A 461,373-nucleotide genomic window follows, 5' to 3' on the forward strand; every position below is an offset into this window, starting at 1 on the left:
CGACGGCGACAAGGCAGCTCCAGGCCGAGAACGACGATCTGCAGAAGCAGAAGACCCGGCTGGCGACGCTGGACGAGCGGACGGACCTCAAGAACAGCATCGCGTTCCGGAAGGATGCGAGTGTGTTCGCGGGGATCTCGACCCGGTATAACATTCCGCTGACGCTGCTCGTCATCAAGGTGAAATACTGGAACGAAATCCGCCCACTCATCGGCGATGAACAGCTTGCGGAGGCCATTATCGACGTATCCAAAATCAGCCAGGCCAGCATCCGGACCAACGATGCCTTGTACTTGCTGGACAAGGAAGACGCCACATGGGGGCTGCTGCTGTTCACGGACCGTGACGGGGTCAAAGTCGTAATGGAACGGATCAAGCAGAGCCTGGAAGAGTTCAACACCCGGGATTTTGCCCAGAAATACAAGGTCGACCTCAGTCTGAAAATGGGCGCTGTCCAGTATCAGGCGGACACGATCGACTCGCCGATCGACTTTATCGTCCAGGCGAAGAAACAGCTGGAGTATGACGTTTAGGAGCATGATAATAAAAACACGGCACGCTGAGCAACTCAGCGTGCCGTGTTTTTTGTATAGAGGCCGGGCTTCGGGGAGAGATTGACTCTTACCGCCTGTGCCTAAAGCGGGGGGAAGTAGTTAACTCGAAGCTGTTTCCCGAAGAGCCGTTTTGCCTTCAAGCAGCAAGCTCCAGCCGGTCAGAACAACGGCGGCCACGACCATGATACCGCCCACCCAGGTGGTATGGATCAAGCCCATCCGTTCGGTAACGATCCCGCCCAGGTAAGCGCCGATGGCGATCCCGGCATTGAACGCCGCGATATTGATCGCGGATGCGACATCAACCGCTGCAGGAACATAGCGCTTGGCGAGCGACAGCACGAAGACCTGAAGCCCGGCCACGCTCATAAAGGCGAACAGCCCCATCAGAATGACGGTGATCAGTCCGGCTGCCTTGTACGGGGCCGTAAAAGCAAGCGCGAATAGGACAACCGCCTGCAGGAGGAACATGACAAGCAGGGCAGGCAGAGGCTTGCGGTTCGCGGCTTTGCCGCCGATCACGTTGCCTACGGCAATGGCGACTCCGTAAACGAGGAGCAGCAGGGTGACGGTATTCTCCGCAAAGCCGGTGACGGTATGCAGCAGCGGAGACAGGAACGTGAATACGACGAAGGTGCCGCCGTAACCCAGCGCCGTAATGACGAACATCAGGAGCAGCCGGCCGTTCGTCACGAGCTTCAGCTGATCGCGGAACGTGGTGCGGGCTCCCTTCGGCAGCGTGGAAGGGATGAGCAGGCTGTTCGCGATGAAGGCGACGACGCCCACAACGACGATGGCCGCAAAAGCGAGCCGCCATCCCCACTGCTGGCCGATGAAGGTGCCGATCGGCACGCCGGTAATGGTCGCCACGGTCAGTCCCGTGAACATGATGGAAATCGCGCTGGCACGGCGGTGTTCCGGCACGAGATCGGCCGCGATGGTCGAGCCGATGGACATGAAGACCCCGTGGGCCAGCGAAGAGACGATGCGGGCGGCAAGCAGGACGCCCATGGTCGTCGCGCCGGCCGCCAGGCTGTTGCCGATGATGAAGACGACCATAATCCACAGGAGCAGCTTTTTCCGCGTCATCGTGGAGGTCAGGGACGTCAGGATCGGGGCGCCGAGCGTAATTCCGAGCGCATACATGGATACCGTAAGTCCCGCTGTCGTCAAGGAGGTCCGCAAGTCCTCCGCAATCAGAGGCAGCAAACCTACGCTGATAAACTCGGTGGTGCCTATGGCAAATGCGCTAATGGCCAGGGCCAATAGAGCGAGCGTGCTTTTTTGTGAATCGGCAATCATGGTTCCCTCTCCTATCGGTTCAGAATTCCGGGTATAATTGGAAGTCTGTTATTTGAACGAGCGGTATGGTGCATACCGGCCGGTGAATGCTATTATGGGGGATAGAGTCTCGCAAGAAAAGAACGTACTTTTAAGTACTATAGGCACCTTAAAGTACTATAGTATCTTTGGGAGACTATAAGGGGAGGTCCGCAACATGACGACAAAGAAGAAATACAATATACCGGTCGAAGCGACTTTGGAGATTATCGGGGGAAAATGGAAGTGTGTGATTCTTTGCCATTTGACGCACGGGAAAAAGCGCACCAGCGAGCTGAAGCGCCTTATGCCGGCGATTACGCAAAAAATGCTCACCCAGCAGCTGCGAGAACTGGAGGACGACGGAGTTATCAAAAGAACGATCCACCAGGAAATTCCGCCTCGCGTGGATTACGAGCTTAGCGAATACGGGTGGGGGCTGCAAAAAATTCTTGATTCTCTATGCGCCTGGGGCGAGAAACACATCATTAAAGTATACGGCGACAAGTCGACCGTCCTGGAAGACAGCTTTCTAAACGAGAAAAGCTTTGATAAGGAAGAAGAGCCGCCGGCAAGTTGACATAACATAGGAGGACGTCTACAATAGTTCTATGACTATCGAACAATTAACTGTGGAAGACGAGCGGCGGGTCAAGATTTTTAAGGCATTGGCCGAAGTGAAGCGAATCGAAATGATCCGGTATCTTCACCGTCATGATCGCAGCAATACGTGCGGGGAAATTGGCGAGTCCGTAGGCATGGACAAATCGAACGTATCGTATCATCTGAAGATTTTGTATGAAGCCGGCCTCATAAAAGTGATCCGCAGCGGCCAGAATAAAACGAGCGAACTGCGGAGAGACGTGTTTCATCAGTTTTTGCCGGGTTTCTTGGACAGTTTGTAAAATGGCCGGGAAGCCTGTATTTTTTGGTCCAATAGTTTTAAAGTTTTAAAACTATCAAAATCGGGTAAAAAGCAGGTCACGCCCTCTTTGGTGCAGCTAGTTTGTGCGATAGCTTTATTTTTTATTAACCGATGTTCAATAAAACTAACGAGAAATGAGTGAATTCATGTGCCGATGAATAAACAAATCGTACTCCGTTCGCGTCCCGAGGGGATGCCGACCGTTGATCATTTCGAATTCAGGGAAGTTCCCGTATCCGATCCTGCCGAGGGCCAGGTCGTCGTGCGTTCTCTGTACTTGTCCGTTGACCCGTATATGAGAGGCAGAATGAACGACTCCAAATCTTACGTGCCGCCTTACAAGCTGGGCGAGCCGATCAGCGGCGGGATTGTCGGAGAGGTCGTATCGTCCCGTTCGGAACAATTCGAGAAAGGGGACAAAGTGCTGGGCATGCTCGGCTGGCAGCTTTACAACACGGTAGACGCTTCCTCCGTCCGCAAAGTGGACGAAAATCTCGCCCCGCTGTCCGCCTATTTGAGCGTACTCGGATTAACGGGCATGACGGCCTACTTCGGTCTGCTCGATATCGGTAAGCCGAAAGAAGGCGAGACCGTCGTCGTATCCGGCGCGGCCGGAGCCGTGGGAATGATGGTCGGGCAGATCGCGAAACTGAAAGGAGCGCGCGTCGTCGGTGTCGCGGGCTCGGACGAGAAAACCGCGTACCTGGAGAAGGAGCTCGGCTTCGATGCCGCGGTTAATTATAAAACGGCGGATAACCTGGACGAAGCGATCGCAAAAGCTTGTCCCGACGGAGTCGACGTTTACTTCGACAACGTGGGCGGACAAATTTCGGACGCCGTGATGAAACAGCTGAACGACCATGCGCGCATCCCGCTTTGCGGAGCCATCTCCTCCTACAACAGCACGGACGGCGACCTCGGTCCCCGGATTCAGCCTCAGCTGATCAAGACCCGCTCTCTGATCCAAGGCTTTGTTCTGAGCGATTACGCCGCCCGTTTTCCTGAAGCCGGAGCCGATCTGGGCAAGTGGCTGTCCGAAGGGAAGCTGAAGTACGAGGAAACGATTGTGGAAGGCTTCGACAACGTTCCTAACGCGTTCCTGGAACTTTTTAAAGGAACCAATCTGGGAAAAATGCTTGTAAAAGTAAGCGAGGCGGACGGAGAGTAACCGAGAATCGGCCGCGCAGCGAGATGAAAGCGGAGCTAACGAACAAGCGGTAGGAAATAAAGTTTAAGTGACGGATAGAGGGGGACTTGGTGTCCTCCTCTTTTCGTTAGAGGAAAACATAGAAAAGGGTCAAGATGGCAGCATACGAGGAATTGGTCACACGACAGCGGACATTTTTCCATGCGGGACAATCCTGGGAGCCCACGACCTAGCATGAGCTACAGATAGTATTTATGGTTCTCTAAATCCTAAAAGAGCCATACTTAAAAAAACTACTATTAATCCAACAACCATAAGAAAAACAATTAAGATTCCAGTGAATTTTAAGAATCCTCTCTCACCTGTTAAAATTCCTATAAAACCTAAAATAATGCTAATTACTAAAGAACCTAGTGCTGAAAAAAATGATGATTTAATTATCATTAATTCACCGGAAGTAGGATTAGTTGATATGGTGTAACTGATAATAAGCAGCAATGTTCCTGCCATACTAAAAATGGTTGATAACACTCCGAAGATTCTCTTTTTAGAAGTCAATATTTACCTCCACATTAGGGGATTCGAAATTTTAAAATTATCAAAACGAACCTTTTTATTCCATTTTATATTAACACAAATTGAATAGGACTCTTTTTAATTTTTTTGATTAATTCCCCGTCAAACCTAGACATTATGCAGCTAAAGCGCAAGGCCTAAACCGATAAAGGAAAAACCTCCGGTTCCGCAAGCTGCGGTTCCGGAGGTTTTTGAGTTTGTGTGGGCTTACAGCCGCTCGTTAGGAAACGGATTGCTCGTTTTGGACGTGATGATTTCACGCTGCGAGCCGTCTTTCTTAACACGGCCGAGAGAAAAAACGATGTCTGCGTAACGGTGCGTTGTAGAACTTTTTGTTTCATAAGTTATGAAATAGATCCAATCGCCGATCACGTTTAACTGCACGAGCGTATTGTCTATCCGCGGCTTTTCCGCACCGCCCTGCAGATCGGTCAGATAGACTTTCCGGTCAAGGAAGCTCAGCGCCTTTTCCAAAACGAGATAATCGGGTCCTACATAATAACGGCTCAAGGGCACGTTGTCCACAGCTACAGATTCCTCGCCGGTCTGTATGGACATTTTCAGAAGCTGGTTAGCGTCCTTATGATAGTAGATAAAGCCGTTGGCCGCGCGCAGTTCATGGACGAATTCCTTTGTGTAGGTTTTGTGGTTTCGGCCGTCAAGGTCCAGTGAATAGAGACCTCCGGTGCTCCGCTTGTAATAGATGCGTCCTTGATAAGGGACGAAATCCATGACGTCCTCGTTTTTTTGCGAAAGCTCTTGTTTGCCGCTTCCGTCAAGCTTCATCTTGAAAAGAGGGCCTGAGCCGAAACCTGCGGTAACGTTATAGTAAATCCAGTCCCCGGTTACATAGACTTGTCCGGCTTTTTCTTTGCTGAGCTTCGTGCGTTCAGTGCCGTCGGGCCGAATCCGGTACACTTCTCCCGCGTCGGTACGTTCTCCGCGAGTAAGAAGCCGGTAGTACACCCAGCCCCCGGTCACTTGGATCTGAGCGGCGGTGTCGTCCGTGATTTTTACAGACTGGGAGCCGTCTTCTTTCATGCGGTACAGCTTGCTTTCATCGCCCACATTCTGATAATACACCCACCCGTTCGATTGGGTGACGAAAGCTTGATTCAGAATGTTCTGGATGTCGTTTCCTTCCCCCGGAGCAAACACGGAGGCAGGTGCCGGTGTATCACCGAGAGTTACCGTCCGGGTATCGGCATTCCAGGCGATCGCAATGCCGAGTGCCTCGGCAATGAAGCGGACAGGCACCATGACCCGGCCGTTTTCTTGCTCCGCGGGAGACTCCAGCACGGCCTCGCGCCCGTCAATGTGCGCCAGAGTGCTCCCGACCGTCAGGTCGATAAGGGTGGCGCCTTTGCGCACGGTGGCGGTCTTCGCCGATTGGGACCATTCGACTTCCGTGCCGAATGCCTCCGACAGCGACCTCAGCGGGACGTAAGTCAAGCCGGATTCCGCTTGAATATAGGCGCGGGAATCGGGAAACAGTTCGGCGCCGTCGACGACGACCGCCACATCCTGTCCCGGGGATGCGGATGCGGATGCGGAGGAGATCCCTGCGGAAAAGTCGAACAGCGAGAGTCCGATCAGCGCGGGAACAAGGCGCAAAAGCCGGCCTGCTTTACTTTTGAAGAGTGAAGAATTACTGTTCTTGTTGTTCCTGGCATGTAAGCCTGAAGAGAAGAATAGGTTCATTCCGGATGCAACCGACCTTTCCAAAGAAGATAGATAATAGTTCCTATATCGGATGATAAGGACAATCCTTGCAGACCTAGGCCCGGATATACAGGGTAAATTCCTGGCCGTCTCTAACAGGCTCCCGGGCCATCGTATAGCCGTGCTTCACCACTTCTTCCGGTACGTTGCGGAAGGCGGCCGGGCAGTCTGCAATCACCTGCAGGAGCTGCCCTTTTTGCATATCGCGCAGGGTTTCCAGCGTATAAATGACGGGATACGGGCAGGATTCGCCCCTGATATCGAGTGTGTAATCAACGGACATGAGTGGAGTCCCCTTTCTTGAATCCGGTTCCGAACCGGTAGTTTTTCTGCCAGTAAGCGGCCACGGCGAATCCGGCGGCCAGCAGCGCCAGCGTAGCGAACAGGGCGCCGTAAGGGCCCATCAGCGGGATCAGGTTAATCTTCGAGCCGCTCTTGGCGAGCAGGTTGAAGACACCGAGATGATCCCAGGCGTAAGCGAGTGCGGTCGCTCCGATAATGTTGCCGATAAAGACCGGCAGAAAGACGATCTGGCCTTCCATCAGCCGGTACATCATGCCGGTTTCGCAGCCCCCCGCAAGCACGATGCCGAGGCCGAACAAGATTCCGCCTACAAGCGTGCTGGGTGCGGCGATTTTGGTGATGGGCTCCAGCCCGTACACGAGGATGATGATCAGCGTGGCCACGGAGCTAATCGCCATGCCCGCGGTAATGGCCTTGGTCATGGTGGCGCGTCCGCTGATCCAGAGATCCCGGAACGCCGAGGTGAAGCAGATCTGTCCGCGCTCGATCAGAGTACCGAAGGCTGCGCCAAAAATCGCGGCGGTGCCCAGCATGGTTTTGCCCGCGGCGAAGAAATAAACGATCAGCGCCGCGTAAGCGAGGGCAATCCCTGCCCCCACGTAGGGCTGTACGATCCGCTTCTTCACGGCTGACGGGGATGCGGCCGTATTGCCCTTGCTCAGCGCGGGCTTGCCTTTCCACCAGGCCGTGTTTACGACCTTCACGCCGAGATAAGTGCCGATCGCGGTAGCCGCGATGAAGATCCAGGAGTGCAGCGAGAATTGCGGCACGCCCGTGAAGAAGGCGGCCAGGTTGCATCCCAGAGCCAGCCTTGCGCCGAATCCGGCGATAATCCCTCCGGCGAACCCCTGCACAAACCGGCGTTTTTGCTTCGGAATGCGGATTTTAAAATTGTTGCTGAGCAGAATCATAACGAGGGCGCCGATAAACATCCCCCAGACGATCCACCCGTCGGTGCGTGTCAGCGTAGTCCCGTTCATGCCGACCAGCTTGAAATAAGCCCAGTCCGACACATCCACGCCGAAGAGCTGGAGAATGTGCCCGCCCAGACGGGTGAATTCTCCCGTTACCGCCCAGACGGTTTTCGTGATGCCGAAGTACAGAGCGCTTAAGACGCCGGCCAAACCCATGGCGATATAAGGACTCCAGTAGTGAGTGAAAATTTTCTTGATGGTCCCCTGCATACTTCTTCTAGCCCCTTATTCAAAGTAGTCAATCTTATCCATGGTTCGTTCCACTCCACCCATTCTACTACAACCTCCGGAACAATGGGGGAACCCGCTTTATAAAAAATTCCAGACAAAACAAAAAATCAGGGCAAAAGTTTCTTTTGCACCTGATCCGAATTGAGACTTTATCCGTTCCGTGAGGGGAACCCATTATAGGTTTTCGTTTTTAACGAAGTCAAGCAGCTTCACAAGCCATTCCGACTCCAGCTTCATCCGGTTATGGACATAGTCCTGAATGAGATGGACGCTCGGCGGCGTTTTGTCCTTGAAGGACTCCCAATCCCGGTTCTGCTGCTCGCTCCGGTTTCTCATCTTGTCTATAACTTCCTCGATCAGAAAAATAAGCTTGTTCTTGTCGGCATGCTGCAGAAAAAGGGTAGACGAATAGAGCGATTCGACCCCGGTGAAATTCCGGAAGCTCGCGTAGATTTCCTGCTCCAGAAACTCGCGGCCTTTCGGTGTAATTCCGTAGGTCGTTTTTTCGGGGCGGTTGTCCTCGCGGATGACTTCGCGTTTTTCGATATAGCCCTTTTTTAACAGGACGTCAAAATTGTAATAAAGGGTTCCGTCGTTGATCTTGTGAACGTCCTCTATGTTGTTCTTCTTGAACATTTTCTTTATATCGTAAGGGTGGTGGTTGCCTTCGCATAAGATTCCCAGAATAAAAATCTGCAGTGACATCGGAAAGTCTCCCCTTTTGAACCATCATGTTGAAAAACCGGGGATCCGTCGGACCCCCAAGCCTTCTTATTGTACACGAAGAGGGCTCAAGAAGCATCCGTCAGCGCTTTTTTCTTGAATCCGGGAGAAACGAACAGATAGGCCAACTGTCCGACCACAAGCGACGCAATGGCCATACCGGCGAGACCGAGAAGATTTTCCCCGATCTTGCCTCCGCCGAAGAGCAGGCTGAAATCGGTTTGTACGGTGTAGTACATGATGGAGATGTGGCTTATCCATCTGAATAGAGCCGGCATCATATCCTGGGTCATGACGGCGCCGCTGCTGATAGTCTGGAACAGCATAAGCGTCAGGTTCGCGAAAATCGCGGCGTCTTTGAGCAGGTAGCAGAAAATAGACATAAATTCAATCGCGGCGAACAGCTCCAGCGCATGAACGAGCCATACTTGAAGGAAGACGCCGGCTTCGTAACCGCCTTGAACCAGGAAGTAGATCGTAATTCCGATCAACGGGGAGAAGAAGGCGACAAGCGCGTTTACTCCCTGTGCGTACCAGAAAGCCTTGGCGCGGCCGAGGATAGGAGTATAAGCCCGGGTTGCGCCCGTAACCATCATGGAGAAAACCATGGCTCCCACATAGCTGACCATCGCCAGGAAGAAAGGCGCCATCTGGTTATGCATCCCCGCCGGCACTTTATTGATATTGATCATGTTGGGCGCAAGCTTAGCCGGGATCTCGGCCGCGAGCTGCTTGGCCTGCTCTTCGGGCATGTTCAGCTTTTGCAGAATGCCCTGGGTATTTTGTACGGCGAACTGCCGGTTCAGACTGCCGGTAATTTGCGTAACGACCGACTGCATCGTGCTGGTAACCGTCGCCGGGTTAGACTGATTGATCATAAAATCCATCGGAGCTTTCTCGTTCTGCCGGGAAAGCTTCTCCGTAAAGTCCGCGGGAATATGGATGACCATATGAACGTCACGGTCGTTCAGCTCTTCCCGGGCCTGCTCCAGCGAAGCGCCCGTAGTGACGCGGAAGGGCAGCTCTTTCTGCAAGCTGGCGGCGATTTCCTTGCCTGCCTGCGCGTCTTCGTTAACTATCGCGACTTTAAGCTCGTCGATGTTCTTGGGAATAGCGCCGTATCCGGACATAAAAATGGCGATAAACGCGACCTGGTAAAACAGGATCATCGTTAACCCGCCGATCACGGCTTTGCTTTTCATAAAATTTAAAAATCCGTTCACGTGCCCTCACTCCTAGAAAAAATATATTCTAATTAAAGTACTCTAATTAGAGTAATTTATTTTTGTAATTCTACGCTTGGCAGTCTGGCTTGTCAAATGTATAAATTATGAACGGGCCCTTAACGCGAAACTAAGTCAAAAGACTTAAATTTAACGAAAACTTTATCGAAATAAGTCGAAAATAACATGTTTTAAAACCGTAATTTCAGGTTTAATAGGAGTTAAGACCTAAAAACTATATAAGAATGAGGAATCTTATGAAGTTCAAACAAAAGCTTGCGCTCAGCTTTGCAGCGGTATTGCTGCTGACCTTCGTGGTTGGGGCCATTGGGTTATACCAACTTACTTCGGTGAACAAGGTTTATCAGAGTCTCATTAACGACCGGGTAGAGAAAATTCTGCTTATCAAGGACTTGGGAACAACCGCGGCCGAAGAAGCCAAAAACGTGCGGGGTTACCTCCTGACGGGCAATGAAGAGCATTTTAAAAGCTATGAGCAGGACCGACAGACGTTCAAAGCGGAAATGAGTAAGCTGCAGGCTAACATAAATCAGGACAAGTCCAAAGAACTGGCCGCCCGTTTAAGCAGCCTTGAAGAACGGTATGCGGGCATCGTGGCCGAAATAGCGGCATACAAAAAAGTGGAAGATATTAAGAATTACACCCGGCTGGTGGAAGAAAAGTGCGTGCCCATGGCCCGCCAGCTGGCGGATACGGCTGCGGAACTGGAAGAGTTCCAGCAGTCGCTGCTGAACCAGTCCGTGCAGGAGACTTCACAGAAAGTCAGCGGCATCAAGACGCTTCTCTGGGTCACGCTTCTTGCGGCGCTTGCCGCGGGCGTCGTGCTCGCTTATCTGATCACCCGGATGATCGCACGTCCCGTAACGCTTGTGGCCCAGGCGGCCAAGCGGATTGCGGAGGGCGATTTGACGGGCGACGATGTGCGGCTCAAGCAGAAAGACGAAATCGGCCAAATGGCGGGGGCTTTTAATGAGATGAAAGCGAACCTGAGGACGCTGCTCGCCAAAATCAACCGGAACGCCGTTGAAGTGGCCGCCGCTTCCAGGGAGCTGTCGGACGGCTCCGAACAGGCAGTCACGGGCGCGCAGCAGGTAGCCGAATCGATGCAGGATATTTCGGGAACGGCCGACCGGCAGGCGGGTCAGCTGCGCGAAAACAAGCAAGCCATCGAAGAAAGCGCGCAGAGTATCCAGCGCATTGCCGAGTCGGCTTCGATCACGGTGGAGTCGTCGGAACAGGCGGCGCTTCAGGCGGAAGAGGGGAGAAAGCTGCTCGGGGAAACCATCGTCCAAATGCGGCAGATCCGGACCACGATAGAAGAATCCGCCGCGGTTATTCACGACTTGGGCGAGCAGTCCAGAAACATTGAGAAGATCACGGCCTTCATCAAGGATATCGCCCAGCAGACGAATCTCCTGTCGCTTAACGCGAGCATCGAGGCCGCGAGGGCGGGAGAACACGGCAAAGGCTTCGCTGTCGTGGCGGGAGAAGTGAAGAAGCTGGCGGAGCAGACGGGGGAAGCTTCGGAGCAAATCGCGAAGGGGATTCAGCGGATGGTGCAGACGGTTGCCCAATCGGTAACCGCCATGAACAGGGGATCTGCCGAGGTGGAGGCCGGAACGCGTGTCATGGACCGCACCGGGGAAGCGTTCAACGGCATTTACCGGGCGATCGGGACCGTAACCGGCCAGGTGCAGGAAGTCTCCGCCGCAACCGAAGAACTGTCGGCCGCTACGGAGCAGTTGCTTAAGGCGGAGGAACAGCTCGCCGGCTTGTCTGCGGATATTTCCGGCCATTCCCAGAGCGTGGCCGCCGTCTGCGAGGAGCAGCTTGCCTCCATGGAGGAAATTTCCGCATCTTCCGACGCGCTGAGTCACATGGCGAAAGAGCTGCAGGACGAAATTCAGAAATTCAAATTCGAGGGCGATGAACCGGGGGCGGCAATTCAGCCGAACGTTCGTTACCGAGGACTCGGGGAGCAGGCCGCAGCGGCTTCCTAAAGCGTTCCGGCCGGCCCTCAATAAGAACAGCCGTCAGCCTCGGAGGAAATCTCCGCGGCCGGCGGCTTTTTGGCTCTGCTCCCTTCAAAAAAGATATTTCCCGATTCCGGAAGAAAAAGCATTGACGCCATATACTTATCGTTATAATATTTATCGTAATAAATAAATGCAGGAAAGGAATGCCATGAAACTTACCGATTATTGCGTCAAGGTGGGAGAGCTGCTGCGGGTGATCGATACGAAACACGCCAAAATCGTCAACCAGCACTATTCTCCGCATAATCTTACGGCTCCGTCGATCAACATTTTGCTTCTTCTCGATAAGGAAGGGGCCATGCGGGTCAGCGATATCGGATCGGCGCTCAATATGGTCGACAGCAACGTTTCGGCCATTTGTTCGCGGTTGGAGAATATGAACCTGATCGAGCGATTCAGGACGAAGGAAGACCAGCGTGTGGTGAAGATTCAGCTGTCCCCCGAAGCGGAGGACAAGATGAAGGATATTATCGCCAACGTGCAGGATTTTCAGGAGCTTTTCGTTAAAAACTCGTCGCAGGAGGAGCTTAGGGATATCGTCCGGGGACTTTCACTGCTGGAACGGCTGCTGGATAACGTTTTGAAAGAAAAGATGAAATAAGCTGCCGGAATACACGCGTTTGAAAGCTTGAAAGATGCCGACCGGCTAGGCAGCCGGAGCTGTTTATGCAGCAACGGGCAGCCGGATGGCAGGCAATCATCACCAGCTTCCGAAGATGCCCTGGTGAACATCAAAGATGCGGCGTCGGTTGCGATCGGCGCAATGGCTCGGCAAGCGTCATGAAGGCCACGGAAAACCAAGGAAGACATCAAAGGCGATGGTGCCCTGCTCGAGTAACCTAGGCCGGGTGTTCCGCTATCGTTTATCCGACTAAACAGATAGGTATAGATGTAAACAAAAAGTTCGCCGGAATTCCGGAGTTTCATTCTTTATTCAGGAGGGATTTTTATAATGGTCCAAAAGTTTAGCCGCTGTCCTCATGTCCGTCATTCTTCTATCGGCAAGCGCGTGCAGCGGCACGGGGAGCCCGGAAGGGGCGGAGAGCCCGTCCGCTCCGAAAACCGGCGGCAGCCTTATCGTGGCGATCAAGGACGATCCGAAAACATTCAATCCGCTGTACGCCGGGGACCGCATGTCCCTTACGATCGGCAAGTCGCTGTTTGCGCCGCTTTTCAGCATCAATGACGGCAAGAAAACGTTCGTGCTTGCGGAGAGCCTGACGCCGTCCGCGGACCTCAAGTCATACGTGCTGAAGCTGCGCAGCGGTCTGACGTGGCATGACGGGCAGAAGCTGACGGCCGACGACGTCGTGTTCTCCTTCGAGCAGGTGCTGGACGAAAAGCAGCACAGCTATTTCCGCAGTCTGTTCGTGCTGGACGGCAAGCCTATCCAGGCGAAGAAAATCGACGACCTGACAGTGGAGTTCACGCTTCCGCAGACAACGGCCGCATTCGAGGGCGCGCTGGTCCAGCTGATTCCCGTTCCGAAGCATATTTTCGCCGGAGAAAGCGATCTGGAGAAAAGCTCCAAGAACAACCAGCCGGTCGGCTCCGGACCTTTCAAATTCAAGGAGTACCGTCCGGGAGAATATGTGACGCTGGAACGGTCCGACTCTTATTTTGCCGGGAAAGCGAAGCTGGACAGCATCACTTACCGCGTGGCCAAGGACAGCAGCGCGGCAGTACTTGCCCTCCAAAACGGGGAAATCAATATGATGCTGATCGAGCCCCAGGATTACAACAAAGTGAAGGGCACCGGGCAGGCAAACGTCATTACGTTCCCTTCGGGCGGAGTCACGACGATGGTGTTCAATACGAACATCGAGATGATGAATAAGAAGGAAGTCCGTCAGGCTATCGTGCACGGCCTCGATAAGAAGGAACTGATTACGACGGGCTTTTCGTCCCAAGAGTTTGCGGAGCCGGCTTCTTCCATTTTTTCGCCGGATACTTTGTACCAGCAGAAAGATCTGAAGGGGTACGAATATAATCCTGACAAAGCGAAGGAACTGCTTAAAGCGGCCGGGGCCGAAGGGCTGAAAATCCGCTTCGCGTACTTTAACGGCAGCAAGGCGGAGGAGAACATGTCGCTTTACTTGCAGCAGAAGCTGAAAGCCATCGGCGTCACCGTAGAGCTGATTCCCCTGGACGGAGCGGCGCTCGGCAAGAAAGCCCTGAACAAAGACAACAAGGAATACGACATGTCCTTCGGCGGCTACAGCATGGGCTTCGAACCCGATGCCTACAAAGCGCTCTATCTTGGCAGCGGATCGTACAATTATTCGCATTACAAAAACAGCGACTTCGACGCGCTGTGGACGAAAGCCGCCGTGGAGACGGATCCCGCCAAACGCGCGAAGCTTTACCAGTCGATCCAAGAAATTTCCGCCGAGGAGGTCACGACGTATCCGATCGCTTACGGCAAGTCGATCGTGGCGGTAGACGCGAGATTCGGGGGTCTCGAAGAGGCTGTGCCGAAACAGGTTGTGCTGTTTGACGATTACTCGAAAATCTACATGAAATGAGGCCGGTAGTCCGGACGGAATCGACGACAACCAGGCGTCATTGACGGAGGAATTTCTTTTGGGAAAATACGTGCTGCACCGCATCCTGCAGTTGATACCTATCCTGCTCTTTATTTCGATTGTCTCGTTTGCGCTGATCCGGCTGGCGCCCGGAGATCCCGTGCTTTCTTTTGTAACGCCGAATATGAGCCCGGAGGATGTGGAGCGGATCCGGCAGAACATGGGGCTGGATCAGCCCCTGTACATCCAGTACGGGTTATGGCTGATGTTCGGTGAAAATAAAGTATTAGACTGGAGTCATTGATTTAACGGGGGTTTTGAATTGAAGATTAGTCAGCTTTTGAAAAATAAGTTTTAGACTGATTTATTAAAAGAAGCAGCGGCAGAACAAGACTTGATAAATAAAGTCTTAGACTGCCGCTGTTGTTATTAAACTAACGTACCCGTTAGTTTAATAAGCAAAGTCAATTCAAAGTATTTTTAAGTTTTCCTATACACTTAATTACATGGTTGATATTTTCTTCGTCATTCATAGCATTTCTTGAATGTAAAAGTGCTGGTATTAAGGATTCAACGGAGTTCCCAAACTGTTTCATTCACTCATATCGTGGAACCATCCAAAGATGAAATTGATGTGTGGTGTCCTCATTGTAAAAATAGTAAACATAATCGATTCCAAGTTCTTTTCTTTGGGCATCTCGAATTTCCCTATTAGAAGCAAGGTTAACTAATCAAGGGAGAATCCTCTCTCATGGAAGGAGAATGGGAGGAAAGTAGGATGTGCATGATTGCCTCTTAAATCTCAATCGGGTTTCAAACCGATCAAACACTGATTTAATAAAGTGCGGTCATTATTATGAAGGTCAAAGACCAATCCATATTCATTTATATCTTCCAATTCGTTCTTAAAAACAATGTTCCCTTTGAACCGGAACGTTCGATCAAGGAGTTTGGCCCTGATTTGTATCATAAAGTCTCGACTTACAGGCAAACTCAACGTCGATACGAAATGCAGATCGTTGATGTCTATTTCTTTAATCGCGACTTCCGTTACGCCTAATTTAATATCTTCGCCCTTTATTTTGACTATGGTCATATCTGCATGTAAGGGAGGTGTGAAATAACTTCGCTTCCCGGCTTTTCTGTCTTTTCCGTGAAGTCCGCTCTCAGACTTGGCCTCTTTGGGAGGCAGTGTACCCCGGCTCAGCAACATGATAAACTCATGCTCGGGAACCGCACGGCTAAATATGTAGCCTTGTACTTGATCGCAAAGATGCTCTTTCAAGAACTGAAGCTGGTCCAAGGTCTCTACGCCTTCAGCAACAATTGTCATGTTCAGGCTTTTGGCCATCTGGATGATCGCTTGTGTGATGGACTTCTCCTTACTGTTTGCTGCGGTTACCTCTTTCATGAAGGACCGGTCGATTTTTAAAATATCAATAGGAAAACGAGTCAGGTAGGACAGAGAGGAGTAACCCGTGCCGAAATCGTCCAAGGCCATTCTGATGCCCAGGTTTTTCAACTCGGCCATGGTATCCTGAATCGATTCTTCATGCTGCAAAAAGACGCTTTCCGTTATTTCGAGCTCGATCCATTTCCCATGTACGCCAAAGGTTTGGAGTGTATCATGCAAATTCGACACATAGTCTCTCTCCAAAAAGCTTTTGGGAGAGATATTGATCGATACGGGCACTTTTTTCAGACCTAGTCGATCCCACTTGGACAGGTGCTCACATACGGTTCTTGATATCCAGTCTCCAATTGGTAATATGAGTCCGGTCTCTTCGGCCAGAGGGATGAATTCCGCCGGCGAGACAATGCCCCACTCCGGATGGTTCCACCGAATGAGCGCTTCGGCGCCCAGGATCGTTCCGGATCGGGGGCACACTTTGGGCTGGTAGTAGATCTCGAATTCTTCATTCGATATGGCCTTTCGCAGGCCTTTTTCAAGCGAAAAGATCCGAAAGGTATTCACGTTCATCGATGAAGTGTAAAATTGGTAATTGTTTTTGCCGTTTTCCTTGGCGCGAGCCAGCGCAATATCGGCATTTTTAAGCAATGTCCCGCCGTCGTTACCGTCAGAAGGGAAGATGCTTATGCCTATGCTGGTTGTAAGGAACAGCTCATATTGATCGATATAGAAAGGCTTTTGAATCTCTTTTAAAATATTTGCAGATAAGACTTTCACTTGCTTTTCGTTTTTCAGATCACGAACGATTACCGTAAAATTGTCTTCTCCTATCCTAGACAATATCGTATTACCGGCGCCGATACACGAGCTTATTCGATTGGCCGCCATTTTTAGAAGCTCATCGCCGTATGAATATCCCAATGTTTCATTTACATATTTAAAACGGTCCAAGCCCAATTGCATAACGGCGATCTTGCTTTGCTTTTTGTTCGTGGATTTGATCGTATCGGTTAATTCGTTTTCCAGGTATCTCCGGTTAGGCAATCCCGTTAAATAATCATAGAAGGCCAGTTGATGGAGTTCGGCTGACGCGCGCACCTCATCCGTGATATCAACCAATGTTCCTACCAAGGAGGGGATCCCGCCCAAAATCAATAATTTCACATAGACTTCGACATCCATTAATTGCCCGTCTTTTTGGATAAGCTTTATACGTTCCGAACTATTTTGCGGATACCCGTTCACGATGTCACTTATTCTATCTCTCATGGCATCCCTGTACTCGGGCGACAACAGCTGAAGAACATCCATTTGGAGCAGGTCCGACTCGCTGTAACCGGTTTTATGGATAATATACGGGTTGGCATAAGTCAGTTTCCCATTTTGCAAGATGATGACGCCAACCAGGGCCTCCGTAACCAGGCTGCGATAAATCAGTTCGGATTCCCGCAGTTTATCCTGGATCGCTTTTTTCTCGGTGATATCTTGAACAATACCGAGAAGTTCTTCAGCCTTGCCGGATTCATCCGTTATGACTTCAGCCCTCCCCAATAAAGTGCGTACTTCCCCGGCACCACGAATGATCCGGTACTCGATCTCCGATGATGCTTGGTCTCCGTTGATCATGTCTCCAAAAAAGCGAAATACTTCAACAGCATCCTCCGGGTGAAGTGATTGTTTTAGGTCATCCAATGAAAAACTCGAGGATTTCTCTATACCATGAATGTGGAATAATTCGTCGGACCAGTGTATTTTGCGGTTTACGAGATCCCAATCCCAGTTGCCTGTCTGGACCATCTTTTGAGCGTAGGCAAGCCGGTTTTCACTTTTTCTCAATTTGTTTTCCATTTCTTTTTGAGCCGTGATGTCAAACAGAAAGGTAAGGATTTCACGACGGGAATGGTCCGGATTAAAAATGGGAATTTTTACGACATCAAAGGTCGCCGAGTTTCCGCCCAGCATAAGAGAGGTTTGCAGTTGAAATTTTTGTTTGGATTCCCACGTGATTCGATCCGATTCTTCGGTAAACTTTAGCAATTGTTCATGGTTGTCCGCGATTCGGATTATCTGATCAACCGTTTTTCCGGTATAATCCTTTATTTTTAGTTTGGAAGATATTCCTTCACTGGCTCTGTTGATGCGTCCCTCCCCGTCTCTGCTGATCAAATAGCCGAAGGTATCAATAACAGCAAATAATAGATCATTTTTATAGACATATTCATCCTCGACGAGAGGCTTGGTATTTAACTTGAATATGCTTTCATATGTGGTTTCCAAAAAGCTTTTGATGATACTTTTCCGCATCGACCGTCAGTCCTTTGTGTTTTCTTAGATGGTTGCATTTGTATCCGCATTGCTATGAGCAGGTATGAGGGAAAACCTATTTGCGGCGCGCAGTTTTTAGATTCGAGGTGATTCATACGAGCGATTTAAGTTATTTTTCCGTAAAAGGCAGTTCCGTGTGAACTTAACTTATCAATAAAAATATATGAAGGAAGTTATTACGAAAGGAACGAAAGGAAGATCTCTAAAAACCGTATATTTAGACTGAACTTTTGAATTACATGCGGACACAAAGCCTATCGATGGCCTCCATCGGCCTGGCATTGACGCGTTTCATGAAGGTGGCGACGTTGATGCGGATGTGGTAAAACTTCTTGCAGAATAGGTTGTGGACGACATCGCTTTTCAGCCACTTCCATAGCCCTTCAACCAGATTGAGATCCGGTGAATACTTCGGCAGAGACGAACTTCATCACCTACCGGAAAGGGTCAATTGATGTAAACTGCCCGTTAGCTTAATGCTGTTCCCAGTCTAATACTTTATTTTCCTAGTCTAATCCTTTATTTTTCAGTCTAATGGTTTATTTTCTTTTTACAGCTGAAAAATGTGCTGGCGGGCAATTTCGGATACTCGCTCAACAATCACAGGCCCGTGCTGACCTATTTGTTCATCGCCCATGATTTATCGATGGTCCGGCACATTTCCACCCGCATCGGAGTGATGTACCTGGGCAAGCTGGTGGAGGTCGCCCCGAGCGAGGAACTGTATACGAGCCCGGCGCACCCTTATACGGAGGCGCTGCTTTCCGCGATACCGGTTCCCGATCCGAAGGCCGCGTCGGCAGGCGCCCGTATTCTTCAGGGGGATCTGCCGAGTCCGCTGGAGTCGATAACGGGGTGCAAATTCCGTTCCCGCTGTCCGTTTGCGATAGGCCGCTGCGCGGTGCAGGAGCCGCAGCTGCGGGAGATCGCCCCCGGGCATTATGCGGCCTGCCACTTGCATGAGTAGCGGAATTTTCTATAAACTGGGATAAGAATAGACCAAGATGCGGCAGGCAGAAACAGGGGCCGCTTACGAATAGAGGTGTTTCTTATGGAGAAACAGGCAAGATTTTCGCAAAAAACGGCTATATTACTGGAGCGTGTGCGCCGGTTAGGCCTTTCCGACGAGGTGCTGCTGGCCAGTGCGGCGTCCGGAGATGTAAAGCCTTTGCAGGAAGTGTCCGGCAGCGATTCCGGTTACGAAGATTTTTTCGTTTACGGGGAGGCGCACGGCGAACAGATTGCCGAAGGCATCCGAAACGGCTACCGGATGAAATTCAATACCATCGGCGGGCTCCAGTCGTGGCTCAAAGAACGGCTCGGCCGGGAAGCCGGAACGGATTTCGCCGTGTCCGAAGGACGGATCGACGGACTCTCGCTGGCGGCGGACGAAGCGGAGCTGCTGCGCAGCTCACTGGCTTCAAACTGGCTCCTGCTGGAGGCGCCGTCATCTGCGGGAGAGCAGGCGGAACAGGCATCGGCGAATGAGGATGCCCCTACACTCCCGGTTCCGGGACAAACCGGCACTTACTCGCTTTTTCTTAAATTTTTGTCCGAGAGGGACTGACACACAAGCAGAGGCTGGAATCCGTGCTTTATGCGGTTCCGGCCTTTTATTGATACGAGCGGGCAAGAGAGCGGACGTCCGGAGCAGGCAGAAGCGTTACATTGTTATCCGAAACAAGCGTCCGGAACCTATCCCTCTTAGAACCCCAATAGAAAGGAGGTCAGCCTGACATGCTGCCGACAAGCGAATTCCATACGTACAAGCCCGCTATTCTTTCACTGCCGGCGGATCGTCCGCTCACCAAGGAAGACCTTCTCACAGGTGATTTTCTGATGAAGAGAAGCGGCCGGCTGGCCATGTATTACGCGCCTCACAACGAATTTGTCCGTCCGGGCGCCCAAGTCGTGATCGTGGGGATTACGCCGGGCTGGACCCAAATGAAAACGGCCTTCGAAACGGCCAGGGCCGGTCTGCTCCAAGGACTGCCGGACGACGAAATCGTCCGAAAGGCGAAAGAAGCGGCAAGGTTCTCGGGAAGCATGCGGCGCAACCTGATTTCGATGCTGGACGGTCTTGAGCTGCACCGCTATCTGGGACTGGCTTCGAGCGAGGAGCTGTTCACGCAAGGCATCGGCTCCGTGCTGCATACGACTTCTCTGCTGCGGTACCCCGTTTTCGTACAGGGAAAAAACTACACGGGCGCGCAGCCGCCTCTTCTGTCCGATGAATTTCTGCGGGAAACCGCCTTCGCTTTCACGAAGGAAGAATTGGAGCGGCAGCCCGGGGCGCTGATTATTCCGCTTGGAAAGACGGTAGAAGGTCTGCTGCAGCGGATGGAAGAGGAAGGACTGCTCGGGAAGTGCGGCATTCTGCACGGGTTTCCGCATCCTTCCGGGGCGAACGGTCACCGCCACAAGCAGTTCGCCGATAACCGGGAAGCCATGATGCGGCAGCTGGAGGAGAAGTTCGGACGCGCGCAGATTACCAGTTCCGGTAAGCGTCGATAAACGCCCGGGAAGCCCGTGAAAGCCACCCGTCCTTCAGGCCGATCAAGGCCGATTGCGCCGGAAGGATGTCGCCTTCGAGGGGAATATACCGGAGAAGCGGGCCCGGATGCAGCTTCGGCACGGTTTCCGGCACGATTCCGGCTCCGAGTCCCGAAGAAACGAGCTGAAGCAGGGTGGACATGTCGGAACACTCGCACACGATGTCGGGTTCGAGCCGCCTTTTCGCGAATTCTTCGTGGATCATATGATGAAGTCCCAGCCCCTCCGTACTCGGAATAATCAGCGGATACTCGCGGATCTGCTCGAACGTGACGGGGCTCTGCGCCTGCATGTCGCCGGCCGCCGTTACGAAGCAGTAACGCTCCGAACGCACATAATGCACCGTGAAATCCTGCAGCGGCAGGGGAAGCGGCATGCGAACAATGGCCAAATCGATGGCCTGTTCTTTGAGCAGCCGGCAGAGAAGCGACGATTCGTTCTGATGGATTTTGAACGTAAATCGGGGATAGTTCTGCCTGAATTCGCCCAGTATACGGGGAAGCAGATCGTCGGACAGTGTATTGACCCCGATGCAGAGCTTGCCCGACCAGCCGCTCCGGACGGCATGAATCTCTTCCTGCGCTTCTTCCATGGAAGCGATGATTTTAACCGCGTGTTTGTACAGGGTCCGGCCTTCCTCGGTGAGCAGCATTCTTCGGCCTTCTCTGCGGAATAAAGCGGCGCCGAGCGTTTCTTCCATCGCTTTCAGCTGCTGGCTGAGCGGAGGCTGGGCGATATGAAGTTTTTTGGCGGCGGCCGTAATCTGTCCTTCTTCCGCGATGGCTTTGAAATAATGAAGTTGTTTCAGATCCAACCCGATCGTCTCCTTTTTCCATACGAAAATCATATAGGAAACAAATTTTATTGATATTATTTATATACTTCCCATCATGATACCATGGAAATGCCGTATAAATCCGAGTCATGGAAAGAGGGAACTATCCGATGGATTCTACTGATGTTTTTATAAAGCGGGCCGTAGAGCTTGCATGCACGAATACCCGTGAAAAAAAGGGCAAGCCGTTCGGGGCCGTTATTGTAAAAGACGGCCGGATTATCGCCGAAGGCGTGAACGATGTGCTGGAAACGCACGATCCTACCGCACATGCCGAAATCCAGGCCATACGGGAAGCGAGCCGTGTGCTCCGGCAGCCCGATTTATCCGGCTGTGAGCTGTATGCCAGCGGCGAGCCCTGCCCGATGTGCCTGTCCGCCGTCTACTGGGCTAAATTCAAGGCCGTCTATTATGCGTATACGGAAGAGGAAGCCTCACGAATCGGAATGAGTACGAAATTCGTTTACGATCAGTTGGCGCTTGCTCCCGAGAAAAGAGTCGTCCAGCTTGTCCGCGTGGAGCCGGATTGTCCGGATCATCCCTACGCGGTCTGGAAAGAAAGCCAGGCCTGAACATGCGCGCGGCATTAACGCCCAAGATCGGTCTGGCGGGTCTTCAATGGATGTTTTTCATCCTGACGAACACGATTGTGGTGCCGCTCACACTGGGACACGTCTTCCAGCTGCCGCCAGGTCAGATCACCTTCTCCCTGCAGGTGTCCTTTGTGCTGACCGGTGCCGCCTGCATGCTCCAGGCATACTGGGGCCACCGGCTCGCCCTGATGGACGGTCCGGCCGGTGTCTGGTGGGGCTTCACGCTCAGCATCGCCGCATCGGCCGCCGCAAGCGGCGCGGATATGAAGGCGGTCGGCGGGGGACTTGCCGCCGGGTACCTCCTATCCGGCTTGATGATGGCCGTCCTCGGGCTGCTCGGTTTCGCGCGTATTCTGCGCAGGCTGTTTAACCCGGTCGTCATCAGCGTCTCTCTGTTCCTTCTGTCCGCCCAGCTTATGGCCAACTTCTTCAAAGGCATGCTCGGCGTCGGGGAGGACGGGCGGATGAATCCGCCGGTAGCCCTTCTGTCGGTGCTGATCGCGCTATTTGTCGCGGTGGTTTATATGAAGGGGCACGGATGGGTGAGCAACTTTGCCATGCTCTTCGGCATTCTGCTGGGCTGGGCCGCTTACGGGCTCACCTTCCCGGCTCCCGGCAGTATGCCGGACCGCGCTGCTGCCGTACAGGGGCTTTTTCCATGGGGAATTCCCCGGGTGGATGCCGGCATCATGGCGGCTTCTTTCATCGTCGGTTTCATCAACATGTCCAACACGGTGACGTCTTTAAAAGCCGCCGAAAAGCTGTACGGCGAAGCCGCCACGGAGAGCCAGTACCGCCGCTCGTTCCTGATCACCGGCCTGATGACCCTGCTGACGCCGGTATTCGGCCTGATCCCGTTCGGCACCTTCACCTCTTCGATAGGGCTGCTGGAGAGCATGAAGATCCTGCACCGCCAGGCTCTCGCAATCGGCGGAGGGCTTTTTCTCGTGCTGGGGCTTATCCCGCCTCTCGGAGGATGGTTTTCCGGTCTGCCGGTCAGTGTCGGGAGCGCCGTTCTTTTCGTCGCTTATCTGCAAATGTTCGGTACGGCCGTCCGTTCGGTGGAGGGAACAAGATTCGATTCCAAGACCATTTACCGGCTGGCCTTGCCTATTCTGCTCGGTGTCAGCATCATGAACACGCCCTCCGCTGTATTCTCGGCGCTGCCCGTTTATATCTGTCCGCTTGCGGGCAACGGTCTGGTGGTGGGGATCCTGATGTCTCTGATCCTGGAAACTTGCGTAAACTGGACAAAGCCGGATATCGCGAAGGAAAAGGGCTACGATTGAAAAAAGCTGCATAAGCTGGAAATCAGACAGCCAAAACGGGGTAATAAACAGGAAACCGCCAGGACGGCGTTATTCTGACGGTTCAGCGGTTTAATCGCTTGATGGCCGATCGGCTTAACGGCTCCGGCCGTCTTATAGTGGAAAGACGCGGCAGGGAGTGAGAATATGGTTCAATTCGATTACTTGTTGAGGGTGCTTGTCGCCGGGATATGCGGAGCGCTTATCGGCTACGAGCGGAAAAGCCGCTCCAAGGAAGCGGGGATCCGGACTCATTTTGTTGTGGCCGTGGGTGCGGCGCTTATGATGACGATATCCAAATACGGCTTCCAGGACCAGCTGGACTGGCCCAATCTCGGGTTAGACCCTTCCCGTGTGGCTTCGCAGGTGGTCAGCGGAGTCGGCTTCCTGGGCGCCGGCATGATCTTCATGCAGAAGCGGACGGTGAAGGGGCTTACGACCGCTGCCGGCATCTGGGCTACCGCCGGTGTGGGGATGGCCGTCGGTTCCGGCATGTACGGGCTCGGAATCGGCGTAACGCTGCTGATCCTGGCTGCGCAGAAGGTGCTGCACGGCCGGTTCAACTGGCTTGCGTCTCCGAGAAGCGAGCACTTGTTCATGCGTCTGGCCAACGAGCCGGATGCTTTGGAGAACATGCTGGCGGCCATCCGAGGCAGGGGCATCGAAGTGCTCAGCTTCACGATGGACAATGCAGCCAAGGAAACGGACGAAATAGTTCTGGAGATCACCGTAAGGCTGCCCGAAACGTACCGGGTGGAAGAACTGCTGAGCCTGACCCGCGAGGTTCCGGCCCTTCTTACCATCGAGGTTCAGTAAGAACGCTGCAACAAATACCGTCCCCCGTCATGGAGGGCGGTATTTGGTTTGAACGCGGAAAGCCCGCGCTGCATATACTGTACAACCGGAACAGAAGCGCCGGAAAGTTTTGTAACCGTTCGCAGAGTGGATATCCAAACTTTTTCGCCGAGGTGAGGCTGGTGGGAACCCGATTATTAGCCGAGCAGTTGATACAGCAGCGCTATCCTCATTTGAGATATGTCCGTGTTCATACAGACGGTAAAAATACGGCGGTCATTTACGCGTGGAACGAAGAACTGCTTCTTACCGCCGAAGATATGGCCAAATTGAAAGAATTCGCTTCGAGTTATTTGCTTCCTCATGTTTGTTTTAAAGTAAAACCTTACGACCAGCTCAAGACGGACAGTATTCCCCAGGCCCGCATCCAGGAGCTGCCGGAGACGATCTGGAAAGCGGCGGTGGCCCGGGAATCCAACCAGTACCGCATTGCGGCGGCGCTGAACGATTTGTTCACGATGAGTATCCGCTTTACGTTCAGCCGGTACGACTCCGTCACGGGCACCGTCCATTTCGTGGCCCGGGCTTCGATTCCCGTTACCGATGCGGTCAAAGAGAGGGTTCAGCGTTACCTCTATGAAATGATTCCGCTCGGGACCCGGAGCGAGGTTACTTACTATTGAATGGTCTTCGGTAAAAAAACAAATCACCCCTGTACGGAGCGGTTGCGCTTCGGCACAGGGGTGACCTATTTCCGGCTCGGCCGCCCTATTCCGGGCGCAAACGGGCTTGCTGGCCGGATAAACGGGCTTTATCCGGCCGCGTAAAGCGGGGTTCCGGTCAGTTGTCCGGCTCCAGCTTGAATCTTTGGGTCTCGCCGATCAGATGCTGTGCCGTCGCTTTAAGCTGGTCGGACATGTCGGTCAGGGCGACGACGGCCGTCCGCTGCTCTTCCATCGTTGCGGCGACTTCCTCGGTTCCGGCCGCCGTCTGCTGGCTGATTGCGGACAAGTTCGAGATGGAATTCAGCATGCCGTCTTTTATCGCGGTAATTTTCTCGATGCTCTCGGACATCACTTGAATGCGGGAAGTGGTTCTTTCGACCGCGTCGGAGATGCCGGCAAAAGCGACCTTTGTATTTTCCAGGGACTGATTCTGCTGGCTCATCAGCTCGTTATACTCGGAGAAAGACGACAGCGTACTGCCGATTTCCTGCTGAATGTCCATGACGATGGAGTTGATAATGTCGGCGGACTGCTCCGACTGTTGGGCCAGCTTCTTCACCTCATGAGCGACGACGGCAAAGCCCGATCCGTGTTCACCGGCTCTGGCGGCCTCGATGGAGGCATTCAGCGCAAGCAGGTTGGTTTGCGAAGCGATCTCCCGGATAATCCGGATGATATGGCTGATTTCCTCGGACTTCGTTTTAAGCGCGTGAACGATGGCATGGGTATGCTCGTTCTTCCGGGTTCCTTCCGCCGCAAGATCCTGCAGGGAATTCAGCTGCCGGAGTCCGGCCGCGCTCAGTTCTTCCGTATCCTGCGCGATGGCTACCGTCTCTCCGGTATCTTCCCGGAGCCGGAGCATCAGCGAGTCGATGTCGTTCACCATCTGGCTGTTCTGCTCGGCTACGGCCGCCTGCTCGCCCGCCCCGGTGGCGATTTCCTCGACGGACCGGGTGACCTCCAGCGAAGAGCCGGAGAACGACTTCGTCTGCTGAAACACTTCGCCGGCTACCTCTGTCACGGTATGCGCCGAAACCGATACCTGGCGGATCAGCCCGGCCAGGGAGAGGGCCATGTCGTTAAAGCTTCTGGCGAGATCGGCGATCTCGTCTTGTCCCTTCAGCTTCACCTTATGTGTGAAATCGCCCGCCTCCAGTTTGTGCATCCCGCTGCGCAGCGCCTTAATCCGGGCGGCAAACTGGCGCACAAACAGGTAAAGACCGGTCATGCCGATGACAAAGGTAATCCCGAGAATCCAGATGGTCTGGATCTTGATATTGTCGCGCATCACACCGGACATGGCGTTCAAGCCGAAATCAAGCCCGATGACGCCGATAATAGTTCCGCTGGCGTCCTTGACGGCTTTGGACAGCGTCATGGTCGAGATGCTGGTGTTCACGGCGTCCATGTACGGATCGGTCCAATTTACCTGATCCGGGTTGGCGATGGCCGCTTTGTACCAGCCGCGTTCCCGCGAATCGAAATTCGTGAGATCGACTTCAAGGGGAACCTTGGGGTAAATATAGGACTGGCCTTTGACCGTCGTATAGAACATGCTCAAATAATAACTCTTATCGAGCAGGGTAGGGAAAAAATTCACGTAAAAATCGTTTTGCCGGACATCGTTTACTTTTTGCATATTCTGATAATCGGTCCGCTTGGGTTCAGGGAAGGCATATTTATCGAGCTGCATTTCGGGTTTGGCGGCTGCTTCCAGAACAAGCTTCTCCGCTTCGGAGAACATTTTGGCGAAGCGGGGAGACAGTTTTTCCAACTCTTCTTTTTTACCGGTTACTGCCGTGTAATTGACGAATTCGGTCTGCTTGTAGGTGAGATAACCGAGCAGAGATGCGGGCAGCAGCAGTGCTGCGGCTATAATCATAAACAATTTTCCCTGCACGCTGCGCAGCCGGTTTAAACGCTTCATAGATAACCCTCCCTTAACGATATCCATTTAAATTTCCCTGTATAGTGTGAAATAGAGTTGCACGCAGGCGCTGCCTGAAGAGAAAGCGGAACTTTCAGCATTCCGTTGCTGCTCATAACTTGAATTTCAGCTGGATTTCCTGGAAATTAATGCGGCAAAACTGTAAGTGCATACGCTATCGCTTCGACTTTTTTCATCGCGGCCAGTTGTTCCTCGGCTTCGGCCTCATTCTGTGTCTTGGAGAAGGCGCCGATCTCCTTCGAACGTTCGGCAAGCTGGCGGCTGATTCCGGCCGACGCCTTTGCGGGTTAATGGCTGGTCCGGCGGTAATAGGTCAGGTCTTTTTTTGCATCGCTCCTTTGTACAGACTCATGTATGGCCATTACATGAAATGTAATCTTTTAAAATGCAGTTTACATTTTGTTTTCGTATTTCGACAAAAAATTACACCATCCTCTCAATTTCGATATGAACAGAAGGATTTGAAAAAAATTTCCGACGTTCGGCGGCTATGAAGAGCTGGACACCACGATTGAAGAGCTGGACAGAATGCGCAGCGAATTAAAGCTGTGCCGGTCCACTCTGGAGCAGACCGAGTAGGTATGTCGTACCCGCAAGTCCTTTAAGTTGTAGGGTGAAGTTGTAGTGGGATGAGATTTCCTCTGGAACGCGGGATTTCTCGGGGCAACAGCCTCAACCGGATTCCGGAATTAGGGGTGAAAAGGTAGAGAGCGAACCGGAATAAAGCGGAGCGCTCTCCCGGAGGCCGCAGGAACCCGTCAATGCCGCCGAAATGGGCGAAACGTCCGGGAAGATGCAACAGCGGAGTGCCGGGCCGTCAAAGGCCCTTGCAGCCCGTCTGACGGCCGATTCCGGCGCGCTTGTCGCCGGCAGCAGTGAAGCGCTGCCGGACGGCGGTGGCGCTGTGCCGCCGGGGCGTTGATACGATGGGCGGCCAGATTGTTTTGTTATGAAAAAAAAGCCCCACCGGCCTTAAAGGCGGTGAGGCTTTTCGTGTATATGTCCGGGCGTATGGAAGATTAAATGACGCCTTGGGCGATCATGGCGTCGGCCACTTTCTTGAAGCCCGCGATATTCGCGCCCACGACAAGGTTGTCCGCGTGGTCGTACTCGGCGGCCGCCTGAATCGAAGCCTGGTAAATGTTCTTCATAATCTGGTGGAGCTTCGCATCCACCTCTTCGAACGTCCAGGATTGGCGCATGCTGTTCTGCGACATTTCCAGCGCGGAAACCGCCACGCCTCCGGCGTTGGCCGCTTTAGCCGGGCCGAAGAGAACGCCTGCCTGCAGGAAGGCGTCGATTGCGTCAAGCGTCGTCGGCATATTCGCGCCTTCACCGACAGCTTTTACCCCGTTGCCGATAAGAGTCTTGGCGGACGTGATGTCGATTTCGTTCTGCGTCGCGCACGGGAGGGCGATATCGCAGGGAATCGTCCAGATCTTGTCGCAGCCTTCATGATAGAAGGAGCCGGGATGGAGAAGGGTATACTCGCTGATCCGTTTTCTCTCGACTTCCTTCAACTGGCGGACCGTCTCCACATTGATTCCGTTCGGATCATAGATATAGCCGCCGGAATCGCTGCAGGCCACCACTTTCGCGCCGAACTGCTGGGCTTTCTGCATGGCGTAGATCGCCACGTTGCCGGAGCCGGATACGACGACGGTGCTTCCCTCAAAGCTCAGGCCCTTGGCCTGGAGCATCTCGTGCACGAAGTAAACGGTGCCGTAGCCGGTCGCCTCCGGGCGGGCCAGGCTGCCGCCGTAACCGACGCCTTTGCCGGTCAGGACGCCCGCTTCGAAGCCGCCGCGGATCCGTTTGTACTGTCCGAACATAAATCCGATTTCGCGGGCTCCGACGCCGATATCTCCGGCAGGAACGTCCGTATCCTGGCCGATATATTTACAAAGCTCCGTCATGAAGCTTTGGGTGAAGCGCATGACTTCCCCGTCGGATTTGCCCTTGGGATCGAAATCCGAGCCGCCTTTACCGCCGCCGATCGGCAGACCGGTCAGGGAATTTTTGAAAATTTGCTCGAAGCCGAGAAATTTGATGATGCTCTCGTTTACGGAAGGATGGAAACGGAGTCCGCCTTTGTAAGGTCCGATGGCACTGTTAAACTGTACGCGGAATCCGCGGTTTACCCGAACATTGCCCTGATCGTCCACCCAGGGAACGCGGAACGAAATGAGTCTCTCCGGCTCGACCAGTCTTTCGAGAATGCCGGCTTTCATATAATGCGGGTTTTTGGCGAAAACGGGAACAAGCGATTCCACGATTTCCTTAACGGCTTGCTGGAATTCATATTGATTCGCATTACGCTGTAAAACAGTCTGATAAACTTCTTCAATATACGTTCTTGCCGCCACTTCGTTTACGGCCTTGCCTCCAAGAGAAACTCCCATTCACTTCACCAGCCCTGTAAGGTTTAATTTTCTAATACTATTACATGTTTTTAATGGGAGAGCAACCATATTTCCATAAAAAATGCTTTATAGGGCGATAAAAAAGGTCGATAGCAAAATCCGAATTTTAATTGACCGCCGGATGGTTAATGTACGATTTTAGCGTCCGATAGGCTCCGCGGAGGGCTGCAGAAGGGCCAGAACAGGGACCGAATCCTGTGCGGGCGGAGCTTTCGGGGCTTGTTCTTTTTGGACTAGCGAGCGTCCTTTTCCGGTCAGGGCCTTGCCGAAGGAGGCCAGCAGCATAATGATGCCGAGCACGAGTAAAATTGTGAACAAATTTTGATAAGCTCCGAGGAGCGCCGATTTTTTCACCTCTGCGAGAAGAGTGGAGGCGGCGGCTTTTTTCGCTTCCGCGGCGGAGAGCCCGCCGGCCATGAGACGGTCTGCCAGCTCCGTCATTTTGGCGTTCAGGGCCGGATTCGTCACGCTCATTTGGCTGCGGAGCATTTCGTAGCGGATGGCGCTGTGACGGTACAGGAACCAGCCCACGAACGGAGCGGCTGCGGCCCCCGCCAGATTGCGCATAAAGTGCAGGGATACCGAGCGCAGAGCCGCGTGGTGAAGGTTGCCCGCCATGGCCGTACCGAGCGCGCCCGAAATCAGCGTCATGGAAATGCCGCCGCCCAGAAAGGCGATCTGCCCGTACATCGTGGACAAGGGAGCTTCCATATCTAAATGCAGCCACTGAAGGCTGACCGCAATGACCGCGAGCGAGCCGATGAATCCGAGAATTCCCGGACCCAGGAGGTCGTACAATACCGTGCAGAGCAGAGCGGACGCCATGATGCCCATGAAAAACCAGAGATAGAAGTACGTGAGGTTCATAAAAGGAATTTCCCGCACGCTTCGCAGTACTCCGTTGGTGCCGGCCAGGGCGATAATCAAAGAGATTTGGCTGGCTATGCTCATCAGAGTGCCGAATACGGGCTTCGAGAACAGGAGCGCTTTCCACGGGAGCAGCGGGTTTTCCTTCCCGTAATCAAGCGTCAGGAACAGGATGAGCAGCAGCAGGCAGATGAGGAAGAACGGCCAGACATAGAGCGAGCCCGGCCCTTTTTCCTGCAAATAATAGAGCGGAACCGCCAGCACCGACATGAAGAGCGCCAGGGACACGATGCCGCTCTTGTCCAGCGCCGGTCTTGGGGTCTGCGGTGACGGTTCGGCCGGAAGCGCGGAAGGACCGATGAGCAGGCACAGCGCGGACGTTACGGCGCTTACGGCAAACAGCCAGCGCCATGTATCCGACGTAAGGGACAGGGAGCCGAGCAGGGCCCCGATGGCGGATGAACCGAACAAGCCTCCGACGGCGAGCAGCAGGAACCGGTTGCGTACCCGGTTAGGGAACGACCGGAGGCTCACGGGCAGAATCGTAAGGAACAGCGCGCCCGAAGCGAAGCCCTGCAAAACTCTTCCCAGCAGAAGGAGTTCCATACCGGGAGCAAACATATTAAGCAGGGAGCCCAGCAGAAATACGAGCATAAATGCGGGATAGCTCCTGCGGATGCCGTAGCGCCGGGTAACGGCCGGTCCGATAGGAACGCATAGGGCGAAAGCCAGATTGGACACGATGGACAGCAGCAGCAGGCCCTTGGAGCTTGCGGTCAGCGTGTTCTGGATCAAAGTCTGATTGAGAATGAACGAAACGTTCAGAAAATACTGGGGACCGATCGTCAAAATCGTCAGGACGGAAATAATCAGATAGGACGGAATTTTTCCGATTCCCGTTCCTGCAGCGGAGCCGGTCCCGGGTGCAGACGTAGTTTGGAGTTGAGTCATTAAGAAAGCCTCCCGAAGCATGATTCTTATATATTTCATCATACAAGTTGTATAATACAAATTGCAGTATACACCAAAATGCGGATAAATCAACCGGGAATAACCGGTCTTCCTCCTTCAAATGGTCTATGAGGAGTCTCCCGACTGATGTATACTCAACCCGAGATTGCATAATACAAGCGGCCGAATGTATCCTAAAAGTAATCAATTCAGAGCCTGCGGAAGCGCAGGGAGGAGCCGATATGAAAGATATTTTGGAGAAGATCGAATACGAAATCGCCCTGCTCGTGCGTCTGACGACGGCCATAAGCCCCAAGCTCGGCGAACTGGACCGTTCCGGCTATATCCTGCTGAGCAAGCTCGAGGAGAGCGAGCCCGTGGCCATCAACGCCATTGCCGACGAACTCCGGCTCAACGTATCGACGGCGAGCAGACAGATCGCGGCGCTCGAAGCGAAGCAGTTTATCAGACGGTCTCCCGACCAGAGAAACGGCCGGACAAGCCTGATTGAAATTACTCCCCGCGGCAGGGAGGTTTTCAGAAATGTCCGTAAAGCGCGTATCGGGGCGTATTCGGAAATTTTGGGAAGCTGGCCCGAAGCGGAGCTTTCCCGGCTGGAAGAAACATTGGAGAAACTGAATCATTCTCTCGCGGACTGGGAAAAGAAGTGATTCAATAGGCTTCCTATCCGCTAAACCTGCTATAATAGAGCCGGAAGAAACTGCCGGCCCGCGAACAAACGGCCGGATCGATCAACGAATAGATCCGATGAGTCCCTTCTTAAAGACATGGTGCTGACCGGAAGGTTGCATACGTGCCGTCAGGAGGGATTTTTTTGTGCCGTATTCATCGGATTTGAACCCGGAGCCGTTCGCTTACGACTATAGTGTAGCGCGCTTAATACGGGGTATGAGAGGTTAGCATAGGAATGAAAAACATAGTTTTGGCAGCCTGGGGCATTTTTTTCGGGATTGTTCTGATTTTTACGCTTGGATGGACCGGGAATGGACGGGAGAATGCGGCTGGGCCGGTTTACTACGAAAATAAAGCCATCGTTCTGCTGTACCATGATATCCGCAAAATGTCCGGTAACCGTAAGGATTTGCCTTCAACCGTGACTCCCGGGCAATTTGAGGAGCATATGGAGATGCTGAGAGACCGGGGATTTCATATCGTTCCGATGGAACAGTTTGTACAGTTTATGCGGGAAGGCGGGAGATTGCCGCCCAATGCCGTTGTTCTGACCTTCGACGACGGGTACGAGTCCTTTTATACCGAGGCCCTCCCGATTTTGAAAAAACACGGCATGTCCGCCTCCAATTTTATCGTTGGAATTTCCTCGGACCTGTTCAATCCGGACGCCGACCCGCATTTGAACTGGAATCAGATCCGCGAGCTGAAAGAAGCGGGCATGGGCATCTATAATCACACCTACGACCTTCACCGGAAAATTCCGGAAGATGAAACCGACATAATGACCCCGGCGCTAACCGCCCGGATGTTCTTGGAACAGAAGAAGCGTAACGAAATTGACGGAGAATATCGGAAAAGGATTCGAAGCGACATCGCTTTTCTGGAGAAAAGACTGGATGATGAAACGGGCAAGCACCGCCGTCTGCTGGCTTTCCCTTACGGGGCTTATACGGACGCTGTCGCGGTAGAGGGCCGGCGGGCGGGGATCGAGCTTTTTTTCTCGATTGAGGACGGGATTAATCAGCCGGGCAGCGAGATTGTCCGCCGAATAAACGCCGGAGAGCCTTATATAACGGCAGACGCCTTGTGGAGCATGCTGAAAAAAGTTTTTTGAGGTTTTTTTTGAACCGCAGCCGGACTTCTTACGCCAGTAGATAGAGAGAGTGTGGAAGGAGTGTCAGCATGGAACTGGAAACCGAGCAGCAGCAGCTGGAAGCTATCCGGCAGGGAGACAAGGACGCATTCCGTGCCCTGGTCAATCCCCTGATCGCGAAGTCATACCGGTCCGCTTTAGCCATTCTGGGCTCTAAACAGCTGGCGGAAGAGGCCGTACAAAATACACTGATAGAAGCATATTCGACGATTATGAGCGGCAGGGAGATCCGGCGTTTTCAAGGATGGTTCAGCCGGGTGGTAGCCAACCGCTCGATCGATGTCGCCCGGAAAGAACAAAATTACAGGCAAAGCCTGGACATCGACGACCTGATTATCCCCGACCAGGGTTCATCCCCTCTGGAAAACTTGCTCCGCAAGGAAAATTCGCAGCGGGTGATCGAAGCGGTTCTGGCTCTAAAGCTCCAGCAGCGGATGGTCATCGTGCTGTATTACTTTCAGGAGCTGAGTATCGAAGAAATCGCAGGAATGCTGGGACTGAAGGCGGGAACGGTGAAATCCAGGCTTTATCATGCCCGTCTGAAGCTCAGCCGGGATCTCCATCTTACGAGACCGCAAACAAAGGAGATAATGATATGAAGAGCGATCATGGTTTAAAGCAGGCTTTGGACAAGTCGTTTGACGATATCGCCGTGCCGGAATCGCTCTATCAGTTTGCGGGCGAGCTGCCGGACAAATTCGACGCCGGAGAGCTGGAGCACACGCCCGCCGCCGGGCAGGCTCCTTCCGCGAGACCCCGCCGATACCGGCGTGCAGCTGCGGGAAGCGCGGCGGCCGCGGTGCTGGTGCTTGTTTTCTCCTTCGGCGTGAAAATGTCCCCCGCATTCGCTTCCTTCGTCAAAGGAGTACCCGGATTCCAGATCGCGGTGGACTGGCTGACGGATGTGCGGAAGAAGGACGGCGTCCAGAACGCGATCGACAACGGTTATTCGCCTATCGAACCCGTAACGAAGCAGTTCGGGGGTACGGCGATTACGATCGGCGATATATACCTGACGGAAGAAGAACTGATCTACAAGGTGTTCGTCCGCACCGATGAGTTTGACGTAACCGACGAAGACCAGCACATGGACATTTGGGTAACTCCCCGAGATTTGCCTGCCGGAGGTTCGAGGACATCCACCTCCGTTACGACGGAAGGAAACAAGCCGGTTCGGCAGGAGACGTACAAGTTCCAGCTTTCTCCGGGAGAGGATTCGGCAGGAGGGCTTCTCGATTACGGCAGCGAGATTCAATTCACTGTGCAAAAACATACGTCCGACCCGGCGCTCCGTAGAACGGATATAGACGAAATCGGGAAAATCGGCGTTCCCTTCGATTCCAGTAAAATTTTGCACAACAAAGTATTCCGGCCGGAAATAGCCGCAGCCGTACAAGATAAGGATTGGAAAGAGCTGAAAGTGGATAAACTCACCATTCAGCCGACCACCATGAATGTTATTGTTAAAGGCCGCGAAGGCTGGGGATACGATTTCCCTAGGGAGGACGAAGAGGGGGCGCCTTACCTCAAAGACGATAAGGGCCGAGTGTACCCGTACGATCCTTCCGGCCCGGGACTTGTGCTGAAGGACGGCTACCTGCAGCTTCCTTTCTTATCCTCGGTTTTCTTTGACAAGGACGTGCGGAGATTGGTTCTGCATATCGGTAAAGTCACCGTGACGGAGCAGAAGCCCGAAGTGACATTTAAACTCTCCATGAGCGAGAAATTTCCGAAAACAGTCACTTTCAAAAATCAGGATATCGTCATAGAGGGTGCGGAATACCATAAAGAGGGCTACCTTCAGCTGAAAGTCAGAAAAGGCAAACTGGACAAAAAGCTGGAAAAGGAGACCCGTTTTGTCGGGGAAAAACTGCCGGAGAAGTCGGTTGATGAGTACTACGAGTTTATGCGGCAGGAGGAGGCTATCCGTGAAAGCTTGGGCATCTCCGGCTATGGAAAATTGGAGGACAACGGACAAGGGCCTTATTTGAACGTATACCTGCTGGCGGAGAAAAAAGACAGCTACGAGCTCTCGCTTGTCCGCTCCAACGTGGAAGTGACCGTGAATCAGGATCTGCCGATCGACATGAAGCCGTAAGAGCGGGTTTCCCGACAGACGCGCGAAGCACCTGCGGCGGCGCGAAGCCTTCATGGGAGAGGAGAAACCGGACGAAGAGCTTATGGGGAAACGTAAGTCTTCTCCGCGGTTGTCTACGACACTTATGAGCCGGAGCCGGGGTGCCGCCGGGAGGAACGACTTCCGGCGATTAGGCGACCGGAATGCAAAAGAAAGCCTTCGGAACCGCTTGAAGAAGCGGCCCGAAGGCTTTTTTGGCGTTAAATGCTACAAAGCGGCATACCTGGCGATGCCGCCGATAATGGCCGGCCATTCGGCTCGCGGCAGCTCGTGTCCGGTACCCTCAAGCGTTAACAGTTCCGCGCCCGGAATAGAGTCGCGCAGTGCTTTCCCGTGTCCGTAAGGGATGATGGGGTCTTCCGTCCCGTGAATCACAAGGGCGGGCGCCTGGATCTCGGCAGTCCGGCCCAGATAGGCTTCTCCGCCTGTCGCATAGCTGTGATTGAAAGAGCTTGCGTAGTTAAGGGCCCTCGCAATGTCTCTCTCGGCCAGGACGGTTACCCTTTCCTCGTCGAACGGATGCTTGGACCCGGCAAGGATGCGCCATTTGTCAACGGCGTTCCGAAGGAGCGCTTGCGGATCGGACCAGTCGATCTCTCCCATGGAATTAAAGAAAGCTTCCACTTTCGCTTCCATCGGGGGCAGCTCTTCCCATCCCGGGCCGAAATACATCGTGCTCAGAAGCGAGATGCCCTGCACGCGGTCGGGATGCCTGAGCGCGATGATCTGGATGAGCATGCCTCCCATGGACATGCCCGCGAAATGGGCTTTTTGCACCCCGTAGGCGTCCAGAACGGCGATGGCATCGTCCGCCATATCCTCGAACGTATACCCGGGACGGCCGGGTTCATAGCTTGCGGAGCGCCCGGTGTCACGGTTATCGTAGCGGATCACGAAGAAGCCTTTCTCGGCCAGCAGCCTGCAGAAATCCTCTTCCCACCATAGCATGGAAGCCGTTGCCCCCATAATGAGCAGGACTGCCGGATGTGCGGGATTGCCGAAACTTTCCGTGCACAATTCTATATCTTTGACGCGTATCATTCGTTCACTCATGTTATACACCCTCCGATTCATGTTAAAAATAAAAACACAGGCGCTGCCTGTGTTCGGGTGACCGGAAAGGAAAGCGAGTGCCCACATGTCCATACACATGTATGCGTAAATTCCCCCTCGCTATAGAACAGCTTGTCACGCCGCAGGAGCCTCCCGCTCTACCCGGTCAAAAACCGCGGGGGCAGAAGCGGGTCTTGCAGGGAAAGCGTTCAGCGAACAATGCGAGGGCACGAAATATGCGGCAGATAAGCCGTTCCGTCACCGGAGCATCGAAGGGTGCCTAATGCGAGCCATAACGGGCTTGCATTAGGCGGAGGGCATAGAAAAAGAGGGCGGAGAAGTCCCGCCCTCTTTAGCCTATGAGCTAATTGAGGTTATGAAGCAGGCAGACCAATCCCGATCACCCTGCACGGGGCAGGGCCTTTAAGCGCTATTTAGTTAGCTGCGTAAAGTCGATCGAAATTAACTGTTCCCACACATAACCCTCCGTTCTCTATAAGATAAGCATATTTTACCAGAAGCTGAGAGCGAGAGCAATAAGCGAACACCGGGCGGGCAAGAAGGGCGGGCGGAAGACAAGTAGCTGAACAGCCGTAAGGTGCCTGTCACCCGAATCAATTTACGCAGGCCGGACAAGCCGCTGTCCCTCCGGCTGCTTACTCTTCGACAACGACGGGCAGCGAATTCAGATTATGGCTGTTCGGAGGCAAATGATCCTGCGGCCGGAAGTCGTCCGGTATCGAGTAATCCGAGAACCGTTCCACGAATGTCTCCAGGGCCTTTACCGCTTCCATCCTTGCGAGGGGAGCCCCCAGGCAGAAATGCTGGCCGCTGCCGAACGTAAGGTGCTTGATGTCCTTACGCCGCACATCGAACGATTCGCCGTCCGGAAACCGGTTCTCGTCCCGGTTGGCGGACGAAACCCAGGCGATGATCAGCTGGTCCTTCTTCATCTCCGGACCGAACACGTCCGTGTCCTCTCCGATTCTCCGGTCCAGCGAAGCCGCGAACCGGTAGCGCAGGGTCTCTTCAACCGCCTGCGGCACCAGACTGCGGTCTTTGCGAAGCTGCCCGTAAGCGCCGGGCTGGTCTTTGACCAGGCTGTAGAACATGTTCGTCAGCAGCGTAGTCGTGGTCTCGTTCCCGGCACCGAGAAGGCCCATCGCGGTTTGAGCGATCTCGGCGTCCGTGAAAGAGGCCCCTTCGTATTCCGCAAGAATCAGATCCGAGATGATGTCGTCTCGGAGCTGCGTTCTCTTTTGCCCGACAATAGGGAGCAGATATTCGACGAACTCTTTGCTGGCGCGGGCTTTGGCGGCCTGCATCTCCTCGATATGCTGAAAATCATGGGGCATGAACAATATGTCCGACCAGTTTTTAATCTGCTGCCAATCTTTCGAGGGAACTCCGAGCAGGTCGGCGATAACCGTGACGGGCAGAGGAACGGCCAGCTCTTTAACAAGATCGACCGATTTCTTCTCCGCTATGTTGGCCACAAGTTCGTTCACGATGTTCTGAATCCGCGGTTTCCAGTCTTCCAGACTGTGCGGAGTAAAGGCTTTGGCGAGAAGCCCCCTGCGTTTGCGGTGATCCGGCGGATCGGAAAAAATCAGATTTACCTTATTGTCGCTAAGGGGAACCGGAATCAGGCTCCGGTCTCTTTTGCTGGGAAAAAGTTTGTAGTCGCTCAAAACCTGCTTGGCATGGTCATAAAGAAATACATTCCACGTATCCTGCCGCTCGTCGTAAAATACCGGCGATTCTTCACGCATTTTCTTGTACCAGGGGTAGGGATTCCAGAACTCGTCCTTCGTTCGAAACCCGGTAATTTCATGAATGAACAGCTGTTCTTTAACCGCCATAAAAAAGCCTCCCTCATCAGAATGAATGGTATGGTGTACAGGCCATCCGAATTTTTACCCTTTTTTGGTTAAAAGGAAACAAATGTTAATTATTATGAGAGAGACAAGCGAATTATCCTTGTTCCACGTGAAAAAAACCGCCGGCCCCGGAAGGGCACGGCGGTTTGGGTGAGGGCAGAGGCGTGACGCCGCAAGCGGCGGGTTTTGTTGGACGGGCTGGCCGAAAAAGAGCCGACCGGGTGCGTTAATCGGCGCTTATGCGGCGCACAAAGCGGGGGAGGGCCGGTTTATTGTACCCCGGCCGCCTCCGCCAGAAGCTCATAGGAGCGCAGACGCGCCCCGTGATCGTAGATCTGCGAGGTGACGATGAGCTCGTCCGCCTGCGTCTCCGACAGCAGGTAGTCGAGTCTCTCCCGCACGGTTTCTTTCGTTCCGGCGGCCGTGATGCTGAGCTGCTTCCGGACGATGGCTTTTTCGTGCGGGCTCCACAGCTCATCCATGTTGTCCACCGGCGGATTGAGCAGGCCGGTCTGCCCGCGGATGAGCTTGAGGAACTGCTGCTCGTGGGAGGTCGCCAGCCTGCGCGCCTCCTCCTCGGTATCGGCGGCGAAGACGTTGACGCCGATCATGACATAAGGCTCCTTCAGCGCCTCGGACGGGCGGAAGGAGCTGCGGTACAGCTCCAGCGCCGCGATCAGGTAATCCGGCGCGAAGTGGCTGGCGAAGGCGAACGGCAGGCCGAGCTCGCCGGCCAGCTGCGCGCTGAAGCCGCTGGAACCGAGCAGCCAGATCGGGATGTTCAGCCCTTCGCCGGGCACGGCTCTTACACGGCCCGGGGAAGCGCCGGGTCCGGGGTTCAAATAGCCCCGCAGCTCCTCGAGCTGCTGCGGGAAGTGTTGGCCGTCGCTCTCGGGACCGCGGCGCAAAGCCCGGGCCGTCAGCTGGTCGGAGCCGGGCGCCCGTCCGAGGCCCATGTCGATGCGGCCCGGATAGAGCGACTCCAGCGTGCCGAACTGCTCGGCGATGATCAGCGGCGCGTGGTTCGGCAGCATGATGCCGCCCGAGCCGACGCGGATTTTCTTCGTGCCGCCGGCCACGTGGCCGATCACGATCGAGGTCGCCGAGCTTGCGATGCCCGGCATATTGTGGTGCTCGGCCAGCCAGTAGCGGTGATACCCCCACTGTTCGGCGTGTTGGGCAAGGTCGAGTGTATTTTTTAACGAATCCGCCGGTGTTGCCCCGAGGACGACCGGAGCCAGATCCAGTATGGAGAGCGGGATACGGGTGACGCTTTTTGCCGGTTGATTGGTGTCAGCCATCGGAATCAGCTCCTGTTTAAATGGTGTCGGAACGAGTGATCTTATCGGGCCGGATAAGGAAACCCCCGCCTTTGGTCCAAGGTAGGGGGGACCGTCGATATCCGGTTTTTGCGAAAGTCATCTATTTCTGCTGCCCGGTTTCCGGATCTGAGCCTTGGGAAAGGGATGGGGACCGGGATGGAGAAAATGAAATGGTTAAACAATAAACCGACTGTACCTGTTATTATGAAAGAGCATATAACCCGATGCAAGTACCTACTTTTAAGTGATATAGGTACTTTAAGGATACTAAAGGAGCCAGGCCAATGGGAGATCAGCTTTTTAAACAGTCTGTGGAATTAACGCTGAAAGTAGTCGGGGGCAAATGGAAGCCGGTCATTCTCTGCCATTTAACGGAAGGCACACACCGTTTCGGAGAGTTGAAGCGGGAAATGCCGGACATTACCCAGAAAATGCTTACCCAGCAGCTGCGTGAGCTTGAACAGGACGAGATTATTCACCGCAAGGTGTACAAACAGGTTCCGCCCAAAGTGGAGTATTCACTCACACCCTACGGGCTGACCATCAAGGAAGTACTGAACGTGATGTCGGAGTGGGGAGCGAATCATCAGAAGAAGATGCGCTCGGCTCCGGCCGGACCGCCGCATACGGAAGCGACCGAGCCCTGATTCTTAATTCGGCTTAGGCAGCCGATGCCGGGCTGGGACTAGCGCCTGAACTCCGGTTTTCGACGTCCCGAGCGATTTATACGGCGGGTCGGCCTATTGACGGCTGATGCCCCTCTTCGGAGGGGCTTTTTTGCGTTCCGCGGAAACGAATCATTACGGGTTTTGCCGCGCTTTAGTATCCTTTTGGTGACTACGTTCCCTAATAGTGCGTACTTTCTTTTCTGCTGCCAGGGATCTAGAATAAACGCAGGGCAATCAACAAATTATAACTGACATCTTAGGAGGTAATCATACATGGAATTGCAATTGGCGCTGGATCTCGTAAACATCCCGGAAGGAATTGAGCTGGTTAAAGAGTTGGAGCCTTACATCGATATCGTTGAGATCGGAACACCGGTCATCATCAATGAAGGCTTAAGAGCCGTCAAGGAAATGAAGCAGGCTTTCCCTAATCTGAAAGTTCTTGCCGATCTCAAAATCATGGACGCGGCGGGCTATGAGGTCATGAAAGCATCCGAAGCGGGCGCCGACATCATTACGATTCTGGGCGCGGCGGAAGATATGAGCATCAAAGGGGCCGTCGAGGAAGCGAGAAAGCAGAATAAAAAAGTTCTGGTCGATATGATCAGCGTGAAAAACCTGGAAGAACGCGCGAAAGAAGTCGATGCGTTCGGTGTCGATTACATCTGCGTTCATACCGGATATGATCTGCAAGCTGTCGGTAAAAATTCGTTCGAAGATCTTCAAACGATCAAACGGGCCGTTAAGCGGGCAAAAACGGCAATCGCCGGCGGCATCAAGCTCAGCACACTGCCGGAAGTGATTAAGGCGCAGCCGGATCTCGTTATCGTGGGCGGGGGCATTACCGGACAGGACGACCGCAAAGCTGCCGCGGCCGAAATGCAGAAGCTGATCAAGCAGGGGTAACCTCTTATGCAGACGACTCAATATCTGGCGGAGATCCGGGAGGAGCTGCACCGCACAGCCGAAGCGGTCGCGAGCCGCGAAGCGGAGGAACTGGCGGATGCCATTCTGAATGGCGGCAAAATTTTCGCAGCCGGAGCGGGCCGCTCCGGATTGATGATGAAAGCTTTTGCGATGCGCATGATGCACCTCGGTTTCGACGCATACGTCGTCGGCGAAACCGTCACGCCGAATCTGACCAAGGACGATGTGTTCATCGTCGGCTCGGGTTCAGGTGAGACGAAGAGCCTCGTCTCGATGGCGGAGAAAGCGAAAAATCTGGGCGCTGCCGTCGCCGCCATCACGATCTTTCCGGAATCGGCTCTCGGCCGGTTGTCGGATATCGCGGTTAAGCTCCCGGGCTCGCCGAAAGACAAGTCGGACAACCCGTATCCGACGATTCAGCCGATGGGTTCCCTTTTCGAGCAGACACTGCTGTTGTTCTGCGATGCGATTATTCTCCGGCTGATGGAGAAGAAAGGGTATACGTCCGAGACGATGTTCGGGCGTCATGCCAATTTGGAATAGGCTGAAGCGAAGCGGGCCTGTTCCTGAAGGGGCTATACTTTAAAACGGAAAGCCGTTACGTTTCCTCCGGGAAGCGCAGCGGCTTTTTTTGCTTGTCTGCGAGAGAGACTGGCTGGCGGCCCTAGGCAGATCTTGCAAGGCTATTCTCCGGCTGACGAGAACGCCGCCTTACATGCAATCGCAGCGTCTTTTCCTACTCGGGCATGTAGAATACAATGACTGTATAACCTTTACAAGCACAACAAATAAAACGGGGGCAGAGTACGGCGCAATTCCGGAAAGGATGACCTTAGTGAAGATAGATCGACTGCTTGCGATGACGGTGCTGATGCTCAACCGGGGGCGGATAAGCGCCAAGGAGCTGGCCGAACGGTTCGAAGTGACGACGAAAACGATCTACCGCGACATGGAGACGCTCAGCCGGGCGGGAATCCCGGTTGTCGCCCACCAGGGCGTATCCGGCGGATTTGAAATTATGGAGCCGTACACGCTGGCCAGGCAGCTCGTCTCCCTCAAAGAGATTTCGTCCCTGCTTGCGGCCGTCAAAGGCGTAAGCAGGGCTCTCGACGACCAGACTTACGCTAATCTGGCGGAGAAGGTGCAGGGACTTCTTTTACGGACGGATACCGCGGACTGGGAGCGGCGCAAGGACGAGATCGTGTTCGATTTTCATCCTTGGGGGCAGGGGGCGGCGGCGAAAAACAAAGTCTCTCTCTTGAAGCGGGCAATTGAGGAAAGCCGGCGGGCGTCTATCGCGTATGTGAACACGAACGGGACCGAGACCGAAAGAATCGTTGAACCCGCCGCCCTGATCCTGAAGGGTTCCGTCTGGTACCTGCACGCTTACTGCACGTTGAGAAAAGAGTTCCGCGTCTTCCGGCTCTCCCGGATCGCGGATTTGACCGTCCTTTCCCAGGCTGCGGAGCCTCGAGAAGTTCCTCCTCTGGAGGGGTACAGCTGGAATACGCAGTGGCTCGCTCACAAGGAAGTGGAGATGACGCTGCACTTTCGTCCGGAGGTCCGGCACCGCGTGGGGGACGCTTTTCCGCCCGGTCTGGTGAGTCTGCTGCCGGACGGAAGCCTGTGCGTCCAAGGGGTTTTTGCGCTGGACGAGTGGTTTTACGGGATGCTGCTGAGCTTCGGAGACAGTCTGAAGATCGAGCATCCGCCCAGTCTGGCCGGCGAAATCCGGGAGCGGGCCCGCAAAATTTTGCTCCGCTACGAGAACTAGGACATACAGCTGTCCACTTTTCCCGGCTACACTACTCTTAAACCAGGGAAAAGAGGAGAATGAACCTATGAATATGCAATCCGTTTTTGCAAACAAACCATCCTTCCGACTGGCGGGAGTGAGTGTCCGAACCACGAACGCCGTGGAGGCGGGACCGGAAGGAAAGCTGCCGCAGCTCTGGCAGCAGTTTTTCGGCAGCGACATTACGTCCAGGCCGGGCATTGAGAACCCTCATCTGATTTACGGATTGTACACGGATTACGAAAGCGACGCGTCAGGAGAATATACGGCACTGCTTGGACATGAAATCAGTGAAGAAACGACAGGCATCGAATCTTCCGGTCTTCAGTTTGCGGATGTTCCCGCAGCCCGATACATGATTTTCGAGACGCGCAAGGGCCCGGTGAAAGACGTGGTGCCGCAGCTGTGGCACGAAATCTGGGCGTATTTCCAAAACGCTGCGGAACAGCGGACTTACACGGGAGACTTCGAGGTGTACGACGGACGCGGGTTTGACCCTGAGAACTGTGTCGTCCAGGTTTATATCGCCATCCGATAAAACGGAGACGCCGGCGCACCAGCCGGTGTTTTTCTTTACCTTGACATGCAACCATAAGGTTTCCTATAATCAAATAGGTAACCAAAACGTTTCCTAAATTAACGGAGGGAATCCATCCATGTCAGAAGAACTACTTAAAAAGCTTCGTTATAAAGAAGGACCGGCCTTCGTCCTTAATGCGCCTGAAGGGTATCGTCTCGGCATCGAAACGGTGACTGCCGGCCAGGAGGATAAGGCTGCATTTCTCCAGCTTTTTGTGAATCACGGGCAGGAGGTGGACGAATGGGTACCCAAGGCGATCCCCATGCTCCGGGAGGACGCCGTTTTCTGGATCACGTACCCCAAGCAGAGCTCCAAGGTCAAGACGGACATTAACCGGGATACTTTAGCCGCGAAGGTACAAAATAACACGGAGTACCGGCCCGTCAGCAATGTGGCCGTCGACGACATGTGGTCGGCTTTGCGTTTTCGCCGTTCGGATCTGGTAAAATCCAAAAAATAATCACCTGCATACAGGAGGAACTATAGATGACTAACACGCCGAATACTCTGCCGGATGTCCGCCAGACCCAGCTTTTCAACGCCCCGATCCAGAAGGTATGGAACGCCGTGGCGACGTCCGAAGGAATTGCCGCATGGTTTATGCCCAATGATTTTCAGCCCGAACTCGGATACGAATTCCATCTTGAAGCGGGGCCCTTCGGGAAGTCTCCCTGCAAGGTGACCGAGCTGGACCCGCCGAACCGGCTTTCCTTCCGGTGGGGCAAAGACTGGACGCTCACGTTCGAGCTGGCCGATCTGGACGGCAAAACCGAATTCACCCTGATTCACGCGGGATGGGACCCGGAGAAGGTGACCGAATTCGGACAATCTCATGCGGAAGTCCGCGAGCGGATGTCCGGCGGCTGGGTAGGTCTGGTCGAGGCGCTCCGCAAGCAAGTCGAGGCCTGATATGGGCGCGGCCGAACCGAATCAGGACGTGTTTCAGGCCATTGCGGACCCGACCCGCCGCAAGGTCCTGAATCTGCTTGCCGGGCAGGAGATGCCCGTCAACGCGATCAGCGGCCACTTTCCGATGAGCCGGACAGCCGTTTCGAAGCATCTGCGCATTCTGGCCGATGCGGGCCTTGTCCAGGAGCGGAAAGTCGGCCGCGAGAAGCGGTACCGGCTTCAGCCGGAGCCTTTGCTGGAGCTGAAGCGGTGGCTGGCGTACTACGAGAGGTTCTGGGAGAACCGGCTCTCCGTGCTTAAGCACCTTGTGGAAGCGGAAGAACCCGGCGAAAGCGGCGAAGAGCCTTCCGGGCTCAAGGCGGTGGAGCCGGGAAGCCGGCCTTAGCCGTGTCCATGCTTGCCCGCCCCGCGGCGGACGGTGAATCCCGTGTCCCTCTTTGTACCGAGGGGCACGGGATTTTTTTGGCCCGGCAGCCGGATGGACCGAAGCGACGGCATCGCCAGGGCCGATCAGTGCCATGACCTTGACCGGTAAAAGGCAGCTCTGAGGGAATGACGGTAAAATGTTTCACGGGAAACATGTCGAATTAGCGGGAGAGGGAGCAAAGCGGATCGGACAGATCGTCGGCCGGGAACGTTCCCATAAAGTTTTCAGGAGGAGCAGCAGCTTGGAACAGACCATTTATTTAATCAGACACGGGGAAACGGTCTTAAATTCACAAGGGAGATATCAGGGAGAGCTTGACTCGCCCTTAACTTCAGAAGGAATAAAGCAAGTAAAACAAGTATCCAAATTACTGAAAATCGTAGTTGGTAATCCTAAAGAGCGGGAACTCATTTCGAGTCCGTAATTACGACGAATTTTGAGCCGGTCGCGTGAATGGAATGACAAAGGACATCCCGCATGTAGATGACTAAGACGGGATGTCCTTTAATTTTGGTGTTGCCTTAATTATGCGGCACGTATGGTACGAAGCCCGCGCTCAGCCCTCGTCTGGCTGCGCCCAGACCGATACGCTTCCCCCGTTCACCGGGAAGACGGCAAAACCGTCGTCGCCGATGACGATTTCCTCCGGCCGCGTACCGGTCATGTCGAGCCACGTCTGGCCCGCCCGCTCTTCGCCGACGAACATGCGCTTCTCCCCGTCTTCGCCGTTGGAGATGACGACCGCACAGCCGGAGCGCTCGATCTCGGCGTCGCCGCGGCGGACCCAGCCGATCGTGTTCGGATGATCGAAGTAGTCCTCCTGCTCGCCGTAGGCTTTGCGCTGGCGGGCATAGAGCAGCGGATCGATGGCCGCCGCCTTGCCCTCCGCCGGAGCCTCTCCGCCTATGCCGAAGTAATCCCCGTAGAAGACACACGGGTAACCGTCCTTGCGGAGCAGGACAAGGGCGTACGCGCTCTGCTTGAACCAGTCTTCGATCCACGATTCCAGCGACTCGTTCGGCTGGGAGTCGTGATTGTCCACGAAGGTGACGGCGTGCAGCGGGTGAGTTTGAACGAGCGTGTCCTCGAACAGGGTCGTAAGGTCAAAATCTTTGCCGGCCTGCGAGGCGGCATGGAGCTTGTAATGGAGGGCGACGTCGAACAGGTCGATTTTGTAATCGACTTTATCGAGAAATTCGCGGCAGGCCGCCACCTCGGGGTTCCAGAACTCGCCCACGATGTAGAAGTTTTCCCCGCGTTCCTTGATCATTTCGCTTGCGAATTCCCGGATGAAATCGTGATTGATATGCTTGATGGCATCCAGCCGGTATCCGTCGCACTGCAAAGTGTCGACAAGCCATTTGCCCCAGGTGATCATCTCTTTTCTCACGCCGGGATGGCTGTAGTCGATGTTGGCGAACATGAGATAGTCGTAATTGCCGAATTCGTCGTCGACGTTGTCGTTCCAGCTCTTATTCTCCCCCAGGATGCGGAAAATGCCGGTTTTCTCTTCCTTGGCATCGTAATCGGTGCCGTTAAAATGTCCGAAATCCCATTTGAATGCAGAGTATTTGTCGCCCCGTCCGGGAAAAGTGAATTTCGTCCAGCCTTCGATATCGAACGGCTCGGAAATCACCTCGTTGCGGTTCTGGTCGTTCACTTGGACGACCTTGAACAGCTCTTTCTCGTCCGCACCCGCTTTATGATTCATCACGAGATCCACGTATACGCAAATCTCGTTGTCCTGACACGCTTTGATGGCTTCCAGCAGTTCTTCCTTCGTTCCGTACTTGGTCCGGACCGTCCCTTTCTGGTCGAATTCGCCCAGATCGTACAAGTCGTATACGCCATAGCCCGTATCCTGGTCGGACTGTCCCTTGGTAACCGGGGGAATCCAGACGGAGTCGAACCCTTTCTTTTTCAGCTCGGGAGCCAGCTCCTTAAGCCGTTTCCAGTGGGAGCCGTCCGCGGGGACGTGCCACTCGAAAAACTGCATCATCGTATGATTCCTTGTCATTCCTTTTCCTCCTAATCGACTATGGGCCTTTTGTAGCAATGGGTCGTTCATCTCTTTTGGTCTAAGGAATGGTTACCCAAGTGGACGTCCTGTCTAAACCCGCGTGTTTTAAATAGGCTGTTTCCGGGATTGACCGATGGTTAAATACAGGTCTTAAGAACCGTTTTAAGCGTTTTCAATAAAATTATTAAATATTTTACACACGGTTAATTCCGAACCTGCTAAAATCGGTAAGTAACTATTTACAGGAAGGTGGAATTCTCGTAATGGGATCCAGGAAGTTCAAAAGAATGAAGCAGCTCGCGACCGCTTCTCTAGCATTCGGCATCATTTCATCCCAGTCTTTAGGAGGCATTGTGCAAGCGCAAACATCCGCTTCCCCAACCGTTAATCTTCGTATCATGGAAACGACGGATTTGCATACGAATCTTGTAGACTACGATTATTACAAAGACGCCGCGGCGGCAAGTGTAGGTTTGGCCAAAACCGCCACGCTGATCAAGGAAGCGCGTAAAGAAAACCCCAACACTTTCCTGGTCGACAACGGGGACTTGATTCAAGGGACTCCGCTTGGAACATACATAGCCCAGATTAACCAGCTCAAAGACCCCGGTGCCATCCATCCTGTCTACAAAGCTATGAATCTTCTGGATTACGACGCAGCTACCTTCGGCAATCATGAATTCAACTATGGCCTTGATTTTCTCGACAAATCGATCAAAGGGGCCAAATTCCCATACATTAACGCGAACGTCTACATAGACGACAAAGATAACAATCCAGACAACGACGTCAACAAATTCACGCCTTATCTGATTATGGACAAGACGTTCAAAGACGAGAACGGCAACGACCAAAAAATCAAAATCGGCGTAATCGGACTTGTAACTCCGCAAATCATGGAATGGGACAAAGTGAACCTTGCGGGCAAAGTCGTGGCCAAAGACATCGTCGCGACCGCCAAGAAATTCGTGCCTGAAATGAGAGCCAAAGGCGCGGACATCGTGATCGCGATGGCGCACTCCGGTTTTGACGGCACGTCCGCAGCGAATGACCAGCTCGCCGAGAACGCGGTTCTGCCTCTGAGCAAGGTGCCCGGCATCGACGCGATTACGTTCTCGCACTCTCATAAGGTGTTCCCTACACCTGACGTGAAGAAGCTGGACGCGCTGTTTAAAGACGCGAACGGAAACCCGGTTGCCGGCGTAGATAACGCGAAAGGCACGATCAACGGCGTTGCGGCCGTGCAATCCGGCTACGGCGGTTCGAACCTGGGTCTGATCGACCTGAAGCTCGTGCAGGAGGGCGGCAAGTGGAAAGTTTCCAACTCCCAGTCCTCGACTCGTTATATCTATGACAGCACGACGAAAAAAGCGCTTGTGGATACCGATCCGGCTATCGTACAAGCGGTTGCGGCCGAGCACGAAAGCACGAAAAAATACGCGAACCAGCCGATCGGCGAAACGACCGCTCCGATTCACAGTTATTTCGCGCTGGTGCAGGACGACCCTTCGGTTCAGATCGTAACGAACGCTCAGAAGGAATATGTGAGCAAGTATATTTCGACGACCCTGCCGCAGTATAAAGATCTTCCGATTCTCTCCGTAGGCGCTCCGTTCAAAGCGGGACGCAACGGCCCGTCGGAGTACACGGATATCGCCAAAGGTCCTATCGCGATCAAGAGCGCGAGCGACCTCTATCTGTACGACAACACGCTGAAAGCCGTCAAAATCAAAGGCTCCGGCGTGAAAGAATGGCTGGAAATGTCCGCGGGCATGTTCAACCAGATCGACCCGGCCAAAACGGACGAGCAGCAGCTGCTGAATTCCTCCTTCCAGGTGTTCAACTTCGACGTAATCGACGGAGTGACGTACCAGGTGGACGTAACCAAGCCGGCGAAATACAAAGTGGACGGAGCCGTTAACGACGCTTCCTCCAGCCGGATCGTGAATCTCCAGTTCAACGGCAAGCCCATCGACCCGAACCAGGAGTTCATCGTGGTCACGAACAACTACCGCGCAAGCGGCGGGGGCAACTTCCCCGGTCTCAAGAACGCGGAGCTGATCGTAGATTCCGCCGACGAGAACCGTCAGGCTCTGATGGATTACATTTCCGAACAGAAAACGATCAACCCGACTGCGGACAAAAACTGGTCCATCGCACCGGTTGCCGGCAATGTGAAAGTTACGTTCACCAGCTCCCCGAGCGCGGTTACGTACCTGCCGGAGAACCCGCATATCAAGAGCACGGGCGCAACGACGGACAAAGGCTTCAGCGTCTACTCCATCGACCTGAGCGGACAAGGCCAGCCGCAGCCGGACAACAAGAACGTAAAAGTCCAGCTGCTGGGCATCAACGATTTCCACGGTCAGCTCGATACGACCACGGAAACCGCGACCGGCAAAGTGGGCAGCGCTCCTTACCTGGCGACTTACTTGAAAGAAAGAAAGAAAACGAACCCGAACACGCTGCTTGTTCATGCAGGTGATTCCGTAGGCGCGACCGCACCGGTTTCCTCCATGGAGCGCGACAAACCGACCCTGGAATTCATGAACATGCTGAAATTCGACGTAGGCACGCTGGGGAACCACGAGTTTGACCAGGGCGTAGGCGCTATGCTCGCTCAAATCAACGGCGGCACCGATACGAAGAACAAAGACGTGACCTTCGATAAATTGAACTTCCCGTACGTGAACGCCAACGTGGTGGACGAGAAAACGGGCGAGAACATCCTGCCTTCTTATGTGATCAAAGAAGTGGGCGGCCAGAAAATCGGATTTATCGGCGTGGCGACCAACTCCACTCCGTCCAAAGTATCTCCGGACGGCCTGAAAGGCGTTAAATTCGTTGAGCAGGCTCCAGTCGTCAACAAAGCCGTACAAGAGCTGAAAGCCAAAGGCGTAAAAGCTATCGTCGTTCTGGCGCACGATCCGGCAAGCGTGAAAGACAACGTGGCTTCCGGCGAGGCGGTTGATCTGGCCAACGCGATCGACGATGAAGTCGACGTTATTTTCGCGGGTGACAACCATGCCAAAGTCAATACGGTCGTAAACAACAAGCTGATCGTTCAAGCGTATTCCTACGGTACGGCATTTGCCGATGTTGACCTCGAAATCGATCCGGCTACCGGCGATATCGTGAAGAAAACGGCGGAAATCGTGGACGTGAAACAGGAAGGCGTAACACCTGACGCGGATACGGTCGCTCTGATCAACAAATATCTGGACAAATATCCGGTTTTGAAGCAGCCTGTCGGAACGACAGACTCTGTGATTTCCCGAAACAACGCCTACAACGAAGAGGCTCCGCTGGGCAACCTGATTGCGGACGCTATGCGTGACGGCATGAACACGGATTTCGCTTTCATGAACCCGGGCGGTATCCGTGCCGATCTGCCTAAAGGAGATATCAAATTCTCCGATCTCGCTAAAATTCAGCCGTTCGGCAACACGCTGGTTAAAATGACGCTGACAGGCTCACAGATCAAAACGCTCCTGCAGCAGCAGTGGGGTAAGAAAACCGACGGATCCGCGGATACCAAAACGCTGCAAATTTCCGGTCTGAAGTATACGGCCGACTTTAGCAAACCGGCAGCCGAGCGTATCGTGAAGCTGACGAAAGCGGACGGCACTCCGATTGAGGATGCCGCGGAATACACCGTAACCGTGAATAACTTCATGGCTGCGGGCGGAGACAACTATAAAGTGCTGGTTGAAGGCAAAAACTCTCAAGCCGGTCTGATCGATCTCGATGTGTTCTACAACTACATCACGAAAACGTTCAAAGGCGGCAAAATCACGGCGTCTCTCGACGGCCGTATCGTGAATCTGAAGTCGTTCGCGGACGTTCCGCAGGCGCACTGGGCTTATAAAGTCATCCAGGAGCTTTCCGGCAAGCAAATCATTGACGGCATTGCCGACAACCGTTTCGAACCGGAGCAGGATGTAACCCGCGCCCAGTTCGTAAACATGATCGTGAAACAGATGAAGCTCGTTTCTTCCAAGCCGTCCGCGTTCAAGGACGTTTCGGCCGGAAGCTGGTATGCGGAAGCCGTAGCGGCCGCATCCGAGAAAGGCATCGTGGAAGGCAACTCCGCAGATACCTTCGCGCCGGATCAGAAGATTACGCGTGAAGAGATGGCGGTTATGATTACCCGCATGTACGCGCAGCTTCAAGGCACTACAGGTACGCCTAAAGCTATCTTTACGGATGGCGGGGAAATCAGCGCTTGGGCCAAAACAGCTGTGGAAGCAGCGGCCGAGAAGGGCCTGATGACCGGCCGTGCCGATGGCGTATTCGCACCTCGTGCGAAAGCCACACGCGCGGAAGCGGCGCAAGTGATCTACAACGGAATTACGAAGTAATCGGACGGCGTTCGCATCCTTGCGTTAAGCTATCCGGAAGAGCCGCCGGGGGATTTTTTCCCTCGGCGATTTTTTTTAAATAATAGGTGTGTTTATTATCGTTAATATGTATAAAAAATCAGTGAATTTAATAGCTAGATAGAGAATTATCCCCTTCCAGTGGATAAAAACATCCCTGTTAACCTTTTGTAAAACCATTATAATTATTAGTAACTTACATAATAACTTCGACAATTTTACCCTCAGTTTTCCCCCACTTTCGGCTTATCGTCATTCATAATTCGCGATTCATGAAGCACTCATTTCACGTCGTTAGGTCCATTCCTGTCTCCGTGCGGAAGCACGCATTTATCTTTCATCGGCTTTATGTAACCGTTTACCAAGTTTTCTGATGAGCTTTATGAGGGTTCACGTGTTTGTTTTAAGTTCATGCCAAGCGGCTGAATTTAGAAGCAATGCCTGCGAAGAGAACGCACTGGAGGTGAGAAGGATTCCTCTTTGGAATGGCATTGTATAAATTTGATGAAATCGGGGTGTAGTATGAAAGCGCTTAAGCAATCCTTTGTTTGGAGATGGCTTGTTTTACTTCTATGTACAAGCATGGTCTTTTCAACTTATCTGACTGTTGTTTCGGGACAAGCAAGCGCTCAACCGGCCGATATCAAGGGGCATTGGGCAGAGAAAGAGCTCGGCGAATGGCATGATAAAGGCCTGATCGAAGGCTATTCGGACGGTTCTCTTCAGCCGGATAAGGCCATTACGCGCGCAGAGCTTATGGCGCTTATTAACCGGTACTATAAATTAACGGCCTCCGCTTCGATCCAATTCACGGACGTTACGGCGGACCAGTGGCAGTATGAACAAATCAGCAAAGCGGTTGCGGCCGGGTATGTAGACGGCTACAGCGACGGAAGCATCCGTCCGGATCAGCCGGTCAGCAGACAGGAATCGGCGGTCATGCTCGCCAAGCTGCTCAAACTGGACACTTCTTCCGAAGACGCGCTTTACAAAATTAAAGACGCGGCGTCGATTGCCGATTGGAGCAGAGGCGCGGTAAGCGCTATGGTGGCCAAGGGAGTGATTGAAGGCTACGAAGATGACTCCTTCCGCCCCGCAGGCAAGCTGACCCGCGCAGAGACCGTAGTCCTGCTGGGCCGCGCGCCATCGCTGCAAACCGTTTCCTTCGACAAGGCCGGTACGTTCGGGCCGGCTGCGGGAACCGAAACGGTTAACGGGAACGTTGCCGTTAATGTATCGGGCGTTACCCTGCAAAACACCGTCATTCGAGGGAACCTCCTTCTGGGTAAAGGCATCGGAAACGGGGATGTCACCTTGAAGAACGTGAAAGTAACGGGAACCGTTACGGTCAACGGCGGCGGAGAAAATTCCATCCGTCTCGTAGATACGGTTCTGATCAAGGTTGTTGTCGATAAGGAAACCGGCGTGGTCCGTCTCGTGGCCCAAGGAAATTCCTCCGTTCAGCAAACGGTTGTCCAATCTTCCGTTAAATTAGAGGAAAGCTCTTTGACGGGAGCCGGTTTCATCGACGTGATTGTTCCGAAAGAACTGGCTGCCGGTTCTACGGTCCAACTGATCGGAGCATTTAACTCCCTGAACGTGCTCGCTTCCGGCATCAAAATCGAGCTTTCCAAAGGCTCCATCGGCAAAGTAACCGTGGACGGAAGCGACACGACACTGGCCGTTAGCAACGATGCCGGTATTGTGTCTCTCGTGCTGAATGCCTTGGCCAAAATTACCGGCTACGGCTCGATCGAAAGCGCGACGGTAAACGAGGGCGGCAAAGGCTCTTCCTTCGAGAAAACACCCGTCAAGGTAGACGGCCCGCAGAAAGGCTCCATCACAACCGGATTGCCGATCGGCGGCGGCTGGGGCGGTTCCGGAGGCAGCTCCGGCGGCGGTTCCACGGAAACGGCCAAGAAAGTCATCGCGTATGTACCCGGCTGGAAAAACTGGTCGGCCTCCAACCCGATCGACGCGGCCAAGCTGACGCACATCAACTACGCGTTCACTCATGTGAAAGACAATAAAATCGTCTCCCTGCCGGGACAGAACGACGATGCGAACTATGCTTATCTGCAAAGCTTGAAGAAAGATAATCCGAAGCTGAAAATTCTTCCTTCCGTCGGCGGATGGGGAGCGGACGGTTTCTCGGATGCGGCATTGACGGAAAGCGCGCGCAACACGTTTGCGGACAGCATCATCGAGTATATCAAGAAGTACAAGCTGGACGGGGTCGACCTGGATTGGGAGTATCCGACGCAAAGCGCCGACGGTGTTATGAAGGCGCGGCCGGAGGATAAGCAGAATTTTACGCTTATGCTTCAAACGATTCGTCAGAAATTAAACGCTTTGGGCAGTCAGGACGGCAAATATTATGAGCTGACGATTGCCGTCGGCGCTACGCAAAAATACCTCGACGGGGTTGAAATCGAGAAGATTATTCCGCTGCTCGACAATATTAATTTGATGACCTACGATTTCCACGGCGGATGGGACACCAAAACCGCTCACCATACGAATTTGTATGCCGGTGATCTCAGCGTAGATTCATCCGTTAAGCTGTACCTTGCCAATAAAGTTCCTGCAAGCAAAATCGTGATCGGTGGAGCTTTCTACAGTCACCTGTGGACGGATGTAGAAGCGGCAGGCGGCAAGATCGTGGGTCAAAAGGCGGTCGGTAACGGCGCAACACCGACCTATAATGAAATCATCTCGAATTACAATGAAGCTAGCGGCTATAAGCGCTATTGGGATAGCGAGGCTAAAGCTCCATACTTGTTCAACGAGCAAACGAAAGTATTCCTTTCTTACGACGATCCGGAGTCTCTCCATGCCAAAGGAAACTACGTACTGAGCCAAAAACTCGGCGGGGCAATGTTCTGGGAATACAGCCAGGATCAGACGGGAGCTTTGCTGGACGCGCTGGTTAAAGGAGTCGGGGGCCATGCTCTGAATCCCGACACGACAACCGTTCCGGCCCCTCCCGCAGTTACAGGCGTAAGCGAGGGGCAGACCTACAAGACGGGCGTACTGCCCAACTGGAAGGATGCGGCGGGTACCGCAAGCGGCGCTACGCTGAACGGAGCCCCTTACTCCAAGGGAACCGGTATTATAGAAGCGGGCGAATACACGCTCGTCGTGACGGCGGCACACGGCAAAAGCGGCAAAACGGCTTCCACGACCGTGAAGTTTAAAGTCGAGCCGCAAACGAAGGTAATCGGCTACGTGGCCGGCTGGAAGAACTGGTCCAAAGCGAAGCCTGTCGACGCGGCCAAACTGACGCACATCAACTATGCGTTTACGCACATCAAAGACAACAAGATCGTGCCGATCGAAGGACAGAATGACGATGCGAATTACGCTTACTTGCACGGCATTAAAGCACAGAATCCGGATCTTAAAACACTTATTTCGGTAGGAGGCTGGGCGGCGGACGGCTTCTCGGACGCGGCGCTGACCGAGGCTTCCCGCAACACCTTTACGGACAGCATCATCGAGTACGTGAAGAAATACAACCTGGACGGCGTAGATCTGGACTGGGAGTATCCGACCCAAAAGGCCGGTGATACGAAAGGCCGCCCGGAAGACAAGCAGAACTTTACTTCCTTGCTGCAATTAATGCGCGACAAGCTTAACGCATTGGGTCTTGAAACCAACCGCTATTACGAGCTGACAATCGCAGCCGGAGCGGGATTCGGTTATCTGGAAGGCGTAGAGATCAGCAAGATTACTCCGCTGCTGGATAACATCAACCTGATGACATATGATTTCTCGGGCGGTTGGGTTCAGAAGACGGAGCACCACACCAATCTTTACGGATCCGGCAACAACAGTGTCGATCAATCCGTGCAGCTTTATAAGAAGAACGGTGTGCCTTCCAGTAAAATCGTCATCGGTGCCGCATTCTACAGCCACTTGTGGACGAATGTGGAATCCTCCGCCAATAACGGGCTCGGTCAAAAAGCCGTAGGCACTCCGGCAACGCCGACCTACAGCGTGACGCTCGCGACTTACGGCGAAGCCAACGGATATACCCGCTATTGGGATCAGGATGCTAAAGCTCCATACCTGTATAACGCTCAGACAGGAATCTTCATCTCCTTCGACGATCCTGAGTCCATGGCCGAGAAAGCGGCTTATACGCTGAAAGAGAAGCTCGGCGGAGCTATGTTCTGGGAATACAGCCAAGACGAAACCGGTGCTCTGCTGGATGCGCTGGTTGACGGGCTGAAAGGCAGCCCTTACACGCCGGACACGACTTCCGTGCCTGCGAAACCCCAAATTGCCAATGTTGCTGAGGCAGAAACCTACACGACAGGTGTGCTGCCCAACTGGACGGATGCACCGGGTACAGTCGGAGTGGCTACGCTGAATGGAGCGGAATACATTAAAGGAACAGGGATTACGGAAGCAGGCGACTATACCCTGGTGGTCACGGCCGTTCACGGTAAAAGCGGCAAAACGGCTTCTACAACCGTTAAGTTTAAAGTAAATCCGAGAAAGAAAGTGATCGCCTACATCGCCGGCTGGGAAAACTGGTCTGTCACGAATGCGGTTTACGCGAACAAACTGACGCACCTGAACTATTCCTTTACGCTGGTGAAAGACAACAAAATCATTACGCGTCCGGAGCAAAAGGACGACCAGAACTACCAATACATTCACAGCCTAAAGGCACAGAATCCGAACCTTAAAGTGCTGTTTGCCGTTGGAGGCTGGGGAGCGGACGGCTTCTCGGATGCGGTTTTGACCAACGAAGCCCGCGACACCTTCTCGAACAGCATTATCGACTACATCAAGAAATACAATCTGGACGGCGTGGATATCGACTGGGAATATCCGACGATCAGTGCGGACGGAGTAATGAAAGCGAGACCGGAAGACAAGCATAACTACACCCTGTTCCTGCAAATGCTCCGGGAGAAACTGAATCAGCAGGGGCTTACCGACAACAAGTATTATGAATTGTCTATGGCGGCAGGCGCCGGGCCAAGTCACTTGAAGGCTCTCGAAGCCGAGGAAATATCCAAGTATCTGGATAATTTCAATATTATGACCTATGATTTCTCAGGCGGATGGGTTCAGAAGACGGAGCATCACACGAACGTTTACGGACCGGGACTCAGCATGGAAACCGTGGTTAAACGGTTCATAGACGCTAAAGTTCCCGCCAATAAAATCGTCGTCGGCATCGCCTTCTACAGCCACATCTGGTTGGATGTGGAGTCGACAGACAACAACGGTTTGGGGCAAAAGGGTAAAGGCCAACAGTATACTCCGACCTACAACGAAATTTTGGAGAAATACAACGCGGCCAACGGCTATACCCGTTACTGGGACGATGCTGCCAAGGCACCGTACCTCTTTAACGGCAACACGTGGCTTTCCTATGACGACCCTGAATCCATAAAGGCGAAAGCCCAGTTTGTACAGGATCAGGGATTGGGCGGAGCGATGTTCTGGGAATACAGCATGGATAAATCGGGCGCACTTCTCGACGCGCTGATCAACGTGATTCCCGTTAAGTAAACGCGGCTCGCAAGCATGCAGGATTAACGGATAGGCTTCTATCAAAATAAGAAACCGGCGGAGGCTCAGCCCTCCGCCGGTTTTTCTTGTTTCCGAACCGTTATTTAAAGTCCCTTGCCTGACCCAGACTCGCGCAAGGGGGGATATCTTTGGACTTTTTTGCCTTGGCGGCAAGGAAAGACCGGGGCGGCACGTTCACGAGTACGATACTGACCACGATGAGGATCAGTCCAGCCAGCAAGTTGATCGTAATCGCTTCGTTCATGAAAATAGCGCTGGCGGTAATGGAGATCAGCGGAATCAGGAAGGTGAACGAGGCGACTTTACTCGCTTCGCCCGAACCGACCAGCGTGAAGAAAGCCAGCCACCCCATCGCAATGACGAATACCGAAATGAAGAGCAGGCTGAAGACGAAAGGGCCGGTCCATGCGATGTCCGAGACGCTTTCTGTGGAGAGGCCCGTGCCCGTCAGGACGACTCCGCCCATCAGCAGCTGCAGCGTGACCATCCAGATGGAGTCGACGCGGTCGCCTGTTTTTTTCATAAAAACGGTGCCGAAAGCCCAGCTCACCGCAGATCCGAGCGCCAGCAGAATGCCGGTAAAGGAGATATGCCCGCTCAGCCCCGCTGAAGTAATGGTCGCCACCCCGGCGAAACCGAGGAGCAGGCCGAACATTTTCAGTCCGTACATGGATTCGCCCAGCCACAGCCAGGAGAGGATTCCAAGCAGCACCGGCTGGAAGAACACGATAGCGGAGAACAACCCCGAAGGCAGGTAACCGAGCCCGACGGTCTGCAATCCGTAGAACAAAATGATGTTCAGCACGGCGGAAATCAAATAAATGTGCCACGTTTGCTTGAAGTTGAGCTTCTTGTATCTCGGAATGGCGACGAACAGCAGCAGGAAGCCGCCGATCAATGTACGAATACCCGCGAACAGCAGGGGCGGTGTATAAATGAGCGCGTGTTTGGTCAGGGGCCAGTTGATCCCCCACATCAAGACCAGAAACGCGAGCAGGAAAGCCGTTCGTTTACGGGAAGAACGTTCCATATGAATCACTCCTTGGTTAGAACTGCTTTCTTATGATACGATGGGCTATAAGATAAATAAAATGAATAATTTTTATGAGGAGCATAAGCGAAAGGTTATGACCATAACTCAATTTCAGGTTTTTGTGAAGATAGCGGAGACGGGAAGCTTCACCAAAGCGGGCCTGGAGCTCAACATGACGCAGCCTGCCGTGAGCCACGCCATTTCCAGTCTCGAGGCCGATCTCGGCATCCATCTGATGATCCGGGACCGGAAGAACGGCATTACCCTGACGCATATCGGGAAAAGAGTGCTCATCCAAATGCGCGAAATTTTGCAGCGCGTCGAGAACATCGAGCAGGAAATTGCGGCGGAGAAAGGGCTGGAGGTCGGAACCGTCCGCATCGGCGCGTTTCCTACCGCCGCGGCTCATTTTTTGCCGAGGATCATGAGCACGTTTAAGCAGAAATATCCGAATCTCCAGCTGGTGCTTCATGAAGGCACGATTGCCGAAGTGAAGGAGTGGCTGTCGACGCGCTTTATCGACGTGGGCCTCGTTATTTTTCCCGATGCGGATATGGAGATCGTTCCTCTTTTTAGAGACAAGATGGTGGCTGTTCTTCCGGAGAACCACGCGCTGGGGGGAAGAAGTTCTCTCACAATCTCCGATTTGAGCGGAGAACCGATGATTTTGTGCAGAGGAGGATACGAGGCCCCGATTATCGATTTGTTTCAGAAGTCGGGCGCGGATCTCCGGTTGGCTTTTGCGGCGTCCAACGTCGCGACGGTACTGAATATGATCCGGGAAGGGCTGGGCCTCGCTATCTTGTCCCGCTTGTCCTTATCCGCCCTGCCTCCGGGGCTCGTTACGCTCGACCTGGAGCCTCGCGTCTGCCGGGATATATCCGTAGCCGTGCCTTCTTTGAAAGAAGCATCGCTGGCGGTGCATTTATTTATTCAAACGGCCAGAGAGCTTTTTCCCCGGGAATGAAGGGAAGGTGGGAAAAGAATGGCAACCGGTATTTTCGGGTAAAGAGCATGTAAAAAGGTCAATGGAGCGAAAGGGGAACAAGATGAAGAGAATCCGTGTGATAGGGCTTGCCTTACTCCTGATATTTCTTACCTGTTCGGCTGTGTTTGCCGCGGCGGTGCCCCGGAATAACGGAATCGTTACCGATCCCGTCGGTTTGCTCACGCAAACCCAGGCCCGGCAGGTGGAAAGCGGACTGAAGAACAAAGATTACGAAGTGTTTGTGCTTACCGCCAAAGGCTTAACCGAAAGGGAGGGAGAGCGCCTCGCGAATGAAGCTTACGATCAATGGGGGCTGAACCGGAATCAGCTGATGCTGGTCATCACGACTCAGCCTAATTTTGTCCATCTGGTTTATGAGAACGAGCAGTTGGCTGCGGCCGTTTCGCGAAGCAAGGCGAAGGATGCGAAGGGGATCGTCGATCTTAAGTTTGTGCCTGCCGCCGGAGAAGGCAAGATTGGAGAAGGTATTCTGGCGGTCAGCGGCTACGTGAACTCGCTTGCCGGAGCGGGAGCTTCGGGAGCCGGTGGCTCTTCGGGCAGCATGGCCTCGATTCTTCCGGTTGTGCTGGGGCTCGCCGTGATTGGAGCGGGAATTTGGGCTTTCTGGCAGTACAAAAGAAGGGCCGCGGCCCGGAAACGGCTGGCGGAAGCGAAACAACTGCTCGACGGGACGCAGCCGGTGCTGAACGGAATGCTGTTTTCGGAAGTTTTTCAGGACCTGGAGAAACAATTTTTGCAAGGGGAAACAAAAGAAAAAGCCGCCGAGCTGGAGAATGCGGTAGTGCGGCTGCAGGGAGAAGCCGAAGAGCTGGGCGGACGCCTGGCGGCTCAGAAAATTCCTTTTCTCCTTAACGCCAAGGGAGAGGCCGAGACGAGAAACCTTCTCCAATCCGTGCAGGAATTTGTCAAAAAGCTGGAGCCGTACAGGACACAGCTCGCGGAGATCGAAAAGCAATCCACGGAAGTCAGAAAATCCGTGAACCGGGCAAAGACCGGCATCGCCGAAGCGGAGGAAGTTGTCGAAGCGCTCGCCCGCCGGACAGGTTACCCGCTGACTGCCCTGAGGAAGCATGCGGAGCAGGCGAAGACGGCTTATGCCAAGGCCGACGAGCTGGACGAATTCGATTTTATGCAGGCCGAAACGTCGGTCGAAGCCGCCCTGAAGGAGCTGGATTTCATCAAGGAGTCGGTTAAGGACTTCGAAGTGCTTGAAGCGCGGCAGCCCGGATTTTTACCGGGGATTGGAGCAATGGAACAAGAACTCAGGGAAAAAGCGCGGCGGGAGAGCCTGCTGCTTACCGATGGCGACCCCTATGCTCTGCTTGAGCAGGCAAGGGAAGAGACTGTCCGTCTCGGTACTCTGCTGGAAGCGGGCGATACCGAAGCGGGCGGCCGGAGCGTGGCCGCCATAGAGGAGAGCATGGGGGCCGCCCGCAGCCTGGTGGAGGCGATGATCGCCGACAGGGAGTCTGCGCGGAAAACGGCCCATGAGATCGAGGAGCTGACGGGGGACCTCGGCTCATTCGACCGCGCCTACCCGGAGGAGTCTCTTAAAGTCGCCCGCGATTACGCGGAAGCGCACCGGCGGGAGCAGCAGGCCGACTACACCCGCATGACGCGGGCGCGCGAAGAGCTTGGCCGGCGGCTGACGGAGATCCGGTCCGCACTCGCCCCGGACGTCCAGGAGTACCGCTCGGCCCGGGAGGCCGGTACGGAGGCTCAAGCGCTGATGACCGAAATCCGCGAGCTCCGCACGCGGATTCTCGGTTATCACGAAAGCTTGGACGCGCGGGTCCGGACCGTCCGGCATGCGCTGGACGAAGAACGAAGCCGGCTGCGGCAGGCGGCGTCCGCTTTCGGGGAGCTGCAGGTGGAATCACCGGAGCTGTCCGCGATGATCGGCGACGGCGAAAGCAGGCTGGCCCAGCTGGAGCAGCTGGCGCAGGCACCCGTGCTCGACGTGGACCTGCTGGAAGAGCGCCGGCGGGGGCTGGCCGTCCAGGCCGGGCAGGCCGCGGAGCGTGTGCAGCAGCTGCTGCGGGAGAAAGAAGAGACGCTGCGCACGATCAGGCAGCTCGAAGAAGAGTACCGGAGCCGGCATTCCCGGTATGGCGGCAGCATAAGCCTGTCGCCCTATTCCTCCGGTTACGAGACGCTGATGGAGGAAAGCCGGGGGCTTATCGCCCGGGGACTTTTCGCGGAAGCGATGCAGCGCATCTCGTCCGGTCGGCAGCTGCTGGAGCAGATGGACCGGGACTATCAGCGCCGGATGTACGAGGAGCAGCTTCGCCGCAGAGGCCCCGGCGGGCCCGGGGGCGGCGGCGGCTCCTCCGGAAGCTCCGGCTGGGGCGGAAGCGGAGGGCGTTCCTCCGGCAGCTCGAGCTGGGGCGGCGGCTCTTCCGGAGGGAGATCCTCGGGATCGTCCAAATGGTAGGGTGCCGCGTGGCATGAAAAGCGCAGACAACAAGTTGCGGGAATGAACGAAAAGAAGAAGGGACGGGATTCCTCCTTCTTTTTTTCATTTAACGAAGATGAGAATTTGCGGCTGCCCCTTAATCTCTCGGGGCTCGATCGACAACCGGGCAGCGTCGCAACGGCAATAGCTGTCCGAGGGGGAATTTTCTCCCCGATCTGAAACGGTTTCCTTGCCTTCCCGTATAGTACACCCAAAAGGAGGTATGGCCATGCTAAAAAAATTGCTGACTAAACTTCTTGGTGCCGACAAGCACAAAGGCTCCCACTACCGTCCCCACAGCAGCAGCGACAATTTCCGCAGAGATTCCCACAAGAATTACAACGGCCACAATAACTACGGTCACAATCACTACAAGAAAAAACGTTCTTCCAGTTCCTACAGCAGCTAATCCTCATCCTTCAAGTTCCGCCAGAATTCCATCGATTTCGCTTTGTATCTCGTCCGCACGTTCATAAGGCTGTTCCGTCAAAAGCAACCGGCGGAGCAGTTTTTTCGTTCCGGGATGCAGAAGCAGCTCCTTTTCCCAGCTCAGTCCGGCGCCTTTGGCCGCACTTTCGTCATCCGTTGAATAGGTGCTGTACAGCAAAAATAAGAGCAGATGACCGGCCGCGTAAAAATCGCTGGTCACATGGACCGCCCTCCGGAATTTTTTCTCGGACGGATCGTCGTCGTCCACATCCATATCCCACCGGGACAAATGCTTTCCGTGAGGGCTGTCCGAAGCGGAACCGCCGGAATCAACCGCACGGGCAAGCCCGAAGTCGATCAGCTTCACCCGGTCTCCGTCCAACAGCACGTTGGCGATCGAAAAGTCCCGGTGGACGATTCCCTGAGCGTGCAGCATCCCGGCAAGCCCCAGCAGCCGCCGGACAAGCAGCAAAGCTTCCTTCTCGGAGAAAGCCTTATCCTCACGGAAAAGCAGCGCATCCAGCGAGCTTCCCCGTACATACTCCATCGCAAAGCAGAACTCGCCCCGCCATCGGAAAGCCTCGTAGAATGCCGGAATATCCGGATGACGCAGCTGCCGGAGCATAGCGGTTTCCTGCCCGAAGATGTATTCCGCCCGCTCTTTGCCGCCTCTCACGGGCGATACCCTTTTCAGCACCACCTGCTGTCCGCTATCCGTTTTCCGCGCCAGATAGGCGACGCCGAAGCTGCCGGCTCCGAGTTTTTCCACGATTTTGTAGGTACCCGCTATCACCGCACCCTTTCGAAAAGGCAAGCCGCGTATAGAACGGAGGCTTTTGCCGAAGCATTTATGCAGATAGGTGTACAGGTGTTTGAAACGCTTAGGCATCCTCATGGCAGAGGCCTCCTTTTCCGGCTGGTATACGGCTTCAGATCATAATCAAGACAGCGGAACAACGATCGCCAAGCGGAGTGTGGCATTTTTTTTATCCACCGGCAATCCCCCGCAGATTCATAAGCATGTTATACGTAAAAAAGCGCCTTGAAGTAGCAGCCCCTTTTGACAATCCGGCGAATGTCTTTGTAAAGTAACGGTAGCGAGACTGGAAGGAGTTAGAAGCATGGCCGTGAAACAAATTTTGTACATTGAGGACGATCCCGAAATCGGCAAATGGGTCAACAGCCACTTGATCGAGCGGGGCTACGAAGTGAACTGGCTGAAATCCGGAGAAAAGGCGGCGGAATACTGGGAGAAAAGCGACTTGGTCATTCTGGACGTGATGCTCCCTGGTCTGGACGGCTTTTCGATCGGGCAGCGGATGAAGAAGAATTACCCGGATACGCCCGTTCTGATGCTCTCCGCGCGGACGTCCATCGACGATAAATTGCAGGGTCTGCAGTTCGCGGACGATTACGTGACGAAGCCGTTTCATCCGGATGAACTGGCGGCCCGTGTGGAAGTGTTGCTGCGGCGTACGGGTAAACCGGCCCAGGCGGAGCTCAATCTGCATCATTTGCAGATAAATATGGAGGAGAACCGGATCGTGGACACGCGGACCGGAGACGAAATTATTTTGACGGGGAAACAATTTCAGATTTTCATGTATTTCCTGCGTCATCCGAATCAGATTCTTACAAAAGAGCAGCTGTACGAAGGGGTCTGGGGAGATCCTTACATCGACGGGGACAAAACGCTGATGGTTCATATCCGCTATCTCCGCGAAAAGATCGAGCGGGACCCCAGCCAACCGGAAATCGTGGAAACGATCCGCGGCATCGGTTACCGGGTGCGAGCATGAAGTGGCGCCACTCGCTGCTGGTTAAATATTTGAGCATCGTCGTGTTCGCGATGCTGATTTGGCCGATTATTTTTCCGATGGCCGCTGTTCTGTATTATTTGCCGCATTCGTTCAAATCCCAGGAAGAGAACCGGCAAACCAATCCCTATGCGAGAGGCAATGACATCGAGAAGTTCTGGCACGGCGAGGCCAAGAAGCTGCAAGGAGCCGGTGGCGAGGGGATCGACAAGCGGATTCGGGAGCTGAAGGAGAAGTATCCGAAGGCGGATCTGTTCTGGGTCGACGGCAGCGGAAAAACGCGCTTAACCCTGCCTGAACGGGCGGATCTCCCCGCCGTGTGGGAAGCGGCCGATACGATCGCTTTTATGAAAAAAAGCTACAACGGCGATCCTTTCACAACGGTCGCTTTCGTGGGAGAAGATGCGGCGCAGGGGTTTATGGTGATGCAGATTCCGCGTGCGCTGATGAAGGAGGAACGCCCGATATACAGCGACCGGTATGTCATCGGGATCGTTTTGCTGGCGTTCGCGTTGTTTCTGTTCGCTTCCTGGCTGTTTTTCTACCGTATTCGCAGGCGTCTCGTTCATCTGGAAGAGGCGATGGCGCTGCCGGAAGGCCGGGACATTCCTCATCCGGTACCCGTCAGCAAGAAGGACGAAATCGGACAACTGGAGCTGGCCTTCAACCGGATGATCGAGGAGCTGACGACGAGCCGCCAGCGGGAACGCAAAGAGGAAGGGCTCCGAAAGCAGTTGATCGCGAACTTGTCCCACGATCTGCGTACTCCGCTGACGATTATCCGCAGTCACGCCTACTCGCTGCAAAAGGAGCCGATCTCCGCGTCAGGCAAATCTTCGCTGGCTCTGATCGAGACGAAGTCCGACGATCTCAACCGGCTTATCGACAACCTGCTGTCGTATACGCTGCTTTCCGCCGGAAAGTACCCGCTCCAGCGGACCGAGATCGACGTGGCCCGGCTCGCCCGGACGTCCGCCGCCGCCTGGTATCCCGTGTTCGAGGAAGAGGGCATGGCGATGGACGTCGGAGTGCCGGAGCACCCCGTCTACTGGAAGGCAGATCCCCAGTGGATGAGCCGGATCCTGGACAATCTGTTCCAGAATGTACTCCGTCACGCCAAGTCCGGCGGATATATCGGGCTTCGCACCGAGGAAAGGAACGGCCGGACCGCTCTGGTCATCGAGGACAAGGGCCCTGGCATGAAGGCGCCGTCAGAGGAGAAGGGAGCCGGAATCGGTCTCACGATTGTCGCGCTGATGGTGAAAGAGATGCATCTGGGCTGGGACGTCGTCAGCTCGCCGGAGGGGACGGCTATCTATTTGTTCCCGCGCGACCGGTGATTTTAAACGAATCTTAAACAAGCCGCACCCTGGGATTAACCTTCGCTCTTTAACATAAGGGGCGAGGTGATTTTCCATGAACGAAATGATTATTCAAACCTTCGGGCTGTCCAAACAATACAAGCGGAGATCCGCCGTGGACAACGTGAATCTCCAAATCCGCAAAGGAGATATTTACGGCTTTCTCGGGCCCAACGGCGCCGGGAAAACGACGACGATCCGGATGCTGCTCGGCTTGATCCGCCCGACGAAAGGGACGGTGCAGCTGTTCGGCAAAGATCTGCGCAAGGAGAAGCTGGCGATCCTGCGTAAAGTGGGCTCGCTGGTGGAATACCCTTCCTACTACGGTCACTTGACCGCTTACGAAAATCTGGAGGCTATCCGCCGCATTCTCGACGTGCCGAAACAGCGGATCGACGAAGTGCTGGCGATTGTCCGCCTGACGAAGGAAGCGAAGCGCCCGGTGAAGGGCTACTCGCTCGGCATGAAGCAGCGTCTGGGCATTGCCGCCGCGCTGCTCGGCAGCCCGGAGCTGCTCGTGCTCGACGAGCCCACGAATGGGCTCGACCCGTCCGGCATCCTGGAGATCCGGGAGCTGATCAAAAGCATGCCGCAGCAGTACGGCGTGACGGTTCTGGTATCTAGCCACCTGCTGAGCGAGGTGGATCAGATGGCCAGCCGCGTCGGCATCATCCGCGGGGGCTCGATGATCTTCGAAGACACGATCGAGAGCCTGCGCAGAAAGGCGGGCGGCCAGATCCGTATCGCGGTGGACGCACCGCAGCAGGCGCTGCGTACCGCCGCCTCGGCCGGCTGCTTCGCGGTGGCCGACGACTCTTCGCTTCTTCTTGAGGAAGCTCCCGATGAGAAGATCGCTCAGGTTGTAACCGGCCTGGTCCAGGCGGGGCACTCCGTCTACCGGGTGGAAGAGAAGAAGAAATCGCTGGAAGATTTCTTCCTGGACCTGGTAGGGGAGGGAGACAGCTTATGATCGGCAGAGTACTGGCCGCGGATTTCCTGAAAATCCGCCGGACGCTCGTATGGTTCCTCGTAATGCTGGGTCCCGTGGGCGTGGTCGGCCTCCAGGCCGTCAACTTCGGCCTGCGCTACGACTATCTGACCAAGCAGTACGCGAACGATCTCTGGTACGCGCTGCTATCGAACATCCAGTTCCTCGCCGCCCCGGCCCTGCTGCTCGGCATGACGCTGCTGACGTCTATGATCGCGGGCTACGAGCATCAGATGAATTCCTGGAAGCAGCTGCTGGCCCTGCCGGTTTCCCGCTTCAGCGTGTTCACGTCGAAGCTGCTGCTCGTGCTCATTCTGCTGCTCGTGTCGTGCCTCTTGCTGGCGGCGGGGTCCGTGCTGCTCGGCCTCCTGCTCGGCTTCGGGATGAACGTTCCCGTTATGCACGTCATCCGCATCAGCCTGTTCCCGCTTCTCGCCGGCACCCCCATCCTGGCCGTTCAGCTGTGGCTGTCCGTAGCGGTCCGAAATCAGGCCATCCCGCTGACGGCCGGAATTCTGGGAACCGTCCTGAGCCTCTTTTCGATCCGGCTGCCGGACTGGTTCCTGTGGAAATGGCCGCTGCTCGTGAACGAGGCCGGACGGCCCGAGCTTAACGTATGGCTCGGAATCGGCACGGGTATCGTCGTGTTCCTGATCGGGCTGACTCACTTTACAAGACAGGATGTGAACTGAGATGGCCGCTTTCTTTAACATACTGGGTGCCGAATGGCTGAAGCTGCGTAAAACGAACATTTGGCTGCTGATTTTCATCTCTCCGCTGCTCGCATTCGCGGCCGGGCTGGCCCTGACAGTGCCGCCGGCCGAACCGCTTATCGCTTGGGCGCTTCTACTGAGCACGATGGGCGTCATTCATGCGATGCTGTTCCTCCCGCTGCTGACCGGCGTCTTTGCGGCTTTCGTGTGCCGCTACGAGCATACGGGCGGGGGCTGGAAACAGGTGCTGGCCCTGCCGGTATCGCGCTCCCACCTGTTTCTCGCCAAGTTCCTGCTCGTCGCCGGGCTGCTCGCCGTCACTCAGCTGCTGTTCCTCGGGGGCTTGATCGGAGCGGGCTTCATCAAAGGACTCGGAGCAAGCATCCCATGGAGCCAGCTGCTGTGGCCCGTCTTCGGAGGCTGGCTCGCTACCCTGCCGCTGGCGGCTCTGCAGCTTTGGGTATCCGTCGCCTGGGTGAGCTTTGCGGCTCCGCTCGCGCTCAACGTCATCTTCACGCTGCCGAACATTCTGGTAGCCAATTCCGAGACGTACGGCCCGTTCTATCCGTGGGCGCAGCCGTTTTTGGCGATGCTTCCGGCGAGCGAAACCAGCCTGGGAGGGCTTCATGTTTCTTTCGAAACGCTGATCTATGTCATTCTGGGAGGCTTCGTCGTTTTCTTCCTCTCGGGTCTGGGTTATTTTCAAAGAAAAGAAATTTGATGAGTTTTACGGATTTCTCCCAATTTTCTGGATAAATGATAGAATGAGAGAAGGTGCCTGAAAGGTGCATCTTCTCTTTTTTGCGTTAAGAAAAGGCGGAAGCGCACAGGGCAGAAATTTTCGGAAAAGCTCTACAGGGTGTGATTGGTCTCGGAGGAAGCTTCTGTGCCATGCTGCTGGCTTTGTCGTCTGGGCTTGCCTGGGCCATCTCCAACGTAATCTTCAAACGCAAGCTGGCCCACTGCGAAAATCTCCAGTTTACGATCTGGCAGATGGTAACGGGAGCGGCGGGATAGGAGCAAAACGGGATCTCGAACCCGGATTCCTTTTTTTAGAAAAGGCGGTCCGAATTTCTGGATCGGGGTAAGTACAGGCTAGAGATGGAAATTGGCGTAAGCGGAGGAGGCAGGGAGAATGTTCGGAAAAGCGATTCTGATTCATAACGGCAGCGCCGGTCAGGCGGAAACGGGCACCAGGCTTGGAGCGGTGATCGGCCCGCTTGCGGCGGGAATTGGAGAGCTCACGCTGGTGCAGACGAAAGAGCCCGGAGATGCGGAGCGGATCTGCCGGGAACGGGGGGAAGAGACGGATCTCGTCCTCGTGCTGGGCGGGGACGGGACCGTCCATGAATGCGTGAACGGGCTGGCGGCGCTTGCCGCCCCGCCCGTCGTCGGTATTCTTCCCGGGGGGACATGCAACGATTTCTCCCGGGCGCTCTATATTCCTCAGGAGCTGGATCGCGCCGCGGAGACTCTTATGCGGGGGAAGACACAGACGGTAGATATCGGACGGGCGAACGACCGTTACTTCTCGAACTTCTTCGGTATCGGCCTCATTACCGACGCCTCGGTCAATATCAATCCGCAGCTGAAAGGGATGATCGGCAAGCTGAGTTATTTTATCAGCACGCTCCAGACGGTAACGTCCGCAGATCCGTTCCGCTTTACCCTGGAGCACGACAGCGGGCAGACGGGCGGGGAAGCGGTGATGCTATTCGTCGCCAACGGCCGGTTTCTCGGCACGAGGCCGCTGCCCCTGGCGCCCGATGCTCTGTATGACGGCGTCCTGGATGTGGCGATTATCCGTGAAGCGGGGCTGCCGCTGCTGAAGGAATTGTTCAAGATCAAAAATTTTGAGGAATGGGATTCCGAGAAAAGCAGCTTCGAGTTCATCCGCACGACTTCCTTGAAGCTGACTACGGATCAGCCTATGCAGGCGGACATGGACGGGGAAATTTATGCGCGGACTCCGGCGGAGATCTCGGTTCTAGGAAAAAAGCTGACTTTCCTCGTCGGGGAAGAACAGCCGTGAAAACAAACCGCGGCAGGAAAGCAAAAACGCCCGTCTCTCCTTAAAAGAGACGGGCGTTTCCCTTTTTTTCAACGGGCATCCGGAAACTTCTTCGTTCCGTTTCGTATGAATGGTGTATAAGGAAGAAATCTCATGATTACGGAGGCTGCCATGGAATCGAAAAAGAAGTACGGAACCGGCTCTACGCTGTTAAGCATTCTGGGCGTTCTGACGCTTGTCGGGAGCTACCTGATCTCGGAGAATCCTGCCGGAGGCGAGTCGGCGGGCATTCGGCTGCTTTTTTATACCGCCATCGGTTCGCTTGCCGCAAGTCTTGTACTGGGCTATGCGGGCATGCTGAAAGAAGAGCGGGGCTTTCTGAAATTTGCCGCAGCGGGGAGCATCTTCCTGGTCGCCGGCGCTTTGATTGCGGCCCTGCTGCTGATGCTTCTTGCCGGGTTCCGGGAAACGTGAAGATTGCCTTCCGCCGGAAGAACGGCCAAGAGCCCGTTTCTTTTTATTCCGGTTGTATATGACTCAGATGCCGGAGTTTATCCGGATTGATCACGATATAGATAGCCGCAATACGGTTCTCTTCAAAATGAAAAGAGACGACGGACGACAGCTTCCCGTCCGAATAGCTTGCCATTCCCGTCAGTCCGTGGCCCGGCCCCCGAGCCGGTGCGATTTTTCCAGGACAACGACCGATTTTCCCGCCTGAGTGAGCTTTACTGCGGCAATAAGCCCTGCCAGACCGGCGCCGATAACGGCTGCATCATAGGTTTTTTCCATCCTTCTCATCCTCCGTTTGGGTGTGATGCCATCAAGACGGGGAAGGCACTGTTTTTGTGACAGAGCGGCGGCGCGAATTGCATCCGATTATGGTACAATACAGGCATATAAATCGGTGGGAACTCACAACCTAACAGGCAAAAGAAGGGGATAGCAGCTTCATGCGGATCAATAAATTCATTAGCGAAACGGGTATTTGCTCCCGACGAAAAGCGGATGAGCTCGTCCAAGCCGGACGTGTGACCATTAACGGGGCTCCGGCTGAGCTGGGCAGTACGGCCGAGCCGGGGGACGATGTGAGGATCGACGGCAAGCCGCTGGGGACCAAGAAGAAGTCCGTCTATATAGCATTGAATAAACCGGTCGGCATCACGTGCACGACGGAGCGCCACATTCAAGGCAATATCGTCGATTTCGTGCGGCATCCGGAGAGAATTTTCCCGATCGGGCGTCTGGATAAAGACTCGGAAGGCCTTATTCTCATGACCAATGACGGGGATATCGTCAATAAAATTTTGCGCGCGGAAAATAACCACGAGAAAGAATATATCGTCACCGTGAATCAGCCGATTACGAACTCCTTTGTGCAGGGCATGTCCACGGGCGTCCGCATTCTGGGAACGAAGACGAAACCGTGCAAGGTGACCCGGATCAACGACCATACCTTCCGGATTATCCTGACGCAGGGATTGAACCGGCAAATCCGGCGCATGTGCCAGGCGTTCGGGTATCAGGTGCACCGGCTGCAGCGGGTGCGCATCATGAATATCAAGCTGGACGGACTCCCCAAAGGAAAATGGAGAGACTTGAGCGAAACCGAGTTTAGCCGGCTGATGGAGCTGCTGGATTGAAAACGGCGGCAGTGAAGGGCAGCATCTTATCTACATCCACAGGAAGAGGTGCGCGATGGAACAGGCGTCCAGTCTCGGTCAGACTTATAAAATCGTAGATGTATGCCTGCTGGCGGGGAAAATCATGCTCCAGAACGGAGCGGAAACGTATCGGGTGGAAGATACGATGACCCGCATAGCGGCCTCTTACGGCCTTCATCATACCCACAGCTTCGTGACTCCGACGGGCATTATCTTCTCCGTGGACGGCAGCGATCCGACCAAGCTGGTCCGGATCTCCACGCGGTCCACCGATTTGCACAAAGTGACGCTGGTCAACGGGCTTTCCCGCAAAATAAGCGACGGACAGCTCGACCTTCAGGAAGCGCATCGGCTGCTTCTCAAGGTGGATAAGGCCAACTTGGCCTATCCCGTGGCTATCCAGATAGCGGCGGCGGCCGTGTCCAGCGGCTGTTTTACGATCATGTTCAACGGCGGGTGGCCCGATTTTCTTCCGGCCGTCGTTACGGGCGGGCTTGGCTTTATCGGGTTCCTTATTTTTCACCGGTATGTGCTGATCAAGTTCGTGGCCGAGTTTCTGGCTTCCTTCATTATCGGCATGCTGGCCTCTATGTTTATATGGACGGGGCTCGGACAGGAGCTGGACAAAATCATCATCGGCTCCGTCATGCCGCTTGTTCCGGGCCTGCTGATCACGAACGCCGTGAGGGATTTGATGGCGGGCCATCTCGTGTCCGGCTTGTCCAAGGGCGCGGAGGCTTTCTTGACGGCGTTTGCCATCGGAGCCGGCATCGCGGTCGTCTTTTCATTTTATTAACGGAGGAATCCCCCAATGATTGCACAGCTCGTGACGAGTTATATCGCCTCCGCCGCCTTCGGCATTATTTTTAACGTTCCCCGGAATACCTTGATCCAGTGCGGTTTCGTGGGGATGATGGGCTGGCTCGTGTATGTCGCTCTCGTGCGGGGCGATACCAACGCCATCGTAGCCACCTTGGCCGCGGCTTTCTTCGTGACGGTCATATCCCGGGTATTCGCGCGTCTTTACAAGACTCCCATTATCGTTTTCAGCGTGGCGGGGATCATCCCCCTCGTTCCGGGAGGCATGGCCTATGACGCGATGCGTTCTTTCGTGGAAAACGATTATAATCTTGCCGTTCAGCTCGCCGCCAAAGCGTTTATGATTTCCGGTTCGATTGCCGCCGGTCTTATTTTTTCCGAGGTGATGAACCAGCTTTTTAAAAGGCCGAAGGCCTAGCTCGGGCAAATACGGAGGTGCAGCGCTTTTGCCGCCGTACCCACGACCATCCGGTGAGTTCACGCGGGTGGTTTTTTTGATTGCCGGATGAGATGTCCGGAAAAAGGGCCGTTTTCGGACGAATGACCGTTTTTTTTACGGCAACCGTTAACTCGGAGAATGAAATGTAGTAAAGCAAGAAGGGCAGGGCCATACTAGTTCCAAAACCGAATGAAAGGGCGGTGCGGTGCCCATGGCGATTTTTACCCCCTCCATCCTGCCGGAAGAAAAGGCCCCGCCTCACGCCGCCGGATGCAGGTTGTGCGAGCTGGCGGATCAGCGGCAGCGGGTCGTCTGGGGAGAAGGGGACCCGGGAGCGAAAATCGTGCTAATTCTGGACAATCCGGGCGCCCGGGAGAACCGGGAAGGCGATCCGTTCCTCTGCGGAACGAGGGAAACGCTGCAGATCGGCCTGCATGAAGCGGGGCTGGACATCAGCTCCGTGTATGTCACGTATCTGCTTAAATGCCGTCCGGTCAGAACGTACGACAAGCCTGCGGCAAGGGCCGCGTGTTTTCCTCATTTGAAGGCCCAGCTTGGAGCCAAAAATCCGCAAATTTTGTTTGGGTTCGGCAACACGGTCGTCCAAACCTTGTTTGCGGACGAAGAGAAAGACGTCAAAGGGCTGAGGGGCGGATGGCATACCGTAATGGGGCTGCCGATAGCTTTTTCCTATCATCCTTTAGCGGTCCGGCGGAGGCCTGTTTTGATGAAATATTTTATCGAGGACTTATCCCTTCTGGCGGTAAAATCGGAAGAATTATTGGAATAAACAAGCATGTATACCTGCTTAAGGAGCGGGAGCGCAAAAAGAAGTGATTTTTGTCACAAATTATTCACATGTGTAAAAAATAGTTTTTCTCTTGTCAGCAAGACGGAGGTATAATAAGAGTACATAGGGTTCCGTTTCGACCTGTTCGACATTTTTCCCGATCATGCAAGTGATGGACTCGCAGCCAAGAAAAACCTTCTTCCTTTTATGTGAAAAATGTTACAATCTTATCAGGCCGCGTGAGTTCATTTATCACCAATAGGGAAACTTATGCGAAGACAGAAGACGTCTCGATGGCTAGGCAGGGATCGAAAAATAAACGGGCTTCTATTTCAAAGCAAAGGAGGACGTTAGCTTATGTCAGAAACATCCAATCAAACCCCAAGCACTACCGAAAAAAGGGAAACGCAGGATGTCCTTGATCAGTTGATGAAGCCAGAGGTTCAGGAGTCTTTAACCGTTCTCGTGGAGAATCTGCCGAAATTGGCGGAAATGGTGACGATTCTTACCAAAGCTTACGATTTGGCCCAAAGCGTTGCGAGCGACCAAGTTCTGATCGACGACCTCAAAGGCGGTATGAACGAGTTTGTTAAGCCGATCACCGAGAAAGCCAAAGGCGTAGCTGCCGCTGCAATCGAAGCAAGCGACCGCGCTCAAGCGGAACATTCCTCGATCGGCCTGTTCGGACTTCTCAAAATGCTGAAAGACCCGCAAGTACAAAAGACATTCCGTTTCGTACAGGCATTCTTGGATGTTCAAGCCGAACGGCAGCAACAGCGTTAAATCATAGTAAGCTGAAACAAGAATGGAGGATGAGTATGTCCAAGCATATTTTGATCTTAGGTGGCGGTTACGGCGGCTTGCTCAGCGCACTGACAGCCCGTCAACACTTGACTGCGGAAGAAGCTACGATTACGGTTGTTAACCGTTTTCCTACGCATCAAATCATTACCGAGCTGCACCGCCTGGCTGTAGGTAATCTGCACGAGAAAGCAGTTGCCCTGCCTCTGGAAAAGCTCCTGCGCGGCAAAGACATCAACCTGGAAATCGGCACGGTCGAAACGATTTCCGCGGACAGCAAGCGCGTCATCCTGTCGAACGGCAAATCGTTCGAATACGATAAGCTCGTCGTTGCCCTGGGCAGCGAAACGGCGTTCTTCGGCATTCCTGGCCTCCAGGAACACAGCTTCACGCTGAAATCCGTTAATGACGCCAACCGCATCCGCGAGCACGTGGAAGCACGCATCGAAGCTTACAGCCAGACCAAGAACAAAGCGGACGCGACATTCGTAGTCGGCGGCGGCGGTCTGACCGGTATCGAGCTTGTGGGCGAACTCGCCGACATGCTGCCTGGCCTGTGCCGCAGCAAAGGCGTCGATTTCAACGACGTCTCCCTGTACTGCGTCGAGGCGGCTCCTTCCATCCTGATGGGCTTCCATCCGGAACTGATCGAGCGCGCTACGACAAGCCTGCAGAAGCGCGGCGTAACGTTCCTGACGGGCGTTGCGATCACCGAAATGCAGGAATCCGTCGTTTCCCTGAAGGACGGAAGCACAATCGAAACCAGCACGCTCGTCTGGACAGGCGGCGTACAAGGCACTCCGGTTGTCGCTAACTGCGGCATCGAAGTGAACCGCGGCCGCGCGACGGTCAACGAGTTCATGCAGTCCACGTCCCATCCGGACGTATTCCTTGCAGGCGACTGCGCCGTGGTCTTCCCGGCCGGTGCCGAGCGTCCTTATCCGCCGACCGCACAGCTGGCTTGGCAGATGGGCGAAGTGGTCGGTTACAACCTCTTCGCGGCACTGAAAGGTGCTCCGATGGACGTCTTCACTCCGGTATTCTCCGGTACGCTCGGAAGTCTGGGCCGCAAAGATGGAATCGGTTCGATCGGCGGCAACCAAACCCGCCTGAAAGGCCTGCCTGCAACGCTCATGAAAGAAGCAAGCAACATCCGTTACCTGTCTCACATTCATGGCCTGTTTGCACTGGCTTACTAAGAGCGGTCCGGAATCTTTCCGGAATCAACCGGTCTGAACATAAGTCCCGGCATTCTCCTTCGGGGGAGTGGCGGGGCTTTTTTATGCTTTTATGCGGGAAGAAGACTTGTCCGGCTCCGCAAAAAAAGCCCGTTTAAAGAGCGGAGACGCTTCTTTAAACGGGCTGCATAAGGGGGGAGGGTCCAGCCGCTGAGAAGGCCCGTTTTTATTTAATCACGAGCTGATCGCCGGTTACGGCGACGTCGGCCTTCAGCACCTTGGAGAAGAAGGCGGCGGGCACATACATATTGCCGTCTTCTTTAATGACGGCCGCTTCGCCAAGGGAAAACGGAGCCATCTTGTTGATGGTGTACGCATCTTTTCCCTTGTAAACGCTTGTCCATACCGCGCCTTTGGACAGCTCGGCGGCCCATTGCTCCTGGTTCCACTTAAGCTGGAAGCCCAGCTTCTCGGCCGTAACGCGCAGGGGAACCATGGTGGTGCCTGCCGCTGTGGTGTAGAGAGAGCCCTGCTTCGCCGATAGTACTTCGCCGCCCACTACGAGACGTGAGGGTACGGAGGCATTTCCTCCCTGAGCGATGGGAACGGAGAACTCCTGGATGCCTGCCGCATAAGGGGCAATCTCGTAAGGCGAGAACACGATCACCGCTTTACCGTCCTTGATCTGGAAGGACTGCGTGTCGGTAATGCCGGAGAACGCGTCCTCGAAGAAATCATCCGGATGCTTGGCGATTTCCTGACGGATCTGCTTGTCGATAATCGCTTTATAATTCTCCCCGAATAAATCTTTCAGCTCAATCTTCTGAGCTTCCTCCGCATTCAGGACGTTATAGGTGTCCACACGGGGCATTCCGTGAGCGCCCCCCGTATAAACGGAAGTTACCACTCGCAGCGACAGACGGTTCGCGTCTTCCTGACCGCCCGATGCGCTTACTTCAACTACCGAATCGACCGAATAAGGCATTGCCAGCTCGCTTGCGGAACCGTTGGCGGCGGCCAAATCGCCTTGAGCCTGTTTGCGCACGGCCTCCACATCTTTCATGGCATGCCGGTAAATAATATCGTTAAGCTCGTCCTGATAGTGCGTGTCTTTCATTCCCTGTATAACAGGAATTTTAAGATTGACGCTCAGTTCGGGGGATTCTTCCTTTATTTCTTTGGTTGTCACCTGTACATTTCCGGTTTTAACGGAAGCCGGTGCAGATACGGGTTCCGCCGCGGCGGACACAGAAGCGGCCGCAGGCGCCTGTACCGCGCTATTCGCGTAAGAAGTTCCGGCTGAGGCCGCCAGCAGACAGGAGCCTGCCAGGCCAAGTGTCAGAAGTTTAAATGATTTTTTCATAATAAGTATCCCTCCTAGGTTGTCCGGTTTCATTATAGGCACCCTTTGCATCAAGGTGGGTTACAGAGAGGTAACATTACCCATCGGAAGACCAACTGTAACCGGATTTTAACTTTTTAAGGCTAGGGACGAGGTGCTTTGTGAGGATTGAACGTAGGACTGCTTCCGGTGTCTTTCTCCTGTAAGTTGCAGCATTCGGAAATAAAAGTTCAATGGAGCAATCTGGAAGGGACATGCTATAATCGGTCCCATGGACTATGAATAGTGGTGGATTTTCAGACCACGGCGCAGCTTCCCGAAAGGGGGTGAGGCCGATGGTCGCACTTGTGGTGTTTTATGACGTACTGCGCTGGACCGTAACGTTACTGAGCCTTGTGTTCGGTATCCGTAAGCTCTATCGCTGGGCGCGCCGTAAATTTCGGAACAAGCGAAAAAACCACCGCTAGTAGGTTAGGCGCCTAAACGGTGGTTTTCGCTTGCATTACATTTAGTTGTGCTTGCGCGCCGTGGTGTTCCACAGCCTTTCGGGTCCTAAAGAGTTTTCACCGCGCCAACGGTGAAGGCTCTTTTTAGTATAGTTAGCAAGAAGAAACTTCATACGCTAAATCTAAATAAGAATACTACATGTACGTGTTCTTAATACGTATTATAGCATAATTTCTGGAACGAGAGAAGCTGGTTGGGTGTATCGTTCGTATAAAATATTGTCCTATGGCGGGCAAGAATTGACTTGAAGAGATGGATAATACCCCAGCATTGCGGATTTTAAAAAAATAGCGGTTCAAGCCCCAGTTGACAAAACCGACATCCTGTAACTATAATGGTTACATGTAAGTGGCAATGTACTGCCAAATCATTATCCGGGAGGAATCCGTTATGAAAATAGCTATTATCGGGGCAAGCGGCAAAGCCGGCAGCCGAATTTTGAAAGAAGCGCAGGACAGAGGACATGAAGTTACCGCAATCGTGAGAAACGCGTCTAAAGTAAGCGCGGAAGGCGCAGCCCTTTTGGAAAAGGACGTTTTCGCTCTTACCGCGTCCGATTTGAAAGCTTTCGATATCGTCGTCAACGCTTTCGGAGCGGCACCGGGCCAGGAGCATCTCCATGTTGACGCGGGCAACGTGTTGATCGAAGCGCTGAAAGGCGCGCCGGAGACGAAATTGATCGTCGTCGGGGGAGCGGGCAGCTTGTTCGTGGATGAAGCGAAAACGACGCGCGTGCTGGAAACGCCAGACTTCCCGGCCGCCTATTTTGCAACGGCATCGAATCAGGGCAAAAACCTGGAAATCCTGCAAAACACCGAGGGCATCAAATGGACGTTCGTCAGCCCGTCCGCGATTTTCGCGCTCGGCGAGAGAACAGGGCAGTACCGCACGGGCAAAGATAACCTGCTCGTTAACTCCAAAGGTAAAAGCTACGTGAGCTATGAAGATTTTGCAGCCGCCGTTTTGGACGAGATTGAACAGCCGAAGCATGAAAATGAGCGTTTTACCGTCGTTTCCGAATCTTAATGTTACGGAAGAGCCGCCAGTGCCCTGCGCACCGGCGGTTCTTTTTGCTTTTGCCGGAATATCACGTATAAAAGAGAAGCTCGTGACTTTTGAAAAGGAGGGGAGTATGGTGGATAATAGAACTATTCCATAGCGATTTACTTACAGTTTACGAGGACGGATAGGTGAGACAGGATGCCCATTTCACGAAAATATATAAGCAAGTACTGGAAGCCCTTTATCGCCGCGGTCGCTTTTCTGACACTGGAAGCCTTGTGCGATCTCACGCTGCCGACGCTGATGTCCAAAATCATTGATGTGGGCGTAGCCGGCAAACAGATGGATTACGTGTGGCGGATGGGCGGCGTAATGCTGCTGGTAACGGCGCTGGGGGCCATTTCGGCGTCGATCCGCAATGTCATTTCGAGTCATGTCTCGCAGAAGTTCGGGGCCGAGCTAAGGTCGGATTTATTCCGCAAAATCCAGTCCCTGTCTTTTGAAAATATCGACCGGTTCGACCGCGCCTCCCTGGTCACCCGGTTAACCAACGACGTTACGCAGGTTCAGATGTTCGTGAACGGCCTGATGCGCGTATTCGTCAAAGCGCCGCTGCTCTGCATCGGGAGCTTGATTATGGCGGCCCGTCTGAACCCGCCGCTCTCCGTCATTCTGGCTGTTGTCGTTCCCGTCGTCGGCATCCTGATCGCGATCAATATGAAGGTCGGTTTTCCTTACTTTATCAAGGTGCAGCAGGCGCTCGACCGGGTTAACGGGATTATGCGGGAATATTTGTCCGGTGTCCGGGTCGTCAAAGCCTTCAACCGGTTCGATTACGAAGTCGGCAAATTCGGCGGAGCGAACGAAGAGTACCGCTCCCGGTCGGTTACAGCCATGAGGGTCATGTCGGCCTTTAACCCGGGGATTACGCTGACCGTTAATTTCGGGATTGTGGCTGTCTTGTGGCTGGGCGGTCTTCGTGTAGATCAGGGCCAGATGCAGGCCGGTCACATTATCGCTTTCGTCAATTACATGACGCAGATTTTGTTCTCGCTCATGCTGATTTCCATGGTGTTCAACATGTTTGTGCGCGCGCGGGCTTCCGCGGGCCGGATCGGCGAAATTTTCGCGGAAGTAAATACGATGGCTGCGCAAATTCCGGCCACAGCAGCAGCCGTCGGAGGCGCGGCAAGCTCCGAGGATAAGCCCGCAGCAGGCACGCGGCCGGGAATGCGGACCGGTGCGCATCCGGGGGCGCGGCCCGGCCCGCAAACCGGCGGGATAACGGCCGGCGCACAGCCGGGAGCCGTGACAGACCCGGCTGCCTATCCGGGAGGCTTCACGGCCCCCGGCCGAAAACCGGATGCTGGGGCTCCATCCGCCACGCAGACCGGGGGAAGCGTCGAGTTCGAGAACGTCACGTTCTCGTACGAAGGAACATCCGGCGAGCCGGTGCTGAGACGGATTACCTTCTCCTGCGAGCCGGGACAGACGGTCGGCATCATCGGCTCCACGGGCTCCGGCAAAAGCACGCTCGTCAGCCTCATTCCCCGGTTCTATGACGCGGTGTCCGGGACAGTCAAAGTGAACGGTACCGATGTCAGAGAACTGGAGCCGAGCCGTCTGCGCGAGAAGATTGCCGTCGTGCCCCAGAAAACCGTGCTGTTCACCGGCACGGTGGCCGACAATCTCCGCTGGGGCAAAGAAGACGCCTCGCCGGAGGAGATGGAGCATGCGGCCCGGATGGCCGAGGCCCACGAGTTCATTGCCGCTTCGCCCGAGGGCTACGAGACGAGGCTCGGGCAGGGAGGCGTGAACTTCTCCGGCGGCCAGAAACAGCGGCTTTCGATTGCGCGCGCCATCGTGAGAAAGCCGGAAATTCTAATTCTCGACGACTGCACCAGCGCCGTCGATGCCGCCACGGAAGCGCGGATCAAGGACGCGCTGAAGAAATACGCCGAGGGGCTCACCTGCCTGCTGATTGCCCAGCGGATCACGTCCGTCATGGACGCGGACAAAATCGTCGTGCTGGACCGCGGTGAGATTGTAGGCTCCGGCACGCATGACGAACTGCTCGGAAGTTGCCGGGTCTACCAAGAAATCTTCCAGTCGCAAATGGGAAAGGAGGTCGGTTGACATGGCAGTTTCCCAAGAAAGACCGGGCGGCCAGAACCCTCCCGGCCCCGTGACAGTCCCGCCCAGAGGAGGGCCGGGGCACGGGGGAATGCGCGGCCGCGGACCGGTCGTGAAGCCGAAGAACTTCAAGGGGACTTTGCGCAGGCTGTGGGCTTACTTCGGCAGCGAGCGAAAGCTGCTGACGGTCATTTTCGCCCTGATTCTGATCGGAGCGGCTCTCACTCTGGTGGGACCTTATCTGATCGGGGTCTCCGTGGATGCGATGTCTCATCCGGAACAAGGCGTCGATTTCGGCATCCTGAAGACGATGGTGCTGGTCCTCTTGCTGGCGTACCTCATCGACGGGGTGTTCACCTTCCTCCAGAGCTGGCTCATGGCAGGCGTATCGCAGCGGATTGTGATGCGGCTGCGGGGAGCTCTTTTCGCCAAGCTTCAGAAGCTTCCGGTCGCTTACTTCGATACCCGGCCTCACGGGGAATTGATGAGCCGCCTGTCCAACGATATCGACAATGTGAGCAGCACGATTTCGCAGTCCACCACGCAGCTTATGAGCGGCGTTATCGCGATTGTCGGCTCTCTGGCGATGATGCTCGTGCTCAGTCCGACGCTGACGCTGGCCAGCCTGGTGACTGTGCCGATCCTGTTCGTGCTGACCCGGACCATTACGAAGAAAACGAGCGTCCTGTTCAAAAATCAGCAGATCCAGCTCGGCAAATTGAACGGACATATCGAAGAGACCATATCCGGTCTCCAGGTCGTCAAAGCGTTTAATCACGAAGAAAAGGCGATTGCGGAGTTCGAAAAAGTTAATGCGGAGCTGTGCGAGGTGGGGCTCAAGGCGCAAATCCGTTCCGGATTCCTGATGCCTCTGCTTAACGTCATTAATAATATCGGCTTTGCCGCCGTAGCCCTGGTGGGGGGGATTCTCGCCGTGCGCGGGGATATTACCGTCGGGGTTATCGCGAGTTTTTTAAGTTATTCCCGGCAGTTTGTACGGCCGTTGAACGATCTCGCCAATATTTTCAATATTCTTCAGTCCGGTGTGGCGGGAGCGGAGCGGGTGTTCGAGGTCATCGACGAGAAGGAGGAGCCCTCCGATTCCAAGGAGGCCGTCGAGCTTGTTAACCCGAAAGGCCACGTCGTTTTTGAAAATGTAAGCTTCGGCTACCGCCCGGACGTGCCCATTCTGAAAAACGTAAGCTTCGATTCCGCCCAAGGCAGCTCCACGGCGCTTGTCGGCCCGACGGGGGCGGGCAAGACGACTATCGTCAACCTTTTGACAAGGTTTTACGATGTTACCGGGGGCCGCATCCTGATCGACGGGCGGGATATCCGCGAGTATACGCGGGACAGCCTGCGGAGGACGTTCGGTATCGTGCTCCAGGATACGTACCTTTTCTCGGGGACGATCAAGGAAAATATCAAGTACGGCAGGCCGGATGCCACGGATGCCGAGGTCGAAGCCGCAGCCGCCATGGCTAACGCGGACGCGTTCATTAACCGGCTGCCGGCGAAATACGAGACCCTCCTGTCGGAGAACGGCGGGAATCTAAGCCAAGGCCAGCGGCAGCTTCTGGCGATTGCCAGGGTTATTCTGGCGAAGCCTTCTATCCTCATCCTGGACGAAGCGACCAGCAGCATCGACACGCGTACGGAGCTTCATATCCAGGATGCGCTGCTCAAGGTTATGCGGGACCGGACCAGCTTTATTATCGCGCACAGGCTGAATACAATCCGGGATGCGGATACCATTATGGTCATCGACCACGGAGAAATTGTGGAAAAAGGCGCGCACGACGCGCTGATCGGACAGCAGGGCGTGTATTCCCGGATGTTTTACAATCAGTTCAAAAATATAGAAGGCGCCGTCTAAAAAACGATGCCCGGGACATGGTCTGAAAACGACCCGGGAGATAGCGAAAATGTTCCTTGTGGAACAATTTATGCCGTTAAGGATCGGAAGCTTGCCAATCGGAAGGAGAGAGCTGTTATGCTGTTTTATTTCACTGCCGCCTTGGTTGCAGCTGTCGACCAGTTTGCGAAAGCTTTGATCCGCGCCACGATGGCGGTCGGAGAATCCGTTCCGTTCTGGGGGAGCATGGCGCTTACGCATTATGAGAACAGCGGGATGGCCGGAAGCAGGTTTCAGGGATACGCGCGCGTATTCGCCGTGCTGGCGGTTGTGTTCATCGCCATTGTGCTTTACTATCGCCGCAAAGGGGAAATTCAGGGCCCCCTGATGGATGCGAGTATGGGATTTCTGACGGGAGGCGCAGCGGGAAATGCCATCGACCGTTTCTGGTTCGGCAAAGTGACGGACTTTCTTGAATTCCGTCCCGGCGGGGGCATTCTGAATCTGGCCGATATCGCGATTAACATCGGCGTTGTTCTTTTTCTGATCGGAGGCGTCTTGGACTATTACCGGAAAAAGCAGAACCCACTCGCCGCCGGGGAAGAACAGGGGTGACCCGGTCTGCTCCTCGTTTGATTTCTCACGGCAGAGTTCCGTAAAACAGAGGTTTTGTAACACACCGGGATATGCAGGTGCGGCCGCTCTTTCCAAGGCAATTGTCGTCGTCAAACGATTAGGGGATATTCTGCTCCTGACCAGATAATGAAGGTGTTTAAAGACTTTTCCGGTCTGCGGAGGAGTCTTTTTTTGCGGATAGAGTTGGCGCTTGTCTACAGGCCTTGAATCCGATCCTGTTCATCTCTCGGTAGTTCCTCTTGGTTTCCTATGGTTGGGAAATAGTCCGGAGGATGATATAATCGGCAGATAGAACGAACGTTCGCGGAACGGGTATTTATAGAAAAGGGCGGTGAAGCAATGAGCGGTGAAGTTAGAATTTCAGTCCGTACTCTGGTGGAATATGCTTACCGGAGCGGAAGCATCGAATCCGGCTTCCGGACCGCCACGGCATTAACCGAAGGAACCAAGGCCCATCAGAAGGTGCAGCAAACTTACGGGGACAGCGACCGGAAAGAAGTTTTCCTGCAAACGGAAATCCTCTTGGACGGGATGGTATTCGTGCTGGAGGGCCGCTGCGACGGGCTGCTTTTCGATGATGACGGCGGTGAGGTTACGATTGACGAGATCAAATCTTCTACGGGCGATCCCCGGCTTGTGGAGGAAAACCGCCATCCCGTTCATTGGGCCCAGGCGGTCTGTTACGCCTATATGTATGCGCGGCAGAACGGAAGGGAGCACATGAGAGTCCAGCTGACGTATGTCCAGGTCGGGACGGAGGAACAGCAGCGGTACGTGAGGGAATATTCCTATGACGAAATGGAGGCCGCCGTGCTGGAAGCCGTGCGTCTTTATGCTCCTTACGCGGCCATGCAGCTGCAGAACCGCCGGGAGCGGGACGCCAGCATCAGGGAGCTGCCGTTTCCCTATCCGGCCTACCGGGAAGGACAGCGGCAGTTCGCCGGATCGGTCTACAAAACGATCAAAGACGGCCACAAGCTGTTCGCGAATGCGCCTACCGGCACGGGCAAAACCATCTCGACTCTTTTTCCGTCCGTTAAAGCGGTGGGTGAAGGACTGCTCCAGCGGATTTTTTATCTGACGGCGAAGACGCTGACGCGTACGGCCGCGGAGGAAGCTTTTTCCCTCATGATCGAGCGGGGCCTTCATATGCGTACCGTTACGCTGACGGCGAAAGACAAGATTTGTTTCCGTGAAGAGGTGGATTGCAGGAAGGAAATGTGCGAGTTTGCCGACGGGTACTATGACCGGGTGAACGGGGCTGTCCTGGACATGCTGTCCCATGAAAAGCTGATGAACCGGAGTGTCATCGAGAAATATGCGCGCAAGCACAAAGTGTGTCCGTTCGAGTTTTCGCTTGATGCGGCTTATGCGGCCGACGCGGTTATCTGCGACTACAATTATATTTTCGACCCTAAAGTATATCTCAAGCGGCTTCCGGAGGAAGTGAAAAAGCAGACGGCGCTTCTGATCGACGAAGCGCACAATCTGGTGGACCGCGGCAGAGAGATGTTTTCCGCCGAGCTGACGAAAGCCCCTTTTCTGCAGCTGAAAAGGGATTTCAAGGGGCGGAACTCCGCCGTGGAAGCCGCGGCCAAGGCCGTGAACGACTATTTCATCGCCTTCCGCAAGGAACAGGGCAGCGGCGGCAGCTTCGTGCTCCGGGAGGTGCCGGAAGAGCTGCCGGGCCTGCTGGAAGCGTTCGCGCAGCAGGCGGAGCGGGAGCTCTCCGCTCCCGGGCAGGGCGGCGAGGCGCAGGAGCTTCTGCTCGACACCTACTTCGCGGTGCAGAGCTTTCTGCGCACGGCGAAGTACTACGACGAGCGGTATGTGACTCTCGCCGAGGTGCAGCGCAGCGATGTGCGGCTCAAGCTGCTCTGCCTGGACCCTTCCGCGCTGCTGGCGCAGATGGGGAAAGGGTACCGGGCGCATGTGTTCTTCTCCGCCACGCTGTCGCCTTTTTCCTACTACATGGATATGCTGGGCGGCGGAGAGGACGATTACACGGTGGCGATTCCGTGGCCGTTCCGGCAGGAGCAGCTCGATGTATGGATCGAGCCGCTTTCCACCCGCTACAAGGACCGGGACAAGACCAAGCTGCCGATCTCGCGGCTTTTGGGAAAGCTCGTCCGCGAGAAACCGGGCAATTATCTCGTCTTCTTCCCTTCTTACGAATACATGCGGGAGGTGGCCGCTCTTTTCCTGGAACAGGAGAGAGGGCCGCAATCCGGCACCGCGGTTAACGGAGAAGCGGGCGTTACAGAAGCGTCTTCAGGAACTGCTTCAGGAGCTGCTTCCGGAGACGGCATAGAGGCCGGCGTGACGGGTACGGAAAAAGCCGGCTTAAATAACGGCCCCGGAAGCGGGCTGTCCATCGGCACTTTAGCCGGCATGGTAACCGATGCCTCAACCGATCCGGGAACCCGGACGGAGCTCACCGCGGGTGATGCCGGGAGAATTGCCGGCGGCGCACCCGAAAAAAGCCATTTCGAAGCGGTGGAAGTCTTGCTTCAAGATCGGCTGCCGGCTTTGGATGAGAGCGGCGGCGGGTCTATCCCGGCGGAGGAAGCGAGTTCCGGCGATGAAACCGGAAGCGGGGACCGCGGCAGCCGCATGCTGCGCATCCTGGTCCAGCAGCCGTCGATGCCGGAGGAGGAGCGGGAATCCTTTCTCGCATCCTTCCGGGCGGACTCTTCCCGAACTCTGATCGGCTTCGCCGTCATGGGCGGGATTTTCTCCGAAGGCATCGACCTGAGGGGCGACCGGCTTACGGGCGTGGTCGTGGTGGGTGTAGGGCTGCCTCAGGTAGGGCCGGAGCGGAATATCATCAAAGAGCATTTTGACCGGGACGGCCGCAGCGGCTTCGATTACGCCTATGTATTCCCGGGCATGAATAAAGTCATGCAGGCCGGCGGCCGTCTGATCCGGACGGAGAACGACTATGGGACGCTGGTCCTGATCGACGACCGCTTCCTGCAAAGGCGCTATCAATCTCTGCTCCCGCCGGAGTGGCGGCATTTTACGATCCCCGGTCAGAATAATGAAAGGACTCATTAGCTTTTAGACGATTTGTCAGTATTCTTCTCATATTTATCCCGGTGTTCTTTCTTCATGCGGATATAGTCTCCGTCCGTCTTCGCGATTTCCCATTGAGCTTTAAATATAGCGGCGGACTCCGCTTTTACGGGATCGTTCTGGTAGGGCAGGATCGAACCGTCTTCTTTGGAATATTTCCGGCCTCCCTTGTGGTTCGTGTAGCGCCTGGCGCGCGTATAGCCCATCTGGAGAAACTTTCTGGCCATGTCCATTCCGATAAAATCACCTGATTTTTTATAATTGAGAAACAGATCGTAAATTTTCCCGGAAGATTCCTTCGCGATTTCCGGCGTTTTAAACCGCCAGTGCGGCAAAATCTCGCTTTTATAGGGCTCGACGAGCAGGACGCCTTGTTCTCCGCGGCCTACGGTGTACAGTTCCGGCTGCTTACGGAGGTCCAGATGCTCGTAATCCAGCGAATAGTCGAATTTTTTAGCCATGAGGGACAGCTCCTTCCGATATCTTTGGAGAGATTGGCTCTATCCTATCCTTACCCGGACTACCGCACAATGCCGCGAAAAAAATCCCCTCCAAGTAAAATTACGGCGCCGCTTTTACCCGGCACTGTTTACTTAAAGGGGACTGAATTCAATTATTGGCTGGCTTACGGATTGATTCGACACATAGGCGTGTCCGTCCACATTTAATGTTTTATAGTCGTCGGGTAACGTTTTTGACTCGCCGTTTACCTGATATTCTGCGGGAAAAAGTACGGCTTGTATCGTGTTGCCCGCGTAAGCCGCCGTAGAGGCGGACACAATCGCTCCGACGGCAAAACCGATGACATATTTTTTCATGCAGTCCGCTATCCTTATGTATCTAATTGGAAGATTTCTCTATATTTGAACGGATGAAAATTTTTGAATGTTGCACCGGGGCCGCAAAAAGTCGTTAAAATTAAGCTGCCTCATGCGGCGGAGGGCTGTAAACCTGCCGTTTATGTGCCGCATAGTGCGATAAACGCAAAAAAAGACCACGCGAGTTTCGCGTGGTCTTTTTTATCCTGGAAGACAGGTTAGCTTACGGTTATGCCCGTTTGCTTCCCATAGAACGCAGGATGAGGCTGACGATGAATACCAGTACGATACCACCGATCAAAGCAGGGAAGAAGTAGAAACCTCCGACTTCAGGACCCCAGTTGCCAAGCAGCAGACCGCCGAGCCATGCGCCCAAGAAACCTGCGATAATGTTGCCGATAATGCCGCCGGGAATATCTTTACCGATAATCATGCCGGCTAACCAACCGATGATACCACCGATAATTAATGACCATAAGAAACTCATCTAGACTACCTCCTAAATGTTTATGTTTTAGTTTGTGTTACCTGGTTGCTTAGTATTAACCTCATTGCTTTTTCTTTAATCAGGTTTGCAAAAGTTACCACGAAAATTGTTTTCCTAAAAGAATTGGAAAATAACTTGCACTTGGAAATGGCCTATGGTAAGATGAAGTCAATCGAGTATTTGAAACCTGGAATTCACTTATTATAAAGGGTTATCATTTGTGAGATGGAGCCTTTTATAATATGTGAATTTTTATTTGCTTCAAGAGTAAAAAGAACATGTTAAATTTAATTTCTAGGAGGTACCACACATGCAAACTGGTACAGTTAAATGGTTCAACGCTGAAAAAGGCTTTGGTTTTATCGAAGTTGAAGGCGGCAACGATGTATTCGTACACTTCTCCGCAATCCAAGGCGAAGGCTTCAAGTCCCTGGACGAAGGCCAACGCGTTGAGTTCAACGTAGTTCAAGGCAACCGCGGACCGCAAGCTGAGAACGTTGTTAAGCTGTAATTTCAGCTAAACGAGAGAAGCTGTTCACAACTTTATGTTGTGGACAGCTTCTTTGCTTTATCCCGGGAAATGATGGGGACCTTATTTGATTTTGCCGATGGATAAACTGACTTTATAATTGCCGTACATGAGTAAATCGTCGAGGAAGGCATTGAGATCCTCGTTGCTTCCGACCTGCACGCGCAGCCAGTAACAGCCTTCTCCGCTGACACGGTGGGCTTCCAGAATGCGGGGGTCGCGGGAGGCGAACGTTTGCAGATCCCCGTGGGCGTTTTGGGATTTCAGAAATACCGTGACCATAGCGTGTACTGCAAGACCGAGCTTTTCCGGATTCCACTTGAGGGTCCGTCCCTCGATGACGCCCCAATCCTCCAGCTTCCGGATTCTTGCGCCTACCGCCTGGCCGGTCAAATGAACCTTGAGGCCGATCTCTTTATTCGAGCGGGTCGCATCCTCCAGAAGGCACTGCAAAATCTTGTGATCTGTCTCATCAATGCTGAACATGTCCATCCGCCTTCCGAATACTTTCATGGTGAAAAAAGGACAACCGCAGGTCTTTCACGGGGTCCTTTCCGGAGCCGCTCCTCTTTTTATAGAATTGTATCAAATCCTTTTTTAAAAAGATATTGGCACTTATGGAGGCGATTCTATGAAAATCCGTTTGATACGCAACGCAACGCTGTGGCTGGAATACGGAGGCCGGCGCATTCTCGTGGATCCGATGTTGAGCGGAGCCGGGGCCAGCCCGCCGATTCCGAACACGGCCAACGACCGGCGCAATCCGCTCGTACCGCTTCCGGTACCCCCGGAAGAGCTGCTGGAGCCGGACCTGGTGCTGATCACGCATCTGCACCCTGATCACTGGGACGCGGAGGCCGCCGGAAGGCTGCCCAAGGGAACGCCCGTCCTGTGCCAGCCGGGGGACGCGGAGACGCTTGCGGAGCAGGGCTTCACGGACGTATCGGCCGTAGAGGAGGAGACGGCTTGGCGCTGTCTGCGCATCGCGCGTACATCCGGGCAGCACGGAACCGGCGACATTGGCGCAGCCATGGGTCCGGTGTCGGGCTTCGTGCTCCGCGCGGAAGGAGAGCCGGCGGTCTATATCGCCGGCGATACGATCTACTGCGCCGAAGTGGCGGAGGCGCTGGAGAGGCATCAGCCTGCGGTAACGGTCGTGAACGCAGGCGGGGCCGTTTTCAAGGCCGGCGATCCGATCACGATGACGGCCGACGATGTGGTCGCCGTTTGCCGCAAAGCGCCGCAAACGCGGGTGATCGCCGTGCACATGGAGGCGATCAATCACTGCCTCCTGACGCGCGAGGCTCTTCTCGCGCGCCTGGAGGAGGAGGGGCTGTCGGAACGGACCGACGTTCCGGCGGACGGGCAGTGGCTCGAGGCCGCGGGAGCCGCGTCCAACTAAACAAAGCATGCCCGGGTCTTGAAACCGGGGCATGCTTTGTTTTTTTTTGCCGCAGCATCGAGTGGATTACAGAATCACGAGAGCTTCAGGCAATAAAGCGGCATGCAGGCAGCAAGCCCCCATGCAAAAACAGTAAGCGGCCGTGCGGACGGTTAGGGCCGCTACCGGGCGGTAAAAGTGTACCGGTATGTAACGAATGTGTCCGACGTGTAATAGCTGTCGAGCTTTTTTTTCTCGCCGGGTGCGATTATGACGTTGTTATACGATTTTTCATGAACGATTTGTCCTTGGGCATCATAGGTAGTGAAGGTCAGGCTGCCCTGGAATGTATACGAGGAGCTGTAATTTCCGGCGTATACCCGGATATCGTAAGAGTCGTCGTCGGAGAAAGCGTCCGCGGCAACGGCCAGACGGTCGATCTCTTCCCGGACCTCGGATTTGTTCACCCGCTCCCGGTAGTGGCTATCGAGCTCCGAACGCATCGACTCGTCGATTTTGTGCGCTCCGTGGGTGATGGTGGCGATCGGAATAGTGGAAACGATGTACAAAAGAAGCATGGCTCCGCCGCCGCTGCGAAGGATCGTCCGCTTGTCGTAACCGCCCGCAATAAGGGCGATCCAGGCGATGAGAATAAGACCGAGCGTAATCAGATGCCACTTCGAAATAAACATATCGGCATACAGGCTCATAGCGTGACCTCCTCTTCTTCGTTCAGACCGAATTGTCTGCGGATCCAACAGACCATCCCGAAGGGAAGCCATATCGTCAGAGGCAGCAGAATCGTCGCGCCGATGGCCGTGCTGTAAAATTCCCCTCCGGCTCCGGTATCCGTCAGAGGCATGATAGCACCGGCCAGCACCCACCCGATAAAGGCGGCGAGCGTAAACCGGACGGCGTGCCAGAAGGTCAAACGGTCCGCCATGACGAAATAAGCGGCTGCCGCGGCAAGGAAACAGCCTATGCAGAGCCACATGTTATCGGGGGACACCCGGCCGTCGACGACGAAACCGGTCAGTACATACAGGGAAGCGAAAAGCAGCGCGAAAATCACCACGGTGGACATGCGCGGCTTTCTCGAGCTTTCCTGACGCGCCCCTTGACCGGTTGAGCTTTCCCTGACGGCTGCCCCGCCCGCGCCCACGCTCCCGTTCCCGCGATAAAGCGGCCGCTGAGGTTGAGGCGTACCGCTTCGGGCCCGTATGGTTTTGGCGCCGCCGAAGCTTTCCGAGGGCTCCTGACTCGCGCGTTCCCGCTCGCTGCGCTTGCGGCCAAGCTCGTACAGCAGATTGTCGAGCCGTTTCTTGAAGCCCTTTTTTTCGATGTCGAAAGGAGAGGTATCGAGGGGCTTCCGCAAAACGGAGAGCTGCTCGGCTTCCGTCTTCTGCTCCAGAAGAAGATCCGTCGCCCAAATTTCGATGGAGCCCCGCTGTTTAAAGTGTTTCAGCCATTTTTTCAAATCCGGCAATTCGTAGAAAGGGATTTTCAGGATCCGCTCCTGTGCATCCCTCCGGTAACGGACGTACAGCATGGGAAGCAAGTGGAAGACGGACTGGCTTTCGAACCATTTCGTCTTTTTGTAAGCGTAATGGTATTGGGCGACGTAGTACGCGATGTACACCCGGTCCACTTCATCCAAGCGGACGGCGTCTTCTTCTTTTACCGCCTGTTCATAATGCAGGTAGCGGATATCGTCCCTATAGAGGCTGTAGCGGTCCAAGTGACGATTTTTCCAGATATAAGCCTTTAGCGTGAGAATGGAAAACCGGATGAGCCAAAGACCCGGGATAATAAGAAGGAGCGACATGTAGGACCAGAAATGACGGAAAGTGACGACCAGGTAAACCGGACCTGCAGCGAGCGCGAGGGCCGACAGCAAAAGCAGAGCAAGAGCCTCGAAAGTAAGAATCCAGTAAAAAGGCTCCATTCTTCTGCCGCAGCGTTCATGAATCAAAGATGGATCTGAAAGATTTTCGTCCGTTGGCACAAGTGCAAACCTCCTGGATGCAGGGATGGAATGAAATCATGTAAAAGTTCTATTACGAGGAAGGGTTTTAAGCAGTTTCGATGGAAAAATGTTCCTTCATATAGACTCTTGAATTGCCATACCCTTTCCGGTAAAAGTTTAAACAGTAAAATTTCCGAGTGTCAGGCTTGAATAAACCGCGAAGGAGAAATTCCGATGGCTGTTTTACGACCGTATTTGTACAGCGAAAATGCGAGGGAGCAGGGGGCGTTTTATGCCCGGGCCCTGCGGGGAGAAATCGTGAGCATTCAAACATTCGGGGATGCGCCCGCCCAATACGGGCAGGATCGCGACCGGGTGATGCATCTGGTGCTGAAGGCGCGCGGGCTAACGTTCTACATGGCGGACAGCGATCGGGTAGAAAGGGGCAGCGGACTGGACCTTACGCTTGAATTCGGCACCGATGCCGAAGCGGAGCAGGTCTTCGGCGCGCTTTCGGAGGGCGGCAGAGTCCTGATGCCTCTGCAGAGGATGTTCTGGGGCACAATGTTCGGCAGGATCGAGGATGCCTATGGCGTCCGTTGGCAGATTGCGACGGAGTCCGCCTCTTCCCCCAATAGCTAGGTCTGAAATAAACCGTAACGGAGTTGTCTGACTAAAGGATCATTCCGTTATTTTCTTAGTAAAAAAATGGTCTGTAAGCGTTGACATAACAGCATTTACCGCTTATGATATGAAATAAGTTAATAATTTGTGACGGAGAACCGGAGATTCACGTAAGTTGCAAGGTCTAAGAGGCCTCGCAATTTATGTGGATTTTTTTTCTGCCAAATTATAACGGCTATCCGTCGTTTTTACCTGATGCGCTCCTTCAAAGAGAACTTCCATCGGTGAAGCCGGGAACCGGTTCAAGCTGCAGATGAACCTCCGGACGGGTAGGGTACAGAGCACGAATGAGAGAGGGGTATGCCGCTTGCCAAGTCATGAAAGCGTTTTATCAAAAAAGAAAAGATGGCGGGAAAACGCGCTTGCGTATTTCTTTCTGGCGCCGTCCCTGATTATTTTCGCCACCTTTTTGTTCTACCCCATGCTGAGATCGGTTTACCTGAGTATGACGCTCACCGATCCGAGGGGGCGTGTGGCCGAATTTGTATGGTTCGATAACTTCGTCGATTTGTTCCAGTCGGGCCAGTTTTATTCGGATCTGAAAGTGACGCTGCTCTTTATTTTATATACCGTGCCGACTAGTATCATCTGGGCTCTGCTCCTGGCGGCCATTACACACAACAAGCTGAAAGGGATGAAGATTTTCCAGTTCGTGTTTTCCCTGCCTCTCGTCATTTCGGTAGGTACGGGCTCGATTATCTGGCTGCTGCTGTTTCACCCTACGGCCGGCATGCTCAACTACTTCCTGAGCCTGGTTCATATTCAGGCCATCCCGTGGCTGACCGATCCCGCGTGGGCGCTGATCTCCGTTTCCCTCATGACCATCTGGATGAATATGGGCTTCCTCTTTATCGTCCTGTCCAGCGGCATGCAGGGGGTGCCGGAGGAAATTTACGAGAGCGCCAAAATCGACGGCTCGGGTCCGGTGCGAACCTTCCTCCAGATCGTTCTGCCGCTGCTGTCCCCGACGCTGTTCTTCGCTCTAATCGTGTCGGTGATCGGAGCGTTCCAAGCGTTCGGACAAATCAACATTCTGACTAAAGGCGGACCGATGGACTCGACGAATGTGGTCGTTTACTCCATCTACCAGGAAGCCTTCGTCAACTTCCGTTTCGGAACGGGAAGCGCCGAGGCGCTCATTCTCTTCTTTATCATTCTGATATTGACCGTTCTGCAGTTTACGGTTCTTGAAAAGAAGGTGCATTATCAATGATCGCACGGAGACTGAACAACACGCTGCTCTACCTGCTTCTTATCGTGCTGGCCCTGGTGGTCCTGTACCCCCTTCTGTTCACGGTCTTCTCTTCGTTCATGACGGAGCAGGAGGTTTCCAAATTCCCGCCGGCGCTTGTGCCGAGCCAGCTTTACTGGGGGAATTTTAAAGCCGCAATCGACAACGTCCCGGTCTTTCAGTTCATTCTGAACAGCTTTATCGTGTCGTCGGCGATTATGGTCAGCCAGGTTATTACGTCCGCGATGGCGGCTTACGCGTTCTCTTTTCTGAATTTCACGGGAAAAAATGCCCTGTTCATGGTTTTCCTGGCGACTATGATGATCCCGTGGGAAGTCACCATCATTCCAAACTACCTGACGATCAAGTCGTGGGGATGGATGGACAGCTACCCGGGCCTGATTGTGCCTTTCATGGCGGCGGCCTTCGGCGTGTTCCTGCTCCGCCAGTTTTTCCTCCAGCTGCCGCACGAATTGTTCGATGCGGCGAAGATCGACGGATGCGGACACTGGCGGAACTTCTTCTCCATCGTGCTGCCGCTCTCCAAGCCGGCCTTGTCCACGCTTGCCGTCTATGAGTTCCTGACGCACTGGAACAGCTACCTCTGGCCTTTGCTCATCACGAACAAGGTGTCCATGCGGACCGTTCAAATCGGCGTCGCCATGCTCCAGCATGCGGAAGTCATGTCGTGGAACATGATTCTCGCGGGAATCACCATCGTCCTCCTGCCGTCCTTCCTGCTGCTCGCGCTGGGCGTCAAGCAGCTCGTAAGAGGCATTACGGCCGGTGCGGTCAAAGGCTGACAGAGCTTCACTCTGATGTCTGATCTGCCGCCGGTCTTCCGGAGGCGGATAATTCATAAATAAACCAAACCAATCTTGTTTAACTAGGGGGAAGAAATAGCTATGAATAAAAAAGGGATGGCTGCTTCTTTATTGACGGCTGTTATGCTCGTCTCCGCCGGCTGCGGCGGATCGGACACTGCCGGTACGGGCGACAAAGGAAGCGCGGACAGCGGATCCGGCAGCGGACCGAAGAAAGTCGTTTTCTGGCACGCCATGGGCGGAGCCAACACGAAAGTCGTCGACCAGCTCGTTGCCGATTACAACGCTTCCCAAAACAAAATTAAAGTGGAAGCGGTATTCCAGGGCTCCTATGACGACCTGCTCAGCAAGCTGAAAGCTTCGATGGGTACGAAAGAAGGCCCTTCCGTCGTCCAAATGTACGAAATCGGAAGCCGCTTCATGATCGACTCCAAGATGGTTACCCCTATGCAAAATTTCATAGATGCGGACAAGTACGATTTGACGCAGCTGGAGCCGAACATTACCGGCTACTACACGTTTAACAACAAGCTGTTCTCCATGCCGTTCAATACGTCCAATCCGGTTCTCTACTATAATAAGGACTTGTTTAAAGCGGCCGGACTCGACCCGGAAAAGCCGCCGGCTACCTACGAAGAGTTCCAGAAAGCGGCCGAAGCCATTACCAAAACGGGCAAAGCGACCGGCGGCAACTTCGCGATTTACGGCTGGTTTATGGAGCAGTTTTTCGCCAATCAGGGAGCGGAATATATCAACAACGGCAACGGCCGCAAAGAGCTGGCGACCCAGTCGCTCGTCAATTCCGAAGCGGGCGTCCAGACGCTGACCTGGTGGAAGAACATGGTGGACAGCAAAGCGATGAACAACCTGGGCCGTAAAACGGATGACTCCAAGAAAGCTTTCTCTGCCGGCCAAGTCGGCATGATTCTCGATTCCACGGCAGCTCTGAAGGGCCTTGTGGACAGCTCCAAAGGCAAGTTCGAAGTCGGAACCGGCTTCCTGCCGAAACCGGCCAATGCCAAAGACGGAGGCGTCGTTGTAGGCGGAGCGAGCCTGTGGATCATGAACGACCGTGCGGACGACGAGCAGAAAGCGACCTGGGACTTCATCAAGTTCCTGACTTCGCCTAAAGAGCAGGCGTACTGGCACATCAACACCGGCTACTTCCCGATCACGAAGAAGGCGTACGACGAGCAGAGCGTCAAAGACAACATGAAAAACTTCCCGCAGTTCCAGACCGCTGTCGACCAGCTCCACCAGACGAAGCTGAACACGGCTACCCAGGGCGCCGTTATGGGCGTATTCCCGGAAGCCAGACAGATTGTCGAAGGAGCCATCGAGGAAGTGCTGAACAACAAGAAGTCTCCGAAGGACGCCTTGGATGCGGCCGCGAAGGACATCACGTCGAAGATCGAGAAGTACAACAAAACCGTCAAATAAAGATGGGGTAACGTCCCGTAGATTTCCATTTCTTTGTTAAAAATAGGCCGGAAATCCGTTGACAGATGAAGCGGACCGAACTATGATAGGGTACAAGTTAATACTATGTGACGGAGACTAGGAGACTCACATAAGTTGCTTGTCTAGCGACAGGTGGCTTATGTGTTTTTTCTATTCGCCGAAGGCGGCTTAACGATTTTGTAAAGCCGTATGGAATTGCCCGCGAAAGGATATTTTATCCGGGAAAGAGAAGTACACTTAGGAAGACGGCGGAATACGTCCACAGATTCCATCACAACGACGCTTCGGAGGGAGTAGGGAATTATCATGACAGCAATCAAACCGATGATTATCGCGCATCGCGGGGCCAAAGGCATGTCGCCCGAAAATACGCTCGGCGCTTTCAAGCTGGGACTTGAGCAGGGTTGCGAGGGCATTGAGCTTGACGTCCATCTGTCTGCCGATGGGGAACTGATCGTTATCCACGACCATACGTTGGACCGGACCACGGACAGAAAGGGAGCCATCGCGGAGAAAACGCTGGCCGAGATTAAAGAAGCCGACGCCGGCTCCTGGTACTCGGAAGCTTACAAAGGGGAGAAAGTGCCTACGCTGGCGGAAGTCTTCGATCTGGTGCCCGCCTCGGTCATGATCAATATCGAGATTAAGGCGCCCGGCAACGGCATGGAACAGAAGCTGGCGGACTTTCTGAACGAACGCGGACGGATCGACAACGTGGTGACTTCTTCCTTCGATCACAAAAGCGTCAGACGGCTCAAGCTGATCGAACCCAAAGCGAAAATCGGCCTGCTGTACGCCAACAATCTGCTGGACCCGACCGCATACGCGCGAAGCTTCGATGTGGAGGTTTATTCCCTGCATCCGCACTTCCGTGCGATTGACGCGGAGGACGTCGCGAAAGCGGTGGAGAACGGGCTGAACGTCTATCCGTACACAGCGAACGAGATTCATGATTGTAAGGAATTGAACGAGAAAGGGGTATCGGGGATCATCACCGATTTTCCCGGACGATTGAAAGAATGGCTCCAAGGCGGAGCGGCGGAGTGAGTACACCATGAGCTACCTTTTTCTTCAAAAGCTTTTTATGGCGCTCATCCTCGGTGCTTTTATCGGGATCGACCGCCAGCTTAAGCATAAACCGCTTGGCCTCAAAACGAGCATGGTTATTTCGGTGGCCAGCTGTCTTATTACCATCGTGTCCATCGAATCCGTCCATAAGTATGCGATTCCCGGGATGACGACTATGGACCCGATGCGTCTGGCCGCTCAGATCATCAGCGGCGTCGGTTTTATCGGCGCCGGGGTTATTCTGCGGCGCAGCAACGAGATTATCTCCGGCCTGACAACCGCGGCGATGGTATGGGCGGCTTCGGCGCTCGGCATCGCCGCGGGAGCGGGCTTTTACAAGGAAGCGGCTACGGCGGTCGTGCTGATCATTATGGCGATCAACCTCATTCCGCTCTTCTTCAAATGGTTCGGGCCCCGCAAGCTGAGCGAGCGGAACTTGGCCATTCTCATCATTGTAAGCCCAGGCGCCGACCTGTCCTATGTCATCGACGAGCTTCACCAGGAGTTCTTGAAAGTGAAGCACATCAAGATCAAGGACTTGAAGGACGAACTGAGGCAAATCCAACTGGTCGTCTCCGCGCCGGAGAAGCACCGGACCACGGTCATTTATTCCAAGATCAAACACATCACGGACGTGGTGGCCGTAGAGGTCGAAACGATCAGCTCGTAAGTCCGCAGCAAAGGAGTTAAGCCCATGTCGTTTAACAACCAGAGGGTTCTGCCCGCTGTTCGCAAAATCAAGGATCTGGAGAAGCTGCTGACGTCTCCGTTCCAGTACATCGTGCTGCTCGACTGCCATATCGGTATGCTGAAAAGCCTTGTGGACCTGGCAAAATCCCACGGCAAAAGGCCTCTTCTGCACGTGGATCTTGTGGAGGGGCTAAAAAACGACGAGTACGCGACAGAGTACCTCTGCCAATACATCAAGCCCACCGGGCTGATTTCGACGCGCGCGAGCGTCATCATGAAGACGAAGGAGAACGGACTGCTGGCGATCCAGCGGCTCTTTCTCCTCGACTCCAGCGCCCTTCGCAAAAGCTACACGCTTCTGGAGAGGACGAAGCCGGATTACATCGAAGTCCTCCCGGGAGTCATGCCCCACATCATCAAGGAAGTCGGCGAGGCTACCGGCATCCCTATCGTTGCCGGAGGCTTGATCCGGACCGTAAGCGATGTCGAGAACGCGCTGGAGGCGGGCGCCACGGCCGTGACGACCTCGGACAGCTCGCTCTGGAAACACTATCAGGCGTGAGCCCGTTTTGGCCGTATTGCTTTCAAGTTCGGATGGAATATGGTAAAATGATCACATAAGTTCATACATTTGGTTGGAGATCAGGAGAAACCACGACAGCCGTTACGTCCAGGACGTAGCCGGCATGTTTGTGGTTTTTTTTGTTTATCTCAGAGGGGAGAGCAACATGGAAGCAGCTTTTTCGGGAGATACAAGAAAAGAAAGCCTATGGAGAATGGAAGACCGGATATTTGACGTGCTCGTGATCGGCGGAGGCATTACGGGCGCGGGGATTGCGCTCGATGCCCAATCCCGGGGACTGAAAACGGCGCTGGTCGATATGCAGGACTTCGCGCAGGGCACGTCGAGCCGCTCGACCAAGCTTGTCCACGGAGGGCTGCGTTACCTGAAGCAGCTGGAAGTCAAGGTTGTGGCGGAAGTCGGCAAGGAGCGGGCCATCGTATACGAGAACGGCCCGCATGTAACGACGCCCGAATGGATGCTGCTGCCCTTCTATCAGGGCGGAACGTTCGGGGCTTTCTCGACGTCCATCGGTCTGCGGGTGTACGATTTCCTGGCCGGCGTGAAGAAGAGCGAGCGCCGCAGCATGCTGAGCCCGCAGGAAACGCTGGATAAAGAGCCGCTGCTCAAGGAGAAGCATCTGAAAGGCGGCGGCTACTACGTCGAATACCGCACGGACGACGCGCGGCTGACGATCGAAGTGATGAAGAAAGCCGTCGAGTTCGGCGTGCAGGCCGTGTCTTATGCGAAAGTGGAAGCTTTCGAGTACGAGAACGGACGGGTGACCGGCGTGCGCGTGGCCGATCAGCTCTCCGGCGAAACGCATCTGATCCGGGCGAAGCGGATCGTCAATGCGGCCGGACCGTGGGTGGACACTCTCCGCGAGTGCGACGGCTCGAAGAAAGGGAAGACGCTCCGTCTGACGAAAGGCGTCCACCTTGTCTTCGACGGGCAGCGGTTCCCGCTGCGGCAGGCGATTTACTTCGATACGCCGGACGGCCGGATGCTGTTCGCCATTCCGAGAGACGGCAAAACCTACATCGGCACGACCGATACGAACTATAAGGAGGATATCGCTCATCCGGTCATGACCACGGAAGACCGGACGTATATCATCCGTGCGGCCAACGAGATGTTCCCGAGCCTCCGGCTGACCGAGCGGGACGTCGAATCCAGCTGGGCCGGGCTCCGTCCGCTCATTCACCAGGAGGGCAAGGACCCGTCGGAGATCTCGCGCAAGGACGAAATTTTCGTTTCGGACTCCGGCTTGATCTCCATTGCGGGCGGTAAATTGACCGGGTACCGGAAAATGGCCGAAACCGTCGTGGACCTGGTCGTCCGCCAGCTTCAGGAAGAGGGCGGCATTCAGGTGTCCGAATGCCAGACGAGAACGCTGCCCATCTCGGGAGGCGACGTAGGCGGGTCCGCCCGCTACCCGCAGTTCGTGGAGCAGAAAGTCGGGGACGGGCAGAAGATCGGCCTGACGGTGATGGAAGCCCGTCTGCTTGCCCAGCGCTACGGCTCCAACATCGACAAGGTGTATCGTCTGATCGATACGAAGCGGGGAGAAGCGGAGACGTTCCGGATGCCGGCTTCGCTGTTCGGTTCGCTCGTGTATTCCATTGAGCAGGAGATGACCGTCAAGCCTTCGGACTTCTTCGTCCGCCGGACGGGCGCGGTGTTTTTCAACATCAAGTGGGTGAGAGCCTGGAAAGAACCGGTGATCCATTACATGGCAGCCCGGTTCAACTGGACGGAAGAGCAGCGCGCCGCTTATACGGCGGAGCTGGAGCGGGATCTGCATGACGCGACTGTGCCGATTGACGAGAAGACTCCCGAGCTTGTCCGCTGATAGAAAGCATTGAAATCATTGAAAGCATAGATAAGCAGCATGGGTGGAACATATCGGTAGAAATGATTGACCGTATGAAATAAAGACCAGGAGAAAAGACTCCTTGCCGGAAGGCCTGTCGGACGGACAGCTGCCTTTTTCGGGTGAGGGGTCTTTTTTTTGCCGGTAAAATAAGGAAGGGCCCGCCAAGATCCCTCACCGGGCTTTTGTTGACGACGCAGGCAAGATTTGCTATAGTTCTGTCATTGAATAATTCTACCGTAGAACTATATGATAATAGAACTATGCAGAAGACACAGCAGGAACATAGAAAGGGATTATTATGGACGAAACATTGCTGGCACAAATTATCGACAGATACGAGCGCACGTCCTTTACGGTGAACCGGCGGCTCAACGCCATGATCAAGGACCGGATGCCGGAAGAATTGACTCAGGAGCAGTATTCTACCCTTCGCTATATGCAGAGCCGGGATAGATGCACGTCTTCCGAGCTGGCGGACATTTTTTGCGTGGGCAAAAGCTCCATTACGGCGATTATCACCCGTCTTGTCGACAAGGAGCTTATTACCCGGCTGCCGGACGGGAAGGACCGGAGAGTAACTTATCTGACGCTCACCGACAAAGGAACGGCGGCCGTCAACGAAATGCGGCTCCGCATTCAGGAGCTTTTGGCCGGCGTTATCAAACATTTTGACGGGCAGGAAGCAATAGCTTTTATAGAGACCTTTGAAAAACTTGCGAACGTCTTGATGCAGACGGATGAGGGGAGCAGACACAAGGGATGAGAACCGTATTGAAGCTCAGATGGCTCGTATTGGTGCTGTGGATCGCCGTAGCGGCGGGGCTGATGCTCACTGCGCCGAACATGGAAGCGCTGGTCCGGGAGAAAGGTCAAATTACCGTACCGGAAGGGTATTCTTCCACGAAGGCGTCCAAACTGATCGAGGAAATGAAGAAAGGCTCTCCGGAAGCCGAGGGCGAGCAATCATCGGTGCTGGTCTTTCACGGCACGGAGAAACTGACGCAAGCTCATCTTGACGAAGTCAAGCGGGGAGTCGACAAGCTCAAGAACGCCAAGGATTCCGCCGGCGTTACAAGCGTGATGACGCATTTTGACAACAAGGAACTGGAAAAGCAGATGGTATCCGCGGACGGCAAAACCGTGCTCGTGCTGGTGAACACGGCCAAAGACGGCCGGGAAGCCAAAGAAGTCCGCGACGCGCTGTACGGCACGGTTTCCGACGTTAAGGTGGAGCATTACTACACCGGAAACTGGCTGATCCAAGAGGATGTTATGGCAAGCTCGCAGGATGGGCTTAAGAAAACGGAGTACATCACCGTTATTTTCATTCTGGCCATCCTCTTTGTCGTATTCCGCTCGGCGGTAGCCCCTTTTATTCCGCTTTTGACGGTGGGGTTCAGTTACCTGGTCTCGCAATCCGTCGTGGCTTTTCTCGTGAAATATGCGGATTTCCCGCTGTCGAACTTTACGCAGATTTTCCTCGTCGCCGTCCTGTTCGGGATCGGGACCGATTACTGCATCCTGCTGATTTCCCGCTTCAAAGAAGAGCTTGCCCATTCGGGCGATAAAACGGAGGCGATTCTCGCCACGTACCGCACGGCGGGACGGACCGTATTTTTCTCGGGCCTGGCGGTCCTGGTCGGGTTCGCTTCCATCGGTCTCTCGACCTTCGTCCTTTACCGGTCGGCGGTAGCCGTTGCGGTCGGCGTGGCCGTAATGCTGCTTGCGCTGGTCACGCTCGTGCCGTTCTTTATGGCCGTTCTGGGCAAAGTGATTTTCTGGCCGGCCAAAGGCTCCCTGGAGCATAAACCGAGCCGCTTGTGGGGCGCCGTAGGTTCTTTTTCGTTAAAAAAACCGCTCTGGTCCCTAGTGATTCTCGCGGTCATCATCGTTCCTTTCCTGGTCGCGTATAAGGGATCGACCTCGTTTAACTCCCTGGATGAAATCGGGGAGAAATACGACTCGGTCAAAGCGTTTAACCTGATCTCCTCCAGCTTCGGCCCCGGAGATACGCTTCCTTCGACCGTTGTCGTGAAAACCGACAAGCCGCTCGACAACTCGGAAGGGCTGGCGGCCGTCGAGCAGATCACGCGCGAGCTGGCCAAGGTCGACGGCGTCAAGAACGTCCGCAGCGTAACCCGCCCGACGGGAGAAGCCCTTGACGATCTGCAGGTATCCACCCAGGTCGACAAGCTTGAAGGCGGCATCGGCCAGAGCGGCGACGGCCTCGGAGAGATCGGCAAAGGCCTCTCCGAAGCGAGCGGCGCGCTAAGCGCCAATGCGCCTAAGCTGAACGAGGCCGCTAACGGCGCGAAGCAGCTCGTGGACGGCACGAACGCCCTAAAGACGGGCGTCGTGCAGCTCGGCGACGGGCTGGAGCGCCTCGAGGCGGGCCTGCGCAGCGGTTCCGCCGGTGCGGGAGAGCTCCGCGCGGGGCTCGCGCAGGCCAAGGCAAGCGCGGATCAGCTCGCGGCGGCGAGCAGTGACCTGATTGCCGGTTACAAGCAGGTCGGCGGCGGCCTCGGCCAGCTGACCCAAGCATACGCCGACGTCGCTTCGCAGGCTTCCGGCCTGGCTCAAGGGCTCGGCGATGTCGGCCAGGGGCTGGGCGGCCTCGCGCAGAAGTACCCCGAGCTGAAGTCGGACCCGGACTTCCTCAAGACGCAGGGCGCGGTGACCCGGCTTCAGGCGGGCGCGTCGCAGCTCGGTGAAGGGCTGCAGCAGCTGAACCGGCAGCTTGCCGGAGCCAACCAGGGCCTTCAGCAGGCCAACACGGGCTTCGAGAAGGCCGCCGGAGGGCAGGCCGCACTCGCGCAGGGGCTGGCTCAGCTCTCCGACGGCATCGCCAAGCTGCAGGCCGGCATCGATCAGGCGGCCAACGGCCAGGGCCGGATCGTGGCGAAGCTGCCCGAGCTGACCAAGGGCTTCGACAAGCTGAGCAGCGGGCAGAAAGAGCTTCAGCAGGGCTTCGCCCAACTGAACGGCCAGCTCGGCGAGCTGACGGGCGGCCTCGACAAGAGCGTAGACGGCTTGTCGCAGGTGTCCGGCGGCCTGAAATCCGCTCAGGACTACCTGAAGGAGCTGTCGGCCGCGCCGAACAAGCAGATCAGCGGCTGGTTTATGCCGCAGGACGTCATCTCCGGAGCGGACTTCCAGCCCTCGCTGGACGCGTACATGTCCAAGGACCGCAAGATCGCGAAGTTCGAAGTCATCTTCGAAGGCAACCCGTACGAAGTCGAGACACTGGAGCAGTCCGGCGAGCTTACGGCAGCCGTGGAACGCGCCGTCAAAGGCACTCCGCTCCAGAATGCGGCTTACGCCGTTGACGGCGTCACGAGCATGAACAACGACTTGAAAAACATCTCCGCAGCGGATTACTCGCGTACCGCGATGCTCATGCTGATCGGAATTGCACTTATATTGATCGTCTTGTTCCGTTCGATCGTCATTCCGATCTATCTGATTCTTTCGCTCCTGCTGACGTATTACACGTCCATGGCGATTACGGAAGTGATTTTCGTACGGATGCTCGGATACTCCGGGATTTCCTGGGCCGTTCCGTTCTTCGGTTTCGTGATGCTGATGGCGCTCGGAATCGACTACAGCATTTTCCTCATGGACCGGTTCAAAGAATACCGCCATCTGTCTCCGCAGCAGGCGATTCTGGAAGCGATGAAAAACATGGGGACGGTCATTATGTCCGCCGCCCTCATTCTGGGCGGAACCTTTGCGGCCATGCTGCCTTCGGGCGTCATGTCCCTGCTGCAGATCGCCACGATTGTGCTTTGCGGACTGTTCCTGTACGCACTCATCATGCTGCCGCTGTTTATCCCGGTCATGGTGCGGATGTTCGGACCGGCCAACTGGTGGCCGTTTATGGGCCGCAAAGAGCGCGGAGAGGATGCGTCTTACGGCACCGATTCGGCTTCACACAGCCTGCATTAAACATATAGGAAACGCAAAAAACCTCCGGATCGCTTTATTCAAGCGGTCCGGAGGTTTTTTTTACAGATTTAAAGGATGTCCGCCGGCGCGTGGTCAATCCAAAAATAAACCGGCCGAGAACGACGATTCCACCGCCAAAATCGTATCGCCGATGAACCGTAACCAGTGAAAAAACCGGACCGGTCTTTGCTGTGAAACTCATCGGATCTCGCAATCTTCACAATCGGAAGGATCGGGGTTTGGCTTAGCGATTACGGCAAAATATCGGTTCGGAGAGCCGAGGGTAAGTGGTGTTCGAAGCGAGGGAGCCGCTTATAGCTGCTAACGAAATAGATGATATAGAAGAAAAAGGCCTTTACTGACGGGCTTTTTTTTGCGCTTTTTTAGGGGGTGGATGGATGGCGGAAAGCTCTTAAATTTTATTAAGAATAGTTTAAGCGGTTCGAAAGTGGCTCCTTATCGGTTGTTAATTTCGCTCTTGTATACTGCAAGAATGAAGCGGAGGGTGATGAAGAAATGCGGCGAAAAATAGTGGCCGGAGTGGCGCTGCTTGTTATTTTGATCGTGGGGGGGTGGCTGCGGGTCGATTTTCTGCGATCCGTCGAGCATGGAATGTCCCCCGATGCGGTCAATTACGATACGATGACGAGACAATTGCTGGAGGACGGGATTTATGCGTATGGCGATACCAAGCCGAATGCGAAAATAGCGCCGGGCTACCCGCTTTTTTTGGCGGCGGTTTACAAGCTTGTCGACTACCAAGTTCATGACCCGCTGCCTTGGGTCCGTTACGTACAGGTGCTATTCAGTTTGGCTTCGCTTTGGCTTATTTTCCGAATGACGAAAGAGCTGTCGAATGACATCGCGGGACTACTGGCCGCATTCATCGCTGCGGTATATCCTCCTTTCGTCTGGGCGAACGGAGCGGTGTTGACGGAAGTGCTCGGCATCTTCTTTATGCTTGGCTGCGTATATGCGCAAATACGGACGTTCCGGGCGCCGTCCGGGCTGCTCGCCTTCGTTACCGGGCTGCTGCTGGGACTGACCGTTCTCGTCCGGCCGGAATTTATGCCATTGCTTCTTGCGAACTATTTGTTCTACTGGTTGTGGAAGAGGGATACGAAGCGCGTGTTAAAGCTATTTGCCTGCTCGGCGGCAGGGCTTGCGCTTGTCCTTATGCCGTGGTGGGTCCGTAATGTCGTCACGCTGAATGAGCTGGTCGTTACCGCGACTCAAGCCAACCCGTTCAAGGCGGGCACATATCCGGACAAAAATTATGACGACAACCTAGTCGATCCGAACGGCAAAACGGAGATGGAGGTAGCCGTCGAACGATTGAAGAAGGGCTTCTCGACGCAGCCCGAAGTCTATATCAAGTGGTATACGATCGGTAAGCTCGAGCACATATATGGCAGTGCGTATTTGGGCGGTGGCCATCATCCCTACGATAATATACTGCCGAACGCGGTTAATCCCAATGACTTTCACCGCTGGCTGGTCTTCTTCGGATTGGCAGCTGCGCTGGCACTAGCCTGCCGCTGGAAGCAGACGGCGACTCTGCTCGTCGTCATCGTTGTCACGATGACGCTGATCCGGTTGGCTTTCGTGCCGGAATATCGCTACAACGTAATGTCAATGCCGCTCATCATAATCGTCGATTGTATTGTCCTCATTAACGTTTTGTATTGGAGCTATGACAAATGGGGCAGACGCTTTACTGGAAAAACAAGGGGGGATAACGATGCAGCATTCCCAGTCTGACAACAGTATGCTGATTATCGTGCCGGCCTACAACGAAGCCGGACAAATCGTGCAAGTCATTAATAATATCCGGACGCACGTCCCGCATGCGGACATCGTCGTAGTCAACGACGGCTCCAAGGACGATACGCTGGAACGGGCTCGGCAAACCGGCGTCGCCGTGTTGAATTTGCCGTACAACCTTGGTATCGGAGGGGCTGTACAAACGGGATACCGTTATGCGCTAAGCGGAGGCTATGATATGGCCGTGCAAATTGACGGGGACGGCCAGCACGACCCGGCAGAGTTGTACAAGCTGATGCAAGCTTTATCGCAAAGCGGAGCGGATATGGCCGTAGGCTCCCGCTTTCTCGACAAACAGGGCTATCAGTCCACGCGGACGAGACTGATCGGTATTCGTTTCCTCTCCATACTCGTTTCACGGCTTACCGGCCGTAAGGCAACCGATACAACGTCAGGTTTCCGCCTTTGCGGCCGCCGGGCGATCGCATTGTTCGCAGACCATTACCCGACAGATTATCCCGAGGTGGAGGCAATCATTTTGCTGCACAAGCACGGACTCCGCTTCGTCGAATGCCCGGTCAGCATGCGTCCCCGGTTGTGCGGGCAATCGAGCATAACGGCGCTGAAATCGGTGTACTACATGATCAAGGTCACGTTAGCCATTTTGCTGCTGCAATCCCGCGGGTCGAGAGCGGAGGGACCGGCATGAGCGCATCGGTATTTTATATTTGTTTTGCGCTGAGCCTGGCTTTTTCTCTTGTCATTCTCGGTCTGATTCGCAAAAAGAGGCTGAGAGAGCAATATTCGCTTCTGTGGCTCGGATTAAGCGGATTGATGATGCTCGTCTCGCTGTTTCCGAAGGGCTTGGACCGAATTGCCGGGATATTGCAGGTGTCTTACGCGCCTTCTCTTCTTTATGTGCTGGCTATTTTGGCCATCATGTCTATTTTACTGCATGTAACGCTGGTCGTTTCCGCATTAACGGATCGGACAATTACGCTTGCGCAAACCTTGTCGCTGTACGAAGAACAACTGCGTCAATTGAAGGAGCAGAGCGACGGTCGACACGATCGGCAATAAAGAAAAGCAGACGGGGAAGTGTTTACGATGCTGAAAAGGATGCCGTCGAAAAGAAGACCGGAATTCGTTTCTGAGAGCGGTGAAACAACTATGAAGGTTAAAAAAACGATCGTTATTCTAATAGTTCTTTTCGTTATGTTGATCGGTGTCCTGATTTTCCGGTTTGTTACCGTTCCCGAGCATATGGCTGTTTATACCCATTCGCCTTACGGATTTGAAATGAAATACCCGAAGCAGATGAAAATCGATCGTGCTTTGGCTGCAGTCAGGACACGCTTTTTCGATGAGAACACGCAGATCGATGTGTATTACGATAATTTCAACGATACCGTTTCTAATGCGGAAACGTATATAGGGTATGGCAACCGGTTTATCGAGAATACCAAGGATCATCGTGTTACAAAAAATGAGACAAAGACGATTTCCGGTTTATCCGTCCATTTGCTGAAATGGGATCGCGATAAGCTGAAGCATGTGGAAAATGATAAGCCTTACTACGCCAGTGCGGAAATTGTCAAAAACGACAAGGAAGTCTACACTATTCTCATCAAATCTTCACAACCAATCGATAACGACATGGATATCGTAGAATCATTCCGCCTCATTCAACCTAAGGGAATGCTGGAAATCGGTAAAGTGACAAGAAAAGAGGCATTAAAGACGAATAAGGAGACTACGGAAGCTTATCGTCAATTGTTTATGGGTGACAAGTTAAAATGGGGAATTTTTGAGCCGACTGCTCCGGCAGCAATGGACAAGCTGCATTCGTTGGAGCAGAAGCTGGACTATAAGTTCAGTTTGTTGACCCTATACAAATCGCTGTCCACCGGTTTTCCGGCAGACGCTATGCAGAATGCTCAAGATGACAAGCGCATAGTAGAGCTGACGCTTCAAACTTTGCAATACGGCGAAGATAATCGCAGCGTGATGTACGACATTTTGAACGGCAAGTATGACGATTACTTCACGAAATACGCTCAGGATATCAAAGCATTCGGCCACCCACTTCTGTTCCGGTTGAATAATGAAATGAACGGGGACTGGGTTCCTTATTCCGCTTACCATAATTCCAAGGACCCTGAAATTTATACTGCAGTTTGGAGATACCTGCACGACATCTTCGAGAAAAACAGCGTTGACAATGTGCTGTGGATATGGAATCCGAACAACCTGTCCAAGCCAGGCTTCCAGTGGAATCATCCGCTGCTTTATTATCCGGGAGATGCCTACGTGGATGTTGTCGGTCTTACCGCTTACAATACGGGCACGTTTTACGAGGGGGAGGAGTGGAGCACGTTCAACGAGTTATATGCGCCTTTATACGCCCAGTACAGCGAGTGGTTCGACCAGCCGCTGATGATTACCGAATTTGCTTCCAGCTCGGTCGGCGGAGATAAAGCGGACTGGGTGAAACGGATGTTCGAGGAAATGGGGAAGTACCCCGATATAAAAGCGGCGATTTGGTGGAGCCATACGGACTTCGATCAAAATAACGAGCCGGCCCGCAAATATAAACTGGATGAAACGCCGGAGCTGATTGACATCTTCAAAAAGTATTTGCAGGGGTATAAATGATACGGAACTTGGCGCGGCGGCCATAGCGGACGAGAGAAAACGGCGAATTCGCAGAATGAATGATACGACCGCAAAAAAAGAAGGATCTGCCTAAGTTGACGAAGAACCTCCGGATTCGCTTTATTCAAGCGTCCGGAGGTTCTTTTATGTTTATTCGGCTCGAACAGATGACTAGACTCTCGTCTTTAAGGTTTTAGCGCATAGGCCGCTACGGCATACTCGATATCCGAACCGTCGTTATTCATTAGGGACACTCTATATGCTCCGTATTTCAAAGGCAGCTCAGAGTTATTCTTTCTAAACATGTAAGAATGCGATTCTCCCGGTCGGAGTTCAGTCTTCTGCACAATATTCTGGTTATCGCTAAACTTCATTCTATAATACAGGCTCTGGTCACCTTTGTTCTCCAGATAAAATTGAAAACCGTCTCCGGTTTCGAAGTCGAAATAAATGCTGCCCTCCCCGGCTGCGGTTCCGCTTTGATCGGCTAGTCTGACGGAAGCTGTTTTTTCCTCTTGAGTCGGAGGCTTCGCCGGGATGGAAGACACCGGGGTGACGGATGGAAGCTCCGCGGGCTTTGGAGTGGGTGCAGTAGTGCCTGCAATGCCGGTTGAAGGCGTAACGGGTGCAGACGTTTCACCCGTCCCGGACAAGGGGGTTGCGGCCGAGGAAACGGGAGTCCCCGCGGTTTCCATTTTCTCTGCCGTGCTTTCACAGCCAACAAGCAGAAGGAGCGTTGAAGTCAGAACAAAAACTTGTCTTTTCATACAATAATCAATCCTTTATCCAAAATAAACGCGCATGCTCTAGAAGTCATTCCTATTCATCCTATAACTTTCCAGAAGGTCTTGTCCAGCTTCCCCCTCTTCAATATATTGGCGAAAAAAATCCTGTTTTTTTAGACCCGATAAATGAAACCATAAGGCTAGAGTCCACGTAAGGAATGGTTATCTTTATATTAAGGGAGTAGATTGCCGAAATGGAAAGTGACAGTTATTTGTTAAACCTTTTTATGATTGCCTTATTGATTGGACTCTCCGCGTTTTTCGTGGCAGTGGAATTCGCCGTCGTACGGCTCCGGGGCAGCCGGGTGGATCAGTTGATCGCCGAGGGCAAAAGCAACGCGAGGGCCGTGAAGCAGGTGCTTACCAATCTGGACGGATATTTGTCCGCGTGTCAGCTCGGTATTACCATTACGTCTCTGGGTTTAGGCTGGTTGGGTGAACCGACGGTGGAGAAAATTTTGCATCCCGTTTTCGAATCCTTGCATCTGCACGAATCGTTAACCGGACTGCTTTCGTTTCTTATCGCCTTCATTATTATCACCTTCCTTCACGTCGTAATCGGCGAATTGGCTCCGAAAACGATCGCTATCCGCAAAACAGAGGCTGTGGCGCTGCTTACCGCACGTCCGATCATCTGGTTTAACAAAGTCATGTATCCTTTTATCTGGGTGCTGAACGGTTCCGCCAACCAGCTTGTCAAGCTATTCGGCATTAAGCCGGCAACGGAGCATGAAGAAGCGCACTCGGAAGAAGAGCTTCAGATTATTATTAACGAAAGTTTTGAAAGCGGTAAAATTAACCAGGCCGAGTACGGCTACGTCAGCCGGATCTTTGCTTTTGACAATATGCTCGCCAAAGATATTATGGTGCCCCGCACCGATATGATCTGTCTGTACGCGAGTAAGAGCCGGGAAGAGAATCTGGCGATTATCAAAGAACAGCAGTATACCCGTTTTCCCGTTGTCGAAGAGAGCAAGGATAACGTGATCGGGATTGTGAATACGAAGAAATTCTTCCTGGCTTACGAGGATGACGAGGAGCTTGATGTCACCACGCTGATTCAGCCGGTTATGGCGGTTTCCGAGGTGATTCCCGTGAATGCGCTCTTGAAAAGGATGCAGAAGGAAGGCACGCATATCGCGATTCTTATCGATGAATACGGCGGTACCTCGGGTATGGTTACCATCGAGGACATTCTGGAGGAAATCGTCGGCGAAATCCGTGACGAATTCGATATGAAGGAAGAGCCGGAGATTCTGGTAAAAGGCGAGGGGCACCTCGTATTGGACGGTAAAGTGTCCATTCCTATCGTGAACGACCGACTGCTTGTGGAGCTTGAAACCGAGAGATGGGACACCATCGGCGGATGGCTGTACGGTCACCGCGACGACCTTTCCGAAGGAGAATCCCTGACCTACGAGAACGTGAAGTTCACGGTGCTGGAGCGGGAGAAGAACCGGTACCTGAAGCTCGAAGTGGTGCGTATAGACGATTAACGGCAAGTCGGACCGTAACCGGTAAATGACCGAAAGCGTTTAGGTGCCGATTAAGGGATTGCGTAAAGAGTTGGATTGCTGCATGGAAGTATAGACCGGCCTCCACGGCCGCCGTCATTCCAGTAACCCCATGAGGGGAGAGGGTGACCGCGGCTGAGGGGGCTTTTTGTTCGTTTACTTGGCTCTGCGAAAAAACCTCCGGTCTCACTTCCCTAAGTGAGCCGGAGGTTTTTTTGTCGTGCTTTGCGGGTTACACCACGTCGCGGAATTGGCTGCTGTACAACTCGTAATAGAACCCTCTGGCGGCCAAAAGCTCTTCGTGCGTCCCGCGTTCGAGAATCTTTCCTCCGTTCAGGACGAGGATAAGATCGGCGTCGCGTATCGTACTGAGACGGTGCGCAATGACGAAGCTGGTCCGCCCTTTCATCAGCAGGTTCATCGCCTCCTGGATATGCATCTCCGTCCGGGTATCGACGCTGCTGGTAGCTTCGTCCAGAACGAGGACGGCCGGATCGGCGAGAATGGCGCGGGCAATCGTGATCAGCTGCCGCTGGCCGTGGCTGAGATTGCCGCCTTCGGAGGACATCAGCGTGCAGTAGCCTTGAGGAAGCTTGCGGATGAAGCTGTCGGCGTTCGCCAGTCTGGCCGCAGCCTCGACTTCCTCGTCGGTGGCGTCCAGCCGCCCGTACCGGATGTTCTCGCGGAGTGTATCCGAGAACAGGTAGGCGTCCTGGAGAACGATACCGAGCTGGCCGCGGAGGCTGTCCTTGTCGAGCTCCCGGATATCGGTTCCGTCGATCCGGATCTCCCCTCCGTCAATCTCATAGAACCGGGTGAGCAGGTTGACGATGGTCGTTTTGCCGGCTCCGGTCGGTCCCACAAGAGCAATCGTATCCCCCGGCTTCGCGATAAAGGAGATATCCGTAAGAATAGGGGAACCCGGTTTGTAAGAGAAGGAGACATCCTCGAAAACAACTTCGCCCGCCACATTCAAAGGGCGGCCGTCAGCGGAGCTGCCCTTTTTCTGCTGCGGGGTGTCCGGATACTCCGTTGTCGCATCGAGCACTTCGAATACCCGCTCGGCGCCGGCAATCCCGGACTGGATCAGATTGTACTGATTCGCCAGATCGTTGATCGGGCGCGTGAACTGCTTGGAATAATTCAGGAAGCTGACGATGACCCCGAGAGTCGTCCAGCCGCTGATCACGAGCCATCCGCCGATTGCGGCGATAAGAGCGAAGCTGAAGTTGTTGACCACGTTGTTGAAGGGGCCTACCATGCCCGAATAGATCTGAGCCTTCGTCCCGGCTTCCCGCAGCTCGGCGTTGATCTCTTTGAAACGGGCAGCTGTCTGGCGTTCCCGGCGCAGCACTTGAACGACTTTCTGGCCCGATATCGTTTCCTGGATAAATCCGTTCAGCTCTCCCAGGCTTTTCTGCTGGCCCTTGAAATGAGTGCGGGTCCGCCGGGAGATCTGTCCGGTTAAATAAATGGTCACCGGCACGGAAAGAAGCGTGACCAGCGTGAGCCAGATATTCATGGTCAGCATGAGCACAAGCGAGCCTGCAATCGTAATCACACTGGTCATGAGCTGAATGACACTTTGATTTAACGTGTTCGAGACGTTCTCGATATCGTTGGTCGTGCGGCTCATCAGCTCTCCGTGCGTCCGGCTGTCGAAGAAATTCAGCGGCAGCTTCTGGAGATGGGCGAATATGTCATGGCGCAGATTCTGCACCGTGCGTTGAGAGACGGCGGCCATTACGTACGTCTGAAACCAGGTCATTACGGAACTGAACAGATAAATGCCGAGCAGAAGAAGGCACAGTTTCAGAAGGCCGCCGTAATCCCGCGGCAGAATGTAGTCATCGACGGCCCGTCCGAGCAGGTAAGGGGCGATCAGCCCGGCGCCGGCACTGAGCACGGTCAGCAGGACGACCGCGGCCAGTCCCTTGCGCTGGCGTCCGAGATACCGGCTCAGCCTGCCGAGTGTAGCGCCCGTGTTCTTGGCGCGTACTTTCTGCGTCATGCGCGGGCCCCCGGGACCCGGACCCCGGCCGGCAGGACCGCCTAAGCCCATCGGGGGTTCCGGTGCGGAGGAACCGTTATCGTGGGGTTTATGCGCCATGGATGACTTCCTCCCTTCCCTGTTGGGATTTGTAAATGTCCCGGTAAACGGGGCTTCCCGCCAGCAGCTCGGCGTGGGTGCCCTTGGCGGCGATACGGCCGTCTTCCAGCACAAGAATCTGATCGGCGTCGACGACCGACGAGATGCGCTGTGCGATAAGCAGGCACGTACTGTGCGCCATCCGCTCTTTCAGCGCCTGCTGGATGCGGGCCTCGGTCGCCAGGTCCACCGCGCTCGTGGAATCGTCGAGGATGAGGACCGCAGGCCGGACCAGCAAGGCTCGGGCGATGGAGATGCGCTGCTTCTGGCCCCCGGAGAGATTGACGCCTCTCTGGCCGAGGAGGGTGTCGTAGCCTTCCGGCAGACCGGCGATAAACGCATGAATCTCGGCCGCGCGGGCTGCCGCTTCGATTTCCTCCTGCGTGGCGTCCGGCTTGCCGTAGGATATATTTTCGCGGATGGTGCCGCTGAACAGGATGGCCTGCTGGAGCACCATCCCTACACGGCTGCGCAGGTGCGCCAGAGCGATGTCCTTCACGTCCGTTCCGTCAATAAGGACGCGCCCGGCCGCCGGGTCGTACAAGCGCGGAATGAGATGGACGAGGGAGGTCTTGCCGGAGCCCGTCGCGCCCAGAATGGCCAGCGTTTGGCCCGGTTCGACCGTGAAGCTGATGTCTCTCAAGGCCAGCTCTTTGCCGTCTTCGTCGTAAGCGAAAGAAACGCGGTCGAAGACGATGCGGCCCTCACCTATGGCATTGGCGGAAGCGCCCGGTTTGTCCGCGATTTCCGGCTCTGCTTCGAGCACTTCATTGATACGCCCGGCGGAAGCTCTCGCTCTCGTAACAAACATCATCATCATGCCTACGGTAAGCAGGGAAGTGAGGACCTGGGTTACATAGTTGAGAAAGGCGATAAGGTCGCCTACGGGAAAAGAAAGATTCCAAGTCTGGGCGCCGCCGTACCAGAGTACGGCTACCAGACTGACGTTCATGATGAACGTCATAATGGGGGCGTTCAAAGCGATCGTCCGCGCCGCCTTCAGGGCGATATCCGTGAAATCCCGGTTTGCTTCGCCGAAGCGTTTGCGTTCGAAGTCGGAACGTACGAAAGCCTTCACCACACGGATTCCGCTCAGATTTTCCTGAAGGACCGTATTCACCCGGTCGAGTTTTTCCTGAACCTTCAAGAAGAGGGGCTGGGACACGCGGATGAGCAAATACAGCACGAGAAAAAGAACGGGAATGGCCGCGGCCAGAATCAAAGCAAGCCGCGGATTCAGCATAAACGACATAATAACGCCGCCTATGGCGAGAAAAGGCGCCCTGACGAGGACCCGCAGGGTCATCTGAACCAGGGTCTGAACCTGCACGATGTCTCCGGTCAACCGCGTAATGAGCGACCCCGATTTGAACTTGTCCAGATTCCGGAAAGAGAATGTCTGGGTTTTCCGGAATAGATCGTCCCGCAGATCGGCGCCGAAATTTTGCGAAGCGATGCTGGAGTATACGGTGCATCCGGCCCCGCCGATCAGACCGACCAAGGCCACGCCGAGCATAAGCAGGCCGGTGTTTCGTATCGTGGCGAGATCCCCGGCCGCTACGCCTTGATTTACGATGTCGGCCATCAGCTTGGGCTGGAGCAGGTCCATGTAGACTTCGAGAAGCATCAGAAGCGGAGCGAGAACGGCCGCTTTCCAGTAAGGTTTTAAATATCGGCTCAAAGCTAACAGAGCGGTCACCTCCTATTAATTTGCCGGCTAATCGAATTGTTCCTCGATATCTTTCAAATTTTCATACATTTGGAGCAGAAGGCGGCGGAAAAGAAGCTTCTCTTCCGTCAGAAAGCCCTTCAGGCACGTTTCCTCGATTTCGCGGAGGGCTTTTTTCACGGCGGTCGTTGCCTGATGCCCTTTATCGGTCAGATAGACGCGCGATACCCGCTGGTCCTTGCTGTCGGCTCCGCGCCGGAGAAGTCCGATTTTCTCCATCCGGGTAATCATGACGGTAAGCGTGGCGGGCTTTACGCGCATTTGGGCGGCCAGTTCATGCTGGCTCTGGCCGTCTCTCTCGGACAAGCGGATCAGCAGAGGCGGCTGCCCCGGGTAGACCTCGTAATTCTGCAGCAGCTCGTGCAGGTGGCGGCGGTGAAGCTTGAATACCCGAGACAAGATCTGCATGACGGAATCCGATTGGTAAATATCCATGATGGCTTCTGTTCCTTCCTCTAATAGTTAGTCGGCTAATGATTAGTGTACGGGCATTTCCGAAACGGGTCAATGGACAGAATCCTTGAAAATAACTGTCTCGGGTATACATGTGAAAAAAAGACCTGCCCGAAGGCAGGTCCCGCTTTCTAATGAATAAGCTTGCTTTCTTTGGCGCGGCTTACGAATTTGGCGCTGGATTTGTTGATCACTTTTTTAAGCGCCAGTCCGATCAGCAGGGTGATGCCGATATAAACGGCCATCATGATCAAGTCTTCCATAATAATGTCCCAAAGGATGCCTCCGACGGCTTCCCGCATCATGCTGATCCCGTACGTGAAGGGCAGATAAGGGTGAATCGCCTGGAAGAACGGAGGAGTCACCTGGATCGGGAACGTACCCCCGGAACCTGCCAGCTGCAGTACGAGAAGCACGATGGCCATCGCTTTGCCGACATTGCCGAATACGGAGACGAGCGTGTACACAATGAGCATAAAGACCGCGCTGAGCACCATTCCGAACAGGACAAACCACAGTTTGTCGACGACATAGGTTTTCAGGATGAACATATCACCCAGCGTGACCATTAGAGACTGCATAACGGCCAGTGTACCGAACGTCAAATAGCGGCCGAAAAATACCTGGTAGCTCTTGTAGCCCGGCTCGTGCACTTCTACCGTCAGCAGCGACACGAGAAGCAGAGCGCCTACCCACAGGGAAAGCGTCGTAAAGAACGGCGACATGGCCGAACCATAATTCGGAATCGGGAACAGCTTGTTTTCTTTGAGCTGTACCGGCTCCGCGAAGAACTCGCTTTCCTTCTCGAAGTTGTTTTTCAGAAGGTCGATCAGCTCCGTCAGGTTGCCTTCCTTCTCGAAGGCGCGGATTTTATCGGCCAGATCCTTGATTCTCGTCTCTACCTCCGGTAGGCGGGCCTGGATCTCTTTGAGCTCCTTGTCCCCGACGGCCAGTCCTTTCGCCGCATCCCCGAGAATTTTCTGCAGATCGGGGATGCTTTTAACCGCTTCGCTCAGCACGGTATGGGCGTTCTGGGCGGTTTTCTTCGCCTTGGCGATTCCTTGGAGAATCTGCGGCTGGATTTCGCTGTCGTACCGGCCCAGAATGTCGCCGATGAAGCCGGCCGCTTCCTTCGAGAGACGGTTCAGGTTGTCGACCAGCTCCTGCGCCGGTTTCTCGCCTTTGTCGATCGCGTCTCTGATTTTGCCGACCGTGGTCAACTGCTGCTGGAAGCGGTCCTTGACCGACTTCAGCCGGTCGATCACAAACGGCATCACTTTGCCGCCGGTGTACTTGTTCAGCTGTTCGAACAAGCCGATCATCCGGTCCGTCACATCAACCGCGACCGTGAGACGCTGAGAGGCCCGGTCGAGAGCGGCCTTGGCGACGGCTGGGTCGAAGTTGGCGTCCTTCAGAATGCCGGTCAGCTCCTGCGTGGCCGTCGCCGTCTGCTGGAGCAGCAGGAGGTCCTGCTTGATGTTCGGACCGAGCGCTTCGACGGCTTCCGAGCCTTTGCCGAGGAAGTCGCCCAGCTTGTTGGTGAATTCCTCCCCGTCTTTGGCAAGCTGGGTAACGATCGGCAGGTTATCCTGCGCTTTTTTCACAATGTCATTCGACTTATGTACATCGTCCAGTGCGACGCCGACAGCTTGATTGAGCTCGGGGAACACCGTTTCGAGTTTGAAAACGAGCGTTTTCACTTTCTCGATCGTCGGCAGTTCATTTTCAAGCTCGACGCCGATCTCATTGAAGATCTGAAAGATCGTTCCGTTGGCCACTTTGATAAAGTTGCGGCTGACTTCGTCGATGACGCCCGTGGCCCCTTTGGACGTGATTTTCGGCGAGACGGCGTTGATTTTCTCGTTCACGTAGTAGAGAATGTCCGCTTTTTGCGGATCATCGGTCAGCACGGTAGCGATTTTGGCTGAAAAATCGGCGGGAATGATAATGCTGGCGTAATACTCCCCGTGGTTGACGCCTTTCATCGCTTCTTTCTCGTCGACGAAGGTCCAGCCGATCTTTTCGTTTTTTTTGAGCGAGGCTACGATTTCGTTCCCCAGATTCAGCTGTTTGCCGCGCAGCGTGGCCCCCTCGTCGTTATTGGCGACCGCGATGGCAATGCCCCCGGTCTGACCGTAGGGATCCCAGGAAGCTTCGATATTAAACCACGCGTAAAGCGAGGGCAGAAATACAAGTCCCAAAATAATGACAGCGGCCACCCAATTGGTCGCGATGTTTCGGATGTCACGGGCGTAGATGGACCCAATTTTTCTCATAAGCGTTTCTGTGTCTCCTGTCTCCATACAGAGTTGATGTTAGTATTGCTTAGCTGCCTCCCAGACATACCCATTATCGGTCGAAGGCTCCCTCTTTTGTATATTTAAACAGGGAATCACGATGTTAACAACTCCGGGCGGGTTTTGCAAGCAGGGAAGAGGAACACAGGGGGCAAAAAAGAACAAGGTGGAGGCTGTCCTCTCTCGATTTCATGCGATATGGACAAATAAAAAAAAGAGCAGACCGGAGTCTGCCCTACATTAACGTCCCGCTTAAGCCGGGTTCAATTCCAATTCGTCTTCTTCGTCGCGGTCGAAGGACGCGCGGTCGAATTCGCCTTCGGAGTTGGCCACGATCAGCGTGGACACCGTAGTACCCGTCGCGTTCACAGCCGTACGGCCCATGTCGACGATGGCGTCGATAGCGAGGGTCAGGCCCAGACCCTCGAGCGGCAGACCGAGAGCGGTCAGAACGACCGTCGTCGAGATGGCAGCCGGTCCGGGAACGCCGGCAACGCCGACGGAGGAGATCATGCTGACGAGCACGATCAGAATGTAATCGGACACGGTCAGCGGAATGTGGTAGACGCCTGCCACGAAGATCGCAACGACAGCGGGCCATACGCCGCCGCAGCCGTTCATGTTGATCGTCGCGCCGAGTGGAGCCACGAAGCTGGCGATACGCGGAGATACGCGCAGTCTTTTCGTCAGGACTTCCAGGTTAACCGGAAGTGTCGCGTAGCTGCTGCGGGTCGTGAAAGCAACGGCAATCGTCGGGTAAGCCTTGCGGAAGAACTTGAACGGGTTGACCTTGGCTACGAACGTAACCAGACCGCCGAACGTAATGATGAAGTGAAGCAGAAGCGCGGTGTACGTGGCCAGAATAAGCATGATCAGCGGCTTAAGGGTATCCACGCCGTATTTGGCGGCCATAGCCGCGATCAGCGCGTATACGCCGTATGGAGTCAGGCGGATGACGTACTTGATCACCTGGTGAAGCACTTGAGCCAGCGAAGCGATCAGGTCCTTCACGGGTTTGACGGCGTCGGGCTTCTTAGAACCGATATGGACGATGGCAACGGCGACGAAGATCGCGAAGACCAGAACCGGAACGACTTTGCCGGTCGCCATTTCATTGAAAGGATTCGACGGGACGAGATCCAGGATAACCTGGGAGAACGTCGGGATTTCTTTCGGTTTGAAATCTTTAAGCGTGCCTTGCGGAATACCGGAACCCGGATCGAACACGAGTGCGACGAGCAGCCCGATCAAGGCCGCGACACCGGTTGTCGCCAGGAACAGCCCGATCGTTTTCAGCCCGATTTTGCGGAGCTGTCCGAGGTTGGAAAGACCGGCGATGCTGTTGATGACGAGCACGACTACGAGCGGAATCACCATCATTTTGATGAGATTGACGTAGATCGTACCGATCGTGCTGACGCTTTTGGCATCGATTTTGAAGGTGTTGAAAATGAACCCTACGATAAGACCGACGCCCAGACCGATCAGGACGCGGTAGCCGAAACTGACGCGTTTTTTGGCTAAGAAATAAAGAAAGCCGATAATGACCAGAGAAACAACCAGGGAAATCCAGTTGGTCTCGAAGGCTTTGATCAAGTTGTTATTCATGGAGCCTGTTCCCCCTTAATGCTCATAAGTTTAGTCGGGATTGATGATATGTATCGTACTACCGGATCTCCTAAACGTCAAGCGTCAATTTCTAAGTTGTTTTTCAAATCTATGTGAAGCTTCATCGGAATAGAAGAGGGGGGCAGGGCTGCGTGCGGTGGAAAATATTTTGCGGCGGCTTCGGGAAGAGGTGACTGTGAAGCGGAGTGAATTTGGAGGGACGATGCGTGGACAGGCGGCATACCGTGTTGAACTTCTAGATTTCCTTGCATCTTTTGTAAAAAAATTCTAGCTTCCATTATAATGAAGAAAAGAGTTCAAAGGAGACGGTCGGCATGTCCTTTATAGGGACCGGTAAGCGCGCTGCTCGGTCTGCTTGTCCAGTCGCCGGGAGCGTCCGCGTGTGAATCGGGAGCCGGTTCCCCGGAGAAGGCGCCCAAGAAGACCGCCGATGAGGCCGGCAAGGAACACACGGCAGCCGCAATGAACGCCGCCATTGTACTGCCCGAAGGCGCTGCTTTACAGGAGCGGTTCAAAGTGCCGCAAGGATGAGAGCGCACGGAGTCCGAGCCGGGAAGCTTTGCGGCGTTTTATTTTAAAACCATCCGGCATGATTGACGCTTTCCGTAAGACTGTACCGAAACGCCCGGCCCCGGCCGCCTGCCGCCCCGGAGGGCCGGATCGGGCGCTTGTCCTAAAGCTCTCCCTGGCATGCTTATTTCAGCAGTTGAAGACCGGTATTCCTCATCTTGGAATTGATGTGAAATTCGATTGCTGCGTCCCGGTACATCTCCGGCCATTTTTCATATTCCTCGGAACTCAGAAGACTCCGATATCGGTTGCCGAATCCGAATATATCGGATTTCTTAAGCTGTGTGTCCTGAAACACCTTCTTGGCCCTCCGTTCCAGCACCGCGTTAACCGAATTTTCGATTTCTGCGGAGCTTATTTGAGCAGCCTTGGAAGAATCTATTAGCGTTAACGATAAAGAAGTATGGATGCGGATATGCGGCTTTCCCGCTATTAGCTTGGTCGTAATCCGTGTCTTGTTGTTTCGGATCGACACATTCGCTCCCTCGACGGTTTCGATTTCGAAATCGCTCATTTTCCGGAAAATAATTTCGTAGATTAACGTTTCCTCCGGAGTAAGGATGCCAACCTGTTTATCGTCTTCAAAATACGCGTTTCCTTTCAATTTGAACATATTCACCTGACTCTGAGTGAGCAGGGGCACGATATTCTCCTGCAAAGGATTGTAGATCCGGCTGAATAAGCTCCAGAGCGGAACTCTGTTTTTCTCGGGAGTCCCCCCTGCATAAGGTTCAAAAAAAAGCTTCGCGTAGGTCCCTGATACTTCTCCGCCGGGGTTGGATTTCGTGAAAATCGGTTCCATACTGCCCGAAACGAGAGCAACGAGTGTATTTAGCGGAACAAGGCGGTCCCGGACTGCAAATTCCAAGTAGGCAAGCAGTCCTTTTTTGGCCAGATCCTCATCCACGAATATAGCCCGGGTTTCCGATAAATCGAGCGCTTTGGGCAGCTTTGAACGAAGTTCGTCCAGTGCTTCCACGACCGTATCTCCTTTCTGCCGGGACGAAAAAAAGTCCTTGCTTATTCCGCCGCTTCCCGACTGTGACGTAACGGGTACCGGAAACCTCACCCATAGCTCCACCTTATGATCTTCCGTTTGTTCGATCCCGATTACCGCGGCGATCATTCGGTTGTCCACGTCTTTTACGTCCCAGCAGCCTTGCAGGATGGAGCACACCAAGACAATCCCCGCAAGTTTGGACCATTGGGCCAGTTTCATGATTCCCTGCTCTTCCCTTCCCGGATTCGAGATTTTAAAAGAACGGCCAGCGGAAATATAAACATGACATACAATCGGAGCGGAGTATCCCACACGACGGCTCTTTCAATCCAGTGCCATGAAGGAATCACAAGAGCTGTGCCGTATGTGAGTATGCCGATGCACACATACACCCATTTTCTTCGCCATTTGGGAAACAATGCTTGAACTCCAACCCCGAGGCAATTTATCATCATCGCGACCGTTAAAATAACATACAGAATGGAGACCGAAATAAAGATGGCCGTCAAATTTTCAAAAACAAGCCCGTACTTGCTGATGGAATCCATCTTGGATATATAGGGGAATGTCAGGCTTTTGCTCAGTTCCGGACCGAAAGTCAGAATGGGCAAATAGACCGCACCGAATATTAAAGGGAGAAAAATCGCAGCCGCTGCGGCATAAGCTTTCCAGAGTTGTCCGGGCTTTTTCGTGTATTTGCCGCAAACGGCGAAATAAACAAAGCCTGCCCATATATATGAGGCGGCATAAAAAGTCGGGCTATGTAAAAAATCCCCGTTACAGCGGAGCCACGGTCTTCCAAGCTCCGGCTGGATATCGCTCAGGCCAACAATCGTCAGCCCAATCGATAAAGGTACGGACACGATCGTAAAAACACCGGCCGTACGAACGATGGATTTAAACCCGCCGGACGCCAAAACAGGGAAACAAACAGAAATGCGTTCAAAAACCATTGAGGAGTGGCATGCAGCATGGTCATGGAAATGATTTCGGCATGCGCGCGAATCATCAGCACAATCGTGTTCCAGGCAAATGCCATGAGAGGCAGATGAAACAGAAGGATACCGATCCTGCCGAATTCTTGTTTACTGACGGCATAAGCATCGCTGCCCGGTTTCTTCGCCAGCATACGAGTGAAAATCCATGCGCCGGCTAACCCGAGAAGGAACCAGGCAACGACGGGGATCCAGTAGCTCCGGCTTGTGGATTGAATAATATAATAAGGATACAAGAAAAAGGATGTACCCCCGAATACCATCAATTGCAGGATCACATATTGTCTGAAGGAAATCGTCAGGGACGCTGTTGTCAAGTTTTCGGCCTCCTCTCTTTCCAAGAGTAAACCAGGGATCGCAACGAATATCGGTGAGGAGATCCGCCGGCATTGATTGCTTTGGACCTGTTTCGGGCTCCCGGTCCTAGGGGCGTCAGGAAAGATACGCCGAAGGATTCGATACGCGAAAGGACGATAACGAGGCAGGCAAAACAAATCACGATGCCGAGTACGCCTGCTATTCCCGCTCCCGTAAGCATGAAGTACTTTAATATCCGCTGAATTAGGCCCATCTGGTAATCGACCACGATAAAATTCGTAATAGCCGTCGTTGCGGCGACGATCACAAGCAAATTGCTGACGATATTCGCCTGAATAACGGCTTGTCCCAGTACGACCCCGCCTACCATCGTAACGGTCGAGCTGATCGATTTGGGAAGACGCACCCCGGCCTCCACGATAAAATCGAGGATAAACAGCATCAGCATCGTTTCGATAAAAACGGGGTAAGGCACCCCTTCCCTGCTGGCTGCCGCAGCCAGGCTGATTTCCAATCGATTGATGTCGACGTTCACAGAGGTGAGCGCCACATAATACGCCGGCAGGAACAAGTTAACCACCAGAGCCGTAAAGCGCAGGCCTCGCAAAAAAAAGGCAACGAACGGCGATAAATAGTGATCCTCGTCGGAATGCCAAAAGTCTACAAAAGCCGCCGGCGCGATTAGCGAGAAAGGTGTGCCGTCCAGGATCACCACGACTTTGCCGTTCAATAAGGCGGCTGCGGCGCGATCGGGCCGCTCCGATGAAAGTGCAACCGGGTATAAATACAAACCCGCATTGCTGTTCAGCAGTTTGAGAAGCTCTCCGGTATCCTGGATACCGTCAATCCGGATAGCGGCAATTTTCTCGCAGAATTGCCGTACCAGACCGGCATCCGTTATTCCTTCCATATAGAATACGCCTACTTTGGTGCGGGAAATGTCACCGACCGTGCTTTCCCATATTTTCAGGCGGGATGTTTTTAACCGTTGACGGAGCAGTGCGGCATTGGTTTGGTAGTTTTCGTTAAAAGCATACATCGGTCCCCGGATAACGTTCTCCGTTTGAGGCGAGTGTACCCCGCTGCTCTGCGTGTGGCCCGTCTCAAGAATGATACCGGCGGCGGAGTCGGAAAGACACAACACCGTTTTGCCGCTGCAGACCGATCTTTCGCAGGCCGCAAAGGTACCGCTCGTAAATTTGGAGCCGCTGAAGCTTTCCAGTACCGTATCGAGTTCGGGTCGCTCCATCCACTCAATCTGAAACCGGAAATGATCCGAACCGATTAAAGTCGATAAATAACAGAGATAAACTTCTCTGCCGTTCAATTCTCCGATACATACCGCTTCAAAGTCGGCCGCTTCCCCGAAAGCTTCCCGGAGTTTGGAAAGCAGACTGACTGAAAACGGACGCTTCAAGCATTTGAAAAATTTTGGAGCCGATGAGATTTCCTTAACACCTCAAGCTAATTATCCCTTGACAGTGAAAAGTATGCGGGGCTGACGTGATGGAATAGTCCGTTGGGTCAATTTTAATTGTTCCCGGCAGCACGGCGGACGGCAAAGAAGCGGTAGGCCGACTGCCGCTTCTGTGAAATTTTTTTATTACGGGCCTGGCCGCTACGTGAAATTCTCTCTTTCTTTTACATGCTATGTAAGCAATGAAGAATGGAACTTATGAACAAAAGTATAAACAAATCTCCCTGTAAAAGGCTGAAAGTCATAAGCCGCTTGACTGGAAGTAAACCTATAGTCTTAAAAGAGAGGCTCTTTATCGCAAATTACATATTATGGATAATTATAATTCTTATTAGTTTCTAGCCCTATTACTCCATGAAAGAAAATACTTTTATTTTTATGGGCTTATCCTGCCGTCCTGGAAATCCCTTTGCCACTGAGACTTGCGAACTACGCTATAGCCAGCCTAAAACAGCCGGAAACCCATCTATTACGGGAATTTTTTGTCTTACCCCTTACATCCATTTCTCCTTTTTTGAATGTTCCACGAAATTGAATTGTATCATTTTTCGTTGATTTTTATTATTTACGTAATCAAAACGTCAAATTAACATTAGCATGTAAAATAACTTTTATTGGAAAAAGGACTTAATTATTTTCCGACAAACTATTGAAAGGAGGTTATTTTACATGTCAAACATAAACGAAATCTTGGCTCACAACCGGACTTTCGTAAAGGAAAAGCACTATGTCCCTTTTCAGACGACGAAGTATCCGGACCGGAAAATCGTGATCCTGACCTGCATGGACACACGCCTGCTGGAACTGCTGCCCAAAGCACTCGGAATCCGCAACGGGGATGCCAAAGTCATTAAAAATGCGGGCGCTGTCGTGTCTCATCCGTTCGGAAGCATCATGAGAAGCATCTTGCTTGCCATTTACGAACTTAGGGCGAAGGAAGTATACGTCATCGGTCACCACGAATGCGGGATGGCGAATTTAAAGAGCGCCAATGTTCTGGAAAGCGCCCGGCGGTTCGGCATCCCGGAACAGTATATAAAAACGCTGTCGGATGCGGGCATTGATCTGAACGGGTGGCTGACCGGATTTTCGAGTATTGAGGAAAGCATCGCCAACAGTGTCTCCATGATACGCACGCATCCCCTATTCCCCGAATCCGTTCCCGTGCACGGGCTGGTCATTCATCCGGCAACCGGACAGCTCGATGTCGTCGTTGAGGGAGAGCCCATTCTACCGAAAGAAGGTGCGACCGCACATTTAAATTCCGAAGCTTCACATTTACAAACCACAATCGAAAGGGGAAATGAATAGTGTATGGGGATTCCCGCTTCCGGGGATACTCGCCCGGTCTCTTCAGGAAAGATCTCGCTGCCGGACTGATCGTCGGAATTGTCGCAATCCCGCTCGGAATGGCCTTTGCCATTGCCTCGGGCGTACGTCCGGAATACGGAATTTACACGGTTATCATTGCGGGGCTGCTCGTTTCGCTTCTGGGAGGGTCCAAGTTCCAGATTGCGGGTCCGACGGGAGCCTTCGTTCCGGTTTTGTTCGCCATTGTCATGGAGCACGGATACGAAAACCTGCTGATCGCGGGACTGATGGCCGGGGTTCTGCTTGTGGTGCTGGGAGCTTTGCGTCTGGGCAGCATCATCCGGTATATTCCGCGGCCCGTTACCATCGGCTTTACCGCCGGCATCGCCGTCATTATTTTCAGCGGACAGATCGCCCATTTTCTCGGGCTGCGCCATGTAAAAAAGAAAGAGAGCTTTCATGAAAACATGTATGAAATCGCTCTCCATATCGGAACCGTCAACTTGTACAGCGTAGCTACGGCGCTCATCTGTCTCGCGGTGCTGCTGCTCACCCAGCGTTTGACCGCCAAAATTCCGGGCGCCCTCGCCGGGCTTGTAGCGGCCAGTCTCGCAGCCGTATGCTTCTTCTCCGGCAAAGTCGATACCATCGGCTCCGCCTACGGTGCTATCCCGAGCAAGCTGCCGGAGTTTAACTTCCCGGTTCTTACCTTGGAAGGTATGATCGCACTCCTCCCCGCGGCTCTGGTCATTGCGATGCTCGGCGGCATCGAATCTCTCTTGTCGGCCATGGTTGCGGACCGGATGGGGGGCGACAAACATAAGAGCAACAAAGAACTGATCGGTCAAGGCATCGCCAACATCGCGGCGCCTTTGTTCGGAGGTATCCCGGCCACGGGCGCAATTGCCCGTACCGCCACAAATATCAAGAACGGGGCGGCTTCGCCCCTTTCGGGAATCGTTCACGCGCTCGTCGTTCTCTGCGTGCTGCTTATTTTCGCCCCGTATGCTTCTCATATTCCTCTGGCGGCGATGGCCCCTATACTGATGGTCGTCGCATGGAACATGAGCGAACGGCGTGAATTTGTACATGTGCTCAAAACGCGTACAGGAGATTCCATCGTTCTGGCGCTTACGTTCCTTCTTACCGTCTTTGCGGACCTGACTACGGCCGTAGCCGCGGGTCTCGTGCTTGCCGCAGTCCTATTTATCAAGCGCATCAGCGGCACACTCAGTGTAGGCGGCTCCATTCCCGACAGGGAGGACAAGGAGGTCCGGGCGGCCGCGCCGGCCGGCTGTGCCTGTCCGCAGATCAGTCTGTTCGCCGTGGAGGGACCGTTGTTTTTCGGCACCTCGCCCGTCTTCCTGGACTCGATAAACGATCATCTGAGCCGATGCGCCTCCTCGCCGATCCTCGTGCTGCGCATGGATGAAGTGACCGATATGGATACGACGGGAGAGGCTGCCTTGGCCGAAGTATGCGGGACTATCCGGGCACGCGGCGGAACTTTGCTGCTCAGCGGAACGAATGCTTCTGTCAGACGAGTTCTGGACGTGAGCGGACTCAGCGACAGCATAGGCAGCAAGCATCTTTTTGCCCGTATGGGCGAAGCCGTGCCGTTTGCCCTCAGCTTGTTAAAAGGGTCCCGCTGTCCCTCTTGCAGGCGGCTGGACTTTGACGAAACGGCAGAGCTGTCCCGATTCGGCTTGAAGACCGGACTGACGGGTCTAAGGCCCAAACCGACCGGAGCCAACTGGGCGCAAAGCTGATCGAATCAAACGAAGGGGTGTCCGCATATCGTGCGGGCACCCCTTCTGCCGCTTTCCGTTTCTTGCCGCATTATCGTCTGAAGTTGCGTAGAATTCACCTTTCTGTACACGAGTTGCGATGGACCGCTTGAATTAAACGAATTACGTATTTGTGAACGGGTTTAAGGCCGGATATTCAAAATGGATGAACGGATATCGAATTAAGCTGAATGGAAATCAGGCATCGTGGGTAAAAAATGCTGGAGCCGATAACACCCGGGAGATGTGTCCATTATCGGAGGATCGCCGGGACATACGGGCATTGCCGTGGATATAGCGGTGAATAAGCCGACGGGGGAGACCTTGTTTATGCCGGCGCAAAGCTGTACGCCCGCCCGGGAGACGCAATTTGGCGAATCCGGCAATCCCGCTCAAAGCCCGTGGTACACGTTCAAAGAAGGAGGCGGTCTGAAAACGCCGGAGTGGGAATTCGGTGAAAATAACTTAAGGGGATTTCAGGGGAATTAGGAAGTAAAAACCGTTTTCAAGTTTGAATTCCTCAATAAAATGAAATTTTATCCTTAAAGGTTGTAAATTAGAACCTTTATTAAGTAAGATAGACGTAAATCCATCCATTATGTGACATAGGGAGCGCTTTTCATGCAAAATTTTTGTTCGAAATGCTTCGTTGGGGAGCGCGGCTACACGGTCTATTTTGGCGGAAGCGTAACTTCCTCGTTTCTGGATGCCTATTTGCCGGAATACCCGGCGAATCAGTGGGATAAAATCGATTCACGGCTGTACTGGATGCACGAATCTCTGTTCAACGCCATGCTCGATTATGTGACCGCGCATCTGGAATATGCCAATATCCGGGCCGTGCGGGCGGACAAGCATGATCCCTTGCAGGGGCTGGACAAGCTCAAGCCCGTCCAATTTTTCAAGGAAGAACGAGACGCCCATTGGATTGACGATGTGATTACGAATCGCTCAATCCGGACTTTTTACCAGCCGATCGTTTCCTTTGACGGCGTGGAAAGCTCCATTATCGGTTACGAGCTGCTGTCGCGGGGAGCCGGGCGGGACGGCGGGCTGATTCCGCCGGTTCAGCTGTTTCAGGCCGCTAAAGCGAGAGACCGCCTGTTCGCGCTGGACCGCACATGCCGTCTGGAAGCGGTCCGGAACGCCGGCGGTCTGGATGACGGGCTGATTTTCATCAACTTCCTCCCGACGTCCATCTATAATCCCGTTCATTGTCTTCAATCGACGGTTGAGATGGTGGAGAGAACGGGCGTAAACCCCGAATCGATCGTTTTCGAAGTGGTGGAGAGCGAAGAAATCAACAATATGGACCACCTGAGAAGCATCTTGGCTTTTTACAAAAAACATGGCTTCCGCTATGCACTGGATGATGTCGGAACGGGTTTCAACAGCTTGCAGGTTCTTTCCGAGCTGGAGCCCGACGTCGTGAAGCTTGCCCTTGAATTTAGCCGGGGCGTCAGCAAGGACAAAGGAAAACAGCGCGTGGCACGCGCTGTCGCAAGAATGACCCAGGAGCTCAATTCCCGTGCGCTCGCGGAAGGAATCGAAGACCGCGACGATCTGGAATGTCTCCGGGATCTCGGTTATGAATGGTTTCAGGGCTACTACTTCGGCAAGCCGGAGCCGCAGCCGCTGAGGGTTCTGCCGTCCTGGCCTGCATAAATATACAGGCTTTCTTCTAAAAAACAGTCCTCCGCCTTAGTCCATCTCGTAAATCGAGCCGGACTTGCTCGCGTAAAGCTCTGCGGCGACTTTCTCCGCATACGCATCGGTCATGCCGGAGATATAGTCGGCGACCAGCCGGGGCCAAGACCATACGGAGCGATGCCGCTCGTAGTTCTCGATCCAGTCCGGCGGAATAATGAGCTGTCCGTGATCCGGCACTTTAAAGCTGTCCCACAACCGGCGGATGATGATTTCGCTGCGCTTTTGAAGCCGCTGGACGCGGAAGTCCTTGACGAGCGTGACCCAGGCCAGCTTCTTGATAATCTCCATCGTACGGAGAAGATCCAGGTCCTGGCGGCCTTCGCGCACGAACGTGACGCGCTTCCAGCCTTTGTCCGGGTCGTCGATGATGCCGACTTTGCCGGCGAAGGAGCTGACCCAGCGGGCTTTCATCTCTCTGCGCGTGCGCGAGGCTTCCCGGTCGCACTGGGCGTAGATGAGCTCCCACTGCTCGAGGTAAGAGGCAAGCACCTGCTTCACCATCGCGGCGATGTCCACCTGCTCCCAGCCGACCTCGAGGTTGCCTTGATCGTTCACGATTTCCTGAACGAGGTGCCCGATCAGCCGGTCGTCTTCGAAGAAGGAGCGGTTCATCTGGATTTTGCCGGCGCGGATGCCGTCCTCGATATCGTGCGTGGAGTAGGCGATGTCGTCGCACAAATCCATCAGCTGGGCTTCCAGCGTCGGACAGCCTTCCGGCATGTTCCACATGTCCCGGAGCTGCCGGATGCCCTCCCATTCCATCCCGTACACGCCTTTGAGCCGTCCCGGCTCTTCGAGGCTGTACGGGTATTTGTTGATGGCCAGAAGCACGGCGGCCGTCAAATCCAGGCCGCTGTCGCTGCCGGCGCGCTTCTCCAGAAACGTCAGAATCCTGAAATTCTGCGCGTTTCCTTCGTAGGAGAGGCCGTGTTCTTCCCCGAGAAGATGATTGAGCACTTCCTCGCCTTTGTGGCCGAACGGAGGATGTCCCAAATCGTGCGCGAGCGATGCGCACTCCACGACGGCAGGGTCGATCATCAAGCCGGGATGCTCCCCGCCGATGCAAAACGCGTACTGTTTTCTCATACGCCGGGCAACCTCGCGGGCAATCTGCGAAACCTCTATGGAATGGGTAAGCCGCGTCCGGTAATAATCCCCGGTCCCCGCACCGAATACCTGCGATTTGCCCTGCAGCCGGCGGAACACCGGAGACTGGATAAGACGGGCGTAATCGCGCTCGTATTCGTCCCGTTCCTCGCTGAATGTACCCAGTGCGGGTTCATCCAAACGGTACTTGCGCATATCCATCCGTTTCCCCCCTTCTACCTTCTCTATATGTGAGTAATCCTAACACGTGAAGACGTTTTGCAAATTGTAGCACATCCGGCCCCCGCGGGAAAAGAGTAAAAGATTCAAGAGAACATCCGTCCAAGCCGGCGGGCGGGGCAAAGGCCGCTGTTGACGGGATTCCCGGGGGATATGCCCGTATCCGTTTTATTTATAAAGGATATCGCCCCTCAGGGATTCCACCTTCTCCGTGATTTCACGGATATCGTCTCCCGTGACTCCGAATTGCGCCAAAGAGTCTTTCAAGTGGTTGACGATGCTGTTGAAATGCTCGGGCTGCAGATTCAGTCCCGTATGGGCCGCAGCCATCGACCTGCCCGTGTACGGGGCGCCGCCGAGCGCATAGCTGATGAATGCCGTCTGATGACGCAGCTGTTTCGCCATATCCGTATCCCGGAAGAAATGATTGACCGATTCGTCCTCCATGATCCGCTTGTAAAACTCCTCCACTACTTTTCCGATTGTGTCTTTTCCGCCCAGTTTTTCATATAAGCTGGTTTCCATGGTTGATCGGCCTCCTAAGTATGGGGTCCTGCTCTTTTATATTACCCTCCGGAACGCTAAAATCTCAAAAAACCCCTGACCGTCAATCAGGTAATCAGGTAATCAGGGAATCAGGGCAGGGATTAAAATCGTGCAGACCCGGCTTCCTTCCCGATTGTAACGGAGACAGAGAAAAAGCAGCCTCCGTTTGAGAGGCTGCCGTTTCGGCCGAAAACCGGCCGTGGAGTCTTGCTAGCTGACGTCTACCGCAAGGATGTCCAGGGGACCTCCTTCCGCCGCGATGGGAAGCAGATCGTACACCGAGATCGGAAACATGGGAAATCCGACGTAATAGGGAGTGATTTCAAGAAGATCGAAATACACCACCAGCGATTTGTCCGCCAGATAGAAGTTCTGATCGGGCCAGACGGATTTGAACGGAGGGTTCAGCAAGGGCAGTTTCCGCCGGTGAAGCTGTGCCCTTACGTGCTGCGAAAGCAGTTCCACGTAGCCGCTTCCGGGCTTGAAAAGCTGTGAAAGAGTGAAAAAATTGCCGGAATTCACATCGCATGTAAGAGATTCCGCAACGGTATACCCGTGGGCCATGGGAGCCGAATAAGCGTAGTTGGTGGCGATCAGACTGAGGAGCCCTCTCTGGTTCGTTTTCACCTCATAATGACCCGTCATCTCGCGGAGAGTGCCGGTCTGGTATTTCTTCTGTTCGTTAACGAGCGAAGCCGTAAGGCCGGAGAATGCCGCGTTTAGCTTTTTCTGAACCGTAGGGCTCCGAAGGTCCGAAAGTCTCGGCGTATAGATCGTCACACCCGGAGATGTGACGGTTTCGGTTTCCACCTGCACGGGAAGCTGAAATAAGGAGGTCATGCTCTTCTTCCTTTCCGGATGTCGTCTCATGCTTAACCTATTGCGGGAAAAAGGTTTTTAGACGTCCGGTCCGGCAAACCGGCTCCAAAGTCCGGCATCCCGGCATTTTGTCAGCGGGCAAGCCGGCGGATAAGAGCGGAGAGCTTCTGCAGCCCCTTTTCCAGATCCTCGAGAGAAGCGTAGGAATACGATAGCCTGAGATAAGGGCCGGGGAGAGGGTCGTACAGGCTTCCCGGATTCAGAAGGATGCCTGCCTGGCGCCCTTTCTCAAACAATTCTCTCATAGAGAGAGAACGGGTCAGTTTCAGCCAGATGTAAAAGCCCCCGGACGGGACTTTCCAGGAGGCGATATCCTTGAACCCGCTGTCCAGCAGCTCCAGGGCCCGGTCGCGGCGCCTCCGCATCCCCGTACGGACTGTCTCCAGATGCCGCAGGTACAACCCGCCGGAGAGAAGTTCGGCGGCCGCCCACTGCGACAGCGAGCTGGAGCCGTAATCCGTCTGCATCTTGAGGTCGGCCAGCCGGTCGATGACGGCTTCGGGTCCGACCACCCAGCCGATGCGCAGGCCGGGGCTCCATGTCTTGGACAAGCTTCCGAGGTGGAGGACAAGCCCGTTCTTGTCCATCGCTTTCAGCGGCGGAGGCGGGGGCTCGTCGAGCCACAGCTCGCGGTATACGTCATCCTCGATGACGGGAAGCTGCGCTGTTTCGCACACCTCCAGCGGCTCTTTTCTCCGGTCCTCCGGCATTAGGGTGCCGGTCGGGTTATGAAAAGAGGGGATCGTGTAGAGCATGGCTCCCTTGGCGCGCTTGGCCAGCTCCGGAATGCGTCCGGTCATCACTCCGCGCTCATCCATCGGAAGACCGCACAGGCGGACTCCGGCGGATTGGAACATATGTAGCGAGAACAAGTAAGACGGCTTCTCCAGCAGCAGGGTGGAGCCGGGCTGCGCCAGGCCGAGGGAAATGAGCTGGAGCGCCTGCAGCGCTCCCGAGACGATCATAATGGACGAAGGTGAGGCCTGAATGCCGCTTGTGCTCAGATAAGCGCTAATCCTCTCCCAGAGAGGGAGAAGCCCCTTCGGCTCCTCGTAGCCGAGCGAAGTCATGCGGCCCGGCAGTCTCTCGAGCACTTTTCTCGTCATTTCATGGGGGTGAAGAGCGGGAGACAGCTCGCCGGTTCCCAGCCTGATCATGCCCGGGGTGAACTCCGCCCGGTTGATCTCCTGGATCATCGCCCGGTTGGGCCGGTGGACGCCCGACTGCACGTAAGAGGCCCAGTCCGGAGCAGCCGGAGGCGCGAGCAGCGTCCAAGAATTGTTGACGACCCGTGTGCCGCTTCCGCTGCGGCCCTCCAGGATACCGTCGGCGATCAGCTCGTCAACGGCGGCTACGACGGTGCTGCGGTTGACTTCGAATACGGTGGCCATAGCGCGCTGGGGAGGGATTTTCGTGCCTACGGGCCACTCGCCGTTTGCGATTTTGCTTTTGATATACTGTTTGATTTGAACGGATAAGGGGATGGGGGAAGCCTTGTCTGGTTTCCAGCTGCTGTCCTGCATGAAGGGTTCCTGCTTTCTCGGAGTATGTCCGGCTTTCTGAACGGTCCTCTGCATGTAGCCGGTCCCGGGTCGCTTGTTCCAGTATAACGTTTGGTTGGCCCGCGATCCATCCAAATGGATGGAGACAAACGGTTATCTTTCTATATCATGAGGAAGTAAGACAAGAGACTAACGGCAGAGAGATGGAGGGACCGGCATGATGTTAACGGCTGCGGCCGCCCTGCACGGCCTGATTCTGGCTATGGGGCTTATTTTGCCTCTCGGGGTGCAGAACGTATTTATTTTCAATCAGGGAGCTTTGCACAAAAAATACACCCGGGCGCTTCCGGCCGTTCTGACGGCGTCGTTTTGCGACACGCTTCTAATCGGTTTGGCGGTTTTCGGCGTTTCCGTTCTCGTACTGAAAATCTGGTGGATCAAAACCGCGCTCATGACGGCAGGCGTGATTTTTCTCGCTTATATGGGCTGGACAACGTGGAAGAGCGCTTCACGCAAGGACGCGGACGAACCCGCAACGGGTGATGAAGCACGTTATCCTGCACGCAAACAGATCGCATTCGCCGCTTCGGTTTCCCTGCTCAATCCTCATGCCATCCTGGATACGGTCGGCGTCATCGGCACGAGCTCCCTGCAGTACACCGGAACGAATAAATGGGTGTTCGCCCTGGCGTGCATCCTTGTTTCCTGGTTTTGGTTCTTCGGTTTGGCCGCGCTGGGCTGGCTGACAGGCCGGATAAGCGGGTCCGCCCGGTTTACGGCGGTTCTGGGCAAGGTGTCGGCGATTGTGATGTGGCTGTCGGCAGGTTATATCGTGCTTTCTTTTTAATGTTCGTGTTTTGGTGGATAAATCGCTTGATTTTTATATAAATTCTTTATTTACAAAAAATAAACCGAATATTTAATGCGATTTAGGTTGACTTCGAACATAAATTTCGTTAACCTATCTAAGGGACGAACGTCTCCTTAACAACTAAATTTGTGTTTTACCTATTCGTATATCTTTGGCAATACGGGCCAGAGGTCTCTACAAGGAACCGGAAATTCCTGGCTACGAATGGACGGTTTTACCGTACCATTCGAAGGCCGGGGATTTTTTTGCGTGCCCGGCTCAAGCCTGATACCTTTCATAACTGACTGGGGGATACGATCATGAGCAACCGTTACGATGTTATTATTGTGGGGGCCGGACCGGCCGGGATATTCGCTGCCTATGAATTTTCGTTAAAATCACCGCACCTTAAAGTGCTGCTTGTAGATAAAGGGCATGACATCGACAGCCGCCGCTGTCCGATTCTGGAAGAGAAAATCAAGCTGTGTCCGCCTGCCGCGGGACGCAAGGAATTTGCGGGCTGCCTGCCCGCCTGCTCGATTACCGCCGGTTTCGGCGGAGCGGGAGCTTACAGTGACGGCAAGTTCAACATCACGACGGAATTCGGAGGCTGGCTAACGGACTATCTGCCGCCTTCGCGTGTGCTGGATCTCATCCGGTATGTGGATGACATCAACTTGAAGCACGGTGCCCAGCAGACGCTGACGGACCCGCTGACGGACGTCGTGTCCTCTATTGAAAACCGCGCTTACGCGGCGGGACTCAAGCTCTTAAGGGCGCAGGTCCGCCATCTGGGGACGGAGCAGAATCTTGAAATTCTCCGCTCGATCAACATTTATCTGAAAACAAAAGTGGACATGCGTTTCAAAACGGAAGCAGCCGACCTGCTGACAAGCAAAACGGCCGAAGGCCATAAAATCCGGGGCATTGTGCTGAACAGCGGGGAAGAGATCGAAGCCGATTCCGTAATCGTGGCGCCCGGCCGCGACGGCTCCGCATGGCTGACGAGCGTTCTGCGCAAACGCCGTCTGAAAATGTACAACAACCAGGTCGACGTCGGCGTCCGCGTGGAGACATCCGATGTCGTGATGCAGGAAATCAACAAGCATCTGTACGAAGGCAAGTTTATTTTCAACACGTCGGTCGGCACCCGCGTCCGCACCTTTTGCAGCAATCCTTCGGGACATGTTGTCGTGGAAAATCACAGCGGCGTCATGGCGGCCAACGGCCACGCGTACAAAGACCCGGCGCTCGGTTCGCGGAACACGAACTTCGCTCTGCTCGTTTCGCACCAGTTTACGGAGCCGTTCGATAAACCGAATGAATATGCCCGGGAGATTTGCAAACGTGCCAACGATCTCTCAAACGGCGGCGTCATCGTTCAGAAATACGGCGACATCATCCGCGGCCGCCGCTCTACGGAAGGCCGGATCAAGGAAGGATTCCTGGAGCCTACATTGAAAGAAGCCGTTCCCGGCGATCTGGGGCTCGTTCTTCCTTACAACACGATGAAGAGCCTGGTGGAGATGGTGGAGGCGCTGGAAAAAGTAACGCCGGGCATCGCTTCCGAGCACACGCTGTTTTACGGCGTGGAAGCGAAGTTCTACTCCGCCCGTCCGAAGCTGACCGAGCAGCTCGAAACCGAAATCGCGGGCCTGTACTGCGGCGGGGACGGCGCCGGCGTAACGCGTGGACTGGCCCAGGCCGGGGCGGCGGGCGTATGGATCGCCCGCGCTGTGGCGGAACGGGCTCAGGGCTAGCCCAGCTTTAGGCCGTCCGAAGCTGCCGAGCCGGTGTAATCGAGCGCTTCAAGCGGGAAGCGGCGAGCTCCGCTAAACGGCTGCGGCGCACGACGCGCGAATCGCACGATCCGAGGCTGGACTCGGCGCATGCATTCTCTAGATTGTTCGGCTCTCTGTGTTTAACGAAGTAAGCCCTGCAGACGGAATATCGTCTGCAGGGCTTTTTGGTGTGCCATCCGCCGGGCTGTTGCTCAAGGGATGGCTGCCGCCGGCAGCGCCGCACACACTGGATGCACCGCCGAAAACCGCGGGTTCCCGGGGGAATAAGCGGAGGGAGACAGCTTCAAGCGCGGAACGCGACGGTTACGTTCCCGTTATGCTCCCGCCGGCATATGCAGCCACCAGACACCGGCGCACTCCGGCAGGGTGACCCAGTTGTTCCGCGTTGTTTTCGCCGCCAGATCTTCTCCGAAGAAGAAGCGCGCCATTTCTTCGGCTTCCTTTAGCGACGCGAAGGTATAATCCAGGCGGAACGTCTCGTGGGCAAAGCCGTATTTTTGCGTCAGCAGCGCGTAGTAAGGCTTCAGGAACGCGGGAGGGTCCGGAACCTCCGTGCCGGTGCCCATCGTTTCCAGCAGGATGAGAGTTCCGCCGGGGCGCAGAACCCGTCTCATCTCGGCAAGAGCTTGCGCCACATTGGCTTCCCAGCCCGGGACGTCCGAGCCGGCGAGGTAGCAGAGGCTCCAGCCGCAGACGAGAAGATCGGCGGAGTCGTCCGCCAGAGGGAGGCTGCGGTGGTCGGCGGCTGTGCAGCGCCAGTTCGTCAGCCCCGCCTGCCGGAGCTTGGAGGCGGTGACCTCCAGCATACCGGACGAGGCGTCCAGGGCGGTGACCGATGCGGCCTTTGGCGCCAAAACGGCCGTCAGGCGGCCCGTCCCCGCTCCAAGGTCCACGATGTCCAGCCCTTCATGCGGGCGGATGCGGTCAATCCTTTCCGCCAGACCGGGTTGTCTGGAGATCATCCGGTCGTACAGATGAGTCTGATTGCGGTAAATATCGGTATGGTCGGGCATGCGGATCTTACCTCCATTTTGCGGAATTAAAATGTGGAATCGGTTCTCCCTCCATACCCTAAGCGTTAACGCAGCGGCAAGGTCAAGCGGATTTTAAGTATCCTGACCGGGGCGGTAACCGCATCGGATTTTTTGGCGCGGCTAGCCTTATCCGGTTCACAGTCCAAGCCTTTTCCTCTTCGTCCTCCTGCAAACCATTCCATAACAAAGTCTTCTCCGATTCAGTAAGATCAAGGCTGCCATGCACTCCCAGTATGCTGATGCAGGATACCAGTATCCCGGTACAGGCCGCGAAGATGCCGGATCGCACAGCGTTTCCGGCGTAAGCCCCGGTTTTACGGCAGCCCGCGCCGGGCGGCGGCCAGATAAAGCTCGGGCGAAAGCCTAATGCACTTGCTTTCAAATCCGTTTGGACCAAACCAGTCCAAAAAATCCAACACACCGGCCGGTGAATCCGAGCGATGCTTGTCGGCCGGGGCTCTTTCGTCGGCATTCCGGTTTATAAAACCCGCAATCGCGATGCGGCCCTGCGGTTTTAGCACCCGTGCCATTTCGTTCAGCGCCAATTTTTGCTGCCTGACGGATAAATGATGAAACGCAAAGCTGGTCACCACGAAATCGAACTGTCCGTCCGTATAAGGAACGGCAAGGAAGTTGCCGATTTTGGCCGTCATGTCCGGGAATTTGGACCGGCAGATACGGAGCATCTCCTTGGACTGGTCAACTCCGTTCATAACCGCTCCGCGTTCCATAAACAAACCGGCTAGATTGCCGGTCCCGGTGCCCAGATCAAGTCCCGTTTCTCCGGGTGACGGATTTATTTCCTCCACGGTCCGTTCAAGCGCTTCGCGGTAACCGGGATAGGCCGAATCCCCGCTCCATACCCGCTCGTCATGAGAAGAAGCCAGCTCGTCGAAGTTCCAGCGGTCCTCCCAGTTGCGGAGCTCCCGGACCTCTCTGGAATCCTGCGCAAGCCGGTAAAAGTCCTCCAAGGGAAGCCCTCGGCTCCCCTGCAAAAGCCCGATCATATGGTCGGTCGTTTGCAGCGTCTGCCTGGTCTCCAGCATACGGGCGTACAGGACGGAGCGCTGCAGCTCCAGATAATGGAGCAGTTCATCGTGCTCGCCACGTTCCACCTGCTCCAGAGCGGCCTGAATACCGCTGATGGACATGCCGGATTCGCGCAGGGCGACGATCGTCCGCAGCCTCCAAATTTCTTGTTCGGTAAAAGAGCGGTACCCGCTGGAGAGTTCCTTACCCGGTGCGATCAGCCCTTTTTCTTCGTAAAAACGGATAGCCCGGGCCGATATTCCCAGCCGTTTGGCTGCTTCTTTAATGTGCATAGCGGCCTTCCTCCCCCGTATTTCAACCGGCTGCGCGCCGGAATTTGGTTTTTTCTCTTTTTAGCTTAAACCTTTCCGTAACGGGAAGGTAAACCCTTCTTTTTGGCCGGCAGTCCGTTGCTCGGGTCCAAAAGTTTAATTCTGCCGTTCAGCCTTTTATACTGGTTAGTAGAGGGTTAAATAGAATAAGAGAGTAAGACCGGATTTTCTTCCGAACAGAATCCACCGATTAAGGAGGTCCAAACGATGCGAATCGTATCAGGCGAAGATATGTACGAAATCGACCGTCAAACCGTGAACCTCATCGGAATAAGCGCCGACACGCTGATGGAAAGCGCGGGGCGTGCGGCCGCATCCCTTCTGCTGGAGCGGATTCCGCCGGAGGCGGAAGTTGTCGTGCTTTCCGGTGCGGGAAGCAACGGCGGGGACGGAATCGTGATCGCCCGAGTCCTGAAAGCGCACGGCCGGCGGGTTTCTCTGTGGCTGATTCCGCCGCGGGACAAAATCAGGGGCGCCGCCGCGGCCGCTTTGTCCGTCTATGAAAAGTCGGGCTATGCCGCCGCCGATTACATAGGTTCGGAGGCTGAGCTGGAACGCCGGCTTGAGCGGGCGGACGCGATTGTCGATGCGCTTCTCGGCATCGGAGTGAACGGCCCTCTCCGCGAGCCGTACCGGAGCCTGATCGGGAAGATCAACGGGCAGCGTGCGGCCGTTTACGCGATCGATCTTCCGAGCGGAGTTCCCGCGGACGGGGGCCCCGTCGAAGCGGCCGTCCGGGCGGATGTCACCGTGACGATTCAGTATCCGAAGCTCGGTACGTTCACGCACCCGGCCGCTTCTTACTGCGGCGAGCTGCTCGTCGCCGACATCGGCATCCCGCCTGCCGCAGCCGCGGGCCTGCCCCGCCGCTCCCTGTGGACGCTGCCCGATGTGCGGAGGACGCTGCCGCGCCGGAAGGCGTCCTCGCACAAGGGAACGCACGGCAGGCTGCTGGTGGCCGGCGGGTCCTTGCGGATGCCCGGAGCCGTCGTCCTCGCGTCCCGTGCGGCGCTCCGAAGCGGAGCCGGGCTCGTGACGGCGGCCGTGCCGGACTGCATCCACGCGATTGCGGCAGGCCATTACCCGGAGGCGATGTACCTGCCTTCGCCGTCGGAGGCGGGTCACTTCCGGGGCGAGCTGCCTCTGGAAGGCGCCTCCTTCGGCGCGATCGCCGCAGGTCCGGGCCTGGGCCGCACGCCGGGAGGCCGGGCCGTCGTGGAACAGGCGCTGCGCCAGGATGCGCCCGTCCTGCTGGACGCGGACGCTTTGTTCCACGCCGCAGAGCTTCTGCCGCTGCTGCGGAAGCGCCGCAAGCCGACGGTGCTGACGCCGCATCCGGGCGAGATGGCCCGGCTTACGGGCAGCACCGCCGCGGCGGTAGAGGACGACAGGTTCGGCGTGTCCGCCCGCTTTGCGGCCGAGACCGGCGCCTATGTCGTCCTGAAGGGGCCGCATACGATCGTTGCGGCCCCGGACGGCACGCAGCACGTCAACACGACGGGCAGCGCCGCATTGGCCAAGGGCGGCTCCGGCGACGTGCTGACAGGCATTGCGGCGGCGTTTCTCCTGCAGCACGAGGACGTTCTGCAGGCGGTCAGCAATGCCGTGTACATCCATGGCCTGGCTGCAAGTCTGCTGACGGAGGAACGCCACTCCCTTGCGGATGTTCTGGCCAGCGACGTAATCGAAAGCATCCCGGCGGCATTCCGGCATATTTATGGAGATGAGGGAGGCGCGGAAGGGAAGCCGCCGAAGCCCGAGGGCCGCTTCTTTTAACCGTTATGCGCAGCTTTCGAGACTTTGTTGCGGAATCGCGCCCCGGGTCCGGATGAGACGGCTGAGACACGCGGCATACCGTTATCCGCACTTCGCGAGCTATCCGCGCGCGGTGCGGCGCTGTATGGCGATAGCGGGCACATGCCGGCCGTTTACCGAAGGTTGAAAAAACGGAAGAACTTTTTATGCAAGATAAGACGTAACTTCTGGAGAATATCCCCATAATGACGTCTCTGTAGAGAGATTGCATGGCTTTCAGCAAGATTAAGAGAGGATACTTTTTTAAATATTCCGTTTATTTACAAAAGTGGGTATGCGGCAGGAATTCGGGAACCGGAAGCGAATGCCTAATTAAGGATCGCGATGTGAGGTTTGGAGGTTTTTTTGTATGCGAAAAATAAGTCTGCTGGTGCTGGCCGCGCTATTGGCCTTGAGTCTGTCTGTCCCGGCGTTCGGAGCGGAGCCTTCGCTTTCTTTGAAGAAAAACGGCTCGACTCCCCGATATGAAAGACCGCAGGCTTTGAAAGACGCGCTGCCCGGACAGGTTATCGTCAAATACAAAGAAAAAGCGGATACGATGAGAATGCAGGGACTGATGGGTCCCGAGAAAAAAGCGGATCTTCCCGATCCGCCGAGCTCGAAATACAAACAGCGTGTAGGATCGAAGGGTCTGGTCACGATGGAATTTCCCAAGTCCGAGCCGGTTTCGGACGTGCTTGAGGAACTGGAGAACGACCCCGACGTGGATTTCGTCGAACCCGTTTATCCCGTATGGGCCGCCGAGACGAAGGCCGTAGGGAACGGTCGCACCGGGCAGGCAGCGGCGGCGCGGTCAACGACCGGCGCCGCAGGCGCGGCGGATTCGCCCGCTAAAGCGGCTTCTCTGCCGAACGACCCGTATGTAGAGCAGCAGTGGTGGTACCGGGCGATCCAGTCGGATCTCGCGGATACGGGGACGGCGGACGCCAAACTGTCCGGTATTGTGATCGCCGTTGTCGATACGGGCGTGGATTCTTCCCATGACGATCTGAAAGGGAGCCTGGTGGACGGGTACAATTTCGTCAGCAACACGCCGGACACCCGGGATGATAACGGCCACGGCACGAATGTGGCGGGCATTGCGGCGGCACGGAAAGACAACGGAGTCGGTATCGCCGGAGTGGCCAGCGGAGCCAAAATTATGCCCGTTAAGGTACTCGACAGCGAAGGTTACGGAAGAACGGACGTGATAACCGAAGGCATCTATTGGGCCGTAGATCACGGAGCGGATGTGGTAAATCTCAGCCTGACGTCGGCAAGCTCCTCCCGGGTCATGGAGGAAGCGGTCCAATACGCCCTGCAAAGAGGCGTGATCGTCGTTTCCGCCGCAGGCAACGAAAGCAACCACTGGACGGGCAGCGATACGGGAGAACTGGACCAGGTAAAAGGCAGCGAAGATCCGCTGGCCCACCGGTTCGTGAAGGATGTGGCCTTTCCGGCCAAACTGCCGGGAGTCCTTGCGGTAGGCGCCGTCGACTGGTATCCCCAAACGGAATTTATCGTGGCGGATTTCTCCAATTCCGGCAGCAGCCTGAGCGTAGTCGCACCGGGCGTGGACATATACAGCACGGACAAGGGCAACGGATACACGGGACGCAACGGCACTTCGATGGCGGCCCCGATGGTGTCCGGCCTTGCCGCTCTGATTCTTGCGGGGGATGCCGGCCTGGATGAGCTTTCCACTTCCGAAAGAGTGGAGCGCGTAGGCCGTATCATCTCCGAAACCGCCAAGGACCTCGGTCCTTCCGGCTTTGACGATGAATACGGGTCCGGGCTGATCGATGTGAAGAAAGCCATGGAAACACCGCGTGTAAGTATCCAAGCGGCTAACGGCAGTACGATTTTGACCGGAACGGGCGAGCTTCAGGCTGATATCCGGCTCCTGGACAAAGACGGTTCTCTCGCAGCGGGCGCCAGCGGGGCCGGTAAGGCGGATTTGTTCGCTTACACGTCGAACGGCACGGAGCCCCAGTTCGTTAAGACGTTAACTTTTCAAGCCAGTCAAGGAAAAGCTTCTCTTACATACAAGCCGGATAAAGCCGGCAAATATTTATTGGTTGCCTACAACGATGAGAAAAGTCCGCTTTGGGTGAGCGGCGAGCTTACGTTCCAGAAGAAGCCTCAAGCTCCTCAGGCCAGCCTCCGGAGCGGAAGCTACACGGGTACACAGAAAGTTACGCTGACCGTATCCGACCCTGGCGCCAAAATGTACTACACCTTGACCGGAGCGGCGCCTACCGTACAGTCTGCCGTTTATACCGGCCCTATCGAGATCTCCCGGACACAAACCCTGAGAGTCATCTCGGCCGCAGGCGGAGCCGTCAGCGACGTCCAGACCTATCGCTATGAAATCGCGGCAAGCGGCGGGAATACCGGAGGCGGGGACGGTGCCGGAAAGCCCTCGGAAGAAACTGTTACCGACGTTAAGGCGGACTCAACCGTAATCCAGGAAAAAGGCTATGCCATGCTGGATGTGAAGGTTGCCGACGAGAATTTGCAGCCGCTGCTTAAAAATCCGGATGTGACTCTGATCGGAGTACAGGCCGTTTCTTCCGGTAAAGACAACACCGCCGGGGCGAAAGTTCACCTTCCGGCATCCTTCTTCGGCGGCGGCCAGTCCAAAGGGCTGCTCATTACGACGAGTGAAGGAACTTTAAGGCTGGATGCGGGCTCTCTTCAAGTGGACGGCAGCGAGGAAGCGGTTATTTCTCTCCGCCGGACGCATGCCACCGAGAGCCTGACGTCGGCTTATCCCGAAGGCGCGTCGCCTATGTCTTCCATCCTGGAGATTAAAATAATGGCCGGAAGCCGGATGATCGGCAATCTCCAAAAACCCGCGACCGTGACTCTCACTCACGCTGCGGCGTCCGATTTGGGAGTCGACCCGGAGAAAATGGGTGCCTTCGTTTATTCGGAGGACGATACTGAGTGGAAGTATGTGAAGGGGGCCCAGAACGAGGGCAGCATGACGTTTGCCGTCGGCGGCTCCTCGTACGCGGCTGTCTTCGCGGTCGACCGCACGTTCGCCGATATGAGCACCCACTGGGCGAAACGGCCCGTGGAAGTTCTCGCCGCCCGGCAGATCGTGGACGGCATGGACGCCAGCCGCTTCGCTCCTCAGGCGGGCGTGACACGGGCCCAGTTCGCGGCGATGCTGGCCCGCCTGCTGCAGCTTCCGGCGGCTGCGGACGGCAAGCAGCAATTCCGTGACGTCGCGAAGGGCGCTTGGTACGCCGATGTCATCGCCCGCTCTTACAGCGCGGGGCTCGTCTCCGGCGTCACGGACGACCGCTTCATGCCGGAGGAGCCCATCACGCGCGAGCAGATGGCCGCCATGCTGGTTCGCGCCTTCGCTTACGGCAGCGGCATAGCGCCGGACGAGCTTCCCGTGCCGAAGACGGCTTCTTTCGCCGACGAAGGCACGGCGGGGACCTGGGCGGTGCCGTTTATGCGGAAGGCCGCCGGGCTCGGTCTGATCGACGGCTATGAAGACGGCACCTTCAAGCCGTTGAACGGCGCCACGAGAGCGGAATCCGCAAGCGTGATTTACAAGCTGAGCGCGCGCGAGTACTGATTTTTCACATGCCGAACGCTGAATGCGCTCTTCATAACCCCCTGTAACTTCCTTTTAAAAAATCGTCTCGGGCTTCGGCCCGTGGCGGTTTTTTTGGTTCTTGGACACTGTGGGAAGCCGGGGCGGCACCGGCGGCATTTTTAAGGGGAGGCGATATTTAAGGTGCCGTCAGGCTATACTGGTTGCCAAAGGAAGGGGCGGGGAATTTACGCGGGAATGGTCATAATAGGGAATAAAGAGTGAGGAAGACGCGAAAGGCTGGAAAAGGTTGGGGGCTTTTCGGGGCGAGGGTCGTCTTTTGCAGGTTGAACTCTCCGTTTGTTATGGGTATGATGGAATACAAATACCGAATTGGACTGCGGCAGCGATTTCCGATAAGAAAGAAAGGTTGATCCGGATGGAGAACAAAAGCGCCACAACAAATACAACCAACACCAATTTCATTAAAAACATCGTGATCGAAGATCTTAACGAAGGCCGTGTAGATACGGTCGTCACGCGTTTTCCGCCCGAACCGAACGGGTATCTGCATATCGGGCACGCCAAGTCGATCTGCCTGAATTTCGAGCTTGCGGACGAATTCAACGGTAAGACGAACCTGCGTTTCGACGATACGAATCCGGCCAAGGAAGACGAGGAGTTCGTCAGAGCGATCAAGGAAGACGTGCAGTGGCTGGGCTTCGAATGGGACGGCCTCTTTTTCGCCTCCGATTATTTCGACTATATGTATGAAAAAGCGCAGCTTCTGATCCGCAAAGGAAAAGCGTACGTGTGCCAGCTTAATGCGGATCAAATCCGCGAAGGCCGAGGAACGCTTACGGAGCCGGGCAAGGAGAGCCCGTACCGGGACCGTCCGGCGGAAGAAAGCCTGGATTTGTTCGAGCGCATGCGCAAAGGCGAGTTTAAGGACGGGGAAATGGTCCTCCGTGCGAAAATCAACATGGCTTCGCCGAATATCAACCTGCGGGATCCGGTCATTTACCGCATTTCGCACGCGCACCACCACCGCACGGGGGATGCTTGGTGCATCTATCCGATGTATGCTTTCGCGCATCCGCTGGAGGATGCCTACGAAGCGGTTACCCACTCCATCTGTACCCTGGAGTTCGAGGATCAGCGTCCGCTGTACGACTGGGTCATCCAGGAATGCGAAACGGAGCATGTGCCGCATCAATACGAATTCGCCAAACTGAAGCTGACGGATACGATCATGGGCAAACGCTATCTGAAGCAGATGGTGGACGAAGGGGTTGTGGACGGCTGGGACGATCCCCGCATGCCGACGGTGTCGGGCTTGCGCCGCCGGGGCTTTACGCCGGAATCTATCCGCAATTTCTGCCGTGAAATCGGCGTGACGAAGAGCGACAGCACGGTCGATGTGAAATACCTGGATCATTTTATCCGGGAAGATTTGAAATTGAAGGCTCCGCGCACGATGGGTATTCTGAAACCGCTCAAGGTGGTCATTACGAATTATCCCGAAGGCCAGGTGGAAATGCTGGATGCGGAAATCAACTCGGAGAATCCGGAGATGGGCGTCCGCCAAATTCCGTTTTCGCGTGAGATTTATATCGAGCAGGACGATTTCATGGAAAATCCGCCGAGCAAATATTTCCGTTTATTTCCCGGCAACGAAGTGCGCTTGAAGCACGCCTACTTCATCAAGTGCGAAGAAGTGGTTAAGGATGAAGCGGGCAATGTGATCGAGCTCCGCTGCACCTACGATCCCGCCACGAAGAGCGGAAGCGGGTTTACCGGCCGCAAAGTGAAGGGGACGATCCACTGGGTGGAAGCGAGCCGCGCCGTTCCGGCGGAGTTCCGTCTCTACGAGCCACTAGTCCTTCCCGAGCGGGAGGAGAAGGAAGAAGGAAGCACGTTCCTCGACCGGATCAATCCGAATTCTTTGGAGGTCCTGAGCGGATTTGTGGAGGAGAACATGAAGGATGCCGAGGGTAACGACAAGTTCCAATTCTTCCGCCACGGGTACTTCAATGTGGACCCTAAAGCGTCCACGAAAGATCGTCTGGTCTTCAATCTGACCGTATCGCTGAAAAGCTCTTTCGATATCAAGCAGGCATAAAAAGCGGAAACAACAGACGGGACCGGGTCTGCCGGGCTTGGCCCCTCGAACGGGCTGTCCGTCCGAGTTCGCCGCTTAACACCAAAAAGCAGGTTCAGGAGAAATTCCTGACCTGCTTTTTTTGTTCGGGCTTCAAGCGCCTAGCTCTTCGCGGCCGCCGCTTGAAGCCGGGCCGCGAGCAGCTCCCCGAAGGCGTCGGCGCTCCTCGGAGGTTCGACGCCTTCCCTCAGGGCGCGGGGGAGGGAGCGCCACAGCCGGAGGAGCATGGGCAGCTCCAGTCCGATGCGTTCGATGGTGTCCGTCTCCGCGAAAACCCGCTCGGGCGTCCCCTGCAGCAGACAGGCACCCTGGTCCATGACCAGGACTTCGTCCGCCCACGTGTAGGCCAGGTCCATGTCGTGGGTCGCCATGACCACGGTGACGCCGCTCTGCCGGATGTCCGCCAGCTCATCCAGCAGAAGCCGCTCCGACGCGCGGTCGAGATACGCCGTCGGCTCGTCGAGCAGCAGCAGACTCGGCTCCAGCACGAGAACGCCGGCCAGGGTGACGCGCTTCTTCTGCCCGAGGCTCAGGTGATGGATAGGGGTATGGGCGAGCTGCTCCAGGCCCATTCTCTCCAGTACCGCTTCGGTCCGGGCGCGGATGTCGGGCTCGGAAACGCCGGCGTTCCGCAAGCCGTAGGAGACGTCCTCGTACGGCGTACCGAGAATGAGCTGCTGCTCGGGGTCCTGGAACACGAGTCCTACCTGCCTGCGCAGCTCCTGCAGCTCCTGGCGCTTGTAGGACACAGGGGCGCCCTTCCAGTGCACGGTCCCCGATTGCGGCCGGTGAATGCCGACGGCATGCAGGAAAAACGTCGATTTGCCGGAACCGTTGTGTCCGCAAAGCGCGATCTTCCGGCCGGACGGAATCGTGAGACTGAGTCCGGCCAGAGCCTGTTTTCCGGTACCGGGATAGCTGTAGACCACATCCGCGAGTTCCAGAATCGGATTCTGCTTCATGCGAATCCCCTCCATTTCAGCCAAATCTGTGCTGCCGTCAGCATAAGAATCCCCGTCGCGCCTTCGGCTTTGTAACGACGCGGGACGGGGGCCGCTTCATAGGGGGCCAGTTCGATCCGTTCCGTGAAGCCGCGGGAAGTGAGCCCGTAGGTCAGGCCCCGGTAGCGCTGCATCGTCCGGCCGAACAGATGGACAACCAGCAGAGCGGTATCGCGCAGACCGCCCGCGAATCCGTTCTGTCCGCCCCGGCAGCGCTGGGCGGTCCGCATGGCGTGAGCCGTATCGGCCAGCAAAAAAATAAAGCGGTACATAATCAGGGTCAGCTCAATCACGATCTGAGGAATACGGATTTTTTTCATCACCTGAAGAATCTCCAGCAAGGGCGTCGTGAACAACACAAATTGCAGACAAGCGAGGCAGGCGGAGACCCGCATAAACAGCACCGCTGTGAGGGATAAAGATTCTTCCGTGACGTAAACGGTCCATGGACCGGCCGTTCCGATGATCCATCCCGAAGAAAGGGGAATCCCGGTCCCCGTATTTCTTCCGAATTCCAGCAGGAGAGCAGGTAGGCTGGCCGCGAAGAACAGCAGCGAGCCGCCGTATACGAGCCAGTAAAGCTTGCCCGGAACACGTGCGTAAAGCAGGGTCCAAAGCGTCATCCATCCGAAAACGGCCGCTTGAACGGGCGGAGCACCGGCATAGGACAGGATAAAGAGGCAGCCGGCAAATCCGCATTTCCAGACGGGGGAGATTCCCCGGAACGCATTGGCATAGGAAATCGTGTCGATCCGCTTGAGCATCATGCTTTGGGCTTCGGTTTGGAGGCTTTCCCCTTATACAGGCCGATCACATATCCGATAAACCCGGCTCCGAGCGCGGCTTGCAGCGCGAAAAGCATGCTTTCGGTTTCAGCCGGAGGCTCCATCAGCGACGCGAACCAAGGCTCGTAAGTCGGAGCGATTTCCTGAATCGCTTCCTCCGCGGCTCCGTCCGCTCCTCCGAACTCTCCTTTAACGAAAATGAGCGGCAGCACGGCAAGCAGGACGACCACGACCAGAATCCAGACATTTTTCTTCCACGTTTTCATGAACGGTCAGCTCCCTTCAAATTGCGCTGCAGAGCGGAAATTTCATGCGGCGTATAGGCTTGCAGCCAGCCCAGAACCAGCACGGTGAGCAGTCCTTCGCTGATCGCGAGCGGAATTTGGGTGACGGCGAAAATCCCCGCAAATTTGGCGAAAGACGCGAGCATGCCCCCGTCGGCTGCGGGAAATGCCACCGCCAGCTGCACGGAGGTGACCAGATAGGTGGTCAGATCGGCGAGCGCGGCGCCCGTAAAGACGGAGAGCTTCTGCCTGCCCGTCGATTTGATCATGAGTTTGTAGACGGCATAGCCGACAAACGGTCCCGCAACGGCCATCGAGAATGCGTTGGCACCCAGTGTCGTAAGCCCGCCATGGGCGAGGAGAAGAGCTTGAAAGAGAAGGACGACGGAGCCGAGGACGCTCATGGGAAGCGGTCCGAACAGAATGGCTCCGAGTCCGGTCCCCGTCGGGTGGGAGCTGCTTCCCGTAACCGAAGGGATTTTCAGGGCGGACAGGACGAACGTAAAGGCTCCGGCCAGACCCAGCATAAGCTTGAGCTCCGGCGTTTCTTTCGTAATTCGGATCAGAGCGCGGACGCCCAGGATGAAGAATGGCAGGAAGACCACCCACCAGAATAAGGCCCAAAAGGGCGGCAAAAAGCCCTCCATGATATGCATGGCGTAAGCCGACTCCGGCTCGTTTACCAGAAAGAAGCAGACGATTCCGGCTATAAGCAGAAAAGACGCCAGGGTTTTACGGATGTTCATCGGAAATCCTCCTTCATAAGTGTGGGTCCGCCGTAAGCGGCGGCCAGTGCGGCAGAACGGGGCCTTGCCCCTGCTGTGTTTTCGAACGCAAAATGCTGATTCGTTAAGCCGGCCGCCCGGCTGCCAGTTCCGCAAGCTCTTTCCGATGATTCCGATGCGGCAATTCCCGGCTTCTGACCTCTTCTCCGCACACAAAAAAAGACATCCTTCCCTTCGCACGGGAACACGATGTCTTATGCACGCAACAAAAAAAGTTTGCGATCTCAAACACCTCCCTATTCCTCGTAGGTCGTATCAGTGCTGTCAAAACAGGCAGGTCTCCTGGCTCGGGGCGTCCATACCGGCTCCTTCCCGGAACGTCTTGGTTCCAGTGGCTTCGTGCCGGATGTGAATGAGAGTGTTTCCCCTTACAGTGGCGGGACCGCGACGGCATTTCACCGTTCTTCCCTTTTAAATTTTAGAGTGGCTCTAAAATACCTGTTTCCACAAATATGCGGTTTTCCGTGATAATACTACAGGATGTCCCAAACCTTGTCAATTGCGGAAAAGGCATGAATTTCAAAGGCTGAAACACTGCCGGAATCGGTTTCGGAGTCTCTTTTTCCCTTACCGTTGACATCGCTTTCTTTTGTTTGCGGAAAAGAAAAACGAGAGGGGTATCGGCCCTCTCGCTTAAATTTATTTTATAGACTAAAAACCCGAACCAAAACTCTGAACTTATAGGACGAAAATGCCGACCACGCCGGTTACGATTCCCGTCAGGGTAACCATACCGGCTGTGAACCAGAGCACCCGCGCGGGAAAAGCCTTGCGCACCATAATGAGGGAGGGCAGGCTGACGGCAGGAAGGGTCATAATGAGCGCGGCGGCCGGTCCCGTACCCAGGCCCAGGGCCATCATCGTTTTGGCGATCGGAATTTCCGCGGCGGTCGGGATGACGAACAAGGTTCCGGCCAAAGCGAGCCCGATCAAGGCGACGAGGCTGTTGCCGATCGCGGGATCGAGGGCCGGGAACAGCCAAGCGCGTGCGGCGCCGAGAATGAATACGGCGATGAAGTAGACGGGAACCACGGTCCAGAACATCGTCCAGAGCGCTTTCAGCCAGCGGACGACGACCGGTCCGGACTGCGGCTGTGCAGCCGACGTCTTCGGAAGCTCTCCGGTCACTGCCTCGTCCTGCTTGACGAGACGTTCCGCCCAGTACGAGACGCCGAACACGAGCACGATACCGGCGGCAATTCTCAGGATGGCGAATTTCCAGCCGAGCACGAAGCCCATGAAAATAATCGTCGCCGGGTTCAGTACCGGGTTGCCGATCCAGAAGGCGAGAGCGGACCCGATGGAGCCCGACTGCTTGCGCATGCCGACCGCTACCGGAGCGGCGCAGCAGGAGCACATCATGCCGGGCATGGCGCTAAGGCCCCCGGCAACCGTGCTGCCGAAGCTGCGCTTGCCGAACACCCGCTTCAGCCAGTCCTGCGGGATCAGCACCTGAAGCAGAGAGCCGAGGACGATGCCCAGAATCGCGGCTTTCCAGACGGCTTTGAAATAGACGACGGAATAGTCCCAAGCCGCGGCCAGCGAAGGCTCGGCGGAGCCGGCGAGAATCGACTTCCCGATATCATGCTTGGCGGCCGCGGTAAGCGCTTTGTGGAAGTACGGCTCCCACTTTACGTAAAACAATCCGCCTATGAGGATGGCGATAAATATAAAAGGCTTCCAGTAAGCAGTGCGCGGTCTGCTTTTGGTGGAAGCCGGAATTGGAGATGTATCCACGTGATGTCCCACCTTTCTAAATCCACTTGCAACTATACCATAGTCACCGGGGAAAAAGAATGGCTTTCTTCTGTCAGAACGGTGTAAAGACTATACCATAAATCGAAAAATTAGGTATTAATGAAAGGGGTTCTAGCCAGAATCCTATTGGGCTTTGAAGATTACACGGATGACTAAAAAGGTAGGGTGGGGAAACCCCTGCCTTACCTTTTTTATTTTAATTTACCGGCAACATAGTTACTAAGTCTTTCTTTAATTTGCTTAATCCCTTGTTCGGTAATTTTTAGAGAAGCTTTCGCTTCAGTTCCAGGTACGTAATAAGTTTTGTGGATAAGAGGAATTAAATTCTGTATTTCCGTTTCCAATATTCTATAGTCTTCTTTACTTTTGTCAGTAAGTTTTCCGTCATTCGCTTTATAGCTCTTTTCTATGTTTTCAGTTAGTGACAGCAGATTTGCAGCTATCGGCTTTAATGCCTCGTATTCGACCGCCTGATCTATTATATCTGAGTAGGCCTCAATTTTTATTAATTTTTGCCTTAAGCTGGCTATGTTATCTGGGGAAAAGCTCTCAGCTTTACTTGAAACTATCTCATCGTAGCTAGTAAGAACGACTGATAACGAATGACCTGCGATGCTCTCCATGCCTAAACTTTTATTTTTCTGTTGGCTATAAAATACTGAAGCAGCGATGAGTAAAAGTACCACAATAACAGATATCACTACAATATTTTTTTTAAACAAATAATTCACTCCTAATTGTTATCTGTTTCCCCAAAAAATCCGTTTATGATAGGGGCTAAATCATACAGGTTCTTTTAGGAAAATTATATCATTTAGGAAGCAATTACAAAAATATCAAGTAGATTATGAAGTTTAGCTAGGATTTTGAAATCAGTAAGTCGTAAATCCGAGCATGTCCTGCAGATGATAGACGATTCGCTTGAAGCCGACCAGCTTATCCTCATAGGCCGGATACTCCAGGGAATACTCGGCATCCCGGTTATTCCACAGGCGGTCCCAGTAACGGTCGAGGTCCCGTGTAATTTTGCTGCCTGGCGGGGCCGTTATCTCCACGTTCGTTTCCAAATTAAGATCGTCGAGATTACGGGGCGTGAAATTGGCGGAACCGCCGTTAATGACGGCGCTGCCGTCCGGATGACGGATGTCGATCAGCTTCGTATGAAACTGCTCCTGTGCGGTGTTGTACCATTTAACGGCGATTTTACCGCCCGTTTTCTTCCTCAGCTCCGCGGCGACCGGACGGTTCGGAATCCCGGTCTTGCTGTGTCCGAACGCATTCTGGTTCGGATCGAGGAGCAGCTGGATGGATACGCCCCGCGCGGAAGCATCCAGCAGAGCGTCGATGACCTTGCGGTCGGCGAGATAGAACATACCCATGCGGATCTCACTGCCCTTGGGCGCTGCCGAGATACTGTTAAGCAGGCGGGAATAGATCTTCCCTTCCGTAAGCAGGCGTACGGTCACGGCGTCCTTGGAGGACGCCGCAGGTTCTGGCATTCCGTTTCCGGACGCCGCTTCCGGACGTGCGGATTCTCCCTGCTTATCGGCTGCCTTCGGCTGAAGGTGCGCGGGCCCGCCCGACATAACGGAAGCGGCCTGCTCCGTTCCGACGACTTCGGAGATGAAGCCCTTGCTGCCGGTTATCTGAAACCCGATATTCGAGTTGTTGAAGCTGGCATCATGCGGGTTGGCGGACAGCACCAGCGCCGTATTTTCGGTGGCGACGACTTTGCGGTGGTTCGCTTTGACATTGAAAAGCTTCGAATAAGAGCGCAGCGTCACTTTGGGGGCGGAATCCGCCAAAGGGTTGGGCAGCCAGCCCTTACCCGACTGTCCGAACCACTGGAACCCCATCCGCCAGACGGCGGAGTACAGCGGGACGGAGTCTCTCAGCGGGTCCGTGTCCGTGAGTACGACCCCGATACCGGCCACCTTGAGCCGCTCAAGCTCCGGGGACGGATGCGAGCCGTAGGTTGTGTTCACCTCATCGGAAACGACCGTGATTGGCATGGCAGGGTGTCTCCGCCTGGCGTCCAGTAGGCTTTCCGTCAGCTGTCCGCTCAGAGGCGGGAAGGATTGGTCGTTGTCGTAGTACCCGCTGTACAGGAACATGTCGACAACGATAAATTCCTTCGCTTCCGCGATAGCTTGGTTGACCCGGTCGAAAATCATCTGTTCCTGATGATAGCCGCCGTCTTTTTTATAAGAAAGATCATAGAGAAAATTTACGCTCTCCGCCCGGTAGGCTTTTCCTTCGAACGACAGGCCCGGAGGCAAAGCTTTGTGTGTATGAACGGCGGCCACGATACCCGCCCAGATGAAAAAGACGAGAAGCAGAATACCGCCCTTCAGCCAATTCGAGGAGAGCCAGCTTTTTTCGGTTTGCTTCCGTGTATCTTCCGAAGAGCGGACCGGGGGCAGAGGTTTTCGTTCGGTTCGTTTTAAGGGCTCCATGCGCATTCTCCCCGTACTTGTAATGGACGTAACGGAGCCTGTGTCCGCCGGTGCAGGGAGTCTATAGACTCCCGCATGGGTTAGGGGCAGACCGTTACAGGCTACCGACTATTTAACGCCGGGAAGGGACATGTGAAGCAGGGGAGTTTTGGAACGGGAAGAAGAACGGAACCGAAAACAGCGGCAGTCGTGCCGCGCATGGAAACGGACCGGAGACCGGTCAGGGTGCGGAGGGGCCGGGAACCTGCATCGCCTCATGAGCGCCGCGAACTTTCTGGACGAATACTTCCAGTGCCTTCGAGTTTTCACCCGCGGCTCTGCGCACCATCGTCAGCGTCCGGGTCAGACGGCGGCCGCCCGCTCCCAGATGGACGACTTCTCCCGATTCCAGCTCCTTGCGCACGATCCATCTCGACAATAAAGCGATCCCTAGGCCGGCGGACACCGCTTCCTTCACGCTCTGGGAGCTGCTGAACATAAAGGAGCGCTTCACGTTCAGCTGCCATTCGGCGATCAGTCTATCGCTGTAATCGCGGGTTCCCGACCCGGGCTCCCGCCAAACCCACGTCTGGTTCTGCAGGGACTGGAGCTTGAACGGCTCCCGTGTCAGTGGATGATCGCGGGGAGCAATGAGAATCATTTCATCTTCCATAAAAGGCTCGATCTCTACGTCCGGAGCGTCCGCGATCCCCTCGATCAGCCCGATGTGAAAATGATCGCGGCGCACGCCTTGAACCACTTCGACGGTGTTCGCGATCGTGGACTGGATGTCCACCTTCGGGTAATGCTTGGCGTAATCGGCCAGCAGGCGGGGGAGGATATATTCGCCTATCGTAAAGCTGGCGCCGATTTTAAGCGATCCCGTCACCACGTGCTGCAAAGCGTTGATTTCCTGACGGGCTTCTTCGTAGAGGCGCAAAATTTTTTTGGCTCTCGCATAAAGAAGCTCTCCGGCTTCCGTCAGCTTGACTTGTTTGGGAGAGCGGATCATCAGTTTGGCGCCGAATTCCTGCTCCAGATTCCGGATATGCTGGCTGACGCCGGGCTGTGAAATATTCAGGGCCTCGGCGGCCCGGGAAAAATGGCGCTGCTCCGCCACGGCGGCAAACACGCGCAAATGATCGACGATCATCGTAAATCCCTCCGCAACGATTGAGTGTAGGAAGACAGCCGGAAAGCGGCAGCATGCGGCTGAAAGCCTGGCGTTTAAAAGCCCTTTTTGGAAAAGGGAAAAGAGCTTACGGCCTTTGCCTCCATTGTATCATAAGTTTTTGTAATGATTGGCATCGCGTATTCGTATTTCCGTTCCCTCGCGCGTCCTCTTATAGTGAAAATATAGAACGCGTTCGACAGCCGTGTGAACACGAGCCAGAAACGAACTGGAGGGGTCGACAGATGAAAACTTTCATACAGCGGTCAGGAACCCCGGATTTACATGAAACGGGAAAAGAAAAGACGGATTCGATTGAAAGCCGCTCTCCGATAAACGAACGGTTAAGCACCGTTTCTCGAGACAAAACAGGATCTCCTGTTATAAAAGAAGAAACACGGCCGGAAGAGACACACCCGGTTGTGCCGGCAAGAAAAACCGGTACGCTTGCCGCCTCGGATTTCGCAGCCGGGCCCGGGGCAGGTACTTCCGGCTCCGGCGAAGCGGGCATCGCGTCCGGCAAAGCGGCCGCCCGCCTCGCCACAGGCCTCGGAATGACGCTTGCGCTGGCCCTCGCGGCCAAAGCGCTCGCCCTCATTCCGGGCCTGAATGTCGTCGGGCAGCTCGTGCTCGCCCTGCTGCTCGGCATCGCCTGGCGTGCCGCCGCTCCCGTGCCGGCATCCGCCCCGGCCGGGCTGGCCTTCGCCAGCAAAAAGCTGCTCCGCGCGGGCATCATCCTGCTCGGCATGCGCCTCAGCCTGCTGGATGTGGTACATGCGGGGCCGGCCGTGTTCGCCGCGGCGGCGGGCAACATCCTCTTCGCGACCGTCGTCGTATACGCCATCGCCCGGCGGATGAACGTAGGTCCGCGCCTCGCGATGCTGAGCGCCTGCGGCACCGGGATTTGCGGGGCGGCGGCTATCGCCGGCATCTCTCCGCAAATCAAGGCGGACGACGACGAAACGGCCGTCGGCGTCACGGTTATCGCCCTGCTCGGCACGCTGTTCACGGTAGCGTACACGCTGGTGTATCCACTGCTCGGCTTCTCGTCCGCCGAGTACGGCTTCTTCTCGGGCGCGACTCTGCACGAGATCGCCCACGTGATCGCGGCCGCCGCTCCGGGCGGCAGTGCCGCGGTAGACAGCGCGCTCGTCGCGAAGCTGACGCGCGTGGCCCTTCTCGCGCCGGTCGCTCTGGCGCTCGGCGTCTGGACGGCGCGGCGGGAACGCCGGGACGCCGGCGAAGGCGCAGCGGGCTCCGCGGCTTCCGGCGCAGCCGGGAGCGCCGCTCCCCGCAAGGCGGGCGTGCCGGTCCCGTGGTTCATCGTGGGCTTCCTGGCGGCAGCCGCTCTGAACACGGTCGGGATCGTACCGCAACCCGCCGCGGCAGCCGCCGTTCAAGGCGCCTACCTGCTTATCGCGATGGCGATGGCGGGGCTCGGCTTGAACGTGAACCTGGCCGTGTTCCGGCGTCACGGCCTCCGGGCTTCCGCAGCCGTGCTGCTGGGCTCGGTGCTGCTCTCGCTGCTCGGCATCGCGGAAGTCTATGTGCTGCGCCTGCTCGGCTGACAGCCGGTATAGACGACGTGAAGCGGTCGTTCGGATAAAGCCCTTTGAAGCGGCCATATACTTGGCGATTCGGCCTTACGCCCGCGCAAGCGGGCTTTTTGCCTGTCCGAAAAGTTGTATTCGCCTTCCGGTTTGGGGTTTAATAGAGACATGGAACCGAAAGATCCTGTTTGAACCGGCGTTCCGCTGGGCACACTTCCATTGAAAGGTCTGTTTGCAGGCCGCATTTTATACATACACCATTGGATGTTTCGGAAGCCCGTCAACGGGGTAATGAACGAGTTGAAACTTGAAGGAGGCGCTCATATGCAAATTACTTATCACGGACATTCGTGTTTTTTGGTAGAAAACGAAGGATACCGGGTACTCTTGGACCCTTTTCTAAGCGGAAATGCACTGGCTGTAGCCGATCCGGGAGAAATTCAAGTGAACGCCATCCTGCTTACACACGGCCATAGTGACCACATCGTGGATGCCGAGGAAATCGCCCGCAAAAATGACTGCGTCATTATCGCAAATTTTGAAATTGCTTCTTATTTCGCATCCAAGGGACTCAAAACCTTTGCCATGAATATCGGCGGCAGCGCCAAGTTCGAATGGGGCACCGTCAAATATACGCTCGCTTTCCATTCCTCCAGCATTGAGGTAGAGCCGGGCAAATTCGTGGACGGGGGACAACCCGGGGGCATTCTGCTGACCATGGGCGGCAAAACGTTCTATCACGCGGGCGACACGGCCCTTTTCGGAGATATGAAGCTGTACGGAGAAATGTACAACATCGATGTGGCGGCATTGCCGATCGGAGATGTGTTTACGATGGGACCGGATGAAGCGGTGCTTGCGGCTACATGGCTGCGCGCCAAAAAATACATTCCGACTCACTACAATACGTTCGACGTGATCAAGCAGGATGCAAGCGAATGGATTCAAAAGCTGAAGCAGGCGTATCAGGAAGGTGTCCGGCTTGCTCCGGGCGAGACTTTGGACGTCTAGAACCTGCGGGGACAACGATAAGGGAACCAAAAACGAGGGGGCTGTCTGCGTACATACGTACAAAGGCAGCCCCGCTTCGGTATCCCGGGGCGGCGGAATGCGCACCCTCTGGAGTTCATAGGAAAAATCGGCGATAATGCTGTTAACGATAAAAACCAGGAAACCGGCGGCATCCGTTTGCCCGGCCGGTTATGCCCTGTCGGAGGGATTCATCTATGCAGGAACTTCAATCGAGAGAAAAAAAACCTAAAGAGACCAAACATATCGCGACGGTTTCGCTCGGTGTGATGGGAGCGGGCTTCCTGGCCACGCTTCCTTTCGCTCCGCATACCGCGGGAGCCTTTCTGCAGAGCGGCTTCGAAGCGGGTCTTGTCGGGGGACTCGCGGACTGGTTCGCGGTCACGGCTCTTTTCCGGCACCCTCTGGGGATCAAGATCCCGCATACGGCGCTGCTGCCGAACAACCGCGCCCAGATGACGAAGGCGGTCGTTTCCGCGGTGGAAGACAACCTGCTGGGCAAGGAAAGCATCGCGCTGCGGATCGGCCAGATGCGCCTTGTCGAGACGATGCTCGTCAAAGCGGAAGAAGCGCTCCGCTCGGAAGGTGCGCGCGAGGCGGTGCGCAGCGCCTGCCGCTACGCGCTGGAGCGTCTGCCCGCCGAGCAGATCGCCGCTTTTGCCTCGCAGCAAATCCGGCAGGCGGCGGGCAAAATGGACCCGGCCGCGGCCGTGGGCCTGGCGGTCGATCAGGTGCTGTCGCACGGCTACGAAGAGCCGGCAATTGATTTCCTGATCGACCGTGCCGAGCGCTGGGCCGTGCGGGCCGAGACGCGCCGCCTCCTCGGGGAGATCGCCGAGGGGGTTATCCAGGGAATCGAGATGAACGGGCTGATGGCCTTCGCCAAGAATGCACTCCTCGGATTTATGTCCGGGGACAAGCTTGGCGGCATGCTTCAGCATGCGCTGCTCGATAACCTGGCCGCCCTGCGGCTTCCCGGCCACCGCAACCGCGCCGGCCTGCTCGACATCGTCCGCCGGGAGCTGGCCGGCCTCAAAGACAACGAGCGGCTGCACGATGCCGTCGGTAACCTGTCGCGGCAGCTGCCGGACCGGCTCCGGCTGGAGGAGCGGCTTGCCGCTATGATCGAAAGCTGGCGCGACCGGCTTCTGGAGCAGCTGCAGGAAGGGCCGCTGCTGGACGAGACCGTCATGCCGCTGCTTGAAGAAGGCGTCCGCCGTCTGCGCAGCGATGAGGATACCGTGCGCAAGCTCGAGGAATGGCTGAAGGCGCAGATCACCGAGTTTGTGGAGCGCAACCATTCCAAAATCGGCGCTCTTGTCCGCGAGAATATCGACAAGATGGACAATGCCACCTTGATCGAGTTCATCGAGAACAAGGTCGGCAAAGACCTTCAGTGGATCCGGGTCAACGGCGCCGTCTGCGGATTTATTATCGGGCTCGCTCTCGAAGGGGTGCGCATGCTCTTCGGACAATAACGCCGGCGGCTCCGGAAGGCGGTCTCCTCGCAGCGCCGGGTGAGCTTACTGCCGTGCGCTTGCTGCAACGATAAGGGGCCGGGTCATCCGGCCGATAAGGGCCGCCGGCGCCTACAGGCATGTCCCCTGGGACAAGAGCGGAAAAAAGTCTCCGTCCGATAGGCAAGTGAACAGGCATAAACGTCTCTCCCTTCGTATGCTGAATTAGAAATATCAGAGAGGAGAGGTTCAATATGAGTCATCATCATCACCACCACCATAATCACTGTCTTTGCCCGGAGAAGCAGGTATTCGATCCGCCTACGCGAGTATACAGAGATTTTTTTCACCCGCAGATCGTAGAAGTCGTTCATCCGATCGAAATCGTTAACCGCCATCACTGTGTGCCCGTCCCTAAACACGTTCACTGCTACACGGTGAGAGACGAATTCTGCCCTTCTCCAATCCGTTAACGATCCAGCCGATACTAGGGAAAGCGCCGGGGAATTGTTCTCCGGCGTTTTTTGTGCAGTCTCTTTATTGGGATTATTGGCGAATGCTCTTGCTGTCATAAGGCGCTTCAGCCCGGAACCTTGAGCCGGGTGGGGCAAACGGGGAGGATTCGGGTAATCGTACCTATGTGTTAAAATGGAAAAAAAGCGGTTGATTACAGCCGGATAGAAGACGCTGCCGGAGGAGGGATTGGCATGATACGAATCGGATTGGCAGGCTGGGGAGATCATGACGATCTCTATACGACTCCTGCGGACAAGAAAGAAAAGCTGAGAGTGTATTCCTCGCATTTTCCGGTTGTGGAGCTGGACAGCTCCTTTTACGCCGTCCAGCCCCTGCGCAATACCCGGAAGTGGGTGAAGGAGACGCCGCCCGGTTTCGGGTTCGTCGTTAAAGCGTACCAGGGTATGACGGGACATCTGCGCGGGAAAAATCCCTTCGAAAGCACGGAGCAGATGTTCCGGGCTTTCGCGGAGTCCATCGAGCCGATGCGCGAGGCGGGCAAACTGACGGCAGTGCTGATGCAGTATCCGCCCTGGTTTGACTGTACCCGCGAAAATGTGGACGCGCTCCGCGAAGCGAAGAGCCTCCTGGATGGGCTGCCGCTCGCGGTGGAGTTCCGGCACCGCAGCTGGTATGCCCCGGAAGTGCGGGAACGCACGCTCGGCTTCCTGGAACAGGAGGGCTGGATTCACACGGTCTGCGACGAGCCCCAGGTCGGCAGCGGATCGGTGCCGATCGTGCTCCGCGCAGCCAATCCGGACCTGACGCTGGTCCGGTTCCACGGCCGCAACGACGGCGGCTGGGTCGGTGCGCCTCCGGGCAAGAGCTGGCGCGACGTGCGGTACCTGTACCGCTACAGCCGGGCCGAGCTCCTGGAGTGGAAGGAGCGTCTTAAGGCGCTGGAACGGAGCAGCCGCGAAGTCGCGGTTATTTTCAACAATAACTCCGGCGGGGATGCAGCCGCCAACGCCAAACAGATGATGGAGCTGCTCGGCATCGAGGACGAGCAGGGACTCGCTCCGAGACAGCTTGACCTCTTCTGATCTTTGCTCCACCACGAAAAGCCATTATGCCTTTTATGGGCAATTGGCTTTTTTTGTCGTTTAAAAGAGGAGTCGGCAACCCTCGGAAAGAATCAATCTCGTGATATTTAGAAGGGTCGGATAAACCGGATCATTCAAGCAAAGAAAATTCAACCAAAGCGGAGATGAAGGATGAGAAAGAAACGTAAGATTCCACAGGTTTTATCTGTTTTGATGGCAGGCGCTCTGGCAGCTTCCGCCGGAACGGCGGGAGGCTCGACCGTAAGCGCCGCCCCCGCAACCCAGAAAGCCGGCTTTGCCGATCTTTCGGGGGTAACCGGAAATCCGCTGCAAAGTATTCAACGGGCGGTCGAGCTGGGGCTTTTCGACGGTGCCTCTGAAGCTTTCCGGCCGAAAGATCCGCTGACCCGGGTCGAGATGGCGGTTCTCCTTACACATGCACTGGAGCTTCCGCATGACGCATCTTCTTCGTCCTTTAAGGATGTTTCCGCAAGCAGCTGGGGAAGTCCGTATATTGAGGCGATCCGCAAGGCCGGTATCGTCCAAGGCGACGGAGAGGGGAACTACCGTCCTCAAGCTCCGGTAACCCGCCAGGAAATGGCGGCCATGCTGGTGCGCGCAGCCGAGCTTTCTTCCGAAGGCGGCAGCGAGTCTGTTTTGCCCGGAGACTGGGATCGGACCGCTCCGTGGGCGCAATCTTACGTCCGGGCCAGTCTGGAACAAGGTTCCATGAAGCTTGCCGGAGGCTCCTTTCTTCCGACAGGGTCCGTCTCCCGCGGCGAAGCGGCCGAAATGCTGCTAGCCACCTTTTTCTCCGTCGAACATGACATGATCCTCCAGGAAATCAGAGATTCCCGCCACATCAAACTGAACGGTGTCTTATATGAGTTGTCCGAAGAAACGGCAGCCCTTTTTACGGAGAAGAACAAGGCGGTTCTTGCTGAAGCCAAGCTGAAAGTTCATGCGAAGGGCCGCAAGATCGACGCGATTACGTCGCTTGAACTGCGCGCATCCGGAAGTCCGGCCGGGGACGGGGAAGAGGAATTTTCGCGCAACCTGGTACTGGAAGGAAACGGGGCCGTCCTGCCGGGGGATCTGATCGTATCGAATAATTATTTGTCCGTGACCGGCCTGCAAGTTAACGGCGATTTGACCGTTGCAAAGGGGCTGGAGAACGACTTTTACGGAAGCGGTATCAAAGTTAAAGGGCAGACGAGAGTAGCCGGAGGAGACGATAATACGGTCGTTTTCGAAAATTCCGAGCTGAACAGCCTGACTATTCTTAAAGAAAATGTGCGGATCGTGGCTTCGGGTAACACCGTCGTCCAGCAGATGGACATCCGGTCTTCGGCCCAAGTGGAAGTCGGCGCGGAAGCCCGGGTACCGGATATTACCCTGTCCGACGGTTCCGCTAAAGTGGATCTCCACGGATCGCTTGGGCAGGTTACGGTACAGAGCTCGCAGCCCGCACAGATTACAGGAAACGCTTCGATCCGGCAGCTGAACGTAACGGGTTCCGCTTCCGTAAGCATCGACGGCACGGGAACGATTGACCAGCTGCAAGTCTCGAATGCGGCTTCCCAGGTGCTAATCGGATCGTCGTCCCAGGTAGCGGCGGTTTCACTGGGGCAGGGTGTGCCTGCCTCGGCGGTTACGAGAAGCCAGGCTCCTTCCGGCGGCACAGGGGGCTCTTCCTCTTCGGGTTCGTCCAACGGCGCACCGGTTCAGGTGACTCCGTTCGCCGACTATATCTTCATGGAGAGGGGCACGGGGGCCTCGATCGACCTCTCGGCATTCTTTACAGATCCCGATGGAGACACGCTGAAAATTTCGGCCATCTCCAGCAGCAACAGGGTCGTGAGCGTATCAACGAACGGGTACACGGCAACTTTGACGCCTGCGGCAAGCGGGACTGCAACGATTAAAGTTTCCGTCGACGACCAGCACGGCAATAAAATAAGCGGTTCCGTCAAGGTCACCGTTTACGCGCTGCCCGTTGCCCAGCCTATTCCCGATCAGCTTGTCCAGTTGAACGGCGGTTCCGGCACAGTGCGGCTGAGCGATTATTTCAGCGACAAGGCGCTGCGGAATTTGACCTATTCCGCTTCATCGGCAGATCCGGCAATCGCGGATGTGTCGGTAAACGGAGACGGGCTGAGTCTGACCCCTCTCCGCTCCGGGCACACGTCCGTAACGGTGACGGCTCAGAACGATATCGTGGCGAATGACGGATCTCGAGGTGAAACATCGGTCACGTTCGCGCTCACGGTAAATACCGCTCCTTCGGCATCGCAAATTCCGGCTGACGTGTATCTGGCTCCGGGAGCCGCCGATTCGTCTCTCGATTTTTCGCAGCTGTTCACGGATGCGGATGGGGACGCGCTCACTTACGAAGCCGAGTCAGGCGACCCGTCGGTTGCGACCGCAAGCGTCCAGTCCGGCCTGTTGACCGTCCAGGCTAACCAGCCTGGAACGGCCGTGATCCGGCTGCGGGCAAAGGACGGAAAAGGCGGGGAAGGCACTGCGGATCTGACCGTTCACGTCAGTCCCTTTAACCAGTCTCCGGTTGTGAGCTTTCAGCCTGCGGACAGGCTGCTTGCCGTAGGCCAGACGGATACCGCTCTGGATTTGGCGCAAGTATTTACCGATCCGGACCAGGATGCGCTTGTTTACGAATATACCGTATCGGATCCTTCCGTCGTTGGGGCAGTCCGGCAGGGCGACTCCCTGCTGCTGACGGCGCTCCAAGGCGGACAGGCCGTGATTAAACTGACGGCCAAGGACGGCAAGGGCGGAGAGGTGAGCGCCTCTTTCACCGTGTCCGTTAACCGTGCGCCGGCGGCTGTCCGCAATCCGGACGATGTTTACCTCGTGGCGGGCCGAGCGGACGGCGAACTGGATCTTTCGCAGCTGTTTACGGATGCGGACCAGGATCCTCTGACCTATGAAGTCCTGTCATCGGTTCCGGGTACGGCGTCCTGGGAGGTAGCCGGGCAGAAGCTGAAGCTGCACGCCCTTCAGGTCGGCACCTCCGCTTTCCGGGTCACCGCCAAAGACGGACGGGGCGGCGAGGCCGCCGTGACCTTTACCGTCAACGTGCGTATGCCGAATATGCTGGGTACGATCCCGGATCAGACGGTGGAGCTCGGAGCGCCTAAACTGCTGGATCTGACCGCCCTTCTGGCGGGCTTTGATGCCGCTGCTACGGTAACCGCCAATACGTACGACACTTCTGTTGCGACGATTCTTTTGACGGACAGAAAACTGACCATGACGCCGATAAGCGAAGGCACGGCTACGGTCACCCTAAGCGTGTACCACCCGGTCGAGGGCGATCAGAGTACACAATTCGCCATCCGAGTCGTCCAGCATCTGAACAGCGCGCCGACGGCGGTTAAGACTATCCCCGACCAACTCCTTACTCCGGGCGTTACGAATATGCGCACGTTCGATCTGTCTTCGTACTTCGCGGATGCGGACGGAGATGCCCTGACGTATACGGTGTCCGGCGCTTCGCCGGCGGCCGCGTCGGCTGCCGTATCGGGCAGTATATTGACGCTAAACCCGGGTACGGGAAACGTGGACGGCCAGGTGACGGTTACGGCCGATGACGGAAGAGGCGGGACCGCCGAGCTGCAAATTAACGTGCGCACGGCTCAGCTCGTCAACGGCGAGGTCATTACGGTTCGTACCAAACAGGGCTTAAAGGATCCGCTCAGTTACGATTTGGCCGAGCTGTTCCCGGGGGAGACCTCGTTCCGCGTGTACAAAGGCACGGCGGACGCTATCGTCAGCGGTCCGACGACTTTTAACGGAAAAACGGTTTTGCTGGGTACCGACACCCCTTACTTGTGGGTGATCGGAGCCCAAGGGAAAGCGGCCGTATTCCGGGTCGTTTCCGAAGTGCAGGGCGCTCCTCAAATTTTCTTCTCGGAGTATTTGGACGCAGGGGACGGAGAGGTCGCGATCGAGCTCTTTTACAGCGGAGATCTGGATCCGAGCAAGAAGCCGACCGGTTATTCCCTCGAAGTTCATCAATATATGAAAAAAACCGGAAAAATGAATGTGATCAGCAAGGCGCTTATTGAAACGGGGCCGGGCAAACCGCTCATTAATCCTTATATTTTTATTGATTCTATTTTCTACGAGTTCTTTGATAAAACGACGGCTACCTATTATAACGAGGACGGGATCAGATTTTACAATCCGTCCGAATGGAACACGGTGGCCCTGGTACTGAAAAAAGACGGGCAGATCGTCGATGTGCTCGGAGATCCGTCTTCGACGGCGCAGTTCCTGCCTAACGGCGGAACGCTGGTCAGAAAGTCCGGCATATTTACCGGATCGCAGCAGTTTTCCAAATATGGGGAGTGGAACGTGTTTCCGAAGGGAACCTACCAATTTATGGGCCGTCATACTCCGTAAAACAAAAAGGACTTTGGAGACGGAATCGCCTCCAAAGTCCTTTGCTGCTCGGCCGCTTAACGTTCCAGCCTGGTAACCCGATGCTCCAGACGGTCGAGCCGCTGATCGAGCCGGTTGACTTCCCGGGTGAGTCTGCCCAGTTCCCGGCTCAACTGGTTGAATTCGCGCTCCAGCGAGTTTACGCGCTGCTCCAGGTTCCCGAAGCCAGGTCCGGGACCAGGTCCCGGTGCAGGTCCCGGCCCTGGACCCGGACCCGGCACCGTTCCGGGGGCGGGAATATACAGCGTCTGTCCCACATAGACATAAGGGGTGGACAAGTTGTTGGCGCGGAGCAGAGCTTCCACCGTTGTGTTGTGGCGGTTTGCGATCAGATACAGCGTGTCGCCGGGCTGCACGACATAAGTATTCATAAAGGTTCCTCCCGTGAACGGAGTTAGGATAGCTGCCGTATTGTATGTGCCGGCTGGGCATTGGGTGCCCGGCAAACGCCCGGCGCAAGACGCTTTGACATGAAAAAATTCCATTGCCGACCCCGGGAGGAATGTGCTAGATTTGAAGCGGAATACATAGATTTCCAAAATTTTCATGGGGAATGGGGTCAAGCAATGCTAAATCGCAATACCTTCCGGCTGTGGGGGATTCTGCTGACAATGATGCTGGCGGCCGCTTCCGGCTTCGGCTTCGGCACGCCTGTGCAAGCCGCAGCCGATTCGGACGAGCTACCGCAGATTATCGCCCGCACATCGCCATCCGTAGTCGCCATCATCGGCAAGCCAACCGGCGGCAAAACCGATAAAGGCACAGATAAAGACCGCTACGATCTGGCGCACGGCACGGGAGTGATCATTAAATCGAACGGGGTCATCGTGACCAACGCGCATGTGGTGAAAAGCATGAGCAACCTGGTCATCGTGACATCGGACGGAAAGTCTCATACCGGCAAGGTGACCAATCTGGACGAACAGAGCGACCTGGCTCTGGTCAAGATTGAAGCGACCGGCCTTCAGACGGCATCGTTCGCCGATCCGAAGAGCCTTCGCGTGGGCGAAACGGTCGTCGCCATCGGCACGCCGGTTTCGTTCGCGCTGCGCAACTCCGTCACCGTGGGAATCGTGAGCGGCATCGACCGCTCGGTGAACGATCAATACAGGCTTATCCAGACGGACGCAGCCATTAACCCGGGCAACAGCGGGGGCGCTCTCGTGAACATGAAGGGCGAGGTCGTCGGCATCAACACGCTCAAATACTCGGAGTACGGAGTCGACAATCTCGGGTTTGCCATTCCCGTGGATACCGTGGATTACGTGCTTAAACATTTCGAAGCTTACGGAAAAGTGAAGCGCCCGTTTCTTGGGCTGAAACTGGAAGAAAGCTGGGAAGCGGCCGTCGGCCTTCCTTCCGATGACGGTTTGACGGTGTCGCACGTGGAACCGGGATCGCCGGCCGAGAAGGCGGGCATTGAAGAAGGAGACACCCTGGTGTCTATCGGTGACAAGGCGGTGGACACAACCGTCCAATACAACGAAGTATTAAAGCAGTATTTGCCCGGACAGAGCGTAAAGCTGACCGTGCAGGCGGGAGGGAAGACGGTAACCCGCGAGGTCTTACTGGGAGAAGAGAAGTCCGAGGATGCCCGTCAGACAGACAATACCGACAATACGGGACTGAATACGGACCGGGGCAAGACGAAAATCGGAGACAGCAGCCAGAATTGGTCGATGAAATATCCGAGCGGGCTGATCAAGCAGTTCCAGAGCGCGGACGGCACGGTGGTACGGTTTGCCGACGCCAAAGGCGACTTTACGCTGTCCGTCTCCGTCGAAGATCAAGGCGACGAGCTTTCTCCGGCCATGCTGCTCAAGACGGCTGCAGAGCTGAAAATGGGCACCGTTCTGGAAAAGCAGTACGTAAAGAGCGGCGCGCAGCCGTACGCCAAAGTAACCGGTAAGCTTGGAGGCATGGTCTACCAGATCCGGCTTTATCAGGACCGTGGAAAGCTGTACGGGCTGGCTTTGACCTACAGCGAGGACAAAGAGAACGGCACGAAAGCGGGGCCGAACAGCTACGCCGATCTGCTGGACAGCTTCCGGACCGTTTTCGACCGGCAGGATGCCAAGCTCAAGGACATTGCCAAGACGAAAAGCGGCAGCGGGGACGAGGTATCGAACGAATACGGGCTTACCTTTGCCCTGCCCGATAAATGGAACGAGTCGCCTTATCGGACCGATGTCCAATATTCGAACGATACCATGAGCCAGGGAATCTCCATCGAAGTGACTTCCCAAACGACCGAGGATACGCTCGATGCCTGGGTGAAACGGGACATAACGGATTTCGAAGAAACCTTCGCGGCACCCTACAGGGAGACTTCGGAAGTCAAGAAGGGGACCTTGGACGGCGCGGAGTCCCGGGAGATCACATTCTCCTCGACGATGGGCGACAAATGGGACAGCATCCACCAGGTTTATTTGGTGAAAGAAGGGTATAAATACAAGTTTTCGATCCATTATCCGAAAGACCTGAAGGCCGACGAGACCGACAAGCTGCTCGGAACCGTTATTTCCTCCATCCGGCTGGATGTGAAAAAAATGGACGCCGGCGTAGGCTTCATTCAGGACGAACAGGAAATTTTGGACAAAAACCGGACGATCCGCTATGCCGATGAGGACTATGGATATACGGTGAAAATACCGGAAACGTGGACCCGCGAATACGCGGAAGATTACGACGATCCGAAATTCCAAAAAGGCGGCGCTTCCTTCTATACCTTCACCGGCGGATACTTTGCCGTAGACGTGGAGGAGGGAACCGACTGGCAGGAGAAAGCCGCTGAAATTAACGCCGGTCACGCGAAAAGCACCGAGGCCGACGCGGACTACAAGGTCAAAGCGGAGGACGTCAGCCTGCTGGGTACGACAGTCCGTAAATTTACCGTTCATTACTCGGTAAAAAAAGTCGGCTACGAAGAAACCGAGTATGTGCTTGCCAGAAACGGGAAAGTCTACGTGATTACGGCAAGACTGAACGACGCGGTTCATACCGAAGCGAATGCCGAGCGTCTGAACAAGGCCGTCCGGTCGATGGTTTTCGGAAAATAGTCGGATTTGTGTGACTGGAACGATTGCATGTCCATCCGGCATCTCTTACAATGGGCATAACAGGAACAGACGGCCGGGAGACGCGTTCTCCTGCCCGTCTGTTTTCGTAACCGGAAGAGGAGAGGACACGGCAGATGCGTACATTAGGAGCAATTGAAGCAGGCGGAACCAAGTTTGTCTGTGCGATAGGCAGCGAGGACGGAACGGTACTGGAACGGGTGAGTTTCCCGACGACCACTCCGGAAGAAACGATGAGCAGCGTCCTTTCATTCTTTGAGGGCAAAGGGATCGAAGCGCTTGGCGTAGGCTCGTTCGGGCCGGTAGATCCCAATAAGAAGAGCCCGACTTACGGGTATATTACAACGACCCCCAAGCCGCATTGGGGCAACTATAATATTTTGGGCGAACTGAAAAAGCATTTCGACGTACCGATGGAATTCGATACGGATGTGAACGGGGCGGCGCTCGGGGAAGCGACATGGGGGGCGGCCAAAGGGCTGGAGAGCTGCCTTTATATCACGGTGGGAACCGGTATCGGAGCAGGAGCGGTTGTGGGCGGCAAGCTCGTGCACGGGCTCACGCATCCGGAGATGGGCCACATCTTCGTACGCCGCAATGCGGAAGACACTTACGAAGGAAAATGTCCTTACCATAAAGATTGCCTGGAAGGACTGGCGGCAGGCCCGGCCATCGAGGCGCGCTGGGGAGTGAAGGGCACCGAGCTGGGTACCGATCACAAAGCCTGGGAACTCGAAGCCGATTACCTGGCCCAGGCGCTGATGAGCTACATTCTGATCCTGTCGCCGGAGAAGATCATCATGGGCGGGGGCGTGATGAAACAGCGGCAGCTGTTTCCGCTGATCCACGCCCGCCTGCAGGAACTTCTGAACGGCTACGTTCAGAAAGAGGAAGTTGTGGCGGGGATCGCCGACTACGTCGTATACCCGCAGCTTGGCGACAACGCCGGAATCTGCGGCGCTCTGGCGCTGGCCGCCCGCGCGCTCGGATCGGAAATCCGATAGCGGGTCTGCAAAGCCGTACCCATTCTCCCGAACCCGGGCGGATGGGTATTTTTCTTAGATAAAAATAAGTATAAACGTCCCGGATCTTATCACGTTTGCCTGTGATAATGATTATCAACTTCATTGACATTGGGCGGGGTGTATTTTACACTAAGGGAAGAATAGGGAGAGGGCGTATAGGGTTTTTCGCTATGCCCGGTGCTCGCAAAGGGGTTTGCCGATTTGCCTCTAAGATCAAACACTTTCAAAACCATAGGACTTCTGACCGGTGCCGCCCTTCTTATATTTGCTATGGGATGCAGCATCGTTTACGGATATACGGGCACCAGCTGGCATACCGCATGGGATGCCTACCGTGCTTTCAACGGCTCCAACGAGCATCTGATTATCCGCGAAGCGCGGATGCCCAGAGCGCTGATCGCGGCCGCCGTCGGCTCAAGCCTCGCCATTGCGGGCGTGCTTATGCAGGCGCTTACGAAGAATCCGCTCGCCTCGCCGGGACTTCTCGGCATCAATGCGGGAGCTGGCCTGCTCATCGTGATCGCGATGTCCCTGCTGTCGGTCAGCTCGCTGTCCACGCTGGCGTGGATCGCCTTTCTGGGCGCGGCCATCGCTTCGGCGGTCGTGTACATGCTCGGTTCCGTCGGCCGGGAAGGGCTCACGCCCATGAAGCTGACGCTCGCCGGCGCAGCGGTCGCCGCCTTGGCCAACTCGCTCACGCAGGGCGTGCTGCTCTCCAACGAGACGCGCATTCAGGACGTCCTGTACTGGCTGGCGGGATCGGTCGAAGGACGCAAGCTGGACATTCTGCTCCCGGTGCTGCCTTATCTGGGCGCGGCCTGGCTCGTCGCCCTGCTGTTGTCCAGCCAGATCAACGTCCTGATGATGGGCGAGGACGTAGCCGTCGGGCTGGGCCAGCGGACGGTCTACATCAAGCTGATCGCGGCCGTCGTCGTTGTTTTCCTGGCGGGGGGCTCCGTCGCCGTGGCAGGCCCGATCGGATTCGTCGGCATTATCGTGCCGCACCTTGTCCGGTCACTCGTCGGCTTCGATCACCGCTGGGTCATCCCGTACGCGGGAATCTGCGGCGCGCTGCTGCTGGTGGCGGCCGACACGCTTTCGCGTTTCATCATCATGCCGCAGGAAGTTCCCGTCGGTGTGATGACGGCCTTTATCGGAACGCCGTTTTTCGTCTATATCGCGCGGAGGGGGTTTAAGACTTCCTCATGAGCCGCTACAAACATATTCGTCTAAAAAGGCCGTCCGTTTCATTTGTACTGGATAAGCGGGCCCTGCTCGTCACCGCGGTTCTCGCGGTGCTGCTCTTCCTCCTTACGCTCGTCTCGACGGGCACGGGAGAGATCAAAATCGGCCCGCTGCAGGTGCTCCGCACGCTGCTCGGGATGGGCACGCCGCAGGATGCGCTCGTCATTCACACGTTCCGGCTGCCGCGGGTTCTCGTGGCGGTTATGGTAGGGGCGGCGCTGGCTATGGCCGGAGCGATCCTGCAGGGCGTCAGCCGCAATCCGCTGGCGTCTCCGGACATCATCGGCATCACCGACGGCGCCGGCGTGTTCGTCGTCGCCTTCATCGTGATGACGACCGGCACGAGCAGCACGTTCCTGTCCCAGGCCCAGTGGCTGCCGCTTGCGGCCTTCGTCGGCGCTTCGCTGACGGCGCTGGTCATCATGGCCTTGGCCTGGAAGAACGGGCTGCCGCCGGTTAGGCTCGTGCTGATCGGCATCGGAATCGCGGCTTCTTTGTCCGCGGTGAATACGATGCTGATCCTGCTCGCTCCGCCGGTCCTGACGACTCAGGCCGTCACCTGGAAGGTGGGGAGCGTGTACGGCTCGAATTGGAGCCACGTCGGAGCGCTGGCCGTATGGCTGGCGGTGCTGATTCCGATTCTCGCGTACATGGCTCGCAGCCTTAACGTCCAGGCGCTGGGCGATTCGGTCGCCACCAGCGTGGGCAGCCGGGTGAACCGCCAGCGCGTCGTGCTGATTCTGCTCAGCACCGCTCTTGCCGGTTCCGCCGTAGCCTTCGGCGGAGGCATCACCTTCGTCGGGCTGATCGCGCCGCATATGGCGCGGCGGCTTGTCGGAAGCGCGTACGGCGCTTTGCTGCCTGCGTCGGGGCTGTTCGGCGCCCTGGTCGTGCTGGTGTCCGATTATATCGGCCGCACGGCGTTTCCGCCGCACGATTATCCGGCCGGGATTTTTACGGCCTGCGTCGGGGCTCCGTATTTTATTTACCTGCTGTACAAATCCCGGAACACGTAAACGGTTTTACCGTTATATAGATAGAAGATGCCGCGCCCAGAGACGGCTGCTGTTATCCGCATTTCGTGCGGGCAGCCGGATTGCGCCCGGATATGCGGCGCCGACCGCCGCTCTGAACGATTAGCCGCCTCTCGTCAGTTGGATGAACACCACTTTTCTTGGCAAAGGAGATTGAGCGTATGTATGGGATCGAAACCAAGTCGCTGACGCTTTCTTACAATCAAACGGATATTATCGAGGATCTCGATCTGGAGATTCCGAAAGGTCAGATTACCGTGTTGATCGGCTGCAACGGCTGCGGTAAATCGACGCTGCTGCGCTCCATGGCCCGGCTGATGAAGCCCAAGAACGGTGCCGTGCTGCTGAACGGACAGGAAATCGCGAAGCAGTCCACCAAGGAAGTGGCCCGTCAGATGGCGATTCTGCCGCAGGGTCCTACCGCTCCTGAAGGGATGACCGTCTTTGAACTCGTGAAGCAGGGGCGTTATCCGCACCAGAACTGGCTGAAGCAGTGGACCCGGGAAGACGAGGCTGCGGTAACCAAGGCGCTGGAAGCGACGGGAATGGCTCCGCTGGCCGAGCGTCAAGTGGATTCGCTGTCAGGCGGACAGAGACAGCGGGCCTGGATCGCCATGACTCTCGCGCAGGGGACTAACACGATCCTGCTCGACGAGCCGACGACCTATCTCGACATGACGCATCAGATCGAAATTCTCGATCTCCTGTGGGAGCTCAACGAGAAGGAGAACACGACGATCGTTATGGTTCTCCACGACCTCAACCTGGCCTGCCGTTATGCGCACCATATCGTCGCTATCTGCGACAAGAAGGTCTACGCCGCGGGCAAGCCCGAGGAAGTCGTAACGGAGGAACTGGTCCGCCACGTGTTCGGCCTGAACTGCCGCCTCGTCCGCGATCCTATTTTCGGAACGCCTACGTGCGTGCCTTTCGGTAAAGGACGGAGGCTCCCGGGCTGCGAGGAGATGGTGAACTTCGTAAACGCCAAATCGGCCCCGTCTCCGGATTCCCCTTTGTCCGAACCGACGCCTCTGCCGGTTTAATCGAATAGATCGTAATGCGGCGGCCCCTTGCGGGCGGCCGTTTTTTATTTGGCCGCTATAGTCCTCGAGAACTTATGTTGGTTTATTGAACATAGGTCAATAATAACTGGACACACCCTCGCCTTTCCGATAGAATAAACCTCTGTTTATATACAGACTGTTAAAATCCTAGACCCATACAAGCAGGTGACAATATGAGTAAACAAGATTCAAACGGGGGAGCTTCAGGCCCATCAGCAGGTGAAAAGGGTGGGGAGCGCTTTTCTTCCCTCGGTTTCATTATGTCGGCGATCGGAAGTGCGATCGGTCTCGGCAACCTTTGGAAATTTCCTTATATAACGGGGATATACGGCGGAGCGGCTTTTGTACTGCTGTTCATTATTTGTCTCATCATCGTCGGCATGCCGGTCTTGCTGGCCGAGATGGCCATAGGTCGCGCGGGACGGGGGAACGCCTCCACCTCTTTTCTTAATTTGTCGGGCTCCAAACGCTGGAGCTTCTTCGGTTTCCTCGGGGTGTTCGGTTCCTTTATGATCACGTCTTTCTATTCCGTCATTGCGGGCTGGACGCTGCATTATGCGCTTAGCTCCTTTACGGGGGCTCTGTACAAAGGAACGGATTACGCCGCTCAGTTTCAAGCCTTCACTTCCGGCTACAGCCCTATTGCGTGGCAGTTCCTCATTCTGGGTTTGTCCGGCTGGGTAATCGCAAGAGGAGTATCGGGCGGTATCGAAAAATTCAACAAGGTGCTGATTCCCGCGCTTGCGGTCGTGCTGCTCATTCTGATGGCGCGCGCCATGACGCTTCCCGGAGCGGAGGCGGGCATCGAATTTTTCCTGAAACCGGATTTCGGCAAGCTGACGGGCGAATCCACGCTCGTGGCCCTGGGGCAAGCCTTCTTCTCGATGTCGATCGGAATGGGCGTCATGATTACGTACGGCTCCTATGTGCGGAAAGGGCAGTCTCTGGGAAAAGCAACCGTTGCGGTGACGGGCGGCAATCTTCTGTACGCCCTTATCGCGGGCCTTATCGTATTCCCGACGACGTTCTCGTTCGGCCTGGAGCCGGCGCAAGGGCCCGGACTCGTCTTTGTCGTGCTGCCCGCGGCGTTCTCTTCGATGCCTTTGGGCGCGGCCTTCGGCGGTCTCTTCTTCGTCCTGCTGGCTATCGCCGCCTTCACGTCGATCCTGTCGCTGCTGGAAGTGCCGGTGGCCTTTGCGATGGACCGCTGGAAATGGGCGCGGCTTAAGGCGACTTCGTGGACGACCGCGGTTTGTTTTATCGTCGGAGTGCCTTCGGCCTTGTCGGTCGGCGGCGTTCTGAGCGATTTCAAAATCGGCGGCAAGACGGTGTTCAATTCCTTGGATTTCGTCACCTCCAACATTTTGCTTCCTATCGGCGGACTGGTCGTTACGCTCTTTATCGCGTACGCTTCGAAACGCGCCATGGAAGAAGCCGGACTTAAAGGTACACTGCTGCGGGTATGGGTATTCCTGCTCCGTATCGTGATTCCGCCGCTGATCGTTCTTATTTTCCTGTACTCGGTCGGAATCATTTCTTAGTCCGCAAAAAGTCCGTTAGCATAAACACCGCAGGGTTGCCTCATCCTATAGGAGTCTGAAATTCCTATCGAGACGAGGAGGCTTCAATCATGACCGAACGCGATTCCAGTCTGCAGTCGCAAAACCCGATTTCCCAAGCGCAAAATTCGTTGGAAAAGGTCCACAACGCCGTCTCCCAAGCGCTGTCCCACCCGACAGCCCAGCTTGAAGAGCAGGCGAATCAAGCCATCCGGCATGCCGAACGCGCCGTAGAGGACGCTTCGCTAAGCTTTAACCGGCCCGCATTCGAGGAAGTCGAAAACGGCCTGCGGCAGGAGATCGAAGACCTGCACAACGGCACGCGTTCCTGAAGCTTTCCTGCCCCGGCAGGTTCAGGCGGCTCCTTTCCCTTCAGTCTAGGCTGAAGGGAAAGGAGCTTTTTTTGTACCGGCAACGAGCTTGCAAAACCTTGAAAGCCGCTTTTTCCATGTAAGATTTTAGTACATCCGTTCATGCCGAAACAGTTAAACGATGCAGTGAGATGGAGCCTCATTCAACCAACATAATTTTAGGCATTCTTTATGTTTTTCGACTTACAATTATGTAAAAAAATAGTATTATTGTATAGGGAAAATTAGGAAGGGGGCCGCGCCTATTCAAATTAAAAATGAACGTGCCGGACGGTGCCGGTGTTTCCTGGTCAAGTTGGTTGCGCTGTCAAGTATAATGTCCGCTTCCGGCTGTTCTCACGAGCAGTCCCTGAATCCGCAACCTGCTGCCGCTACAGATTCTCTAGTCTCAAAACATAAAGCTAAGCAAACGGTCTATCCTTTGGTTTTGAAGGATGCTTGCGGGGCAGAGGTCACCATCCCAAGTGAACCGCAACGGGTGGCAGTAGACAATGCTGAACTTAATGATTTTATGAAGGTCATTGGGGCAGGTGACAAAATCGTCGAAGTAACGGAAGATTCGGCAAGCAGTCTGTGGGGAGCAAGGGAACGGATTATCGCAAAATCGAAACCGGATTTTTTCCTCTACCCAGCTCCTTCCGTTCTGATTTATCCAGGTTCAGAGATGTGCATGAATATACAAACCGGCTCGCGGACGTTGGGTTTTCCTATCTGGGTAACGGGGCATTCTGAAATCAACCAGATTGCTTCCGATATGCTCACCGTCGGAATCATTCTGAACAGACGAGAGTCCGCGGAGCAAGCATCGGACAAGCTGGGGAAAACTATTGCGCAAGTGAAGGAAGCTCGGCAGGGACTGCCGATGAAAAAGGTCTACTGGGAACGGGGGTACAACCGCTCTTTTTCCAAGAATAATCAAGTGACCAGTGTAGGCGTAGGAAAAAATACGCTGGAAGACGATTTGCTTTCCTTGGCGGGAGGAGAGAATATTTTACCGTGGGTAGAAAACCAAAACCCGGCTAGCATCCCCGTTGCACTGGAGCAACTGCTCAAGGCTGATCCGGATCTGATTTTGTATCAAAATTACTTCCGATCACCTGAATATGTTCCTCTCAAGGAACGTGAGGAGTGGCAAAGCCTGCGCGCCATACGGACTTCACAGCTGTATGTTTATCCTTTTGATGAAATGCGCTACAGCGAGCTGTCCGAAAATTTGATGACCCTTCTTCAGGCGATTCATCCAGAAGCAATAAGTCGAATTACTGAAAATAAATGAGATGAGGGATTTATTTGGTAATTAAAAAGGTTAGACTGGTCATCCTCTTTTTTACTGTAATGATATTTGCTTTTGGAAGCACTGTTTTTGCAGTGACGAATCATTCAGATGCTTGGTTTCGAGAACATCTTAGAAGCGGGGTTTCATACTCAGCAGATTTTAACTCAGGGACGGATGGTAATCATCTGTTTCCTTATAATTGTCTTGCTTATGCAATTGATGAGACAACCAAGTGGGTTTGGCCTTGGAAGAGTTCAGGATATGACCGTGATGCTACAGCAACTGAAATGACATCCTTTTTAAGAAGTTATGGATACTCTGATCGGAATACTGGAAATCCGAATAATCCGCCTAAGCTCATTGCTTATGGCAAGTCGCTTTCATCGGTGGGTCACATTGCGAGAGTACTTGATTCCAGTACGACTAAATCAAAATGGGGAATAGCCGAGTTAGTGACCACTTATTCACTAAGTCCCTATAATAGTTCGGCCGGATACGGACCCGCAGTCCAATATTACTATTAGGAGGCACATATATGAAAAAAACAATAATAGTCAGTGCACTCGCGGGACTAATTTTGGGTTTGGGTTATATCCAGCTATTCAGTCCTCCTACCTCAGCATCATTGCCGACTAAAACCTATATAAATTTATCCGATATGCGAAAGGAAATAGATCGATTAACAAAAGAAGACCCGACTTTAGGGCTTAGCTCCAATCCTTATGCTTTTATTAAAGACAATAAAGAATATGAGCGAATTGTTAAATTGGGTTACCCGGCGTTGCCTGTTATTGAAGAGCGGATTATGGAAGGAAACAGTTTTGGACTGGATAAATATATTTTGGCGGCAGCAGCCGAAGAAATTGCCAGAGTTGACTTGAAGAAAAGCGAATTTCAATGGTCGGATCCCGAAGAATTTACACGATCTTGGAAACTTCATTTGAAAGCTGTTCCCGGTAAGGTAGAGAAAATTGTGAATTCTAAAGAGTCTGCGGAATGGAAAAATGAGAAATTGACGGAGCTCGGCGCTCCTGCAATTCCTTTTATTCTGGAGAAAGTGGAAAAAGGAGCAAAAGAACTGGAGACATCGCTGCAAAAAATAGTCAACTCAAGCGATCTTCCATCTGTCTCCCCTTCAGATTTTAATGCGCACCAATGGAAAACCGACCATAAAGAAGATGCCAGACTATTAAAAACGATGGTTGATAAAGCGGCAGAGCAAGATGTTTCTACACAATTTCGGATGAACATAAATAAATAGTGCCCCTAGTAAAGGAGCTGTCTGAAGGTAGATTTCATCACCTTTCGGACAGTTCTTTTTCGTTATAACATCTTCAAACAAAAGGTTAAGTCAGGAACTGTTGCACTCCGAGTTGCCCCCAAGCGCATACTTTCTTCCTTTTTGACCCATATTACAGGAAGCAATTGGGCCGGGTGGCTACAAAAGGAGTGTGGATCTATGGATACCGTCGTGATGGCGCGGGCCTTGTTCGGCACGTCAATGGCGTTTCATATTATTTTTGCGACGCTCGGGGTCGGGCTTCCGGTGATGATCGTGTTTGCGGAAATTATGTATCATGTCAAAAAAGACCGCGACTACGTGGTGCTCGCCAGAAGGTGGACGAAAGCTTCGGGTATTCTGCTCGGCGTAGCCATCCCGTCGGGAACGATTGTCGGCGTGATGCTCTCTCTGCTGTGGCCGGGCTTCATGCGGATCGTCGGACAGGTGATCGCCCTGCCGTTTCAGATTGAAATGTGGGCCTTTTTCTTCGAGGCCCTCTTTATGTCGATCTACTTGTACGCGGCCGACCGGCTGCCTCCGATCGCCAGGATCGTCAGTGTCATCTTCGTCGCCATCGGGGCGAGCGCCTCGGCGGTGATGATCACGGACGCGCACGCGTTTATGAACACGCCGAGAGGGTTCTCCATCAACGCGAACGGAGACTTCGTCGACATCCGGCCGTGGGAGGCCGTGTTCAACCCGAGCCTCTGGTCGACGGCGCTGCACGTGCTGTCCACCGCCTATATGACAGGCGCTTTCGCCGTCGCGTCCGTGGCGGCTTACAAGCTGCTGAAGGCGCGCAAAGCCCCGCGTGAAGCGGATTACCACCGCAAGGGCCTGTTTCTCGCGCTCATCTTCGGGGGCATCATGACCGCCTTCACGGCCGTCAACGGACATGCGACGGCCCAGATGCTGCATCATCACATCCCCGAAAAGCTCGCCGCCGCCGAAGGGCTGTTCGAGACGCAGTCTCACGCCCCGCTTGCCATTTTCGGCAAAGTCGATGAAGCGACGCAGTCCATCAAGGGAGCGATCGAGCTGCCGGGCTTCCTCAGCTTGCTTGCAGGCAACCGTTTTGACACCGTGGTCCGGGGCCTGAACGAATTCCCGCGGGAGAACTGGCCGCCGCTGTACATTCACACCCTCTTTAACCTGATGGTGTTCATCGGCATGTTCCTGCTCGCCTTGGCCTTTCTGGGCCTGCTCATCCGCATCTGGTTCAAAAAGCCCTACCCGCGCTGGCTGCTGACCGTCCTTGTCGCTTCGGGACCTCTCTCGATGCTGGGGATCGAGATCGGCTGGATCTTCAGCTGCACGGGCCGGCAGCCCTGGACGGTTTACCACGTGCAGCGGACCAGCGAAGCCGCCCTGCAATCCCAGGGGATCGGGACCCTGTTCGTCATGTTCGTGTCCGTCTACGTGTTTCTGCTTGTCGTGACGTCGATCGTCATGCACGTCTACTTCAAGCGGCATCCCGTCTCGGAAGCGCTTGGACTTGCCGCCGCTAACGGAGACCAGACCCGGGCTGCCGAGGGGGCGATTACATGAGCGACGTAACTTTGGCAGTCAGCGTACTTTGGGTATTCCTGTTCACGTACTCGATTCTCGGCTCCATCGACTTCGGCGCGGGTTTCTGGTCGATGTACTTTAGCGGGCAGCATCATACGAAGGCGGGGGCTCTCGCGAACCGGTATTTGTCGCCGACCTGGGAAGTGACGAACGTGTTTCTCGTCCTGTTCGTCGTGGCTCTTGCCGGATTCTTCCCGAAGGCGACCCATATGCTCGGCGCGGCCCTGCTCGTGCCGGTCTCGCTCGTCCTCCTGCTGCTGCTCGTCCGCAGCACGTTCATGGTCTACGCATACTCCGTGGCGAAGCACGGCCGCCTGCTGCGGGTCGTTTCCGGGATTACGGGTCTCCTTATCCCGGGGCTTCTGGTCAGCGTGCTGCCGATCACGCTGGGGGGCTTCGTCACCGTTGAAAACGGAGTGCCGATTCTTCACCTCGGCGAGCTGTTCACCAGTTTGACGGAGTACGCGCATCTCGGCTTCGGGCTGTCGACCGAGTTGTTCATGTCCGCGCTCTTCCTGGCGGACTACTCCCGCGAAGCGGGGGACGAGGAGACGTACCGCGATTACCGCAGGCTCGCGATTATCTGGGGGCCCGTCAACCTGCTGATGGCCCTGCTCACCGTCAGCACCTTTTCCGAGCATGCGCCGTGGATGGTGGAGGGTTTCAAGCGTTACGCCTTGTGGTTCGGTCTTTCCGTAGCGGCCTTCATCGCCGCCTATATTTTGCTGTTAAAAGGAAGGCCGGACGGCCGCAGCGGCTACCCGCGGGCTTCGATTATTACGGTCATCATCCAGTACGGACTGGCGAGCTATGCGTATTTTTCCGCGCACATGCCTTACATGGTTTATCCTCACTTGACGTTTGACGAAGGGATTACGAACCCGACGATGTTCCGTTCGCTTTTCATCGGGTATATCGTGAGTTCGGCGATTCTGGTTCCCGTGTTTTATTTGTTTTGGAGGCTGTTTCTCAAAGATAAACGCTATCTGCAAAAAGAATAAGCGGAGCAAAAAGGCCGTTCGGGCGGCTCCGCTCCTTTTTGGTTATAACTATTTTCTCCGGCTTGTTCGGGTTGACAGTCCTTTCCAACGGGTGATACAATCACACCTAGTTGACGCGAAAGCGCAGAAAAATGACCGGAGAAGAGAGGGTGGTATCGATGTTTAGAATGTTGCCTGTGCGTGGACTGCATCCGTATGCAGTGAACAAGGGAACAGCTGAATATTCGGTACACCCGTTAAACCGTATATCGGGATAGCGGCGTTCAGACGCCCGCATTTCCTGAATAAGGCTGCCAGCAGCCGGTTTAATGGAGCGCAGGCTTTGCCGCGCTATTGAGGACGTACCGTTTGTTCGTTGAACGGTGCGTCCTTTTTTCATGGTCCCGCAAGGAGACCGCCCTCATTTTTCTACAGAGACACGAATACGGAAACAAAGAAAAAGAAGCTTTTCGTGGACAAAGAAAGAAGGTGACCTGTTTGTTCAGTATTTTACAGAAGCTCGGCTGGTTTTTTAAAAAGCACTGGATCCGCTACACGGTAGCGATTACGCTGTTGATCGTCGCCGGTATCGCGGAAATTATTCCGCCGAAGATTCTCGGTTACGCGGTCGACGAGATCCATATGGGCTCGATTACGGCGGACCGGCTAATTGCCATGATTTCGTGGACGCTGGGAATTACGGCCATTATTTATTTGATGACCTATGTTTGGATGTACCAGCTGTTCGGAGGCGCTTTTCTGGCGGAACGCGTCCTGCGTTCCAGATTTATGCGGCATCTGCTGAAGATGACTCCGACCTTTTTCGAAAAGTACCGGACGGGCGATCTGATGGCCCGCGCCACGAATGATTTGCGGTCCGTTTCCGCTACGGCGGGCTTCGGTATTTTGACGCTGGTGGACTCCAGCGCGTTTATGCTCGTGATCCTTTTTACGATGGGCATTACGATCTCCTGGAAGCTTACGTTTGCGGCCCTGCTGCCTCTTCCGTTCATTGCGCTGGCCATGAAATTTTACGGCAAAACGATTCATGAGCGGTACACGACCGCCCAGGATGCGTTCGGCCAAATGAACGATCAGGTGCTGGAAGCGACGGCGGGCGTCCGGGTTCTGCGGGCGTATGTTCAAGAATCCAACGAACAGGAGCGATTCCGTGAGCTGACGGAGGATGTGTACGACAAGAACGTTGCGGTTGCGAAAATCGACGCCCTGTTCGATCCGACGATCAAGCTGCTTGTCGGGGCGAGTTACCTGATCGGCCTGGGCTACGGCGCGTATCTCGTGTTTCAGACCGAGCTTACGTTGGGACAGCTCCTGTCCTTCAACATCTATCTCGGGATGCTGATCTGGCCGATGTTCGCGATCGGCGAGCTGATCAACATTATGCAGCGGGGCAACGCTTCTCTGGACCGGGTCAACGAAACGCTGGGGTACCGGCCCGATGTGCAGGACGTCCCGCAGCCGGCGGCGGATGCGAAGCCGGGTACCATCGGCTTCCGGGAAGCCGCGTTCAAGTATCCCTCTTCGAGTACTCCCAATCTGGAGGACATCGGCTTCACGCTGCGTCAGGGGGAGACCCTCGGCGTGGTGGGCCGGACCGGCAGCGGAAAATCCACGCTGCTGAAGCAGCTGCTGCGGCAGTACCCGGCCGGCAGCGGCTCCATCACCATAGGCGGCGTGCCTATCCAGCAGATTCCGCTGGAGCAGCTGCAATCGTGGATCGGCTATGTGCCGCAGGAGCAGATTCTGTTCTCCAAGACCGTAAGGGAGAACATCAAGTTCGGCAAGTCCGACGCAAGCGAGGACGATGTGCTGCAGGCGATCGAACGGGCCGCCTTCACGCAGGACATCGGTACGCTGGCGAACGGGCTCGACACCCTTGTCGGCGAGAAAGGCGTAGCCTTGTCCGGGGGACAGAAGCAGCGTGTCTCGCTGGCGAGAGCCTTGATCGCCGACCCGGAAATTCTGCTGCTCGATGATGCGATGTCGGCCGTGGATGCGCGGACCGAGGCGAGAATCATCGAGAACATCCGGCGGGAGCGTGCCGGTAAAACGACGCTCATCTCCACGCATCGGCTGTCCGCCATCGAGCACGCGGACCGGATTCTTGTCCTCGACGAGGGCCGGATTGTCGAAGCGGGAACCCATGAAGAGCTGCTGGCGCTGGGCGGCTGGTACAAAGAACAGTACGAACGCCAGCAGGTCGAATCCAATTTGACGGAAGCGGGGTGATCGGCCTTGCACACAGGCAAACGTTTGGTGCAGTACGCACTTCATCATAAAAAATTGTTTATTCTTGCCCTTCTTATGCTTACGGTCGCGGTAGCGGCGGAGCTGTCGGGTCCTTTTATCGCCAAGCGGATGATCGATACGCATATCCTCGGAATCGAGCAGCCCTGGTACAAAGTCCCCCGGGAAACCGGCAACGCCGGGAATACCGCGGAAAACGGGGACACGGTGTCCTACGGGGGCGACGTTTACAAACGCGGTGACCGATTCGCGGAAGGCGAAGCGCGCGGTGACGAGGCCAGGCTGCTTCAGGTCGGCACGAGGTTCGTCTTCGTTAACGGACCGATCGCCTTTGACGGCCAGCGTTCCTGGCAGGACGGCAAGCTGACGGTTACGAGAGGTGGAGAGAGCGCCGCATACGAAGCGAAGTCGCTGACCAAGGGCGAGCTCTATGTGTTCTATCGGCCGGAGTTGGCCAAATTAATCCAGCTTGCCCTGCTTTATCTCGGGCTGCTGGCCGTAGCGGCTGTCTTCACTTTCGGAGAGCGGTATATGCTCCAGGTTTCCGCAAACCGTGTTATTCAGAAGCTGCGGCTGGATGTGTACAGGCAAATTCAGCGGCTGCCTATCCATTATTTTGACAATCTTCCGGCCGGAAAGGTCGTATCCAGGGTGACCAATGACACCGAGGCCGTCCGCGACTTGTTCGTAACGGTGCTGGCGAACTTTTTCACCGGCTTCGTGTACATCACGGGGATCTTTATCGCCCTCTTCCTTCTGGACGTGAAACTGGGCGCGATCTGTCTTCTGATCGTTCCGCTGCTGGTCGTCTGGGTCATCGTTTACCGCAAGTACGCTTCTCGCTACAACAAAATTATCCGTTCTCGCTTAAGCGACATTAACGGAATGATCAATGAAGCCATCCAGGGGATGACGATCATCCGTGCGTTTCGCCGTCAGAAAGAAACGATGGAGGAGTTCGAAACGCTTAACGAGGATTACCTCAAGCACCAGCAGAAGCTGCAAAGCTTGAACGCCCTCACCTCCCATAACCTGGTCGGAGTGCTGCGGAACATATCTTTCGCGCTGCTGCTCTGGCATTTCGGAGGCGCCGCAATGGGAACGGGAGCCCAATCCGTGATTTCCTTCGGGGTGCTGTACGCCTTCATCGACTACTTGAACCGGCTCTTCCAGCCGATCACCGGGATGGTGAATCAGCTTGCGACGCTCGATCAATCCATCATTTCGGCGGGACGCGTATTCGAGCTGATGGATGAACCGGGCGAAGACGTTACCGAAGGCCGGCTGCCCCGCTACAAAGGTGATGTCAGCTTCGAGCAGGTGTCCTTCGCTTACAAGGAAGATTACGTGCTCAAGAACATATCCTTCGAGGCGAAGCAGGGCCAGACCGTGGCGCTCGTGGGCCATACCGGTTCAGGCAAAAGCTCCATTATGAACCTGTTGTTCCGGTTCTACGATCCGCAGAAAGGAACGATCCGGGTGGACGGCCGGGATATCACGGCCATGCCCAAGCAGCTTCTGCGCCAGCATATGGGCATCGTGCTGCAGGATCCGTTCCTCTTCACGGGCACGATTGCCAGTAACGTCAGCCTAGGGGACGGCACAATCTCCCGGGAGAAGGTGGATGCGGCGCTGCGAGATGTCGGCGGCGAGCGCATATTCGCCAACCTGCCGGGAGGCTTCGACGAGCCCGTGCTCGAAAAAGGAAGCACGCTCTCCGCGGGCCAGCGGCAGCTGATCTCGTTTGCGCGTGCGCTTGCTTTCGATCCGGCGATTCTGATCCTGGACGAAGCGACCGCGAACATCGATACGGAGACGGAGGCCGTGATCCAAGCCGCGCTCGATGTCGTCAAGAAAGGCCGGACGACTTTCATCATCGCGCACCGGCTGTCCACGATCCGCAGCGCGGATCTGATTCTGGTCCTGCATCGCGGCGAGATCGTGGAGCGCGGGAATCACGAGGAGCTGCTGGAGCTGGGCGGCCGATACTCCCAGATGTATCGTCTGCAGCAGGGAGGCTCCGCTGCGGGGAACGCGCCGGGCGGCGTCATAACCGGTATCGCGGCTTCTACGTAAAAGCCGCTAAGTTTTGGAGGGAACCCGGTCTGCTATTGCCGACCGCCCCGGTTCACGAGGATGAACGTGCCGCGGCACCGTTCGAGACACCGTGGGGCTTACCATGGACTTTGGGAGACGGTTTCCCTTCGTCTTTTTATATTTTCTATTGAGCCCGGAGAAGTCCGGGCCTTTTTTTATAAAATTTTTAAGGTATAATTAGGAAGAAAGAAGGCGGACGCATGAAACGCGAAGACGCCTCGGTGCGTAAATTAAACTAAGGGCATATGAATCCGGATGAAACGATCTGCATGATTCGCGGACTGCTCCCGCGTCTATATGAGGTTGTCCGGATCGAGTTACACCCTGCTATGTGTAAAATTATATAGGATGGGGCGTTTTCACCACACGCCGCCGCCTTGCGAAAAGAGGGATTTATCGTGAGTTCGGAAACGAAACGCGTTTTGAATGTGGTTCAACTTATTGTGGAAATCGGGATTATCATCGGCTACGTAGTCGGCCTTATCCCGTTCGGATTTTTATGGTCCGGCGGCTGGGTAGTGCCTCTCGTATTCGTGAGTGCCGTCATCGGCCTGATCAACAGCAACCGGACGCTGCTTCCGGCTGTCGTCAACATCGTGCTGGCCTTCCTCAGCTACATTCCGCTCGTCGGCTATGTCACGAGAATCGTCGGTCTGCTGGTGTCCGCGTACAACATTTCCCTGATCAGACGCGACCAGTACTAAGCTCAGCTCCTTACCGGGACGCTACGGCACTATGCACGAAAGAAAACCCGTAAATCTTAGGATTTACGGGTTTTTTCTGTCTAGGACAAGGGAGAGGCTTCATCCCTCGCGCTTTTTAAAATCGTTTGGGATTAGAACGTCCGCGCTTTTTCCAGTGCGTTTTTAATGGCGTCTTGCTTAATCTGCTCGGCGCGATCGGGGAACTGGGCCATCCCTTCCACATAAAGCGTTTCAAGAGACGGTATTCCGAAGAAGGACATGATCGTTTTCAGATAGGGGTTTCCGAAGTCCGATCCGGCTGCAGGGCCTTCCGAATAAATGCCGCCGCATGCGTAGACGTGCAGCGCTTTTTTGCCGGTAAGCAGGCCGACCGGGCCGTTTTCCGTGTACTTGAACGTTTTACCTGCCGTGCAGATCGTATCGATATAGGCTTTCATGACGGGAGGGAAGGAGAAGTTCCACATCGGAGTGACGAAAACATATTTGTCGCCCGCCACAAACTGATCCGTCAGTTCGCCGAAACGGGTCACTTTTTTCTTTTCTTCTTCCGAGAGCTGATCAAACGAACTGCCGGAGCGCAGCTTGCCCCAGCCGCTAAAGACGTCGGTGTCGATCTGCGGAATGTACGCTTTGTACAGGTCCAGTGTCACGATATGATCTCCGGGGTGATTTTCGCGGTAAGCATCGAGAAACGCTTTGCCGACGGCCATGCTGTAAGAAGCCCGGTCGTCATGCGGATGTGCCGTAATATAGAGAAGCGTAGACATGAAAGAACCCTCCTGAGAATGTGCGGTCAGATTTGTGGTTTATTGAGGTGTCCGGTTCCGGAAGGCTCCGGCCGACAACCGTACGGGGATAATATCTGCCGCCACCGGAAGGGGTATGCCTGCCAAATTCGCACAACCTCTTCATTCAGGGATACAATCCGGAAGCACCGGGGTAAAAAATTTTGGCAAGGGAAACCTGAAGAAGAGGTGACAAGCTTGGAAGTTCGCATCGGCTATGTAGCGCAGGCGTTGGCTATTTATCACAACACACCGAGCTCCACGTTTACGTATAAACGGTTCAAAGAAGGGCCTTATGAAGAATCGCTGGCAAAGGCGATCGAGGTGGGCCGCCGCAATCTGGAAGCTACGCGCAGAATCCTTTATTATAATGCGGCGCACGGGATCCGTCTGTACCGGCTCAGTTCTTCGCTGATTCCGCTCGCCACCCATCCCGATGTCCATATCGGGGTCAAAGAGGTGTACAGGGAGGAGCTTGCCGAGCTGGGTGCTTTTGCCCGCCGCCACGATATCCGGCTGTCGATGCATCCCAACCAATTTACGCTGCTCAACGGTTCGGATGCGGTAGTGGGGGCCGCGATACGCGACCTGGACTATCATGCGGACATTCTCGACGGCATGGGGATGAGCGGCGATTGCATCATTAACATCCATATGGGCGGAGCCTACGGGGACAAGCGTGCTTCGGCCGAACGCCTCGTCTCCAACCTGCCGCGGGTGCCGGGGCGCATTATGAAGAGGCTGACTTTGGAAAATGACGATAAAACCTACACGGCCGAAGAAACGCTGTCCGTGTGTAAACGGAGCGGGGTCCCGATGATGTTCGATCTTCATCACGACTGGTGCAACCCCTCTTCTCACCCGGGTACCGAGCTGCTCCCGCAAATAGCGGAGACATGGAAGAACCGCCCGATGAAAATTCATGTATCTACGCCGAAGAACGCCAAAGACTTCCGTTCCCATGCCGATTATGTGGACGCGGGGCCGCTGCTGATTTTTCTGAAAGCATGTAAAGAGGAGGGACTGGACCGGCTGGATGTAATGGTGGAGGCCAAGCGCAAAGATCACGCATGCCTGAAGCTCGCCGAAGATCTTTCTTCCGTAAGGGGAATCAGGCGCTTGGACGGCGGGGTTCTTTCGATGTGACAAGGGAGGAAAAAGGCCCGTAAACCGAAGAGAAATGACAAAAAAGTAACAGGTTAGGAAATGGGGATTTCTTCCGCAACCTTTGCCCGGATTTGTCCGTCTCAGATGGTGAGAACTGGAATCCAGTATGTTCCATTCCACCTATACGAAGGAGGCAGGTCCGTTTGAAAATTATTCTGAAAGCAGGTACGGCAGTGGTCACTTCCGCACTGCTGTTCGGCACGGTTACGCCGGTTATGGCGAGCAAAGCGGTTACGGGGGCGTCCGCATCTGTTGCGAATCCGGTTACGGATCAAGGGAAAGAGCAGATCGACATTTCCCAGGAAGAGGTAAAAATCACCAAGGAGCAGGCCGTCGAGCTGGCTAAAAAATACGTTGCCCTGCCGGAAGGCTTTTCTCTCCAAGGGGCTAATTTAAGCGTATCCCGGGGATTCGGCGGTAAGCCTGCAAAAACATGGAACCTGAATTTCAGCCACAAAGAAAAGAAAGACTATTATTCTTATTTGTCCTATAGTCTGGATGCGGATTCCGGCGCTCTTCTCGGGTACAATTTCAGCAGCAAGAACCCGGACAGCAAGCCCGTTTACCCACCGAAAACCAGCTTGGATCAAGCTAAAACCATCGCATCCGATTACATAGCGAAATTGAGTCCCGAGCTTCAAAAGCAGGTGAAATACAACGACCTGCGCGAATCTTCCCGCAAAACTCCGCTGAATGTATACGAAGACTACCGGTTTTCTTTCGAAAGAGTGGTGGACGGTGTTCCGTTCCCTCAAAATAACATCACGGTGGCCGTAGACAGCGAAGGCCATCTCTCCGATTACCGCGTGTACTGGGATAAAGATGCGACTTTCGATAAAAAAGAAGGCGTCATCACGTCGGAGCAGGCTGACAAAGCATTCCGCACGCAAGCGGAACCGGTCCTTCAATACCTCCTTCCTTACCAGTCGAAGGTGCTCAAACCGGCGCTTTCCTACAGCATGGCGGCGCTTCAGCTTGACGCCAAAACAGGCAAGCCGCTGTATGAGAGCAAAGCTCCCTCCACCGTCAAGACACTGGCCGAGCAGCCTCAAAGCGGCACAGGGACGGCAGTGACGACGAAGGATGCCGCGCTTAAACGGGCTCAGCAGCTCGTTAAAATCCCGGGGGATGCCAAGCTCGAAGAGGCGAACTACAGCGAGTACGAGAACGAATCCACGAAGCAGACGGAAGCTAACTGGAATTTCCAGTGGACGCTCCCGGGTAAAGACGGAGCGAAGGATAACAGAGGATACGTATCTCTGGCTATCGACGCCAAAACAGGTGAATTGACGAACTTCTCCAATTATGACTATAGTTCCAGCCGTACGGTAAAGCCGGAGGAAGTTAAAGTTTCCTTTGAAGAAGCCAAAGGGAAGGCGGTTGATTTCATAAAGAAAACAAACCCTTCCTATACGCATCAGCTTGTGCTGGAAACGACGGAAGCTCCCAAAACGGACAGCAAGATAGTCGGGATCGACCAGGACAACACGTATACTTTCCTGTTCTCTCGGTTCGTTGACGGGGTCCGGGTAGAGAACGATAATATTCATATAGGCGTGGATAAACGTACGGGCGATGTTCAGAACAGCTATGTGAATATAAGCAAGCTGGCGTTCCCGGCCAAGAAACCGGCCGTTCTGGATAAAGATAAGGCAAAGGAACTTCTGCTTTCTCAATATCAGCTTCGTCTGGTTTACCAGAGCGTCGGCACCGAAGGCCAAATTCCGCCGGGAATTCCTATTGAGCGTTACAATATTCTCGTAGCTTCCGGCAAGTATCCGGCGGACAGCCAAAATCAGAAAGCTCAGCTTGTATACACGCTGGAGAACAAATACGAAAACTCCGCTTATTTCCTTGATGCGGAGAGCGGCAAATGGCGCAACCGGGATAACGGCGAGGTAATCTCTCTGGAACCGGTGAAAGTTGACGATATCGCCGGCCACTGGGCTCAAAACGAGCTCCAGCTGATGCTCGATTATCAAGCCCTCGAAGTGAAAGACGGCAAGGTCAAGCCGGACCAGTCCATCAAGCGCGGGGAGCTCATCAAGATGCTCGTCATCGCCGACAGCGGCGGCGGGTATTATCCGGCCGGAGCCATGGACGGCCGCAGCAACTCGTTCAAGGATGTGGAGAAAAGCAACGCGTACTTCTCCTACGTAGAAACGGCTCTGGACCGCAAATGGATCGACCGGACGTCCGACGAGTTCAATCCGGACCAGCCGATCACCCGTGAGGAGATGGCTTCTCTGATCGTCCGTGCGCTGAACTACAAGAAGCTGACGGAGTTCGATAACGTCTTTAACCGTAATTTTACGGATGCTTCCGAACTTAAAAACATCGGAAACGCAGCCATTGTGATCGGAATGGGCATCATGAGCGCGGACGGAGGTAAGTTCAGTCCGAAACTTGAGGTAACGCGCGCCCAGGCGGCAACAGCCTTCTACCGGTATTTGCAGAAGCGTTAACCTCTGTTGTACACAATTCCATAAAAAAATTAAGAGACTGCCGGGTTCGGCAGTCTTTTTTTTGGGAAAAAAGGAGAATAGGCAGGAGACCTCCGTAACTTGCGGGAATTGAGCCGGGCCCTATTTGCTCAGGGAGATTCGCAGGGTTACCCTTATTTAAGGAGTCACTGTTTTTACAGCACATATCAGACAAACAGACAGGAGTGAAAATGGTGAGAGGGATTATCCGGTATTCTCTGAACAATAAGCTGGTTATTTGGCTGCTGACGATTCTCGTTACGGCTGCGGGTATCTACGCGGGTCTCAGTATGAAGCAGGAGACGCTTCCGAATCTGGAAGTTCCCGTGCTGACGGTCACGACGGTATATCCCGGCGCCGCGCCGGAAGAAGTGGCCGACCGGATCACGGGCCCTCTCGAGCAGAAGGTCCGGAGCCTGGACGGTGTAGACGTTGTAAGCTCGACATCCATGGAAAACGTATCTTCCATAGTGATGGAATACTCCTATAAGAAGGACATGGACAAGGCCGCTTCCGAAGTGAAAGAAGCCGTCGCCGATTTTGTGCTCCCCAGCGGGGCTCAGGAAACGAAAGTGTCCAAAATCAACATAAACGCATTTCCTGTCGTATCGCTGAGCGTAGCGGGGGACAAACAGTCGCTCGACGAGCTGACCCGGCAGATCGAGAGCGATCTGCTTCCTGCGCTCGAAGGGGTTCCGGGCGCGGCAAGCGTGGAGATCTCGGGCCAGCATCAGCAGGAAGTCCGCCTGACCTTTGACCGGGACAAACTGAAGACCTACGGGCTGAGCGAGGATACGGTCAAAGGGATCGTTCAGGGTGCGGCTGTCCAAGTCCCCCTGGGCCTCTACGAAGTAGGACGGACCGAGAAAACCCTCGTCGTCGACGGCAACGTGAAGAGCCTGGACGACCTGCGGAACCTGGAGATTCCGCTCGTTCCCGGCGGAGCCGGTTCTGCGGGCGCAGCAGGTCCGGCAGGCTCAGGAGCGGCAGCCGGGGGCGCAGGGGCAGCGCCCAGTGCCCCCGGCGGAGCGGCATCGGGCGCAGCGCCCGGTGCGGCAGCGGCCCCGGGCAGAGCCGGCGGCGCAGTGCCGGCGCCTGCGGGGGCGGCCGGTCTGCCGACTGTGAAGCTTGCCGAGCTGGCGGCAATCGAGCTGGCCGACCGGGCCGACTCGATCTCCCGTACGAACGGCAAGGAGTCCATCGGCATCCAGGTCGTGAAGGCGCCGGACGCGAACACGGTGGACGTCGTGAACGCCGTCAAGGCGAAAGCCGCCGAGTTCCAGCAGGCGAACAGCGGTGTGGAGACCGTGATCATGCTCGACCAGGGCAAGCCGATCGAGGATTCGGTCAACACGATGCTGAGCAAGGCCGTATTCGGCGCTTTATTCGCCGTATTGATCATCATGCTGTTCCTGCGCAACTGGCGGACGACGCTTATTTCCATCGTCTCGATTCCGCTGTCGCTGCTCATCGGCATTCTGCTGCTGCAGCAGATGGACATCACGCTGAACATCATGACGCTGGGAGCGATGACAGTCGCCATTGGCCGCGTGGTGGACGACTCGATCGTCGTCATCGAGAACATCTACCGGCGGATGTCCAGTCCGTCCGAGCCTCTGCGGGGCAAAGCTCTTATCCGCGAAGCGACGCGGGAGATGTTTATGCCCATCCTATCGTCGACCATCGTGACGATTGCAGTTTTTCTCCCGCTTGGCTTCGTGAGCGGTCCCGTGGGGCAGCTGTTCCTGCCCTTCGCTCTGACGATGGTATTTGCGCTGCTTGCCTCTTTGCTCGTCGCGATTACCATTGTGCCGATGCTCGGGCATTCCATGTTCCGCCGCAGGCTGGAGCGCATGGGTCCGGCTCCGGTTCCCGCCTATGCGGAGGGAGACGCGCCCGCCGGCCTTCCGCTTGACATGGACCCGGCAGGAGCGGTCCGGGTACCCGCCCGCGGCAAAGGCCAAAACCGGCGCGGCCATGACGAAACCGGCCGTCTGGGGCGTTTTTACAGGCGGGTCCTGGACAAGACGTTGAATCATAAACTTATCGCTTTCGGCACGGCTATTCTCCTTCTGGCGGGCAGCCTTCTGCTGGCTACGCGGGTCGGCGTCAGTTTTCTTCCGGAGGAAGAGCAGAAATACGCGATGGTGACGTACACGCCTTCTCCGGGCGAGACGCTGGACGATGTAAAGCGGAAGGCGCTGGAAGCGGAGAAATATGTACTTGGACGCAGCGGGGTCCGAAATCTGCAGTACTCCGTGGGCGGCCAGAATCCGATGTCGCCGGGGCCGTCCAAGTCCGCGCTTTTTTATGTGGAATACGATCCCGCATTTGCCGATTTCACGGCTGAGAAAAAGAGGCTGGTCCAAGGGTTGACGGACACCGTTCAAGGAAGTTGGAAACCGATGGATATGGGCGGCGGCGTAGGGGGCAGCAAGCTGAGTCTCTACGTATACGGAGAGAAGCTCGACGAGATCCGAACCGCTGCGGATAAAATTCAGGCTCTGATGAAGAATCGGCCGGAATTCGATAAGGCAGCCTCCAGCCTGTCTGAATCGTACGGCCAGTACACGATTGTCGCGGACCCGGCCAAGCTCAGCAAGCTCGGTTTGACGGCCGGCCAGATCGCGATGGCGTTCAGCCGGGATCGCGAGCGACCCGTTCTGACCAAAGTTGGCGTCGAGGGCAAAGAGGTCGACGTTTACGTACAAGCCGACAAAAAAACATATGCGGATCTTTCCGCGATCGAAAACAGCACCATCACGTCCCCGCTTGGTGTGGAGGTCCCTCTGAAGGACGTGGCCAAGGTAGAGGAGGGTCAGTCGCCCAATGCGGTTACCCACCGGGATACGAAGCTGTACGCCGAGGTTTCGGCGGATATTACGTCCAAGGATGTGGGCGCGGCCTCCACAGGACTGAAGAGCGAGATCGACAAGCTCGGCCTCCCGTCGTCCGTACGCGTCGATTTCGGAGGTGTAACGGAACAGATCAATGAGACCTTCTCTCAGCTCGGTCTCGCCATGATCGCGGCCGTTGCGATTGTGTATCTGGTGCTCGTAATGTTCTTCGGAGGAGCGCTGACTCCGTTTGCGATCCTGTTTTCGTTGCCTTTCACGATCATAGGCGCCATTGTGGCCCTTCTTGTGACAGGGGAGACCTTGAGCGTGTCGGCTATGATGGGGGCGCTCATGCTGATCGGCATTGTCGTCACGAATGCCATCGTTCTGCTGGACAGGGTGATTCATAACGAAAAGGCCGGCATGAGAACGCGCGAGGCGCTCCTCGAGGCGGCCGCCACCCGTCTGCGGCCTATTCTGATGACGGCTCTCGCTACCGTCGGCGCTCTTCTGCCGCTGGCTTTCGGATTCGAAAGCGGCGGTCTGATCTCCAAGGGACTCGCCGTTACCGTGATCGGCGGTCTGATCTCCTCGACGCTGCTGACGCTCATCATCGTACCCGTCGTGTACGAATTTCTGGCGAAATTCCGGCGCAGACGACCGGCTTCCGAACTGGACGACTAACGCATCGCTCAGGCTTAAGCTTGCACAGTCAGTTATCACCTTTCGAAAAAAGAAACCCTGTTCCCGGCCCGTTAAGCGGGGGAACGGGGTTCTTATATTTTTCGGCGGAGATAAGCGCTAAAAGCCCGACTTGTGCTACAATAATCGGAATACCATTACCACAACGGAAAGGAAGTCCTGTCTTGAGCAATCCGAGCACTGTCACAGTTGAAGAAATCATACGCGCCAACCATGCGCTAAGCCGGGTGATTGAGCCTTCGCCGCTTCAGCGCAGCGAGCTTCTGTCCAGGCAGTACGACTGCAATATTTATTTGAAAAGGGAGGACCTTCAAGTCGTCCGCTCTTTTAAAATACGGGGTGCCTACAACGTCATTCAAAGTTTGACGGAGGAGGAACGGAGCCGGGGCGTCGTATGCGCCAGCGCAGGCAATCATGCCCAGGGAGTAGCCTATTCCTGCAACCATCTGGGGATCGAGGGCAAGATCTTTATGCCGACCACTACCCCGCGCCAGAAAATCTCGCAGGTCAAAATGTTCGGAGGTTCCTACGTGGAAGTGGTCCTGATAGGCGATACTTTCGACGATTCGTCCACTCAGGCTCGTATTTATTGCGAGCGTGAGAATAAAGTCTTCATCCACCCGTTCGACGATGCTCGGACGATTGCCGGGCAGGGAACGGTCGGCCTGGAAGTGCTGAATCAGATGCCGGTGTCGCCTGATTTTATCTTCACCTCCATCGGAGGCGGAGGACTTGCCGCAGGTGTCGGCGCATACGTCAAGGCAGTCTCCCCGGAAACCGCCGTGATCGGCGTGGAGCCGGAGGGAGCGGCCGGTATGCAGCGCTCCATGGAAGCGGGCCGGGTCGTGACTCTGGAGACAGTGGACAAGTTCGTCGACGGAGCGGCGGTCAAGCAGGTCGGTGAGATGACGTTCGAAATCTGCCGGCGCGTGCTGGATGACATCGTGCTGGTGCCGGAGGGCAAGGAATGCACGACGATTCTGGATCTGTACAACAATAATGCCATTGTCATCGAACCGGCCGGAGCCCTCCCCGTAGCGGCGCTGGACGCTTACCGCAGCCAAATTGTGGGTAAAAACGTAGTATGTGTGATCAGCGGAGGCAACAACGATATCGACCGGATGCAGGAGATCAAGGAGCGGTCACTCATTTATGAAGGCCTCAAGCATTACTTCCTGGTCAACTTTCCCCAGAGGGCAGGAGCGCTCCGCGAGTTTCTGGAAGAAGTGCTGGGACCGACCGACGACATCACGCGTTTTGAGTATATGAAAAAAACGAATCGGGACAATGCGCCCGCCCTGGTCGGCATCGAACTGAAAAACAAAGACGATTACGAAGGCCTCATCTCGAGATTATCCAAAAAAGATATCAATTATGTCGAAATTAATAACGATCCCACCTTGTTTAATCTGCTGATTTGACCGCTGAAAAGAGCCGTCCCCCGTAGGGTGCGGGACTCTTTTGCCGCCTGGCTTGGCAGCGTTTTCTCAGTGACAGAAAAATTTAATTAACCGCAGTATATTTAGTTGTGGATTTTGGATTACCCAACATGTATAATCGGTTACGCGGTATCATTAACCTAGTCCTCTCGACATATTTTTACAATTCGTATCCAATACTATGATGCAGGGATTAGGCTTACAAAAACCAAACAGGGGGTTTTACTTTTATGAAGAATTTTTTCAAGCTGTCGCTGGTCATGATGCTGGCATTCACGCTTGTGTTGGCAGGCTGCGGCAAGAAGGCTGACAACGGCGGCGCAGCGCCAAGCGGCAATGCGGCCGGCGGCGAGAAGAAGTCCGATGTGAAAATCGGCATGGTAACAGACGTTGGCGGCGTAAACGACAAGTCCTTCAATCAATCCGCTTGGGAAGCGCTTGAGAAGCTGAAGAAAGATACAGGCATCTCCACGAAGTATCTGCAAAGTAAAGCGGATTCCGATTATGTTCCGAACCTGAATCAATTTGTACAAGGTAAATACAACCTGACTTGGGGCATCGGCTTCGTTATCGCGGACGCTATGAAAACCGTAGCTCAGCAAAACCCGACGGCTAACTTCGCCATCATCGATAACGTGGTGGAAGCTCCGAACGTTCAGTCCATCACTTTTGCCGAGAACGAAGGTTCTTTCCTGGTCGGCGTGGTAGCGGCAAAAATGACGAAATCCAATAAAATCGGTTTTGTCGGCGGCATGGACATTCCGGTTATCAAACGTTTCGAAGCAGGTTTCAAAGCGGGCGTTGCGGCTGTAAATCCGGACGCTAAAGTCCTGATCAACTACACGGGCGCATTCGATAAGCCGGACCTTGGCAAAGCGGCAGCCGCCACTATGTACAACGACGGCGCGGACATCATTTTCCACTCCTCCGGAGCGACAGGAAACGGTGTATTCAACGAAGCGAACGACCGCATCAAGCAAGGCAAAAAAGTATGGGTTATCGGCGTAGACAAAGACCAGTCCCTGGAATTCGGAGATCAAGTGACTCTGACTTCCATGGTTAAAGGCGTTGAAGAAGCCGTAACGAAGTACTCCAAAATGGTTGTTGACGGCAACTTCAAGCCGGGTGCTCCTGTAACACTCGGTCTGAAAGACAACGGCGTAGGCCTCGCTTCCACTTCCAGCAAGAACGTTCCTGCGGATGTGCTGAAGCTTGCAGACGAATATAAAGAGAAAATCATCAAAGGCGAAATCAAAGTACCTGAGCAATAAGAAGATTTCGTTAAGCTGCACCTTTTCACCATGTACCATGACGCATGTTTATGTACGTTTTTATGATGGAGAATACAACAAGGCTGGTTGCATAACTGGCCTTGTTCTTACTTTCCAGACCTTCTACCAATAACCTTAGTAAGGGTGATTTCATGAGTGCAGCGACCCCTGTCGTTGAGTTGAAGCAAATCACAAAGCGTTTTCCCGGGATTGTCGCAAACGATTCCATCTCTCTTAAGCTGCAAAAAGGGGAGATTCACGCCCTCCTTGGAGAGAACGGTGCGGGTAAATCGACCTTGATGAATATTGTTTTCGGCTTGTACCAGCCGGATGAAGGCGGTATCGAAGTCAATGGCCAGCCGGTTCTGATCGACAGCCCCAACAAGGCGATCGAGCTTGGAATCGGGATGGTGCATCAGCACTTTAAACTGGTTCAGCCGTTCACCGTTACCGAGAACATCATCTTGGGGATGGAACCGAGGAAAGGCATGAACATTGATTACAAATCCGCAGCCGAACAGGTCAAAAAGTTATCCGAGCAGTACGGCCTTCAAGTAAACCCCCATGCTAAAATACAGGATATTTCCGTCGGCATGCAGCAGCGTGTCGAAATCGTGAAGACGCTTTATCGTGGTGCCGACATCCTTATTTTCGATGAACCGACAGCGGTTCTGACTCCACAGGAAATCACTGAGCTGATGGATATCATGAAACGTCTCGTTGCCGAAGGCAAGTCTATCATCCTCATTACGCATAAGCTCAAGGAAATTATGCAAATTTCCGATACGGTTACGATCATCCGCAGAGGTAAAGTGATCGACACCGTCAAAACATCCGAGACGACGACCCGCGAGCTGGCCGAGAAAATGGTCGGCCGGAGCGTCTCCTTCAAAGTCGACAAAAAGCCGGCGCAGCCGAAAGGCCCTGTTCTGCAGGTGCGCGACATCAAGGCGAAATCGCACGACGGGCTGCCGGTTCTGAACGGGTTGTCCTTCGACGTGAAAGCCGGAGAAATCCTCGGAATCGCGGGTGTGGACGGCAACGGACAGAGCGAGCTGATCGAGGCGCTGACCGGTCTGCGCAAAGTGGACAGTGGGTCGATCAAGCTGCTGGACAAAGAAATCGTCAACCGCTCGCCGCGTCATATTTCGGAAGCGGGCGTGTCCCATATTCCGGAAGACCGGCATAAACACGGGCTTGTTCTGGACTTTTCCATGAGTGAGAACATGGTGCTCCAGACGTACCACCGTCCCGCTTTTAACCGCGGCGGTTTCTTGAATTACGAGGCGATCGATAAACAAGCCGAACGGCTCATCGAAGCGTTCGACGTCCGTACGCCGAGCATTCATACCAAAGCGCGTTCTCTCTCCGGGGGGAACCAGCAGAAGGCGATTATCGCCCGGGAGATCGACCGGAATCCGGATCTGCTTATCGCCGCGCAGCCGACCCGCGGACTCGATGTAGGCGCTATCGAATTCGTGCATAAGCAGCTCATCGCCCAGCGCGACCAGGGTAAAGCGGTACTGCTTATCTCCTTCGAGCTGGATGAGATTTTGAACGTATCGGACCGGATTGCGGTCATTTACGAAGGGGAAATAGTCGGGGAAGTTCTGCCGGAAGAAACGAACGATCAGGAACTTGGCCTGATGATGGCCGGCAGCATGAAGCGGGAAGGTGTGACCCATGAATAAAGTAATGAAGTTTTTTATGCGGGATTCCGCTATCATTCCTCTCGCGGCCATCGTGCTCGGGTTTGTATTCGGCGCCATCGTTATGCTGGCGGGCGGGTACAATCCCATAACCGCATACTCTTCGCTGTTTTCGAGGGTATTCGGGAATATGTACGATTTCGGCGAGACGATCCGCGAGATTACCCCGCTCATTTTGACGGGGCTTGCGGTCGCTTTCGCTTTCCGCGCGGGTCTGTTTAACATCGGCGGAGAAGGCCAGTTTATCGTCGGGATGACAGGCGCTTCCTTCGTCGGCATCAAGCTGGGCGGACTGCCGGCGATCATCCACGCGCCGCTAGCCATTATCGTAGGCGCCCTTCTCGGGGGCCTTTGGGCAGCTATAGCGGGCTATCTGAAAGCAAAGCGAGGCGTAAACGAAGTTATCACCACGATCATGCTCAACTGGATCGCTCTTTATTTGGCGAACTACACGGTCAACCATTTCCTGCTCCTGAAAGGGCAGCAGCGTTCCGTTGACATTGAGCCGACGGCTTCGGTCAGCTTAGGCTGGCTGTCCGCTATGTTTGATAACGCCCGTCTGCATTGGGGAACGCTTTTTGCCATCCTTGCCGCCGTGTTCTTCTACTTCTTCCTGTGGAAGACGAAGCAGGGGTACGAGCTCCGTGCCGTAGGCCACAACACGAATGCCGCTGAATATGCGGGGATGAATGTGAACAAGAACATCATCAAAGCCATGTTTATCAGCGGAATGTTTGCCGGTCTGGCCGGCGTGTTCGAGGTGCTGGGCGTGTTCCACTACCAGACCGTTATGCCGGCGTCGCCGGGTTACGGATTCGACGGGATCGCGGTTGCCCTTCTGGGACTGACGAATCCGTTCGGCGTACTTCTTGCCGCTTCTCTGTTCGGTATCTTAACTTACGGATCCGCGGGAATGAGCTTTGGCGCCGATGTGCCGCCGGAGTTGATCCGGATCGTTATCGGTTCGATCATTTTCTTCGTAGCCGCACAAGGCATCGTGCGCTGGGTGATTGCCCCTCTCTATTTCAAGCGTAAGAAAGAGAAGGTGGTCTAGATGAGTTTGGATATTTTGGGTCAGCTGATCAATACAACGCTGGTATTTTCCACGGCGCTCATTTTTGCGGCCCTGGGCGGTATTTTCTCAGAGCGTTCCGGGGTCACCAACATTGGGCTGGAAGGCCTGATGGTATCCGGCGCGTTCGCCGCGGCGGTCAGTACGTTCTACGCGCAGGAAGCCGGCATGGGAAGCATGTCCCCATGGATCGGACTTCTGGCGGCCCTCGTATTCGGGGTTCTGTTTTCGCTTATCCATGCCGTTGCGACCATCACGTTCAAATCGGACCAGGTCATCAGCGGTGTGGTCATCAACTTCCTGGCGGCGGGCGTAACAGTCTACCTCGTTAAGCTTCTCTTCGAAGGTGCCGGACAAACGGAAACGCTCACGGAAGTATTCAGCAAATGGGCGATCCCGGGTCTTTCGCAAATCCCGGTACTCGGTTACGGTATTTTCACCGCCTACCCGACCACCTATATCGCGCTGATTCTTGTGGCCGTATCCTATTATGTGCTGTTCAAAACGCCGTTCGGTCTGCGTCTCCGTTCCGTCGGAGAGCACCCGAGTGCGGCTGACACCGTCGGTGTCAACGTACGCCGCATGCGTTATATCGGCGTTATGCTGAGCGGTGCTTTTGCCGGACTGGGCGGAGCGACGATCGCCCTGACGACGACAAGCAACTTCTCGCATAACACCATCTCCGGACAGGGTTATATCGCCCTGGCTGCCATGATCTTCGGTAAGTGGCACCCGGTAGGGGCGCTTGGAGCCGCCGTCTTCTTCGGCCTTTCCCAGGCGATCAGGAACTATGTTCAACTCTTCGAATGGTCGCAGAGCATCCCGCAGGAGTTTATCTTTATGCTCCCGTATGTTCTGACCATTCTGGTTCTTGCAGGTGCGGTCGGCCGGGCTTATCCGCCTGCCGCCCTCGGCGAGCCTTACGATCCGGGCAAGCGTTAAGCTGCACGGAATCAATGAAGCAAAAGCTGCTTTCCTTTTAAAGGAAAGCAGCTTTTTTAGTTTCCTGCGGGTAAGACCAGGAGCAGTTGTGCTCAGTTAACTTGGCCGGGCTAATGGGGAAGAGGTCCCCGTTTTACATATTTTTGTCTTCGCCGCTAAGTATACTTTCTCGGAAATCAGGGTCTGGTTCCAGCGCTCCCAACAGTTGGCCTGCCCTGCGCAGCAGCAGAATAATGGAGATCCCCGACAAAAATCCGATTATACCTAATGCAATCAGGAGATATTGCCATACTTCTGGCATATTTAATGCCAGAGGACTTAGGATAAGCGTGGCGCCTGTAACCGCTAAAAAAACGGACCTGCGGATATGGGCGCTTTGTGCCAGCTCGGGAAGGCTGCTGCGGGAGGCGGTAGAAATAATACCGGTACACAGATAATAGATGAAGGCTAGCAAAAATGCTGAGTTGACCAGCCCAAGCGAGAACCAGAGGAAAGAAAATTCCTGGTTTGTGACCAGGGCTCCTCCTAGGTTGATTTCGTTAGGCAGCGATAAAAAAATAAGCGGAATAGCGAACCGGCGCGCTATCCGGAACGTTTGCTCCTGCTTTCCCAGCTCGCCGAGTGCGGAAGCGGCCATCCAAAATCCGATGAAATCGGGAAGCAGATCCACGGATTGAATGCGAAAATGGAGAAAAGTCAGGGTCAAAACCCACGAGATCCGAAAATATAGGCGACTCAACTAAGGCAGCTCCCTTCTGGCTTGAACGATCTTTTGGATGTTTGAAGCGCTCAAATCCGAGTCATAATTTATAAATCCGGCCATGTCGTCTTTAAACCCATCGGAAGCTTGTACTTTGAGCCGGACGACTTTTTCGATCCGATTGTATTTTTCGGCAGCTTTATGTTCCGGTGGTTCAGTACCCGTATCTTGGAAACGGTAAGACAAGCGCACGTAGCTTCCCTTTTTTACGGCTAATGGAAATGAAATGTCTTCGGCGGGCAGACCCTCCACTTCAACCGTATCTCCGGATCGCAGAGAGGTCAGATAACCGGGTTCCTGTTCCAAAGAGAGAGCGCCGATATACAATTTTATTCGTGGGGAGCTCTGATCCGGATAAGAGTTTTCAATCCCCGTTATTATCAGGTCTTCCTTGGTCGTCACAAGAGTGTACCCGACATTTTGGTTGGAAGAGCCGCTGCTTGAAAATTCGAACAAGGGTCGATCGGCTGTTTTTTTAGCCTGTGGGGTGAGGGTAACGTCACCGATATCCAGCAGGCGAGAACTTCCGTCACTGAGCCAGGCTCGAACCCGCTTAATATGCAAAGGGACTTCAGACGCGTCTGTTTCCTGGATCTGCTGTTCCAAAGCAATCAAAACTGATTGATAATTTTGATAGGTATACCGGTTTTTATTTAGAAAATTGACGGAAGCATGAGGCAGCTCCGGAATCTCTACGTTTACAATGTGAAGGCCTCGGTGATTCTCCAGATAGGAGAGTTTAAAGCTGGTTCCCCGTTCAAGAGGGAGATCAATAAAATGCGAAAGAAAGACAGGCTCCGGCAGCTGATTTTTTTCATAAATCCACAGGTTTCCGATCCAGCTGACCGAAGCCAGAAGAAATACTGCAATCAACGGACTTTTTTTCAACTAACGGCCCCCATTCCGGCAGTTTCTTTTATTCCTTGCTTCCATCAGAGGATCAGCCAAAATTAAACATGACATAGCCGAAACAAGCGACATTCAAAAGGAACGTTATTCCCGCTCCTATAAGAATTCCCTGAACGACGGCTGTCCGTTTGCTGTAAATAAGGAGAAGCGGCAGCACGTAGATCATTTGAACGATGCCGATTCCCAGGTACATCGGAATGGCAAAGAGCCAAAAGAGATGGCCGAGCGCGACCCAGCCGATTCCTTTCCACACATCGAGTCCTTTCCAAGGACGACGGTTCCGGCCGGACCCGTCCTGTTCATGAAGAGGTGGAGAGGAAGTTTGTTCGAAGCCGGTATCTGCTGCGTGATCCCCGGGCTCGGAATTCGGTGTCGGCTCCGTTACTTTTTCCGTTCCGGTTTCGGATGAAGCTCCCGCCTCCGATGGCGTACCGCTCTTGGCCGGATCGTTGTCATAATCGCTCATGCGAGCCCTCCTGTCTCCGCGCGCAGCTCCTCCAACAGTGCTTCACGGCCGTCACGGTAAAATAAATTATACGTATCAAAGGGAATGATTCTTCCATCGGGGTGGGCGATATGCACACATGATTTTTTAACGGAACGGACATCGAAATTGTAAGGGTCCAGGAACTGCATAATCAGCACGCGGAACACATTGTCATACCCGATATGCTCCGGTACGGCGACGGACGGCAGGCAGCAGAGCAGATTTTTCAGCGAAAGCGCCGACGACTCGGGAGAATGAGCGGTCGAGAAAAGGTCGAAGACTTGATCCTTTAACGTCTGATCCTGCTCGAATACGATCGTATTGCGGCCGCCTTCCAGCAAAATTTGAGGGTCGATCATCCCGGTTAGCGGTATGGCCTGTCCTCCCAGCTTCAAAGCATACCCCATCGCTAAGCAATCCGGATGACAGGGAACCGGTATAATATCTTCCGGCTGAAAAATACCGGATTGTTCGATAATCATCCGGCGCACTTCGCTGAGTGTCAGCCGGTCTTTGGCCGGATCGAACGCCTCGGTGCGGCCGGCCGCTTGAATCGGCTGGAACGTTACGCCCCGGACCGCGCGCTGCTGCAACCCGTAACGGATAATATCGCCGACCTCGGAGTCGTTGAGTCCTTTTTTCAGAGTGACTACGAGGGTGGTCGAGATATTAAATTCATTGAGATGTTCAATCGCACGCCGGCGCACATCACGCAGATCTACCCCGCGCAGCTCTCGGAGAGCCTCTTCCTCAAAGCTGTCAAACTGGAGGTACAGCTCGAATCCCGGCATATACTGGGACAGCTTCCGTACGAACTCCCGGTCCTGGGCGATTCTCAGTCCGTTGGTGTTCACCATAAGGTGTTTAATGGGTTTCGTTTTGGCCAGATCGAGAATTTCGAAAAATTGGGGATGGATCGTCGGTTCGCCCCCGCTAATCTGCACGATATCCGGTTCTTCTTCGTTGCGTACGATAGCGTCAAGCATGGTCCCGATCTGCTCGAGAGAGCGCCAGGTCTCCCGTTTCGGAGAAGATTCGGCATAGCAGATCGGACACTGCAGATTGCATTTGTCCGTAATTTCAAGGAGCGTCAGGCAGCTGTGCTGCTCATGATCCGGGCAAAGCCCGCAATCGTACGGACATCCGTAACGGATCGGAGTGTTCCAGTGCTGGGGCATTTCAGCGGGTTTCAAAAATTCGCGGCACCGTTTGTAATACTCCGCGTCATCCGAGATCAGAACCTTTTCCCGGCCGTGCCGGCCGCAGTATTTTAGCAGGTAAACGTTCTCATCCTCGATAATGACCTTCGCCTCCACTTTACGGAGACATTGGGAGCATATGCTGTTGGTGAGTTCGTAGAACAAATAAGGACGGTTTTTGGTAGGCATGGAAGTCAGGTTCCTTTCCCGATTAAGGTAGGTTTCTCAGAAAGCTTACGCCGCAGAAGCAGGGTGTAATAGATCAGGCCCGCTATGCAGGCGAGCTGAATGTTATTCAGTCCGGCATACGGGTGGGGAGTCGGTTTGATAAAATCGATCAGCAGGCGGAAAAGAAGGTAGCCCCCCATGAAGATAATGAACGACATGCCATCCGGCAGGGAAACGGATCCGTGCCTGGCACGGTTTTTCATCGCCAAGATGGTGATGCCCAGCAGAAGCAGGAAGGCGATCTCGTAAAGCTGAGTCGGATGACGAAGAATTCCATCGCCGAAATCGACACCGGTTACCCAGCTTGTCGGGGTTCCGTAGGTATGGTCATCGAGACCGGTCAGAAAACAGCCGATCCGTCCGATCATCATCCCGGCGAGGAGCGGCAGCGCCATATCATCGCCCGTGGAACGGGTGTGCCCGATTCTTTTTTTGGTCCATTCCACGCCGATTAGCCCACCCAGCAGCCCTCCGACTATGGTTTTGCCTTCCATTAGATACGACACGTCGTTCCAGCGCTCCAGGGTCAAAGCGGGGTCTTCCAGCCAGTAAAGCACCTTCGATCCGGCAGCGGCACCCAGCGTGGCACCGACGAGGACCCAGAGGGCTTGACTTGCCTGGAGTTTTTCCTTGCTTCGGGTATAGAGATAAAGCCGGAATCCGATAAAATAAGCAAGCGCTTCAAAAACCAAATGGGGATGCAGCCGGATAAAACCGAGGTTAATATAAACTGGAAAAGTCATAGATTCCTCCCCGATAAAGTTAAGGTAAATTATACCACATGAATATTAAGAGAGGGGATCGGATGGATTACCTTCCATTGCGAGGAACGCTCTTTGATTGGCGGATGCTGCGAAAGCCATTATAAAAAGCGGAATTTCCGCGGAAAGGCCCAATTTCGCATCGCTACATACGTATTATATCGCTGCGATATTCCGTAGGGGAAAGGCCGTACCATCTCCGGAACTGCTTGGAGAAGTAAAGTGGGTCACGGAATCCCACGGAAAAAGCAATCTGCTCGATCGTCAGCTCCAGCCGCTCCCGCAGAAGCTGCCGGGCTTTATCGACACGGAGCTTGGACAGGAAAGACACCGGCGTCTGACCTGTGTGCTCCTTGAACAGCCGGGACAGGTAAGCCCGGTTGTAGCCGAGCGCCTCCGCCATGGACTCGATCGAGATGTCCTCGGCGTACTGCGCGGACAAATAATGCAGCATCTGCTGCACCGTCACTTCCGTGCGGGAATGCGCCTTACCCGGCTCGGGTAAGGGCGGCCGTGCCGCATCGGCATATTCGGCAAGCAGCAGATGAAGATAGCCGAGCGCACGAAGCGAAGCCGTGCCGCTCTTATGCCTCAGCGCGCGCTGCATGCGCCGGAAAAGCGCCGGAACACGGCTGCCCGCATCCGCCGGGTGAATAACCGGCTGCTCCGGCGTGAAGCCGGCCTTGCGCATGTGGGCCGCCGCTTCCGCACCGGTGACGGCGAGCCAGCAGTAGCGCCAAGGATCGGCTTCGTCGGCTTCGTAGCCGACGAGCTGCTCTGGCGCGATGCAGAAGCTGTCGCCGGGACCCAGAAGCCGCTCCCGGCCCGCAGCCGTGAACCGCCCTTTTCCGGAGATAACCGTATGGATGAGGAAATAATCGTACACCTTCGGGCCCAGGCGGTGGAGCGGTTTGGTCTGGCTTTCCCCGGAGAAGAGTACATGAAGGGCCGTATCTTCCGGCGGCTCCGGGTTGGACACGACATAGTAGGTGGGTTCTCGTTTCATTGGACTTCACATCCTCCTGTTTGCGATAATGAGTTAAGAAAAAGCGGCGCCGGACAAGCGTTCTTTTCCCGTACTCCTTCTGACAAGAAGCTTGCCTTGGCCGGAACTTGTACAGACTCCGCTTTCCTTCATCCTATCATCTCCTGCGTGCTTCCGGAATCATATTTTTCCATATGATCCTTACATCATTCCATAGGACTTCAAGCGGTTCGCGCTTATACTGGAGGTAGAAGAACGAAACAAGAATCCGTTAACAATTCAACGATAGTATGACTCTACTTAAAGGCGGTGCCGAGATGGCCGATCTTAATCTCCTTAAAACACAATTTACCGAACTGTACGGAGGTACTGAGAAGGATATCACAGTTTTCCATGCTCCCGGCCGTGTTAATCTGATCGGCGAACATACCGATTACAACGGGGGCTATGTTTTTCCGGCTGCCCTGACTTTCGGCACTACCCTTCTTTTGCGCAAAAATAAGGAAGGCCTGCTTCGCATGGCTTCCACGAATTTCACCCATAAAGGGTCTTGTTCCCTGGACGATGTCGTTTACCGGGAAGAAGACGACTGGATGAACTACCCGAAGGGCGTAGTCGCTCAGCTGCAGCAGAAAGGCCAAGGCCCCCGGTCCGGCTACGATATGCTGTATCACGGTGAAATTCCGAACGGGGCGGGGCTTTCGTCCTCGGCTTCTATTGAAGTGGTCACGGGTTACGGATTGCTGGAAGCGGAGGGATATCCGGCAGACCGGGTAGAGCTGGCGCTGCTTGCCCAAAAAGCTGAGAACGAGTTTATGGGCGTAAATTGCGGCATCATGGACCAGTTTGCCGTTGCCAACGGACGCAAAGATCATGCGATTCTGCTTATGTGCGATACCCTGGAGTATGAACTCGTGCCTTTTCAAAGCGGAAGCTACAAGCTTGTGATCGGCAATACGAACAAGCGCCGCGGACTCGTAGATTCGGCATACAACGAACGAAGAAGCCAGTGCGAGCAGGCCGTCCGGGACCTGCAAACCCGCTTTCCGGACTTGACGCTTCTGGGCCAAATCAGTCTGGAGCAGTTCGAGGCGAACAAAGACGCCATTAAGGACGACATCGTCCGGCGGAGAGCGCAGCATGTCGTGGAGGAAATCGACCGCGTACTGAAATCCATAGATGTGCTGAAAGCCAACGACCTGGAAGCCTTCGGGCGGCTGATGACCGGATCTCACGAATCCTTGCGCGATCTTTACGAAGTTACGTGCCGGGAACTCGATGTGATGGTAGAAGCCGCACTGTCCGTGCCGGGCGTCCTCGGATCACGGATGACGGGAGCCGGATTCGGCGGCTGTACCGTCTCTCTCGTGCATGAGGACAGCATTGAGGCATTCCGCGAGAAGGTCGGATCGAGCTACAAAGAACAAACGGGACTCACAGGGGATTTCTACGTTTGCAGCATTGGAGACGGCGTGAACAACGTACAAGACTAGGCAGCGGCGGGAAAACAATTATCGGGAGGCGGAAAAGATGGCGATTATGGTGACAGGCGGGGCCGGATACATCGGTTCTCACGCCGTAGCGGAACTGCTGGCTAGAGGAGAAGAGGTTGTAATTGTCGACAATCTCCAGCAAGGTCATCGCGATGCGGTATTGGGCGGCAAGCTTTACGAAGGCGATCTTCGGGATGAAGCGTTTCTGGACACGGTATTCCGGGAAAATGAGATCGACGCGGTTATCCATTTTGCAGCGAACTCGCTAGTCGGAGAAAGCATGACGGACCCGGCGAAATATTACCACAATAACGTTTACGGGACTCTCTGCCTGCTGGAAAAAATGAAAAAATTCGGCGTGAAACGAATCGTGTTCTCTTCGACGGCGGCAACATACGGCGAGCCCGAAAACACGCCGATTCTGGAAACCGACCGGACCGAGCCGACGAACGCTTACGGGGAAACGAAATTGTCCATGGAGAAAATGATCAAATGGTTCGACCGCGCTCACGGAATCAAATCCGTTTCACTGCGCTATTTCAACGCGGCGGGTGCTCATGAAAGCGGCCGTATCGGGGAAGACCACCATCCGGAAACGCATCTGGTTCCGCTCATTCTTCAAGTGGCGCTCGGACAACGGAGCCATATCTCCGTCTTCGGAGAAGACTATGCGACACCGGACGGGACCTGCATCCGCGATTACATCCATGTCAGCGACCTGGCCGACGCTCACGTGCTCGCAGTAGAGAAGCTGCGTCAAGGCGGTGAGAGCGGCGTGTACAATCTCGGAAGCGGCAACGGATTTTCCGTAAAAGAAGTGATCGATATCGCCCGCGAGGTAACGGGGCATCCGATTCCGGCCGTTGTGGAAGCACGCCGTTCCGGAGACCCCGCGGTTCTTATCGCTTCTTCCGACCGCGCCCGTCAAGATTTGGGTTGGAAGCCTAAACGGGACAATCTCCAGGCGATTATCGCCAGTGCCTGGGCATGGCATCAAGCGCATCCGGAGGGATACGCGGACAAGAAGTAGCATCTGGAGATTACCTGCCTGCGGGGCGTAAGGAGTGAGTGAAGGAATGAATACGGACTTAGAACGGGAGAAAGCACAAAATCAGGCTGATCAGGCGGCGCTTGCCGTCGAACGCCTGGTGTCGTTTGCCCTTGCGAAGGGAATGATCGGAGCCTTGGATGTATGTGCGGCGAGGAACGCGCTTTTGGACGCGCTGGGTTTGCCTGAGCCGTATCAAGGCGCGGACACAGACGCGGAAGACGAAACGGTGGCCGCGGAGCCTGGAGAAATGCTCGAAGTTTTACTCGACTTCGCTTATATCCGTGGACGTCTTGAAGAGGATACGACCACTTACCGGGATCTTTTTGATGCCCGTCTGATGGGGCTGCTGATGCCGAGACCGTCCGAGGTCGTCCGGCAGTTCGGGGAAATCACAAGGGAACACGGAGTACGGAAGGCAGTGGACTGGTTTTACGAACTTTGCATAAACAGCAACTACATTCGAATGGACCGGATACGCAAAAACGGGTATTGGCTGGCGCCGACGGAATACGGGAATCTCGAAATTACCGTCAATCTGTCCAAACCGGAGAAAGATCCGAAGGAGATCGCCCTTTTGCGGACGCTCAAACAAAGCGGATATCCCCAGTGTCTCCTGTGCGTGGACAATGTCGGCTATGCGGGCAGGCTGGATCATCCGGCCAGGCAGAACCTGCGCATTCTTCCTCTTACGATTGACGGGGAGGCCTGGTGTTTTCAATATTCCCCTTACGTCTACTATAACGAACACTGCATCGTCTTAAACGAAAAGCATGTCCCGATGAAAATATCTGAGCGGACTTTCCGCAGGCTGTTTGATTTTATCGAACAGATTCCGCATTATTTTGTAGGCTCAAATGCGGATCTGCCGATCGTCGGGGGCTCGATTCTGAGCCACGACCATTTTCAGGGCGGGAATCATAAATTCCCGATGGAGCTCGCTCCCGTCGAACGGAAGTTCGCTTCGGACACGCACCCCGGCGTCTCGGTCGGCATCGTCCGGTGGCCGATGTCGGTCCTGCGGCTCGAGGGAAGCGGGCGCGAGGACGTCCTCCGCACCGCCGACATGCTGCTCGCCGCATGGCGTGCCTACAGCGATCCGTCCGCGGACATCGCGGCGTTCACGCGAACAGCGGACGGTGTACGGGTTCTCCATAACACCGTCACGCCGATCGCCCGGTTCAACGCGTCCGGGCAGTACGAACTGGACCTCGTGCTCCGCAACAACCGCACGAGCGAAGAACACCCGGATGGCATCTTCCACCCGCACCGCAACCTTCACCACATCAAGAAGGAGAACATCGGCTTGATCGAGGTGATGGGTCTGGCCGTCCTTCCTGGCCGTCTCCAGGAAGAGATCGGTGGAATCGCCGGGTTCCTTACCGGAGATTCCGCATGGAACTGCGGGGACGGCCTGAAGGCGGGCCATCCGCTGGAGAAGCATGCCGCCTGGATCGGCGAACTTGTCGCCGCCGGCGGCACGGCCCTTTCGCTGCAGGAGGCGCACGAACTCCTGCAGCGGGAAATCGGCGGCAAATTCAAGCGGGTGCTTGAAGATGCCGGCGTGTTCAAGCGGACCGATGCCGGTCAGTCGGCATTCGCCCGCTTCCTGGGCAGCCTCGGCTTCGTACCCGCCGAATAGGCCCAAAAAGCCTTTCGTCCTCCCGCAGCGGGGAGAACGAAAGGCTTTTTTATACACCGCGGGGACCAATACACCGCGGGGACCAATACGCCGCGGGCACCAATACGCCGCGGGCAAGCAACACGCCGCGGGCGCTTACCCGGCCTGCGGCCCGGTTGCGCCTGCCTTGGCCGGACGGCTGCGCCAGACGGACATCGTGATGACCGCGATGAGCGCCAGGCCGGCCGCGACGGCGAAGGGCAGCTGGGCCGACAGGTGGTGGGCGATGTAGCCCGACAATACCGGAGCGATGGCCGCACCCATCCAGCGCACGAAATTGTAAGCGCCGGACGTTACGCTCCGTTCGAACGGAGAAACCTCCATCACGTGGCTTGTGAACAAAGCATTGTTCAATCCGCAGAACAAGCCGATGACGATAATCAGCAGAATCTGCAGCCACAAGGTGTGAACCAGGAACAACAGCAGCAGAATGAGGCAGAATGCCCCCAAGCTCCACGGTATGATTTGCGAAGGTTTGTAGCGATCCTCCAGGTTGTGAGCCAGCTTCGCGGAACCATAGGCCAGCATGAGGCCCCAGCCGAAGAAAACGAGGCCGAGCTGGATGGCCGACATATGAAGCATCAGCGGCGAATAAGCCAACACGACGAAAAAGCCGTAATAATAGAACATCGAGGAACCTGCGACACGCAGGAACGGTTTATGGGTCGCCAGATGCAGAAGCTCCTTGAACCCGGCCGCTTTGCGGACGGATTTTTTCTCCGGTTCCTGAATCATGAACAGCACCAGCAAGAATGCGATAAGCACAAAACAGCCTGTGGCGATAAAAGGCAGCCGCCAGGAAATACCGCCGAGCAGTCCGCCGACAAGCGGGCCGCCCGCCATTCCGAGGCCAATCGCCGCTTCATACATGCCGACGGCGGTATTGGCCGAGGGCGTCAAGGCAATGAGCAGTGTCATCGCGGTGGCGAAGAACATCGAGTTCCCGAAGCCCCAGCCCGCCCGGAACAAGGCTAGCTCGGTAATGCCGCCGGATGCTCCGCACAGAAAGGCAAAGACGGTCACGACGGCGAGGCCGGCAACCATCATTTTTTTGTCGCCGAAGCGGGTCGCCGCAAGCCCGGACGGAATCATCATAATCGCCATGGTGAGGATGTAGGCGGTAAAAAGCAGCTCGATCTGCGCCGGATTCGCGCCGATTTTCTCGGCTATAATCGGAAGAATCGGATCGACGACCCCGATTCCCATAAAAGCAAGAAAAGTTGCAAACACCGTGACGTAACGTGCGCGTGTTTGCTTTTTGATTCCCTGATCCATACAAATATGCACCCCTCGCACAAGTCTGGCCGGGAAATGGGTGTCATGAGCACGGCTATTGTCAGGAAGACGGGGTCTTGCCGGACGACGACGCCGTTTGAGGCTGGCCGATCGCTTCACGTACCTTGGAGAGCAGCTCCTCCATATCTTTCCGGAACGCCTCCATCTTATGAATCTTGAGATCGAGCATATCCACCTGTTCGGCGAGTCCGTCTGCAACGCGCTTGAGCTCCTCCTGCTTCTTTAGCTCGACGGCGTAGCCGTCGGAACCTTCACGGTAGGAAGCAAGCAGCGTATCGATGGCCAGGAAATGCTGCAGCTCCTGCAAAGAAAAGCCGAGCACTTCGCGAGCCAGCAGCACTTTCTTCAGACGATCCACGTTTTCCCGGGTGTACAGCCTTACGCCCCCCTCGCTGCGCGTAGGCGGCTCCAGAAGGCCGATCTCTTCATAATACCGGATCGTACGCTTGGTCAATCCCGTCTCCTTGGCGACATCATCAATTTTTAACCGTGTCATGTTTACCACTCCCAGTCGCTAATATCAAGATTACTCTTAATTAACGTTAACGTCAACGTTAACTTTATCCCCATAAATGAAAATCTCATTCACTTTCTGAACTCCCCTCCTGAATAACCGGAGTCCATGTCCATTAACTTTCCTCTATAAGTATATCGTTTCCCGCCTCTTCTAACCAAATCGGCACGGCTTTACGGAATGGCTAAAAACCGCCACAATCTTTGTTGTGACGGTTCTGATTTATAGAAAGTACGTTATCCGATCCTGCTATGAACCTTGGATACCGCTGCCGCCGTGGGAACTAAAGCCGGCTAGAGCTTTTTGGCCACCAAAGTGAACGATTTCGGAATGCCTTTATCGTAAACATCCGAAGACCGGTTAGGCTCTTCCTCCAGAATCTCAATGAACAATCCCGAAGAAGCGGCGGCCGTAACGATTTCCCCGAGCGTCCATTTACGGTGCCGTACTTTGATTAAGGCCGATTCGTCCTGCCCCGGCAAAAATTTGGAGTAGGCTACATCCGTCTCTTCTATAGAGGTATCGAAATAATCGCCGGTTACTTTGTGTTTCCGGACCTTGGCGGTTGAACCGCGGGAAGAAATCAATTTGGTTGTCACGGGATGAAAATCCTGCAGGATCAGCCGTCCGCCGGAAGCCAGAAGTTTGACCACTACGTCGAATAACGGCTTCAACTCCAAGAAATAATGAAGAATGCCGAATTCCATAAGCGCGAGACCATAGTCGCCGGTCAGCTCTTCTTCGGGAAGCTCCAGCACATCGGAGACGACGTAACGGACACGCACTCCCGCGGCTTCCGCCAGTTCCGTTCCGTATTTGGCGTTTTCCGCCGCGATATCTACAACCGTGACTTCACTCGCTCCCAGCAGGGCGAGAGCTGCGGCTTTACTGCCGTGGGAGCCGAGCAGATTAACGGCTTTAATTCCGCTGAGGTCCCCGAGAAAACGGCTGAAAGACCGCACGGTCCCCTCCGGGTTCCGGCCGATAAGCGCAGCTGCTTCCTCCGGGGTTCCAAACCGGTTCAGCCAGGCCTCGTAAGCGTGCTGGTTCCAGGCCGTCTGATTGTGTTCGCTGAATTGTTTTTGCACGGGGGATTCCTCCTTTTGTTCCACAATCATTCATCATATAATAAAATCATCGGCAAATCCATCCGGTTCATACGGGTTTGCGGACAAGTTTTTCGCCTAAGGAGGAGTTCGTTTTGAAATTCAGAGTTTCCGCAGTCCAGCATCATCTGCATACCATTTCGAGCTTTCGGGAGTTTGCGGATCAGGTCGAGCATTACGTCAAAACGGCGCAGGAATTCGATTCCGATTTCGTGCTCTTTCCGGAGCTTTTTACCACCCAACTGTTGTCCATTCGCAATCCTGGGGAGGGAGCACTGACGATCAACGACCTGCCCTCCTTTACGGACTCATATATGGAGCTGTTCAAGGGACTCGCCAAGTCGACCGGTATGCATCTCATCGGCGGCACTCATATCATTGAAGACGGCGGGCGCTTGTACAACTCCGCATTTTTATTTTATCCGGACGGCCGGGTAGGGGAGCAGAGGAAGTTGCACATCACCCCGACGGAAGTGAAAGAGTGGAACATGGGAGCCGGTGACGCTCTTCAAGTATTCGATACGGATAAGGGCCGCATTGCTATTCTCGTCTGCTACGATATGGAGTTTCCCGAAATCGTTCGTATGGCCAAGGCCCGCGGCGCCGATGTTATTTTCTGCCCTTCCTGCACGGATGACCGTCACGGCTTCCACCGCGTGCGCTATTCCTGCCATGCCCGTACCATCGAGAATCAGATCTATGTGGTCGTGACCGGAACGATAGGATCGCTTCCTACCGTTGACTTTATGAGAGGGAATTTCGGACAAGCCGCCGTTCTTACCCCTAACGACGTGCCCTTTCCTCCGCGCGGCATACTGGCCGAAGGAGAAATCAACGACGATATGATCATTACCGCCGATCTGGATCTGGCTCTTTTGGAAGAAGTCCGTGAGAAAGGCTCCGTGACCACGTGGCGCGACCGCAGAACCGATTTGTACACCGATTGGAAATAAAGATGCATGGCTTGAATCCGGCAGCGGATTGTTGAAGGAAGTACTAGAATGTTGACGGAAGCGGGGCCCGACGAGATGAATGCGACACCAGAATCCGAATCACCCAACTATATGAAGAAAATGTACGTTTTCGACGGGGAGAAACCGGTTCCCGCCCTGATCAGAAGCTACTCGGAAGCGGATTTTCAAGCTCTGATCGAAGTGCAGCGTCTAAGCTTTCCGCCGCCGTTTCCCGAGGAACTGTGGTGGAACGAAGAGCAGCTCCGCAGCCATGTCCGCTTATTTCCCGAGGGGGCTCTCTGCGTGGAGATCGGAGGTAAAATCGTCGGCTCCATGACGGCACTCCGCATCCGGTTCGATCCCCTCCATCCGGAGCATACCTGGGAAGAAGTCACGGACGGAGGGTACATCCGCAACCACGACCCGGAGGGGGATTCCCTCTATGTAGTGGATGTTTGCGTGATGCCGGCGTACAGAAAGCTGGGGCTGGGCAAATGGCTCATGTTCTCCATGTACGAGACCGTCGTCCATCTGGGGCTTCGCCGTCTTTTGGGCGGGGGAAGAATGCCCGGTTACGGGGCCCAGGCCGGCAAAATGACCGCCGATCAATACGTCGATGCGGTTATAGCGGGACTGCTCCACGACCCGGTTCTGAACTTCCTGCTCCGGTGCGGACGGATGCCGGTCGCCGTGCTGCCCAATTACCTGGAAGACGAGGAGTCCCTTAATCACGCTCTGCTGATGGAGTGGAGGAACCCCTTTCTATAGAGGACGCTGTCTTCTTCCTGGAGATTGCCGCCACGCTTTAAGCAACAACATTTTGAGAGGATGAGGCCCATGGAATACATACGTATTACCGATATCAACGACCCTTTATTTGCGAAAATGCATCAGCTCATGCAAACCGTTTTTCCCGCTGAAGAGGTGCTTGACTATGCCCTGTGGAAAGAACCTCTCGAAGATCCGGGCATTCGGGTGTTCGTCGCCGTTCACGAAGGGGAAGTTGTAGGAGCGACCGAGTACCGCTATTACACCGATCTGGGAATCGCGATGACCGACTTTACCATCATCGGCCGGCCTGGCCTTGGCATCGGCAGATTCCTGAGCCGCAAACGTCAGCATGACCTGTCGGACCTGGCCGCTCAAAGCGGGAAGCCCATGATCGGCATGTTCGCCGAGATCTACGATCCTTACCGGGTGGAAGACCATTCGTTTGGCGGCGTAAAGCCGATGGATCCGTTCGTGCGACGCGAGGTTCTGTCTCATCTAGGCTACCGCAGACTGGACTTTCCTTACGTTCACCCCTCCTGGCAGAACGACGGAGAAGCCGTAAGCGAACTGGATCTGTGCTTTATGCCTTCGGATGAGAACGCGGAATACGTGCCGTCTTCCCTTATCGCCGATTTTCTGACCGGTTACTACTCCGTACTTGAAAACAAACCGCCGACATGGCAGGAGATGATCTCGCGTCTCCGTCAATCGGAGCGTACAGCCCTGCTTCCCCTGTAAGCAGGAAACGAGAACGAAATGGCTCCTGATCAGGAACAAGCCCAACAAGCAATTCCCTTCCCAGTGACGGAAGTTTCGTATAGAGAATGCGGAACTTCTTCTTGCTCCTATGCTTGAAGGCAGCAGGCCTTCCCGCACAATTATAAAAAGGGCTCCCATAGGGGCCCTTTTCTTTTACCGTTTTACCGCTTAATCCCGCGTTTTTGCATCCGGTGCTTGCGTGTGCAGCTTGTTCTTATTTCGGATGGCACGCTTATCTTCAGCCAACTCCAGGGTGTCATTCGCAAACTCCATATCCTGATTCTCTGCATTCATGTGTGTTGTTCCCTTGTAGTTTCCGCTGTGGGTTTTGTTTTCCATGGGTTGCCTCCTCTCTGCATCATATAGATAAAGTTAGCTTTGGTTTGCCGTCCGGAGAATATGCGCACATACTTCTCGAAAAGAATGATTTACGTACGTATAGAAAAATCGCTGCAAGGATATGCTGATAGCATTGTTTCGAGCATGCAACACAACTGGAATAAAAAACCTGTTGCAAAGCTATTGCTGACATGGTACATTAATTTAGCTGACATGGACGAGCCCTTGAAAAACAAGGCCGGAAGCGAAAGCTGAGAAATTAATCTTAAAAAAAGGTTGACTTCGAAAAACGGATATGTTATTATGGAATTCCGGCCAAGAGAAACGGGCCGTTACAAACGAGTGACATATACGAGATTGTCCTTTGAAAACTGAACAACGAGTGATTGAAGCGTCTCGAGAAATCGAGACATTAAATGAGAAGAAATTCTCGTCAGCTTTGAATGTTTGAGCTTAATCAGCTTGAGATAAACCGCTGGCCTTCGGCCGGCACAACTTTATCGGAGAGTTTGATCCTGGCTCAGGACGAACGCTGGCGGCGTGCCTAATACATGCAAGTCGAGCGGACTTGAAGAGAAGCTTGCTTCTCGGATGGTTAGCGGCGGACGGGTGAGTAACACGTAGGCAACCTGCCTGTAAGATCGGGATAACTACCGGAAACGGTAGCTAAGACCGGATAACCGGTATCTCCGCATGGAGAGATCGTGAAACACGGAGCAATCTGTGGCTTACGGATGGGCCTGCGGCGCATTAGCTAGTTGGTGAGGTAACGGCTCACCAAGGCGACGATGCGTAGCCGACCTGAGAGGGTGAACGGCCACACTGGGACTGAGACACGGCCCAGACTCCTACGGGAGGCAGCAGTAGGGAATCTTCCGCAATGGACGCAAGTCTGACGGAGCAACGCCGCGTGAGTGATGAAGGTTTTCGGATCGTAAAGCTCTGTTGCCAGGGAAGAACGCCAAGGAGAGTAACTGCTCTTTGGGTGACGGTACCTGAGAAGAAAGCCCCGGCTAACTACGTGCCAGCAGCCGCGGTAATACGTAGGGGGCAAGCGTTGTCCGGAATTATTGGGCGTAAAGCGCGCGCAGGCGGTTTTTTAAGTCTGGTGTTTAATCCCGAGGCTCAACCTCGGTTCGCACCGGAAACTGGGAGACTGGAGTGCAGGAGAGGAAAGTGGAATTCCACGTGTAGCGGTGAAATGCGTAGAGATGTGGAGGAACACCAGTGGCGAAGGCGACTTTCTGGCCTGTAACTGACGCTGAGGCGCGAAAGCGTGGGGAGCAAACAGGATTAGATACCCTGGTAGTCCACGCCGTAAACGATGCATGCTAGGTGTTAGGGGTTTCGATACCCTTGGTGCCGAAGTTAACACAGTAAGCATGCCGCCTGGGGAGTACGCTCGCAAGAGTGAAACTCAAAGGAATTGACGGGGACCCGCACAAGCAGTGGAGTATGTGGTTTAATTCGAAGCAACGCGAAGAACCTTACCAGGTCTTGACATCCCTCTGACCGGCTTAGAGATAAGCCTTTCCTTCGGGACAGAGGAGACAGGTGGTGCATGGTTGTCGTCAGCTCGTGTCGTGAGATGTTGGGTTAAGTCCCGCAACGAGCGCAACCCTTGAACTTAGTTGCCAGCAGGTAAGGCTGGGCACTCTAAGTTGACTGCCGGTGACAAACCGGAGGAAGGCGGGGATGACGTCAAATCATCATGCCCCTTATGACCTGGGCTACACACGTACTACAATGGCCGGTACAACGGGAAGCGAAGGAGCGATCCGGAGCCAATCCTAGAAAAGCCGGTCTCAGTTCGGATTGCAGGCTGCAACTCGCCTGCATGAAGTCGGAATTGCTAGTAATCGCGGATCAGCATGCCGCGGTGAATACGTTCCCGGGTCTTGTACACACCGCCCGTCACACCACGAGAGTTTACAACACCCGAAGTCGGTGAGGTAACCGCAAGGGGCCAGCCGCCGAAGGTGGGGTAGATGATTGGGGTGAAGTCGTAACAAGGTAGCCGTATCGGAAGGTGCGGCTGGATCACCTCCTTTCTATGGAGACTCGGGTCCTGAAACGGACCCAGTCAAGAAGGCATCGCCTTCAACCTTCAATCACTCGTTGTCAGTTTTGAAAGGAGAATTTACTTCTCTTTTCAAACGTTGATCCTTGAAAACTAGATAGCGAAACATGTAACTAGAATCATCCAAAACCTTGATGGTTTGATGTAAAGCGAAGTTATATGCTGAGAAGTGATTTTTTAAGCGCAGCTTAATAGCACGAGTCAGGATATAACAAGCATTGGTCAAGCTAATAAGGGCACACGGAGGATGCCTAGGCGCTAGGAGCCGAAGAAGGACGTGGCGAACGACGAAATGCCTCGGGGAGCCGTAAGCAGGCTTTGATCCGGGGATGTCCGAATGGGGGAACCCAGCTGTGGTAATGCGCAGTTACCATGCAGTGAATACATAGCTGCATTGGAGGCACACCCAGGGAACTGAAACATCTAAGTACCTGGAGGAAAAGAAAACAATAGTGATTCCGTCAGTAGCGGCGAGCGAACGCGGATTAGCCCAAACCAAGGAGCTTGCTCCTTGGGGTTGTAGGACGTCAATGTGGCAAAAGTTCATTAGGTGAAGCGATCTGGAAAGGTCCGCTAAAAGAGGTAACAGCCCTGTAGCCGAAAGTGAACGTATGCCTAGACGGATCCTGAGTACGGCGGGACACGTGAAACCCCGTCGGAATCCGGCAGGACCATCTGCCAAGGCTAAATACTCCCTAGCGACCGATAGTGAAGCAGTACCGTGAGGGAAAGGTGAAAAGCACCCCGGGAGGGGAGTGAAAAAGAACCTGAAACCGTGTGCCTACAAGAAGTCAGAGCCCGTTAATGGGTGATGGCGTGCCTTTTGTAGAATGAACCGGCGAGTTACGTTTGCATGCGAGGTTAAGCTGAAAAGGCGGAGCCGCAGCGAAAGCGAGTCTGAATAGGGCGACTATAGTATGCAGGCGTAGACCCGAAACCGTGTGATCTACCCCTGTCCAGGGTGAAGGTGCGGTAACACGCACTGGAGGCCCGAACCCACGAATGTTGAAAAATTCGGGGATGAGGTGGGGGTAGCGGAGAAATTCCAATCGAACTCGGAGATAGCTGGTTCTCCCCGAAATAGCTTTAGGGCTAGCCTCGGGGGATGTGTCGTGGAGGTAAAGCACTGATTGGGTGCGGGGCCCGCCAAGGGTTACCAAGTCCAGTCAAACTCTGAATGCCACAGACATTACCCCGGGAGTCAGACAGTGAGTGCTAAGATCCATTGTCAAGAGGGAAACAGCCCAGATCATCAGCTAAGGTCCCCAAGTGTGTGTTAAGTGGGAAAGGATGTGGAGTTGCACAGACAACCAGGATGTTGGCTTAGAAGCAGCCACCATTTAAAGAGTGCGTAATAGCTCACTGGTCGAGTGACTCTGCGCCGAAAATGTAACGGGGCTAAACACACCACCGAAGCTATGACTTAGACATCTAAAGATGTCTTGGGGTAGGGGAGCGTTCTGTACGGAGTGAAGGTAGATCGTGAGGACTGCTGGACTGTACAGAAGTGAGAATGCCGGTATGAGTAACGAAAAGATCAGTGAGAATCTGATCCGCCGAAAGCCTAAGGGTTCCTGAGGAAGGTTCGTCCGCTCAGGGTAAGTCGGGACCTAAGGCGAGGCCGAAAGGCGTAGTCGAAGGACAACAGGTTGAAATTCCTGTACCACCGTAAGCCGTTATGAGCAATGGAGTGACGCAGCAGGGTAGGGACGCGGACTGATGGATGTCCGTCCAAGCAGTGAGGCTGATGTGTAGGCAAATCCGCACATCGTAAGGCTGGGCTGTGATGGGGAGCGAAAATTACAGTAGCGAAGGTCTTGATCTCACACTGCCGAGAAAAGCTTCTAGCCAGGCGAAGGTGCCCGTACCGCAAACCGACACAGGTGGGCGAGAAGAGAATTCTAAGGCGCGCGGAAGAACTCTCGTTAAGGAACTCGGCAAAATGACCCCGTAACTTCGGGAGAAGGGGTGCCCCGGTAGTGTGAATAGCACGAGGGGGCCGCAGTGAAAAGGCCCAAGCGACTGTTTAGCAAAAACACAGGTCTATGCGAAGCCGCAAGGCGAAGTATATGGGCTGACGCCTGCCCGGTGCTGGAAGGTTAAGGGGAGCGGTTAGGAGTAATCCGAAGCTGTGAACCGAAGCCCCAGTAAACGGCGGCCGTAACTATAACGGTCCTAAGGTAGCGAAATTCCTTGTCAGGTAAATTCTGACCCGCACGAATGGCGTAACGACTTGGGCGCTGTCTCAACGAGAGATCCGGTGAAATTTTAATACCTGTGAAGATGCAGGTTACCCGCGACAAGACGGAAAGACCCCATGGAGCTTTACTGCAGCTTGATATTGGACTTTGGTACGATCTGTACAGGATAGGTGGGAGCCTTTGAAGCCTGAGCGCCAGCTTGGGTGGAGGCGCCGTTGGGATACCACCCTGATCGTATCGGAGTTCTAACCTACTACCGTGAACCGGTAGAGGGACCGTGTCAGGTGGGCAGTTTGACTGGGGCGGTCGCCTCCTAAAGAGTAACGGAGGCGCCCCAAGGTTCCCTCAGAATGGTTGGAAATCATTCGAAGAGTGCAAAGGCATAAGGGAGCTTGACTGCGAGACATACAGGTCGAGCAGGGACGAAAGTCGGGCTTAGTGATCCGGTGGTACCGCATGGAAGGGCCATCGCTCAACGGATAAAAGCTACCCTGGGGATAACAGGCTTATCTCCCCCAAGAGTCCACATCGACGGGGAGGTTTGGCACCTCGATGTCGGCTCATCGCATCCTGGGGCTGAAGTAGGTCCCAAGGGTTGGGCTGTTCGCCCATTAAAGCGGTACGCGAGCTGGGTTCAGAACGTCGTGAGACAGTTCGGTCCCTATCTGTCGCGGGCGCAGGAAATTTGAGAGGAGCTGTCCTTAGTACGAGAGGACCGGGATGGACGTACCGCTGGTGTACCAGTTGTCTCGCCAGAGGCATAGCTGGGTAGCTATGTACGGAAGGGATAAGCGCTGAAAGCATCTAAGCGTGAAGCCCCCCTCAAGATGAGATTTCCCAGTATGTAAGACCCCTTGAAGACGACGAGGTAGATAGGTTGGAGGTGGAAGCACAGCAATGTGTGGAGCTGACCAATACTAATCGGTCGAGGGCTTGACCTACAAATCTGTACGACAGTACAGGTTACATCGAAAGCATATGCTTAGGCCTTTCCGACAGGAAAATGCCGCATCACAAGCATACCCTGGGTATGCACCATAAGATCTTTGGATGGATCGACTGCACGTTTCGCTGCTAGTTTTCAGGGAGCAACCCTGGTGTGTCTGAACAGACACCTGTTTGGTGACGATGGCGGAAGGGAACCACGCGTACCCATCCCGAACACGACCGTTAAGCCTTCCAGCGCCGATGGTACTTGGACCGAAGGGTCCTGGGAGAGTAGGACGTTGCCAAGCAGTCCCACAACTGTGGGTTTTTTTATGGGATTTTGTCTCGTATGCACAATGGAGAGGTGTCCGAGCTGGCCGAAGGAGCACGATTGGAAATCGTGTAGGCGCCAAAAGCGTCTCGAGGGTTCGAATCCCTCTCTCTCCGCCAGTATTAAGGCGGCGTAGCTCAGCTGGCTAGAGCGTACGGTTCATACCCGTGAGGTCGGGGGTTCGAGCCCCTCCGCCGCTATAGATACATAAGGCCCGTTGGTCAAGGGGTTAAGACACCTCCCTTTCACGGAGGTAACAGGGGTTCGAATCCCCTACGGGTCATTTACCTTTCTTAAGGTAAGAAGTAGTACTGCAAGATCCAATTATGGACGCTTAGCTCAGCTGGGAGAGCATCTGCCTTACAAGCAGAGGGTCGGCGGTTCGATCCCGTCAGCGTCCACCATATATGCTTTTTACTGACGCGGGGTGGAGCAGCCCGGTAGCTCGTCGGGCTCATAACCCGAAGGCCGCAGGTTCAAATCCTGCCCCCGCAACCAATTTATATGGAGCTGTGGTGTAGAGGCCTAACATGCCTGCCTGTCACGCAGGAGACCGCGGGTTCGAATCCCGTCAGCTCCGCCATTTTTAACAACGCTAGTTTTTGTGGCGGTCGTGGCGAAGTGGTTAACGCATCGGTTTGTGGATCCGACATTCGGGGGTTCAATTCCCCTCGTCCGCCCCATTACCTTGATATGAGCTTTAAATATTGGGGGTTAGCCAAGCGGTAAGGCAACGGACTTTGACTCCGTCATGCATAGGTTCAAATCCTATACCCCCAGCCATTTAGTTATGAGCCATTAGCTCAGTTGGTAGAGCACCTGACTTTTAATCAGGGTGTCGAAGGTTCGAGTCCTTCATGGCTCACCATGATTGTTTTATGTGCGCGTGTGGCGGAATTGGCAGACGCACTAGACTTAGGATCTAGCGTCTTTGACGTGGGGGTTCAAGTCCCTCCACGCGCACCAGATTTATGCGGAAGTGGCTCAGCGGTAGAGCATCGCCTTGCCAAGGCGAGGGTCGCGGGTTCGATTCCCGTCTTCCGCTCCATAATTTCATACGTGCCCTTAGCTCAGCTGGATAGAGCGTTTGACTACGAATCAAAAGGCCGGGAGTTCGAATCTCTCAGGGCACGCCATTATTACTTTCGGGACGTAGCTCAGCTTGGTAGAGCACCTGGTTTGGGACCAGGGGGTCGCATGTTCAAATCGTGTCGTCCCGATACGTCTGTCCCAGTAGCTCAGTTGGATAGAGCAACGGCCTTCTAAGCCGTGTGTCGGGGGTTCGAATCCCTCCTGGGACGTCACAGGAAGCGCAGATCTTACAGGATCTGCGCTTCTTTTGTTATCATCGTTTTTTCCTTGGAAGATGCTAATTGTTGTCCTCTTTCCACAGCTTGTGGCTTACTTTGTGCAGCTCTTTTCTACGTTTAAGCGATGAGCTGTATATTTTTTAAAACGAATAATGAAAGGGTTATCATACATTTATTGATCGGGATTTTAGTGTTTTTTGGTCTGAAAAACCTCACTTCCTATGTTATTTGATGTAAATTTTATGTTTATTTGTTGACCATTGTTCAAAACTTTTAACCCAATTAAACCGATATAATTGATTAGGACATAGAAAATGGATGTCATCTCTTTTAGGTAAACACATAGAAGCTAAACATGAAGAGGGGGATTAAAGAGATGAAAAAGCAACTGCTAACGAAAAGCTTTAAAGGATTGAACCGGAACTCGCTAAAGGTGAAGATTCCGCTTCTTTTATTAATTCTGGCTTTGGTTCCGCTGCTTGTCTCGGAATATTTTCTCAGTAATCAATTCACATCGGTACTCCGGAAAAGCATAGAGGAGAATCAAGTGAAGATAACCACGTATACGGCCGATTACATATCTTCGACACTTGTCCAGAAAGTATCGACGGTTCAAAGTGTGATCCAAAATCATACTGAAATCGGCACTCAAACGGAGGCACAAAAAATCGCGATTCTTAAAACGATGTCGGAGAACGACACCGAGGTGAAGATTGCTCTGTTTGTGGATAAAGACGGACAAGCGATCGACCAGAACGGCAAGAAAAGCAGTCTCGCGAATGACGAGACGTTTAAAAGCGTCAAAGATACGAAGAAACGGGTTGTGTCCGATATTATAAAGGACTCCAGCTCCAATCAATATTCTTTGAAGGTCAGCGCGCCTGTCATAGGGACAGATGGACAATTCGCAGGTATGCTGCAAACCGCCATAAATCCGAGCCGGATGATCAGTCAGGTCAACAAGGTAAAGATTGGCGAAACCGGGTATGCGTATCTTATGTCCAAAGAAGGCATCTATATGGTTCATCCTCAGGTGGACCGTATCGGTAAGCCGTTATCGGATATAGCGACCCCGGAAAGACTGGAGCTCTACAAAAAGACGGTACTTGTTAAAGAGCAGGGACAAGTGGCTTATAAGGAAAAGGATAATACGGACAAGGTCGCGGCTTATGAAGAAATCAAGGTTCCCGGCTGGCGCCTAGTCGTAACGGGAAACACGGATGAGATTTACTCGCAGGTCGATCAGGTAAATTTCGTCGCCAAGATCATCGTCCTCATATCCGCTGTTGTAGTAGTAGCCGCCGCTATCTGGCTGTCTACGTTTATTTTGAAGCCTCTTCTCGGTATTTCCGTTATGATGAAACGGATCGCCGGAGGAGACTTGTCCAGAAGGATAAAGGTACAATCGCAGGATGAGATGGGAGACGTGCAGCAGAACATCAACGAGATGCTGAATTCCTTCTCTGCGCTTCTCCAGAAGTTAAGCATGGCGATAGAGCATATGGCGGCATCGTCCCAACAGTTAAGCGCTATTGCAACCCAATCTGCGGATGTTTCCCAGAATGTGAATCAGACCGTCCTGGTTATGGTAAAAGGGGCCGAGACGCAATTCGAAACGGCTGAACAGACAACGGAGGCCATGAATGAAATGGCGGCGGGTGTGACCAAAATTGCGGATTCCGCCTCCACCGTGTCGGAAGTCGCGCAGGGAGCCGTGCAAAGAGTAAATCAGGGCTCCAGGGACATGCAAGATGCGATTCACCAAATCCAACAGGCAAGCGAAGCGGTAGAAGCGACTTCTCTGACTATAAAGGCGCTGGAGGAAAGCTCAGCCCGTATTTATCAAGTAGTCGGGTTTATATCGGAAATCGCTAAACAGACGAATTTGCTAGCTTTAAACGCTTCTATCGAGGCGGCGCGTGCGGGCGAGCATGGAAGAGGATTCGCCGTGGTTGCACAGGAAGTGAAAAATCTCGCGGAGCAAACCTCCGGGGCAACGGTCCAAATCAACGATACGATCAAACAAGTCCTGTCGGCCACCAAACAGGCCGCCGCGTCGATGTCGCACGGCAAAGCCGAAGTGGACCGGGGCGTGGAGCAGGTACGCAATACGGATAGGGTGTTTGAGGATATTCTCGAGACCGTATCGTCGATTAACGGACAAATCCAGGAAGTTTCCGCGGCGGCACAACAAATTTCGGCAGGTACCGAAGAAGTTGCGGCTTCCATGCAGGAGACCGTTCAAATTTCCAGAGATTCGCTTGGTAAAATGAACGGCATGTCCCGTTCCACGGAAGAGCAGCATGCGGGTATGAAAGAGATCGTCACCTCCGCATCCGAGCTTACCCGGTTAGCTTCCGAGCTCCAGGAACTGTCCGGCAAGTTTACTGTAGAGAGAGACGCATCCGCAGACGAATCCGACGACAAAGAGCTCAGGAGCAAAAAGGTCAAGCAGCCGAAACCGAAACGGCAGAAGCCGGACAAACCGGTCAAATCGGCCAAGAAAGGCGAAGTGGATAAGGGCAATACACAGAAATAGAGTGTGACCGATTGGAGTAGGGTTGAAGCGCATCAAAGGAGTAAATCCGAAACATATGTGCATTTAAGATTTGTCCAGATTGGCCGCAGAAATAGATCTGAACGCAGCAGCCTGAAGTAAATCAACGACTGACAGATCAAACAACAAAGAAGCTATCACCGGATCACCGGGATAGCTTCTTGTTGTTTTTTTAAAATACAAAGGTCAGGATTCCTTCTCTTCATCTTCCGTTTCGATCTCAAATTCAATGGTGTCGGCGTTTACTCTGACATCGTGCACTTTAATTCCGTTACGCGCCAAGGAGGACGTGATTAGATTGCGGTCTTGCGACGGAAAGACATAGGAAGGTTTGTCCCTGTTGCTGAGAAGATCCTGAGCGACTTGAATGAGTCTTTCCATGGTGAACGGCTTCCGCATGAACTTCTCGATATCTTTCTCGTGGTAATCGAGAGGCGGCTCCAAAGCGGTGGAAACAATGACAGGCGTCCGGTTATAAACGGGATGGTGGTAGAGTTCCGAAATGAAATCCCATCCCGTCAAGCTGCCTTCCAGATGAATGTCCACGATGAAGAGCAGCGGCGCTTCCGTCGTTTTACGCTTTAAGGAGAGAATGCCTTCCTCCGCGGAACGGAGCTGAACGGAAGGAAGCTGAAGCTTCGCAAGCGCGACCTGGATCAGTTTAGCGAGGTTGTCGTCGTCCTCGAAAATAACGATTTTGTTATTTAGCGAGACCATTTCAAACGGAACCAGCTCGACTGTAAAGGTAGACCCTTTCCCCATCTGGGAACGGAAGGTGAGCTTACCCTGATGGCCTTCCACAATCTCTTTGACGATGGCGAGTCCTAGTCCGGTACCGCCGATTTGCCTGCGGTCGGAATTATCTACCCGGTAGAACTTGGAGAAAAGGTGCTCTTTCGCCTCTTCCGGAATTCCGAGCCCGTAGTCGGTCACATCAATGAAAACGGAACCGCCGCTTTCGCGGATCTGCAGATCTACCCGTTCCGCACCCGGCGAATATTTGATCGCATTGCTGAGCAGGTTCTGAACGACCTGGCGGAGCCGGTCGCTGTCCCCGCGGACCCAAACTTCCGCCGGCGACAGGACGGATACCACAATGTCATGGTTTTGTTTGTCCTGCCATTTCTCGACGATATCGTAAACGAGCTCTTTCGTATCCACCGGGGCAAAATGATACACCTGGCGGCCGGATTCCATCCGCTGGAGATCGAGAAAATCGTTAATGAGATTGGCGAGACGCGTAGCCTCTTTAAAAATGGTATCCAGGTATTTTTGCTGTTTTTCGCGTGGAAGCTCACGGTGGATGAGGATCTCGATGAAACCTAGCACGCTGGCCAGCGGCGTACGAAGCTCGTGAGACACGATACTGACGAACTCGTTTTTCATGGCATCAATACGCTCTTCTTCCGTCCGGTCGCGGAACACAAACAGATAACCGGCTTCATCGCTATCGTTCTCGCCGACCGAGGTGGCGTAAATCTCCGTGAACTGCGGCTCTTCTCCGTTCATAAAGGTGAAGCGCTCGTTAAGCTGGTTGATATCGCCGTCAAACAGCGCTTTAATGGACTGCGAAACGCCTGTGAATCCGCTTGACGCCGCGGCGATTTCCCGGCAGGAATCCACGAAGTCGTGTCCGATCTGCTCGTCCAGATGGAAAAACTTATGCATCTGATTGTTTGCAATCAGAATTTTACCGTGTTTGTCGCACATCATCATGCCTTCATGCGCCGCTTCCAGAATCCCTTCGATAAGATCGCGCTGGGACTCGATATACTGCTTCTCCAAAACGAGCTGATCGTTAAGCTCTTCCAGATGCGCAGCCTGCTTGCGGCGCTCGTCGTTCATAATCTGGGCGTAAAACGCCAGATCGAACTGACGGATCAGACCCAGCGTCAGCCGCTCCTTCTCTTCATGCCGGTCGAAGCCGTGGAAGTTGGTCAGGAGCAGGAAGCCGATCACCTGCTGCCGGTCATCCTGCAAAGGGAAGTAATGATCGACGGCAACGGAAATGCCGTCATGAAATCCCCGCTCCGCCTCGGTCGCTTCCCGCTTCTGAACGAAAGCGCAGCCTTCGTCGAACACACGCTGAGACGCTCCGTAAAGCTCGCTCTGGGCCCTGGAGGCGAAGCTGCGAGGATAGCCGCTGGAGAAGAGAACCTCATAGCGTTCGGCCTCCTTGCTCTTCAGAACGACAAGAGCCGCGTCATAACTGACGGAATCGAGAAGGGCAGGTATCGAATGCTGCAGGAATTGCCTCAGCTCCGTAAAGCCCGTCAGCTTCTCCTGATAATTCGAGATCAGCTCCAGCTCCCGTTCGCGGTCGGACAGCTTAGCCAGCGTAATCTGCTGCTCTTCCTGCTGGGCGATAATTTCCTCGTTCTGGGCTTCCAGACTTTCCGCCATGAACCGGTAGGTTTCCTCGCTCTTGCGGAGCTGAGATTCCGCGCGGCTGGCGCGCAGCTGGATCAGACCTGACCAGATTCCGATTAGGATACCGAGAATGCCGCCGCCCAAAATGATCATCCGCGAAACGGACCCGGCTCTCTTAATGGAGTCGTGGGAAGAATCGCTGATTTTGTTCAACACTTCCAGGATGCTCGTGTGCAGGGCCCTATACTGGTCCATATATTGTTTGCCGATATTGATGCGTCCTTGGGCTTCCTGTATTTTATTCGCCTGCACAAGCTCGATTTGGGAGGCATAAAATGCAAGCATTTTCTGAATGTGCGGATTCACTTGAGTCTGTATAAGGAGACGGAGATCGTCATGACCCGATTCCAGCGTGCGAATGATTCCCAGGTCTTTCTGAAGGGCCGCTTTGCCATCCTCGTATGGCTCCAGATATTTCGAGTCGCCGGAGATCAGATAGCCGCGTATGCCCGTTTCCTGGTTGAGCAGGTCTTGAAGAAGATTGCTGGCCGCCGAGATGACGGGAATGGCGTCTTCCATAACCGCATCGCTCTGCCGCTCCATATTCAATGAGGATATGTAACTGGAAGTTCCGACGAGAGCAAGAAGCAGAACGATGGCAATCACGTACGAAAGAGATAAGCGCGAGCGGTTGAATTTCATGCGTTCACCTGGTTTCTGATAATAATTCTGGAAAAATCCAGCAACTGTCCACATTCGACAAGAAAAGACGGAATCCTGCATAAAACGAGCAAGCTTTTCGTCATTGTTCTCCAGAGCGAAATGGAGTAAAATGGAAGTAGGCCAAGCCGTAATGCCGACCCGGATTCAGGGATTTAAGGAAGAATTGATTTTGTTTTGCCGATGCACTGTGTTAAAATACGGGTAACTAACGTATAGATGGATTATGTGCGCGTGCAGCCGTGGCACTTTTGTATTTTTATGCATAAGCTATACCGTTCTCCATGCCAAAAAGACCGCGGATGCGGGGGCATCTGCGGTCTTTTTCAATAGCTCGCCCTTCAAGGGTGATCAGCTGCATATGGTGTGACGAAGATAGACCTCCAAGGCCGGTTGCCCAAGGGAGGTCTATTTCTTCTTCTGTGAAAGAATGAGAACCACTAAGCTCGCGAATGAGATCATCAGCGTCAAAGCGTCTTTAACTTCCACAGGGCATCACCTCCTACTCGAGAAGGTTAGCCGACCACCCTTGAAAATGCCTAGTCTATTGTAACTTTAGTATACCACCAATGTGGGAAAAGTTATAGCATTTTTTACCATTTCACCCATTCATCCATTCCATACGCAAAGAAAGCAGGTCACGCAGCTCGTCCGTAGACAGCTCCGTAATCCAATTCTCCCCGCTTCCCACAATTTGCTCGCTCAGGCCGAGCTTTCTCTCGATCATTTCGTCGATTTTCTCTTCCAGCGTACCGAGCGTAACGAATTTGTGCACCTGCACGTCCCGCGTCTGTCCGATCCGGAAAGCGCGGTCCGTCGCCTGGTTCTCCACGGCGGGATTCCACCAGCGGTCAAAATGAAAGACGTGATTGGCGGCCGTCAGGTTCAGACCGGTTCCGCCTGCTTTAAGCGACAGCAGAAAGACGGAGAACTGCTCTTCCAGGGGAAGCTCCGCGTTCTGAAAACGGGCGATCATCGCATCCCTTGTCTGCCGCGGAGTGCCTCCGTGCAGGAAGGAGACGGACTCGCTTAGCTCGCTTTGCAAAATTTCCTGGAGAAGATGGCCGGTCTCCACGAATTGGGTGAAGATCAGGCACTTATCGCCCTGCTGGCGCAGCTCCTGCACCATGTCGAGCAGACGCTCCACTTTGCCGGAGCGGTTGCGCCAATCGGTGCGAGGTCCCTCGCGCATAATGAGCGCAGGATGGTTGCAGATCTGCTTGAGCTTCGTCAAAGCGGCAAGAACATGCCCTCTGCGCTCCATCGGAGACATCGCGTCGACTTTCTCGAAGAGATCGCGGATGTAGTGCTCGTAGAGCGTACCCTGCTCGGCCGTAAGCGTCACGAACGTCTTCGACTCGTTCTTCTCCGGAAGATCGAGCTGGATGGCGGGGTCTTTCTTGATGCGGCGCATCAGGAAAGGCCGCACGAGGCGCTGTACCCCGGAGATCAGGCCGCTGTCGCGGGATTTCTCGATCGGCGTGACGAACCGCCGCGTAAACTGCGTGAGCGTGCCCAGATAGCCGGGATTGAGGAAATCGAAGATGGACCACAGCTCCGTCAGCCTGTTTTCCATCGGTGTCCCTGTCAGGGCGATCCGGTGAAGGCCCGAGAAACTGCGGATAGCAGCCGCTTGTTTCGTGTACGGGTTCTTGACGTTCTGGGCTTCGTCCAGACAGATGGAACTCCAGGACACCTCGCGCAATTCCTCCTCATCGAGATGGGAAAGCGTATACGAGGTGATGACCAGGTCTGCACCTTCTATGGATTCCGTGAAAAAGCTTCCTTTGGCGCGCTGCGGCCCGTAATGAATGTGAACGCGGAGGTTCGGGGCAAAACGGCGCAGCTCCATCTGCCAGTTCCCGATTACGGAGGTCGGACAGATGAGCAGGGAAGGCGCGTCGGGGGCTTCGGTTCCCTTCACCTGAAGCAGATAGGTGATGTACTGGATGGTCTTGCCGAGACCCATGTCGTCGGCAAGACAAGCTCCCAGGCCGAAGCGCCGCAGGAAGAGCAGCCACGTGCTGCCCTCCAGCTGATAAGGCCGCAGCGTCCCCAGGAACGAAGCCGGGGGATCGATGCGGGGCAGCTCGGCCGTGCGCGTGAGCTGCTGGAACAGCCGGCGGAGCTGGCCGGTCAGCTCGATCTCGACCGCAGGCGGCCGGTTGTCGGGATCGGCGGCTTCGTCCTCCGGTCCTTCCGGCTCTCCGCCCTTAGCACCGCCCAGCAGCTGGAGCTCCAGCACCTCGCGCAGCGTAAGCCCCTGCTGGCGGTCCGCTCTTGCGAGCAGCTCCTCCGCCTGGCGCAGGAACTGCGGGTCGAGCTGGACCCAGCGGCCGCGGATGCGGATGAGCTTGCGCTTCTCTTCGAGCAGCTGGAGGAACTCTTCCTCGCTCAGCTCGAAATCGTCGATGGCGACGCGCCAATCAAACTGCATGAGCTGGGTAAGTCCGAACATCGACTCGCCGCCTCCGCCGCCAAGCGAATTCTTGAGCTTGGCCTGGAGTTTGGGGCGCAGCTTGCGCGCCCGTTCCCACCAGGCGGGCAGCATGACGGCGAAACCCGCCTCCACAAGCCGCACGCTGCCTTCCGCGAGGAAGCGCCACGCCTCCTCGTCGCTCAGGCGCGTGCGCAGCTGCGGCGGCTCTCCTTCGTCCGCCGCGTTCAGCCACGGCAGAAGGCGCAGCCATCTGCCGACATCCCGCGGGACGCGTCCGAGGTCCGCGATCCAGGACTCCGGCAGGGCCAGCTCGCCTTCCAGCGGCTCGCCCGCCGGAGTCACGGCGCGCAGGACCGTGTCGTCGGAGCGGTCCTGCAGCAGGATCTGCAGCCTCCAGTCCGGGTCCCCTTCGGGTTCCATGAGCTGGAGGCTTGCGCGGAACGGCGTCGGATCGTGCTTCCAGCCGATCGACACGAGCCAGTCCTCTTCGTCCAGCCAAGTATCGGCCGGACGTGTGCCCAGGCGCAGCAGCGGATGCGCCTCTTCGAGCCGGCGGAGCGCCGCTTTGCGGGAGCCGTCCGCTTCGATCCAGGCGGGGATGAGCTGGTCGAGCCACAGCTCCGCCTGCGAGGTGACGGACGCGGCGGCTTCCCCTTCGAGCTGCAGCTTCCAGCTCAGGGTGCCCGTCTTCCACTGCTCGTAATCGGGAACGAAGCGTCCTGCGGCAAGCGCTTCCTTAACTTCGGGAGCGAGCTTCCGGAGATTCGTGGTGTCCGTATCCCAGCGGATGGAAAGATGCTTCACGGTATGCGGATCGCCGAAAAAATCCAGCGCCGTTAGTGCGGGCAAGGACAAGCCTTCGCGGTGCCCCCATTCGGTCGTTTCAATAAAGGTTCCGTAAAAGGAAGGGGCATGCCAGGCGAAAAGCAGGCCCTTCAGATCTTGTGCATCCCAGATGCCGCCGTTCTCCCGGGTTCCCCATACGAAGAAGGCGCCGGACGGCATCCAGACGGCATGAACCGTCAGCGGACTCGTTTCTATCATGGCAGCCAGCTTCCTTTCTCCAGTTCTTCCTGAAACGCGCGGAGGCGGACGAAGTGATCCGACAACCGGTTAATGTATGTCTCCCATTCACGCTTCCGCCCGAGGGTCGTGTAATAGCCGTGAAGCTTTTTCAGAAGGCGGACTGCGGTTTTATAGGACGTCCGGTTCTTCTCCAGCACGGACCGTTCCACGGCCTGATGGTACAGGGGGAGAAGGAGGGAAGGATCGGATTCCTCTACCGATCTCAGCTCCAGGGCATATAGGTTCTGGGGGCCGATCCGGTTGGCGATTTGCAGATCCACCCACTGCCGGTAGCGCTTCGTTTGAAGCAAATAGCCGGTGTAAACATAGTAGGAACGCGGAAGAAGCGTCTCCATGATGCGAACCCATTCGTCGTCCGCATTGGCATGCTTGGCGGCGTCCGTCCAGTATTGGCAGAGCAGGCGGAAGTCGTCCTGGGCCGCCGACTGCATGGTCGGAGCGAGCCAGCGGAGCCAGCTCAGCAAGGTGTCCCATTCGGCGCGTTCATGGCAGCGTCTCATATAGAGGATAAAATCTCTTGCTCTGCGCTGATGTAGAGCCTCCAGTCTAAGAAACGCCGCGTCCGGACTGTTCTCCATGAGGTCGAAATGAGCCCGGGCCACAAGCAGAACATCCTGCTTGCGGTTCCTGCGGCCCTCCTCCCGCTCCTGGAGCTGTTTATCCAGCCGTTCTTTCTCGCGCTTGATCCATTCCGCTTTCTTCGGCAGAGCCCACCATACCGCCCGGTAGGCATACAGCCAGTCGTTCGGTCCCTCTTTGCCCTGAAGGGCCAGAGAGGCCAGGCGGTTCAACGCTTCCGTCCAGCGTTTGGGGTGCTCTTTGACCGAGACCGGAAGTGCCGGTGAAGCCAGAAGCCGGTCCAGACGGGACAGGCAGTCGGCCGCGGCCGTTTTGGCGTTGGATTCATGATAGCCGGATAAGTAGGAACTTTTCGTATCACCAAAAAACTGTTCCATGCGGTGCATCACAAAAAAGGTCACGTGCAGGTCGTATAAAAGGCGGATGCCGTCCGGCCAGCCGGAGGCATAAGCTTGAAACCGCTCGAAAGCGGAAGTGACAAACAAATCGAACGAATACTGATGAGAAATCGAAAAACCGTGATACTGCGCTTCGAAAAAGCGGTGCCAATCTTCGGGAGAGCCTCCAGGCACCGGTTCGGAAGTGCGGCGTTTGGACTCGCGGTCCGCGTTCTTGGCGGGCTTCCGTTTCGTCGTCATCGCGCGCTTCAACTCTTGGACAAGCAGTTCAGGCCTGCCGTGAGGAACGTACAAGGCAAATATAACCGCTGCCATGTGTCTGCACGGTTTATCGAACGAGCAGGTGCAGTCACCTGCGCTGAAGCTTTCCAGGTCGATCGTGGTATGGTAACGGTCGTTGCCCCGTACCGATGCATGCACGACCGTTCCTCCCACAAGTTCCACGCCGCTCACGCGGCCTTTGTGATGAAACATCCAACCCCGTTCCATATCCTCGGGGTCCATGTGGGTCTGCATCTGCTTGATCAAGTAGTTCATTCTGTTCTTGGGTATTTGCAGTTCGAGCATTCCGTCTGAACCTCCGGGGTATCCTTATCTCTCCATAGTAACAGATTTTTTCCTGTTTTGCCCATTGGTTTAGGATTGGCTAATGGAGGATTTTTTAGACGTGCCGTCAAGATAAGCGAAAGGGGCCTCAGCCTTGTAAAAAAACCGCATCTGCCGGGAGGCGGCAGCCCTCGCTCGGGAGCACGCTTGCGCATGATCCGGCATGTAATAAAAAGAATAAACCGGCAGGAAAAAAGGGTGAGGCCGCCCGGGCCTTCCTACCATTTTACCACTATACGTCTGCTGATTCAGGAATTCGGTTAAAATAATAAAAAACGAACGCAGGTTTGGAAATTCAAACATCCCGGTGGTATACTGGGAACACAAGAGCAGGGCTCCGGAGCAGGAGCCTTTTCCACTTAAGGGAGGCACTCGATACGTATGGGGATCAAGTTCGGCAGAGAGTACGAAGACATCATCCGCGATTTGATGAACGGGCTTGGACATGTGGACGGGTTTTACGGATTTTTTGAAATGAGCGAGGCGGACTGGCATGAGCTTCCCCAGGAAGACCGTCAAGAATGCCTTCGAACGCTGGCCGACGATGTGTTCTACGGACTCGGTTCGGAGCCGCTGCTCCAGATTGCCGACGCGAAGGTACGCTATTTGAAGGATAGACACCTGATTCAGATCGACCATGACGATCAGGTTGTCACGATTGTGCGGCTTACATCCGCGTAGGCACGGATACGAAAGAGGTTCCGGTCTTTGAAGGCCGGGCCGCCCAGGAAAAGAAACAAGAGGTGCAATCTAACATGCTAGCCAAAGCGCAAGAGCTTCTGCAGCAGTATTACGGATATCCGGAATTCCGGGAAGGGCAGAAACGCATCATCAGCGCCCTCCTGGAAGGAAGGGATACACTCGGCATTATGCCGACAGGCGGCGGGAAATCGATCTGCTATCAGATCCCGGCGCTGATGATGGAGGGCGTAACGCTCGTCGTCTCGCCTCTCATCTCGCTGATGAAGGACCAGGTCGATGCTCTGCATACGGTCGGCATTCCGGCGACCTTCCTGAACAGCACGCTGGAAGCGGGAGAAGCCGGACGCCGCATCCGGGAAGCGATGCAGGGCAAGTACAAGCTGCTGTACATCGCGCCGGAGCGGCTTGAATCCGACTGGTTCCGCCAGTGGATGCATTCCATGAATATCTCCTTCGTTGCGATAGATGAGGCGCACTGCGTCTCGCAGTGGGGGCATGACTTCCGCCCCAGCTATGTCAATATAGCTCCGTTCGTACAGGACCTTCCGAGCCGTCCGCTCGTTGCGGCTTTTACCGCTACGGCGACGACGGAGGTCACGCAGGATATCGCCCGGCTGCTGGAACTCGACGATCCGGAGGTCGTGGTAACGGGCTTCGGCCGGAGCAATCTGGAGCTGTCCGTACTGCGGGGCGTCAACAAACGCGACTTTGTTTTCGACTATGCCAAGGCGCACACTCACCAGCCCGGCATCGTCTATGCCGCCACGCGTAAAGAGGTGGACGAGCTGTACGAGCAGCTGCGCCGCAAAGGGCTGGCCGCCGGACACTATCATGCCGGACTTTCCGACGAGGAGCGAGCACGCAATCAGGAGGCCTTTCTCTACGACGACGTGCGGGTGATGGTCGCCACGAACGCGTTCGGGATGGGGATCGACAAGTCCAACGTCCGGTACGTGATCCATTACAATATGCCGAAAAACATGGAGGCGTATTACCAGGAAGCGGGCCGTGCGGGCCGTGACGGCGATCCCAGCGAATGTATGCTGCTGTTCAGCGCCCAGGATATTCTGACGCAGAAATTTTTGATCGAACAGAATCAGCTTTCCCAGGACCGCAAGAGCAACGAATACAAGAAGCTGCAGACGATGATCGACTACTGCCACACACCGCGGTGTCTGCAAAATTATATTTTGCAGTATTTCGGAGATGAGGGCGAGCTTGTCCCCTGCGGCAACTGCAGCTCGTGCAAAGATGACCGTGAAACCGTCGATATTACGGTGGAAGCGCAGAAAATCTTCTCCTGTGTCCGCCGTATGCAGGAACGGTTCGGCATCTCGATGGTTGCCGGCGTCCTGAAAGGATCGAGAAACAAGAAGGTGCTTCAGTACAAGTTCGACAATCTGCCGACGTACGGCATTATGAAGGATCGGACCGAGAAAGAAATCGCCGATCTGATTAACGTGCTTATCGCCGAAGGGTACATGGGATTGTCCGAGGGGCAATATCCTGTGGTCCGGCTTCAAGCCCCGGCGGTGGAGGTTCTGCAGGGACGGGTCCAGGTGTTCCAGAAGGTCACCCCGAGCCAGCCGCTGGAGTCCGCCGTGGACAACATGCTGTTCGAGCAGCTGCGTCTGCTGCGCCGGGACATGGCCGCGAAGGAAAAAGTGCCGCCGTACATTATTTTCAACGATAGCACGCTTCGTGAGATGAGTGAACGCTGCCCGACGACCGAAGCCCAGATGCTCAAGATCAAAGGCGTCGGCGAGGTGAAGTTCCGCAATTACGGTCTTCCTTTCCTGGAGCTTTTGCAGGAGTATGTACGGGAGCAGGAGGCTTACGCGGGAGAGTTTTGATGTGAGGTAACGGACTTATTGTTTATAGGCACTTATAGGGCATTCTTTAAGGATAGTTGGACAAAAGCTTACGCTGATTCCAATTCTTCTTTAAAGAGTGCTTTTTTGTCATTAAAAGAGAAGCCCGCTTAGAAGCGGACTTCTCAGATTGCAGACAAACTCCCTGGTTTCCATCAAAATCAAGGGAGTTGTTTTATTTTTCAGCTAACACAAAAGCAGAATTTCTCATTATGTTACTTCTCTATTCGACAAAAAAGTCTGTAGTCCCTGTTCCTTTCGGAGCTTTGTTTAAGCTCTTGTCTTGTTCCCGGCTTTAGCTGAGAGCCAATAAATGAGGAATCCTATGTAATAGGCCAGTAAGTCATAAATATCTGATGTTGAATGTTTGTATAGGGGAGTTATATATTCCCAATAGAGTCCAACGGTCATAACAAAAAGGCTTAAACCGATAAAATTCATTATTTTCTTCTTCATAAAAATCAGAATTAGAATATTCGAATAGGATAAAAGAATGATGGGTGCAAGAATGTCATTATAATACCCGGTAAAAAACCAGTAAAGGATGGAGATTTGTTTCTTAAAATACATCTCATTCAATCCATACAGGACAAAGCACATCACAAAAATGATCAAATCATATTTGACCTGCATGAAATGCTGTTTAACCAGACTGCGTTCTAGCATATAGAAAGTATGACGACAGCTAAAATAATTCCGCCTGCAACTCCAAAAACAATTTTCACAAAATCACCCCTTATGAATCTAAAGTCCCATGACTATACTACCATAATATACATCCTTAAAAAAGCACATTTTGGATGAATTTACCTGATTGATCTATTGGTTGTTTGAAACATTCTTATTTGTAACTTGCCTCATCATCAGCTAAAACAAAGCAAACTCCCTTGTTTCTTTTGGAAACAAGGGAGTTTGTTTAAAAATCAGAGTTGGCTCTTGAGCGTACTCTGGTTTTTAAATGAAGATTTTAGAAGGAATTATTTATTGTATTTTGCACGATAAGACCTTCGGAAATTCTATACAGATATATACAAAAAAGGTATTATTAATCTAGTACCAGAAGTAACGCACTTTATTTTCTTTTTCATTATAAACATTTCTTAAAAGCTTTTGCTCCAAAGATGTAAGTGGTAAAAGATCATGCATTGGTTTACCCTTTTTTACTTGTTTAACGGCTGATTTTAATTCAAGTGTCCATGGCAACTGAACGATGTCCATTTGTAAGCCTCCTTATAAATTATCCTTATGCTCTAGACCAATTAAAGAACTAGGAGTGTTTAATATCATAAGAAAATTTTTGGTATTTGTACCCATCCTACTTTTTTGTATCCTTCAAGTTCATTTTTTTAAACTCACTTCTTATCCTTACTTGGGAGCCCATTTGGTTGCCTCTACAGAAGGATGGACTATTCAACAAATAGAGCAGTTAGGACGTGCTGATGATCTTGGTTTAAAAGTCGGGGACGTAATTAAAACTATAAACGGTAAAGATATTGAAGAGCATAAGCAATTTGTATTGTGGCATCAAATAGAACAAGCTCAAGAGATAGGTTTTTTGCGAGAAGGAATTGCACACCATGTAACATTTTCAATTGATTATTCTAATTTGCAGCGCCATGACATTAGTTCATTAATAATTGAACTCATTAGCCTACTCATTGCTTCCTTTGTCTTTCATAGAGGGCGTGACCGGCGTCTGGAATCAGCCTATTACCTGGCTTTTGTTTTTCTAACGATTGCGATTACATTTATGTCGCTTGGAGCATCTAACAGAGGTGACATATTAGGTAAGAATTTGATTGGAACGTTTATAGTATTAGTTCCAACTGTCTTTTTACACTTCCTTATCGTTTTTTTTAAAGAGAGAAACATCGTTGATTTTCCTAAAAAGATTTTAAAAATCTGGTATGCAATAATAGTAATTGGAACCATAAGCAGACTTAATTTTTTTGTAGATCCAATTGCTTATTATATCTATGAATATGATAATTACACCATTATTCCTTTTTTCCTGCTAAGTTTAATATCAAATTTCTGGTTTTTAGCAAAAGTTAATAATCATGTTAAAGAAAATCGTAGTTTAAAATCACTTATAAGGATTATTTGGTATTCAATTATTGTAAGTTTTGCACCTTTTTCTATTTTGTCTTTCTTGCCAATGCTTTTTATGCAAAGAGAGTTTGTTCATTCCTTTTATACTAGCTGGTTTGTACTGCTCTTTCCTTGCTCTTTTGCTTATTTGATCTTATCGAAAAAATTGTATGATATTGATTTATACCTTAGACGTATACTTTTTACGATATTAATATCTCTTATTCCAACTGGGATAACCGTATTTCTCGTTTCAATTTTATATCGCCAAAGTATAAGCTGGTTGGAAATAACGTACACATTTATCGTTGTTTTAGTTATTTTCTCCGTCTTTGCCTACACCATAGAATACTTCTCAACAAAACTCGAAAAATTCATGTTCCCGCGCAAATATTTTTTACAACAGTCTCTTAAGAAAATTTCCAGAGCTCTTGGATCGGTTACTAACTTTAACGCCCTTAAGGAAATCATCCTCAACGATATCGTCAATACGCTGGAAATCCACGGTGGGGCCATCGTGTTTGTTGAAAAGGACGGCATCCAAGTGATTACGGCGGGTGATATTGATGAGGAAGACGTAAAAACCTCTATGGAAAATGGAATATACAAAGGGGATAGGTATACCGCTTTTGAAATCAACTGTCACGAAGAATACCGGAGTTTCCTGGTTGTAACCGGCAAAAAATCCAACACTCATCTCGGTCAGGAAGACCAGCACTGGATCAATCTGATCGTCACTTACTTGTCCGCAAGTCTGGAGAACGTCTACCTCATCCGCAAGCTGACGCTGAAAATGTACGAGCTCATGGCTAACATCCCGAACGAGGAGGCGACGCCGGAGTTTGTATGGCTCCGCAAAACGATGTACGACATCCAGGAGAAGGAGCGCATCCGCATTGCGATGGATCTGCATGATACGACGATGCAGGATCTTTTTCTGCTCAAAAGAAGGCTGTACCCGATTCTCCAGCGTTTCCCCAAGATGACGGACGAGTACGGGCAGCTGACGGGGATTCTCACGCATATCGATTTGATCAACGAAAATTTGCGGCAGAGCTGCTTCGAGCTGAATCCTTATGTACTGCAAAAGACGGGGCTGGTCGGCAGCATCCGCAAACTGGTCGATGTGGAGAGTTCCTACAGCGAATTTCAGGTAGAGTTTATCGCGGACTGTACGGCGCAGATCGAGCTGCTTGAAGTCGAAAGAAAGAAGCACCTGTTCCGGGTGATCCAAGAGCTCCTCAATAATGCGAAGAAGCACTCGCAGGCCGAGCATGTCACGATCCGGCTGGTGGAGGAGAACAGTATCATCAGTCTGTTTTATGAGGACGACGGCGTAGGATTCGATCCCCAGTTAAAAGAGCTGAACCGCAAGAACCGGATTATTTCGGGAGCGGGCATCGGGCTGGATCAGATGCAGGGAAGGGTGCTGCTGATGAACGGTGAGTTCTACATGGATACCGAGCGTGGAAAAGGTGTACAAATCGAGATTCGAATCCCATTCCTGGAGGGTATTTCTGCTTAGAGGGGAAAGGAGGGAACACAATGGCTGCTGCAAACAAGCTTTCGTACGATCAGGTGGCCGTGAAGCTGGCCGGTTTGAATGGCTGGAATTTGCGGGACGAACGCACCATCGAGAAGACCTATGAATGCCGTGATTTCAAAACGGCCATTGATTTTGTCCGCCGCGTGGCCGATGTGGCAGAGTCTCTAAAGCATCATCCCTTTATCAAAGTGGACGATAGACGGGTCACAATGCAGCTCAGCACGCATGATGCCGGCGGTCTCACAGACCTTGATTTTACTTCAGCGGTACAATACGATGGTGTGCTTCCCGTAGCGTAGTTACCGGCTCAAGACCGGATGATAGATAGAGGACCGCTGTCTTGCGGTCTCTTTTTGTGGGGGGCGTGGCCGTTTGTTAAAATAGAAGAAAAACCATTCACATGAAATAACGTTAATCACGTTAACGGTGAAGCGGGAGGAGCAGGCCGGTATGGAACGTAAGAACAACTGGCTGTCGGCCGGGTTCGGCAAAAAGCTGAACCGGCTGCACGCCTGGAATGCCTGGGTCACGCTTGTTCTGGCCCTGACCGGCATCGTGCTCAGCATCGGCTGGATCCGCGGCGATCTGGGAGCTGTGCGTGTTGTGCTGAAGCAGGGGCACATCTGGCTCGGCGTCTTCTCCATCCTCCTGCTGGCGCTGTACGTGCCCCTGCTGCCCAAGCATCTGGGGCAGCTGCGCAAGCGCAGGAAAGCCGGGCAGCAGGGCAATCTCGCCGGCGTGCTGGTGTTTACGGCCGGCTGGATCGTCAGCGGCGTCATCCTGTGGCAGTTCCGCAGTCTGCCGCCGGTATGGAGCAATACGGCCCTGTTCATCCACGATGCTTTTACGTGGGTGGGCGTGCCGTATTTGCTCTACCACTCCGTCACCCGCAGCCGCTGGGTGAAGAAGCGCAGCGCGGAGCGGCCCGCGTCCGCATCGGAGTCGAGTCCGCCTGCACGGGCAGCCGAAGCCGCACGTCCGCAGGCGGATGCGCCGCAGCCCATCCTGCGCGCGGATACGGGCGCCGTCTTCCGCGACGAGACGCGGGATGCGGGCGGGGCGGCGACTCAGGCGAGCGCGTGGAGCGAGTCGCTGGGTAGGCGCATGACACGGGGCGCCTTCCTGAAGCTGGGCGCGGCGGCGGTTCTCGCGGTCGTGATCGGCCCATCGTTCGTCAGGTGGGCCCGCGGCAATCTCTTCGGCGGGGGAGGGCTGGAAGAGGCGGTGCGCTCGGATGCGAACCGCATGCTCCCGGCCCCCGTGCCGCTGGCGGAATCGTCGCCTCCCGTCGGCGGCGGGGCGAAAGGGGATTTCCGGATCTATACGGTAACGGAAATCCCCGCGTTTTCCTCCGACAACTGGACATTCAGTGTGTCGGGGATGGTCGACAAGCCGCTCCGGTTCACCTGGGAGGAGCTGCAGCAGGTGGAGCGCCTCGTCCAGGTCAGCGACTTTCATTGCGTGACCGGCTGGTCGGTGAACAGCGTGACCTGGGAGGGTATCAGGCTGTCCGAGCTGCTCCGCCAGGCAGGGATACAGCCCGGAGCCGGATTCGTGAAGTTCATCTCCGGGGACGGGGTTTATACCGACTGTCTCAGCCTGGAGCAGGCCCGTATGGATGAAGTGCTCGTCGCGCTGCTCATGGACGGCAAACCTATCCCGCAGCGGCTTGGAGGGCCTGTCCGCCTTATTGTCCCGAGTATGTATGCCTACAAATCGGTGAAGTGGCTGCAGAGCATCGAGCTGATCCGCGACGAGCATATCGGGTACTGGGAAGTGCGGGGGTACGAGAAAGACGCCTGGGTTCCGGCTTCCAGGCTGAAGAGAGGCGTCTAGTGCAGCTTGCGGACCTTTGGAAACCGGCGCGCCTGTTAGAAAGCAAAAAGGGAAGGGGTTATATCCTCCCTTCCCTTGCTGGACAACGATTGCAGATCGTTACAGCGTGTACAGCTTCTATCTCCGGCAGGCGATGGCTCCTCTTAATTGTAAACGCTCTCACCGCAAGACGGCGAAGGCCTATGCCAAAAGAAAGTCTGACGAGGAGATGGTCGGTGGCGCAGCCGGATAAGCTTACGCCTGCTCTGCTCCGTGAACCATACAGTGCATCATAGCCATGCCGGTCGGCGTCATCCGTTCGTACGTATCCGTGACGGCAAACCCCGCCCGGATGTAAGCTTTAATGGCCCGCTCGTTGCGCACGAGTACTTCCAAGTCAATTTCGTTGCCGGGATTCCGTCTGCGCGCTTCGGCAACCAGGCATTCCACGTAGGAGGGTCCGAGTCCCTGCCCGCACAGATCGGGGCGGATTCCGAGTCCCAGGCGGGTCACGCCCGTCAGAGGGAAAAATTGCGCAAACCCGCACAGCTCGTCCCGTTCATTGGTAATGGCCGCGTACTGCTTCTCACGGATACCGGGATCGGCGAATTCTTCCGCTCTCGCTGAAAGCTCTTCCCAGGAAGGCCAATTGTACACGCTGTAGGGGGCGGGGTAGGACCAGGTGCAGATGGCTTTCCCATCGGTTTCGGTAAAAGGGCGCACGCGCCATGAGGTTGCAAGAGTCATGTTTTGTCCGCCTTTGGTTAAAATAGGATTGGATCTATTATAGAACAGAATTCTGTATTAGAACAGGCTTGAAATTAACCTTATACAGACTAAGAACAGCCGTATGGAACGAATGCTGTGGTGAGGGAGGGGAAATTTCCGGAATAATCCGCTGAAAAGTAAAAACGGCCCCTTATCCCCGGTAATTGTCATAAGGAATAGGCCGTTATTGTGTATAAAGTATTTGGATGTGGAACCGCTTGCTTAGGAGGGACAGACATCGGCAAGTCAGTCTGCCGTTCCTTCTCCTTTATCGAGGTTGTCGATCATATGAGCGAAAATCCGCGACATATTGGTCATGTCATCGTCGGTTAAGCCCTGCATCATGCGTTTGATAATGCCGAGCCGATACTCACTCATTACTTTTACCATCTCGCGGCCCTTGTCTGTAACATCCAGGAACACGACGCGACGGTCTTCTTCCGTCCTAATCCGTTCCGCATAACCCCCGGCAATCAGTTTGTCCGACATTCCCGTGATAGCTCCCGCCGTAATAAACAGCGCTTCCGCCAGGCTCGATACTTTCTGGGGTCCTTCCTTGACCAGCTTTTCCAGAATAAGAAACTGCGATTTGGAAAAAGAGCGATCGACGTACTTCGTCCATTCATTGGACATTTTCCTCAAGAGCTGTCTGAAGGACTGTTCCATCTCAAGATAACCCTGTTCGGGCATGATCCATCTCCTTTACCGGGCATAAGATTCTAAAAGAAATCTTTAGATCTAAATCATATACCGCTATAGATATTTTTCTTATAGGGTTTCATATGGTAAACTTATACTTACCCCCGTTTATTATCTCCATTATAAAATACCTTGTCTATAAGGGCAAAAAGAAATCCCACATTTTTTGTCGATAAAAATCAAGTGACAGGAATGGAAATTTAAGGAATACTAAGGGTTAGAAGAGGAGGTTGTGTATGAGCCGTGTTGAAATACGCGAGGCGGAGCCGAACGACCGTGATGCTCTCCGCGGGTTGATGAATACTTATATTTACGATTTTTATCAATATCCGCGTCCGGAAGAAGAAAAGTTGGAGAACCTGTTGGATGTCTTGATGGAAAAGAAAGCAGGCACGCAGTTCGTCGCCGTGTACGACGGGGAGTTAGTCGGTTTCGCCACCTTATATTTTACATATAGTACGCTACGCACGGGCAAAGTCGTCATTATGAACGATCTGTTCGTGACGGAGAAATGCCGGATTCAGGGCGTCGGTACCAAATTGTTCCGTGCATGCAACCAGTATGCCGCTTATAATGGCTATGTGGCCATGCTTTGGGAAACGTCTAAGGCCAATGAGAATGCTCAGAAGTTTTATGAGAAAATGGGCGGAGAACGCGAAGAATGGTACCCTTACTCCATCAAGCCTGTCATCGGCGTAGGAGATTAGGCTGTCGGCCGGTTCCATAGCCGCAGCGGCTGCTGTTCTGCCGGAGAGGGGGCCGTTCTTCCCGCTCCGCCATGCGGTTTTAAACTCATTATGCAGCCTGCTAGGGCGGGGAGGACATTGATTCGGATGCGGAATATTGTCAGTTTGGAATGGCTTTACGAACACCTGCAGGACCCCGATCTTCTGATCGCGGACTGCCGGTTTGCGCTGGGTGAGCCGTGGAGCGGCCGCCAGGACTACAGCATCGACCATATCCCCGGTGCTTTCTACGTGGATCTGGAGGAAGACATGTCCGGCGAGAAGCGGGAGCACGGCGGCCGCCATCCTCTGCCGGACCTGGGCGCTTTCTCTATGCGCGCGAGCGCGATCGGAGTCGACGCCTCCAAGACGGTCGTCGCTTATGACGACCAGGGCGGAGCGATGGCAGCGAGGCTGTGGTGGATGCTGCGCTTTCTCGGTCATGAGCGCGTTTACGTGCTTGACCGCGGCTATTCGCAGTGGAAAGCGGCCGGTTACCCGGTAACGGCCGAGGCTCCGCAAGCAAGCCCGGCGACCTTCTCGCCGAAGGTTCAGCGGCACATGCTGGCGAGCATGGACGAGGTGAAGGCGAAGCTGGGCGAGAAGGGCACCGTCCTGATCGATTCGCGCGAGGGAGCCCGCTACCGCGGCGAGCAGGAAGCGATCGATCCGGTGGCGGGACACATCCCGGGCGCGCGGAACCGCTTCTGGAAGGACGCGCTCGACGCGGAAGGCTCCTGGCGGAGCGCCGAGGAGCAGAAGGAGAGATTCCGCGGGCTGGAGAACGCGGAAGAGCTGATCGTGTACTGCGGCTCCGGTGTAACCGCCTGCCCGAACGTGCTCGCGCTGGAGGAAGCCGGCATCCCGGGCGTGAAGCTGTACGCGGGAAGCTGGAGCGATTGGGTCAGCTATGCGGACAATCCGATTGCGGTCGGGGAAGAGGAGAAGGCGTAAGCAGTTATACAGGTTGTAACACGGAGTACGTCGTCGCTCATGTGACGATGTACTCCTTTGCTTTGTGTCCGGGAATATCGAGGGCATTTTGCACATGTATGCGATTCCACTTGATTCAACAACCTCACGCGCGAGAAACAGCAAGGTCATCCCTCGTGTGGTCCTTAAATCGGGAGAGCCGACAAGGGACTAATTCGCTTCTTGATTCCCGATCGATTATTTCACTTGCAGCCAGACGCGCAATCAGCGGCGCCAGCGTAATTGCAGAATGCATCACTGTCAGATAAAGTCCCTTTATGTGATCATGGAATTATCGGGACATCCAGTGGATAGTTGATGTGATCTCGGAGGAACTCGTATAGGCTAATTGATCGTTCGGGGATTATTTTATTGTTGAGTGAGAGCCCTCCATGTTAAAATTACGTTAGAAAAAACGAGTACGCGGACATTTAGCATACATAATTGGTTTTTGGATGGGATATTCCTTGAAGATAGTGACTGGAACCCAAACCCACCTTCGGCTGCTACCTACAGGGTGGTTTTTTTGCTTTATCTTACAGAAGAAGATGGCTTCCAGGTAAAGGAGAACGATCGTCTTGATCATTGTGCAGCTCAGCTACTTCGGACTCTTGTTTTGGTTCGGCTTATACATGGTTAATCGCGATGTAAGAAACATTCGGCTATTGCTGGCCGGTCTCGGCGTAATTGTTTGCTCGCTTGGTTTCGGGGTGACTTTACTGATGCCCTATAGCCAAGGGGACCCGTTTATGGCGCCGCCGCTCAGCACGGTAAGGGACATCTGCTTTTATCTGCCCTTGGTCTTGTGGCAAGGTGCCGTTCTATCTACTGTCTCCCGAGAGGAAGGTGAACGGAACGTATTATGGCAGCTATGGAGGTATGTTCTGACGGGGTTGACAGTAGGCATCGTGATTGGGCTGGCCTTCGCTGCTAATCCGGACATATACTTCGTTTCCAGCAAAGCAGCAGTATATGTGTTTTTTATCCTGATAACGGTGCTTTCCATATGGGGGGCGGTGTCCGGTGGGACTAAACGGTCTTTTCCCTTCTATGTCTTTAATTATGTGCCGTTTTTTGTATTTGCCTGTATGACGGTTTTGAATTTGTTTTTTCCTGAGGTTGTATGGAATAAGTGGACGCTTGTGGCCAACAGTGCCGGAATGCTGCTGTTTGGCGCATACACGATAGTCAAGGAGATCAGGGAGCAGGGGGAATCCTGGCTGCCGGATTTGTTCCGGTCTCTCGATTATTCCGTCTTTTTTACACTCATTTTTTCCGGTCAGGTCGCGCTTGTAAGTATACTCGGAACGGGGACGGGATTCGATTTTGCGACGCTGTTATCATTGATGGTCAGCATAATGGTTTCCATTGCATTCCAAGTGTATGTATATCCGATTCGTGCTTTGCTCGACAACATTGCTCTAATGACGTTCCCGAAGCTGCGCACGGAACGCTCCAAACTGCGTTTGGTCGAAAGCGTTCAGGTCCGTATTGATGACGATGCGAATCCGGAGGAGATGGACAATGAGGAATTCTACCGTCATATCCGGCGAGCGACTAGTAATTTGGGGAACTTGGAGCGATTGGCGGCAAGTCCGCTGGCGCAATTGGCGCTAATTGACGAGCGGCTTCGGAAATGCGGGACGGCGGATGGTGTAGTGGAACGTGCTAACGAGCTTAAGTCTTTGCTTATCGAAAGTATATTGCAAATGAAGCCACGCCCGGATGAAGCGTTCGGCACGACGGACGAATGGAAATTTTATAATGCTTTGTATTTTCCTTACGTCGCTGGCATTAAGCCGTATAGCGTGCGGTATTCGAACAATCAACTGGACGCTCCTTCCAAAGAAGCTTTGGAGTGGTTCCGTACCTGTGTGCCCGAGCGCACCTGCTATAATTGGCAGAACGCCGGCGCGCGTCTTATTGCGACAAGTCTAAAGGAGAAGAATGCCTTATTAAGGCGGAATAAAAATGAATGACATGGATGGCGGTTGTTTCCTTGGGAATACCCAGGGAAGCGGCCGCCTTTTTTTTGAACGAAAATAGGCAAGATTGGCACCAAACGGCAGTGAAAAGCATGGTTCTGGCAGTCGTTTGTAGGCTAATCTCGGTGTTGTCAGGCACAACCCAACCATTAGGAGGAATGTACAATGTCACAAGTAAGCATCCAAACCGCAAAAACGGCTCATCAATTGGTTATCGGATCCATTCAAGCGATTCCGGAAGAAATTTACGATATTACGCCCGCAGGATTCAATAATACGGTTCGTTGGAACGCCGGCCATATCGTTACCATGCTGAATTGGTTTCTCTCCGCAGGTCCGGCGTTAAGTACGAAGCTGCCGGAAAGCTATGCCGGCTTATTTATGACCGGAACGAAGCCGTCGGACTGGACCGTCACGCCTCCGTCGAAGTCGGAGCTGATTCAATTTTTATCCGCGCAGCTTGACGATTTGTCCAATCTAGACATCGAGACGTTGAATGCACCTTTGAGCGCACCTTTTGAAATGGGGCCGCTGAGGTTCGAGACGGCAGGCGAGTTGTTTAACTTCGCTTTTATCCACGAAGCCGTGCACTTGGGAATCATTTCTTCACTTGTGAAAGCCGTACAAGCCGATCAATAATCGCCCCGAAAGAAAGAGGTGTGCAAGATGAAACCAAATGAAGCAATAACGCCGACAGGAGAAACTCTCATCCGTAAAGTTTTGCTGACGAACGCCGTTTCGTCCGGAATATTCGGGCTGCTGTTATTGGCCTTTCCCGGGTATGTCGCCGAATGGACGGGACTAGAAAGTAGAACCGCCTTGGTCGGAACCGCGGTTTTTCTACTCTTGTTTGTCGCATTTCTCGTTTGGACCGTATCCAGAAGTATGGTTCCTCCATCGGCGGTGCTTGTCATTGCCGTGATCGACATTCTTTGGGTCGCCGGCAGTGTGCTTCTGCTGGAGGATAAAGGAACTACGGGGATGATGACCGTTTTCGGTATCTCGGTAATTTTTTTGGTTGCTGCGGTAGTTGGCGTATTCGCGATTTTCGAGGTGTTGTATTACTGGCGCAACCGTTACTTCCGAAGAAATTAAGCAATCCGATAAACGGCAGCCTGCCGGGTCTCGGGGGAAATGGAAAGGAGCCGCAAATCTTGCGGCTCTTTTAAGTGCCGAACGTTAATCATCATGGTTTCGAAAGGGTCAACTCCCGTATAATTTCGATGCCGTCCCGGTCTACTTCTTCAAAACCTAATGAAGCATATAAACGGGACGCCCGTTCGTTTTCGGTCCGATGCCCGAGTACGATTTTGTCGCAGCCGTGCTTGTCGTGGATATAACGTACCAACTCCTCCATGCCGGATCGGCCCAAACCTTTATGCTGGAACTTATGATCGATCATATAGGCCATGATCCAGTAGCTCCCATCGTCAGGATCGACGGCGTAGACCGCAAATCCGATTAACTGTTCGCCATTGTACATGGCAAGAGGAGTGAAGCCGCAATAAGCCGACTCTGCAAGCCAATACACAACCGGAACGGGAAATACGTTCTTCTGCTCGTCCGTAACTACAAGCTCGGTGCAGTCATACCAGTTGTTCTCATCAACAGGCTTGAGTTCGACGGTTGGTGAGTAACGTTCACCTATCCGATCACAAGCCCCTAGGGGCTTCTCTTTAAGCTGAACGGCCTGATCCGGTGAGTCAGTGTCCTCCATATCCTCAACGCTGCGGAGGCTCTTTGTGTTTTTGTACCTATTCAAATTATCACTCCTTCAGGTTGTTAAAGGGACTTAAAGGCTTAAGCATGCGGATGATCTGTTCCCCCAGAAACCATCGTCGAACAATTTTTCGCTAGGTTCAAGGTTGAGTTTAGACTAATCCAATTTATCCAAAACCAGTCTGCAGCAATCCCGCTTCCCTTGACATTCCCTCAAGCTTTTAAGATAATAATAATGACATTGTTGTTATATCAACTAATATGAACAGGGTGAAAGAATGGAACGGGACATGGAAGAGCATATCGGTTTGATGATCCATATGGCGGATTTGGAGATTACCAGCTACTTGAAGAAACGGCTGGCTCCCATGCAGCTTGCTCCTGAACAGCATCTGGTAATCGCGCTTCTCATGAGGCAGGAGGGCTTATCGCAGAACGAGATTGCGGAACGCCTCAGCAAAGACAAATCCGGCATTACGCGAATGCTTGCCAGTCTGGAGAGCAAAGGATTTATACGCCGCTCCCCCAGCGCGGGCGACCGCCGCTCGATTGAAGTGTATTTGACCGATGAAGGACGGGCGCTCCGTAAAAGCGTGGAAGAGATCAGCAGCCATATGAAACAGCATCTCAGAGCAGGCTTTACGGCTGAAGAGACGGCCGAGCTGAAGAGGCTTCTTACAAAGGTCCGCGAGAATGTGTGTAAGCGGTAGCATGCCGCTCGCTCCTGTTTATCTTTTAGTTGATATAGCAACTAAAATTACATATCGGAGGGTTCGCTTATGAAAATCGCAGCAGTTATCGGAAGCAACCGCAAAAACTCATATAACCTGAAGCTTGCGGAGTATGTGCAGAAGACCTTCAAAGACCGACTCGACGTGGAAATCGTCCGCGTAAACGATCTGCCGGTTTACAACGAAGATATCGAGCTGAATCCGGACCAGTCGGTGCTGGATATCCGCGGCAAAATCGCGGGCGCCGATGCCGTGCTTTGGGTTACGCCCGAGTATAACTACTCGATCCCCGGCGTGCTGAAAAATGCCCTGGACTGGCTGTCGCGCGGTGACCGGGTGATGATCGGCAAGCCATCCTGGATCATGGGCGCTTCGATGGGGCTTCTTGGCACCGTGCGGGCCCAAGAGCATTTGCGGGATATTTTGTTCTCGCCGGGAGTTTCTTCCGTGCTTCTTCCGGGCAATGAAGTGTACGTAGGCCTTGTCCATGAAAAAATCGATAAAGACGGCAACCTGCATCACGAGCCTACCATTGAGTTCCTGAATGTCGTTGTGAATAATTTCATTAACTGGCACGGCAAGCTGCACAAAAATTAATTCGGAAGCCGGCATTATCCCCGATCCGAGTATGGAAGGATCTTCTCTCTAAAAGGCTGCATGAGGTACGCAAAGTATCCCCATGCGGCCTTTCTTTTTCCGGAATCGCCCTTGACAGGAGAGAAGATTATTTGGTAAGTTCTTGTTGTCAATAAAAACTGACAAGTCAAATGGAGCTGACATGTATGGAAAAACAAAATGGCATTATGGTGTTAACGAATCTCGAACAGTTGAAATCTTTGAGCGATCCGCTGCGTATCGAAATTCTGTGCCTGCTGGTGGAGGAGGCGAGATCGGGACAGCAGCTTTCCCAGCAGATGGGGGAATCGCGGTCGAAAGTCCACTACCACCTGCAGGATCTGGAGAAGAACGGCCTGATTCGGCTGGTGGAGGAAAACCGCAAGGGGAACATGACCCAGAAGCTGTATCGGGCCGTGGCGAAAAGCTATATTCCGTCTACGGAGCTGCTATCCTTTCACCATGAATACGGGGAGAGCCGCCGGCTGATGACGCTATCCACTCTGGACCGGGCCAAGAGCCGTGCCCTGGCGGCTCCGGAGAGCGCCTTCCTGACGGATTCCGAAGACCACAGGAAGTGGCATCGCATAGCCAGTCAGACTGAGGTGAACATTCCGAAGGAAAAGTTTAAGAAATGGGTCGCGAAGTATCACGATCTGATCCAGGAACTGAACCGGATGGCGGAAGAAGAGGTTTCGGAAGAGGAGATGGAAACTTTTTATCTGATGACGGTAGCGTTCCAGATCGATGAGCCGTATTTCAAAGGGGAGCAGGAAGATGAGTAGCTTGGAGGCACGAATTCGGGCGGAGCGAATGCCCGGTCCGGCATCGTCGCTCTTCCGGGAAAGGGCATTCGCGATGCTGTGGCTGTCCACGATCTTCTCCGGCCTTGCCCTGAACATGTTCTATTTCGCGGAAGCCTGGTACGTGGTGAACGTCTTGAACATGGAGGCTTCCCTGGGCGTCATTTATCTAATCGGGACGCTGCCCCGCGTCTTGTTCATGGCGATCGGGGGCGTGCTGGCGGACCGGATCAGCCCGTCGAAGATTATGTTCGTGTCGACGATAACCAAATCGGCGCTGCTCGCCGTCTTGGTTCTGGTTCTGGTGGAGGGCGGGGGACTCGGATTGGGAGCCCTGACCGCTTTCGCGCTGCTGTTCGGCATACTGGACGGGTTCTTTTGGCCCGCTTCGGGCTCCATCGTCCCGTCCATCGTCTCCAAGGAGGAGCTGACGAGGGCCAACTCCATTATCCAGACGACGAATCAGTCCACCTCGATATTCGGGCCGATGATCAGCGGTTTTGTCATCGTCGCTCTCCGGTACGAAGGGATCTTCGGCCTGATTACCGTGCTGCTGGTGCTGGGAGCCCTATTCGCGCTGCTTGTCCGCGTGCGGAAATCCCCATCGCCGGACACGAAAGCGGTACGGATTCCGATGCTGACCAGCGTCAAGGAAGGGGTTGGCTACGTCCGTCAGGCCCCCGTATTGAAGGCGTTTGTGCTGAAAACGCTGTTTTTGAATCTGTTTTTTACCGGTCCCTTTGCAATCGGCATCCCGGTTTTCGTCAAACACGTTCTGCACGGGGAGACACTCGATTTCAGTATGCTGCAATCTTTCCTGGCGGGAGGAATGCTGGTCAGCTCGATTGTGCTGGGCATTCTCAACTTGAAACGCCGGAGAGGCTTGATCAGCGTACTGGCCCAGTTAGGCCTGTCGTTCAGCTTTCTCGCGCTGAGCATGGCCGGCACACTGTGGACCGGAGCAGTGTTCGCCGTTTGCATGGGAATCTCGATGGGAATCTCGAACATCTGCGCCACTTCCGTGATCCAGAATCATGCCGACAAAGCATATATCGGTCGTGTGATGAGTATTCAGACCATGTCTTCCATGGGACTTACGCCTATTTCATACGGTTTGACTTCATTGCTTCTCAGCGTTGGCGTGGGAATACAGAACATTGTGATGGGCGGCGCTCTTCTTCTGCTCGCCTTTACCTTCTGGCTGATCGTTAAAATCCCGTCTTTACGGAAAGCGGACTAAGACTAATTTCAGAAAGCGGCCTCACTGAATTGCAGAGTGCTTCCAAACGCTAATCGGCGGGCCGTTCCATTTTTTTATGCGGCTCTGCCGATCTAACCTTGTTTACTGCGCACGTACTCCTCCGGAGATTTGCCGATAACCGTTTTGAAATCTTTAATTAGATGAGCCTGGTCGTAATAGCCCAGGTCTACCGCGAGCTTCGACCAGTCCGGCGATTCTCCCTCATCCGCCGATACGGCGGCATCCTGCAGGCGGTATCTCTTGATGACCCATTTCGGGCTGACGCCGACATACTGGCTGAACATCCGCTGCATCGTTCTTGCGGAGATGCCGAACCTGGCTCCAACGTCCTCAACCCGGTTGATTTCCCTGTGCGCCGCAATATAATCGATCACCGAATTGACGATTTCGATTTGTTCGTCAGCCGTCGGCCGCTCTCTAATGAAGAAGTCATCCGCGAAGCGGACCTTCTCATCCTCGTCCGGTTCGGAGAAAAGAGTCTCTTCCAGCGGAAGGCAGCTTCTGCCGAAAACCTCCCGGAAGGGCAGGCTGCGGTTGACCAGCTCCGAAGCCGGCCGCCGGTAAAACGGATAAAACCCGCCCGGCCGGAACAAAACGCCGAAGACTTCTCCTATACCCTCGAGAAGCTGCGACGTTTTCCCCTTATTCGTCCCGTAGATCCGCGTGTTGTCTTTTTCGAACACCAGATTAAAGCAGGGAGGCTGGAGCACCTCCTGGGTATGGGAAGGAAGTCCTCTCAAGTCCCAATGAATCAGCCAGTAATGCCGGATAAAAAAAGCCAGCTCGGGAGCGGGCAATCTTCGGGAAATGGTGAACTTTTGCCGGCCCTTTTCGTAATTCAAAATGCCTTTGTTGACGACGACCGGGTTCTCCTCGGGTTTCATGCGGAGCCGCCTCCGTTCCAGATGAAGTCTTAGGGAAGATGTCGCTTTTTTACAATCGCTTTGCGCCGTGGCCCTGTAAAGTTGATGGTAGCAAAACGGCCAAGCTATCACAAGACGCCGACACTAGGCTAGGGAGGAATTTTCAATGGATCTCACGTATCATTTTTATATCGACGGCAGCCCGGAGCAGGTGTGGGAAGTTTTCGTAACGCCGGAAAAAACCCGTAAAATCTTTTTCGACTGTGTGATCGATTCTTCTTATGTCCCCGGTGAATCTATCCGATTTATCGGACCCGGCAATGACGGCGAGCAGACCGTCCACATTTACGGAGAAGTGCTGGAATACGAGCCGAACCGCATCCTGAGTTACATCGAACATCCGGGACCTTCCTACTATCCGAATCATGCGGAGATCACCACGAGGGTAACCGTTAAGCTGGAGCCGTTCGCCGGCTGCACCAAGCTGACGCTGATCAACGATCAGTGGGTCGAAAATCATCCTTCTTACGAAAAGGCGGATCCCGCATGGTGGATGCTGCTGAGCGCCATCAAAACGTTTGTGGAGACCGGTAAAAAACTGGATCTCGGCTGGTAAGGCGGATAAGGGCGGGTTTCCGTATTGAACCATCCTGCATGAGTAAGCGAAGCGTTTCCACACAAAAAAAAGCCGGGCAGGCTGAAGTCTGCGCGGCTTTTAACCGCCCGCTGATCTCAGCGGGATTATTTTTGTAAGCCGACAGCAGGGGAGCTCTACGGCTCCTCTGCTGTCGGCATTTTCATTTTTTAATGAAATGAAACGTTTGATTGAAATTAGTGATGATGACGTTCTTCGAAAGTTTGACAGCAGGTATCGGTGATGCCCTCGGCGGAATCCTGATGTCCGGAATCGTAAGGCAGACCGTCCCGTTCTTGCGGTTGCGGCTTGTTCGAATGAGCGTTTACTTCGATCATAATAACTTCCGCACTGCAGTTATTGCCCTGCTCCCAGTATTCGCAGTTGGCAATGCTGCATTTCACCATTGGATTTTCCATGTTTATCACCTCGTACTTCTATTTACCCGAAGAACGGAGCTTTAAACAGGGGGAGAGTCATCCGGAGAAAATCCGTCCGGACCCGCACCGGCATCAGGTTTAGCCTCCGCCAGCATGTGCTTGTAAATCTCGATCGCTGCCGCGCGGGAGCTCTTCAGATCGACAATCGCATCCGCCTGCGGCTTGTGAATTTCCTTATCGCTCAGATGAGCGATATGGGGAAGCCACCGCCGGATGTACATGCCCGTCGGATCATGCGTCTCCGACTGCGTGACGGGGTTCATGACGCGGAAGTACGGAGACGCGTCGAAGCCGAGGGAAGCGCTCCACAGCCAGCCGCCCCGGTTGAGCACGTTGTCGTAATCGGCGAGCTTGCGCCGGAAATACCGTTCACCTAGCGTGAAGGGGCAGCGCAGGTTCTTGGTCAGGAACATGGCCGTCACCATCCGCAGCCGGTTCGGCATGTGCCCCGTGGCGTTCAGCTCCGCCATGGCCGCATCCACGACCGGAATGCCGGTCTGCCCCCGGCACCACCGCTCGAAGAGCGTGTCCTCCAGGCCGGAGAAATCGAATTTCTTCTCGTAGACGAAGAAATCCGGGTTATAGACGGCCTGGTACAGGTAGAAGTCGCGCCACGCCAGCTGGCGCGTCCAGGCTTCGTGCCGCTCGCTGCCGAGAGCGGCTTCATACGCCCGGCGCACGGAGAGCGCGCCGGTGTTCAGGTGGCGGCTGATCCCGCTGGTCGTCTCGAAGGCGTACCGGTCTCTTTGCGCTTCATAAGCGCGGAGACCTCCTTCGAGAAAACCGCTCAGAGCCTGAGCGGGATCAGGTGCCGTGCCTGCCGCTTCCGGGTCAAGCGGAAGCGGAAACCGGGCGGACCGGGCTTTGCGGTCCGGCAGCGGCCGTGTCTGTAAATCGCGCACGGTGATGGCCGAAGACGGCCGGAAAAAAAGGTGCATGTATGCGTTCCATTTTTTATAAAAAGGGGTGAATACCTGGTAAGGGGCGCTGCGCTCCGCGAAGTGCTGAAAGTCTCCGAAATCGGCGAGCGTATGGTCGATCAGCGTGGTCACCGGAACGTCGCGGGCGGAAGCTGAAACCTTCAGTTTGCGGTCACGTACTAATGCGTAGGGCGTAACGTCGCCGTGCAGGACGATTTCTTCAATGGGCAGCTCGGCCAGCAGTCGATCGACCACGGCATGAGGCTCGCCGGCAAGCACTTCCAGATGAGCGCCCGCTTTCCGGTATTCGCGGATGAGCCTGGAGACGTGACGGAGGAAGTTGACTCCGCTGTGTTCCCGGTCCCGGCCGTCGCGCAGCAGGAAGGGGTCCAGAATCAGGACATGCAGGCTTGGACGCCCCAAGCTGTGAATGTAATCAAATGCAGTCATGTCGTCAATCCGCAGATCTTTGCGATGAATAAAAAGGATCATAATGAAGGGACGCTCCTTGCTTTTTCGTCTAACTTCATAGTAACAGGAAATCCGGCGCAAATGAAAAGAAGCCCGGCAAGCCAGGCGGCAACCTGGATTACGGGGCTCCCTTTCGGGTATATGCTGCGTTCCATTACGAGTGCGTCTTACTAGTCTGCAGTGATCTTGTTAAAAAGGTCATCGCCGATAACGCGGCGTGCAGAAACGTATCGTTTCGCATAGTAAGATTCGCTCAAGTCACTCTTTGTAACACCTTTGTTCGTAGCGGAGTGGGCGAACTTGTTGTTCCCGATGTAAATACCTACATGGGAGATGCCTTTTCCGTCGGTGTTAAAAAATACAAGGTCACCCGGTCTCAGATCGCTTTTTGCAACCGAGGATCCTTGGCCGTTCTGTGCTTTTGAAGTGCGTGCCAGATCAATGCCGAACCGGTCGAATACGTAGGACGTGAAGCCCGAGCAATCAAAACCGCTGGTCGATGTGCCCGAATACTTGTAAGGCGTCCCTACCAATCCGTCAATCGTGGAGCTGAGCGTCGACTTCGCGGATGCGCTGCCGATTTCCACACTCAAAAACAGGGTCAAGCTCAAAACAAACAACAAGACTTTCTTCAACTGTGTTGCTCCTTCCTGTGCCTACGAGGTTAGCTGGAGGGTTCGGTAGAAGGTCCCCTATGATCCCTTTGTTGCAAGATCAATTCACCCAGAGTGGATCCCCCGTTCTCTTCCTTTCGTCTAAGAAGAAATTCGGCAATCTTTTTCTGTTCGACACTAAATATTCGCCATAGGTCCAGAAATTCCTTCCAAAAAACTAAAAATAGTTACAAAAAAGTTTCAAAAGCAGTTATTTAGTCGGATTTCAGGGCAAAAAATAGATCAAAAAACCCGCCTTCTTGTATAAAAAGGGCGGGTTTTCCATGTCTTTCAGCTTAGAGGCAATCTAAATTTTCGGCTGATCCGGAAACTTCACGCGCAGCCCCGGTTTCGTTTCGGCAAGCAGTTTTTCCTGCAGGGCGTTGAGGTCTTCCTGCGTTTTCAGCTCGCCTTTTTTGACGAGGTACTCGATCGTCTTTTGCTGGAGGAGATACTTGGCGTACTGGTTGACGGTTTTGGGATCGGTCCAGTAGGTTGCTTCGGTCAAGCCGGCGCTTTTGTAGAGCATCTCCTTCAACTGAGCCGCTTCGGGACCGGCCGCTTCCAGCGCTTTGCGCTGCTGGTCGATTGCCTGCTTCACTTCGGCTTCTTTGACTTTCACTCCGCGCTTCTGGCCGTAACGGACGAAGAGCTCGTCCTTAAGCATCAGATCGAGAAGCTGGTCGTTGGTCAAATTGTTTTGAGCGCCCTGCATTTGAAAGGCCAGGTCGACCTCGGCCTTCATTTTGTCGAATGCCTGGTTGGAGATGCGGACGTCGTGACCGATCGCCACAACCTCTTTGGCTTTAACGTCGGACTGTCCGTAAAAGAACGACCCGGCGGCGACACAAAGGCCAATTACTGCCGCCACGACGGTGCTTGTCCGTGGGGATATCATCGGTAATGCCTCCTTTTATCTTCTATCTTTCCATGATAGCTGAAAAAAACGCAAATGGAAACTAAAAACCCCCTGGCCGGTGAACGGCAGGGGGAGACGGATACCGCGCCGGAACAATCCGGAACGAGAACGGTTAGGAAGAGGGGCGGCGTGTGTGACTCGTCTGTCTTGCCGCCCGGCTTACGGCAGAAAAAGGGGCCTTTCTAGGTGCGGTAGCTTTCCCAGATTTCACGCTGCGCGGCGATGGACCACATTTTGACAAAGGTGCGGACTAAAGGGTAGATCTGGTGAATAATGAGGGCCGTCAGGCCTGCCCATATATAGGATGCATAAGTCGCCGCGACGGCAAGAAGGAAGCCGAGCAGGACGAGCAGCAGGGCATTGCCTGCGATCCGTAAACCCTGGCGGAACACGACCGGAAGCACCGAGAGAAGTCCCCGCCGATCCTCGGAGGCCCGGCCGAACTGCAGGAACAGGAAGAGAAGCTGAATAAGCAGGGCATACACGGCATAGAGAGCCGCCCAGGGAAGCATGGACAGAAGGAGCTGCTCGAATCCGTAGGCTTTGTTGAACAAAGCAAGCGCTTTGGGGGCCAGCCAGTAGAGCGGCGCAAGCATTAAGACCGTTTGAAGGAGATAATAGAGGAAGAAGGGCAGCAGCAGCTCGCGAATTCCTTTCATAAACCGGTAGCCCGCATTCATCTGCCGGTGTTCCAGGGAGTACAGCACGCCGGCGTTCAGCATGGGGCTGATCAGCATCCGGACGGCCAGCAGGATGAGAAGCCATTCGAGATACGGTTGAATGAGATCCGTTTTTACAAGCCGGAACTGGCTTTCCATCAAGAACAAATGAACGGCGCTCTGGGGCTGATCGCTGGCCGGATAACGGTGGAGCAGGGGAACGATAATGGATTGGACCCATTTATAAAGCAGAATCCCCCAGGCAAACTGGTACACATACAGCAGGCAAACGGCGAACGGCTGCTTGAGGGCGGCCGTCAAGCCTTGTCGAAGATAGCGGAGCATCTCATCACCTCACCAGGCTACAGTATCGAACAGCGTTTCCAGCAGTTTGACGACGCCGAGGGTCCAGCGGATTCTCCACGTGGTGTCGACTTCGGTTTTCATGTAGTTGTTGATATGCCGGTTTTCGAGCTTCATGGTGTATTTGGGATCCAGGGAAACCCAATCCACCGGGGATTTATGAGTCAGCTTGTATTCGATCTGCTCGCCCTGTCCGTCCCAGACCTTCTCTGTCGTCGAACCGTCGGCAAAATGGAACCGGATCGGCACAGCCGGTACAGTGCCTCCGAACTTGCGGATCAGCACGCTGCTTTCGTACAACGTCTGTCCCGACTCGTCCGCCTGGCGGATGCGGATGCTATCGACCGCATAGTCGGTCATCATGCTGCCGTATACATACTGATCGAAAAACTCCGTCCATTTCGTCTTGGTGATTTCCTCCACGACCGTTTGAAAATCGCGGGTTCCCGGGTGCTTGAATTTCCAGCGCTGGAAGTAGGTTTTCATAATGCGGTCCATCGTGTTCAGCCCGACCCGGTGCTCGATTTCCTTGAGAACCAGTTTGGCGCGGGTATACACGTTGTCGGCGTACTCGCCGTGGCTGCGGTAACCCCACGCATTTTTCTGCAGCGCGGCCGGAGAGGTAATATAGCTGGCTTCGACCGGAAGGTTGGGCTTCGACCCGTATTCCAGTTCCATCAGCTTATCCTCGGTGTAGGAAGTGAACCCTTCGTCCAGCCAGGCTTCCTCGAACTCGTTGGTGGCGACGAGTCCGTACCAGAACTGGTGGCCGATCTCATGGACGACGACCCGCTCGAGTTCCAGGTCGGGCGTCCCCCCGGAGGCTCCCCAAGCGGTAACGAGCGTGGGATATTCCATGCCGCCCGCCCCGTTAGCCTCTTCCGGAGGCACGACAACGGATAAGGTGGAGTACGGATACGTACCATACCACTGGGAGTACCGGCTCAGCGCTTTTTTGGCGGCGATCATATAGCGGGACTTGTACGGCTCATGCTTGGGATCCAGGTACAGCTTGATCTTGACCCCCGGCAAATTGGGAGCGGCATAGGGCTCTTCAAACACCTTGAAGTTGGGCGAAGCGGACCAGGCGAAATCGTGCACGTCATCCGCGTAAAACTGATAGGTTTTCTTGCCGGCTTCGACGACCGGATTTTTGGTCGGAAAACCGGTGGCGGCCACGATGTAATCCGCCGGGACTTTCACACGGACATCGAAAATGCCGAAATCCGCATAAAACTCCGAATTGCCGTGGTACTGGTGCAGGTTCCATCCTTCCGCGGTCCGTCCCCGGGTGCCGGCAGGCTCGTACACGGCAAGCTTGGGAAACCACTGTCCCGCCATAACGAAATCTTTCGTTATGCCCATGCGGGCGAACACTTGCGGAAGCTTGACCGCAAAATCCGTATGCAGCGTAATGGCGGCTCCTGCGGCGACAGGCTTCGGAAGCGTAATCTTGATCAGCGTCCGGTCGTCGGGGTTGCCGTCATCGGGCTGGACGAACTGCATGGCGGAGCTGAGATCGGTTTCGTCCTCGGTTTTGATGCTGCGCAGTTCCATATCACCGAAGCTGCCTTTTTTGGCTTCGTCTCCCCGCAGCTTGCCGCCGGATTCCTTCATAAAAGTCGTCTTCTCCGATGCGAAGGCATTCGGATAAAGATGCATGTACAGTTCCTGCACAGGCTGACTGCCCGGGTTTTTCCAGGTGACGGTCTGCTGGCCGAGGAGCTTCTGGTTTTCCGGGCTGTATTCCACATTGATGTGATATTCGACGATGCGCTTGCTGAGAGGCTGGTGGACAATTTCTCCTGCCGCCGGCGGCTGACCGATTGAAGAAGAAGGTTCCGCATTCACCGGGGAGACTGGATTCTGAGCGGTTCCGGACAGAACGGCCCGGCTTGTCTGGCCCGTCCTTTCTTCAGGGGAAGAAAGGAGCGAGTTGGCGAGGAAAGCTGCGCCCAGGAACGCGGCGGCTGCGGATACGAGCCAGGCTTTTTTTCGGTTGGCCATCTTTACTTTCATGATTTTCACCCCGTTGACAAGCATCTACAGCATGTATATGTTTGCATTCCGGGGATTATTAGCTAAAATAAATGAAGAAGAGCAGAATTATTTTTCTAGGAAAGCGTAGGTGCCTTTCATGGATTCCCATAAAGAAGAACCGAAGAAAAAACCGGCGGCGCTGAATATCGTCAGCACGAAGGTGAATCACAAAGGATTCGGAGCGGGTTCGATCGATCTGAGCAACGTATCCAGCCTTATCCTGGACGGAGACGAAGCTTATCTCGACATGGGCGCGCTGCACGCGAAGAGCCAGGTGGAGAAGCGGATTAAATTCTCGACGAACAAAGAAGACGTCCCGGACGGACGCCGCTGCTGGATCGTATGGGTGGCCGTGGACCGCTCCCCGGAAGGAACTTCCTACGGCGGAGTGACGGCTTGCGAGATGCTGATCGATACCGAAGCCCGCAAAGGGTGGAAAATTCTCGCCGATCACGTGAACCGGATGGACGCCGCCATGAAGCGCAAGATCATGGTAGAAGGTCTGGATGAAACGGAAAAATCCGCGCTGCGCAAGGCTTTGATCGAACATAACGAGGAATGGTGGAACCACTCTTCCGAGGAGCTTAAACAGGCGCTTGCCTAGCCTTGGGGAAAATGTGTACAAATTGTGTCATGGATTGTGAGTCCCAGGGGAAGCGGGTATACTAACACTAGTGTATGTTACACTCATATACTAGGACAGCAAAAAGGCAGACTAAGGACGCTTAGTTCTGCCTTTTTGCGTTGGAGATAAATGACTGCTCGCCCGATTATTTCCTGTAAAAGGGCTTTTGCCGCTTGGAGAAGCTTCAATAAAAGAACCTGTTTCAAGCCTCGAAAGAAGCTGAGCACAAATCGTGACCGGCCGGTATTAATCAGTCCGGTTGGAAAACAACAAAGGCAGATGGGAGCCCGCGCTCTCATCTGCCTTTGTTTTCGTTTTTTACCGGGCGAGGGGCCGCATCGCCGGAAAATACTCAGCCTGGCCTTCCACCGGGAGCTGTCTCAACGTCCGCGAGCGAGTTCCCGGACGCGTGTCCAGCCCGGCTCACGCCGCTGAGCTTCTGCCTTTGCGGGGGCGGAGCGGCCGGAGCCGTCACACGAAGGCCGGATCTTCCCTTCGGCGGCTCTGCCGGGCACCGCTGCTGATCTCAGCGGATGCTGCCCTCAACGGAGAGAATCTGCCGGCATCGCTGCCGGTGCTGCCTTCCGTTCCCGCTACTCGTTCCACCAGCGCTTGACATCATCCCACCAGGAGCGCGCTCCGCTGCCGAACCCTTTGCCCTTGGCGGCCCGGTTCGTGCAGTACTCCTTCGGCTCCGTGCCGGAGAGGAACGCCTCGTTGCGCGCGCCGGTCGTACAGTCTTCATTGGCGAGCTTGCCGCTCTTCGGATCAATGTAGACGGTCGTGACTCCCTCCGGCACCGGGAAGAGCTTAGGCGGAATCGCCTCCAGGACGGCTTCGGTGTAGCCGGCGAAGATCGGCGAAGCGAGATGCGATTCCGCCGTGTTGATCGCGCGCCCTTTGTCGTAGCCGACCCAGACGGCGGTGACCAGCTCGGGCGTGTAGCCGACCATCCACGCGTCGGTGTCGGTCGTGCCCGTCTTGCCCGCGACGGGCCGCTTGATCGTGGCGGCCACCCGGCTGCCGGTACCGCCATCCTCGAATACGCTCTCCATCATATGGGTGAGCACGTAAGCGGGCGCGGCATCGGCGACGCGTTCGCTTTTCGGCGCAGCCTGATAGAGGACGCTGCCGGCCATATCTTCGATCTTGATAATGGCTGTCGGCTCGACCCGGACTCCCTGATTGGCCAGGGCGGAGAAGGCGGCCGCCATCTCGTACGGACTGACCGGATAGGTGCCCAGCGCGAGGGAGGGCAGCGGCTTCAGATCGCTTGTAATGCCGAACTTCCGCGCGTTGTCGATGACCTTCTGGGGACCGACCTTCAGAATCGTATCGACCGCGAAAATATTGTCCGACTTGGCGATCGCCCGGCGCATGTCGATGTCCGCATTTTCGTACTGGTCATTGTAGTTGCGGGGCGTGTAAGACTGCCGCCCCTCATCGTATTTGAAGACGGTCGGTTCGCTTCGGACCGTGCTGAGCGGCGTAAAGCCGTTCTGCAGAGCCGTCAGGTAGACGAACGGCTTGAAGGAGGAGCCCGGCTGGCGGGTCGTCGCAAACACGCGGTTAAACTGATTGGCTCCGTAATCCTTGCCGCCTACCATCGCTTTAACGTAGCCGGTTCGCGGATCGAGCGAGATTAGAGCGCCCTGAATCTCGCTTTCTTTGGGCAGCTGCTTGGCCATCTGCTCTTCCGCGATTTTCTGCGCTTTCAGATCCAGCGTCGTATAAATATTCAGGCCGCCTTGTTCGAACTGGTCTTCCGTGATGCCGAGCTTCTGCACGGCCAGCGTTTTGATATAGTCGCGGAAGTACGGGGCCTGCGAAGGTTTCTTTTCTACCAGCGGCTGAACGGTCAGCTTCTCCTGCTTGGCCGCATCCGCTTCCTGCTGGGTAATGAAGCCTTCCTTCGCCATCGTCTGGAGTACGACGTTTTTCCGGTCCATCGCATTCTCCATGTTATAGTAGGGCGAATAAAATTTCGGCCCTTTCGGCACGCCTACGAGCATGGCGCTCTGCGCCAGGGACAGGTCCTTGGCATGCTTGCCGAAGAACAGCTGGGAAGCCGCCTCGATTCCATACGTGGAGTGGCCGTAGTAAATCTGATTCAGGTAGCTCTCCAGAATCTGATCCTTGGTCAGCTGCATTTCCATCTGCACGGCATAGACCGTTTCTTTGATTTTACGCGTCCAGGTGCGGTCGTGATTCAAATACAAGTTCCTTGCCAGCTGCTGGGTAATCGTCCCGGCCCCCTGCACCTTGGACATGCTTTTCAGATTGACGATGGCTGCGCGCGCAATGCTTTTGACATCAAAGCCCGGATGACTGTAGAAGTTCTGATCTTCTATCGCGAGCGTCGCTTTGACCACATACACGGAAATGTCGCTGATCGGCACGATCTTGCGGTTCTGGCCGGAATCCAGCGTATCGATTAAAGCTCCGTTAACGTCGAATATTTGGGACGTCTGGAGTACCTTTGTGACCGGAAGCGCCTGTGAGCGCAAATAGAGAAGGAACACCCCTCCCAGTACGCACAGGACCAGAAACGTCGTAAAGGAGAAAGTGAATCCCCGTTTTAAACGGCGAGGCCAGTTCTTGTCCGCTGGACCTGGCGGCTTTTTGTCGGGAGCGGCATTGTTTTCGGGTTCGTTCTGTTGGTCGTCGGCCAAGAGTCCCTCACTCTCCTTTCTTGTCGGGCCTAGCGGGTTCAAGCATGTGCTTAGGATAAATAATAGAGGCATATTACACAGTATGGAAAAGCTTTCCGGCCCCTATTCAGGCATTATCCCTTCCGCTTCCTAAAATTTCGTAAAACGGCCCGTCCGTCCTGCAAATTTCTTGCATTTCGGGTTCAATCCTCTATAATACAATTTGTGCGTGCAAACCCTCAAGGCGCAAGGCTCATTCCGCGCATGGTTTTACCCGCTTGTGGTACAATGATGAGGATACTATTCAGTACGAAATAATGGAGCGGTCGGTCTCATTTCCGGGCTTGTCCGCATGCACTCCTTACATCACTATACTTAAGAAAAGAGGCTGGGAATATGGAACTTTGGTATACCGAGAAACAGACGGAAGACTTCGGCATCACCGCCAAGATTAAAGAAACGCTGGTGACCGAGAAAACCGATTTTCAGGATCTGGCTATGATCGATACAGCCGAATGGGGCCGCATGCTCGTTCTGGACGGCATGGTCATGACGACCGTAAGAGACGAATTCGTCTATCATGAAATGGTTGCGCATCCTGCCCTGGTTACCCACCCGAACCCTAAAAACGTTCTTGTGGTAGGCGGCGGAGACGGCGGCGTCATTCGTGAAGTGCTGAAGCATCCGAAAGTGGAAAAAGCCGTTCTGGTTGAAATCGACGGCAAAGTCATCGAGTATTCGAAGAAATACCTTCCCGAGATTGCCGGCGAGCTGGACAACCCTCGTGTCGAAGTAATCGTCAACGACGGTTACATGCATATCCACGATCACAAAAATACATACGACGTGATCATGGTCGATTCCACCGAGCCCGTCGGTCCGGCCGTGGAACTGTTCACGAAAGGCTTCTACCAAGGCATCTACGATGCGCTTAAAGAAGACGGCATTTTCGTGGCGCAAACGGACAACCCTTGGTTCAAAGCGGACCTGATTCAAACGGTTAACCGCGACGTTCGCGAAATCTTCCCGATCGTCCGCGTTTACGGCGCGAATATCCCGACTTACCCGAGCGGTCTCTGGACGTTCACCATGGGCAGCAAAAAATACGATCCGCTTCAAGTCGAAGAAGCTTCGATTCCCGAATTCGAAACGAAATACTACACGCCGCGCCTCCACAAGGCCGCGTTTGCTCTGCCTAAATTCGTTGAAGATCTCGTAAAATAAGGACTGTTTCCGAACAGAAAGGTGCGATGACCGCATGCGTTTAGACCAAGCTTACTCCGGCAACATTTTTATCGCCGCCTCCGAGGACTACGCGTCCTCCCGTGCCGTACTTTACGGCATGCCCATGGACTACACGGTCAGCTTCCGTCCGGGCTCCCGTTTCGGCCCTGCCCGCATCCGTGAGGTTTCCATCGGACTGGAAGAATACAGTCCGTATCTCGATAAGAGCCTCGACGAGGTGAAATACTTCGACGCCGGCGACCTGATGCTGCCTTTCGGCAACGCGGGACGCAGCCTCGACATCATCGGCGAATACGTCCGCGGCCTTCTGAGCGACGGCAAGTTCCCGCTCGGTATGGGCGGCGAGCACCTTGTGTCCTGGCCAGTCATTCGCGAAGTACACGCGAAGTACCCGGATCTGGCGCTCATTCACATCGACGCGCATGCCGACCTTCGCGAGCAGTATGAAGGCGAGCCGCTGTCTCACTCGACGCCGATCCGCAAAGCGGCCGAGCTTATCGGCGGCAAGAACGTGTACCAGTTCGGCATCCGTTCCGGTATGCGCGAAGAGTTCGAGTACGCGCGCAAGAACTTGAACTTGTACCCGTTCGAAGTTCTGGAGCCGCTCAAGAAGGTGCTGCCGGAGCTTGCGGGCCGTCCGGTTTACCTGACGATCGACATCGACGTGCTCGATCCGTCCGCAGCACCGGGCACAGGAACGGCCGAAGCGGGCGGTATCACAAGCAAGGAATTGCTTGCGGCTATTCACGCCATCGCCGGTTCCGAGCTGAACATCGTAGGCGCCGACGTGGTTGAAGTGGCCCCGGTATACGATCCGTCCGAACAGACACAGATCGTAGCGGCCAAGCTGATCCGCGAGATTTTGCTGGGTCTGGTGAAATAACTTTTAATCGTCAATAACATACGATGCGTAATCCCATCCTCCAGGCCTTGTGTCTGGGGGATTTTTACTCATCGGGGGTTTCACGTGCGACGGTGCCGGCGAATAAAGGCTTTGGGCTGCGGCTGCAATGATCCATTGAAAATACCCGTATGATACTATACACTTAGAGCTAACTTTGCTTTTTGCCGGGCCGCACGGGCGGGAAGCCGGTTTTGGCCGGGAAATTCCCGGAAGCGGCAGGGCACAGTCAAGAAAGAACGGAGCGTTCGGGTCATGTCCAACAAGAAAAACGTCCGTATCCGCATAACTAGCGTTGCCGGACAGGAATCGATCATACAGGAAGCCAGCGGAGAGCTGTACATCCGGGAGGGAAAAGTATATGTCCTCTACCAGGAGACATCCGAAGAAATGGGCAGCACCTCGACGATGGTAAAAGCGGGTCCCGAGGAGCTTAAGATTACGAGAAAAGGACAGGTCGGCTCCGAGCAGACGTTTGTCGCGGGTCATTCCCGGACAGGCTGGTACCGGATGCCCGAGGGCTCTATCCCCATGGAAACCCGCACGCGGACGTACGTCCGGAATCTCCAAGACGGCATCGGCGTTATTGATTGGAGCTACGACCTGTATGTAGGCGAGGAACACGCCGGTTTATATACATTATCGTTAACGATTCAGGAGGATGTAAGATGAATGTGCTCGAGCAGGTAAAAGAAACGCTTAAAGTAACGATAGGCGAGGCCGCGGTCGCGGCGGGACTCGTACAGGCTTCGGAGCTTCCCGAGATTGTGCTGGAAGTACCGAAAGATAAGTCTCACGGTGATTTTGCAACTAACCTGGCCATGCAGCTTTCCCGGATTGCCAAGCAGAATCCCCGCGCGATTGCGGAACAATTGATCGGGAAACTCGACAAAGAGAAAGCCCAGATCGCGGAAGTTCAAATCGCGGGCCCCGGGTTTATCAATTTCCGTATGGACAAAAGCTACCTCTATCCGATTCTTGCGCAAGTGGCGGAGCAGTCGGACCGCTACGGCGCGGTGAACGTGGGGCAAGGACGCAAGGTTCAGGTGGAATTCGTCAGCGCAAACCCGACAGGTTCCCTGCACCTCGGACACGCCCGCGGCGCGGCGGTAGGCGATGCTCTGTGCAACGTGCTGGCTCTCGCCGGTTACAACGTTACGCGTGAATATTACATCAACGATGCGGGCAATCAGGTCAACAACCTGGCTAAATCCATCGAAGCGCGCTATCTGCAGGCTCTGGGGCAGGATGCCCAGATGCCGGAGGACGGCTACCACGGCGAAGATATTAAAGGATTCGCCGGCGAGCTGGCGGCCGAAGAGGGCGACCGCCTGACCAAACTCGGACAGGACGAGCGTTTGGCCTATTTCCGCCAGTACGGGCTGAAAAAAGAACTCGATAAAATCAAGCGCGACCTAGGACGGTTCGGCGTCAAGTTTGACGAATGGTTTTCCGAAACTTCCATTTATGAAAATAACCTGATCGACGATGTGCTCGGCAAACTCCGCGAATCCGGTTACGTGTACGAGCTGGACGGAGCAACCTGGCTGCGTACGACAGAGCTTGGCGACGATAAGGACCGTGTTCTGATCAAAAACGACGGTTCCTTCACGTATTTGACGCCGGACGTGGCTTACCACCGGAATAAGTTCCAGCGCGGCTACGACGAACTGATCAATATTTGGGGAGCGGACCACCACGGCTATATTCCGCGTATGAAAGCGGCCATGACGGCGCTCGGCTACGACGCGAACCGTCTGACGGTGCTTATCGCCCAGATGGTGAGCCTGTTCCAGAACGGCGAGAAGGTTAAAATGTCCAAGCGTACCGGCAAAGCGGTCACGATGGAAGACTTGATGGACGAAGTGGGCGTCGACGCCATCCGTTACTTCTTCACGATGCGCAGCATGGACTCGCATCTTGATTTCGACATGGATTTGGCGATTTCCAAATCCAATGAGAATCCCGTGTTCTACGTGCAGTATGCGCATGCACGGATTTGCAGCATCTTCCGGCAGGCGGAAGAGCAGGGTGTGGAGCTGCGCGGGCTGGCGCAGGTGGATTTGTCCCGGCTTTCGACGGAAGCCGAGTATGAGCTGCTGCGCAAAATCGGCGAGCTTCCGCAGGAAGTCGCCGTCGCGGCCGAGCTGTATGCGCCCCACCGCCTGATCCGCTACGTGTACGATCTGGCCGGGCTGTTCCACAGCTACTACAGAGCGGAGCGCGTCATCACCGAGGATGCGGAGCAGACACAGGCCCGCCTGGCGCTGCTGGGCGCGCTGCGCACCGTTATCGCCAACGTGCTGGCACTCGTAGGCGTATCCGCTCCGGACCGGATGTAGACTCCGGCCGGGCTGGACACAACGAAGCGGCCGCGGGCACGCTGAGGCACAGCCGCTGTGGGAGAAGTGCCGCGTGAGCTGCCGGAGCGCCGTGCAGCGCCGCACAGCGGCAGAGCATGGGCGGCTTCGCTCGGCTGGTCCGACCGGGCTGTCCATTCCCGTAGAATGGGACAGCCCCCGGCGTACCGCTCTACGGGTTCGCACCCGTAGTAGCCGCTCTGCTCCGCAGGTCGCGGCCTTGCCGCTTCGCGGCGCACCAAATCAAACAAAGTCTGACGCTTTTAGCGGCGTCAGGCTTTGTTTGTTTTGAGCAGGGCGGTAACGGCGCGCCTCGCATGGATGAGGCCGGGGGCTTCCGTGCCTTCCGGCTGCTTCGCTTTGGTGAGCGGCGTTGCGCTCCGCCGGAGAATCTGCTTGATCTGCTGCGGCCGCAGGGAGGGCCTAACCGACAGCATGAGCGCGATGACACCGCTCACATGCGCCGTCGCCATCGAGGTGCCGCTGAGCTCGTTGTACTTGCCGTGCAGCCAACAGGAATAGATGCTTTCCCCCGGCGCAAAAATGTCTATGCGTTTGCCGCGGTTGCTGAAGGGGGCGACTTTGTTGACCTTGGTCGTGGCTCCTACGGAGAAGACACTCGGGAAACGCGCCGGATAATCGATCGCGGCTCCTTTGCCGTCGTTGCCGGATGAAGCGACGACGATGGTGCCGGATTGATAAGCGTTTATCACCGCTTCCTCCAGCGCCCGGCTGTACGTTTTCATCCCGAAGCTCATATTGATGATGTCCAGGCCGTTGCGCACACACCAGTCGATACCCGCCACAATGTCCGAAACGAACGCGCTCCCGTTCATGTCGAATGCTTTAACCGCGTGGATGATGGCTTTTGGAGCTACCCCCACAATACCTATCCGTCCCGCCGCGGCGATGGTTCCGGCTATATGTGTACCGTGTCCGTTGTCGTCATAGGCGGGCTGGTTGCGGTTGAGCAGGTTGATGCCCCGGGCGACCGAGGCCTGCAAATCCGGGTGGTAGTAGTCGATGCCGGTGTCGATAACGCCGATCGTGACGCGGCTTCCCTTAGCTTTTTTCCATACGTCCGGAGCTTTGATCTGTTGGACGCCCCAGGGGATAAACTGAGAGCCTTCGGACGTTTTTTCGACGATTTCCGATGTCTTTAATGTTTTTCTGGGCCGCAGCTGGATATTTATGGACGCATCCTCTTCAATAGAGAGAACGGCGGGATGCTTAATCAGTTCCGCACGGTTACGGATTGGGCAAGAGATCCCCCGGATCAGTTTCAGATCATAGACGGAGGACAGGCTGGAGAGTGTATCTTTGTGCATGCGGATAAGCTCGGTGACCTGCCGGTAATCCCGATCGCTCTGGAAAAGAATGATGTGCCGGCGCTCCCCCTGCGATGCCTGGATTTCTTCATGCAGCATCATGAGCAATCGTTTCGAGTCCAAAGCCCCATTCCTCCCATAAACCGAAGGTGCGATTCTGGCTTATTATATGTACAGGTCGGGGGGCCCGACTGAGATTAAGGCCCCTTTCCAAATAAATAGGTGCATCGCCGTGTCAACGTGCTCTTGCCTACATAACATAAAGGGAGAGGTGAAACATCTCTCGGTTTCAAGGGGCGGGGACGAGCGGATCGCCGTTTCGTTCGTAACCGCAGGATACAGTCGGAAAGCGGAGGGAAACCTTCGCTTTTACTCTTGTTTCGGGGGACAGGCGGGCGGGAGTTGCATTTTTACATAAAATAGGTTTTACTTAAGGATGAAATGGGATAAGGTAGTTAAAGTATTGTTAATACGGTGAAGGGAAGTGCCACAAATGAGTAGCCCGTACACACTGAAAATCAAGCCGGAAAAAGCCGCGGAAATGCCGATGGTGGATCTGGCGTTTGAGGTGCTTAAAGCGGCCAACACGCCGTTCTATTATCGCGACCTGATGCAGGAAATCGCGAAAATCAAAGGCTTGGCCGAAAATGAAACGATGAATGTCATTGCCCAACTATATACAGAGATTAATATCGATGGCCGTTTTGCTTGCGTCGGAACAAACCTGTGGGGCCTGAAGCGCTGGTATCCGGTCGAGAAATCGGACGATGCCGTAGGCAACGCCAAGCGTCCGCGTATCATCAACGACGAGGACGACGATCTCGACGAGGATCCGTACTCCGAGGAAGAAGAATACAAAGAAGAAGAGTACGATACCTTCACGGCGGACGGTTTCGACAAGAATGACGCCGAAGAAGAAGAAGAGGAAGAAGAGGAAGAGGAAGACACCGAATTCTTCGAGGAAGAAGAGCTGGACGAAGAGCTGGAAGACGCCGAAATCGACGAAGAAGTGGATGAAGAATCCGACGATGATTCCGACGACGATGAAGATTTCGAGGCCGGCGACGAGAAGGATAAATAATTCATCGTGGCGGTTCTTGACAGAGGATGTCGTTCTTAGTAAACTATTGCATGGGCTTTAAAAAGAACGACCAAATTTACGCCATATAAAAAGTGCCCCGTATACCACGGGTGTCACTTTTTTTGTTTTTTCAGGGACATTATTTGATGTCCCGGAGGTTTTGGTGGAAGCCTAGAAGGGACCGGCCGTTTTCTTGGACTGCCGCATATGCGGCAGGCACTCAGGCGTTCGGTCCCCCACTTTTGTACGGCGAACCTTTATGCACCCAAGAATTTAGATATGCTCGAAAGGAGTTCTCAGATGACTAAGTATATTTTTGTAACCGGGGGTGTCGTTTCCTCGCTCGGTAAAGGCATCACGGCGGCTTCTCTGGGCCGCTTGCTCAAAAACCGGGGTCTGAAAGTGACCATCCAGAAGTTTGACCCCTACATTAACATCGATCCGGGGACGATGAGCCCTTACCAGCACGGGGAAGTTTTCGTAACGGACGACGGCGCCGAAACTGACCTCGATCTGGGTCACTACGAACGGTTTATTGACATCAATCTCTCTAAGAACTCCAACGTAACGACGGGTAAAGTGTATTCTTCCGTTATTACCAAAGAGCGCAGAGGCGAATACCTGGGCGGAACGGTACAAGTTATTCCTCACATTACAAATGAAATCAAGGACCGCGTGTTCCGTGCCGGCCGCGAAGCGGGTTCGGATGTAGTGATCACCGAAATCGGCGGAACCGTGGGCGATATCGAGAGCCTTCCGTTCCTCGAAGCGATCCGTCAGATCAAGAGCGACATTGGCCGCGAGAACGTGATGTACATTCACGTCACCCTGATTCCTTACATCAAAGCCGCGGGCGAAGTCAAAACGAAACCGACCCAGCACAGCGTAAAAGAGCTGCGCAGCCTCGGTATCCAGCCGCACGTGATCGTCTGCCGTACGGAGCATGCTCTTACGGAAGACATGAAGCGCAAGATCGCCCAGTTCTGCGACACCGATCCGGAAGCGGTCGTGGAATGCCTGGACGCCGAGACCTTGTACGAAGTGCCGATGATGCTCAGAGAGCAGGGGCTTGACGATATCGTCGTCAATCACCTGAAGCTCGGCGGCGCGGCGCAGCCGGACATGACCGAGTGGGAACAGCTCGTCCAGCGCGTCAAAGGCTTGAAAGAAACGACCGAGATCGCCATCGTAGGCAAGTATGTCGCCCTGCATGACGCTTACCTCAGCATCGTGGAATCTCTGGGCCATGCCGGCATCGACAACGGAGCCGAAGTGAAGATCCGCTGGGTCAACGCGGAAGAAGTATACGATCACAACGTGGACGAGCTTCTCGGCGGCGTGGACGGCATTCTCGTTCCGGGCGGCTTCGGAGACCGCGGTATCGAGGGCAAGGTTATCGCCATCCGCCATGCGCGCGAGAAGAAGATTCCGTTCTTCGGTATCTGCCTGGGTATGCAGGTTGCGGTGATCGAGTATGCGCGCGCGCTTGCCGGCCTCGAGGGAGCGAACAGCTCCGAGATCAACCCGGTCACGCCTTACCCGGTTATCGACCTGCTGCCGGAGCAGAAGGATATCGAGAACCTTGGCGGAACGATGCGTCTGGGACTCTATCCTTGTAAACTGGCGGAAGGTTCCCTGGCCATGCAGTGCTACAATGACGAGCTTGTGTACGAACGTCACCGTCACCGGTACGAGTTTAACAACGAATACCGTGAAATGATCGAATCCGCAGGACTGCGCATCTCCGGTACTTCTCCGGACGGCCGTCTGGTCGAAATCGTCGAGCTTCCGGACCACCCTTGGTTCCTGGCCGTTCAATTCCATCCGGAATTTACGTCCCGTCCGAACCGTCCGCAGCCGCTTTTCCGTGAGTTCGTGAAAGCAGCCTTTACCTATAAGCAAGAATCCCGGGCGTAATAGCCGGGATTTTTCTTTTTTTTTACTTATTTGTTCATTCTCCCGGATGGTAGGGAGGAAATCGGCAAGTCGATAGCGAAGTAGGGGGGAGTTCGAGTTCGCACGGCTGCAAAGTTCATATTCGGAACTCAGCCTTGAGCTTGTGGAAGGAGGCTTTCCCGTGAGTAAAAAAATCCTAATCGTAGACGATCAGAATGGAATCCGGATGCTTCTTATGGAAGTGTTCAGCAACGAGGGTTACGAAACCCATCAAGCGCCTAACGGCAAAACCGCCTTGGAGATTGTTAAAACACATTCTCCCGATCTGGTCCTTCTGGATATGAAAATTCCAGGCATGGACGGTTTAGATATTCTGAAGCACGTCAAAAGTATCGATCCCTCCATCAAGGTCATCATGATGACCGCCTACGGAGAGCTGGATATGATCAAAGAAGCCACGGAACTCGGGGCCATCATGCATTTTACAAAACCGTTCGATATCGACGAATTGCGGCTGGCTGTCCATACGCAGTTGATTGAAACTACACCGCTGGGATCCTGATTGCAAGGGTCCTTTTTTTGTGAAAACTTTCACGTCATCCGGCAGGCTCGGTTACGTTTTGTCAGGGAGTGTGCTATAATAACACCGTATGACAAAAAGAGCGGCAGCGCATCTTAAAAACGATCAAGCCAACACACACAGTAGGAGGAAGAAATCATGCCATTGGTTTCAATGAATGAATTTTTACCTAAGGCTAAAGCAAACAAGTTTGCGGTAGGCCAGTTCAACATGAACAACCTGGAGTTTGCCCAAGCGATCACGGAAGCGGCTATGGAGCTGAACTCTCCGTTCATTTTCGGTGTCAGCGAAGGCGCGCTCAAGTATATGGGGATCGAATACACGGTAGCGATCGCGGAAGCGGCTGCCAAGCAATCCGGCCTTCCGATTGCCCTTCACCTCGACCACGGCAGCTCTTTCGAAGTGGCCATGAAATGTATCCGTGCCGGCTTCAGCTCCGTTATGTTCGACGGTTCCCACTACTCTTATGAAGAGAACGTACGCCTGACCAAAGAAGTCGTAAAAGCCGCGCACGCAATGGGCGTTTCCGTTGAAGGCGAGCTTGGAACGATCGGCGGCGTTGAAGATGATATCTCCGTAGACGAAGCTGATGCTAACCTGGCTAAGCCGGAAGAAGCGATCCGCTACTACGAAGAAACCGGAGTCGATTGTGTGGCAATCGCGGTCGGAACTGCACACGGCATGTATGCAGGCGAGCCGAACATTCACTTTGACATCATCGAGAAAGTTTCGCAGGCGATCCCGATTCCTGTCGTTCTTCACGGCGGATCCGGCGTTCCCGACGAAATGATCAAGAAAGCGATCGCAGCGGGCGCAGGCAAAGTTAACGTGAACACGGAGAACCAAGTGGCCGCTACTGCCGCTATCCGTGAAGTTCTCGGTGCCGACGCTAAAGTATACGATCCTCGCAAATACCTCACCCCAGCACGCAAAGCGATGGTTGAAGTCGTGAAATCCAAAATTCAACTGTTCGGCAGCGCTAACCAAGCTTAATACCGATTCAGATAGAGACAGAGACGGGAAATGCATCTTAACGGATGCATTTCTCTCTTCTATTTTAGGTTCCGTATCCATCCCAGACGCCTCATACTCCCTTAAAAGTTGACAACGCACGTAAACTGCGTTTTATTTAGATATGTACGCTTGATTTCTATTTGATATGTTTATTTTGTGAGCCGGAAGCCAGCCTCCGATTTAACGGGCGGCCTTCTATTTTGTTTGCAGCCAAACACGAGCTGCTTCTAGTTGTTGCAGCAGGTCACTTTTGATTTTTTACAAATTGTAGTTAAGCAGCTAAGCTATCTACCGGAAGCAGGGGGAAGATAACGCATTATGGAAAAACTAATGATCGCAGGCGGACGTCCGCTCAAAGGGACAGTAACAATCAGCGGGGCCAAGAACAGTGCCGTTGCTTTAATACCCGCCGCGATACTCGCCGAATCGACGGTTACCTTGGACAATTTGCCGCACCTTAGCGATGTGGCTATCTATACAGAAATTCTTAGCGAACTCGGGGCTTCCATCGAATGGAACAACGAGCAGATGATTATCGATCCGAGCGCGATGAAGAGCAAGCCGATGCCCAACGGCAACGTAAAGAAACTTAGAGCCTCCTATTATCTCATGGGAGCCATGCTGGGAAGATTCGGCGAGGCCATAATCGGTCTGCCGGGCGGCTGCAATTTCGAGCCGCGTCCGATTGATTTGCATATCAAAGGGTTCGAGGCGCTGGGCGCCGAAATTTCGAATGAGAACGGCTCGCTGCATATTCGGGCCAAACAGCTCCGCGGAGCCAAAATTTATTTGGATATGGTCAGTGTAGGCGCAACCATCAACATCATGCTTGCCGCCTCCCGTGCCAAAGGCTTCACTTTGATTGAAAATGCGGCCAAAGAGCCTGAAATTATAGATGTAGCAACACTCCTGAACTCTATGGGAGCGAAAATCAAAGGAGCCGGAACGGAAACAATCCGCATCGAAGGGGTAGACGAGATGCACGGCTGCCGGCACTCCATTATCCCTGACCGTATCCAGGCGGGGACCTACATGATTGCCGCAGCCGCGACGCGGGGAGACGTAACGGTAGATAATATTATTCCGAAGCATATGGAAGCGATGACGGCCAAGCTGCAGGAAATGGGCGTTGAAATTCACGAGATGGATGAGTCGATCCGCGTGGTGGGTCGAGCTCTTTACGACAGTATAGATGTAAAAGCGCTGGTTTATCCCGGCTTTGCGACGGACCTTCAATCCCCGATGACGAGTCTGCTTACGCAGACTACCGGTGTGAGCATGCTGACGGACCTTGTCTACAGCAACCGGTTCAAGCATGTGCCTGAACTGGTCCGCATGGGAGCCAAGATCAAAGTAGAGGGCCGGACAGCCATCATCGAGGGTGGCACGCTAAGTGCGGCGAAAGTGAAAGCAAGCGACCTGCGGGCAGGCGCAGCCTTGGTTATTGCGGGTCTTACCGTGCCGTCCGATGTTACGGAGGTTACAGGCGTGGAATATATTGACCGCGGTTATGACAATCTTGTTGCTAACCTGACTTTACTTGGCGCGGAAGTATGGCGCGAGAACGGCGAAGAATAGGCCCGGAATAAGATAGCGGCCTTAGGGCAACACTGGGTACTAGCTTTTTAGATTTATGGAATTAATAACTTACTAGTTTGGTGGTTGAATAGAATGGATATGCACCTCGCGCAGTTGGAGGCACTCAAGCTTACGGAGCTTTATAAGCTCGCCAAAAAATATCAGATCCCATACTATGGGCAGCTTAAGAAAAAAGAGCTCATCTTTTCCATTCTGCGGGCCCAGGCGGCGGAAAGCGGCCTCATGTTTATGGAAGGAGTTCTGGAGGTTCTGCAGGAGGGATTTGGATTCCTGCGTCCGATTAACTACCTTCCGAGTACGGAGGACATCTACATTTCTGCCTCCCAGATCCGTAAATTCGACCTCCGCTCAGGAGATCTTGTTTCCGGCAAATGCCGTCCGCCGAAAGAGAACGAGCGTTATTTCGGACTTCTGCACGTGGAAGCCGTCAATGGCGAAAGCCCCGACACGGCGTCCGAACGTCTGCACTTCCCGGCTCTCACACCGCTGTATCCGCAGACGAAGGTTGTTCTCGAAACGTCTCCCGAGAAGCTCTCGACGAGAATCATGGACCTTATGGCGCCCGTCGGTCTCGGACAGCGCGGTCTGATCGTTGCGCCTCCGAAAGCGGGGAAAACCCTGCTTCTCAAAGAAATCGCGAACAGCATTTCCACGAACTATCCGGAGATCGAGCTATTCGTTCTTCTGATCGACGAACGTCCGGAAGAAGTGACCGATATGCAGCGTTCCGTCAAAGGGGAAGTGGTCGCTTCCACTTTCGACGAGCTGCCGGAAAATCACATCAAGGTAGCGGAGCTTGTTCTGGAACGGGCGCAGCGTCTTGTCGAACATAAGAAGGACGTCGTCATTCTTTTGGACAGCATTACCCGTCTGGCTCGAGCCTACAACCTCGTTGTTCCGCCGTCCGGCCGTACATTGTCCGGGGGGATTGATCCGGGAGCATTTCATCGTCCGAAGCGTTTCTTCGGTGCCGCCCGGAATATCGAAGAAGGCGGCAGCCTGACCATTCTGGCCACCGCGCTCGTCGAAACGGGATCGCGTATGGATGACGTCATTTATGAAGAATTTAAAGGCACGGGGAATATGGAGCTTCATCTGGACCGTAAACTTGCGGAACGCCGTACATTCCCGGCTATCGATATCCGCCGTTCGGGCACGCGCCGCGAAGAAAGTCTGCTTACCAAAGAAGAACTCGAGAAGGTATGGGGATTGCGCAAGAGCATGAACGATACTTATGAATATACGGAAGCTTTTATCAAGAAACTGGGTGAGACGAAGACGAATCAGGAATTCCTGGATTCCCTGGAGACCAACAACGGGAACGTAACGTTGGGTAAAGGGAAAATGAAAAATTCCGCTTCCTGAGTATAGGTTGCTGAAAAATTCACTTCAATCCCCATTCAAAGGAGTACCTGACAATGAATGTGGTTTATGCGGACCCGTCCGGGAATGTATTCGATCATCCCGATTACGAAGCGCTCGGACGGAGTGCCGATCAGATTGTGGAACTATTGGAAGAAGAGCTGATCCCGCTGCCGGAGGGGGCGACTCTGGTAAGTCTGCCTCATACGAGAGCGGTCGGGATCAACACGGAAACGGGCGAAATGGAAGTTCTGCCCGGGGATTTTGCGGCCGTTGGCGCGCTTCTGCCTCAGGGCTTTACACGACTTATGCTGCCCGGTTACGTGAAAACCGATAAAGAGGAGAAGTTTCCTCTATTCGGTTACACAGCCGTCGTGTGGAAAGACGGGGCTTTCTACGTTGCCGCGGAACAGTGCGACGACCCGGAACCGTGGAACCCGCGCAACTGCGATCCGGACGAGCTGGAGGTCAGCGTTGAAAAGCTGCGCGCCCGGTATCCGGAGAACCGCCTATACGAGCACCTGTCCAAATGCGCGCTGGAATACGAATGCCTGACCGCGTCAAATACCTTCCTGAACCGCTGGGAAGGCGCGGTGCCGGTTTCTTTCTCCTGCAACGCAGGCTGCTTCGGCTGCATCTCCGAACAGCCCGACGACAGCGGATTTCCCGCTCCGCAGACACGGATGAACTTTAAGCCGCAGGCTAAAGAACTCGCCGAGGTTATGCTGGAGCATCTCAAGACGCCGGACAGCATTATTTCCTTCGGTCAAGGCTGCGAAGGCGAGCCGTCCACGCAGGCCAAGCTTATTATCGAGGCCATGCGCGAAGTGCGCAGCCGTACCGATATGGGCTATATCAATATCAATACCAACGCCGGGTTAAGCGATCATATCCGCGGAATTGTAGACGCGGGGCTTGACCTCATGCGGGTCAGCACCATTTCGGCTCTCGACGATCACTATAACGCGTACTACAAGCCGCGGGGATACACGCTCGCCAACGTCGAGAAATCGCTGAAATACGCTTCGAGCAAAGGCGTCATCACATCGATCAACTATCTGATTTTCCCGGGTGTAACCGACCGCGAAGAAGAAGTGGAAGCGATGATCGAATTTGTGCGCCGGACCGGACTGCGTCTGATCCAGATGAGGAATCTCAATATCGATCCGGAAAGCTATCTGAATCTGATTCCGAAAGCCCAAGGAGACATTCTGGGTATGAAGCAGATGCTGGATATTTACCGTGAGGAACTGCCCGATGTGGTGATCGGTTCGTACACGCATATACCGGCTTTCTTCGACCGTGCCCAGCGAGCTTGAATAACCCCATTGCAATAAAAGATATACTCATGCTATAATGAATTTATGTGTCATCATAACTCTGGTTCGACGAATAGATCCAGGGCGGAAAGAGGTGAATGGGAATGAAACAAGGGATCCATCCCAACTATCACGAAACAACGGTAACTTGCGCATGCGGCAACACTTTCGAGAGCGGCTCTGTTAGAGAGAACCTCCGCGTAGAGATTTGCTCCAACTGCCATCCGTTCTTCACCGGCAAACAGAAGTTTATCGATGCCGGCGGTCGTGTGGACAAGTTCAAGAAGAAATACGGTATCTAATTCGAGGTTTTTCCTCAATTCGGATTGCATAACACAACCCCCCGGGGCCATCCTAATAGCGTGCCTTGCACGAAGCAGGATACCAAGGGGGGTTTTTGCTTTGGGAAACGTTATTGTCAAGCGGTTCGCAGGAGGCTTATTGGCCGGTCTTGTGATGGCCGCAGCCATAACCGGATGCAGTCCGGGTCAGCCGGCCGGTCCGAAAGCGTACAATTACTCCAGCGACGGATATTTGGGCACGACAAGCGCAAATCCGAATCTGGCGTTAAACCCGGGCTACCACACTTACCAAGCCGATTCTGACATCGCGCTGTCGGTGTTGGGAAGGCTGAAGGGCGTTGTGGACACTCATCTTCAGTTTAACGGTCCGATCGGTTACGTTAAGCTCACCGTCCCTTCCGGAATGCCGCAGGAGAAAGCCGCCGCGATCCGGGCACAGGCCGAGCAGGATCTGCACACGCAATTGCCGAGATACCGCTTTATCGTTACCGTTAAACGGTAGCAAAACGCTTTTATTCCAGGATCTTGTCGCTGTCTTCTGGTAAGTTTCTCCCCGGAGTTGCACTTTGCTTCACAATGGGCTATACTTATTTTTGCCGTGCTAGACGGGGAGGTAGCGGTGCCCTGTTGCCCGCAATCCGCTGTAGCGGGGTTGAATCCCTGTTAGAGGTACTGTCGATGTGAGGTCTGGCCTTTACACGTGGTGTTGAGAGTCGGGTCCTTCGCAATGAGCACCAGTGAACCCGGTCAGGTCCGGAAGGAAGCAGCCGTAAGCAGGACCGCCCATGTGCCGAGGGGTTGCCTAACTTGAGCTAACGATAAAGGTACGTTCGTATCGCTTTATCAATAACAGGTGCACGGCCTTATATAAGATTACAAAAAACGAGCCTTCCGGCAGCGGAGGGCTTTTTTTGCGTTCTCTTTTTCTACATAAAAATGACAGTTCGTCGATTTTTGTTTTCCAATAGAAGGAAATTGCTAAAAATGAGAGAATAGGTAAACATTCGCAGTCTTTCGGCTTAAAGCTGTTATAAAGAGGGGGAAGGACAAATGTTGGATGCCAGCCTTCATCATATAGGGGTGTTCATTTCCGCAGCTGAGCTGGGAGTAAGATTGGAAGAAATGTTCAAGGGCTGTTTGATTGTAGCCAATGCTCACAATGAGATGGTGTACGTAAACGAACCATTTTTGAAACGTACCGGATATACCGCGGAGGACATGAAAATGGCGCCTTTTTCGGAGGTCATCCAACTTCCTGAACCGGTTGACCGTTTTTATAGCCGGCATTTCGATACAGATAGCGATAAGACGGACACCAAGTATCCTATCGCGATCGTAAAAGACAGTCAGGGGTTTATCCAGCTGCAGAAATGCAGCATGCTGTTTGCGGAAGTGAACAGCGAGCCTCATTACCTCTTTCTGCTCGACGACCTGGAGGAAATGTCGGAACAAAATTTGCTTCAGCGTTTCTCGGGTACCTTTTTAAGGGATGTCAATCTGGGCGTTCTGCTCATAGATACCGAATTCCGGCTCGTGGATATCAGCGATATGGCCTGCCGGGTGCTGGGCTTTCATAAAGAATCCATCCTGTTCAAAAGAATAGAAGATATCTTTGCTTCGGTCCCTCCGGAACACCGGCTTGTCGAGAGAACTCTTCTGGACGGCAGAATCGTAAGGAATCATGCGGTGTCTTGGATGAACAATCAAGAACGGTACGAACTGCTGCTGGACTCCAACTTACTGAGGGACAATGAAGATCAAATCGTTGGCGCTTACATTATTTTTAAAGATGTGACCAACCTACGGTCTCTTGAGGCCCAGGTTCAGCGGAGCGACCGCCTGGCCATGATCGGACAGATTGCCGCGGGTACGGCGCACGAAATCAGAAATCCGTTAACGTCGATTAAGGGATTTTTGCAGGTGCTTAAGAAGACGTTCGAATCCAAGGATATGGCCAAAGAGCAGGGTTATATCGATGTCATGCTGGATGAGATCAACCGGGTAAACGAACTGGTTAACGAATTTCTTCTCCTCGGCAAGCCTAAGAACGTTCTGCTGCAGAAAATCGACGTTTCCACGGTAATCAAAGGAATACTGCCGATCATCAACAATGAGGCGATTCTGCATAAAGTACACATGAACTATGAGGAATCCAGCGGGCTGCCGCCCGTTATCGCCGACCAGGAGCTTTTAAAGCAGGTTTTTCTGAATATATGCAAAAACGGCATTGAGGCGCTGACGGATGGAGGTACCCTGACCATAGCGGAAAAACTTGATCCCGACGGCAGATTCGTGAATATCGAAGTGCACGATACGGGCCCCGGAATCCCGGTTTATGTCATCGATAAAATATTCGATCCGTTCTTTACGACCAAAGAGGAAGGAACGGGACTCGGACTGTCGGTCTGCCAACGGATTATCCACGATATGGGCGGTCATATACGCGTATCGTCCAAAGGCTACGGAACGACCTTCACTGTCAGCATCCCCTGTATCTGATCCCCGCGCTTTCCGAGTTTTATTCCCGCTCGGGTTATAGTATAATGGGTTCAATAATTCAGAACGAATTATTGGAGAGTAAACCTATGACACATATTGCTTTATACCGGACTTGGCGATCCCAAGCATTCCGGGAGTTAGTCGGCCAGAAGCCGATCGTACAGACGCTGCAGAATTCTCTGCGTGAACAACGATTTACCCATGCTTATTTATTCAGCGGTCCCCGCGGTACAGGGAAGACGAGCGCGGCCAAGATTTTGGCCAAAGCCGTTAACTGTGTGCACGGGCCTGCCGAAGAACCGTGCAATGAATGTGAGGCCTGCATCCGGATCTCCCAGGGCTCGGTCATGGACGTCGTCGAAATCGATGCCGCATCGAATCGCGGTGTCGAAGAGATTCGCGACATCCGGGACAAAGTGAAATATGCACCGACGGAAGTTCGGTACAAAGTATATATCATCGACGAAGTCCATATGCTGACCACCGAAGCTTTCAACGCTCTCCTCAAGACGTTAGAGGAGCCGCCGGCTCACGTTATCTTTATTTTGGCTACAACGGAACCTCACAAGCTTCCCGCTACTATCATCTCCCGCTGCCAGCGGTTTGATTTCCGCCGCGTGTCGATGGAAGAGCAGGTCGGGCGGCTCGCCTACGTGTGCCGTGAAGAGAACATCGCTATCGAAGAAGAGGCTCTTCACTACATTGCGCGCCTGTCGGAAGGCGGAATGCGGGATGCCTTAAGCTTGCTGGACCAGGCATCTTCTTTTGCCGTGGGAACCATTGCCGCAAGCGATGTGGTTGCCATGACGGGCGGCCTGGCATCGGATCAGTTTGAGAAACTGGTCGGAAGCATGAAGGAGCAGGACATTGGCGCCGCACTCGAGCTGATCGATCAGTTTATGCAGGAAGGCAAGAGCGCGGATAAATGTATGGAGAACCTGATCCATTATTTCCGCGATCTTCTGATGATCCGTCTCGTTCCGGATTCGTCCGTGCTGACGGAACGCGTTTTCGATGTCGCCCGGCTGGATCAGGTTGCGTCCCGTTTCGGGACCGATCAGCTTATCACGATCATCGAAGTGCTGAATCAGTACCAAAGCGAGATGAAATATTCCGTGCAGCCGCAGACGATCTTGGAAGTCGCGGTTATGAAAGCATGCGGAGCCATTGCTTCGGGAGGCGGAAGCCGCCCGTCTGAGGCCGCGCCGGTTTCCCGCTCGGCGGCTGAGCCGGAACCGGAAGCCCTGTCCCAGCTTACCCGCAGAATCCAGCAGCTGGAAGAGCAGCTTGCCAAGCTGATGCAAGGGGGAGTCCCCGTTGCGGGTGCGCAGCAAGCGGCCCGGTCTCCGGTAGCGCCGCGTTCTTCTAACGCCGCGGTGCGCAAGGCTTCGGTCAGGCTGGACGATTTCACGGCCGCAGTCGAAAGCCACCACACCCGGGCCCTGCTCGGCAAGTGGACGCAGATTCTGGCTATGGTCAAGGAACGGAAGATCACCGTTCATGCCTGGCTGGTGGACGGAGAGCCCGTCGCGATTCATGGGGACACGGTTCTGGTGGCCTTCAAAAGCGCAATGCACCGTGATACGACAGAGAAACCGGCCAATAAGCAGCTGATTGAGCAGGTGATTTCCGAAGCGCTCGGAGAAACGCTTAAGCTGGCGACCGTCATGCAGAAAGAATGGAAGGAAGCCCGCGAAGGCGCCTCCGAGCCTGCCAGGGAAGAAATGACGCTGCAAGCCGAAGACTCGGAACCCGATAAGGAACCGTGGGTGGACGAAGCGATCAAGCTGTTCGGCGAAGATCTGGTGAGCATTAAGGATGAATAAGGGATCAGCCCCATTAAGACGAAGGAGTTGGGAATATGAATAACATGAACCAAATGATGAAACAAGTGAAGAAAATGCAGGAACAGATGCTGAAAGTCCAAGAGGAACTCGGGAGCAAAACCGTCGAAGGAACGGCCGGTGGCGGCGTGGTTACGGTCACTGCGAACGGGCATAAGAAAGTGACGGCAATCGCCATTAAGCCGGAAGCGGTCGATCCGGACGATGTTGAAATGCTGCAGGACCTTGTTCTGACAGCCGTGAACGATGCGCTGAACAAAGCGGAGGAACTGGCCGGCAAAGACATGGGTAAATTTACGGGCGGAATGAATATTCCCGGACTGTTTTAAGGTAGAGGGCTTCGTAAGAAGCCTTTTTTCCATCTTTATTTACAAAAAGGAGAAACCCCGCGTTGCATTATCCAGAACCGATTTCCAAATTAATCGACGCATTTACACGCTTGCCCGGCGTCGGCCCCAAAACAGCCGGACGTCTGGCTTTTCACGTTCTCCGTATGAAGGAAGAAGACGTGCTTGATTTTGCCAAGGCGCTCGTGAACGTCAAACGCAATCTCCACTACTGCTCCGTCTGCTGCAATATCACGGATATCGATCCGTGCCGCATCTGTCAGGATAAGAGCCGCGACAGGTCCGTTATCTGCGTGGTTCAGGAGCCGAAGGATTTGGTTGCGATGGAGCGGACGAGAGAATTCGACGGCTATTATCATGTGCTGCACGGCGCCATTTCTCCTATGGAGGGCATTGGACCGGATCAGATTCACATTGCCGAACTGTTGAAACGTCTCGGAGACGAGCAGGTTAAAGAGATGATTCTGGCAACCAACCCCAACATAGAAGGAGAAGCTACGGCCATGTATCTTTCCAGGCTGGTTAAAGGCTTCGGCCTTAAGGTGACCCGTATCGCGCATGGCCTTCCTGTCGGGGGAGATCTAGAGTATGCGGATGAAGTAACGCTCACCAAGGCGCTTGAAGGCCGCAGGGAGATTTAGGCGGCTCTCTTCTTAGTTTGCACTGCATTCTTGATTGAAAATAAAATTTGGCCCGCCTTTCTTTATGAAGGCGGCTTTTTTTGTTTTCGGACAGGTTCTAATCGGGTCTCTCTTCTCCATAGGATATTAAAGGCGACAGGCTCATGGCGATTATGAGTACAGGGGGGGAAAGGCATGAATGACCTGAGGAAGAATGCATTCTTGTTTCAGCGGGGGACCCGAAAAACAGACGAACAGGACAAGCAGGAGCTGCTGGCCGAGATCAGATTGGCCCTTTCGCAATGGAAAACGGCGCAGCACCATTTCGAGCACGCATTGGAAAAAGACGAGATCGATTATGCCATCTATGCGGTGGAGGCGGCGGAAAAACGTTATGAAATGCTGCTCAGGCAAGCTAAAAAACTGAACGTGACGTCCGCTTATCATATTACTGCGGAGGTGCGGGGATGAAAACGGCCGTATGGGGAATGCTTGCTTTGTCGGCCGGAGCTCTGCTGTTTTTGCTGGTTCGCCAGCCGGGGGTCCGCAAAATTTTTTCAAGCATCGGTGTACATGTTGTGGTAGCGGCGTTTCTTCTTTATGGTATACAGCTGTTAAGTGGATATACCCGGTTCGAACTGCCGATCAACATCTATACGGTAGGGACCGTATCCGTTCTAGGAGTACCTGGATTGATGCTTCTGGCCGCTCTTAAAGTCGTGCTTGTGTAAGCTGCCGGTATTTATATTTCACATGGTTAAAATTGTATGTTTGAAAATTGTTGACTTCATATTTGTCCCGTGGTATCTTATTTAAGTCGCCGCTGAAACACGGTGCCAACAACGAGGCTGACAAGCCGAGATTGTCCTTTGAAAACTGAACAACGAGTGATTGAAGCGTCTCAAGTAATTGAGACATTAAATGAGAAGAAATTCTCGTCAGCTTTGAATGTTTGAGCTTAATCAGCTTGAGATAAACCGCTGGCCATTGGCCGGCACAACTTTATCGGAGAGTTTGATCCTGGCTCAGGACGAACGCTGGCGGCGTGCCTAATACATGCAAGTCGAGCGGACTTGAAGAGAAGCTTGCTTCTCGGATAGTTAGCGGCGGACGGGTGAGTAACACGTAGGCAACCTGCCTGTAAGATCGGGATAACTACCGGAAACGGTAGCTAAGACCGGATAACCGGTTTCTCCGCATGGGGAGATCGTGAAACACGGAGCAATCTGTGGCTTACGGATGGGCCTGCGGCGCATTAGCTAGTTGGTGAGGTAACGGCTCACCAAGGCGACGATGCGTAGCCGACCTGAGAGGGTGAACGGCCACACTGGGACTGAGACACGGCCCAGACTCCTACGGGAGGCAGCAGTAGGGAATCTTCCGCAATGGACGCAAGTCTGACGGAGCAACGCCGCGTGAGTGATGAAGGTTTTCGGATCGTAAAGCTCTGTTGCCAGGGAAGAACGCCAAGGAGAGTAACTGCTCTTTGGGTGACGGTACCTGAGAAGAAAGCCCCGGCTAACTACGTGCCAGCAGCCGCGGTAATACGTAGGGGGCAAGCGTTGTCCGGAATTATTGGGCGTAAAGCGCGCGCAGGCGGTTTTTTAAGTCTGGTGTTTAATCCCGAGGCTCAACCTCGGTTCGCACCGGAAACTGGGAGACTGGAGTGCAGGAGAGGAAAGTGGAATTCCACGTGTAGCGGTGAAATGCGTAGAGATGTGGAGGAACACCAGTGGCGAAGGCGACTTTCTGGCCTGTAACTGACGCTGAGGCGCGAAAGCGTGGGGAGCAAACAGGATTAGATACCCTGGTAGTCCACGCCGTAAACGATGCATGCTAGGTGTTAGGGGTTTCGATACCCTTGGTGCCGAAGTTAACACAGTAAGCATGCCGCCTGGGGAGTACGCTCGCAAGAGTGAAACTCAAAGGAATTGACGGGGACCCGCACAAGCAGTGGAGTATGTGGTTTAATTCGAAGCAACGCGAAGAACCTTACCAGGTCTTGACATCCCTCTGACCGGCTTAGAGATAAGCCTTTCCTTCGGGACAGAGGAGACAGGTGGTGCATGGTTGTCGTCAGCTCGTGTCGTGAGATGTTGGGTTAAGTCCCGCAACGAGCGCAACCCTTGAACTTAGTTGCCAGCAGGTGAAGCTGGGCACTCTAAGTTGACTGCCGGTGACAAACCGGAGGAAGGCGGGGATGACGTCAAATCATCATGCCCCTTATGACCTGGGCTACACACGTACTACAATGGCCGGTACAACGGGAAGCGAAGGAGCGATCCGGAGCCAATCCTAGAAAAGCTGGTCTCAGTTCGGATTGCAGGCTGCAACTCGCCTGCATGAAGTCGGAATTGCTAGTAATCGCGGATCAGCATGCCGCGGTGAATACGTTCCCGGGTCTTGTACACACCGCCCGTCACACCACGAGAGTTTACAACACCCGAAGTCGGTGAGGTAACCGCAAGGGGCCAGCCGCCGAAGGTGGGGTAGATGATTGGGGTGAAGTCGTAACAAGGTAGCCGTATCGGAAGGTGCGGCTGGATCACCTCCTTTCTATGGAGACTCGGGTCCTGAAACGGACCCAGTCAAGAAGGCATCGCCTTCAACCTTCAATCACTCGTTGTCAGTTTTGAAAGGGCAAGAACCTTTCAAGCTACAAACCCTTTCTGGAGTTTGGCGACTCCGGAAACCACGCAATTCGTTTGGTGACGATGGCGGAAGGGAACCACGCGTACCCATCCCGAACACGACCGTTAAGCCTTCCAGCGCCGATGGTACTTGGACCGAAGGGTCCTGGGAGAGTAGGACGTTGCCAAGCGAACCCACTTTGTGGGTTTTTATTTTGCGAAAAGAGCAGGCAGTTGCTTGCTAGCACGCAAGACCAAAGTGAGTGAGAACTCACAGCATACGGGCCCTTAGCTCAGCTGGTTAGAGCGCACCCCTGATAAGGGTGAGGTCGGTGGTTCGAGTCCACTAGGGCCCACCATTTTCCTGACAACCACATAAGGATACCTTTTGGGGCCATAGCTCAGCTGGGAGAGCGCCTGCCTTGCAAGCAGGAGGTCAGCGGTTCGATCCCGCTTGGCTCCACCAAAACCTTCTTCCAAACGGTCGTAATTTCCAGTAAATTACGGGTTGATCTGAAGATGCGTGATGTGGTAAGATACTTCTTGCCGCTTTGAGCGGTAACGAAGTCAGTTGATCCTTGAAAACTAGATAGCGAAACATGTAACTAGAATCATCCAAAACCTTGATGGTTTGATGTAAAGCGAAGTTATATGCTGAGAAGTGATTTTTTAAGCGCAGCTTAATAGCACGAGTCAGGATATAACGGAGCGTTTGGTCAAGCTAATAAGGGCACACGGAGGATGCCTAGGCGCTAGGAGCCGAAGAAGGACGTGGCGAACGACGAAATGCCTCGGGGAGCCGTAAGCAGGCTTTGATCCGGGGATGTCCGAATGGGGGAACCCAGCTGTGGTAATGCGCAGTTACCATGCAGTGAATACATAGCTGCATTGGAGGCACACCCAGGGAACTGAAACATCTAAGTACCTGGAGGAAAAGAAAACAATAGTGATTCCGTCAGTAGCGGCGAGCGAACGCGGATTAGCCCAAACCAAGGAGCTTGCTCCTTGGGGTTGTAGGACGTCAATGTGGCAAAAGTTCATTAGGTGAAGCGATCTGGAAAGGTCCGCTGGAAGAGGTAACAGCCCTGTAGCCGAAAGTGAACGTATGCCTAGACGGATCCTGAGTACGGCGGGACACGTGAAACCCCGTCGGAATCCGGCAGGACCATCTGCCAAGGCTAAATACTCCCTAGCGACCGATAGTGAAGCAGTACCGTGAGGGAAAGGTGAAAAGCACCCCGGGAGGGGAGTGAAAAAGAACCTGAAACCGTGTGCCTACAAGAAGTCAGAGCCCGTTAATGGGTGATGGCGTGCCTTTTGTAGAATGAACCGGCGAGTTACGTTTGCATGCGAGGTTAAGCTGAAAAGGCGGAGCCGCAGCGAAAGCGAGTCTGAATAGGGCGAGTGAGTATGCAGGCGTAGACCCGAAACCGTGTGATCTACCCCTGTCCAGGGTGAAGGTGCGGTAACACGCACTGGAGGCCCGAACCCACGAATGTTGAAAAATTCGGGGATGAGGTGGGGGTAGCGGAGAAATTCCAATCGAACTCGGAGATAGCTGGTTCTCCCCGAAATAGCTTTAGGGCTAGCCTCGGGGGATGTGTCGTGGAGGTAAAGCACTGATTGGGTGCGGGGCCCGCCAAGGGTTACCAAGTCCAGTCAAACTCTGAATGCCACAGACATTACCCCGGGAGTCAGACAGTGAGTGCTAAGATCCATTGTCAAGAGGGAAACAGCCCAGATCATCAGCTAAGGTCCCCAAGTGTGTGTTAAGTGGGAAAGGATGTGGAGTTGCACAGACAACCAGGATGTTGGCTTAGAAGCAGCCACCATTTAAAGAGTGCGTAATAGCTCACTGGTCGAGTGACTCTGCGCCGAAAATGTAACGGGGCTAAACACACCACCGAAGCTATGACTTAGATATCTAAAGATGTCTTGGGGTAGGGGAGCGTTCTGTACGGAGTGAAGGTAGATCGTGAGGACTGCTGGACTGTACAGAAGTGAGAATGCCGGTATGAGTAACGAAAAGATCAGTGAGAATCTGATCCGCCGAAAGCCTAAGGGTTCCTGAGGAAGGTTCGTCCGCTCAGGGTAAGTCGGGACCTAAGGCGAGGCCGAAAGGCGTAGTCGAAGGACAACAGGTTGAAATTCCTGTACCACCGTAAGCCGTTACGAGCAATGGAGTGACGCAGCAGGGTAGGGACGCGGACTGATGGATGTCCGTCCAAGCAGTGAGGCTGATGTGTAGGCAAATCCGCACATCGTAAGGCTGGGCTGTGATGGGGAGCGAAAATTACAGTAGCGAAGGTCTTGATCTCACACTGCCGAGAAAAGCTTCTAGCCAGGCGAAGGTGCCCGTACCGCAAACCGACACAGGTGGGCGAGAAGAGAATTCTAAGGCGCGCGGAAGAACTCTCGTTAAGGAACTCGGCAAAATGACCCCGTAACTTCGGGAGAAGGGGTGCCCCGGTAGTGTGAATAGCACGAGGGGGCCGCAGTGAAAAGGCCCAAGCGACTGTTTAGCAAAAACACAGGTCTATGCGAAGCCGCAAGGCGAAGTATATGGGCTGACGCCTGCCCGGTGCTGGAAGGTTAAGGGGAGCGGTTAGGGGTAACCCGAAGCTGTGAACCGAAGCCCCAGTAAACGGCGGCCGTAACTATAACGGTCCTAAGGTAGCGAAATTCCTTGTCAGGTAAATTCTGACCCGCACGAATGGCGTAACGACTTGGGCGCTGTCTCAACGAGAGATCCGGTGAAATTTTAATACCTGTGAAGATGCAGGTTACCCGCGACAAGACGGAAAGACCCCATGGAGCTTTACTGCAGCTTGATATTGGACTTTGGTACGATCTGTACAGGATAGGTGGGAGCCTTTGAAGCCTGAGCGCCAGCTTGGGTGGAGGCGCCGTTGGGATACCACCCTGATCGTATCGGAGTTCTAACCTACTACCGTGAACCGGTAGAGGGACCGTGTCAGGTGGGCAGTTTGACTGGGGCGGTCGCCTCCTAAAGAGTAACGGAGGCGCCCCAAGGTTCCCTCAGAATGGTTGGAAATCATTCGAAGAGTGCAAAGGCATAAGGGAGCTTGACTGCGAGACATACAGGTCGAGCAGGGACGAAAGTCGGGCTTAGTGATCCGGTGGTACCGCATGGAAGGGCCATCGCTCAACGGATAAAAGCTACCCTGGGGATAACAGGCTTATCTCCCCCAAGAGTCCACATCGACGGGGAGGTTTGGCACCTCGATGTCGGCTCATCGCATCCTGGGGCTGAAGTAGGTCCCAAGGGTTGGGCTGTTCGCCCATTAAAGCGGTACGCGAGCTGGGTTCAGAACGTCGTGAGACAGTTCGGTCCCTATCTGTCGCGGGCGCAGGAAATTTGAGAGGAGCTGTCCTTAGTACGAGAGGACCGGGATGGACGTACCGCTGGTGTACCAGTTGTCTCGCCAGAGGCATAGCTGGGTAGCTATGTACGGAAGGGATAAGCGCTGAAAGCATCTAAGCGTGAAGCCCCCCTCAAGATGAGATTTCCCAGTATGTAAGACCCCTTGAAGACGACGAGGTAGATAGGTTGGAGGTGGAAGCACAGCAATGTGTGGAGCTGACCAATACTAATCGGTCGAGGGCTTGACCACGAGGCTTTTCCGACAGGAAAATGCCGCATCGAAAGGCGTACGCGGTAAGCGTAGGCACCACAAGATCTTTGGATGGATCGACTGCACGTTTCGCTGCTAGTTTTCAGGGAGCAACGAAAACCTCTATGAATTTATTTCATAGAGGTTTTTTGCTGTATTTGCATATTTTTCGGGATAGCGTTAAAACTAAAGAGAGGGAGTTCCGCTTAACTGTTTATCAGGTACTTGCAAAGTAATATGAAAATGATTATAATTAAGTTAAGGTCAAAGAAAGTCAAAGTCAATTTACTTCTCAACAACGGGAGGCTGAATTGATGCGTAATGTTTCCGAGATTATTGAGCAATACCTAAAGCATATACTGCAGCAAAGCACCGAAGGGTCCATTGAGATCCAGCGGAACGAGCTCGCTGATCAATTTCAGTGTGTGCCGTCTCAGATTAATTATGTCATCAGCACACGATTTACCCTTGAAAAAGGCTACGTGGTGGAAAGCAAGCGCGGAGGCGGGGGTTATATCCGGATTCAGAAGATCGAACTCAACGCCTACGGTTCACTGCTGGACACCATCATGACTACCATTCGTGAAAGTATAGATCAAGCGTCGGCCGAAGGGTTGATTTACCGTCTGGAAGAAGGCCGGTTGATCAGCCGGAGGGAAGCTGCCATCATTAAAGCGGCCATATCGCGGGATGTGCTTCAGTTTAAGCTTCCTTTACGGGATGAAGTCCGTGCCCGGATTTTAAAGGCGATGCTGATATCCTTACTGAGCAAATAAGGAGGGGTTGACGTGCTTTGTCAAGAATGCGGCAAACGGCCCGCAACGCTTCATTTTACGAAAATCGTTAACGGCGAGAAAACAGAGTTTCACTTCTGTGAAACATGCGCCAAAGAGAAGGGCGAGCTTATTCCCGGTACGCCGGGAGGGTTTTCCATTCATAATTTGCTTTCGGGCCTGCTGGACTTCGATCCTTCCTCCGGAACGGTCTCAAGCAAAGCGCGTCCGATAAGATGCGAACACTGCGGACTTACGTATTCACAGTTCAGCAAGCTGGGACGTTTCGGCTGCAGCCACTGCTATGAAAGCTTTCAGGATAAGTTGGATCCCCTGTTTAAGCGGGTTCACGGCAATACGCAGCATGTCGGCAAAGTGCCGAAACGTTCCGGACAGGAGATCGAGTTGAAGCGTGAGGTGGAGCGTCTCAAGAAAGAACTTCAGACGTACATCGAACAGGAAGAATTCGAGCAAGCGGCTCAACTGCGAGACCGTATTCGCGACCTCGATAAGAAGTCAGCCGGCAGCAGTTAACTTCGACGCCCGCCTCAAACCTTTGAACTTGGAGAAAAGGAGGGTTCCTCTTTGAGACATTTTGTCAAGGAAGCATTAAGCGAATGGATGAAAGGGGACGGTCCCGATTCGGATATTGTGATCAGCAGCCGCATCCGTATAGCGCGGAATCTGCAAGATTATCCGTTTCCTATGTTGGCCGCGAACCAGCAGTCCGCGGAAGTGCTTGAGAAAGTTTCAGCTGTACTGGGCAATGAAGATTTAAAAACGATCAGCGACTTCACGCTTGTACCGCTCTCGGAACTAAATGAACTGGAGCGGAGGATCCTGGTAGAGAAGCATTTGATCAGCCCGAATCTGGCAACCGAATCGCGGAACGGAGCCGTTATCCTTAATGATAACGAATCTATCAGCATTATGGTGAATGAAGAGGATCATCTTCGGATTCAATGTCTGTGTCCCGGATTTCAAATTAAAGAGGCCTGGGATCTGGCGAACCAGATTGACGATATTTTCGAATCTCAGCTAGACTACGGCTTTGACGAAAGACGCGGCTACTTGACCAGCTGCCCTACGAATGTGGGAACCGGTATACGGGCTTCGGTCATGATGCATCTGCCCGCTCTTGTTTTGACCCAGCAAATCAATCGAATTCTATCGGCGGTTTCACAGGTCGGCTTGACAGTCCGGGGCCTATATGGCGAAGGAAGCGAAGCGTTGGGAAATTTATTTCAGATTTCCAATCAGATTACGCTCGGCCAGTCCGAAGATGAAATCATTGATAATCTATATAGCGTAGCCAAACAGATTATCGAACACGAGCGCGCCGCAAGAAGGCAACTCATGCAGGAATCCAGAATACGTATAACAGACCGCGTTATGCGGTCATACGGAATTTTGACTCACGCTTCGATTATCGATTCCAAGGAAGCGGCGCAGCGGCTATCCGATGTCCGCCTTGGCATAGATCTTAATTTAGTGGGGGAAGTTCCCGCACACACCATGAATGAGCTTCTTGTGATGACACAGCCGGGATTTTTGCAGCAAATAGCAGGGGAGCTTTTATCTCCCGACGACCGGGATATCCGGCGTGCTCAAATCATCAGGGAAAGATTCAAGCCGTGTCATAACGTTTAATGGTACTATACGACTTTCGTTCGAAATTACAATGGAGGTGCTAAGTATGATGTTTGGAAGATTTACGGAACGTGCACAGAAAGTTCTTTCCCTTGCACAGGAAGAAGCAGTACGCCTGGGTCACAACAATATAGGTACGGAGCATATCTTGCTGGGCCTTATCCGCGAAGGCGAAGGCATTGCGGCCAAAGCGCTGGTGGCTCTCGGACTCGGACTTGAAAAAATTCAAGATGAGGTCGAATCTTTAATCGGCCGCGGACAAGAGCAGCCCTCCAATATCGCTTACACACCGCGTGCCAAAAAGGTCATTGAACTTTCGATGGACGAAGCCAGAAAGCTTGGCCATACGTACGTAGGAACGGAGCATATCCTGCTCGGTCTGATCCGTGAGGGCGAAGGGGTTGCGGCTCGCGTGCTGAACAACCTGGGCATTTCCTTGAACAAAGCCCGCCAGCAAGTCCTGCAGCTTCTCGGAAGCAGCGAGGTCGTTTCGAGCAATCACGGCAGTGGCAACAACGTCAACACGCCTACGCTGGACAGTCTCGCGAGAGATCTGACGGCTATCGCCAAAGAAGGTAACTTGGATCCGGTAATCGGACGTTCCAAAGAAATCGAGCGTGTTATTCAGGTTCTCAGCCGCCGCACCAAAAACAACCCCGTTCTGATCGGGGAGCCAGGTGTAGGTAAAACGGCTATCGCCGAAGGTCTCGCTCAAAAGATCATCAACAATGAAATTCCGGAAACGTTAAAAGATAAGCGTGTCATGACGCTCGATATGGGTTCTGTCGTGGCAGGCACCAAATACCGCGGTGAATTTGAAGATCGTCTGAAGAAGATCATGGATGAAATCCGCCAGGCGGGGAACATCATTCTCTTCATCGATGAGCTGCATACCTTGATCGGCGCCGGCGGTGCAGAGGGTGCGATTGATGCCTCCAACATTCTGAAGCCGGCTTTGGCTCGCGGCGAACTGCAGTGCATCGGAGCCACTACTTTGGATGAGTACCGCAAATACATCGAGAAGGATGCCGCTCTGGAGCGCCGCTTCCAGCCGATTACGGTGGATCAGCCGACTCCGGAAGAAGCGATCCAAATTCTTCACGGACTGCGTGACCGTTACGAGGCGCATCACCGGGTGAAAATCACCGATGAAGCCATCGAGGAAGCAGTCAAGCTGTCGGACCGCTATATTCCCGACCGTTTCCTGCCCGATAAGGCGATCGACTTGATCGATGAAGCAAGCTCGAAAGTAAGGCTTCACTCTTACACGGTACCGCCTAGCTTGAAAGAGCTGGAGCAAAAGCTCGAAAACATCCGCAAGGAGAAAGACGCGGCCGTTCAAAGCCAGGAGTTCGAGAAAGCCGCTTCTTTGCGTGATACCGAGCAAAAGCTGCGCGAAGAACTCGACAGCACGAAGAACGATTGGAAAGAGAAGCAGGGACGCATGGACACGGAGGTGACTCCGGACGACATCGCCCAGGTGGTTGCAAGCTGGACCGGTATTCCGGTACGTAAACTGGCTGAGGAGGAGACGGAGCGTCTTCTTAAAATGGAAGACATCCTTCACAACCGTGTGATCGGCCAGGAAGAAGCGGTGAAAGCGGTCAGCCGCGCAATCCGCCGTGCAAGAGCGGGTCTGAAAGATCCGAAGCGTCCGATGGGCTCCTTTATCTTCCTGGGTCCGACCGGTGTAGGTAAAACCGAGCTTGCCCGTGCTTTGGCGGAATCCCTGTTCGGAGATGAAAATGCCGTTATTCGCATTGATATGTCCGAATATATGGAGAAACACTCCACGTCCCGTCTCGTAGGAGCGCCTCCGGGATATGTAGGCTATGAAGAAGGCGGCCAATTGACCGAAAAAGTACGCCGCAAGCCTTACTCCGTTGTCCTGCTTGATGAAATCGAGAAAGCACATCCGGAAGTGTTCAATATCCTTCTGCAGGTGCTGGAAGACGGGCGCCTTACCGATTCCAAAGGCCGTACCGTTGACTTCCGCAACACCTTGATCATCATGACGTCTAACGTGGGCGCCGATACGATTAAGAAAAATTCGACGCTAGGCTTTACGGCTGTCCAAGATTCCGGCAAAGATTACAACAACATGAAGGACAAAGTAATGAATGAGCTGAAGAAAAGCTTCCGTCCGGAGTTCCTGAACCGGATCGACGAAATTATCGTCTTCCACTCTCTCGACGAGAAGCATATTGCTGAAATCGTCAGCCTCATGGCCGACGAGCTCCGCAAGCGCCTGAAAGAACAGGAAGTCGACTTTATCCTCACCGATAACGCGAAGAACTTCCTGGCCAAGGAAGGCTTTGATCCAAGCTATGGAGCAAGGCCGCTTCGCAGGGCGATCCAGAAGCACATTGAGGACCGTCTTTCCGAAGAACTTCTCAAAGGAAGCATTTCCAAGGGCGACTCCCTTACTATAGACGAAAAAGACGGCGAACTGGTTGTGCTTCGGAACGAAGAAGCGATGACGCAGACCAAGTAAGAATTAAAATCAAGCATTTTGCGGTATGGAGCTGTACCGCAAAATGCTTTTTCTTTTGCCAAGTACTTTCATAGCATTCGCAAAAATGGTAAACTTTGAATGACGCTGGAACGGTTTGCCCGTTCTATGCGTAGAAACAGAAGGGGAACTTCGCGCCATGAGTAAAACAAAAACGAAATTCATCTGCCAGCAGTGCGGGTATGAAACCCCGAAGTGGCTCGGCAAATGTCCCGGCTGCGGAGCGTGGAACAGTTTTGCCGAAGAAGTAGAGACGGTTGTCAAGACGCAGGGAATGAATTCTTCTTTTCTGCGGACGAAAGAAAAACCGACTCCGATCATAAACATAGAAAGCAGCGTAGAGCAGCGAGTGCTTACGGATAATGGCGAGCTCAACCGCGTTTTGGGCGGCGGCTTCGTCCCCGGTTCGCTCATACTGGTCGGGGGAGATCCCGGTATAGGGAAATCAACGCTGCTCCTGCAAACCTCGCACTCGCTAACCAAAGAGGGGCGGAAGGTTCTGTACATCTCAGGCGAGGAATCGATTCGTCAGACGAAGCTGCGCGCGGACCGGCTGGATGCCGTTTCGCCGAATCTATACGTGCTCTGCGAAACGAATATGGAAGTGGTTGAAGAGGCGATCCAGGAAGTCCAGCCGGATTTTCTGGTCATCGACTCCATTCAGACCGTCTACCATCCAAGCGTATCCTCCGCCCCGGGAACCGTTTCCCAAGTACGTGAATGCACAAGCCATTTCATGCGCATAGCTAAGCTTAAGAATATAGCGACGGTTCTTGTCGGCCATGTAACCAAGGAAGGCGCCATTGCAGGACCGCGCCTGCTTGAACACATGGTGGACTGTGTGCTTTATTTTGAAGGGGAACGGCATCACACCTACCGCGTTTTGCGTGCGGTTAAAAACCGGTTCGGTTCAACGAACGAAATCGGCATCTTCGAAATGCGGGAAACCGGGCTGGCCGAAGTGAGCAATCCGTCGGAGCTTTTCCTGTCCGAGCGCCCGCTTGGCGTAGCCGGATCGACAGTCGTCGCCAGCATGGAAGGAACGAGACCGGTCCTGGTTGAGATACAGGCGCTTGTCTCGTCAACGAATTTCCCGTCTCCGCGAAGAATGGCTACGGGAATCGACCATAACCGGCTATCGCTCATTATGGCGGTCTTGGAGAAACGGGTCGGCCTGTTCCTTCAGAGTCAGGACGCTTACTTGAACGTAGCCGGCGGAGTCAAGCTCGATGAGCCGGCTGTCGATCTGGCCGTGGCGATAAGCATCGCCTCCAGCTTCAAAGAGCAGCCGACGCAGGCTTACGACGCCGTGTTCGGCGAGATCGGGCTCACGGGAGAGGTCCGCGGCGTATCGCGTATCGACCAGCGGGTCAAGGAAGCGCAGAAGCTCGGCTTCAGGCGCGTCATCATGCCTGAGAAAAGCCTCAAGGGCTGGACGCCTCCAAAGGGCATCGAAGTGGTCGGCGTAAGTACGGTGTCCGAAGCTTTGAAAGCGGCATTGGACTAGTCTATAATCCGTGCAGCCGGATTCGTCGGCCATGCAAGACGGATCTATTGAAAACAAGGCTAGCGTGAAGACGCTCGGCTAACAGAACGGAAATGCTTCAGGAGGATTAACATGAGCAAAGAAGAAACTAAACGAGACGTCATGAGCCAACTGCTCCAGCTGGTCGCTCCGGGTACGCCTTTCCGCGATGGGCTCGAGAACGTGCTTCGTGCCAAGACGGGAGCCTTGATTGTCGTCGGATGCACTCCGGAAGTCATGGAAATCGTGGACGGCGGATTTTCCATCGACTGCGATTTTACGCCAAACTATTTGTATGAATTGGCCAAAATGGACGGAGCCATCATTCTAAATGAAGATGCCAAGAAAATTTTATATGCGAATACCCAATTGATTCCGAACTCTTCGATTCCATCGACCGAGACGGGAATCCGGCATCGTACGGCCGAGCGTGTTGCCAAGCAGACGAATAAACTGGTTGTGTCTATTTCCCAGCGGCGGAATATTATTACCTTGTATCAAGGAAACCTGAGGTATTCCCTCAAGGATATCGGGGTCATTCTGACCAAGGCGAATCAGGCGATTCAGACGATGGAACGATACAAGACGGAGCTGGATCAGTCCTTGATCAATTTGGGCGCTTCCGAGTTCGAAGAGCTTGTGACTCTGCATGATGTCACCAACGCTATTCAGCGGGTAGAAATGGTGCTGCGTATTAAGAACGAGCTCAACAGATACATTACGGAGCTTGGTACCGAAGGACGCCTGATTTCCATGCAGCTCGAAGAACTGGTCGGTAATACGGAGCTGGAAGTGCGTCTGCTTCTGAAGGATTATGTCCGGGAACTCAGCGAAGAGAAGATCAAAGATATTTTGCTGGGGCTCAAACGCCTTTCTTCCGAAGAATTGCTTGACCCGCACCATATTATCCGGCTGCTCGGCTATCCGCACACCAACGCCGTATCGGAGGAGCTCGTTTCTCCAAGAGGGTTCCGGGTACTCAACAAAATCCCGCGGCTTCCTTCCATCATCATCAGCAATCTGGTGGAAAAATTCGGTCATCTCCCTCATATCACGGTAGCGACGATCGAAGAATTGGATGAGGTGGACGGTATCGGAGAGGTTCGGGCAAGGGCGATCAAAGAAGGGCTGCGCAGAATTCAGGAGCAAGTATTAATTGACAGGCATATTTAAATTGCATACAATCATAAAGTATAAATATGGGTTGGATTACGTTGTTTTAATGGGGTACAGTATATTTAGAGGTGGACTAAACTAATATGATAACCAAATCGCTTCCTAGCTTGTTTACTGTTGGGAATCTGTTTTTAGGCGTTCTGGCCATTATTCTCGTGTTTAACGAAAGACCGGATACGGCGGCCGTACTTGTCATTGTAGCTATGCTGCTCGACGGTCTGGATGGACGAGTTGCTCGTGCGCTCAACGCGCAGAGTGAGTTTGGTAAAGAACTGGATTCGTTGTCGGATGTCATTTCGTTCGGTGTAGCACCGGCATTCATTATGTACGTTGTCGCATTCGGCGATATCCGCCCTGCCGCGGCAGCTTGGGTCGTAACGGCCATATTCCCGATTTGCGGCGCTCTTCGTTTGGCACGGTTTAATGTGGTGGCAGGTACACCGGGTTACTTTATCGGCTTACCTATTCCGGCAGCAGGCGGCATACTTGCAACGCTGGCATTGTTCCACAACGAGCTTAACGTCTATGTTCTACTGGTCAGCACCGTGCTGCTTTCCTATCTGATGGTGAGCAACGTCAAATATCCGAACTTTAAGAAAGCGGGCATTCCCAAAGCCGCTATCTGGATTACACCGATCATTGTGATCATCGCCGTTATTATCGGAATCAGCAAACCATCGTTCATTTCCAAAATGATTTTCATACCGCTTGTGATCTATGCGCTCTATGGCTTAAAAAAAAACGTTGATCGCCTCTTCGTTCTTCGCCGCAGAAAGCGCAAAGGCATGGAAACGACCGAAGATCTGGCGAATTCAAAAACTCATCTATAAAAAAAGTGCAGGGAGCCTAAGCTTCCTGTTTCTTTTTTTACCGCTGAATCGGTACCGCAGTGAACAAAAAAAGCATCTATTTTCATCCGGGCTGCGGAGGGACTGACCCCTTAGCGTGAGACAAATCAAAACACCTTCAAGAGAATTCCTAAACATCGTAAGATGTGGAGGACAACTTTGGAGGTGTTTTTGCGTTGGCAACAAGAGTCAGTTACCCACTTGAAATCAAAATGAAGGCAATTGAATTGAGATTGGCTGGTGTGACGAAGCGCGAGATAATGGAGCAGCTTAACATTCGAAATAAGTCACAAGTAGAGACGTGGCTACGTTGGTATCACGCGGGTGAACTACACCGTCTAGAGCAGCCTGTCGGCAAACAGTATAGTTATGGCAAAGGTCCGGAGTACGAATCAGAAACGGAGAAACTGCATGCGGAGATTCGGTTTTTAAAGCAGCAGCTCGAAGTGCTAAAAAAGTTCAAGGAGTGGGAAAGGAGTTGTCGCCGGAAGTCGTAATTCCATGGATGGAGAGCATCAAAACCATAGTCACCGTACAGCAAGCCTGCGACTGGATCGGGCTGCCTCGTTCCACCTACTATCGCTGGAAGAACCGAGATTTTTCCGCAAAGTCAGACAAGCTTGCCTCACCCATTCGAGAACTGTGCCAGAAGCATCGCTTCCGTTACGGATACAGAAAGATCACCTCCCAGTTGCGACGCCAGGAGACGGTCAATCATAAGTGCGTACAACGAATTATGCAACAGAACGGATGGCAGTGCCGGGTCAAGGTGAAGAAGCGCAAACAAACAGGACAACCCGCATATATAGCAGAGCATTTACTACAGCGGGAATTCGTAGCGGACCGTCCCTTGCAGAAACTGGTCACGGACATTACTTATCTCCCTTATGGCCACAGCATGATGTATCTGTCGACTATTTTGGATCTATACAACGGCGAGGTTGTGGCCTACAGTATTGGAGATAGACAGGATGTACATTTTGTACTGGATACACTGCAGCAACTCCCTGATGTGAATGGAGCGATGTTGCATAGCGACCAAGGCTCCGTTTACACATCACATGCATACCAGCATGCTGTAAAGGAAAAAGGCATTACCATGAGCATGTCCCGCAAAGGAACGCCCGCTGATAATGCCCTGATCGAATCGTTTCATTCCACGCTAAAGTCTGAAACGTTCTACCTTGAGAATCTCACTTGTACGACGACTGCAATCGTTATACAAACGGTACAGGAGTACATCCATTACTATAACGCAATTCGTATTCAAGCGAAACTAAATAACCAGTCACCGATTGAATATCGGCAACTGGCTGCTTCGTTAAATAAGGTGTTTTGATCCCTGTCTCAGAAACGGGGGTCAGTCCCGGAGGAGAATACATGCTTTTTTTCTTCTATCTAAGACATATTGAAAAATCCGAGTGTCGAGCATTTTTTCGATTCGTCTTCGAGCACTTTTTCCAAGTTCACATCAAGAAGATTGCTCAGAGCGGAAAGATAAAAAAGGTGCTTACCGATCTCAGTGGAAATCGCCTCCATGCAGTGTTCGCACAACTGGCCTTCCAAATGGGTTTGCAGCTCGAGTTTAGCCTGATCCAATGTCATTTCGGGAGAATACTCCTGTTTCTTGGCATTGACTTCAACGCAGCCGCATTCGGTAATCGATTTGATGACAGAGCGGTTCACACCGGCATTGGATTGTTGGAATTTGGACAATACATCAAGCAGGCTGCGGTGGCGAAGCAGCAGTTCACCAACTTGTTCCTGGAAATCTTTCAGGGACAGGGCATTCATCTCATGCACCTCATTTTAGTTTCGTCTCCATCTCATTATATAGAAATAAGGTTAACGAGGCAATCTGACACCTTCCCTGTGTTTATACATCCAACAATTGGAACATACTTGTAACAGGGGAGAGGATCCTCTTACTTTGGATGATGGAGGTGAATCCGTAAGATGAAATGGATTCAATGGATTATTGCCGTCTTAGGTGGTGCGCTCGGTTACGGGTGGAGTGATGCCATTATTCAATTATCGGGAATCAACGGTGGAGCGGTTGTGGATTACACGGCAGCTGGAGCGGGATTTGTCGGGATGTTTATCGTGTCCTGGATAGGCATGGGCCTTATTTTAAGACTGGTGCAGCGTGGAGAAAACAGCTTATCGCAAATGCCCGCTTCCGATTTTCTTCCGGCCGCATTCGGTACGATCGTGGGGCTGCTTGCAGCCGTGCTGGTATTCCCGGCGCTTGAACGGGTTCATGTGGTATTGGCGGGTATGGCTACCGTTCTTCTGGCCTTCATGGGCGGCCGGATCGGCTACGGCAAGAGCGAGGAAATTTTCGAACTTCTGAGCAGCCGAAAAGACGGCGGAAGCGGCAAAGGAAAAATGCCGGAGGAGCACAAGATTCTCGATACGAGCGTGATCATAGACGGACGGATTGCGGACATTTGCAAAACCGGGTTTATTGAAGGGACGCTGGTTATTCCGGAATTTGTCCTTGAGGAGCTTCAGCATATCGCGGATTCTTCCGATTTGCTCAAACGTAATCGCGGCAGGCGCGGACTGGATATTTTAAATAAGATTCAGAAGGAACTTGACGTGAAAGTTCTAATCTATGAAGGTGACTTCGAGGAAATTTCCGAAGTGGACAGCAAGCTTATCCGGCTCGCCAAAGTGCTTCAAGGTAAAGTGATCACCAACGATTATAACTTGAACAAGGTTTGTGAGCTCCAAGGCGTGTCCGTTCTGAACATCAATGATCTGGCGAATGCCGTAAAACCGGTTGTCCTTCCCGGCGAAGAGATTCTGGTTCAGGTCATCAAGGACGGCAAAGAGCATGGACAAGGAGTAGCGTATCTGGATGACGGAACCATGATCGTCGTGGAAGGCGGACGGGACTTTATCGGATCCCTGCTTGAGGTAATGGTGACAAGTGTCCTTCAAACGTCAGCAGGACGAATGATCTTCGCGAAGCCCAAGCTCTTGGAAAAAGCGCAATAAAGGGTTATCATAGGGAGAGTATTTCGCTGGGGCTGCAGCACGGCACGTTAAAGCAGAAGAAAAGGGCTGCAGCAGCAAAACCCGGTGGTAACCGGAGGTATGCAGGTGAATAAAGTCGGCGTCATCGTCGTTGCGGCAGGCAGAGGTTCACGAATGCGGACGGCGGAAAGTAAACAATATCTGGAGCTGGCGGGCAAGCCGATTTTGGTACATACGCTGGAACTCTTCGAGAAGATTGCCCGCATCGACTCCGTTGTGCTGGTGACCGGGGAAGAGGACGTCCCGCGCTGCGAATCGTATGCCGCTCGCTACGGGCTGCATAAAGTCAGCCGAGTCATAGCCGGCGGCGCGGAACGGCAGGACTCCGTCCGGTCCGGACTGGAGGCGCTCGGCGCGGATACGCAGTGGGTGCTTGTCCATGACGGCGTCCGCCCGCTCGTTACCGAAGAGCAGGTAGGCGCCTGTCTGGACAAAGCCATAGATACAGGCGCGGCCGTGCTGGCCGTTCCCGTTAAAGACACGATCAAGGTCGTGAGTGAGGATGGCCAGATCATGTCCACACCCGACCGCAAAAGCTTGTGGGCGATCCAAACGCCGCAGGCTTTTCGGTTTTCTCTTTTAAAAGAAGCGCATAAGGCGGCGGTCCGCGACGGATTCCTTGGCACAGACGATGCCATGCTCGTCGAACGGGCGGGGCATACGGTGCATGTCGTCGAAGGGGATTATGCCAATATCAAAATCACTACCCCCGAAGATCTGCCATGGGCGGAATGGTTGTTAGGCAACAGGAGAGGAGAATAGACGGATGATTCGAGTAGGACAAGGATTTGATGTGCATCAGTTGACGGAGGGCCGCCCCTGTATTATCGGAGGCGTTACGATTCCGTATGAAAAGGGACTGCTTGGGCATTCGGATGCGGATGTCTTGCTTCACGCGATTACCGACGCCATACTGGGAGCGCTGGGTTTGGGAGATATCGGCAAGCATTTCCCGGATACGGCTGCCGAATTCAAGGATGCGGACAGTCTGGTGCTGTTGAAACGGGTCTGGTCCCTGGCCAGAGAACGCGGTTACCGGCTCGGCAACGTCGATTCCACGATTATCGCGCAGAAGCCTAAGATGGCTCCGTATATTCCGCAAATGGCGGAAATTATTGCCCGGGCGCTGGATGCGGAACTGGAGCAGGTGAACGTAAAAGCGACCACTACGGAGCAGCTCGGCTTTACCGGAAGAGGCGAAGGAATCGCGGCGCAGTCGGTTGTTTGTTTGATAAAAGGTGTGCTATCATAAATTATTATTTCAAAGGATCCCGCAAGGGAAAACGGAAGAGAGGCTAATACCATGAGTACCCCACTCCGCGTACGTTACGCACCGAGTCCGACAGGACATCTTCATATCGGTGGAGCCCGTACCGCTTTATTCGATTATTTGCTTGCCCGTAAAAACGGCGGCCAATTCGTGGTCCGCTTCGAAGATACAGACCAGACCCGCCATGTCGAGTCCGGCGTACAGAATCAGCTGGACGGCTTAAGCTGGCTGGGGCTGAAGTGGGACGAATCCGTCGACATCGGGGGCCCGTACGCTCCGTACCGTCAGATGGAACGTCTGGGCCTGTACCAGCCGTTTATCGATCAGCTGCTGAACGAGCGGAACGCGTATCACTGCTATTGCACCGAGCAGGAGCTCGAGCGCGAACGGGAAGAGCAGGAAGCGCGCGGAGAAACTCCGCAGTATTCGGGAAGATGCCGCCACCTGACCGCCGAACAGAAGGCGGAGCTCGAAGCGGAAGGGCGCAAGCCTTCTATCCGGTTCCACGTACCGAAGGATAAGATAATCGCATTTAAAGATAAAGTGCGCGAAGAGGTCGAATTCGAAACGAATGGAATCGGCGACTTTATCATCGTTCGCCCCGACGGAATTCCGACCTACAACTTTGCCGTTGTACTGGACGACCACCTCATGGAAATTTCCCTCGTCATCCGGGGCGAGGAGCATCTGACGAATACACCGCGCCAGATCATGCTGTATGAGGCACTCGGCCTGCCTGTACCGGATTTTGCGCATCTTTCGCTGATTCTTAACCCGGACCGCAAAAAAATGAGCAAGCGCGACGAGTCCATCATTCAATTCGTACAGCAGTACAGCGAATTGGGTTACCTGCCGGAAGCGGTCGTGAATTTCATCGCTTTGCTGGGTTGGTCTCCCGGAGGCGAAGTGGAGATGTTCACGCTGGAAGAGCTTGTAGAACAATTCGATCTGGACCGTGTTTCCAAAAGCCCGGCCGTCTTCGATATGGACAAGCTCAACTGGATGAACAATCATTACATCAAACAGGCGCCGCTTGAAAGAATCGCCGGACTGGCTGTTCCTCACCTTCAAAAAGCGGGGCTTATACCGGCGGAACTCTCAGAAGACCAGCACCGCTGGGCGACTGAACTCGTCGGCCTGTATCAGGAACAGCTTCGTTACGCTGCGGAGATCGTCGATCTTGCCGAGCTGTTTTTCCGGGAAAAGCTGGCTTTCGACGATGAAGCGGCCGCACTGCTTGCCGAAGAGCATGTGCCGGCCGTGGTGCAAAGCTTCTTGAAACAGGTGGAAGCTGCCGATAGTCTGGCACCGGAAAATGTGCAGAAGCTGCTTAAAGCCGTGCAGGCGGAAACCGGCTATAAGGGCAAACAGCTCTTTATGTCCATCCGCGTAGCTTTGACTGGACAGATGCACGGAAGAGACCTGAACATGACCATCCATCTGTTGGGCCGCGAAAAAGTACAGGAACGGCTCCGCGCCTTATTGTAAAGCTGTCTCTTTTGAGCTATACTGATACCAACTTTATACGATTATGAACAGCGCCGAACAGGAGAGTACCCATAAGACGGAATCTCCAGAGAGGATAACCGAGCGGCAACCCCGCTGGGCTGAAAGTTATCCGATCCCTTTATGAGGAAATGCACCTGTGAGCTGCTGCGCCGAATGATGGTTGTCCATCTGTAGGTTCAGCCGGGTCGTACCCGTTAACAACGCAGAGTTGGGAGACTTCACAGTCACCAAGCAGAGTGGAACCGCGATTATACGCCTCTGCAGCCTTACGGCTGCGGGGGCTTTTTGATTTTTTGCCAGGAGCAGTTGTTAGCAGCTAAGCATCCCAGAAACGAATAAGAAGGTGATGAACCTTGTGGAAAACCATACGTTCTGATATAAAAGCCGTCTTCGATAATGATCCTGCCGCCCGAAGCTGGTTCGAGGTTGTGTTTACTTATTCCGGGCTCCATGCCATTTGGGCGCACCGGATTGCTCACTGGTTGTATACCCGCAAGCTGTTTGCGGCGGCACGTATCATTTCGCAGTTCAGCCGTTTTATGACTGGCATAGAAATCCACCCGGGAGCGACAATCGGCGAAAGGCTGTTTATTGATCACGGGATGGGGGTAGTGATTGGCGAAACGTGTGAAATCGGCAATGACGTTATTCTTTATCAGGGAGTCACCCTCGGCGGAACGGGAAAAGAGAAGGGCAAGCGGCACCCGACGATCGGCAGTAAGGTGGTTATCTCCTCCGGGGCCAAGATCCTGGGTTCTTTCAAAGTGGGAGACAACGCGATGATCGGCGCCAATGCGGTCGTGCTTAAAGAAGTTCCCGCGAACTCTACGGTAGTGGGCATTCCCGGAAAGATTGTGAAAAGGGACGGAATCCGGGTCAACCGGCTGGATCACGGCAACGTGCCCGATCCGGTACTTGATCTTTGCCGCGCTTTACAGGTGCAAATCGACGAATTAAGGGAACAATTAGAAGAAGAGAAGACCAAGAATGGAGGCGTTAGGGAGCATGACACTCAGAATGTTTAATACGATGACAAGAGAAAAAGAAGAATTTAAACCTCTTGAACCGGGCAAGGTGAAAATGTACGTGTGCGGCCCGACCGTATATAACTATATTCATATCGGCAACGGACGCCCGGCGATTTTCTTCGATGTCGTCCGCCGCTATTTAACCTATGTCGGTTACGAAGTGACCTACGTGGTGAACTTTACGGACGTGGACGATAAGCTGATTCGCAAAGCGGAAGAAACAGGGGAGACCGTCCAGGAGCTGGCCGACCGTTTTATCGCCGCCTATATGGAAGATATGAAAACCCTCCGCATCGAGCCGGCTACGATTCATCCGCGGGTAACGGACAACATGGAGATCATCATCACCTTCATTAATTCGCTGGTGCAGCAGGGCTTCGCTTACGAGAATGGCGGAGACGTGTACTACCGGACCTCCCGCTTTAAGGAATACGGAAAGCTGTCGCATCAGAATCTGGATGAGCTTCAATACGGTATCCGCATCGAAGTGGATGAGCGCAAGGAAAATCCGCAGGATTTCGTCCTTTGGAAAGCGGCAAAACCGGGCGAGGTGTTTTGGTCCAGTCCGTGGGGCAACGGACGTCCGGGCTGGCACATCGAATGCTCCGCTCTCGTACACAAGTATCTGGGAGAGTCGATCGATATTCACGGCGGCGGCGTAGACCTCACGTTCCCGCACCATGAGTGCGAAATTGCCCAGACGGAAGCCATTACGGGCAAGCCGATGGCGAAATACTGGCTCCATAACGAATTCCTCAATATCGATAACGAGAAAATGTCCAAATCCCTCGGCAACGGGGTGCTGATCAGAGAGATTGCCAAAAAGATCAAGCCGGAGACGCTCCGCTTTTTCATGCTGTCCTCCCATTACCGGAATCCGCTTAATTTCAGCGAAGACGGGTTAACGCAAGCCGGCAACGGATTGGACCGTATCCAGAATTGTGTGACCAACCTGAAGCACCGTCTCGGCATCGCTCAGGAAGATGCTCTGGACGATCAGGTAGAGGCGCGCGTGAAAGAAATCGAAGCCCAGTTTATTTCGAAAATGGACGACGATTTCAATACTCCCGATGCGATAACCGCTGTTTTCGATCTCGTCACGGAGGCCAACCGTGTGCTGCAGCAGGAGCGGGTATCTGCGGCTACGCTCAGACTGATTATGGGACGTTTCCGCAATTTCGATTCCGTACTCGGCATCCTGGCAAGAGAAGAGAATGAGCTGCTGGACGAGGAAATCGAGGGACTGATCGAAGAACGCAATGAAGCGAGACGGGCGAAAAACTGGGCTCGCGCCGATGAAATCCGCGACCTGCTTACCGAGAAGGGCATCTATCTCGAAGATACGCCGCAGGGTATCCGTTGGCGACGGAAATGAATCTTTCCGATAAGCCGAACTCGCAGCTGTTCCGGTACCCGCCTTCCCAAAAGCCCGAATTGCTGAACCCTCTTGTCCTTGCTTACGTCGGGGATGCCGTATATGAAATGTTTATCCGGCAATACGTCATCTCCATGCCCAACCAGCGCCCGAATCATCTGCACCGTGCGGCGACGCGCTACGTATCGGCCAAAGGGCAGTCGAAAGCGCTCCAGGCGCTGATGCCTCTCCTTACGGAGGAGGAAACGGGCATAGTCAAGCGAGGACGCAACGCCAAATCCGGCTCGACGGCCAAAAACGCGGATGTGCTGGAATACCGGCACAGCACCGCATTCGAAGCCCTGATCGGCTATTTGTACTATAAGCAGGCGTATGAACGCCTGAACTATATCATGGAAGCCTCTCTGGAGCCGGAGAAAATTGCGGCTTTGACGGCTTCGGAATCCGAAGCGGGCACAGCTTCGAATCAACCCGGCGGTACGGACACCGGCACCGGAAGGGTTCAATCCGATGTCTCCGGAGAGCCGGAGGCAGCCGGAGCAGATCCGGAAGCGCCGTCCGATGCACACAAACTTTAAGCAGAATCATTATAGGAGGCACGACCATGGAAGAATACATCGGCGGTAAACACTCGGTGCTCGAAGCGCTGCGCTCCGGCCGCACCATTCATAAAATATGGCTGAGCGAGTCCGCCCAGAAACAGCTGGCCCAGCCCGTTGCCGCGGAAGCCAAGAAGCTTGGCGTCATCGTGCAGACAGCCGACAAACGCAAGCTCGATCAGCTTGCTCCGGATTTGCAGCACCAGGGCGTCGTCGCCCAGGTGGCGGCTTATGACTACGCCAGCGTGGACGACATTCTGGCGCGCGCCGAGCGCAAAGGAGAGGATCCGTTCATTCTGATCCTCGACGAGATCGAGGATCCGCATAATCTCGGATCCATCCTCCGTACAGCGGACTGCACCGGCGTGCACGGCGTCATCATTCCCAAGCGGCGCTCCGTCGGCTTAACCGCAACCGTCTCGAAGACATCGGCCGGAGCGGTGGAGTATGTGCCCGTAGCCCGCGTGACGAATATTTCCCAGACCATCGCCGATCTGAAAGAACGCGGTGTCTGGATAGCGGGCACGGACGTGACTGCGGCTGACGACGTATACCGCAGTAATTTTAAAATGCCGCTGGCTCTGGTTATCGGCAACGAAGGCCGCGGAGTCGGCCGCCTGATCAAGGAATCGTGCGATTTTCTCGTGAAGCTGCCGATGCATGGACGGGTGAATTCGCTCAATGCGTCCGTAGCCGCGGGAGTATTGATGTACGAGGTAGTCAGACAACGTACTACGGGATAACCTCGTATGAAAGAATTCCTGATTGTGGACGGCTACAATATTATCGGGGCCTGGCCCGAGCTGAAGCAGCTGCGCGACCGCAGTTTGGAAGAGGCGAGGGATAGGCTCATCACCATATTGGCGGAATACCAGTCTTTCTCCGGCGTAAAGGTTTATCTGGTTTTTGACGCGTATCAGGTTCCGGGACTGGGCAAAACGTACGTGCAGAGCAGACTCAGCGTTCTGTATACGAAAGAGAAGGAAACGGCCGACGAACTGATCGAGCGTCTCGTTACCGAACTGACCGGCCGGCGTCGTCAGATTTACGTGGCCACCTCCGATATGACCGAGCAGCATGTGATATTCGGCAAGGGCGCGCTCCGTCTCCCGGCTTCCGAACTTTTCGTCAAAATTAAACAGAGCCGCACGGAGGTCCGCAAACGTATCCGGGAAGAGGCCGAGAGCGGCCGAAACACCTTTGACAGCAAGCTGAATGAGGAAATGCGGGAGATCTTCGAGAAATGGCGGCGGGGGAAGTAACATCAGACACTTTTGAAAAAGTCTGGAAAAAGAATGTCCGTTTGCATTGACGATGTAAGATTACATAATGTATACTTATCCTATCCTTTTTTAGCAAACTTGGTAGTTTTGCAGGCCGGAGGGATTGTTGGTGAGTGTCGACCTCAAAGAGCTTAGAATGACCGATTACGATCTCAAGACTGACGAAGACATCGTCGACGCTGTCCATTGCGGCAACAGCGACGCGCTGGAGTATCTGATCAACAAGTATCGCAATTTTGTTCGCGCTAAAGCCCGTTCGTATTTTCTCATCGGCGCTGACCGCGAGGATATCGTGCAAGAAGGCATGATCGGTTTATATAAATCGATTCGTGATTTCCGTGGAGACAAGCTATCGTCATTCAAAGCGTTTGCAGAGTTGTGCATTACGCGGCAGATCATTACGGCTATTAAAACGGCGACCCGCCAGAAGCATATCCCGCTTAACTCTTACGTTTCGCTGGACAAGCCTATCTACGACGAGGATTCGGACCGCACGCTGCTGGACGTTATCTGCGGCTCGAAGGTTACGGACCCTGAAGAACTGATTATCAATCAGGAAGAATTCAGCGGACTCGAAGACAAGATGGGCGAGATTCTGAGCGATCTGGAACGCCGTGTGCTTATGCTCTATTTGGATGGAAGATCTTATCAGGAAATTGCGGTGGATCTGGACCGTCACGTGAAGTCGATCGACAACGCGCTGCAGCGGGTCAAACGCAAGTTGGAGCGTTACTTGGAAGTACGCGATTTATAGATGAGGCACCCTTTCGGTGAATGGGTGTTTTTATTTTTTTTCGCCGGATGATAATGGAAATAACGTACGTTTAAGAGAATGTCGGCTGGTCGATAATGAGAAGAGAACCCAGGTCGAGAAAGGGTTTTTTGCTGTGCGCGGGGCAGGATGTTATCCTTGACACCCCATACCGGTTATGTTAAAGTATTGCAGGTAGCCCTATCGCTTTTTTTTTGTGCGCAAAAAAGGGTATATCCTGATACGGGAGGTGTAACACATGCGAGTTGTTATGACGCTAGCTTGCACGAACTGCAAGCAACGGAACTATACTTCCAACAAGAACAAGCGTAACCATCCAGACCGTATGGAGTTCAAGAAATTCTGCAAATATTGCAATGAACATACCGCTCATCGCGAAACCAGATAGTCTGTGGAGGTGTAGTGCGTGGCTTTCTTAGCTAAAATGAAGCAGGGTTTCGGCTCCTCGTTCTCGTTTTTTACTGAAAGCTGGAGCGAACTGAAGAAGGTCAAGTGGCCAACACGCAAGGAAATGATCAGCTATACGACCGTTACCCTTGTGACGGTGGCTTTCGTGACTGTCTATTTTTTCTTGCTCGACCTGGGGATCTCTGAGTTGCTGCGGCTTGTCTTCAAATAAATTCAGGAACTAGGTGGCAAATATGGAAAAAAGATGGTATGTCGTTCATACCTATTCAGGTTACGAGAACAAAGTCAAAGCCAATTTGGAGAAGCGCGTTGAATCTATGGATATGGCGGACAAGATCTTCCGCGTACTCGTACCCATGGAGGAAGAGCTGGTAAACAAAGACGGCAAGAAGAAAACCGTCATGCGTAAAGTTTATCCCGGATACGTGCTCGTAGAGATGATTCAAACCGACGATTCCTGGTATGTTGTTCGCAACACTCCCGGCGTAACCGGCTTTGTAGGCTCGACGGGTTCCGGCTCTAAACCGACTCCGCTGCTTCCGGAAGAAGTCGAATCTATTCTGAAGCATATGGGAATGGAAGAACCGAAACCGAAGATCGATTTCGATCTGAAGGAAACGGTTCGCGTGAAGGTAGGTCCTTTTGCGAATTTCGTCGGCACTGTCGAAGAAATTATTGCAGACAAGAGCAAGCTCAAGGTTCATGTCAACATGTTTGGTCGAGAGACTCCGCTGGAGCTTGAGTTCCATCAGGTGGAGAAACTGTAGACTACATCGATTCAAATCCCTCTATTGAGGAAGTTTCTCTTGCGGAATCAGGTTGCTGATTCTGGCTGGTTCCTTAAGAAAAGCTTAGCCAGATCTGTTTCTTTCGCGGATGGGCTTTTGCTGGTGGGAGGGAAATGATCCCGTCGAACCACACTACGTGCAAGGAGGTGTCATCACACATGGCAAAAAAGGTAATTAAAATGGTGAAACTGCAGGTTCCTGCAGGGAAAGCGAATCCTGCTCCGCCAATCGGTCCTGCTCTGGGTCAAGCTGGCGTGAACATCATGGCTTTCTGTAAGGAGTTCAATGCTAAGACTGCTGATCAAGCGGGTCTGATCATTCCGGTTGTTATCACTGTATTCGAGGACCGTTCGTTCACATTCGAAACGAAAACGCCTCCGGCAGCCGTACTTCTTCGTATCGCAGCTGGCGTCGAAAAAGGTTCCGGCGAACCGAACAAGAAGAAAGTTGCAACGGTTAAGCGTGCGAAAGTTCGCGAAATCGCTGAAACGAAAATGCCTGACCTTAACGCTGCATCCGTAGAGGCTGCAATGCTTATGGTTGAAGGTACTGCTCGCAGCATGGGCATCACGATCGAAGACTAATTCGATTCGTAGGCTTCCCCTGGAAGCCGCAAAACAGTGGGAGGGCAATCCGTTACGACCACAGAGGAGGAATACAAATGGCTAAACACGGTAAGAAATATAACGAAGTGGCTAAGCAGGTTACTGCCGATGCACTTTATGAGCCGGCTGAAGCGATTGAGCTTGTTAAGAAAACAGCTCCGGCGAAATTTGATGAAACAGTTGATATTGCTGTTCGTCTTGGCGTTGACCCAAGAAAACAGGACCAGGCTGTCCGCGGCGTAGTTGTACTTCCGCACGGTACTGGTAAAACTAAGCGCGTCCTCGTATTCGCGAAAGGCGACAAAGCTAAAGAAGCAGAAGCAGCTGGCGCTGATTTTGTAGGCGATCAGGATATGATCAACAAAATCCAGCAAGGTTGGTTCGAATTCGATGTTTGCGTAGCTACTCCTGACATGATGAGTGAAGTCGGTAAACTCGGACGTCTGCTCGGTGGTAAAGGCCTTATGCCTAACCCTAAAGCAGGTACCGTAACTTTCGACGTTACCAAAGCCGTTCAAGAGATCAAAGCTGGTAAAATCGAATACCGCCTCGATAAAGCAGGACAAATTCATGCTCCACTCGGCAAAGTATCTTTCGACGCTGACAAGCTCTCCGAGAACTTCAAAGCGCTGATCGACGCACTGCTCAGAGCGAAACCTGCCGCTGCTAAAGGTGTATACCTGAAAAGCGTTGCAATATCCTCCACAATGGGCCCGAGCGTTCGCGTGAACCTTCAATCCTTCAGATAAGTTATTCTACGGTTGACATTTTATGTCGAACGTGATAACATTACTGAGGTCGTTAGTTTAACAAACGAATATATAGACCGTAGACAGCAGGTGCCGATGGGAGCATCCCAAACAGCTTAATGTCCTGCCGAGGTGTTATGATATAAGTTCGGGTTATACCGGAAGTGTCATGCCTTCGTAGAGTCTACGAAGGCATTTCTTATGCTTAGGCTGCGGAAATGCTTGTAATAGATTCGGTGAAAACCAGATTGACAAGAAGTGAGGTGTACCTATGGCAAACGCAAAGATTTTAGCAGAAAAAGAGCAGATCGTATCCGACTTGTCGGAAAAACTACGTGCAAGCTCCTGCACAATCGTAACCGACTATCGTGGTCTTAACGTTGCGCAAGTAACGGAACTTCGTAAACAACTACGTGAAGCAGGCGTAGAATTCCAAGTTCTTAAGAACTCGATGGTAAGACGTGCAACTGCTACCGCTGAGCTGACGGAACTGGATGCACATCTGACAGGACCGACTGCTATCGCGTTCAGCAAAGACGACGTTATCGCTGCAGCGAAAATCCTTAACAACTTTGCTAAGAAAAACGAAAGCCTGAGCATTAAAGCGGGCGTTGTTGAAGGTAAAGTTGTGGATGTAGCTCAAATCAAAGCGCTGGCAGATCTGCCTTCCCGCGAAGGTCTTCTGTCCATGCTCCTCAGCGTGCTTCAAGCACCTGTGCGCAACTTCGCTCTTGCGGTTAAAGCTGTGGCTGAAAAGCAAGAAAGCGGAGCGGAAGCTTAATTTTTACCCAAAAATCATTCAAATGAATATAATGGAGGTTTAACCATGAGTAACGAGCAAATCTTGGAAGCCATTAAAGGCATGACAGTTCTTGAACTGAACGATCTGGTTAAAGCAATTGAAGAAGAATTTGGCGTCACTGCTGCAGCTCCAGTTGCAGTAATGGGCGGCGCTGCTGGCGGTGCTGAAGCTGCTGAGCAATCCGAGTTCGACGTAATCCTGAACAACGCTGGTGCTTCCAAAATCAACGTTATCAAAGTCGTTCGCGAAATCACTGGTCTTGGTCTGAAAGAAGCAAAAGACCTGGTTGACAACGCACCGAAGCCTATCAAAGAAAAAGTAGGCAAAGAAGAAGCAGAAGCAGTAAAAGCAAAACTCGAAGAAGCTGGCGCTTCCATCGAAGTGAAATAATTTTGGTTTACACGAGAAACCTCTTGAAGCCTGGCTTCAAGAGGTTTCTTTTGAATTTATGGAGCTTTTTACATGCAGTTCATGTGGAGCTTCATAATTCCGGGTATTCTAGGATAGGAATAGTGACTTGAATACAAAGGAGCGATGGCGGTGGCGGATCACTACTATACGCAAAAACCGACAGTGAAACACGATGTGCGGGAAATAGAGTTTCAAGTGGGGGAACGCAAGCTTCGATTGATGACGGACGCCGGCGTTTTTTCCAAGAACGAGGTTGATTTTGGCAGCCGTCTGCTAATTGAAACCATGGCGCTTCCGGCTAAGGCCTGTGTTCTGGATGTGGGCTGCGGATACGGACCGATCGGATTGAGTGCAGCTTTCAGATATCCGGCCGCTCATGTGACGATGGTAGATATCAACGAACGTGCTGTGGAATTGTCACGGCAAAACGCGGAACGCAACGGGATCCGGAATGTTACCGTACTTCAAAGCGATAAGCTGGAGGCGGTAAAGACGGAAAAGTTCGATGTCGTACTGACAAATCCGCCGATACGGGCAGGCAAACAAACCGTGCATGCCATTTTTGAAGAGGCTTGCGAGTGCCTGAATCCGGGAGGCGCTTTATGGGTGGTTATCCAGAAGAAACAAGGGTCGCCGTCGGCATTCGCTAAGATGGAAGAGCTTTTCGGAGAGGCTGAAGAGGTTACAAAAGACAAAGGCTACCGTATATTACGGGCTTTTAAGAAATAGTCAAGCGTTTGAGAAAAAAGTTTGACTTGACAATCTTGATATGGTATCATTAAAAAATGTCAGTATTAAGATGGGCTTGATGTCTTTTCGTTAAAGAAAATGTCAAGCATTTTTTTTGGAAAGAAATGAATAAAATTTCAAACGTTGAGTATAATGTTGAAATTTTAGGAAATTCTAACAAAATAGTAGTACTAGTCATAACGATGCGGATCAACAAGAAAAACCTCCATCCATTGCAGTCGCTTCTTCGGACGGGCTCTCTGACAAGATCGGAGATGTCCAACCTTAGCGTGCGCCCGGCTTAGACGCCCTTCCTTAAGGGGGTGCCACCATACAAGACGGCGCCGCCTGAAGTGTACGTCGATAGAAGTTTTTCTTATTTATTTTTATGAACTGAGTAGACTTAAGGGGTGAATGAAGTTGGCGGGACATCTTGTTCAATTTGGACGACGCAAACGCAGGACTTATGCTCGAATTAATGAGGTGCTGGACATCCCCAACCTGATCGAAATTCAACAAAAATCATACGAATGGTTTTTGGATGAAGGATTACGGGAGATGTTTTTAGATATCTCACCGATTCAGGATTTTACGGGGAATCTAGTGCTTGAGTTTATTGACTACAGCTTAGGAGAGCCTAAGTATTCCGTGGACGAATCCAAAGAGCGGGACGTAACCTACGCTGCACCGCTTCGGGTTAAGGTACGTCTGATCAATAAGGAAACCGGAGAAGTAAAGGAACAGGAAGTGTTCATGGGCGATTTCCCGATCATGACCGAAACCGGAACCTTTATTATTAACGGTGCTGAACGTGTAATTGTCTCCCAGCTCGTTCGTTCTCCTAGCGTCTATTATAGCACTAAAGTGGATAAGAACGGTAAAAAGACTTACACGGCTACGGTTATTCCTAACCGGGGAGCCTGGCTGGAATTAGAGACGGACGCGAAAGATATCATTTATGTGAGAATCGACCGCACACGTAAAATTCCGGTTACCGTTCTTCTGCGCGCACTTGGATTCGGAACCGATGCCGAGATTCTTGATCTTCTTGGCGACAATGAATATATACGCAATACACTCGACAAAGACAACACCGATTCGACGGATAAAGCGCTGATTGAAATTTACGAGCGTCTTCGTCCGGGCGAGCCGCCGACCTTGGATAACGCAAGAAGCTTGCTTGTAGCGCGTTTCTTCGATCCGAAGCGGTATGACCTTGCTAACGTAGGTCGGTACAAAATCAACAAGAAGCTTCATATCAAGAACCGATTGTTCAACCAGCGTCTTGCCGAAACTCTTGCGGATCCGGAAACGGGCGAAATCGTAGCCGAAGCCGGTCAACTGCTTGACCGCCGTCTGCTTGACGAAGTGCTGCCTTTCCTGGAGAAGAAGATCGGGTTTAAAGATTATTCCGTTCCTAACGGAGTTGCCGGAGAAGAGATCATTCCGGTTCAAACCATCGATGTGTACTCTCCGATCGAAGACGGGAAAGTAGTTAAGGTAATTTCTAACGCTGTCATTGACAAGTCCGTTAAGAACATTACACCGGCCGATATCATTTCGTCCATTAACTACTTTATAAACCTTCTGCACGGGATCGGAAACACGGATGATATCGATCATCTCGGTAACCGTCGTCTCCGCTCGGTTGGCGAACTGCTTCAGAACCAGTTCCGTATCGGTTTGTCCCGTATGGAACGTGTCGTTCGCGAGCGTATGTCCATTCAGGATGCGAACGTTATTACACCGCAGGCTCTGATCAACATACGTCCGGTTATTGCCGCGATTAAAGAGTTCTTCGGAAGCTCCCAACTCTCGCAGTTTATGGACCAGACGAATCCGTTGGCTGAACTAACGCATAAACGCCGTCTGTCCGCATTGGGTCCCGGTGGTTTGACACGTGAGCGCGCGGGCTTTGAAGTCCGTGACGTCCATCACTCCCACTATGGCCGGATGTGTCCGATTGAAACGCCGGAGGGTCCGAACATCGGGTTGATCAACTCCTTGTCCACCTTCGCGCGGATCAACGAATACGGCTTTATCGAGGCTCCTTACCGCCACGTAGATCCGAAGACCGGTGTAGTCACGGAAGAAATCGTGTATATGACAGCGGATGAAGAGGATAACTACGTCGTTGCTCAAGCGAATGCTGAACTTACGGAAGAAGGAACATTCGTTAACGACAGTGTTATCGTTCGTTATAAAGATGATATCTTGACTTTGCCTAAAGAGCGCGTCGACTACATGGACGTATCTCCTAAGCAGGTCGTATCGGTTGCGACAGCATTGATTCCGTTCTTGGAAAACGATGACTCCAACCGTGCCCTCATGGGATCCAACATGCAGCGTCAAGCCGTTCCGCTTCTAATTCCTAAGGCGCCGCTCGTCGGTACGGGAATGGAACATAAGTCCGCTAAAGACTCCGGTGTTTGTATTGTTGCCAAACATGACGGAATTATTGAAAAAGTTGCCGGCAATGAAATTTGGCTGCGCCGCCAGGAACTGGTGGACGGTAAATTGGTTAACGGCAATCTCATCAAGCATAAGCTTCACAAGTTTATGCGTTCCAACCAAGGTACGTGTATCAACCAGCGTCCGATCGTTCAAAAGGGCCAGCTTGTTAAAGCGGGCGACATCCTTGCCGACGGTCCTTCGACGGAACAGGGCGAACTGGCTCTCGGCCGTAACGTAGTCGTTGCTTTCATGACATGGGAAGGCTACAACTATGAGGATGCGATCCTTCTGAGCGAAAGACTTGTAAAAGAAGATGTGTATACATCCATTCACATCGAGGAATACGAGTCCGAAGCGCGGGATACGAAGCTCGGTCCGGAAGAGATCACTCGCGACATTCCGAATGTCGGCGAAGATGCTCTGAAGAACCTCGACGAGCGCGGAATCATCCGCGTCGGTGCCGAAATCGGCGCGGGCGACATTCTCGTCGGCAAAGTAACGCCGAAGGGCGTAACGGAACTGACGGCAGAAGAGCGTCTCCTTCACGCGATCTTTGGTGAGAAGGCGCGTGAAGTGAGAGACACCTCCCTGCGCGTTCCTCACGGAACCGACGGTATCGTCGTAGACGTGAAAGTATTTACACGCGAGAACGGCGACGAACTGCCTCCGGGCGTTAACCAGCTCGTTCGTGTCTACATTGCCCAGAAGCGTAAAATCTCCGAGGGTGATAAAATGGCCGGACGTCACGGTAACAAAGGGGTTATCGCGCGTATCCTCCCTGAGGAAGATATGCCGTTCATGCCGGACGGAACGCCTGTAGAAGTCGTACTGAACCCGCTGGGTGTACCTTCGCGTATGAACATCGGTCAAGTACTGGAAGTTCATTTGGGTATGGCCTCCAGAGCGCTCGGTATCCACGTGGCCACGCCGGTATTCGACGGAGCGCGCGAGTACGACGTGTTCGATACGATGGAGGAAGCCGGCATGCAGCGTAACGGTAAAACCAAGCTCTATGACGGCCGTACAGGCGACGCTTTTGAACGCGAAGTTACCGTTGGCGTCATGTACATGATTAAACTGGCGCACATGGTCGATGATAAAATCCACGCCCGTTCTACAGGTCCGTACTCTCTCGTTACACAGCAGCCTCTGGGCGGTAAAGCTCAGTTCGGCGGTCAGCGTTTCGGGGAGATGGAAGTGTGGGCCCTAGAGGCCTACGGCGCGGCTTACACGCTGCAGGAAATCCTGACGGTGAAGTCCGATGACGTGGTCGGTCGTGTTAAAACGTACGAATCCATCGTCAAAGGCGAGAACGTGCCGGAGCCGGGTGTTCCGGAATCGTTTAAAGTATTGATCAAGGAGCTTCAAAGCTTGGGAATGGACGTTAAAATCCTGTCCGGCGACGAAGAGGAAATCGAGATGAAAGAACTCGATGATGAGGAAGATACGACCAGTGACAAGCTTAATCTGAACCTTGAAGGGGCAGAAATTGGAGTCGAATAGCTGCAACTGATAGAGGAAAGGCGGACATAGCAGTCCGCCTCCTTCCCATAACTAGCACATTCTAAGGAGGGTTGCTCCTTGTTGGACGTAAACAACTTCGAATTTATGAAAATTGGATTGGCCTCACCTGAGAAGATCCGTTCGTGGTCCCGTGGGGAAGTTAAAAAACCGGAAACCATCAACTACAGAACTTTAAAACCGGAGAAAGAAGGTTTGTTCTGCGAGAAGATTTTCGGACCGACGAAAGACTGGGAGTGTCACTGCGGTAAATACAAGCGTGTGCGTTACAAAGGTGTCGTTTGTGACCGTTGCGGCGTTGAAGTAACGCGCCAGAAGGTTCGTCGCGAACGTATGGGACACATTGAGCTTGCCGCTCCCGTATCCCACATCTGGTATTTCAAAGGTATTCCTAGCCGCATGGGTCTTGCTTTAGATATGTCTCCTCGTTCCCTTGAAGAGATTATCTACTTTGCATCCTATGTAGTAACGGACCCTGGAGACACGCCTCTTGAGAAGAAGCAGCTTCTTTCCGAAAAAGAATACCGCAGCTACCGCGAGAAATACGGCTATGCTTTCCAAGCAGGTATGGGCGCCGAGGCAGTTAAGAAACTTCTGCAGGATATCGACATCGATAAAGATGTGGAATCCTTGAAAGAAGAACTCAAAACCGCTCAAGGCCAACGTCGTAACCGGGCGATCAAACGTCTGGAAGTTATGGAAGCTTTCCGTAATTCGAAAAACCGTCCGGACTGGATGGTTCTTGATGTGCTGCCGGTTATTCCTCCGGAACTTCGCCCGATGGTTCAGCTGGACGGCGGACGTTTTGCGACTTCCGACCTTAACGATCTGTATCGTCGCGTTATTAACCGTAACAACCGTCTGAAGCGTCTTCTCGACCTAGGCGCCCCGGATATTATCGTTCAAAACGAGAAGCGTATGCTTCAAGAAGCCGTTGACGCTCTGATCGATAACGGCCGTCGCGGCCGTCCGGTAACGGGTCCGGGTAACCGTCCCCTTAAATCTCTCAGCCACATGCTGAAAGGTAAGCAGGGCCGTTTCCGTCAGAACTTGCTCGGTAAACGTGTCGACTACTCCGGCCGTTCCGTTATCGTTGTAGGTCCTAGCCTCAAAATGTACCAGTGCGGTCTGCCTAAAGAGATGGCATTGGAACTTTTCAAGCCTTTCGTTATGAAAGAGCTCGTAAACAAAGGCCTTGCCCATAACATCAAAAGCGCGAAACGCAAAGTAGAGCGTGTTAGCCCTGAAGTTTGGGATGTCCTTGAAGAAGTCATTAAGGAGCACCCGGTTCTTCTGAACCGTGCCCCCACACTGCATAGATTGGGTATCCAGGCGTTCGAACCGATTCTGGTCGAAGGACGCGCCATCAAGCTGCATCCGCTCGTATGTACGGCCTATAACGCCGACTTCGACGGTGACCAAATGGCCGTTCACGTGCCGCTTTCCGCTGAAGCGCAGGCAGAAGCACGGCTTCTCATGCTTGCGGCAGGAAACATTCTTAACCCGAAAGACGGCAAGCCGGTCGTAACTCCATCGCAGGATATGGTTCTGGGAAGCTTCTATCTGACTACGGACAACAAGCATGGTCGCGGTGCGAACTTGATCTTCCGTTCCGTTAACGAAGCCGTTTCCGCTTATCAGAACGGGACTGCCGAGCTTCATGCCCGCGTAGCTATCCCTGCTAAGGTTTTGAATAAGAAGAACTTTACGGAAGCCCAACAGAACGCTTATCTGATTACGACCGTCGGTAAAATCATCTTTAACGAGATTTTCCCGGATGACTTCCCGTACATCAATGATGCGACTAAAGCGAATCTGCTTAACGGCCCGTCCGATGACTATTTCGTGTTTGAAAAAGGCTCCAACATCCGTGCCAGAATGGAAGAACTGCCGGAAGCTAAAGCGGTCGGCAAAGACTACCTCGGTTCGATTATTGCCGAGTGCTTCCGTAATTACCATACAACTAGAACTTCGGTCATTCTCGACAAGATCAAAGAACTCGGCTTCACATACTCCACTAAAGCCGGTATTACGGTTGCCGTGGCGGATGTCGTGGTACCTAACGAGAAGAAGAAGATCCTTGAAGATTCCGAAGAGAAGGTACGCACGGTAACGAACCAATACCGCCGTGGTCTTATTACCGACGATGAGCGTTATGACCGTGTTATCGCGATCTGGAGTAAAACGAAGGATGAAATCACGGATATCCTGATGAGATCCCTCGACAAATACAACTCCATCAACATGATGGTGGAATCCAAAGCGCGGGGTAACAAATCGCAAATCACCCAGCTGGGCGGTATGCGTGGTCTGATGGCCAACCCGTCGGGTAAAATCATTGAGTTGCCGATTAAATCGAACTTCCGTGAAGGTCTTACCGTCTTGGAATACTTTATTTCCACGCACGGTGCCCGTAAAGGTCTTGCCGATACGGCCCTTCGTACGGCGGATTCGGGTTACCTGACTCGTCGTCTCGTTGACGTGGCCCAAGACGTTATCGTCCGTGAAGATGATTGCGGAACGGATAAAGGATTTATCGTCAGCAAAATTCAAGACGGCAAAGAGGTTATCGAAGACCTGTTTGACCGTATTGAAGGCCGCTATGCGTTTGAAACGATTCGTCACCCGGAGACGGGCGAAGTTATCGTAAACCGTAATGAGCTGATCGAAGCCAACATTGCGAATGCGATCATTGATGCGAATATCGAACGTCTTCAGATTCGTTCCGTTCTCAGCTGCCGGTCCCGTCATGGGGTCTGCAAGAAGTGCTACGGACGTAACCTGGCGACTGGGCAGCACGTTGAAATCGGGGAAGCTGTCGGTATTATCGCGGCTCAATCCATCGGTGAACCGGGAACCCAGCTTACCATGCGTACGTTCCATACCGGGGGCGTAGCCGGAGACGATATCACGCAAGGTCTTCCGCGTATTCAAGAGCTTTTCGAAGCCCGGAATCCGAAAGGTCAAGCGATTATCTCTGAAATCGACGGACTTGTTAAAGAGATCCGCGAAGCCAAGGACCGCCGTGAAATTGAAGTTCAGGGCGAAGCCGAGTCCCGTGTATACGCGGTACCATACGGTTCCCGCGTAAGAGCGACTGTCGGGCAGACGATCGAAGCCGGGGATGAGCTGACCGAAGGTTCGATCGATCCGAAGGAAATGCTTCGTATCAAAGGTATCCGCGGCGTTCAAAACTACATCCTTCAAGAGGTTCAGCGCGTTTACCGGAACCAGGGTGTAGAAATTAACGATAAGCACGTCGAAGTTATGATTCGTCAAATGCTTCGCAAGATTCGTATCGTTGACGCCGGGGACACGACGCTTCTGCCAGGCTCCTTCGTAGACATGCACGAATATGAAGAAGCGAACAAAGTAGCTTTGTTTGCGGATAAAGAGCCTGCCGTAGCCAAACCGATCCTTCTCGGAATTACGAAAGCATCGCTGGAGACGGATTCCTTCCTCTCCGCGGCATCGTTCCAAGAGACGACTCGCGTATTGACGGATGCCGCGATTAAAGGCAAAGTCGATCAGTTGCTCGGTCTCAAAGAGAATGTTATCATCGGTAAGCTGATTCCTGCAGGTACGGGTATGACCCGCTACCGGAACATTCGGATCGTAGACCCGAACCAGGAACCGTCTGAAGAAGAAAACACAGAAAAAGAAGCGGTATCCGTTGAATAAACGGAACTGATTCGGCAATAAAATGCCCGTCTTCCGAGAGTTTGTAAAAAAAATCAAAGGAGACGGGTAATATTCTTGACACTACCTTGCCGAGATGCTAAGATATCGTAGTGTGCCTAAATTAATATTCTTTCCTGTTCTTTGGAGGATATGGGATTATGACATATGACAAAGTAAAACAGGCTTCGAAGTTAAGTGTCGGCACAAAGCAAGCAACGAAAAGCGTCGAGCTTGGTCAGGCATTAGAAGTTATTGTTGCCAAAGATGCAGATCCGCGAATGACTACTAAGATTGTTAATCTCTGCAGCAAGTCAGGAGTAGAGGTTACTTACGTAGATTCTATGAAGCTGCTTGGGAAAGCATGTGGAATTGAAGTGGGAGCCGCTGTGGCTGCGATCGTCGATAAATAGTAAGGTCGAGTGTTTTTGTTTCTAGATTTCATGTGAGAATAACCAGCTTATTTTTGCTGAGTCTAAAAACAAAAACTTTCCTTTGCTTTTTTACGACTCGCCTGGATCTGTGGGCTTGCAATAAAGGAAGTAAGAAATGCTAGAGAGGAGGTGGCGGCATGCCAACAATTAACCAGCTAGTTCGTAAAGGACGTCAAGCTAAAGTCGTTAAATCGAAATCCCCAGCTCTCCAAAGAGGTTTCAACGCCCTGAAAAGAGAGTCCACGGAACTTAGCGCTCCACAAAAACGTGGTGTTTGTACTCGTGTAGGTACAATGACTCCGAAGAAACCGAACTCCGCACTTCGTAAATACGCTCGTGTGCGTTTGACGAACCGTGTAGAGGTTACAGCATACATTCCGGGTATCGGACACAACCTGCAAGAGCACAGTGTTGTTCTGATTCGCGGCGGAAGGGTTAAAGACCTTCCGGGGGTACGTTACCACATCGTTCGCGGTGCACTGGATACGTCCGGTGTTAACAATCGTATGCAAGCTCGTTCCAAATACGGTACGAAGCGTCCGAAAGCGAAGAAGTAATGATTTTTGAAGCATTTATTTTTTGGGGAAAGGGGGATCACTATGCCTCGTAAAGGTCCAGTAACACGCAGAGACGTATTGCCAGATCCAATTTACAACAGCAAATTGGTTACTCGTCTGATCAACCGCATCATGATCGACGGTAAAAGAGGGGTAGCACAATCGATTCTATACAACGCATTTGAACTCGTGCAAGAGCGTACCGGTAAGGAGCCGATGGAAGTTTTCGAACAAGCCATCAAGAACATCATGCCGGTGCTGGAAGTTAAATCTCGCCGTGTCGGCGGTGCTAACTACCAAGTTCCGATCGAAGTTAAACCTGAGCGTCGTACGACTTTAGGTTTGCGTTGGCTCGTAAACTACTCTCGTCTTCGTGGTGAGAAAACCATGGAAGAGAGACTGGCTTTCGAAATTATCGATGCTAGCAACAACACGGGTTCTTCCGTTAAGAAACGTGAAGATGTACACAAGATGGCGGAAGCGAACAAAGCGTTTGCTCACTACCGTTGGTAGGATTCAGATCCTTGAATTAGGAAGGAGACAAAACCATGGCAAGAGAGTTCTCCTTAAAAGATACGCGTAATATCGGGATCATGGCGCATATTGATGCGGGTAAAACGACTACAACCGAGCGGATTCTGTACTACACAGGCCGTACCCATAAAATCGGCGAGGTGCACGAAGGTGCAGCTACGATGGACTGGATGGAGCAGGAACAGGAGCGCGGGATTACGATTACTTCCGCCGCTACTACTGCTGCATGGAAAGGTCACCGCATCAATATCATTGATACCCCGGGACACGTTGACTTCACGGTAGAAGTTGAACGTTCCCTGCGTGTATTGGATGGAGCTGTTGGCGTATTCAGTGCCAAGGAAGGCGTAGAGCCTCAGTCTGAAACCGTTTGGAGACAGGCTGACAAATACAACGTTCCTCGTATTGCTTACGTGAACAAAATGGACATCATCGGCGCTGACTTCTTGGGAGTAGTTGATTCGATGCGTGACAAGTTGGGTGCCAACGCGGTAGCTATTCAGCTCCCGATCGGCGCTGAGAACGACTTTGTCGGCATCATCGACATCATCGAAGAAAAAGCTATTCTTTACAAGGATGACCTTGGTAAAGAAGTAGAAGACATCGAGATTCCGGCGGAGTACAAAGACAAAGTCGCTGAACTTCGTTTGGAGCTTGTTGAGAAAGTTGCCGAGCTTGATGAAGAGCTTACAATGAAGTACCTGGAAGGCGAAGAAATCACGGTTGCTGAGCTAAAAGCGGCTCTCCGCAAAGGCGTAGTATCCGTTCAAATCTTCCCGGTCATCTGTGGTTCTTCTTACCGTAACAAAGGGGTTCAGCCAATGCTGGACGCCGTTATCGACTACTTGCCGGCTCCAATCGACGTACCGGATATTCAAGGTGTTCTTGAAGACGGAACCGAGACGATCCGCAAATCTTCCGATACGGAACCTTTTGCTGCGCTTGCATTCAAAATCATGACCGACCCTTACGTTGGTAAACTCACGTTCTTCCGTGTGTACTCCGGCGTTCTGCAGTCCGGTTCCTATGTTCTGAATGCTACCAAAGGCAAACGTGAGCGCGTTGGCCGTATTCTTCAAATGCACGCTAACAGCCGTCAAGAAATCTCCGAAGTTTACGCTGGGGATATCGCGGCAGCCGTAGGTTTGAAAGATACAGGTACAGGCGACACCCTCTGTGACGAGAAAAATGCGGTTATCCTGGAGTCCATGAACTTCCCTGAACCGGTTATCGAAATCGCAGTTGAGCCTAAAACGAAAGCCGACCAAGACAAAATGGGCGTTGCGCTTTCCAAGCTTACCGAGGAAGATCCTACATTGCGCGCTAGTACCAACGAGGAGACCGGTCAAACGATTCTCGCGGGTATGGGTGAACTTCACTTGGAAATCATCGTTGACCGTATGCGTCGCGAATTCAAAGTGGACACTAACGTAGGTAAACCGCAGGTTGCTTATCGTGAAACGTTCAAGTCTGGTGCCAAGGTTGAAGGTAAGTTCGTTCGTCAATCCGGTGGCCGTGGTCAATACGGACATTGTTGGGTTGAGTTCCAACCGCTTGAACCAGGCAGCGGCTTCGTATTCGAAAGCAAAATCGTCGGTGGTGCTATTCCTAGAGAGTACATCGCTCCGATCCAAGCTGGTATCGAAGAATCCATGAAGAATGGCGTAATCGCCGGTTTCCCTGTTGTGGACATCAAAGCAACTGTCGTCGACGGTTCTTACCATGATGTTGACTCCAATGAAATGGCGTTTAAAATCGCTGGTTCCATGGCTCTGAAAGCAGCTAAGGACAAATGTAACCCGGCCCTGCTTGAGCCGATCATGAAAGTAGAAGTAACGGTTCCGGAAGAGTACATGGGCGACGTAATGGGCGACCTGAACTCCCGCCGCGGACGCATTGAGGGTATGGATAACCGTTCGGGTGCGCAAATCATCCGTGCTAAGGTGCCTCTCTCCGAAATGTTCGGTTACTCCACGACACTCCGTTCCAGAACGCAAGGTCGCGGTGTTTACTCCATGGAAATCTCGCATTATGAAGAAGTGCCTAGAACTATTGCAGAAGAAATCATTGCAAAAAACAAAGGCGCTTAATATAAAATTAAGCTTAAACTTTATCCCGAGGAGGAATTGTTTAACATGGCAAAGGCTAAATTCGAACGTAATAAACCGCACGTTAATATCGGTACTATTGGTCACGTCGACCACGGTAAAACAACTCTGACAGCTGCGATCACTAACGTACTGTCCAAAAGATATGGTGGAGCCGCAGTAGCATTCGACCAAATCGACAAAGCTCCAGAAGAGCGCGAGCGTGGTATCACTATCTCCACAGCACACGTTGAGTACGAGACTCCTAACCGTCACTACGCTCACGTAGACTGCCCAGGTCACGCCGACTATGTTAAAAACATGATCACTGGCGCGGCTCAAATGGACGGAGCGATCCTGGTTGTATCCGCAGCTGACGGCCCTATGCCGCAAACTCGCGAACACATCCTTCTTTCCCGTCAAGTAGGCGTTCCTTACATCGTCGTATTCATGAACAAATGCGACATGGTTGAAGACGAAGAACTTCTTGAACTGGTTGAAATGGAGATCCGTGATCTTCTTTCCGAGTATGAGTTCCCAGGCGACGACACTCCGATCATTCGTGGTTCCGCTCGTGAAGCTCTGCAAAACCCAGACGGCGAATGGGCCGACAAAATCATTGAGCTCTTCGAACAAGTTGATACTTACATCCCAACTCCAGAACGCGAAACTGACAAGCCTTTCCTTATGCCTGTCGAGGACGTATTCTCCATCACAGGTCGTGGTACAGTTGCTACAGGCCGTGTAGAGCGTGGTACTGTTAAAGTACAAGACGAAGTTGAAATCGTTGGTATCGCTGAAGAAACTCGCAAATGCGTAGTTACAGGCGTGGAAATGTTCCGTAAACTTCTTGATTCCGCTCAAGCTGGTGACAACATCGGCGCACTGCTTCGTGGTGTAGACCGTAAAGACATCGAGCGCGGACAAGTTCTTTCGAAACCAGGTTCCGTTAACCCGCACACTAACTTCTCTGCACAAATTTACGTTCTGACTAAAGAAGAGGGTGGCCGTCACAAGCCTTTCTTCACAGGTTACCGTCCTCAGTTCTACTTCCGTACAACTGACGTAACGGGTATCATCACCCTGCCAGAAGGAACTGAAATGGTTATGCCTGGTGATAACATCACTGTAACGGTAGAACTGATCAACCCAATCGCTATCGAGCAAGGTACTAAGTTCGCGATCCGTGAAGGCGGACGTACTGTTGGTGCCGGCGCAGTAGCAACAATCAGCAAATAATTTCGTCTAACGACGAACTTCATAAGAAACACGTACTGTAACGAGACCCCTGTACTGTAACGAAGTAAGACGAAGGCCCTGCCCTTGGTGGCGGGGCCTTTTTACATGAAAGTTTATCAATCTGTCAATAAAGTTCGGCCAAACACATTCGATGTCAAAGACAAAACAAACATCGCTATCTATAAAGAAAATCGAACGATTATGCACATGAAAGCGACATTTTCGGAAACCTTGTAGTTTCTAGATATTTGTCGTATAAAAATGTTGCATTTATCTTGGGTATTCGATATAATAGTGAGCGTTGGTCTGTGACGTTGCGATGATGTGAGAGGTTGCTGGCACACCCGGCCCCTTTGCCATGGGAGTGGTTGTCAGGAGATTTTCACGGAGTATGTCCGATACTAAATTGGGCGATAGAAGGAGGGACTTATATGGCAAAGCAAAAAATTCGTATCCGTTTGAAAGCTTATGATCATAGAGTGATCGATCAATCGGCTGAGAAAATCGTTGAAACTGCTAAGCGTTCCGGAGCAAGTGTTTCCGGTCCGATTCCGCTTCCAACTGAGAAGCAAGTTATCACGATTCTTCGTGCGGTACACAAATACAAAGATTCTCGTGAGCAATTCGAGCAGCGTACACACAAGCGTCTGATCGATATCGTGAATCCTACACCACAAACTGTGGATGCTTTGATGAGACTGGACTTACCGTCCGGCGTAGATATTGAAATTAAACTGTAAAGCTTCTATATATAGAAGAAACGAAAAGGAAAAGAGGTGTCAACGATGAAAGGTATCTTAGGTAAAAAACTTGGAATGACTCAAGTGTTTACACCGGAAGGAAACGTAGTACCTGTCACTGTTATCCAAGCTGGACCTTGCGTGGTTCTGCAGAAGAAAGATGTGGATAACGACGGATACGAATCGATCCAAATCGGTTTCGCGGACAAGAAAGAAAAAAATGCAACTAAGCCTGAAATTGGCCATGCCAAGAAGGCGAACACTGCTCCTAAGCGCTACGTTAAAGAATTTCGTGGAGTGGCACTGGGCGAGTACGAAGTTGGCCAAGAGCTGAAAGCTGATCTGTTCAGCGAGGGTGAATTTGTTGACGTATCTGGAACTTCCAAAGGTAAAGGATTCCAAGGCGTTATCAAAAGACACAATCAGCATACGGGTCCAATGGCTCACGGCTCCCGATATCATCGTGGACCGGGTTCGATGGGTTCCATCGCAGCTAACCGTGTAATGAAAGGCAAGAAATTGCCAGGACATATGGGTAGCGAAACCGTAACCCTGCAAAACCTGCAAGTTATTAAAGTTGATGCGGAACGCAACGTAATTCTTGTTAAAGGCTCCATTCCTGGTCCTAGAAACAGCTACGTAAGCGTGAAATCCGCGGTGAAAAAGTAAGAAAGGAGGAAGACTGATGCCAAAAGTAGCTCTTTATAATGTATCCGGCACACAAGTCGGTGAAGTAGAACTGTCTGATGCAGTGTTCGGTATCGAACCTCACGTACACGCTCTGCATGAAGCTGTTTTGCTCCAGCAAGCATCCGTTCGTCAAGGAACTCACAAGGTTAAAGGACGTTCTGAAGTACGCGGCGGCGGACGTAAGCCGTGGAAGCAAAAAGGTACTGGCCGTGCTCGTCAAGGTAGTATCCGTGCTCCACAATGGAAGGGTGGCGGTGTCGTATTCGGACCGACTCCTCGCAGCTATGGTTACAAACTGCCTAAGAAGGTTCGTCGTCTTGCAATCAAGTCGGCTCTGTCCTCGAAGGTAATCGATAACGACATTATCGTTCTGGATCAACTTCAAATGAATGCTCCGAAAACGAAAGAATTCGTAGCTATTTTGAAAAGCCTCAACGTAGAGCGCAAAGCTCTCGTGGTTGCTGCTTCTTACGAAGATAGTGTTGCTCTCTCCGCTCGTAACATTCCGGGAGTTAAATTCGTTGTTGCTGATGGAATCAACGTACTCGACGTAATGGTTCATGACAAATTGATCATTACGAAGGATGCGGTTCAGAAGGTAGAGGAGGTGCTTGCGCAATGAAGAACCCACGCGATATTATCAAGCGCCCGGTCATCACGGAACGTTCTACGGAAATGATGGCTGACAAGAAATATGTGTTCGAAGTTGAAATCCGCGCTAACAAAACGGAGATCAAGCAAGCGATCGAACAAATTTTCAAAGTAAAAGTATCGAGCGTAAACACACTCAGAATGCCAGCGAAGCCGAAACGTCAAGGACGTCACTCCGGTTACACTTCCGAATGGAAGAAAGCCATCGTGACACTTAGCGCAGACAGCAAAGAGCTGGAGTTCTTTGAAACGGTATAACAATATCTCTAAAGTAAGGAGGTAACACAGGTGCCAATTAAAAAGTATAAACCGACCTCTCCAGCAAGACGTGCCATGTCGGTATCTTCTTTTGAAGAAATCACGACATCCACACCGGAGAAATCCCTGCTTGCTCCTCTGAGCAAACAAGCTGGTCGTAACAACCAAGGTAAAATCACTACTCGTCACCAAGGTGGCGGACACAAGCGTAAATATCGCATCATCGACTTCAAACGCAATAAGGACGGCATTCCGGGTCGCGTTGCTACGATCGAATACGATCCAAACCGTTCCGCTAACATTGCTCTGATCCACTATGCAGACGGTGAGAAGAGATACATCATCGCTCCTAAAGGTCTGAAAGTCGGCGATCAAATCCAATCCGGATTGGGTTCTGACATTAAAGTAGGTAACGCGCTGGCTCTGGAAAACATCCCAGTCGGTACAGTTATCCACAACATTGAGTTGAAGCCGGGTAAAGGCGGACAATTGGTTCGTGCTGCCGGTACGGAAGCTCAACTTCTCGGTAAAGAAGATGTGTACGTGACAATTCGTCTTTCCTCGGGCGAAGTTCGCAAAGTGCTTAAAGGCTGCCGCGCGACAATCGGTTCTGTAGGTAACGAAGATCACGAACTTGTGAAAATCGGTAAAGCAGGACGTAATCGTTGGCTCGGTAAGAGACCAGAAGTCCGCGGGGTAGTAATGAACCCGAACGATCACCCACACGGTGGTGGTGAAGGCCGTGCTCCAATCGGACGTAAGTCTCCGTTGTCCCCATGGGGCAAACCGACACTCGGTTATAAAACTCGTAAAAAAGGCAAGGCTTCTGACAAGTACATTGTACGTCGTCGCACGAAGTAATTTATACACATCTGAATATCTTATGGTTCAGAGAAGGGAGGGGCTTCAATGGGTCGCAGCTTGAAAAAAGGTCCTTTTATCGACGGACACCTGATGAAAAAGGTCGAAGAATTGAATGAGTCGAGCAAGAAAACGGTAATTAAAACTTGGTCTCGTCGTTCTACGATTTTCCCGCAATTCGTGGGCCACACAATCGCGGTGTATGACGGAAGAAAACACGTACCTGTATACGTAACGGAAGATATGGTCGGACACAAACTCGGTGAGTTTGCACCAACTCGTACGTACAAAGGTCACGATGACGACAAGAAAACAGGCAAGCGCTAATCGTTATTTTTACTGAGAGGAGGTACTACTATGCAAGCTAAAGCTGCTGCTAAATTCGTTCGGATCGCTCCTCGCAAAGTGCAGCTGGTAATTGACTTGATTCGCGGCAAACAAGTAGGCGACGCGGTTGCAATCCTTCGCCATACTCCAAAGTCAGCTTCTCCGATCGTGGAGAAAGTGCTGAACTCCGCAATTGCCAACGCTGAGCACAACTATTCGATGGATCCTAACAAACTTGTTATTAGTGAAGTTTATGTGAACCACGGTCCAATCATGAAAAGATTCCGCCCTCGTGCGATGGGTCGTGCAAGCCGTATCAATAAACGTACCAGCCACATCACTGTTGTGGTATCTGAGAAATAAGGAGGGATAACGTGTGGGTCAAAAAGTAAGCCCGGTGGGTCTTAGAATTGGTATTATTCGCGATTGGGAATCCAAGTGGTATGCTGAGAAAGATTTCGGCGACCTGCTGATGGAAGACGTTAAAATTCGTGAATATCTGAAGAACAAGCTGAAAGATTCTGCAGTTTCCCATATCGATATCGAGCGCGCGGCTAATCGCGTTAACGTGACGATTCATACAGCTAAGCCTGGTATGGTTATCGGTAAAGGTGGAGCGGAAGTTGAAAACATCCGTAACTACATTGCCAACATGACAGGTAAGAAAGTACACATCAACATTGCAGAAGTGAAAAACCCTGAGCTCGACGCTGTCCTCGTTGCAGAAAGCATTGCACAACAGCTTGAGCGCCGCGTATCTTTCCGTCGTGCTATGAAACAAGCGATGCAAAGAACGCAAAGAGCGGGAGCTAAAGGAATTAAAGTTTCGACCAGCGGTCGTCTGGGCGGAGCGGAGATTGCCCGTACGGAAGGATACAGCGAAGGAACAGTTCCACTCCACACGCTTCGTGCGGATATCGATTATGGTACAGCTGAAGCGCACACGACCTACGGACGGATCGGCGTGAAAGTATGGATCTATCGTGGAGAGGTACTTCCGACAGCTAAGAAAAAGGCTCAATCGGAAGGAGGCAACTAATCATGTTAGTACCTAAACGTGTAAAACACCGCAAAGAACACCGCGGTAAAATGAAAGGTCGCGCTAAAGGCGGCACTGAAGTTGTGTTCGGTGAATACGGTCTTCAGGCTCTTGAGCCTGCGTGGATCACAAACCGTCAGATCGAAGCAGCACGTATTGCCATGACTCGTTACATCAAGCGTGGCGGTAAAGTGTGGATCAAAATCTTCCCTTCGAAGCCTATCACCCAAAAGCCTCTTGAAGTTCGGATGGGTAGCGGTAAAGGTAACGTTGAGAAGTGGGTCAGCGTAGTAAAACCAGGTAAAGTTATGTTCGAACTTGCCGGTGTTAGCGAAGAAGTTGCTCGCGAAGCTATGCGTCTTGCTATGCACAAGCTTCCCGTTAAATGTAAGTTCGTGAAGAAAGAAGAAGTGGGTGGTGAAGCACATGAAGGCTAGTGAATTCCGCAACTTAACCACTGCTGAGATTGAACAAAGAATTAACGGTTTCAAGGAAGAACTTTTTAACCTCCGTTTTCAACTAGCTACCGGACAACTGGATAACCCGGTTCAAATTCAGAAGCTGCGCAAAGAAATCGCCCGTGCGAAGACAATTTTGCGTGAAAGAGAACTCGGGATTGGTTAAGCAAATTCAGAAGGGAGGGCTCGTATATGGCAGAGCGTAACGAACGTAAAGTCCAAACCGGTAAAGTGGTCAGCGACAAAATGGATAAAACCATCGTTGTTGCCGTGGAAACTTACAAAAAACACGACTTGTACCACAAGCGGATTAAATATACGAAGAAGTTTAAAGCTCACGATGAGAACAATGAAGCGCAAATTGGCGACACCGTGAAAATCATGGAAACTCGCCCATTGTCTAAAGACAAGCGTTTCCGTCTCGTTGAGATCGTTGAAAAAGCAGTTATTGTTTAACCAACAGGTATAATCCGAAAGGAGGGACTAACATGATTCAACCATTATCTCGTTTGAAGGTTGCGGACAACTCCGGTGCGAAACAGCTGATGTGCATTCGTGTGCTTGGCGGTACTGGTCGTCGTGTAGGCAATATCGGTGATTTGATCATCTGCTCTGTGAAAGAAGCAACACCAGGGGGCGTTGTCAAAAAAGGTGATGTAGTCAAAGCGGTAATCGTTCGTACGAAGAGCGGAGCTCGTCGTAAAGACGGATCTTACATCACATTTGATGAGAACGCGGCAGTTATCGTAAAAGATGATAAGAGCCCTCGTGGAACTCGTATTTTCGGACCAGTTGCTCGTGAACTTCGTGATAGAGACTTCATGAAGATCGTTTCTCTTGCTCCTGAGGTTATCTAACACAGGCAGCTCAATTAAATTGCGGCGCGGCTTTCTTATGGAAAGTCCGGCAGCTCTTACGAAGTTAGCTTTCATACGAAAGCTTAGGAGGTGTAATCAACATGCCAAGAACGAAAAAGAGACTTGAGTCTCATAACCATAAACTGCATGTAAAGAAAGACGACACAGTTTTTGTTATCTCCGGCAAAGACAAAGGTAAGAAAGGTCGCGTTCTCGCAGCTTACCCGCGTGAAAATCGTGTTCTGGTCGAAGGCGTGAACATGATCAAGAAACATGCGAAACCTTCCCAGCAAAATCCTCAAGGCGGAATCATTACTCAAGAAGCTGCAATTCACGCTTCCAACGTAATGCTCGTGGATCCTAAGAGCGGCAAACCGACTCGTGTAGGTTACAAGGTCCTTGAGAACGGAACTAAAGTACGTATTGCGAAAAAATCCGGCGAAGCTATCGATTAATCGACTAAGTGCGGAAAGGAGGCACCAGAATGGCAGCAAGAATGAAAGATCGTTTCTTGAATGAAATCACTCCTGCTCTGATGCAGAAGTTTAACTACACCACTGTTATGCAAGTTCCGAAGATCGAGAAAGTAGTCATCAACATGGGGGTTGGTGAGGCTGTATCGAACTCTAAGGTGCTCGACAGTGCCGTAGAGGATCTGCAAAAAATCGCGGGTCAAAAACCGGTAATCACTCGTGCGAAGAAATCCATCGCGGGTTTCAAACTTCGTGAGAACATGCCGATCGGCGTTAAAGTAACACTGCGCGGCCAACGCATGTATCAATTCCTGGACAAATTGTTCAACGTATCGCTTCCGCGCGTACGTGACTTCCGTGGAGTTTCCTCCAAAGCGTTCGACGGACGCGGTAACTACACGCTTGGTCTTAAAGAGCAATTGATCTTCCCAGAGATCGAATACGATCAAATTGATAAAGTTCGTGGTATGGACATCGTAATCGTAACGACTGCGAAAACGGACGAAGAAGCTCGTGAACTGCTTACCCAACTCGGAATGCCGTTTGTGAAGTAAGAACAAATCATCACGGAGCTTTCGGAAGGAAGCCCCTGCCGATAATGATCGGAGAGAGTTTTCAGGCGAAAACTTGTAGGAGGTGTAATTTAAGTGGCAAAAACTTCGATGAAAATCAAGCAACAACGTCCCCCTAAGTTCAAAGTGCAGGCGTATACTCGCTGCGAACGTTGCGGCCGCCCGCATTCCGTTCTCCGCAAATTTAAAATTTGCAGAATTTGTTTCCGTGAACTAGCATATAAAGGCCAGATTCCAGGTGTGCGTAAAGCAAGCTGGTAATCCACTTATTTTCGGGAAGGAGGTTCACATCCATGGTTATGTCTGATCCAATTGCAGATATGCTTACACGCATTCGTAATGCAAACATTGTTCGTCACGAGACGGTAGAAATTCCGGCATCCAAGATCAAGAAAGAGATTGCTGAAATCCTCAAAAATGAAGGTTTCATCCGTGACGCTGAATTCGTAGAAGATAACAAGCAGGGCATCATCCGCTTGTTCCTGAAATACGGTCCGAATAACGAGCGCGTAATCACCGGTTTGAAACGTATCAGCAAACCTGGTCTGCGCGTATACACAAAATCCCAAGAGATCCCTCGGGTACTTGGCGGTCTAGGTATCGCTATCATCTCCACTTCCGGTGGCGTGATGACGGACAAAGACGCTCGTCAAGCAAAATCCGGCGGAGAGGTTCTCTGCTACGTTTGGTAATTTAGACTCGATTGAATGGAGGTGCAAACATGTCTCGTATTGGTCGCAAACCAATTACTGTTCCAAGTGGCGTTGACGTAAAACTTGAGAACACGACAATCACGGTAAAAGGACCGAAAGGAACCCTTTCCCGCGAACTTCACAAAGATATGAAGGTATCCGTACAAGACAATGTCATTACGGTTGAAAGACCTTCTGATCATAAACTGCATCGTTCCCTGCACGGCACGACTCGCAGCGTATTGAACAATATGGTTACAGGAGTAACGCAAGGTTTCGAGAAGAATCTGGAGCTTGTTGGCGTAGGTTACCGTGCTAACAAAACCGGAAACAAACTCGTCCTGAACGTAGGTTACTCTCACCCGGTTGAAATCAACCCTGAAGGCGGAATCGAATTCGACGTACCTAGCAACACGAAAGTGATTGTTAAAGGGATCGATAAAGAACTCGTTGGCGCAACTGCTGCCAAAATTCGTGCCGTTCGTGAACCTGAGCCGTACAAAGGTAAAGGTATTAAGTACGAAGGCGAGCGTATTATCCGCAAAGAAGGTAAAGCTGGTAAGAAGAAGTAAGGCGGCCTAAGGCCGGCCTGACATCGGAATACAGATGAAAGGAGTGCAACCCATGATTACTAAAGGCGATAAGAATAAAGCACGTCTGAAAAGACACCTGCGTGTTCGTAAGAAAATTCAAGGGACGACAGCACGTCCTCGCTTGAACATTTTCCGCTCTGAAAAGCACATGTATGCGCAAATCATTGACGATGTGAACGGAGTAACAGTGGCATCGGCATCCACTCAGGACAAAGAGCTTAAAGAGGTCAGCAACGGCGGTAACGTCGAAGCTGCTCGTAAAGTCGGCGAACTGATTGCGAATCGTGCGAAAGAAAAAGGCGTGAGCCAAGTAGTATTTGACCGCGGCGGATATCTCTATCACGGACGTGTTCAGGCTCTGGCCGAAGCAGCTCGTGAAGCTGGTCTAGAATTCTAAGAAAACATCTCATAAGGAGGTAAACGACTTGCGTGTAGATCCTAACACTTTAGAGCTGACTGAAAAAGTTGTTCATATTAATCGCGTTGCTAAAGTTGTAAAGGGCGGACGTCGCTTTAGCTTTAGCGCTCTTGTCGTAGTAGGCGATGGTAACGGCTATGTCGGCGCTGGTATCGGTAAAGCTTCCGAAGTTCCTGATGCAATCCGCAAAGGAATCGAAGATGCTAAGAAGAACCTCGTCCACGTTCCTATCGTTGGAACTACGATTCCTCACCTTGTAACTGGTCATTTCGGCGCTGGACGTGTGCTGCTGAAGCCAGCATCTGAAGGTACCGGAGTTATTGCTGGCGGCCCTGTTCGTGCAGTACTCGAACTTGCTGGCGTTGGCGACATTTTAACAAAATCCCTGGGTTCTTCGAACTCCATGAACATGGTGAACGCTACTTTAGAAGGTCTTTCCCGTCTGAAGAAAGCGGAAGAAGTAGCCAAACTTCGCGGCAAAACCGTTGAAGAGTTGATGGGTTAAGGAGGATAAACATGTCTAAACTTCAAATTACCCTTAAACGTAGTCTGATCGGACGCCCGGAAACACAGAAGAAGACGGTTCAGGCTCTTGGTCTCAAAAAGCTGAATCATTCTGTTGTTCAAAGCGACAATGAAGCAATCCGTGGTATGATTAATCAAGTCAGCCACCTTATTGAAGTTAAAGAAATTCAAGCATAAGTAACACATTCAATCTGGAGGAGGTGCAACTATGAAATTACATGAGCTGAGCTCTGCAGAAGGCGCACGCCACACTCGCAAGCGTATCGGTCGCGGTGTAGGTAGCGGACTCGGAAAAACTTCCGGACGCGGTCACAAAGGTCAGAACGCCCGTTCCGGCGGTGGTGTTCGTCCAGGCTTTGAAGGTGGACAAAACCCACTTTACCGTCGTCTCCCTAAGCGTGGTTTCGTGAACCCAACGCGTAAGGAATTTGCTATCGTTAACCTGGAAGACCTGAATAAGTTCGAAGCTGGTACGGAAGTAACTCCTGAGCTTCTGATGGAAACGGGTGTTGTAAAATCACCTAAAGATGGAATTAAGATTCTTGGAAACGGCGAACTCACTGTAAAGCTTACAGTTAAGGCGAACAAGTTTTCCCAATCTGCGGTAGATAAAATCCAGGCTGCCGGCGGTCAATCCGAGGTGATTTAATGTTCCGGACCCTGTCCAACATCTTTAAAGTAGAGGATTTGCGTAAGAGAATCATTTTCACGCTTCTCGTGTTAATCATCTACAGAATCGGCGCCTTCATTCCGGTTCCCAATATCAATGCAGAGCTTCTGAAGCTGCAGGATCAGGCCAACCAGAATAGCGTGTTCGGGCTGCTGAATACTTTCTCCGGCGGAGCGCTCTTCCAGTTCTCCATCTTCTCGATGTCGATCTTCCCGTACATTACGGCTTCGATTATCGTTCAACTACTGTCCATGGACGTTGTTCCAAGGCTTACACAGTGGGCGAAAGAGGGAGAAGTGGGGAGAAAGAAATCGGCCCAGCTTACTCGCTATTTAACGGTTGTGCTTGGCGTGATTCAAGCTTATGGATATGCGATCATGTTTAACAACTCCTTCCAGGGGCTTGTGATCAATCCAAGCTTTGCTACCTACTCTCTGATAGCGATTGTCTTGACGGCAGGAACGATGTTCCTGATGTGGTTAGGTGAGCAGATCACTGAAAAAGGGATCGGAAACGGGATTTCGATTATTATCTTCGCGGGAATCGTAGCTGCTATTCCGACAGGAATCAGTCAGATTTACCAGACGCAGTTTGCGAATGCAGGAGATGCCCTGTTCCTGAACATCTTGAAAATCGTCCTCATTCTGATCGTAGTAGTAGCCATCATCATCGGCGTTATCTACGTTCAGCAGGGAGTTCGGAAGATACCCGTACAATACGCTAAACGTGTTGTAGGGAGGAAAATGTACGGCGGACAGAGCACGCACATTCCCATGAAAGTGAATGCTGCAGGAGTAATTCCGGTCATCTTTGCCGTATCACTGCTTCAATTCCCGACGATTATTGCAGGTTTCTGGGCGGGGAATCCATTTGCGGATTGGATTATCCGCAATCTAAGCATTAACAATTCGGCGCCGATTGCGCTTGCTCTATATGTACTACTGATTGTCGGCTTTACCTATTTCTACACGTTTGTACAGATTAATCCGGTGCAAATGGCTGATCAAATGAAGAAGAACGGCGGTTATATTCCAGGCGTTCGTCCCGGAAAACCAACTTCCAGCTACCTGACAAGAGTAATGTCTAGAATTACTTTGTCCGGCGCCTTCTTCCTGGCTTTCATCTCGATTCTCCCAATGATCTTCGGGGCTCTGGCAGGTTTGCCAACTTCGGTCCGGATCGGCGGAACTTCACTTCTCATCCTTGTGGGTGTGGCATTGGAGACGTTGAAAACAGTAGAAAGCCAACTGATCAAACGTCATTACAAAGGATTTATCAACAAATAGCAATAGGTTCTGATGTAGGCACTTTGTTGCGGCATCGGCACCTATTGTGCTGTTCGTACTACTAAGTGCCGAAGGAGGGGAAAACGTGAACGTTTTATTTATGGGTCCTCCGGGTGCGGGTAAAGGTACTCAGGCGGAGAAAATTGTCAGCGAATTTCAGATTCCTCACATTTCAACCGGCGATGCCTTTAGATTGGCAATGAGTCAAGGGACGCCGCTCGGCATAGAAGCTAAATCCTATGTCGATCAAGGCAAACTTGTTCCAGACGAAATCACTAACGGTATTGTTCGTGAACGTCTGCAGCAGTCGGATTGCGACAAAGGATTTCTTCTCGATGGTTTTCCGCGGACGATTGCTCAGGCGGAAGCATTGGATGATATCCTGCAATCTCTGGGTAAGCGAATCGATCACGTCATTAATTTGAAAGTGGATCGCAGCTTCCTGCTGGCCAGACTGACCGGTCGCCGTATCTGCAAATCCTGCGGCGCCACGTATCACGTGATTTTTAATCCTCCGAAGCAGGAAGGCGTATGCGACAAATGCTCCGGCGAATTGTATCAGAGATCCGATGATACGGAAGAGAAAGTCGGTACCCGCTTGGACGAATACACGTCGAAGACAGCACCGCTTCTTGAGTACTACCAGAAACGTAACGTATTGCGCGAGGTTGATGGGGAGCAGGATATCGAGGATGTAACTTCCCAAATCAGTTCATTGCTGCGAGGTCATTCTGAATGATCATTTGTAAGTCCGAAGTAGAGTTGGAACTTATGCGTGAGGCAGGTCGAATCGTAGCCGAGACTCACAAGTTGATGGCTGAATCGGTCCGTCCGGGCATTACGACTAAGGACCTGGATAAAATCGCTGAGGAATACATTCGCAGTCAAGGTGCCGTACCCTCTTTCAAAGGCTACAACGGTTTCTCTGGCAGCATCTGCACTTCAGTTAATGAAGAATTGGTGCACGGCATTCCCGGCAGCCGCAAATTAGTCGAAGGCGACGTTATCAGCATTGATATCGGGGCACAATATAAAGGATATCATGGTGATTCGGCCTGGACTTATGGCGTCGGTGAAATTTCTGAAACCGCAAAGAAACTTCTGGAAGTAACTGAACGTTCGCTGTTTGCCGGATTGGCGGAAGCCAAACCGGACGCTCGGCTGTATACGATCTCACACGCCATACAGCAAGTGATCGAAGACGCGGGTTTCTCGGTTGTTCGTGAATATGTCGGTCACGGGATCGGCACGGAACTTCACGAAGATCCGCAGATTCCCAACTATGGGATTCGGGACAAAGGCCCCCGGCTTAAACCCGGTATGGTACTTGCAATCGAGCCTATGGTGAACGTCGGACAGCGATTCGTAAAGACACTCGAGGATGATTGGACCGTAGTTACCGTAGATAATTCCTTATGTGCACATTTCGAGCATACCATTGCCATTACGGTAGACGGTTATGAAATATTAACCCAACTGAAGGCTTAGGTGACCGAAGTGGTAGATCAGGAACAGCTGCCGCAACCCGGTCAAATCGTAAAAATTCTCCGAGGCAAAGATCAGGGTCAATATGCGGTTATCATCCGAGCGGAGGATTTCAAATTCGTTTGGATCGCCGATGGTGATAAACGCAGATTCGACCAGCCGAAGAAGAAGAATGTTCAGCATCTTCAGCTTCAGCCCAAGATCAGCGGAGAAGTTTCCAGAAGTTTAACGGAAAGCAGCCGTGTCACGAATGCCAAGTTAAGACATGCGGTGAAGAAGTTTATCGACAGTCTACAATCTGAGGCAGATGAGAAAGGAGAATAATCGGTGGCTAAAGAAGATGTAATTGAAGTGGAAGGTACAGTAATCGAACCTCTTCCGAACGCAATGTTTAAGGTGGAGCTTGAGAACGGACATAAAATTTTGGCCCATGTTTCCGGAAAGATCAGAATGCACTTCATTCGGATTTTACCTGGAGACAAGGTTACTGTAGAATTATCCCCATATGACTTGACGAGAGGTCGTATAACCTATCGATTCAAATAAATAGCTGCAACGCCGCAGTCTTAGCCGACATAGCGGCCAACCCTTACGAAGCAAGTTTGCGGTGGCAAACTCTCAGGAGGTAATAAACATGAAGGTAAGACCGTCGGTCAAGCCGATCTGCGAGAAATGCAAAGTCATTCGTCGCAAAGGCAACGTCATGGTAATTTGTGAAAACCCGAAACATAAACAAAAACAAGGTTAAAAGGAGGTGCACGTTCAACAATGGCACGTATTGCTGGTGTAGACTTACCGCGTGACAAGCGCGTTGAAATCGCATTGACGTACATTTTTGGTATCGGTAAAACGACTTCTCAGAAAGTTCTGAGCCAAACTGGCGTTGACGCATCCACTCGTGTTCGCGATCTTACGGAAGAAGAAGTAAGCAAAATTCGTGAAGTTATCGACAAAACGATCAAAGTGGAAGGCGACCTTCGTCGCGAAATCGCTCTGAACATCAAACGTCTGGTTGAAATCGGATGCTACCGTGGTATCCGTCATCGTCGTGGCCTGCCTGTTCGTGGTCAACGCACGAAAACCAATGCTCGTACACGTAAAGGTCCTCGTCGGACTGTAGCTAACAAGAAGAAATAATAAAGGGGGTTAGAGTGAACAATGGCTAAACCTAAAAAAGTCGTCCGTACGAAACGTCGTGACCGTAAAAATATTGAATCCGGTGTGGCACACATCCGTTCCACATTCAACAATACAATCGTAACGATCACGGATCCTCATGGAAACGCGCTTTCCTGGGCAAGTGCCGGTAACCTGGGCTTCAAAGGATCCCGTAAAAGCACTCCGTTTGCTGCGCAAATGGCTGCTGAATCTGCAGCTAGAGCCGCGATGGAACATGGTCTGAAAGTTGTTGAAGTCATGGTTAAAGGCCCTGGCGCCGGCCGTGAAGCAGCAATTCGTTCTTTGCAGGCTGCTGGTCTCGAAGTCAACCTGATTAAGGACGTAACACCAATTCCGCATAACGGTTGCCGTCCTCCAAAACGTCGTCGCGTGTAATTTCAAGTCGGCATGTGGTATAAATATTCTAAACATGTGAATAATGATGTTGAAGGATAGGCATACTACATCGTTTATGGAAATGTTCCAGGGTAACGACGTTTTGAAGGAGGGTTAATTTCATGATCGAAATCGAAAAGCCAAAAATAGAGACCGTATCTTTAAGCGAAGACGGAGCTTACGGCAAATTCGTCGTAGAACCGCTGGAACGCGGATACGGGACCACATTAGGTAACTCACTACGTCGTATCTTACTGTCTTCACTACCGGGTGCTGCGGTTAGCTCTGTACAAATCGACGGAGTTCTCCATGAATTCTCGACTATTCCGGGAGTTATGGAGGACGTAACGGAGATTATTCTGAATCTGAAAGGTCTTTCTTTGAAAATCCATTCAGATGAAGAAAAAGTATTGGAGATCGACGCCGAAGGAGAAGGTAGAATCACAGCTGCTGATATTCGCGGAGATAGTGATGTGGAGATCTTGAACCCGGATCTTCATATCGCGACTCTATCGTCTGACTCTCGTCTTCATATGAGAATTCATGCGACCAGAGGCCGCGGTTATGTGCCGGCTGATAAGAACAAACGGGATGAGCAGCTTATTGGCGTCATTCCGGTTGACTCGATCTACACTCCGATCACGCGTGTGAACTACACGGTAGAGAACACTCGTGTCGGCCAAGTGACGAACTACGACAAACTAACCCTCGAAGTGTGGTCGGACGGAAGTATTCGCCCTGAGGAAGCAGTAAGTCTTGGTGCGAAGATTCTGACGGAACACCTAATGCTCTTTGTTGGATTAACCGATGAAGCTAAAGATGCGGAGATTATGGTAGAGAAAGAAGAAGATAAGAAAGAGAAAGTTCTCGAGATGACGATCGAGGAACTGGATCTTTCCGTTCGTTCTTACAACTGCCTGAAGCGTGCCGGTATCAATACCGTGCAAGAGCTGATCACCAAAACCGAAGAAGATATGATGAAAGTGCGTAACCTTGGCCGTAAATCTCTTGAAGAAGTTCAAGAGAAGCTCGAAGAGCTGGGTCTTGGCCTGCGTACGGAAGAATAATCACCTCAGAAGGAGGGTTAAGACATGGCATATCAAAAGTTAGGCCGTGACTCCAGTGCGCGGAAAGCATTGTTCCGCGACCTCGTAACGGACCTTTTCATTAACGAGCGCATTCAAACAACTGAAGCGAAAGCGAAAGAAGTTCGCTCTATCGCCGAGAAGCTCATTACATTAGCGAAACGCGGAGATCTGCATGCTCGTCGTCAAGTAGCTGCATTTGTTCGTCGTGAAACCGCAGGAGACCAGGATGCAATCCAGAAATTGTTCTCCGAGCTGGCAACTCGCTATGCGGAGCGTCCAGGTGGATACACACGTATCCTGAAACTGGGACCTCGTCGTGGAGATGCTGCTCCTATGGTATATCTGGAACTGGTAGACCGGGCGTAACGAAGGGTGGGAAAGGGTGGACAGAATCTTTGGATTCTGCTGAAGCCCTTTTTTTGCAATCTGACCGGATTGTGCTCACCTCCCGATCAACCTGTCCGTTCGGTATACGGAGGGTATGGTTTCGTGAGAAATATAAGAATAACGGTAAGTTATGACGGCACCTCGTACTCGGGTTTTCAGACGCAGCCTCATGGCAATACGGTCCAGGATTATCTGGAACGGGCCATTCGGATGCTGTCCGGGGAGACGGTGAAGATCACCTCATCAGGGCGGACGGACGCTGGCGTTCACGCCCGCGCTCAGGTGATCAACTTCACTACAGCCTCCCAGATCCCCGCAGAACGCTGGTGCCTTGCTCTTAATTCCAGGCTTCCGAAAGATATCGTTGCGCTTCGTGCGGATGAAGTGCCCTTATCTTTTCATGCCCGCAAGTCGGCAAAAAGAAAAACCTATTCCTACACGATCCGTACTGCGCGGATACCGGATACTTTTCAACGCCGATACCAATTCCACCATCCCAATCCTTTGGATGTGGATGCCATGAGAGACGCTCTAGCGGCGATCCTAGGCACGCACGACTTCTCCTCGTTCTGTTCGGTCAAAACCGTAGCCGAATCGCGTATTCGTACGATTTATGACGCTTGGATCGTTGAAGAAACGGATCAAATGTCTGTCGAGCCCAACCAGCCGGGGGAGCTTCGCTTTTATTTCACCGGTAGCGGTTTTCTCTACAACATGGTCCGGATTCTCGTGGGAACATTGATACAAATCGGGGAAGGCAAACGCCCAGCCGAAGAAATGGCTGCGATTTTGAGGGGACGTAACCGGGCGCTTGCGGGCCCGACAGCCGAAGCCCACGGGCTGATGCTGTGGAATGTAGAATACGCGGAATAATGTAATTTAATTCTTGCTATTCCCTGGACTATGCTGTAAAATATGTGATGGTGTTTCTTGAAGGGCTACCCCACGGCCCCGACTTCAAAAACACTCTAAGATTCAAGATGTATTTTAACCAATGACTATGTTTGTTAATAAAGTTCGGAGATATATTTTTAGGAGGATCAGAGCATGCGTACCACATATATGGCTAAGCCGAATGAAGTTGAACGCAAATGGTACATCATTGATGCTACCGGCAAGACGCTCGGACGTCTGGCTAGTGAAGCTGCAAGCATTATCCGCGGCAAACACAAACCGCAATTCACCCCGCACGTGGATTCCGGAGATTTCGTAATCATTATCAACGCCGAGAAGATTCATCTGACCGGCAACAAACTGCAAGACAAGAAATACTACCGTCACTCGATGCACCCAGGTGGTCTGAAAGTTACGACAGCTCAAGATATGCTGAACAAAAAGCCTGAGCGTGTACTGGAACTTGCTATTCACGGCATGCTGCCTAAGACACGTCTTGGCAACAGCATGAAACTGAAGCTGAAAGTATATGCAGGCGCGGAACATCCACACCAAGCACAACAACCAGAAGTTTGGGAACTTCGGGGTTAATTGAAAGGGAGGACTGACTTGTGGCACAAGTTCAATACTACGGAACCGGTCGTCGTAAGCATTCGGTAGCACGTGTACGTCTAGTACCGGGCGAAGGACGCATCATCATCAACAAACGTGACCTTAACGAATATTTCGGCCTGGAAACGCTGAAACTAATCGTGAAACAACCTCTGACGCTGACCGAAACAATCGGCAAGTACGATGTACTCGTACTGGCTAACGGCGGCGGAATGAGCGGACAAGCCGGCGCAATCCGCCATGGCATCTCCCGCGCACTGCTTAAAGCAGATCCTGAATTCCGCGGTTCTCTGAAGCGCGCTGGATTCTTGACTCGTGATCCACGTATGAAAGAACGTAAGAAGTACGGCTTGAAAGCAGCTCGTCGTGCACCTCAGTTCTCGAAACGTTAAGATCAGTTTATACAAAGCAAACCCTTCTGGGTACAGAAATGTACCGGAAGGGTTTTTTTGTGTTCTTTTGACCGTTCCGGATAAATGATCCTTTTCTCGTACGTTATAACACTCTAGAATTCCGAAATAACGTACGAACCTATCGATCTTTTGTTCAATATGATAAAAAGATCGTCTTTAGGCTATTGACAACACTAAGTTGTGATTTATAATGAAATAAAATAACAAAACAGATTAGGATACTCGGAATTAAAACGGGAGGGTACAAAGATGAATTTGTTCGAAAAGGAAGCGTTAGTGAACAAAGCCGCTGAAGAATTTGAGAACCAGTCACCCGAAGAGCTTATTCGATGGGCGGTTAACACATTCCCGAGCATTACGCTCGCTTGCAGCTTCGGCGCGGAAGACGTAGTCCTGGTGGATATGCTGCACAAAGTGAGCCCGGAAACAGATATTTTTTATCTGGACACTAATGTGCATTTTCAGGAGACGTATGATACAAGAGATCGTTTGGAAGATCACTATCAAAAATCTTTTATTCAGGTACTCCCTAAGCTCACACTGGAAGAACAAGCGGCTCAGTACGGCGCCGAGCTGTGGTTGTCCGCTCCGAACGAGTGCTGCAACATCCGCAAGGTGGATCCCTTAACGGACATTTTAAAAAATTACGACGCATGGATTACGGGAATCCGCAGGGATCAAGCACCGACACGGGCAAATGCCAAAAAGGTTGACTATGATGTAAAATTCGGGCTTGTTAAATTTAATCCGCTTGCTAGCTGGACTTCGGACGATGTTTGGGAGTACATTCGTTCCAACGGTATTATTTATAACGCTCTTCATGACCAGAACTTCCCTAGTATCGGCTGCAGCCACTGCACGAAGGCGGTCGCTCCGGGTGAAGATCCGCGGGCGGGCCGCTGGGCAGGCAATGACAAAACGGAATGCGGACTCCATAAGTAAGCGGGAAACGGACATTATTAGAAGAACAAAGGAGAGACATCCATGCCATCTTCAATCTCGCCTCACGGCGGCACTTTAATTAATCGCCTGATTACGGGAAGCGAACGCGAACAACTTCTTGCGGCGGCGGGCGATCTGCCTCAAATTCGCATAAACAATTGGGCCATTTCCGACCTTGATCTTATTGGAGTAGGAGCATTTTCCCCGCTAACCGGTTTTCTGAATGAAGAAGACTACCTTTCGGTTGTCGAAAGCATGCGTTTGGCGGATGGCACCGTATGGAGCATACCTGTTACCCTGGCGGTTGAAGAAGCCGATGCGGAAGAGCTCGCTGTCGGTACGCAAGCGGCTTTGGTGGGAGAAGAGGACGGCGTCGTATACGGTCTTATCAACGTGACGAGCATATACAAGGCCGATCAGCTGCTTGAAGCCCGTCAAGTCTTTAAAACGGACGATAAGGAGCATCCTGGCGTCCAGAAGCTGTTATCGAGGCCGTCTACCTATATCGGGGGCCCTGTGCAGGTGTTGAATAGACCGAAGCCGGCCAAGTTCGAAGATTTTTACTACGACCCGGCCGAGACTCGCCGAATTTTTGCCGAGAAGAACTGGCGGACTATCGTAGGGTTCCAAACCCGTAATCCCGTCCACCGGGCCCATGAATATATTCAAAAATCCGCTATGGAAATCGTCGATGCCCTGTTTCTGAATCCGCTGGTTGGCGAAACCAAGTCCGATGATATTTCCGCCGATGTCCGGATGAAAAGCTACTTCGTTCTCCTTGAAAATTATTATCCTTCGGATCGTGCTTTTCTCGGTGTCTTTCCGGCTGCTATGCGCTACGCGGGTCCGCGGGAAGCGATTTTCCATGCTTTGGTCCGTAAAAACTACGGCTGTACCCATTTTATCGTAGGCCGCGACCATGCGGGTGTAGGCGATTACTACGGTACTTATGAAGCCCAGGAAATCTTCAGTAACTTTACACCGGAAGAAATCGGCATTACGCCTCTTTTCTTCGAGCATAGCTTTTACTGCACGAAGTGCGGGAATATGGCATCGAGCAAAACTTGCCCGCACGATAAAGCTGACCACCTGCACCTGTCGGGCACGAAAGTACGCGCCTTGCTGCGTGACGGCCAATGCCCGCCCCAGGAGTTCACACGCCCGGAAGTGGCGAAGGTGCTCATAGACGGCATGTCAGAGCCTGTAGGTACGTCCGCGCAGTAGGTATAATTGTCCACCCTGTCCCATATAGATGAATGGAGTCTATTGGGGAACAGAGGTGGATTTTTTCATGCGGAGACCAAGAAAAAGGTTTGTCGTATGGCTGACCTGGGACAGCGGCATCAAGATCATCATGGCGGCCCTGCTGGTTATGCTGATGGCCTTTATGTACACCTACGAGCTGCCTTCGACACGAACATGGAGCGAATGGTCCATGCCTCTTTCAGGGAAGACGATTGCTCTGGATGCCGGGCACGGAGGCCCTGACGGAGGGGCGGTCAGCCAATCCGGCGTAATAGAGAAAGATATCAACCTCGCGATCACTCTGTATTTGCGTGATTATTTGCAGCAGGCCGGCGCTATGGTGGTGATGACCAGGGAAACGGATACGGATTTGGCCCAGGAGGGAACGAAGGGACTCAGCCGCCGGAAAACAGAAGATTTGTTAAGCCGCGCCGAATTCATAAACGGCAAGAAAGCCGACTTGTTTATCAGCGTTCACTTGAACAGCATTCCGTCCGATAAATGGAGGGGCGCACAAACGTTCTACTACCCGAACCATCCGGACAACGCTACCTTATCCACACTCATCCAGAACGAACTCAAAAAAAATCTGGAAAATACGGAGCGCGTCGCCAAGAAGGCCGATACCGGCGTTTATTTGCTGAAAACCTTGAAAATGCCGAGTGCGCTAGTCGAAGTCGGGTTTTTATCCAATCCGGAGGAATCGAGGCTGCTGGCCGACGATAAGTATCAAAAGAAAGTTGCCGCGTCCGTTTATCAAGCGATTCTGCGTTATTTCTCCGGGGAGAAAGTGCGTTCGTCCTAATCGGTATGTTATAATGATCTGAACAGAAATAAGCCTACCGAGGTGGAACATGATGGTGACCAAAGAGCTTATCCGGCAATCGCTTCAGCCTATAACAGATCCGACTTACGGAGCTTCTATCGTAGAACTGAACTTCGTTAAAGACGTGGTCATTAAAGAGAACCGTGTTTCTCTTACGTGTGTTTTGTCCGTTACGGATGAAAGCTACAAAGCAAGTATAAAAGAACGCATTGAATCCGCTTTGTCCCAAATCGGAGCCGAAGGGGTTCATATTCGTTTTCGTGAAATAACGGATTATGAGAAAAACCAGCTCTCCGCTTATGAGGGTGCATCCGAGGCGGGAAGCGTTGAGACTGCCGGCTCTGATGCCGGAACGGGACAGGAAGCGGCTCCTTTGCTGAATCCCGATTCCCCCGTCAATTTTATTGCCGTCGCAAGCGGTAAGGGGGGCGTAGGGAAGTCTACCGTAACGGCGAATCTCGCTGTTGCTTTGGCGCGTCTCGGTAAGAGAGTCGGAATTATGGATGCGGACATCTACGGCTTCAGTATTCCGGATATGATGGGCATAGAGGAACAGCCCCAGCTTGTTAATAACCGGATCATCCCCGTAGAAAAATTCGGCGTTAAAGTTATCTCCATGGGTTTCTTTGTGGAGGATAATTCGCCGGTGATCTGGCGTGGACCTATGCTGGGCAAGATGCTCCATAACTTCTTCCACGAAGTGGACTGGGGAGAACTGGACTACCTGCTGCTCGATCTGCCTCCCGGTACGGGCGACATCGCGCTGGACATTCATCAGCTTCTGCCGCAAAGCAAAGAGATCCTAGTTACGACTCCTCATGCTACTGCCGCTTTTGTAGCAGCCAGAGCGGGCGCCATGGCCGTGCATACCAAACATGAGATTATCGGTGTGGTGGAGAACATGGCTTACTACGAGTGCTCCAAATGCGGGGAGAAAGACTACGTCTTCGGCCGCGGCGGCGGCGGCATGTTGGCGGAACAGCTGCATACCCAATTGCTTGCCCAAATTCCATTGGGCGCACCGGACAATCATATTTCCGAACCGGATTATTCCCCGTCGGTTTACAAAGAAGATTCCACCACCGGCCAACTTTATCTGGAGCTGGCACGGAGTGTCGTTCAACAGACTCAAAAAGACTGATGCGCAAGCATCAGTCCTTTTTTTAATATTCGGAGTCCTGATCCTTCTTACCCTTTTTGTTCGGGGATTCCTTCTCATCCTGGCCCTGATCTCCTTGATCGCCTTCCTGGCCTTGATCTTGTTTGCTTTTTTGGTCCCCCTGGCCCGATTGACCGCCTTCGCCTCCGGATCCTTGTCCGCCCTTACCGCCCTGTCCTCCGCCCTGTCCGCCTTTTCCCCCTTGGCCACCCTGGCTTTGGCCGCCGGCGCCTTTAGGTACGATCCCCTCTTCCATTACTTTTCTCATCATGGTAAGCATCTGAGCTTGGAACAAGGGGCTCTGGAATGATTCCTGAATGACATTCATCATCTGTTGACGGTATTGGGTCGTCCGGGTCAGTTCCATCATGAGCTGCTGGTATTCCGGATTTTTCATAACTTGCAGGAGCTGTTTCTGATACTCCGGATCTTTCATGAGATCCTTGTGGAGCTGCTTATCCTGCGTACTCACTACCTTGGCGAAATCACCGGCGAAACGCGGGTCTTTCATCATATCCCTTACGAATTTACTGCTTTCCGTGCTGGTCAGCACATCCTTGACAGCCGTTTGCATCTGCAATTTTTGACCGTCGGTCAGCATACTGACCGAGGAACTGCCCGAACCTGCCGAAGATAAACCGGAACGGGCAGCTTTATCGATCGCCGCGCGGCCCTCGTCCGACTTTAGAATGTCAAGCACCATGGATTTCGTTTCTTTATAATTGCCCTGGGACGATGAAGATCCCTGTGAAGAATTGTCGGAGCTGCAGGAAGCCAAGAGAAAAACCGCAAATAAGGCAGGAACATAACGCACTGTTTTCCGATTCATTGTGCACACAAGCTCCCTTCCCCTGAAATAGTACCGTTAGTATGCGTGGGGGGGAGCCTTTTCATAAACGGATGACATGGTTGATTGCTGAGAAAATTGGGCGGATTTGGCCGTTTCAAGAAAATGTATGTACAGTGACCGGGGGGAATTAATAAACCTGTTTAAACGACTGTTCTTCCACGGCTTTATTTTCAGTCTGCGCCTGTTTCATCAGCTCCGTTACCGTTACGAATTCATACCCCTTGCTCTTAAGCTGGTCGATAATGGCGGGAAGAGCTTCATGGGTCTGTTTACAGGAGTCGCTGGCATGGAGCAGAACGATATCGCCGGGATGCGATTTACTTACAACGCGGTTGATAATGGTATCCACTCCGGGATTTTTCCAATCCAGTGAATCCGTATCCCATTGAATAACCTTATACCCTAGCTGGTCCGCAATACCGAGAACCCGCTTGTCGAAATCACCGTTGGGCATACGAATCAGATTCGGACTTTTGCCGGTGAAATCTTTTAGGACTCCGTCCGCGGTCTGAATTTGTTTGCGGATCTCTTCGTCTCCCAGACTGCTGTAGTTCACATGCTTATGGCCGTGACTTCCGATCTCATACCCGCTCTTGATAATTCGGTTTACAATATCGGGGTGGCTTTTGCTCCAGGGCGAGGAAAGAAAGAACGTCGCGTTTTTGATGCCTTTTTGCTCCAGCACATCCAGGATCGGATCTGTACGCGTTTCCCCCCATGAAATGTCGAACGTCAATGCGATCTGTTTCTTTTCCGTTTTGACATTGTAAACTGCCGCGGGACCCCCGCTTGAAAAAACCGCCATATTCCCCCGTTCGGAATAGACGATACCTGCGGCGAAAACTACGGCGACACCGATAAAGACGGCTTGTTTTATTTTCTTGCCGTTAAAGACGTAAAAATGGCTCATGATTGCTCCGGCCTCCTTCTCCTTGGGCTTGTATTCCGGCTTAGTAAAATGTATGCTCGTACCATCGAGTTATGCGTTAAAGAGAAAGGAGAACAGGAAATTGAAGTGGAGAGAGCTGTTTAAGCATTTCGGAGAAATGAAGCATTACCTGATTGCTTCCGTTTTGGTTTTCGCTGCCGGTTTAATACTGGGGATTATGTATCCGGACCGCTTTCAGGCTTTTCTGGATCAGCAGATGGAGGGCCTGGAGAAAATTTCGGGACTGGTTAAAGGCAAAGAAAATCTTAACCTCTGGTTGTTTATCGTTATTTTTCTGAATAATGCGATCAAGTCATTGATGTTTGTATACCTAGGATTGTTTTTCGGTATTCTTCCCTTGATGGTGCTCCTGGTAAACGGGATGCTGTTGGGGTATGTCATCCAATATCAGATGGAAGCGCAAAGCCTAGCTTATGTTCTAAAAGGAATCCTGCCGCATGGAATTCTGGAGATTCCGGCGATCATCGTAGCATGCGCCTATGGACTTCGACTCGGTATTCTTGTTATCAAAATGATCGGGGGACTCTTCTCTTCCAAAAGAAGCGGGAACGCCGCGGCAGAGTTTAAGCGTGTTATGAGGCTGACCCGACCGTTAATCTTGCTTGTCGTAGGAACGTTGCTCCTTGCGGCTGTCGTGGAAAGTACAGTAACTCTGTGGCTTTTAAAAGGATAACAATTGTAAAAATTTTCTTGAACCCCGTCATAAAAATGACAAAACATGAGCATAACAGTAAAGCGGAACGGTTGCCTGCATTCGAATGGGTGCAGGAGCCTTCTCGCTGTTGTGGATGCAGAGTCGATTTCGAGGGGAGCTAGAATAAGTTGATGCTTGGATTTCTTTTTAATGACAGGGAATGCAGAGAACTGGACTATGTGCTAAGAAAAGAATTAGACGAAATGCTCTTCGATCTTAACGATAAGAGAATGGACGAGGAGATTAAGAAAGCTATAGAATCCCGATATAAGGTTATCTTCCGGATGTATGCCAGGCTTGCTTCGCCGCGGGAAATATCCAAATACGCAAGGAACCGTGTCCAGCATCAAAAAAAGTCTTGACTTAAGTTAAACTTTCATGGTAAATTGAATTTCGCTGATTCGACAAGATTTCATTTAACAAGCCAAGCAAAAAAAGAATTTTAAAAAAAGCTTGCAATGAATAGTCGGTCTGTGATATATTAATAAAGTCGCCGCTGAAACTTAGTGGGTTAAGACGAGGTTGCAAAACGATAGAAATTGTCCTTTGAAAACTGAACAACGAGTGATTGAATCGTCTCGAGAAATCGAGACATTAAATGAGAAGAAATTCTCGTCAGCTTTGAATGTTTGAGCTTAATCAGCTTGAGATAAACCGCTGGCCGTAAGGCTAGCAGAACTTTATCGGAGAGTTTGATCCTGGCTCAGGACGAACGCTGGCGGCGTGCCTAATACATGCAAGTCGAGCGGACTTGAAGAGAAGCTTGCTTCTCCGATAGTTAGCGGCGGACGGGTGAGTAACACGTAGGCAACCTGCCTGTAAGATCGGGATAACTACCGGAAACGGTAGCTAAGACCGGATAACCGGTTTCTCCGCATGGAGAGATCGTGAAACACGGAGCAATCTGTGGCTTACGGATGGGCCTGCGGCGCATTAGCTAGTTGGTGAGGTAACGGCTCACCAAGGCGACGATGCGTAGCCGACCTGAGAGGGTGAACGGCCACACTGGGACTGAGACACGGCCCAGACTCCTACGGGAGGCAGCAGTAGGGAATCTTCCGCAATGGACGCAAGTCTGACGGAGCAACGCCGCGTGAGTGATGAAGGTTTTCGGATCGTAAAGCTCTGTTGCCAGGGAAGAACGCCAAGGAGAGTAACTGCTCTTTGGGTGACGGTACCTGAGAAGAAAGCCCCGGCTAACTACGTGCCAGCAGCCGCGGTAATACGTAGGGGGCAAGCGTTGTCCGGAATTATTGGGCGTAAAGCGCGCGCAGGCGGTTTTTTAAGTCTGGTGTTTAATCCCGAGGCTCAACCTCGGTTCGCACCGGAAACTGGGAGACTGGAGTGCAGGAGAGGAAAGTGGAATTCCACGTGTAGCGGTGAAATGCGTAGAGATGTGGAGGAACACCAGTGGCGAAGGCGACTTTCTGGCCTGTAACTGACGCTGAGGCGCGAAAGCGTGGGGAGCAAACAGGATTAGATACCCTGGTAGTCCACGCCGTAAACGATGCATGCTAGGTGTTAGGGGTTTCGATACCCTTGGTGCCGAAGTTAACACAGTAAGCATGCCGCCTGGGGAGTACGCTCGCAAGAGTGAAACTCAAAGGAATTGACGGGGACCCGCACAAGCAGTGGAGTATGTGGTTTAATTCGAAGCAACGCGAAGAACCTTACCAGGTCTTGACATCCCTCTGACCGGCTTAGAGATAGGCCTTTCCTTCGGGACAGAGGAGACAGGTGGTGCATGGTTGTCGTCAGCTCGTGTCGTGAGATGTTGGGTTAAGTCCCGCAACGAGCGCAACCCTTGAACTTAGTTGCCAGCAGGTAAGGCTGGGCACTCTAAGTTGACTGCCGGTGACAAACCGGAGGAAGGCGGGGATGACGTCAAATCATCATGCCCCTTATGACCTGGGCTACACACGTACTACAATGGCCGGTACAACGGGAAGCGAAGGAGCGATCCGGAGCCAATCCTAGAAAAGCCGGTCTCAGTTCGGATTGCAGGCTGCAACTCGCCTGCATGAAGTCGGAATTGCTAGTAATCGCGGATCAGCATGCCGCGGTGAATACGTTCCCGGGTCTTGTACACACCGCCCGTCACACCACGAGAGTTTACAACACCCGAAGTCGGTGAGGTAACCGCAAGGGGCCAGCCGCCGAAGGTGGGGTAGATGATTGGGGTGAAGTCGTAACAAGGTAGCCGTATCGGAAGGTGCGGCTGGATCACCTCCTTTCTATGGAGACTCGGGTCCTGAAACGGACCCAGTCAAGAAGGCATCGCCTTCAACCTTCAATCACTCGTTGTCAGTTTTGAAAGGGCAAGAACCTTTCAAGCTACAAACCCTTTCTGGAGTTTGGCGACTCTGGAAACCACGCAATTCGTTTGGTGACGATGGCGGAAGGGAACCACGCGTACCCATCCCGAACACGACCGTTAAGCCTTCCAGCGCCGATGGTACTTGGACCGAAGGGTCCTGGGAGAGTAGGACGTTGCCAAGCGAACCCACTTTGTGGGTTTTTATTTTGCGAAAAGAGCAGGCGGTTGCTTGCTGGCACGCAAGACCAAAGTGAGTGAGAACTCACAATATACGGGCCCTTAGCTCAGCTGGTTAGAGCGCACCCCTGATAAGGGTGAGGTCGGTGGTTCGAGTCCACTAGGGCCCACCATTTTCCTGACAACCACATAAGGAACCATTTTGGGGCCATAGCTCAGCTGGGAGAGCGCCTGCCTTGCAAGCAGGAGGTCAGCGGTTCGATCCCGCTTGGCTCCACCAAAACCTTCTTCCAAACGGTCGTAATTTCCAGTAAATTACGGGTTGATCTGAAGATGCGTGATGTGGTAAGATACTTCTTGCCGCTTTGAGCGGTAACGAAGTCAGTTGATCCTTGAAAACTAGATAGCGAAACATGTAACTAGAATCATCCAAAACCTTGATGGTTTGATGTAAAGCGAAGTTATATGGCGTATGAGCGATTTGGCAAGCTTGCTTGCTAGCGCGAATCGGTATATAACAAGCATTGGTCAAGCTAATAAGGGCACACGGAGGATGCCTAGGCGCTAGGAGCCGAAGAAGGACGTGGCGAACGACGAAATGCCTCGGGGAGCCGTAAGCAGGCTTTGATCCGGGGATGTCCGAATGGGGGAACCCAGCTGTGGTAATGCGCAGTTACCATGCAGTGAATACATAGCTGCATTGGAGGCACACCCAGGGAACTGAAACATCTAAGTACCTGGAGGAAAAGAAAACAATAGTGATTCCGTCAGTAGCGGCGAGCGAACGCGGATTAGCCCAAACCAAGGAGCTTGCTCCTTGGGGTTGTAGGACGTCAATGTGGCAAAAGTTCATTAGGTGAAGCGATCTGGAAAGGTCCGCTAAAAGAGGTAACAGCCCTGTAGCCGAAAGTGAACGTATGCCTAGACGGATCCTGAGTACGGCGGGACACGTGAAACCCCGTCGGAATCCGGCAGGACCATCTGCCAAGGCTAAATACTCCCTAGCGACCGATAGTGAAGCAGTACCGTGAGGGAAAGGTGAAAAGCACCCCGGGAGGGGAGTGAAAAAGAACCTGAAACCGTGTGCCTACAAGAAGTCAGAGCCCGTTAATGGGTGATGGCGTGCCTTTTGTAGAATGAACCGGCGAGTTACGTTTGCATGCGAGGTTAAGCTGAAAAGGCGGAGCCGCAGCGAAAGCGAGTCTGAATAGGGCGACTATAGTATGCAGGCGTAGACCCGAAACCGTGTGATCTACCCCTGTCCAGGGTGAAGGTGCGGTAACACGCACTGGAGGCCCGAACCCACGAATGTTGAAAAATTCGGGGATGAGGTGGGGGTAGCGGAGAAATTCCAATCGAACTCGGAGATAGCTGGTTCTCCCCGAAATAGCTTTAGGGCTAGCCTCGGGGGATGTGTCGTGGAGGTAAAGCACTGATTGGGTGCGGGGCCCGCCAAGGGTTACCAAGTCCAGTCAAACTCTGAATGCCACAGACATTACCCCGGGAGTCAGACAGTGAGTGCTAAGATCCATTGTCAAGAGGGAAACAGCCCAGATCATCAGCTAAGGTCCCCAAGTGTGTGTTAAGTGGGAAAGGATGTGGAGTTGCACAGACAACCAGGATGTTGGCTTAGAAGCAGCCACCATTTAAAGAGTGCGTAATAGCTCACTGGTCGAGTGACTCTGCGCCGAAAATGTAACGGGGCTAAACACACCACCGAAGCTATGACTTAGATATCTAAAGATGTCTTGGGGTAGGGGAGCGTTCTGTACGGAGTGAAGGTAGATCGTGAGGACTGCTGGACTGTACAGAAGTGAGAATGCCGGTATGAGTAACGAAAAGATCAGTGAGAATCTGATCCGCCGAAAGCCTAAGGGTTCCTGAGGAAGGTTCGTCCGCTCAGGGTAAGTCGGGACCTAAGGCGAGGCCGAAAGGCGTAGTCGAAGGACAACAGGTTGAAATTCCTGTACCACCGTAAGCCGTTACGAGCAATGGAGTGACGCAGCAGGGTAGGGACGCGGACTGATGGATGTCCGTCCAAGCAGTGAGGCTGATGTGTAGGCAAATCCGCACATCGTAAGGCTGGGCTGTGATGGGGAGCGAAAATTACAGTAGCGAAGGTCTTGATCTCACACTGCCGAGAAAAGCTTCTAGCCAGGCGAAGGTGCCCGTACCGCAAACCGACACAGGTGGGCGAGAAGAGAATTCTAAGGCGCGCGGAAGAACTCTCGTTAAGGAACTCGGCAAAATGACCCCGTAACTTCGGGAGAAGGGGTGCCCCGGTAGTGTGAATAGCACGAGGGGGCCGCAGTGAAAAGGCCCAAGCGACTGTTTAGCAAAAACACAGGTCTATGCGAAGCCGCAAGGCGAAGTATATGGGCTGACGCCTGCCCGGTGCTGGAAGGTTAAGGGGAGCGGTTAGGGGTAACCCGAAGCTGTGAACCGAAGCCCCAGTAAACGGCGGCCGTAACTATAACGGTCCTAAGGTAGCGAAATTCCTTGTCAGGTAAATTCTGACCCGCACGAATGGCGTAACGACTTGGGCGCTGTCTCAACGAGAGATCCGGTGAAATTTTAATACCTGTGAAGATGCAGGTTACCCGCGACAAGACGGAAAGACCCCATGGAGCTTTACTGCAGCTTGATATTGGACTTTGGTACGATCTGTACAGGATAGGTGGGAGCCTTTGAAGCCTGAGCGCCAGCTTGGGTGGAGGCGCCGTTGGGATACCACCCTGATCGTATCGGAGTTCTAACCTACTACCGTGAACCGGTAGAGGGACCGTGTCAGGTGGGCAGTTTGACTGGGGCGGTCGCCTCCTAAAGAGTAACGGAGGCGCCCCAAGGTTCCCTCAGAATGGTTGGAAATCATTCGAAGAGTGCAAAGGCATAAGGGAGCTTGACTGCGAGACATACAGGTCGAGCAGGGACGAAAGTCGGGCTTAGTGATCCGGTGGTACCGCATGGAAGGGCCATCGCTCAACGGATAAAAGCTACCCTGGGGATAACAGGCTTATCTCCCCCAAGAGTCCACATCGACGGGGAGGTTTGGCACCTCGATGTCGGCTCATCGCATCCTGGGGCTGAAGTAGGTCCCAAGGGTTGGGCTGTTCGCCCATTAAAGCGGTACGCGAGCTGGGTTCAGAACGTCGTGAGACAGTTCGGTCCCTATCTGTCGCGGGCGCAGGAAATTTGAGAGGAGCTGTCCTTAGTACGAGAGGACCGGGATGGACGTACCGCTGGTGTACCAGTTGTCTCGCCAGAGGCATAGCTGGGTAGCTATGTACGGAAGGGATAAGCGCTGAAAGCATCTAAGCGTGAAGCCCCCCTCAAGATGAGATTTCCCAGTATGTAAGACCCCTTGAAGACGACGAGGTAGATAGGTTGGAGGTGGAAGCACAGCAATGTGTGGAGCTGACCAATACTAATCGGTCGAGGGCTTGACCTACAAATCTGTACGACAGTACAGGTTACATCGAAAGCATATGCTTAGGCTTTTCCGACAGGAAAATGCCGCATCGAAAGGCATACCCTGGGTATGCACCATAAGATCTTTGGATGGATCGGCTGCACGTTTCGCTGCTAGTTTTCAGGGAGCAACCCTGGTGTGTCTGAACAGACACCTGTTTGGTGACGATGGCGGAAGGGAACCACGCGTACCCATCCCGAACACGACCGTTAAGCCTTCCAGCGCCGATGGTACTTGGACCGAAGGGTCCTGGGAGAGTAGGACGTTGCCAAGCGATATTCCCTGATAGCTCAGTTGGTAGAGCACTCGACTGTTAATCGAGTTGTCACAGGTTCGAGTCCTGTTCGGGGAGCCACGCTTCCATAGCTCAGTAGGTAGAGTGCTTCCATGGTAAGGAAGAGGTCACCGGTTCGAATCCGGTTGGAAGCTTATTAAGGCCCGTTGGTCAAGGGGTTAAGACACCTCCCTTTCACGGAGGTAACAGGGGTTCGAATCCCCTACGGGTCATTACTGGGCGGACGCTTAGCTCAGCTGGGAGAGCATCTGCCTTACAAGCAGAGGGTCGGCGGTTCGATCCCGTCAGCGTCCACCACCATGCCGTTGTAGCTCAATTGGTAGAGCAACTGACTTGTAATCAGTAGGTTGGGGGTTCAAGTCCTCTCGACGGCACCATGTTTTATTGGGGGTTAGCCAAGCGGTAAGGCAACGGACTTTGACTCCGTCATGCATAGGTTCAAATCCTATACCCCCAGCCATTTTTAGTACGAGCCATTAGCTCAGTTGGTAGAGCACCTGACTTTTAATCAGGGTGTCGAAGGTTCGAGTCCTTCATGGCTCACCATTTTTTCCAACTTGCGCGTGTGGCGGAATTGGCAGACGCACTAGACTTAGGATCTAGCGTCTTTGACGTGGGGGTTCAAGTCCCTCCACGCGCATCAGTTTTATGCGGAAGTGGCTCAGCGGTAGAGCATCGCCTTGCCAAGGCGAGGGTCGCGGGTTCGATTCCCGTCTTCCGCTCCATAATTTCATATGTGCCCTTAGCTCAGCTGGATAGAGCGTTTGACTACGAATCAAAAGGCCGGGAGTTCGAATCTCTCAGGGCACGCCATTCATATTTCGGGACGTAGCTCAGCTTGGTAGAGCACCTGGTTTGGGACCAGGGGGTCGCATGTTCAAATCGTGTCGTCCCGACCATATGTATGCGGGTGTAGTTCAATGGTAGAACTCCAGCCTTCCAAGCTGGTAGCGTGGGTTCGATTCCCATCACCCGCTCCATACATAACCAACAAAGATCTCTATGAGATCTTTTTTTATTTATCCAGAATTGGGCTTGAGTTAAATCTTACTCGGCTTTCCTGTAATTCTCAGGCATCTTTCGTCAAAAATAGCTATAATGCAACGCGTGAATGTGGTAAAATATTCTGAAATGAGTATGAAATCAGACGAAATTTGGTGTGATTATCAGTAGAGAGAAGAGGCGAGGACATGTCGGATAACGAAACAATCGTTCAGAAAAATTCTACTAACAACTTGCTTCGCAGAGATGTGCGTTTTCTTGGGCATATACTCGGGGAAGTACTGGTCCATCAGGGAGGCAATGAGCTTCTGGCAGTCGTAGAGAAGATCCGCGAACTGAGCAAATCCCTTCGGGCTCAATATGACCCAGCCACCTATGCGGAATTTAAAGCGACGATCGACGGGCTGCAGCCTGAAATTCGTCACCAGGTTATTCGTGCTTTTGCGATTTACTTTCAACTCGTTAATATTGCCGAGCAAACCCACCGTATTCGCAGAAAACGCGATTATGAGCGTTCCTCTGGAGAAACGGTTCAACCTGGCTCAATCGAAAGCATCGTTCAGCAGCTGAAGCAGAACCAGATTTCCTATCGTGAGGTTCAGGAAATTTTGCAGACGATCTCACTTGAACTCGTTATGACTGCTCATCCTACAGAAGCTACACGCCGTGCGGTTCTGGATATTCACCAGCGTATTTCCCAGGACGTGATGTACCTCGACAATCCGACGCTAACCTACCGGGAGAGAGAACAGCTTAGAGAAAAACTTCTGGCTGAGGTTATGACGCTTTGGCAAACCGATGAGCTGCGCAACCGGAAACCGACTGTTATCGACGAAGTTCAGAACGGCCTTTATTATTTTGATGAAACCTTATTCGATGTTCTTCCTGAAGTTTATCAAGAATTGGAACGCTGTTTGGATAAATACTACCCGAATGAGACTTGGCACGTACCTAGTTTCCTTAAATTCGGTTCCTGGATCGGCGGAGACCGTGACGGCAACCCTTCGGTTACCTCTCATGTCACGTGGGAGACGCTGGAGCTGCACCGCGGCCTTGCCTTAAAGAAGTATGAAACAATTCTCGTGGATGTCATGTATCACTTAAGCTTCAGCAAGAATCTTGCTGAGATCAGTGATGAGCTGCAGAAATCTATTGAGGCCGATCATGAAGTTTTTGGTCCCCACAATGATTTCTGGAGCAATGACGACGAGCCGTACCGCACGAAGCTTGCCTACATGATCGAGAAAGTCAGAAACGCGGGGAATTCCCAAGTAGCGAGTTTCCAGAAGTATACCTCGCCGGACGAAATGATTGCGGATCTCTATGTGATCGAAAGAAGCTTGCGGAGCCATTTCGCCGATTATGCGGCGGACCGGTATATTAAGAAGCTGATTCGTCAGGTAGAATTATTCGGGTTTCATCTGGCTACCCTCGACATTCGTCAGCACAGCCGCGAACATGAGCTGGCCATGACGGAAATCCTAAACCGGATCGGTATCGTGGAGGATTATAGCAAACTCCAGGAAAATGAGAAGATTGAACTATTGAGCAAGCTTCTCGATGAGCCGCGTCCGATTACATCCCCATACATGAAATACTCCGAGTCTACTCAGGAATGTCTGGATGTATATAGAAATATTTATAAGGCCCAGCATGAGTTCGGGCGTTACTGCTTGAACAGCTATCTGATTAGTATGACTCAGGGCGCGAGCGACATGCTGGAGGTTATGGTTTTTGCCAAAGAAGTAGGACTTTATCGTAAGGAAGCCGACGGTACGGTTGTGAGCACCATTCAGTCGGTGCCGCTTTTTGAAACGATCGACGATCTGCATGCGGCTCCGGAAATTATGGATACTCTTTTTAAAATTCCGGCTTACCGTGCAAGCTTGAATTCTGCAGCGCCTATGCACGAAATCATGCTGGGGTATTCCGACAGCAACAAAGACGGCGGCGTTATTACCGCTAACTGGGAGCTGCGCGTCGCGCTGCGTGCCTTGACGGATGTCGGAAACAAAAACGGCGTGAAGCTGAAGTTCTTCCACGGACGGGGCGGTTCGCTCGGACGCGGAGGGATGCCGCTGAACCGGAGTATTCTGGCCCAGCCTGTGGATACGATCGGCGGAGGTATCAAGATTACGGAGCAGGGCGAGGTGCTTTCATCCCGCTATTCGCTGCAAGGTATCGCGTACCGCAGTCTTGAGCAGGCAACGTTTGCTTTGATTAAAGGAGCGGTGCTGGCACGCAACCCGCAAAAACACCCGCTTGAAACCGAATGGGAAAGCATTATGAAAGGAATTTCGGAAAAAGCGCAGAATAAGTATCAGGACCTTATTTTCCGCGATCCGGATTTCATGACTTTCTTCAAGCAGTCGACGCCTCTTCCGGAGGTCGGAGAGCTGAATATCGGTTCTCGTCCTTCCAAGCGGAACAACAGCGACCGCTTTGAAGATCTGCGCGCGATTCCGTGGGTATTCGCCTGGACGCAGAGCCGTTACCTGCTGCCGGCATGGTACGCTGCGGGTACGGCGCTTCAGGACTTCTATCAGAATAAGGCCGAAAATATGTCGGTTCTGAAGAACATGTATGAGAACTGGCCGTTCTTTAAATCCATGATCGACGGTTTGCAGATGGCCCTAGCCAAAGCAGACCTTCTCATCGCCAAAGAGTATGGCGGCCTGCTTAAGGAAGACAGCATCGCAAAGCGCATTTACGAGCTGATCAGCGCAGAATACAACCTGACTTCCAAACTGATTCTGGATATTACCGGGCAGCAGGAGATTCTTGACAACGTGCCGGTTATTCAAGAATCGATCCGGCTTCGCAATCCTTACGTCGATCCGCTGAGCTACCTGCAAGTAGATCTGCTCAAAGAACTGCGCGGGGCACGCGAGAACAACGAAGACGACAGCTTCCTGCTGCGTGAAGTTCTTCTTACGATCAACGGCATTGCAGCCGGACTCCGCAATACAGGCTGATAACGGACAACATCGCATAGGCACTGAAACAAAGAGTCAAGCCGTCCTTCCGGGCGGCTCGACTTTGTGTGTTTTACCGAACATAAGTGAAAAGAAGCCCCGTACTTCCTAGGGTTGGAGGAGTTATCTTGAATTTAGTAGAAACACGATTAGCCAAGCTTGCAAGGAATGGAGATCGTGGTGCTTTTGAGGAACTGGTGAATTTATATAAAGATAAAATATTTCACCTGGCCTACAGAATGCTCGGTAACAAGCAGGAAGCCGAAGATGCTGTGCAGGATACTTTCCTGCGCGTATACAACAACTTAGACCGCTACGACGAGAACCAGAAGTTTTCTACCTGGATCTTTCGTATCGGAACCAACTTATGCATAGACCGGCTGCGCAAACGCAAACCGACCTATTCCCTCGACGCCGAAATGCCGGACAGTGAAGGGAACGATTTTTACGCCATGCTTGCGAGCAAAGACGAGCTGCCCGAGGACCAGATTGTTCTCTCGGAAACACAGCAGGTAATTCGCAGAGCCATTCAAACCTTGCCTGAAAAATACAAATCCGTCGTGATCCTGCGCTATCTCCACGATATGTCGCTACAGGAAATCGGGGATGTACTCGGCATGCCCGTTACGACCGTCAAGACACGTGTTCACCGCGGCCGGGAGTATTTACGAAAGAAATTAGACACGGACGCAAATTTTTCTCTGTAAGTTCGATTTTTTTGAAACATCTTCTCCCGCCATACGTATGGTATTACACTATCGGCCAAGAACGAGAAAGGAGTGGCTTCGATGAATTGCAAACAGGCCCTCCCTTTGATGCACGAATATTTGGATGGGGACTTGCAGGGGGCCCAGGCGCTGGAGCTAAAGCAGCATCTTTTGTCATGTCCGGAATGTAATTCGCTGTTCCGGCAGATGGAAACGACGGATGCGCTCGTTCGTTCCATCCCTGCACCTACCGTGTCAAGTGATCTCACGAACCGTATTATGGGCAGTCTCCCTCCCGTTAAGAAGCGGAAGCCGTGGACGCAGTGGATCCGCAGACATCCTGCGGCTTCGGTAGCGGCTGTTTTTCTGTTAACGATGGCGGGCAGCTTTATGACCCTGTGGAATAACAACACCGAGTTAATGGTACGGGGCGCAGACCTGGAACGGGTAATCATCCAAGGCGATAAAGTGATCGTGCCCAAAGGAGAGACGGTAAAAGGCAATCTGGTGGTCGAGAACGGCCAACTGGTTGTAGAAGACGACGCCAATGTGGAAGGAAATCTGGTGGTTATCGACGGAAACATGAATTTGGCATCGACTGCTCACATAACCGGGGATAAAATACGCATTGACGAAGCTTTAAGCTGGATCTGGTTTAAACTGAACGATCTCATGCATTGACCTGCTTAAACAAACAGCATGCATATCTCATACAGCTAAAGTCCTCGAGGGGTACCCCGGAGGGCTTTTTTCTTTGGGTACCGGGAAATGGGTAGAATAGAAGAATTGTTCGGATTGTGGTATTATCAAGGAATAGACAGATAAAGATAAGTAAAAAATCCGGATTTTTACGCGTTGATTTGGGGGAACTCCAGTGGAATTATTCGCAGATATTTCCATCACAGATATTATAGATATCTCGATTGTCAGTTATGTGGTTTATAAATTAATTATGCTGCTGCGCGGGACAAGAGCCGTACAGCTCATGAAAGGGATCATTGTCGTACTGGTCGCCTGGGCCCTCAGTGTTGCTTTCAACCTGAATACGCTGCAGTGGATCATGAACCAGATGTTTACGGTGGGTCTGATCGCCATTATTATTATTTTTCAGCCGGAGCTTAGAAGAGCCCTGGAACAGCTGGGCCGCGGCCGGCTTTTCTCACGCAGTTCGATGGACGTGGACCAGGACGTCAACATACGGATCGGCGAAGTGATTAAGGCGATGAATTACTTGTCCCGGCGCAAAATCGGGGCTTTGATCGTCTTTGAAAAGGAAACGGGCCTGACTGACTACATCGAGTCGGGAATAGCCATAGGCGGACGGATCAGTTCCGAGCTGCTTATTAATATTTTTATTCCGAACACGCCTTTGCACGACGGTGCGGTTATTATACGGAACAACCAACTGATGGCGGCGGGTTGTTATTTGCCCCTCTCGGAAAATCCTTTTATCAGTAAGGAGCTTGGCACCCGGCACAGAGCGGCTATCGGAATGAGCGAGGTTTCGGATGCCGTTTGCTTGATCGTGTCCGAGGAGACGGGACAAATTTCACTGTCGCTGAACGGGCAGGTCGTCCGAGATATCAAGGAAGAATCCTTGATTTCGAAGCTTTTTGATGAATTGAAGCCTAAGGCCAAAGACCGTCAAAACCCTTTCAAGAAATGGTGGGAGGGACGCAAACGTGGATAGATGGCTGAGAAATACAAATGTCGTCCGGGTGATCGCGGTCATTATCGGAATTCTTCTGTGGGCGGTTGTCCGGATGGAAGGCACTACCGTGACCAATTCGAGTACGGGGGGAATTAAAGAGCTGCCGATCAGCAATGTACAAATTACGCCGAAATACGATTCGGATAAATATTATATTTCTTCGATTGAGCCTAGCCGGGTCCAGGTGATCTTGAAAGGGAAAGATTCCGCGCTTAAGCGGGTGAGCACGAGTGAGTACAAGGTCGTGCTGGATTTGACCAAGGCCGGCGGTAAAGGCGAGTATGTCCTTCCGTTGGAGGCGGTCGGTTTCCCGTCATCTTTGCAGGTGGACATCGTGCCGCGGAACGTCAAGGTGGTCGTCGAGGAGCAGGAAATGAAGGAAGTTCCTGTGAAAATCAATGTAAAGGGAACTCCTCAGCCCGGGTATAAATCCGGCGACCCTATCGCCAAACCGAGCAAGGTGCATGTATCCGTTCCGGCGAGCAAGGCGGACGAGGTGGCGACGGTTCAAGGGGAAATCTCGGTAGATAAAGCCGATTCGGCGGTAACCAAGCAGGTGAAGCTGAAGGTCTATAACAAAGAAGGCCGCGAGCTGCCTTACGATATAAGGCCTGCCGTAGTGGACGTGGATGTCCCCGTTACGAGTCCGTTTAAAACAGTGCCTCTGCAGATTCAACTGACGGGCAGTCTGCCTCCCGGTTACAGCATCGGTTCGGTCAAGCAGAATCCGGACAAGATCATGGTCTACGGGCCGCAAAACGTGCTGGACGGAATGGACTTCTATTCGGGTGTTACGCTTAAGATCGACGGGCTCAAGGAAACGAAAGAATTTACGCTGGACATTCCTTTGCAAAAAGGGGTGACTCAGATTGAGCCGACGAAGGTACAGGTAACCGTCGAAATCGTCTCTTCCATCAAAAAGGAGTATCCGGGAATCCCCTTGAAAATAGTGGGACAGGCGGAAGGAACGGAAGTGAAGTTCACGGATCCTCCTAACGGCAGCATCACGCTGACCCTGGAAGGAGCGGCGCCTCAAATGGAGGCCGTTAAACCGGAAGACATCCAGGCTATCGTGGATGTGAGCAATTTACCTCCAGGGACGCACGAATTGCCGATTACTCTCAATCTGCCGCCGTACATCAAAGATGGCGGGACACAGGTGACGAAGGCCAAGGTCGTCATTTCGGCGGCTCCGACGCAAACCGAGTCGAAAAATCCGAGTCCTACACCGACTCCAACTCCAACCCAGAAACCGGATGCCGTGGGAGAAACGGTCCCTAAAAAGGAGCCGTAACCCCCTAAACGGGAGTTTTCCTTCGTAAGTTATAAGGGATATGTTAAAATCATGACAAGTTACCAGGATTTATAAAGAAGCCGATATGGCATTCACGTGCCGTTTATGAGAAGAGGGGAAGAGAACGATGGGGAAATATTTTGGAACGGATGGAGTTCGCGGAGTAGCCAATAAGGAGCTGACACCGGAGCTGGCTTTTGAAATCGGACGCTGTGGAGGATATGTGCTGACACGTCAGGCTCAGCACCCGAAGGTAGTCATCGGCCAGGACACGCGTATTTCGGGTCCTATGCTGGAAGCGGCGCTGGTCGCGGGTCTCCTGTCGATCGGAGCGAACGTGATCCGCCTCGGCGTCGTATCTACACCTGCCGTCGCGTATTTGACGCGCGTGCTTGGCGCCGACGCCGGCGTGATGATCTCCGCCTCCCATAATCCCGTGGAAGACAACGGGATCAAATTTTTCGGCGGAGACGGGTTTAAGCTGCTCGATGAGACGGAGCTCGAAATCGAGCGCCTCCTCGACGCGGACGGCGACGAGCTGCCGCGGCCGGTGGGCGGCGAGATCGGTTCCGTGTCGGATGATCCGAAGGCGAAGTTCCTGTACGCCGACTTCGTCAAGTCGACCGTGCAGCATTCGTTCGGCGGCATGAAGATTGTGATGGACTGCGCGAACGGAGCCGCTTACGAGCTGGCGCCTAAGATTTTCCGCGAGCTGGGAGCGGAAGTGATTACGCTGGGAGCGGAGCCGAACGGGCGCAACATCAACGACGGCTGCGGTTCGACACATCCGGAGAATCTGCAGAAAGCCGTCGTGGAGCACGGCGCCAACCTCGGTCTTGCGTTCGACGGGGACGCGGACCGGCTCATCGCGATCGACGAGAACGGGGAAGAAGTCGACGGCGACTTCATTTTGAGCATCTGCGGAGATGCGATGAACCGTGCGGGCAAGCTGAATCACAGCACGATTGTGACGACGGTTATGGCCAACATCGGCTTCTTTAAGGGAATCGAGGGCCACGGGCTGAAAGCGACGCAGACGGCCGTAGGAGACCGTTACGTGATGGAAGAGATGCGTAAGGGCGGCTACAATCTGGGCGGCGAACAGTCCGGCCATGTCATTTTCCTCGATTACAATACGACCGGGGACGGTATTCTTACGGGCTTGCAGCTCGCTGACACCCTCGTGGCGGGAGGGCGCCCGCTTAGCGAAGTGAAGCGGATTATGCGGAAGTTCCCGCAGGTGCTCGTCAACGTGCGTGTAGCGGATAAAAGCAAGCTGCAGGACAATGCGGCCATTGCCGGCGCAATCAGTGCCGTAGAAAGCCAGCTGGGTGACAACGGCCGTGTGCTGGTGCGTCCGTCCGGGACGGAGTCTCTTATCCGCGTTATGGCGGAAGGGCCGGACAAGGATACGGTGGAAGGCTACGTCAATGACATCGTGGAGGTCGTGAAGCGGGAGCTCGGTTAATTCCGTGCGCGTTTTGCGGGCTTGATTTTGCCTGATATATAAGGGTATAGTCTGCTGTGTTGATTGGGTTGTGTAGGCCGCTTTTCTCTTAAGAGAGGAGCGGCTTTTTGGCATGCGGTTGGAGGGACAGAGGGCTGAGCGGTATGACAGAGGGAAGTAGAGTAGAGTGGAGTAAGAGGGTTGTGGGAGGGGGGATAAGAGGAGGGAGTTCAAGGAAGCGGGTGTAGATTCGCTGAAGGCCTGAGCTAATGAGCGGGCTCGCGATGGTTTAGATAATTAAAAAGTCCTGTGCAGTTGGACCCCGCTGCGGGAAACAGTTTTTGTTGAAAATTGAAGGCACCCGCTAGCCACCAGTTCCCGGAGCGAGGCGAGGCACCGCATGACGGGGTGTCAACCACACGTATGGAAGAAGAAAAGAGCCTGCAACCATGTAGTCGTACCTAGCCGAAGTGAGGCTCATACCGCGAATTTACACAAGATTTAACCGCCTAATATGGGGCTTGTATCTCATTTTGTATCGTGATAGTTGCAAAGCGGGGCCAAAATGAATATGATGGGTATATGTTTTTTTACTCATGCAGAGAAAGGTGGATAGTGTTTCGGCAACAACAAGCGCCAGAACTTGCGCGGGAAGCGTCTGAATTGTACATCCGGGTTAATTAACCCGGTATGGCAAAGATAACGTGGAGCCGGCAAGTTGACGAGGTGAAGGTGTTCGAATTTTTCGGCGGGGACCTTCCGGTAGTTCATTCCTACCGACAAGCTGGAGAGCAAACTGTCCGGGTGACCGGGCACACAAGAATCCAGCCGGATGATTCATAGCAAGGGATCAGGGCCGCATGCTTGATTTTAGAAGCAGCGATGGCTCTGGTTAAGGCTGCAGACGGGTCGTACGGAAACCGCTTAGGCGGACGAACGGAGTAGTCGTTTTTAGACAGGCGGAAAAGATCTTTGCCGAGCGGTGACGTTAGTGTATTGCGGCGCTGTTGGACGGGCGACCTCGGATATAGGGGCCTGTTTCTTCAGTTCTGTTTATCGCGGTGAAGACGCTGCTTGGGCAGCTTGTGTCTTTATGTGTCAGGCATCCTTTTATACTCGTTCCGGCTTATACGAGTGAGCCGCATTTTTTGAAAAACGCGAGCTCGGAAGCTTTTTTAAGTGCGCCTGTTAGAAGATTTCAGGGCATTTAGGACGAATAGAGGTGACCGGTTCACTTTTTAAAAACGGGTGTTAGGTAGACACTTGTAAAAGATAGTTTTTGATACGTAATGTATCGCGCGATTTGCGCTAATCTAACCGGATACCAAGGTGGAAGAAACGCTGAGATGGTTTTGGCGTTCCGGTTTTGAAATCATTCTTTTTAGACGAGATAAGGAATCGAAAATATATAAGCAGGACAGACGGCAGGAGTTTGAATTCGGGTGTGTGGCTCCATTCAGTGTTCCGCCGATCTTTGACAAACAGCCTATGAACGTTATTCGCAGGATGCGGAGCGGGTCATGGAGCTCAAATAATGGGGGTATTTTGTATGTGCGGAATCGTTGGATATATCGGTAAACGTGATTCTCAGGAAGTGTTGATCGAGGGATTGAAAAAGCTGGAGTACCGCGGATATGACTCGGCAGGCGTGGCCGTTTACACGGAGGGCGGGCTTCAAATCAAGAAGTCGAAAGGCCGTCTGGCCGTGCTGGAATCGCAGCTTAGCGATGCGCCTTTGAACGGAACGGTAGGAATCGGTCATACGCGCTGGGCGACGCACGGCAAGCCTTCGGATGAGAATTCGCACCCGCATACGGACAATTCGATGAAATTTTCGGTTGTTCACAACGGAATTATCGAGAATTATATGACGCTGAAAGAAGAGCTGATCGCTAAAGGGCACAAGTTCGTTTCGGAGACGGATACGGAAGTGATCTCCCATTTGATTGCCGATCTGTACGAAGGGGATATCGTCAAAACGGTTCAGCAGGCGGTTAAACAGATGCGGGGGGCTTTTGCACTTGGCGTGTTGACGGAGTATGAGCCGGACCGGCTTGTGGCCGTACGTTTGGCAAGTCCATTAATCATCGGGGTAGGCGAGGGAGAGAACTTCATCGGCTCGGACATTCCGGCGATTCTGGAATATACACGCAACGTGTACATTCTGAACGATGGCGAAATGGCGCTGCTTACGCGGGACGGTGTCGAATTGATGACAATCGAGGGGAATTTTATTTCTCGGGAAATGTTCCGCGTGGACTGGGATCTGGTAACGGCTGAAAAAGCGGGCTTCGATCACTTCATGATGAAGGAAATCTATGACCAGCCGAAAGCTTACCGCGATACGATCGGCAGCCGTATTTCCGAAGCGGGCGACCGCGTGATTCTGGATGAAATTTCGATGACAGCCGATCAAATTCGGACTATTCGGAATATCCAGATCGTAGCCTGCGGTACGGCGTACCATGCCGGGCTTGTCGGTAAAAGCGTCATCGAAAAGCTGGCGCGCATCCCGGTTGAAACGGATGTGGCTTCGGAGTACCGTTACCGGTCGCCGATCATCACCCCGGAAACGCTGGTCATTGTCGTGAGCCAATCCGGCGAAACGGCGGATACGCTGGCCGCGCTGCGCGAGGCGAAAAGAAACGGTGCGCGCGTGCTGGCGATCACCAACGTAGTCGGCAGCTCCGTATCCCGGGAAGCGGACGACGTGATCGTGACGTGGGCGGGGCCGGAAATTGCCGTTGCTTCGACGAAGGCTTATACGACACAGCTGCTGGCGTTCTATCTGCTGGGCTTGTTCCTCGCGCAGACGCTGGAAACCGTGGAGCCGGCGGAAATCCGCCGCACCCTGGCGGCTATGCAGAGCCTGCCGGAGCAGGTGGAAAGCATTCTGGCGCGGGGCGAAGAGATCAAAGCCTATGCGGAGCAGATTGCACCGCACGAGCACTTGTTCTTCATCGGCCGCGGCATCGACTATGCGGTAGCGCTGGAAGGCTCGCTTAAGCTGAAGGAGATTTCTTACATTCACTCCGAAGCTTATCCGGCCGGCGAGCTGAAGCACGGAACGCTCGCGCTGATCGAGGATGATGTGCCGGTGATTGCTCTGGGCCTGCAATCCGACCTTCAGGAGAAGACGGTGAGCAACGTCAAGGAAGTCACGGCACGCGGCGGCAAAGTGCTGGGGATTGCTTACGAGGGAGACGCCGAGTTCGCAAAATCGGTGGATCAGACGTTCAGCATCCCGCGGACGCTGGATGTGCTGTCCCCTGCGCTGACCGTGATTCCGCTTCAACTGCTTTCGTACTATGCGTCACTGGCACGCGGGAACGACGTGGATAAACCGCGCAACCTGGCGAAGAGCGTGACGGTGGAGTAGGGCGGAAGCGGGAAAGTAGCAGTGTGAATGCGTTAAATATTGTTTGTAACTGCAAAATATAGATTTTAACTGCTGTTCGATGAGATTATAGTTGCGAACTAAACCATATAGTTGTGAAGTGTAAATTAAAGATATGAAATCTACATGATAAGGATGAAGTAGTTTGATGGTCCCGAAGTTAATGACTTCCGGGACCATTATTTTTATGAAAAATGCTTTTACATCGTGCATTAAAGCTAGGTCATCAAACAACATCACCTTTCGCCGTCCTCAGCAAAAGTTACGGCCTGGCAGGTAAAACATCTGCGCCCCGATTGTTGAAATTGCAGATTGGAAAGAAAATTGCAAGATTTTCCTCTTAGAGATAATATTATTTAATAATTTCGCCGTTAAGCCCGAGCTCCACCCCCTTGGCCATTTATATATGATCTCATTTGATTCCTTATAGTATTGCCAATGAATCATTAAGCAGGTAGCCTCGGGAAACGATATTTCCCAAAGCGATGGTTTGCGAATAAAGGCCCGAGGGGACAAGACCGCGGGCTTCTAATTAGGCTTTGAAGTTTGTGCTTGGCAATGAACGTTATACGCTCGAAGAAGAGGACAGCAATAAGACATCTTCCGGGAACCGCAAAAAGATTTCAATCTGATGGCTTCGCCCTTTTTTTGTAAAGGGCGAAGCCATTAGTCGTTTTTGTGGATAATAGCGAGCTGCTCGCTATAGGCGGGTTTATGGAAACCAAATTTGGAGGTGACTCTTTGTTCACTAAGCAACTGATTCGCTATCCATTTTTTCGTCCTTAGCCATGTTAGCTACACGCCCAAATTGTACATAATAAAGTGCAGCCATCACAGCGACCAGAACAGCAAGTGCCAGGAAAATGTTGCTATATACGAGAGTAGTGCTATTTTGAGGTATCGGATTTAAGCGAACGGTCGATGTTCCGGAATCCAGTACCTTGCCGATAGCAGCTGTTGATGCAGCCGAAGAAATAAAAGTGATCATGGAGAACAATCCCATTCCTACTCCTATATGCTCTTTTGATAGCGTTCGTGAAACGGTGCTCGACATCGCAATTTGCATGAAAGATTGACCAAGAACACCGAAGATAAGGAAGATCGCAATAAAGACTGGCGACATGCCAACAACTGAAGACAAACAGATGAAACCGATAATAAGAAGCGCTGCTGCTGTATACACAAGAATCGGATTTCCCTTTTCATCAGCTAATTTTCCGCCCCGCCGACCCAAAAACGCGGCCATAAGGGCTGACGGCAACATAACCATTCCGATGAAAACCGGTGACAAATGGTGTACAGAAGAAAGCAACTGAGGTGTAATGAATGGAATAGCAAAGCTAATCCCCACCATCACGAAAGTAATAATAAGACCGTATGAAAACGGCTTGTTTCGAAAAATAGCCGGGTTTATGAACGGCGCTGATGCATAGCGTATACGTAATAAGAAAAAAGCGAAAGAAATAGTACCCGCCAAGACAAGCCAAATATTTTCGTTTGTTAATGCCAGTAACAGAATGGCTACTGTGCCCGCCAAAAGTGAACCGCCAATAAAATCCATTTTGCTGACGACTCTCTTTTCGTCATCCAAATACTTCCTGTATATGGGCAATGTAAGTAGCGATAAAAGTGAAATCACAAATAAAACCCGCCAGTTCCACGTACTGCTCACCACACCAGCAATGATCGGACCGATTGCCAGACCGATTGCGTACCCGATTGCGACGGTACCCAACGCACGACCGCGCCTTTCGGGTGAAAAGTAACGAACCGGCACGATCATTGCAATCGCCGGAATGACCGAAGCACCAGCTGCCTGTACAATTCTCCCCACAATTACCATCCAATATTGAATAGCCACTAAGCCTACAACAGATCCAATTGCAAAAAATAGCAGACCAAACGTCAACAAATTCTTCAAGCTGTATCTGTCTGTCAATTTTCCGTAAGTTACCGAGCCAATTGCATATACAATCATATAGCTCGTGATGATCCAGCTCACTTGCGATGGCGAAAGTTGAAATTGTTTACTGATAGTCGGAAGTACAACATTAAACATGGTTGCATTCATGACGGAGATAATAAGCGTAAAGACAAGAATACCAAGTAATAACTCTCCGTTATTCTTTTGAATGCTAGGATTGGTTTGCATGTGGCATGCCTCTTTTCTATAGGACAAAACAGCATTGCTGAAGCAACGCACCTGTATTCCTTTGATAATGAATTTATCACTCAAGTACATCCGTAAAATCTAAGCATTACTTTGCCCCAATGACAAAGTAATGCTTCAAAAGCCGGTTGGTGTTCAACCCAAAAGCACAGAAAAGCGCTCATAATTGAGGGCTTTTCTGTTTTTCGAGACAATTTTGATTTTGTTTTTGATTTTGCTCCCACAGCCGCAAATGATCGTATGCTTCAAAACTTTAATTGGCTGCTGGCACATGGGGCATACACTTGGATGATGCAGATCGTTCAGCTTCACCGCTTCTTCCGTACTTGACGCTGCTTCGATTGGAGCATTGGACGTTCCTGCCCCGTTGCTGTTTGCGAACAACAACGCATTCATACCATCGTCTCCTATGACCACAAGCGACTTGGGTTACTTGATTTCTCCTGTTGCCACGAGAACGGCTCTCCCCAGCGTATGGCTCAGCATGGTAAATCCTAAGAGAGCCGGCGTGGCATTAGGGTCGACGCCGATATTCTCGACATCCAGGGAATGAACGACAAAATAATATCGATGAGGCCCGTGTCCCGCTGGAGGCGCCGCACCGATAAAGCGTTCGAGTCGCGCATCGTTCGGCAGTTGCAAGGCGCCTTGCGGCAAACCGCTGCCATGCTCGTCGCCTGCGCCGGTCGGCAGTTCGGTGACGCTGGCAGGGATGTTGATAACGGCCCAGTGCCAGAAGCCCGATCCGGTCGGGGCATCCGGGTCATACGCGGTTACGGCGAAACTCTTCGTCCCTTCGGGTGCACCGGACCATTTCAAGTGTGGCGAAAGATCTTTGCCGCCCTCCACTCCAAATGAGTATTGATGGGGTGGTAGAGGAAGTCCCTCCGTAATGTCGTTACTCGTCACCTGAAAGACAGCGACTTCTGGCAATTTGGCAAACGGGTTGTTACTCACTGTAAATTACCTCCTTTTCATGAACACAAATTCGATTATAGTATTAAGAATCGATTTTGTAAATAAAAAACGTTTTATGTTTTTATAATCGAGTTTGTTCTTTGTTTTTTATTGATTTTGGTGTAAACTATTTAAACGAGTATAATCCCGATGTGTTTGAAGGATGGTGTCAGCTTCATGGCCAAAAGAAACGGTTCATCCACTTTAAGCGAAAATGTCACGAAGAAACTGCAGTCTGATATTCTGGCCGGACAATATGAACCAGGCTCTCCATTAACCGTATCGGAATTAGCGAAGGGTTTCGATGTCTCGGTTGCCGTCGTTCGAGAAGCACTGACCCGGTTGGCGACCCAAGGACTTGTCTTGCAAAACCCGAATCACGGATTTTCAGTGAAGTCGGTGTCGGAAGAAGAACTGAATAGCATCATAGAAGCGCGGTTGCTCAATGAATCGGAAGCATTACGCCTGTCCATCACCCACGGTGATCTCACATGGGAATCCAATGTAATAGCCGTTCACCACAAATTATCGCAAACGGCCGAGTACGAGGAAGTGAATCAAAAGCTTATCGTTCGCGAAGAGTGGTCCGACATCCACCGACAATTTCATTACGAACTTATCGCCGCATGTCCAAATCCGATTCTCCTGGGATTCTGCGGACGTCTTTGGGATTTGAGCGAATTTTATCGACATTGGTCGTTCCAGCATCAGCCAAATCGCGATGGCCGCGCCGAACATAAGGCATTAACAGATGCCGTTCTTAGCCGTGACAGCGAGCATGCCGTCGAGATCTTTAGAGCGCACATCCAACTCACTGTGGATAACCTGTTTGACCAAAGATAAGAGGAGTATGCTTGCAAACCGCAGCTTTTACCTTTACCCAAGTCCGTTGTAGATAAGTAGCGATATAATCCGGTAGTTGGCTGCCCATTATTTGAGCAACTGACCTCTAACACCACCATACATACCGTTCGGTAATACGGCGGTTTCTAAGCTTATGTCGTGACTTGTCGGTAATAATCTGAAAAAATAGGAATGCTTGATCTTTGAGGATATTATTTCTGAGGTACTTGGGTAGGATGGGGCTATTGGAGATTTGCCAGTAGCTTTTTCTCATGTTCGCTTATTCCTATTTCAAGCGGCTGCCTGTGTTCATTTAACGGGCAGTTTAGGTTAAACAGTTTTATCCCACCGAGTTGAAATATAAGAGGCCGGGAGGCGCGGGTTTGCTCGTGTAGCCGATTCCCGGTCCATGTACCTAAAAAAAGCAAGATCGGGGAGTGTCCTTATCCGGAAAGCGGTAGGTACGAGATTAGGTGCGTATTGTACAATTCCATAAAAAAAGGACCCGATTTTGATCGGGTCCCAGATTGCAGCGTCAAGTTTATGCCATGTGTTCACTTGAACGCACTTTTGTTACGGAATGTACTGCTGAACGATTTTCACGACCTTATGGTCTTTGATCGTTAAATGGAACGGGAATGTGCTCACATCGAGCAGATTATTGTTATGATAAATGGCTAGGAACTTGGTCAGCGACACTTCTTCGTTCCACTTGACGTCCACGCCTTCGTAAGTGCCGTCATGATCGTAAAGCTGCATCAGGACCTGGGCGTTCGGATCGATTTCGAAGCTTTCGAGCTTCTCCTGATCGTTAACGATATAGTAGCCGTCGGGAGCGTGCGTCATATCGCCGATATCCGTTTCATGTTCAAGGAACTTTTGATCGGCTTCTGCGCCTTCGTACCACTCGATTTGGTCTCCTTGCAGATAGAGAGAGCCGTTTTTATTTTCAAGGGAAGAAATCATAACGGTTACGGTGTCCTCGCTGCGGGGAACGGGGGTATATTCGGAATCGACTGCATTGGCGGAAGTGACGAAAGCCAGCATAGATATCATCAGAGTAGTGAAAAAGACCATCTTTTTCATGTGTGTAAACCCCTTTGCGGAAAAATGATTAGGATGCCTTACAGATTCTTTACCCGGCTGGGCCGGTTTAAAACGCTCTGTCGGGCTTGTTACTCTCATCATAAACCAAATCGCGCATGGAATGGTCACAATGTAGTTACAAACGGTCCGTAATCAGATAACCTTCTTCCGGTTCAAATTCAACAAAACCGGCCATGTGGCGGGCTTGATACGTTAAGGGGCTGCTGCCGCCTGCCAGAAGGATGTTCAGCGTATCCCGTGTGCCTTCCGAAGGCAGGTAAAAAGCTTTCCTGGTAGAAAAAACCTCGCCAAGGGTCGTGTAAATGGCGCTGATCTGGTGGTCGTGCATGCTTTTGCCGAACAGATTCATGAGTATGGCACCGTCCGGATTCAGCTTGCTGCGGCTGAGCTCGAAGAATTGGCGGGAGACGAGGTGCCGGGGGGTCCCTTTCTCGGTAAAGGCATCCAGGATCACGTAATCGTACGCCTCCGGCGGCTCCTGATCCAGAATCTCACGCCCGTCGCCGAGAAGGATATTTTCCCGCTCACAGCCGAAATAGGTTCTGCTCAGTTCCAGGACTTTAGGATCGTATTCCGCAATGGTGAACCGTTTCTGCGGATAGTGCCCCGCCAGAGTCCCGATTCCGTGGCCGATCATAAACACGTTTTCGAAAGCGGGCCGGTTCATCTCCATGAGATGGATAATCGCTCTTGGATATTCGAATAGGATGCGCCCGGGATTGTTCAGATCAAGCGCTCCTTGTATGGCCTCATTCGCGAATTGGAGGACGCGGAAGCGGCCTTTCTCGCCGTACAATTCGTTCGTGTCGTAAACCCGGATCACATGGCCGGGTCCCGTTTCTTCAAAAAGCAGCTGCAAAATGTCCGTTCTCCTTTGCGGTGCGCTCGAAGCGCTGGAAATGTCATAACCAGTATACCATTCCGGCAGGCTTCTCAGGTTTGGCTGGGGGCGATGCCTCTCGCTTCCACGAGATGGAAGACGAGAAAGATTGGCCGGGGCGGAGGCCTCGCAACCGGAACAAAGCCGCGGGCAGAAGATCCGCGGCTTTGTCTTTTAATCTTCTACGATGCGGGGAAGGGTAAACTGGGCTTCCGGAATCCAGCGCTGCCGGTAAAAGTCGCGTCCTTTGATGCTGACTTTGTCCTTGTATACTTCGACATACAGGCCCTCGCTTTCGTCCGGACCCGTAAGCATTTCGCCTCCGTTTCCGTTGTCTGTCCAAGGCTGGATGACGGAGGACGAATTCACCATCGTAAACTTGTCTTGGACGAGGGTGCCCGGCAGCTTAAGCTCCCAGTGGGTATGACCCGAGAAGAAGATCGCCTGGGGATAGGCCGAGAGGATTTTTCTCAGTTCCTCGTGCTGAACGACGGCCCGGTTATTGACGCAGCAGAAGCTCGTGCCGGATACGGTGCCGGGAAGCGGCTGATGCAGGAAGACGAAGACGGGCTTGCCGCTCGCGGCTCCTTTCCGCAGGGAAGCTTTGAGGAATTCAAGCTGCTCCCCCGAAAGCCAGGCATCCTCCAAGTTGCTCGGATCCGACTGACGGTATTGTTCCGAGCCCAGGAAGATGAAGCGGAAGCCGTTCACCACCTGATCGCCGTAAACTTTTTTCTTGCCGGAGAGCTGAAGAAATCGTCCGATAGACGCTTGCTCCGTCTCGCCGTTCGGAAAAGCGTCCGCATTCCAGGAGCCGCCGCCATCGATCCAGGCTTTGTAGTATTCATGGTTGCCCATCGTGTAAAACACTTTGCGCGGATGCGGGTTCCGCTCCATCAGCTCGCTCAGCTTAGCGTAGTCCGCCGGCATGCCGTTCGTGAGATCGCCGTTGATGACAAGCGCGTCCGCGTTGGGGTCCAGCGTATGGAGATCGCTCAGGGCCGCTTTGAGCTTTTGATGCGATTGCGGGACCCATGACTGGATGTGAATATCGCTGAGGACGGGAAAAGCGAGAAGCGGCTTCTCTTTCCCGGGTTTGGCGCCGACGGCGGAAGGAATCACGGCGGCTGCCAGAAGCGATAAAGACAGGGCTGCCGAGAGGAACGTTTTTCGTAACATAGAGCCTCCTCGTTCATCGATTTTATTTACATTTCTTACCATACCTATTATTTGTCAGAGGGAGACCGTTGTTGTGTATAGGTTTTATGAATGAGGCTAGGTATTTTACTTAATTTTTAAAAAAAGTTTACAGCAGCCGCGGCGATCCGATATCCTGAATGAGACTACATATAGAGAGGTGACCCCATGACTGGCATTATCAACTACCCCGTATTTCTGATGACGGGCATTCTGCTGAATTTGATTCCCGGGGCGGACACGATGTATATCATCGGCAGAAGTGTGGCTCAAGGAAGAAAAGCGGGAATTTACTCCGTGCTCGGCATTATTACGGGCTCGCTTGTGCATACGCTACTCGTCGCGTTCGGGTTGTCGCTGGTGCTTACAAAATCGCTCGTCTTGTTTAACGCGATCAAAATAGCGGGTGTCCTTTACCTCGTGTACCTTGGCGTACGGATGCTGCTGGATAAATCGGGATTGACTCCCGCGGCGGCACAGGCTCAGCTCAACTTGAAAAAGGTTTTCGTGCAGGGTATGCTGACAAGTTTGACGAATCCTAAAGTCGCTTTATTTTTCGTGGCGTTTCTGCCGCAGTTTATCGACTCAAACGCGTCCGGCCCCCTTCCTTTTCTCATTCTGGGGCTAACCTTTTCGCTTACGGGACTGGTCTGGTGTCTCGGAATCGCTTTTTTTGCTTCGGTTTTTACTCAGAAACTGAGAGAGAACGAACGGATCGGGAATCTGTTGAACAAAATCACCGGTGTAATTTTTATCGGAATGGGTCTGAAGCTGCTTCAAACTAAAGCTCCACAATAAGCGCGAGCAGGACCACGTCGATTGGCGATTTTCCGGTAAACGCAGAACAAGCAGCAAACGTAAGGGGCCTTTGGCACAAAGGACAGCGGATTCAACCGGAAACGGAGACAGGCCGGAGCGGCTTGTCCATATGTAAATGCAGGCGGGAGAGGGGACCCTTTCCCGTCTTTGTTTTGCCCGGGGAGCTCATATCAGACAAGATAGTCCACCTTTTTGACAATCTTTGGGGTCGTTTTGCGGCTTGTCCATTCTTTATAATACAATTTGTAAGCGATTTCATATAAAGGAGGGAAATGACACCTTACCTAACCGGGTCTTTTTTTAGGCAGCGCACACGAAAAGCCGCAGCTTAACCGGACTACATAAGACGAAGGGTTCAAGGGAATGAGAGAACAAAGGCAGCCGGCTGCGGGGCGCGGGGATTCTTGTACTCTCGATAAAATGATTGATAAAGGAAGGGTGTATGGGATGAGTTTGAAGAACCAAAGCTTGAAAAAAGCGGCCCTGCAGCTGCTCGGTTTCATTCTGGTAATGACGACAGTTCTGGGCTGGGGACCGGCCAAGGCCGGTGCTGCTGTTGCCGGTGATTTTCAAGCATCGGTGATGGGACCGCTGACGAAGGTTACGGACTGGAACTCCTTCAAGAACCAGCTTCGCACGTTAAAAAGCAACGGAGTATACGCCGTCACGACCGATGTCTGGTGGGGGATGGTGGAAAGCGCCGGGGATAACCAATTCGACTGGAGCTATTACAAGACGTACGCGGATGCCGTGCGGGAAGCGGGGCTAAAGTGGGTTCCGATCTTGTCCACGCACAAATGCGGCGGCAATGTCGGGGACGACTGTAACATTCCGCTGCCGAACTGGCTGTGGGCTAAAGGAACGGCGGATCAGATGCAGTTCAAAAGCGAAACCGGTTATGTAAACAACGAAGCCGTGTCGCCTTTCTGGAGCGGGCTGGGCACTCAGTACAGCGAGCTTTACGCTTCTTTTGCGGCTAATTTCGCTTCCTATAAGGGTATTATTCCGAAGATTTATTTAAGCGGAGGCCCGTCCGGGGAATTGAGATTTCCCTCTTACTATCCGGCTGCCGGATGGAGCTACCCGTCCCGGGGCAAGTTCCAGGCTTACACGGATACCGCGAAGCAGGCGTTCCGCACGGCCATGACGGCCAAATACGGATCGCTCGGCGGAATCAACAGCGCATGGGGCCTGAGCCTGACTTCGGTCGATCAGATCAGTCCTCCTAATGACGGAGACGGCTTCTACACGAACGGAGGCTACAAGACCGCTTACGGTAAAGATTTTCTGTCCTGGTACCAAAGCGTGCTGGAAAATCATCTGGGCGTAATCGGCAGTGCCGCGCACAAAAATTTCGATTCCGTATTCGGCGTGCCGATCGGAGCCAAGGTATCCGGCGTCCACTGGCAGATGACGAATCCGTCCATGCCGCACAGCGCGGAGCAGGCTGCCGGTTATTACGATTACAACCGTCTGCTGCAAAAGTTTAAGGACAGCAATCTGGATCTGACGTTCACCTGCCTGGAGATGTTCGACAGCGGAAGCGCGCCGAATTACTCCATGCCCTCTACCCTTGTCGATACCGTAGCGGGTATCGCGAACGCCAAAGGCGTCCGCCTCAACGGGGAAAATGCGCTACCGGCTTCGGGAACGGCCGCTTTCCAGAAGATCGAGGAGAAGCTGACCCGCTTCGGATTCAGCGGTTTTACGCTTCTGCGTCTGGCTAACGTCGTGAATGCGGACGGCTCCGCAACCGGCGAGATGGCGAACTTCAAGAAGTATGTCATCAGCCATGCGGGAACGGGTTCGGGGGGCACGAACAATACCGCAACCGTGTACTACAAGAAAGGTTACTCAAGCCCGTACATCCATTACCGTCCAGCAGGAGGGACCTGGACAGCCGTACCGGGCGTAAAAATGGCCGATTCCGAAATTAGCGGCTACGCCAAAATCACAGTCAATATCGGCGCGGCGACTCAATTGGAAGCGGCTTTTAACGACGGGAACAACAACTGGGACAGCAACAGCATGAACAACTATTTCTTCGGCACCGGCACTTCCACTTACACGCCCGGCACGGGCGGAGCGGCAGGAACCGTTAAAGCCGGAGGGCCCGCTTAACTTCTTCCCGCGCTTACCGCAAGCAGAAAAGGGAAAAGGGAGGGAACCAACCGCCCGATGGTTTCTTCGAACGGCCGCCAGCCCGAAGCTGACGGCCGTTTTTCTGTGGAGCAGCAGGGAGCTGTAAGGCTGTAAAAGTCTATATCGGCCCGTGAAAGGAAGTGCAAAGAAAGCGTTTTATCTTTACAAAAAAATACCACTTCTCCTGACTTATCCATGGTAGAATGAGGTCGAAAGTTTAACTAGCTTCCAGCATAAAGGAGGAAATTCATGAAGAAGAGATTCGCAGGGTGGAAGGCTAAGGTTTTCAAGGCTTCACTCGCTCTATCCGCGGCGCTTTCCGTGCAAGTATTGACCGATGGTTGGCAGGTGAAGGCGGAAGGTCCGGCCGATCCGGCACCCTATATTGAAGCGAAAATCGTCAATGAGAACGCCGGTAAAAAGGTGCTTTTCGACAACACCCACGCTCAAACGGCGGGAGCCGCGGACTGGGTCATCGACGGCGGGTTCTCCGATTTCGGCAATGCTTTGGCGAATAACGGCTACTACGTGAAGGAACTCCGCAAAACGACGCCGATCACGCTGGCCGACTTAAGCGGATACGATGTTTTTGTAGTCGCGGAAGCGAATATTCCATACAAGGCGAGCGAACAGGCGGCCATGGCGGCCTATGTGGAAGGCGGCGGAAGCATTTTCTTCGTCGGCGACCACTACAACGCGGACCGCAACAAGAACCGCTGGGACGGCTCCGAAGTCTTCAACGGCTACCGCCGCGGCGCCTGGGACAATCCGGCAAAAGGCATGAGCGCGGAAGAAGCGGGCTCGGCGGCTATGCAGGACGTCGTCAGCTCCGACTGGCTCGGCTCCCAGTTCGGCGTCCGCTTCCGCTACAATGCGCTCGGCGACATTACCGCCAACAACATTGTAGCTCCGGAGCAGGCCTTCGGCATCACGAAGGGCGTATCCTCGGTAGCGATGCACGCGGGCTCCACGCTGGCTATCATCGATCCGGCCAAGGCGAAGGGCATCGTGTATCTGCCGCAGACGAAAGCGGCTTGGGCCAACGCGGTCGATCAGGGTGTCTACAACGGCGGCGGAGTGGCGGAAGGACCGTACGTGGCCGTTGCCAAAAAAGGCGCGGGGAAAGCGGCTTTCATCGGCGATTCCTCTCCGGTCGAGGACGCCACGCCGAAGTATCTGCGCGAGGATACGGGCGCGAAGAAGACGACCTACGACGGCTTTAAAGAGGCGAATGACGGCGTGCTGCTCGTCAACACGATCAACTGGCTGGCGAAGAAAGAAAGCTACACGAGCCTGTCCCAGGTAAGCGGCCTCCAGCTCGACCAGCCGACGGCTCTGCTGCCTTTCGAGGCTCCGGCGGCTTCGACCGAGCCTCAGCCCGAACCTTGGGCGGCGCCGAACGCGGGCTACAAGTGGTATGACCGCGGCACGTTCAAGTCCGGCTCCTTCGGCAGCGGCGGCGGCACGACGGTGCCTTCCAACCCGGCGTACAGCTTCGTCCGCCAGGCGACTTTGCCGAACGCGGCGGACTTCCAGATCCGCGTCGTGGTTGACAATCTGCCGGCGAACACGACCGTTTCGGGCTTCAGCGCCGGCGTGTATCTGGCCACGGGAGGCACGCAGGTGGCGCAGGTCCAGAATGCGGACGGCACATGGCCGGCCTCTTACGGATACAGCGCGGCTTTCAGCCTCACATCCGACAGCAAGGGCCATGCTTACAAGGATCTTACCGTCCGCATTAAGCCGGGCACGACCGGCGCGGCTAACCTCAGGCTCCGCCAGAACGGAACCAACCTGAAGACGGAGGCCGTGTCGATCGCGAACGTGCCGGCCGAGCCGCTGCCGGATGAGCAGGGGCCGGTTCCGGCCAAGATTACCGTTGCCGAAGCGCGCGGCAAAGGCGAAGGGGCTCTGGTGACGCTGGAAGGCGTCGTTACGACAGAGCCGGGCATCTTCGGCGGCCAGTCCTTCTACCTGCAGGACGCAACCGGCGGTATTTATGTGTACCAGAACCTCGGCGGATTTCACGCCGGGGATGTAGTGAAGGTGACGGCCTCTACGGCCGTCTACAATTCGGAACTGGAATTAACCGATCCGGTCGAAGTCGCCAAAACGGGCGCTTCGGCCGTTCCTGCGCCCGTGAAGGCCGATGCCGTCACGGCCGGCAACCAGGGACAGCTCATCGAGCTGAGCGGAGTGACAATCGGCGCTGTCAAAAGCGCGGTGCCGGAGGGCTCCTTCGAGTTTGACGCCGTCAAAGGAGACGTGGTGAACCACATCCGCGTAGACGCGCGCACGGGGCTTACGCTGGCTGCTTTCCCGTATAAAGAAGGACAAACCGTTAACATCCGCGGCGCGGCGGCGATTTTCAAAGGCGCGTTCCAGCTGAAGCCGAGAGGACTGTCCGATTTCACGGCACAGGCGGATACGACGGCTCCGGTAACGGAAGCCGCTCTTTCGGAAACGGCCAACGCGGAGGGCTGGTTTAACAAGAACGTGACCGTTACCTTAACGGCCCGCGATAACGAAGGGGCTGCCGTTCTGACGCAGTACGATATCAACGGCGGCGAGGCGAAAGGCTATTCGGAGCCGTTCACCGTCGAAACCGAAGGAACGAACATCGTCCGTTACTATTCCACGGATGCTGCAGGCAACAAGGAGGAAGCCCAAACCCTTAGCATCAAGCTGGACAAAACGGCCCCGGCCGCGTCCCTGACGCTGAACGGACAAGCTGTCTCCGATGTGACGGACAAGGATTCTTTAACCTTCCGTCTGCTGAGTACGGATGCGGGGTCGGGAATTGCGGACCGTAAGCTAATCCTGGACGGGAAGGAAATTGCCGACGGCGAGACGCTGAAAGCGGGCGAGCTGGCTGTCGGCACGCATACCGTGCAGTACCGCGTGACGGATCTTGCCGGCAATACGGCGGCGGACACGTTCGGCTTCAACGTAAAGGCGAGCCTGACGCTTAGCAAGGTAGAGCTTACTTCCGGTAAAACCGTTCTGAAGCCCGGTGAAACGACCGACCTCCGAGTGAGCGGCACATGGAGCAACGGCACCGCAGCCGATTTAACCGTGGCGGAAGTCGTTTACCGCAGCAGCAATGAAGCGGCGGTTACGGTAAACGCGCAGGGAAGGCTTACGGCCGTCGGCGAAGGAACCGCGGATCTGACGGCTTCCGTAACGCTGGACGGCGTCACCGTCGTGTCGGGCGCGGTTACCGTTACGTCCGCCAAGCCTTTGGCAACGGGTGTTCCGGGCAAGCCGGTGCTGTCCTCGAACAATGGCTATGACGGCCTCAAAGGCGGCAGCTTTACCGTTACGATGAATATGTGGTGGGGCGCCAACGGCTCCGTGTACAAGCTGTACGAGAACGGCGTGCTGATCAGCACCCAGACGCTGAAGGACGCTTCACCGGCAGCTCAAACGGTCAAAACGGATATCAAAGGCAAAGCGAACGGAACGTATACGTACACGGCCGAGCTGATCAACGCTTACGGAACGACCGTAAGTTCGCCGCTCGTCGTGAACGTGACGGATGCCGCGCCGGGCAAGCCGGTTCTTTCCCAGGACAACTGGGACGGCGACGGCACCTACAAGGTGACGATGAACATGTGGTGGGGCACCAACGCTTCCGAATACCGGCTGTTTGAAAACGGTCAACTGATCGAAACGAAAGCGTTGAAAGAAGCGACTCCGGGCGCTCAGAGCGCAGTAACAAGTCTTACGGGACGGGCTCCGGGAACGTATGAGTACCGTGCCGAGCTTGTAAATGCCTCGGGTGTTGCCTCCAGCGAGAAAATTGTGGTGAAAGTAACCCGCTAGATTGCACGACTGGTTTGCTTCCTGTCCTCTGCATCCGGCCGCAAGGCTGGGAGGGATATGCCCGACTGCCGCTGTTTTTGGACAAACAAACTGCACTTATCGCAAAAGACTTCCATTTCCGCTTAAAGCGGAAGTGGAGGTCTTTCTTTTTTGAAGCTAGTTCCTGCCGGAGAAGGAGAGCAAATTCCTTCCCCAGTCCGGTGATTGCGCAGGAGAGCAGTTATACGATAAGGGTAGCGGCAGACAAAGAAAATGCACGGAGGAGCCTGAGAATCGAAGGGCGTCGGTAGACGGAAGGCGGGAGGCGGCACGCGGCACGCGGCAGAATGACGGACATTTAAGAGAGGACATCAGACCTCAAGTGTCGAGAAAAAAAGTGAATGAGCACCGTTATGCGACGCCAAGCACCGCGTACCGGGAGCCTCGTGCGGTGAGGGAGAGACGGCCGGCAGAGGCCGCCGGTAATAAGAAAAAGAAGAGGATGAAGTACGGGAGGAGCGTAGAAATCGCGAATACGGTCATACGGGCTCCCGCTATGCGGCGGTTTGCGCCGTATAACGGCGGTCGGCCACACAGAAACAACGAGCAATAGAGACGGAAGTCCGGTGAGGCCGGGGACTCCGTTTACCGGACATAACCGGCTATCCAACGCAACGGGAAGGAAGTGACGGTATGATCAGGACCGATAGGAGCGGGACGGATTTTAAAGCGGTGCCGTCCGCCGGATTAAAGTTTTTGGAGTTGGATATGCCTGTTCTCGGGAACCTTCACCTGCACTTCGACGCCGGGGAAGAAGCGTATGTGAAGCTGTCGGGAGAGTACCGCCTGTTTCCCTTATACACGGCAAGGGAGGGGGACCGGCTCGTCCTTAAAGGCCGCAATCTCCCCGCCTACTTGAGACACGGCCAGAAAGAACGACTGCGCATCGACATCCATCTGCCGGAAGACACCGCCGTGGATCTGACTTTTTTCGCGGGAGTGGTCAGCCTTAACGGCGGATACGGCCCGCTCAGCGTGAAGGGTTTCTCGGGCGAGGTTTCCGGTTACACCGGGTCGGACCGCGTCCGAGTCCGGCTTCGCTGCGGCGACGTGTCTCTGGCCGGTCTGCCGGGCGAGGCGGACATCCGGATCGGGCTGGGCAGCTCAACCTTGCGCTGGTCCCGTCTGCTGGGAACCGAGCGTGTCCGGGTCCGCTGCGGCTTCGGAGGCGTAGAACTGCTGGTTCCGCCGGACTGGGCGCAAAAAGAGGAGCAGGGCGGCTTTTTCAAGAAAAAGCGGCTCCATGCTCCTCCCGGCGCGTCCGTCTCGGCCGCGGTGTGGTTCGGCGGACTGGATGTCGGCTCCAGCTGCGGGTTTACTGCACCTTAAGCGGCAGCGTATAGCAGCCGAACGCTTTATCCAGCAGCACGGCGGCTTCCTGGCGAAGCAGCGGCTGCTTGGAGCGGAAATCGACCGAGCCGTCCGGATTAACGGAGGCGCCGGGGTCTACGATGCCCTGCGACACCAGCGCAGTGACGGCTTTAACCGCCCACTCGTCGGTCGGTCCGGTCAGTTTGATTTCCGACGCAGGCTGTAGCTGCTTCATGTTCCGGATCATGGTAGCGGCCATCTGCCTTGTGACCGGAGCGCTCCGGTCGAGGCCCGGGATACCGGCGACCATCGATTTTTTGTTGCCTTCGACCGAATAAACGATGCCGTACCACCCGTGGGCCCGCAGAAGCACATCCGCAAATTCCCCTTGGGTCATCACGCCGTCAGGTTCGAACGAATTGCCTGAATTGGCGCCCATAATTTCCCACGTATTCATGTTATCGATGTGGGTTTTGTACGGGCTGTCTGTGGAGACGTCCTCAAACGGGGATTTCTCATGCATCTTCCGGGCATCGGAAGCGAAGTCCATGCTGTTCCGGTTGGAGTAATAGAAGTACTCGATCTGCCCGTGGCTGTCTTTTTTGAACGCTAATTTGTTTCCGGACTCGTCTTCGAAAAGCAGCGGATGGATCATTTTCAGGGTATGCTTGCCCGAGGAATTGGTTTCCATGATCAAATTGCCGCTGTCGTAGGAAAATCTCGATTTCAGGAACAGCATGCGCGTATTCTGGTACATGCCCGTGTAACGCTGCGCTTCTTTTTCATTCAAGGGAAGGTAAGTCGGCTTCTCGGGTTCTTCCTCGGCAGGGAAATAGTGATCCATGAATTCCTCGTACACTTCGACACTCATCATAGAGTCATTGTTGTAGGACATGTAAATCCCCGTATTCTTATCCGGAAGCAGAACGATCAGGGACTGGTGCCCCGGCATGCTGCCGCCTTTGAGCACCACATGATGGCCGTTCATAAGCTCCGTAAAATATCCCTCAAAGCCGACCGTCGTAATCGGCATCGATTTCTCCGAGAAAACCTGATAATTGTGCATGAGATCTATGCTCTCAGGGCTGACGAGCTGCTTGCCGTCGTACTTGCCCTTCTGGAGCTGCATGATCAAATAGTTGGACATATCTTCCGCCGTCGAGATGATGCTGCCCTGAGGCCCGTCACTCGGCGCGGGACCTGCCGTCGGCATAGGCTTTCCGGCCGGATCGTAATGAACGGCCATTCTTGCAAGCAGTTCCGGCGTAAAACGGACGCTTGTGGATTTCATGCCGAGCGGCTTGAACACCTTTTCCTGCATGTACTTGTCGAAACGCAGCCCGCTCACGTTCTGGACGGCATATCCGGCCAGCAGAAATCCGAAGTTATCGTACGTGTAGGCTTCTCCCGGCTTCCGCACGACCGTAGGCATGTGCTCGGCCAGGAACGGTTTCGTGGGGATATCCTGATCGACGAATTCGGGTCCTACATAAGTCGTAATATCCGGATAATCGACCCCGCTCGTGTAGGTGAGAAGATCGAATAACGTGAGCGGCGCGCCTGTTTTGTTGGGCACCTTTAAGCCATCCAGGTAAGGCTCGATGTCGCCCCTCAGCTCCATTTTCCCCTCGTCCACAAGCTGCAGGGCGGCCAGAGCGGTAAATGTTTTGGTGACGGAGCCGATCTGGAATACCGTGTCTTTGTCGACCGGAATGTTCTTTTCCTTGTCCGCATAGCCGTACCCTTTATTCAGCACGACCTTGCCGTCTTTGACGACTACGAAGCTGGAGCCGTTGACGTTGTATTTTCTCATTTTCTCGGCAAAGACAGGATCGGCAAACGCTTCTACTTCCTTCGCGTCGACAGGCCCCTGCGCGGGACCTTTATTTGACTGCGCAGACTCGGGCGGTTTGGCGGCCGGTGTGTCCGGCGTACAAGCCGTAAAGACAGATGAAGACAGGACGAGCAGGGCAAGACTTGCATGGCGTACGGTTTTTTTCATGGTTCATTCACCTTTTTCGTATCGTTCTTTGCGTGACCGCTTTGTGCTTTGATGCCGGCAAAGTTTGCCGTCAAAAAAACGGTGTCTCTTTCCGTGATCCCAGCATTGCAGACCTCACGTCACACCGGCCAGTGAACTTCCGTCATGGGGCCGTCATTTGTTGTGCCGGGAATGTCATATGACATTTGCTCACTGGCGCAGCTGACGGCAGGCGGTTTAGGATACAAACAGCCGGAGAAGATACCGGGCACAAACGAAATCACAAGAGCGAACAAGAAAGGACCGAGATTCCATGAAAAAAGAAATGATGCAAAGTCTGCAAGATTTTTATTTTTTGCTGCTTACTTTCGTTACAGGAGTGTTTTACTTTTGCTTCTACCTGGTTAGCCTGGTATTTAGCCTGAGCATGGCTTTTACCCTGGTCGGACTGCCGATGATCACCTATGTCATGCGCAGTACGCGCACGTTTGCCCGATATGAAAGAATTCAAACCAAAATCTACACGGATCTTTCCATTGAGCCTTACGAGCTGCCGGAAAAAAGTGAAGGCTCCGTATGGCGGCAGGCGAAAGAAGAACTCGCGGACCGCCGGAATTGGACGATCATCGGCTGGCTGATGCTGAAATTCCCGCTGGGCCTGCTTGCCCTTCTTTTAGCCGTGCTTTGCTACATTGCGCCTGTCATCTTCATTCTGATTCCGCTTGCGGTTCCCTACATGGACCTTTACTTTGCGGGGATTCCGGTGGACACGTTTGCGAAATCCCTCTTCGTGATGGCCGGGGGTGTTCTGCTCGCTTATGCAGGGGCAAAACTGGGCCGGAGCTCGGCGCTGCTGGCCGGGCGCTACATTCGGCAGATGTTCGAACGGCTTCACGCGTAGACAGCCGCAGCTTGCCGTGGCATAGTAAGGACAAGAACAACCGGGCGGCAAGCAAGGCAGCCAGACAAAGAGGTGATGGACATGTTCGATGCGGTCAAGCAGTGGTTCTGGTACGAGTGGGCTCTCTTTATCATCCGTATATTGATCTCTTTCTCCACCATTATTACGACCGTGCAATTTCAAAATGATTTAAACCTTCCCCTGTGGCTGGTTTTGTGCTGGGAAATATCCGCTTTCTCGATTCCATGGATTTTGCTGCAGGTGAACACAAAGGCTTATGCCGTTCCCGAGCTGATTTTATCCGGGGGAGTCAGTGTCTATTTAACTTCGTTATTTCCCGAAGCTTATTTAACCTTTCTCGTGCCCGCTGCCCTGATCGCAGCCAACAGTGCGGAGAAAACGTACCGCTGGACGGGGCCGGCCGCCGTTCTGCTGGTGCCTCTGGTGATGGTTCAATTCTCCGAACAAACGAAGCCTTTTTGGGAAATTGCGCCTCAAATCGGGCTGGCGTATGCGATCGGATACGCGTTCAATTTGCTGATGGTGAATTACCGGCAAAATGAAATTATCCGCAGCCAGAACAGTGTTCTGGAGCAGTACATGTCCCAAGTGGAGCGAGTCACCCTGCTTGAAGAACGGAACCGGCTCGCCAAGGATCTGCACGACACGATGGGCCATTCGTACACTTCGCTCATTATGGGATTGGAAACGCTGCGTCCGGACATTGGGACGGAGGAGGGCGAGCATAAGCTGGAGGCCCTCTTGGCCGTGACGCGCAAAAGCATGGGAGAGGTGCGGGACTTCCTTCACGGAATGGGCGCCTCGGAGGAGATGTCTTCTCTCCGGCAGGCGCTTGAGCAGCTGGCGCGCGAATTCGAGGCCAGCGCGGGGGCGACCGTAAGCCTGCGGGTGCTCGGGGAGGAAACTTCCCTGCCTCAGCAGGCGAAGATGACCTTCTACCGCTGTCTGCAGGAAGCGCTCACGAATGCGGTGCGGCACGGCAGGGCAACGGAGATTCAGGCGGCGCTGCAGTTCGAGCCCCGGCAGACCCGGCTGGAAGTGCGGGATAATGGCGAGGGCAGCGAGTCTCTGCCGGAGGGCTTCGGCCTGAAGGCGATGAAGGAGCGGGCCGCAAGCCTGCAGGGGCAGGTCTCCGTCTATTCGGAGAAGGGCGCGGGAACGACCGTGACGTGCACCCTGCCCCGCCAGTCGGAGCCGGGAGGAGAAGTGATCCGCCTGCTGATTGCCGACGATCAGGCGTTCATCCGCGAAAGCCTCCGGACCCTTCTGCAGGGACAGAAGGATATGACCGTTGCGGGGCTTGCCGGAGACGGCGAGCAGGCGGTGGAGCTTTGTGCGGAGCTGGAGCCCCATCTGGTGCTGATGGATCTGGATATGCCGAACATGGACGGCACTGCGGCCACGCGGACGATCAAGCAGAAATGGCCGCATGTCCGGGTCGTCATCCTGACGACTTTCCAGGCGCCGGACAAAGCGCTTGAAGTGCTGCGCAGCGGCGCGGACGGCTATCTGCTCAAATCGATCGAGCCGAAGGAGCTGGCCGAGACGATCCGTCTCGTGCATCAGGGCGGCACGATGATCGCGCAGGATCTCTCGACGAAGCTGTTCGGCGAGCTGGAGGAAGCGGCCCAGGCTTCGGGGCGCAGCGGCACCTCCGGTACTTCCGAGCCGGCGGAAACGGCCGGACTGCCGGGGACGGCGGCCCCTGCCGGAGAGAGCTATGAGCTGACTCCGCGCGAAATCGAGATTTTGCGGATGCTGTCCAAAGGGCTCCGCTACAAGTCCATCGCTTCCAAGCTGTACTTGTCGGACGGAACGGTCCGGAACTATGCGTCCACGGTGTACGCCAAGCTTGGCGTGCGCAACCGGGAAGAAGCCGTGGAAAAGGCGGCGGAGGCCGGGCTTCTTTGAAGCCGTATCCGGAAAGGCTTTCGGTTCCGCGAGGAACCGGGAGCCTTTTTCGTCTAGAGGAATAAGGTAAGGCCTGTCCCCAGGCTCGTCTCAGGATGGAAAATCGCTCCGATTTACCCGCCCGTTAGGTGTCCGCTCATACCAACCCGCCTTCGCCCGAATAATGTAACCCTAGAGCGAGGAGGCGATTCTAATGCCCGTTAAAAACGGCAGCGAGTATATAGAGCGGATTAACCGGCATCTTCCCGACGTCTGGATTGCGGGCGAACGGGTGCAGGGATTGATTTCGGAGCATCAAGCTTTCAAGGGACTGATGACGACTCAGGCTTCCATGTATGATATGCAGCAGGCGGAGGAATGGCAAGCGAAAATGACGTATGCTTCACCCTCGACAGGGGACCCGGTCGGATTGTCCTTCCTGCAGCCGAAGACGAAGAAGGACCTTGCGCTGCGCAGGCAGATGATGCAGGCGTGGGCATCGGTCCATCACGGGTTCCTGGGGCGTGCTCCCGATTATATGAACACGGCCATAATGGCTTTCGGCGCGGCGGCGGGTCTGATCGAGAAGGAAAATCCCGAATACGGGGATAACTTGAGGCGGTATTACGAATACTGCCGGGAAAACGACGTGACGCTTTCACACGTGTTCATTCAGCCGAAAGCGGCGAGAATGCCCTCTTTTCTGCGGACCTTCGAGGAAGACGCCGCCGCCCGGGTGGTGGAGAAGAATAAAGACGGCATCGTGGTCCGGGGCGCGTTCTTGCTGGATACGCAAGGGGCGACGTCGGATGAAATCCTCGTTTTTCCGGCTCCATTTCCGTTCGGTGGCGGCGAGGACAGTCCGTACGCGTTCGCTTTTGCGGTGCCGAGCAATTTGGCCGGCGTGAGCTTTGTATGCAGAGAGAGCTTCGTCGGGGGCGAATCGGCCTATAACTACCCTTTGAGCTCCCGATTTGAGGAAATGGATACGCTGGTCCTTTTCGAAGACGCGCTCGTGCCGTGGGACCGTGTGTTTATATGCGGGAACGAAAGGATGGCCTGGCAGCTTGTGGACGAAAGCCGCTTCCATACCCATGCCGGTATGCAGATCATGTGCAAAAATATCGCCAAAACGGAATTCATTCTGGGCACTCTCGAAAGAATGGTCGAAGCAGGAGGTCTCGACAGCCACAGCCATGTAACCGAGAAAGTAACGGAGGTTATCGTGGCTTTGGAAGCGCTCAAGGCGTTCCAGGTTGCGGCGGAAAAAGGAGCATCCCGGGACAAATGGGGAAGTATGCTGCCCGACCCGAAGCCGCTTCTTGCGGCCAACGCCTATTTTCCGAAAGTGTATCCGCGGTTTGTGGAAATCATCCAGTTGATCGGAGCCAGCGGGCTGATCATGATTCCGGACGAAGGGGATTTCGGCACGGAGATCGGCGGGCAGCTGAACCTTTACTTGAAGGGGATTGGCCTGAGCGCCGAAGAAAACGTGAAATTATCCCGGCTTGCGTGGGAGCTTGGCGTCAATGCGTTCGGCGGCCGGCAGGCGGTTTACGAGCGGTTTTTCTTCGGAAACGCTGCGGTTGTAGACGGGCGTTTGTACAACGCCTATAAAGAACGGGAAGCGCTAGGACGCCGGGTTCGGGATTTCTTGTCGGGAAAAGACGGAAAGGGATCGGGTTAAGTTAGCCGGTATATAAGTTGAAAAAGTTTCGGCCCGGGCCGGAGCTTTTTTGCTTTTCGGTCTTTTTTTAGTTATATTGTTTATAGATGAATATTTTATCATTGAAGTAATTAAGACGGCTAACGTTTGGAGAACATACAAGAGAGCCCCCTGAGGGGAAAGGCTGTCTAACATAAGAGGAGGATAACCGGTCATGATTATTATTCACGCGGCCATGCAGCTTCAGCCAGGCAAAGACGAGGCGTTCCTGAAAGAGATTCTTACGCTCGTGGAAGCTTCGAGAGGCGAGAGCGGAAATGTTTCGTATGATTTGTACAAACATGCGGAGAAGGAGAATGCTTACACAATGGTAGAGGTCTGGAAAGATCAGCAGGCGGTCGCCAGCCATAATTCCAGCGCTCATTTCACGGCTTTCACCGGCAAGGCCGGCGAATTTCTCGCCGCTCCGCTCGATGTGAAAGTTTATGCGGCCGAGGCGGTAAAGGTGTAGAAGATGGTGCAAAACAAGCTGTCGCCTGTAGTTTACAGACGGCGGCTTGTTTCGTTTACCGGGATAAAACATTGCGGCGATCCTAAAGATGGATTACTATCGGGTTTGTGCACAGTCTGTACACCTACACACATTTCATAAGCAGGCCGCAAAGGAGAATCGCGTCATGTCCGCAAAAGTTATCCACCATATTTGCATTCAGACGAGCTGTTATGAACAATCTCTGGCATTTTACCGGGATGCGCTCGGCTTCGAGGTTGTGCAGGAAACGCCCGATTTTCATACACGGGCTTATAATTCCTGGCTGCGCCTCGGCGAGTTCTATATCGAGCTGCAAACCGGCAAAGCCGGTGAAGAGCTTCAGCCGGTGAATACGAGTTCGCAGGGAATCGTTCATTTTTGTTTATGGGCCGAGGATCTTGAAGAAGAGGTCCGCCGTCTAAAGAATTCCGGAGCGGAATTCAGGCTCAAAAACGGCCGGGAAATTTATACGGTAGAGAACGGGAAGCTGTGCAAGCTGACGGCGCCCGAAGGGACGATCATGGAACTGAGGGATACGAAAGGGATCTGACCGGAGAGGCCGGAGCGGTGCTTCTGCACCGGCCCCGGCTCAAGGGACGGCGCGCATATACGGTGCGGACGGCGGATGCTGCCGCTTCGGAAAAAAGAAAGAGCCCACAGAGGATGGTCTGAGGGCTTTTTTGTATGCGCAGGCCGATCGGTTACAGGCGCGTAACGCGGTTACTTTACTTCGGCGATACGTCCTTCCACTTTCGGGCTGACGGTTCCCTGCTTGATGAGGGCTTCTTCCACGACGTCGTAAAGCGTGAAGCCGGAGTTGAACACTTTCTTATCCTTCATCATGGCATAGCCGTCACCGCCGGCCGCGATAAAATCATTCGTAGCCAGCTTGTAGGTCTTGTCCGGGTCAACCGGCTCGCCTTTCACTTTCAGCTCCACCACTCTTTCGCCGGCAGGCTTGCTGCGGTTGTAGGTGAACGTCATCCCGCCGATTTGCGGGAAGCGCCCTTCGCCGCTCTCCACTTTGCCGACTCCGTTTTCGAGCGCCGCTTTCAGCTCGCTGCCTGTAAGCTCCAGGACGACAAGAGTGTTCGGGAACGGGAGCACGTCGTACAGATTTTTCTTCGTGATGTCCCCGGCTTTCACCTGGGTCCGGATACCGCCGCCATTAATAAGCGCAACATCGGCTTCCTGTCCGCCGATCGTCTTCGTTTTGGCGAGCATGGCATCGGCGATCAGGTTGCCGAGATTGGTTTCCTTCGCGCGTACGAGGGTGCGTTCCCCGTCAAGCTGAACGTCGGTTTTGGCGATTTTCACATCAAGCTGTCCGTCTACGCGGCCGACGATATCTTTAACCAGCTTCGCCATCTCGGCATCGGGCTCCACTTTCTCGTCATATTCGATCAGGCCGCCGGTAAAACCGACAAGCTCCTTTTTGTAATAGTACAAGTCCGCGCGACCCATCGACTTGCCGTACTCCCAGTCCTGCACGATGTACGTGCCGTTTACGAGCTCCGGCTTCGTCAGCTGGGTGTGGGAATGGCCGCCGATAATAAGGTCGATGCCGGGAACCGTCTTCGCCATTTCGCGGTCGACTTCGATGCCGTTGTGGCAGACGACGATGACGTGATCGACTTTCTTTTTCAGCTCGGGCACAAGCTGCTTCGCTACTTCGATAGGGTCCTTGAACTCCAGCGCCTTCACGTTGTCGGGATGAGTCACGATCGGTGTATCCGCGGTCGTAAAGCCGAGAATGGCGAATTTCTTGCCGCCGATTTCGGTATAATGCACCGGCTGGAGCAGCTCCGTGCCGTCTTCTTTTTTGAACACATTCGAAGAAATGATCGGGTGATCGACCATGCCTTTGAGCTTGAGCAGCTGCTCGTAGCCGAAGTCGAATTCATGGTTGCCCGCCGCCTGCGCGTCGTAATTGAGGTAGTTCAGAAGCGGCACGATGGACTCGCCCTTGAACAGGTTGGCGAAAACGGTTCCTTGGAAAGTATCGCCCGCATCCATCAGCATGAAATTAGGGTTTTCCGCCCGCATTTCTTTCACAAGCGTCGCGATTTTAGCGTAGCCGAACTCTTTCAGCGATTTGTTTTCTTCGATATGTCCGTGAACGTCGTTGGTATGTCCGATCGTAATATGTAAGGTCATGGCTTGGCCAAGGGCCTGCAGAAAATCTTTCCGCGATACGGAGTCGGCACCGGCCGTCAGTTTGATGTCATACCCGGCTTTTTTGGCGATTTCGGCAACGGTTGCGGCGCTTAATACGGCGTCCGGCGTTTTTACTTTCTCTTCGCTCAGCAACCCCTGCTTTTCGGCCCAGGACAGGGAAGCCGATGCCCAGTGGGAAATCGAAGCGTCCGCCGTCAGAGAAGCTCCCTTGGAACGGGCGAGAATAGTAGCGAGCTCCGCTGTCGAAACGCTGCGGTCCAGCGCCAGGCCGCCGCCTTCGTAGCCTTCGATGATCGCTTTCTTTTGCATCCAGTCGGTATGGCTGAGCTGTGGTGCGGTCTGGGCGTAAATCGATGTGGCCAGAATAGAGGATATGATTGCGCTTACAGATAAAGCCGAAACAAATTTGCCTCTGAACAAAAGAATTCCCCCTTAACAAAATTAGACCCATTGTAACATGAGCCTTTCGGGGCAACAATAGAGGACTAGCGAACATAGTTTGTCAATTTGTGCACGGACGCCGCCGTAAACGCTCTCAAAAATGGTATAATGAAGAGAAGTGCTTATTGAATTCACGCTCATCTTCATTCATTTCCGGCCTGAATTGGATTGATTTTCATAAAAGGATGTTTTATACTCAGGAAATGAAATGATGTCACTTTTATATTGAACATAATTTCATAATGCGAGGCAGGGAAAAGCTCCAATGGAAGATGAAAAGCTCAGAAAGATTATCGAGGTAGCCAAATTATACTACCAGCTGGACTATAATCAGAACCAGATTGCTCAAATGCTCGGCTTATCCCGTCCGACCGTGTCGCGTCTGCTGCAGCAGGCCAAGACAGAAGGAATCGTGAAGATTCACATTGCGGACCCTTCGGAAGATTGCGAGGCTCTTGCGGTTACCTTACGGGAGAAGTTTCATTTGAAAAAAGCGGTGGTCGCTTTCGTACCGACTTATGACGACGAAATCGTCAAGAAATTTATCGGCGAAGCGGCCGCGCAGTACTTGATGACCACAGTAAAAGACAAAGATATTATCGGGGCTTCGTGGGGAACCACGATGTATCAGGTGGCGGCGAACCTCCAGCAGAAGGGGCTGACGGATTCCCGCGTCGTGCAGCTGAACGGAGGCGTGAGCCATGCGGACATTACGATCTCTCCGTCTGAAATCATCTATCTGTTCAGCCGGGCGTTTCACGTTACGCCGTATTTCCTCTATCTCCCGGCTATCGTCGATCACAGTCTGGTCAAGCAGGCGATTCAGTCCGACCGGCATATCCGCCGCGTGCTGGATCTCGGAAAGCTGGCGAACATCGCGATCTTTACGGTCGGGCTGCCGGATGCCGAATCGGTGCTGATCCAGTCCAATTACATGACCGAGGAAGATTTGGAGATTATTCAGAGCAGAGCCGTGGGCGACATTTGCTCGCGATATTTCGACGATAAAGGGCAGATCTGCCACACCAGCCTGAACGACCGGACCATCGGCATCGAGCTGGAGGATTTAAAGGAGAAAGAACAGGCGATTCTCGTAGCCGGCGGAATGAGAAAGGTAAACGCCATTTACGGCGCGCTCCGCGGCGGCTATGCGAATACGCTCATTACCGACCAGATGACGGCCAAAGCGCTCATCGCCAAACATGACGGCGGGCAGACGGCAACAGCCTGACGGCGGGCCGGCAGCATACGCGGCGCGCCCCGGCCGGGCTGTCTTGTACCGCACCAGACCAGGGGGACTTCACGAGATGACACAGACTACAGAGACTAACCACGTATCGCAGGCGGCTGCCTATATTAAGGACAAGCTGTCGTTTACGCCGCAGGTCGGCCTTATTCTCGGTTCGGGCCTTGGCGTTCTCGCCGATGAAATCGAGAATCCGGTCGTGATTCCTTACCGCGAGATTCCGGGTTTCCCGGTATCGACGGTGGAAGGGCATGCCGGACAGCTCGTATGCGGCATGCTTCAGGGCAAGCCGGTTGCCGCCATGCAGGGACGCTTTCACTATTACGAAGGATACGCCATGAATAAGGTCGCTTTTCCCGTATTTGTCATGAAGCAGCTCGGCGTGAGGACGCTTCTTCTGACCAACGCCGCGGGCGGAGTCGACGTAAGCCTGGAGCCGGGGGATCTGATGCTGATCTCCGATCACATCAACCTGATGGCGTCCAATCCGCTGATCGGACCCAATGACGCGGAGCTCGGCCCGCGCTTTCCCGATATGTCGGAGGCTTACTCGAAAAGGCTGCGCGAAGCGGCGCGCGAAACCGCCGGCTCGCTTAACATGAGCCTGAAAGAAGGCGTATACGTGGGCCTCACGGGCCCTTCCTACGAAACGCCGGCCGAAATCCGCATGGTGCGGGCGCTGGGCGGAGACGCGGTAGGCATGTCCACCGTGCCGGAGGCAATCGCCGCGAGCTATGCGGGGCTTGAAGTGCTGGGCATCTCCTGCATTTCCAACATGGCCGCGGGCATCCTGGAGCAGCCGCTTTCCCATGCGGAAGTCATGGAGACGACCGAAATGGTGCGCGCTAACTTCGTGGCGCTGATCAAAGGCATCATCGGCCGCAGCGACCTGTAGCGGCAGGCCGTCCGGCCGTCCCGGCCTACCTTCAAGGAATCCTGGATATTGCCGTCCAGGATTCTTTTTTTGCGCCCGGATAAGGGAGTGGAACGTTGTGCAAGAAGGACGCTATAAAGTAGAATAGGAAGTTGTAAAATAAATTTCAAATTAATATTTACATATGTTCATCACGAACCTATAATAGGTGTAATGTATTCCGGTTTTACTAATACTAGCCCGTGACAGCGGGTTTCATGCCTTACCTTTTTCTACAACTTAGACAAGTCTGGAGAGATGGTTTTGACTATAGCCTATGTGAACGGTCACTTTTTTACGATGGATGAAAGCAGCCGGCAGTACAAAAGCGGAATGATGGCCGTCAGCGGCGACACGATCGATTATATCGGCGATCCTTCCGAACAGCGGCTGGCCGCGGCGGACCGGGTCGTCGATCTGGGCGGCAAATGGGTTATGCCCGGCCTCGTCAATGTACACTCCCATATCCTGATGACCATCCTGCGGGGAATCGGCGACGATATGCTGCTGAAGCCGTGGCTGGAGACGAAGATCTGGCCGATGGAGGCCAAGTTTACGCCGGAGATCGCGTCTGTCAGCACCCGGCTCGGCATTCTGGAGATGCTGAAGTCGGGCACGACGACCTTCTCGGATATGTTTAATCCGAACGGCATCGACCTGGACGGCATCATGCAGGAAATTGCCGATACGGGCATCCGCGGCGCATTCTCGCATACGATTTTCAGCCTGGGCACCGAGCGGCAGCAGCGGGACAACATCGCCGGCGCGGAGCGGTTCGCGAAACAGTTCCGCACGTTCGCGGACGGACGTCTGACGACGATGGTTGCGCCCCACAGCCCGTATGCGTGCACGCCTGAGGCGCTGGAGGAAAGCGCGCGGATCGCGGCCGAGAACGGCCTGATGGTGCACATCCACGTGTCGGAGACGGACCTGGAGATCCGCGACATCGAGAGCCGCTACGGCGTGCGCCCCGTGGAGCACCTTCGCCGTCTGGGCCTGTTCGACCGGCCGACCGTGATGGCTCACGGAGTCGTTCTTAATGACGAAGAAAGAGCGATTCTTCATCAGTATGATGTGCGGGTAGCTCACAATCCGATCAGCAACTTGAAGCTGGGATCGGGAGTGGCGGACGTTGCCGCGCTTCTGGAAGCGGGAGTCAAGGTCGGCATCGCCACGGACAGCACCGCGTCCAACAACAACCTCGATATGTTCGAGGAGATGAGGACAGCGGCTCTGCTGCAGAAAGGGATTTACAAAGACGCGAGCAAGCTTCCCGCCGAAACGGTGCTGGCGCTGGCTACGCGCGTCGGAGCCGAGGTCATCGGCATGGGCCATACGGGATCGCTGGAGCCGGGGAAGAAGGCGGATTTTATCACCATAGATCCGTCGGATAAGCCGCATCTTCAGCCGCTGGAACAGGCGTTTTCGCATTTGCTCTACGCCGCGAGCGGACGTGACGTCTGCGATGTGTATGTCGGCGGAGCAGCCGTTGTGCGCGACGGAAGCTGCCTGACGATCGATGAAGAAAAGATCTTGGCGGAGGCCAACCGTCTGCAGGCTGAGCTGCGCTAAATCCGCTGCGCGGACTGCGGTTGACTGACGGGGCAGAGTGGAGGAATAGAAGTGATTCGGGGTCTTAACCGGTATTTTCAAGTGGAAGCCCACGGGACGACGTGGAAAAGAGAGCTGATGGCAGGCCTCACCTCGTTCTTTACGAGCGCGTACATTATGCTCGTCAATCCCCTTATCCTGCAGGATACGGGAATGCCGCTGAGCGCGGGAGTACTTGCGACCATCGCGGCGACCGTTATCGGTTGTCTGATGATGGCCTTGTGGGCGAATGCGCCCATTATCGTCATCCCCGGCATGGGGCTGAACGCGTTCTTTACGTACACGATCGTCCAGTCGCTGGGACTTTCCTGGCAGCAGGCGCTTGCCGTTGTCGTCGTGTCGGGTGTCATTTTCCTGCTTGCGAGCGTGTCGTCGTTCGGCAGCAAAATTTTATCTTCGGTACCCGCGTCGCTGAAGCACGGGATTACCGCGGGAATCGGCCTCATGCTTACGTTCATCGGCCTTCAGAAAGGCCAAATCATTCAGCCCGATTCCGTCAACTACGTGGGGCTCGGCAGTTTTACGAGTCCGGTCACGCTGGCGACGCTTATCGGACTGGCAGTTACGTTTATGCTGTTTGTCCGCAACATAAAAGGAAGCCTGCTCATCGGAATCGGATTTACGAGCATGCTGACGCTCGGACTCGCAGGGACAGGAGATGCGGCCGATAAAGCGGTCGATCTGAAGGCTTACGGGCAAGTCCTGGGAGCCGCCGATTTCAGCGTCATGCAGATTCCGTTCTGGATCGCGGTCTTCTCCATGACGATGATCGTCCTGTTCGAAAACATGGGTCTGCTCAGCGGCATGCTGCCGGACAAGGAAAAGTTCCCGAAGGCTTACCGGGTCGTGGCGGTGTCCACGATCGTATCCGGCTTCTTCGGGACCAGTCCCACCATCGCTTCGGCCGAAAGCACCTCCGGCATTTCCGAAGGCGGGCGGACAGGCATCCCTCCGCTCGTAACGGCGGTCCTGTTCCTGCTCTCCGCCCTGGCGCTGCCCGTGATCGGGCTGATTCCCGGCAACGCCGTCGCGCCGGTGCTCATTATTATCGGAGCGCTGATGATGATGAGCGTGAAGGATATTCCGTTCAACGATTTCTCGGAATATCTGCCCGCTTTTCTCATCGTGGTATGCATTCCCTTGACGTCCAGCATCGCGGACGGTCTCGCTTTCGGCTTCATCGCGTATCCTCTGATGAAGGCGGCCATCGGCCAGTGGAGAAAATGCTCGCCTCTGCTGTACGCGATTGCCGCGCTCTTTGTCCTGAACTTCGTGGCTTCCGCCGTGTTCGTACATTAAACAGAGGAGCCTGCATCGCAAAACAGGGAAATACGTATTGCGCGTAGCTCCTGGCTATGAGATTGGCATCTTATGATGTGTGGCCAACCGCGAGGACGGCGCTTTACGCTTGCGGTCCGGGTTCCCTTCTGTCCGGGAAGCGCTGCGCCGACAGCAGCGGTACCCTAAAAAGCCTGACGATACTTGGTATCGTCAGGCTTTTTTGCATGCGGCTCGAACCGAACGACCTAGGAAGTCCGGTGTCCCGGCCCTGGCCTGGCCTCCGTTTGTTCGCGGCCGCATATGAAGATGGAACGACTTATTGGAAAGTCTGTCCCAAACCGGTCGTTACATTTGGTACAATAAGGAAGAAAGGACAGGCCCCCTCGGAAACAGGGCTCTGCCTGTCTCGATTAAACCGACACCTTCGATTATTGGGGATACAAAGATGGACATTTATGCGATAAACATACGTTTCGACGAAGAAGAGACTGTACAGCATGCGGCCCGGCTTATGGTCCATCTGTCGGAGGAGAAGCGGGCCAAGGCCCAAAGGTTCTACCGGATGGAGGACCGCGTGAGGGCGGTTGCAGCGGATGCCCTCGCGAGGTGGTGCCTATGCCGGAAATTGGCTGCCGCTAACCATGAGCTGCGCTTCGGGACGAATACCTACGGCAAGCCGCATGTGACCGCGCCCCGCACCGGCGTCCATTACAACGTGACGCATTCGGGCTGCTGGGTCGCGGCGGGCATTTCCGAAACGGAGATCGGCATCGACGTGGAGCAGATCCAGCAGGTGGATCTGGATATTGCCGAACGTTTTTTTTCTGCCGCGGAGAAAGCCGACCTCTTCAGCCTCCCTCCGGAGGAGCGGTTGGATTATTTCTTCGATCTGTGGACGCTGAAGGAGAGCTACATCAAAGCGGTCGGCAAAGGCTTGTCGATTCCGCTGGACTCTTTTGCCATCCGCAAGAGGGAAAGCGGCATGTTCGAGCTGGAGCCGCAGCCGACCCATGTTTTCAAACAGTATGAGCTTGAAGGGCCTTACAAATTGTCCGTTTGCTCGACTTTGGACCATTTTCCGGATGAAGTTACCTTGCTGCGTCTGGAAGATTTGGTTTTTGAATAGCAGAAGAACCTTCCGGCAGGAGACTTCTCCACAAATAAAACACCGCATAAGCCTCCCAGCCCCGCCAGGGAGCGAAAAGCTGCCGGATCTCTTCGAGAGCCGGCTTTTGCGTGCGGTGCAGGAGCTGCTTCAGCGCGTTGTGAAGCCCCGCGTCCCCGATCGGGAAAGCGGCCGGGTTCCGCAGGCAGCGCATCAGCACGTAATGCGCGGTCCACGGGCCGATGCCGCGGATGGCGAGCAGGGTGCGCTCGGCGTCCTCGTAGGACCCGGAAGCGAGAAGCGCCTCCTTCGACAGCGTGCCGCTGTCCATCAGACCCGCCACATGGAGGATGTACTCGGCTTTCTTGCCGGTGAACTGGAGCTGCCGCAGCTCTTCCGCGGTCACGCCCGCCAGGTCCCTCGGTTTCGGGAACAGCCAGTAGGTGCGGCCTTCCCAGACCAGCTTTTTGCCGTAATTCTCCACAAGCCTGCGCTTGAGCGTATAAGCGAACGTCAAATTGATCTGCTGACCGGCGATCGCCCAGCAGAGGGCTTCGAACAAATGCGGCACGCCGACGATGCGGAGCCCGTAATATCCGGAGGCAAGCGGCCCGAGCAGACGATCGGACTGAGCCATCGCATAGAAGGGCGTCATATCCCGGGCAAGGTCCAGCCATTCCGCCGTGTAGGCCACCGCTTCCCGGACGGCGTCCGGATCTGTGGGCGGGCCTTGCATAAACCGGAGCTGGAGCCGGCCGGGACCCGGCTCGCTGATTTCGGCCGGAAGCCGTTCTTTTCCCGCTTCGAGCAGCTTGTAAATGCGGCCGTTTTCCACGCTGTGAAGGCACTCAAGGGGAGAGCGCGTCAGATACAGAAGCGTTTCCGGGTAACTGAACGCCGCCGGAGTTTCGATCTGCGCGATACCCGTCTGTTCGTCAAAACTGAAAACGGGCGTGTCCTTTTGCCGTATAGTCATGGAATCCCTCCAGTCTGAGCAGCTCTTCTTTGACCTGAAGGCCTCCTCTGAAACCGGTAAGCGCCGCATTTTTGCCGATGACGCGGTGGCAGGGCACGATGATGGGAACGGGATTGGCGCCGTTGGCCGTACCGACCGCTCTTACGGCGGCGGGGCTGCCTACGCTTGCCGCAATGTCGGAGTAACTGCGAGTTTCCCCGAAGGGAATTTCGGCTAAAGCTTTCCAGACGGAAGTCTGAAAGGCCGTCCCCCGCATATCAAGCGGAACGTCGAATTGCTGCCGGGTCCCTTCGAGATACTCCTTCAGTTGAAGAAGATAGCCGGCCATCCGTTCTTCGTCTTCGATCAGCACGGCTCCGGGAATCTGCCTGGCGGCCCAGCTTTTCAAAGTGTCCAGACTCTCGGTCGGCCACGTAATGCGGCACAATCCTTGATCTGTGGCGGCTACATATAAAGGTTTGTTCCGGAAAAGGGGATGTACCAGGGCTGCCCAATAAATTTCGGTTGTCGCCGAAAGAGTGTTCATTTTAGTCGCCTCCTGCTTGTTCGGTTTGTCTTGGATTGAATTGAACTGAACTGAATTAACTTGAATTGAATGGACTTCAATTAACTTTGATTTAATTTCAATTAAATTAAATTGGTTTTACTTCGGCACCGGTTCTCACTCAGGAGTTTCGGGCATTCTGTTCCCTAAATTCATTCGGCGCACAGCCGGCAGTTTTATGAAAGACGGCGGAGAAATGAGAAGCGCTGCGGAACCCCACTGCCGCGGCGATTTCGCCGATAGGTTGTTCACTCCGCGCAAGCCTGTGCTTCGCTTCCTCCATGCGGGTAAGAAGAAGCTGGCGCGAGGGACTGATCCCGGTCGTCCGTTTGAACGTCCGCTGCAGATGATAAGGGCTCATGTTCAGTTCGGACGCAAGCCCGTGCAGCGTCAGATTTTCGCCATAGCGGGTGCGGATCAGGTCCAAAACGGTTTCCGCCAGCTCCGCATCGGGTCCGTGGGGACTCGGATTTTCGGGCTTGCACCTTTTACAGGGGCGGAATCCGGCTGACAATGCTCCTTCGATGCTATCGTACACCCGCACATTTTCGGGCTTGGGAGTCCGGGACCGGCAGGATGGCCTGCAAAAAATGCCCGTAGACGTAATGCCCACGTAATACTGCCCGTCGTGACGGGTATCTCTGCTTAAAATCGTCTCGTAGACGGATTTGAAAATAGCGTCCTCGTTCATCCGTTAACCGCACCTCCTTCTCTTAACCGCACCTCCTTCTCTTAACATTATAAACTTCCGTCCGGTGCTTGATAATAGGAGTGAAACAGGACAGCAAAAATTCGCTAAGACCTTGAATGTGCGAGAATCCGGAAGCAAAAGAAGGATATAGACCTTGATCGGCAGTGCGGTCCGGTTTTCCTCCGCTCCGCTTTCCTCTATAATGAAGGAAGATTTTGTACAAAAAGGATGGAGGAGATCAGACAATGAAACGCATAGCGGTTTTCTGCGGATCAAGCAACGGAGCATCTGAAGTCTACAGGGAAGGGGCCGTAAGGCTCGGACGCGAGCTTGCGGAGCGGGGCCTCGGACTCGTATATGGGGGCGCCAGTGTCGGGCTGATGGGTGCCGTGGCCGATGCGGTTTTGGAAGCCGGCGGCGAAGTCATCGGAGTAATCCCGAAAATGCTCGAGAACCGGGAAATTTCCCATCACGGGCTGACCGAGCTGATCGTTGTCGAGTCCATGCATGAGCGTAAAGCGAAGATGGCGGAGCTTGCGGACGGATTTGTGGCCCTGCCGGGAGGACCGGGTACGCTGGAGGAGTTTGTGGAAATTTACACGTGGGGCCAGCTCGGTCTTCACCGGAAGCCGTTCGGGCTTGTCAATATCAATCAATATTACGAAGCACTCGTCGCTCTCTTCGATCGGATGAATCAGGAGCAGTTTATGCAGGACAAGTACCGCTCGATGGTGCTGGTGAACGAAGACCCGGCCAAGCTGCTGGAACAGTTTGCTTCCTATGAAGCGCCGGAAGTCAAAACTTACATAAAGAAAGATCAGACCTGAAATTTCAGGCATCCTTAGTAAAACGTACCGAAAAGAAGCATACTAGAGTCGTTTACGGCCTTCTTGGTGAAGAAGGTTGTGAAGGGCTCTTTTTTATGTCCGGAAAATTAGCGTAAGAAGCTTAAAGACACAAAAATGACATGAACATAATTTTACGATGTGTTTTACATATGTTCATGCGTGTGCTATCATGAAGGCATGAAATTCTTAAACCCATTGTCTTTTTAAAGGGCATGATAACTCATAATCAAGGAGTGTAAACACATGAGCATAGCCGGAATGATCGATCACACGCTGCTTCGTGCAGACGCGACAAAGGCTGAAATCACCAAGCTGACGGAAGAGGCGAAGAAGTACGAATTCGCGTCCGTCTGCGTAAATCCGACTTGGGTTGCCTATGCGGCCGAACAGCTCTCGGGATCGCCCGTGAAAGTTTGTACGGTCATCGGATTCCCTCTAGGCGCCACGACGTCTGCCGTGAAAGCGTTTGAAACGAAGGATGCGATCGCAAACGGAGCCGGGGAAGTCGACATGGTTATCAACATCGGCGCACTGAAAGCCGGGGACGATACGCTGGTGGAAAGCGACATCAAAGCGGTTGTCGAAGCGGCCGCGGGCAACGCCTTGGTGAAAGTCATCATCGAAACGAGCCTTCTTACGGATGAGGAAAAAGTGCGCGCAAGCAAGCTGGCGGTTAAAGCGGGAGCGGACTTCGTGAAGACGTCCACCGGGTTCTCGACCGGCGGAGCGACACCTGCGGATGTGGCGCTGATGCGCAAAACCGTCGGTCCCGACGTAGGCGTCAAAGCATCGGGCGGCGTACGCAGCCTCGAGGACATGAACGGCATGATCGAAGCCGGGGCAACCCGCATCGGGGCGAGCTCGGGCGTTAAAATCATGGAAGGCGGCCAGTCCGCTTCTTCTTACTAAACCCTGACCTTCGAGGAGGACGGATCCATGAAAGACCAACTGATTCAAGAAGCAATCGAAGCCCGCAAGCAGGCCTATGTGCCTTATTCGGGCTTCCAGGTCGGAGCGGCCGTGCTCACGGGCGGGAAGGTTTACCGGGGATGCAACGTTGAGAATGCATCCTACGGTTTAACCAACTGCGCGGAGCGGACAGCTATTTTTAAAGCCGTTTCGGAAGGCGAAGGCGGGCGCAAGCTCGAAGCTATCGCCATCGTGGCGGACACGGAAGGACCGGTATCGCCATGCGGCGCATGCAGACAGGTTATCGCCGAATTCAGCGACCGGAATACGAAGATTTACTTGACCAATCTTCACGGCAATACCGAAGAATGGACGATCGACCGGCTGCTCCCGGGAGCTTTTCAAGCCGACGATATGGAAAAAAAGTAAAAAACAATATGAAACTTCTTTTTGCAAACTGAATGTAAGCGCTTAATAGTTTTTCAGGTTCAGAGAGCTGTACCTGCAATCAAATCTGCTAATGCTGAGCAACCATTGGGGGAACCACTAACATGAAATATTTAGTTGCTATTCTGGGCGTGCTTGTCGTGTTCGGGCTTACTTACGCCGCCAGCAACAACCGTCGCAAAATCCGGTACCGTCCGCTGTTCGTCATGATCGCCCTGCAGGTGATCCTGGCTTTCGCCCTTCTGAATACAAGCGCGGGCGAATTTCTGATCCGCGGTTTCGCGAGCGTATTCGAATCGCTTCTCGCTTACGCGTCAGAAGGGATCAATTTTGTGTTCGGCGGCATAGCGAACGAAAAGACGTCTCCGTTCTTCCTGAACGTGCTGCTTCCTATCGTATTTATTTCCGCATTGATCGGGATTTTGCAGTATACTAAAATTTTGCCGTTTATCGTCAAGTACATCGGTCTGGTGCTCAGCAAGGTTAACGGCATGGGTAAGCTTGAGTCTTACAATGCCGTGGCATCCGCGATTCTGGGCCAATCGGAAGTATTCATTTCGGTGAAGAAGCAAATCGGCCTGCTGCCGAAACACCGCCTGTACACGCTTTGCGCTTCGGCCATGTCCACGGTTTCGATGTCCATCGTCGGAGCTTACATGCAGATGATCGAGCCGAAGTTTGTCGTAACGGCGCTGGTGTTGAACCTGTTTGGCGGATTTATTATCTCGTCGATTCTTAACCCTTACGTGGTTACGAAGGAAGAAGATATTCTTGAAGTGCAGGAAGAAGAAAAGCAGTCTTTCTTCGAAATGCTGGGAGAATATATTCTTGACGGTTTTAAAGTCGCCATTATCGTGGCGGCCATGCTGATCGGTTTCGTAGCCCTGATCGCCCTGATCAACGGTATTTTCGACGGCATTTTCGGCATCTCGTTCCAGTCCTTGCTCGGGTATATTTTCGCTCCGTTCGCGTTTGTAATGGGCGTCCCTTGGGCCGAAGCGGTCGAAGCCGGAAGCATTATGGCAACCAAGATGGTATCCAACGAGTTCGTCGCCATGCTCGACCTTGCCAAACATACGACTATGTCCCCGCGGACTGTCGGAATCGTATCGGTGTTCCTCGTTTCCTTCGCGAACTTCTCTTCCATCGGGATCATCGCCGGTGCGGTTAAAGGGCTTCACGAAAAGCAGGGCAACGTTGTGGCCCGTTTTGGTTTAAAATTACTGTATGGAGCTACATTGGTCAGCGTCCTGTCGGCTACGATTGCGGGGCTGTTCCTGTAAGCTGAATAGGAAAGGGAGCGAGAAACATGACTACGTTTAAACGGATTCACCTGATTGTACTGGACTCGGTCGGTATCGGCGAAGCGCCGGACGCCGCTAAATTCGACGACTTCGATGTCGATACCCTGGGACATATCGCCCGGGAGAGGGGCGGCCTCAACATGCCGAACATGGCCAAGCTGGGCCTCTCCAACATTCGTCCGATCGAAGGCGTGCCTGCGGCGGACAAGCCGCTGGCTTACTATACGAAGATGCAGGAAGCGTCGAACGGGAAAGATACGATGACCGGGCACTGGGAGATCATGGGCCTGAACATCGAAACGCCTTTCCGTGTGTTCCCGGACGGTTTCCCGGATGAGCTGATCGGGCGTATCGAAGAGAAAACCGGCCGCAAGGTGATCGGCAACAAGCCGGCCAGCGGCACCGAAATCATCGACGAGCTCGGTGAGGAGCACGTGAAAACCGGAGCGCTTATCATTTACACGTCCGCGGACTCCGTGCTTCAGATTGCCGCCCACGAAGACGTGGTGCCGCTGAAGGAGCTTTACGAAATTTGCGAGTTCTGCCGCGAAATTACGCTGGAAGATCCGTATATGCTGGGCCGCATCATCGCTCGCCCGTTCGTTGGCGAAGCCGGCAGCTTCAAACGGACGGCCAACCGTCACGATTACGCCTTGAAGCCTTTCGGGCGCACTACGATGAACGAGCTGAAAGACAAAGGCTTCGACGTGATCGCGCTCGGCAAAATCTCCGACATCTACGATGGCGAAGGCGTTACGAAAGCGGTCCGGACCGTTTCCAACATGGACGGCATGGACAAGCTGGTGGACACGCTCGGCGAGTCCTTCACGGGACTCAGCTTCTTGAACCTCGTCGATTTCGACGCTCTCTACGGCCATCGGCGTGATCCGCAAGGGTACGGACAGGCGCTGGAGGATTACGACGCCCGCCTGCCGGAAGTGTTCGCCAAATTGACGGACGAGGATCTGCTGATCGTCACGGCCGACCACGGCAACGATCCGACCTACCGCGGAACGGACCATACACGCGAATACGTGCCGCTGCTCGTTTACTCGCCGCGTTTTGCGGGTGGCGGCAAAGAGCTGCCGCTGCGCCGCACGTTCGCCGATATCGGCGCTACCGTCGCGGACAACTTCGGCGTCACGCTGCCTGCCTACGGCACAAGCTTCCTGGCGGACTTGAAATAAACCGGGGACGATAAGCCGTCCCCCTTACCTTATTTTATTTATAACGGAGGTACACGTTCATGAGCGTTCACATTGGTGCAAAACCGGGCGACATCGCCGAAACGATCCTGCTGCCGGGCGATCCGCTGAGAGCGAAGTATATCGCGGAAACCTACTTGTCTGACGTAATCTGTTACAACGAAGTCCGCGGCATGCTGGGCTTCACGGGCACGTACCAGGGCAAGCGGGTTTCGGTGCAGGGATCGGGCATGGGGATTCCGTCGATCAGTATTTACGTCAACGAGCTGATCAGCCAGTACGGCGTCAAAAACCTGTTCCGCGTCGGTACGTGCGGAGCCATGCAGGAGCATGTCCGGGTCCGCGATGTGATCCTGGCCCAGGCGTCCTGCACGGATTCGAGTGCGAACCGCCATGTTTTCGGCGGCTTCGACTACTCTCCCATCGCGAGCTTCCCGCTGCTTAAGGCCGCTTACGAGCGCGGCGTGGAGAAGGGGCTTAAGCTTCACGTCGGCAACATTTTCAGCTCCGACATCTTCTACCGCGACGACAAGACGGCCGTGCAGAAGCTGATGGATTACGGCGTGCTCGGCGTCGAGATGGAAACGACCGCCCTTTACACGCTGGCGGCCAAATTCGGCGTGAACGCTCTGACGATTCTGACCGTGAGCGATCACCTTCTGACCGGCGAGGAAACGTCGTCGGAAGAACGGCAGACGACCTTCAACGAGATGATGGAAGTGGCTTTGGATACGGCGATTTCGCTGTAGGACGATACTGACGCCGGGGATTTGAATACGGCTCGGTTTTCAGGACAGAAACACGGCAATCCAAGACAAAGAAGACATTTAGAAAGACGGATGACGGATAAACGGGACACAGGTTTAGGACCGGCATCCCGTGAATAGGAATTAGTTAAGAGTACTTACTGGTAAAGCGAGGAGAAAAGACGATGAGAATGGTCGATTTGATTGCGAAGAAGCGTGACGGCAAGGAACTGACGACGGAAGAAATCAACTTTATTATCGAAGGCTACACGAAAGGGGATATTCCCGACTATCAGGTCAGCGCACTGGCGATGGCGATCTACTTCAAGGACATGACGGCGCGCGAGCGGGCCGATCTGACGATGGCAATCGTCAACTCCGGCGAAACGATTGACTTGTCCGCGATCGAAGGCATTAAAGTAGACAAGCACTCCACGGGCGGAGTGGGCGACACGACGACCCTGGTGCTGGCTCCGCTCGTAGCGGCTTTGGATATTCCCGTTGCAAAAATGTCCGGACGCGGTCTGGGCCACACCGGCGGCACCATCGACAAGCTGGAAGCTATCGAAGGCTTCCACGTGGAGATCTCCAAGGACGAGTTCGTGAGCCTGGTGAACGAACACAAAATCGCCGTGATCGGACAGACCGGCAACCTTACGCCTGCCGACAAGAAGCTGTACGCTCTTCGCGACGTGACGGCGACCGTAGATTCCATCGCGCTCATCGCCAGCTCCATCATGAGCAAGAAAATCGCCGCAGGCTCGGACGCTATCGTGCTCGATGTCAAAACGGGCGCAGGCGCGTTTATGAAAACTCCCGAGGACGCGAAAGAACTGGCGCACGCCATGGTCAGCATCGGAAATAACGTAGGCCGCAAGACGATGGCCGTTATTTCCGATATGAGCCAGCCGCTCGGCGCCGCCATCGGCAACGCACTGGAAGTTCGGGAAGCCATTGATACGCTGCGCGGCCAAGGACCGAAGGATCTGGAAGATCTCTGCCTCGCCCTGGGAAGACAAATGGTCTTCCTGGCAAACAAAGCTTCTTCCCTGGAAGAAGCCGAAGAGAAGCTCAAAGAAGTAATCCGCAACGGCAAGGCGCTGGAGAAATTCAAGGAGTTCATCGCCAACCAGGGCGGGGACGCGTCGGTCGTGGACAATCCCGAGAAGCTGCCTAAAGCGAAGTTCCTGATCGAAGTGCCGGCTCGCGAAGACGGTGTCGTAGCCGAAATCGTCGCCGATGAAATCGGTACGGCGGCTATGCTGCTCGGAGCGGGACGCGCCACGAAGGAATCGCAGATCGACTTGGCCGTCGGTCTTATGCTGAACAAGAAGATCGGCGAGAGTGTTAAAACGGGCGAATCGCTCGTAACGATCCACGCCAACCGTGAAAACGTGGAGGATGTGATCGCTATGATTTACGACAACATCCGTATCTCGGATCACGCTGAAGCGCCTGTCCTCATTCACGATATCGTGACGGAGTAGGTTTCGCGAGAAGCTTGGAATTCTACGGAATTACGGCTGATCGAAAAATCGGCTGCAGTCCGGCCGCAGGCCGAAGAAACCGCCGCATCATAAGGGATGCGGCGGTTTTTTTGTGCGCTGCGCGAATATGTATCGGGGCGGACGGTCACAGGTTCGATAGACCGCCGCGCTGCGCCGCAACGTGTGTTTCGGTTTTGCGCGAGCTAAAAAACAGGGAAAGGCCGTTTCTTATTTTCCGGTTGACAACAATTGGAAAGGGGAATAGAATGAGACGAAATGATAGTGAGTACTAACAAACATAACGAATCATTTGTTCTCCTTAACGGGAAGAAACATACAGATACAGAAGGAGGGGAAAGCATGAGCGGCAGCTCATCCTCAAGCAGCTCCGACAAACTGCTGCTGGCGGCTATCGATCTCATAGCGGATAGAGGCTACAAATGCGTCACGACCAAAGAAATCGCGGCCGCCGCGGGACTAAGCGAAATGACGCTGTTCAGGCACTTCGGAAGCAAGCAGAATTTGCTCGAATCCGCCTTCGACCGGTTTCATTACGCCGGGGAGATGCAGAAGCTTTTTACGGAAAAGCTGGTATGGGAGCTGGAAACCGATCTTCTCCTGATCAGCCGGACCTACCACGAAATCATGAACCGCAACCGCAAAATGATCCAGATCAGCCTGAGAGAATCGGGAAGCTTGCCCGGTTTCCGGGAAAAGACGCAGAAGCATCCCCGCCATTTAAGAGAGTTTTTGACGGACTATTTCGTGAAGATGGCGGAGCGGGGAAAAATGGTCTCGACGAATCCCGATCTCCAGGCGGTCTCGTTCATGTGGATGAATTACGGCGCGTTTATGAATAACCGGGAAGGCTGGGGAGAGGGGACGTTCGCCGATGTTGCGCTCGACGATTTTATCCAAGAAAGTGTAAAGCTGTTCGTCGGGGGACTTACTCCTTAGTTTTTTGCGTCCGATATGTTAGTGAATACAAACATACATAGCTTTTATAATCAATGAGGTTAACCGAAGTATTCGGATATCACTTGCACTTTTAGGGAGGCGAAAGCCGTGTCAACCGCTGTACAGAAAACAACCGGCGATAAAATTATGCGGGTTCTGGCGTTCACTCTGGTCATTTCGGTCATGAACGCCTCGATTTTCAATATCGTACTGCCGCAGATCAGCGCGGAATTTCATCTGAATTCGGCCCAGGTCAGCTGGGTGGCTTCCATCTACATGCTGGTTTACGCCATCGGCTCGGTCATTTACGGCAAGCTCGCGGATAAGTATCCGTTAAAACGGCTGATCACGTTCGGGCTGATCGTTTTTGCGCTGGGCTCCGTCATCGGCCTGTCGGCCTCCGCTTACTGGATGGTCATTCTGGCAAGGGGCTTCCAGGCCATGGGGTCCTCGGTAATTCCCGCGGCCGCGATGATTATCCCGATCCGGTTTTTCCCGCCGGAGACCCGCGGCAGAGCCCTGGGCATTTCGGCTATCGGGATGGCGCTCGGCAACGCGCTCGGACCGGTGCTGTCGGGCCTGATCATGAGCGTAGCGGACTGGCGCTGGCTGTTCTGCCTGTCGCTGCTCACGCTGGTGACGCTGCCGTCTTACCGCAAGCTGCTCGATGACAAGCGCGGCACGGCCGGCAAAATCGATGCTTGGGGCGGGGCCCTGCTGGCGGGAACCGTCAGCCTGCTGCTGCTGAGCATCACGAACGGCGGCTGGATCACCGTAATCAGCGGAATCGTGCTGCTCGGACTTTTTATTCTCCGTATCTTGAAGGCGAAGGAGCCGTTTATCCAGCCCCGGCTGTTTTTGAATAAACATTACGTAACGGGCCTGGTCGTTTCCCTGATCATTGTAGGTCTCGGTTTTTCCTTATCGTTCCTGATCCCTCAGCTTATGTCGCACGTGAATCATATAGAGCCCGGCATGATCGGCTTTATGATGGTGCCGGGAGCGGCCGCATCCGCCATGATGGGTCTCAGAGGGGGCAGGCTGGCGGATGAGAAGGGCAACTCCTTTCTCGTGTATCTCGCTTCCTCTCTGCTGTTTATCAGTTTTGTTCTGCTTTCTTCCTTGTCCGGCGCTCTTCCCGGACTCGTGTCGGCTCTGCTCATCTTCGGCAACGTAGGCATGACGTTCATGCAGATTGCGCTGTCCAACACCATTTCGCGGTCTCTGGCCAGAGACCAGGTCGGCGTAGGGATGGGGCTGATGGCCATGATGAATTTTATCGGAATCGCGTCTTCGTCTGCTATTTACAGCAAGCTCCTGGACAACGGGGCGACGGTGACGTGGAATCCCTTCAATCTGTACCAGGGGGCTTCCGTGTACAGCAACATTTACTTGGGGCTTGCTGTCCTCGTTCTCGCGGCGGCCGGTATTTATTTCTACCGGTTCGGCAGAGCTCCGGCAGCGGGCGGTACGGCTCCTAGAAAAGCGGAAGCTTAACAGCTTGCGCGGCGGTAGTGAAAAAAACCGGAATGGGCCCATTAGGGCGTGATTCCGGTTTTTTGCGTTCGGCTTCAGCTCTGATCTCCTTCGTGTGAAGACAAAGCCTCGTGGAGATGGAGCCTTGCACGATTCATTTCCTGCAAAAACTCGGAAAAAACGGTTGAATCCGTTTTTTAGCTGACCTTGGCCCTGCGGGAACGGTATAGTGGAGGAAAAGAGGAAAAGCACCTAAGTAACTCAGCTTATGCAAAACTACGCCTATCATGTTTTTGCAGGAGGTTCCCCTATGTCTTACACGTTTGAGGAATTTGTGCTGCCGGATAAGGATTCCGGTCCGTACGGGTTGACGTTCGGCAAAGACGGAGCGATCTGGTTTACCGAGCAGAAAGGAAACCGGATCGGCCGTATGGCGCCGGACGGGACGATAGCGGAATATCCGGTGACCGCCGAAGAAGCCGGTCTCTCCATAATCATATCGGCAGCGGACGGGGCGTTATGGTTCAGCGGGTATAAAGCCGGTATAGTCGGGCGGATCGGCCTGTCGGGTGAAATCACGGAATTCCCGCTGCCCGCGGCGGATTCCGGGCCGTTCGGCCTTGCCGAGGGACCGGATGGAGCCGTGTGGTTCACGGAAATGACGGGAAATAAAATCGGGCGGATCACGGCGGACGGGACGCTTACGGAATACGGGCTTCCCCAGCCGGGCGCTTTTCCTTCCTTTATCGCACGAGGCCCGGACGGGGCGATGTGGTTCACGGAAAATCAGGGCAACCGGATCGGACGCATCACTTCTGCGGGGGAGATAACGGGATTCCCGCTCCCGAGCGGACAGGCAGGCCCGGTGGGTATCACGGCAGGCCCGGACGGCGCCTTATGGTTTGCCGAGATTAACGGCAACCGGATCGGGCGGATCTCGACAACGGGCGGGATCACCGAATACCCTCTTCCGGAGCCGGGGGCAAGGCCTCATGCGATTGCCGCAGGCACGCAGGGGGATTTGTGGTTTACGGAATGGGGAAGCAACAAGATCGGCCGAATCACTACCACCGGTCAAATATCGGAATATGCGATCCCCAGAGAGAAGGCGGAGCCGCACGGGCTTGTCGTCGGGCCTGACGGCGCCGTCTGGTTTGCACAGGAGAGCGGCCAGATCGGCCGGTTAACGGTCCGTCCGTTTTGAATTCGTAAAGACGAAGCACGGGAAAAGGAGATCACTGCGCCTAAGCGGTGATCTCTTTTTTTGTTGCTGTAAGAAGGGGCTAAAACAGGGGTAAAGTCCCTAAATTCAGGCGGGTTAGGGGTGGATTTTTTTATAAAAAGGTTTCGTATTATGGAATTTATTTACTGCAATTGTGCCTGTATCCTATGGTTTAATGAAGAGAGATGCCAAAATGAGCCTTTTTCTCACATTCGGGCCCTGATCTGGAAATGCACCAGGATACAAGGGCCCATCCAACATTTGCGGAGGTTTATCATGAAAAATATGTGGACACGCAATCTGCTTGCGTTCTCCCTTTTGACCGGAATGGCCTATACCTCGTTTATGACCCCGGAAGCTGCGGCGGCAGAGTCTTTCCGGACTTCGGCCGTTCACGGCTATACCGTGCAGTCAAGCACCATAAGGGAAGCGGGCGGGGGCACGCCTTTCTTGGCGGACGGTATGAATCTGGCGGCACCTGAAAAGGATGAGAACGTGAATCACATAGGGCTCAAGGAACTCGGGATTTTTGCGGGTATCCTTTTCGTTATCTATCAGTCGATTCGTGTTTTCCGGCAGGGGAAGAGGAAGGAGAAGCTGCTCCGGGAAGCGCAGGCTTATTCCACGGAGCTGTACCGGGACAGCGAGCGCCTCGGGCTGCTGGCCGATCTGTACAAAGGGCCTTCGGCCGAAAAGCGCATCCGCCCCGTAGAAGCCGAAATGAAAGATGTTTCTTCCATTCTGGATGAGATGACGGCCATGATTTCGGGAATCAAGATTTCTTTTATCGGCAATGTCAAAACGATGGAAGAAACGATGGGAGAATGCCGGGTACTGTTGAGGCAGTATCAAGGGGTATACGGCAGTCTGAAAGGGAGCATAGACAGGCTTTGCGAGCTGGAGAAGCAGAACGACAAAGTCGTATCGGAGCTTCAGGCGAAAATCGAATCCCTTCTGGCCAGAGCAAAGGACCGTTCGGCCGCCTACCGGGTGGATGATGTAGAAGAGGAACTGCTCGGTCTGCAAAAGCGGATCGGGATCATCGACCGGGAGCAGATGAGCGATTTTATTGACGTGCAGGAGCACCTTGCGCCGGAACGCGAGCAGCTCGCCGAGATCGAACGGCTGCTTGCGGAGCTGCCTGAGCTGCATAACCGGCAGCAGAAATTCAAAGGTCAGATAGGGAGCGCCCGGGATGACGTGAACCGCTCCATACGCGAGCACGGACTGAACTCCTCGGATTTGACTTCCTTTGCGAGTCTGGATCGTGCGGAGGCGCTCTCGGCCGCGATGCTGGAGGCGCTTAACGCAGGCCGGATCCGGGAAGCCGCACGCATTTCCTCGGACGTGACGGGTCTGATCAAACATTCGGTCATCGCGGCGGGAGAACTGGCAGAGTTGAGGGAAAGCTTGACCAAAACGCTCCGGCTTCTGAAAAGCGGCATGCGTGAGCTGGATTATCCCGAATCGGCCTTTAAGGAAGAGCTGAAACGGGTAAAAGCGTATTTTGCAGAATCCGTCTGGTCGTTTATGCGCGGAGAATTCGATCAATTTACGGCCTTGTCCCGTGAAATTACTCAAAAGCTTCCCGAGGTGGAAAACCTGCTGGCGGAAGGACGTTTTAACGAGGGCGGTAAAAAACTCATCGCTCTGATGGAGCAGTACGAGCTGGCCGAAAAGAAACATGCCCTCCTTCAGGTGTATGAAGCGGCCAATAAGGAACTGAACGGTCTGAGGGAGAGCGTCCATGCCTGCTGGATGGATTTTCAGGAGACGGTGTCGTTTATTTCGTCGGAAGGGTTGGAAGAAGCGCTGCACTCCCGCGATCTCGGGGATTTGAAATACAAAATTCATGACCGGAAAGAAATGATCGACCGTCGGATGAGCAGTCCTCCTATCCAGCTTGATCGGCTCAGAAGGGAGGCGGAAGCGATGTCCGCCGATATCCAGGCTTACCGCGCGCGCGTCGAGCAAATCGCCGACCAGCAGGAAGAATACGAGGACGAAGAGGAAAGAAAAAGTGTTGTGATCAACGTGAATTTTAAGTGATTTTGCATCGTATCGGCACAACTGCAGCAGGACGCGGCCGAGATGTTACCCGCCTCGAAAATGACTGGTCTGGTGCAAACGGCGGCTGAAAGGCCCTATATGTATTACATTCTGACGGTTAAAAGCCTGAATGGGTAGAATTCCGAATTCTAGAAAGGAAGTAAAATGTCTATTATAGGGAAAATTTTGCTCTGGCTAGTTGTTATTATGGTCATTTTTATAACCATGGGTGTTATTGGACTCTTAATCGATCAACGAAAATTAAGCAAAAAAGCGGACGAGCTTGAAGAAGAGCTCATTCGTCTGGAGGGAATGATGCGGCCTTTTATGGATTTATATAGAGGCCGAGCAACGGAGAGAAATTTGAGCCCGATAAAAGAAGAAATACAGGAAGCCCGGGAAGAACTAGAAGAACTGAGAAAACGAATAGCAACCATTTTTAAGAATAACAATAGTTTCGATCAAATAAAAATGATTCAAAAAGACATGGGGGACCTGGAAAAAAGTTTCAGTTCCCTTGAAGAAAAGATTAAAAAGTTGAGTGCCATGGAACAGGAGAACGAAAGCGTTCTTTCTCAGCTCCAGACAAAGGGAAATCAGTTATTGAAGCGAGTACAAGCATTGTCTGCAAAATATCAGCTGGGTGAGATTGAAAAAGGACTGATCACCCAGATGACATTAATTGAAGTCATAGAAGATAAACAGTTGTCCGATCTGATCAACGTACATGATACGCTTATGCCGATCCGTGCACAGATGGACGAAATCGAGAGCCTTCTCGATTCCCTCCCTCTCTATTATGAATTGGGGCAGGTACAGCCGGGAGAAGAGATCGAGGATCAGGTCGAAGCGGTACGTGCTCAGATGGAACGAGCGATGCTGGCGGCCGGTTTGAAAAAGGAAAAAAAGCCGCGAGACGAGAAAGCTGAGGCGCAGCCTTCTTCGGTACACGTAACAAGGCAAGCTTCTGCGGAGTCAATCGATCTGGATGAAGTAAAAAGACTGATGGACCAGGGGCTTGTGTTCGATGCCATCCATCGTATGGCGGCAAGTCTTGATCCAACCGTTAAAACCCGGCACGATGTTCAAGTGAAAGTGGTAGTTAACTCGCCGCACCCGGAACAGCAGGAATCGAAGAAGCAAAAGCGCGGCAAGAAAAGCGGCTAGGGGAAGCGCGGGGATGGCTAAATCCGAAAGGAAGCCCATAGTAGGGGGCGGGAAAATCGGAGCAGACAGTTAGCTGCCCTCTTCCCGCAACCGCTAATAAATGCTGAAAAACCGTTCCGTCCAGGAACGGTTTTTAGTTTGCCCGCAGGCCGGGGGGGGGGGGAGACCGTTGACTTTTTATCAGTTTAGTAATAAACTTATAATCATCAACGGAAGCGAGGTGAGCCGATGGAAAAGAATAAGAAGGAGCCGCTCCTTTTCAAGCAGGAGGAAAAGCTCGGGGTGCTGATCTGGTTCCGGTTGTCCCGCGTGTACAATCAGAGCATCCGGCAGTCCAACCAGCATTTGAAGGCCTGGAACTTATCGGCCGCGCAGTTCGATGTGTTGGCTCAGGTCGGCTCGCACGAGCGGCTGACTCAGCAGGAATTGGCGGACAAGCTGCTGGTCACCAAGGGAAATATTACACAGCTGTTGAGTAAAATGGAGGAACTGGGCTGGATCAGACGCGAGCAGGAATGGAAGACCAAATATATTTCGCTGACGGCGGAAGGACAAGCTTTGTTTGACGAGGCCGTTCCGCAGCAGGAACAGTTTCAGGCTTCCCAATTCGGCGCTTTGGACCGGGAAGAGAAGAAGCAGCTTCTGGAGCTGCTGAAAAAAGTCCAGAAACAATCCTGACAACATAACCGGGGAGGGCATCATCATGGAACTTAAAGGCATCCACCACGTATCGGCCATCACGGCGCAAGCACCGGAAAATTTCGAATTTTACACGAAGGTTCTGGGACTCCGTCTGGTGAAGAAGACGGTCAATCAGGACGATATCAGCGTGTATCACTTGTTTTATGGGGATGAGAAAGGCAATCCCGGAACGGAATTGACGTTCTTCGAAATTCCGATGGCCGCGCGGAACCGCGAAGGGGTTAGCAGCATTTCGGCCGCTTCCCTGCGGGTTGCCGGCGATGAAGCATTGAGCTGGTGGAAAGAGCGGTTCGCCGAATTCGGCGTCGACCACGACGAGATTCAAGACCGTGCGGGACGCGCGACGCTGGCTTTCCGCGATTTCGAAGGCCAGCGCCTGATTCTTGTGTCCGACCAAGACAACAAAGGGGTCGCGGGCGGCACGCCATGGGACCGGAGCCCGGTTCCCGCCGAATACGGCATCCTCGGACTTGGGCCCGTTAAATTGACGGTACAGGACCCGGAACCGACGGTGATCGTTTTGACGGAACTTTTGGGCTTCCGCGAAAAAGGCCGCTACGCGGCAGACGTGCCGGGACAGCCGGATATCGTCGTGTACGAAACCGGCGAAGGCGGCAGCGGGGCCGAGGTTCATATCGAGCAGAGGAACGATCTCTCCCGTGAACAGCTCGGCCGCGGCGGCGTACACCATGTCGCTTTCCGAGTGGATAACGAGGAAGAGCTGCGCGCCTGGATCAACCGGGTCCGGCAGGTTCGCTTCCCGAATTCCGGCTTCGTGGACCGGTTTTATTTCCGGTCCTTGTACTTCCGCGAACCGAACGGCATTCTGTTCGAGCTTGCGACGGACGGACCCGGCTTCGACACCGACGAGGATATCCGTCATCTGGGTGAATCGCTGGCGCTTCCGCCGTTTCTGGAATCCAAGCGCCCGCAGATTGAAGCGGGGTTGAAGCCGCTCCACACGAAAGCGGACTGAGCCCGCCGGTTTGATTATCGCAGCGAATGCCTTGTATAAGCCTCTCTTTGGACCGAAAGGTTCATCGGGAGGCTTTTTTGAGTTCAGTCGGCTGATACGGGCTCTGGGTTTATAACCGAGGAGGCGCGATGTGCCGGCACGGCATTTGAAATGAATTTTTCATCCCATGCAAATTCGGCGGCCCTTACTACCGTTCTTCAGCGGACCGACGCGGTTTTTGCCGTTTACAAACTTAACCAAGGGTACCGTGATTGACGAAGAAACGGAAACAAGCTATAGTATCAATATACCCATACGGGTATGAGTATAAAACAAAATTCGATCCGCCGATAAAAGTCCCGGTTGAACCCGGGGAGACAGAACGACGGAGGTTAGGACGCCGCGGAATAACATCAGGGAGGTATTCAACGTTATGAATATTCAAACTCATCAAATACTCGACGCCAAAGGGCTGGCCTGCCCGATGCCGATCGTACGCACGAAGAAAGCTCTGGAACAGATGGCTTCCGGCCAGGTGCTGGAGATTCAGGCAACGGACAAAGGTTCTTTGGCCGATATCCGGAGCTGGGCCAAAACGACGGGCCACCAGTACTTGGGCTCTACCGAAGAGGGAGAGGTGCTGCACCATTTTATCCGCAAATCCGATCCTGCCGAGGTCAAGGAAGAGCGGCAATTTCCGCATACGGCAACCAACGATGAACTGGAGCAGTGCTTGCGGGAGAAGCCGCTAACCAACGTTCTCGATGTACGCGAACCTGCGGAATATGCATTCGGGCACATACCGGGGGCGGTATCCATCCCCTTGGGAGAACTGGAGCAGCGGATCGGCGAGCTGAATGCGCACGAAGAGCTGTATATCGTCTGCCGGACGGGCAGCCGCAGCGATATGGCCGCGCAGCTGCTGGAGCGCCAAGGTTTTAAGCACATCCGCAACGTGCTTCCGGGCATGTCCGCTTGGACGGGTCCGCTGGAGAAGTCGGCGGGCATTTGACGCCCGGCCGGCGTGAAGCCTTTTACAACGTGAAATTTTAACGAATTTAAATCCAACATCTTGGGAGGAACTTACCATGAACAGAAAAGTAGCGATTATCGCATCCAACGGCGGCATGTTCGACGCCTATAAAGTGTTCAATCTCGCCACGGCGGCGGCCGCAACCGACGCGGAAGTGGGCATCTTTTTCACATTCGAGGGCTTGAACCTGATTCATAAGGACCTGCATAAGCAGCTTCCGCTGCCGGAAGGCAAGGAGGCGATGGCGGAAGGCTTCAAGCAGGCTAACGTTCCGTCAATCGGGGAACTGCTCGGTATGGCGCAGGAGTTGGGCGTACGGATTATCGCATGCCAGATGACGATGGATGTGATGGGGCTGACTGCGGAAGATTTCGTGAATGGAATTGAGGTCGGCGGAGCCGCGGCGTTCCTTGATTTTGCTTTTGACGCGGACGTTACTTTGACCTTTTGAGGAAGAGGGAGAGCACTTCCTGTCCAGACAACTAACGGGTTGGATCATTAAAACGATGAATCACTTACAAGAGCAGGGAGGCTATACGGATGAATACGGGAAATCAAGAGGAAGGGCGGCTTAAAGGAATGACGGCCGCCGCGCTGGCGAAGAAGGTTCTTAATAATAAGCCCCTTTTTGTATTGGATGTACGCAATGAAAGCGACTTTGCCGATTGGAAAATCGAAGGCAATGGGGTCGATATGCTGAATGTGCCTTATTTCGAGCTGCTGGACGGGGTGGAAGCCGTAACGGATAAAATCCCGACGGACCGCCAAGTGCTGGTCGTATGCGCAAAAGAAGGCTCGTCGAAATTCGTGGGCGAGCAGCTTGTGGAGTCCGGTTTCTCCGATGTTTCGTACCTGGTCGGCGGGATGAAATCGTGGAGCGAGCATCTGGAGCCCGTGAAGGTGGGCGATCTGAAAGACGGAGGAGCCGTCTACCAATTCGTCCGGATCGGCAAAGGCTGCCTCTCCTACATGGTGATCTCGGGCGGAGAGGCCGCGGTGATCGATGCGGTGCGGATGACCGAGGTGTTCACCGGTTTTGCCCGGGAGAAGCAGGCCGTGATCAAGCATGTGCTGGATACGCACCTTCATGCCGATCATATATCCGGAGGCCGCAGGCTGGCCGCAGAAACGGGAGCGGCTTACTGGCTGCCGCCCAAGGACGCGGAGGAAGTGGCGTTCGGCTACTCGGAGCTGGAGGAAGGCGCCGATATTAAGGTCGGCTCCACCCGGATCGAGATTCAGCCGCTGTATTCCCCGGGCCACACGATCGGAAGCACGTCGTTTGTGGTGGATGAACGTTATCTGCTGACGGGGGACATCCTGTTCGTCGCTTCCATCGGACGTCCGGATCTGGCCGGCAAGGCGGAGGACTGGGTGGCAGATCTGCGCACCACGTTATACGACCGCTACAAGAAGCTGTCCGAAGAGCTGATCGTGCTGCCGGCGCACTTCGGGCGGTTTGCCGAGCTGGGCGAAGGCGGAAAAGTGTCCGCCAGACTGGGCGATCTGTTCGCGCACAATCCGGGGCTGAATATCGGAGACGAAGACGAGTTCCGGAAAACCGTTTCGGAGAATCTGCCTCCGCAGCCTAACTCCTATCAGGAAATCAGGCAAACCAACATGGGCAAAATAACGCCAACGGAAGAAGAGCAGCGCGAAATGGAGATCGGTCCGAACCGCTGTGCCGTGCACGACAAGTAAGACGAGATTTTACAAGAGCAATCATTAACGGGATAAACGATAGAGGAGGACTATAAAATGGAAGTTAACGTAACGGTAGATACGAAGGGAATGGCATGTCCGATGCCGATCGTCAAAGCCAAGAAGGCACTCGATTCGCTGGAATCCGGAGGCATTATGCAGGTTCTGTCCACGGACAAAGGCTCGCTGAACGATTTTCAGGCTTGGGTCAAGCAGACCGGGCACGAGCTGATCAAGCATGAAGAAGCTAACGGCGTATATACATTTTACGTGAGAAAAAAATAAGACGGGAGCGTCGGGTACAGGCTGCCCTGAAAGCTCGATTTCCCGGGCTTTTTCCGCAACTCCCGTATCAGTTATCGGTATAAACAACACGGACACCCAGATGGCCGTAGGTTTCTTCGGTGTAGTGACCGCCGGGGCAGACTTTAACTACGCAGTGGGCGGTAGCCTCATCGCTTTGGAGGGGCTGCCCGCAATGCGGACATACCGAAACGAATAACCGTTTGAGTCGTTGGATCATTTTTTAAAACCCCTTTTTCCAACTAAATTACTTGGTATTAATTTATTATAGCCGGATCGGCGGCACAAGTATAGGGCTTTTTTCTTCTAATTTATGCCGCCGCCGGAATGCCGTGCTAAAGATTTGCTTCAGGTGAGACAAGGAGGATGTTATGGATGTATTGTTAGCGGTCATCATGCTGGCGCTGGGGCTGGCCGGGTCATTTTTGTCGGGCCTGCTCGGAATCGGGGGAGCCATTATTAACTATCCGCTCCTGCTGTTCGTCCCTCCTCTGTTCGGGGAGGCCGCTTTTACGGCCCAGGAAGTTTCCGCGATCTCAATGTTCCAGGTGTTCTTCGCCTCCTTGTCCGGTGTCCTGTTTCAAAGACGCGGAAAAAACGGACCTTCCCTCGTGCATAGAGGGCTTGTCCTGTATATGGGCGGCGGCGTGCTTGCGGGCAGCCTGATCGGCGGACTGGCTTCGAAATATATGCCCGGCGACACGATTAATGTGATTTACGGCGTGTTGGCGGTACTGGCGGTGGTGCTGATGCTGATCCCGGCCAAGGGAAAGCTGCAGGAGGAAGGGGCCGGTCTTGTTTTCAACAAACCGCTTGCCGTACTTTCCGCATTGGCAGTGGGTCTGGTGTCCGGGATCGTCGGCGCGGGCGGGGCGTTTATTCTTATCCCGATCATGCTGACCCTGCTGAAAATTCCTACCCGCACCACGATCGCTTCTTCGCTGGCCATTGTGTTCATCTCCGCGGTCGGCGGGGTGATCGGGAAAATCGGGGCAGGGCATATCCCGCTGCTTCCGGTTATTTTTACGGTCATCGGCAGTCTGCTCGGAGCGCCGCTCGGTTCCCGGATTTCCGCCCGAATTAATGTGAAGTACCTGCGGTACGCATTGATCGTTCTCATTGCCGCCACCGCGGTTAAAATATGGCTGCCTATTTTATTGTAGAAAGCCGGTCCGCTGCGGATCGGCTAAAATTTTCTCATTTTGAATACCTATAGGTGTATATGTATAAAGGAGTGACATGATGGAGGAGCATAAAGAAGGAACGACGATCGTGTTGTTCAGCGGGGAAATGGATAAAGCTATCGCCGCTTTTATTATAGCGAACGGCGCGGCCGCTTACGATCACGAGGTGACGATCTTCTTCACCTTCTGGGGATTGAACGCGCTGCGCAAAGATGAGCCGGTCAAGCTCAAGAAGGGCTGGCTGGAAAACATGTTCGGCCGGATGATGCCGAGAGGGCCGGAGAAGCTGGGCCTGTCCAAGATGAACTATATGGGCATGGGCCCGAAAATGATTCGGCATGTGCTCAAAAAGCACAATGCGCTGACGCTTCCGCAGCTCATCGAGCTGGCGCAGGAGCAAGGCATTAAGCTCGTCGCCTGTACGATGACCATGGATCTGCTCGGCCTGCAGAAGGAAGAGCTGTTGGACGGAATCGAGTACGCGGGCGTAGCCGCTTACCTGGGCGATGCCTCGCAGGCGAAGGTGAATCTGTTTATTTGACGGGAAAAGAGCGAAGCCGCTGTGCGGCGGGTTGATACCGTCCGGTGCTGCCGTATCGCGTGCCGGGAACTGTACGCGATACGGCGGCACGGCATGGCTGCGGCAAAAAGGGAAGGAGTCGACTCCTTCCCTTTTTATTTGCGCCCGGCGGACGGTGCGTCCGCGCTGTGTACAGGCATGAAGCCGGTCGGTGCAAAGAGAGACCGCGGCGGCTTCACGATTTGACCGCCGTACGGATCGGCGTGCTCAAGCAGATGCCGCCGCTTCTCCACGCACAGAGGCTCCCCTGTACTGTCCGCCGCATGCTGTACGACTGATGCCGTACGCTGTCCGCTAAGCCATCGGTCGTATGCTATCGGTGCCGCGCCGCACTATCTGGCGGATGCTATTTCTTCGCTGCCGAGCAGCGACCATACGGCATTGCCGTGGAGGTCCTTGGACTGACGCAGATGCGAGACGTGAATGTCCCCGTTGGCCCGCTGCCAGACGACTTTGGCTTCCGCTTTATTGTCGCGCAGAAGCAGCGCATACATAAGATCGCCGGGTTTAAGCCCGCGAGTTGCCGTGATGAAGACTTCATTGAAAGAGGAAGCTTCGTTCCGGCTTAGCTTGCTTTCGAATTCAGCCTCAATGTCGGGGCCTGCAATCAAGTTCCACTGCTCTTGCGCGAACGCGGCCGGCTGTTTGGAGTCCTGATTTGCTTTCTCAGACGGCTTTTGATCAAGTGCCTCAACGGCCTTGTTCCAGGAGCTTTCTAATTTCGAATACACGTTGGGATCGGAAAACTCCTTATAAGGAACGGGTTTAGAGGATGCCTCCGGGACAACCGCTGCTGGATATTTTTCGATAAACGAACGTGCCGTATCGGCGGGAGTTGTTCCGGTTGTTGTATTCGCCGCGTACACAACTGTACTTGATATGACGACAGCAGCAAGTGCAGTGATTCCGGTGATCGCTTTTTTATTCATTTTATCCTCCTGTTACTTATCATCTCCAAGTTGTACTGCCAGTGCGGTACTCTGAGCGCTCATCTCCAGCACGATAATAAAAATTGTGCCATGTTTTCATGAAATATTCGCCTTGAGCAGGATGTCTTTTTCGTTCAATTTCATCTTCTGCCGTTTTCTGACCAATTGTTTGGACTTGATGCTCTCCCATATAAACTCCATCATGAAATAATTGCAGACCTGCAATTAATGATGCAGGTATACCGTCTGTGCCGGAGAAAGATCCTCCAACCATATATCCCTGCTCAGCAGTAAGAATCCTCAGATCGACATTTCCATAATAAGCATGACCTGACGACGGATAGAACAAGCTACTTCCAATTAGAACGATAGGAATTGCGATTAATTTATTTCTATTCATCAGCATCCTCCATTAGGTTTAAATGACAGGTTCAAAAAAAGTATAACTTACAATTTGTAATTTTGGCAAATAAAGTTAAAGTCCCAAGTGTTCTAAGTCTTGAAAACTTTTTTGGAAAAATAGTGATCCAAACTTCACTCCCTTGAGTTAAACCCTATGTAAAGACCAAACAAGAACAAGCAGCGCCAAAAAACGGAAACGCGAAAAACACATAGACCAAAGGAGTGAACGTCCACGCAAATGAAAAAAATTACTCGTTCCCGAACTGAGCTTGTCCATCCTCATGCTAACGGTAGCCGTCAATGCAGCCGCTGTTCAAACACCGACGACTGAACGAATATGCGGCGGGCAGCTACGAGGCCCCAATGAACTTTCTTCCTTATCGGAAAGAAGCAGAAAACTACATTAAAAAGGACTGCCGTTGGAGGCGGTCCTTATTTTTTTTCACCATATAAGCATAGGGCTGCGCGCCACGGAACTGACAAAGGCGGTTAGGTTGTAGAGGCGGCGGCATGCTATAATCGAGACGGATAACGTTCAGGGAGGGCAGACCGCATGGGTGTCAGGAGAATCTACCGCAACTATTTGAAAAACAACTTGTTTCTGAAAATGATCCTGATGTTTTCCCTGATCACGATCCTGACCATCATTACGCTTTCGTATTTGATGTTTTCTTTCATGTCCCAATCCATTGTGCAGCGGGAACTGGCCAACCAGAAAAAGGCGATGGAAGGCGTCAGCTCGTACGTTAACGGCAAATTCGAGTGGATGCAGTCGCTGCTCACGGACATTTACCAGAACGACGCCCTGTCGGCCAACATGTCGTATTTTCTCCAGCATCCTTATCAGGAATATGCCGAACACCGGCTGGATCAATTCTATAAAGATACGAATTTTTCGACGGATGTTCTGAAATATTTGCAGAACAAGCTGGACGCGGACCCGGATATCCAGAATCTCATGCTCTACAGCGCGGAGGAACAGTATCTCTACACGTACAATTCCAACCGGCTGAGCAAGCTGATTTCCACGAACGCTTCGCGTTCCTACATTCCGGACATTATGGCACAGGAGACCCGCACGATAGCCCCGCCGAACGTCTGGATGCGCAAGACGCTGAACCAGTGGGACCCCAGGTTGTATTCCATCCGCGTACCGGTTAACGATAAATATTCGCTCAAAAATATCGGGCAGCTGCTCCTTTATTTCAATTCGGACGGGATAGTCCGGGCTCTCGAAAGCTACAAGCCGGATTTGAAGGGGACGATCTTCGTGATGACCCCCGACGGGGACGTGATGTTTGATTCTTCCGGTCAATACTACGGGAAGAAGTTCCCCTACACCGACAGGATCAACAGTTTGTACGATACGGGCACGCTGCAAAACGGCATGTATTTGACGAAGCTGACGCAGAGCCGGGGCGGCTTTATCGTCATGGGGGCCGCACCCAAGGAAGAGATCGCGGCCTCCTACCGGGGCCTGCGCAACACGATCCTGCTCGTCAGCGCGATTGCTATTCTGTTCGCGATCCTCATTCCGTCGCTGTTCATTATGAACTTCGCGAAGCGGACGAACCGGATCATCCAGTTCACGCGGCGGGTGAAGCGGGGAGACCTGAAAGCGCGGATCCGCGATACCCGCGAAGACGAGCTCGGGCAGATTTCCAAAAGCTTTAACGATATGCTGGACGAGCTGAACAACTACATCGACCGCGTGTATAAGGCGGAGATCAAGCAGAAGCATACCGAGCTGACCGCGCTTCAGGCCCGGATTAATCCGCATTTCCTCTATAACACGCTGGAGGTGATCCGGATGAGGGCGCTGTCCCAAGGGGCCAGCGATGTCGGCGAGATGATTTACAGCTTGTCCGTGCTGTTCAAAAGCTTCGTGCAGCAGAAGACGATCTATACGATGAAGGATGAAGTCGAGGCGTGCCGGATGTATCTGGAGCTTTTCCGTATCCGGTACAAGGACCGTTTTTCGTACGAAATCGTGTGGGAGCGGGACTTGGCGCACGTTCAGATTTTGAAAATGTCGCTGCAGCCGATCATCGAGAACTATGTCGTTCACGGAATCCGCAGCGACCGCAAGGATAACCGTCTGACGATTACGATCGGCGAAGAGGGCGGATTCGTCCGGGTCCGGGTGCAGGATAACGGCAACGGCTTGACGGAAGAGAAGCTGGACGAGATCACGGAGAAGCTGGACCGGGAGGAAACGGAAGGCGAATCTTTCGGTCTGAGGAGCGTTCACGAAAGGCTGAAACTGCAGTACGGGAGCGAATACGGGATTGAACTTCACAGCGAGCCGGGACAAGGTACGACGGTAATCGTCCGGTATCCCGGCGCAGAGGGACAGGAGGCGGCCCATGTATAGAGTATTTCTGGTGGATGACGAGCCGTTCATTATCGAAGGGCTTTACGATATTATAGACTGGTCCTCGTTCGGGCTCGAAATTGTGGGCCAGGCCGAGAACGGTCGGGAGGCGCTGGAGGCGCTGAAGAAGACACCGGTGGATCTTCTGATCACGGACATTTCGATGCCGGTTATGAACGGGCTCGATCTGATCCGCGGGGCGCGGGAGTTTCATCCCGACCTGAAGGTAGTGGTCCTCAGCGGGTTTAACGATTTTGTGTATCTGAAAGAATGCATCCGGCTCGGCATCGAAAATTATTTGCTGAAGCCGATTAATCTGGATGAGCTGAAAGCGACGCTGGACAATACGGTGGAGAAGCTGAACGCTTCAAAATCCGAACGCTTGTTCAACGAATACGGCGTGCAGATTTTGAAGGACAATATGATGCACCGCTGGCTGACGGGGCAGATCGCGTCCGGCGAGTACAGGGAGCGGGCCGATCTGCTCGGCATCGAGATGGACAAGCCGTACATGGCCGCCGCGGTTATGCGGCTCGAAGAGAACTTCGTCCAGGTGTTCGAGTTGATTTCGCGGCAGATGAAATACAACGAGTCGATCATCCCGTTCCGGGATGTGGACGGAGACCTCGTGATTCTTTTCGTGATGGACGATCCCGAAGAAGGCAAGCGCGAGATGATCGGCACAATTGAAGAACTGCTGGACCGGCTCACGACGTACCAGCCCATCCGCACCTCCATCGGAAGCGTGCAGCCGCTCCCCGATCAGGCGCCGCTCGGCTACCGGCACGCGAAGAAGGCGCAGGAATATTTCCTGCTCTACCCGGAGCACGGCCTCATCGACTACAGCGACCTGCCTTCGGGCAAGGATGCGGGGAAAGCGAAGTTTCCGATTGACTGGAGCGAGTATACGAAGCTGATCATGGCTAAAGACCGGGAGAAGCTGCTTCTGCGCATCGAAGAGGATTTCGAAGAGATGCAGACGCTGGAGGGTGTCACCCCCGGGGACATTCAGGATATCGCCATGGAAGTCATTATTCTTTTCAAAATGGCGCTGAAAGAGATCAAGCACGTGGAGGAAACCGAGCTGTACAAGGAAGGTTTCGAGAAAGTGCGGCAGGCGGGCACCCTGCGCGAGCTGATCCAGGCCGTCCAGGACGTGGCGGGGCTTACGGTCGATTCGCTGGTCCGGGATATCAAGAGCCCGGTTGTCCAGCAGGTGCTCAATTACATCCACGAATCGTATGCCGAAGAGCTCTCGCTGAAAGCGCTGGGCGCGCTGTACAATATTCATCCCGTCTATCTGGGCCAGCTGTTCCACAGGGAGACCGGCGAGACCTTTACGGAATACATCAACAAATACCGGATCGAGAAGGCGAAGGAACAGCTGAAAACGACGCATCTGAAAGTACACGAAATCGCCCGGAATGTGGGCTACTGGGAAACGGGTTACTTTTACAAACAATTTAAGAAATATGTGGGAATCTCACCTACCGATTTCAAGGGACTGCTCTAGCGGATGGCCGCGGGCGGTCTCTTTTCTTTATTTTAGACACGATAACTTTAATTTCTCTTCTATTTGAAACTGCTTTCATCACGTACAGTAAAGATAGTCCTCGAAGCAAGCGGACAGCGGCCTAAAGCCCTGTGCATAGGGCATTTCCCGGTTCCGCACAATGAATAGAGCAGAAGATCGCGTAGAAAAGCCGTCTGCCCTGTTCGTGCAGAGATGGCGGATTTATTAAAGGGGAGGATACACACATGAACAGAAGCAAGAAAAGTCTGTCTGTCGTACTAGCCATGCTGCTTACGTTTACTCTGGTGCTCAGCGCCTGCGGCGGCAAAGACAGCAAACAAGGCGAGGGAACGGCGGATAAGCCGGTAGAACTGATCTGGTACACGATCGGGACTCCGCAGAAAGACACGGACCGCGTCATGGAAGAAGTCAGCAAGTACACGAAAGAGAAAATCGGCGTTACCGTCAAAATGAGACAAATCGATTTCGGCGACTACTCCCAGAAGATGCAGGTTATGGCCGCTTCCGGTGAGCCGATCGATATCATGTTCACTTCTTCGTGGGCATTCGATTATGTCCAGAATGCAAGAAAAGGCGCATTCCTGGCGATCGACGACCTCTTGAATAAACAAGGCAAAGGCATTAAAGACGCTCTCGACCCGGCGTTCCTCGAAGGCTCCAAAGTAGACGGACACAACTACGGTATTCCGGCTAACAAAGAGCTTCCGGCACAGGAAGTATGGCGCTTCAACAAGAAGCTGCTCGACAAGTACAACCTGGATATCACCAACGTGAACACGCTGGAAAGCCTGGAGCCGCTGCTCAAAACGATCAAGGAAAAAGAACCGAACGTATTCCCGCTGGCGGCGGACAAAAACTTCGGTCTGTACGTTCCTTACGACTACGTCATCGAAAAAATGCCGATGGCCGTCAAGCTCGACAGCACGGACCTGAAAGTCGTTAACGTTTTTGATACACCTGAAATGAAACAGGCGCTTCAAACGATGAACAAGTACTATAAAGCCGGCTACATCCCGACCGAAGCGGCTACACTCAACTCGCTGAGCGACGTTCAAGCAACGGGCAAATGGTTCGCGGACAAAGCGACCAACCAGCCTTTCGCCGACAACCAATGGTCCGCAAGCTACGGCTACCCGGTTGTATCGACTCCGGCCGGCCCGTCCACTATCTTCAACTGGTCCGTAATGGGCTCCATGCAGGCGATCTCCGCCAACTCCAAGTATCCGGAGAAAGCGATGGAATTCCTGAACCTGCTGAATACCGATCCGAAGCTCCGCAACATGGTGGATTCCGGTATCGAAGGCGTGCACTACAAGAAAATCGGCGACAACGTGATGGAAAACCTTCCGGATGCGAAGAACTACGACATGCCGACATTCTCGCTCGGCAGCGTTATTATCACGTACCTGAACAAAGAAGACCCTGCCAACAAGTGGGACGAGTTCAAGAAGTTCAACGATGCGGGCAAACCGGCTCCGCTGCTCGGCTTTAACTTCGACACATCGAAAGTCACAACTGAAATCGCCGCCGTACAGAACGTGAAGGAAGCCTTCTGGACTTCACTGATGACCGGTACGGTAGATCCGAATCAATACCTGCCGCAAGCTAACGAGAAAATGAAAGCTGCGGGTCTGGATAAAATCATGGCGGAAGCCCAGCGTCAAATCGACGAGTGGAAAGCTTCCAAGAAGTAAGAGAATCAGAATCGGATTAGGCGAATGTTTCCCGCATTCGCCTGATTTTTTATGCTCGCGAGCGTTACCGGCTTCGAATTATTTCTCAAAAGGGGTGATAGGGTGTGACAAGGATTACGAATTTCTTCAAAGACATCAACAAAAACAAAGCACTCCTTCTCATGGTACTGCCAGGCACGATCTGGTTCCTGTTCTTCTCCTATCTGCCGATGGCAGGTATGGTCATTGCGTTCAAACAATACCGGTACAGCCGGGACGGCTTCTGGGCCAGCATAGTCGAAAGCAAGTGGGTCGGCCTGCAAAACTTCAAGTTCCTGTTCAGCACGAACGACGCTTACATCATTACGCGCAATACCCTGCTTTATAACACCGTGTTTATTATCGTCGGCCTGGTCCTTTCGGTCCTGCTGGCTATCGTACTATCCGAAATCGTAAATAAACGGCTCGCCAAAATATATCAGACCGGCATGTTTCTCCCGTACTTTCTGTCCTGGGTCATCGTCGGCTATTTCGTATTCAGCTTCCTCAGCTTCGACAAAGGTCTCGTGAATAAAGTCGGCGCCATGTTCGGCGTAGATCCTATCCAGTGGTACAACAACCCGACATACTGGCCGCTGATCATCATCCTGGTGTTCCTGTGGAAGTCCGTCGGCTACAACAGCGTCGTTTACCTGGCCGCCATTATGGGGATCGACAAATCCCTGTACGAAGCGGCCATGATCGACGGCGCAAGCAAGTGGCAGCAGATCCGCAACATTACGATCCCGATGCTGAAGCCGCTCATGACGATTCTGACGCTGCTGGCGATCGGCCGCATTTTCTATGCCGACTTCGGTCTCTTCTATCAGGTTCCGAGAGATTCCGGCACGCTCTACTCCGTGACGAACGTTATCGACACGTATGTATACCGCGGCCTCAAAACGACCGGTGAAATCGGCATGAGCACCGCCGCAGGTCTTTACCAGTCCCTGGTCGGATTTATTCTCGTCATTACCTCGAACTACATCGTACGCAAATTCAACAAAGAGAATGCCTTGTTCTAAGAGATCAGCATGTGAAAGGGGGAATTGGCTGTGCAAGCCCAAACGAGAAAAAAAAGCCGCGATTTTCATCAGCTCCCGACCGTCTGGAACGTTGTCTTTAACCTGATTGCAGCCTTGTTCGCTTTTGCCTGCGTCTTTCCGTTCCTGTTCGTTACGATCATCTCCTTCACGGATGAAACGACACTGGCCGCCAACGGCTATCAGCTTATCCCGGAAAAATGGAGCCTGGAGGCTTACCGCTATTTGTTCAAAGCGGGCGATCAGCTTCTCCGCTCGTACGGCGTCACGATTCTCGTCACGATTGTCGGGACCGTTATCTCCGTCATCATGACGGCGCTGTTCGCTTATGCCATTTCGCGTAAAACGTTCAAATACCGCAATTTCTTCGGATTTTTCGCTTTCTTCACGATGCTGTTCAACGGCGGTATGGTACCGACGTATATCGTCGTAACCCAGCTGCTCGGCATGAAAGATTCGCTCTGGGCGCTCATTCTGCCCTTGGCGGGGAACGCCTTCTACATCATGATTATGCGGACGTTCTTCAGCACCTCGGTGCCGGACGCGATTGTCGAGTCCGGTAAAATCGACGGCGCGGGCGAATTCCAGATCTTCTACAAGCTCGTCATGCCGCTGGCTCTGCCCGGTATGGCGACGATCGGCCTGTTCAGTACGCTGGGCTACTGGAACGACTGGTTCAACGCGCTTCTGTACATCGACGATCCGAAGCTGGTTCCGCTCCAGTCGATGCTGATGCGGATCGAGAACAGCATGCAGTTTCTGCTGCAGAACACGAACAACCCGTCGCTCGGGATGGGCGTGCTGCAGTCGCTGCCGCAGGATACGTCGCGGATGGCGATGGTCGTCTTGGCGACCGGACCGATCATTCTCGCGTATCCGTTCTTCCAGCGTTACTTCATTCAAGGCCTGACGATCGGCGCCGTAAAAGAATAGGCCGGGCCGAGCGCAGTGCGGGCGAAAGCTTCGGCACTGCGGGGCCGGGAGGCCAGAGGGCGGCCGCTTCCCGTCTAACCTGCGGAGGAGCATCCCCCCCGGATATAAGTCCGTGCCCGGATGCGGCGACAACGGCCCTGCAGCCTGCGGGGCCGCTCCTGCATGGAGAGCTGAACGCCCGCGCCGGATGCCGCTTTTCGCAGCTTTAGAGCAGAAGCGACATACCGGGTCAAAACCTACACATATAAGAAACGAGATAGATCAGGTAAACTAGCAGACAAACTGGGATATTATTGGAGGAACCGAAGCCATGGAACAATTCAGACTGCCCAAAATTCCGATGCCTAAGCTGGAGCTCCCGCAGGCCATCGAGGAAGTATTGAAGGAAGCCGAAGTGAAGCTGGCGCACCGCCCGAAGCTTCTTCAACTGTTCAAGAACTGTTTCCCGAACACGCTGGAAACGACGACGAAACTGCTGGATGACGGCACTACCTTCGTCATTACCGGAGACATCCCGGCCTCCTGGCTGCGGGATTCGGTCGAGCAGGTGATCCAATATGTGCCTTTTGCCAAAGAAGACAAGGATCTGCAGCGTATTATCGGCGGCCTCATCAAGCGCCATATCGCTTACATCCATATCGATCCGTATGCGAACGCGTTCAACGAATCCGCCAACGACTGGCACTGGAACACCACCGACATTACGGACATGTCCCCTTGGGTATGGGAGCGCAAATTCGAGCTCGATTCGCTCTGCTTCTCGATGCGCCTAGCCTACGCGTACTGGAAAGAAACCGAACGGACGGACATTTTCGACGCGGGCTTTAAAAGCGCGATGCGCAAAATCGTCGAGCTGTTCAAAACCGAGCAGCGCCACTTCGAACAGTCTCCTTACCGCTTCACGCGCGACAACGGCATTCCGACCGATTCGCTCCGCAACAGCGGCCTGGGGATGCCGGTCAATTATACGGGCATGGTCTGGTCCGGCTTCCGTTCCAGCGACGACGCCTGCGACTTCCATTACAACATTCCGGCCAATATGTTCGCCGTGGTGGCGCTTCGCCATATGCAGGAATTCGCCGAATGGGTTTTCCGCGATATGGAGTTCCTGAAAGAGCTGAAAGACCTCGAAGCCGATATCGACCACGGGATTCAGCTGTACGGCATTTACCGCCACCCCGAATTCGGACCGATCTACGCGTACGAGACGGACGGCTTCGGCAACTACTGCCTGATGGACGATGCGGGTACGCCGGGACTCATGTCCATTCCGTACCTCGGATACGTGAACGCGGACGATCCTATCTACCAGAACACGAGACGCTTCGCGCTCAGCAAAGAAAATCCGTTCTACTACGAAGGGACCGCGGCAAAAGGAATCGGAAGCCCGCATACGCCTCCGGGCTATATCTGGCACATGGCTTTGTCCATGCAGGGACTGACCGCCACGACGGCTGAGGAGAAACTGGAGATGATCGCGATGCTGGAAGCGACCGACGCGGATACGGGCTTTATGCACGAGGGCTTCCATGCCGACGATCCGAACACGTTCACGAGAACCTGGTTCGCATGGTCGAACAGCCTCTTCTCCCAGCTCGTTTACCGGGCGATGAAGGACGGACTGCTATGAGCGTGAATCAGCCGGTCGTTCTTTTCTATGATCCGTCGTTTCCGATAAGCAAAGCAGAACAAGCAAACGTGAAAACAGGCCGGCAGACCGTGCCGGCTTCGCGGCAAGAAACCCGGCAGCCGGACTCGGGCTCCGGCGCGGGACTATCCGGCGCTGCCGGCGCCGCGCTCCAGACCGATACCCTGGCGGGTATCGGGAACTTCGTCAGCGCGGACGGCTTGGCCGAAGCCCTGAACGAAGCGGCCGGCGGCTGCTTCGTGAACCTGCACGCGCCGTATTTCCCGAAAGCGGCGTGGCCGGCCATTCTCGGCTTCCTGTCGAGAGGCGGAAGCCTGATCTCCGTCGGCGGCGCGCCGTTCAAGCATCCGGTGCGCCGCGAGGACGGCGAATGGCACGTGGAAGCCGAGCAGACGGCTTACCACCAGGAGCTGCACATCCACGAGGCGCTTCGCGTGGACGCTTCTTCCGCGGCGGAACTGTCCGCTTCGGACACGGTCCCGCTGCTGGCGGGGCAAGAATCGCTGTTTAGCGTGACGGACACGTGGAATCTCGTGCCGCACGTGACCAAAACAAGCGATCTCCCGCACCAGATGGGCTCCGCCGGACCGATGAGCACGCAGATTTATCCGCTGCTCAAAGGGATTACCGCGGAAGGCCGCGAAGTGTCGGCTCCCGTCGTGCTCTGGGAAAACTCGCGCGGCAAGTTCGAAGGCTCGCGCTGGCTGTTCGTGAACCAGCCGCTCCGCGCGCAGTTCTGGGAGCAGGGCGGCGCCGCGGCGCTCAAGCAGTGGACGGAATTCTGCGCGGCAGGCGTGACCGAGCTGTGGCTGAAGCCGAATTACGCGTCCTACGAAGCAGGCGAGCGTCCGCAGCTTACCCTGCAGACCCAGCGGATGACACGCGCATGCGCGGACAGTCGCGCGAAACGGGCGGAGAGCTGGACGTTCTCCATCACGGTGGAGCACGAGAGCAACTCCGACCGCTGGAGCCATGAGCTTCGGCAGGAGGTTACCGGCGAATTCGGCCTCGTCCGTATCCCGGTCCCGCTCGACATTCGAAGCGGGCTGTACCGGGTGGAATGCCGGGCCGAATCGGCGCGCGGCGAGATCCGCATCCTGCGCCAAGGGTTCTGGGGCCTGGACGCCGAGCTTCTGGCGGAAGGCCAGCCGATTGGCCGGAACCGCGACTACTTCATCCAGGACGGCAGGCCGCTGCCGGTTGTCGGCATGACCTACATGACTTCCGACGTGGCCCGCAAGTTCCTGTTCCTGCCTAACGCGGCGGTATGGGACCGCGATATGGCCCAGATGGCCCGCGCGGGCATCAACTGGATCCGTACGGGCATCTGGACCGCTTACCGCAACATTATGCAGGTGGACGGCCATGTGTCGGAAGATGTGCTAAGGGCGATCGACGCGTTCCTGATGACGGGCAAGAAGCACGGCTTGCAGGTTACGTTCACGTTTTTCTCCTTCACGCCGGAAACATGGGAAGGGGTCAATCCTTATCTCGATCCGCAGAGCGTGGAAGCGCAGAAGCGGTTTATCCGCTCCATCGTTTCGCGCCACCGGACCACGAAGAACGTGGATTGGGATCTGATCAACGAGCCGTCCATGTTCGAGCCGGAAAAAATCTTCTCCGACGGCCCGCGATCCTGCCGCGATCCTTTCGAGAAAGCGGCCTTTATAGAGTGGCTCCGCGATCGGCACGGCTCTATCGAAGCGCTTCAGGAACGGTGGAACATGTCCCCGGAGCAGCTTCCGGATTTTGCGGCTGCTGCCGTACCGGAAGCCGAGGAAATCAACTTCGACGTGCAGGACATGCACCGCGGCAAGAAAGGGACCCGCTGGCTGGACTACTGCCTGTTCTCCATGGACATGCACAACCGCTGGGCGAAGGAGCTCTACGAGACGATCAAAGAGCAGTGCCCGGATCATCTCGTGACGGTCGGGCAGGACGAAGCGCTCGGAGCCCAGAGACCGTCGCCGTTCTTCTACGAAGAAGCCGTCGACTATACGACCGTGCATTCTTGGTGGCTGAACGACCAGCTTCTCTGGGACGGCATTTTCGCCAAAACGGCGCATAAACCGAATCTCGTCCAGGAAACCGGCATCATGTACGTGGAAACGCCGGACGGCCGGGCGAAACGGACCGAGACGGAGCTGCGGAACCTGCTGGAGCGCAAGTATGCCTACGCGTTCGCGACAGGAGGGGCAGGGGCGGTCCACTGGATCTGGAACACGAACTTTTATATGGATAATGCCAACGAATCGCATATCGGGGCTCTCCGGGCAGACGGTACGGAGAAGCCGGAAGCGGACGTTTCCTATGATTTCGGAACGTTTATGGCCGGTATTCGCGATTTGTTCCGGGAACGCAAGCTGGAGGAAGTCGTCGCCGTTTTCCCGTATTCGAACGATTTTTCGAACCGGAAGCTGGCGTTCGATGCCACGACCCGGCTGACGCGTGTGCTGGCTTACCAGTTGAACCAGCCTTTCCGAGCGGCATCGGAGTATCACCTGGATGCGCTGGAGCAAGGACCGGTCAAGCTGATCCTGCTGCCTAGCGCCCATAACGTGGACGATCAGGCAATGGCGGAGCTCGTGGAGTTTGTAAAACGTACGGGAGCCGTGCTGCTGGCGACAGGTCCGCTGGGCATCGACGCGTACTGGAGAGAGACGGACCGCCTGGACGAAGTATTGGGCAGCGGCAAGCTCGCCAACGTACGCCGGGAAGAAATGCTGAGCATCGGCGGCTCCATCCATCCGGTTTCATTCGGACAGAGACGCATTGCGGAAACCGTCAAGGAAATCCGCCTGAACAGTTTGGCCGAGGGAGACGGCATCGGCACGGAACCCGCAGCCGGAAACGGAACCGGCGTAACGCGACAAGAAGCCGGCAGCCCGCAAGGCGACGCTGTGGTGGATATACCGCTCGGCAAGGGCCGCCTGATCTGGAGCCCGCTGCCCGTCGAGCTTAACGAGAGAACCGAAGCCGTCGCCGGACTCTACCGGTACGCTCTTGAGGCGGCGGGCTGCGACAGCGGTCTGGAATGGCGCCGCGGGGGGAATTTGCCGGGCGTGTACGGCCGCAAAATCAGCTTCGAGGCAGGCTCGCTATTCGTATTCGTTTCCGAATTCGCCTGGGATGCCCCGGTAGAAGTGAAGGACACGGAGACCGGCGCGGTCTACTCCTTCCTGCTGGAGAAAGAGCGGTCCGTCCTGTTCGCCGCCGATTCGGCAGGCAAGCTTCTCTCCGTTTACCGGCCGGATGAGGTTCAAATCCGCGTAAGCAGCGAGTAAGACGCGATGGAGCGTAAGGGTACGTGTTTAGATACGTGTTCGGGTACGTCTGCACGTACCTGCGTTATCCATAACCCGTCAGGCAGTCCCTTATTTTTAACTAACGACAATTCAAGCTGGAGAACACGCCGCTCTGACGCGGCGCTCTCCGGCCCTTTTTTCAAATAGAAGATCTCACAAAGCATCACCACAAAGAAGGGGAGGCGAACGATCATGAGCAAAAAAAGAACGGCGCACATTATTTCCCACACGCACTGGGACCGCGAATGGTACCTGCCTTACGAAAAGCACCACGTCCGGCTCGTGAAGCTGGTCGATACGCTGCTGGATAAACTGGATACGGGCCCGGATTACAAAAGCTTTTATCTAGACGGCCAGACCATCATTCTCGAAGACTATTTGCAGGTTCGCCCGGAGCAGAAGGAACGTTTGGAGAAATACATCCGCGAAGGCCGTATTTTTATCGGCCCCTGGTATATCCTGCAGGATGCTTTTCTGACCAGCCCCGAGGCAAACGTCCGCAACATGCAGATCGGGCACCAGGACGCCAAAAAGTACGGACAAATATCCAAAATCGGGTATTTCCCGGATACGTTCGGCATTTACGGGCAGGCGCCCCAGATTTTGCGGCAGGCGGGCATCCGCAACGCGTTTTTCGGCCGCGGCGTGAAGCCGACGGGCTTTAACAACACCGTATCGGACTCCGGATACGAATCGTCGTTCTCGGAGCTGATCTGGGAAGGAACGGACGGCTCCAAGGTGCTCGGCGTCCTGTTCGCGAACTGGTATTCCAACGGCAACGAAGTGCCCGCCGGCGAAGAGGAAGCGAAGGCGTACTGGGCCCGCAAGCTTGCGGATGCCGAGAAGTATGCGTCCACGGGAGAGCTCCTGTTCATGAACGGCTGCGACCATCAGCCGATCCAGCTCGACCTGCCGGAAGCGATCGAAACGGCGCGGAAGCTGTACCCGGACACGGAGTTCGTCCATTCGAACTTCGCGGCGTATCTGGAGGCGCTGGGCGATAGCGTAGAGCGCGAACTGTCCTCCGTCAAGGGCGAGCTGCGCAGCCAGCGTACGGACGGCTGGTCTACGCTCGTCAATACGGCGTCGGCCCGCGTCTACTTGAAGCAGATGAACCAGGAAGGCCAGGCGCTGCTTGAAAAAGTAGCCGAGCCGCTCGCTTCCTTCGCGCATCTGCTCGGAGAGCAGTACCCGCATCATCTGTTTACGTATGCCTGGAAAACGCTGATGCAGAACCATCCGCACGACAGCATCTGCGGCTGCAGCGTGGACGAAGTGCACCGCGAAATGGTGACGCGGTTCGAGAAGAGCCGCCACGTGGCGGAATCCATCGTGGACGACAGCAAGCGTGCCATCGCCGAAGCGGTCGACACGAGCGTGTTCGCGGGATTCGGCGAGGATGCCCTTCCGGTCGTTGTGTTCAACACGACAGGCTGGGAACGGACCGGCACCGTCTCCATCGAGCTCGATGCGGCGCGTCTGTACTTCCGGGAAGGTTATTCCCTGGAAGAAACGGCAAGCCGCATGAAGAACGTGGACCTGTCGGGCCGCGTGCTTGTCGACGCGGAAGGCAAGACCGTCCCGTGCACGGTGGAGGACCTCGGTCTACTGTTCGGCTACGACCTGCCGGACGACCGGTTCCGCCAGCCGTATTCGTGCCGCAAGGTGAAACTGACGTTCGAAGCGCGGAACGTTCCGGCGCTCGGACTCCAGACCTACGCGTGGGTGCGCAGCGATAAGGCGCCGTCCGCGCCCGCTTCCCTGTTCGCAGGCGAACGCGTTCTGGAGAACGAGAGCCTCAAAGTCGAGATCGCGCAGGACGGATCGTTTGCGCTGACCGACAAGGCAAACGGACGGACGTACCGCGATCTCGGCGTGTACGAGAACACCGGAGACATCGGCAACGAGTACATGTACAAGCAGCCGGAAGGCGAAACCGCGCTGACCACGAAAGGTCTTCCCGCACAGGTTCGCGTGCTGGAAGACACGGCTTTCCGCGCTTCCGTGGAAATCGTCCACGAGTGGGAAATTCCCGTGTCCGCCGACGAGACGCTGGACCGGGAGCAGCGGGAAATCGTGTATTTCCCGCACCGCAAAGCCCAGCGTTCCGCCGAGACCGTGCCGATGGTCATCCGCACCGTCGTCAGCCTGGACCGCGGAGGCAAGGGCGTGGAGCTGTCCGTCTCCTTCAACAATCAGGCGAAGGATCACCGCATCCGCGCGCTGTTCCCGACGGACCTTCAGGCAAGCTCGCATGCGGCCGATTCCGTCTTCGAAATCGCCCGCAGAGACAACGAGCCTGCGGCTGAGTGGGAAAACCCGAGCAACACGCAGCATCAGCAGGCGTTTGTCGATGTGAGCGAGGCTCAGGCCGGTCTGACGGTCGCCAACCTCGGCCTGAGCGAGTACGAAGTGCTGCGCGACGGGCGCAACACCATCGCCGTGACGCTGCTCCGCGCGGTCGGAGAGCTCGGCGACTGGGGACTGTTCCCGACACCGGAAGCGCAGTGTCCGGGCGAGCAGACCGCTCGCCTGATGCTGATTCCGCACGGCGGTGACGGCATCGCCTCCGGCGCTTATGCGCAGGCGTACCAGTTCCAGATCCCGTGGACCCTCTGCCAGACCGGCGTGCATACAGGCGCTGTTCAGCCTATCTATGCGCCTGTCCAATGGGAGAGCCGGGAGCTGGCCTTCTCCTCGCTCAAAATGAACGAGGAGTCGGGAGACATTCTTCTCCGCTGGTTCAACATGAGCCCGCAGCAGGCGGAGCTGCCCGTGAGTACCTCGCTGTCTCACAGCGGCTTCTACAAGAGCAGTATCATGGAGGAAGCGGGGGAGACGATTCCTGCGGAGAGCGGCGCCATCCGCGTGTCTGCCGCGCCTCATGAGATCGTGACCATCGGGCTTCGCCAATAGAAGATCAATCAAACAAATCGGGCAGACTACGGCTTTTAAGGCCGGAGTCTGCCCGATTTTATTTTTGTCCTTAAAGAAGGGCCTGTTACGGAGCCTGTTACCTTAATGGAGGATGTCTGAGGGTATATGGTTTTTATTCGGCAGCCATTGCGTCTGCTTTCGTTCTTTGAATCGTACCGAATGGATGCTCGGGCGGCGCATAAATAGAATAAAGTTTAAGCGGTGTATGGCCCGTATTGGTTACATTGTGCCATTTACCGGCGGGTACCATGATCGCGTATTCATCATACACTCTTTTTTGAACATTTAAATGCTCTTTAGTATCGCCCATCTGAACGAGACCTTGACCCTGTTCAATACGCAAGAATTGGTCAGTTGTAGGGTGAACTTCTAAACCGATGTCTTCTCCGGGGTTGATACTCATCACCGTGACTTGTAAATGATCTCCTGTCCATAGGACAGTGCGATAAGTATTGTTTTGCTTTGCGGCCTCGCTAATATTCACGACAAACGGTGTTTTTCCATAATCTTTTAACTCGATTTTGCCGTTTGTGTTTGAGGGTTGCCGATGGCCAAATCGGTTGGTATTCTCTAATTCATGTGGAATAGCCCGGTACACAGGTTGTCTGGCATAGTTATACACGGGTGCGTTAACGTAGTATGGATATGGAAACGGATTTCTGGCGTAATACATGGAGTTTCCTCATTCCCTTCACAGAAGTATAAAATAGGGTATTCATGTGGCTTGGGCATGGGTACTCTTAAAAATCCCCCCAACCGGTTGACACAACTGGGGGAGATGTTATAATACTCTACGAACCCAATTGATAATGAATCTCATTATTAATGAGAAACGTTCTTACAACCGAGCTACATATACAAAATTACCCGCCCAAAGGACAGCTTATGAAAAAGAGATATCTGGTGATCGCGCTTATCGTTTTATCCGTCGCATCGATCTTTATCGGGGTGAAAGATATCAGCCCGTTGGATCTGTTCAACTTGAGCGACGATAAAGTCCATATCCTGCTAGTCAGCAGACTTCCCCGGTTAATCAGCATCTTGATCGCAGGCATGAGCATGAGTGTCATCGGCCTGATCATGCAGCAGCTGAGCCGCAATAAGTTCGTGTCGCCGACTACGGCCGGTACGATGGATTCCGCCCGGTTCGGCATTCTGGTCTCGATGATGCTGTTCACCTCGGCCGGTCCGCTGGAGAAAATGCTGATCGCTTTCGTATTCGCCCTGCTGGGAACTTTCATCTTTATGAAAATTCTCGACCGTGTGAAATACAAGGACACGATTTTTATCCCGCTGGTGGGTCTGATGTTCGGAAACATCGTAAGCTCTATCACTACCTTTTTCGCTTATAAAAACAATCTCATTCAGAACATGTCCTCGTGGCTGCAGGGAGATTTCTCGATGATAATGAAGGGCCGGTACGAAATCATGTACATTTCGATCCCGGTGCTCGTTATCGCGTATCTGTTCGCCAACCGTTTTACCATTGCCGGCATGGGGGAGGAGTTTTCCACCAACCTGGGGCTGAAATACAAGCAGGTGGTTAACATCGGGCTCGTCATCGTGGCTCTCGTATCCTCCGTGGTCATTCTGACGGTCGGTACGCTGCCGTTCCTGGGGCTGATTATCCCGAACATCGTCACGCTCTACATGGGAGACAATCTGAAAAAGGCGCTGCCCCACACCGCCCTGCTCGGAGCCGTGTTCGTCCTTTTCTGCGACATTCTGGGACGGGTTATCATTTTCCCGTATGAGGTTTCAATCGGGCTTACGGTCGGGGTAATCGGAAGCGGCATCTTCCTTTACATGCTGCTGGCAAGGAGAAAGGCCTTATGAATTCACAAGCAAAAGTTAAAATAAGCATCCTTGCCGTACTCGCTCTTGTGCTCATCGCGGTCTTTCTCCTGATCGACGCCTCCGGCAACTGGGATTACGTGCTTCCCCGCAGGGGCAGGAAGGTCCTGGCGATTGTCATAACGGGCGGCGCCATTGCTTTCTCGACGATGGTGTTCCAGACCATCACGAACAACCGGATTTTGACGCCGAGCATTATCGGTCTCGATTCGCTCTACATGCTGTTTCAGACCGCGATTGTGTTCCTGGTCGGCTCCGCGAGCTTCCTGATGAATAAGAATGTGAATTTTCTTATCTCCGTAGGCTTGATGGTAGCTTTCACCGGCGTGTTATATAAGCTGCTTTTCAAGAAGCAGGGGCAGAACTTGTACTTCCTCCTGCTGGTAGGACTGATCTTCGGGACGTTTTTCCAGAGCATCTCTTCCTTTATGGAAGTGCTGATCGATCCCAACGAATTTCTGATCGTGCAGGACAAAATGTTCGCCAGCTTCAACAACGTCAATACGGACCTGCTTATTATTTCGGTCGTGCTGCTTGCTCTGGTGGGTGTTTATTTTGCTAGATTCACGAAATACCTGGACGTCCTGGCGCTGGGCAGAGAGCATGCCGTTAACCTCGGCATCGATTACGATTATGTGGTCAAAAGGCTGCTCGTCGTCGTCGCCATCCTGATCTCGATCGCTACCGCTCTGGTAGGTCCGATTACGTTCCTGGGCCTGCTTGTCGCGAACGTGGCGCACGAATTTCTCAAGACGTTCCGGCACAGCGTTCTTATTACCGGCTCCATCCTTATCTCCATTATCGCTTTAGTGGGAGGCCAGCTGATTGTAGAGCGGGTATTCACCTTCTCGACAACTTTGAGCGTGATCATTAACTTCATCGGTGGTGTCTACTTTATCTATCTGCTATTAAAGGAGAAAAAATCGTGGTAGAAGTCAAGGGCGTATCCAAACTATACGGCAGCAAACATGTGGTCGAGAACGTGTCGGTCCAGATCGCCAAAGGCAAAATCACTTCCTTCATCGGTCCCAACGGCGCCGGCAAAAGTACGCTGCTGTCCATGGTGAGCCGTTTGATCGACAAAGATCAAGGAGAAGTGTTCATTGAGGGCAAGGAGATCGGCCAGTGGAAGAGCAACGATCTGGCCAAGAAGATTTCCATTCTCAAGCAGTCCAATCACATCAACATCCGTCTGACGATCCGTGATCTGGTCGGCTTCGGACGGTTTCCATACTCGCAGGGCCGGCTGACAGCAGAGGACAAGAAGTATATCGAAGAGGCCATTCAATACATGGATCTGGGAGATATCCAAGACAAATATTTGGATGAGCTAAGCGGCGGCCAGCGGCAGAGAGCCTATCTCGCCATGGTGCTTGCCCAGGATACCGAGTACATCCTGCTCGATGAGCCGCTGAACAATCTCGATATGAAGCACTCGGTCCAGATTATGAAGGTGCTGCGGAGGCTGGTCAGCGAGCTGGGCAAGACGATCGTCATCGTCATTCACGATATTAATTTCGCTTCCTGCCATTCGGATTATATCGTCGCTCTGAAGAACGGCCGTGTCGTGAAAGAAGGCACAACGGAAGAGATCATCGACTCCGCCGTTTTGAAGGAGATTTACGACATGGACATCGAGATTCACAACATAAATGGCAACAGAATCTGCACGTACTTCGCTTAGGGAACAGATTCCCGCCAAACGCTTTTTTACAAATGGTAGCCCATTAGACGGATGATGCCGGACGGTGTCATGCCCGCTAACTAAAAACCCAATTAAACCCATAGGAGTGATTGCAATGAGTAAGAAATTATCCCTGCTTCTCATGACCCTCGTACTGGCCGTTATGGCTGCCGCGTGCGGCAATAAAGAGGTGGCTACAACGTCGTCCAAAGAAGGAACGGCTCCGACGGCTGCCGCTTCCAAAGAACTGACCATCAAGCATCAACTGGGCGAAACGAAAGTGAAGACGAATCCTGCCAAAGTTGTGGTATTCGATATGGGCGTCCTGGATTCCCTGGATAAACTGGGCGTAGAAGTAGCCGGCGTACCGCAGGACGGACTGCCGACTTACCTCAAAAAGTACAAAGAAGCCAAATACACGAACGTCGGCAGCTTGAAAGAACCGGCTTTTGAAGTGATCAGCAAGCTGAAACCGGACTTGATTATTATTTCCGGCAGACAGCAGGATGCTTACAAAGAATTGAGCAGCATTGCCCCGACTATTTTCATGGGTGTAGACGCTAAGAGATACATGGAATCCTTTAAAGAAAACGCGAAGCAGCTCGGCCAAATTTTCGGTAAAGAAGCACAAGTGGATCAAGAGCTTGCCAAAGTGGACGAAGCGATCAAAGGCATCAAAGATAAAGTAGGCGCAAGCAACAAAAACGGCCTGATTACCCTTGTTAACGGCGGTAAAATCAGCGCTTATGGCCCAGGCTCGCGTTTCGGCATCATTCACGACGTATTCGGCGTTCCGGCCGTAGACAAAACGATTGAAGTGTCCACGCACGGTCAAAGCATCTCCAACGAATTTATCGTAGAGAAAAACCCGGACTACCTGTTTGTTGTAGACCGTGACTCCGCGGTCGGCACGGAAAGCGCGGGAGCCAAGAAAGTCATCGAGAACGAACTGGTGAAAACGACTAAAGCGTTCAAAGAAGGCAACATCATTTACCTGAACCCGGACTACTGGTACCTGTCCGGCGGCGGACTTGTATCCGTGGCCGAGATGGTTAAAGAAGTCAGCGCAGGCATTAAGTAAGTTTGCAGCGGTTAATGGCCTCGCGGGGCCGCCCGGCAGTTCCTCCCGAGTCTTGGGAGGAAGATGCCAAAAGGCCACCAGTCACACCCGAAGGGGTGGAACTGGTGGCCTTTTGGCGTGGTGCGGCAGTTGTCTTAACATGAGCTATATTTTTAATGCCGTTGTCATTGTTTTTTAGTCATGGTCATTTTCTTTTCCATTTCAGATAGATATCAACAAAAAATAAGAGACAAAGTAAAGTTAATATAACATTTGTGTAGGTAAGAGTACCATTAATCTGTTCTAGTTGACTCTCCAAACGCATAAATGAAGACCGTGTATTATCAGCGACTTCACCTATTTTTATGCTTAGAGATTTGACATTAGAGAACCAAGTGCAAATACTATTTCCACAAAGGACGGCAATGCGTTTCCGACTGTACAGAAGTAAAGGATCTGCTGCTAAGTGCGGCTGGATCCTTTTTCTTGTTTCTTTGGCAATTGAATCCCCGATTGAAACTTCGTCCCCGCGGCCCTAGAATGGAAATGTCCGGAAAGGAACGCGAGGTGATGGAATATGTCCAAAGCGGATAACATGCTTGCCGTGCTGTGGCACTTGAAATCGGGGAGAAAAATGACCGCCCGGGAACTGGCCGAGACGCTTGAAATCAACATCCGGACCGTGTACCGGTATATAGATGCGCTTTGCGCCAGCGGAGTGCCGATACTCGCGGATTCCGGACATAACGGCGGCTACAGTCTGCTGCCGAATTTCCGGGAGGCGCCGCTGTTCTTTAATGCCGCCGAGCAGAAAGCCCTCGTTCATGCCGCCATATTCGCGCAGGAAGCCGGCTACCCGTTCGGGGACGCGCTGAACAGCGCCGTGGGGAAGCTCAAGCAGTATACGAACCCCGAGCAGCTCGACGCGATACAGCGGCACGAAGCAGGCTTCGATGTCATTCACCCTCCGACGGATTCTTCGCTGGAGGCTTACCTGCAGATGCTGGAGATAGCCGTTGCGGACGGGCATACCCTGCATATGGAGTACTGCAAGGGAAACTCTTCGGCGGTCCAGAGCAGGAGCATTGATCCGTACGGGCTTGTTCACTGGAAGAGCAAATGGTATCTGGTCGCCTATTGCCACCTTCGCGGCGAGCTTCGAAGCTTCCGTGTCGACCGTATCCGGACGTTGTCCCATACGGAGGGCGTCTTCAGCAGGCCGCCGGGATTTTCCGCCCGCCAGTTTTTTATGAATAATCTTCTCCCCGACACTAGCCGGCAGGAACAGCTTGTCTCCATCCGGATTCAAGGGGCTCCCCGGGCGATAACCGAGCTGTGCGATCACTGGCTTTTCAGCCATACGATCGTGGAACGCACGGCGGATCAGATCCATATGAAGCTGGAGGAGAAAGCGATCCGCAGCTATGTCCCTTATTTTCTGATGATCCAAGGGAAGTCGATCCGGGTTCTTGAACCTGCTCTGCTGAAAGAGCAGCTGATTGACGTGACGTCCGGTCTGCTTGAATTTTATAAGCAGCTTTAGCTTCACTGACCGGAACTGTCAGCCAAACCGGGTTATCCTAAGAAGGCAAGCGAGCTTACGACAAAAGGGGAAGCCCGGTCCGCGGGCAGTTCCCGGTCGCGCAGGATGGCTTCTCATGATGACGTCGCATGATGGCGGTGACCCTCAAGCGGTTATCCCGTTTCGCACGGAGTTATGCGCAAGCCGTAACGGCAACGCTCCAACATATCCACAGGAACGGGGAGGAACCGGAATGTCATCGGATACGCAGCATCAGGAACAGGAAAAGGCCGCTGTATTAAGCGGTTATGCGGAGCAGCAGTACGACTACCATGTGTGGGCAAACGGGAAGGTTTTCGCAGGTCTTAGGGCACTGCCAGAGGAGCTGTCCTTCGAGCAGATTCAGAGTATTTTTCCGTCCGTCGCGGACGCTTTGAACCATATCTGCATGATGGATGAAATGTGGCTGGTCGTTATGAAAGGGGGCGGCTATGAAGAAGCCAGGAAAGCCGTGACGGGCCTTTACGCGCAGGGCCGGGGAGACTCGCTGGACGAATTGCAGCAGAGATTCGCTCTTGCCGAGGAGAAGTACAGGGCTTTCTTCGCCGAGGGAGAGGGCGCGGCCGCCGAAACGGCTCCGTCGCATCCACAGTTCGGTTCCCTCGAAACCCGGGTCTACGCGTTGGTTCAGCATGTGGTGAATCACGGGACGTATCATCGCGGCAATATATCCGCCATGCTCCGCCAGCTCGGTCATATGGGGACCCCGACCGACTATATTGCGTTTTTGTTCGAACGCGGCATTCGCTAAGAAGTCAGTTTGATTAGGTTCAAGGGCGCCGTACATAAGTTTCATGAGGAAAATGTCCCGAAAAGAACTCCGAAAACGGAGTTCTTTTCTTTTATTTTGGAAAGGATGATGGTAAGATATAAAACCCGCCGTTTTGAAATTTCAATTCTATGCACAGGGTTATGCACAAATCAACAGTCTAAAATCGCAGGCTGTGCATAAGTTTGAAATTTTTATAAACATATCCACAGCTAAGGTTGTCCACAGTTTTTGGCGCGGACTAGTCTGTAATTTTTATGTTGACAGTTTGGGTTTTAAAATCTATCATAGAATTATACCCGTATGGGTATATGGTTCAGGATGATAAAGACAGAAACGATATAGGAGAGCTGAAATGGCCTTTCAAATACCTAAGAGCTGTACCCCGCAGGATCTGGCGCGGCGCATTCACGACGGAGAGGATCTATACATCCTGGATGTCAGGGAAGATGAGGAATGGGCGGATGGGCATATCGAGCAGGCCGTTCATATCCCGTTGGGACAATTGATGCAGAGACTCGGCGAACTGGACCGGAATCGGGAAATTACGGTGGTATGCCGCAGCGGCAACCGTAGCGGATTGGCTTGCGAACTGCTGACGGAGCAAAGCTTCGACGTCGTTAATATGACCGGCGGTATGAACAACTGGACGGACCGGATTTCTTACGGACGTTAGAACGAAGAGCCGAAAAGACGAGAAAGACGGTAGATAGACCGGCAACCGATTTATAGCTGTCAACAGCGTGAATAGGGAGGGATTGTCGAATGATTATGTGGGAGATCATCGCGGGAATGATGGTCTTGGCGCTTGTGCTGAGCTGGCTTCCGGTAAGGGGCCTCAATTATCTCAGTCAAGAGAAGGCAAGAGAGCTTGTGGCTTCCAAGGAAGAAGGACGGATTAAGGTGCTGGACGTGCGGGACGCTTCGGATTATGAAGAAGCGGCGGGCTTTCCTTCCATTAATATGTCCGTCGGCCGTCTTCCCTACTTGTGGAAGGATGAATTCTCTCCGGAAGACCGTGTTCTGCTGGTCGGGGATTCTAACCGTCACATCAAGAAAGCGGCCCGTTTTCTGAAAAGACGCGGATTTAAGGGGCTCTACGCCATGCAGCTTCGTCTCGAACGGCGTGCCTTGGGTACTCCCGAGAAAACCTGCGGGGCGGGCTGTCCGTAACAAGTACGCAATCGGCAACATACGGAAAGGAAGATCGCGATGAACTACGATGAAAGCATAGTCCGCCGGCTGAAGCGGATGGAAGGCCAGGTACGCGGCATTCTCAAAATGATGGAAGAAGAAAAAGACTGCAAAGACGTCGTCGCTCAGCTTTCCGCCGTCAGAAGCGCGGCCGATAAGGCGATGGCTTATATCGTAGCCACCAATCTCGAGCACTGCATCCGGCAGGAGGAAGAGAAGGGCAAGGATACCGGCAAACTAGTGCAGGAAGCTGTCGAGCTTCTTATCAAAAGCCGCTGACCGGAGCCTTCCGGCATCCGCCGGGACGTTAAATAACAGGAGCTTTCCAATGATTCCTTAGGGGATTAATGGAAAGCTCCTTTTGCATGACAGGGGCGATTTTTTAACAATTTATTAAAATATGGTATGATCAAGGCTGTTCCCGATCTCTTTGTTCAGGACCAGGAATAAGGTATAGAAAGGATTTTTTACTTCCATGAATAAGAAATTAAACGTTATGCTGACCCGTTCTTTTCTCGTCTGTCTCTTTTTCGCCCTCTGCTTCGCACTGGTGGCGCTGCTTGTAAGCCGCCGGCAGGTTGCCTGGTTCGACGAAACGATCATTTCGTTCGTGCAGGGCGCGGAAAGCCCCGGCTTAACCGCGGCGGCTAGCCTTCTGTCGGAAATCGGTTCCTCGGCCGTGGTCCCTTTTATCACAATCGCCGCCGCTTTATATTTATACTTTGTGCTGAAGCACCGCTCGGAAGTGATTCTTCTTATTGCGGCTATCGGCGGCTCCGCTATTCTGAATACGATTCTCAAAAAGATTTTCCAGCGGCAGCGCCCGACTATTCACATTATTATGGAGGAAGCCGGTTTCAGCTTCCCGAGCGGCCATTCGATGGCGGTGGTCGGTTTGTATGGAATTCTGGTCTATTTGCTGTGGAAGCATATTCCCAGTGCGGCGGGAAGAACCGTTCTCGTCGTGCTGGCGACCGCGATAATTGTGGCGATGGGACTCGCCCGGATCTACCTCGGTGTGCATTATCCCAGCGACGTGCTGGGGGGCTATCTGGCCAGCGGTTTCTGGCTGGGCGTATGCATTTGGACGTACCGGAGCTACCGGAACAGGCGGCAATCGGCCGTAAGGTAACCCGCGGATGGAATGCGACAGGGAGCCGCATCCATCCAGCAGCCAGCGATAATAGGAGCGCTGCGGATGAGCCGCTGGAACCGTTCCAGCCTCACGGACCTAACGTGCAGGCTCGTGCCGATAGAACGGGGCGCCGCCGCGGCCCGCACAAGCGGGTAGAGCCCGGATGAGCCGCACAGCGCTGCCCGTGCATATCCGGGCTGGCGCACGCACGGTCGGCCCTTGGCCAGCGGCATGGCGCTAACACGCGCGCGTGCCTGCGCCTCGGGCGCAAATAAGCAAAAGCCCTTCGCACTGGCGAAGGGCTTTTGCTTTAGAGCTGTTCGGCCTTCAGGCGGTCGAACAGCAGCTTCGCGGCGCCGAACATGCCTGCCGTGCCGCCGAGCTCGGCCGGCACGATCGGGACAGGCGCCGCCGTGTAGGCCGGCATGGTCATGTCCAGGACATGCCGGCGGATCAGATCGAACAGGAAGTCTCCCTGTTCGGTGACGGCTCCGCCCACGACGATGGCGGGCGGGTTGAACGCGTGGATGAGACCGCTGAGCCCCGTGGCTACGTACTCGGCGTACAGCCGCACGATGGCCATCGCGGTCTCGTCCCCGGCGCGGGCGCGCGCGAACAGCTCCGGCGGAGACGCTTCTTCCAGCGTCTCCCCGCCCCGCTCGCGAATAAGGCGCTTCAGCGCGGTCACGGACGCATACTGCTCCCAGCATCCGCGGTGGCCGCAAGTGCAGGGCTCGCCGCCGAAAGCCACGACCATGTGGCCGTAGGCTCCCGCGAAGCCGTCCCGCCCGTGCAGCGGGCTGCCCTCGCGGATGTAGCAGCCGCCCACCCCGGTGCCCAGCGCTACGCAGAGGAAGGTGTCCCAGCCGCGTCCCGCTCCGAGCCACTGCTCGCCGAGGGCGATGACGTTGACGTCGTTATCGACGGCAGCGGGCAGGCCGGATAGCTTCTCGATATCCGCGCGCAGCGTCGTTCCGCTCCAGCCGGGCAAATTATCGGTCGCGAAAGCCACGGTTCCTTCGCGGTTAATGTAGCCGGCGCTGCCGATTCCCGTTCCGGCGAGCTTCACGCCTGCGGCAGCGGCCTCTTCTGAATACGTTTGCAGAAGTCCTGCGAGCTTAGCCATGAGACCGGATTTGCCGGCGGACGCTTCCGTCTCGGTTTTGTGGGAGGCGAGCACTTTCCCGTCGGGAAGGATGAGCCCGCTTTTAATGTGGGTGCCCCCGATGTCGATGCCGATCGCTGCGTAAGAAGACATGAACCTTTTCCCCCGCTTCGTGATTTTAGAAGAAATAATTTTCCTTAATCAATAACTATAAAAGAAATTTTACTTCTTTATTATAGGAGAAGCCTGCTGCCCTGTAAATGAAAAACCGGCAGGTTATCCGTACCCGGTTCCACCTGCAAAGCCGTTTTCGTCCCGTAAAGTTCCCGCGAAATCAAACTCCTTCTCCTCGGTAAGATAGTAATTTTCCTCTGTATTACCCGGCACGCTTTACTTTAATGGAATAATAGGCCGCTTTTGTCCCCGCACTGTACGCTGTATGTGCCTTCCAATTCACCGGCTTTTCCGGGGATTTCCGTCATTTTACCAGAACCCGCGCGTTACTTTAAAACCCGACAAAATTTTTTGAAAAAAAACCGAAAACCCTGTTTCGAGTTTAACGGAAGCGGGTATAAAAGCGCATCAGCGTGCCATAATGTCGAAAAATGTTTTCAATATCGGTTTTTTACCGGGGATTGTTGCTGTGACAATTTTTTACAAACAGAAACTATCTTCATATGGGGACGTATTTACAAAGGACGTGTAAGGACCAAGGGAACCAACCTCTCATTTGAACGGAAAAGGGGGACAAACCGGCGATATGTAAGCGGTAACGCAGCAGGGGATCGGACTTCGATAAGAGGGTTCCCGCGTGCGTATAGGTATACAATTTCCTCTACTTGCTATTGTATTCGGTTTTTAGAAACACTACTATTAAAGTTGACATAATTATTTGAATTCATTTTTCTATTTATATACAAATTCGGAGGAAAAGCCGTATGTCGGAACAAGACCAGAGATCCAATGATTCCCTAGATGTTTTGGACGAAAAACAGTTGCTTCAGGTGTTGCTGGCTTTTAAGAAGGGCGACTTTTCCGTGCGCATGCCCTATGATCTGAACGGAATGCCGGGCAAAATCGCCGATACGCTGAACGATATCCTCGATATGCAGGAGAACGTGGTGCAGGAAGTGCAGACGGTCGAGCGGGTTGTCGGCAAGGAAGGCAATACCAACCGCCGCTTTATGTGCCGGAGCACGGGCGGAAGCTGGAATGCGTTCAACGATTCCCTGAACAATCTGATCAGCGATCTGATTCAGCCTACAAGCGAGATGGTCCGGGTTATTAACGCCGTGGCGCAGGGCGATCTTTCGCAGAAAGTGGAGCTTGAATTTGAAGGGCGCGCTCTTACGGGCGAGTTTTTGCGCACCGCTAACAATATCAACCGGATGGTCAACCAGCTCGGGACGTTTGCTGCCGAGGTTACGCGTGTGGCGCGCGAGGTAGGAACGGAGGGCATTTTGGGCGGACAAGCCGAAGTGACGGACGTATCCGGCACGTGGCGCGATTTGACGGAGAGCGTCAATAACATGGCGAGCAACCTGACGGATCAGGTACGGAACATCGCGGATGTGACGACGGCTGTCGCGAAAGGCGATTTGTCCCGCAAGATTACCGTTAACGCCAAGGGCGAATTCCTGGAGCTGAAAAATACGATCAACACGATGGTGGATCAGCTCAGCACGTTCGCTTCCGAGGTTACGCGTGTGGCGCGTGAAGTAGGAACGGAAGGCAAGCTGGGCGGGCAGGCCGACGTTAAGGGTGTGTCCGGCACCTGGTACGATTTGACGGAGAGCGTTAACGACATGGCGAGCAACCTGACGAACCAGGTGCGTAACATCGCTGTCGTCACGACGGCCGTTGCGAACGGCGATCTCTCCAAGAAGATTACGGAAGAAGCGCAGGGCGAGATTCTGGAGCTGAAGAACACGATCAACACGATGGTGGATCAGCTCAGCACGTTCGGTTCCGAGGTTACGCGTGTGGCGCGCGAGGTAGGAACGGAAGGCATACTGGGCGGCCAGGCCGACGTTAAAGGCGTGTCGGGCACATGGCGCGACCTGACGGAGAGCGTTAACTACATGGCGACGAACCTGACGAATCAGGTGCGCAACATCGCCGAGGTGACGACGGCGGTTGCGACCGGCGACCTGTCGAAGAAGATCGCGGTCGACGCCAAGGGCGAGATTTTGCAGCTAAAAAGCACGATCAACACGATGGTGGATCAGCTCAGCACGTTCGCGTCCGAGGTTACCCGCGTAGCCCGCGAGGTCAGTAACGACGGCAAGCTGGGCGGCCGGGCGGACGTTAAGGGCGTGTCCGGCACCTGGAAGGACTTGACCGACAGCGTCAACTACATGGCGAGTACGCTGACCGATCAGGTGCGCAACATCGCGGAAGTCACGACCGCCGTCGCGAAGGGCGACTTGTCCAAGCAGATCACGGTCAACGCGACCGGCGAAATTCTGGAGCTGAAGAATACGATCAACACGATGGTGGATCAGCTCAGCACGTTCGCGTCCGAGGTTACCCGTGTGGCCCGGGAAGTAGGAACGGAAGGGAAACTCGGCGGTCAGGCGAACGTGAAGGGCGTATCCGGAACGTGGAAGGATCTGACGGAGAGCGTAAACGACATGGCGAGCAACCTGACGAACCAGGTTCGGAACATCGCGGTCGTCACGACGGCCGTTGCCAACGGCGATCTGTCCAAGAAGATCACGGAGGACGTACAGGGCGAGATTTTGGAGCTGAAAAACACGATCAATACGATGGTGGATCAGCTCAGCACCTTCGCCTCCGAGGTTACCCGTGTGGCTCGTGAAGTGGGAACGGACGGACGTCTTGGCGGCCAAGCCCAGGTTAAAGGCGTTGCCGGAACGTGGAAGGACCTGACGGAGAGCGTAAACGACATGGCGAGCAACCTGACCGACCAGGTTCGGAATATCGCCGATGTGACGACGGCGGTCGCGAAGGGCGATCTGTCCCGCAAGATTACCGTTGACGTCAAAGGCGAGATGCTGCAGCTGAAGAGCACGATCAACACGATGGTGGATCAGCTCAGCAACTTCGCTTCCGAAGTGACGCGCGTAGCGCGCGAGGTCGGAACGGAAGGGAAGCTGGGCGGCCAGGCGGATGTAAAAGGGGTTTCCGGAACGTGGAAGGATCTTACCGACACGGTGAACTACATGACCGGCAACTTGACCAGCCAGGTGCGAAACATCGCGGCCGTTACGACCGCCGTCGCCAACGGCGATTTGTCGAAGAAGATTACGATCGACGTGAAAGGCGAACTCCTGGAGCTCAAAGAAACGATCAATACGATGGTGGATCAGCTCAGCTCGTTCGCCTCGGAGGTTACCCGTGTAGCCCGCGAGGTGGGAACGGACGGCAAGCTGGGCGGCCAGGCGCATGTGAACGGGGTCGGCGGAATCTGGAAAGACTTGACCGACAACGTGAACATTATGGCGACGAACTTGACCAACCAGGTGCGGGGCATCGCGAAGGTCGTTACGGCCGTCGCCAACGGTAACCTGAAGCAGAAGCTGATGGTGGACGCGGCTGGCGAGATCTACGATCTGAGCGAAACGATCAATAACATGATCGACACGCTCGATACGTTTGCCGACCAGGTTACGACCGTGGCCCGCGAGGTAGGGGCCGAAGGAAAGCTGGGCGGTCAAGCGCACGTGCCGGGGGCTGCGGGAACGTGGCGCGACTTAACCGATAACGTAAACTACATGGCGTCCACGCTGACGACTCAGGTGCGCCAGATTACAAACGTTGCGACTGCGGTGACGAAGGGCGACTTGTCGCGGACTATTGATGTCATTGCGGCGGGCGAAGTCGGAACGCTCAAAGATAACATCAACGAGATGATCCGCAATCTCAAGGAAACGACGCGGATCAATACCGAGCAGGATTGGCTCAAGACCAACCTGGCCCGGTTCAGCCGTCTTCTCCAGGGTCAGCGCGATCTGTACGAAGTGTGCCGCATGATCATGTCGGAGCTGGCTCCACTTGTTTCCATGCAGCACGGCGTGTTCTACATGAACGAAGCGAACGGCGAAGAGCAGGTGCTGCGCATGTTCTCCAGCTATGCGTACCAGCAGCGCAAGCACCTGTCCAACGAGTTCCGTCTGGGCCAGGGCCTGGTCGGCCAGTGCCTCATCGAGAAGCAGCGGATTCTGCTGACGAACGTGCCGGAGGATTACGTGATGATCGGCTCGGGACTCGGCGAAGCCGCGCCGCTTAACATCGTGCTGCTGCCGATCATGTTCGAGGATCAGGTGCTGGCCGTGATGGAGCTGGCTTCCTTCCGCCGCTTCACGGAGATCGACATCGCGTTCCTCGACCAGTTGACCGAGAGTATCGGAATCGTGCTGAACACGATGCAGGCCAACATGAGAACCGAAGAGCTGCTGTCTCAGTCGCAGTCTCTCGCGGAAGAGCTCAAGAAGCAGCAGGAAGAGCTGCAGAACACGAACGACGAGCTGGAAGATAAAGCGAAGCTGCTTGTCATTCAGAAAGCGGAAGTCGAAAGCAAGAACAACGAAGTCGAGCAGGCGAAACGCTTCCTCGAAGAGAAAGCGGAGCAGCTTGCGATGACGTCCCGGTACAAATCGGAGTTCCTCGCGAATATGTCTCATGAGCTGCGGACACCGCTGAACAGCCTGCTTCTGCTGGCCGAACAGCTTTCCGAGAATCCGGATCATAACCTGACCGACGATCAGGTGAAATTCGCGCGTACCATTCATGATTCGGGTCTTGACCTGCTCAACTTGATTAACGACATTCTCGATTTGAGCAAAATCGAATCCGGTACGATTACACCGGACTTCACCGAAATCAAGCTTACCGAAATTACCGATAATATGGAGCGGACTTTCCGCCATATTGCTCAGGATAAGAAGATCGATTTCAAAATCAAGGCGGAAAAAGCGCTGCCGGAATCCATTATTTCCGATTCCAAGCGTCTTCAGCAGATTTTGAAAAATCTGCTTTCCAACGCCTTTAAGTTCACTGAGAAGGGCGAGGTCGTTCTCCTTATGCGCCGGGCCAACAGCGGCTGGAGCCAGGACAACGAATCGTTGAACCGCGCCCGTATGGTGCTGGCCTTCTCCGTCGGAGACACGGGGATCGGCATCTCCGAGGATAAGCAGCAGATTATTTTCGAAGCGTTCCAGCAGGCGGACGGCAGCACGAACCGCGAATACGGCGGAACGGGCCTCGGTCTTGCCATTTCCCGCGAAATCGCGGGCATGCTTGGCGGCGAGATTACGCTGTTCAGCGTAGTGAACGTCGGCAGCACCTTCACGCTCTTCCTGCCGGTCGATCTCGATCCGGCCATGCTGGAAGCGGCCGCCGCTTATGTGCCGGAAGTGATCGACATACCGGCTGCGCCGCCTAAAAAGTACGAATACGACCGGTTCGATACGACACAGCTCGTAGATGATCGTGCGAACATTGAAGCGGGCGATCGTGTATTCCTGATCGTGGAAGACGATATGAAATTCAATGAGATTCTGCTGGATATGCTTCACCGGAAAGGCTTGAAGGCGATTATTACGCCGAAAGGCAACAAGGCGGTCGCCCTCGCCAAGAGATACAAGCCGGTTGCGATTACGCTTGACCTGCGTCTGGAGGACATGAACGGCTCCTCCGTTCTGGATCAGCTGAAGGACGACATCGAGCTGCGTCATATCCCGGTAACGGTGATGACGATCGAAGACGATGCGACCGAGCTTTTGCAGAAGGGCGTGTTCGACTTCCTCTGCAAGCCGATCAAGAACGAAGATCTGGAGAACGCGATCGACAAGCTGAATGCTTTCGGCAGTAAGCCTTTCCAGCAGCTTCTGGTCGGCATGTCCGATTCCGAGCGCCGCAGACAGACGGTGGATCTCGTGAAGAACAGCGACATTAAGGTCAGCGCGACCGATACCGGCCGCAAGGCGCTGAACCAGCTGAAATCCAAGGATTTCGACTGCGTGCTCGTCGATACGGACCTGCCGGACATGGGCCCGGCCCAGTTTGTGAGAGAGATGCAGAAGAACGCCAAAAACAAATACAAGCCGGTTCTGATCAACCGGAGCGAAAAGCTGACCAAAGAGGAAGAGGACGACCTGGAGGAGCTGCGTTCCATCGCGGTCATCAAGGAAGTGAAGTCGCCGATTCAGATTGTGGACGAAACGATGCTGTTCCTTCACCGCAAGCTGGAAAACCTCAATGACAGCCAGAGAGATATTTTGATTAAAAAGCACCAGTCCAACGAAATGATCGATTCGAAAAAGGTGCTGATCGTCGACGACGATATCCGTAATATTTTCGCTCTGACGACCATTCTGGAGCGTCAGAACATGAAGGTCATATCCGCCGAGAACGGCCATGACGCCATCGAGATCCTTGAGCAAATGCCGGACATCAATATCGTTCTGATGGATATTATGATGCCGGTTATGGACGGGTACGAAACAATGCGTGAAATCCGCCGCAGACCTCAGTTCCAAGGCCTGCCGATCATTGCGCTCACGGCAAAAGCGATGAAAGGGGACCGCGAACAGTGTCTGGAGGCGGGAGCCTCGGATTACATCACCAAGCCGGTGAACAGCGCCCAGCTCCTCGCTATGCTGCGGGACTGGTTCCTGGCCCAGGACGGACTTCAGCCGAGTCCGGCCGAGCTTCCGGGTTCCGAGCCTTTCGGATGGATGAAAGGACAGTAACGCCATTTTTAAGCCTTGTGCGCAAGCACGGGGCTTTTTTTTATGGCCGGGACTTCCGGGGGGTGCCTTGCATGAAGCCGCTTCTTAACTAGGGCGAAAAGTCAAAAAAATGCGGAATATGTAACTTTTTGTTGGAAATATGTGTCTATAAAAGTAAACATGCATAGAGCTGGGAGTATGGAAAGGAGTCACGTTGAATTAAAATAAAGAAAAAATGCTCCAAAATTAAGTTGAATTACGGATAATTACTTCATATAATAAAGTGACGGGTTTTCTTATAAATGCCGGCAGCGGTGCCGGACGGTCTTATAACTCACGGAGGTACAGCGATGGAAAAACACAGCCTGTTGGAAGCAGTAAAGGGAGGAATTATCGTGTCCTGCCAGGCGTTGCCGGATGAACCTTTGTTCGGAAGCGAGATGATGGTCAGGATGGCGCTGGCGGCGGAGGCCGGAGGAGCGGTCGGCATAAGGGCCAATACGCCGGTCGATATCGCCGCGATTAAATCGAGAGTAAAGCTGCCGCTTGTCGGGCTCTGGAAGCGTGACTATGAAGGCAGCGATGTATATATTACGCCTACCTTGGAAGAGGTAGAGGCCGTTTGGCGGGCGGGAGCCGATATAATCGCGCTGGATGCGACGATGCGGCCGCGTCCCAAAGGAGAAACGCTGATGGAAATCGTGTCCGAAATCAAAAAGCGGGCCGGCGTTCTCCTCATGGCGGATATCTCTACCGTCGAAGAAGGGCTCCATGCCCAGGAAGCCGGCTTCGATATCCTGTCTACGACGATGTCCGGGTATACGCCGTACAGTCCCCGGCAGGAAGGGCCGGATTTCACACTGATCCGCGAGATGACGGCGCGGGCCGATATCCCGGTATTCGCCGAAGGGCGTATTCATACCCGGGAAGATGCGATAGAATGCTTCCGCAGCGGTGCGCATACCGTCGTTATCGGGGGCGCTATCACAAGGCCTCAGCAGATTACAAAACGTTTTGTCGACTTCGTGCGTATACACGTTTAGACCGGCTCTTACCGGACGATTGGCGCAATTATCACTTTTTCTGATCAGGGGAGATCATTGGGATGACGAAAATCGTATTTGTACCGCTCGACGAGCGGCCGTGTAACCTGGAATATCCGCAGCGCCTGGCCGAGATGACCGATTTGGAGCTTGCCGCTCCGCCCATGTCCATTCTGGGCCGCAAGAAAGCGCCGGGGGATACGGAGGCTCTTGGAAACTGGCTTCTCCGGGAAGCGGAAGGGGCGGACTATGCCCTGGTGTCGCTGGATATGCTCGTTTACGGAGGGATCGTACCTTCCCGGCTGCACTATTTGACCCGTGAGGACGCGCTTAAGCGCCTTGAAGTGCTGCGCGAACTCAAAAGGAATAAGCCGGACCTGCGGATCCACGCTTTTAATCTGATTATGAGGGTGCCCGCCTATTCCAGCAGCGAAGAGGAGCCGAATTATTACGCGGATTACGGCCGCGAGCTGTTCCTGTACGGCTGGTATACGGATAAGAACGAGCAAGAAGCGCTGACGGACGAAGAAGAGCGGATTTTCACAGGCATTCTGGACAAAATTCCGCAGGATGTGCTCGAAGATTTCATCGGACGGCGCGAAATCAACGCTTTCGTCAACCGGACGGCGCTGGAGCTTGCGGAAGAAGGCATTATCGACTATTTGATCATCCCGCTCGACGATAATTCCCAGTACGGCTTCTCCCCGCTGGAGCAGAGGGCGCTAGCGATTCTCTCGGAAGAGCTGGACTTGACGGACCGCGTTGCGATATACCCGGGGGCGGACGAAATCGGCTGTACGCTGTTTGCCCGGATTTTCTGCGAAAGCAAAGGATACCTTCCGAAGCTGTTTGTCCGTTATTCTTCCACGAGGGGACCTTTCTGCATACCGAAGTACGAGGACCGCAGCCTGAACGAGAGCATCAAGGCGCACCTGACGAGTGCAGGCGCTTTTATGGCGGACAGCTCGCAAGGGGCCGACGCCGTGCTGATGGTCAATTCGCCGGCAGTCGGCGAATCGGACATGGCGGAAACGTCGCAGGCGTGGAGCCAGCGGCACCGGTCCTACTTCTCCGAGGTGAATTTGCGCGAGTTCGCCCAGGCGATGCGCGTGTATCTCGGAGAAGGGCGGACCGTAGCCTTGGCCGACGTGGCGGTCTGCAACGGCGGCGATACCGTGCTGCTCAAGCTGCTTGCCCGCCAGGGCCAGCTTGAAGGGCTGTCCGCGTATGCCGGGTGGAACACCTCCGGCAATACGCTGGGCACTGTCATCGCGCACGCCGTCATCGAGGCGTACTACGCGGGCGCGCGGGAAACGGCCGGCGGGACGGACGCGGACACCCCGGCTGGAGGCCGTCTGCGCAGCGAAGCACAGAAGCGGAGCAGCCGGGCCTTCTACTTCTACCGGCTCGTAGAAGACTGGGGCTACCAGGCCCTCGTCCGCAAGGACGTGACGGCGAACGTGCTTCCGGCGTTCGGAGCGGGATATTTCGGGCTGGCCGGCAAGCAGCCTGAAATCGAAGCCGTCATCGCGGAGAAGCTGCGCTCGTTTGTTGAAGAGCGCCTTGCCGGGCTGACGCCAGAGCGGATCGAGCTCGCCAACGTTCATTTGCCGTGGAACCGGATGTTCGAGGTCGGTTTCGATCTGCACCTGGTGGGCGGGAGCAGCCCTGAACCGTCTCGCGAAAGTAAAGAGACTGCCCGGGGCTGATCGGGATCGGGCTTTGTTTTTGCAGATATCTTCGTGTATCGTCATCGGATTCGGGCATCGGATCGGAGGATGCGGCAAGCGCTTCGGCCTTAAGGGCCGGGGCGCTTTTTTTATACAGATCGACCTACCACCGTCATGCAGCGAAACACCGTGCGCTGGGAGCTGCGCGGGGTGCGAAGGAAAAGCGGGGAAGGGACGCAATAAAGCTTTGCAAAAGGACGCTGGCCGACGGCTTCGTTTTCGGCAATGCGGTTCATCCGCATATGCAGATTGTCTGCCATCCGGTTGATAGGCTGACCCGACCTGCCGGCAATGGCCCACCCTTCAAGCCCCTCCAAATTGGCCCCGGAAATTTCGCGAAATTCGTTAAATTCCGGGGTAAGCCGGAATTGGTGTCCTTTTTTCCGGAACGGGCCCATACACTGTAACGAGGCCGAAATTAGCGCATCCAGCGGGAAACGGGTATAATGGGGGTATTATAAAAGTCAGATTGTGCCCATGCAATCTTAACATCAAGGAGGTACCCTATGTCCGGATTTATCGGGAAGATTAAACAGGGCGCAGCCGAAGCGGGGAAAAAAGCGCAGCAGACGATCGAAGTTAACCGGTTGAAGCTGCAAATTGCGGCGAAGCAGAGAGATATGCAGAAACTGTATACGCAGATCGGCGAATTTGTCTACGAAGCGGGCAAGCAGAAGCAGCCTTACCCGGAGACGCAGGTCGCGGCCGTAACGGCTGAGCTCCAGGCTATCGAAGATGAAATCAAGGCGATGCAGAACCGGATTTACAGTCTGTACGACGAGAAATCGTGCGAATGCGGACACGTGGTCGCGGTGGATACCCGGTTTTGCCCGAACTGCGGGCGGAAATTCGAACCGATTCACGAGCAGGCGGACTTTACGGCTATTATGGAATTGAAGCCTTTCTGCCCCCAATGCAAAGAAGATATCGAACCCGGTATGCAGTTCTGCACGACCTGCGGATACCGGCTGACGGAAGAAGAAAGCTAGACTGCCGGTTAGCCTGCGGTAGGCGTTATACATGCCATAGGATAAAGACGATTATACAGGCGGCATGCCAAAAAGGATGAAGGGATTCTTCGCGAATGCCTCATCCTTTTTTATGTTTATCTACTTATCGTCTTCGCAGTCGTCCGCGGGTTCCTTCGCCTGAGCGTTTCCCGTCCTGCGGGTGTCCGAACTGTTGCCGTATTCTTCTACTGTCTTCCAGGCGTCGACGTCATCGATTTCGGAGCGGCCCGTGTCGTCATCGTTCGGAGACTCCAGAATCGGTTCGAGAAGTTCTTCTTCTACCGGGCGATCTGCGGGGTTGCCTTCCGCACGTGTCTGCGAATGTTCAACGCAGGTAGAAGCCCATGGAATCGCCTCCAGGCGTTCGAACGGAATCGGTTCCTTGCATATTTCGCATACGCCGTAAGAACCGGATTCAAGCCGGCCGATCGCATGTTTGACGTCTGTAAGCTGTTGTTCCATATTTTCATCCACCGCCTGGTCCCGGCCTCTTTCGAACGCTTCGGTTGCGATGTCGGCGGGGTGATTGTCGTATGAGGATAGTTCTCCGGTAGAGTCTCTCAGCGAGTCTTCTTCCCGGTCGGACTCAAGCACGTGCTCCAGCTCGCCTTTTTCCTTATAAAGCCGCTGCTCCAGCTTGTTTCTTTCTTCTTCGGTCAGCGCTGCCATCGGACATTCCTCCCCTTCGGATACGTGGTTGGGACGGTTTCTCCTGAAGAGATGAACACCGCCCGATTGTATTTTTTTATTACCCGAAGACCCCTTTATTTGACGCAAAAGCGGAGGATGGAAACATACGGAAGCGGGTATCCAGAGCTTGCCGGAAGTAGACGAGTTCGGTCCCGGCCGTTTTTTACGGGAAAATTTAGCTTGTAATTGGAAAAAGGATAAGGTAAGGTTAAGATAACCTTATATGTTTCGGGAGCTGGATGGAGTCCGGCTGAGAGTGTGACCGCGAATGTCACTAACCGTATCTGATCTGGGTAATGCCAGCGTAGAGAGAATAACCCTGCCGACCAAGGCCGCACGGTATATTCCGTCCGGTCTTTTTTTGTTCATTGCAAGCCTGAGGCTGCTGCCGGTTGTTCCGGGAAATCTTGTCCGCTTACGAACCGCCTGGCGGCCGTAGGCGCGAAAAGACCGGGATTGGAGAAATACCGGTACGGCCGGCCGTTTCCGCCAACCGGCGGAGCGGCGTCCAGGCTCGCGTGCAACGGTGTACGGGAAAACCACTTTCTGCGGAAAGTGGTTTTTTTGCGTTATTGCCGCTCCGTCTGTCGGAAAGCGCGCCCTGCCCGAGGATAGATTATAAAACCGCTCTATACAAGCCGAGAGGAGAAGAACGAGATGACCCCTTATCCCGCCGGACCGGAACTTCACGCCATCTCAACCGGAAGGCAGAACCCGGAGGTGCTTATACGGATTGCCTCCGCCATCCATCCTTACATAACGGCCATTCATGTGCGTGAAAAAAAGCAGTCTCCGCGGGAGCTGTGGGCGCTGCTCTCAGGGCTTGCCGCCTGCGGGGTCCCGCCGGGCAAGATTGTCGTCAACGATCGAGCCGATGCGGCCCGGCTGTCCGGAGCGGCCGGAGTGCAGCTTCCGGGAAGCGGCTTGCCTGCCTCCGCGGTGAAAAAGGGGTTTCCCGGCCTGCGCGTAGGCGTCTCCGTTCACGGGCCCGAGGAAGGTGGCCGTGCCTCGAAGGAGGGAGCCGATTATCTGATATTCGGCCATGTATTCGCCACAGGCTCCAAACCCGGCGCCGCCCCGCGCGGCGCGGAAGCGCTGCGGGAGACGGTGCTGGCTTGCGGAGGCCTCCCGGTTATCGCGATCGGAGGGATTCTTCCGGAGAACTGCGCGGAGGTGATTCGTGCGGGAGCAGCGGGCGTGGCCGTAATGAGCGGCATATGGGAAGCGGACAATCCCGCGGAAGCTGCGGAGCGTTACCGGCACGAGCTGGCGCTTGCCCTGCAGCCGGAGAAAACAGGAGGAGAACTGAGATGAATCGGGATACGGATATAGTCGTGATCGGAGGAGGCGTCATCGGCTGCTCGATCGCCTATCAGCTTGCGAAGCGGGGAGTCCGAGTGACTCTGCTGGAAAAGGAACGTATTGCCGGGCAGGCGTCGGGCGCGGCAGCCGGGATGCTTGGGGCCCAGTCCGAAATGCGCGAGGCGGGGCCGATGTTTGATTTTGCCCGCGGGAGCCGGGATTTGTTCCCGGAACTGGCGGAAGAGCTCAAGGAGCTGACGGACCTGGACATCGGCCTCACCCGCCGGGGAATGCTTAAAGCCGCCTGGACCGATGCCGAAGCGGCGGCGCTCAAAGCGGACGCCCGTTTCCAGCAGGAGGCCGGCGGCCGGGCGGAATGGCTCAGTCCGTGCGAGACAGGCTGGCTGGAACCCGGTCTGAGCAAGGAGCTCCGCGGGGCGCTTCATCTGCCCGACGAGGGGCATGTGCTGGCGCCGGAGCTGTCGGCCGCTCTGGCCGCCGGAGCGGCGCGGCTTGGCGCGCGGATCACGGAGCACGCCGACGTGACCGGAATCCTGACGGAGTCGGGCCGGGTGAGCGGCGTGGAGACCCGCGAAGGGAAGATCCGCTGCGCCGGCGCGGTGCTGGCGTCCTCGCTTTGGAGCGCCCAGATTCTGGCGCCTCTGGGCGTGGAGCTGCCCGTGTATCCGGTGAAGGGAGAATGCTTCTCCCTCACCCTGAGGCAGCCTCTTCTCGCGAGGACCATCGCTTCGGGCGACTGCTATATCGTGCCCAAGCCGGGCGGGCGGATCATCGTGGGAGCCACGGCTCAGCCCGGCTCCTTCGACCGCAGTCCGCGTCTTGGCAGCCTGCTTTCGCTGGCGGCGCAGGCGCAGCGGCTCGTCCCGGGGCTTGCGGATGCCGAGTGGGAACGCGCCTGGGCGGGGCTGCGGCCTCAGACGCCCGACGGGATGCCTTACATCGGCGAGATAACCGCCTGCAAGGGGCTTTTCGCAGCCCTCGGGCATTACCGCAACGGCATTTTGCTGTCGCAGGCGACCGGCGTGCTTGCCGCTTCGGTGCTCACGGGCGGGGCCGCCGCTGCGGAAGCGGCTCTGCCGGGGGCGAGTGAGCTGCTCGAAGCGTTCCGGCCGGACAGAAAGGCGGCAGCCGCGGCTGTAAGGCAGTAGGCCCCGCCGGCTGGGGAGCATGGCTCCGTGTATCGGCCCGGAGGCTGCATTTTGCAAGTGAAGGAGGCATTTGACGAGTGAAGCTGCATGTAAACGGAGACGACATTACGGTGCCGGAAACGGTACATACCGTAGAAGGGCTGATCAGGCACCTTGGATTAAAACGCAATCTGCTTATCGTGGAGACCAACGGGCATATTTTGCAGGCGGAAGAGCATGCGGATGCCCCGGTGGCGGACGGCGACCGGATCGAAATCGTTCATTTTGTAGGAGGAGGCTGACCATATGCTAAAAATCGGACCTTACGAATTCAACTCCAGGCTGCTGCTGGGAACGGGGAAATTCCCGGATTTTACGATTCAGAAAAAGGCGGTCGAGGTTTCCGAAGCGCAGATTTTAACTTTTGCCGTGCGGCGGATGAATATTTACGACCCGGAACAGCCGAACTTTTTGTCCATGCTGGATGTAAGCAAGTTCAAGCTGCTGCCGAATACGGCGGGAGCCAAAACGGCCGAAGAAGCGGTCCGTATCGCCAAGCTGGCGAAAGCATCCGGACTCTGTGACATGATCAAAGTGGAAGTGATCGGCTGTGACAAGACCTTGCTGCCCGATCCGGTAGAAACGCTGAAGGCAACCGAAATGCTGCTGGCCGAAGGGTTTCTTGTCCTGCCGTATACGTCGGATGATGTCGTGCTGGCGCGCCGTTTGCAGGAGATGGGCGTTCATGCGATCATGCCGGGGGCATCGCCGATCGGTACGGGACAGGGCATTATCAACCCGCTGAATCTTAGCTTCATTATCGAAGAAGCGCGTGTGCCCGTCATCGTGGACGCAGGCATCGGGGCTCCTTCGGACGCTGCGCTGGCTATGGAAATGGGGGCGGACGGAGTCCTGCTGAACACGGCGGTTTCCGGCGCGGAGGACCCTGTGCGGATGGCGTATGCCATGAAGCTGGCCTTGGAGGCCGGAAGGGCCGGGTATGAAGCCGGACGAATCCCGCGCAAGCGTTATGCGACCGCGAGCAGTCCTTTGGAGGGAGTCAGCATGGGCTGACGGATGTGGTGCAGGCGGGAGGCTGGCGCCTTAAGGTAAGAGGAAGAGCGAAAGTTTGAGCGAGCTGGAGGCGAACATTTCTCGAAGCCATCCAAAACCGCGGCGTCGAACGGCAAATCGATCGGTCAGACCAACCGGCATCGGAAGTGGTTCTTTCCACTAGAATTTCAAAACCTGCCGCCGACTGTGTCTAACTATATCTATATAGTCATGTAGACCTATGCGAAAAAGAGGAATTATGTCGGCCACTGCAAGTTAATGGAGGTGCAACCTGATGAACATATCCTTAAACAAACAGCAGCATCCGCCGGAGCTTTGCAGTCAAGCCCCGCCCGTTCCTGTGGCGGCCACGATTGCCGGTTCCGACAGCGGAGGAGGGGCTGGCATCCAAGCCGATCTCAAAACGTTCCAGGAGCTCGGCGTATTCGGAGCAAGCGCTTTGACAGCCGTAACGGCACAGAACACGCTTGGCGTTCACGGAGTTCATCCGATCCCTTCTTCTATGGTGGCGGCTCAGATCGACGCGGTTGCCGGAGATATCGGGCCCGCCGCCTGGAAGACAGGTATGCTTTTCAGCGCGGAGATCATTGAAGCCGTAGCGGACCGCGCGGCTTTCTACAAATGGTCCCGTCTGGTTGTGGACCCCGTCATGATTGCCAAAGGCGGAGCAAGCCTGCTGCGGGAGGATGCCGTGCAGGCGCTAAGGAGCCTGCTGCTACCGCTGGCGCAAATCGTGACGCCGAATATCCCGGAGGCGGAGGCTCTGACGGGAATGGGGATCGCAACGATGGCGGATCGCAAAGAAGCCGCCCGCCGCATTCATGCGTGGGGAGTGAAATACGTGGTGCTGAAAGGCGGCCACGGAGGGAACCGCGCCCAATCGCTGGACCTGCTGTACGACGGCCGCGTGTTTACGGAATTTGCGGCTCCCTGGATAGAGACGCGGCATACGCACGGCACCGGCTGCACCTTCGCCGCGGCTTTGACGGCGGGGCTTGCTTCCGGGCTTCCCGTGGACGAAGCGGTACTGCTCGCCAAACGCTTTATCCAGGCGGCGCTCGCGAATCCTCTGAACCTTGGAGCGGGGCATGGCCCGACTAATCATTGGGGGTACAACAGGCCGGGGACGGCAGGCGCTTACTTCAAAACGGCACCGGCCGCGGCCGGAGAAAGCGAGGGGTGGCTGCGATGACAAAAACGGCTGCCGAAGCCCGGTATACCGGCAATCTCAGGGAAGCGTTGAAGGTTTATCTCGTGATGGGGAGCCCCAACTGCGGGGGCAAAGACCCCGCTGCCGTATTGCAGGCGGCCATAGAAGGCGGCGTCACGCTGTTCCAGTTCAGGGAGAAGGGTCCCGGCGCCCTGCAGGGACAAGAACGGACGGAGCTGGGGAGCCGGCTCCTCGGCGTCTGCCGCCAGGCGGGAATCCCGTTCATCGTGAACGACGATCTCCGCCTGGCGGAAGAGCTGGAGGCCGACGGAATCCACGTCGGCCAAGAAGATCTGGCGCAGTGGGACCGGGAGGGACTGCGCCAAAGATTTAAAGGGCGGATACTCGGCATATCCGCCCATAACCCCGCCGAGGCACGGGAGGCGGTCCGCTGCGGCGCCGATTACCTCGGCGCGGGCCCGATGTATGCCACGGCGACGAAGCCGGATGCCCGTGCCGTGCAGGGCCCGGGCATCCTTGCCGCCATGCGGGCGGGCGGCATTAAGCTGCCGCTGGCGGGCATCGGCGGCATCACGCCGGAGGGCGCGGCCGCCGTATTGGCGGCCGGAGCCGACGGCGTGGCGGTTATCTCGGCCATCAGCGGCGCCGAAGATCCGCGCGAAGCGGCCCGGAGGTTTTCCCGCCTGTTTACGGGATAAGCCGGTCGGCGGCCGTTCTTTTACCGGTTGGCTGCAGGCAGTCTATCAGCAAGTCATAAACGTGTTCGAAAAAGTGAGTCAAACCGCCGTTTAAGCCATAAACGTCCATTAATACGGCTTTCAAACGAGCCGATAAAGTTCGGGAGGGATTTTTAAAATGACCAAGAGTACAGAAATCCAGGAGCCTAACGTATCCGCTTTTCCGGGGAGCCGCAAAGTTTATGTGGAAGGTTCCCGTCCGGACGTGCGCGTAGCGATGAGGGAAATTCAATTGAGCCCGTCCTCCGGGCGTTTTGGCGAAGAAGAGAACGCCCCGGTCCGTGTCTACGACACGAGCGGTTTATACACCGATACCGAAGAGGTAACTGATATCCGCCGGGGTCTGCCTGCGAACCGGTACGGCTGGATTGTCGAGCGCGGCGACGTGGAGGCTTACGAAGG

General features: G+C 53.8%; 389 protein-coding genes, 30 tRNA genes, 10 rRNA genes, 1 other RNA gene, 5 pseudogenes, 4 riboswitches and 1 other annotated feature (2 of these 440 running past the window's edge). Of the genes and pseudogenes, 334 read left to right on the forward strand and 101 right to left on the reverse strand.

Going from position 1 to position 461,373, the window contains the following annotated elements:
- Positions 1-533, forward strand: the 3' portion of a protein-coding gene (locus ACI48J_RS00245) for a diguanylate cyclase domain-containing protein (RefSeq protein WP_326051344.1). 322 nt of this gene lie to the left of the window's left edge; the window shows 533 of its 855 coding nt (coding positions 323-855); the start codon falls outside the window, past its left edge; it ends in the stop codon at positions 531-533.
- A gap of 120 nt (positions 534-653) precedes the next feature.
- Here ACI48J_RS00245 and ACI48J_RS00250 read toward each other — a convergent pair whose 3' ends face one another.
- Positions 654-1,856, reverse strand: coding sequence for an MFS transporter (locus ACI48J_RS00250; RefSeq protein ID WP_405081147.1), 1,203 nt, complete (start codon positions 1,854-1,856; stop codon positions 654-656).
- Positions 1,857-2,052: 196 nt separating this feature from the next.
- On the opposite strand from ACI48J_RS00250, the gene ACI48J_RS00255 reads away from it, so the two are divergent.
- The 3 genes from ACI48J_RS00255 to ACI48J_RS00265 all read left to right on the forward strand — a co-directional run bounded on the left by ACI48J_RS00255 (position 2,053) and on the right by ACI48J_RS00265 (position 3,967).
- A complete protein-coding gene (locus ACI48J_RS00255; RefSeq protein WP_405081149.1) occupies positions 2,053-2,454 on the forward strand; it encodes a winged helix-turn-helix transcriptional regulator in 402 nt (133 codons plus the stop codon).
- Between the two features lie 31 nt (positions 2,455-2,485).
- Positions 2,486-2,779 (forward strand): helix-turn-helix transcriptional regulator, encoded by a 294-nt coding sequence (locus tag ACI48J_RS00260; RefSeq protein ID WP_009675772.1) that lies wholly within the window; start codon positions 2,486-2,488, stop codon positions 2,777-2,779.
- Between the two features lie 168 nt (positions 2,780-2,947).
- Positions 2,948-3,967, forward strand: a complete 1,020-nt coding sequence (locus ACI48J_RS00265) for an NADP-dependent oxidoreductase (RefSeq protein WP_405081150.1) — start codon at positions 2,948-2,950, stop codon at positions 3,965-3,967.
- A 231-nt stretch (positions 3,968-4,198) separates the two neighbouring features.
- Here ACI48J_RS00265 and ACI48J_RS00270 read toward each other — a convergent pair whose 3' ends face one another.
- The 6 genes from ACI48J_RS00270 to ACI48J_RS00295 form a co-directional block, all read right to left on the reverse strand.
- On the reverse strand, positions 4,199-4,504 hold the full coding sequence (locus tag ACI48J_RS00270; RefSeq protein WP_405081152.1) for a hypothetical protein: 306 nt from the start codon (positions 4,502-4,504) through the stop codon (positions 4,199-4,201).
- A 225-nt stretch (positions 4,505-4,729) separates the two neighbouring features.
- Positions 4,730-6,136, reverse strand: a complete 1,407-nt coding sequence (locus ACI48J_RS00275) for a DUF5050 domain-containing protein (RefSeq protein ID WP_405081153.1) — start codon at positions 6,134-6,136, stop codon at positions 4,730-4,732.
- A 163-nt stretch (positions 6,137-6,299) separates the two neighbouring features.
- The gene (yedF, locus tag ACI48J_RS00280; RefSeq protein WP_405081154.1) at positions 6,300-6,527 is read right to left on the reverse strand and encodes a sulfurtransferase-like selenium metabolism protein YedF; all 228 of its coding nucleotides are present in this window, start codon (positions 6,525-6,527) and stop codon (positions 6,300-6,302) included.
- Positions 6,517-7,731 carry a selenium metabolism membrane protein YedE/FdhT gene (gene yedE, locus ACI48J_RS00285; protein WP_405081155.1) on the reverse strand — a complete coding sequence of 405 codons (1,215 nt, stop codon included), beginning with the start codon at positions 7,729-7,731 and terminating at the stop codon, positions 6,517-6,519. The genes yedF and yedE overlap by 11 nt, the downstream gene beginning before the upstream one ends.
- Before the next feature lie 195 nt (positions 7,732-7,926).
- On the reverse strand, positions 7,927-8,457 hold the full coding sequence (locus tag ACI48J_RS00290; RefSeq protein ID WP_326051356.1) for a PadR family transcriptional regulator: 531 nt from the start codon (positions 8,455-8,457) through the stop codon (positions 7,927-7,929).
- Positions 8,458-8,543: 86 nt separating this feature from the next.
- Positions 8,544-9,698, reverse strand: coding sequence for a YhgE/Pip domain-containing protein (locus ACI48J_RS00295; protein ID WP_405081156.1), 1,155 nt, complete (start codon positions 9,696-9,698; stop codon positions 8,544-8,546).
- Between the two features lie 257 nt (positions 9,699-9,955).
- On the opposite strand from ACI48J_RS00295, the gene ACI48J_RS00300 reads away from it, so the two are divergent.
- From ACI48J_RS00300 to ACI48J_RS00315, 4 genes and pseudogenes are all read left to right on the forward strand, one after another.
- Positions 9,956-11,719, forward strand: coding sequence for a methyl-accepting chemotaxis protein (locus tag ACI48J_RS00300; protein ID WP_405081157.1), 1,764 nt, complete (start codon positions 9,956-9,958; stop codon positions 11,717-11,719).
- Between the two features lie 184 nt (positions 11,720-11,903).
- The gene (locus tag ACI48J_RS00305; RefSeq protein ID WP_405081158.1) at positions 11,904-12,356 is read left to right on the forward strand and encodes a MarR family winged helix-turn-helix transcriptional regulator; all 453 of its coding nucleotides are present in this window, start codon (positions 11,904-11,906) and stop codon (positions 12,354-12,356) included.
- A gap of 379 nt (positions 12,357-12,735) precedes the next feature.
- Complete coding sequence (locus tag ACI48J_RS00310) at positions 12,736-14,280, forward strand: ABC transporter substrate-binding protein (RefSeq protein ID WP_405081159.1); 1,545 nt, start codon at positions 12,736-12,738, stop codon at positions 14,278-14,280.
- 58 nt (positions 14,281-14,338) lie between these two features.
- Positions 14,339-14,545: pseudogene (locus ACI48J_RS00315) on the forward strand (ABC transporter permease); the annotation flags it as partial.
- 199 nt (positions 14,546-14,744) lie between these two features.
- Here the strand turns inward: ACI48J_RS00315 and ACI48J_RS00320 are convergent.
- From ACI48J_RS00320 to ACI48J_RS00330, 3 genes and pseudogenes are all read right to left on the reverse strand, one after another.
- Positions 14,745-14,984, reverse strand: a pseudogene (locus ACI48J_RS00320) (diadenosine tetraphosphate hydrolase); the annotation flags it as partial.
- 98 nt (positions 14,985-15,082) lie between these two features.
- Positions 15,083-17,995 (reverse strand): EAL domain-containing protein, encoded by a 2,913-nt coding sequence (locus ACI48J_RS00325; RefSeq protein WP_405081160.1) that lies wholly within the window; start codon positions 17,993-17,995, stop codon positions 15,083-15,085.
- Positions 17,996-18,251: 256 nt separating this feature from the next.
- Entirely contained in the window at positions 18,252-18,434 is a 183-nt protein-coding gene (locus ACI48J_RS00330) for a transposase (protein WP_405083290.1), read from the reverse strand.
- A gap of 195 nt (positions 18,435-18,629) precedes the next feature.
- On the opposite strand from ACI48J_RS00330, the pseudogene ACI48J_RS00335 reads away from it, so the two are divergent.
- The 3 genes and pseudogenes from ACI48J_RS00335 to ACI48J_RS00345 form a co-directional block, all read left to right on the forward strand.
- Positions 18,630-18,983 (forward strand): annotated as a pseudogene (locus ACI48J_RS00335) (oligopeptide/dipeptide ABC transporter ATP-binding protein); the annotation flags it as partial.
- An 84-nt stretch (positions 18,984-19,067) separates the two neighbouring features.
- Positions 19,068-19,583, forward strand: a complete 516-nt coding sequence (locus ACI48J_RS00340) for a hypothetical protein (protein ID WP_405081162.1) — start codon at positions 19,068-19,070, stop codon at positions 19,581-19,583.
- A 170-nt stretch (positions 19,584-19,753) separates the two neighbouring features.
- Entirely contained in the window at positions 19,754-20,530 is a 777-nt protein-coding gene (locus tag ACI48J_RS00345) for a hypothetical protein (protein ID WP_405081163.1), read from the forward strand.
- On the opposite strand, the gene ACI48J_RS00350 is transcribed toward ACI48J_RS00345, so the two are convergent.
- Positions 20,505-21,383 carry a LysR family transcriptional regulator gene (locus ACI48J_RS00350; RefSeq protein ID WP_326051372.1) on the reverse strand — a complete coding sequence of 293 codons (879 nt, stop codon included), beginning with the start codon at positions 21,381-21,383 and terminating at the stop codon, positions 20,505-20,507. The two genes, ACI48J_RS00345 and ACI48J_RS00350, sit on opposite strands and share 26 nt — an antisense overlap.
- Positions 21,384-21,514: 131 nt before the next feature.
- On the opposite strand from ACI48J_RS00350, the gene ACI48J_RS00355 reads away from it, so the two are divergent.
- The 4 genes from ACI48J_RS00355 to ACI48J_RS00370 all read left to right on the forward strand — a co-directional run bounded on the left by ACI48J_RS00355 (position 21,515) and on the right by ACI48J_RS00370 (position 24,782).
- Positions 21,515-21,976 carry a nucleoside deaminase gene (locus ACI48J_RS00355; RefSeq protein ID WP_326051373.1) on the forward strand — a complete coding sequence of 154 codons (462 nt, stop codon included), beginning with the start codon at positions 21,515-21,517 and terminating at the stop codon, positions 21,974-21,976.
- Positions 21,977-21,978: 2 nt separating this feature from the next.
- Positions 21,979-23,286, forward strand: coding sequence for a uracil/xanthine transporter (locus ACI48J_RS00360; protein WP_405081164.1), 1,308 nt, complete (start codon positions 21,979-21,981; stop codon positions 23,284-23,286).
- A 165-nt stretch (positions 23,287-23,451) separates the two neighbouring features.
- A complete protein-coding gene (locus ACI48J_RS00365) occupies positions 23,452-24,120 on the forward strand; it encodes an MgtC/SapB family protein (protein ID WP_326051375.1) in 669 nt (222 codons plus the stop codon).
- 161 nt (positions 24,121-24,281) lie between these two features.
- Complete coding sequence (locus ACI48J_RS00370; protein WP_405081166.1) at positions 24,282-24,782, forward strand: hypothetical protein; 501 nt, start codon at positions 24,282-24,284, stop codon at positions 24,780-24,782.
- Positions 24,783-24,939: 157 nt separating this feature from the next.
- Here the strand turns inward: ACI48J_RS00370 and ACI48J_RS00375 are convergent, their stop codons facing one another.
- The 3 genes from ACI48J_RS00375 to ACI48J_RS00385 form a co-directional block, all read right to left on the reverse strand.
- Complete coding sequence (locus tag ACI48J_RS00375; protein WP_405081168.1) at positions 24,940-26,751, reverse strand: methyl-accepting chemotaxis protein; 1,812 nt, start codon at positions 26,749-26,751, stop codon at positions 24,940-24,942.
- Between the two features lie 1,040 nt (positions 26,752-27,791).
- Positions 27,792-29,174: an NADP-specific glutamate dehydrogenase gene (gene gdhA / locus ACI48J_RS00380; protein ID WP_326051378.1), complete on the reverse strand. Its 1,383-nt coding sequence runs from the start codon at positions 29,172-29,174 to the stop codon at positions 27,792-27,794.
- A 159-nt stretch (positions 29,175-29,333) separates the two neighbouring features.
- On the reverse strand, positions 29,334-31,013 hold the full coding sequence (locus ACI48J_RS00385) for an MFS transporter (protein ID WP_405081169.1): 1,680 nt from the start codon (positions 31,011-31,013) through the stop codon (positions 29,334-29,336).
- A gap of 242 nt (positions 31,014-31,255) precedes the next feature.
- On the opposite strand from ACI48J_RS00385, the gene ACI48J_RS00390 reads away from it, so the two are divergent.
- The 4 genes from ACI48J_RS00390 to ACI48J_RS00405 all read left to right on the forward strand — a co-directional run bounded on the left by ACI48J_RS00390 (position 31,256) and on the right by ACI48J_RS00405 (position 34,957).
- Positions 31,256-31,684, forward strand: coding sequence for a MarR family transcriptional regulator (locus ACI48J_RS00390; protein WP_326051380.1), 429 nt, complete (start codon positions 31,256-31,258; stop codon positions 31,682-31,684).
- A gap of 257 nt (positions 31,685-31,941) precedes the next feature.
- The gene (locus tag ACI48J_RS00395) at positions 31,942-32,820 is read left to right on the forward strand and encodes a polysaccharide deacetylase family protein (RefSeq protein ID WP_405081170.1); all 879 of its coding nucleotides are present in this window, start codon (positions 31,942-31,944) and stop codon (positions 32,818-32,820) included.
- 68 nt (positions 32,821-32,888) lie between these two features.
- Positions 32,889-33,458, forward strand: a complete 570-nt coding sequence (locus ACI48J_RS00400; protein WP_405081172.1) for an RNA polymerase sigma factor — start codon at positions 32,889-32,891, stop codon at positions 33,456-33,458.
- Positions 33,455-34,957 carry a DUF4179 domain-containing protein gene (locus ACI48J_RS00405; RefSeq protein ID WP_405081173.1) on the forward strand — a complete coding sequence of 501 codons (1,503 nt, stop codon included), beginning with the start codon at positions 33,455-33,457 and terminating at the stop codon, positions 34,955-34,957. The genes ACI48J_RS00400 and ACI48J_RS00405 overlap by 4 nt, the downstream gene beginning before the upstream one ends.
- A 246-nt stretch (positions 34,958-35,203) precedes the next feature.
- Here the strand turns inward: ACI48J_RS00405 and ACI48J_RS00410 are convergent, their stop codons facing one another.
- The 3 genes from ACI48J_RS00410 to ACI48J_RS00420 all read right to left on the reverse strand — a co-directional run bounded on the left by ACI48J_RS00410 (position 35,204) and on the right by ACI48J_RS00420 (position 39,230).
- On the reverse strand, positions 35,204-36,049 hold the full coding sequence (locus tag ACI48J_RS00410) for an alpha/beta fold hydrolase (protein WP_326051384.1): 846 nt from the start codon (positions 36,047-36,049) through the stop codon (positions 35,204-35,206).
- Between the two features lie 656 nt (positions 36,050-36,705).
- A complete protein-coding gene (locus ACI48J_RS00415; protein ID WP_405081174.1) occupies positions 36,706-37,911 on the reverse strand; it encodes a cytochrome P450 in 1,206 nt (401 codons plus the stop codon).
- A gap of 287 nt (positions 37,912-38,198) precedes the next feature.
- The gene (locus ACI48J_RS00420; RefSeq protein ID WP_405081176.1) at positions 38,199-39,230 is read right to left on the reverse strand and encodes an LLM class flavin-dependent oxidoreductase; all 1,032 of its coding nucleotides are present in this window, start codon (positions 39,228-39,230) and stop codon (positions 38,199-38,201) included.
- 305 nt (positions 39,231-39,535) lie between these two features.
- On the opposite strand from ACI48J_RS00420, the gene ACI48J_RS00425 reads away from it, so the two are divergent.
- From ACI48J_RS00425 to ACI48J_RS00465, 9 genes are all read left to right on the forward strand, one after another.
- Complete coding sequence (locus tag ACI48J_RS00425; protein WP_326051387.1) at positions 39,536-39,898, forward strand: helix-turn-helix domain-containing protein; 363 nt, start codon at positions 39,536-39,538, stop codon at positions 39,896-39,898.
- Positions 39,899-40,192: 294 nt separating this feature from the next.
- The gene (gene hxlA / locus ACI48J_RS00430) at positions 40,193-40,825 is read left to right on the forward strand and encodes a 3-hexulose-6-phosphate synthase (RefSeq protein ID WP_326051390.1); all 633 of its coding nucleotides are present in this window, start codon (positions 40,193-40,195) and stop codon (positions 40,823-40,825) included.
- A 6-nt stretch (positions 40,826-40,831) separates the two neighbouring features.
- Complete coding sequence (hxlB, locus tag ACI48J_RS00435) at positions 40,832-41,389, forward strand: 6-phospho-3-hexuloisomerase (RefSeq protein ID WP_405081177.1); 558 nt, start codon at positions 40,832-40,834, stop codon at positions 41,387-41,389.
- A 292-nt stretch (positions 41,390-41,681) separates the two neighbouring features.
- Positions 41,682-42,620 carry a helix-turn-helix transcriptional regulator gene (locus ACI48J_RS00440; RefSeq protein WP_405081178.1) on the forward strand — a complete coding sequence of 313 codons (939 nt, stop codon included), beginning with the start codon at positions 41,682-41,684 and terminating at the stop codon, positions 42,618-42,620.
- A gap of 67 nt (positions 42,621-42,687) precedes the next feature.
- On the forward strand, positions 42,688-43,179 hold the full coding sequence (locus ACI48J_RS00445; RefSeq protein ID WP_405081179.1) for a GyrI-like domain-containing protein: 492 nt from the start codon (positions 42,688-42,690) through the stop codon (positions 43,177-43,179).
- 118 nt (positions 43,180-43,297) lie between these two features.
- Positions 43,298-43,681: a hypothetical protein gene (locus ACI48J_RS00450; protein ID WP_326051395.1), complete on the forward strand. Its 384-nt coding sequence runs from the start codon at positions 43,298-43,300 to the stop codon at positions 43,679-43,681.
- A 26-nt stretch (positions 43,682-43,707) separates the two neighbouring features.
- On the forward strand, positions 43,708-44,130 hold the full coding sequence (locus ACI48J_RS00455) for an SRPBCC domain-containing protein (RefSeq protein ID WP_405081180.1): 423 nt from the start codon (positions 43,708-43,710) through the stop codon (positions 44,128-44,130).
- 1 nt (position 44,131) lies between these two features.
- The gene (locus ACI48J_RS00460; protein WP_326051396.1) at positions 44,132-44,515 is read left to right on the forward strand and encodes a metalloregulator ArsR/SmtB family transcription factor; all 384 of its coding nucleotides are present in this window, start codon (positions 44,132-44,134) and stop codon (positions 44,513-44,515) included.
- A gap of 283 nt (positions 44,516-44,798) precedes the next feature.
- A complete protein-coding gene (locus tag ACI48J_RS00465; RefSeq protein ID WP_405081181.1) occupies positions 44,799-44,981 on the forward strand; it encodes a phosphoglycerate mutase family protein in 183 nt (60 codons plus the stop codon).
- A 132-nt stretch (positions 44,982-45,113) separates the two neighbouring features.
- On the opposite strand, the gene ACI48J_RS00470 is transcribed toward ACI48J_RS00465, so the two are convergent.
- Positions 45,114-46,574, reverse strand: coding sequence for an alpha-amylase (locus ACI48J_RS00470; protein WP_405081183.1), 1,461 nt, complete (start codon positions 46,572-46,574; stop codon positions 45,114-45,116).
- Positions 46,575-46,840: 266 nt separating this feature from the next.
- On the opposite strand from ACI48J_RS00470, the gene ACI48J_RS00475 reads away from it, so the two are divergent.
- Both ACI48J_RS00475 and ACI48J_RS00480 read left to right on the forward strand, forming a co-directional pair.
- Complete coding sequence (locus tag ACI48J_RS00475; protein WP_405081184.1) at positions 46,841-50,938, forward strand: bifunctional 2',3'-cyclic-nucleotide 2'-phosphodiesterase/3'-nucleotidase; 4,098 nt, start codon at positions 46,841-46,843, stop codon at positions 50,936-50,938.
- A 540-nt stretch (positions 50,939-51,478) separates the two neighbouring features.
- Positions 51,479-56,488, forward strand: a complete 5,010-nt coding sequence (locus tag ACI48J_RS00480; protein ID WP_405081185.1) for a glycosyl hydrolase family 18 protein — start codon at positions 51,479-51,481, stop codon at positions 56,486-56,488.
- A gap of 100 nt (positions 56,489-56,588) precedes the next feature.
- Here ACI48J_RS00480 and ACI48J_RS00485 read toward each other — a convergent pair whose 3' ends face one another.
- On the reverse strand, positions 56,589-57,539 hold the full coding sequence (locus tag ACI48J_RS00485; protein ID WP_326051403.1) for a DMT family transporter: 951 nt from the start codon (positions 57,537-57,539) through the stop codon (positions 56,589-56,591).
- Positions 57,540-57,636: 97 nt separating this feature from the next.
- Here ACI48J_RS00485 and ACI48J_RS00490 point away from each other — a divergent pair, with 97 nt between their 5' ends.
- From ACI48J_RS00490 to ACI48J_RS00500, 3 genes are all read left to right on the forward strand, one after another.
- Positions 57,637-58,509, forward strand: a complete 873-nt coding sequence (locus ACI48J_RS00490; RefSeq protein WP_326051404.1) for a LysR family transcriptional regulator — start codon at positions 57,637-57,639, stop codon at positions 58,507-58,509.
- An 82-nt stretch (positions 58,510-58,591) separates the two neighbouring features.
- The gene (locus ACI48J_RS00495) at positions 58,592-60,985 is read left to right on the forward strand and encodes a TPM domain-containing protein (RefSeq protein ID WP_405081186.1); all 2,394 of its coding nucleotides are present in this window, start codon (positions 58,592-58,594) and stop codon (positions 60,983-60,985) included.
- A gap of 250 nt (positions 60,986-61,235) precedes the next feature.
- Positions 61,236-61,415 carry a hypothetical protein gene (locus tag ACI48J_RS00500; protein WP_326051488.1) on the forward strand — a complete coding sequence of 60 codons (180 nt, stop codon included), beginning with the start codon at positions 61,236-61,238 and terminating at the stop codon, positions 61,413-61,415.
- A 3-nt stretch (positions 61,416-61,418) separates the two neighbouring features.
- Here the strand turns inward: ACI48J_RS00500 and ACI48J_RS00505 are convergent, their stop codons facing one another.
- Complete coding sequence (locus tag ACI48J_RS00505; protein ID WP_405081188.1) at positions 61,419-62,330, reverse strand: serine/threonine protein kinase; 912 nt, start codon at positions 62,328-62,330, stop codon at positions 61,419-61,421.
- A gap of 226 nt (positions 62,331-62,556) precedes the next feature.
- Here ACI48J_RS00505 and ACI48J_RS00510 point away from each other — a divergent pair, with 226 nt between their 5' ends.
- From ACI48J_RS00510 to ACI48J_RS00545, 8 genes are all read left to right on the forward strand, one after another.
- Positions 62,557-63,234 (forward strand): response regulator transcription factor, encoded by a 678-nt coding sequence (locus ACI48J_RS00510; RefSeq protein ID WP_405081190.1) that lies wholly within the window; start codon positions 62,557-62,559, stop codon positions 63,232-63,234.
- Positions 63,231-64,592 carry a histidine kinase dimerization/phospho-acceptor domain-containing protein gene (locus ACI48J_RS00515; protein ID WP_405081191.1) on the forward strand — a complete coding sequence of 454 codons (1,362 nt, stop codon included), beginning with the start codon at positions 63,231-63,233 and terminating at the stop codon, positions 64,590-64,592. The genes ACI48J_RS00510 and ACI48J_RS00515 overlap by 4 nt, the downstream gene beginning before the upstream one ends.
- A gap of 76 nt (positions 64,593-64,668) precedes the next feature.
- A complete protein-coding gene (locus ACI48J_RS00520) occupies positions 64,669-65,583 on the forward strand; it encodes an ABC transporter ATP-binding protein (protein ID WP_405081193.1) in 915 nt (304 codons plus the stop codon).
- Positions 65,580-66,293 carry an ABC transporter permease gene (locus tag ACI48J_RS00525; RefSeq protein WP_405081195.1) on the forward strand — a complete coding sequence of 238 codons (714 nt, stop codon included), beginning with the start codon at positions 65,580-65,582 and terminating at the stop codon, positions 66,291-66,293. Before ACI48J_RS00520 ends, ACI48J_RS00525 begins: the two co-directional genes overlap by 4 nt.
- A gap of 1 nt (position 66,294) precedes the next feature.
- Positions 66,295-67,035: an ABC transporter permease gene (locus ACI48J_RS00530; RefSeq protein ID WP_405081197.1), complete on the forward strand. Its 741-nt coding sequence runs from the start codon at positions 66,295-66,297 to the stop codon at positions 67,033-67,035.
- Positions 67,036-67,205: 170 nt separating this feature from the next.
- Positions 67,206-67,331, forward strand: a complete 126-nt coding sequence (locus ACI48J_RS00535; protein WP_405081199.1) for a hypothetical protein — start codon at positions 67,206-67,208, stop codon at positions 67,329-67,331.
- A gap of 118 nt (positions 67,332-67,449) precedes the next feature.
- Entirely contained in the window at positions 67,450-68,346 is an 897-nt protein-coding gene (locus ACI48J_RS00540; protein ID WP_405081201.1) for a diacylglycerol/lipid kinase family protein, read from the forward strand.
- A 132-nt stretch (positions 68,347-68,478) separates the two neighbouring features.
- A complete protein-coding gene (locus ACI48J_RS00545) occupies positions 68,479-68,799 on the forward strand; it encodes a hypothetical protein (protein ID WP_405081203.1) in 321 nt (106 codons plus the stop codon).
- 43 nt (positions 68,800-68,842) lie between these two features.
- On the opposite strand, the gene ACI48J_RS00550 is transcribed toward ACI48J_RS00545, so the two are convergent.
- Both ACI48J_RS00550 and ACI48J_RS00555 read right to left on the reverse strand, forming a co-directional pair.
- Positions 68,843-68,974, reverse strand: coding sequence for a hypothetical protein (locus ACI48J_RS00550; protein WP_405081205.1), 132 nt, complete (start codon positions 68,972-68,974; stop codon positions 68,843-68,845).
- A gap of 5 nt (positions 68,975-68,979) precedes the next feature.
- Positions 68,980-69,117 carry an FAD-dependent oxidoreductase gene (locus ACI48J_RS00555; protein WP_326051503.1) on the reverse strand — a complete coding sequence of 46 codons (138 nt, stop codon included), beginning with the start codon at positions 69,115-69,117 and terminating at the stop codon, positions 68,980-68,982.
- 161 nt (positions 69,118-69,278) lie between these two features.
- Here ACI48J_RS00555 and rluF point away from each other — a divergent pair, with 161 nt between their 5' ends.
- The 6 genes from rluF to ACI48J_RS00585 all read left to right on the forward strand — a co-directional run bounded on the left by rluF (position 69,279) and on the right by ACI48J_RS00585 (position 74,037).
- The gene (gene rluF, locus ACI48J_RS00560; RefSeq protein ID WP_326051504.1) at positions 69,279-69,968 is read left to right on the forward strand and encodes a 23S rRNA pseudouridine(2604) synthase RluF; all 690 of its coding nucleotides are present in this window, start codon (positions 69,279-69,281) and stop codon (positions 69,966-69,968) included.
- Positions 69,969-70,023: 55 nt separating this feature from the next.
- Complete coding sequence (locus tag ACI48J_RS00565) at positions 70,024-70,785, forward strand: threonine/serine exporter family protein (RefSeq protein ID WP_405081207.1); 762 nt, start codon at positions 70,024-70,026, stop codon at positions 70,783-70,785.
- Between the two features lie 15 nt (positions 70,786-70,800).
- Positions 70,801-71,226 (forward strand): threonine/serine exporter family protein, encoded by a 426-nt coding sequence (locus ACI48J_RS00570; protein ID WP_326051506.1) that lies wholly within the window; start codon positions 70,801-70,803, stop codon positions 71,224-71,226.
- Positions 71,227-71,458: 232 nt separating this feature from the next.
- Positions 71,459-72,037 (forward strand): uracil-DNA glycosylase, encoded by a 579-nt coding sequence (locus ACI48J_RS00575; protein WP_405081209.1) that lies wholly within the window; start codon positions 71,459-71,461, stop codon positions 72,035-72,037.
- 357 nt (positions 72,038-72,394) lie between these two features.
- Positions 72,395-72,820 (forward strand): DUF1641 domain-containing protein, encoded by a 426-nt coding sequence (locus ACI48J_RS00580; protein WP_009676027.1) that lies wholly within the window; start codon positions 72,395-72,397, stop codon positions 72,818-72,820.
- A 35-nt stretch (positions 72,821-72,855) separates the two neighbouring features.
- Positions 72,856-74,037 carry an NAD(P)/FAD-dependent oxidoreductase gene (locus ACI48J_RS00585; protein WP_405081211.1) on the forward strand — a complete coding sequence of 394 codons (1,182 nt, stop codon included), beginning with the start codon at positions 72,856-72,858 and terminating at the stop codon, positions 74,035-74,037.
- A 205-nt stretch (positions 74,038-74,242) separates the two neighbouring features.
- Here ACI48J_RS00585 and ACI48J_RS00590 read toward each other — a convergent pair whose 3' ends face one another.
- Complete coding sequence (locus ACI48J_RS00590) at positions 74,243-75,379, reverse strand: stalk domain-containing protein (protein WP_405081213.1); 1,137 nt, start codon at positions 75,377-75,379, stop codon at positions 74,243-74,245.
- Between the two features lie 876 nt (positions 75,380-76,255).
- Between ACI48J_RS00590 and ACI48J_RS00595 the strand changes: the two genes are divergently transcribed.
- From ACI48J_RS00595 to ACI48J_RS00615, 5 genes are all read left to right on the forward strand, one after another.
- Positions 76,256-76,891 carry an NAD(P)-dependent oxidoreductase gene (locus ACI48J_RS00595; protein ID WP_405081215.1) on the forward strand — a complete coding sequence of 212 codons (636 nt, stop codon included), beginning with the start codon at positions 76,256-76,258 and terminating at the stop codon, positions 76,889-76,891.
- 174 nt (positions 76,892-77,065) lie between these two features.
- Entirely contained in the window at positions 77,066-79,003 is a 1,938-nt protein-coding gene (locus ACI48J_RS00600) for an ABC transporter ATP-binding protein (protein WP_405081217.1), read from the forward strand.
- A gap of 1 nt (position 79,004) precedes the next feature.
- On the forward strand, positions 79,005-80,876 hold the full coding sequence (locus ACI48J_RS00605) for an ABC transporter ATP-binding protein (RefSeq protein ID WP_405081218.1): 1,872 nt from the start codon (positions 79,005-79,007) through the stop codon (positions 80,874-80,876).
- A gap of 117 nt (positions 80,877-80,993) precedes the next feature.
- Positions 80,994-81,470, forward strand: coding sequence for a signal peptidase II (lspA, locus tag ACI48J_RS00610; protein ID WP_405081219.1), 477 nt, complete (start codon positions 80,994-80,996; stop codon positions 81,468-81,470).
- Between the two features lie 360 nt (positions 81,471-81,830).
- Positions 81,831-84,548, forward strand: coding sequence for an ATP-dependent DNA helicase (locus ACI48J_RS00615; protein ID WP_405081220.1), 2,718 nt, complete (start codon positions 81,831-81,833; stop codon positions 84,546-84,548).
- On the opposite strand, the gene ACI48J_RS00620 is transcribed toward ACI48J_RS00615, so the two are convergent.
- The 3 genes from ACI48J_RS00620 to ACI48J_RS00630 all read right to left on the reverse strand — a co-directional run bounded on the left by ACI48J_RS00620 (position 84,545) and on the right by ACI48J_RS00630 (position 85,871).
- On the reverse strand, positions 84,545-85,027 hold the full coding sequence (locus ACI48J_RS00620) for a DUF4385 domain-containing protein (protein WP_405081221.1): 483 nt from the start codon (positions 85,025-85,027) through the stop codon (positions 84,545-84,547). The genes ACI48J_RS00615 and ACI48J_RS00620 overlap by 4 nt on opposite strands.
- A gap of 132 nt (positions 85,028-85,159) precedes the next feature.
- Positions 85,160-85,384, reverse strand: coding sequence for a hypothetical protein (locus tag ACI48J_RS00625; protein ID WP_405081222.1), 225 nt, complete (start codon positions 85,382-85,384; stop codon positions 85,160-85,162).
- Positions 85,385-85,613: 229 nt separating this feature from the next.
- Complete coding sequence (locus ACI48J_RS00630) at positions 85,614-85,871, reverse strand: GlsB/YeaQ/YmgE family stress response membrane protein (protein WP_009675854.1); 258 nt, start codon at positions 85,869-85,871, stop codon at positions 85,614-85,616.
- Positions 85,872-86,181: 310 nt separating this feature from the next.
- On the opposite strand from ACI48J_RS00630, the gene ACI48J_RS00635 reads away from it, so the two are divergent.
- Positions 86,182-86,382, forward strand: a complete 201-nt coding sequence (locus tag ACI48J_RS00635) for a cold-shock protein (protein ID WP_016423690.1) — start codon at positions 86,182-86,184, stop codon at positions 86,380-86,382.
- Positions 86,383-86,463: 81 nt separating this feature from the next.
- Here the strand turns inward: ACI48J_RS00635 and ACI48J_RS00640 are convergent, their stop codons facing one another.
- Positions 86,464-86,886 (reverse strand): Lrp/AsnC family transcriptional regulator, encoded by a 423-nt coding sequence (locus ACI48J_RS00640; RefSeq protein ID WP_405081223.1) that lies wholly within the window; start codon positions 86,884-86,886, stop codon positions 86,464-86,466.
- Positions 86,887-87,031: 145 nt separating this feature from the next.
- Between ACI48J_RS00640 and ACI48J_RS00645 the strand changes: the two genes are divergently transcribed.
- The gene (locus ACI48J_RS00645) at positions 87,032-87,802 is read left to right on the forward strand and encodes an MBL fold metallo-hydrolase (RefSeq protein WP_405081224.1); all 771 of its coding nucleotides are present in this window, start codon (positions 87,032-87,034) and stop codon (positions 87,800-87,802) included.
- Positions 87,803-87,963: 161 nt separating this feature from the next.
- Here ACI48J_RS00645 and ACI48J_RS00650 read toward each other — a convergent pair whose 3' ends face one another.
- Together ACI48J_RS00650 and ACI48J_RS00655 are read right to left on the reverse strand one after the other, a co-directional pair.
- Positions 87,964-88,491: a hypothetical protein gene (locus tag ACI48J_RS00650; protein WP_405081226.1), complete on the reverse strand. Its 528-nt coding sequence runs from the start codon at positions 88,489-88,491 to the stop codon at positions 87,964-87,966.
- Positions 88,488-89,786, reverse strand: coding sequence for a hypothetical protein (locus ACI48J_RS00655; protein WP_405081227.1), 1,299 nt, complete (start codon positions 89,784-89,786; stop codon positions 88,488-88,490). The genes ACI48J_RS00650 and ACI48J_RS00655 overlap by 4 nt, the downstream gene beginning before the upstream one ends.
- A gap of 195 nt (positions 89,787-89,981) precedes the next feature.
- On the opposite strand from ACI48J_RS00655, the gene ACI48J_RS00660 reads away from it, so the two are divergent.
- From ACI48J_RS00660 to ACI48J_RS00725, 14 genes are all read left to right on the forward strand, one after another.
- Positions 89,982-90,389, forward strand: coding sequence for a VOC family protein (locus ACI48J_RS00660; RefSeq protein WP_405081228.1), 408 nt, complete (start codon positions 89,982-89,984; stop codon positions 90,387-90,389).
- A gap of 349 nt (positions 90,390-90,738) precedes the next feature.
- Positions 90,739-91,644, forward strand: a complete 906-nt coding sequence (locus tag ACI48J_RS00665; protein ID WP_326051535.1) for a sugar ABC transporter permease — start codon at positions 90,739-90,741, stop codon at positions 91,642-91,644.
- Positions 91,641-92,465 (forward strand): carbohydrate ABC transporter permease, encoded by an 825-nt coding sequence (locus tag ACI48J_RS00670; RefSeq protein WP_042231327.1) that lies wholly within the window; start codon positions 91,641-91,643, stop codon positions 92,463-92,465. The genes ACI48J_RS00665 and ACI48J_RS00670 overlap by 4 nt, the downstream gene beginning before the upstream one ends.
- Before the next feature lie 102 nt (positions 92,466-92,567).
- Positions 92,568-93,926 carry an ABC transporter substrate-binding protein gene (locus tag ACI48J_RS00675; RefSeq protein ID WP_326051536.1) on the forward strand — a complete coding sequence of 453 codons (1,359 nt, stop codon included), beginning with the start codon at positions 92,568-92,570 and terminating at the stop codon, positions 93,924-93,926.
- A 327-nt stretch (positions 93,927-94,253) separates the two neighbouring features.
- Positions 94,254-94,994 carry a glycerophosphodiester phosphodiesterase gene (locus ACI48J_RS00680; RefSeq protein WP_405081230.1) on the forward strand — a complete coding sequence of 247 codons (741 nt, stop codon included), beginning with the start codon at positions 94,254-94,256 and terminating at the stop codon, positions 94,992-94,994.
- Positions 94,995-95,001: 7 nt separating this feature from the next.
- Positions 95,002-95,685: an MgtC/SapB family protein gene (locus tag ACI48J_RS00685; protein ID WP_405081231.1), complete on the forward strand. Its 684-nt coding sequence runs from the start codon at positions 95,002-95,004 to the stop codon at positions 95,683-95,685.
- 24 nt (positions 95,686-95,709) lie between these two features.
- Positions 95,710-96,267: a glycerol-3-phosphate responsive antiterminator gene (locus tag ACI48J_RS00690; protein ID WP_405081232.1), complete on the forward strand. Its 558-nt coding sequence runs from the start codon at positions 95,710-95,712 to the stop codon at positions 96,265-96,267.
- A 166-nt stretch (positions 96,268-96,433) separates the two neighbouring features.
- Complete coding sequence (locus ACI48J_RS00695; RefSeq protein ID WP_405081233.1) at positions 96,434-98,119, forward strand: glycerol-3-phosphate dehydrogenase/oxidase; 1,686 nt, start codon at positions 96,434-96,436, stop codon at positions 98,117-98,119.
- Positions 98,120-98,441: 322 nt separating this feature from the next.
- Complete coding sequence (locus ACI48J_RS00700) at positions 98,442-98,906, forward strand: MarR family winged helix-turn-helix transcriptional regulator (protein WP_405081235.1); 465 nt, start codon at positions 98,442-98,444, stop codon at positions 98,904-98,906.
- On the forward strand, positions 98,903-102,088 hold the full coding sequence (locus ACI48J_RS00705; protein ID WP_405081236.1) for an efflux RND transporter permease subunit: 3,186 nt from the start codon (positions 98,903-98,905) through the stop codon (positions 102,086-102,088). The genes ACI48J_RS00700 and ACI48J_RS00705 overlap by 4 nt, the downstream gene beginning before the upstream one ends.
- 516 nt (positions 102,089-102,604) lie before the next feature.
- A complete protein-coding gene (locus ACI48J_RS00710) occupies positions 102,605-103,849 on the forward strand; it encodes an ArnT family glycosyltransferase (protein WP_405081237.1) in 1,245 nt (414 codons plus the stop codon).
- Positions 103,830-104,561, forward strand: coding sequence for a glycosyltransferase family 2 protein (locus tag ACI48J_RS00715; RefSeq protein WP_405081238.1), 732 nt, complete (start codon positions 103,830-103,832; stop codon positions 104,559-104,561). The genes ACI48J_RS00710 and ACI48J_RS00715 overlap by 20 nt, the downstream gene beginning before the upstream one ends.
- A complete protein-coding gene (locus tag ACI48J_RS00720) occupies positions 104,558-104,932 on the forward strand; it encodes a DUF2304 domain-containing protein (protein ID WP_405081239.1) in 375 nt (124 codons plus the stop codon). The genes ACI48J_RS00715 and ACI48J_RS00720 overlap by 4 nt, the downstream gene beginning before the upstream one ends.
- A 90-nt stretch (positions 104,933-105,022) precedes the next feature.
- A complete protein-coding gene (locus tag ACI48J_RS00725; protein ID WP_405081240.1) occupies positions 105,023-106,507 on the forward strand; it encodes a glycoside hydrolase family 26 protein in 1,485 nt (494 codons plus the stop codon).
- A gap of 185 nt (positions 106,508-106,692) precedes the next feature.
- On the opposite strand, the gene ACI48J_RS00730 is transcribed toward ACI48J_RS00725, so the two are convergent.
- Positions 106,693-107,274 (reverse strand): hypothetical protein, encoded by a 582-nt coding sequence (locus tag ACI48J_RS00730; RefSeq protein WP_405081241.1) that lies wholly within the window; start codon positions 107,272-107,274, stop codon positions 106,693-106,695.
- A gap of 212 nt (positions 107,275-107,486) precedes the next feature.
- On the opposite strand from ACI48J_RS00730, the gene ACI48J_RS00735 reads away from it, so the two are divergent.
- Positions 107,487-108,788, forward strand: a complete 1,302-nt coding sequence (locus ACI48J_RS00735; RefSeq protein ID WP_405081243.1) for a hemolysin family protein — start codon at positions 107,487-107,489, stop codon at positions 108,786-108,788.
- A gap of 250 nt (positions 108,789-109,038) precedes the next feature.
- On the opposite strand, the gene ACI48J_RS00740 is transcribed toward ACI48J_RS00735, so the two are convergent.
- The 8 genes and pseudogenes from ACI48J_RS00740 to ACI48J_RS00775 all read right to left on the reverse strand — a co-directional run bounded on the left by ACI48J_RS00740 (position 109,039) and on the right by ACI48J_RS00775 (position 121,363).
- Complete coding sequence (locus ACI48J_RS00740; RefSeq protein WP_405081245.1) at positions 109,039-110,916, reverse strand: ABC transporter ATP-binding protein; 1,878 nt, start codon at positions 110,914-110,916, stop codon at positions 109,039-109,041.
- The gene (locus ACI48J_RS00745; protein WP_405083291.1) at positions 110,906-112,582 is read right to left on the reverse strand and encodes an ABC transporter ATP-binding protein; all 1,677 of its coding nucleotides are present in this window, start codon (positions 112,580-112,582) and stop codon (positions 110,906-110,908) included. The genes ACI48J_RS00740 and ACI48J_RS00745 overlap by 11 nt, the downstream gene beginning before the upstream one ends.
- A 90-nt stretch (positions 112,583-112,672) precedes the next feature.
- Positions 112,673-113,119 (reverse strand): MarR family winged helix-turn-helix transcriptional regulator, encoded by a 447-nt coding sequence (locus ACI48J_RS00750; protein WP_405081247.1) that lies wholly within the window; start codon positions 113,117-113,119, stop codon positions 112,673-112,675.
- A gap of 149 nt (positions 113,120-113,268) precedes the next feature.
- Positions 113,269-115,413 carry a YhgE/Pip family protein gene (locus tag ACI48J_RS00755; protein ID WP_405081249.1) on the reverse strand — a complete coding sequence of 715 codons (2,145 nt, stop codon included), beginning with the start codon at positions 115,411-115,413 and terminating at the stop codon, positions 113,269-113,271.
- A gap of 273 nt (positions 115,414-115,686) precedes the next feature.
- Entirely contained in the window at positions 115,687-117,042 is a 1,356-nt protein-coding gene (locus ACI48J_RS00760) for a dicarboxylate/amino acid:cation symporter (RefSeq protein ID WP_326056104.1), read from the reverse strand.
- Positions 117,043-117,757: 715 nt separating this feature from the next.
- The gene (locus ACI48J_RS00765) at positions 117,758-118,852 is read right to left on the reverse strand and encodes a Ger(x)C family spore germination protein (protein ID WP_405081250.1); all 1,095 of its coding nucleotides are present in this window, start codon (positions 118,850-118,852) and stop codon (positions 117,758-117,760) included.
- Positions 118,849-119,891 (reverse strand): annotated as a pseudogene (locus tag ACI48J_RS00770) (GerAB/ArcD/ProY family transporter). Before ACI48J_RS00770 ends, ACI48J_RS00765 begins: the two are co-directional and overlap by 4 nt.
- A 50-nt stretch (positions 119,892-119,941) precedes the next feature.
- The gene (locus ACI48J_RS00775) at positions 119,942-121,363 is read right to left on the reverse strand and encodes a spore germination protein (RefSeq protein WP_405081252.1); all 1,422 of its coding nucleotides are present in this window, start codon (positions 121,361-121,363) and stop codon (positions 119,942-119,944) included.
- Positions 121,364-122,092: 729 nt separating this feature from the next.
- Between ACI48J_RS00775 and ACI48J_RS00780 the strand changes: the two genes are divergently transcribed.
- From ACI48J_RS00780 to ACI48J_RS00795, 4 genes and pseudogenes are all read left to right on the forward strand, one after another.
- Positions 122,093-122,734: a beta-class carbonic anhydrase gene (locus tag ACI48J_RS00780; RefSeq protein WP_405081253.1), complete on the forward strand. Its 642-nt coding sequence runs from the start codon at positions 122,093-122,095 to the stop codon at positions 122,732-122,734.
- The gene (locus tag ACI48J_RS00785) at positions 122,734-124,503 is read left to right on the forward strand and encodes a sulfate permease (RefSeq protein WP_326056117.1); all 1,770 of its coding nucleotides are present in this window, start codon (positions 122,734-122,736) and stop codon (positions 124,501-124,503) included. Before ACI48J_RS00780 ends, ACI48J_RS00785 begins: the two co-directional genes overlap by 1 nt.
- 184 nt (positions 124,504-124,687) lie before the next feature.
- A pseudogene (locus tag ACI48J_RS00790) lies at positions 124,688-125,010 on the forward strand (DUF4846 domain-containing protein).
- Positions 125,011-125,142: 132 nt separating this feature from the next.
- A complete protein-coding gene (locus ACI48J_RS00795; RefSeq protein ID WP_405081255.1) occupies positions 125,143-126,186 on the forward strand; it encodes an EAL domain-containing protein in 1,044 nt (347 codons plus the stop codon).
- Positions 126,187-126,222: 36 nt separating this feature from the next.
- Here the strand turns inward: ACI48J_RS00795 and ACI48J_RS00800 are convergent, their stop codons facing one another.
- The 4 genes from ACI48J_RS00800 to ACI48J_RS00815 form a co-directional block, all read right to left on the reverse strand.
- Positions 126,223-127,539, reverse strand: a complete 1,317-nt coding sequence (locus ACI48J_RS00800; RefSeq protein WP_009676030.1) for a deoxyguanosinetriphosphate triphosphohydrolase family protein — start codon at positions 127,537-127,539, stop codon at positions 126,223-126,225.
- 186 nt (positions 127,540-127,725) lie between these two features.
- A complete protein-coding gene (locus ACI48J_RS00805) occupies positions 127,726-128,082 on the reverse strand; it encodes a group 1 truncated hemoglobin (protein ID WP_405081257.1) in 357 nt (118 codons plus the stop codon).
- Positions 128,083-128,313: 231 nt separating this feature from the next.
- A complete protein-coding gene (locus tag ACI48J_RS00810; protein WP_405081258.1) occupies positions 128,314-128,943 on the reverse strand; it encodes a DUF3298 domain-containing protein in 630 nt (209 codons plus the stop codon).
- Between the two features lie 110 nt (positions 128,944-129,053).
- Positions 129,054-130,505, reverse strand: coding sequence for a PLP-dependent aminotransferase family protein (locus tag ACI48J_RS00815; protein WP_405081259.1), 1,452 nt, complete (start codon positions 130,503-130,505; stop codon positions 129,054-129,056).
- 196 nt (positions 130,506-130,701) lie between these two features.
- Between ACI48J_RS00815 and ACI48J_RS00820 the strand changes: the two genes are divergently transcribed.
- Positions 130,702-131,331 carry a LysE/ArgO family amino acid transporter gene (locus tag ACI48J_RS00820; RefSeq protein WP_405081260.1) on the forward strand — a complete coding sequence of 210 codons (630 nt, stop codon included), beginning with the start codon at positions 130,702-130,704 and terminating at the stop codon, positions 131,329-131,331.
- A gap of 145 nt (positions 131,332-131,476) precedes the next feature.
- Positions 131,477-131,576: riboswitch (purine riboswitch) on the forward strand.
- 78 nt (positions 131,577-131,654) lie between these two features.
- Entirely contained in the window at positions 131,655-133,094 is a 1,440-nt protein-coding gene (locus ACI48J_RS00825) for an NAD(P)/FAD-dependent oxidoreductase (protein ID WP_326056137.1), read from the forward strand.
- 356 nt (positions 133,095-133,450) lie between these two features.
- Here the strand turns inward: ACI48J_RS00825 and ACI48J_RS00830 are convergent, their stop codons facing one another.
- Both ACI48J_RS00830 and ACI48J_RS00835 read right to left on the reverse strand, forming a co-directional pair.
- Positions 133,451-134,149 (reverse strand): class I SAM-dependent methyltransferase, encoded by a 699-nt coding sequence (locus ACI48J_RS00830; protein WP_405081261.1) that lies wholly within the window; start codon positions 134,147-134,149, stop codon positions 133,451-133,453.
- 335 nt (positions 134,150-134,484) lie between these two features.
- Positions 134,485-135,492 carry a methyltransferase domain-containing protein gene (locus ACI48J_RS00835; protein ID WP_405081262.1) on the reverse strand — a complete coding sequence of 336 codons (1,008 nt, stop codon included), beginning with the start codon at positions 135,490-135,492 and terminating at the stop codon, positions 134,485-134,487.
- Positions 135,493-135,738: 246 nt separating this feature from the next.
- On the opposite strand from ACI48J_RS00835, the gene ACI48J_RS00840 reads away from it, so the two are divergent.
- From ACI48J_RS00840 to ACI48J_RS00850, 3 genes are all read left to right on the forward strand, one after another.
- Complete coding sequence (locus tag ACI48J_RS00840) at positions 135,739-137,307, forward strand: NAD(P)H-hydrate dehydratase (RefSeq protein WP_405081264.1); 1,569 nt, start codon at positions 135,739-135,741, stop codon at positions 137,305-137,307.
- A gap of 388 nt (positions 137,308-137,695) precedes the next feature.
- Positions 137,696-140,920, forward strand: a complete 3,225-nt coding sequence (locus ACI48J_RS00845) for a S8 family serine peptidase (protein WP_405081266.1) — start codon at positions 137,696-137,698, stop codon at positions 140,918-140,920.
- Positions 140,921-141,317: 397 nt separating this feature from the next.
- A complete protein-coding gene (locus ACI48J_RS00850; protein ID WP_405081267.1) occupies positions 141,318-143,000 on the forward strand; it encodes a glutamine--tRNA ligase/YqeY domain fusion protein in 1,683 nt (560 codons plus the stop codon).
- A 140-nt stretch (positions 143,001-143,140) separates the two neighbouring features.
- Here the strand turns inward: ACI48J_RS00850 and ACI48J_RS00855 are convergent, their stop codons facing one another.
- From ACI48J_RS00855 to ACI48J_RS00890, 8 genes are all read right to left on the reverse strand, one after another.
- A complete protein-coding gene (locus tag ACI48J_RS00855; RefSeq protein WP_405081268.1) occupies positions 143,141-144,001 on the reverse strand; it encodes an energy-coupling factor ABC transporter ATP-binding protein in 861 nt (286 codons plus the stop codon).
- Positions 143,998-144,807 (reverse strand): cobalt ECF transporter T component CbiQ, encoded by an 810-nt coding sequence (cbiQ, locus tag ACI48J_RS00860; protein WP_405081269.1) that lies wholly within the window; start codon positions 144,805-144,807, stop codon positions 143,998-144,000. Before cbiQ ends, ACI48J_RS00855 begins: the two co-directional genes overlap by 4 nt.
- Complete coding sequence (locus tag ACI48J_RS00865) at positions 144,804-145,091, reverse strand: energy-coupling factor ABC transporter substrate-binding protein (protein ID WP_009675911.1); 288 nt, start codon at positions 145,089-145,091, stop codon at positions 144,804-144,806. Before ACI48J_RS00865 ends, cbiQ begins: the two co-directional genes overlap by 4 nt.
- Complete coding sequence (locus tag ACI48J_RS00870) at positions 145,088-145,855, reverse strand: energy-coupling factor ABC transporter permease (protein WP_042231271.1); 768 nt, start codon at positions 145,853-145,855, stop codon at positions 145,088-145,090. Before ACI48J_RS00870 ends, ACI48J_RS00865 begins: the two co-directional genes overlap by 4 nt.
- 293 nt (positions 145,856-146,148) lie before the next feature.
- Positions 146,149-146,351, reverse strand: a riboswitch (cobalamin riboswitch).
- A 221-nt stretch (positions 146,352-146,572) separates the two neighbouring features.
- The gene (locus ACI48J_RS00875; protein WP_405081270.1) at positions 146,573-147,631 is read right to left on the reverse strand and encodes a permease; all 1,059 of its coding nucleotides are present in this window, start codon (positions 147,629-147,631) and stop codon (positions 146,573-146,575) included.
- A 212-nt stretch (positions 147,632-147,843) separates the two neighbouring features.
- Entirely contained in the window at positions 147,844-148,374 is a 531-nt protein-coding gene (locus ACI48J_RS00880) for a hypothetical protein (protein ID WP_405081271.1), read from the reverse strand.
- Positions 148,375-148,524: 150 nt separating this feature from the next.
- Positions 148,525-150,108, reverse strand: a complete 1,584-nt coding sequence (locus ACI48J_RS00885; RefSeq protein ID WP_405081272.1) for a phospholipase D family protein — start codon at positions 150,106-150,108, stop codon at positions 148,525-148,527.
- 220 nt (positions 150,109-150,328) lie between these two features.
- Positions 150,329-151,240 (reverse strand): LysR family transcriptional regulator, encoded by a 912-nt coding sequence (locus tag ACI48J_RS00890; protein ID WP_405081274.1) that lies wholly within the window; start codon positions 151,238-151,240, stop codon positions 150,329-150,331.
- 263 nt (positions 151,241-151,503) lie between these two features.
- Here ACI48J_RS00890 and ACI48J_RS00895 point away from each other — a divergent pair, with 263 nt between their 5' ends.
- The 6 genes from ACI48J_RS00895 to ACI48J_RS00920 all read left to right on the forward strand — a co-directional run bounded on the left by ACI48J_RS00895 (position 151,504) and on the right by ACI48J_RS00920 (position 161,278).
- The gene (locus ACI48J_RS00895) at positions 151,504-152,826 is read left to right on the forward strand and encodes a YeiH family protein (protein ID WP_405081276.1); all 1,323 of its coding nucleotides are present in this window, start codon (positions 151,504-151,506) and stop codon (positions 152,824-152,826) included.
- Between the two features lie 306 nt (positions 152,827-153,132).
- Positions 153,133-153,819, forward strand: coding sequence for a metal-dependent hydrolase (locus tag ACI48J_RS00900; RefSeq protein WP_009675829.1), 687 nt, complete (start codon positions 153,133-153,135; stop codon positions 153,817-153,819).
- A 215-nt stretch (positions 153,820-154,034) separates the two neighbouring features.
- The gene (locus tag ACI48J_RS00905) at positions 154,035-155,315 is read left to right on the forward strand and encodes a DUF445 domain-containing protein (protein ID WP_326052266.1); all 1,281 of its coding nucleotides are present in this window, start codon (positions 154,035-154,037) and stop codon (positions 155,313-155,315) included.
- A 233-nt stretch (positions 155,316-155,548) separates the two neighbouring features.
- Positions 155,549-155,767, forward strand: coding sequence for a hypothetical protein (locus ACI48J_RS00910; protein ID WP_326052267.1), 219 nt, complete (start codon positions 155,549-155,551; stop codon positions 155,765-155,767).
- A 234-nt stretch (positions 155,768-156,001) separates the two neighbouring features.
- Positions 156,002-156,853 carry a DUF72 domain-containing protein gene (locus ACI48J_RS00915; RefSeq protein ID WP_405081277.1) on the forward strand — a complete coding sequence of 284 codons (852 nt, stop codon included), beginning with the start codon at positions 156,002-156,004 and terminating at the stop codon, positions 156,851-156,853.
- A gap of 171 nt (positions 156,854-157,024) precedes the next feature.
- On the forward strand, positions 157,025-161,278 hold the full coding sequence (locus ACI48J_RS00920) for an Ig-like domain-containing protein (protein WP_405081279.1): 4,254 nt from the start codon (positions 157,025-157,027) through the stop codon (positions 161,276-161,278).
- A 56-nt stretch (positions 161,279-161,334) separates the two neighbouring features.
- On the opposite strand, the gene ACI48J_RS00925 is transcribed toward ACI48J_RS00920, so the two are convergent.
- Positions 161,335-161,688, reverse strand: coding sequence for a LysM peptidoglycan-binding domain-containing protein (locus ACI48J_RS00925; RefSeq protein WP_405081281.1), 354 nt, complete (start codon positions 161,686-161,688; stop codon positions 161,335-161,337).
- 195 nt (positions 161,689-161,883) lie between these two features.
- On the opposite strand from ACI48J_RS00925, the gene ACI48J_RS00930 reads away from it, so the two are divergent.
- The 15 genes from ACI48J_RS00930 to ACI48J_RS01000 all read left to right on the forward strand — a co-directional run bounded on the left by ACI48J_RS00930 (position 161,884) and on the right by ACI48J_RS01000 (position 180,868).
- Positions 161,884-164,376 (forward strand): S1C family serine protease, encoded by a 2,493-nt coding sequence (locus ACI48J_RS00930; protein ID WP_405081283.1) that lies wholly within the window; start codon positions 161,884-161,886, stop codon positions 164,374-164,376.
- Between the two features lie 134 nt (positions 164,377-164,510).
- Positions 164,511-165,398, forward strand: a complete 888-nt coding sequence (locus ACI48J_RS00935; protein WP_326052272.1) for an ROK family protein — start codon at positions 164,511-164,513, stop codon at positions 165,396-165,398.
- A gap of 222 nt (positions 165,399-165,620) precedes the next feature.
- On the forward strand, positions 165,621-166,628 hold the full coding sequence (locus tag ACI48J_RS00940; protein ID WP_405081284.1) for a FecCD family ABC transporter permease: 1,008 nt from the start codon (positions 165,621-165,623) through the stop codon (positions 166,626-166,628).
- Positions 166,625-167,680, forward strand: a complete 1,056-nt coding sequence (locus ACI48J_RS00945) for a FecCD family ABC transporter permease (protein ID WP_405081285.1) — start codon at positions 166,625-166,627, stop codon at positions 167,678-167,680. The genes ACI48J_RS00940 and ACI48J_RS00945 overlap by 4 nt, the downstream gene beginning before the upstream one ends.
- 179 nt (positions 167,681-167,859) lie before the next feature.
- Entirely contained in the window at positions 167,860-168,741 is an 882-nt protein-coding gene (locus tag ACI48J_RS00950; RefSeq protein ID WP_326052276.1) for an ABC transporter ATP-binding protein, read from the forward strand.
- Positions 168,742-168,935: 194 nt separating this feature from the next.
- Entirely contained in the window at positions 168,936-170,303 is a 1,368-nt protein-coding gene (locus ACI48J_RS00955) for a sodium-dependent transporter (protein WP_405081286.1), read from the forward strand.
- An 89-nt stretch (positions 170,304-170,392) separates the two neighbouring features.
- Positions 170,393-170,653, forward strand: coding sequence for a hypothetical protein (locus ACI48J_RS00960; protein WP_326052279.1), 261 nt, complete (start codon positions 170,393-170,395; stop codon positions 170,651-170,653).
- Between the two features lie 355 nt (positions 170,654-171,008).
- On the forward strand, positions 171,009-171,968 hold the full coding sequence (locus tag ACI48J_RS00965; RefSeq protein ID WP_405081288.1) for an ABC transporter substrate-binding protein: 960 nt from the start codon (positions 171,009-171,011) through the stop codon (positions 171,966-171,968).
- Between the two features lie 14 nt (positions 171,969-171,982).
- A complete protein-coding gene (locus tag ACI48J_RS00970) occupies positions 171,983-172,492 on the forward strand; it encodes a hypothetical protein (protein ID WP_405081290.1) in 510 nt (169 codons plus the stop codon).
- A gap of 11 nt (positions 172,493-172,503) precedes the next feature.
- On the forward strand, positions 172,504-173,229 hold the full coding sequence (locus ACI48J_RS00975; protein ID WP_405081292.1) for a hypothetical protein: 726 nt from the start codon (positions 172,504-172,506) through the stop codon (positions 173,227-173,229).
- Positions 173,230-173,427: 198 nt separating this feature from the next.
- The gene (locus ACI48J_RS00980; RefSeq protein WP_405081293.1) at positions 173,428-174,798 is read left to right on the forward strand and encodes a cytochrome ubiquinol oxidase subunit I; all 1,371 of its coding nucleotides are present in this window, start codon (positions 173,428-173,430) and stop codon (positions 174,796-174,798) included.
- Positions 174,795-175,820 (forward strand): cytochrome d ubiquinol oxidase subunit II, encoded by a 1,026-nt coding sequence (locus tag ACI48J_RS00985; RefSeq protein ID WP_405081294.1) that lies wholly within the window; start codon positions 174,795-174,797, stop codon positions 175,818-175,820. The genes ACI48J_RS00980 and ACI48J_RS00985 overlap by 4 nt, the downstream gene beginning before the upstream one ends.
- A gap of 477 nt (positions 175,821-176,297) precedes the next feature.
- Positions 176,298-178,049 carry an ABC transporter ATP-binding protein gene (locus ACI48J_RS00990; protein WP_405081295.1) on the forward strand — a complete coding sequence of 584 codons (1,752 nt, stop codon included), beginning with the start codon at positions 176,298-176,300 and terminating at the stop codon, positions 178,047-178,049.
- 6 nt (positions 178,050-178,055) lie between these two features.
- Positions 178,056-180,143, forward strand: coding sequence for an ABC transporter ATP-binding protein (locus ACI48J_RS00995; protein WP_405081296.1), 2,088 nt, complete (start codon positions 178,056-178,058; stop codon positions 180,141-180,143).
- A gap of 419 nt (positions 180,144-180,562) precedes the next feature.
- A complete protein-coding gene (locus ACI48J_RS01000) occupies positions 180,563-180,868 on the forward strand; it encodes a hypothetical protein (RefSeq protein WP_326052287.1) in 306 nt (101 codons plus the stop codon).
- A 131-nt stretch (positions 180,869-180,999) separates the two neighbouring features.
- Here the strand turns inward: ACI48J_RS01000 and ACI48J_RS01005 are convergent, their stop codons facing one another.
- Entirely contained in the window at positions 181,000-181,635 is a 636-nt protein-coding gene (locus ACI48J_RS01005; protein WP_326052288.1) for an FMN-dependent NADH-azoreductase, read from the reverse strand.
- A 207-nt stretch (positions 181,636-181,842) separates the two neighbouring features.
- Between ACI48J_RS01005 and uvsE the strand changes: the two genes are divergently transcribed.
- The 8 genes from uvsE (at position 181,843) to ACI48J_RS01045 (ending at position 195,275) form a co-directional block, all read left to right on the forward strand.
- Positions 181,843-182,799, forward strand: coding sequence for a UV DNA damage repair endonuclease UvsE (uvsE, locus tag ACI48J_RS01010; RefSeq protein ID WP_405081297.1), 957 nt, complete (start codon positions 181,843-181,845; stop codon positions 182,797-182,799).
- A gap of 164 nt (positions 182,800-182,963) precedes the next feature.
- Complete coding sequence (locus tag ACI48J_RS01015) at positions 182,964-185,285, forward strand: S-layer homology domain-containing protein (RefSeq protein WP_405081298.1); 2,322 nt, start codon at positions 182,964-182,966, stop codon at positions 185,283-185,285.
- Between the two features lie 212 nt (positions 185,286-185,497).
- A complete protein-coding gene (locus ACI48J_RS01020; protein ID WP_405083161.1) occupies positions 185,498-188,824 on the forward strand; it encodes an efflux RND transporter permease subunit in 3,327 nt (1,108 codons plus the stop codon).
- A 182-nt stretch (positions 188,825-189,006) separates the two neighbouring features.
- Complete coding sequence (gene ilvA / locus ACI48J_RS01025; RefSeq protein WP_405081299.1) at positions 189,007-190,263, forward strand: threonine ammonia-lyase IlvA; 1,257 nt, start codon at positions 189,007-189,009, stop codon at positions 190,261-190,263.
- Between the two features lie 248 nt (positions 190,264-190,511).
- Complete coding sequence (locus ACI48J_RS01030) at positions 190,512-191,552, forward strand: BMP family protein (protein WP_009675828.1); 1,041 nt, start codon at positions 190,512-190,514, stop codon at positions 191,550-191,552.
- 152 nt (positions 191,553-191,704) lie between these two features.
- Positions 191,705-193,243, forward strand: a complete 1,539-nt coding sequence (locus tag ACI48J_RS01035; protein WP_405081300.1) for an ABC transporter ATP-binding protein — start codon at positions 191,705-191,707, stop codon at positions 193,241-193,243.
- A complete protein-coding gene (locus ACI48J_RS01040; RefSeq protein WP_218230500.1) occupies positions 193,236-194,315 on the forward strand; it encodes an ABC transporter permease in 1,080 nt (359 codons plus the stop codon). Before ACI48J_RS01035 ends, ACI48J_RS01040 begins: the two co-directional genes overlap by 8 nt.
- Positions 194,316-195,275, forward strand: coding sequence for an ABC transporter permease (locus ACI48J_RS01045; protein WP_009675785.1), 960 nt, complete (start codon positions 194,316-194,318; stop codon positions 195,273-195,275).
- Positions 195,276-195,408: 133 nt separating this feature from the next.
- On the opposite strand, the gene ACI48J_RS01050 is transcribed toward ACI48J_RS01045, so the two are convergent.
- The 6 genes from ACI48J_RS01050 to ACI48J_RS01075 form a co-directional block, all read right to left on the reverse strand.
- The gene (locus ACI48J_RS01050) at positions 195,409-195,981 is read right to left on the reverse strand and encodes a hypothetical protein (protein WP_405081301.1); all 573 of its coding nucleotides are present in this window, start codon (positions 195,979-195,981) and stop codon (positions 195,409-195,411) included.
- A gap of 33 nt (positions 195,982-196,014) precedes the next feature.
- A complete protein-coding gene (locus ACI48J_RS01055) occupies positions 196,015-196,923 on the reverse strand; it encodes a hypothetical protein (RefSeq protein WP_405081303.1) in 909 nt (302 codons plus the stop codon).
- A gap of 52 nt (positions 196,924-196,975) precedes the next feature.
- Positions 196,976-197,410: a hypothetical protein gene (locus ACI48J_RS01060; protein WP_405081304.1), complete on the reverse strand. Its 435-nt coding sequence runs from the start codon at positions 197,408-197,410 to the stop codon at positions 196,976-196,978.
- Complete coding sequence (locus ACI48J_RS01065; protein WP_326050588.1) at positions 197,407-198,819, reverse strand: radical SAM protein; 1,413 nt, start codon at positions 198,817-198,819, stop codon at positions 197,407-197,409. The genes ACI48J_RS01060 and ACI48J_RS01065 overlap by 4 nt, the downstream gene beginning before the upstream one ends.
- Positions 198,820-198,824: 5 nt before the next feature.
- Positions 198,825-199,601, reverse strand: coding sequence for a prolipoprotein diacylglyceryl transferase (locus ACI48J_RS01070; RefSeq protein WP_405081306.1), 777 nt, complete (start codon positions 199,599-199,601; stop codon positions 198,825-198,827).
- Positions 199,602-199,764: 163 nt separating this feature from the next.
- Positions 199,765-200,625: an AraC family transcriptional regulator gene (locus ACI48J_RS01075; RefSeq protein ID WP_405081308.1), complete on the reverse strand. Its 861-nt coding sequence runs from the start codon at positions 200,623-200,625 to the stop codon at positions 199,765-199,767.
- Positions 200,626-200,921: 296 nt separating this feature from the next.
- Here ACI48J_RS01075 and ACI48J_RS01080 point away from each other — a divergent pair, with 296 nt between their 5' ends.
- Genes ACI48J_RS01080 through ACI48J_RS01090 form a run of 3 tightly spaced genes read left to right on the forward strand, consistent with a single transcriptional unit; the run spans position 200,922 to position 204,787 of the window.
- Positions 200,922-202,097 (forward strand): galactokinase, encoded by a 1,176-nt coding sequence (locus ACI48J_RS01080; RefSeq protein ID WP_405081309.1) that lies wholly within the window; start codon positions 200,922-200,924, stop codon positions 202,095-202,097.
- 37 nt (positions 202,098-202,134) lie between these two features.
- Positions 202,135-203,127: a UDP-glucose 4-epimerase GalE gene (galE, locus tag ACI48J_RS01085; protein ID WP_326050593.1), complete on the forward strand. Its 993-nt coding sequence runs from the start codon at positions 202,135-202,137 to the stop codon at positions 203,125-203,127.
- A 46-nt stretch (positions 203,128-203,173) separates the two neighbouring features.
- Complete coding sequence (locus ACI48J_RS01090; protein WP_405081310.1) at positions 203,174-204,787, forward strand: UDP-glucose--hexose-1-phosphate uridylyltransferase; 1,614 nt, start codon at positions 203,174-203,176, stop codon at positions 204,785-204,787.
- 135 nt (positions 204,788-204,922) lie between these two features.
- Here the strand turns inward: ACI48J_RS01090 and ACI48J_RS01095 are convergent, their stop codons facing one another.
- The 3 genes from ACI48J_RS01095 to ACI48J_RS01105 all read right to left on the reverse strand — a co-directional run bounded on the left by ACI48J_RS01095 (position 204,923) and on the right by ACI48J_RS01105 (position 207,724).
- Positions 204,923-206,101, reverse strand: coding sequence for an MFS transporter (locus ACI48J_RS01095; protein ID WP_405081312.1), 1,179 nt, complete (start codon positions 206,099-206,101; stop codon positions 204,923-204,925).
- Positions 206,102-206,162: 61 nt separating this feature from the next.
- Positions 206,163-206,618: a MerR family transcriptional regulator gene (locus ACI48J_RS01100; RefSeq protein WP_405081313.1), complete on the reverse strand. Its 456-nt coding sequence runs from the start codon at positions 206,616-206,618 to the stop codon at positions 206,163-206,165.
- Positions 206,619-206,929: 311 nt separating this feature from the next.
- A complete protein-coding gene (locus ACI48J_RS01105) occupies positions 206,930-207,724 on the reverse strand; it encodes a class I SAM-dependent methyltransferase (RefSeq protein WP_405081314.1) in 795 nt (264 codons plus the stop codon).
- A gap of 113 nt (positions 207,725-207,837) precedes the next feature.
- Here ACI48J_RS01105 and ACI48J_RS01110 point away from each other — a divergent pair, with 113 nt between their 5' ends.
- The 3 genes from ACI48J_RS01110 (at position 207,838) to ACI48J_RS01120 (ending at position 210,204) form a co-directional block, all read left to right on the forward strand.
- Positions 207,838-208,695 (forward strand): carbon-nitrogen hydrolase family protein, encoded by an 858-nt coding sequence (locus ACI48J_RS01110; RefSeq protein ID WP_326050601.1) that lies wholly within the window; start codon positions 207,838-207,840, stop codon positions 208,693-208,695.
- A 75-nt stretch (positions 208,696-208,770) separates the two neighbouring features.
- Complete coding sequence (locus ACI48J_RS01115) at positions 208,771-209,463, forward strand: GNAT family N-acetyltransferase (RefSeq protein ID WP_405083162.1); 693 nt, start codon at positions 208,771-208,773, stop codon at positions 209,461-209,463.
- Positions 209,464-209,532: 69 nt separating this feature from the next.
- Positions 209,533-210,204, forward strand: coding sequence for a GNAT family N-acetyltransferase (locus ACI48J_RS01120; RefSeq protein WP_405081316.1), 672 nt, complete (start codon positions 209,533-209,535; stop codon positions 210,202-210,204).
- A 189-nt stretch (positions 210,205-210,393) separates the two neighbouring features.
- Here the strand turns inward: ACI48J_RS01120 and ACI48J_RS01125 are convergent, their stop codons facing one another.
- Entirely contained in the window at positions 210,394-210,564 is a 171-nt protein-coding gene (locus ACI48J_RS01125; protein WP_405081317.1) for a hypothetical protein, read from the reverse strand.
- Positions 210,565-211,061: 497 nt separating this feature from the next.
- Between ACI48J_RS01125 and ACI48J_RS01130 the strand changes: the two genes are divergently transcribed.
- From ACI48J_RS01130 to ACI48J_RS01215, 18 genes are all read left to right on the forward strand, one after another.
- Positions 211,062-212,615, forward strand: a 16S ribosomal RNA gene (locus tag ACI48J_RS01130).
- A 249-nt stretch (positions 212,616-212,864) separates the two neighbouring features.
- A 23S ribosomal RNA gene (locus tag ACI48J_RS01135) occupies positions 212,865-215,786 on the forward strand.
- Between the two features lie 177 nt (positions 215,787-215,963).
- A 5S ribosomal RNA gene (gene rrf / locus ACI48J_RS01140) occupies positions 215,964-216,080 on the forward strand.
- The 16S, 23S and 5S rRNA genes sit together here with 14 tRNA genes alongside, the layout of an rRNA operon.
- Positions 216,081-216,130: 50 nt before the next feature.
- Positions 216,131-216,222: transfer RNA gene (locus ACI48J_RS01145), tRNA-Ser, on the forward strand.
- 7 nt (positions 216,223-216,229) lie between these two features.
- Positions 216,230-216,303, forward strand: a tRNA-Met gene (locus ACI48J_RS01150).
- An 11-nt stretch (positions 216,304-216,314) separates the two neighbouring features.
- Positions 216,315-216,386: transfer RNA gene (locus ACI48J_RS01155), tRNA-Glu, on the forward strand.
- A 45-nt stretch (positions 216,387-216,431) separates the two neighbouring features.
- Positions 216,432-216,507: transfer RNA gene (locus ACI48J_RS01160), tRNA-Val, on the forward strand.
- Between the two features lie 17 nt (positions 216,508-216,524).
- Positions 216,525-216,601, forward strand: a tRNA-Met gene (locus ACI48J_RS01165).
- 8 nt (positions 216,602-216,609) lie between these two features.
- Positions 216,610-216,686, forward strand: a tRNA-Asp gene (locus tag ACI48J_RS01170).
- 24 nt (positions 216,687-216,710) lie between these two features.
- Positions 216,711-216,786 (forward strand) — tRNA-His (locus ACI48J_RS01175).
- Positions 216,787-216,811: 25 nt separating this feature from the next.
- Positions 216,812-216,886: transfer RNA gene (locus ACI48J_RS01180), tRNA-Gln, on the forward strand.
- Between the two features lie 9 nt (positions 216,887-216,895).
- Positions 216,896-216,971: transfer RNA gene (locus tag ACI48J_RS01185), tRNA-Lys, on the forward strand.
- Between the two features lie 14 nt (positions 216,972-216,985).
- A tRNA-Leu gene (locus ACI48J_RS01190) sits at positions 216,986-217,069 on the forward strand.
- Positions 217,070-217,076: 7 nt separating this feature from the next.
- A tRNA-Gly gene (locus ACI48J_RS01195) sits at positions 217,077-217,151 on the forward strand.
- An 11-nt stretch (positions 217,152-217,162) separates the two neighbouring features.
- Positions 217,163-217,239, forward strand: a tRNA-Arg gene (locus ACI48J_RS01200).
- Between the two features lie 10 nt (positions 217,240-217,249).
- Positions 217,250-217,323, forward strand: a tRNA-Pro gene (locus tag ACI48J_RS01205).
- Positions 217,324-217,330: 7 nt separating this feature from the next.
- Positions 217,331-217,404: transfer RNA gene (locus ACI48J_RS01210), tRNA-Arg, on the forward strand.
- A gap of 385 nt (positions 217,405-217,789) precedes the next feature.
- Entirely contained in the window at positions 217,790-219,952 is a 2,163-nt protein-coding gene (locus ACI48J_RS01215) for a methyl-accepting chemotaxis protein (protein ID WP_405081319.1), read from the forward strand.
- A 204-nt stretch (positions 219,953-220,156) separates the two neighbouring features.
- Here the strand turns inward: ACI48J_RS01215 and ACI48J_RS01220 are convergent, their stop codons facing one another.
- The 4 genes from ACI48J_RS01220 to ACI48J_RS01235 form a co-directional block, all read right to left on the reverse strand.
- Entirely contained in the window at positions 220,157-223,042 is a 2,886-nt protein-coding gene (locus ACI48J_RS01220) for an ATP-binding protein (RefSeq protein ID WP_405081320.1), read from the reverse strand.
- Between the two features lie 426 nt (positions 223,043-223,468).
- Positions 223,469-223,522: a hypothetical protein gene (locus ACI48J_RS01225; RefSeq protein WP_367869717.1), complete on the reverse strand. Its 54-nt coding sequence runs from the start codon at positions 223,520-223,522 to the stop codon at positions 223,469-223,471.
- A 139-nt stretch (positions 223,523-223,661) separates the two neighbouring features.
- Complete coding sequence (locus ACI48J_RS01230; protein WP_405081321.1) at positions 223,662-226,544, reverse strand: DEAD/DEAH box helicase; 2,883 nt, start codon at positions 226,542-226,544, stop codon at positions 223,662-223,664.
- Positions 226,541-228,130, reverse strand: coding sequence for an SWIM zinc finger family protein (locus ACI48J_RS01235; RefSeq protein ID WP_326050991.1), 1,590 nt, complete (start codon positions 228,128-228,130; stop codon positions 226,541-226,543). Before ACI48J_RS01235 ends, ACI48J_RS01230 begins: the two co-directional genes overlap by 4 nt.
- A 420-nt stretch (positions 228,131-228,550) precedes the next feature.
- Here ACI48J_RS01235 and ACI48J_RS01240 point away from each other — a divergent pair, with 420 nt between their 5' ends.
- Positions 228,551-228,850, forward strand: a complete 300-nt coding sequence (locus tag ACI48J_RS01240; protein ID WP_405081322.1) for a hypothetical protein — start codon at positions 228,551-228,553, stop codon at positions 228,848-228,850.
- Positions 228,851-228,924: 74 nt separating this feature from the next.
- Positions 228,925-230,724 carry a DNA helicase RecQ gene (gene recQ, locus ACI48J_RS01245; RefSeq protein WP_042235144.1) on the forward strand — a complete coding sequence of 600 codons (1,800 nt, stop codon included), beginning with the start codon at positions 228,925-228,927 and terminating at the stop codon, positions 230,722-230,724.
- A gap of 1,068 nt (positions 230,725-231,792) precedes the next feature.
- On the opposite strand, the gene ACI48J_RS01250 is transcribed toward recQ, so the two are convergent.
- The gene (locus ACI48J_RS01250; RefSeq protein ID WP_405081323.1) at positions 231,793-231,960 is read right to left on the reverse strand and encodes a hypothetical protein; all 168 of its coding nucleotides are present in this window, start codon (positions 231,958-231,960) and stop codon (positions 231,793-231,795) included.
- A gap of 1,390 nt (positions 231,961-233,350) precedes the next feature.
- Here ACI48J_RS01250 and ACI48J_RS01255 point away from each other — a divergent pair.
- From ACI48J_RS01255 to ACI48J_RS01265, 3 genes are all read left to right on the forward strand, one after another.
- The gene (locus ACI48J_RS01255; protein WP_405081325.1) at positions 233,351-234,358 is read left to right on the forward strand and encodes a sensor histidine kinase; all 1,008 of its coding nucleotides are present in this window, start codon (positions 233,351-233,353) and stop codon (positions 234,356-234,358) included.
- Positions 234,359-234,378: 20 nt separating this feature from the next.
- A complete protein-coding gene (locus ACI48J_RS01260) occupies positions 234,379-234,678 on the forward strand; it encodes a 4a-hydroxytetrahydrobiopterin dehydratase (protein ID WP_009671588.1) in 300 nt (99 codons plus the stop codon).
- Positions 234,679-234,829: 151 nt separating this feature from the next.
- Positions 234,830-236,215 carry a molybdopterin-dependent oxidoreductase gene (locus tag ACI48J_RS01265; protein ID WP_405081327.1) on the forward strand — a complete coding sequence of 462 codons (1,386 nt, stop codon included), beginning with the start codon at positions 234,830-234,832 and terminating at the stop codon, positions 236,213-236,215.
- Between the two features lie 234 nt (positions 236,216-236,449).
- Here ACI48J_RS01265 and ACI48J_RS01270 read toward each other — a convergent pair whose 3' ends face one another.
- Both ACI48J_RS01270 and ACI48J_RS01275 read right to left on the reverse strand, forming a co-directional pair.
- Entirely contained in the window at positions 236,450-236,941 is a 492-nt protein-coding gene (locus tag ACI48J_RS01270) for a GNAT family N-acetyltransferase (protein ID WP_326050997.1), read from the reverse strand.
- A gap of 267 nt (positions 236,942-237,208) precedes the next feature.
- Positions 237,209-237,652, reverse strand: coding sequence for a MarR family transcriptional regulator (locus ACI48J_RS01275; protein WP_326050998.1), 444 nt, complete (start codon positions 237,650-237,652; stop codon positions 237,209-237,211).
- Positions 237,653-237,897: 245 nt separating this feature from the next.
- Here ACI48J_RS01275 and ACI48J_RS01280 point away from each other — a divergent pair, with 245 nt between their 5' ends.
- The 5 genes from ACI48J_RS01280 to ACI48J_RS01300 all read left to right on the forward strand — a co-directional run bounded on the left by ACI48J_RS01280 (position 237,898) and on the right by ACI48J_RS01300 (position 242,438).
- Positions 237,898-238,368 carry a GNAT family N-acetyltransferase gene (locus tag ACI48J_RS01280; protein WP_326050999.1) on the forward strand — a complete coding sequence of 157 codons (471 nt, stop codon included), beginning with the start codon at positions 237,898-237,900 and terminating at the stop codon, positions 238,366-238,368.
- Positions 238,369-238,494: 126 nt separating this feature from the next.
- Entirely contained in the window at positions 238,495-239,340 is an 846-nt protein-coding gene (locus tag ACI48J_RS01285) for a sulfurtransferase (protein WP_405081329.1), read from the forward strand.
- A gap of 605 nt (positions 239,341-239,945) precedes the next feature.
- Positions 239,946-241,337: a hypothetical protein gene (locus tag ACI48J_RS01290; protein WP_405083163.1), complete on the forward strand. Its 1,392-nt coding sequence runs from the start codon at positions 239,946-239,948 to the stop codon at positions 241,335-241,337.
- 171 nt (positions 241,338-241,508) lie between these two features.
- Entirely contained in the window at positions 241,509-241,982 is a 474-nt protein-coding gene (locus ACI48J_RS01295) for a DinB family protein (RefSeq protein ID WP_326051006.1), read from the forward strand.
- 27 nt (positions 241,983-242,009) lie between these two features.
- Positions 242,010-242,438 carry a hypothetical protein gene (locus ACI48J_RS01300; protein WP_405081331.1) on the forward strand — a complete coding sequence of 143 codons (429 nt, stop codon included), beginning with the start codon at positions 242,010-242,012 and terminating at the stop codon, positions 242,436-242,438.
- A gap of 91 nt (positions 242,439-242,529) precedes the next feature.
- Here the strand turns inward: ACI48J_RS01300 and ACI48J_RS01305 are convergent, their stop codons facing one another.
- Positions 242,530-243,105, reverse strand: coding sequence for a GNAT family N-acetyltransferase (locus ACI48J_RS01305; RefSeq protein ID WP_405081332.1), 576 nt, complete (start codon positions 243,103-243,105; stop codon positions 242,530-242,532).
- 235 nt (positions 243,106-243,340) lie between these two features.
- Between ACI48J_RS01305 and ACI48J_RS01310 the strand changes: the two genes are divergently transcribed.
- The 4 genes from ACI48J_RS01310 to ACI48J_RS01325 all read left to right on the forward strand — a co-directional run bounded on the left by ACI48J_RS01310 (position 243,341) and on the right by ACI48J_RS01325 (position 246,451).
- Positions 243,341-243,772, forward strand: a complete 432-nt coding sequence (locus ACI48J_RS01310; RefSeq protein WP_405081334.1) for a MarR family winged helix-turn-helix transcriptional regulator — start codon at positions 243,341-243,343, stop codon at positions 243,770-243,772.
- Positions 243,773-243,841: 69 nt separating this feature from the next.
- Positions 243,842-244,390: an NADPH-dependent FMN reductase gene (locus ACI48J_RS01315; RefSeq protein ID WP_405081336.1), complete on the forward strand. Its 549-nt coding sequence runs from the start codon at positions 243,842-243,844 to the stop codon at positions 244,388-244,390.
- A 185-nt stretch (positions 244,391-244,575) separates the two neighbouring features.
- Positions 244,576-245,193 (forward strand): ArsR/SmtB family transcription factor, encoded by a 618-nt coding sequence (locus tag ACI48J_RS01320; RefSeq protein WP_405081337.1) that lies wholly within the window; start codon positions 244,576-244,578, stop codon positions 245,191-245,193.
- Positions 245,186-246,451 carry an MFS transporter gene (locus ACI48J_RS01325; protein WP_405081339.1) on the forward strand — a complete coding sequence of 422 codons (1,266 nt, stop codon included), beginning with the start codon at positions 245,186-245,188 and terminating at the stop codon, positions 246,449-246,451. The genes ACI48J_RS01320 and ACI48J_RS01325 overlap by 8 nt, the downstream gene beginning before the upstream one ends.
- A 92-nt stretch (positions 246,452-246,543) precedes the next feature.
- On the opposite strand, the gene ACI48J_RS01330 is transcribed toward ACI48J_RS01325, so the two are convergent.
- A complete protein-coding gene (locus ACI48J_RS01330) occupies positions 246,544-247,356 on the reverse strand; it encodes a DUF6597 domain-containing transcriptional factor (protein WP_405081341.1) in 813 nt (270 codons plus the stop codon).
- Positions 247,357-247,501: 145 nt separating this feature from the next.
- Here ACI48J_RS01330 and ACI48J_RS01335 point away from each other — a divergent pair, with 145 nt between their 5' ends.
- Complete coding sequence (locus ACI48J_RS01335; protein WP_326051019.1) at positions 247,502-247,951, forward strand: SRPBCC domain-containing protein; 450 nt, start codon at positions 247,502-247,504, stop codon at positions 247,949-247,951.
- A 215-nt stretch (positions 247,952-248,166) separates the two neighbouring features.
- Here the strand turns inward: ACI48J_RS01335 and ACI48J_RS01340 are convergent, their stop codons facing one another.
- The 6 genes from ACI48J_RS01340 to ACI48J_RS01365 all read right to left on the reverse strand — a co-directional run bounded on the left by ACI48J_RS01340 (position 248,167) and on the right by ACI48J_RS01365 (position 254,413).
- Positions 248,167-248,388, reverse strand: coding sequence for a DUF1540 domain-containing protein (locus ACI48J_RS01340; protein ID WP_009671636.1), 222 nt, complete (start codon positions 248,386-248,388; stop codon positions 248,167-248,169).
- 41 nt (positions 248,389-248,429) lie between these two features.
- Positions 248,430-249,821, reverse strand: coding sequence for a cryptochrome/photolyase family protein (locus ACI48J_RS01345; protein WP_405081343.1), 1,392 nt, complete (start codon positions 249,819-249,821; stop codon positions 248,430-248,432).
- Between the two features lie 149 nt (positions 249,822-249,970).
- The gene (locus ACI48J_RS01350) at positions 249,971-250,435 is read right to left on the reverse strand and encodes a C40 family peptidase (RefSeq protein WP_009671580.1); all 465 of its coding nucleotides are present in this window, start codon (positions 250,433-250,435) and stop codon (positions 249,971-249,973) included.
- A 3-nt stretch (positions 250,436-250,438) separates the two neighbouring features.
- A riboswitch (cyclic di-AMP (ydaO/yuaA leader) is annotated at positions 250,439-250,583 on the reverse strand.
- A 177-nt stretch (positions 250,584-250,760) separates the two neighbouring features.
- The gene (locus ACI48J_RS01355) at positions 250,761-251,351 is read right to left on the reverse strand and encodes a SurA N-terminal domain-containing protein (protein WP_405081345.1); all 591 of its coding nucleotides are present in this window, start codon (positions 251,349-251,351) and stop codon (positions 250,761-250,763) included.
- A gap of 203 nt (positions 251,352-251,554) precedes the next feature.
- Entirely contained in the window at positions 251,555-252,376 is an 822-nt protein-coding gene (locus ACI48J_RS01360) for a hypothetical protein (RefSeq protein ID WP_405081346.1), read from the reverse strand.
- Positions 252,377-252,385: 9 nt separating this feature from the next.
- Positions 252,386-254,413 (reverse strand): M1 family metallopeptidase, encoded by a 2,028-nt coding sequence (locus tag ACI48J_RS01365; protein ID WP_405081348.1) that lies wholly within the window; start codon positions 254,411-254,413, stop codon positions 252,386-252,388.
- Positions 254,414-254,531: 118 nt separating this feature from the next.
- On the opposite strand from ACI48J_RS01365, the gene ACI48J_RS01370 reads away from it, so the two are divergent.
- Positions 254,532-255,038, forward strand: a complete 507-nt coding sequence (locus ACI48J_RS01370) for a YwhD family protein (RefSeq protein ID WP_042235230.1) — start codon at positions 254,532-254,534, stop codon at positions 255,036-255,038.
- 614 nt (positions 255,039-255,652) lie between these two features.
- Here the strand turns inward: ACI48J_RS01370 and ACI48J_RS01375 are convergent.
- Positions 255,653-257,731: a PBP1A family penicillin-binding protein gene (locus ACI48J_RS01375; RefSeq protein ID WP_326051029.1), complete on the reverse strand. Its 2,079-nt coding sequence runs from the start codon at positions 257,729-257,731 to the stop codon at positions 255,653-255,655.
- 375 nt (positions 257,732-258,106) lie between these two features.
- Here ACI48J_RS01375 and speE point away from each other — a divergent pair, with 375 nt between their 5' ends.
- The 4 genes from speE (at position 258,107) to argS (ending at position 262,198) form a co-directional block, all read left to right on the forward strand.
- Complete coding sequence (gene speE, locus ACI48J_RS01380; protein WP_042235191.1) at positions 258,107-258,934, forward strand: polyamine aminopropyltransferase; 828 nt, start codon at positions 258,107-258,109, stop codon at positions 258,932-258,934.
- Positions 258,935-258,968: 34 nt separating this feature from the next.
- Positions 258,969-259,838, forward strand: coding sequence for an agmatinase (gene speB / locus ACI48J_RS01385; protein WP_326051032.1), 870 nt, complete (start codon positions 258,969-258,971; stop codon positions 259,836-259,838).
- A 273-nt stretch (positions 259,839-260,111) separates the two neighbouring features.
- Entirely contained in the window at positions 260,112-260,528 is a 417-nt protein-coding gene (locus ACI48J_RS01390; protein WP_405081349.1) for a DUF1934 domain-containing protein, read from the forward strand.
- Positions 260,525-262,198 (forward strand): arginine--tRNA ligase, encoded by a 1,674-nt coding sequence (argS, locus tag ACI48J_RS01395; protein ID WP_405081350.1) that lies wholly within the window; start codon positions 260,525-260,527, stop codon positions 262,196-262,198. The genes ACI48J_RS01390 and argS overlap by 4 nt, the downstream gene beginning before the upstream one ends.
- 290 nt (positions 262,199-262,488) lie before the next feature.
- Here argS and ACI48J_RS01400 read toward each other — a convergent pair whose 3' ends face one another.
- Positions 262,489-263,667: a S8 family peptidase gene (locus tag ACI48J_RS01400; protein ID WP_405081351.1), complete on the reverse strand. Its 1,179-nt coding sequence runs from the start codon at positions 263,665-263,667 to the stop codon at positions 262,489-262,491.
- Between the two features lie 370 nt (positions 263,668-264,037).
- On the opposite strand from ACI48J_RS01400, the gene rpoE reads away from it, so the two are divergent.
- The 29 genes from rpoE (at position 264,038) to ACI48J_RS01545 (ending at position 294,095) form a co-directional block, all read left to right on the forward strand.
- Positions 264,038-264,625, forward strand: coding sequence for a DNA-directed RNA polymerase subunit delta (gene rpoE / locus ACI48J_RS01405; RefSeq protein WP_405081352.1), 588 nt, complete (start codon positions 264,038-264,040; stop codon positions 264,623-264,625).
- Positions 264,626-264,925: 300 nt separating this feature from the next.
- Positions 264,926-266,542 carry a CTP synthase gene (locus ACI48J_RS01410; RefSeq protein ID WP_326051039.1) on the forward strand — a complete coding sequence of 539 codons (1,617 nt, stop codon included), beginning with the start codon at positions 264,926-264,928 and terminating at the stop codon, positions 266,540-266,542.
- 160 nt (positions 266,543-266,702) lie between these two features.
- On the forward strand, positions 266,703-267,083 hold the full coding sequence (locus tag ACI48J_RS01415; RefSeq protein WP_103997954.1) for a response regulator: 381 nt from the start codon (positions 266,703-266,705) through the stop codon (positions 267,081-267,083).
- 156 nt (positions 267,084-267,239) lie between these two features.
- Entirely contained in the window at positions 267,240-268,094 is an 855-nt protein-coding gene (fba, locus tag ACI48J_RS01420; protein WP_009671622.1) for a class II fructose-1,6-bisphosphate aldolase, read from the forward strand.
- A gap of 339 nt (positions 268,095-268,433) precedes the next feature.
- Positions 268,434-269,693, forward strand: a complete 1,260-nt coding sequence (locus tag ACI48J_RS01425) for a UDP-N-acetylglucosamine 1-carboxyvinyltransferase (protein ID WP_042235207.1) — start codon at positions 268,434-268,436, stop codon at positions 269,691-269,693.
- Positions 269,694-269,786: 93 nt separating this feature from the next.
- Positions 269,787-271,079, forward strand: a complete 1,293-nt coding sequence (rho, locus tag ACI48J_RS01430) for a transcription termination factor Rho (RefSeq protein ID WP_009671576.1) — start codon at positions 269,787-269,789, stop codon at positions 271,077-271,079.
- Positions 271,080-271,132: 53 nt separating this feature from the next.
- A complete protein-coding gene (locus ACI48J_RS01435; protein WP_326051043.1) occupies positions 271,133-272,395 on the forward strand; it encodes a radical SAM protein in 1,263 nt (420 codons plus the stop codon).
- A gap of 104 nt (positions 272,396-272,499) precedes the next feature.
- Complete coding sequence (gene rpmE / locus ACI48J_RS01440; protein ID WP_016423669.1) at positions 272,500-272,697, forward strand: 50S ribosomal protein L31; 198 nt, start codon at positions 272,500-272,502, stop codon at positions 272,695-272,697.
- A 100-nt stretch (positions 272,698-272,797) separates the two neighbouring features.
- Positions 272,798-273,199: a hypothetical protein gene (locus tag ACI48J_RS01445; protein ID WP_326051046.1), complete on the forward strand. Its 402-nt coding sequence runs from the start codon at positions 272,798-272,800 to the stop codon at positions 273,197-273,199.
- A gap of 94 nt (positions 273,200-273,293) precedes the next feature.
- An RNA gene (gene ffs, locus ACI48J_RS01450) (signal recognition particle sRNA large type) lies at positions 273,294-273,558 on the forward strand.
- Between the two features lie 189 nt (positions 273,559-273,747).
- Positions 273,748-275,196: an ATP-binding protein gene (locus ACI48J_RS01455; RefSeq protein ID WP_405081353.1), complete on the forward strand. Its 1,449-nt coding sequence runs from the start codon at positions 273,748-273,750 to the stop codon at positions 275,194-275,196.
- Between the two features lie 86 nt (positions 275,197-275,282).
- Positions 275,283-277,022, forward strand: coding sequence for a DNA polymerase III subunit gamma/tau (dnaX, locus tag ACI48J_RS01460; RefSeq protein WP_405081355.1), 1,740 nt, complete (start codon positions 275,283-275,285; stop codon positions 277,020-277,022).
- A 35-nt stretch (positions 277,023-277,057) separates the two neighbouring features.
- Positions 277,058-277,369 (forward strand): YbaB/EbfC family nucleoid-associated protein, encoded by a 312-nt coding sequence (locus ACI48J_RS01465; protein WP_009671602.1) that lies wholly within the window; start codon positions 277,058-277,060, stop codon positions 277,367-277,369.
- Between the two features lie 62 nt (positions 277,370-277,431).
- Positions 277,432-278,028 carry a recombination mediator RecR gene (gene recR / locus ACI48J_RS01470; protein ID WP_405081356.1) on the forward strand — a complete coding sequence of 199 codons (597 nt, stop codon included), beginning with the start codon at positions 277,432-277,434 and terminating at the stop codon, positions 278,026-278,028.
- A gap of 174 nt (positions 278,029-278,202) precedes the next feature.
- Positions 278,203-278,478 carry a DUF2508 family protein gene (locus ACI48J_RS01475; RefSeq protein ID WP_405081358.1) on the forward strand — a complete coding sequence of 92 codons (276 nt, stop codon included), beginning with the start codon at positions 278,203-278,205 and terminating at the stop codon, positions 278,476-278,478.
- Positions 278,475-278,738 carry a pro-sigmaK processing inhibitor BofA family protein gene (locus tag ACI48J_RS01480; protein WP_009671598.1) on the forward strand — a complete coding sequence of 88 codons (264 nt, stop codon included), beginning with the start codon at positions 278,475-278,477 and terminating at the stop codon, positions 278,736-278,738. The genes ACI48J_RS01475 and ACI48J_RS01480 overlap by 4 nt, the downstream gene beginning before the upstream one ends.
- A gap of 271 nt (positions 278,739-279,009) precedes the next feature.
- A 16S ribosomal RNA gene (locus tag ACI48J_RS01485) occupies positions 279,010-280,563 on the forward strand.
- Positions 280,564-280,711: 148 nt separating this feature from the next.
- Positions 280,712-280,828, forward strand: a 5S ribosomal RNA gene (rrf, locus tag ACI48J_RS01490).
- Positions 280,829-280,919: 91 nt separating this feature from the next.
- Positions 280,920-280,996 (forward strand) — tRNA-Ile (locus ACI48J_RS01495).
- Positions 280,997-281,027: 31 nt separating this feature from the next.
- Positions 281,028-281,103 (forward strand) — tRNA-Ala (locus tag ACI48J_RS01500).
- Between the two features lie 248 nt (positions 281,104-281,351).
- Positions 281,352-284,272 (forward strand): 23S ribosomal RNA (locus ACI48J_RS01505).
- A gap of 314 nt (positions 284,273-284,586) precedes the next feature.
- On the forward strand, positions 284,587-285,048 hold the full coding sequence (locus ACI48J_RS01510) for a CtsR family transcriptional regulator (RefSeq protein ID WP_326053472.1): 462 nt from the start codon (positions 284,587-284,589) through the stop codon (positions 285,046-285,048).
- A 12-nt stretch (positions 285,049-285,060) separates the two neighbouring features.
- Positions 285,061-285,579, forward strand: a complete 519-nt coding sequence (locus ACI48J_RS01515) for a UvrB/UvrC motif-containing protein (RefSeq protein WP_405081359.1) — start codon at positions 285,061-285,063, stop codon at positions 285,577-285,579.
- Positions 285,580-285,666: 87 nt separating this feature from the next.
- Positions 285,667-286,695, forward strand: a complete 1,029-nt coding sequence (locus ACI48J_RS01520) for a protein arginine kinase (RefSeq protein ID WP_231392073.1) — start codon at positions 285,667-285,669, stop codon at positions 286,693-286,695.
- Positions 286,696-286,741: 46 nt separating this feature from the next.
- Positions 286,742-289,189: an ATP-dependent protease ATP-binding subunit ClpC gene (gene clpC / locus ACI48J_RS01525; RefSeq protein WP_009674508.1), complete on the forward strand. Its 2,448-nt coding sequence runs from the start codon at positions 286,742-286,744 to the stop codon at positions 289,187-289,189.
- A gap of 157 nt (positions 289,190-289,346) precedes the next feature.
- On the forward strand, positions 289,347-290,714 hold the full coding sequence (gene radA, locus ACI48J_RS01530) for a DNA repair protein RadA (RefSeq protein ID WP_009674513.1): 1,368 nt from the start codon (positions 289,347-289,349) through the stop codon (positions 290,712-290,714).
- A 111-nt stretch (positions 290,715-290,825) separates the two neighbouring features.
- Positions 290,826-291,905 carry a DNA integrity scanning diadenylate cyclase DisA gene (gene disA, locus ACI48J_RS01535; RefSeq protein ID WP_042235469.1) on the forward strand — a complete coding sequence of 360 codons (1,080 nt, stop codon included), beginning with the start codon at positions 290,826-290,828 and terminating at the stop codon, positions 291,903-291,905.
- A gap of 86 nt (positions 291,906-291,991) precedes the next feature.
- A complete protein-coding gene (pssA, locus tag ACI48J_RS01540) occupies positions 291,992-292,738 on the forward strand; it encodes a CDP-diacylglycerol--serine O-phosphatidyltransferase (protein WP_326053479.1) in 747 nt (248 codons plus the stop codon).
- A 194-nt stretch (positions 292,739-292,932) separates the two neighbouring features.
- Positions 292,933-294,095 (forward strand): IS3 family transposase gene (locus ACI48J_RS01545; protein WP_405081360.1). Its coding sequence is split into 2 segments (ribosomal slippage): positions 292,933-293,206 and positions 293,206-294,095, totalling 1,164 coding nucleotides; the frame shifts between segments, so codons are not numbered across the junction.
- 59 nt (positions 294,096-294,154) lie between these two features.
- Here the strand turns inward: ACI48J_RS01545 and ACI48J_RS01550 are convergent.
- Positions 294,155-294,550 carry a DUF1573 domain-containing protein gene (locus tag ACI48J_RS01550; RefSeq protein WP_405081361.1) on the reverse strand — a complete coding sequence of 132 codons (396 nt, stop codon included), beginning with the start codon at positions 294,548-294,550 and terminating at the stop codon, positions 294,155-294,157.
- 162 nt (positions 294,551-294,712) lie between these two features.
- On the opposite strand from ACI48J_RS01550, the gene ACI48J_RS01555 reads away from it, so the two are divergent.
- The 63 genes from ACI48J_RS01555 (at position 294,713) to ACI48J_RS01865 (ending at position 342,327) form a co-directional block, all read left to right on the forward strand.
- Positions 294,713-295,759 (forward strand): PIN/TRAM domain-containing protein, encoded by a 1,047-nt coding sequence (locus ACI48J_RS01555; protein ID WP_405081362.1) that lies wholly within the window; start codon positions 294,713-294,715, stop codon positions 295,757-295,759.
- Positions 295,760-295,858: 99 nt separating this feature from the next.
- Positions 295,859-296,560 carry a 2-C-methyl-D-erythritol 4-phosphate cytidylyltransferase gene (gene ispD, locus ACI48J_RS01560; RefSeq protein ID WP_405081363.1) on the forward strand — a complete coding sequence of 234 codons (702 nt, stop codon included), beginning with the start codon at positions 295,859-295,861 and terminating at the stop codon, positions 296,558-296,560.
- 4 nt (positions 296,561-296,564) lie between these two features.
- Entirely contained in the window at positions 296,565-297,050 is a 486-nt protein-coding gene (gene ispF / locus ACI48J_RS01565; RefSeq protein ID WP_326053485.1) for a 2-C-methyl-D-erythritol 2,4-cyclodiphosphate synthase, read from the forward strand.
- A 51-nt stretch (positions 297,051-297,101) separates the two neighbouring features.
- Positions 297,102-298,556, forward strand: coding sequence for a glutamate--tRNA ligase (gltX, locus tag ACI48J_RS01570; RefSeq protein ID WP_405081364.1), 1,455 nt, complete (start codon positions 297,102-297,104; stop codon positions 298,554-298,556).
- A gap of 374 nt (positions 298,557-298,930) precedes the next feature.
- Entirely contained in the window at positions 298,931-299,602 is a 672-nt protein-coding gene (gene cysE / locus ACI48J_RS01575; protein WP_326053489.1) for a serine O-acetyltransferase, read from the forward strand.
- Positions 299,583-300,980 (forward strand): cysteine--tRNA ligase, encoded by a 1,398-nt coding sequence (gene cysS / locus ACI48J_RS01580; protein WP_326053491.1) that lies wholly within the window; start codon positions 299,583-299,585, stop codon positions 300,978-300,980. The genes cysE and cysS overlap by 20 nt, the downstream gene beginning before the upstream one ends.
- Positions 300,965-301,558, forward strand: coding sequence for a Mini-ribonuclease 3 (locus tag ACI48J_RS01585; protein WP_405081366.1), 594 nt, complete (start codon positions 300,965-300,967; stop codon positions 301,556-301,558). Before cysS ends, ACI48J_RS01585 begins: the two co-directional genes overlap by 16 nt.
- 26 nt (positions 301,559-301,584) lie before the next feature.
- Positions 301,585-302,322, forward strand: coding sequence for a 23S rRNA (guanosine(2251)-2'-O)-methyltransferase RlmB (gene rlmB, locus ACI48J_RS01590; RefSeq protein WP_405081368.1), 738 nt, complete (start codon positions 301,585-301,587; stop codon positions 302,320-302,322).
- 6 nt (positions 302,323-302,328) lie between these two features.
- Complete coding sequence (locus ACI48J_RS01595) at positions 302,329-302,841, forward strand: NYN domain-containing protein (RefSeq protein ID WP_218231796.1); 513 nt, start codon at positions 302,329-302,331, stop codon at positions 302,839-302,841.
- A gap of 130 nt (positions 302,842-302,971) precedes the next feature.
- A complete protein-coding gene (gene sigH, locus ACI48J_RS01600) occupies positions 302,972-303,616 on the forward strand; it encodes an RNA polymerase sporulation sigma factor SigH (RefSeq protein ID WP_009674492.1) in 645 nt (214 codons plus the stop codon).
- A 256-nt stretch (positions 303,617-303,872) separates the two neighbouring features.
- Positions 303,873-304,022, forward strand: coding sequence for a 50S ribosomal protein L33 (gene rpmG, locus ACI48J_RS01605; protein WP_082211310.1), 150 nt, complete (start codon positions 303,873-303,875; stop codon positions 304,020-304,022).
- Between the two features lie 18 nt (positions 304,023-304,040).
- Positions 304,041-304,253 carry a preprotein translocase subunit SecE gene (secE, locus tag ACI48J_RS01610; RefSeq protein WP_103998021.1) on the forward strand — a complete coding sequence of 71 codons (213 nt, stop codon included), beginning with the start codon at positions 304,041-304,043 and terminating at the stop codon, positions 304,251-304,253.
- A 22-nt stretch (positions 304,254-304,275) separates the two neighbouring features.
- Complete coding sequence (gene nusG, locus ACI48J_RS01615) at positions 304,276-304,809, forward strand: transcription termination/antitermination protein NusG (protein ID WP_009674510.1); 534 nt, start codon at positions 304,276-304,278, stop codon at positions 304,807-304,809.
- Between the two features lie 179 nt (positions 304,810-304,988).
- Complete coding sequence (gene rplK, locus ACI48J_RS01620) at positions 304,989-305,414, forward strand: 50S ribosomal protein L11 (RefSeq protein ID WP_103998020.1); 426 nt, start codon at positions 304,989-304,991, stop codon at positions 305,412-305,414.
- Positions 305,415-305,491: 77 nt separating this feature from the next.
- Positions 305,492-306,184 carry a 50S ribosomal protein L1 gene (gene rplA / locus ACI48J_RS01625; protein WP_009674490.1) on the forward strand — a complete coding sequence of 231 codons (693 nt, stop codon included), beginning with the start codon at positions 305,492-305,494 and terminating at the stop codon, positions 306,182-306,184.
- A 59-nt stretch (positions 306,185-306,243) separates the two neighbouring features.
- Positions 306,244-306,393: a sequence feature (ribosomal protein L10 leader region), on the forward strand.
- Between the two features lie 62 nt (positions 306,394-306,455).
- Complete coding sequence (gene rplJ / locus ACI48J_RS01630; protein WP_405081370.1) at positions 306,456-306,965, forward strand: 50S ribosomal protein L10; 510 nt, start codon at positions 306,456-306,458, stop codon at positions 306,963-306,965.
- Positions 306,966-307,010: 45 nt separating this feature from the next.
- Positions 307,011-307,376: a 50S ribosomal protein L7/L12 gene (gene rplL, locus ACI48J_RS01635; protein WP_009674515.1), complete on the forward strand. Its 366-nt coding sequence runs from the start codon at positions 307,011-307,013 to the stop codon at positions 307,374-307,376.
- A 150-nt stretch (positions 307,377-307,526) separates the two neighbouring features.
- Complete coding sequence (locus tag ACI48J_RS01640) at positions 307,527-308,126, forward strand: class I SAM-dependent methyltransferase (RefSeq protein WP_405081372.1); 600 nt, start codon at positions 307,527-307,529, stop codon at positions 308,124-308,126.
- A gap of 420 nt (positions 308,127-308,546) precedes the next feature.
- Positions 308,547-312,083 carry a DNA-directed RNA polymerase subunit beta gene (gene rpoB / locus ACI48J_RS01645; RefSeq protein WP_326053500.1) on the forward strand — a complete coding sequence of 1,179 codons (3,537 nt, stop codon included), beginning with the start codon at positions 308,547-308,549 and terminating at the stop codon, positions 312,081-312,083.
- A gap of 78 nt (positions 312,084-312,161) precedes the next feature.
- On the forward strand, positions 312,162-315,782 hold the full coding sequence (gene rpoC, locus ACI48J_RS01650; protein WP_405081373.1) for a DNA-directed RNA polymerase subunit beta': 3,621 nt from the start codon (positions 312,162-312,164) through the stop codon (positions 315,780-315,782).
- A gap of 158 nt (positions 315,783-315,940) precedes the next feature.
- The gene (locus tag ACI48J_RS01655) at positions 315,941-316,192 is read left to right on the forward strand and encodes a ribosomal L7Ae/L30e/S12e/Gadd45 family protein (protein ID WP_317956972.1); all 252 of its coding nucleotides are present in this window, start codon (positions 315,941-315,943) and stop codon (positions 316,190-316,192) included.
- Between the two features lie 158 nt (positions 316,193-316,350).
- Complete coding sequence (gene rpsL / locus ACI48J_RS01660) at positions 316,351-316,770, forward strand: 30S ribosomal protein S12 (protein ID WP_326053506.1); 420 nt, start codon at positions 316,351-316,353, stop codon at positions 316,768-316,770.
- Positions 316,771-316,812: 42 nt separating this feature from the next.
- Entirely contained in the window at positions 316,813-317,283 is a 471-nt protein-coding gene (gene rpsG, locus ACI48J_RS01665; protein WP_016423665.1) for a 30S ribosomal protein S7, read from the forward strand.
- A gap of 35 nt (positions 317,284-317,318) precedes the next feature.
- The gene (fusA, locus tag ACI48J_RS01670) at positions 317,319-319,394 is read left to right on the forward strand and encodes an elongation factor G (RefSeq protein WP_405081374.1); all 2,076 of its coding nucleotides are present in this window, start codon (positions 317,319-317,321) and stop codon (positions 319,392-319,394) included.
- A gap of 45 nt (positions 319,395-319,439) precedes the next feature.
- Positions 319,440-320,630: an elongation factor Tu gene (gene tuf, locus ACI48J_RS01675; RefSeq protein ID WP_326053508.1), complete on the forward strand. Its 1,191-nt coding sequence runs from the start codon at positions 319,440-319,442 to the stop codon at positions 320,628-320,630.
- 431 nt (positions 320,631-321,061) lie between these two features.
- Positions 321,062-321,370 carry a 30S ribosomal protein S10 gene (rpsJ, locus tag ACI48J_RS01680; RefSeq protein WP_103998012.1) on the forward strand — a complete coding sequence of 103 codons (309 nt, stop codon included), beginning with the start codon at positions 321,062-321,064 and terminating at the stop codon, positions 321,368-321,370.
- Positions 321,371-321,415: 45 nt separating this feature from the next.
- The gene (gene rplC, locus ACI48J_RS01685; RefSeq protein WP_326053510.1) at positions 321,416-322,039 is read left to right on the forward strand and encodes a 50S ribosomal protein L3; all 624 of its coding nucleotides are present in this window, start codon (positions 321,416-321,418) and stop codon (positions 322,037-322,039) included.
- 16 nt (positions 322,040-322,055) lie between these two features.
- A complete protein-coding gene (rplD, locus tag ACI48J_RS01690; protein WP_326053511.1) occupies positions 322,056-322,682 on the forward strand; it encodes a 50S ribosomal protein L4 in 627 nt (208 codons plus the stop codon).
- The gene (rplW, locus tag ACI48J_RS01695; protein ID WP_009676809.1) at positions 322,679-322,969 is read left to right on the forward strand and encodes a 50S ribosomal protein L23; all 291 of its coding nucleotides are present in this window, start codon (positions 322,679-322,681) and stop codon (positions 322,967-322,969) included. The genes rplD and rplW overlap by 4 nt, the downstream gene beginning before the upstream one ends.
- 30 nt (positions 322,970-322,999) lie before the next feature.
- Positions 323,000-323,830, forward strand: coding sequence for a 50S ribosomal protein L2 (gene rplB, locus ACI48J_RS01700; RefSeq protein ID WP_326053512.1), 831 nt, complete (start codon positions 323,000-323,002; stop codon positions 323,828-323,830).
- Positions 323,831-323,878: 48 nt separating this feature from the next.
- Positions 323,879-324,157, forward strand: coding sequence for a 30S ribosomal protein S19 (rpsS, locus tag ACI48J_RS01705; RefSeq protein ID WP_009676795.1), 279 nt, complete (start codon positions 323,879-323,881; stop codon positions 324,155-324,157).
- Positions 324,158-324,187: 30 nt separating this feature from the next.
- A complete protein-coding gene (gene rplV / locus ACI48J_RS01710) occupies positions 324,188-324,520 on the forward strand; it encodes a 50S ribosomal protein L22 (protein ID WP_016423663.1) in 333 nt (110 codons plus the stop codon).
- A 13-nt stretch (positions 324,521-324,533) separates the two neighbouring features.
- Positions 324,534-325,196 carry a 30S ribosomal protein S3 gene (rpsC, locus tag ACI48J_RS01715; RefSeq protein ID WP_009676810.1) on the forward strand — a complete coding sequence of 221 codons (663 nt, stop codon included), beginning with the start codon at positions 324,534-324,536 and terminating at the stop codon, positions 325,194-325,196.
- 2 nt (positions 325,197-325,198) lie between these two features.
- Entirely contained in the window at positions 325,199-325,633 is a 435-nt protein-coding gene (gene rplP / locus ACI48J_RS01720) for a 50S ribosomal protein L16 (RefSeq protein WP_326053514.1), read from the forward strand.
- Entirely contained in the window at positions 325,623-325,820 is a 198-nt protein-coding gene (gene rpmC, locus ACI48J_RS01725; protein WP_405081375.1) for a 50S ribosomal protein L29, read from the forward strand. Before rplP ends, rpmC begins: the two co-directional genes overlap by 11 nt.
- A gap of 26 nt (positions 325,821-325,846) precedes the next feature.
- Entirely contained in the window at positions 325,847-326,110 is a 264-nt protein-coding gene (rpsQ, locus tag ACI48J_RS01730) for a 30S ribosomal protein S17 (RefSeq protein ID WP_009676813.1), read from the forward strand.
- A gap of 32 nt (positions 326,111-326,142) precedes the next feature.
- Complete coding sequence (gene rplN, locus ACI48J_RS01735) at positions 326,143-326,511, forward strand: 50S ribosomal protein L14 (protein WP_103998005.1); 369 nt, start codon at positions 326,143-326,145, stop codon at positions 326,509-326,511.
- Between the two features lie 101 nt (positions 326,512-326,612).
- A complete protein-coding gene (gene rplX, locus ACI48J_RS01740) occupies positions 326,613-326,966 on the forward strand; it encodes a 50S ribosomal protein L24 (RefSeq protein ID WP_009676802.1) in 354 nt (117 codons plus the stop codon).
- Positions 326,967-326,995: 29 nt separating this feature from the next.
- Complete coding sequence (gene rplE / locus ACI48J_RS01745) at positions 326,996-327,538, forward strand: 50S ribosomal protein L5 (protein WP_009676826.1); 543 nt, start codon at positions 326,996-326,998, stop codon at positions 327,536-327,538.
- A 93-nt stretch (positions 327,539-327,631) separates the two neighbouring features.
- Positions 327,632-327,817, forward strand: coding sequence for a type Z 30S ribosomal protein S14 (locus ACI48J_RS01750; RefSeq protein WP_040953112.1), 186 nt, complete (start codon positions 327,632-327,634; stop codon positions 327,815-327,817).
- 32 nt (positions 327,818-327,849) lie between these two features.
- Positions 327,850-328,248 (forward strand): 30S ribosomal protein S8, encoded by a 399-nt coding sequence (rpsH, locus tag ACI48J_RS01755; RefSeq protein ID WP_009676818.1) that lies wholly within the window; start codon positions 327,850-327,852, stop codon positions 328,246-328,248.
- A 29-nt stretch (positions 328,249-328,277) separates the two neighbouring features.
- Positions 328,278-328,820, forward strand: coding sequence for a 50S ribosomal protein L6 (gene rplF / locus ACI48J_RS01760; protein WP_009676801.1), 543 nt, complete (start codon positions 328,278-328,280; stop codon positions 328,818-328,820).
- A gap of 52 nt (positions 328,821-328,872) precedes the next feature.
- A complete protein-coding gene (rplR, locus tag ACI48J_RS01765) occupies positions 328,873-329,238 on the forward strand; it encodes a 50S ribosomal protein L18 (RefSeq protein WP_326053515.1) in 366 nt (121 codons plus the stop codon).
- Between the two features lie 28 nt (positions 329,239-329,266).
- A complete protein-coding gene (gene rpsE, locus ACI48J_RS01770; protein ID WP_009676829.1) occupies positions 329,267-329,764 on the forward strand; it encodes a 30S ribosomal protein S5 in 498 nt (165 codons plus the stop codon).
- An 11-nt stretch (positions 329,765-329,775) separates the two neighbouring features.
- Positions 329,776-329,961, forward strand: coding sequence for a 50S ribosomal protein L30 (gene rpmD / locus ACI48J_RS01775; RefSeq protein ID WP_217562935.1), 186 nt, complete (start codon positions 329,776-329,778; stop codon positions 329,959-329,961).
- A gap of 31 nt (positions 329,962-329,992) precedes the next feature.
- Positions 329,993-330,433 carry a 50S ribosomal protein L15 gene (rplO, locus tag ACI48J_RS01780; protein ID WP_326053516.1) on the forward strand — a complete coding sequence of 147 codons (441 nt, stop codon included), beginning with the start codon at positions 329,993-329,995 and terminating at the stop codon, positions 330,431-330,433.
- Positions 330,433-331,740 carry a preprotein translocase subunit SecY gene (gene secY, locus ACI48J_RS01785; protein ID WP_405081377.1) on the forward strand — a complete coding sequence of 436 codons (1,308 nt, stop codon included), beginning with the start codon at positions 330,433-330,435 and terminating at the stop codon, positions 331,738-331,740. Before rplO ends, secY begins: the two co-directional genes overlap by 1 nt.
- 85 nt (positions 331,741-331,825) lie before the next feature.
- Positions 331,826-332,479 (forward strand): adenylate kinase, encoded by a 654-nt coding sequence (locus ACI48J_RS01790; protein ID WP_326053520.1) that lies wholly within the window; start codon positions 331,826-331,828, stop codon positions 332,477-332,479.
- Positions 332,476-333,228 (forward strand): type I methionyl aminopeptidase, encoded by a 753-nt coding sequence (gene map / locus ACI48J_RS01795; protein ID WP_326053522.1) that lies wholly within the window; start codon positions 332,476-332,478, stop codon positions 333,226-333,228. Before ACI48J_RS01790 ends, map begins: the two co-directional genes overlap by 4 nt.
- Positions 333,229-333,237: 9 nt before the next feature.
- The gene (locus tag ACI48J_RS01800) at positions 333,238-333,549 is read left to right on the forward strand and encodes a KOW domain-containing RNA-binding protein (protein WP_326053523.1); all 312 of its coding nucleotides are present in this window, start codon (positions 333,238-333,240) and stop codon (positions 333,547-333,549) included.
- A gap of 3 nt (positions 333,550-333,552) precedes the next feature.
- Positions 333,553-333,771 carry a translation initiation factor IF-1 gene (infA, locus tag ACI48J_RS01805; protein WP_009676800.1) on the forward strand — a complete coding sequence of 73 codons (219 nt, stop codon included), beginning with the start codon at positions 333,553-333,555 and terminating at the stop codon, positions 333,769-333,771.
- Between the two features lie 88 nt (positions 333,772-333,859).
- Positions 333,860-333,973, forward strand: coding sequence for a 50S ribosomal protein L36 (rpmJ, locus tag ACI48J_RS01810; protein ID WP_003333770.1), 114 nt, complete (start codon positions 333,860-333,862; stop codon positions 333,971-333,973).
- 20 nt (positions 333,974-333,993) lie between these two features.
- Entirely contained in the window at positions 333,994-334,362 is a 369-nt protein-coding gene (gene rpsM, locus ACI48J_RS01815) for a 30S ribosomal protein S13 (RefSeq protein ID WP_016423661.1), read from the forward strand.
- 21 nt (positions 334,363-334,383) lie between these two features.
- The gene (gene rpsK, locus ACI48J_RS01820; protein WP_016423660.1) at positions 334,384-334,779 is read left to right on the forward strand and encodes a 30S ribosomal protein S11; all 396 of its coding nucleotides are present in this window, start codon (positions 334,384-334,386) and stop codon (positions 334,777-334,779) included.
- Positions 334,780-334,901: 122 nt separating this feature from the next.
- Positions 334,902-335,846 (forward strand): DNA-directed RNA polymerase subunit alpha, encoded by a 945-nt coding sequence (locus ACI48J_RS01825; RefSeq protein ID WP_326053525.1) that lies wholly within the window; start codon positions 334,902-334,904, stop codon positions 335,844-335,846.
- A gap of 24 nt (positions 335,847-335,870) precedes the next feature.
- Complete coding sequence (gene rplQ / locus ACI48J_RS01830; protein WP_009676799.1) at positions 335,871-336,233, forward strand: 50S ribosomal protein L17; 363 nt, start codon at positions 335,871-335,873, stop codon at positions 336,231-336,233.
- Between the two features lie 123 nt (positions 336,234-336,356).
- Positions 336,357-337,127 (forward strand): tRNA pseudouridine(38-40) synthase TruA, encoded by a 771-nt coding sequence (truA, locus tag ACI48J_RS01835; protein ID WP_405081379.1) that lies wholly within the window; start codon positions 336,357-336,359, stop codon positions 337,125-337,127.
- Positions 337,128-337,301: 174 nt separating this feature from the next.
- The gene (rplM, locus tag ACI48J_RS01840) at positions 337,302-337,739 is read left to right on the forward strand and encodes a 50S ribosomal protein L13 (protein WP_042235549.1); all 438 of its coding nucleotides are present in this window, start codon (positions 337,302-337,304) and stop codon (positions 337,737-337,739) included.
- A gap of 20 nt (positions 337,740-337,759) precedes the next feature.
- Entirely contained in the window at positions 337,760-338,152 is a 393-nt protein-coding gene (gene rpsI, locus ACI48J_RS01845) for a 30S ribosomal protein S9 (RefSeq protein ID WP_009676832.1), read from the forward strand.
- Between the two features lie 270 nt (positions 338,153-338,422).
- Positions 338,423-339,115: a phosphoadenylyl-sulfate reductase gene (locus ACI48J_RS01850; protein ID WP_405081380.1), complete on the forward strand. Its 693-nt coding sequence runs from the start codon at positions 338,423-338,425 to the stop codon at positions 339,113-339,115.
- Between the two features lie 42 nt (positions 339,116-339,157).
- On the forward strand, positions 339,158-340,339 hold the full coding sequence (gene sat, locus ACI48J_RS01855; protein WP_326053533.1) for a sulfate adenylyltransferase: 1,182 nt from the start codon (positions 339,158-339,160) through the stop codon (positions 340,337-340,339).
- A gap of 67 nt (positions 340,340-340,406) precedes the next feature.
- Positions 340,407-341,165, forward strand: a complete 759-nt coding sequence (gene cwlD, locus ACI48J_RS01860; protein ID WP_405081382.1) for an N-acetylmuramoyl-L-alanine amidase CwlD — start codon at positions 340,407-340,409, stop codon at positions 341,163-341,165.
- 52 nt (positions 341,166-341,217) lie between these two features.
- Positions 341,218-342,327 carry a P-loop NTPase gene (locus ACI48J_RS01865; RefSeq protein WP_405083164.1) on the forward strand — a complete coding sequence of 370 codons (1,110 nt, stop codon included), beginning with the start codon at positions 341,218-341,220 and terminating at the stop codon, positions 342,325-342,327.
- A 22-nt stretch (positions 342,328-342,349) separates the two neighbouring features.
- Here the strand turns inward: ACI48J_RS01865 and gerD are convergent, their stop codons facing one another.
- Entirely contained in the window at positions 342,350-343,174 is an 825-nt protein-coding gene (gene gerD, locus ACI48J_RS01870; RefSeq protein ID WP_326053538.1) for a spore germination lipoprotein GerD, read from the reverse strand.
- A 148-nt stretch (positions 343,175-343,322) separates the two neighbouring features.
- Positions 343,323-344,105, reverse strand: a complete 783-nt coding sequence (gene pdaB, locus ACI48J_RS01875; protein WP_405081384.1) for a polysaccharide deacetylase family sporulation protein PdaB — start codon at positions 344,103-344,105, stop codon at positions 343,323-343,325.
- 100 nt (positions 344,106-344,205) lie between these two features.
- Here pdaB and ACI48J_RS01880 point away from each other — a divergent pair, with 100 nt between their 5' ends.
- From ACI48J_RS01880 to glmS, 27 genes are all read left to right on the forward strand, one after another.
- Positions 344,206-344,817, forward strand: a complete 612-nt coding sequence (locus ACI48J_RS01880) for a stage II sporulation protein M (protein ID WP_405081386.1) — start codon at positions 344,206-344,208, stop codon at positions 344,815-344,817.
- A 152-nt stretch (positions 344,818-344,969) separates the two neighbouring features.
- The gene (locus ACI48J_RS01885) at positions 344,970-345,200 is read left to right on the forward strand and encodes a hypothetical protein (RefSeq protein ID WP_009676794.1); all 231 of its coding nucleotides are present in this window, start codon (positions 344,970-344,972) and stop codon (positions 345,198-345,200) included.
- Between the two features lie 318 nt (positions 345,201-345,518).
- Positions 345,519-347,072 (forward strand): 16S ribosomal RNA (locus tag ACI48J_RS01890).
- 148 nt (positions 347,073-347,220) lie between these two features.
- Positions 347,221-347,337 (forward strand): 5S ribosomal RNA (rrf, locus tag ACI48J_RS01895).
- Between the two features lie 91 nt (positions 347,338-347,428).
- Positions 347,429-347,505: transfer RNA gene (locus ACI48J_RS01900), tRNA-Ile, on the forward strand.
- Positions 347,506-347,536: 31 nt separating this feature from the next.
- Positions 347,537-347,612: transfer RNA gene (locus ACI48J_RS01905), tRNA-Ala, on the forward strand.
- A gap of 246 nt (positions 347,613-347,858) precedes the next feature.
- Positions 347,859-350,780, forward strand: a 23S ribosomal RNA gene (locus ACI48J_RS01910).
- A gap of 178 nt (positions 350,781-350,958) precedes the next feature.
- Positions 350,959-351,075 (forward strand): 5S ribosomal RNA (gene rrf, locus ACI48J_RS01915).
- A gap of 5 nt (positions 351,076-351,080) precedes the next feature.
- Positions 351,081-351,156 (forward strand) — tRNA-Asn (locus ACI48J_RS01920).
- Position 351,157: 1 nt separating this feature from the next.
- Positions 351,158-351,230, forward strand: a tRNA-Thr gene (locus ACI48J_RS01925).
- 6 nt (positions 351,231-351,236) lie between these two features.
- Positions 351,237-351,308: transfer RNA gene (locus ACI48J_RS01930), tRNA-Glu, on the forward strand.
- A 9-nt stretch (positions 351,309-351,317) separates the two neighbouring features.
- Positions 351,318-351,393: transfer RNA gene (locus ACI48J_RS01935), tRNA-Val, on the forward strand.
- 4 nt (positions 351,394-351,397) lie between these two features.
- Positions 351,398-351,473, forward strand: a tRNA-Thr gene (locus tag ACI48J_RS01940).
- A gap of 8 nt (positions 351,474-351,481) precedes the next feature.
- Positions 351,482-351,556: transfer RNA gene (locus ACI48J_RS01945), tRNA-Gln, on the forward strand.
- 10 nt (positions 351,557-351,566) lie between these two features.
- Positions 351,567-351,642 (forward strand) — tRNA-Lys (locus tag ACI48J_RS01950).
- A 13-nt stretch (positions 351,643-351,655) separates the two neighbouring features.
- Positions 351,656-351,736: transfer RNA gene (locus ACI48J_RS01955), tRNA-Leu, on the forward strand.
- Positions 351,737-351,746: 10 nt separating this feature from the next.
- Positions 351,747-351,821, forward strand: a tRNA-Gly gene (locus tag ACI48J_RS01960).
- Positions 351,822-351,832: 11 nt separating this feature from the next.
- Positions 351,833-351,909 (forward strand) — tRNA-Arg (locus ACI48J_RS01965).
- Positions 351,910-351,918: 9 nt separating this feature from the next.
- Positions 351,919-351,995, forward strand: a tRNA-Pro gene (locus ACI48J_RS01970).
- 7 nt (positions 351,996-352,002) lie between these two features.
- Positions 352,003-352,076, forward strand: a tRNA-Gly gene (locus ACI48J_RS01975).
- 210 nt (positions 352,077-352,286) lie between these two features.
- Positions 352,287-355,073, forward strand: a complete 2,787-nt coding sequence (gene ppc, locus ACI48J_RS01980) for a phosphoenolpyruvate carboxylase (RefSeq protein WP_405081388.1) — start codon at positions 352,287-352,289, stop codon at positions 355,071-355,073.
- 128 nt (positions 355,074-355,201) lie between these two features.
- Entirely contained in the window at positions 355,202-355,780 is a 579-nt protein-coding gene (gene sigW, locus ACI48J_RS01985) for an RNA polymerase sigma factor SigW (RefSeq protein ID WP_009675029.1), read from the forward strand.
- Positions 355,781-355,861: 81 nt separating this feature from the next.
- Positions 355,862-356,461: a zf-HC2 domain-containing protein gene (locus tag ACI48J_RS01990; protein WP_405081390.1), complete on the forward strand. Its 600-nt coding sequence runs from the start codon at positions 355,862-355,864 to the stop codon at positions 356,459-356,461.
- A gap of 193 nt (positions 356,462-356,654) precedes the next feature.
- The gene (gene cdaA, locus ACI48J_RS01995; RefSeq protein ID WP_009675030.1) at positions 356,655-357,470 is read left to right on the forward strand and encodes a diadenylate cyclase CdaA; all 816 of its coding nucleotides are present in this window, start codon (positions 356,655-356,657) and stop codon (positions 357,468-357,470) included.
- Positions 357,463-358,785, forward strand: coding sequence for a YbbR-like domain-containing protein (locus ACI48J_RS02000; RefSeq protein ID WP_405081391.1), 1,323 nt, complete (start codon positions 357,463-357,465; stop codon positions 358,783-358,785). Before cdaA ends, ACI48J_RS02000 begins: the two co-directional genes overlap by 8 nt.
- 127 nt (positions 358,786-358,912) lie before the next feature.
- Positions 358,913-360,253: a phosphoglucosamine mutase gene (gene glmM, locus ACI48J_RS02005; RefSeq protein WP_326052085.1), complete on the forward strand. Its 1,341-nt coding sequence runs from the start codon at positions 358,913-358,915 to the stop codon at positions 360,251-360,253.
- 1,528 nt (positions 360,254-361,781) lie between these two features.
- Entirely contained in the window at positions 361,782-363,611 is a 1,830-nt protein-coding gene (gene glmS / locus ACI48J_RS02010; protein WP_405081392.1) for a glutamine--fructose-6-phosphate transaminase (isomerizing), read from the forward strand.
- Positions 363,612-364,377: 766 nt separating this feature from the next.
- On the opposite strand, the gene ACI48J_RS02015 is transcribed toward glmS, so the two are convergent.
- The 3 genes from ACI48J_RS02015 to ACI48J_RS02025 form a co-directional block, all read right to left on the reverse strand.
- Positions 364,378-365,781: an MFS transporter gene (locus tag ACI48J_RS02015; RefSeq protein ID WP_405081394.1), complete on the reverse strand. Its 1,404-nt coding sequence runs from the start codon at positions 365,779-365,781 to the stop codon at positions 364,378-364,380.
- Positions 365,782-365,934: 153 nt separating this feature from the next.
- Positions 365,935-366,195 (reverse strand): hypothetical protein, encoded by a 261-nt coding sequence (locus ACI48J_RS02020; RefSeq protein ID WP_405081395.1) that lies wholly within the window; start codon positions 366,193-366,195, stop codon positions 365,935-365,937.
- A 33-nt stretch (positions 366,196-366,228) separates the two neighbouring features.
- Entirely contained in the window at positions 366,229-366,756 is a 528-nt protein-coding gene (locus ACI48J_RS02025) for a YbhB/YbcL family Raf kinase inhibitor-like protein (RefSeq protein WP_405081397.1), read from the reverse strand.
- Between the two features lie 177 nt (positions 366,757-366,933).
- Here ACI48J_RS02025 and ACI48J_RS02030 point away from each other — a divergent pair, with 177 nt between their 5' ends.
- Positions 366,934-367,599 (forward strand): GntR family transcriptional regulator, encoded by a 666-nt coding sequence (locus tag ACI48J_RS02030; RefSeq protein WP_405081398.1) that lies wholly within the window; start codon positions 366,934-366,936, stop codon positions 367,597-367,599.
- 573 nt (positions 367,600-368,172) lie between these two features.
- On the opposite strand, the gene ACI48J_RS02035 is transcribed toward ACI48J_RS02030, so the two are convergent.
- From ACI48J_RS02035 to ACI48J_RS02045, 3 genes are all read right to left on the reverse strand, one after another.
- Entirely contained in the window at positions 368,173-368,685 is a 513-nt protein-coding gene (locus tag ACI48J_RS02035; RefSeq protein WP_405081399.1) for a hypothetical protein, read from the reverse strand.
- Between the two features lie 136 nt (positions 368,686-368,821).
- Positions 368,822-369,565, reverse strand: coding sequence for a spermidine synthase (locus tag ACI48J_RS02040; protein WP_405081400.1), 744 nt, complete (start codon positions 369,563-369,565; stop codon positions 368,822-368,824).
- Between the two features lie 195 nt (positions 369,566-369,760).
- On the reverse strand, positions 369,761-370,765 hold the full coding sequence (locus ACI48J_RS02045; RefSeq protein ID WP_405081401.1) for a metallophosphoesterase family protein: 1,005 nt from the start codon (positions 370,763-370,765) through the stop codon (positions 369,761-369,763).
- Between the two features lie 186 nt (positions 370,766-370,951).
- On the opposite strand from ACI48J_RS02045, the gene ACI48J_RS02050 reads away from it, so the two are divergent.
- From ACI48J_RS02050 to ACI48J_RS02065, 4 genes are all read left to right on the forward strand, one after another.
- Positions 370,952-371,581 (forward strand): LysE family translocator, encoded by a 630-nt coding sequence (locus ACI48J_RS02050; protein WP_326052074.1) that lies wholly within the window; start codon positions 370,952-370,954, stop codon positions 371,579-371,581.
- 468 nt (positions 371,582-372,049) lie between these two features.
- A complete protein-coding gene (locus ACI48J_RS02055; RefSeq protein WP_405081402.1) occupies positions 372,050-373,723 on the forward strand; it encodes a family 14 glycosylhydrolase in 1,674 nt (557 codons plus the stop codon).
- 270 nt (positions 373,724-373,993) lie between these two features.
- Positions 373,994-377,569, forward strand: a complete 3,576-nt coding sequence (locus tag ACI48J_RS02060) for an OmpL47-type beta-barrel domain-containing protein (RefSeq protein ID WP_405081404.1) — start codon at positions 373,994-373,996, stop codon at positions 377,567-377,569.
- Positions 377,570-378,241: 672 nt separating this feature from the next.
- The gene (locus ACI48J_RS02065) at positions 378,242-378,937 is read left to right on the forward strand and encodes a hypothetical protein (protein ID WP_405081405.1); all 696 of its coding nucleotides are present in this window, start codon (positions 378,242-378,244) and stop codon (positions 378,935-378,937) included.
- Here the strand turns inward: ACI48J_RS02065 and ACI48J_RS02070 are convergent.
- Entirely contained in the window at positions 378,924-380,921 is a 1,998-nt protein-coding gene (locus ACI48J_RS02070) for a serine hydrolase (RefSeq protein ID WP_405081406.1), read from the reverse strand. The genes ACI48J_RS02065 and ACI48J_RS02070 overlap by 14 nt on opposite strands.
- Before the next feature lie 292 nt (positions 380,922-381,213).
- On the opposite strand from ACI48J_RS02070, the gene ACI48J_RS02075 reads away from it, so the two are divergent.
- The 5 genes from ACI48J_RS02075 to ACI48J_RS02095 all read left to right on the forward strand — a co-directional run bounded on the left by ACI48J_RS02075 (position 381,214) and on the right by ACI48J_RS02095 (position 386,460).
- A complete protein-coding gene (locus ACI48J_RS02075; protein WP_326052068.1) occupies positions 381,214-381,801 on the forward strand; it encodes a sensor domain-containing protein in 588 nt (195 codons plus the stop codon).
- 81 nt (positions 381,802-381,882) lie between these two features.
- Positions 381,883-383,733, forward strand: coding sequence for a response regulator (locus tag ACI48J_RS02080; RefSeq protein WP_405081407.1), 1,851 nt, complete (start codon positions 381,883-381,885; stop codon positions 383,731-383,733).
- Between the two features lie 193 nt (positions 383,734-383,926).
- Positions 383,927-385,399 (forward strand): 4-hydroxyphenylacetate 3-monooxygenase, oxygenase component, encoded by a 1,473-nt coding sequence (hpaB, locus tag ACI48J_RS02085; RefSeq protein ID WP_326052066.1) that lies wholly within the window; start codon positions 383,927-383,929, stop codon positions 385,397-385,399.
- A 193-nt stretch (positions 385,400-385,592) separates the two neighbouring features.
- Complete coding sequence (locus tag ACI48J_RS02090; protein ID WP_326052065.1) at positions 385,593-385,889, forward strand: putative quinol monooxygenase; 297 nt, start codon at positions 385,593-385,595, stop codon at positions 385,887-385,889.
- Positions 385,890-386,055: 166 nt separating this feature from the next.
- Positions 386,056-386,460 carry a VOC family protein gene (locus ACI48J_RS02095; protein WP_405081409.1) on the forward strand — a complete coding sequence of 135 codons (405 nt, stop codon included), beginning with the start codon at positions 386,056-386,058 and terminating at the stop codon, positions 386,458-386,460.
- Positions 386,461-386,630: 170 nt separating this feature from the next.
- On the opposite strand, the gene ACI48J_RS02100 is transcribed toward ACI48J_RS02095, so the two are convergent.
- The gene (locus tag ACI48J_RS02100; protein ID WP_405081410.1) at positions 386,631-388,508 is read right to left on the reverse strand and encodes a bifunctional metallophosphatase/5'-nucleotidase; all 1,878 of its coding nucleotides are present in this window, start codon (positions 388,506-388,508) and stop codon (positions 386,631-386,633) included.
- A 286-nt stretch (positions 388,509-388,794) separates the two neighbouring features.
- Between ACI48J_RS02100 and ACI48J_RS02105 the strand changes: the two genes are divergently transcribed.
- The 5 genes from ACI48J_RS02105 (at position 388,795) to ACI48J_RS02125 (ending at position 394,706) form a co-directional block, all read left to right on the forward strand.
- Positions 388,795-389,760, forward strand: a complete 966-nt coding sequence (locus ACI48J_RS02105; protein ID WP_009671421.1) for a sugar-binding transcriptional regulator — start codon at positions 388,795-388,797, stop codon at positions 389,758-389,760.
- Positions 389,761-389,836: 76 nt separating this feature from the next.
- Positions 389,837-390,670 (forward strand): purine-nucleoside phosphorylase, encoded by an 834-nt coding sequence (locus ACI48J_RS02110; protein ID WP_405081411.1) that lies wholly within the window; start codon positions 389,837-389,839, stop codon positions 390,668-390,670.
- A 276-nt stretch (positions 390,671-390,946) separates the two neighbouring features.
- Positions 390,947-392,260, forward strand: coding sequence for an amidohydrolase family protein (locus tag ACI48J_RS02115; RefSeq protein WP_405081412.1), 1,314 nt, complete (start codon positions 390,947-390,949; stop codon positions 392,258-392,260).
- A gap of 51 nt (positions 392,261-392,311) precedes the next feature.
- Complete coding sequence (locus tag ACI48J_RS02120) at positions 392,312-393,598, forward strand: NCS2 family permease (RefSeq protein WP_405081413.1); 1,287 nt, start codon at positions 392,312-392,314, stop codon at positions 393,596-393,598.
- Between the two features lie 427 nt (positions 393,599-394,025).
- Positions 394,026-394,706, forward strand: a complete 681-nt coding sequence (locus tag ACI48J_RS02125; protein WP_405081414.1) for a 4'-phosphopantetheinyl transferase family protein — start codon at positions 394,026-394,028, stop codon at positions 394,704-394,706.
- Here the strand turns inward: ACI48J_RS02125 and ACI48J_RS02130 are convergent.
- The 3 genes from ACI48J_RS02130 to ACI48J_RS02140 form a co-directional block, all read right to left on the reverse strand.
- On the reverse strand, positions 394,669-395,661 hold the full coding sequence (locus tag ACI48J_RS02130; protein ID WP_405081416.1) for a DNA-3-methyladenine glycosylase family protein: 993 nt from the start codon (positions 395,659-395,661) through the stop codon (positions 394,669-394,671). The genes ACI48J_RS02125 and ACI48J_RS02130 overlap by 38 nt on opposite strands.
- Complete coding sequence (locus ACI48J_RS02135; RefSeq protein WP_405081418.1) at positions 395,621-396,187, reverse strand: methylated-DNA--[protein]-cysteine S-methyltransferase; 567 nt, start codon at positions 396,185-396,187, stop codon at positions 395,621-395,623. Before ACI48J_RS02135 ends, ACI48J_RS02130 begins: the two co-directional genes overlap by 41 nt.
- Positions 396,188-396,326: 139 nt before the next feature.
- Positions 396,327-396,896, reverse strand: coding sequence for an Ada metal-binding domain-containing protein (locus ACI48J_RS02140; RefSeq protein ID WP_326052056.1), 570 nt, complete (start codon positions 396,894-396,896; stop codon positions 396,327-396,329).
- Positions 396,897-397,141: 245 nt separating this feature from the next.
- Here ACI48J_RS02140 and ACI48J_RS02145 point away from each other — a divergent pair, with 245 nt between their 5' ends.
- The 20 genes from ACI48J_RS02145 to ACI48J_RS02240 all read left to right on the forward strand — a co-directional run bounded on the left by ACI48J_RS02145 (position 397,142) and on the right by ACI48J_RS02240 (position 417,132).
- Complete coding sequence (locus ACI48J_RS02145) at positions 397,142-397,723, forward strand: TIGR00730 family Rossman fold protein (RefSeq protein ID WP_405081420.1); 582 nt, start codon at positions 397,142-397,144, stop codon at positions 397,721-397,723.
- A gap of 264 nt (positions 397,724-397,987) precedes the next feature.
- The gene (gene deoC / locus ACI48J_RS02150; protein ID WP_405081421.1) at positions 397,988-398,653 is read left to right on the forward strand and encodes a deoxyribose-phosphate aldolase; all 666 of its coding nucleotides are present in this window, start codon (positions 397,988-397,990) and stop codon (positions 398,651-398,653) included.
- Positions 398,654-398,680: 27 nt separating this feature from the next.
- Positions 398,681-399,082, forward strand: a complete 402-nt coding sequence (locus tag ACI48J_RS02155) for a cytidine deaminase (RefSeq protein ID WP_405081423.1) — start codon at positions 398,681-398,683, stop codon at positions 399,080-399,082.
- Positions 399,083-399,204: 122 nt separating this feature from the next.
- The gene (locus ACI48J_RS02160) at positions 399,205-400,383 is read left to right on the forward strand and encodes a NupC/NupG family nucleoside CNT transporter (RefSeq protein ID WP_405081425.1); all 1,179 of its coding nucleotides are present in this window, start codon (positions 399,205-399,207) and stop codon (positions 400,381-400,383) included.
- A 26-nt stretch (positions 400,384-400,409) separates the two neighbouring features.
- Positions 400,410-401,591, forward strand: a complete 1,182-nt coding sequence (gene deoB, locus ACI48J_RS02165) for a phosphopentomutase (protein WP_405081427.1) — start codon at positions 400,410-400,412, stop codon at positions 401,589-401,591.
- A gap of 59 nt (positions 401,592-401,650) precedes the next feature.
- Positions 401,651-402,358 carry a purine-nucleoside phosphorylase gene (gene deoD, locus ACI48J_RS02170; RefSeq protein ID WP_405081429.1) on the forward strand — a complete coding sequence of 236 codons (708 nt, stop codon included), beginning with the start codon at positions 401,651-401,653 and terminating at the stop codon, positions 402,356-402,358.
- A 182-nt stretch (positions 402,359-402,540) separates the two neighbouring features.
- Positions 402,541-403,842 (forward strand): pyrimidine-nucleoside phosphorylase, encoded by a 1,302-nt coding sequence (locus tag ACI48J_RS02175; RefSeq protein ID WP_405081430.1) that lies wholly within the window; start codon positions 402,541-402,543, stop codon positions 403,840-403,842.
- Positions 403,843-404,202: 360 nt separating this feature from the next.
- The gene (locus ACI48J_RS02180; RefSeq protein ID WP_326052046.1) at positions 404,203-404,799 is read left to right on the forward strand and encodes a TetR/AcrR family transcriptional regulator; all 597 of its coding nucleotides are present in this window, start codon (positions 404,203-404,205) and stop codon (positions 404,797-404,799) included.
- Positions 404,800-404,907: 108 nt separating this feature from the next.
- A complete protein-coding gene (locus ACI48J_RS02185) occupies positions 404,908-406,296 on the forward strand; it encodes an MFS transporter (RefSeq protein ID WP_405081431.1) in 1,389 nt (462 codons plus the stop codon).
- Positions 406,297-406,585: 289 nt separating this feature from the next.
- On the forward strand, positions 406,586-407,479 hold the full coding sequence (locus ACI48J_RS02190) for a Virginiamycin B lyase (RefSeq protein ID WP_405081432.1): 894 nt from the start codon (positions 406,586-406,588) through the stop codon (positions 407,477-407,479).
- 294 nt (positions 407,480-407,773) lie between these two features.
- Positions 407,774-409,546 carry a hypothetical protein gene (locus ACI48J_RS02195; RefSeq protein WP_405081433.1) on the forward strand — a complete coding sequence of 591 codons (1,773 nt, stop codon included), beginning with the start codon at positions 407,774-407,776 and terminating at the stop codon, positions 409,544-409,546.
- 165 nt (positions 409,547-409,711) lie between these two features.
- Positions 409,712-410,713, forward strand: coding sequence for a hypothetical protein (locus ACI48J_RS02200; protein ID WP_326052042.1), 1,002 nt, complete (start codon positions 409,712-409,714; stop codon positions 410,711-410,713).
- 228 nt (positions 410,714-410,941) lie between these two features.
- Entirely contained in the window at positions 410,942-411,391 is a 450-nt protein-coding gene (locus ACI48J_RS02205) for a MarR family winged helix-turn-helix transcriptional regulator (RefSeq protein ID WP_405081434.1), read from the forward strand.
- Between the two features lie 25 nt (positions 411,392-411,416).
- On the forward strand, positions 411,417-412,391 hold the full coding sequence (locus ACI48J_RS02210) for a ring-cleaving dioxygenase (RefSeq protein ID WP_326052040.1): 975 nt from the start codon (positions 411,417-411,419) through the stop codon (positions 412,389-412,391).
- A gap of 412 nt (positions 412,392-412,803) precedes the next feature.
- Complete coding sequence (locus ACI48J_RS02215; RefSeq protein ID WP_405081435.1) at positions 412,804-413,382, forward strand: sulfurtransferase TusA family protein; 579 nt, start codon at positions 412,804-412,806, stop codon at positions 413,380-413,382.
- Positions 413,383-413,458: 76 nt separating this feature from the next.
- Complete coding sequence (locus ACI48J_RS02220) at positions 413,459-413,854, forward strand: DsrE/DsrF/DrsH-like family protein (RefSeq protein WP_405081437.1); 396 nt, start codon at positions 413,459-413,461, stop codon at positions 413,852-413,854.
- A gap of 128 nt (positions 413,855-413,982) precedes the next feature.
- Positions 413,983-415,104 carry an MBL fold metallo-hydrolase gene (locus ACI48J_RS02225; protein WP_405083165.1) on the forward strand — a complete coding sequence of 374 codons (1,122 nt, stop codon included), beginning with the start codon at positions 413,983-413,985 and terminating at the stop codon, positions 415,102-415,104.
- Positions 415,105-415,161: 57 nt separating this feature from the next.
- Entirely contained in the window at positions 415,162-415,389 is a 228-nt protein-coding gene (locus ACI48J_RS02230; protein ID WP_326052036.1) for a sulfurtransferase TusA family protein, read from the forward strand.
- Positions 415,390-415,778: 389 nt separating this feature from the next.
- On the forward strand, positions 415,779-416,570 hold the full coding sequence (locus tag ACI48J_RS02235; protein WP_405081438.1) for a sulfite exporter TauE/SafE family protein: 792 nt from the start codon (positions 415,779-415,781) through the stop codon (positions 416,568-416,570).
- A gap of 79 nt (positions 416,571-416,649) precedes the next feature.
- Positions 416,650-417,132 carry a DsrE/DsrF/DrsH-like family protein gene (locus tag ACI48J_RS02240; protein WP_405083166.1) on the forward strand — a complete coding sequence of 161 codons (483 nt, stop codon included), beginning with the start codon at positions 416,650-416,652 and terminating at the stop codon, positions 417,130-417,132.
- 134 nt (positions 417,133-417,266) lie between these two features.
- On the opposite strand, the gene ACI48J_RS02245 is transcribed toward ACI48J_RS02240, so the two are convergent.
- The 3 genes from ACI48J_RS02245 to ACI48J_RS02255 all read right to left on the reverse strand — a co-directional run bounded on the left by ACI48J_RS02245 (position 417,267) and on the right by ACI48J_RS02255 (position 418,500).
- Positions 417,267-417,404: a hypothetical protein gene (locus tag ACI48J_RS02245; RefSeq protein ID WP_405081440.1), complete on the reverse strand. Its 138-nt coding sequence runs from the start codon at positions 417,402-417,404 to the stop codon at positions 417,267-417,269.
- 99 nt (positions 417,405-417,503) lie between these two features.
- Complete coding sequence (locus ACI48J_RS02250; protein ID WP_405081441.1) at positions 417,504-418,100, reverse strand: hypothetical protein; 597 nt, start codon at positions 418,098-418,100, stop codon at positions 417,504-417,506.
- Between the two features lie 19 nt (positions 418,101-418,119).
- The gene (locus tag ACI48J_RS02255) at positions 418,120-418,500 is read right to left on the reverse strand and encodes a hypothetical protein (RefSeq protein ID WP_405081442.1); all 381 of its coding nucleotides are present in this window, start codon (positions 418,498-418,500) and stop codon (positions 418,120-418,122) included.
- A gap of 555 nt (positions 418,501-419,055) precedes the next feature.
- Here ACI48J_RS02255 and ACI48J_RS02260 point away from each other — a divergent pair.
- From ACI48J_RS02260 to ACI48J_RS02295, 8 genes are all read left to right on the forward strand, one after another.
- On the forward strand, positions 419,056-420,876 hold the full coding sequence (locus tag ACI48J_RS02260; protein ID WP_405081443.1) for a sensor histidine kinase: 1,821 nt from the start codon (positions 419,056-419,058) through the stop codon (positions 420,874-420,876).
- Positions 420,869-422,389, forward strand: a complete 1,521-nt coding sequence (locus tag ACI48J_RS02265) for a response regulator transcription factor (RefSeq protein ID WP_326052029.1) — start codon at positions 420,869-420,871, stop codon at positions 422,387-422,389. Before ACI48J_RS02260 ends, ACI48J_RS02265 begins: the two co-directional genes overlap by 8 nt.
- Positions 422,390-422,634: 245 nt before the next feature.
- Positions 422,635-424,104: an ABC transporter substrate-binding protein gene (locus ACI48J_RS02270; protein WP_326052028.1), complete on the forward strand. Its 1,470-nt coding sequence runs from the start codon at positions 422,635-422,637 to the stop codon at positions 424,102-424,104.
- 161 nt (positions 424,105-424,265) lie between these two features.
- Positions 424,266-425,147, forward strand: coding sequence for an ABC transporter permease (locus tag ACI48J_RS02275; RefSeq protein ID WP_405083167.1), 882 nt, complete (start codon positions 424,266-424,268; stop codon positions 425,145-425,147).
- 30 nt (positions 425,148-425,177) lie between these two features.
- Positions 425,178-426,098: a carbohydrate ABC transporter permease gene (locus tag ACI48J_RS02280; protein ID WP_009673528.1), complete on the forward strand. Its 921-nt coding sequence runs from the start codon at positions 425,178-425,180 to the stop codon at positions 426,096-426,098.
- 310 nt (positions 426,099-426,408) lie between these two features.
- Entirely contained in the window at positions 426,409-427,728 is a 1,320-nt protein-coding gene (locus tag ACI48J_RS02285; RefSeq protein WP_326052027.1) for a glycoside hydrolase family 125 protein, read from the forward strand.
- Positions 427,725-431,030: a beta-galactosidase gene (locus tag ACI48J_RS02290; protein ID WP_405081444.1), complete on the forward strand. Its 3,306-nt coding sequence runs from the start codon at positions 427,725-427,727 to the stop codon at positions 431,028-431,030. The genes ACI48J_RS02285 and ACI48J_RS02290 overlap by 4 nt, the downstream gene beginning before the upstream one ends.
- Positions 431,031-431,243: 213 nt before the next feature.
- Positions 431,244-433,967: an alpha-mannosidase gene (locus tag ACI48J_RS02295; RefSeq protein WP_405081445.1), complete on the forward strand. Its 2,724-nt coding sequence runs from the start codon at positions 431,244-431,246 to the stop codon at positions 433,965-433,967.
- Positions 433,968-434,100: 133 nt separating this feature from the next.
- Here ACI48J_RS02295 and ACI48J_RS02300 read toward each other — a convergent pair whose 3' ends face one another.
- The gene (locus tag ACI48J_RS02300) at positions 434,101-434,661 is read right to left on the reverse strand and encodes a cupin domain-containing protein (protein ID WP_405081446.1); all 561 of its coding nucleotides are present in this window, start codon (positions 434,659-434,661) and stop codon (positions 434,101-434,103) included.
- A 212-nt stretch (positions 434,662-434,873) separates the two neighbouring features.
- Here ACI48J_RS02300 and ACI48J_RS02305 point away from each other — a divergent pair, with 212 nt between their 5' ends.
- The 10 genes from ACI48J_RS02305 (at position 434,874) to ACI48J_RS02350 (ending at position 443,263) form a co-directional block, all read left to right on the forward strand.
- A complete protein-coding gene (locus tag ACI48J_RS02305) occupies positions 434,874-435,824 on the forward strand; it encodes an ABC transporter permease (protein ID WP_326052020.1) in 951 nt (316 codons plus the stop codon).
- Complete coding sequence (locus tag ACI48J_RS02310; protein WP_405081447.1) at positions 435,821-436,774, forward strand: iron chelate uptake ABC transporter family permease subunit; 954 nt, start codon at positions 435,821-435,823, stop codon at positions 436,772-436,774. Before ACI48J_RS02305 ends, ACI48J_RS02310 begins: the two co-directional genes overlap by 4 nt.
- The gene (locus tag ACI48J_RS02315; protein ID WP_405081448.1) at positions 436,768-437,526 is read left to right on the forward strand and encodes an ABC transporter ATP-binding protein; all 759 of its coding nucleotides are present in this window, start codon (positions 436,768-436,770) and stop codon (positions 437,524-437,526) included. The genes ACI48J_RS02310 and ACI48J_RS02315 overlap by 7 nt, the downstream gene beginning before the upstream one ends.
- A gap of 115 nt (positions 437,527-437,641) precedes the next feature.
- Complete coding sequence (locus tag ACI48J_RS02320) at positions 437,642-438,607, forward strand: siderophore ABC transporter substrate-binding protein (protein WP_405081449.1); 966 nt, start codon at positions 437,642-437,644, stop codon at positions 438,605-438,607.
- A gap of 556 nt (positions 438,608-439,163) precedes the next feature.
- Entirely contained in the window at positions 439,164-440,129 is a 966-nt protein-coding gene (locus ACI48J_RS02325; RefSeq protein WP_405081450.1) for a helix-turn-helix transcriptional regulator, read from the forward strand.
- A 232-nt stretch (positions 440,130-440,361) separates the two neighbouring features.
- A complete protein-coding gene (locus tag ACI48J_RS02330) occupies positions 440,362-440,919 on the forward strand; it encodes a DinB family protein (RefSeq protein WP_405081451.1) in 558 nt (185 codons plus the stop codon).
- A gap of 373 nt (positions 440,920-441,292) precedes the next feature.
- A complete protein-coding gene (locus ACI48J_RS02335) occupies positions 441,293-441,613 on the forward strand; it encodes a rhodanese-like domain-containing protein (protein WP_405081452.1) in 321 nt (106 codons plus the stop codon).
- Between the two features lie 89 nt (positions 441,614-441,702).
- Positions 441,703-442,110: a rhodanese-like domain-containing protein gene (locus ACI48J_RS02340; protein WP_405081453.1), complete on the forward strand. Its 408-nt coding sequence runs from the start codon at positions 441,703-441,705 to the stop codon at positions 442,108-442,110.
- Between the two features lie 39 nt (positions 442,111-442,149).
- A complete protein-coding gene (locus tag ACI48J_RS02345) occupies positions 442,150-442,410 on the forward strand; it encodes a metal-sensitive transcriptional regulator (RefSeq protein ID WP_218231228.1) in 261 nt (86 codons plus the stop codon).
- 196 nt (positions 442,411-442,606) lie between these two features.
- The gene (locus ACI48J_RS02350) at positions 442,607-443,263 is read left to right on the forward strand and encodes a phosphatase PAP2 family protein (protein WP_326052005.1); all 657 of its coding nucleotides are present in this window, start codon (positions 442,607-442,609) and stop codon (positions 443,261-443,263) included.
- Between the two features lie 313 nt (positions 443,264-443,576).
- Here the strand turns inward: ACI48J_RS02350 and ACI48J_RS02355 are convergent, their stop codons facing one another.
- Positions 443,577-444,524 carry an ROK family protein gene (locus ACI48J_RS02355; protein WP_405081454.1) on the reverse strand — a complete coding sequence of 316 codons (948 nt, stop codon included), beginning with the start codon at positions 444,522-444,524 and terminating at the stop codon, positions 443,577-443,579.
- Positions 444,525-445,309: 785 nt separating this feature from the next.
- On the opposite strand from ACI48J_RS02355, the gene ACI48J_RS02360 reads away from it, so the two are divergent.
- The 4 genes from ACI48J_RS02360 to ACI48J_RS02375 all read left to right on the forward strand — a co-directional run bounded on the left by ACI48J_RS02360 (position 445,310) and on the right by ACI48J_RS02375 (position 454,828).
- Positions 445,310-451,087, forward strand: coding sequence for a HAMP domain-containing protein (locus tag ACI48J_RS02360; protein ID WP_405081456.1), 5,778 nt, complete (start codon positions 445,310-445,312; stop codon positions 451,085-451,087).
- Positions 451,088-451,416: 329 nt separating this feature from the next.
- Complete coding sequence (locus tag ACI48J_RS02365) at positions 451,417-452,109, forward strand: N-acetylmannosamine-6-phosphate 2-epimerase (RefSeq protein WP_405081457.1); 693 nt, start codon at positions 451,417-451,419, stop codon at positions 452,107-452,109.
- A gap of 62 nt (positions 452,110-452,171) precedes the next feature.
- Entirely contained in the window at positions 452,172-453,818 is a 1,647-nt protein-coding gene (locus ACI48J_RS02370) for a DUF4127 family protein (protein ID WP_405081459.1), read from the forward strand.
- A gap of 527 nt (positions 453,819-454,345) precedes the next feature.
- Positions 454,346-454,828 carry a zinc ribbon domain-containing protein gene (locus ACI48J_RS02375; RefSeq protein WP_218231233.1) on the forward strand — a complete coding sequence of 161 codons (483 nt, stop codon included), beginning with the start codon at positions 454,346-454,348 and terminating at the stop codon, positions 454,826-454,828.
- 120 nt (positions 454,829-454,948) lie between these two features.
- On the opposite strand, the gene ACI48J_RS02380 is transcribed toward ACI48J_RS02375, so the two are convergent.
- Positions 454,949-455,518 (reverse strand): TraR/DksA C4-type zinc finger protein, encoded by a 570-nt coding sequence (locus ACI48J_RS02380; protein WP_405081461.1) that lies wholly within the window; start codon positions 455,516-455,518, stop codon positions 454,949-454,951.
- A gap of 239 nt (positions 455,519-455,757) precedes the next feature.
- Positions 455,758-455,868: riboswitch (TPP riboswitch) on the forward strand.
- Between the two features lie 328 nt (positions 455,869-456,196).
- On the opposite strand from ACI48J_RS02380, the gene ACI48J_RS02385 reads away from it, so the two are divergent.
- The 7 genes from ACI48J_RS02385 to thiC form a co-directional block, all read left to right on the forward strand.
- The gene (locus ACI48J_RS02385; RefSeq protein ID WP_405081463.1) at positions 456,197-456,853 is read left to right on the forward strand and encodes a thiamine phosphate synthase; all 657 of its coding nucleotides are present in this window, start codon (positions 456,197-456,199) and stop codon (positions 456,851-456,853) included.
- Positions 456,850-458,010 carry a glycine oxidase ThiO gene (thiO, locus tag ACI48J_RS02390; protein WP_405081465.1) on the forward strand — a complete coding sequence of 387 codons (1,161 nt, stop codon included), beginning with the start codon at positions 456,850-456,852 and terminating at the stop codon, positions 458,008-458,010. The genes ACI48J_RS02385 and thiO overlap by 4 nt, the downstream gene beginning before the upstream one ends.
- Before the next feature lie 77 nt (positions 458,011-458,087).
- Complete coding sequence (thiS, locus tag ACI48J_RS02395) at positions 458,088-458,291, forward strand: sulfur carrier protein ThiS (protein ID WP_042234269.1); 204 nt, start codon at positions 458,088-458,090, stop codon at positions 458,289-458,291.
- Positions 458,292-458,295: 4 nt separating this feature from the next.
- Positions 458,296-459,063 carry a thiazole synthase gene (locus ACI48J_RS02400; protein ID WP_405081466.1) on the forward strand — a complete coding sequence of 256 codons (768 nt, stop codon included), beginning with the start codon at positions 458,296-458,298 and terminating at the stop codon, positions 459,061-459,063.
- Between the two features lie 274 nt (positions 459,064-459,337).
- Positions 459,338-460,255 (forward strand): bifunctional hydroxymethylpyrimidine kinase/phosphomethylpyrimidine kinase, encoded by a 918-nt coding sequence (gene thiD / locus ACI48J_RS02405; protein WP_405081468.1) that lies wholly within the window; start codon positions 459,338-459,340, stop codon positions 460,253-460,255.
- A complete protein-coding gene (gene thiE, locus ACI48J_RS02410; protein WP_405081469.1) occupies positions 460,252-460,932 on the forward strand; it encodes a thiamine phosphate synthase in 681 nt (226 codons plus the stop codon). The genes thiD and thiE overlap by 4 nt, the downstream gene beginning before the upstream one ends.
- 157 nt (positions 460,933-461,089) lie before the next feature.
- On the forward strand, positions 461,090-461,373 hold the beginning of the coding sequence (gene thiC / locus ACI48J_RS02415) for a phosphomethylpyrimidine synthase ThiC (RefSeq protein WP_405081470.1). 1,492 nt of this gene lie beyond the right edge of the window; 284 of the gene's 1,776 nt are visible here — the first part of the coding sequence; the start codon lies at positions 461,090-461,092; its stop codon lies off the right edge, out of view.

It is taken from the genome of Paenibacillus chitinolyticus (assembly GCF_045038035.1).
GTDB classification, from domain to species: Bacteria; Bacillota; Bacilli; order Paenibacillales; family NBRC-103111; genus Paenibacillus_F; species Paenibacillus_F chitinolyticus_A.

Excerpts from the sequence above, each read along its gene's own strand:
- ACI48J_RS00530 (WP_405081197.1), top strand. The coding sequence starts at position 66,295 with ATGGCCGCTTTCTTTAACATACTGGGTGCCGAATGGCTGAAGCTGCGT.
- ACI48J_RS00855 (WP_405081268.1), bottom strand. The coding sequence starts at position 144,001 with ATGAAGCAGAATCCGATTCTGGAACTCGCGGATGTGGTCTACAGCTAT.
- ACI48J_RS01850 (WP_405081380.1), top strand. The coding sequence starts at position 338,423 with ATGAATTTGTTCGAAAAGGAAGCGTTAGTGAACAAAGCCGCTGAAGAA.
- ACI48J_RS00255 (WP_405081149.1), top strand. The coding sequence starts at position 2,053 with ATGACGACAAAGAAGAAATACAATATACCGGTCGAAGCGACTTTGGAG.
- ACI48J_RS00985 (WP_405081294.1), top strand. The coding sequence starts at position 174,795 with ATGAGCGACGTAACTTTGGCAGTCAGCGTACTTTGGGTATTCCTGTTC.
- ACI48J_RS00415 (WP_405081174.1), bottom strand. The coding sequence starts at position 37,911 with ATGGCGGTTAAAGAACAGCTGTTCATTCATGAAATTACCGGGTTTCGA.
- ACI48J_RS00700 (WP_405081235.1), top strand. The coding sequence starts at position 98,442 with ATGGACGAAACATTGCTGGCACAAATTATCGACAGATACGAGCGCACG.
- ACI48J_RS00925 (WP_405081281.1), bottom strand. The coding sequence starts at position 161,688 with ATGAATACTTATGTCGTGCAGCCCGGCGACACGCTGTATCTGATCGCA.
- ACI48J_RS00740 (WP_405081245.1), bottom strand. The coding sequence starts at position 110,916 with ATGGCGCATAAACCCCACGATAACGGTTCCTCCGCACCGGAACCCCCG.
- ACI48J_RS01250 (WP_405081323.1), bottom strand. The coding sequence starts at position 231,960 with ATGGACATCGTTCAGTTGCCATGGACACTTGAATTAAAATCAGCCGTT.
- ACI48J_RS01230 (WP_405081321.1), bottom strand. The coding sequence starts at position 226,544 with ATGATAGAAACGAGTCCGCTGACGGTTCATGCCGTCTGGATGCCGTCC.
- ACI48J_RS02310 (WP_405081447.1), top strand. The coding sequence starts at position 435,821 with ATGAATTCACAAGCAAAAGTTAAAATAAGCATCCTTGCCGTACTCGCT.
- ACI48J_RS01070 (WP_405081306.1), bottom strand. The coding sequence starts at position 199,601 with ATGACTTTTCCAGTTTATATTAACCTCGGTTTTATCCGGCTGCATCCC.
- rplN (WP_103998005.1), top strand. The coding sequence starts at position 326,143 with ATGATTCAACCATTATCTCGTTTGAAGGTTGCGGACAACTCCGGTGCG.
- ACI48J_RS00695 (WP_405081233.1), top strand. The coding sequence starts at position 96,434 with ATGGAAGCAGCTTTTTCGGGAGATACAAGAAAAGAAAGCCTATGGAGA.
- lspA (WP_405081219.1), top strand. The coding sequence starts at position 80,994 with ATGCTGTTTTATTTCACTGCCGCCTTGGTTGCAGCTGTCGACCAGTTT.
- rpmD (WP_217562935.1), top strand. The coding sequence starts at position 329,776 with ATGTCTAAACTTCAAATTACCCTTAAACGTAGTCTGATCGGACGCCCG.
- ACI48J_RS01335 (WP_326051019.1), top strand. The coding sequence starts at position 247,502 with ATGGATCTCACGTATCATTTTTATATCGACGGCAGCCCGGAGCAGGTG.
- recQ (WP_042235144.1), top strand. The coding sequence starts at position 228,925 with ATGCTAGCCAAAGCGCAAGAGCTTCTGCAGCAGTATTACGGATATCCG.
- ACI48J_RS01390 (WP_405081349.1), top strand. The coding sequence starts at position 260,112 with ATGTCCAACAAGAAAAACGTCCGTATCCGCATAACTAGCGTTGCCGGA.
- ACI48J_RS02305 (WP_326052020.1), top strand. The coding sequence starts at position 434,874 with ATGAAAAAGAGATATCTGGTGATCGCGCTTATCGTTTTATCCGTCGCA.
- clpC (WP_009674508.1), top strand. The coding sequence starts at position 286,742 with ATGATGTTTGGAAGATTTACGGAACGTGCACAGAAAGTTCTTTCCCTT.
- ACI48J_RS02335 (WP_405081452.1), top strand. The coding sequence starts at position 441,293 with ATGGCCTTTCAAATACCTAAGAGCTGTACCCCGCAGGATCTGGCGCGG.
- map (WP_326053522.1), top strand. The coding sequence starts at position 332,476 with ATGATCATTTGTAAGTCCGAAGTAGAGTTGGAACTTATGCGTGAGGCA.
- hxlB (WP_405081177.1), top strand. The coding sequence starts at position 40,832 with ATGCAGACGACTCAATATCTGGCGGAGATCCGGGAGGAGCTGCACCGC.
- ACI48J_RS02295 (WP_405081445.1), top strand. The coding sequence starts at position 431,244 with ATGAGCAAAAAAAGAACGGCGCACATTATTTCCCACACGCACTGGGAC.
- speB (WP_326051032.1), top strand. The coding sequence starts at position 258,969 with ATGCGTTTAGACCAAGCTTACTCCGGCAACATTTTTATCGCCGCCTCC.
- ACI48J_RS02350 (WP_326052005.1), top strand. The coding sequence starts at position 442,607 with ATGAATAAGAAATTAAACGTTATGCTGACCCGTTCTTTTCTCGTCTGT.
- ACI48J_RS00815 (WP_405081259.1), bottom strand. The coding sequence starts at position 130,505 with ATGCAGGACAGCAGCTGGAAACCAGACAAGGCTTCCCCCATCCCCTTA.
- ACI48J_RS02325 (WP_405081450.1), top strand. The coding sequence starts at position 439,164 with ATGTCCAAAGCGGATAACATGCTTGCCGTGCTGTGGCACTTGAAATCG.
- rplJ (WP_405081370.1), top strand. The coding sequence starts at position 306,456 with ATGGCAAACGCAAAGATTTTAGCAGAAAAAGAGCAGATCGTATCCGAC.
- ACI48J_RS01520 (WP_231392073.1), top strand. The coding sequence starts at position 285,667 with ATGAAAGGGGACGGTCCCGATTCGGATATTGTGATCAGCAGCCGCATC.
- ACI48J_RS00825 (WP_326056137.1), top strand. The coding sequence starts at position 131,655 with ATGAGCAACCGTTACGATGTTATTATTGTGGGGGCCGGACCGGCCGGG.
- rluF (WP_326051504.1), top strand. The coding sequence starts at position 69,279 with ATGCGGATCAATAAATTCATTAGCGAAACGGGTATTTGCTCCCGACGA.
- ACI48J_RS02075 (WP_326052068.1), top strand. The coding sequence starts at position 381,214 with ATGAAAAAAGAAATGATGCAAAGTCTGCAAGATTTTTATTTTTTGCTG.
- rpsQ (WP_009676813.1), top strand. The coding sequence starts at position 325,847 with ATGGCAGAGCGTAACGAACGTAAAGTCCAAACCGGTAAAGTGGTCAGC.
- ACI48J_RS00600 (WP_405081217.1), top strand. The coding sequence starts at position 77,066 with ATGCCCATTTCACGAAAATATATAAGCAAGTACTGGAAGCCCTTTATC.
- ACI48J_RS02370 (WP_405081459.1), top strand. The coding sequence starts at position 452,172 with ATGACGAAAATCGTATTTGTACCGCTCGACGAGCGGCCGTGTAACCTG.
- thiE (WP_405081469.1), top strand. The coding sequence starts at position 460,252 with ATGACAAAAACGGCTGCCGAAGCCCGGTATACCGGCAATCTCAGGGAA.
- radA (WP_009674513.1), top strand. The coding sequence starts at position 289,347 with ATGAGTAAAACAAAAACGAAATTCATCTGCCAGCAGTGCGGGTATGAA.
- ACI48J_RS02360 (WP_405081456.1), top strand. The coding sequence starts at position 445,310 with ATGTCGGAACAAGACCAGAGATCCAATGATTCCCTAGATGTTTTGGAC.
- rplC (WP_326053510.1), top strand. The coding sequence starts at position 321,416 with ATGAAAGGTATCTTAGGTAAAAAACTTGGAATGACTCAAGTGTTTACA.
- ACI48J_RS02155 (WP_405081423.1), top strand. The coding sequence starts at position 398,681 with ATGAAAGACCAACTGATTCAAGAAGCAATCGAAGCCCGCAAGCAGGCC.
- ACI48J_RS01310 (WP_405081334.1), top strand. The coding sequence starts at position 243,341 with ATGGAACGGGACATGGAAGAGCATATCGGTTTGATGATCCATATGGCG.
- pdaB (WP_405081384.1), bottom strand. The coding sequence starts at position 344,105 with ATGAGCCATTTTTACGTCTTTAACGGCAAGAAAATAAAACAAGCCGTC.
- ACI48J_RS00960 (WP_326052279.1), top strand. The coding sequence starts at position 170,393 with ATGACCGAACGCGATTCCAGTCTGCAGTCGCAAAACCCGATTTCCCAA.
- ACI48J_RS02255 (WP_405081442.1), bottom strand. The coding sequence starts at position 418,500 with ATGAATAGAAATAAATTAATCGCAATTCCTATCGTTCTAATTGGAAGT.
- gdhA (WP_326051378.1), bottom strand. The coding sequence starts at position 29,174 with ATGGGAGTTTCTCTTGGAGGCAAGGCCGTAAACGAAGTGGCGGCAAGA.
- rpmJ (WP_003333770.1), top strand. The coding sequence starts at position 333,860 with ATGAAGGTAAGACCGTCGGTCAAGCCGATCTGCGAGAAATGCAAAGTC.
- ACI48J_RS02230 (WP_326052036.1), top strand. The coding sequence starts at position 415,162 with ATGGAAGTTAACGTAACGGTAGATACGAAGGGAATGGCATGTCCGATG.
- cwlD (WP_405081382.1), top strand. The coding sequence starts at position 340,407 with ATGCGGAGACCAAGAAAAAGGTTTGTCGTATGGCTGACCTGGGACAGC.
- ACI48J_RS00950 (WP_326052276.1), top strand. The coding sequence starts at position 167,860 with ATGTATGGGATCGAAACCAAGTCGCTGACGCTTTCTTACAATCAAACG.
- ACI48J_RS00885 (WP_405081272.1), bottom strand. The coding sequence starts at position 150,108 with ATGGAGCCCTTAAAACGAACCGAACGAAAACCTCTGCCCCCGGTCCGC.
- gltX (WP_405081364.1), top strand. The coding sequence starts at position 297,102 with ATGAGTACCCCACTCCGCGTACGTTACGCACCGAGTCCGACAGGACAT.
- ACI48J_RS02205 (WP_405081434.1), top strand. The coding sequence starts at position 410,942 with ATGGAAAAGAATAAGAAGGAGCCGCTCCTTTTCAAGCAGGAGGAAAAG.
- secY (WP_405081377.1), top strand. The coding sequence starts at position 330,433 with ATGTTCCGGACCCTGTCCAACATCTTTAAAGTAGAGGATTTGCGTAAG.
- ACI48J_RS00445 (WP_405081179.1), top strand. The coding sequence starts at position 42,688 with ATGAATATGCAATCCGTTTTTGCAAACAAACCATCCTTCCGACTGGCG.
- ACI48J_RS01345 (WP_405081343.1), bottom strand. The coding sequence starts at position 249,821 with ATGATCCTTTTTATTCATCGCAAAGATCTGCGGATTGACGACATGACT.
- ACI48J_RS02105 (WP_009671421.1), top strand. The coding sequence starts at position 388,795 with ATGGAAGATGAAAAGCTCAGAAAGATTATCGAGGTAGCCAAATTATAC.
- ACI48J_RS01510 (WP_326053472.1), top strand. The coding sequence starts at position 284,587 with ATGCGTAATGTTTCCGAGATTATTGAGCAATACCTAAAGCATATACTG.
- ACI48J_RS01435 (WP_326051043.1), top strand. The coding sequence starts at position 271,133 with ATGAATGTGGTTTATGCGGACCCGTCCGGGAATGTATTCGATCATCCC.
- ACI48J_RS01095 (WP_405081312.1), bottom strand. The coding sequence starts at position 206,101 with ATGGATCAGGGAATCAAAAAGCAAACACGCGCACGTTACGTCACGGTG.
- ACI48J_RS00935 (WP_326052272.1), top strand. The coding sequence starts at position 164,511 with ATGCGTACATTAGGAGCAATTGAAGCAGGCGGAACCAAGTTTGTCTGT.
- ACI48J_RS00830 (WP_405081261.1), bottom strand. The coding sequence starts at position 134,149 with ATGCCCGACCATACCGATATTTACCGCAATCAGACTCATCTGTACGAC.
- ACI48J_RS00680 (WP_405081230.1), top strand. The coding sequence starts at position 94,254 with ATGACAGCAATCAAACCGATGATTATCGCGCATCGCGGGGCCAAAGGC.
- ACI48J_RS00920 (WP_405081279.1), top strand. The coding sequence starts at position 157,025 with ATGAGAAAGAAACGTAAGATTCCACAGGTTTTATCTGTTTTGATGGCA.
- ACI48J_RS00585 (WP_405081211.1), top strand. The coding sequence starts at position 72,856 with ATGTCCAAGCATATTTTGATCTTAGGTGGCGGTTACGGCGGCTTGCTC.
- rplR (WP_326053515.1), top strand. The coding sequence starts at position 328,873 with ATGATTACTAAAGGCGATAAGAATAAAGCACGTCTGAAAAGACACCTG.
- ACI48J_RS01425 (WP_042235207.1), top strand. The coding sequence starts at position 268,434 with ATGGAAAAACTAATGATCGCAGGCGGACGTCCGCTCAAAGGGACAGTA.
- ACI48J_RS00395 (WP_405081170.1), top strand. The coding sequence starts at position 31,942 with ATGAAAAACATAGTTTTGGCAGCCTGGGGCATTTTTTTCGGGATTGTT.
- ACI48J_RS00400 (WP_405081172.1), top strand. The coding sequence starts at position 32,889 with ATGGAACTGGAAACCGAGCAGCAGCAGCTGGAAGCTATCCGGCAGGGA.
- ACI48J_RS00645 (WP_405081224.1), top strand. The coding sequence starts at position 87,032 with ATGAAAATCCGTTTGATACGCAACGCAACGCTGTGGCTGGAATACGGA.
- rpmC (WP_405081375.1), top strand. The coding sequence starts at position 325,623 with ATGAAGGCTAGTGAATTCCGCAACTTAACCACTGCTGAGATTGAACAA.
- ACI48J_RS00980 (WP_405081293.1), top strand. The coding sequence starts at position 173,428 with ATGGATACCGTCGTGATGGCGCGGGCCTTGTTCGGCACGTCAATGGCG.
- rpsH (WP_009676818.1), top strand. The coding sequence starts at position 327,850 with ATGGTTATGTCTGATCCAATTGCAGATATGCTTACACGCATTCGTAAT.
- ACI48J_RS02240 (WP_405083166.1), top strand. The coding sequence starts at position 416,650 with ATGGAGGAGCATAAAGAAGGAACGACGATCGTGTTGTTCAGCGGGGAA.
- ACI48J_RS00910 (WP_326052267.1), top strand. The coding sequence starts at position 155,549 with ATGAGTCATCATCATCACCACCACCATAATCACTGTCTTTGCCCGGAG.
- ACI48J_RS00515 (WP_405081191.1), top strand. The coding sequence starts at position 63,231 with ATGAAGTGGCGCCACTCGCTGCTGGTTAAATATTTGAGCATCGTCGTG.
- ACI48J_RS02045 (WP_405081401.1), bottom strand. The coding sequence starts at position 370,765 with ATGTTACGAAAAACGTTCCTCTCGGCAGCCCTGTCTTTATCGCTTCTG.
- ACI48J_RS00895 (WP_405081276.1), top strand. The coding sequence starts at position 151,504 with ATGAAAACTTTCATACAGCGGTCAGGAACCCCGGATTTACATGAAACG.
- ACI48J_RS01285 (WP_405081329.1), top strand. The coding sequence starts at position 238,495 with ATGCGGAATATTGTCAGTTTGGAATGGCTTTACGAACACCTGCAGGAC.
- ACI48J_RS00260 (WP_009675772.1), top strand. The coding sequence starts at position 2,486 with ATGACTATCGAACAATTAACTGTGGAAGACGAGCGGCGGGTCAAGATT.
- ACI48J_RS00305 (WP_405081158.1), top strand. The coding sequence starts at position 11,904 with ATGAAACTTACCGATTATTGCGTCAAGGTGGGAGAGCTGCTGCGGGTG.
- ACI48J_RS01325 (WP_405081339.1), top strand. The coding sequence starts at position 245,186 with ATGAGTAGCTTGGAGGCACGAATTCGGGCGGAGCGAATGCCCGGTCCG.
- ACI48J_RS01465 (WP_009671602.1), top strand. The coding sequence starts at position 277,058 with ATGAATAACATGAACCAAATGATGAAACAAGTGAAGAAAATGCAGGAA.
- ACI48J_RS00290 (WP_326051356.1), bottom strand. The coding sequence starts at position 8,457 with ATGTCACTGCAGATTTTTATTCTGGGAATCTTATGCGAAGGCAACCAC.
- rpsL (WP_326053506.1), top strand. The coding sequence starts at position 316,351 with ATGCCAACAATTAACCAGCTAGTTCGTAAAGGACGTCAAGCTAAAGTC.
- ispD (WP_405081363.1), top strand. The coding sequence starts at position 295,859 with ATGCAGGTGAATAAAGTCGGCGTCATCGTCGTTGCGGCAGGCAGAGGT.
- ACI48J_RS00630 (WP_009675854.1), bottom strand. The coding sequence starts at position 85,871 with ATGAGTTTCTTATGGTCATTAATTATCGGTGGTATCATCGGTTGGTTA.
- ACI48J_RS01825 (WP_326053525.1), top strand. The coding sequence starts at position 334,902 with ATGATCGAAATCGAAAAGCCAAAAATAGAGACCGTATCTTTAAGCGAA.
- ACI48J_RS00340 (WP_405081162.1), top strand. The coding sequence starts at position 19,068 with ATGGAGAAACAGGCAAGATTTTCGCAAAAAACGGCTATATTACTGGAG.
- ACI48J_RS00745 (WP_405083291.1), bottom strand. The coding sequence starts at position 112,582 with ATGCTTCTCGAAGTCTACATGGACCTGCTCCAGCCCAAGCTGATGGCC.
- ACI48J_RS01300 (WP_405081331.1), top strand. The coding sequence starts at position 242,010 with ATGAAACCAAATGAAGCAATAACGCCGACAGGAGAAACTCTCATCCGT.
- ACI48J_RS01075 (WP_405081308.1), bottom strand. The coding sequence starts at position 200,625 with ATGAAACGAGAACCCACCTACTATGTCGTGTCCAACCCGGAGCCGCCG.
- cysS (WP_326053491.1), top strand. The coding sequence starts at position 299,583 with ATGACACTCAGAATGTTTAATACGATGACAAGAGAAAAAGAAGAATTT.
- glmM (WP_326052085.1), top strand. The coding sequence starts at position 358,913 with ATGGGGAAATATTTTGGAACGGATGGAGTTCGCGGAGTAGCCAATAAG.
- ACI48J_RS02270 (WP_326052028.1), top strand. The coding sequence starts at position 422,635 with ATGAACAGAAGCAAGAAAAGTCTGTCTGTCGTACTAGCCATGCTGCTT.
- ACI48J_RS02110 (WP_405081411.1), top strand. The coding sequence starts at position 389,837 with ATGACACAGACTACAGAGACTAACCACGTATCGCAGGCGGCTGCCTAT.
- ACI48J_RS00525 (WP_405081195.1), top strand. The coding sequence starts at position 65,580 with ATGATCGGCAGAGTACTGGCCGCGGATTTCCTGAAAATCCGCCGGACG.
- ACI48J_RS02200 (WP_326052042.1), top strand. The coding sequence starts at position 409,712 with ATGTCTATTATAGGGAAAATTTTGCTCTGGCTAGTTGTTATTATGGTC.
- ACI48J_RS01410 (WP_326051039.1), top strand. The coding sequence starts at position 264,926 with ATGACTAAGTATATTTTTGTAACCGGGGGTGTCGTTTCCTCGCTCGGT.
- ACI48J_RS00450 (WP_326051395.1), top strand. The coding sequence starts at position 43,298 with ATGTCAGAAGAACTACTTAAAAAGCTTCGTTATAAAGAAGGACCGGCC.
- ACI48J_RS01885 (WP_009676794.1), top strand. The coding sequence starts at position 344,970 with ATGCTTGGATTTCTTTTTAATGACAGGGAATGCAGAGAACTGGACTAT.
- ACI48J_RS00660 (WP_405081228.1), top strand. The coding sequence starts at position 89,982 with ATGGCTGTTTTACGACCGTATTTGTACAGCGAAAATGCGAGGGAGCAG.
- ACI48J_RS00490 (WP_326051404.1), top strand. The coding sequence starts at position 57,637 with ATGACCATAACTCAATTTCAGGTTTTTGTGAAGATAGCGGAGACGGGA.
- ACI48J_RS02195 (WP_405081433.1), top strand. The coding sequence starts at position 407,774 with ATGAAAAATATGTGGACACGCAATCTGCTTGCGTTCTCCCTTTTGACC.
- ACI48J_RS02065 (WP_405081405.1), top strand. The coding sequence starts at position 378,242 with ATGATCAGGACCGATAGGAGCGGGACGGATTTTAAAGCGGTGCCGTCC.
- yedF (WP_405081154.1), bottom strand. The coding sequence starts at position 6,527 with ATGTCCGTTGATTACACACTCGATATCAGGGGCGAATCCTGCCCGTAT.
- ACI48J_RS00520 (WP_405081193.1), top strand. The coding sequence starts at position 64,669 with ATGAACGAAATGATTATTCAAACCTTCGGGCTGTCCAAACAATACAAG.
- ACI48J_RS00840 (WP_405081264.1), top strand. The coding sequence starts at position 135,739 with ATGCGAATCGTATCAGGCGAAGATATGTACGAAATCGACCGTCAAACC.
- ACI48J_RS01475 (WP_405081358.1), top strand. The coding sequence starts at position 278,203 with ATGAATGACCTGAGGAAGAATGCATTCTTGTTTCAGCGGGGGACCCGA.
- hpaB (WP_326052066.1), top strand. The coding sequence starts at position 383,927 with ATGCCCGTTAAAAACGGCAGCGAGTATATAGAGCGGATTAACCGGCAT.
- ACI48J_RS01240 (WP_405081322.1), top strand. The coding sequence starts at position 228,551 with ATGGGGATCAAGTTCGGCAGAGAGTACGAAGACATCATCCGCGATTTG.
- ACI48J_RS00485 (WP_326051403.1), bottom strand. The coding sequence starts at position 57,539 with ATGGAACGTTCTTCCCGTAAACGAACGGCTTTCCTGCTCGCGTTTCTG.
- ACI48J_RS02090 (WP_326052065.1), top strand. The coding sequence starts at position 385,593 with ATGATTATTATTCACGCGGCCATGCAGCTTCAGCCAGGCAAAGACGAG.
- ACI48J_RS02145 (WP_405081420.1), top strand. The coding sequence starts at position 397,142 with ATGAAACGCATAGCGGTTTTCTGCGGATCAAGCAACGGAGCATCTGAA.
- ACI48J_RS02235 (WP_405081438.1), top strand. The coding sequence starts at position 415,779 with ATGGATGTATTGTTAGCGGTCATCATGCTGGCGCTGGGGCTGGCCGGG.
- ACI48J_RS01320 (WP_405081337.1), top strand. The coding sequence starts at position 244,576 with ATGGAAAAACAAAATGGCATTATGGTGTTAACGAATCTCGAACAGTTG.
- ACI48J_RS01125 (WP_405081317.1), bottom strand. The coding sequence starts at position 210,564 with ATGGAAAACAAAACCCACAGCGGAAACTACAAGGGAACAACACACATG.
- ACI48J_RS02035 (WP_405081399.1), bottom strand. The coding sequence starts at position 368,685 with ATGAAAAAGATGGTCTTTTTCACTACTCTGATGATATCTATGCTGGCT.
- ACI48J_RS01235 (WP_326050991.1), bottom strand. The coding sequence starts at position 228,130 with ATGCTCGAACTGCAAATACCCAAGAACAGAATGAACTACTTGATCAAG.
- ACI48J_RS01090 (WP_405081310.1), top strand. The coding sequence starts at position 203,174 with ATGAATACGGACTTAGAACGGGAGAAAGCACAAAATCAGGCTGATCAG.
- rpoE (WP_405081352.1), top strand. The coding sequence starts at position 264,038 with ATGAGTAGCCCGTACACACTGAAAATCAAGCCGGAAAAAGCCGCGGAA.
- ACI48J_RS02340 (WP_405081453.1), top strand. The coding sequence starts at position 441,703 with ATGATTATGTGGGAGATCATCGCGGGAATGATGGTCTTGGCGCTTGTG.
- rplQ (WP_009676799.1), top strand. The coding sequence starts at position 335,871 with ATGGCATATCAAAAGTTAGGCCGTGACTCCAGTGCGCGGAAAGCATTG.
- ACI48J_RS01990 (WP_405081390.1), top strand. The coding sequence starts at position 355,862 with ATGAATTGCAAACAGGCCCTCCCTTTGATGCACGAATATTTGGATGGG.
- rplX (WP_009676802.1), top strand. The coding sequence starts at position 326,613 with ATGCCAAGAACGAAAAAGAGACTTGAGTCTCATAACCATAAACTGCAT.
- ACI48J_RS00575 (WP_405081209.1), top strand. The coding sequence starts at position 71,459 with ATGGCGATTTTTACCCCCTCCATCCTGCCGGAAGAAAAGGCCCCGCCT.
- deoC (WP_405081421.1), top strand. The coding sequence starts at position 397,988 with ATGAGCATAGCCGGAATGATCGATCACACGCTGCTTCGTGCAGACGCG.
- rplW (WP_009676809.1), top strand. The coding sequence starts at position 322,679 with ATGAAGAACCCACGCGATATTATCAAGCGCCCGGTCATCACGGAACGT.
- ACI48J_RS00300 (WP_405081157.1), top strand. The coding sequence starts at position 9,956 with ATGAAGTTCAAACAAAAGCTTGCGCTCAGCTTTGCAGCGGTATTGCTG.
- ACI48J_RS00975 (WP_405081292.1), top strand. The coding sequence starts at position 172,504 with ATGAAAAAAACAATAATAGTCAGTGCACTCGCGGGACTAATTTTGGGT.
- ACI48J_RS02080 (WP_405081407.1), top strand. The coding sequence starts at position 381,883 with ATGTTCGATGCGGTCAAGCAGTGGTTCTGGTACGAGTGGGCTCTCTTT.
- ACI48J_RS01295 (WP_326051006.1), top strand. The coding sequence starts at position 241,509 with ATGTCACAAGTAAGCATCCAAACCGCAAAAACGGCTCATCAATTGGTT.
- ACI48J_RS02070 (WP_405081406.1), bottom strand. The coding sequence starts at position 380,921 with ATGAAAAAAACCGTACGCCATGCAAGTCTTGCCCTGCTCGTCCTGTCT.
- ACI48J_RS00965 (WP_405081288.1), top strand. The coding sequence starts at position 171,009 with ATGTCCGCTTCCGGCTGTTCTCACGAGCAGTCCCTGAATCCGCAACCT.
- glmS (WP_405081392.1), top strand. The coding sequence starts at position 361,782 with ATGTGCGGAATCGTTGGATATATCGGTAAACGTGATTCTCAGGAAGTG.
- rpsJ (WP_103998012.1), top strand. The coding sequence starts at position 321,062 with ATGGCAAAGCAAAAAATTCGTATCCGTTTGAAAGCTTATGATCATAGA.
- ACI48J_RS00580 (WP_009676027.1), top strand. The coding sequence starts at position 72,395 with ATGTCAGAAACATCCAATCAAACCCCAAGCACTACCGAAAAAAGGGAA.
- ACI48J_RS02225 (WP_405083165.1), top strand. The coding sequence starts at position 413,983 with ATGACGGCCGCCGCGCTGGCGAAGAAGGTTCTTAATAATAAGCCCCTT.
- ACI48J_RS00605 (WP_405081218.1), top strand. The coding sequence starts at position 79,005 with ATGGCAGTTTCCCAAGAAAGACCGGGCGGCCAGAACCCTCCCGGCCCC.
- ACI48J_RS02095 (WP_405081409.1), top strand. The coding sequence starts at position 386,056 with ATGTCCGCAAAAGTTATCCACCATATTTGCATTCAGACGAGCTGTTAT.
- ACI48J_RS00710 (WP_405081237.1), top strand. The coding sequence starts at position 102,605 with ATGCGGCGAAAAATAGTGGCCGGAGTGGCGCTGCTTGTTATTTTGATC.
- ACI48J_RS00555 (WP_326051503.1), bottom strand. The coding sequence starts at position 69,117 with ATGGAAAAAACCTATGATGCAGCCGTTATCGGCGCCGGTCTGGCAGGG.
- rplO (WP_326053516.1), top strand. The coding sequence starts at position 329,993 with ATGAAATTACATGAGCTGAGCTCTGCAGAAGGCGCACGCCACACTCGC.
- ACI48J_RS02320 (WP_405081449.1), top strand. The coding sequence starts at position 437,642 with ATGAGTAAGAAATTATCCCTGCTTCTCATGACCCTCGTACTGGCCGTT.
- ACI48J_RS02130 (WP_405081416.1), bottom strand. The coding sequence starts at position 395,661 with ATGACTATACGGCAAAAGGACACGCCCGTTTTCAGTTTTGACGAACAG.
- ACI48J_RS02175 (WP_405081430.1), top strand. The coding sequence starts at position 402,541 with ATGAGAATGGTCGATTTGATTGCGAAGAAGCGTGACGGCAAGGAACTG.
- rplL (WP_009674515.1), top strand. The coding sequence starts at position 307,011 with ATGAGTAACGAGCAAATCTTGGAAGCCATTAAAGGCATGACAGTTCTT.
- ACI48J_RS01370 (WP_042235230.1), top strand. The coding sequence starts at position 254,532 with ATGGATTCCCATAAAGAAGAACCGAAGAAAAAACCGGCGGCGCTGAAT.
- nusG (WP_009674510.1), top strand. The coding sequence starts at position 304,276 with ATGGAAAAAAGATGGTATGTCGTTCATACCTATTCAGGTTACGAGAAC.
- ACI48J_RS01265 (WP_405081327.1), top strand. The coding sequence starts at position 234,830 with ATGGAACGTAAGAACAACTGGCTGTCGGCCGGGTTCGGCAAAAAGCTG.
- deoB (WP_405081427.1), top strand. The coding sequence starts at position 400,410 with ATGACTACGTTTAAACGGATTCACCTGATTGTACTGGACTCGGTCGGT.
- disA (WP_042235469.1), top strand. The coding sequence starts at position 290,826 with ATGAGCAAAGAAGAAACTAAACGAGACGTCATGAGCCAACTGCTCCAG.
- ACI48J_RS02400 (WP_405081466.1), top strand. The coding sequence starts at position 458,296 with ATGCTAAAAATCGGACCTTACGAATTCAACTCCAGGCTGCTGCTGGGA.
- ACI48J_RS01030 (WP_009675828.1), top strand. The coding sequence starts at position 190,512 with ATGAAGAATTTTTTCAAGCTGTCGCTGGTCATGATGCTGGCATTCACG.
- ACI48J_RS00690 (WP_405081232.1), top strand. The coding sequence starts at position 95,710 with ATGTCGTTTAACAACCAGAGGGTTCTGCCCGCTGTTCGCAAAATCAAG.
- deoD (WP_405081429.1), top strand. The coding sequence starts at position 401,651 with ATGAGCGTTCACATTGGTGCAAAACCGGGCGACATCGCCGAAACGATC.
- ACI48J_RS02365 (WP_405081457.1), top strand. The coding sequence starts at position 451,417 with ATGGAAAAACACAGCCTGTTGGAAGCAGTAAAGGGAGGAATTATCGTG.
- ACI48J_RS00410 (WP_326051384.1), bottom strand. The coding sequence starts at position 36,049 with ATGAGTGAACGAATGATACGCGTCAAAGATATAGAATTGTGCACGGAA.
- ACI48J_RS01315 (WP_405081336.1), top strand. The coding sequence starts at position 243,842 with ATGAAAATCGCAGCAGTTATCGGAAGCAACCGCAAAAACTCATATAAC.
- ACI48J_RS02135 (WP_405081418.1), bottom strand. The coding sequence starts at position 396,187 with ATGAACACTCTTTCGGCGACAACCGAAATTTATTGGGCAGCCCTGGTA.
- ACI48J_RS00780 (WP_405081253.1), top strand. The coding sequence starts at position 122,093 with ATGTCAAACATAAACGAAATCTTGGCTCACAACCGGACTTTCGTAAAG.
- ACI48J_RS00890 (WP_405081274.1), bottom strand. The coding sequence starts at position 151,240 with ATGATCGTCGATCATTTGCGCGTGTTTGCCGCCGTGGCGGAGCAGCGC.
- hxlA (WP_326051390.1), top strand. The coding sequence starts at position 40,193 with ATGGAATTGCAATTGGCGCTGGATCTCGTAAACATCCCGGAAGGAATT.
- ACI48J_RS01005 (WP_326052288.1), bottom strand. The coding sequence starts at position 181,635 with ATGTCTACGCTTCTCTATATTACGGCACATCCGCATGACGACCGGGCT.
- ACI48J_RS00470 (WP_405081183.1), bottom strand. The coding sequence starts at position 46,574 with ATGACAAGGAATCATACGATGATGCAGTTTTTCGAGTGGCACGTCCCC.
- ACI48J_RS00475 (WP_405081184.1), top strand. The coding sequence starts at position 46,841 with ATGGGATCCAGGAAGTTCAAAAGAATGAAGCAGCTCGCGACCGCTTCT.
- ACI48J_RS01655 (WP_317956972.1), top strand. The coding sequence starts at position 315,941 with ATGACATATGACAAAGTAAAACAGGCTTCGAAGTTAAGTGTCGGCACA.
- ACI48J_RS02285 (WP_326052027.1), top strand. The coding sequence starts at position 426,409 with ATGGAACAATTCAGACTGCCCAAAATTCCGATGCCTAAGCTGGAGCTC.
- ACI48J_RS00535 (WP_405081199.1), top strand. The coding sequence starts at position 67,206 with ATGCTGCTGGCTTTGTCGTCTGGGCTTGCCTGGGCCATCTCCAACGTA.
- ACI48J_RS01260 (WP_009671588.1), top strand. The coding sequence starts at position 234,379 with ATGGCTGCTGCAAACAAGCTTTCGTACGATCAGGTGGCCGTGAAGCTG.
- ppc (WP_405081388.1), top strand. The coding sequence starts at position 352,287 with ATGTCGGATAACGAAACAATCGTTCAGAAAAATTCTACTAACAACTTG.
- ACI48J_RS01060 (WP_405081304.1), bottom strand. The coding sequence starts at position 197,410 with ATGAGCGATTATGACAACGATCCGGCCAAGAGCGGTACGCCATCGGAG.
- cbiQ (WP_405081269.1), bottom strand. The coding sequence starts at position 144,807 with ATGATGCTCAAGCGGATCGACACGATTTCCTATGCCAATGCGTTCCGG.
- ACI48J_RS02050 (WP_326052074.1), top strand. The coding sequence starts at position 370,952 with ATGACTGGCATTATCAACTACCCCGTATTTCTGATGACGGGCATTCTG.
- ACI48J_RS00500 (WP_326051488.1), top strand. The coding sequence starts at position 61,236 with ATGCTAAAAAAATTGCTGACTAAACTTCTTGGTGCCGACAAGCACAAA.
- rplP (WP_326053514.1), top strand. The coding sequence starts at position 325,199 with ATGTTAGTACCTAAACGTGTAAAACACCGCAAAGAACACCGCGGTAAA.
- ACI48J_RS00385 (WP_405081169.1), bottom strand. The coding sequence starts at position 31,013 with ATGACTCAACTCCAAACTACGTCTGCACCCGGGACCGGCTCCGCTGCA.
- ACI48J_RS00640 (WP_405081223.1), bottom strand. The coding sequence starts at position 86,886 with ATGTTCAGCATTGATGAGACAGATCACAAGATTTTGCAGTGCCTTCTG.
- ACI48J_RS02250 (WP_405081441.1), bottom strand. The coding sequence starts at position 418,100 with ATGAATAAAAAAGCGATCACCGGAATCACTGCACTTGCTGCTGTCGTC.
- ACI48J_RS00820 (WP_405081260.1), top strand. The coding sequence starts at position 130,702 with ATGATGTTAACGGCTGCGGCCGCCCTGCACGGCCTGATTCTGGCTATG.
- ACI48J_RS00705 (WP_405081236.1), top strand. The coding sequence starts at position 98,903 with ATGAGAACCGTATTGAAGCTCAGATGGCTCGTATTGGTGCTGTGGATC.
- ACI48J_RS00945 (WP_405081285.1), top strand. The coding sequence starts at position 166,625 with ATGAGCCGCTACAAACATATTCGTCTAAAAAGGCCGTCCGTTTCATTT.
- ACI48J_RS02375 (WP_218231233.1), top strand. The coding sequence starts at position 454,346 with ATGTCCGGATTTATCGGGAAGATTAAACAGGGCGCAGCCGAAGCGGGG.
- ACI48J_RS02300 (WP_405081446.1), bottom strand. The coding sequence starts at position 434,661 with ATGTATTACGCCAGAAATCCGTTTCCATATCCATACTACGTTAACGCA.
- ACI48J_RS02060 (WP_405081404.1), top strand. The coding sequence starts at position 373,994 with ATGAAGAAGAGATTCGCAGGGTGGAAGGCTAAGGTTTTCAAGGCTTCA.
- ACI48J_RS00835 (WP_405081262.1), bottom strand. The coding sequence starts at position 135,492 with ATGCACATTAAAGAAGCAGCCAAACGGCTGGGAATATCGGCCCGGGCT.
- rpsM (WP_016423661.1), top strand. The coding sequence starts at position 333,994 with ATGGCACGTATTGCTGGTGTAGACTTACCGCGTGACAAGCGCGTTGAA.
- rplE (WP_009676826.1), top strand. The coding sequence starts at position 326,996 with ATGGCAGCAAGAATGAAAGATCGTTTCTTGAATGAAATCACTCCTGCT.
- pssA (WP_326053479.1), top strand. The coding sequence starts at position 291,992 with ATGATAACCAAATCGCTTCCTAGCTTGTTTACTGTTGGGAATCTGTTT.
- argS (WP_405081350.1), top strand. The coding sequence starts at position 260,525 with ATGAATGTGCTCGAGCAGGTAAAAGAAACGCTTAAAGTAACGATAGGC.
- ACI48J_RS02160 (WP_405081425.1), top strand. The coding sequence starts at position 399,205 with ATGAAATATTTAGTTGCTATTCTGGGCGTGCTTGTCGTGTTCGGGCTT.
- ACI48J_RS00930 (WP_405081283.1), top strand. The coding sequence starts at position 161,884 with ATGCTAAATCGCAATACCTTCCGGCTGTGGGGGATTCTGCTGACAATG.
- ACI48J_RS02275 (WP_405083167.1), top strand. The coding sequence starts at position 424,266 with ATGGTACTGCCAGGCACGATCTGGTTCCTGTTCTTCTCCTATCTGCCG.
- ACI48J_RS00495 (WP_405081186.1), top strand. The coding sequence starts at position 58,592 with ATGAAGAGAATCCGTGTGATAGGGCTTGCCTTACTCCTGATATTTCTT.
- ACI48J_RS00765 (WP_405081250.1), bottom strand. The coding sequence starts at position 118,852 with ATGAAACTGGCCCAATGGTCCAAACTTGCGGGGATTGTCTTGGTGTGC.
- ACI48J_RS00425 (WP_326051387.1), top strand. The coding sequence starts at position 39,536 with ATGGGAGATCAGCTTTTTAAACAGTCTGTGGAATTAACGCTGAAAGTA.
- ACI48J_RS01365 (WP_405081348.1), bottom strand. The coding sequence starts at position 254,413 with ATGAAAGTAAAGATGGCCAACCGAAAAAAAGCCTGGCTCGTATCCGCA.
- ACI48J_RS00420 (WP_405081176.1), bottom strand. The coding sequence starts at position 39,230 with ATGGCTGACACCAATCAACCGGCAAAAAGCGTCACCCGTATCCCGCTC.
- ACI48J_RS01280 (WP_326050999.1), top strand. The coding sequence starts at position 237,898 with ATGAGCCGTGTTGAAATACGCGAGGCGGAGCCGAACGACCGTGATGCT.
- ACI48J_RS01550 (WP_405081361.1), bottom strand. The coding sequence starts at position 294,550 with ATGAATGCCCTGTCCCTGAAAGATTTCCAGGAACAAGTTGGTGAACTG.
- ACI48J_RS01045 (WP_009675785.1), top strand. The coding sequence starts at position 194,316 with ATGAGTTTGGATATTTTGGGTCAGCTGATCAATACAACGCTGGTATTT.
- ACI48J_RS02140 (WP_326052056.1), bottom strand. The coding sequence starts at position 396,896 with ATGAACGAGGACGCTATTTTCAAATCCGTCTACGAGACGATTTTAAGC.
- ACI48J_RS02345 (WP_218231228.1), top strand. The coding sequence starts at position 442,150 with ATGAACTACGATGAAAGCATAGTCCGCCGGCTGAAGCGGATGGAAGGC.
- ACI48J_RS02210 (WP_326052040.1), top strand. The coding sequence starts at position 411,417 with ATGGAACTTAAAGGCATCCACCACGTATCGGCCATCACGGCGCAAGCA.
- ACI48J_RS00355 (WP_326051373.1), top strand. The coding sequence starts at position 21,515 with ATGGATTCTACTGATGTTTTTATAAAGCGGGCCGTAGAGCTTGCATGC.
- ACI48J_RS01100 (WP_405081313.1), bottom strand. The coding sequence starts at position 206,618 with ATGACACGGTTAAAAATTGATGATGTCGCCAAGGAGACGGGATTGACC.
- ACI48J_RS00375 (WP_405081168.1), bottom strand. The coding sequence starts at position 26,751 with ATGAAGCGTTTAAACCGGCTGCGCAGCGTGCAGGGAAAATTGTTTATG.
- gerD (WP_326053538.1), bottom strand. The coding sequence starts at position 343,174 with ATGAATCGGAAAACAGTGCGTTATGTTCCTGCCTTATTTGCGGTTTTT.
- speE (WP_042235191.1), top strand. The coding sequence starts at position 258,107 with ATGGAACTTTGGTATACCGAGAAACAGACGGAAGACTTCGGCATCACC.
- ACI48J_RS00720 (WP_405081239.1), top strand. The coding sequence starts at position 104,558 with ATGAGCGCATCGGTATTTTATATTTGTTTTGCGCTGAGCCTGGCTTTT.
- ACI48J_RS00870 (WP_042231271.1), bottom strand. The coding sequence starts at position 145,855 with ATGAACATCCGTAAAACCCTGGCGTCTTTTCTGCTTATAGCCGGAATC.
- ACI48J_RS00455 (WP_405081180.1), top strand. The coding sequence starts at position 43,708 with ATGACTAACACGCCGAATACTCTGCCGGATGTCCGCCAGACCCAGCTT.
- ACI48J_RS01120 (WP_405081316.1), top strand. The coding sequence starts at position 209,533 with ATGGAATACATACGTATTACCGATATCAACGACCCTTTATTTGCGAAA.
- ACI48J_RS01360 (WP_405081346.1), bottom strand. The coding sequence starts at position 252,376 with ATGCTCCGCTATCTTCGACAAGGCTTGACGGCCGCCCTCAAGCAGCCG.
- ACI48J_RS00565 (WP_405081207.1), top strand. The coding sequence starts at position 70,024 with ATGGAACAGGCGTCCAGTCTCGGTCAGACTTATAAAATCGTAGATGTA.
- ACI48J_RS02015 (WP_405081394.1), bottom strand. The coding sequence starts at position 365,781 with ATGCAAACCAATCCTAGCATTCAAAAGAATAACGGAGAGTTATTACTT.
- ACI48J_RS00955 (WP_405081286.1), top strand. The coding sequence starts at position 168,936 with ATGAGTAAACAAGATTCAAACGGGGGAGCTTCAGGCCCATCAGCAGGT.
- ACI48J_RS00635 (WP_016423690.1), top strand. The coding sequence starts at position 86,182 with ATGCAAACTGGTACAGTTAAATGGTTCAACGCTGAAAAAGGCTTTGGT.
- ACI48J_RS01865 (WP_405083164.1), top strand. The coding sequence starts at position 341,218 with ATGGTGACCAAAGAGCTTATCCGGCAATCGCTTCAGCCTATAACAGAT.
- ACI48J_RS01270 (WP_326050997.1), bottom strand. The coding sequence starts at position 236,941 with ATGACTCTTGCAACCTCATGGCGCGTGCGCCCTTTTACCGAAACCGAT.
- ACI48J_RS02385 (WP_405081463.1), top strand. The coding sequence starts at position 456,197 with ATGACCCCTTATCCCGCCGGACCGGAACTTCACGCCATCTCAACCGGA.
- fusA (WP_405081374.1), top strand. The coding sequence starts at position 317,319 with ATGGCAAGAGAGTTCTCCTTAAAAGATACGCGTAATATCGGGATCATG.
- rlmB (WP_405081368.1), top strand. The coding sequence starts at position 301,585 with ATGGAAGAATACATCGGCGGTAAACACTCGGTGCTCGAAGCGCTGCGC.
- ACI48J_RS00750 (WP_405081247.1), bottom strand. The coding sequence starts at position 113,119 with ATGGATATTTACCAATCGGATTCCGTCATGCAGATCTTGTCTCGGGTA.
- ispF (WP_326053485.1), top strand. The coding sequence starts at position 296,565 with ATGATTCGAGTAGGACAAGGATTTGATGTGCATCAGTTGACGGAGGGC.
- ACI48J_RS01275 (WP_326050998.1), bottom strand. The coding sequence starts at position 237,652 with ATGCCCGAACAGGGTTATCTTGAGATGGAACAGTCCTTCAGACAGCTC.
- ACI48J_RS00365 (WP_326051375.1), top strand. The coding sequence starts at position 23,452 with ATGGTTCAATTCGATTACTTGTTGAGGGTGCTTGTCGCCGGGATATGC.
- ACI48J_RS00725 (WP_405081240.1), top strand. The coding sequence starts at position 105,023 with ATGAAGGTTAAAAAAACGATCGTTATTCTAATAGTTCTTTTCGTTATG.
- sat (WP_326053533.1), top strand. The coding sequence starts at position 339,158 with ATGCCATCTTCAATCTCGCCTCACGGCGGCACTTTAATTAATCGCCTG.
- ACI48J_RS01065 (WP_326050588.1), bottom strand. The coding sequence starts at position 198,819 with ATGCCTACCAAAAACCGTCCTTATTTGTTCTACGAACTCACCAACAGC.
- rplF (WP_009676801.1), top strand. The coding sequence starts at position 328,278 with ATGTCTCGTATTGGTCGCAAACCAATTACTGTTCCAAGTGGCGTTGAC.
- ACI48J_RS02115 (WP_405081412.1), top strand. The coding sequence starts at position 390,947 with ATGGTTTTGACTATAGCCTATGTGAACGGTCACTTTTTTACGATGGAT.
- ACI48J_RS00480 (WP_405081185.1), top strand. The coding sequence starts at position 51,479 with ATGAAAGCGCTTAAGCAATCCTTTGTTTGGAGATGGCTTGTTTTACTT.
- rplA (WP_009674490.1), top strand. The coding sequence starts at position 305,492 with ATGGCTAAACACGGTAAGAAATATAACGAAGTGGCTAAGCAGGTTACT.
- ACI48J_RS00620 (WP_405081221.1), bottom strand. The coding sequence starts at position 85,027 with ATGGCTAAAAAATTCGACTATTCGCTGGATTACGAGCATCTGGACCTC.
- ACI48J_RS00325 (WP_405081160.1), bottom strand. The coding sequence starts at position 17,995 with ATGCGGAAAAGTATCATCAAAAGCTTTTTGGAAACCACATATGAAAGC.
- ACI48J_RS01035 (WP_405081300.1), top strand. The coding sequence starts at position 191,705 with ATGAGTGCAGCGACCCCTGTCGTTGAGTTGAAGCAAATCACAAAGCGT.
- ACI48J_RS00550 (WP_405081205.1), bottom strand. The coding sequence starts at position 68,974 with ATGGCAAGCTATTCGGACGGGAAGCTGTCGTCCGTCGTCTCTTTTCAT.
- ACI48J_RS00345 (WP_405081163.1), top strand. The coding sequence starts at position 19,754 with ATGCTGCCGACAAGCGAATTCCATACGTACAAGCCCGCTATTCTTTCA.
- rplM (WP_042235549.1), top strand. The coding sequence starts at position 337,302 with ATGCGTACCACATATATGGCTAAGCCGAATGAAGTTGAACGCAAATGG.
- ACI48J_RS00800 (WP_009676030.1), bottom strand. The coding sequence starts at position 127,539 with ATGGATATGCGCAAGTACCGTTTGGATGAACCCGCACTGGGTACATTC.
- ACI48J_RS02030 (WP_405081398.1), top strand. The coding sequence starts at position 366,934 with ATGGCCAAAAGAAACGGTTCATCCACTTTAAGCGAAAATGTCACGAAG.
- ACI48J_RS00685 (WP_405081231.1), top strand. The coding sequence starts at position 95,002 with ATGAGCTACCTTTTTCTTCAAAAGCTTTTTATGGCGCTCATCCTCGGT.
- rpsK (WP_016423660.1), top strand. The coding sequence starts at position 334,384 with ATGGCTAAACCTAAAAAAGTCGTCCGTACGAAACGTCGTGACCGTAAA.
- ACI48J_RS00810 (WP_405081258.1), bottom strand. The coding sequence starts at position 128,943 with ATGACCTCCTTATTTCAGCTTCCCGTGCAGGTGGAAACCGAAACCGTC.
- ACI48J_RS01115 (WP_405083162.1), top strand. The coding sequence starts at position 208,771 with ATGAATGCGACACCAGAATCCGAATCACCCAACTATATGAAGAAAATG.
- ACI48J_RS02020 (WP_405081395.1), bottom strand. The coding sequence starts at position 366,195 with ATGAATGCGTTGTTGTTCGCAAACAGCAACGGGGCAGGAACGTCCAAT.
- rplV (WP_016423663.1), top strand. The coding sequence starts at position 324,188 with ATGCAAGCTAAAGCTGCTGCTAAATTCGTTCGGATCGCTCCTCGCAAA.
- ACI48J_RS01455 (WP_405081353.1), top strand. The coding sequence starts at position 273,748 with ATGTTGGATGCCAGCCTTCATCATATAGGGGTGTTCATTTCCGCAGCT.
- ACI48J_RS02265 (WP_326052029.1), top strand. The coding sequence starts at position 420,869 with ATGTATAGAGTATTTCTGGTGGATGACGAGCCGTTCATTATCGAAGGG.
- rpmG (WP_082211310.1), top strand. The coding sequence starts at position 303,873 with ATGCGAGTTGTTATGACGCTAGCTTGCACGAACTGCAAGCAACGGAAC.
- rplK (WP_103998020.1), top strand. The coding sequence starts at position 304,989 with ATGGCAAAAAAGGTAATTAAAATGGTGAAACTGCAGGTTCCTGCAGGG.
- ACI48J_RS02355 (WP_405081454.1), bottom strand. The coding sequence starts at position 444,524 with ATGTCTTCTTACGCAGCGATCGGCATCGACATCGGGGGCACCCACATT.
- ACI48J_RS00510 (WP_405081190.1), top strand. The coding sequence starts at position 62,557 with ATGGCCGTGAAACAAATTTTGTACATTGAGGACGATCCCGAAATCGGC.
- ACI48J_RS01555 (WP_405081362.1), top strand. The coding sequence starts at position 294,713 with ATGAAATGGATTCAATGGATTATTGCCGTCTTAGGTGGTGCGCTCGGT.
- galE (WP_326050593.1), top strand. The coding sequence starts at position 202,135 with ATGGCGATTATGGTGACAGGCGGGGCCGGATACATCGGTTCTCACGCC.
- dnaX (WP_405081355.1), top strand. The coding sequence starts at position 275,283 with ATGACACATATTGCTTTATACCGGACTTGGCGATCCCAAGCATTCCGG.
- ACI48J_RS00595 (WP_405081215.1), top strand. The coding sequence starts at position 76,256 with ATGAAAATAGCTATTATCGGGGCAAGCGGCAAAGCCGGCAGCCGAATT.
- ACI48J_RS01215 (WP_405081319.1), top strand. The coding sequence starts at position 217,790 with ATGAAAAAGCAACTGCTAACGAAAAGCTTTAAAGGATTGAACCGGAAC.
- fba (WP_009671622.1), top strand. The coding sequence starts at position 267,240 with ATGCCATTGGTTTCAATGAATGAATTTTTACCTAAGGCTAAAGCAAAC.
- ACI48J_RS00545 (WP_405081203.1), top strand. The coding sequence starts at position 68,479 with ATGATTACGGAGGCTGCCATGGAATCGAAAAAGAAGTACGGAACCGGC.
- ACI48J_RS00615 (WP_405081220.1), top strand. The coding sequence starts at position 81,831 with ATGAGCGGTGAAGTTAGAATTTCAGTCCGTACTCTGGTGGAATATGCT.
- ACI48J_RS00755 (WP_405081249.1), bottom strand. The coding sequence starts at position 115,413 with ATGAGAAAAATTGGGTCCATCTACGCCCGTGACATCCGAAACATCGCG.
- ACI48J_RS00795 (WP_405081255.1), top strand. The coding sequence starts at position 125,143 with ATGCAAAATTTTTGTTCGAAATGCTTCGTTGGGGAGCGCGGCTACACG.
- ACI48J_RS00625 (WP_405081222.1), bottom strand. The coding sequence starts at position 85,384 with ATGAAAAAATATGTCATCGGTTTTGCCGTCGGAGCGATTGTGTCCGCC.
- ACI48J_RS00460 (WP_326051396.1), top strand. The coding sequence starts at position 44,132 with ATGGGCGCGGCCGAACCGAATCAGGACGTGTTTCAGGCCATTGCGGAC.
- ACI48J_RS02190 (WP_405081432.1), top strand. The coding sequence starts at position 406,586 with ATGTCTTACACGTTTGAGGAATTTGTGCTGCCGGATAAGGATTCCGGT.
- rpsS (WP_009676795.1), top strand. The coding sequence starts at position 323,879 with ATGGGTCGCAGCTTGAAAAAAGGTCCTTTTATCGACGGACACCTGATG.
- ACI48J_RS02290 (WP_405081444.1), top strand. The coding sequence starts at position 427,725 with ATGAGCGTGAATCAGCCGGTCGTTCTTTTCTATGATCCGTCGTTTCCG.
- ACI48J_RS01080 (WP_405081309.1), top strand. The coding sequence starts at position 200,922 with ATGGCCGATCTTAATCTCCTTAAAACACAATTTACCGAACTGTACGGA.
- ACI48J_RS00905 (WP_326052266.1), top strand. The coding sequence starts at position 154,035 with ATGCAGGAACTTCAATCGAGAGAAAAAAAACCTAAAGAGACCAAACAT.
- ACI48J_RS00310 (WP_405081159.1), top strand. The coding sequence starts at position 12,736 with ATGTCCGTCATTCTTCTATCGGCAAGCGCGTGCAGCGGCACGGGGAGC.
- ACI48J_RS01220 (WP_405081320.1), bottom strand. The coding sequence starts at position 223,042 with ATGAAATTCAACCGCTCGCGCTTATCTCTTTCGTACGTGATTGCCATC.
- ACI48J_RS00760 (WP_326056104.1), bottom strand. The coding sequence starts at position 117,042 with ATGAATAACAACTTGATCAAAGCCTTCGAGACCAACTGGATTTCCCTG.
- ACI48J_RS00570 (WP_326051506.1), top strand. The coding sequence starts at position 70,801 with ATGATTGCACAGCTCGTGACGAGTTATATCGCCTCCGCCGCCTTCGGC.
- ACI48J_RS01040 (WP_218230500.1), top strand. The coding sequence starts at position 193,236 with ATGAATAAAGTAATGAAGTTTTTTATGCGGGATTCCGCTATCATTCCT.
- ACI48J_RS00405 (WP_405081173.1), top strand. The coding sequence starts at position 33,455 with ATGAAGAGCGATCATGGTTTAAAGCAGGCTTTGGACAAGTCGTTTGAC.
- ACI48J_RS00715 (WP_405081238.1), top strand. The coding sequence starts at position 103,830 with ATGCAGCATTCCCAGTCTGACAACAGTATGCTGATTATCGTGCCGGCC.
- rho (WP_009671576.1), top strand. The coding sequence starts at position 269,787 with ATGGATATGCACCTCGCGCAGTTGGAGGCACTCAAGCTTACGGAGCTT.
- thiD (WP_405081468.1), top strand. The coding sequence starts at position 459,338 with ATGAACATATCCTTAAACAAACAGCAGCATCCGCCGGAGCTTTGCAGT.
- ACI48J_RS00540 (WP_405081201.1), top strand. The coding sequence starts at position 67,450 with ATGTTCGGAAAAGCGATTCTGATTCATAACGGCAGCGCCGGTCAGGCG.
- ACI48J_RS00900 (WP_009675829.1), top strand. The coding sequence starts at position 153,133 with ATGCAAATTACTTATCACGGACATTCGTGTTTTTTGGTAGAAAACGAA.
- ACI48J_RS02215 (WP_405081435.1), top strand. The coding sequence starts at position 412,804 with ATGAATATTCAAACTCATCAAATACTCGACGCCAAAGGGCTGGCCTGC.
- ACI48J_RS01480 (WP_009671598.1), top strand. The coding sequence starts at position 278,475 with ATGAAAACGGCCGTATGGGGAATGCTTGCTTTGTCGGCCGGAGCTCTG.
- ACI48J_RS02055 (WP_405081402.1), top strand. The coding sequence starts at position 372,050 with ATGAGTTTGAAGAACCAAAGCTTGAAAAAAGCGGCCCTGCAGCTGCTC.
- ACI48J_RS00250 (WP_405081147.1), bottom strand. The coding sequence starts at position 1,856 with ATGATTGCCGATTCACAAAAAAGCACGCTCGCTCTATTGGCCCTGGCC.
- rpsG (WP_016423665.1), top strand. The coding sequence starts at position 316,813 with ATGCCTCGTAAAGGTCCAGTAACACGCAGAGACGTATTGCCAGATCCA.
- ACI48J_RS00865 (WP_009675911.1), bottom strand. The coding sequence starts at position 145,091 with ATGAAAACGTGGAAGAAAAATGTCTGGATTCTGGTCGTGGTCGTCCTG.
- ACI48J_RS00670 (WP_042231327.1), top strand. The coding sequence starts at position 91,641 with ATGATCGCACGGAGACTGAACAACACGCTGCTCTACCTGCTTCTTATC.
- thiO (WP_405081465.1), top strand. The coding sequence starts at position 456,850 with ATGAATCGGGATACGGATATAGTCGTGATCGGAGGAGGCGTCATCGGC.
- ACI48J_RS00650 (WP_405081226.1), bottom strand. The coding sequence starts at position 88,491 with ATGAGCCTGTATGCCGATATGTTTATTTCGAAGTGGCATCTGATTACG.
- ACI48J_RS02380 (WP_405081461.1), bottom strand. The coding sequence starts at position 455,518 with ATGGCAGCGCTGACCGAAGAAGAAAGAAACAAGCTGGAGCAGCGGCTT.
- ACI48J_RS00360 (WP_405081164.1), top strand. The coding sequence starts at position 21,979 with ATGCGCGCGGCATTAACGCCCAAGATCGGTCTGGCGGGTCTTCAATGG.
- ACI48J_RS01330 (WP_405081341.1), bottom strand. The coding sequence starts at position 247,356 with ATGAAACCCGAGGAGAACCCGGTCGTCGTCAACAAAGGCATTTTGAAT.
- rpmE (WP_016423669.1), top strand. The coding sequence starts at position 272,500 with ATGAAACAAGGGATCCATCCCAACTATCACGAAACAACGGTAACTTGC.
- ACI48J_RS01355 (WP_405081345.1), bottom strand. The coding sequence starts at position 251,351 with ATGATATCCCCACGGACAAGCACCGTCGTGGCGGCAGTAATTGGCCTT.
- ACI48J_RS00590 (WP_405081213.1), bottom strand. The coding sequence starts at position 75,379 with ATGAAAAAATCATTTAAACTTCTGACACTTGGCCTGGCAGGCTCCTGT.
- ACI48J_RS00850 (WP_405081267.1), top strand. The coding sequence starts at position 141,318 with ATGGAGAACAAAAGCGCCACAACAAATACAACCAACACCAATTTCATT.
- ACI48J_RS02330 (WP_405081451.1), top strand. The coding sequence starts at position 440,362 with ATGTCATCGGATACGCAGCATCAGGAACAGGAAAAGGCCGCTGTATTA.
- ACI48J_RS00730 (WP_405081241.1), bottom strand. The coding sequence starts at position 107,274 with ATGAAAAGACAAGTTTTTGTTCTGACTTCAACGCTCCTTCTGCTTGTT.
- ACI48J_RS00915 (WP_405081277.1), top strand. The coding sequence starts at position 156,002 with ATGATACGAATCGGATTGGCAGGCTGGGGAGATCATGACGATCTCTAT.
- ACI48J_RS01595 (WP_218231796.1), top strand. The coding sequence starts at position 302,329 with ATGAAAGAATTCCTGATTGTGGACGGCTACAATATTATCGGGGCCTGG.
- rplD (WP_326053511.1), top strand. The coding sequence starts at position 322,056 with ATGCCAAAAGTAGCTCTTTATAATGTATCCGGCACACAAGTCGGTGAA.
- ACI48J_RS00675 (WP_326051536.1), top strand. The coding sequence starts at position 92,568 with ATGAATAAAAAAGGGATGGCTGCTTCTTTATTGACGGCTGTTATGCTC.
- ACI48J_RS02125 (WP_405081414.1), top strand. The coding sequence starts at position 394,026 with ATGGACATTTATGCGATAAACATACGTTTCGACGAAGAAGAGACTGTA.
- ACI48J_RS02220 (WP_405081437.1), top strand. The coding sequence starts at position 413,459 with ATGAACAGAAAAGTAGCGATTATCGCATCCAACGGCGGCATGTTCGAC.
- ACI48J_RS00390 (WP_326051380.1), top strand. The coding sequence starts at position 31,256 with ATGAAAGATATTTTGGAGAAGATCGAATACGAAATCGCCCTGCTCGTG.
- ACI48J_RS00735 (WP_405081243.1), top strand. The coding sequence starts at position 107,487 with ATGGAAAGTGACAGTTATTTGTTAAACCTTTTTATGATTGCCTTATTG.
- ACI48J_RS00805 (WP_405081257.1), bottom strand. The coding sequence starts at position 128,082 with ATGGAAACCAGCTTATATGAAAAACTGGGCGGAAAAGACACAATCGGA.
- ACI48J_RS02260 (WP_405081443.1), top strand. The coding sequence starts at position 419,056 with ATGGGTGTCAGGAGAATCTACCGCAACTATTTGAAAAACAACTTGTTT.
- yedE (WP_405081155.1), bottom strand. The coding sequence starts at position 7,731 with ATGCAGGGGACCATCAAGAAAATTTTCACTCACTACTGGAGTCCTTAT.
- ACI48J_RS00505 (WP_405081188.1), bottom strand. The coding sequence starts at position 62,330 with ATGAGGATGCCTAAGCGTTTCAAACACCTGTACACCTATCTGCATAAA.
- ACI48J_RS00845 (WP_405081266.1), top strand. The coding sequence starts at position 137,696 with ATGCGAAAAATAAGTCTGCTGGTGCTGGCCGCGCTATTGGCCTTGAGT.
- tuf (WP_326053508.1), top strand. The coding sequence starts at position 319,440 with ATGGCAAAGGCTAAATTCGAACGTAATAAACCGCACGTTAATATCGGT.
- ACI48J_RS01340 (WP_009671636.1), bottom strand. The coding sequence starts at position 248,388 with ATGGAAAATCCAATGGTGAAATGCAGCATTGCCAACTGCGAATACTGG.
- ACI48J_RS02180 (WP_326052046.1), top strand. The coding sequence starts at position 404,203 with ATGAGCGGCAGCTCATCCTCAAGCAGCTCCGACAAACTGCTGCTGGCG.